The 378,598-nt window shown below is 71.2% G+C and carries 329 protein-coding genes, 7 tRNA genes and 16 pseudogenes; 174 read left to right on the top strand and 178 right to left on the bottom strand.

From position 1 onward, the window contains the following. The 6 genes and pseudogenes from IG90_RS0101720 to IG90_RS41295 all read left to right on the top strand — a co-directional run. A pseudogene (locus IG90_RS0101720) lies at nucleotides 1–712 on the top strand (MarR family transcriptional regulator); the annotation flags it as partial. Nucleotides 713–1,297: 585 nt separating this feature from the next. Further along, on the top strand, nucleotides 1,298–1,462 hold the full coding sequence (locus IG90_RS44655; RefSeq protein ID WP_164493851.1) for a hypothetical protein: 165 nt from the start codon (nucleotides 1,298–1,300) through the stop codon (nucleotides 1,460–1,462). A gap of 10 nt (nucleotides 1,463–1,472) precedes the next feature. Then, nucleotides 1,473–1,766, top strand: a complete 294-nt coding sequence (locus IG90_RS0101710; RefSeq protein ID WP_015610041.1) for a Dabb family protein — start codon at nucleotides 1,473–1,475, stop codon at nucleotides 1,764–1,766. A 199-nt stretch (nucleotides 1,767–1,965) separates the two neighbouring features. Further along, nucleotides 1,966–2,826: an RNA polymerase sigma factor SigF gene (locus IG90_RS0101705; RefSeq protein ID WP_030576270.1), complete on the top strand. Its 861-nt coding sequence runs from the start codon at nucleotides 1,966–1,968 to the stop codon at nucleotides 2,824–2,826. Nucleotides 2,827–3,060: 234 nt separating this feature from the next. After that, nucleotides 3,061–3,927, top strand: coding sequence for an RNA polymerase sigma factor SigF (locus IG90_RS0101700; RefSeq protein ID WP_030576267.1), 867 nt, complete (start codon nucleotides 3,061–3,063; stop codon nucleotides 3,925–3,927). Between the two features lie 106 nt (nucleotides 3,928–4,033). Continuing rightward, nucleotides 4,034–4,924, top strand: a complete 891-nt coding sequence (locus IG90_RS41295; protein WP_078585122.1) for a hypothetical protein — start codon at nucleotides 4,034–4,036, stop codon at nucleotides 4,922–4,924. A 180-nt stretch (nucleotides 4,925–5,104) separates the two neighbouring features. Here IG90_RS41295 and IG90_RS0101690 read toward each other — a convergent pair whose 3' ends face one another. Then, nucleotides 5,105–5,320 (bottom strand): hypothetical protein, encoded by a 216-nt coding sequence (locus IG90_RS0101690; RefSeq protein ID WP_030576260.1) that lies wholly within the window; start codon nucleotides 5,318–5,320, stop codon nucleotides 5,105–5,107. Between the two features lie 225 nt (nucleotides 5,321–5,545). On the opposite strand from IG90_RS0101690, the gene IG90_RS0101685 reads away from it, so the two are divergent. From IG90_RS0101685 to IG90_RS0101665, 5 genes are all read left to right on the top strand, one after another. Beyond that, nucleotides 5,546–6,058, top strand: coding sequence for a MarR family winged helix-turn-helix transcriptional regulator (locus IG90_RS0101685; RefSeq protein ID WP_030576258.1), 513 nt, complete (start codon nucleotides 5,546–5,548; stop codon nucleotides 6,056–6,058). Nucleotides 6,059–6,185: 127 nt separating this feature from the next. Continuing rightward, complete coding sequence (locus IG90_RS0101680; protein ID WP_459170899.1) at nucleotides 6,186–8,627, top strand: MFS transporter; 2,442 nt, start codon at nucleotides 6,186–6,188, stop codon at nucleotides 8,625–8,627. A gap of 242 nt (nucleotides 8,628–8,869) precedes the next feature. Continuing rightward, on the top strand, nucleotides 8,870–9,685 hold the full coding sequence (locus IG90_RS0101675; protein WP_030576254.1) for a YceI family protein: 816 nt from the start codon (nucleotides 8,870–8,872) through the stop codon (nucleotides 9,683–9,685). Nucleotides 9,686–9,887: 202 nt separating this feature from the next. Next, entirely contained in the window at nucleotides 9,888–10,358 is a 471-nt protein-coding gene (locus tag IG90_RS0101670; RefSeq protein ID WP_030576252.1) for a PPOX class F420-dependent oxidoreductase, read from the top strand. 7 nt (nucleotides 10,359–10,365) lie between these two features. Then, nucleotides 10,366–11,394 (top strand): NAD(P)-dependent oxidoreductase, encoded by a 1,029-nt coding sequence (locus IG90_RS0101665; protein WP_078585120.1) that lies wholly within the window; start codon nucleotides 10,366–10,368, stop codon nucleotides 11,392–11,394. Between the two features lie 29 nt (nucleotides 11,395–11,423). Here IG90_RS0101665 and IG90_RS0101660 read toward each other — a convergent pair whose 3' ends face one another. Continuing rightward, nucleotides 11,424–12,362: a TetR/AcrR family transcriptional regulator gene (locus tag IG90_RS0101660; protein WP_411572600.1), complete on the bottom strand. Its 939-nt coding sequence runs from the start codon at nucleotides 12,360–12,362 to the stop codon at nucleotides 11,424–11,426. Nucleotides 12,363–12,491: 129 nt separating this feature from the next. Next, complete coding sequence (locus IG90_RS0101655) at nucleotides 12,492–14,150, bottom strand: MFS transporter (protein WP_030576243.1); 1,659 nt, start codon at nucleotides 14,148–14,150, stop codon at nucleotides 12,492–12,494. A 221-nt stretch (nucleotides 14,151–14,371) separates the two neighbouring features. On the opposite strand from IG90_RS0101655, the gene IG90_RS0101650 reads away from it, so the two are divergent. Next, a complete protein-coding gene (locus IG90_RS0101650; RefSeq protein ID WP_030576239.1) occupies nucleotides 14,372–15,262 on the top strand; it encodes an endonuclease/exonuclease/phosphatase family protein in 891 nt (296 codons plus the stop codon). Between the two features lie 169 nt (nucleotides 15,263–15,431). Next, complete coding sequence (locus IG90_RS0101645; RefSeq protein ID WP_030576236.1) at nucleotides 15,432–16,595, top strand: serine hydrolase domain-containing protein; 1,164 nt, start codon at nucleotides 15,432–15,434, stop codon at nucleotides 16,593–16,595. Nucleotides 16,596–16,825: 230 nt separating this feature from the next. Here IG90_RS0101645 and IG90_RS0101640 read toward each other — a convergent pair whose 3' ends face one another. From IG90_RS0101640 to IG90_RS0101630, 3 genes are all read right to left on the bottom strand, one after another. After that, nucleotides 16,826–17,572, bottom strand: coding sequence for a response regulator transcription factor (locus IG90_RS0101640; RefSeq protein ID WP_030576233.1), 747 nt, complete (start codon nucleotides 17,570–17,572; stop codon nucleotides 16,826–16,828). Nucleotides 17,573–17,648: 76 nt separating this feature from the next. Beyond that, complete coding sequence (locus IG90_RS0101635) at nucleotides 17,649–18,533, bottom strand: amidohydrolase family protein (protein WP_030576230.1); 885 nt, start codon at nucleotides 18,531–18,533, stop codon at nucleotides 17,649–17,651. A 23-nt stretch (nucleotides 18,534–18,556) separates the two neighbouring features. Beyond that, nucleotides 18,557–19,444 carry a DUF2797 domain-containing protein gene (locus tag IG90_RS0101630; protein WP_030576227.1) on the bottom strand — a complete coding sequence of 296 codons (888 nt, stop codon included), beginning with the start codon at nucleotides 19,442–19,444 and terminating at the stop codon, nucleotides 18,557–18,559. A gap of 376 nt (nucleotides 19,445–19,820) precedes the next feature. Here IG90_RS0101630 and IG90_RS0101625 point away from each other — a divergent pair, with 376 nt between their 5' ends. Both IG90_RS0101625 and IG90_RS0101620 read left to right on the top strand, forming a co-directional pair. Beyond that, a complete protein-coding gene (locus tag IG90_RS0101625; RefSeq protein WP_030576224.1) occupies nucleotides 19,821–20,765 on the top strand; it encodes an RNA polymerase sigma-70 factor in 945 nt (314 codons plus the stop codon). A 92-nt stretch (nucleotides 20,766–20,857) separates the two neighbouring features. Next, the gene (locus IG90_RS0101620; RefSeq protein WP_030576221.1) at nucleotides 20,858–22,069 is read left to right on the top strand and encodes an NAD(P)/FAD-dependent oxidoreductase; all 1,212 of its coding nucleotides are present in this window, start codon (nucleotides 20,858–20,860) and stop codon (nucleotides 22,067–22,069) included. On the opposite strand, the gene IG90_RS0101615 is transcribed toward IG90_RS0101620, so the two are convergent. The 3 genes from IG90_RS0101615 to IG90_RS0101605 form a co-directional block, all read right to left on the bottom strand. Next, nucleotides 22,041–22,613, bottom strand: a complete 573-nt coding sequence (locus IG90_RS0101615; RefSeq protein WP_030576218.1) for a hypothetical protein — start codon at nucleotides 22,611–22,613, stop codon at nucleotides 22,041–22,043. The genes IG90_RS0101620 and IG90_RS0101615 overlap by 29 nt on opposite strands. Nucleotides 22,614–22,727: 114 nt before the next feature. Further along, a tRNA-Arg gene (locus IG90_RS0101610) sits at nucleotides 22,728–22,800 on the bottom strand. Between the two features lie 227 nt (nucleotides 22,801–23,027). Continuing rightward, nucleotides 23,028–23,118, bottom strand: a tRNA-Ser gene (locus IG90_RS0101605). Between the two features lie 288 nt (nucleotides 23,119–23,406). Here IG90_RS0101605 and IG90_RS0101600 point away from each other — a divergent pair. Further along, nucleotides 23,407–23,985 carry an SSI family serine proteinase inhibitor gene (locus IG90_RS0101600; protein ID WP_030576216.1) on the top strand — a complete coding sequence of 193 codons (579 nt, stop codon included), beginning with the start codon at nucleotides 23,407–23,409 and terminating at the stop codon, nucleotides 23,983–23,985. A gap of 293 nt (nucleotides 23,986–24,278) precedes the next feature. Continuing rightward, nucleotides 24,279–28,418, top strand: coding sequence for a hybrid sensor histidine kinase/response regulator (locus IG90_RS0101595; protein WP_030576213.1), 4,140 nt, complete (start codon nucleotides 24,279–24,281; stop codon nucleotides 28,416–28,418). Nucleotides 28,419–28,555: 137 nt separating this feature from the next. Here the strand turns inward: IG90_RS0101595 and IG90_RS0101590 are convergent, their stop codons facing one another. From IG90_RS0101590 to IG90_RS0101555, 8 genes are all read right to left on the bottom strand, one after another. Then, nucleotides 28,556–30,208: a long-chain fatty acid--CoA ligase gene (locus IG90_RS0101590; RefSeq protein WP_030576211.1), complete on the bottom strand. Its 1,653-nt coding sequence runs from the start codon at nucleotides 30,206–30,208 to the stop codon at nucleotides 28,556–28,558. Nucleotides 30,209–30,341: 133 nt separating this feature from the next. Then, the gene (locus IG90_RS0101585; RefSeq protein WP_030576209.1) at nucleotides 30,342–30,905 is read right to left on the bottom strand and encodes a SigE family RNA polymerase sigma factor; all 564 of its coding nucleotides are present in this window, start codon (nucleotides 30,903–30,905) and stop codon (nucleotides 30,342–30,344) included. Between the two features lie 179 nt (nucleotides 30,906–31,084). Then, complete coding sequence (locus IG90_RS0101580) at nucleotides 31,085–32,251, bottom strand: lipid-transfer protein (RefSeq protein ID WP_030576206.1); 1,167 nt, start codon at nucleotides 32,249–32,251, stop codon at nucleotides 31,085–31,087. After that, the gene (locus IG90_RS0101575) at nucleotides 32,248–32,670 is read right to left on the bottom strand and encodes a MaoC family dehydratase (protein ID WP_030576203.1); all 423 of its coding nucleotides are present in this window, start codon (nucleotides 32,668–32,670) and stop codon (nucleotides 32,248–32,250) included. The genes IG90_RS0101580 and IG90_RS0101575 overlap by 4 nt, the downstream gene beginning before the upstream one ends. Beyond that, nucleotides 32,667–33,710, bottom strand: coding sequence for an acyl-CoA dehydrogenase family protein (locus IG90_RS0101570; RefSeq protein WP_030576199.1), 1,044 nt, complete (start codon nucleotides 33,708–33,710; stop codon nucleotides 32,667–32,669). Before IG90_RS0101570 ends, IG90_RS0101575 begins: the two co-directional genes overlap by 4 nt. Before the next feature lies 1 nt (nucleotide 33,711). Then, entirely contained in the window at nucleotides 33,712–34,806 is a 1,095-nt protein-coding gene (locus tag IG90_RS0101565) for a bifunctional MaoC family dehydratase N-terminal/OB-fold nucleic acid binding domain-containing protein (protein ID WP_051859883.1), read from the bottom strand. After that, nucleotides 34,803–36,023, bottom strand: a complete 1,221-nt coding sequence (locus IG90_RS0101560; protein WP_030576193.1) for an acyl-CoA dehydrogenase family protein — start codon at nucleotides 36,021–36,023, stop codon at nucleotides 34,803–34,805. Before IG90_RS0101560 ends, IG90_RS0101565 begins: the two co-directional genes overlap by 4 nt. 258 nt (nucleotides 36,024–36,281) lie before the next feature. Continuing rightward, nucleotides 36,282–36,596 (bottom strand): hypothetical protein, encoded by a 315-nt coding sequence (locus IG90_RS0101555; protein ID WP_030576189.1) that lies wholly within the window; start codon nucleotides 36,594–36,596, stop codon nucleotides 36,282–36,284. A 334-nt stretch (nucleotides 36,597–36,930) separates the two neighbouring features. Between IG90_RS0101555 and IG90_RS0101550 the strand changes: the two genes are divergently transcribed. After that, on the top strand, nucleotides 36,931–37,836 hold the full coding sequence (locus IG90_RS0101550) for a bifunctional DNA primase/polymerase (protein WP_030576186.1): 906 nt from the start codon (nucleotides 36,931–36,933) through the stop codon (nucleotides 37,834–37,836). Nucleotides 37,837–38,099: 263 nt separating this feature from the next. Here the strand turns inward: IG90_RS0101550 and IG90_RS0101545 are convergent. Both IG90_RS0101545 and IG90_RS0101540 read right to left on the bottom strand, forming a co-directional pair. Then, nucleotides 38,100–38,186: transfer RNA gene (locus IG90_RS0101545), tRNA-Ser, on the bottom strand. Between the two features lie 86 nt (nucleotides 38,187–38,272). Next, nucleotides 38,273–39,997, bottom strand: coding sequence for a S1C family serine protease (locus tag IG90_RS0101540; RefSeq protein WP_030576183.1), 1,725 nt, complete (start codon nucleotides 39,995–39,997; stop codon nucleotides 38,273–38,275). 201 nt (nucleotides 39,998–40,198) lie between these two features. Here IG90_RS0101540 and IG90_RS0101535 point away from each other — a divergent pair, with 201 nt between their 5' ends. From IG90_RS0101535 to IG90_RS0101525, 3 genes are all read left to right on the top strand, one after another. After that, nucleotides 40,199–41,035, top strand: a complete 837-nt coding sequence (locus IG90_RS0101535) for a glycerophosphodiester phosphodiesterase (RefSeq protein ID WP_030576180.1) — start codon at nucleotides 40,199–40,201, stop codon at nucleotides 41,033–41,035. A gap of 84 nt (nucleotides 41,036–41,119) precedes the next feature. Continuing rightward, the gene (locus tag IG90_RS0101530) at nucleotides 41,120–41,818 is read left to right on the top strand and encodes an ATP-binding protein (RefSeq protein WP_078585119.1); all 699 of its coding nucleotides are present in this window, start codon (nucleotides 41,120–41,122) and stop codon (nucleotides 41,816–41,818) included. 149 nt (nucleotides 41,819–41,967) lie between these two features. Continuing rightward, nucleotides 41,968–42,933 carry a DUF5926 family protein gene (locus IG90_RS0101525; RefSeq protein ID WP_030576174.1) on the top strand — a complete coding sequence of 322 codons (966 nt, stop codon included), beginning with the start codon at nucleotides 41,968–41,970 and terminating at the stop codon, nucleotides 42,931–42,933. A gap of 228 nt (nucleotides 42,934–43,161) precedes the next feature. Here IG90_RS0101525 and IG90_RS45465 read toward each other — a convergent pair whose 3' ends face one another. Both IG90_RS45465 and IG90_RS0101515 read right to left on the bottom strand, forming a co-directional pair. Beyond that, nucleotides 43,162–43,512: a hypothetical protein gene (locus IG90_RS45465; RefSeq protein ID WP_078585118.1), complete on the bottom strand. Its 351-nt coding sequence runs from the start codon at nucleotides 43,510–43,512 to the stop codon at nucleotides 43,162–43,164. Nucleotides 43,513–43,944: 432 nt separating this feature from the next. Beyond that, the gene (locus IG90_RS0101515) at nucleotides 43,945–44,694 is read right to left on the bottom strand and encodes a bifunctional DNA primase/polymerase (protein WP_030576168.1); all 750 of its coding nucleotides are present in this window, start codon (nucleotides 44,692–44,694) and stop codon (nucleotides 43,945–43,947) included. 649 nt (nucleotides 44,695–45,343) lie between these two features. Between IG90_RS0101515 and IG90_RS0101510 the strand changes: the two genes are divergently transcribed. Then, a complete protein-coding gene (locus IG90_RS0101510) occupies nucleotides 45,344–46,831 on the top strand; it encodes a PP2C family protein-serine/threonine phosphatase (RefSeq protein ID WP_209443534.1) in 1,488 nt (495 codons plus the stop codon). Between the two features lie 103 nt (nucleotides 46,832–46,934). Next, nucleotides 46,935–48,416 (top strand): aminopeptidase P family protein, encoded by a 1,482-nt coding sequence (locus IG90_RS0101505; RefSeq protein WP_030576159.1) that lies wholly within the window; start codon nucleotides 46,935–46,937, stop codon nucleotides 48,414–48,416. A gap of 42 nt (nucleotides 48,417–48,458) precedes the next feature. On the opposite strand, the gene IG90_RS0101500 is transcribed toward IG90_RS0101505, so the two are convergent. Continuing rightward, nucleotides 48,459–48,986 (bottom strand): ATP-binding protein, encoded by a 528-nt coding sequence (locus IG90_RS0101500; protein WP_030576157.1) that lies wholly within the window; start codon nucleotides 48,984–48,986, stop codon nucleotides 48,459–48,461. A 292-nt stretch (nucleotides 48,987–49,278) separates the two neighbouring features. Between IG90_RS0101500 and IG90_RS0101495 the strand changes: the two genes are divergently transcribed. The 9 genes from IG90_RS0101495 (at nucleotide 49,279) to IG90_RS0101455 (ending at nucleotide 59,250) form a co-directional block, all read left to right on the top strand. After that, nucleotides 49,279–50,139 carry a hypothetical protein gene (locus tag IG90_RS0101495; protein ID WP_030576155.1) on the top strand — a complete coding sequence of 287 codons (861 nt, stop codon included), beginning with the start codon at nucleotides 49,279–49,281 and terminating at the stop codon, nucleotides 50,137–50,139. A 148-nt stretch (nucleotides 50,140–50,287) separates the two neighbouring features. Then, nucleotides 50,288–51,034: a YcnI family copper-binding membrane protein gene (locus IG90_RS0101490; RefSeq protein ID WP_030576152.1), complete on the top strand. Its 747-nt coding sequence runs from the start codon at nucleotides 50,288–50,290 to the stop codon at nucleotides 51,032–51,034. 44 nt (nucleotides 51,035–51,078) lie between these two features. Then, nucleotides 51,079–51,741, top strand: a complete 663-nt coding sequence (locus IG90_RS0101485) for an SCO family protein (RefSeq protein WP_030576149.1) — start codon at nucleotides 51,079–51,081, stop codon at nucleotides 51,739–51,741. Then, nucleotides 51,738–52,184 (top strand): copper chaperone PCu(A)C, encoded by a 447-nt coding sequence (locus IG90_RS0101480; RefSeq protein WP_030576146.1) that lies wholly within the window; start codon nucleotides 51,738–51,740, stop codon nucleotides 52,182–52,184. The genes IG90_RS0101485 and IG90_RS0101480 overlap by 4 nt, the downstream gene beginning before the upstream one ends. Nucleotides 52,185–52,196: 12 nt before the next feature. Continuing rightward, nucleotides 52,197–54,122 carry a copper resistance CopC/CopD family protein gene (locus IG90_RS0101475; RefSeq protein ID WP_030576144.1) on the top strand — a complete coding sequence of 642 codons (1,926 nt, stop codon included), beginning with the start codon at nucleotides 52,197–52,199 and terminating at the stop codon, nucleotides 54,120–54,122. A 23-nt stretch (nucleotides 54,123–54,145) separates the two neighbouring features. After that, a complete protein-coding gene (efeB, locus tag IG90_RS0101470) occupies nucleotides 54,146–55,453 on the top strand; it encodes an iron uptake transporter deferrochelatase/peroxidase subunit (RefSeq protein ID WP_033893514.1) in 1,308 nt (435 codons plus the stop codon). A gap of 109 nt (nucleotides 55,454–55,562) precedes the next feature. Beyond that, entirely contained in the window at nucleotides 55,563–56,498 is a 936-nt protein-coding gene (gene pheA / locus IG90_RS0101465) for a prephenate dehydratase (RefSeq protein WP_030576140.1), read from the top strand. Between the two features lie 662 nt (nucleotides 56,499–57,160). Next, nucleotides 57,161–58,438 carry a serine--tRNA ligase gene (gene serS / locus IG90_RS0101460; protein ID WP_030576137.1) on the top strand — a complete coding sequence of 426 codons (1,278 nt, stop codon included), beginning with the start codon at nucleotides 57,161–57,163 and terminating at the stop codon, nucleotides 58,436–58,438. Beyond that, entirely contained in the window at nucleotides 58,435–59,250 is an 816-nt protein-coding gene (locus IG90_RS0101455; protein WP_030576135.1) for an HAD family hydrolase, read from the top strand. Before serS ends, IG90_RS0101455 begins: the two co-directional genes overlap by 4 nt. 363 nt (nucleotides 59,251–59,613) lie before the next feature. On the opposite strand, the gene IG90_RS0101450 is transcribed toward IG90_RS0101455, so the two are convergent. From IG90_RS0101450 to IG90_RS0101435, 4 genes are read right to left on the bottom strand one after another with little or no spacing between them, the layout of a single operon-like run. Further along, nucleotides 59,614–60,333: an ABC transporter permease gene (locus IG90_RS0101450; protein ID WP_030576132.1), complete on the bottom strand. Its 720-nt coding sequence runs from the start codon at nucleotides 60,331–60,333 to the stop codon at nucleotides 59,614–59,616. 30 nt (nucleotides 60,334–60,363) lie between these two features. Continuing rightward, entirely contained in the window at nucleotides 60,364–61,275 is a 912-nt protein-coding gene (locus IG90_RS0101445; protein WP_030576129.1) for an ABC transporter ATP-binding protein, read from the bottom strand. Further along, nucleotides 61,272–62,180 carry an ABC transporter permease subunit gene (locus tag IG90_RS0101440; protein WP_030576127.1) on the bottom strand — a complete coding sequence of 303 codons (909 nt, stop codon included), beginning with the start codon at nucleotides 62,178–62,180 and terminating at the stop codon, nucleotides 61,272–61,274. The genes IG90_RS0101445 and IG90_RS0101440 overlap by 4 nt, the downstream gene beginning before the upstream one ends. Next, the gene (locus IG90_RS0101435; RefSeq protein ID WP_030576125.1) at nucleotides 62,170–63,195 is read right to left on the bottom strand and encodes an ABC transporter ATP-binding protein; all 1,026 of its coding nucleotides are present in this window, start codon (nucleotides 63,193–63,195) and stop codon (nucleotides 62,170–62,172) included. The genes IG90_RS0101440 and IG90_RS0101435 overlap by 11 nt, the downstream gene beginning before the upstream one ends. A gap of 438 nt (nucleotides 63,196–63,633) precedes the next feature. Here IG90_RS0101435 and IG90_RS0101430 point away from each other — a divergent pair, with 438 nt between their 5' ends. The 4 genes from IG90_RS0101430 (at nucleotide 63,634) to IG90_RS0101415 (ending at nucleotide 67,963) form a co-directional block, all read left to right on the top strand. Next, nucleotides 63,634–64,494 carry a M24 family metallopeptidase gene (locus IG90_RS0101430; protein WP_030576123.1) on the top strand — a complete coding sequence of 287 codons (861 nt, stop codon included), beginning with the start codon at nucleotides 63,634–63,636 and terminating at the stop codon, nucleotides 64,492–64,494. Beyond that, on the top strand, nucleotides 64,491–66,263 hold the full coding sequence (locus IG90_RS0101425; protein WP_030576121.1) for an SDR family oxidoreductase: 1,773 nt from the start codon (nucleotides 64,491–64,493) through the stop codon (nucleotides 66,261–66,263). Before IG90_RS0101430 ends, IG90_RS0101425 begins: the two co-directional genes overlap by 4 nt. Continuing rightward, a complete protein-coding gene (locus IG90_RS0101420; protein ID WP_030576120.1) occupies nucleotides 66,260–67,207 on the top strand; it encodes a MerR family transcriptional regulator in 948 nt (315 codons plus the stop codon). The genes IG90_RS0101425 and IG90_RS0101420 overlap by 4 nt, the downstream gene beginning before the upstream one ends. A 213-nt stretch (nucleotides 67,208–67,420) precedes the next feature. Further along, nucleotides 67,421–67,963 carry an RNA 2'-phosphotransferase gene (locus tag IG90_RS0101415; protein ID WP_030576117.1) on the top strand — a complete coding sequence of 181 codons (543 nt, stop codon included), beginning with the start codon at nucleotides 67,421–67,423 and terminating at the stop codon, nucleotides 67,961–67,963. 19 nt (nucleotides 67,964–67,982) lie between these two features. Here the strand turns inward: IG90_RS0101415 and IG90_RS0101410 are convergent, their stop codons facing one another. Continuing rightward, the gene (locus IG90_RS0101410) at nucleotides 67,983–68,876 is read right to left on the bottom strand and encodes an LLM class flavin-dependent oxidoreductase (RefSeq protein ID WP_030576115.1); all 894 of its coding nucleotides are present in this window, start codon (nucleotides 68,874–68,876) and stop codon (nucleotides 67,983–67,985) included. 185 nt (nucleotides 68,877–69,061) lie between these two features. Here IG90_RS0101410 and IG90_RS0101405 point away from each other — a divergent pair, with 185 nt between their 5' ends. Continuing rightward, nucleotides 69,062–69,886 carry an HAD family hydrolase gene (locus tag IG90_RS0101405; protein ID WP_030576110.1) on the top strand — a complete coding sequence of 275 codons (825 nt, stop codon included), beginning with the start codon at nucleotides 69,062–69,064 and terminating at the stop codon, nucleotides 69,884–69,886. Between the two features lie 60 nt (nucleotides 69,887–69,946). On the opposite strand, the gene IG90_RS0101400 is transcribed toward IG90_RS0101405, so the two are convergent. The 5 genes from IG90_RS0101400 to hisC all read right to left on the bottom strand — a co-directional run bounded on the left by IG90_RS0101400 (nucleotide 69,947) and on the right by hisC (nucleotide 79,271). Beyond that, nucleotides 69,947–71,653 carry a GAF domain-containing sensor histidine kinase gene (locus IG90_RS0101400; RefSeq protein ID WP_030576107.1) on the bottom strand — a complete coding sequence of 569 codons (1,707 nt, stop codon included), beginning with the start codon at nucleotides 71,651–71,653 and terminating at the stop codon, nucleotides 69,947–69,949. 99 nt (nucleotides 71,654–71,752) lie between these two features. Continuing rightward, complete coding sequence (gene cydD, locus IG90_RS0101395) at nucleotides 71,753–75,280, bottom strand: thiol reductant ABC exporter subunit CydD (protein ID WP_030576100.1); 3,528 nt, start codon at nucleotides 75,278–75,280, stop codon at nucleotides 71,753–71,755. 95 nt (nucleotides 75,281–75,375) lie between these two features. Further along, nucleotides 75,376–76,377: a cytochrome d ubiquinol oxidase subunit II gene (gene cydB, locus IG90_RS0101390; protein WP_030576097.1), complete on the bottom strand. Its 1,002-nt coding sequence runs from the start codon at nucleotides 76,375–76,377 to the stop codon at nucleotides 75,376–75,378. Nucleotides 76,378–76,393: 16 nt separating this feature from the next. Beyond that, nucleotides 76,394–77,905 (bottom strand): cytochrome ubiquinol oxidase subunit I, encoded by a 1,512-nt coding sequence (locus IG90_RS0101385; protein ID WP_030576095.1) that lies wholly within the window; start codon nucleotides 77,903–77,905, stop codon nucleotides 76,394–76,396. 286 nt (nucleotides 77,906–78,191) lie between these two features. Beyond that, nucleotides 78,192–79,271 carry a histidinol-phosphate transaminase gene (gene hisC, locus IG90_RS0101380; RefSeq protein WP_030576092.1) on the bottom strand — a complete coding sequence of 360 codons (1,080 nt, stop codon included), beginning with the start codon at nucleotides 79,269–79,271 and terminating at the stop codon, nucleotides 78,192–78,194. A gap of 405 nt (nucleotides 79,272–79,676) precedes the next feature. Between hisC and IG90_RS0101375 the strand changes: the two genes are divergently transcribed. The 3 genes from IG90_RS0101375 to IG90_RS0101365 all read left to right on the top strand — a co-directional run bounded on the left by IG90_RS0101375 (nucleotide 79,677) and on the right by IG90_RS0101365 (nucleotide 83,173). Then, a complete protein-coding gene (locus tag IG90_RS0101375) occupies nucleotides 79,677–80,789 on the top strand; it encodes a LacI family DNA-binding transcriptional regulator (protein ID WP_078585125.1) in 1,113 nt (370 codons plus the stop codon). 174 nt (nucleotides 80,790–80,963) lie between these two features. Further along, nucleotides 80,964–82,151, top strand: coding sequence for a metallophosphoesterase (locus IG90_RS0101370; RefSeq protein ID WP_206433837.1), 1,188 nt, complete (start codon nucleotides 80,964–80,966; stop codon nucleotides 82,149–82,151). 191 nt (nucleotides 82,152–82,342) lie between these two features. Further along, a complete protein-coding gene (locus IG90_RS0101365; protein ID WP_030576081.1) occupies nucleotides 82,343–83,173 on the top strand; it encodes a hypothetical protein in 831 nt (276 codons plus the stop codon). A gap of 120 nt (nucleotides 83,174–83,293) precedes the next feature. Here IG90_RS0101365 and IG90_RS0101360 read toward each other — a convergent pair whose 3' ends face one another. Next, nucleotides 83,294–83,650, bottom strand: a complete 357-nt coding sequence (locus IG90_RS0101360) for a DUF805 domain-containing protein (RefSeq protein ID WP_030576078.1) — start codon at nucleotides 83,648–83,650, stop codon at nucleotides 83,294–83,296. A gap of 241 nt (nucleotides 83,651–83,891) precedes the next feature. Beyond that, entirely contained in the window at nucleotides 83,892–84,356 is a 465-nt protein-coding gene (locus IG90_RS39000) for a winged helix-turn-helix transcriptional regulator (protein WP_233435855.1), read from the bottom strand. Between IG90_RS39000 and IG90_RS38995 the strand changes: the two genes are divergently transcribed. Then, nucleotides 84,348–84,851 (top strand): YybH family protein, encoded by a 504-nt coding sequence (locus tag IG90_RS38995; protein WP_051859881.1) that lies wholly within the window; start codon nucleotides 84,348–84,350, stop codon nucleotides 84,849–84,851. The genes IG90_RS39000 and IG90_RS38995 overlap by 9 nt on opposite strands. 37 nt (nucleotides 84,852–84,888) lie before the next feature. Here IG90_RS38995 and thiC read toward each other — a convergent pair whose 3' ends face one another. After that, nucleotides 84,889–86,724, bottom strand: coding sequence for a phosphomethylpyrimidine synthase ThiC (gene thiC, locus IG90_RS0101345; protein ID WP_030576072.1), 1,836 nt, complete (start codon nucleotides 86,722–86,724; stop codon nucleotides 84,889–84,891). A gap of 196 nt (nucleotides 86,725–86,920) precedes the next feature. On the opposite strand from thiC, the gene IG90_RS0101340 reads away from it, so the two are divergent. Further along, on the top strand, nucleotides 86,921–88,267 hold the full coding sequence (locus IG90_RS0101340; RefSeq protein WP_030576066.1) for a YibE/F family protein: 1,347 nt from the start codon (nucleotides 86,921–86,923) through the stop codon (nucleotides 88,265–88,267). Nucleotides 88,268–88,288: 21 nt separating this feature from the next. Here IG90_RS0101340 and IG90_RS0101335 read toward each other — a convergent pair whose 3' ends face one another. From IG90_RS0101335 to IG90_RS0101320, 4 genes are all read right to left on the bottom strand, one after another. Further along, complete coding sequence (locus IG90_RS0101335; protein WP_024263706.1) at nucleotides 88,289–88,726, bottom strand: SsgA family sporulation/cell division regulator; 438 nt, start codon at nucleotides 88,724–88,726, stop codon at nucleotides 88,289–88,291. Between the two features lie 101 nt (nucleotides 88,727–88,827). After that, complete coding sequence (locus IG90_RS0101330) at nucleotides 88,828–89,604, bottom strand: IclR family transcriptional regulator (RefSeq protein WP_277425599.1); 777 nt, start codon at nucleotides 89,602–89,604, stop codon at nucleotides 88,828–88,830. A 376-nt stretch (nucleotides 89,605–89,980) separates the two neighbouring features. Beyond that, nucleotides 89,981–90,193, bottom strand: a complete 213-nt coding sequence (locus IG90_RS0101325; protein WP_030576061.1) for a DUF5326 family protein — start codon at nucleotides 90,191–90,193, stop codon at nucleotides 89,981–89,983. A gap of 156 nt (nucleotides 90,194–90,349) precedes the next feature. Then, nucleotides 90,350–90,667 (bottom strand): cupin domain-containing protein, encoded by a 318-nt coding sequence (locus IG90_RS0101320; RefSeq protein WP_015609880.1) that lies wholly within the window; start codon nucleotides 90,665–90,667, stop codon nucleotides 90,350–90,352. Between the two features lie 87 nt (nucleotides 90,668–90,754). Between IG90_RS0101320 and IG90_RS0101315 the strand changes: the two genes are divergently transcribed. The 5 genes and pseudogenes from IG90_RS0101315 to IG90_RS0101295 all read left to right on the top strand — a co-directional run bounded on the left by IG90_RS0101315 (nucleotide 90,755) and on the right by IG90_RS0101295 (nucleotide 94,453). Beyond that, on the top strand, nucleotides 90,755–91,132 hold the full coding sequence (locus tag IG90_RS0101315; protein ID WP_030576059.1) for a phage holin family protein: 378 nt from the start codon (nucleotides 90,755–90,757) through the stop codon (nucleotides 91,130–91,132). 105 nt (nucleotides 91,133–91,237) lie between these two features. Beyond that, entirely contained in the window at nucleotides 91,238–92,362 is a 1,125-nt protein-coding gene (locus IG90_RS0101310) for a cystathionine gamma-lyase (protein ID WP_030576056.1), read from the top strand. A 44-nt stretch (nucleotides 92,363–92,406) separates the two neighbouring features. Beyond that, a complete protein-coding gene (locus IG90_RS0101305) occupies nucleotides 92,407–92,886 on the top strand; it encodes an NUDIX domain-containing protein (RefSeq protein ID WP_030576053.1) in 480 nt (159 codons plus the stop codon). A gap of 123 nt (nucleotides 92,887–93,009) precedes the next feature. Further along, nucleotides 93,010–93,549, top strand: a pseudogene (locus IG90_RS38990) (DUF2269 domain-containing protein). 4 nt (nucleotides 93,550–93,553) lie between these two features. Beyond that, entirely contained in the window at nucleotides 93,554–94,453 is a 900-nt protein-coding gene (locus IG90_RS0101295; protein ID WP_030576051.1) for a GNAT family N-acetyltransferase, read from the top strand. A gap of 55 nt (nucleotides 94,454–94,508) precedes the next feature. Here IG90_RS0101295 and IG90_RS0101290 read toward each other — a convergent pair whose 3' ends face one another. Next, entirely contained in the window at nucleotides 94,509–95,126 is a 618-nt protein-coding gene (locus tag IG90_RS0101290; protein ID WP_411572599.1) for an MFS transporter, read from the bottom strand. A 19-nt stretch (nucleotides 95,127–95,145) separates the two neighbouring features. On the opposite strand from IG90_RS0101290, the pseudogene IG90_RS46810 reads away from it, so the two are divergent. Further along, nucleotides 95,146–95,232, top strand: a pseudogene (locus IG90_RS46810) (MarR family transcriptional regulator); the annotation flags it as partial. A gap of 53 nt (nucleotides 95,233–95,285) precedes the next feature. Next, nucleotides 95,286–95,738: a GNAT family N-acetyltransferase gene (locus IG90_RS0101285; RefSeq protein WP_030576046.1), complete on the top strand. Its 453-nt coding sequence runs from the start codon at nucleotides 95,286–95,288 to the stop codon at nucleotides 95,736–95,738. Between the two features lie 95 nt (nucleotides 95,739–95,833). Here the strand turns inward: IG90_RS0101285 and IG90_RS0101280 are convergent, their stop codons facing one another. Beyond that, nucleotides 95,834–97,210 carry a serine hydrolase domain-containing protein gene (locus tag IG90_RS0101280; protein ID WP_030576044.1) on the bottom strand — a complete coding sequence of 459 codons (1,377 nt, stop codon included), beginning with the start codon at nucleotides 97,208–97,210 and terminating at the stop codon, nucleotides 95,834–95,836. 118 nt (nucleotides 97,211–97,328) lie between these two features. Further along, a complete protein-coding gene (locus IG90_RS0101275) occupies nucleotides 97,329–97,913 on the bottom strand; it encodes a dihydrofolate reductase family protein (RefSeq protein ID WP_030576041.1) in 585 nt (194 codons plus the stop codon). 158 nt (nucleotides 97,914–98,071) lie between these two features. Here IG90_RS0101275 and IG90_RS0101270 point away from each other — a divergent pair, with 158 nt between their 5' ends. Then, nucleotides 98,072–98,647, top strand: a complete 576-nt coding sequence (locus IG90_RS0101270; protein WP_030576037.1) for a TetR/AcrR family transcriptional regulator — start codon at nucleotides 98,072–98,074, stop codon at nucleotides 98,645–98,647. A gap of 386 nt (nucleotides 98,648–99,033) precedes the next feature. Here the strand turns inward: IG90_RS0101270 and IG90_RS0101260 are convergent, their stop codons facing one another. Continuing rightward, nucleotides 99,034–99,678 (bottom strand): dihydrofolate reductase family protein, encoded by a 645-nt coding sequence (locus IG90_RS0101260; protein ID WP_030576034.1) that lies wholly within the window; start codon nucleotides 99,676–99,678, stop codon nucleotides 99,034–99,036. A gap of 296 nt (nucleotides 99,679–99,974) precedes the next feature. Between IG90_RS0101260 and IG90_RS0101255 the strand changes: the two are divergent. Then, a pseudogene (locus tag IG90_RS0101255) lies at nucleotides 99,975–100,169 on the top strand (dienelactone hydrolase family protein); the annotation flags it as partial. Between the two features lie 127 nt (nucleotides 100,170–100,296). Here IG90_RS0101255 and IG90_RS0101250 read toward each other — a convergent pair. The 4 genes and pseudogenes from IG90_RS0101250 to dnaB all read right to left on the bottom strand — a co-directional run bounded on the left by IG90_RS0101250 (nucleotide 100,297) and on the right by dnaB (nucleotide 103,415). Beyond that, the gene (locus IG90_RS0101250) at nucleotides 100,297–101,178 is read right to left on the bottom strand and encodes an SMI1/KNR4 family protein (RefSeq protein WP_245170705.1); all 882 of its coding nucleotides are present in this window, start codon (nucleotides 101,176–101,178) and stop codon (nucleotides 100,297–100,299) included. Between the two features lie 80 nt (nucleotides 101,179–101,258). After that, nucleotides 101,259–101,585 (bottom strand): deoxyxylulose-5-phosphate synthase, encoded by a 327-nt coding sequence (locus IG90_RS45455; protein ID WP_078585114.1) that lies wholly within the window; start codon nucleotides 101,583–101,585, stop codon nucleotides 101,259–101,261. Nucleotides 101,586–101,651: 66 nt separating this feature from the next. Then, a pseudogene (locus IG90_RS0101245) lies at nucleotides 101,652–101,888 on the bottom strand (hypothetical protein); the annotation flags it as partial. A 51-nt stretch (nucleotides 101,889–101,939) separates the two neighbouring features. Continuing rightward, nucleotides 101,940–103,415 (bottom strand): replicative DNA helicase, encoded by a 1,476-nt coding sequence (gene dnaB, locus IG90_RS0101240; RefSeq protein WP_026290418.1) that lies wholly within the window; start codon nucleotides 103,413–103,415, stop codon nucleotides 101,940–101,942. A 458-nt stretch (nucleotides 103,416–103,873) separates the two neighbouring features. Between dnaB and IG90_RS0101235 the strand changes: the two genes are divergently transcribed. Continuing rightward, on the top strand, nucleotides 103,874–105,211 hold the full coding sequence (locus tag IG90_RS0101235; RefSeq protein WP_030576023.1) for an MATE family efflux transporter: 1,338 nt from the start codon (nucleotides 103,874–103,876) through the stop codon (nucleotides 105,209–105,211). 140 nt (nucleotides 105,212–105,351) lie between these two features. On the opposite strand, the gene rplI is transcribed toward IG90_RS0101235, so the two are convergent. From rplI to rpsF, 4 genes are all read right to left on the bottom strand, one after another. After that, nucleotides 105,352–105,798 carry a 50S ribosomal protein L9 gene (rplI, locus tag IG90_RS0101230; RefSeq protein WP_030576021.1) on the bottom strand — a complete coding sequence of 149 codons (447 nt, stop codon included), beginning with the start codon at nucleotides 105,796–105,798 and terminating at the stop codon, nucleotides 105,352–105,354. Nucleotides 105,799–105,816: 18 nt separating this feature from the next. Beyond that, nucleotides 105,817–106,053, bottom strand: coding sequence for a 30S ribosomal protein S18 (gene rpsR, locus IG90_RS0101225; protein ID WP_003967857.1), 237 nt, complete (start codon nucleotides 106,051–106,053; stop codon nucleotides 105,817–105,819). A 43-nt stretch (nucleotides 106,054–106,096) separates the two neighbouring features. Further along, nucleotides 106,097–106,723, bottom strand: a complete 627-nt coding sequence (locus tag IG90_RS0101220) for a single-stranded DNA-binding protein (protein WP_030576017.1) — start codon at nucleotides 106,721–106,723, stop codon at nucleotides 106,097–106,099. A gap of 74 nt (nucleotides 106,724–106,797) precedes the next feature. Beyond that, nucleotides 106,798–107,088, bottom strand: coding sequence for a 30S ribosomal protein S6 (gene rpsF / locus IG90_RS0101215; protein WP_018957345.1), 291 nt, complete (start codon nucleotides 107,086–107,088; stop codon nucleotides 106,798–106,800). Nucleotides 107,089–107,420: 332 nt separating this feature from the next. Here rpsF and IG90_RS0101210 point away from each other — a divergent pair, with 332 nt between their 5' ends. The 3 genes from IG90_RS0101210 (at nucleotide 107,421) to IG90_RS0101200 (ending at nucleotide 110,184) form a co-directional block, all read left to right on the top strand. Further along, a complete protein-coding gene (locus IG90_RS0101210; protein ID WP_030576014.1) occupies nucleotides 107,421–107,762 on the top strand; it encodes a hypothetical protein in 342 nt (113 codons plus the stop codon). 184 nt (nucleotides 107,763–107,946) lie between these two features. Further along, on the top strand, nucleotides 107,947–109,065 hold the full coding sequence (locus IG90_RS0101205) for a lipid II:glycine glycyltransferase FemX (protein WP_030576011.1): 1,119 nt from the start codon (nucleotides 107,947–107,949) through the stop codon (nucleotides 109,063–109,065). 87 nt (nucleotides 109,066–109,152) lie between these two features. Beyond that, nucleotides 109,153–110,184: an alanine racemase gene (locus IG90_RS0101200; RefSeq protein ID WP_030576009.1), complete on the top strand. Its 1,032-nt coding sequence runs from the start codon at nucleotides 109,153–109,155 to the stop codon at nucleotides 110,182–110,184. A 30-nt stretch (nucleotides 110,185–110,214) separates the two neighbouring features. On the opposite strand, the gene IG90_RS0101195 is transcribed toward IG90_RS0101200, so the two are convergent. Next, nucleotides 110,215–111,729, bottom strand: coding sequence for a glycosyltransferase family 87 protein (locus IG90_RS0101195; RefSeq protein WP_164493853.1), 1,515 nt, complete (start codon nucleotides 111,727–111,729; stop codon nucleotides 110,215–110,217). A 175-nt stretch (nucleotides 111,730–111,904) separates the two neighbouring features. Beyond that, nucleotides 111,905–114,676, bottom strand: coding sequence for a transglycosylase domain-containing protein (locus IG90_RS0101190; protein ID WP_078585113.1), 2,772 nt, complete (start codon nucleotides 114,674–114,676; stop codon nucleotides 111,905–111,907). 400 nt (nucleotides 114,677–115,076) lie between these two features. Between IG90_RS0101190 and IG90_RS0101185 the strand changes: the two genes are divergently transcribed. The 3 genes from IG90_RS0101185 (at nucleotide 115,077) to IG90_RS0101175 (ending at nucleotide 118,320) form a co-directional block, all read left to right on the top strand. Continuing rightward, nucleotides 115,077–115,784, top strand: coding sequence for a PadR family transcriptional regulator (locus IG90_RS0101185; RefSeq protein ID WP_030576001.1), 708 nt, complete (start codon nucleotides 115,077–115,079; stop codon nucleotides 115,782–115,784). A 59-nt stretch (nucleotides 115,785–115,843) separates the two neighbouring features. Further along, nucleotides 115,844–116,926 (top strand): inositol-3-phosphate synthase, encoded by a 1,083-nt coding sequence (locus IG90_RS0101180; protein WP_026290415.1) that lies wholly within the window; start codon nucleotides 115,844–115,846, stop codon nucleotides 116,924–116,926. Nucleotides 116,927–117,051: 125 nt separating this feature from the next. Beyond that, nucleotides 117,052–118,320: an MFS transporter gene (locus IG90_RS0101175; RefSeq protein WP_030575997.1), complete on the top strand. Its 1,269-nt coding sequence runs from the start codon at nucleotides 117,052–117,054 to the stop codon at nucleotides 118,318–118,320. A 99-nt stretch (nucleotides 118,321–118,419) separates the two neighbouring features. On the opposite strand, the gene IG90_RS0101170 is transcribed toward IG90_RS0101175, so the two are convergent. Then, nucleotides 118,420–119,862 carry a CCA tRNA nucleotidyltransferase gene (locus IG90_RS0101170; RefSeq protein WP_030575993.1) on the bottom strand — a complete coding sequence of 481 codons (1,443 nt, stop codon included), beginning with the start codon at nucleotides 119,860–119,862 and terminating at the stop codon, nucleotides 118,420–118,422. Nucleotides 119,863–120,042: 180 nt separating this feature from the next. Between IG90_RS0101170 and IG90_RS0101165 the strand changes: the two genes are divergently transcribed. The 7 genes from IG90_RS0101165 to trxA all read left to right on the top strand — a co-directional run bounded on the left by IG90_RS0101165 (nucleotide 120,043) and on the right by trxA (nucleotide 129,742). Further along, on the top strand, nucleotides 120,043–122,337 hold the full coding sequence (locus tag IG90_RS0101165; protein ID WP_030575990.1) for a DUF6049 family protein: 2,295 nt from the start codon (nucleotides 120,043–120,045) through the stop codon (nucleotides 122,335–122,337). Nucleotides 122,338–122,387: 50 nt separating this feature from the next. Beyond that, nucleotides 122,388–124,550, top strand: a complete 2,163-nt coding sequence (gene murJ / locus IG90_RS0101160; protein WP_030575987.1) for a murein biosynthesis integral membrane protein MurJ — start codon at nucleotides 122,388–122,390, stop codon at nucleotides 124,548–124,550. 129 nt (nucleotides 124,551–124,679) lie between these two features. Next, nucleotides 124,680–126,410, top strand: a complete 1,731-nt coding sequence (locus tag IG90_RS0101155) for a protein kinase family protein (protein ID WP_030575984.1) — start codon at nucleotides 124,680–124,682, stop codon at nucleotides 126,408–126,410. Between the two features lie 161 nt (nucleotides 126,411–126,571). Beyond that, complete coding sequence (gene sigM, locus IG90_RS0101150; RefSeq protein WP_030575981.1) at nucleotides 126,572–127,288, top strand: RNA polymerase sigma factor SigM; 717 nt, start codon at nucleotides 126,572–126,574, stop codon at nucleotides 127,286–127,288. Beyond that, nucleotides 127,285–128,265, top strand: a complete 981-nt coding sequence (locus IG90_RS0101145) for an anti-sigma factor (RefSeq protein WP_030575978.1) — start codon at nucleotides 127,285–127,287, stop codon at nucleotides 128,263–128,265. Before sigM ends, IG90_RS0101145 begins: the two co-directional genes overlap by 4 nt. A gap of 126 nt (nucleotides 128,266–128,391) precedes the next feature. Continuing rightward, a complete protein-coding gene (gene trxB, locus IG90_RS0101140) occupies nucleotides 128,392–129,363 on the top strand; it encodes a thioredoxin-disulfide reductase (protein ID WP_030575974.1) in 972 nt (323 codons plus the stop codon). A gap of 46 nt (nucleotides 129,364–129,409) precedes the next feature. Then, the gene (trxA, locus tag IG90_RS0101135) at nucleotides 129,410–129,742 is read left to right on the top strand and encodes a thioredoxin (RefSeq protein ID WP_018957328.1); all 333 of its coding nucleotides are present in this window, start codon (nucleotides 129,410–129,412) and stop codon (nucleotides 129,740–129,742) included. A 113-nt stretch (nucleotides 129,743–129,855) separates the two neighbouring features. Here the strand turns inward: trxA and IG90_RS0101130 are convergent, their stop codons facing one another. The 9 genes from IG90_RS0101130 to rpmH form a co-directional block, all read right to left on the bottom strand. Beyond that, complete coding sequence (locus IG90_RS0101130; protein ID WP_030575971.1) at nucleotides 129,856–130,473, bottom strand: GNAT family N-acetyltransferase; 618 nt, start codon at nucleotides 130,471–130,473, stop codon at nucleotides 129,856–129,858. 304 nt (nucleotides 130,474–130,777) lie between these two features. Then, on the bottom strand, nucleotides 130,778–131,869 hold the full coding sequence (locus IG90_RS0101125) for a ParB/RepB/Spo0J family partition protein (protein WP_030575968.1): 1,092 nt from the start codon (nucleotides 131,867–131,869) through the stop codon (nucleotides 130,778–130,780). Continuing rightward, complete coding sequence (locus IG90_RS0101120) at nucleotides 131,866–132,942, bottom strand: ParA family protein (RefSeq protein WP_078585112.1); 1,077 nt, start codon at nucleotides 132,940–132,942, stop codon at nucleotides 131,866–131,868. Before IG90_RS0101120 ends, IG90_RS0101125 begins: the two co-directional genes overlap by 4 nt. 327 nt (nucleotides 132,943–133,269) lie before the next feature. Next, nucleotides 133,270–133,986: a 16S rRNA (guanine(527)-N(7))-methyltransferase RsmG gene (rsmG, locus tag IG90_RS0101115; protein WP_030575965.1), complete on the bottom strand. Its 717-nt coding sequence runs from the start codon at nucleotides 133,984–133,986 to the stop codon at nucleotides 133,270–133,272. A 109-nt stretch (nucleotides 133,987–134,095) separates the two neighbouring features. After that, nucleotides 134,096–134,611 (bottom strand): Jag family protein, encoded by a 516-nt coding sequence (locus IG90_RS0101110; protein ID WP_030575962.1) that lies wholly within the window; start codon nucleotides 134,609–134,611, stop codon nucleotides 134,096–134,098. A gap of 14 nt (nucleotides 134,612–134,625) precedes the next feature. Further along, a complete protein-coding gene (gene yidC, locus IG90_RS0101105) occupies nucleotides 134,626–135,891 on the bottom strand; it encodes a membrane protein insertase YidC (RefSeq protein WP_030575959.1) in 1,266 nt (421 codons plus the stop codon). A 3-nt stretch (nucleotides 135,892–135,894) separates the two neighbouring features. After that, nucleotides 135,895–136,254: a membrane protein insertion efficiency factor YidD gene (gene yidD, locus IG90_RS41265; protein WP_078585111.1), complete on the bottom strand. Its 360-nt coding sequence runs from the start codon at nucleotides 136,252–136,254 to the stop codon at nucleotides 135,895–135,897. Continuing rightward, on the bottom strand, nucleotides 136,251–136,622 hold the full coding sequence (gene rnpA, locus IG90_RS41260) for a ribonuclease P protein component (protein ID WP_078585110.1): 372 nt from the start codon (nucleotides 136,620–136,622) through the stop codon (nucleotides 136,251–136,253). The genes yidD and rnpA overlap by 4 nt, the downstream gene beginning before the upstream one ends. A gap of 21 nt (nucleotides 136,623–136,643) precedes the next feature. Then, nucleotides 136,644–136,781: a 50S ribosomal protein L34 gene (rpmH, locus tag IG90_RS0101095; protein WP_003967884.1), complete on the bottom strand. Its 138-nt coding sequence runs from the start codon at nucleotides 136,779–136,781 to the stop codon at nucleotides 136,644–136,646. A 382-nt stretch (nucleotides 136,782–137,163) separates the two neighbouring features. Between rpmH and dnaA the strand changes: the two genes are divergently transcribed. The 9 genes from dnaA (at nucleotide 137,164) to IG90_RS0101050 (ending at nucleotide 150,130) form a co-directional block, all read left to right on the top strand. Continuing rightward, nucleotides 137,164–139,026 carry a chromosomal replication initiator protein DnaA gene (gene dnaA, locus IG90_RS0101090; RefSeq protein ID WP_078585109.1) on the top strand — a complete coding sequence of 621 codons (1,863 nt, stop codon included), beginning with the start codon at nucleotides 137,164–137,166 and terminating at the stop codon, nucleotides 139,024–139,026. 960 nt (nucleotides 139,027–139,986) lie between these two features. After that, nucleotides 139,987–141,117, top strand: a complete 1,131-nt coding sequence (gene dnaN, locus IG90_RS0101085; protein ID WP_003967886.1) for a DNA polymerase III subunit beta — start codon at nucleotides 139,987–139,989, stop codon at nucleotides 141,115–141,117. 160 nt (nucleotides 141,118–141,277) lie between these two features. Next, a complete protein-coding gene (gnd, locus tag IG90_RS0101080; RefSeq protein ID WP_030575953.1) occupies nucleotides 141,278–142,156 on the top strand; it encodes a phosphogluconate dehydrogenase (NAD(+)-dependent, decarboxylating) in 879 nt (292 codons plus the stop codon). A gap of 72 nt (nucleotides 142,157–142,228) precedes the next feature. Next, nucleotides 142,229–143,359, top strand: a complete 1,131-nt coding sequence (recF, locus tag IG90_RS0101075; protein ID WP_030575949.1) for a DNA replication/repair protein RecF — start codon at nucleotides 142,229–142,231, stop codon at nucleotides 143,357–143,359. Between the two features lie 197 nt (nucleotides 143,360–143,556). After that, a complete protein-coding gene (locus tag IG90_RS0101070) occupies nucleotides 143,557–144,060 on the top strand; it encodes a DciA family protein (RefSeq protein ID WP_124265425.1) in 504 nt (167 codons plus the stop codon). 448 nt (nucleotides 144,061–144,508) lie between these two features. Continuing rightward, nucleotides 144,509–146,578, top strand: coding sequence for a DNA topoisomerase (ATP-hydrolyzing) subunit B (gene gyrB, locus IG90_RS0101065; RefSeq protein ID WP_030575943.1), 2,070 nt, complete (start codon nucleotides 144,509–144,511; stop codon nucleotides 146,576–146,578). A 47-nt stretch (nucleotides 146,579–146,625) separates the two neighbouring features. Further along, nucleotides 146,626–149,265 carry a DNA gyrase subunit A gene (gene gyrA, locus IG90_RS0101060; protein WP_030575941.1) on the top strand — a complete coding sequence of 880 codons (2,640 nt, stop codon included), beginning with the start codon at nucleotides 146,626–146,628 and terminating at the stop codon, nucleotides 149,263–149,265. 93 nt (nucleotides 149,266–149,358) lie between these two features. After that, on the top strand, nucleotides 149,359–149,982 hold the full coding sequence (locus IG90_RS0101055; RefSeq protein WP_030575939.1) for a DUF3566 domain-containing protein: 624 nt from the start codon (nucleotides 149,359–149,361) through the stop codon (nucleotides 149,980–149,982). Between the two features lie 71 nt (nucleotides 149,983–150,053). Continuing rightward, nucleotides 150,054–150,130, top strand: a tRNA-Ile gene (locus IG90_RS0101050). Nucleotides 150,131–150,591: 461 nt separating this feature from the next. On the opposite strand, the gene IG90_RS0101040 is transcribed toward IG90_RS0101050, so the two are convergent. After that, nucleotides 150,592–150,966 (bottom strand): DUF6344 domain-containing protein, encoded by a 375-nt coding sequence (locus tag IG90_RS0101040; RefSeq protein WP_030575933.1) that lies wholly within the window; start codon nucleotides 150,964–150,966, stop codon nucleotides 150,592–150,594. A 291-nt stretch (nucleotides 150,967–151,257) separates the two neighbouring features. Here IG90_RS0101040 and IG90_RS45110 point away from each other — a divergent pair, with 291 nt between their 5' ends. The 3 genes from IG90_RS45110 to IG90_RS0101030 all read left to right on the top strand — a co-directional run bounded on the left by IG90_RS45110 (nucleotide 151,258) and on the right by IG90_RS0101030 (nucleotide 152,975). After that, nucleotides 151,258–151,392: a DLW-39 family protein gene (locus IG90_RS45110; RefSeq protein ID WP_003958712.1), complete on the top strand. Its 135-nt coding sequence runs from the start codon at nucleotides 151,258–151,260 to the stop codon at nucleotides 151,390–151,392. Between the two features lie 103 nt (nucleotides 151,393–151,495). Then, nucleotides 151,496–151,636, top strand: a complete 141-nt coding sequence (locus IG90_RS44170; protein ID WP_157846270.1) for a hypothetical protein — start codon at nucleotides 151,496–151,498, stop codon at nucleotides 151,634–151,636. A 19-nt stretch (nucleotides 151,637–151,655) separates the two neighbouring features. Then, nucleotides 151,656–152,975, top strand: a complete 1,320-nt coding sequence (locus IG90_RS0101030) for a hypothetical protein (RefSeq protein WP_030575929.1) — start codon at nucleotides 151,656–151,658, stop codon at nucleotides 152,973–152,975. 131 nt (nucleotides 152,976–153,106) lie between these two features. Here the strand turns inward: IG90_RS0101030 and IG90_RS0101025 are convergent, their stop codons facing one another. Both IG90_RS0101025 and IG90_RS0101020 read right to left on the bottom strand, forming a co-directional pair. Then, complete coding sequence (locus IG90_RS0101025) at nucleotides 153,107–154,432, bottom strand: serine/threonine protein kinase (protein ID WP_030575927.1); 1,326 nt, start codon at nucleotides 154,430–154,432, stop codon at nucleotides 153,107–153,109. Between the two features lie 137 nt (nucleotides 154,433–154,569). Next, nucleotides 154,570–155,118 (bottom strand): helix-turn-helix domain-containing protein, encoded by a 549-nt coding sequence (locus tag IG90_RS0101020; RefSeq protein WP_030575924.1) that lies wholly within the window; start codon nucleotides 155,116–155,118, stop codon nucleotides 154,570–154,572. Between the two features lie 178 nt (nucleotides 155,119–155,296). Between IG90_RS0101020 and IG90_RS0101015 the strand changes: the two genes are divergently transcribed. The 3 genes from IG90_RS0101015 (at nucleotide 155,297) to IG90_RS0101010 (ending at nucleotide 156,650) form a co-directional block, all read left to right on the top strand. Next, nucleotides 155,297–155,369, top strand: a tRNA-Ala gene (locus IG90_RS0101015). A 369-nt stretch (nucleotides 155,370–155,738) separates the two neighbouring features. Beyond that, a complete protein-coding gene (locus IG90_RS45450) occupies nucleotides 155,739–156,038 on the top strand; it encodes a helix-turn-helix domain-containing protein (RefSeq protein ID WP_233435858.1) in 300 nt (99 codons plus the stop codon). 27 nt (nucleotides 156,039–156,065) lie between these two features. Further along, nucleotides 156,066–156,650: a TerD family protein gene (locus tag IG90_RS0101010; RefSeq protein ID WP_030575921.1), complete on the top strand. Its 585-nt coding sequence runs from the start codon at nucleotides 156,066–156,068 to the stop codon at nucleotides 156,648–156,650. A 344-nt stretch (nucleotides 156,651–156,994) separates the two neighbouring features. Here the strand turns inward: IG90_RS0101010 and IG90_RS0101005 are convergent, their stop codons facing one another. Continuing rightward, nucleotides 156,995–157,714, bottom strand: a complete 720-nt coding sequence (locus tag IG90_RS0101005; RefSeq protein ID WP_030575917.1) for a DUF5324 family protein — start codon at nucleotides 157,712–157,714, stop codon at nucleotides 156,995–156,997. A 281-nt stretch (nucleotides 157,715–157,995) separates the two neighbouring features. Between IG90_RS0101005 and IG90_RS0101000 the strand changes: the two genes are divergently transcribed. After that, on the top strand, nucleotides 157,996–158,523 hold the full coding sequence (locus IG90_RS0101000; protein WP_030575913.1) for a peptidylprolyl isomerase: 528 nt from the start codon (nucleotides 157,996–157,998) through the stop codon (nucleotides 158,521–158,523). A 231-nt stretch (nucleotides 158,524–158,754) separates the two neighbouring features. Next, a complete protein-coding gene (locus tag IG90_RS0100995; RefSeq protein WP_030575911.1) occupies nucleotides 158,755–159,657 on the top strand; it encodes a rhomboid family intramembrane serine protease in 903 nt (300 codons plus the stop codon). Nucleotides 159,658–159,927: 270 nt separating this feature from the next. Here IG90_RS0100995 and crgA read toward each other — a convergent pair whose 3' ends face one another. Continuing rightward, entirely contained in the window at nucleotides 159,928–160,182 is a 255-nt protein-coding gene (gene crgA, locus IG90_RS0100990; protein ID WP_030575908.1) for a cell division protein CrgA, read from the bottom strand. 142 nt (nucleotides 160,183–160,324) lie between these two features. On the opposite strand from crgA, the gene IG90_RS0100985 reads away from it, so the two are divergent. The 6 genes from IG90_RS0100985 (at nucleotide 160,325) to IG90_RS0100960 (ending at nucleotide 164,864) form a co-directional block, all read left to right on the top strand. After that, the gene (locus IG90_RS0100985) at nucleotides 160,325–161,092 is read left to right on the top strand and encodes a DUF881 domain-containing protein (RefSeq protein WP_030575905.1); all 768 of its coding nucleotides are present in this window, start codon (nucleotides 160,325–160,327) and stop codon (nucleotides 161,090–161,092) included. 29 nt (nucleotides 161,093–161,121) lie between these two features. Continuing rightward, the gene (locus tag IG90_RS0100980) at nucleotides 161,122–161,811 is read left to right on the top strand and encodes a class E sortase (RefSeq protein ID WP_030575903.1); all 690 of its coding nucleotides are present in this window, start codon (nucleotides 161,122–161,124) and stop codon (nucleotides 161,809–161,811) included. A gap of 78 nt (nucleotides 161,812–161,889) precedes the next feature. After that, nucleotides 161,890–162,078: a hypothetical protein gene (locus IG90_RS0100975; RefSeq protein WP_030575901.1), complete on the top strand. Its 189-nt coding sequence runs from the start codon at nucleotides 161,890–161,892 to the stop codon at nucleotides 162,076–162,078. Beyond that, the gene (locus tag IG90_RS0100970; RefSeq protein WP_030575899.1) at nucleotides 162,075–162,713 is read left to right on the top strand and encodes an aminodeoxychorismate/anthranilate synthase component II; all 639 of its coding nucleotides are present in this window, start codon (nucleotides 162,075–162,077) and stop codon (nucleotides 162,711–162,713) included. Before IG90_RS0100975 ends, IG90_RS0100970 begins: the two co-directional genes overlap by 4 nt. Beyond that, entirely contained in the window at nucleotides 162,710–164,110 is a 1,401-nt protein-coding gene (locus IG90_RS0100965) for a class E sortase (RefSeq protein WP_030575897.1), read from the top strand. Before IG90_RS0100970 ends, IG90_RS0100965 begins: the two co-directional genes overlap by 4 nt. 25 nt (nucleotides 164,111–164,135) lie before the next feature. Then, on the top strand, nucleotides 164,136–164,864 hold the full coding sequence (locus IG90_RS0100960) for a class E sortase (RefSeq protein WP_030575895.1): 729 nt from the start codon (nucleotides 164,136–164,138) through the stop codon (nucleotides 164,862–164,864). Nucleotides 164,865–164,979: 115 nt separating this feature from the next. Here the strand turns inward: IG90_RS0100960 and pknB are convergent, their stop codons facing one another. From pknB to IG90_RS0100930, 6 genes are all read right to left on the bottom strand, one after another. Then, nucleotides 164,980–166,965 (bottom strand): Stk1 family PASTA domain-containing Ser/Thr kinase, encoded by a 1,986-nt coding sequence (gene pknB / locus IG90_RS0100955; RefSeq protein ID WP_030575893.1) that lies wholly within the window; start codon nucleotides 166,963–166,965, stop codon nucleotides 164,980–164,982. A 171-nt stretch (nucleotides 166,966–167,136) separates the two neighbouring features. Then, entirely contained in the window at nucleotides 167,137–168,594 is a 1,458-nt protein-coding gene (locus tag IG90_RS0100950; RefSeq protein WP_030575891.1) for a peptidoglycan D,D-transpeptidase FtsI family protein, read from the bottom strand. Further along, entirely contained in the window at nucleotides 168,591–169,991 is a 1,401-nt protein-coding gene (locus IG90_RS0100945; RefSeq protein ID WP_030575889.1) for an FtsW/RodA/SpoVE family cell cycle protein, read from the bottom strand. The genes IG90_RS0100950 and IG90_RS0100945 overlap by 4 nt, the downstream gene beginning before the upstream one ends. 22 nt (nucleotides 169,992–170,013) lie before the next feature. Then, nucleotides 170,014–171,513, bottom strand: a complete 1,500-nt coding sequence (locus IG90_RS0100940) for a PP2C family protein-serine/threonine phosphatase (protein WP_030575887.1) — start codon at nucleotides 171,511–171,513, stop codon at nucleotides 170,014–170,016. A 129-nt stretch (nucleotides 171,514–171,642) separates the two neighbouring features. After that, complete coding sequence (locus tag IG90_RS0100935) at nucleotides 171,643–172,161, bottom strand: FHA domain-containing protein FhaB/FipA (RefSeq protein WP_030575885.1); 519 nt, start codon at nucleotides 172,159–172,161, stop codon at nucleotides 171,643–171,645. 10 nt (nucleotides 172,162–172,171) lie between these two features. After that, nucleotides 172,172–173,029: an FHA domain-containing protein gene (locus tag IG90_RS0100930; protein WP_030575883.1), complete on the bottom strand. Its 858-nt coding sequence runs from the start codon at nucleotides 173,027–173,029 to the stop codon at nucleotides 172,172–172,174. 312 nt (nucleotides 173,030–173,341) lie between these two features. Here IG90_RS0100930 and IG90_RS0100925 point away from each other — a divergent pair. Together IG90_RS0100925 and IG90_RS0100920 are read left to right on the top strand one after the other, a co-directional pair. Further along, nucleotides 173,342–173,424: transfer RNA gene (locus tag IG90_RS0100925), tRNA-Leu, on the top strand. Nucleotides 173,425–173,726: 302 nt separating this feature from the next. Next, on the top strand, nucleotides 173,727–174,530 hold the full coding sequence (locus IG90_RS0100920) for a ScbR family autoregulator-binding transcription factor (RefSeq protein ID WP_030575881.1): 804 nt from the start codon (nucleotides 173,727–173,729) through the stop codon (nucleotides 174,528–174,530). Nucleotides 174,531–174,688: 158 nt separating this feature from the next. Here the strand turns inward: IG90_RS0100920 and IG90_RS0100915 are convergent, their stop codons facing one another. Beyond that, nucleotides 174,689–175,300, bottom strand: a complete 612-nt coding sequence (locus IG90_RS0100915) for an FMN-dependent NADH-azoreductase (RefSeq protein WP_030575879.1) — start codon at nucleotides 175,298–175,300, stop codon at nucleotides 174,689–174,691. Nucleotides 175,301–175,445: 145 nt separating this feature from the next. On the opposite strand from IG90_RS0100915, the gene IG90_RS0100910 reads away from it, so the two are divergent. The 4 genes from IG90_RS0100910 to IG90_RS0100895 all read left to right on the top strand — a co-directional run bounded on the left by IG90_RS0100910 (nucleotide 175,446) and on the right by IG90_RS0100895 (nucleotide 178,964). Then, on the top strand, nucleotides 175,446–175,796 hold the full coding sequence (locus tag IG90_RS0100910; RefSeq protein ID WP_030575877.1) for a winged helix-turn-helix transcriptional regulator: 351 nt from the start codon (nucleotides 175,446–175,448) through the stop codon (nucleotides 175,794–175,796). Between the two features lie 208 nt (nucleotides 175,797–176,004). Beyond that, entirely contained in the window at nucleotides 176,005–177,474 is a 1,470-nt protein-coding gene (locus IG90_RS0100905) for a DUF2252 domain-containing protein (protein ID WP_033893492.1), read from the top strand. Nucleotides 177,475–177,555: 81 nt separating this feature from the next. Next, nucleotides 177,556–178,542 carry a J domain-containing protein gene (locus tag IG90_RS44165; RefSeq protein ID WP_030575873.1) on the top strand — a complete coding sequence of 329 codons (987 nt, stop codon included), beginning with the start codon at nucleotides 177,556–177,558 and terminating at the stop codon, nucleotides 178,540–178,542. Between the two features lie 77 nt (nucleotides 178,543–178,619). Beyond that, nucleotides 178,620–178,964, top strand: a complete 345-nt coding sequence (locus tag IG90_RS0100895) for a rhodanese-like domain-containing protein (protein ID WP_030575871.1) — start codon at nucleotides 178,620–178,622, stop codon at nucleotides 178,962–178,964. Between the two features lie 32 nt (nucleotides 178,965–178,996). Here the strand turns inward: IG90_RS0100895 and IG90_RS0100890 are convergent, their stop codons facing one another. The 6 genes from IG90_RS0100890 to paaA all read right to left on the bottom strand — a co-directional run bounded on the left by IG90_RS0100890 (nucleotide 178,997) and on the right by paaA (nucleotide 183,882). Further along, complete coding sequence (locus IG90_RS0100890) at nucleotides 178,997–180,154, bottom strand: acyl-CoA dehydrogenase family protein (protein ID WP_030575869.1); 1,158 nt, start codon at nucleotides 180,152–180,154, stop codon at nucleotides 178,997–178,999. A gap of 98 nt (nucleotides 180,155–180,252) precedes the next feature. Then, nucleotides 180,253–181,311, bottom strand: coding sequence for a 2Fe-2S iron-sulfur cluster-binding protein (locus IG90_RS0100885; protein WP_030575867.1), 1,059 nt, complete (start codon nucleotides 181,309–181,311; stop codon nucleotides 180,253–180,255). Continuing rightward, nucleotides 181,312–181,809, bottom strand: coding sequence for a 1,2-phenylacetyl-CoA epoxidase subunit PaaD (gene paaD / locus IG90_RS0100880; RefSeq protein ID WP_030575865.1), 498 nt, complete (start codon nucleotides 181,807–181,809; stop codon nucleotides 181,312–181,314). After that, nucleotides 181,803–182,519 carry a 1,2-phenylacetyl-CoA epoxidase subunit PaaC gene (paaC, locus tag IG90_RS0100875; RefSeq protein WP_030575863.1) on the bottom strand — a complete coding sequence of 239 codons (717 nt, stop codon included), beginning with the start codon at nucleotides 182,517–182,519 and terminating at the stop codon, nucleotides 181,803–181,805. Before paaC ends, paaD begins: the two co-directional genes overlap by 7 nt. Further along, nucleotides 182,516–182,806, bottom strand: coding sequence for a 1,2-phenylacetyl-CoA epoxidase subunit PaaB (paaB, locus tag IG90_RS0100870; protein ID WP_010060350.1), 291 nt, complete (start codon nucleotides 182,804–182,806; stop codon nucleotides 182,516–182,518). The genes paaC and paaB overlap by 4 nt, the downstream gene beginning before the upstream one ends. Then, nucleotides 182,803–183,882: a 1,2-phenylacetyl-CoA epoxidase subunit PaaA gene (gene paaA / locus IG90_RS0100865; protein ID WP_030575859.1), complete on the bottom strand. Its 1,080-nt coding sequence runs from the start codon at nucleotides 183,880–183,882 to the stop codon at nucleotides 182,803–182,805. The genes paaB and paaA overlap by 4 nt, the downstream gene beginning before the upstream one ends. A gap of 115 nt (nucleotides 183,883–183,997) precedes the next feature. Between paaA and IG90_RS0100860 the strand changes: the two genes are divergently transcribed. From IG90_RS0100860 to IG90_RS0100850, 3 genes are read left to right on the top strand one after another with little or no spacing between them, the layout of a single operon-like run. Further along, the gene (locus IG90_RS0100860; protein ID WP_411572601.1) at nucleotides 183,998–184,816 is read left to right on the top strand and encodes a DUF5819 family protein; all 819 of its coding nucleotides are present in this window, start codon (nucleotides 183,998–184,000) and stop codon (nucleotides 184,814–184,816) included. Then, on the top strand, nucleotides 184,813–186,195 hold the full coding sequence (locus IG90_RS0100855) for an HTTM domain-containing protein (RefSeq protein ID WP_030575855.1): 1,383 nt from the start codon (nucleotides 184,813–184,815) through the stop codon (nucleotides 186,193–186,195). The genes IG90_RS0100860 and IG90_RS0100855 overlap by 4 nt, the downstream gene beginning before the upstream one ends. After that, nucleotides 186,192–186,881: a TrmH family RNA methyltransferase gene (locus tag IG90_RS0100850; protein WP_030575853.1), complete on the top strand. Its 690-nt coding sequence runs from the start codon at nucleotides 186,192–186,194 to the stop codon at nucleotides 186,879–186,881. Before IG90_RS0100855 ends, IG90_RS0100850 begins: the two co-directional genes overlap by 4 nt. 11 nt (nucleotides 186,882–186,892) lie before the next feature. Here the strand turns inward: IG90_RS0100850 and paaN are convergent, their stop codons facing one another. Further along, nucleotides 186,893–188,593 carry a phenylacetic acid degradation protein PaaN gene (gene paaN / locus IG90_RS0100845; protein WP_030575851.1) on the bottom strand — a complete coding sequence of 567 codons (1,701 nt, stop codon included), beginning with the start codon at nucleotides 188,591–188,593 and terminating at the stop codon, nucleotides 186,893–186,895. Nucleotides 188,594–188,716: 123 nt separating this feature from the next. Here paaN and IG90_RS0100840 point away from each other — a divergent pair, with 123 nt between their 5' ends. Continuing rightward, a complete protein-coding gene (locus tag IG90_RS0100840; protein WP_030575849.1) occupies nucleotides 188,717–189,313 on the top strand; it encodes a TetR/AcrR family transcriptional regulator in 597 nt (198 codons plus the stop codon). A gap of 230 nt (nucleotides 189,314–189,543) precedes the next feature. On the opposite strand, the gene IG90_RS38985 is transcribed toward IG90_RS0100840, so the two are convergent. Further along, nucleotides 189,544–190,155 carry an Lrp/AsnC family transcriptional regulator gene (locus IG90_RS38985; RefSeq protein ID WP_411572598.1) on the bottom strand — a complete coding sequence of 204 codons (612 nt, stop codon included), beginning with the start codon at nucleotides 190,153–190,155 and terminating at the stop codon, nucleotides 189,544–189,546. A 224-nt stretch (nucleotides 190,156–190,379) separates the two neighbouring features. On the opposite strand from IG90_RS38985, the gene pdhA (IG90_RS0100830) reads away from it, so the two are divergent. The 7 genes from pdhA (IG90_RS0100830) to IG90_RS0100800 all read left to right on the top strand — a co-directional run bounded on the left by pdhA (IG90_RS0100830) (nucleotide 190,380) and on the right by IG90_RS0100800 (nucleotide 198,871). Further along, nucleotides 190,380–191,540, top strand: coding sequence for a pyruvate dehydrogenase (acetyl-transferring) E1 component subunit alpha (gene pdhA / locus IG90_RS0100830; RefSeq protein ID WP_030575845.1), 1,161 nt, complete (start codon nucleotides 190,380–190,382; stop codon nucleotides 191,538–191,540). Next, nucleotides 191,537–192,568, top strand: a complete 1,032-nt coding sequence (locus IG90_RS0100825) for an alpha-ketoacid dehydrogenase subunit beta (protein ID WP_030575843.1) — start codon at nucleotides 191,537–191,539, stop codon at nucleotides 192,566–192,568. The genes pdhA (IG90_RS0100830) and IG90_RS0100825 overlap by 4 nt, the downstream gene beginning before the upstream one ends. Next, on the top strand, nucleotides 192,568–194,037 hold the full coding sequence (locus tag IG90_RS0100820; RefSeq protein ID WP_030575841.1) for a dihydrolipoamide acetyltransferase family protein: 1,470 nt from the start codon (nucleotides 192,568–192,570) through the stop codon (nucleotides 194,035–194,037). The genes IG90_RS0100825 and IG90_RS0100820 overlap by 1 nt, the downstream gene beginning before the upstream one ends. Nucleotides 194,038–194,136: 99 nt before the next feature. Beyond that, nucleotides 194,137–195,075 carry a DUF6457 domain-containing protein gene (locus IG90_RS0100815; RefSeq protein WP_030575839.1) on the top strand — a complete coding sequence of 313 codons (939 nt, stop codon included), beginning with the start codon at nucleotides 194,137–194,139 and terminating at the stop codon, nucleotides 195,073–195,075. Beyond that, nucleotides 195,072–196,697, top strand: coding sequence for a molybdopterin molybdotransferase MoeA (locus tag IG90_RS0100810; RefSeq protein ID WP_233435853.1), 1,626 nt, complete (start codon nucleotides 195,072–195,074; stop codon nucleotides 196,695–196,697). Before IG90_RS0100815 ends, IG90_RS0100810 begins: the two co-directional genes overlap by 4 nt. Then, nucleotides 196,655–197,791 (top strand): potassium channel family protein, encoded by a 1,137-nt coding sequence (locus IG90_RS0100805; RefSeq protein WP_030575835.1) that lies wholly within the window; start codon nucleotides 196,655–196,657, stop codon nucleotides 197,789–197,791. Before IG90_RS0100810 ends, IG90_RS0100805 begins: the two co-directional genes overlap by 43 nt. An 87-nt stretch (nucleotides 197,792–197,878) precedes the next feature. Beyond that, nucleotides 197,879–198,871 (top strand): NAD(P)H-quinone oxidoreductase, encoded by a 993-nt coding sequence (locus IG90_RS0100800; protein WP_030575833.1) that lies wholly within the window; start codon nucleotides 197,879–197,881, stop codon nucleotides 198,869–198,871. 117 nt (nucleotides 198,872–198,988) lie between these two features. On the opposite strand, the gene IG90_RS0100795 is transcribed toward IG90_RS0100800, so the two are convergent. The 6 genes from IG90_RS0100795 to IG90_RS0100770 all read right to left on the bottom strand — a co-directional run bounded on the left by IG90_RS0100795 (nucleotide 198,989) and on the right by IG90_RS0100770 (nucleotide 206,710). After that, entirely contained in the window at nucleotides 198,989–199,537 is a 549-nt protein-coding gene (locus IG90_RS0100795; RefSeq protein ID WP_078585107.1) for a bacterial proteasome activator family protein, read from the bottom strand. Nucleotides 199,538–199,647: 110 nt separating this feature from the next. After that, complete coding sequence (locus IG90_RS0100790) at nucleotides 199,648–202,506, bottom strand: FtsX-like permease family protein (protein ID WP_030575830.1); 2,859 nt, start codon at nucleotides 202,504–202,506, stop codon at nucleotides 199,648–199,650. Beyond that, nucleotides 202,503–203,285: an ABC transporter ATP-binding protein gene (locus IG90_RS0100785; RefSeq protein WP_030575828.1), complete on the bottom strand. Its 783-nt coding sequence runs from the start codon at nucleotides 203,283–203,285 to the stop codon at nucleotides 202,503–202,505. Before IG90_RS0100785 ends, IG90_RS0100790 begins: the two co-directional genes overlap by 4 nt. 128 nt (nucleotides 203,286–203,413) lie before the next feature. After that, nucleotides 203,414–204,037: a PadR family transcriptional regulator gene (locus IG90_RS0100780; protein WP_030575826.1), complete on the bottom strand. Its 624-nt coding sequence runs from the start codon at nucleotides 204,035–204,037 to the stop codon at nucleotides 203,414–203,416. Nucleotides 204,038–204,143: 106 nt separating this feature from the next. Further along, complete coding sequence (locus tag IG90_RS46805; RefSeq protein WP_324604247.1) at nucleotides 204,144–204,578, bottom strand: hypothetical protein; 435 nt, start codon at nucleotides 204,576–204,578, stop codon at nucleotides 204,144–204,146. Nucleotides 204,579–205,066: 488 nt separating this feature from the next. Beyond that, on the bottom strand, nucleotides 205,067–206,710 hold the full coding sequence (locus IG90_RS0100770; RefSeq protein WP_030575821.1) for a protein kinase domain-containing protein: 1,644 nt from the start codon (nucleotides 206,708–206,710) through the stop codon (nucleotides 205,067–205,069). 337 nt (nucleotides 206,711–207,047) lie between these two features. On the opposite strand from IG90_RS0100770, the gene IG90_RS0100765 reads away from it, so the two are divergent. Beyond that, a complete protein-coding gene (locus IG90_RS0100765; protein ID WP_030575819.1) occupies nucleotides 207,048–208,640 on the top strand; it encodes a protein kinase domain-containing protein in 1,593 nt (530 codons plus the stop codon). 77 nt (nucleotides 208,641–208,717) lie between these two features. On the opposite strand, the gene IG90_RS0100760 is transcribed toward IG90_RS0100765, so the two are convergent. The 3 genes from IG90_RS0100760 to IG90_RS0100750 all read right to left on the bottom strand — a co-directional run bounded on the left by IG90_RS0100760 (nucleotide 208,718) and on the right by IG90_RS0100750 (nucleotide 211,072). Then, entirely contained in the window at nucleotides 208,718–209,749 is a 1,032-nt protein-coding gene (locus IG90_RS0100760) for a phosphotransferase (RefSeq protein ID WP_030575817.1), read from the bottom strand. Between the two features lie 130 nt (nucleotides 209,750–209,879). Then, a complete protein-coding gene (locus tag IG90_RS0100755) occupies nucleotides 209,880–210,329 on the bottom strand; it encodes a pyridoxamine 5'-phosphate oxidase family protein (RefSeq protein WP_030575815.1) in 450 nt (149 codons plus the stop codon). Nucleotides 210,330–210,412: 83 nt separating this feature from the next. Next, nucleotides 210,413–211,072, bottom strand: coding sequence for a response regulator (locus tag IG90_RS0100750; protein WP_030575813.1), 660 nt, complete (start codon nucleotides 211,070–211,072; stop codon nucleotides 210,413–210,415). 348 nt (nucleotides 211,073–211,420) lie between these two features. On the opposite strand from IG90_RS0100750, the gene pdhA (IG90_RS0100745) reads away from it, so the two are divergent. Genes pdhA (IG90_RS0100745) through IG90_RS0100735 form a run of 3 tightly spaced genes read left to right on the top strand, consistent with a single transcriptional unit; the run spans nucleotide 211,421 to nucleotide 215,018 of the window. Beyond that, complete coding sequence (gene pdhA, locus IG90_RS0100745; protein ID WP_030575812.1) at nucleotides 211,421–212,581, top strand: pyruvate dehydrogenase (acetyl-transferring) E1 component subunit alpha; 1,161 nt, start codon at nucleotides 211,421–211,423, stop codon at nucleotides 212,579–212,581. Between the two features lie 2 nt (nucleotides 212,582–212,583). Continuing rightward, on the top strand, nucleotides 212,584–213,564 hold the full coding sequence (locus tag IG90_RS0100740) for an alpha-ketoacid dehydrogenase subunit beta (RefSeq protein WP_030575810.1): 981 nt from the start codon (nucleotides 212,584–212,586) through the stop codon (nucleotides 213,562–213,564). Nucleotides 213,565–213,575: 11 nt separating this feature from the next. Further along, a complete protein-coding gene (locus tag IG90_RS0100735; protein WP_030575808.1) occupies nucleotides 213,576–215,018 on the top strand; it encodes a dihydrolipoamide acetyltransferase family protein in 1,443 nt (480 codons plus the stop codon). Between the two features lie 59 nt (nucleotides 215,019–215,077). Here IG90_RS0100735 and IG90_RS0100730 read toward each other — a convergent pair whose 3' ends face one another. Continuing rightward, nucleotides 215,078–215,512 (bottom strand): ATP-binding protein, encoded by a 435-nt coding sequence (locus IG90_RS0100730; RefSeq protein ID WP_030575806.1) that lies wholly within the window; start codon nucleotides 215,510–215,512, stop codon nucleotides 215,078–215,080. Nucleotides 215,513–215,756: 244 nt separating this feature from the next. On the opposite strand from IG90_RS0100730, the gene IG90_RS0100725 reads away from it, so the two are divergent. Both IG90_RS0100725 and IG90_RS0100720 read left to right on the top strand, forming a co-directional pair. After that, on the top strand, nucleotides 215,757–216,635 hold the full coding sequence (locus IG90_RS0100725; protein ID WP_030575804.1) for a helix-turn-helix domain-containing protein: 879 nt from the start codon (nucleotides 215,757–215,759) through the stop codon (nucleotides 216,633–216,635). Nucleotides 216,636–216,637: 2 nt separating this feature from the next. Continuing rightward, entirely contained in the window at nucleotides 216,638–216,823 is a 186-nt protein-coding gene (locus IG90_RS0100720; protein WP_030575802.1) for a DUF397 domain-containing protein, read from the top strand. Between the two features lie 76 nt (nucleotides 216,824–216,899). On the opposite strand, the gene IG90_RS0100715 is transcribed toward IG90_RS0100720, so the two are convergent. Beyond that, nucleotides 216,900–217,799 (bottom strand): D-alanyl-D-alanine carboxypeptidase family protein, encoded by a 900-nt coding sequence (locus tag IG90_RS0100715; protein WP_030575799.1) that lies wholly within the window; start codon nucleotides 217,797–217,799, stop codon nucleotides 216,900–216,902. 84 nt (nucleotides 217,800–217,883) lie between these two features. Beyond that, nucleotides 217,884–218,124: pseudogene (locus tag IG90_RS45445) on the bottom strand (cation transporter); the annotation flags it as partial. A 96-nt stretch (nucleotides 218,125–218,220) separates the two neighbouring features. Between IG90_RS45445 and IG90_RS0100710 the strand changes: the two are divergent. Both IG90_RS0100710 and IG90_RS0100705 read left to right on the top strand, forming a co-directional pair. Next, complete coding sequence (locus IG90_RS0100710) at nucleotides 218,221–218,904, top strand: GntR family transcriptional regulator (protein WP_030575798.1); 684 nt, start codon at nucleotides 218,221–218,223, stop codon at nucleotides 218,902–218,904. After that, a complete protein-coding gene (locus IG90_RS0100705; protein ID WP_030575797.1) occupies nucleotides 218,901–220,211 on the top strand; it encodes an MFS transporter in 1,311 nt (436 codons plus the stop codon). The genes IG90_RS0100710 and IG90_RS0100705 overlap by 4 nt, the downstream gene beginning before the upstream one ends. Nucleotides 220,212–220,271: 60 nt before the next feature. Here the strand turns inward: IG90_RS0100705 and IG90_RS0100700 are convergent, their stop codons facing one another. Further along, nucleotides 220,272–221,096 (bottom strand): maleylpyruvate isomerase family mycothiol-dependent enzyme, encoded by an 825-nt coding sequence (locus tag IG90_RS0100700; protein WP_030575796.1) that lies wholly within the window; start codon nucleotides 221,094–221,096, stop codon nucleotides 220,272–220,274. A 361-nt stretch (nucleotides 221,097–221,457) separates the two neighbouring features. Between IG90_RS0100700 and IG90_RS0100695 the strand changes: the two genes are divergently transcribed. After that, a complete protein-coding gene (locus IG90_RS0100695) occupies nucleotides 221,458–222,249 on the top strand; it encodes a carbon-nitrogen family hydrolase (RefSeq protein ID WP_030575795.1) in 792 nt (263 codons plus the stop codon). 48 nt (nucleotides 222,250–222,297) lie between these two features. Further along, nucleotides 222,298–222,702 (top strand): hypothetical protein, encoded by a 405-nt coding sequence (locus IG90_RS0100690; protein WP_030575794.1) that lies wholly within the window; start codon nucleotides 222,298–222,300, stop codon nucleotides 222,700–222,702. Nucleotides 222,703–222,765: 63 nt separating this feature from the next. On the opposite strand, the gene IG90_RS0100685 is transcribed toward IG90_RS0100690, so the two are convergent. Then, nucleotides 222,766–223,257 carry an LURP-one-related/scramblase family protein gene (locus IG90_RS0100685; protein ID WP_030575793.1) on the bottom strand — a complete coding sequence of 164 codons (492 nt, stop codon included), beginning with the start codon at nucleotides 223,255–223,257 and terminating at the stop codon, nucleotides 222,766–222,768. Nucleotides 223,258–223,321: 64 nt separating this feature from the next. Between IG90_RS0100685 and IG90_RS0100680 the strand changes: the two genes are divergently transcribed. Next, complete coding sequence (locus tag IG90_RS0100680) at nucleotides 223,322–225,139, top strand: NHL domain-containing thioredoxin family protein (protein WP_030575792.1); 1,818 nt, start codon at nucleotides 223,322–223,324, stop codon at nucleotides 225,137–225,139. Between the two features lie 226 nt (nucleotides 225,140–225,365). Here the strand turns inward: IG90_RS0100680 and IG90_RS0100675 are convergent, their stop codons facing one another. The 6 genes from IG90_RS0100675 to IG90_RS0100650 all read right to left on the bottom strand — a co-directional run bounded on the left by IG90_RS0100675 (nucleotide 225,366) and on the right by IG90_RS0100650 (nucleotide 232,972). Then, nucleotides 225,366–226,091 (bottom strand): DUF4232 domain-containing protein, encoded by a 726-nt coding sequence (locus IG90_RS0100675; RefSeq protein ID WP_030575791.1) that lies wholly within the window; start codon nucleotides 226,089–226,091, stop codon nucleotides 225,366–225,368. Between the two features lie 137 nt (nucleotides 226,092–226,228). Further along, nucleotides 226,229–229,069 (bottom strand): AfsR/SARP family transcriptional regulator, encoded by a 2,841-nt coding sequence (locus tag IG90_RS0100670; protein ID WP_030575789.1) that lies wholly within the window; start codon nucleotides 229,067–229,069, stop codon nucleotides 226,229–226,231. A gap of 148 nt (nucleotides 229,070–229,217) precedes the next feature. Beyond that, entirely contained in the window at nucleotides 229,218–229,439 is a 222-nt protein-coding gene (locus tag IG90_RS0100665) for a DUF6458 family protein (RefSeq protein WP_030575788.1), read from the bottom strand. A gap of 109 nt (nucleotides 229,440–229,548) precedes the next feature. Further along, complete coding sequence (locus tag IG90_RS0100660) at nucleotides 229,549–230,847, bottom strand: M18 family aminopeptidase (RefSeq protein WP_030575786.1); 1,299 nt, start codon at nucleotides 230,845–230,847, stop codon at nucleotides 229,549–229,551. A gap of 59 nt (nucleotides 230,848–230,906) precedes the next feature. Next, nucleotides 230,907–231,035 (bottom strand): hypothetical protein, encoded by a 129-nt coding sequence (locus tag IG90_RS45440; RefSeq protein ID WP_324604246.1) that lies wholly within the window; start codon nucleotides 231,033–231,035, stop codon nucleotides 230,907–230,909. Nucleotides 231,036–231,145: 110 nt separating this feature from the next. Further along, entirely contained in the window at nucleotides 231,146–232,972 is a 1,827-nt protein-coding gene (locus IG90_RS0100650; RefSeq protein WP_030575784.1) for an acyl-CoA dehydrogenase, read from the bottom strand. 167 nt (nucleotides 232,973–233,139) lie between these two features. On the opposite strand from IG90_RS0100650, the gene IG90_RS0100645 reads away from it, so the two are divergent. From IG90_RS0100645 to IG90_RS0100635, 3 genes are all read left to right on the top strand, one after another. Then, a complete protein-coding gene (locus IG90_RS0100645) occupies nucleotides 233,140–233,607 on the top strand; it encodes an SseB family protein (protein WP_030575782.1) in 468 nt (155 codons plus the stop codon). A 199-nt stretch (nucleotides 233,608–233,806) separates the two neighbouring features. Beyond that, on the top strand, nucleotides 233,807–234,763 hold the full coding sequence (locus IG90_RS0100640) for a pirin family protein (RefSeq protein WP_030575780.1): 957 nt from the start codon (nucleotides 233,807–233,809) through the stop codon (nucleotides 234,761–234,763). A 91-nt stretch (nucleotides 234,764–234,854) separates the two neighbouring features. Next, nucleotides 234,855–235,961: an AI-2E family transporter gene (locus tag IG90_RS0100635; RefSeq protein ID WP_030575778.1), complete on the top strand. Its 1,107-nt coding sequence runs from the start codon at nucleotides 234,855–234,857 to the stop codon at nucleotides 235,959–235,961. Nucleotides 235,962–236,035: 74 nt separating this feature from the next. Here the strand turns inward: IG90_RS0100635 and IG90_RS0100630 are convergent, their stop codons facing one another. Further along, complete coding sequence (locus tag IG90_RS0100630) at nucleotides 236,036–238,162, bottom strand: ATP-binding SpoIIE family protein phosphatase (RefSeq protein ID WP_030575775.1); 2,127 nt, start codon at nucleotides 238,160–238,162, stop codon at nucleotides 236,036–236,038. A 331-nt stretch (nucleotides 238,163–238,493) separates the two neighbouring features. Here IG90_RS0100630 and aspS point away from each other — a divergent pair, with 331 nt between their 5' ends. Together aspS and IG90_RS0100620 are read left to right on the top strand one after the other, a co-directional pair. After that, entirely contained in the window at nucleotides 238,494–240,320 is a 1,827-nt protein-coding gene (aspS, locus tag IG90_RS0100625; RefSeq protein WP_030575773.1) for an aspartate--tRNA ligase, read from the top strand. Nucleotides 240,321–240,572: 252 nt separating this feature from the next. After that, a complete protein-coding gene (locus IG90_RS0100620; protein ID WP_030575771.1) occupies nucleotides 240,573–241,364 on the top strand; it encodes a L,D-transpeptidase family protein in 792 nt (263 codons plus the stop codon). Nucleotides 241,365–241,427: 63 nt separating this feature from the next. Here IG90_RS0100620 and metG read toward each other — a convergent pair whose 3' ends face one another. Beyond that, nucleotides 241,428–243,041: a methionine--tRNA ligase gene (gene metG, locus IG90_RS0100615; RefSeq protein WP_030575769.1), complete on the bottom strand. Its 1,614-nt coding sequence runs from the start codon at nucleotides 243,039–243,041 to the stop codon at nucleotides 241,428–241,430. A gap of 84 nt (nucleotides 243,042–243,125) precedes the next feature. On the opposite strand from metG, the pseudogene IG90_RS45435 reads away from it, so the two are divergent. Continuing rightward, nucleotides 243,126–243,272: pseudogene (locus tag IG90_RS45435) on the top strand (two-component sensor histidine kinase); the annotation flags it as partial. Here the strand turns inward: IG90_RS45435 and IG90_RS0100610 are convergent. Beyond that, entirely contained in the window at nucleotides 243,206–244,921 is a 1,716-nt protein-coding gene (locus IG90_RS0100610; RefSeq protein WP_030575767.1) for a VWA domain-containing protein, read from the bottom strand. The pseudogene IG90_RS45435 and the gene IG90_RS0100610 sit on opposite strands and share 67 nt — an antisense overlap. Nucleotides 244,922–245,214: 293 nt before the next feature. On the opposite strand from IG90_RS0100610, the gene IG90_RS0100605 reads away from it, so the two are divergent. Together IG90_RS0100605 and IG90_RS0100600 are read left to right on the top strand one after the other, a co-directional pair. Beyond that, nucleotides 245,215–247,284: a PhoX family protein gene (locus IG90_RS0100605; RefSeq protein ID WP_030575765.1), complete on the top strand. Its 2,070-nt coding sequence runs from the start codon at nucleotides 245,215–245,217 to the stop codon at nucleotides 247,282–247,284. Between the two features lie 65 nt (nucleotides 247,285–247,349). Then, complete coding sequence (locus IG90_RS0100600) at nucleotides 247,350–247,751, top strand: RNA-binding S4 domain-containing protein (protein ID WP_030575763.1); 402 nt, start codon at nucleotides 247,350–247,352, stop codon at nucleotides 247,749–247,751. Nucleotides 247,752–247,854: 103 nt separating this feature from the next. On the opposite strand, the gene IG90_RS0100595 is transcribed toward IG90_RS0100600, so the two are convergent. Together IG90_RS0100595 and IG90_RS0100590 are read right to left on the bottom strand one after the other, a co-directional pair. Continuing rightward, nucleotides 247,855–248,100, bottom strand: a complete 246-nt coding sequence (locus IG90_RS0100595) for a DUF2630 family protein (protein ID WP_030575761.1) — start codon at nucleotides 248,098–248,100, stop codon at nucleotides 247,855–247,857. An 85-nt stretch (nucleotides 248,101–248,185) separates the two neighbouring features. After that, the gene (locus IG90_RS0100590) at nucleotides 248,186–249,085 is read right to left on the bottom strand and encodes a hypothetical protein (protein ID WP_030575759.1); all 900 of its coding nucleotides are present in this window, start codon (nucleotides 249,083–249,085) and stop codon (nucleotides 248,186–248,188) included. A gap of 130 nt (nucleotides 249,086–249,215) precedes the next feature. On the opposite strand from IG90_RS0100590, the gene IG90_RS0100585 reads away from it, so the two are divergent. From IG90_RS0100585 to IG90_RS0100565, 5 genes and pseudogenes are all read left to right on the top strand, one after another. Further along, nucleotides 249,216–249,623: a hypothetical protein gene (locus IG90_RS0100585; RefSeq protein ID WP_030575757.1), complete on the top strand. Its 408-nt coding sequence runs from the start codon at nucleotides 249,216–249,218 to the stop codon at nucleotides 249,621–249,623. A gap of 234 nt (nucleotides 249,624–249,857) precedes the next feature. Continuing rightward, nucleotides 249,858–249,959 (top strand): annotated as a pseudogene (locus tag IG90_RS43230) (NADPH-dependent oxidoreductase); the annotation flags it as partial. 28 nt (nucleotides 249,960–249,987) lie between these two features. Beyond that, nucleotides 249,988–250,959 (top strand): daunorubicin resistance protein DrrA family ABC transporter ATP-binding protein, encoded by a 972-nt coding sequence (locus IG90_RS0100575; protein ID WP_030575755.1) that lies wholly within the window; start codon nucleotides 249,988–249,990, stop codon nucleotides 250,957–250,959. Beyond that, on the top strand, nucleotides 250,956–251,813 hold the full coding sequence (locus tag IG90_RS0100570) for an ABC transporter permease (protein WP_030575753.1): 858 nt from the start codon (nucleotides 250,956–250,958) through the stop codon (nucleotides 251,811–251,813). The genes IG90_RS0100575 and IG90_RS0100570 overlap by 4 nt, the downstream gene beginning before the upstream one ends. A gap of 140 nt (nucleotides 251,814–251,953) precedes the next feature. After that, the gene (locus tag IG90_RS0100565) at nucleotides 251,954–253,297 is read left to right on the top strand and encodes a MerR family transcriptional regulator (RefSeq protein WP_233435852.1); all 1,344 of its coding nucleotides are present in this window, start codon (nucleotides 251,954–251,956) and stop codon (nucleotides 253,295–253,297) included. On the opposite strand, the pseudogene IG90_RS45430 reads toward IG90_RS0100565, so the two are convergent. The 4 genes and pseudogenes from IG90_RS45430 to IG90_RS0100550 form a co-directional block, all read right to left on the bottom strand. Continuing rightward, nucleotides 253,199–253,829 (bottom strand): annotated as a pseudogene (locus tag IG90_RS45430) (AAA family ATPase); the annotation flags it as partial. The gene IG90_RS0100565 and the pseudogene IG90_RS45430 sit on opposite strands and share 99 nt — an antisense overlap. Before the next feature lie 82 nt (nucleotides 253,830–253,911). Next, nucleotides 253,912–254,334: a universal stress protein gene (locus IG90_RS0100560; protein ID WP_030575749.1), complete on the bottom strand. Its 423-nt coding sequence runs from the start codon at nucleotides 254,332–254,334 to the stop codon at nucleotides 253,912–253,914. 129 nt (nucleotides 254,335–254,463) lie between these two features. Beyond that, nucleotides 254,464–255,123, bottom strand: a complete 660-nt coding sequence (locus IG90_RS0100555; RefSeq protein ID WP_030575747.1) for a CE1759 family FMN reductase — start codon at nucleotides 255,121–255,123, stop codon at nucleotides 254,464–254,466. A gap of 5 nt (nucleotides 255,124–255,128) precedes the next feature. Next, the gene (locus IG90_RS0100550) at nucleotides 255,129–256,220 is read right to left on the bottom strand and encodes an LLM class flavin-dependent oxidoreductase (RefSeq protein ID WP_030575746.1); all 1,092 of its coding nucleotides are present in this window, start codon (nucleotides 256,218–256,220) and stop codon (nucleotides 255,129–255,131) included. Between the two features lie 176 nt (nucleotides 256,221–256,396). Between IG90_RS0100550 and IG90_RS40540 the strand changes: the two genes are divergently transcribed. Further along, on the top strand, nucleotides 256,397–256,537 hold the full coding sequence (locus IG90_RS40540; protein ID WP_233435851.1) for a DUF6126 family protein: 141 nt from the start codon (nucleotides 256,397–256,399) through the stop codon (nucleotides 256,535–256,537). Nucleotides 256,538–256,790: 253 nt separating this feature from the next. After that, nucleotides 256,791–257,870 (top strand): tryptophan--tRNA ligase, encoded by a 1,080-nt coding sequence (gene trpS, locus IG90_RS0100540; RefSeq protein ID WP_030575744.1) that lies wholly within the window; start codon nucleotides 256,791–256,793, stop codon nucleotides 257,868–257,870. A gap of 49 nt (nucleotides 257,871–257,919) precedes the next feature. On the opposite strand, the gene IG90_RS0100535 is transcribed toward trpS, so the two are convergent. The 4 genes from IG90_RS0100535 to IG90_RS0100520 form a co-directional block, all read right to left on the bottom strand. Then, a complete protein-coding gene (locus tag IG90_RS0100535; RefSeq protein ID WP_030575742.1) occupies nucleotides 257,920–259,938 on the bottom strand; it encodes an NAD-binding protein in 2,019 nt (672 codons plus the stop codon). 30 nt (nucleotides 259,939–259,968) lie between these two features. Further along, nucleotides 259,969–265,002 carry a DNA repair ATPase gene (locus IG90_RS0100530; RefSeq protein WP_030575739.1) on the bottom strand — a complete coding sequence of 1,678 codons (5,034 nt, stop codon included), beginning with the start codon at nucleotides 265,000–265,002 and terminating at the stop codon, nucleotides 259,969–259,971. Nucleotides 265,003–265,293: 291 nt separating this feature from the next. Next, the gene (locus tag IG90_RS0100525) at nucleotides 265,294–267,438 is read right to left on the bottom strand and encodes a flotillin family protein (protein ID WP_030575736.1); all 2,145 of its coding nucleotides are present in this window, start codon (nucleotides 267,436–267,438) and stop codon (nucleotides 265,294–265,296) included. 220 nt (nucleotides 267,439–267,658) lie between these two features. Continuing rightward, nucleotides 267,659–268,345, bottom strand: coding sequence for a hypothetical protein (locus tag IG90_RS0100520; protein WP_030575734.1), 687 nt, complete (start codon nucleotides 268,343–268,345; stop codon nucleotides 267,659–267,661). Between the two features lie 338 nt (nucleotides 268,346–268,683). On the opposite strand from IG90_RS0100520, the gene IG90_RS0100515 reads away from it, so the two are divergent. After that, nucleotides 268,684–269,757: a PucR family transcriptional regulator gene (locus tag IG90_RS0100515; protein WP_030575732.1), complete on the top strand. Its 1,074-nt coding sequence runs from the start codon at nucleotides 268,684–268,686 to the stop codon at nucleotides 269,755–269,757. Between the two features lie 159 nt (nucleotides 269,758–269,916). After that, nucleotides 269,917–270,849: a hydroxymethylbilane synthase gene (gene hemC, locus IG90_RS0100510; RefSeq protein WP_030575730.1), complete on the top strand. Its 933-nt coding sequence runs from the start codon at nucleotides 269,917–269,919 to the stop codon at nucleotides 270,847–270,849. Nucleotides 270,850–270,989: 140 nt separating this feature from the next. Here the strand turns inward: hemC and IG90_RS0100505 are convergent, their stop codons facing one another. The 3 genes and pseudogenes from IG90_RS0100505 to IG90_RS45425 all read right to left on the bottom strand — a co-directional run. Continuing rightward, nucleotides 270,990–272,264: a cation:proton antiporter gene (locus IG90_RS0100505; RefSeq protein ID WP_030575728.1), complete on the bottom strand. Its 1,275-nt coding sequence runs from the start codon at nucleotides 272,262–272,264 to the stop codon at nucleotides 270,990–270,992. A 2-nt stretch (nucleotides 272,265–272,266) separates the two neighbouring features. Continuing rightward, nucleotides 272,267–272,737: a cation:proton antiporter regulatory subunit gene (locus tag IG90_RS0100500; protein ID WP_030575726.1), complete on the bottom strand. Its 471-nt coding sequence runs from the start codon at nucleotides 272,735–272,737 to the stop codon at nucleotides 272,267–272,269. Nucleotides 272,738–272,927: 190 nt separating this feature from the next. Beyond that, nucleotides 272,928–273,101 (bottom strand): annotated as a pseudogene (locus tag IG90_RS45425) (flavoprotein); the annotation flags it as partial. 224 nt (nucleotides 273,102–273,325) lie between these two features. On the opposite strand from IG90_RS45425, the gene IG90_RS0100495 reads away from it, so the two are divergent. Beyond that, nucleotides 273,326–273,970 carry a dihydrofolate reductase family protein gene (locus tag IG90_RS0100495; protein WP_030575724.1) on the top strand — a complete coding sequence of 215 codons (645 nt, stop codon included), beginning with the start codon at nucleotides 273,326–273,328 and terminating at the stop codon, nucleotides 273,968–273,970. A 77-nt stretch (nucleotides 273,971–274,047) separates the two neighbouring features. Here the strand turns inward: IG90_RS0100495 and IG90_RS0100490 are convergent. From IG90_RS0100490 to IG90_RS0100475, 4 genes are all read right to left on the bottom strand, one after another. Continuing rightward, nucleotides 274,048–274,138, bottom strand: a tRNA-Ser gene (locus IG90_RS0100490). A gap of 90 nt (nucleotides 274,139–274,228) precedes the next feature. Next, complete coding sequence (gene tadA / locus IG90_RS0100485; protein WP_030575722.1) at nucleotides 274,229–274,657, bottom strand: tRNA adenosine(34) deaminase TadA; 429 nt, start codon at nucleotides 274,655–274,657, stop codon at nucleotides 274,229–274,231. A gap of 202 nt (nucleotides 274,658–274,859) precedes the next feature. Then, complete coding sequence (locus IG90_RS0100480) at nucleotides 274,860–275,414, bottom strand: tRNA adenosine deaminase-associated protein (protein ID WP_030575720.1); 555 nt, start codon at nucleotides 275,412–275,414, stop codon at nucleotides 274,860–274,862. A gap of 229 nt (nucleotides 275,415–275,643) precedes the next feature. Then, entirely contained in the window at nucleotides 275,644–275,886 is a 243-nt protein-coding gene (locus IG90_RS0100475; protein ID WP_030575718.1) for a hypothetical protein, read from the bottom strand. A 102-nt stretch (nucleotides 275,887–275,988) separates the two neighbouring features. On the opposite strand from IG90_RS0100475, the gene upp reads away from it, so the two are divergent. Beyond that, nucleotides 275,989–276,624 carry a uracil phosphoribosyltransferase gene (gene upp / locus IG90_RS0100470; protein ID WP_030575716.1) on the top strand — a complete coding sequence of 212 codons (636 nt, stop codon included), beginning with the start codon at nucleotides 275,989–275,991 and terminating at the stop codon, nucleotides 276,622–276,624. Between the two features lie 139 nt (nucleotides 276,625–276,763). Here the strand turns inward: upp and IG90_RS0100465 are convergent, their stop codons facing one another. The 4 genes from IG90_RS0100465 to IG90_RS0100450 form a co-directional block, all read right to left on the bottom strand. Then, nucleotides 276,764–277,366 (bottom strand): LytR C-terminal domain-containing protein, encoded by a 603-nt coding sequence (locus tag IG90_RS0100465; RefSeq protein WP_030575715.1) that lies wholly within the window; start codon nucleotides 277,364–277,366, stop codon nucleotides 276,764–276,766. 204 nt (nucleotides 277,367–277,570) lie between these two features. Beyond that, entirely contained in the window at nucleotides 277,571–277,867 is a 297-nt protein-coding gene (locus IG90_RS0100460; RefSeq protein WP_003967677.1) for a type II toxin-antitoxin system VapB family antitoxin, read from the bottom strand. A gap of 207 nt (nucleotides 277,868–278,074) precedes the next feature. Beyond that, nucleotides 278,075–279,604, bottom strand: a complete 1,530-nt coding sequence (locus IG90_RS0100455; RefSeq protein ID WP_030575713.1) for a M28 family metallopeptidase — start codon at nucleotides 279,602–279,604, stop codon at nucleotides 278,075–278,077. Between the two features lie 175 nt (nucleotides 279,605–279,779). Then, the gene (locus IG90_RS0100450; protein ID WP_030575711.1) at nucleotides 279,780–280,415 is read right to left on the bottom strand and encodes an HhH-GPD-type base excision DNA repair protein; all 636 of its coding nucleotides are present in this window, start codon (nucleotides 280,413–280,415) and stop codon (nucleotides 279,780–279,782) included. Nucleotides 280,416–280,667: 252 nt separating this feature from the next. Here IG90_RS0100450 and IG90_RS0100445 point away from each other — a divergent pair, with 252 nt between their 5' ends. Beyond that, nucleotides 280,668–281,555 (top strand): eCIS core domain-containing protein, encoded by an 888-nt coding sequence (locus IG90_RS0100445; protein ID WP_030575709.1) that lies wholly within the window; start codon nucleotides 280,668–280,670, stop codon nucleotides 281,553–281,555. Between the two features lie 88 nt (nucleotides 281,556–281,643). Here the strand turns inward: IG90_RS0100445 and IG90_RS0100440 are convergent, their stop codons facing one another. Beyond that, nucleotides 281,644–282,993 carry a COG1470 family protein gene (locus IG90_RS0100440; protein WP_030575707.1) on the bottom strand — a complete coding sequence of 450 codons (1,350 nt, stop codon included), beginning with the start codon at nucleotides 282,991–282,993 and terminating at the stop codon, nucleotides 281,644–281,646. Nucleotides 282,994–283,206: 213 nt separating this feature from the next. On the opposite strand from IG90_RS0100440, the gene IG90_RS0100435 reads away from it, so the two are divergent. From IG90_RS0100435 to IG90_RS0100420, 4 genes are all read left to right on the top strand, one after another. Then, nucleotides 283,207–283,833, top strand: a complete 627-nt coding sequence (locus tag IG90_RS0100435; RefSeq protein WP_030575705.1) for a helix-turn-helix transcriptional regulator — start codon at nucleotides 283,207–283,209, stop codon at nucleotides 283,831–283,833. 141 nt (nucleotides 283,834–283,974) lie between these two features. After that, on the top strand, nucleotides 283,975–286,119 hold the full coding sequence (locus tag IG90_RS0100430) for a VWA domain-containing protein (protein ID WP_411572597.1): 2,145 nt from the start codon (nucleotides 283,975–283,977) through the stop codon (nucleotides 286,117–286,119). Between the two features lie 43 nt (nucleotides 286,120–286,162). Continuing rightward, nucleotides 286,163–286,963 (top strand): Pvc16 family protein, encoded by an 801-nt coding sequence (locus IG90_RS0100425; RefSeq protein ID WP_030575701.1) that lies wholly within the window; start codon nucleotides 286,163–286,165, stop codon nucleotides 286,961–286,963. A gap of 59 nt (nucleotides 286,964–287,022) precedes the next feature. Further along, a complete protein-coding gene (locus IG90_RS0100420) occupies nucleotides 287,023–289,206 on the top strand; it encodes an AAA family ATPase (RefSeq protein WP_030575699.1) in 2,184 nt (727 codons plus the stop codon). A gap of 25 nt (nucleotides 289,207–289,231) precedes the next feature. On the opposite strand, the gene IG90_RS0100415 is transcribed toward IG90_RS0100420, so the two are convergent. The 4 genes from IG90_RS0100415 to IG90_RS45420 form a co-directional block, all read right to left on the bottom strand. Then, nucleotides 289,232–289,630: a hypothetical protein gene (locus IG90_RS0100415; RefSeq protein WP_030575697.1), complete on the bottom strand. Its 399-nt coding sequence runs from the start codon at nucleotides 289,628–289,630 to the stop codon at nucleotides 289,232–289,234. Continuing rightward, the gene (locus IG90_RS0100410; protein ID WP_030575695.1) at nucleotides 289,630–289,911 is read right to left on the bottom strand and encodes a hypothetical protein; all 282 of its coding nucleotides are present in this window, start codon (nucleotides 289,909–289,911) and stop codon (nucleotides 289,630–289,632) included. Before IG90_RS0100410 ends, IG90_RS0100415 begins: the two co-directional genes overlap by 1 nt. Nucleotides 289,912–290,046: 135 nt before the next feature. Next, a complete protein-coding gene (locus IG90_RS0100405; RefSeq protein ID WP_030575693.1) occupies nucleotides 290,047–290,721 on the bottom strand; it encodes a leucine-rich repeat domain-containing protein in 675 nt (224 codons plus the stop codon). A gap of 14 nt (nucleotides 290,722–290,735) precedes the next feature. Next, nucleotides 290,736–294,866 carry a phage tail protein gene (locus tag IG90_RS45420; protein WP_233435850.1) on the bottom strand — a complete coding sequence of 1,377 codons (4,131 nt, stop codon included), beginning with the start codon at nucleotides 294,864–294,866 and terminating at the stop codon, nucleotides 290,736–290,738. A gap of 306 nt (nucleotides 294,867–295,172) precedes the next feature. Between IG90_RS45420 and IG90_RS0100395 the strand changes: the two genes are divergently transcribed. The 11 genes and pseudogenes from IG90_RS0100395 (at nucleotide 295,173) to IG90_RS45415 (ending at nucleotide 307,506) form a co-directional block, all read left to right on the top strand. Further along, nucleotides 295,173–296,735, top strand: a complete 1,563-nt coding sequence (locus tag IG90_RS0100395) for a phage tail sheath family protein (RefSeq protein ID WP_030575689.1) — start codon at nucleotides 295,173–295,175, stop codon at nucleotides 296,733–296,735. A 72-nt stretch (nucleotides 296,736–296,807) separates the two neighbouring features. Continuing rightward, a complete protein-coding gene (locus IG90_RS0100390) occupies nucleotides 296,808–297,251 on the top strand; it encodes a phage tail protein (RefSeq protein ID WP_018488498.1) in 444 nt (147 codons plus the stop codon). Further along, nucleotides 297,251–297,619, top strand: a pseudogene (locus IG90_RS0100385) (hypothetical protein); the annotation flags it as partial. The gene IG90_RS0100390 and the pseudogene IG90_RS0100385, both read left to right, overlap by 1 nt. Before the next feature lie 2,038 nt (nucleotides 297,620–299,657). Next, entirely contained in the window at nucleotides 299,658–300,095 is a 438-nt protein-coding gene (locus IG90_RS0100380; protein WP_030575685.1) for a phage tail protein, read from the top strand. 5 nt (nucleotides 300,096–300,100) lie between these two features. Beyond that, nucleotides 300,101–300,925 carry a CIS tube protein gene (locus tag IG90_RS0100375; RefSeq protein WP_030575683.1) on the top strand — a complete coding sequence of 275 codons (825 nt, stop codon included), beginning with the start codon at nucleotides 300,101–300,103 and terminating at the stop codon, nucleotides 300,923–300,925. Next, nucleotides 300,925–302,868, top strand: coding sequence for a VgrG-related protein (locus tag IG90_RS0100370; protein WP_030575681.1), 1,944 nt, complete (start codon nucleotides 300,925–300,927; stop codon nucleotides 302,866–302,868). Before IG90_RS0100375 ends, IG90_RS0100370 begins: the two co-directional genes overlap by 1 nt. A gap of 38 nt (nucleotides 302,869–302,906) precedes the next feature. Then, complete coding sequence (locus IG90_RS0100365) at nucleotides 302,907–303,197, top strand: PAAR domain-containing protein (RefSeq protein ID WP_030575679.1); 291 nt, start codon at nucleotides 302,907–302,909, stop codon at nucleotides 303,195–303,197. 9 nt (nucleotides 303,198–303,206) lie between these two features. Further along, nucleotides 303,207–303,647, top strand: a complete 441-nt coding sequence (locus IG90_RS0100360; protein WP_030575678.1) for a GPW/gp25 family protein — start codon at nucleotides 303,207–303,209, stop codon at nucleotides 303,645–303,647. Between the two features lie 31 nt (nucleotides 303,648–303,678). Continuing rightward, nucleotides 303,679–305,658 carry a putative baseplate assembly protein gene (locus IG90_RS0100355; RefSeq protein ID WP_030575676.1) on the top strand — a complete coding sequence of 660 codons (1,980 nt, stop codon included), beginning with the start codon at nucleotides 303,679–303,681 and terminating at the stop codon, nucleotides 305,656–305,658. A gap of 4 nt (nucleotides 305,659–305,662) precedes the next feature. Beyond that, nucleotides 305,663–306,247, top strand: coding sequence for a phage tail protein (locus IG90_RS0100350; protein ID WP_030575673.1), 585 nt, complete (start codon nucleotides 305,663–305,665; stop codon nucleotides 306,245–306,247). 308 nt (nucleotides 306,248–306,555) lie between these two features. After that, nucleotides 306,556–307,506: a discoidin domain-containing protein gene (locus IG90_RS45415; protein WP_233435849.1), complete on the top strand. Its 951-nt coding sequence runs from the start codon at nucleotides 306,556–306,558 to the stop codon at nucleotides 307,504–307,506. A 70-nt stretch (nucleotides 307,507–307,576) separates the two neighbouring features. On the opposite strand, the pseudogene IG90_RS0100340 reads toward IG90_RS45415, so the two are convergent. Both IG90_RS0100340 and IG90_RS0100335 read right to left on the bottom strand, forming a co-directional pair. Beyond that, nucleotides 307,577–308,059, bottom strand: a pseudogene (locus IG90_RS0100340) (sigma factor); the annotation flags it as partial. A 24-nt stretch (nucleotides 308,060–308,083) separates the two neighbouring features. Further along, a complete protein-coding gene (locus IG90_RS0100335; protein ID WP_030575667.1) occupies nucleotides 308,084–308,494 on the bottom strand; it encodes a YciI family protein in 411 nt (136 codons plus the stop codon). 244 nt (nucleotides 308,495–308,738) lie between these two features. Between IG90_RS0100335 and IG90_RS0100330 the strand changes: the two genes are divergently transcribed. Together IG90_RS0100330 and cobM are read left to right on the top strand one after the other, a co-directional pair. Then, nucleotides 308,739–310,010 (top strand): bifunctional cobalt-precorrin-7 (C(5))-methyltransferase/cobalt-precorrin-6B (C(15))-methyltransferase, encoded by a 1,272-nt coding sequence (locus tag IG90_RS0100330; protein ID WP_030575665.1) that lies wholly within the window; start codon nucleotides 308,739–308,741, stop codon nucleotides 310,008–310,010. Further along, entirely contained in the window at nucleotides 310,007–310,756 is a 750-nt protein-coding gene (gene cobM, locus IG90_RS0100325; protein WP_030575663.1) for a precorrin-4 C(11)-methyltransferase, read from the top strand. Before IG90_RS0100330 ends, cobM begins: the two co-directional genes overlap by 4 nt. A gap of 113 nt (nucleotides 310,757–310,869) precedes the next feature. Here cobM and IG90_RS0100320 read toward each other — a convergent pair whose 3' ends face one another. From IG90_RS0100320 to IG90_RS0100300, 4 genes are all read right to left on the bottom strand, one after another. Continuing rightward, entirely contained in the window at nucleotides 310,870–311,169 is a 300-nt protein-coding gene (locus tag IG90_RS0100320; RefSeq protein WP_030575661.1) for a hypothetical protein, read from the bottom strand. A gap of 353 nt (nucleotides 311,170–311,522) precedes the next feature. After that, a complete protein-coding gene (locus IG90_RS0100310) occupies nucleotides 311,523–312,977 on the bottom strand; it encodes a flotillin family protein (protein ID WP_030575657.1) in 1,455 nt (484 codons plus the stop codon). A 142-nt stretch (nucleotides 312,978–313,119) separates the two neighbouring features. Continuing rightward, nucleotides 313,120–313,629, bottom strand: a complete 510-nt coding sequence (locus tag IG90_RS0100305; RefSeq protein ID WP_030575655.1) for a hypothetical protein — start codon at nucleotides 313,627–313,629, stop codon at nucleotides 313,120–313,122. A gap of 105 nt (nucleotides 313,630–313,734) precedes the next feature. Then, nucleotides 313,735–314,220, bottom strand: coding sequence for a peroxiredoxin (locus IG90_RS0100300; RefSeq protein WP_030575653.1), 486 nt, complete (start codon nucleotides 314,218–314,220; stop codon nucleotides 313,735–313,737). Nucleotides 314,221–314,424: 204 nt separating this feature from the next. On the opposite strand from IG90_RS0100300, the gene IG90_RS0100295 reads away from it, so the two are divergent. After that, entirely contained in the window at nucleotides 314,425–315,174 is a 750-nt protein-coding gene (locus tag IG90_RS0100295; RefSeq protein WP_030575651.1) for an alpha/beta fold hydrolase, read from the top strand. A gap of 161 nt (nucleotides 315,175–315,335) precedes the next feature. Here IG90_RS0100295 and IG90_RS0100290 read toward each other — a convergent pair whose 3' ends face one another. From IG90_RS0100290 to IG90_RS0100270, 5 genes are all read right to left on the bottom strand, one after another. Continuing rightward, entirely contained in the window at nucleotides 315,336–315,581 is a 246-nt protein-coding gene (locus IG90_RS0100290; protein ID WP_030575649.1) for a hypothetical protein, read from the bottom strand. Between the two features lie 228 nt (nucleotides 315,582–315,809). Next, on the bottom strand, nucleotides 315,810–316,433 hold the full coding sequence (locus tag IG90_RS0100285) for a phosphatase PAP2 family protein (protein WP_030575647.1): 624 nt from the start codon (nucleotides 316,431–316,433) through the stop codon (nucleotides 315,810–315,812). Then, nucleotides 316,430–317,701, bottom strand: a complete 1,272-nt coding sequence (locus IG90_RS0100280; RefSeq protein WP_030575645.1) for an MAB_1171c family putative transporter — start codon at nucleotides 317,699–317,701, stop codon at nucleotides 316,430–316,432. The genes IG90_RS0100285 and IG90_RS0100280 overlap by 4 nt, the downstream gene beginning before the upstream one ends. Nucleotides 317,702–317,766: 65 nt before the next feature. Continuing rightward, nucleotides 317,767–318,354 (bottom strand): hypothetical protein, encoded by a 588-nt coding sequence (locus IG90_RS0100275; protein WP_030575643.1) that lies wholly within the window; start codon nucleotides 318,352–318,354, stop codon nucleotides 317,767–317,769. A 10-nt stretch (nucleotides 318,355–318,364) separates the two neighbouring features. Continuing rightward, nucleotides 318,365–318,895: a hypothetical protein gene (locus IG90_RS0100270; protein ID WP_233435848.1), complete on the bottom strand. Its 531-nt coding sequence runs from the start codon at nucleotides 318,893–318,895 to the stop codon at nucleotides 318,365–318,367. Between the two features lie 438 nt (nucleotides 318,896–319,333). On the opposite strand from IG90_RS0100270, the gene IG90_RS0100265 reads away from it, so the two are divergent. The 5 genes and pseudogenes from IG90_RS0100265 to IG90_RS38980 all read left to right on the top strand — a co-directional run bounded on the left by IG90_RS0100265 (nucleotide 319,334) and on the right by IG90_RS38980 (nucleotide 322,828). Then, entirely contained in the window at nucleotides 319,334–319,681 is a 348-nt protein-coding gene (locus IG90_RS0100265) for a MerR family transcriptional regulator (RefSeq protein ID WP_030575639.1), read from the top strand. A 349-nt stretch (nucleotides 319,682–320,030) separates the two neighbouring features. Beyond that, nucleotides 320,031–320,234, top strand: a complete 204-nt coding sequence (locus tag IG90_RS0100260) for a cold-shock protein (protein ID WP_015609674.1) — start codon at nucleotides 320,031–320,033, stop codon at nucleotides 320,232–320,234. A gap of 245 nt (nucleotides 320,235–320,479) precedes the next feature. Beyond that, nucleotides 320,480–322,051: a DEAD/DEAH box helicase gene (locus IG90_RS0100255; protein ID WP_030575637.1), complete on the top strand. Its 1,572-nt coding sequence runs from the start codon at nucleotides 320,480–320,482 to the stop codon at nucleotides 322,049–322,051. Nucleotides 322,052–322,199: 148 nt separating this feature from the next. After that, nucleotides 322,200–322,562 (top strand): SCO5918 family protein, encoded by a 363-nt coding sequence (locus tag IG90_RS0100250; RefSeq protein ID WP_030575635.1) that lies wholly within the window; start codon nucleotides 322,200–322,202, stop codon nucleotides 322,560–322,562. Between the two features lie 63 nt (nucleotides 322,563–322,625). Beyond that, a pseudogene (locus IG90_RS38980) lies at nucleotides 322,626–322,828 on the top strand (hypothetical protein). Between the two features lie 30 nt (nucleotides 322,829–322,858). On the opposite strand, the gene IG90_RS0100240 reads toward IG90_RS38980, so the two are convergent. The 3 genes from IG90_RS0100240 to IG90_RS0100230 all read right to left on the bottom strand — a co-directional run bounded on the left by IG90_RS0100240 (nucleotide 322,859) and on the right by IG90_RS0100230 (nucleotide 325,975). Then, the gene (locus tag IG90_RS0100240) at nucleotides 322,859–323,947 is read right to left on the bottom strand and encodes an acyltransferase family protein (RefSeq protein WP_030575632.1); all 1,089 of its coding nucleotides are present in this window, start codon (nucleotides 323,945–323,947) and stop codon (nucleotides 322,859–322,861) included. 95 nt (nucleotides 323,948–324,042) lie between these two features. After that, nucleotides 324,043–324,471, bottom strand: coding sequence for a universal stress protein (locus IG90_RS0100235; protein WP_030575631.1), 429 nt, complete (start codon nucleotides 324,469–324,471; stop codon nucleotides 324,043–324,045). 1 nt (nucleotide 324,472) lies between these two features. Next, a complete protein-coding gene (locus IG90_RS0100230) occupies nucleotides 324,473–325,975 on the bottom strand; it encodes an APC family permease (RefSeq protein WP_030575629.1) in 1,503 nt (500 codons plus the stop codon). Nucleotides 325,976–326,164: 189 nt separating this feature from the next. Between IG90_RS0100230 and IG90_RS0100225 the strand changes: the two genes are divergently transcribed. After that, a complete protein-coding gene (locus IG90_RS0100225; RefSeq protein ID WP_030575627.1) occupies nucleotides 326,165–326,935 on the top strand; it encodes a peptidoglycan recognition protein family protein in 771 nt (256 codons plus the stop codon). 30 nt (nucleotides 326,936–326,965) lie between these two features. Here IG90_RS0100225 and IG90_RS0100220 read toward each other — a convergent pair whose 3' ends face one another. The 5 genes from IG90_RS0100220 to IG90_RS0100200 all read right to left on the bottom strand — a co-directional run bounded on the left by IG90_RS0100220 (nucleotide 326,966) and on the right by IG90_RS0100200 (nucleotide 331,810). Continuing rightward, entirely contained in the window at nucleotides 326,966–327,331 is a 366-nt protein-coding gene (locus IG90_RS0100220; protein WP_030575625.1) for a PH domain-containing protein, read from the bottom strand. 130 nt (nucleotides 327,332–327,461) lie between these two features. Then, on the bottom strand, nucleotides 327,462–329,423 hold the full coding sequence (locus IG90_RS0100215; protein ID WP_030575623.1) for an ABC transporter permease: 1,962 nt from the start codon (nucleotides 329,421–329,423) through the stop codon (nucleotides 327,462–327,464). 84 nt (nucleotides 329,424–329,507) lie between these two features. Further along, nucleotides 329,508–330,302 carry a molybdate ABC transporter substrate-binding protein gene (modA, locus tag IG90_RS0100210; RefSeq protein WP_030575621.1) on the bottom strand — a complete coding sequence of 265 codons (795 nt, stop codon included), beginning with the start codon at nucleotides 330,300–330,302 and terminating at the stop codon, nucleotides 329,508–329,510. Nucleotides 330,303–330,437: 135 nt separating this feature from the next. After that, nucleotides 330,438–330,833, bottom strand: coding sequence for a TOBE domain-containing protein (locus IG90_RS0100205; protein WP_030575619.1), 396 nt, complete (start codon nucleotides 330,831–330,833; stop codon nucleotides 330,438–330,440). A 173-nt stretch (nucleotides 330,834–331,006) separates the two neighbouring features. After that, nucleotides 331,007–331,810 carry a VOC family protein gene (locus IG90_RS0100200; protein ID WP_030575617.1) on the bottom strand — a complete coding sequence of 268 codons (804 nt, stop codon included), beginning with the start codon at nucleotides 331,808–331,810 and terminating at the stop codon, nucleotides 331,007–331,009. A 265-nt stretch (nucleotides 331,811–332,075) separates the two neighbouring features. Here IG90_RS0100200 and IG90_RS41215 point away from each other — a divergent pair. Further along, nucleotides 332,076–332,276 (top strand): annotated as a pseudogene (locus IG90_RS41215) (GNAT family N-acetyltransferase); the annotation flags it as partial. Between the two features lie 15 nt (nucleotides 332,277–332,291). On the opposite strand, the gene IG90_RS0100190 reads toward IG90_RS41215, so the two are convergent. The 10 genes and pseudogenes from IG90_RS0100190 to IG90_RS0100145 all read right to left on the bottom strand — a co-directional run. Further along, nucleotides 332,292–332,492, bottom strand: a complete 201-nt coding sequence (locus IG90_RS0100190) for a hypothetical protein (RefSeq protein WP_030575615.1) — start codon at nucleotides 332,490–332,492, stop codon at nucleotides 332,292–332,294. A gap of 71 nt (nucleotides 332,493–332,563) precedes the next feature. Continuing rightward, the gene (locus IG90_RS0100185; RefSeq protein ID WP_030575613.1) at nucleotides 332,564–333,538 is read right to left on the bottom strand and encodes a TerC family protein; all 975 of its coding nucleotides are present in this window, start codon (nucleotides 333,536–333,538) and stop codon (nucleotides 332,564–332,566) included. Between the two features lie 24 nt (nucleotides 333,539–333,562). Next, a complete protein-coding gene (locus tag IG90_RS0100180; protein ID WP_078585102.1) occupies nucleotides 333,563–334,438 on the bottom strand; it encodes an enoyl-CoA hydratase/isomerase family protein in 876 nt (291 codons plus the stop codon). Next, complete coding sequence (locus IG90_RS0100175) at nucleotides 334,435–335,562, bottom strand: cytochrome P450 (protein ID WP_030575610.1); 1,128 nt, start codon at nucleotides 335,560–335,562, stop codon at nucleotides 334,435–334,437. Before IG90_RS0100175 ends, IG90_RS0100180 begins: the two co-directional genes overlap by 4 nt. A gap of 269 nt (nucleotides 335,563–335,831) precedes the next feature. Further along, on the bottom strand, nucleotides 335,832–337,241 hold the full coding sequence (locus tag IG90_RS0100170) for a cytochrome P450 family protein (protein ID WP_030575608.1): 1,410 nt from the start codon (nucleotides 337,239–337,241) through the stop codon (nucleotides 335,832–335,834). 80 nt (nucleotides 337,242–337,321) lie between these two features. Next, on the bottom strand, nucleotides 337,322–337,912 hold the full coding sequence (locus IG90_RS0100165) for a GTP-binding protein (RefSeq protein ID WP_030575606.1): 591 nt from the start codon (nucleotides 337,910–337,912) through the stop codon (nucleotides 337,322–337,324). Further along, complete coding sequence (locus tag IG90_RS0100160) at nucleotides 337,887–338,261, bottom strand: DUF742 domain-containing protein (RefSeq protein ID WP_030075678.1); 375 nt, start codon at nucleotides 338,259–338,261, stop codon at nucleotides 337,887–337,889. Before IG90_RS0100160 ends, IG90_RS0100165 begins: the two co-directional genes overlap by 26 nt. Continuing rightward, nucleotides 338,258–338,662, bottom strand: coding sequence for a roadblock/LC7 domain-containing protein (locus tag IG90_RS0100155; protein ID WP_030575603.1), 405 nt, complete (start codon nucleotides 338,660–338,662; stop codon nucleotides 338,258–338,260). The genes IG90_RS0100160 and IG90_RS0100155 overlap by 4 nt, the downstream gene beginning before the upstream one ends. Next, a complete protein-coding gene (locus IG90_RS0100150) occupies nucleotides 338,659–339,900 on the bottom strand; it encodes an ATP-binding protein (RefSeq protein ID WP_030575601.1) in 1,242 nt (413 codons plus the stop codon). The genes IG90_RS0100155 and IG90_RS0100150 overlap by 4 nt, the downstream gene beginning before the upstream one ends. A gap of 443 nt (nucleotides 339,901–340,343) precedes the next feature. After that, nucleotides 340,344–341,258 (bottom strand): annotated as a pseudogene (locus IG90_RS0100145) (LacI family DNA-binding transcriptional regulator); the annotation flags it as partial. Between the two features lie 233 nt (nucleotides 341,259–341,491). Here IG90_RS0100145 and IG90_RS0100140 point away from each other — a divergent pair. Continuing rightward, on the top strand, nucleotides 341,492–342,436 hold the full coding sequence (locus tag IG90_RS0100140) for a carbon-nitrogen hydrolase (RefSeq protein WP_030575597.1): 945 nt from the start codon (nucleotides 341,492–341,494) through the stop codon (nucleotides 342,434–342,436). A 257-nt stretch (nucleotides 342,437–342,693) separates the two neighbouring features. After that, nucleotides 342,694–346,113, top strand: coding sequence for an AfsR/SARP family transcriptional regulator (locus IG90_RS0100135; RefSeq protein ID WP_051859872.1), 3,420 nt, complete (start codon nucleotides 342,694–342,696; stop codon nucleotides 346,111–346,113). Between the two features lie 316 nt (nucleotides 346,114–346,429). On the opposite strand, the gene IG90_RS0100130 is transcribed toward IG90_RS0100135, so the two are convergent. From IG90_RS0100130 to IG90_RS45410, 3 genes are all read right to left on the bottom strand, one after another. After that, complete coding sequence (locus IG90_RS0100130) at nucleotides 346,430–347,599, bottom strand: NADH:flavin oxidoreductase (protein WP_206433939.1); 1,170 nt, start codon at nucleotides 347,597–347,599, stop codon at nucleotides 346,430–346,432. A gap of 174 nt (nucleotides 347,600–347,773) precedes the next feature. After that, nucleotides 347,774–348,943, bottom strand: a complete 1,170-nt coding sequence (locus IG90_RS0100125) for a hypothetical protein (RefSeq protein WP_157846269.1) — start codon at nucleotides 348,941–348,943, stop codon at nucleotides 347,774–347,776. A 123-nt stretch (nucleotides 348,944–349,066) separates the two neighbouring features. Then, nucleotides 349,067–349,537, bottom strand: a complete 471-nt coding sequence (locus IG90_RS45410; protein WP_233435847.1) for a hypothetical protein — start codon at nucleotides 349,535–349,537, stop codon at nucleotides 349,067–349,069. A gap of 177 nt (nucleotides 349,538–349,714) precedes the next feature. Here IG90_RS45410 and IG90_RS0100115 point away from each other — a divergent pair, with 177 nt between their 5' ends. The 3 genes from IG90_RS0100115 (at nucleotide 349,715) to IG90_RS0100105 (ending at nucleotide 351,695) form a co-directional block, all read left to right on the top strand. Further along, nucleotides 349,715–350,386 (top strand): DUF998 domain-containing protein, encoded by a 672-nt coding sequence (locus IG90_RS0100115; RefSeq protein ID WP_030575587.1) that lies wholly within the window; start codon nucleotides 349,715–349,717, stop codon nucleotides 350,384–350,386. A gap of 146 nt (nucleotides 350,387–350,532) precedes the next feature. Further along, nucleotides 350,533–350,745 carry a DUF4287 domain-containing protein gene (locus tag IG90_RS0100110; protein WP_030575586.1) on the top strand — a complete coding sequence of 71 codons (213 nt, stop codon included), beginning with the start codon at nucleotides 350,533–350,535 and terminating at the stop codon, nucleotides 350,743–350,745. 173 nt (nucleotides 350,746–350,918) lie between these two features. Then, nucleotides 350,919–351,695 (top strand): polysaccharide deacetylase family protein, encoded by a 777-nt coding sequence (locus IG90_RS0100105; protein ID WP_030575583.1) that lies wholly within the window; start codon nucleotides 350,919–350,921, stop codon nucleotides 351,693–351,695. Here IG90_RS0100105 and IG90_RS44640 read toward each other — a convergent pair. Then, nucleotides 351,668–351,985: a winged helix-turn-helix domain-containing protein gene (locus tag IG90_RS44640; protein WP_030575581.1), complete on the bottom strand. Its 318-nt coding sequence runs from the start codon at nucleotides 351,983–351,985 to the stop codon at nucleotides 351,668–351,670. The two genes, IG90_RS0100105 and IG90_RS44640, sit on opposite strands and share 28 nt — an antisense overlap. Nucleotides 351,986–352,220: 235 nt before the next feature. On the opposite strand from IG90_RS44640, the gene IG90_RS0100095 reads away from it, so the two are divergent. Beyond that, complete coding sequence (locus IG90_RS0100095; RefSeq protein WP_030575579.1) at nucleotides 352,221–352,676, top strand: hypothetical protein; 456 nt, start codon at nucleotides 352,221–352,223, stop codon at nucleotides 352,674–352,676. A gap of 236 nt (nucleotides 352,677–352,912) precedes the next feature. Here IG90_RS0100095 and IG90_RS0100090 read toward each other — a convergent pair whose 3' ends face one another. From IG90_RS0100090 to IG90_RS46600, 3 genes are all read right to left on the bottom strand, one after another. Then, the gene (locus IG90_RS0100090; protein WP_030575577.1) at nucleotides 352,913–353,677 is read right to left on the bottom strand and encodes an SDR family NAD(P)-dependent oxidoreductase; all 765 of its coding nucleotides are present in this window, start codon (nucleotides 353,675–353,677) and stop codon (nucleotides 352,913–352,915) included. A gap of 441 nt (nucleotides 353,678–354,118) precedes the next feature. Next, nucleotides 354,119–354,703: a TetR/AcrR family transcriptional regulator gene (locus IG90_RS0100085; RefSeq protein ID WP_030575575.1), complete on the bottom strand. Its 585-nt coding sequence runs from the start codon at nucleotides 354,701–354,703 to the stop codon at nucleotides 354,119–354,121. Nucleotides 354,704–354,735: 32 nt separating this feature from the next. Beyond that, the gene (locus IG90_RS46600) at nucleotides 354,736–354,867 is read right to left on the bottom strand and encodes a hypothetical protein (protein WP_267958681.1); all 132 of its coding nucleotides are present in this window, start codon (nucleotides 354,865–354,867) and stop codon (nucleotides 354,736–354,738) included. Between the two features lie 389 nt (nucleotides 354,868–355,256). Between IG90_RS46600 and IG90_RS0100080 the strand changes: the two genes are divergently transcribed. The 5 genes from IG90_RS0100080 (at nucleotide 355,257) to IG90_RS0100060 (ending at nucleotide 364,019) form a co-directional block, all read left to right on the top strand. Beyond that, entirely contained in the window at nucleotides 355,257–357,755 is a 2,499-nt protein-coding gene (locus IG90_RS0100080; protein ID WP_167344980.1) for a protein kinase domain-containing protein, read from the top strand. A gap of 28 nt (nucleotides 357,756–357,783) precedes the next feature. After that, entirely contained in the window at nucleotides 357,784–360,120 is a 2,337-nt protein-coding gene (locus IG90_RS0100075; RefSeq protein ID WP_051859869.1) for a protein kinase domain-containing protein, read from the top strand. Between the two features lie 256 nt (nucleotides 360,121–360,376). Continuing rightward, a complete protein-coding gene (locus tag IG90_RS0100070; RefSeq protein ID WP_030575569.1) occupies nucleotides 360,377–362,815 on the top strand; it encodes a heavy metal translocating P-type ATPase in 2,439 nt (812 codons plus the stop codon). 106 nt (nucleotides 362,816–362,921) lie between these two features. Beyond that, nucleotides 362,922–363,296 (top strand): DUF6153 family protein, encoded by a 375-nt coding sequence (locus IG90_RS0100065; RefSeq protein WP_051859867.1) that lies wholly within the window; start codon nucleotides 362,922–362,924, stop codon nucleotides 363,294–363,296. A gap of 84 nt (nucleotides 363,297–363,380) precedes the next feature. Continuing rightward, the gene (locus IG90_RS0100060; protein ID WP_030575564.1) at nucleotides 363,381–364,019 is read left to right on the top strand and encodes a DUF305 domain-containing protein; all 639 of its coding nucleotides are present in this window, start codon (nucleotides 363,381–363,383) and stop codon (nucleotides 364,017–364,019) included. A 309-nt stretch (nucleotides 364,020–364,328) separates the two neighbouring features. Here IG90_RS0100060 and IG90_RS0100055 read toward each other — a convergent pair whose 3' ends face one another. After that, nucleotides 364,329–365,198 (bottom strand): alpha/beta fold hydrolase, encoded by an 870-nt coding sequence (locus IG90_RS0100055; protein ID WP_209443533.1) that lies wholly within the window; start codon nucleotides 365,196–365,198, stop codon nucleotides 364,329–364,331. 8 nt (nucleotides 365,199–365,206) lie between these two features. Further along, nucleotides 365,207–365,956, bottom strand: a complete 750-nt coding sequence (locus IG90_RS0100050) for an SAM-dependent methyltransferase (RefSeq protein WP_030575560.1) — start codon at nucleotides 365,954–365,956, stop codon at nucleotides 365,207–365,209. Between the two features lie 154 nt (nucleotides 365,957–366,110). Here IG90_RS0100050 and IG90_RS44150 point away from each other — a divergent pair, with 154 nt between their 5' ends. Further along, nucleotides 366,111–366,611, top strand: coding sequence for an RNase A-like domain-containing protein (locus tag IG90_RS44150; RefSeq protein WP_124264347.1), 501 nt, complete (start codon nucleotides 366,111–366,113; stop codon nucleotides 366,609–366,611). Between the two features lie 36 nt (nucleotides 366,612–366,647). On the opposite strand, the pseudogene IG90_RS45405 reads toward IG90_RS44150, so the two are convergent. The 5 genes and pseudogenes from IG90_RS45405 to IG90_RS0100025 all read right to left on the bottom strand — a co-directional run. Continuing rightward, nucleotides 366,648–366,811: pseudogene (locus IG90_RS45405) on the bottom strand (DNA-binding protein); the annotation flags it as partial. Between the two features lie 349 nt (nucleotides 366,812–367,160). Next, nucleotides 367,161–369,785, bottom strand: coding sequence for an RICIN domain-containing protein (locus IG90_RS0100040; protein WP_030575556.1), 2,625 nt, complete (start codon nucleotides 369,783–369,785; stop codon nucleotides 367,161–367,163). Between the two features lie 41 nt (nucleotides 369,786–369,826). After that, nucleotides 369,827–372,184 (bottom strand): non-reducing end alpha-L-arabinofuranosidase family hydrolase, encoded by a 2,358-nt coding sequence (locus IG90_RS0100035; protein ID WP_030575554.1) that lies wholly within the window; start codon nucleotides 372,182–372,184, stop codon nucleotides 369,827–369,829. 381 nt (nucleotides 372,185–372,565) lie between these two features. Beyond that, complete coding sequence (locus tag IG90_RS0100030; protein ID WP_030575551.1) at nucleotides 372,566–374,131, bottom strand: sigma-70 family RNA polymerase sigma factor; 1,566 nt, start codon at nucleotides 374,129–374,131, stop codon at nucleotides 372,566–372,568. 381 nt (nucleotides 374,132–374,512) lie between these two features. Further along, nucleotides 374,513–375,832, bottom strand: coding sequence for an aminotransferase class I/II-fold pyridoxal phosphate-dependent enzyme (locus tag IG90_RS0100025; RefSeq protein ID WP_030575550.1), 1,320 nt, complete (start codon nucleotides 375,830–375,832; stop codon nucleotides 374,513–374,515). Between the two features lie 304 nt (nucleotides 375,833–376,136). On the opposite strand from IG90_RS0100025, the gene IG90_RS0100020 reads away from it, so the two are divergent. Then, the gene (locus IG90_RS0100020; protein WP_030575548.1) at nucleotides 376,137–376,679 is read left to right on the top strand and encodes an MOSC domain-containing protein; all 543 of its coding nucleotides are present in this window, start codon (nucleotides 376,137–376,139) and stop codon (nucleotides 376,677–376,679) included. A 272-nt stretch (nucleotides 376,680–376,951) separates the two neighbouring features. Here the strand turns inward: IG90_RS0100020 and IG90_RS0100015 are convergent, their stop codons facing one another. From IG90_RS0100015 to IG90_RS0100005, 3 genes are all read right to left on the bottom strand, one after another. Further along, the gene (locus tag IG90_RS0100015) at nucleotides 376,952–377,353 is read right to left on the bottom strand and encodes a hypothetical protein (protein WP_030575546.1); all 402 of its coding nucleotides are present in this window, start codon (nucleotides 377,351–377,353) and stop codon (nucleotides 376,952–376,954) included. Then, the gene (locus IG90_RS0100010) at nucleotides 377,350–377,598 is read right to left on the bottom strand and encodes a type II toxin-antitoxin system CcdA family antitoxin (protein WP_030575544.1); all 249 of its coding nucleotides are present in this window, start codon (nucleotides 377,596–377,598) and stop codon (nucleotides 377,350–377,352) included. The genes IG90_RS0100015 and IG90_RS0100010 overlap by 4 nt, the downstream gene beginning before the upstream one ends. Before the next feature lie 142 nt (nucleotides 377,599–377,740). Next, nucleotides 377,741–378,490 carry a hypothetical protein gene (locus tag IG90_RS0100005; RefSeq protein ID WP_051859866.1) on the bottom strand — a complete coding sequence of 250 codons (750 nt, stop codon included), beginning with the start codon at nucleotides 378,488–378,490 and terminating at the stop codon, nucleotides 377,741–377,743. Between the last annotated feature and the right edge of the window lie 108 nt (nucleotides 378,491–378,598).

The following is a 378,598-nucleotide window of genomic DNA, read 5'->3' as shown; positions in this document are numbered from 1 at the left end:
GAAGGCTCTCCGGACCGTCAGCTCCGCACCGGACACCCCGGCCCCCGCGACAGCGCCCCCGCCTCCCTGGGCCCCGGCCGAGGACCCGCCGCCGCCCGCCCTGAAGGGCCCCGGTACCGACCGGGCGACCGAGCCCACAGGCGTACCGCACCAACGCACCCGGGACCGGGGACCGGTACCGGACGCCGAGCCCGCGCCGCCCGCTCCGCCCACCCCGGGCACGGCCCCCGCGACGCCCCGCACCTCCGAAGCCGGCCCTTCCCCCGCCTACCTCGCCCTGGCCCGCCTCGGCCGCGACGACCACCGGCTCACCCTCTCCGCCGACGACTGCGCCGCCCTCGAAGCACAGGCGACGGAATGGCTCGCCCGGGGCGTCACCACCGACTACCTGACCAGCGCCCTCACCGCAGGGCTCCCCGCCAGGGTCGACAGCCCTCTCGGCTTCGTGCGCCGCCGCCTCACCGACAAGATCCCACCCCGGCTTCCCACCGAGAACGCCCGACCCGTCACCGCCACCCCACCCCGCCGCATCCTCATCGAATGCACCGACTGCGGACGCCCCGGCCCCCCGGAAGCCCTCCCCGACGGCCTCTGCCACCCCTGTCGCACCGACCACCGCCCCGGGGCCGACGTGGACCCGGTCCACCCCGCCGAGGCCGCCGACATCAAGGCGCGCATGACCAACCTCCGCGACCTGCTCAGATCCGTCTGAGGCCGAGAGCCGCATGTGGCCTTGCGACGCCTCTCACACCGCCCTGGCGGAGACACTGGGCACCGAGCTCGTGACCGCGGACCGGAAGCCCGCGGGAGCCCCTGGCCTTCGCTGCACGGTCACTGATACTGCACGGTCACTGATCTGCGGGACATCTGAGGCCCTGCCGGCGGCCCTCCCCTTTCGGTGACGGCGGACAGGAGAACGCCCGTCCGCCGCACAGAGGAAGTACGGCGGACGGGCGCTCCGGGTCAGTCAGGTCGGGGGAAGCGGCATCGGGGGGACAGGCCGCTTCCCCCGGTGAGAACAGGGCCTGCCGCCCGTCCGTCGCGGTCAGGGGGTATCGCGCGGCGGTGGCCCCACAGAGAGGCCCTGCTCCGGCCCTCCGGGTCCTGCCAGGTTCCCTCGGGCTTTCGGTGTCCATCCTGCCGGGCGGCAGCAGCCGTGAGGCCGGCCGAAAGACCCCGATGGCGGAGACATAGGTCCTTAAAGGGCGCATCAGTGATCAGAAACGGCCACCGGATACGGCCATTCGTGCGGATACAATCGCCCGATCGCACACGGGGTCGACGGGGAGGCAGGATTGTGGCCAAGGCAAAGACGATCATCATCTACATGTTGGTGGTCTTCGTGCTGTACACGATCATCATGTCTCCGCAGCGGGCCGCCGAACTGGTCCAGGTAGGGTTCGAAGGCATTTCCACCGCCGCGCAGAGCGTCGGTGACTTCATGTCGGAACTGGTGGAGTAGGAGACGAACGATGATCCGCCATCTGGTCCTCTTCAAGCTGAACGAGGGCGTCGAGCGGGACGACCCGCGGGTCGTCGCCGGGGACCGGGCCTTCCGGGAGCTGGCGGGGCAGGTCCCCGAGCTGGAGTTCTGGGAGTGCGCCTGGAACATCACCGACCGGCCGATCGCGTACGACTACGCCATCAACTCCGCGGTCGCCGACGAGGACGCGCTCAAGCGGTACATCGAGCACCCGGCCCACCAGGCCGCCGCGGGACAGTGGCGCGAATTCGCCACTTGGGTGATCGCCGACTACCCCTTCTGACGCCTCCGCGCCGCCGGTTCGCCCCGGTTCTCTCGACCCCTCGCCGTTCAGGCGGGGGGTTTCTTCGTTCCGTTTAAAACCCATATGACCTCAACACGGCACTATGCGGTGCTTGCACACGGTGGACATGTCTTGTGATGCTATGACCGCTTTTGACGGATGAGTTGACCGTAGTTGACCGCAGAGGGGTGGCGTCACCGTGCCGGCCAGTACAGCGCCTCAAGTGCCTCCCCAGACCGTCCAGACGGAGGACGTCCAGACCGAGACCCCGGACCCCTCGGACAGGCCCGCCAGGGCTCGCGGCGCCGACACGAGGGCGCTCACCCAGGCCCTCTTCGGCCAGCTCAAGGACCTGGTGCCGGGCACTCCGGAGCACCGCCGGGTCCGGGCCGCCCTCATCGAGGCGAACCTCCCCCTCGTGCGGTACGCCGCGGCGCGGTTCCGCAGCCGCAACGAGCCGATGGAGGACGTCGTCCAGGTCGGCACGATCGGTCTGATCAACGCCATCGACCGGTTCGATCCGGAGCGCGGGGTCCAGTTCCCCACGTTCGCGATGCCCACCGTCGTCGGCGAGATCAAACGTTACTTTCGCGACAACGTGCGCACCGTCCACGTCCCCCGTCGGCTGCACGAGCTGTGGGTCCAGGTCACCGGCGCGACCGAGGACCTGACGACCGCTCACGGCCGGTCCCCGACCACCGGCGAGATCGCCGAGCGGCTGAAGATCTCCGAGGACGAGGTACTCGCCTGCATCGAGGCGGGGCGCTCGTACCACGCCACCTCCCTGGAGGCGGCCCAGGAGGGCGACGGGCTGCCCGGACTCCTCGACCGGCTCGGCTACGAGGACCCCGCGCTCGCGGGCGTCGAGCACCGCGATCTGGTCCGGCACCTCCTCGTCCAGCTCCCCGAGCGCGAGCAGCGCATCCTCCTCCTGCGCTACTACAGCAACTTGACCCAGTCTCAGATCAGCGCGGAACTGGGCGTCTCCCAGATGCACGTGTCAAGGCTTCTCGCCAGGAGTTTCGCCCGACTGAGATCCGCAAACAGGATCGAGGCGTAGCCGGAACGGGTAGACCGTCCAGAGAGCAGTTCTGGCGGCACAAAAGGCCTACACCCTCTGTTTCCAGGACGGATTCGGCGCTGACTTGTCGACATGTCACTACAGCGCGTTGCCGACATGTGACATTCTGCTCGAAGCGCGTTTGCCGCAGCCCCGCCTCCGGTATTCAGGTGGAGGCTGCGTTCCTCCGATGGTCGCGGTCACCGCGACCGTCCGCGACCTCAAGGGGGTGGCATGTCCGAAGAACAGGGCAGCTCGAAGGTGCTCACGCTCACGAAGAGCGTGCCGGCACCCGCCGTGCTCACCAGCTCGCCGGAAGCCATCGACACCCGCACGCTGTCCCGCTCCCTGTTCCTGCGGCTAGCCGCGCTCGGCCCCGCCTCGGGCCCCGAGGGAACGGACAGTCCGGAGCGGACCTACGTGCGGGACACACTGATCGAGCTGAACCTCCCGCTGGTGCGGTACGCCGCGGCGCGGTTCCGCAGCCGCAACGAACCGATGGAGGACATCGTCCAGGTCGGCACGATCGGCCTGATCAAGGCGATCGACCGGTTCGACTGCGAACGGGGCGTGGAGTTCCCCACGTTCGCGATGCCCACCGTCGTCGGCGAGATCAAGCGCTTCTTCCGCGACACCTCCTGGTCCGTGCGGGTCCCCCGCCGCCTCCAGGAGCTGCGGCTCGCGCTGACCAAGACCAGCGACGAGCTCGCGCAGAAGCTCGACCGCTCGCCGACCGTGCCGGAGCTGGCCCGCGCGCTCGGGGTCTCCGAGGAGGACGTGGTCGACGGCCTCGCCGTCGGCAACGCCTACACCGCCTCCTCCCTGGACTCCCCCTCCCCCGAGGACGACGGCGGCGAGGGCTCGCTCGCCGACCGCCTCGGGTACGAGGACATGGCACTGGAGGGCGTCGAGTACCGCGAGTCCCTCAAGCCGCTGCTGGCCAGGCTCGCCCCGCGCGAGCGCCAGATCATCATGCTGCGGTTCTTCGCGAACATGACGCAGTCGCAGATCGGCGAGGAGGTCGGCATCTCCCAGATGCACGTCTCCCGCCTGCTGACCCGCACGCTCGCACAGCTCAGGGAAGGGCTCATCGCCGACTGAGCCCGGGACGCACGGACCGGCAGGATCTCGATCTCTGCACACGGGCTCTGCACACGGGCTCTGCACACGGGTTCAGATTTGACGGAGTGTCAGACACACTGGCGCGATGCGACGTCGGATACGTCAGACCCCGCGGACCCGCCCGGCACACGGCCCGACCGGCCGCCGAGGCAGCGCCATCGCCGCCTCGGCGGCCGCGCTGTGTCTGGGCGCCGGCCTCCTGTCCGGCTGCGGGAGCGGGCCGGGAGACGGTTACGTGGCTGTGGGCGCGGCCGCCGAAGGCTCGGAGAGCCCCTCGGGCGGGGACGGACAGCCCTCGGGGAAGGTGACGCTCACCCCCCTCGACGGGAGTGGGAGCGGCGGGAACAGCGGCCGGGGCGATCGCGGGAGCGGTACGCCCTCGCCCTCCTCCCCGGGTGCGAGCGAGCCGGGGCGCGCCCTGGACGGGCCCGGTGGGGCCCGTCCGCGGACACCGGGCGGTCAGGGGGGCGGTTCACCCGACGGGGCGGGCGGGAGTCCCGCACGTTCCGCGAAGCCCTCGACACCCCCGAAGTCTCCGGAGCCGTCGAAGCCGGGCGGCGGGTCCGGGTCTCCGTCCGCCGACGGGCCCGGTGCCCCTGCCCCGGGCGGCGGCACCCCCGGCACCCCTGGGGCCCCTGGGACACCGAAGCCTCCCTCGCCGCCCGCGACCCCGGCCGCGCTGAAGCTGAGCGCCCCGCAGCGCGCGGCGGCGGACAAGCGGTGGTGCGAGAAGGTGACCGTGGAGTTCCGCAACACCGGCGGCACCCCGGCACGGTCGGGGACCGTCACCTTCGCCACGCACATCATCGGCGCCCTCGGCGTCGACTGGGCGACCATCACCTCGTCCCAGCCCCTGCCCGCCCCGATCGGCGCGGGCTCGGCACGCTCGGAGACGTACACCGTCTGCGTGGAGTCCTGGCGGGTGCCGCTGGGGATGCGCGTCGAGACACAGGACGTCTCCGCCGTGTGGGAGTGACCCGGGGCCGGGTGGAGGTGACCAGGGCCGAGCGGGAGTGACCCGGGCCGGGGCCGGAACGTACGAAGGCCGCCCGGGGGCGGAGCGGTGGCCGGTGGTCGCGGCTCCGCTGCCCGTCCCCCGTGCGGCCGGGTCGTACGGTCGTACTGCCGTGCTGCCGTACGGCAGTGCTGTCGTGGGTCAGCCCAGTGCGAGCCAGGCCACCGCACCGAGGACGACGACGACCGCGATCACCGCCGCGATCACCCCGGCTCTCGGCCCGGACGAGGTCGCCGCGGGCTGCTGCCGGCGCTGCGGCTCGCCCTCGTCGACGAAGGCGCGGAACATCTGCGTGCTGCCCGCCGGATCGGGGGTGCCCTCGGGGCCCGGCTGAGGGGCGTGGGGGTTGTGTGCCATGGGGCAGGACCCTAGCGAACTCGGGCCCCCGGCCCAACCCCCGGGGCCGCCCGGCACCCCGCCCGGCCTGCGGCGGCGGACGCGGAGAACGGGCTTGACCTCGACCCTACGGAGGCTTTTGGCTTCCTTTACTTCTGCAAGGCAGTTTTCGTTTGCCTGTAGCAACCAACGGCTTCTATCGTTGCCCTAAGCAACAACATAGTCGTGAGCGAGCTGGGGGTTCTCGTGGCCGCACGGAGTAGTTACGAGGAACTGGCCCGGCAGCTCAGCGCCGTCGGGGCCGTCAGGAGGGGGCTCGCCCGCGCGCTGCCCACCGAGTGCCCCGCGGGATCCGCCGCCGTGCTGACCCTGCTGGACCGGCACGGCGAGATGAGGATCAGCCGGCTCGCCGAGCTGCTGTCCGTGGACATGTCGGTGACCAGTCGCCACGTGGCCCATGTGGCCGATCGCGGCTGGATCGAACGGTCCCCGGACCCGGCGGACAAGCGGTCCCGCATCCTGCGGCTGACCCACGGCGGGCACGAGCAGCTCGACGAGCTGACCCGGCGGACCACCGAGGTGTTCGCCCACAACCTCCAGGACTGGTCCGACGACGACGTCGGCCGGCTCGTCGCGCTGCTGTCCCGGCTGCGCGACAGCTTCGCCTGTCGCGGATCCGGCGGCTGCGCCCCCGGAAGCCACACCGGCGAGTGCAGGACCCGCCTCGGCGAGGCGGCTCACACCCGTACACCTGTGTAACAGAAGCAAATACGCACGGATAAGGAACTCAATGGCTACGACCACACCCACCGGTGTGCGGGGCGGCCACGCCAAGCACGGAGGGCACGGGAGCACCACCGCTTCCGGTGCATCCGACGGCACGCCGATGACACACCGGCAGATCATGGAGGCGCTGACCGGGCTGCTGCTCGGCATGTTCGTCGCGATCCTGTCGTCGACGGTCGTCTCCAACGCCCTGCCCGAGATCATCTCCGACCTCGGCGGCGGCCAGAGCGCCTACACCTGGGTCGTGACCGCCTCGCTGCTGTCCATGACCGCCACCACCCCGCTCTGGGGCAAGCTCTCGGACCTCTTCAGCAAGAAGCTGCTGGTCCAGATAGCCCTGATCATCTACGTCCTGGGCTCGGTCGTCGCCGGTCTGTCGACCAGCAGCGGCATGCTCATCGCCTGCCGGGTCGTCCAGGGCATCGGCGTCGGCGGTCTCTCCGCCCTCGCGCAGATCGTGATGGCCGCGATGATCGCCCCGCGTGAGCGCGGTCGCTACAGCGGCTACCTGGGAGCGGTCTTCGCCGTCGCCACCGTCGGCGGTCCGCTGCTCGGCGGCGTCATCACCGACACCAGCTGGATGGGCTGGCGCTGGTGCTTCTACGTGGGCGTGCCGTTCGCGATCATCGCCCTGATCGTGCTCCAGAAGACCCTGAAGCTCCCGGTCGTCAAGCGCGAGGGCGTCAAGGTCGACTGGACCGGCGCGTTCCTCATCAGCGCCGCCGTCTCCCTGCTGCTGGTCTGGGTGACCTTCGCGGGCGACAAGTACGACTGGCTGTCGTGGCAGACCTACGTGATGGTCGCGGGCTCGGTCCTGCTCGGGCTGCTCTTCGTCCTCGTCGAGTCGCGCGCCGCCGAACCGATCATTCCGCTGCACCTCTTCCGCAACCGCACCATCACGCTGGCCTCGGTCGCCTCGCTGTTCGTCGGCGTCGCGATGTTCGCGGGCACCGTCTTCTTCAGCCAGTACTTCCAGCTGGCGCGCGGCAAGTCGCCGACGATGTCCGGCGTCATGACCATCCCGATGATCGCGGGGCTCTTCCTCTCCTCGACCGTCTCCGGCCAGGTCATCACCAGGACCGGGCGCTGGAAGGCGTGGCTGGTCAGCGGCGGCTTCCTGGTCACGGCCGGGCTCGGGATGCTCGGCACGATCCGGTACGACACGGAGTACTGGCACGTCGCGGTCTTCATGTTCGTCATGGGCCTCGGCATCGGCATGATGATGCAGAACCTGGTCCTCGCCACGCAGAACCAGGTCGCTCCCGAGGACCTCGGCTCCGCGAGCTCCGTCGTCACCTTCTTCCGGTCCCTCGGCGGTGCGATCGGCGTCTCGGCACTCGGGGCGGTCCTGGGCAACCGGGTCACCCACTACGTCAAGGACGGCATCGCCGACCTCGGCCCGGAGGGTGCGGCGTTCGGCCGCGGCGCCACCGGCGGCGGGGGCATCCCCGACCTGGACAAGCTGCCCGAGCCCCTGCGCCTGGTCATGGAGGCCGCGTACGGGCACGGCGTCGGCGACGTCTTCCTGTACGCCGCTCCGTGCGCGCTCGTCGCCTTCATCGTGACGGTCTTCATCAAGGAGGTCGCGCTGAAGAGCAGCGCCGCCAGCGACACCGCGGGCGGCACGCCCGACGTCGCTCCGGCGGCCGTCGAGGCGGTCGAAGTCCCCGTGCCCGCCGCCGTCGGCGCGGCGGGGCTGCTCTCCGAGGGCGCGGCCGGGGTCGCTTCGGCCGACATGGCCGAGGCCGGCGCCGGATCCCCGTACGAAACCGGCCGGGGCACCCCCGTCCACGGTGTGGTGCGCGGTGCGGAGGGTGCTCCGGTCGCCCGTGCGGCCGTCACCCTGATCTCGCTGGGCGGCCGGCAGCTCGGGCGCTCCGTGGCCCGGCCCGACGGCGGCTACACCCTGGACGCCCCCGGCTCCGGCAGTTACGTGCTGATCGCCTCCGCCGACGGCTTCCAGCCGCAGGCGTCCACGGTGGTCGTCGGCGAGGAGCCGCTGGCCTTCGACATCCTGCTGTCCGGTACGAGCGGCCTGGCCGGAACCGTCAAGGCCGACGGGTCCGGCGCTCCGGTCGAGGGCGCGATGGTCATCGTGACGGACGTCCGCGGTGACGTGCTGGCCACCGGCACGTCCGGCCCGGCCGGCGACTTCGCCTTCGGCGAGCTGATCCCGGGCTCCGTGACGGTCGCGGTCGACGCGGCGGGATTCCGCCCGCTGGCCCTGCCGGTGGAGATCGGCGGCCGGGGCGTCAGCCGCGTCGAGGCCTTGCTGCGGTCCGGTGCGCTGGTCCAGGGCACCGTGCGGGCCGGGTCCGCCGGGAGCCCGCTGGCCGACGCACGGGTCACGCTGATCGACGCGGCGGGCAACGTGGTCGCCACCGCGACGACCGGCGAGGACGGGGCGTACGCCTTCACCGACCTGGACGCGGGCGAGTACGCGGTCATCGCGACCGGCTACCCGCCGGTGGCCGGATCACTCACCGTCAGCGGTCCGGGAGTCGACGGGCACGACATCGAACTCACCCACCCGGGTGAGTGATCGATCCCTCCGGTAGGCGCGTGCACCTGAAGGGATGCGCGGGTGCACGTGAAGGGATCGCGAAGACCCCTGGTCGGACGGCACTTCCAGCGGAGAGGCTGTCGCGACCGGGTGGTAACGGGCCCCGGTGGCGGGTACGTCAGGCAGGGGACGGCCTGCCGTGTCCGCCCTGGGGCCCGACTCATGTGCCCCACGGGCCGGCCGGGCCGCCGCGGGTCATCGAGCTAGGAGAGAGATACGGGATGGGACTTCGCGCACAGGTACGGACGCGGGACGGCTGGGCGGTCCAGCACGCCGTCGTGACGGTCACCGACATGACCGGCGCCCAGGTGCTGCGGGCCGCGGCCGACGAGGACGGGGCCGTCCGCACGGACGGTTCCCTGACGGCCGGCGCGTACACGGTGATCGTCACCGCGGTCGGGTACGCCCCGGCCGCCTCCACCGCCCTCGTCACCGCGAGCGGCCGGATCGAGGGCGGCCAGATCGTGCTGGCCCGCCAGGGCGGGGTGGAGCTGCCGCCGCCGGGCGCCTGGTCGCTGGACCCCGCGCACTCCTCGGTCGCCGCGGTCGCCCAGCACCTGGGGATCTCCAGCGTGCACGGCCGCTTCACCGACTTCGGCGGCCGGATCCAGATCGCCAACGACGTCTCCCGCTCCCGCGTCGACGCGGTGATCAGGGCGGCCAGCATCGACACCGGGAACGGCATGCGGGACAAGCACCTGCGCTCGCCGGACTTCCTGGACGTCGACCGGTACCCGGAGATCACCTACGGCTCCACCTCGCTCGTCCCGGCAGGACCGGACCGCTGGACCGTGCACGGCGAGCTGTCCATGCACGGCGTCTCCCGCCCCGTCGACCTGGACCTCAGCTACCTCGGCACCGGCCCCGACCCGTGGGGCGGGGTGCGCGCGGCCTTCCACGCCACCGCCGAACTGCGCCGCGACGACTTCGCGATGAACTACAACCAGGTCCTCCAGGCGGGCATCTCCGCGATCGGCACGACCCTGCGCGTAGAGCTGGACATCCAGGCGGTGCAGGGCGAGGCGCTGCCCGGCTAGGGCGTGTCCGGCGATTCCCGTCGTCGCCCGCAGGGCGGCCGCGCGGCGTCAGGTGCCGTGCTCTCGGCGTGCCGGCCCCAGGCCCTCGTACGGGACGTACGTGGGTCCGGGGCCGGTGCTGCGAGAGTGCGCGCATGGCGCCGCGCGGCAGACGGGAACTGTCGGACAGTGCCTCGTCGCGCCCGGTCGTAGGGTGGTGGGCATGGCACCGAACATCGCGACCAACACCGCCGTGGAGCTCGACGAGTTGCTGGCGTTCGTACGCCCCCGGCACCGGGCGGTCCTGCTCACCACCCGGGCCGACGGCCGCCCCCAGGGCTCCCCGCTGACCTGCGGCGTTGACGACTCGGGACGGATCGTCATGTCGACGTACCCCGAGCGTGCCAAGACCCGCAACGCCCGCCGCGACGAGCGGGTCAGCGTGATCGTGCTGTCAGACGAGTGGGACGGGCCGTGGGTGCAGGTCGACGGTTCGGCGGAGGTCATCGACGCCCCGGACTCGGTCGAGCCGCTCGTCGAGTACTTCCGGAACATCTCGGGCGAGCACCCGGACTGGGACGAGTACCGGGCGGCGATGGTGAAGCAGGGGAAGTCGATCATCCGGGTCACCCCGGAGCGCTGGGGTCCCGTCGCCACCGGCGGCTTCCCCGCCCACCTGGCCCCGGGGAGCTGACCCCGCGATGACCGGGAACACCGGGTCGAACCACCCGGTCCTCGCGTGCGGGCCGCCCGTCCCCACCCCGCTGCCCGCGCCCGACATCCTCGCGCGGGCCCGGCTGCTGGTCGCGGCCTCGCTCGACCGCGGTCTCGTACGGGAGCTGGAGCGGATCACCGGGCGCCCGGCCGAACCCCTGACGGACGTGCCGCCGCCGTCCGGCCGGCCCCTCCTGTGCGTGGGCGAGACGCTGCCCGACGCCCTGCGGACGGACCGTCTGCTCTGGTTCCACAGCGTCAACGCCGGAACCGACCCGCTGCTCTCCGCCGGTCCCTGGCCCGCCCCTGCGCTCCTGACCCGGACCGTGGGCCGGATGGGTGAGCGGATCGCCCAGTACGTCCTGGCCTGGATGCTCGCCGAGTGCCAGTCCGTACCGGAGTTCACCGCCCAGCACGCCCGCGCGCACTGGGAGCGCCTCCCCACCGAGCTCGTCGCCGGGCAGACCGCCCTGATCTACGGGACCGGCCGCATCGGCGCCGCGGTCGGGCGGCTGCTGGGTGCCTGCGGGGTACGCACCGTGGGCGTCGCCCGCACGACACGGGGCGGGCCGGAGCCGGGATCCGCCCGGGTGGTGCCGGGCTTCGACCGTGTGATCGGGGCCGCCGAGGACACCGAAGCGCTGGCCGAGGCCCGCTGGGTGGTCTCCACCCTGCCGTTGACCGGGGCCACGGAGGGCTTCTTCGGGGCCGCCCGGCTCACGGCGGTGCGCGGGGCGACGTTCGTCAACGTGGGGCGTGGCGCGACCGTGGACATGGGGGCGCTGGAGACCGCGCTGCGGGACGGCCGGGTGCGGCGGGCCGTGCTGGACGTGCTGCCGGCGGAACCGGCCGCACCCGGGGACCCGGTGTGGAGGCTGCCCCGTACGGTCATCACCTCGCACTCCTCGGGGATCACCACCGACGAGGACGTGGTCACCGACTTCACCGCCTGCTGGGAGGCCGTGGCGGCGGGCCGGCGGCCCGAGCTGACGGTGGACGTGGGGCGCGGCTACTGAAGCGGCTGCTGAGCGGTCCCCGCGGGCGGCTACTTCGCCGGTGACCCGGTCCGGTCGCGCATCGTCTCGATGCCCGCGATCACCACGTCCAGCGCGAAGACGAAGTCCCGCTCGCGCATCTCCTCGACCGTGTCCCCGCCCCGGGCCGACATGATCTCGTCGGAGTACTCGGTGATCTCCCGCAGGTGCGGCTGCGCCCTGATCGTGCCCATCGCCTGCTGGTGGTACTCGTCCTGGGTGAGCCCGGTCGCGTCGCACCGCGCCTTGAAGTGGCCCTCCACTGTGCCGAATCCGTACACGAACTGGAAGACCGCCGAGAGCGCGCCCGTCTGCCGTTCCAGGGGAAGGCCGGTGGCCCGGATGATGTCCTGCACGGCGTACGAGAACAGCATGGAGTTCGGGCCGATGTTGAGGAAGGTCCCGGCCAGCGGGGAGATCCAGATGTGGCGTACGAGGAGTTCGCGGTAGCTGCGGGCCAGCTCCCGCAGCCGGTCCTGCCAGTCGGCGTCCTCGCGGGGCGGGGCAATCTCGGCGTAGACCGAGTCGAGCGCCAGTTCCAGGAGGTCGTCCTTGGTGTCGACGTACCAGTAGAGGGACATCGCGGTGACGTCCAGCTCGGCGGCGAGCCGGCGCATGGAGAACTTGGCGAGGCCGTCGGCGTCCAGCAGCCGCACCGACGCCTCGGTGATCCGGTTGCGGTCCAGGCCCGCCGGGGACTCCGACCTGCGGGAGCGCGAGGGGGGCCGCCGGTCCAGCCATACGCTGGTCCGCGCGGGGTTGCCCGCGCGGCCGGACACGGCCCCGGACGCGGAGTCGGAGTCGGAGTCGGACGCGGAGTCGGACGCGGACCCGGACCCGGACCCGGACTCGGACCCGGACTCGGACGCGGAGTCAGACCCGGACCCGGACGCGGAATCAGACGCGGAATCGGGCTCGGCCGCGGACTCGGAGTCGGTCTCGGACACCATGGCGCACTCTCCTCGTCTTGCTCGGACCGCCCCGCCGAGCTGTCCTGCCGGAAGGCGGGACCGGGCCGGTCCTGCCGGAAGGGCGGCGTACCGGACGCTGACGGTCCGGTACGCGCGTCCCGTCCGATGCTATGCCGCCGGTCCCGTCGAGTCCGACCGGTCCCCGGCCTTCACCGGCCGGCCGGCCCGCTCGGCCGGGACATCGCTCCCCGCCCCGGTGGTCTCCTCCGCGGTCGCGTCGGCAGCCGCAGGGGCAGTGGCCCCCGCAGTCGTCCCCGCAGCGGCCCCGGCGGCCGACGCCTCCGCCCGCTCGGCCCGGCGCAGCAGGAGCGCGGCGAGCAGACCGCCCGCCAGCACCGCGACCGCGCCCGCCAGTTGGCTCACCTCCAGGCCCGAGGCGAAGGCGTCCTTGATCTGCTCCCGGGCGGCGGGCCCGTCGGCGGCGGCCAGGGCCGCGGGCAGCGATGCGGCGCCGACGGCGGCCGGCACGAGCGCGGCGAACCGGGCGTTCATCACGGCGCCGAGCACCGCGACCCCGAGCCCGTTGCCGAACTCCGCGAGCGTCCCGTTGACCCCCGCGCCCACCCCGGCCTTCTCCGGTGGGATGGCGCTCATGATGGCGTTGGCCATCGCGGGCATCGCCAGGGCGATCCCCGCCCCCATGACGACCAGGCCGAGCAGCATGCCGCCGTAACCGTGCCGTCCGAGCAGCGCGATGGCCGCGAGTCCGGCCGCCAGGCAGCTCATCCCCGCCGCGATGACGACGGGCGTCCCGGCCTTCCGCACGAGCCGGGCGCCCAGGCCGGTCAGGTTGAGGGCGACCACGGTGAGCGCCATCGGAGCCGTCCGCAGGCCCGCCTCCAGCGGCCCGTATCCGAGCACGAACTGCAGGTGCTGGGTGAGCAGGAAGAGCGAACCGCCCATGCCGAAGGCGACCAGGATCGCGCCCGCCACCGCGCCGATGAACTTCTGGTTCCGGAAGAAGTGCATGTCGAGCATCGGGTGGGGGATGCGGAGCTCCCACAGGACGAAGCCGGTCATCACCGCGACCCCGATGAACACCGTCAGCAGCACCCGGCCGGACGCCCAGCCGTGCTCGGGTCCGGAGATGATCGCGAAGACGACGGCGCTCATGCCGATCGTGGAGAGCAGCGCGCCCAGCAGGTCGGGCCGCTCCCCCCGGCCGCTCTTCGACTCCGGTACGAGCCGGAAGACGGCGGCCAGGGCGATCAGGGCGACCGGGATGTTGATGAGGAAGATCGCGCCCCACCAGAAGTGGTCGAGGACGAACCCGCCGAACAGCGGCCCCGCCGCGAAACCGAGGGAGCTGACGGTCGACCAGATCCCGATCGCCTTGACCCGCTCGGCGTCGTCGAAGATCTGGACCACGACGGCGAGCGTGGTGGTGAGCAGCAGCGCGCCGCCGACGCCCATCCCGGCGCGGGCGGCGATGAGCTGGCCGGAGGACTGGGAGAGCCCGGCCACCAGCGAGCCGATGCCGAACAGGGCGAGGCCCACCATCAGCATCTTCTTGCGCCCGTAGCGGTCGGCGGCGCTGCCCGCGGTGAGCAGCAGACCGGCCTGGACGAGCGAGTAGGCGTTGATCATCCACTGCACGTCGGCGGTGGAGGCGTGCAGCTCCGTGGTGAGGGAGGGGATCGCGACGTTGAGGACGGTGTTGTCGAGCAGCACCGTGAGCTGGGCCAGGCAGATGACGCCGAGGATCAGCCAGCGCTGCGGATGCCCCTGGGGGGCGGGATCGGGTCGCTCTGCGGCGGGCGCCGTCATGCGGGCTCCTTGGGCTCCGGTGCGGCGACAGCTCGCTCCGGTTAGTTGTACGGCGTACGGGACTTGGCGATGTACACCGTACAGGCAGCTCCTGTACGACGTACAAGTCAATATCCGCGCTGACGGACCGGCCGCGCCGGTGGGGTCCGCGCGGCGACCTGGCGGTACGGTTCTCGACGCTGACCTGACAAAGGCCGTGATATCCGGCCGGTTGGAGAGCCATGCCGCTGCGTCGCCGTACCCCTCGTCTCCCTCAACTCCTCGTCGCCGCATCCCTCCTGGGGGCGCTCATCGCGCCGCCCGCCACCGCTGCCACGACGCCCCGCCCCCTGTCCGACGGGGGGTTGCCGCTGCGGGTCGCCACCTACAACATCCACGCCGGGTCCGGTATGGACGGCGTCTTCGATCTGGACCGTCAGGCCGCCGAACTCCGTTCACTGGACGCGGATGTGATCGGTCTTCAGGAGGTCGACCGGCACTGGGGCGACCGCAGCGGGTGGCGGGACCTCGCGGGTGAGCTGGCGCGGCGGCTGCGCATGCACGTCTCCTTCGCGCCGATCTACAGCCTGGATCCGGCCGAACCGGGCGGGCCCCGGGCGGAGTACGGGGTGGCCGTGCTGTCGCGGCACCGGATCCTGAGCGCCGAGAACCACGAGATCACCCGCCTCTCGACCCAGGACCCGAACCCGGTCCCGGCCCCGGCGCCGGCGCCGGGGTTCGGCGAGGTCGTCGTGCGGGTGCGGGGGCTGCCCGTCCACGTGTACGTGACCCACCTCGACTACCGCCCGGACCCCGCCGTCCGCGTCGCCCAGGTCGCCGACACCCGGCGGATCATGGCCGAGGACCGGGGCCCGCGGATCCTGCTCGGCGACTTCAACGCGGAGCCCGCCGCCCCCGAACTGGCCCCGCTGTGGCGGGAGCTGGCGGACGCCGACCCGGGTGCGCCCACCTTCCCGGCGCAGGACCCGGTCAAGCGGATCGACTACGTGGCGGTGTCGAAGGACGGGCCGCACGGCGGGATCAGGGTGCGGAAGGCGTGGGTGCAGGAGAGCGTCGCGTCCGACCACAGGCCCGTGGTGGCGGACCTGTCGGTACGGGGGCGGGGCCGATGAGTCAAGGCCCGTTGAGTCCGGGCCCGATGAGTCCGGGGCGGTTCGGGAGTCCCCTTCTTCGGCGACTTCGGCTGGGAAGCTTCCTTTTGCGGCCGGAGCGCGTCTTCCTGCCCGAGGGCGGGCGAAGGGCTCCGAGAGAACACGCGGTACCGGACGAAGGACGACGACCATGACCACCACCACCCTGCGGGAACTGCTGGACACCCACATCGCCAGGGGATCGATGCCGGGCGCGGTGGCCCTGGTCGCCCGGGGCGAACGGGCCGAGGTGGTGTCGGCCGGCACGGCCGGCCTCGCCGGGTCCGCGCCGATGCGGCGGGACTCGCTCTTCCGCCTCGCCTCGATCACCAAGCCGATCGTGGCGGCGGCCGCCATGACGCTCGTCGAGGACGGCCTGATCGCCCCCGCCGACCCGGTGGCGGCCTGGCTCCCCGAGCTGGCCTCACCGCTGGTCGTACGGACCCCTCGGAGCCCGGTCGACGACGTGGTGTCGGCGGTCCGCCCGATCACCCTGCTGGACCTGCTGACCTTCCGGGCCGGCTACGGCTTCCCGTCCGACTTCTCGCTCCCGGCCCTCGCCCCGCTGACCGCGGAGCTGAAACAGGGTCCGCCGCAGCCGCAGGCCGTCCTCGCGCCGGACGCCTGGATGGCCGCGCTGTCCCGTATCCCGTTGCTGCACCAGCCGGGCGAGGGCTGGCTCTACAACACGTGCTCCGACATCCTCGGCGTCCTCGTCGCCCGGGTCGCCGACCGCCCGCTGCCCACGTACCTGGCAGAGCGGCTGCTGGAGCCCCTGGGCATGACGGACACCGCTTTCGCCGTGGAGCCCGCCGTGCTGGACCGGTTCACCGGCTACTACCGGGCCGGGGCGGACAGCGGGAGCGAGCCCGAGCTGGTGGACGCCCCGGACGGGCAGTGGAGCGCCCCGCCGCCCTTCCCGTCCGGCGCCGCCGGCCTGGTCTCGACCGTCGACGACTGGTACGCCTTCGGCCGGATGCTGCTCGCCGGCGGCCTGAACGACGACGGTCACCGGGTGCTGGCCGCCGAATCGGTCCGCCAGATGATCACCGACCACCTGACCCCGGAGCAGCGCGCGGCGAGCGGACTGTTCACGGAGGGCCAGGGCTGGGGGTTCGGTGGCTCGGTGGACGTCGAGATCTCGGCCCCGTGGAACGTCCTCGGCCGCTACGGCTGGGTCGGCGGCACCGGCACCACGGCCCATGTCATCCCGTCCACGGGCACGGTCGCGGTCCTGCTCACCCAGATGGAGATGGACGGACCCACCACACCGCAGGTGATGCGGGACTTCTGGACGTACGCGGCCGGGTTCTGAGCCCCGCCGCCCGCGTCGCCTCCCATGCCCTCGCCGAAGCCGGGGTTCACACCGTCACCGGTGCCCGTACCCGTACCGCCGGGTGCGGTTCTCCGGGGGCGGTGGGCATGGAAGGCGATCGCGGTGACGGACCCGATGACGGCCGCGACGACGGCGATCAGGGACACGGCCGACACGACGAGCCGGGTCCGCGGTTCCACGGCCGGCCCAGCACCCCCACGGCCCCCCGCCTACTCACCGGGCTTGATCAGGTAGCCCGCGCCGCGCCGGGTGTGGATCATCGGCGTGCGTCCGGCGTCGATCTTCTTGCGGAGGTAGGAGATGTAGAGCTCGACGACGTTGGCCTGGCCGCCGAAGTCGTAGTTCCAGACCCGGTCGAGGATCTGCGCCTTGCTGAGGACCCGGCGCGGATTGCGCATCAGGAAGCGCAGCAGCTCGAACTCGGTGGCCGTGACGTGGATCGCGTCCCCGCCCCGGCTCACCTCGTGGCTGTCCTCGTCCAGGACCAGGTCCCCGACGACGAGCGTGGACTCGCTCCGCCCGGCCGCGACGGCCGAGCCCGAACGGCGGATGAGCCCGCGCAGCCGGGCCACGACCTCCTCCAGGCTGAACGGCTTGGTGACGTAGTCGTCGCCGCCCGCGGTGAGCCCGGCGATCCGGTCCTCGACGGCGTCCCGGGCGGTCAGGAAGAGGACCGGCACATCGGCGTACTCGCGACGCAGCCGGCCCAGCACGGACAGCCCGTCCATGTCCGGGAGCATCACGTCCAGGACCACCGCGTCCGGCCGGAAGTCCCGCGCGGCCCGGACCGCCCCGGCCCCGTCCCCGGCGCTGCGCACCTCCCACCCCTCGTACCGCAGCGCCATCGAGAGCAGCTCGGTGAGCGGAGCCTCGTCGTCCACGACCAGGACCCGCACGGGGGTACGGTCCGGCCTGAGCAGTTCGGTACGCCCCTGGGGCGAGGTCGTCGTCGTCATGGGGACCACTCTGTGAGGCACCCGTGAGAGAAGCCTGACCCGTTTCTGTGAATTGCCTGAGAAAGCGGCGCGGGCTTCAGGAGCCCCGGATCCCGAACAACGCGGCAGCGTTCCCGTGACAGACCGCCCGCAACCACTCCTCACCCAGCCCGAGCCGCTCCAGCGCCTCCAGCTGATGGACGTACGGGTAGGGGATGTTCGGGAAGTCGGTCCCCAGCAGGATCCGGTCCCCGAGATCGGCGAGCCGCCCCCGTTCGGCCACCGGGAAGGGACTGAACCCTTCACTGAAGTCGGTGAACGCCATCGTCGTATCGAGCCGCACCTCCGGATACGCCTCCGCCAGCGCCAGGAACTCCGCGTACTCCGGCATCCCCATGTGCGCCACGATCAGCCGCAGCCGGGGATGGCGCGCCAGCAGCCGCCCGACCGGCCCGGGCCCGGTGAACTCCCCCGGCGCGGGCCCCGACCCGCAGTGCATGACCACCGGAATCCCGGCCTCCGCGAGCAGCCCCCAGACCGGCTCCAGCAACGGATCGCCGGGGTCGTACGCACCCACCTGGAGGTGCGACTTGAACACCCGGGCCCCCGCCTCGACGGCCTCCTTCACGTACACCTCGACGCCCTCCTCCGGGAAGAGGGTCGCGGTGTGCAGGCAGTCGGGGGTCCGGGCGGCGAAGCCGGCGGCCCAGCCGTTCAGCCAGCGGGCCATGCCGGGCTTGTGCGGATAGAGCATGGAGGTGAAGCGCAGCACCCCGAACGACCGCAGGACGGACAGCCGCGCGTCCTCCTCGTACCGATAGGTGATCGGCCACTCAAGACCCGTGAGCGGCCCGACGGCGTCGAAGTAGGCCCACACCTTGCGCAGGACCTGCTCGGGCATGAAGTGGGTGTGCACGTCGATGATCCCGGGCAGCCCGAGCCGCTCCCGGAACCGCACCACGTCATCGCTCTCCGGCCCCACGGACGCACTCCCTCGGTCGACGGTCAGAACAACCCACCCTGCACACCGCCGCCGCCGATGTCGATGAGGGGGACACGCACATCGTTCGCTGCTGTCGGACCTACGGCGGCGAGCTCCCAGCCGGTGATCAGCCGCGTGTCCAGCACGACCACGCCGCCCCCGTCCACGGCAAGGTGGAGATCGGGTCCGGCGGCAGCCACCAACCGCCCCGCCACAACGCCCCCGTCGACCAGCTCACGCACCGACCGCGTGGCAGCGGCCGAACGGTCCAGCCCGAAGATCCCGCCATGATCGACGACGTCCAGAGGTACCCGCTCCAACGACTCGGGCCACCCGTGCCCCTCCAGCTCCGCGGCCCGCCCGTACAACTCCGCCACCTCGGCGAACCGCTCCTCCACACCGGGGAGTCGCCCGCGCACGGCCCGCTTCCTGGCGTACGGGATCCGGTCCGGCACCCCGAGGGCGGCCCGCAGCACCTCCTCGGTCCGCCGGGCGGCCATCAGAGGTCCGCGCCCCAGCCAGGTGAACGCCACGGCCCCCTGCTCCCGCAGCCGTGCGGCGTCCCGCTCCTCCCGGGTGATCCCGACCTTGACCATGCCGGGCCCGAACCAGGCGAGGTACACGCGGTACGTACGCGGGTCGTCCAGCAGCGTGTCGGCGGCCACCGAGTGGGCCCGGTCCAGCCGGGCGCACTCCGGGCACCGAGCCCCGGTGCTGCGTACGGGCACCACCGCCGCCACAGGACACACGTTCCCCCGGGCCCCCACGCAGTGCCGCTCCCCCACCGCGCGGAAGCCGAGCCCGGCCCCGTGGGCGAGGACACTCGCCCGTCGCTCCCGGCCCTTGCTCCACCCCAGTCGCGGTACATCGCCCGGCCATGCGACCCCGGTACACCGCCACCCGAAGGCCACCCGAACTCCGCTCTCTCCGTCGCACTCCGCACAGACCGACCCTCAGGTCTCCGTGAAGGCTACGGCCACCCCGGCAGCCCGCACTGATGCGGCCGGCGCCCACGCCCCGTAACCCTGCTACGCGCCACGCACCGGCTCAACGGGGGTCCGGCTCGCAGGCGACCCCGTCGCCGTCCGCGTCCGGCGCCACGACTGGCCGCCGACAACGGCGACCAGCGGCCCTCCCGTCCCAGGATCACCCCGTGCGCCACATCCGCCGCCGAGCCATCCATCGGCCCCCTCCCTCCTGACGGTATGGATCTGACGGTTCAGAACGGTGCCCCGGCCCCCGCAGGCACCGGGGCTTCGCGCACCCCGCGAGCGTAGGATCCGGGCCATGGCGCTGACCGGGAACCAGATGGACCTGTTCGAGGCTTCCATGCCCCGTCTGAAGGCGATCGCCTACCGTCTCCTCGGTTCCGCGAGCGATGCCGAGGACGCCGTGCAGGACACGTTCCTGCGCTGGCAGGCCGCCGACATCGAGCGCATCGAGGTCCCCGAGGCCTGGCTGACGAAGGTCCTCACGAACCTCTGCCTCAACCAGCTCACCTCGGCGCGCGCCCGGCGCGAGACCTATGTGGGCCAGTGGCTGCCCGAGCCGCTGCTGGCCGGGGACCCGATGCTCGGCCCCGCAGACACCGTCGAGCAGCGCGAGTCGGTCTCGTACGCCGTCCTCACCCTCATGGAGCGGCTGTCACCCAACGAGCGGGTGGTGTACGTGCTGCGGGAGGCCTTCGGCTACCCGCACCGCAGGATCGCGGAGATCCTCGACATCACCGAGGCCGCCGGCCAGCAGATCTTCCACCGCGCCAAGAAGCACATCGCGGAGGGCCGGGCCCGTACCGAGATCGACGAGGCCGCCACCCGGCGGATCGTCGAGGAGTTCCTCACGGCCGCCACCAGCGGCCGGACCGAACCGCTCGTCCGGCTGCTCACCGCTGACGCCGTCGCGATCGGCGACGGCGGCGGCAAGGTGCCGGCCCGCGCGAAGGCGTTCGAAGGCGCCCTCGCCGTCGCGAAGTTCATGCGGGGCCTGTTCACCCCCGGCAAAGCCAAGCAGGCCATCACCGGCGGCACCGCCGAGATCCACATCACGACCGCCAACGGCGGCCCCGCCGTCGTCGCGGTCGTCGACGGGCGCCTCATCGGCGTCACCTGCCTGGAGATCACCGCGGACGGCATCACCGCCATCCGCAGCCAGGTCAACCCCGACAAGCTCGAACGCGCGAATGAGCGCTGGGCGGCCACGGACCACGGGGAACCCCTGTTCCACGCCTTCTGACCCCCTGTGTCGCACGTCACATCGCCCGCCTGTCAGGAAACGACGGGCTGCCCGGTTCAAGGGGCGAAACCTCGTGAGACAGGAGCCAGGACATGCAGCAGCACCGCATCATCGTCATCGGAGCCGGTTACACCGGAGCGACTGCCGTCGGACGCCTCGCCAGGCGGCTGCGGAGCGAGGACGTCTCCCTCACCCTCGTCAACACCGAACCGGACTTCGTCGAGCGCGTCCGGATGCACCAGCTGGCGGCGGGCCAGGACCTCCGCCCCCGGCCCTTCCGCGAGATGTTCGCCGGCACGGGCGTCCGGCTGAAGCTCGCGAAGGTCACCGGGATCGACGTCGACCGCCGAACGGTGACCGTCACCGCCCCGGACGGAGCCGGGGAGCCGGAAGACCTGGAGTACGACACCCTCGTGTACGCCCTCGGCAGCGCCTGGAACACCCAGGGCGTCCCCGGCACCGCCGAGCACGCCCACGAGATCGCCGGCCGCCCCGGGGCCCAGCGCCTGCGCGACCGCCTGGCCGCGCTCGCCCCCGGCGGACCCGTGGTCGTCGTCGGCGGCGGCCTCACCGGCGTGGAGGCCGCCACGGAGATCGCCGAGACCCGCCCGGACCTCGACGTGGCCCTGGTCGCCCGGGGCGGACTGGGCGACTGGCTCTCCCCCAAGGGCGCCCGCCACCTGCGGAAGGTCTTCACCGGCCTGCGGATCACCGCACACGAACACACCGCCGTCACCGCCGTGGAGGCCGGCCGCGTCACCACCACCGAGGGCGACATCCCGGCCGCGATCACGGTCTGGACGACCGGCTTCGCCGTCCACCCCATCGCCCGCGCCACCGCGTTGGAGACCGCCGGCAACGGCCAGATCATGGTTGACGCCACCATGCGCTCGACCTCGCACCCGGACGTGTACGCCATCGGCGACGCGGCCCTGGCGGCAGGCCCCGGCGACAAGCCGCTGCGCATGTCGTGCGCCTCGGGCGTCCCCACCGCCTGGCAGGCCGCCGACGCCATCGCGGCCCGCCTCACCGGCGGCAAGCTCCCGACGATCTCGGCCCGCTACTTCAACCAGTGCGTCTCCCTCGGCCGCAAGGAGGGCCTGATCCAGTACGTCACCGCCGACGACCGGGCCGTCAGCGCAGCCCTCACCGGCCGCCTGGCCGCCTTCTACAAGGAACTGGTCTGCAAGGGCGCGGCCTGGGGCGTCGCCAACCCGACCCTGGGCCTGCCGACCCGCCGCCGCCGGACCACGACGACGCCGGCGCGGGCGGGCGCTACAGCCGCTGCCGCTGAAGCGGCGTGAGGTTCCGGTCCAGGATCCCCCTGAGGCGCTCCACGTCCTCAGGGCCCTGGGCGCCCCTCTTCGGCAGCACCGCGATACCGGCCGAGCGCTCACCGCCGAGCAGCACGAAGAGGCTGGCGGTCTCCAGATACCCCCGGTGCACCGCCCACTCGAACGTGAAGGACACCCGCTCGCCGGTACTGACCGCGCCGCGCTCATCGGCCACCATGCGGCACTGCCCGTACGGCTCCACCACGCTGAACAGCTGTCGGGCCTGGGTGCGCAGCGCCCGCAGGGTGCCCCAGGACACGATGGCCGCACAGAGCACGAGCGCGACGCTCAGCACGGGTGCCGACATACCGACGACCACCCCGAGAACAGCCAGAGCACCGACCGACGCCACCGGCACCGTCATCGCCTGCAGCCGCCCCGCCCATGTCCGCAACGCACGCGCACGAAGCGCCTCTTCGAAGTCCTCGACCGCCGGCCGGTAGACGAACACCACGTCCGCTCCCGTGCCGGTGTCCGTGTCCGACGCGAACGCGTCCCCGCCCCTGGTTTCCATGAGCGTGGAGCCTAACGAGGGGGCGCAGGGCGGCTCGCCACCGCCCACCGTGGAGGATCGAGGAGAGAACGCGAGAGGCCCCCGGGATTTCTCCTGGGGGCCTCTGGCCTGCTGTGCACTCGGCAGGATTCGAACCTGCAACCTTCTGATCCGTAGTCAGATGCTCTATCCGTTAAGCTACGAGTGCTTGGCGTTCCGGGCTTTTTCTTCCCGGTCGGCGTTGCGAGAACAACATTACATGACCTGCGCCGTGACGCGAAATCCATTAGCCGCACCGCTGCCGACCTGCGGAAACAGCCTCTTGAGGCCCTTCTCGGCCACCCTCCCCGACCGGCCCCGGCTCACCCTCCGCGCCCTCGCGCGCCCCGGAACGACCGAAGCCCCGCGCCAGGGGCACGGGGCTTCGGGATGGAGCGGAGGCGGAGGGATTTGAACCCTCGATGGGCTTTAAGACCCAAACCGCATTAGCAGTGCGGCGCCATAGACCGGACTAGGCGACGCCTCCTCCACACTGCTCGCGCGGACGCGAGTGGTGCGTGCAGATGATGACACAGTCGAGCGCCGTGCCACCAATCGCCGCTCACGTTACTAGGCCTCCGGGGGCCAGGGCAAAGCAGTTCGGCGTGGTGGCGCAACGTCCGGGCGTGGCGCGCGTTAGAGAGGGGTGGGGACCGCGGTCTTTCGTCAGTCGTCGTCGCCAGTCAGCCGTCCGTCAGCCGTCGTGCCGGGGCGGGCCCGAGTCCGTCCGTGGCCGCCGTGGCCGACCGTGCCGCAGAGATCCTGGAGCTTCCTCATGCCGCGCCGTCTCGCCCTCACCGCCGTCGTCTCGCTCGCCGCGCTCGCCACCGCCGTGCCGGCGTCCATCGCCACCGCCTCCGGGCCCGCGTCCTCCGGTCCGGTGCTCTCCGCCGTGCCCACCACCGGCCCGTTCGCCGCCGCCCGGCCCGCCCTCGGGCCGCTCCCCCTGCCCGTCCCGTCGCTGCCCGGGTTCCTGGACGGCGGGCAGGGCACGGGCTCCGGTGAGGCCGACGAGGTGCTGACGCGGCTCACCGTGAGCGTCGAGAACACCGGGGTCGCCGGGGCCGACGGCACCTTCGAGCTGGAGTGCGGACCCACCGGGGGCAGCCACCCGCGGGGGCAGGCCGCCTGTGACCGGCTGGCGGAGGCCGGCGCCACCCGGGCCGGGCGGCAGGAGCTGTTCCGGGCGACCCCCGAGGGCACGATGTGCACGATGATCCACGGCGGCGACGCCACCGCCCGCATCGTGGGCACCTGGGAGGGCCGGGCCGTGGACACCACCGCGAGCCGCCGCGACGGATGCGAGATCGCGCGCTGGAACAGCCTCGTGCCGGTGCTCCCGGATGTTCGATAGTCCGTCGGTCACGGCGTGAAGGCGTTCGCCCGGGCGAGGGCCGGGGGTGCTTCCCCGGTGCCCGGGATGGAGCGTCGCGCCGCGCGTCCGCGCACGTCACGGGGTGCGCGGACGCTCACGTCATGGGCCCGCGGCGTACACCCCGCGCACAGAACCTTGGTGAGAGCTCCCCCTCATCCGCCGCCCCCGGGGCCTCCCCTGCCCTTAGACTCCTCCCGTGACAGTCTGCCGCCCGAGGGGCAAGATGGGGCCCGCTGTCGGCAAGGTGCGGTAATCAGGGAGGAAGCGTCGTCGTGAGCAGCAGGCCATCCCGAGGCACTGCTCGCCTCGCAGCCATACTCGATGCCCTTCCTGACGGGCTTCTGCTCGTCAATTGCAACGGCACGGTCGTCAACGCCAACGCCATCGCACTCGAGATGTTCGAGACCCCGGGCACCGCGCTCGTCGGTCGCGGACTGCTCGATCTGCTGCCGGAGTTCGACTCCAAGCTGATCCCGGGTTCGATGCGCCGGCCCGAGGCTGCGGACGAGCAGGGCAGGACCAAGCCGACGCGGATGACCGCACGGCGCACCGACGGGCGCGAGTACCCCGTCGAGGTCACCAGCGCGACCCTCGACAGCGGGCAGGCCGCGTACAACGACATCCACTCCAGCTACACCGGCGACGAGCTGCTCATGCTCGTGGTGCGGGACCTCTCCGGCACCGTCGACACCGAGGCGGAGCTGGCCCGTTCGCAGCGCCAGACCGAGATGATCCTGCGGGCCGCCTCCGAGGGCGTCGTCGGCACGGACACCGACGGGCGCGTCGTCCTCGTCAACCCCGCCGCCGCACAGATCCTCGGCTTCCGGGCCAGCGACCTCGGCGGCCAGGAGCTGCACCCGCTGATCCTGCACTCGCGGGCGGAGGGCGAGCCGTTCCCGTACGAGGACTCCCCGCTCGCCGACACCCTCAAGTCGGGGCGCAAGCACCGGGTGCGCGGGCAGGTCCTGTGGTCCAAGAGCGGCGCACAGGTGCCGGTGGACCTCACGACCGCGCCGGTACGCGACGGGGACCAGCTCGTCGGCGCGGTGATGACGTTCACCGACCGCCGGCCGTACGAGGAGCTGTCCGCCCAGCACAAGAGCGTCGTCGCCGAGCTGACCACGAGCCACTCCGCCGAGGTCACCGCGCTCAAGGAAGCGCACGCCGCCGAACTGGAGGCGCTGGAGGAGGCCCACGCCACCGAGCTCGCCGACCGGACCGAGCGGTACGCCGCCGAGGTCGAGGGACAGGCCGAGCTGCTCGCCTCCCTGGGCGCCCGGCACTCCCAGCTCACCGCCGTCCTCGGCGGTTCACTGCGCGGGCCCCTGGAGGAGCTGCGCGGCGAGCTGTCCACGCTGGCCGCCGACCCGGCCGGTCAGCTGTGGCCGGAGGCGAACCAGATCCTGCACCACCTGGCCGCCGGGTACGCCCGGATGACCACCCTCGTCGACAACGTGCTGGGCTACCAGCGCCTCGACACGGGCGTGGAGGGGCTGCACAAGGTCCCCGCCATGATCGAAGGGATCGTGACCGGCGGGATCGACGGGGCGGTCGAGCTGATCGGGCCCGGGCGCGCCCAGTTCGCCGTGCACGCCCCGCCGATCGAGGCCGAGGTCGACGCGCGTCAGCTGGCGACCGCCATCGCCCATCTCGTCGCGGACGTCTGCGGTGTCGATTCGACCGGCAAGACCCGGGCCGCGCCCGGGGGCGGCTATGTCGACTCCACGGTGGTCGTGGCCGCCGCCCAGCGCGGTGACGTCGTGCGGATCGAGGTGCGCGGGCCGTTCGCCGGGGGCGACCCGGTGCACGAGCCGATCGTGCGCGGCATCGTCCGGGCGCACGGCGGGGTCCTCCAGACGCACGAGATGCCGGGGATGAGCGGCAGCGCGTACGTGCTCGACCTGCCCGTCGGCGCCGCTTCCGGCACGATCGCGCCCCCGGAGGCGGACGGGAACGCCCCGCTGCCGGAGCCCGCACCCGTCGCGTCCTCGTCGCCCGAAGGCCTTGGAGCGCCGGGCGTCACCAGTGGCGGTCGGCGCCGGGCGCGCAGGTCCTCCACCGACGCGTTCCTGGACAGCCCCGGTGGTACGCCTGGTACGCCGGAGAGCACGGGCGGTGGCGAGGCCGGTGCCGTGGCTGCCGCTGTCGAACCCGCTGCCGCTCCTGCTCCCGCTCCGGAGGACCGTCCGGCCGCCGAGCCGACCGGGCGGCGGCGGGCGCGCCGTGGACCGGCCGCGCCCGAGGGGCAGCAGGCCCCCGAACTGATCCCCGCCCAGCAGGGCGAGGGCTCCGGGCGGCGGCGCGGCCGTCCCAGCCCGGCCGAGGCTCAGGCCCCGGGCGCGGGCGCGGTTCCGGTGGACACCGGGGGCTCTGCACAGCAGCAGCCTCAGCCACCGCAGCGTCAGGCACTGGCCCTGACCTCCGCCCCGTCCGCGGCGTCCTCCTCGGCACCCTCCGAGGGTTCGGTCGTCACCGCGGCGGAGAACGCCCAGGGCGGCGGCCGTCCGCAGCTCGGGCAGACCGTGCCGCCCCAGGGCGTCCCGGTGGACCCGCAGCAGCCCGTTCCGCCCGCCGGACGGCGGGCCCGTCGGGAAGGTGAGAACCTCGCCCTCCCCGCCCTCGCGTCCGGAAGCGGCGGGAGCGGCGGCCACCCGGGCGCGGAGCCTGCCCAGCAGCCCGGAAGCCAGCAGCCCGGAGGCCGGCGGGCCCGGCGCGCGCTGGCCGCCGCCCAGGAGCGCACCGCCGCCGAAACCGGTCCGCGGACGGCCTTCGCCCTGCCGCCGGCCGACGCGGACCGGGCGCCGATCGCCCCCGACGCCCCGGCGGGCCCCGGTGACGAGGCGACCGGGCACCACACGCGAACCGCACCGGAGGCCGGTCACACGCCTCCGCAGGCGCACCCCGTCGCCCCGGCGCACCCCGGCGCGCAGGCGGACGGAACCTCCGGGCAGGGCTTCCCGGCCGCTCCCGGTCCGCACCACCTTCCCGGCCCGCCCGACGGCGGCCTCCCGCAGGCTCCGGGCCCGGCGCCGGAGAGCGCCTCCTGGGGCGACACCGGGCAGACCGCCCACACCACCGGCGTCGCCGCCGTCGCGCACCCGGCCGACGGTGACGCGGGCGGCACGGCCCCGGACGCGCGGCGGCAGCCGCTGCCCGCCGAGGAGCCGATGCCGGACGGCAGCAACCCCGACTCGACGCAGGGCAGGGCCTTCAGCGTGCGGACGCTGGGCCAGGGCGTGCCGTTCGCCCAGCACCTCGCGCACCCGCAGAACCAGCCGCATCAGAGCTTGGGCGGGGCCGGCCGGCGGCGCAAGCTCGCCGCCCCGCCGGAGGGCGACCGCGCCCCGGCCCCGACCGCCGGCGGCCAGCACGCCCCGCCCCAGCAGGAACGGCCGGGCACTCCCGCGCCCGTTTCCGTGCCCGGATCTCCCCCGAACCCGAACCCGAACCGGAACCCGGCCCCGCCCCAGGGCCCGGCGCAGGAGACCGGCCAACCGGGTCAGCCGGCACAGGGCGGGCCCGGCGCCTACGGCGAGGGGCAGCTACTCGCGCCGCCCATCGCGGAGGGGCGCGCGTACGCCATAGGAGCACCCGACGAGGGGGCCGAGGGGCCCGAGCCGCTCGACGGGCCCGGGGGCGCGGTCGAGGTGGCCAACCGTCCGCACCCGCACCCGGTCGACGACGAAATGCCGCCCGAGCCGCTGGACAACCCGCGCCGACTGCTGGTCTGGCCGGCACCCGACGTGCCGACCCAGCAGGCGCTCAGCGACCGGGGCTACCGTCCGGTGATCGTGAACTCCCGCGAGGAGGTCGACGCCCAGATCGCCGCGTTCCCCGCCGCGCTCTTCGTCGACCCGCTGACCGGCCCCATCACCCGTACCGCGTTGCAGTCGCTGCGCCAGGCGGCCGTCGCGGCCGAGGTTCCGGTGCTGGTCACCGCCGGTCTGGGACAGGCGACCCGGGAAGCGGCGTACGGAGCCGACCCGGCCGTCCTGCTCAAGGCGCTGGCCCCGCGCGACAGCGAGCAGCATCCCTCGCGGGTGCTCCTGATCGAGGAGCACGAGGAGATCGCGGTGGCGCTGACGCAGACCCTGGAGCGGCGCGGAATGCAGGTGGCGCGCGCCGCGACGGACAGCGAGGCCGTCGACCTGGCGGGCCGGATGCGGCCGAACCTCGTGGTGATGGACCTGATGCAGGTACGTCGCCGGCGCGCCGGGATCATCGACTGGCTGCGGGCCAACGGGCAGTTGAACCGCACCCCGCTGGTCGTCTACACCTCGGCCGGGATGGACCCTGCGGAGCTGCCTCGGCTCACATCGGGCGAAACCGTCCTCTTCCTGGCGGAACGATCGACCAGCGACGAGGTCCAGTCCCGGATCGTCGACCTGCTGGCGAAGATCGGCACCAACTGACCGCGCCAGCGACAGGGCGGGGGCGGCACGGGAATCCCGTACCGCCCCCGCCCTGTTTCACGTGAAACGTGCGGCTCGAAGAGCCCGAAGCGTCAGAGCCCGAAGCGTCAGACCTCGAAGCGTCAGAGCCCGAAGGGTCAGAGCTGGGTGACGTCCAGCTCGCCTTCCGCGTACTGCTTGCGGATCACCTTCTTGTCGAACTTGCCGACGCTCGTCTTCGGCACGGCGTCGATCACCGACCAGCGCTCCGGCAGCTGCCACTTGGCGATGCCCGACTCGGCGAGGAACGACTTCAGCGCCTCGTAGTCGGTTTCCGCGGCGCCCTCCTTGAGCACGACGGTCGCGAGCGGCCGCTCGCCCCACTTCTCGTCCGGCACGGCGACGACGGCCGCCTCCGCGACGTCCGGGTGGGCCATCAGCGCGTTCTCCAGCTCGACGCTGGAGATCCACTCGCCGCCCGACTTGATGACGTCCTTGGCCCGGTCGGTGAGGGTGAGGAAGCCGTCGGTGCTGATCACGCCGACGTCGCCGGTCTTCAGCCAGCCGTCCTCGCTGAACTTGTCCTCGGGGCGCAGGTGCTCGCCGTCGGCCCCGCCGTAGTAGGCGGCGGCGATCCAGGGGCCCCGGACCTCCAGCTCACCGGCCGACTCGCCGTCCCACGGAAGGCGTTCGCCGCCGGGGCCGACCAGCCGCGCCTCGACCCCGGCGGGGAAACGGCCCTGGGTTACCCGGTAGGGCCACTGCTCCTCGTCGCTCAGCCCGGCGGGCGGGTGGGCCATGGTGCCCAGCGGCGAGGTCTCCGTCATGCCCCAGGCGTGGCAGAGCCGGACGCCGAGCTTGTCGTACGCCTCCATCAGCGAGGGCGGACAGGCCGCGCCGCCGATGGTCACGTTGGCCATGGAGGTGAGGTCGCGCGGGTTGGCGGTGACCTCGGCGAGCAGGCCCTGCCAGATGGTGGGGACCGCGGCCGCGTGCGTCGGGCGCTCGCGCTCGATCATGTCGGCGAGCGGGGCGGGCTGCAGGAAGCGGTCCGGCATGAGCATGTTGACGCCGCTCATGAACGTGGCGTGCGGCAGGCCCCAGGCGTTCACATGGAACTGGGGCACGACGACGAGGGTGGTGTCCTTGTCGGTCAGTCCCATCGACTCGGTCATGTTGACCTGCATCGAGTGCAGGTAGATCGAGCGGTGCGAGTAGACGACGCCCTTGGGGTCGCCCGTGGTGCCGGAGGTGTAGCACATGGCCGCGGCCTGGCGTTCGTCCAGCTCCGGCCAGTCGTACGTGGTGGGGCGGTCCGCGATCAGTTCCTCGTACTCGTGTACGCGCGGCGCGACACCGGCGAGACCCGAGCGGTCCCCCGGCCCGCACACGACGATGTGCTCGATGCTCGGCAGGTGGGGCAGCAGCGGCACGAGGAGCGGCAGCAGCGAGCCGTTGACGATCACCACCTTGTCGTCCGCGTGGTTGACGATCCAGGCGAGCTGCTCGGGCGGCAGCCGGAGGTTGAGGGTGTGGAGCACGGCCCCCATGGAGGGAATGGCGAGGTAGGCCTCGACATGGGCCGAGTTGTTCCACATGAGCGTGGCCACCCGCTGGTCGCCGTCGACGCCCAGCTCGTCGCGGAGCGCATTGGCCAGCCGGGTGGCGCGCGCGCCGATCTCGGCGAAGGTGACACGGTGCGGCTCGGGTTCGCCGGTCCAGGTCGTGACCTGCGACTTCCCATGAATCGTCATCCCGTGGTGCAGGATGCGGGTGACAGTCAGCGGTACGTCCTGCATGGTGCTCAGCACGGCGTCCTCCCGGTAGGCGCTACGCGGCAGTAAGGTTCCGCTGATTCTGCGCACATACCACGCGGTATGTCACTACTCACGGGAGAAAATTCCTGTCCGGGGCCCTGCGGCGGAGCGTACCGGGCCGTCCGGATCAGCGGACCGGCATCAGCTCCGGGTCCTCGCGGAGCTTGCCGAGGGCGCGGGAGACGGCGCTCTTGACCGTACCGACCGAGACGCCGAGCACCTCCGCCGTCTGGGCCTCGCTCAGGTCCTCGTAGTAGCGCAGGACGACCATCGCGCGCTGGCGGTCCGGGAGCTTGAGCACCGCACGCCACATCGCGTCGTGCAGCGACTGCTGCTCGGCCGGGTCCGGCGCCGGGAGGGTCTCCCGCTCGGGCAGTTCCTCGCAGGCGAACTCGTCGACCTTGCGCTTGCGCCACTGCGAGGTGCGGGTGTTCAGCAGGGCCCGGCGCACATAGCCGTCCAGCGCCCGGTGGTCCTCGATCCGCTCCCACGCGACGTACGTCTTGGCGAGCGCGGTCTGCAGCAGGTCCTCCGCGTCGCACGGGTTCGCGGTGAGCGAGCGCGCGGTACGCAGCAGGACCGGCCCCCGGGCCCGTACGTACGAGGAGAACGACGCGTAGGGCGCGTGGGGGTGGCCGGCGGCGGTGGCGGAGGCCGCCCTGGAGGCGCCCGTGCAGACTGGCGTGGTCATGTACTCAACGCTAGGAGCGAGCACCGCCGAGGGGATCGCCCCCAGGTCCCGAAGCGCCGTCCGCCTCAGGTTGTAGGGGGCGTACACCCTGCACCTCCTGAAGGTGGACGGGCCTCGGCGCGACCGTCAGGGTCCAGCCCCGGGAGCCCCCGGACACCCCGGACGCCGGACACCGCCGTTCAGCCGTCCGCGCCGAGCACCAGACCCGACGTCGGGACACCCGTACCGGCCGTGACCAGCGACCTCGCCGCCCCCGCCACCTGGTTCACCGAGGTGCCCCGGATCTGCCGGACGGCCTCCGCGATGCCGTTCATCCCATGGAGGTACGCCTCCCCCAGCTGACCCCCATGGGTGTTCAGGGGCAGGACGTCCGCCGCGACGAACGCCCCTGCCTCCCCGGGCCCGCAGAAGCCGAACTCCTCCAGCTGCATCAGGACGAACGGGGTGAAGTGGTCGTAGAGGATGCCCACGTCGATGTCGGCCGGGGTCAGTCCGGAGCTGCTCCAGAGCTGCCGGGCGACCACGGCGGTCTCCGGCAGGCCCGTCAGCCCGTCCCGGTAGAAGCTCGTCATCTGCTCCTGCGAGCGGCCCGCGCCCTGCGCCGCCGCGACGACGACGGCGGGCGGGCGGGGCAGGTCGCGGGCGCGCTCCACGCTGGTGACGACGAGGGCCTGGCCGCCGTCCGTCTCCTGACAGCAGTCGAGCAGCCGCAGCGGTTCGACGATCCAGCGCGACTCGGCGTGGTCGGCGAGCGTGATCGGCTTCCCGTGGAAGTACGCCGCCGGGTTCCGCGCCGCGTGCCGCCGGTCGACCACCGCCACGTGCCCGAAGACCTCCGGGTCGAGGCCGTACGCGTGCAGGTAGCGCTGGGCCGCCATCGCCACCCAGGAGGCCGGGGTGAGCAGCCCGTACGGCAGGTTCCAGCCGAGCGCCGTGCCCTCGGCGGTCGGCTCGCGCCGCTGGACGCCGGAGCCGAAGCGGCGGCCGGAGCGCTCGTTGAAGGCCCGGTAGCAGACGACGACGTCCGCGATCCCGCTCGCCACCGCGAGGGCGGCCTGCTGCACGGTGGCGCAGGCCGCGCCGCCGCCGTAGTGGATCCGGGAGAAGAACGACAGCTCGCCGATCCCGGCCGCCTGCGCGACGGTGATCTCGGGACTGGTGTCCATGGTGAAGGTGACGAGCCCGTCGACGTCGGCGGGGGTGAGTCCCGCGTCGTCGAGGGCGGCGCGGACGGCCTCGACGGCCAGCTTCAGTTCGCTGCGGCCGGAGTCCTTGGAGAACTCGGTGGCCCCGATACCGACGATCGCCGCCTTCCCGCCGAGCGAGTCGGCCCTGCGGATGCTCATGCTCCACCACCGCCCTTCTGCGGGAGGGTCACCGTGACCATGCCGGTGACATGGCGTCCGATGCCGTTGTCCCCGGTGACCCGGACCGTCGCTTCGACGGGCTCTCCGGCGGCCAGCTCGGTGATGCGGCCGGTCAACCGCATGACGTCCCCAGGGTAGTTGGGGGCGCCGAGGCGGATCGCGACCTTGCGGAGGACGGCGCAGGGGCCGAAGTGGTCGGTGATGTAGCGGCCGACGAGCCCGTTGGTGGTGAGGATGTTCATGAAGATGTCGGGGGAGCCCTTCTCCCGGGCGAGGTCCGCGTCGTGGTGCACGTCCTGGTAGTCGCGGGAGGCGATGGCCCCGGCGACGATCAGGGTCCGGGTCAGCGGGATCTCCAGGGGCGGCAGCTCGTCGCCGACGCTGTGGGCCGGCGTCACGACGCGTCCTCCTGACGGCTGCCCGCGAGCAACAGGCCCAGCTCTTGGAGGACTTCACTGCCGCAGCCGAGGTAAGCGTCGAGCTGGCGGCCCCAGAGGAAGTGCCGGTGTACCGGGTGGTCCAGGTCGGCCCCGGTGCCGCCGTGCAGGTGCTGGCCCGCGTGGACGACCCGCTTGCCCGCCTCCGACGCCCACCATGCGGCGGTCAACGCCTGTGCTCCGTGGTCCAGTTTCCGGTCCCGCCGCCAGGCCGCCTCGTACGCGGTGACCCGGATCGCCTCGGTGTCCATGTGGGCGTCGGCGGCGCGGAGCAGGACGGCCTGGTTGGTGGAGAGCGGGCGCCCGAACTGCTCGCGGGTGGCGGTGTGGCGGACGGCCCGCGCGAGCGAGCCGGCGCACACCCCGGCCTGGAGTCCGGCGAAGGCGGTGCGGGCCGTGGCGAGGACCGCCGCGTACGCCTCCGGCCCCTCGCCGAGCCGCTCCCCGCGTACGCCGTCGAGAGCGAGGCGCCCCGCAGCCCAGGGCGCGGTCGTCTCCACCGGCAGCACGGCGACGCCCGGCGCGCCCGCCCCGACGATCCACAGGGCCCGGTCGGCGTCCGCCACCAGCACCTGGGTGGCGTCGCGCAGCCAGGGCACCCAGGGCACAGCCCCGTGCAGCACACCGTCCGACGCGTGTACGCCGCCCGGCGCCGGGAACGCGCCCGTCGCGACCTTGGTACCGTCGCGCAGACCGGGCAGCAGGCGCTCGCGCTGCTCCGCCGTGCCGTGCCCGGCGACGGCGAGCAGCCCGTACACACAGGTCGCCGCGAACGGGACCTGGGCGGTGGTCCGGCCCTGTTCCTCCAGGAGCAGGACGAGGCCGAGCAGCCCGACGTCCTCGACCGCGCCGGGCAGCCCCGCCGCACACAGCTCCTTCCACAGCTCCGCGTCCGTGCCCGTACCGGCCGCCACCAGCCGCTCGTGCGTGGACAGGTCGCCGAAGATCCGCGCGGCCAGACCCTGCGCGGCGGACTGCTCCTCGCTCGGGGTGAAGTCCATCTCAACCGCCTTCGCTCGACCGGAAGACCGGCAGTTCCAGGTCGGGGTGCGTGACGAGGAACTCCAGGCGCACGGGCATGCCGACGCGGACCTTGTCGTACGGCACACCGATCACGTTGCTGACGATGCGGACGCCCTCGGCCAGTTCGACCAGCGCGACGGCGTACGGCCCGCCCTCACCGGCGGGGCTGAATGCGGGGAACGGCGGGTGGTGCATCACGACATGGCTGAAGACCGTGCCCTCGCCCGACGCCTCGACGGTGTCCCATTCCGCGCCGCCGCAAGCGTTGCAGCCGGGCAGCCAGGGCAGACGCAGGGTCGCGCAGTCGGTGCAGCGCTGGATGAGGAGCCGGTGCTCGGCGACGCCTTCCCAGAACCCGGCGTTGTCGCGGTTGATCACGGGCCGGGGACGCAGGGGCGGTTCCTGCGCCGCTGCCTGGTTCCGTGCCACCTGATTCGGTGCCGCGTGATTCGGTGCCGTCCGTTCCCGCTCCGTCTGTTCCCGCTCCGTCTGTTCCCGTTGCGCGGGGCGGTACTTGAGGATGCGGAAGCGGTGCGTACCGGCCGGTTCGCCGTCGGCACGGACGTCCGTGCGGGTCGTGACGAAGTAGCCGGTGCCGAGCTTGGTCGTCTTGCGCGGGGAGACGGATTCGATGACCGTGTCGAAGGTGATCCGGTCACCGGGGCGCAGTGGCCGCAGGTACTCCTGCTCGCAGTCGGTCGCGACGACGGAGGTGTAGCCGGCCCCGTCGAGCAGGGCGAACATCTCGTCGTACGTCGCGGTGCGGCCCGTACCGCCCGCGCCGTCGGTACGGCCCGGGCTGTCCGCACCGTCGGTACGGTCCGCGCCGCCCGTGTGCCCGGAGAGCCCGCCCATCGTCCAGGCCTGGAGCATCGTCGGCGGGGCGATGGCGTCCGGCCCCCGGTAGGCCGCCGAGGTGTCGCCCATCGCCTCGCACCAGTGCCGGATCATCGGCGCGTTGACCGGATCCTTGCCCCGGCCCGCGGTGGCGGCGGCGCGGCCTTCGTAGGCGCTGAGCTGCGCGTACAACGCGTCGCTCTCCTGACCGGGCCCTTCGTGCTCCCGCCCGCTCATCGCTTGCCCCGGGTCATCCCGAGCCGGGCCGTCGCGACGATCTCGCGCTGCACCTCGCCGACGCCGCCCCCGAAGGTGTTGATCTGCGCGGCGCGGTTCATCCGCTCCAGCTCCCCGCCGGGCCCGAAACAGCCAGGAGAACCGGCGCGGAGCAGGGCGGTGTCCCCGACGGCCTCCTGGCACATCCGGTAGACCTCGACCGCGCTCTCGGTGCCCGCGAACTTCACCCCGCTGGCCTCTCCGGGGGCCGGTGCGCCGGCGCCGACGGCGTCGACCAGCCGCCAGTTCAGCAGGCGCGTCGCCGCGAGCCGGGCGTACGCCTCCGCGAGCCGGGCGCGCACCCACGGCTCGTCGATCCGGCGGCGCCCGGTCAGGGGGTCGGGGGTACGGGCATGGGCGAGGGCCTCCTCGTAGAAGTCCTCGGCCTGCATGCCGATGGCGGCCAGGGCGACGCGTTCGTGGTTGAGCTGGCTGGTGATGAGCTTCCAGCCCTCGTTCTCGGCGCCGACGAGGTTCGTGGCGGGGACGCGCACGCCGTCGTAATAGGTGGCCGTCGTGGTCAGCCCGCCCACGGTCTCGATCGGCGTCCAGGAGAAGCCGGGGTCGTCGGTGGGCACCAGGATGATCGAGATGCCCCGGTGTCTGGGAGCCTCGGGGTCCGTACGGCAGGCGAGCCAGATCCAGTCCGCCCGCTGGGCGTTGCTGGTGAATATCTTCTGGCCGTCGATGACCCAGTCGTCGCCGTCCCGCACGGCACGGGTGCGCAGCGCCGCCAGGTCCGTACCGGCCTCCGGCTCGCTGTAGCCGATCGTGAAGACGAGTTCACCGCCGAGGATGCGGGGCAGGAAGTACGCCTTCTGCTCCTCGGTCCCGTACGCCATCAGCGTCGGGCCGACGGTGTTGAGCGTGACCATGGAGACGGGGGCGCCGGCCCGGTACGCCTCGTCGAAGAAGACGAACTGCTCGTCGGGGCCCCGGCCCCGGCCGCCGTACTCCTCGGGCCAGCCGAGACCGAGCAGGCCGTCGGCGCCGATCCGGCGGAGCAGCCGCCGCTGCTCGCCCACGTCCAGCCCGACGCCCCTGCCCCCGCCGCTGTCCTCGCCCCCCTCCCCGTCCCCGTCCTTCCGGCTGTCCCCCACTTCGGACATCAGCGCACGGAAATACGAACGGAGTTCGGCCCGGAGCCGCTGCTGGCGTTCCGTCGGAGCGAGATGCACGGGAGGGGCCTCCAGAGCTGCGGAATCAGAATGCCGGAGCGCTACCGACCGGGTCCCGGCATTCCGGCGACCGGCGGTTGCCCGCTGTCCGCTGTCCGCGCCACGCTCCAACGTTTCTGACTGTCCGTCAGATATGGCCCACTGTCAAGACGGCGGCAGCCCGCACGAGGACACCGAAGTGCTTTCGTACAGGCTGCCGTTCAGTGCATCGGGACCCACCCCCCGGGAGGTCCCGACGATCGCGCCTCCTGGGGAGGATCACCAGAAGAAGGGCGTGAAGTTCACCGCGACACTGTGGTCTGACTGGTCGATCGGCACGAAGGCCGAGTCGCTCACCTGGGCGGACGTGTTCTGGTTCGACGCGCCGGCGCCGACGGCCTGCTGCTGGGTCGTGGACGAGTTGCCGGAGTTGTCGCCGCCGACACCGCTGCCGCCGACCGTCGCCACCGCCGCGTTCGATCCGTCGTTCGCGAAGGAACCGTTGTCCGCCATGGCGACCCCGCCGCAGAGCGCGACCGTCAGGGGCGCGGCGGCGACAGCGGCGAGGGCGCGAGCGGTACGGATGCTTGCCATGTCATTTCCTCCAGGAAACGGAATTGCGGCTTCATATTCGACTGGTCCCGGGGGAGTTGGCCGACCACCCCGGTGCTGTTCACAACGTCGCGAGACCAGAGCTGCCCAGCACATCCCCGACGAACCCCTCACCACCGCCCGATTCCCCCTCACGTATGAAGAAGAGCCGATAAACCTCCTATGCCGCACGAAAGCCCAGGTCAGCGAGGTGTACCCGACGCCCCTTGGGGCGCTCGGGGAGAAGCGTTCCGCCACCCGCCCCTTCCCGGGCACCTCCACCCCACCCCCCACCTCCCCCCTTCCTTTCTTCGAACTCATGTACGAAAATAAATCCATGGCCACCATCGACCGGCAGACCCCCACCCTGGCCCTCGCCCACGCCCTGGCCGCCGCCGAGCACGGCCTCCCCGTCTTCCCCCTCTCCGCCACCAAGCTCCCCGCGCTGCGCTCGCCGCACCGGGGCGAGCAGCCGTCTGCACACTGCCGGGGCGAGTGCGGACTGCCGGGACACGGGGTGCACGACGCCACCACCGACCCAGCGGCCCTCCGCGCCCTCTTCGCCGCCGCGCCCCGGGCCACCGGCTACGGCATCGCCTGCGGACGCGCCCCGCACCGCCTCATCGGCATCGACCTGGACGTCGACCCCGCGTACCGCAGCGACTCGGCGGGCGCGCTCCGGCAGCTGGCCCTCCAGCACCTGTTCACCATCCCGCCGACCGTCACGGTGCTCACCCCGAGCGGCGGCCGCCACCTCTGGCTGACCGGCCCCGCCGATGCGACGGTCCCCAACTCCGCCGGCCGCCTCGCCCCGGGCATCGACATCCGCGGCAGCGGCGGCTACCTGGTCGGCCCCGGCTCGGTCACCGCCCACGGCCGCTACCGCCTGGCCCCCGGCACCGCCCGCCTCACCCCGGCACCCTGCCCCCGCGCCCTGCTCCGCCTCCTCACCCTGCCGCGCCGCACACCCACGGCCGCCGCCGCGGGCACGACGCACACCCAAGCCCGCCGTGGGGAGGGCCTGATCCAGTTCGTGCTCGCCGCCCACGAGGGCCAGCGCAACACCCGCCTCTTCTGGGCGGCCTGCCGCGCCTACGAACACGGCTTCGGCGACGCCCTGGCGGACGCGCTCACCGCCGCCGCCGTCCGCACCGGACTGCCGGAACACGAGGCCCGCGCCACGATCGCATCGGCGGCACGGCTGACATCGGGGCGGGGCGGGGAGACGGACGGCGCGGCCTGAGGCGCAGGGCGGGGCGGGAGGCGGACGAGCTGAGGGGTTCGGCAGCCCGATGCGAACAGCCCACATCCGCTGCCGGCTCCGGGCAAGAATCAGCCCCAGGCCCTCGCGGGCCTCGGCACCCTGGCCAAGCCCCCCGACCCCACCGGCGTCTTCCACCGCAAGGCCGTCTCCCGTATCGCCACGACAGCGGTTCTCCACCCCGGCGTACGAGGCACACGCGTGCGGCCCCCGACCGAATCTCGTGGTCGGGGGCCTTGCACCTGCGGTGGGTGTGGGATTTGAACCCACGGTGACATCGCTGCCACGACGGTTTTCAAGACCGTTCCCTTAGGCCGCTCGGGCAACCCACCCCGCGTCGGCGGTCCGGTCGCTGTGCAAGCCGATGGGCCGTCAGGCCCGCGTGGGGCCGGTTCGACGCGTGGGACAGCCTAGCCGGTCAGCTGTCGCCCTCGCGCTGGCCCAGGGTGACTTCGACCGTGGCCGTCCTGCCGTCGCGCTCGTACGTCAGGGTCACCTTCTCGCCCGGCTTGCGGGTCCAGATCTCGCCGATCAGGGTCGGGCCGCTGTCGATCACGGTGTCGTTGAACTTCGTGATCACGTCGCCCGCCTTGAGGCCCGCCTTGGCCGCCGGGCCGTTCGGGGTGACGGCGGGGGTGCCGCCCGCGCCCTCGGCGGAGATCGCCGCGCCGCCCGTCTTCTCCTCCATCGTCACCGTCGCGCCGATCACGGGGTAGACCGGCTTGCCGGTCTTGATCAGCTGCTCGGCGACGTTCTTGGCCTGGTTGACCGGGATCGCGAAGCCGAGGCCGATGGAGCCGGCCTGGGACTGGCCGAGGCCGCCGCCGGTCGACTGGATCGCGGAGTTGATGCCGATGACCGCGCCCGTCGCGTCCAGCAGCGGACCGCCGGAGTTGCCCGGGTTGATCGATGCGTCGGTCTGCAGGGCGCTCATGTACGAGTTCTTGTTGCTGGAGCCGTCCCCGGACGCCACCGGGCGGTTCTTCGCGCTGATGATGCCCGTGGTGACCGTGTTGGAGAGGCCGAAGGGCGCGCCGATCGCGATCGTCGAGTCGCCGACGGCCACGCTCTCCGAGTTGCCCAGCGGCAGCGGGGCGAGGCCTGACGGCGGGTTCTTCAGCTTCAGTACGGCCACGTCGTAGCCCTGCGCCCGGCCGACCACCTGGGCGGCGTACTTCTTGCCGTTGGAGAAGGTTGCCGACAGTTCGCCGGACTCCGCGGCGGAGGCCACCACGTGGTTGTTGGTGAGGATGTGGCCTTCCTTGTCGTACACGAAGCCGGTGCCCGTGCCGCCCTCGCCGTCGCCGCCCTGCGCGTCGATGGTGACCACGCTGGGGAGCGCCTTCGCGGCGACCCCGGCCACCGTGCCCGCCGGGCGCTTCAGGTCCCTCGGGGTGTCCGACGCCGAGATGGTCGTCGAGCCGCCGGAGGTCCCGTCGTCGTTGCGGTCGGCCGCCCAGTAGCCGAGGGCGCCGCCGATGCCGCCCGCGACGAGCGCCGCGACGGCCACGGCCGCCACCAGACCGCTGCCGCGGCCCCTGCCGCTCTTTCCGCCCGGGGACTCGGAACCGGGCGGGACCGGAGCGCCCCAGACCGGGCCGTGGCCGCTGCCGTCGCCGCTACCGCCGGACGCGTGACCGGCATCCCCGCCGGCGTACGACGGGACGGCGGGCGGGGGCGGCGGCCAGGAGGCGGCGCCCGCGGGAACCTCGGGCGCCGCACCGTACGCGGGCGCCGCACCGTACGGGGAGTGCTGGGGAGGCTGCGGCGGCGTCGGGTGCGCGCCCTGGGCGTACGTGGGCGTGGCCGGGGAGGCCGGGGAGCCCTGGTGCGTGGGGTCGTGGCGCGGCGCCTCGGCGTGCGCCGGGGCTCCCGGTGCCGGTGCCCCCGCGCCGGGGGCACCCGTTGCGGTCCCCGCCGCGCCGGTGTCGTGCACAGGAAGGCGCGCGGTCTCCTGCGCCGGGTCGTGTGCCGCACCGTGCGCCGTCTCGCGCGCGGTGTCCTGGGCCGGGGCCGCCGGCGACGGAGGCGTGGCCCCCTCGGTCGCCGGTCCAGGAGCGTCGGCCGGCACGGGAGGTGCGGACGGAACGGACGGCACGGCCGGTACCGCGCGGTCCTCGTTGCCCTCGTTCTCGGTGCTCACAGCTCTTTACTCCTCGGTTCCACTCGGCATCCAGTCGGCGTTCGGCAAGAAATCCGCTGTGCACGTGTCTGCGGTCAGCTTTTCCCACAACACGTCGGGCCACTGTAAGCAGGACCTGTGCATCCGCACACCAATCTTTACATCCGACAAAACAGACCTCCAGGGTGACATGTGCTCAGCCACTCCCGCGGCGGTGACACCATGGCCCGGGTGACCCACGCACGGCAGCGCAGCGCGCACACCTCCATCCAGGTCATCGCCCACCGCGGGGCCTCCGACGACGCCCCCGAGCACACCCTGGCCGCCTATCGCAAGGCGATCGAGGACGGTGCCGACGCGCTGGAATGCGATGTCCGGCTCACCGCCGACGGCCATCTCGTCTGCGTCCACGACCGGCGGGTGAACCGAACGTCCAACGGGCGCGGTGCCGTGTCGGCGCTGGAGCTCGCCGACCTCGCCGCCCTCGACTTCGGCTCCTGGAAGGACCGCGAGGAGTCGCCCGACTGGGATCCGGTGCCGGGCGAGCTCACCTCCGTACTCACCCTGGAACGGCTCCTGGAGCTCTTCACCGAGGTACGGGCCACCGGGCGGCCGCTGCAGCTGGCCATCGAGACGAAGCACCCCACCCGCTGGGCCGGACAGGTCGAGGAGCGGCTCCTGCACCTGCTGAACCGCTTCGGCCTGTCCGCACCGCCGGCCGACGAGCCCTCCCCCATCCGCATCATGAGCTTCTCGGGCCGCTCCCTGCAACGCGTCCAGGCCGCCGCGCCCACGCTGCCCACGGTCTACCTGATGCAGTTCGTCTCGCCCCGGATGCGCGACGGGCGGCTGCCCGCCGGGTCCCGGATCGCGGGGCCGGGCATGCGGATCGTGCGCGGCCAGCCCGGATACATCGAACGACTGCACCGTGCGGGGCACCGGGTGCACGTGTGGACCGTGAACGAACCGGCCGACGTCGACCTGTGCGCCGAACTCGGCGTCGAGGCGATCATCACCAACCGCCCTAAGCAGGTTCTGTCCCAACTGGGCCGCATTTAGTACGGATGAGGACCCGCCAGGCCCCCGACCTCGGCCGTTACGGGGTGTGCACCGGCGCATTCGCTGCGCGTTCGATCGTTACGAGTGCGTCACCCGCAGCGCATCGGCCGGTTTCCGGCCCAGCTCAGTGGGGCATCCAACCCGTGGCGTGGGGCAAAGGAGGTCTCGGGGGTGGCGTTGGTGGTGGCACAAGAAGTGCCCGCGTCGTCGAGCATGGCCATTCCTCATGGCCCTGCCGGCGTGGGGCAGGCACGACACCGGATGCGTGAGCAGTTGCGCGGCAACGGGGTGTCGGACGCGGTCGTCGACGACGCCGTTCTGATCCTTTCCGAACTTCTCAGCAACGCCTGCCGGCACGGCAGGCCCCTGGGGCGGCACACCGACGTGGGCGACGGGGACATCCGCGCCGCCTGGCGGGTGGACACCGGCGGCGGGCTCACCGTGGAGGTCACGGACGGCGGCGGCCCGACCCGCCCGGTTCCGGCCACTCCTTCGGTGACGGCTCGCGGCGGCCGGGGCCTCAACATCATCAGCGCCCTGGCCCAGGAGTGGGGCGTAAGGGACGACTCGTCCGGCGAAGTCACCGTCTGGGCCCTGGTCTCCGCGAAGAAGCCGCCCGGCATCGGCGGCAACGGCGGCACCTGCTCCGACGCGAACGGCATCACCTCGAACGGCATCGACTCGAACGGCGTCGGCGGCAACGGCGTCGGCGCGCACGGTGTCGGCGGGCTCACCGGGTTCGAGGGCCTGGACTTCTCCGAGGCCTTCGACGACGTCGGCTGAGCGCCCGGACGACGCAACCTGAGCGCACGGACGGAACGGCCCGACCGCCCGGACGGAACGGTCCGAGCGCGTACGTGCGCCGAGCGAGGCTCCCCGGGCCGCTAGGCTCGCGCCGAGTCCGCACTGTCGCAATCGGGAGAATGCCCACCATGGCCAAGAAGCGCCCTCAGTCCAAGGCCGGGAAGCAGCAGCTCAAGGACGGTGAGATCCCGGTCGTCGGGGCCCGTGAGCCCTGCCCGTGCGGATCGGGCCGTCGTTACAAGGCGTGTCACGGACGCGCCGCCGCCCACGCCGTGACCGAGCTCGTGCACCGCCCCTTCGAGGGACTCGCGGGCGAGTGCGACTGGGTCGCGCTGCGCGAGCTGGTGCCCGCCGCCACCGTCGAGCTGACCCTCAAGGACGGGCTGCCCGAGGGAGTTCCGTCGGTGACGCTCGCGACGGTCCTGCCGATGGCCTGGCCGGCGCTGCGCCGCGACGACGGTTCCGTCCTGCTCGCCCTCCAGAACGACACCTCGTCCGGCGACCTCAGCCGCGACCTCGCGGACACCCTCCAGCGCGCCCTGGAGGCCGAGCCCGGCTCCCCGGTCACCGCCCGCCGCGTACCGGCCGACGGTCCGCGCCTCCAGGACCTCCTCGCCCCCGACGCCGCTTTCGAGCCGGACGTGCACTCCGGGTTCGAGTTCTGGGTGCCGGACGCGGAGAACGCCACGCCGGAGGTGTCCGCCTCCCTGGAGCGCGCGAACGCCGCCGCGATCCCGACGACGCTGCTGTCCGGCGTCGACGCCGCGTACTGGTGCGAGACCCCGGAGAAGAACCACCTGCGCTGGGTCATGCCGCACCCCGAGGAGCAGCTCCTCGACGCGCTCGCCCGGCTGCACGCCGCGGGCACCTCCTCGCTCGGCGACGACACCCGCCTGGTCGGCTCGTTCCGGGCACACGGGCTCGTGGTCCCCGTCTGGGACCTGCCGAGCTCGATGGGCGCCGAGGCGTGCGAGAAGCCGGCCGTGGAGTTCGCCGAGCGACTGGCGACGGCGCTCGCGTCCGACGCCCCGCTCACCGCCGAGGAACGCCGCGCCCGGGGCGGTCTCACCAACCGCCAGGTGACCCTCAGCTGACAGTGACGACAGGGCACCCCAGGCGGTGACCCGCGTCACAACTCGCCGTACTCGTAAGTAAATCGGCGTCCCTACAGGCGAGATCGAATTTGCGAACGGCAGATCTCTTGTTACGGTTCTAGAAGCCCGGTCGCTGGTGCATCCCCCGTCGCCAGCGACCGGGCGTCCTCGTTTCCGGCTGCGGCCCGCCCTGCGACACCTCCGGGTGCGGAGACCGTAGGCCCCGGATCAGTCCCCGGCCCCCGGCGCCCGTTCGGATCCGGCGCGGAGCAGCAGCGGTGCCTCGTCCACCGGTCCCGCGCCCACGAACTCCGCCACCGCCGTGGCGGACCGGGGCGCACCCGATGAAGGGACCCGCGGCGTCTCGCAGGTGCCCGGCTCGTCGTGCGCGGCCGGCGCGCAGTGCAGCTCCACGGTCCGCCCGCCCGGCCCCAGCAGCGTGAGCAGGGGCCGGAGTACCTCACCGGTCGCGTTCCGGTAGTAGGTGCGCGCCCAGGTCTCGCCGCCCTCGGTCATGACGCAGGTCTGCGCCTCGACGCCCTCCGGTGCGACCAGCTCGGGCCCGCACCGCGCCGCCACATCCGTACGATCGAACTCAGACGGGGGACCGGCTTCTTCGCGCCTTCTCGATGGCGATTTCGGCAGCGTCGAAGAATGGGCGACGGCATCACCTTCGGACAAGCCCTCAGAAACCCTTGGTCCAAGGCTTTCTGGCAACCTGCCGGGAAATTTCGCGTCGCCCGGATCACCCGATACGACATCCGGAGCAACGGCGGGATCCGCGGAAGCGACCAGGGGAACGAGACACCCGAACACGACGGCTGCCGCGAGACCGATCATGCGGAGATTCATGGTGGCCCCACCTGGCGACTGCGCGGAATTCCTGACGACGGGGCGACGATATCGGCGGAATGCGCGCCGCCGGGCCGCCCGGCACCCGTTCACCACGGATCGGGTCCGGCTCACACCCGTTCGAGTGAGCCGGACGTCCGGCTTGTCCGTCCTGAGGCGTCAGTAGGCGAGCCGGCTGCCGCCGCCCGGGGCTCCGGTGCTCGCCTCGACCAGGGCGTCCAGGACGCCTTCGACGTCCGGGAGCCAGGGCGCCGCGGCCACGGGGGCACCGCCCTTCGTCCGCCCGCGGGACACCGGGGCGGCGGGGGAGGCTGTGGAGGAGGCCCGGGGCGACGCGGGAGGCCTCTCCCAGCGGACCTGGCCCGCGCCCGTCCGGGACGGTGGCAGGACGAGGTAGCCGCCCTCGCCGTGGAACCGGAGCGAGCTGGGCACCCAGTCCTTCGCGTACAGCAGTTCGCCGAGCCGTTCCAGGGTGTACGGGGCCACCAGCAGCGACCACCGGGTGGGCGTCGCGACGACGGGGCCGAGCCGCATGCCGAGGACGTCCAGGGCGCTCAGCGCTCTGGCGCCGGCCACGGCGGGCAGGCTCACCGCGCAGGGCGCGCGGCCGCCGGTCGCCAGCATCACGGGGGCGGCGGGGCGGTTGGACCACCACCAGCGCACCATGCGCTCGTCCGTGGTGGCCGCCAGCAGGCCGGGTTCCAAGGGGTGTGCGCCCGGTACGGCGCAGTCGGGTTCGGGGCAGGCGCAGCCAAGGCCGCCGCTCTCACCGGGCAGGTTGGCCTGCGCCGTCCCCACTCCGGGGACCACGGGCCATTGCCATACGGTGGCGCAGGTCAGGGCCGCGTCGAGCCGGGCGGTCCCCTCCTTGCGCCGGAGCCTGCGTCGCCTTCCGAGGATCTCGCGCATGAGCGCTCGTTCCTTTCCGTTGAACGCCGAGTCCACATGACAGCACGCGTGCGTGACACCACGTGCGTATCTCTTCGCTGTGCGTACGTGCTCATCAGTTCTGCGGTACGGGCGTGCCGTCGGTACCGAGCGTGAGCCGAGCCGAGCCGAGTGGAACCGATCCGAATAGAACCGATCTGGGGTGGAACAGTGCCTGACCGAGCAGAATCGAGCGGAGTCGAACCGAACGGAGCCGAACTGACCGAACGGAGCCCAACGAGGTCGAACTGACCGAGCGGAGTCGTGCTGCCCTGGAGTCGTGCGGGTCGAGCCGAGCGGGTCGAGCCGGGCCGGCGATCGCTGGGTGAGGGTGGCATGCGCCTCGCCTGCCGCCCCTGATGCGAACCCCGCCGTCCGGGGCAGGGGCGTCGCCTTCACGGGTAAGGACGCCCGAACCCGCTGCCGGGTTCCTTGGCGATCACAACCGCACCCGCGCAACACCGTTTACGTACCCAGCATGCCCGGAATGACGCTCCTCCGGCGACCTGACCCCGGAGGTACCCCTGTTGAAGCAGCCCCAGTCGATCGCAAATAGCGTCCGTAGGGTGCATTTTTCAGCCAAGTTAGCCGACACTGGAAGGGTGCGAATCGCCCGGTACCTGTAGGGACAATGCTGGACATCGGGTTACTTGTGCGTGTACATGTGGACACATTGATAGTGGCGCAGAATCACATGGGGGTTTGCGATGCTATTCGACGAATCGTACCGGTCGGAAAGCTGGCTGCCATGAGCGCCCCACACTTGCCGAAAGTGGCCGGAATCGATCCAGAGGTTCCGGTTTCAACGCACACTTCCGCTCCCCTGACGGAGGTCCCGGGTCCGCCCGGAGCCTTCATCCAGGACCGGCTGGCGGGCTGGGTCTCGGACCTCACCACCCTGCACGAACTCACCGAGCGGCTGGCCGGGACGAGCACTCTCGACGACGCACTCGACGAGCTGCTGCGCGCCGGAGCCGCCCTCGTCGGCGCCCGCCGCGGACTTCTCGTTCTGGAACCGGCGAACGGCGCGGGCCCCTCCAGCGTCCTCGGCCTCGGGCTCTCCCACGCCGAGCTCGGACACCTGGAGACCGTGCCGCGCGCGGCCACCGCCCTCGGCCGCGTCCTCGACGGGCTCCCGGACACCGCCGCCGGGGTCACCAGCCCCGACCTGCTCGGCGAGCAGGACCTGGACCCCCGGCACCGGGAGGTCGCCACCCGGCTCGGCTACGCCGCGAGCTACGCCCTCCCGCTCGCCTCCGAGGCGGCCGGACGGCTCGGCGCGGCCGTCTGGCTCTACGACGAACCGGCCGAGCCCGCACAGAAACAGCGCCACCTCGCCGGCCTCTACGCGCGCTACGCCACCGAGCACCTGGCCCGCCTGGTCGAGCTGGAGCGCGCCCGCGCGGACGTCGCCGCCGTCGCCGAGGAACTGCTGCCCAGCCGGCTGCCCCGGATCCCCGGCGTCCAGCTCGCCGCCCGGCACCGCACCGGCCCCCGGGGCGGCGGCGACTGGTACGACGCGCTGCCGCTGCCCGACCGCACGCTCGGCCTCGCCGTCGGCTCCGTCGGCGGGTCCGGACCGAGCGCCATGGCCGCCATGGGCCGGCTGCGCGCCAGTCTGCGGGCGTACGCCGTGATGGAGGGCGAGGATCCCGTAGCCGTCCTCTCCGACCTGGAACTGCTGCTGCGGCTCACCGAGCCCGCGCGGACCGCGACCGCCCTGTTCGCCTACTGCGAACCCGCCGCCCGCAAGGTCGTGCTGGCCGGTGCCGGCCACACCCCACCGCTGGTACTCGGCGAGCGGCGCTGCGAGTTCGTCGAGACCACGCTCTCCGCCCCGCTGGGGATGCTCGCCTGCTGGGAGGCGCCGAGCGTGGAGTTCAGCCCCGCTCCCGGCGAGACCGTGCTGCTCTACACGGACGGGCTGCTGCGCCGCACCGGGGACCCGGTGGACCGCGCCTTCGCCCGGCTGCACTCCGCCGCCGCTTCCGTACCGAAGACCGAGCGGCACGATCCGGCGGCCGTCGCCGACCACGTCCTGTGCGTCATGCTCCCCGACGGCCTGGACCGGAGCGATTCCGCCGAGGACGTCGTGATCCTCGCCGCCCGCTTCGACTGACGTCGGGGAGTCTCTCCGGTAATAGGCCCTTCGGCCCTGGGCCCCCTTCCGCACGCCCGTACGATGGGTGATGGTCCAGTGTCGTATCAAGGAGAGACAAATCGTGTCTGAGGAGCTCATTCCGGAGAACCCGGAGCAGGAGACCGAAGAGAACGAAGCGGCGGAACCGGTCAAGCAGCGGAAGAACGGCCTGTACCCGGGCGTCTCCGACGAGCTCGCCGACAACATGAAGTCGGGCTGGGCCGACACGGAGCTGCACGACCTCCAGCCGATCGCCCAGGCCGAGTACACCGCCGCCCGGCGCGCCGCGCTCTCCGCCCGCTTCCCCGGCGAGCGCCTGGTCATCCCCGCGGGCAACCTGAAGACCCGCTCCAACGACACCGAGTACGCCTTCCGCGCCTCCACCGAGTACGCGTACCTCACCGGTGACCAGACCCAGGACGGCGTGCTCGTCCTGGAGCCGACAGGTGACAGCGGCCACGAGGCGACCGTCTACCTGCTGCCGCGCTCCAACCGGGAGAACGGCGAGTTCTGGCTCGACGGCCAGGGCGAGCTGTGGGTCGGCCGGCGGAACTCCCTCACCGAGGCCGAGCAGCTGCTGGGCATCCCCGCGAAGGACGTCCGCGAGCTGGCCGCCGCGCTGACCGAGGCCACCGGCCCGGTCCGCAATGTGCGCGGGCACGACGCCGGCATCGAGGCCGCCCTCACCGACAAGGTCACCGCGGAGCGCGACGAGGAACTGCGCGTCCACCTCTCCGAGGCCCGTCTGGTGAAGGACGCCTTCGAGATCGCCGAGCTGCAGAAGGCGTGCGACGCCACCGCGCGTGGCTTCGAGGACGTCGTGAAGAGCCTGGACAAGGCCGAGGCGACCAGCGAGCGCTTCATCGAGGGCACGTTCTTCCTGCGCGCCCGCATCGAGGGCAACGACATCGGCTACGGCTCGATCTGCGCCGCCGGCCCGCACGCCACCACCCTGCACTGGGTCCGCAACGACGGTGCCGTCCGCGCGGGCGAGCTGCTGCTCCTGGACGCCGGTGTCGAGACCAACGAGCTCTACACCGCCGACGTGACGCGCACCCTGCCGATCAACGGCACGTTCTCGCCGCTCCAGCGCAAGATCTACGACGCGGTGTACGAGGCCCAGGAGGCGGGCATCGCCGCCGTGAAGCCCGGTGCCGACTACCGCGACTTCCACGACGCCGCGCAGCGGGTGCTCGCCGAGAAGCTCGTCGAGTGGGGCCTGCTCGGCGACCTGTCCGTGGACAAGGTCCTGGAGCTGGGCCTCCAGCGCCGCTGGACCCTCCACGGCACCGGCCACATGCTCGGCATGGACGTCCACGACTGCGCCGCCGCGCGCACCGAGGCGTACGTCAACGGCACGCTGGAGCCAGGCGTCTGCCTGACGGTCGAGCCCGGTCTCTACTTCCAGGCCGACGACCTGACCGTGCCCGAGGAGTACCGGGGCATCGGCGTCCGGATCGAGGACGACATCCTCGTCACCGAGGACGGCAACCGGAACCTCTCCGACACGCTGCCCCGCCGGGCGGACGAGGTCGAGGCCTGGATGGCACGGCTCAAGGGCTGATCCGTCCCGTACGACGACACACCGCGCAGGGCGCGCCGCTCACTACACCGTGAGCAGCGCGCCCTCGCGCCATTTCAGGACCTTGTCGAAGCGCACCACGGCGCCGTGGCCCGGCCGGTTGCCGAACTGGACGTGGTCGGAGAGCTGCTGGATGAGGTCCAGACCCCGGCCGCTCTCGGCTTCGGTATCCCGCGGGGGCTGCGCGTGCCGCGGGTACTGCGCGTGCTGTTCGGAATGCGCGGCTGGGCGAAGCGCGCGCCGGGCGGGAAAGCCCGGCCCCGAGTCGCTGACCTCGATACGGCATTTCTCGCCGTCCAGATAGGCCGTGACCCGGTACTGCCCGGAGTCCGCGGGAGGGCGTCCGTACCCGGAATCCTCGAGCTCCCCGCGACCCGTCCGGCGGCCGCCGTGTTCGACGGCGTTCGCACAGGCCTCGCTGAGCGCGACCGACAGGTCGAAGGAGATGTCCGGATCCACCCCTGCGGTTTCCATGGTGCCGAGCAGAAAACGACGGGCGAGCGGAACGCTCGCAGCTTCGCGCCGCAAATGGAGAGACCACCAGATGCTCATCTTTCAGCCTCCTGGCTGCGGCTCGACGTATCGGTACGTATTGCCGCCCTCGACACTTCGTAAGCACGGATCAGGTGGGAGAGCCCTCATTCGGCGGATGCGGATATTCGGCCGCCCGGTGTAAGGACCCGCCCGGCCGCAGGTCAACAGGGGTCCGTCCGTGCCCCCGGGTGCGCGCCCCCGGTCCGTACATCCCCCGCGAGAAGGCGCAACAAGCGCGGTTGGGGACGGACCCTGATCTTCCGGACCTGCCGTACGGCGCAGGAGGGTGCAGTGCGATGATGTCCCGGCCATGTCCACGCCTCTCGCACGCGCCGGAGCCGGTCTGCGGCTCATGAGGGCCGCGGTGTTCACCGCGGTCTGCGTCGTGCTGTCCGCGGCCGGGCACGCGTTCGCCGCCGGAACGGCCGTCCCCGCGTGGACACTGCTCGCCGGGTTCCTCGGCGTCCTCGCCGTCGCCACCGTCCTCGCCGGACGGGAACGTTCCCTTCCGTCGATCGTGGGCGCGCTGGCCGGCGGACAGATCCTCCTGCACGTGCTCTTCGCGTACGGCAGCCACGCCGGTGCCCCGGCCGCCGCCGCGTCCACGGGCGGCGACGGTCCGCTCATCCGGTTCGCCGCCGGCCTCGTGTGCGGCGCCGGCCCGGCGCAGCTGAACGCGGCCGACGCCCACCGCATCGTCTCCACCGCGGGCATCGACCCGTCGGCGCTCGCGGGGGGCCACGGCCATCTCGCGGCGGGCGGCGGGGCGGCGCAGACCGCCGCGTCAGCGGCTCCGGACGGCGCCTCCGGCATCGCGCAGATGTGCGCCGCGGTGTCCGCACTGCTGCCGGACCTGCCGATGTTCCTGGCCCACGTCCTCGTCGCGCTCGCCACCGGCTGGCTGCTGCGGCGCGGCGAGATCGCCCTCTTCGGGCTGGCCCGACTCTCCGCCCACAGCGCCCAGGCGCTGGCGGCCGGGGCCCGGCTGCGGTCCCTGCGGGCCGCGCTCGCCCTCGTCCGCGCGCTGCGGTCGGGGGCGCGCGAGCAGCTCGTGGCCGGGCCGCGCGTTCCGCGCCCCTCCGACGACGTACCGGTACCCGCCGCCGGGGATCCTCTGCAGCACCTGGTGATCAGGCGCGGGCCTCCGGCCCCGTACGCCCTCGCAGCCTGACGCGACGCCTCCCACCGCCCCCGCGGAGCCCGTCCGTGCACATCCCTGTGCGCGCACGCCCACGGAACCGGACCACGAGGTGTCGTGATGCCGCCGCGCATCCGCGCGCCGGACCACCATGTTCCGTTTCCCTGTGGAGATTCCTGCCATGAAGCTTTCCCGTATCGCCCTCGCCGGCGGCGTCGCCGCGTCCACCGTCCTGCTGATCACCGGCCCGGCCGCCGCCCATGTCAGCGTCCAGCCGGTGGGCGAGGCCGCCAAGGGCGGATACGCCACGCTCAACTTCAAGGTCCCCAACGAGCGCGACCAGGCCTCGACGGTGAAGCTCGAAGTGAACTTCCCGGCCGGCCACCCGCTGTCGTCCGTCACCCCGCAGGCCGTCCCCGGCTGGAAGATCAAGGTCGACAAGAGCAAGCTCGACAAGCCTCTTGAAGTGCACGGCAAGAAGATCACCGAGGCCGTCTCCAAGGTGACCTGGACCGCGGACGACAGCGAGATCGCCCCCGGCTACTTCCAGCAGTTCCCGGTCTCCGTCGGCGCGCTTCCCGAGGACGCCGACCAGCTCGTCTTCAAGGCGATCCAGACGTACGACAACAAGGAAGTCGTCCGCTGGATCGAGGAGCCCACGGCGGACGGCGACGAGCCCGACAGCCCGGCCCCCGTCCTGAAGCTGACCGCCGCCGCCGAGGACCACCACGGCGGCGCGGCCGACGACGCCAAGGAGGCCGACGACCACAAGGCCGCCGACACCAAGGCGTCGTCCGAGGAGAGCAGCACCGCCGCGTCCTCCTCCTCCAGCGACACCACCGCCCGCACGCTGGGCATCATCGGCATCGTCATCGGCATCGGGGGCATCGCGTTCGGTGTGCTCGCCGGACGTCGCCGCTCGGCCTGACCGGCCGGTTCCCTCACCCGCACCACGTTCAGGACACCTCTTTCATGCGCAACAACAAAGCAGCAGTGACGGCCGTGGCGTTCGCCGCCGCGGCCGCACTGGCCCTCTCCGCCTGCGGCACCGGTGACGACGAGGCGGGCTCCTCGGCCGTCGCCGACATCAGCGCCGCGCCGAAGGCCAAGGCCGCGACCGTCCTCGACCAGCCGTTCACCAAGCCGAACCTCGTCCTCACCGACACGAACGGCAAGGAGTACGACCTCCGCGAGGCGACCAAGGGCAAGCCGACGCTCATCTACTTCGGCTACACCAACTGCCCCGACGTCTGCCCGCTGACCATGAGCAACATCTCCCTCGCCAAGCGGGAGCTGTCCAAGGCCGACCAGGAAAAGCTCCAGGTCGTCTTCGTCACCACCGACCCCGAGCGCGACACCCCCGCCTCGCTCGGCAAGTGGCTCTCCGCCCAGGATCCCTCCTTCACCGGTCTCACCGGCGACTTCCCGACCATCCAGGCCGGGGCCCGGCAGATCGGCATCGGCATCGACGCGCCGAAGAAGGAGAAGGACGGGACCGTCGTCTCGATGCACGGCGCCCAGGTCATCGCCTTCTCCCCGAAGACGGACAAGGGGTACGTGCTCTACGGCGAGGACACCAGCGCCGAGGAGTACACGAAGGACCTCCCCAAGCTCATCAAGGGGGAGGCCCCGTGAACCGCCGCCCGGCTCTCGCGGGCTTCCTCGCCCTGACCCTGGGGCTGACGTCGGCCGGGTGCTCGTCGGAGAGCGAGCCGGAGCTGAAGGTCGTCGACGCCTTCATGCCACAGCCCGTGAGCGACATGGCCGCCGGATTCCTCGTCGTACAGAACAGCGGCGGCGCCGCGGACCGGCTCACCTCGGTGACCAGTCCGCTCTCCGACGACGTCACGATCCACGAGACGAAGAACCAGAAGATGCGCGAGGTCTCCTCGTTCGAGGTGCCCGCCAACGGCGAGCTCGAGCTCGAACGCGGTGGCAACCACATCATGTTCATGAAGCTCAAGCAGAAGCCCAAGCAGGGCGAGAAGGTCTCCGTCGAGCTGCACTTCGAGAAGGCCGACCCCATCAAGGTCGACCTGTCGGTGAAGGAAACCGCCCACAACCCGAAGAAGCAGTGAGGGACTGAACCGATGTCTGCCACCGCCCCGTACGCCGGGCCCTCCCCGACACGACGGCCCGTCGCCGCCGCCGCGCTCCTCGCCGCGCTGGTCAGCCTGGTGTTCGGGCTGCTGCTGGCCGGCGCGGGTCCGGCGTCCGCGCACGCCGCCCTCACCGGGAGCGACCCGCGGGACGGGGCGGTGGTGGACACCGCGCCCAAGGAGGTGACCCTCAGCTTCTCCGAGGCCATCGCCGTGGGCGACGACTCCATCCGGGTCCTCGACCCCAGCGGCAAGCGCGCCGACACCGACGCCGAACCGCGCGATCTCTCCGAGGGCGGCACCGTCCGGTACGGCGTCGCGCTCCACTCCGGTCTGCCGGACGGCACCTACACGGTGGCCTGGAAGGCGATCTCCGCCGACAGCCATCCGATCTCCGGCGCCTTCACGTTCTCCGTCGGCGCCCCGTCCGAGACCACGGTGGCCCTGCCCTCCCAGGAAGCGGGCGGCGGCCCGGTCGGCGGCGTCTACGACATCGCGCGCTACGCCGCGTACGGCGGATTCGTCCTGCTCGTCGGCGGCAGCGCGTTCGTCCTGGTCTGCTGGCAGCGCGGCGCGACCGCCCTGCCGATGCAGCGGCTCGTGGTCCGCGGCTGGCTCACGCTGACCGCCGCGACCCTGGTCATGCTGCTGCTGCGCCATCCGTACACCGGCAGCGGGAAGTTCGCCGACGCCTTCGACCTCGCCGGACTCCAGTCCGCCCTGGACACCGAGCCCGGCGCCGCCCTCGTCTCCCGGCTGCTGCTGCTCGGGGCCGCCGCCCTCTTCATCGCCGTGCTGTTCGGCACGTACGCCCGGCGCGAGGACGAGCGGGAGAAGAAGGACCTCACCTTCGGCCTCGCCGTCGGAGGCGGTGTGATCGCGGCGGGCATCGCCGCCACCTGGGCGATGTCCGAGCACGCCTCGACCGGTATCCAGCCGTCCATCGCCATGCCGGTGGACGTCCTGCACCTGCTGGCCGTCGCCGCTTGGCTCGGCGGGCTCGCCTCGCTGCTGGTGGCGTTGTACCGGACCCCGGACATCGGGAGCGCCGCGGTCCGGCGCTTCTCCACGGTCGCGTTCGGCAGCGTCGTGGTACTGGCGGCGACCGGGATCTACCAGTCCTGGCGGCAGGTCGGCTCCTGGTCGGCGCTGACCGGGACGCGCTACGGGCAGCTGCTGATCCTCAAGGTGGCGCTGATCGCCGTCCTGCTCGCGGTCGCCTGGTTCTCCCGGCGCTGGACGGGACTGCTGACGGACCCCGCTGTCGCCTCCTCCGGGACCGAGGAGGCGGACCCGGTGACCGAGGTGACCGAGCAGGAGGACGCCCCGGCCGACGTCGACCCCGAGCGCGCCGCGCAACTGGCCCGTCAGCGGGCCGCCGTGACCGCGACGAAGAAGAAGCGGATACGGGACGCCGACCCGGAGCGCTCCGGGCTGCGCCGCTCGGTCCTGACCGAAGCCGTCGTCGCCGTCGTCCTGCTGGCCGTCACCACCACGCTGACGTCCACCGAACCGGGCCGTACGGAGGAGGAGGCCGCGGGCGCCGCCACCGCGGCGACCGCTCCCGCCGCCGGGGGCCCGGTCAGCCTGAGCATGCCGTTCGACACCGGCGGTCAGAACGGCAAGGGCACCGTCCGCATCGACATCAACCCCGGCTGCTCCGGCTCCCACAATCTGCATGTGTGGATCGACGGCAGCGACGGCAAGCCGATGGACGTCCCCGAACTGAAGCTGGCCCTGACTCTGGAGTCCAAGGACATCGGTCCGCTGCCGGTCGTCCCGGACCGGCTGGCCGAGGGGCACTGGTGGGCGAGCGGGATGCAGATCCCGATGGCCGGGGACTGGAAGATCGACGTGACGGTACGGACATCGGACATCGACCAGGTCACCATCGACAAGAACGTGAAGATCGGCTGAGCACGGTGAGCGAGACGAAGAAGATGACCCCGGACGGGACCGCCACGACCGACTTCCCGGGCAGCGTTGTGGGGAGCGGCGGCACCGGCGTATCTCGGCGTCGGCTGCTGGGCACCGCGGGCGCTGCGGGCGCCACGGGGCTGGTGCTGGGGGCCGGGGGCGGGGCCGCCGGGTACGCCGCCACGCGCCCCGAGGAGCCGGCCACGCTGGCGACCGTCGGGGCGACCGAGGCGATGTTTCACGGGAAACATCAACCGGGGATCATCACTCCGCTTCAGGCCCGGGGCCATCTCGTCGCCTTCGACCTGACGGCGGGCGCGGGGCGCAAGGAGGCGGCGGCGCTGCTGCGGCGCTGGTCCACGCTGGCGAAGGAGCTGATGGCGGGCCGCCCCGCGGCGGGCGGGCCGGACGGCCCCGGCCACGACACCGGGATCGCCCTGGACGCGGGGCCGTCGTCCCTGACCGTCACCTTCGGCTTCGGCCGTACGTTCTTCGCGCGCACGGGCCTGGCCGCCCGCCTGCCCGCGGCGCTCGACCCGCTGCCCGCGTTCTCCGCCGACGCCCTCGACGCCAAGCGCTCCAACGGCGACCTGTGGGTGCAGATCGGCGCGGACGACGCACTGGTCGCCTTCCACGCGCTGCGGGCCCTCCAGAAGGAGGCCGCGGGCACGGCACGGGTGCGGTGGCAGATGAACGGCTTCAACCGCACCCCCGGCGCCACCGCCCGGCCGATGACCGCCCGCAACCTGATGGGCCAGATCGACGGGACCGGCAACCCGAAGCCGGCCGACGAGGACTTCGAACGGCGCGTGTTCGTCCCCGCCTCGCCCGGGAAGCCGCAGGAGTGGATGGAGGGCGGTTCGTACGCCGTCGTCCGCCGGATCAGGATGCTCCTGGACGACTGGGAGAAGCTTCCGGTGGAGCGTCAGGAGCGGGTCATCGGCCGGCGCAAGGCGGACGGGGCGCCCCTGAGCGGGGGGACCGAGACCACGGAGATGGACCTCGGCAGGGCGGGCCCGGACGGCAGGCTCGTGATCCCCGACAACGCCCACGCCCGGATCTCCTCGCCCGAGAAGAACGGCGGGGCCGCCATGCTGCGCCGCCCGTTCTCGTACCACGACGGCATCGCGGAGGACGGTGCTCCGGACGCCGGGCTCCTCTTCGTCTGCTGGCAGGCGGACCCGTTCCGGGGCTTCGTGCCGGTCCAGCGCAAACTCGACCGGGGGGACGCGTTGTCGCCGTTCCTCCGGCACGAGGCGAGCGGCGTGTTCGCGGTCCCGGGCGGGGCGGCGGAGGGCGAGTACGTGGGACAGCGGCTTCTGGAGTCGTAGGGGCGGCCCGGAGCCCGGCCGGGGCGGCCGACAAGCGACCGGGACGCGGCTTGCCGACCGCATTCTGAGACAGCGCGGCGGGCCTCGCGGGGCGCATTAGGGTGACCGTATGTCAGCCACGCGCTACGCCTATCTCGGCCCCGAAGGCACCTTCACCGAGGTCGCCCTCCGTACGCTCCCGGAAGCCGCCACCCGGGAACTCGTCCCGATGGTCTCCGTGCCGGCCGCCCTCGACGCCGTACGCAGCGGCGAGGCGGCGGCGGCGCTCGTGCCGATCGAGAACTCCGTCGAGGGCGGCATCACCGCGACGCTGGACGAGCTGGCCGGCGGGGAACCGCTGATGATCTACCGCGAGGTGCTGCTCTCCATCACCTTCGCGCTGCTGGTACGGCCCGGTACCAAGCTGTCGGACGTCAAGACGGTCACCGCGCACCCGGCCGCCCAGCCGCAGGTGCGCAACTGGATGGCGGCCCATCTCCCCGGAGCCCTGTGGGAGTCGGCGGCGTCCAACGCGGACGGGGCCCGGCTGGTCCAGGAGGGGCGGTACGACGCCGCGTTCGCCGGGGAGTTCGCCGCCGCCACCTACGGCCTGGAGCCGCTGGTGACGGAGATCCACGACGCGGAGAACGCCCAGACCCGCTTCGTCCTGGTGGGCCGGCCGGCCCGGCCCTCCGCACCGACCGGTGCGGACAAGACCTCCGTGGTGATCTGGCTCGGCGACGACCATCCCGGCGCCCTGCTGGAGCTGCTCCAGGAGTTCGCGGTGCGCGGCGTCAACCTGATGCTGATCCAGTCCCGCCCGACCGGCGAGGGCATCGGCAACTACTGCTTCGCCGTGGACGCGGAGGGACACATCGCGGACCGGCGGGTCGGGGAGGCCCTGATGGGACTGAAGCGGATCAGCCCGAAGGTGCGGTTCCTCGGTTCGTACCCGCGGGCGGGTGTCTCCCCGGACGAGGTGCGGCCGCTGCGGGCGGGCACGTCGGACGCGGCGTTCACGGAAGCCTCCGACTGGCTGGCACGCAGCCAGGACGGCCGGATCTGACGGCAGGGCGGGAGAGAGCCCCGGCGCGATGGCGTCCGGGCGGCTTCCTTGCGCGCTCCGCAGCGGTGCGATCTACGGATAGTCACGCACTCCGGAGAGTTATCCACAGGAGACTCTCAAGCTGGGGACAAGTCGACAACTCAATGCGACATCATCGACAAATCAACCCAGGCACGCCGGAGCCGTCCACAGAGCCATGAGGCGGCACGAGTCACCCCGTGTCCGCCGAATTCCCTTGATCAACTCTTTGAGGTGGTGAATTCCCACCCGAAAGAGCGCACGGAACGGGTTTGGATGGAGATTCCATGGACCTTCGTCCGGCTTACGGAACAACACCCTCCGGCATCCACAGAACTTCCACACAGCCTGTGGACAACTATTCCGGCAGTGAGCCCCTGTGGACAACAGAGGATGACGTGCCCCCAACTCCCGCCCCGACCAAGGCCGGTACGTCAAGGCGGACCGCACCTTCTGCCCCGTTCAGGGGAGTTAACCACCACTATTGGCACCCTCCCCCACTCCGGCACCGATACCGACACCGCCCTTCTCCGCGACCGTCCGCGATTCCCCCACAGAAATATCAATCCCGGCAATTCGGTCATAGTGACACGCTCGGCAATATCGGTTCGAGTGCGAGAACCGCGCACCGGTAGCCTGGAGGGGTGATTGACCTTCGCCTGCTCCGTGAGGACCCCGACCGTGTTCGCGCCTCCCAGCGCGCCCGTGGAGAGGACGTCGACCTCGTCGACGCCCTGCTCTCCGCCGACGAGCTGCGCAGGTCGTCCGGCGTCCGCTTCGACGAACTCCGCGCCGAGCAGAAGTCGCTCGGCAAGCTGATTCCCAAGGCCACCCCTGAGGAGCGCACCGAGCTCCTCAAGAAGGCCGAACAGCTCAAGGCCGGCGTCAAGGCGGCCGACGCCGCCCAGGACGAGGCCGACGCGGACGCCAAGCGGCTGCTGCTCCAGCTCGGCAACATCGTCCACGAGGACGTGCCGGTCGGGGGCGAGGAGGACTTCGTCGTCCTGGAGACGCACGGCACCATCCGCGACTTCGGCGCCGAGGGCTTCGAGCCCAAGGACCACCTGGAGCTCGGCGAGGCGCTCGGCGCCATCGACATGGAGCGCGGGGCAAAGGTCTCCGGCTCGCGGTTCTACTACCTCACGGGCGTCGGCGCGCTCCTGGAGCTCGCTCTCGTCAACGCGGCGATCGCCCAGGCCACCGAGGCCGGCTTCGTACCGATGCTGACCCCCGCGCTGGTCCGCCCGCGCGCCATGGAGGGCACCGGCTTCCTCGGCCAGGCCTCGGAGAACGTGTACCACCTGGAGAAGGACGACTACTACCTGGTCGGCACCTCCGAGGTCCCCCTCGCCGCGTACCACATGGACGAGATCATCGACGCCGGCAAGCTGCCCCTGCGGTACGCCGGGTTCTCCCCGTGCTTCCGCCGCGAGGCCGGCACGTACGGCAAGGACACCCGCGGGATCTTCCGCGTCCATCAGTTCGACAAGGTCGAGATGTTCTCGTACGTCGACCCGGCGGACGCCGAGGCCGAGCACAGCAGGCTCCTGGAGTGGGAGAAGCAGTGGCTCACCGCCCTCGAACTGCCCTTCCAGGTGATCGACGTCGCCACCGGTGACCTCGGCGCCTCCGCCTCGCGGAAGTTCGACTGCGAGGCGTGGATCCCGACCCAGGGCAAGTACCGCGAGCTGACCTCCGCGTCGAACTGCGACGGCTTCCAGGCCCGCCGCCTGTCCGTCCGGATGCGCGACGGCAAGAAGGTCCAGCCGCTGGCCACGCTGAACGGCACCCTCTGCGCCGTGCCGCGCACGATCGTGGCGATCCTGGAGAACCACCAGCTCCCCGACGGTTCGGTCCGGGTTCCCGAGGTGCTCCGTCCCTACCTGGGCGGGCGCGAGGTCCTGGAACCGGTCGCCAAGTGACCTTCCCCTACAAGCTCGTCGCGACCGACCTCGACGGCACGCTGCTGCGCGATGACGGCACGGTCTCCGAGCGCACCCGCGAGGCACTGGCCGCCGCCACGGCGGCCGGCGCCGCGCACATCATCGTCACCGGACGCGCGGTCCCCTGGACCCGGCACATCCTGGACGACCTCGGTTACGAGGGGCTCGCGGTCTGCGGTCAGGGCGCGCAGGTCTACCACGCGGGCGAGCACAGGCTGCTGACCTCGTTGACCCTGGACCGGCAGCTCGCCGGTCTCGCGCTGTCCAAGATCGAGGCGGAGGTCGGTCCGCTGCACCTGGCGGCCAGCCGCGACGGACTGGACGGCGAGGTGCTGGTGGGGCCCGGCTACCTCGTGCAGGAGGGGCCGCTGCCGTACCACTTCGTGGACGACGCCGCCGAGATGTGGACAGCCCCGCTCAACAAGGTCTACATACAGCATCCTGAGCTGGACGACGACGCGCTGGCCTTCGCCGCGCGGGCGGCCGTCGGCAGCCTGGTCGACGTGGTCATGGCCGGAGCCGGTGTGGTCGAGATCCTGCCGCTGGGTCTGAGCAAGGCGACCGGCCTCTCGCTGGCCGCCCGCCGGCTCGGCGTGAAGGCTGCCGACACGATCGCCTTCGGCGACATGCCGAACGACATCCCGATGTTCGGCTGGGCCCACCACGGCGTGGCCATGGCCAACGCCCACGACGATCTGAAGGCCGTCGCCCACGAGATCACCGCGTCCAACGAGGCCGACGGCATCTCGGTGGTGCTGGAGGAACTGCTCCGCTCGGCACCTGTGCCGTAGCCGCTCCGTACGTACGAGGCATCGAGCCGACAGCGGCCCGGCACCGTTTCCCACGGTGCCGGGCCGCCGGTCCCAGCGCTGACCACTACGGCGGCGCAGATCCTTCAGCTGCCGGGCGAAGGACTCCATCCGCCCGTCCAGGCGCACGACGTCCTGCTGCACGGCCGTCAACCGCAGACAGACTCATCACCCCGACCACCTGGTGCGTCACCTCCGCGTTCCGGTCAAGGCTGTCGAGCCGCTCCGACGGTCACGCACACACCTGTCCACACGTGTTTCTGTCCGGTCGTACGGCACAGACGGCTCCCGCCCTGTCCCGGGCGGGAGCCGTCTGTCGTACGCGCGGGTCTCAGGCCGCGGCCCTCACTCCTCGCCCGCCAGCTTCAGCGTGCGCAGCTTCTGCCCCGCGTACCAGGTGGCTGCGACCGTCACCGCGACCAGCAGGACCGTGGCGAGCGGCAGGCCGACGTCCGAGGTCACCGCGCCGTCGCCCGCGACCTTCTGGGCGACCGCCAGGGACCATTGCTGGACGCTGAGCGTCCGCGCACCGGGCACCAGGCTGCCGAAGAGGGCCTCCCAGACCAGGGCGTAGACCAGGCCGAGGACGACCGCGTGCCGGCTGACCGTGCCGAGCAGCAGGAACAGGGCGCTGTACACGATCGAGGCGACCAGCGCCGCGATCGTGTACGCGACGGCGATCTGCTGGCCGTTGCCGTTCAGGATCAGGCCCGCGAGGAGCGTCGGCAGGGCGGAGAACACCATGGTCACCGCGATGGCCACGATCAGCTTGGTGAAGATGATCGTGGGCCGCTTCACCGGCTTCGCGAGCAGGTAGACGATCGAGCCGTCGTCGATCTCGGGGCCGATCGCGCCGGTGCCCGCGATCACGCCGATCAGCGGCACCATCGTGGCGATGGCGAAGCCGCCGAGGACGTTCGCGGCGACCTGGTCATCGGCTCCGGCGAACATGCGCACGGCAGCGGCGATCACCAGCAGCAGTGCGGGCAGGACGAACAGGATGGCGGCCCGGCGTCGGCCGAGCAGGGCCCGGTAGGTGAGCCGGGCGACTGTGGGGTCGTACATGACGGTGCACAGCTCCTTTCAGGCCACTACTCAGGCCGCTACGAGGTAGGAAAAGACCGATTCGAGGGACTCGTCGGACGGGGAGACGGTGAGCAGCCGGATGCCCTGCTCACGGGCCACCTTCGGCAGCAGTTCGGTGAACCGCCCGAAGTCGACGGCCTGGATGCGCAGCGCCTTCTCGGCCAGGTCGACCTCGATGCCCGCGGTGGAAGGGTCGGCGATGAGCGCGGCCGCGAGGGCCCGGTCGTCGCTGGAGCGCACCAGGTAGCGGTGCGGCCGGTCCGTCATCAGCCGGCGGATCTTCCGGAAGTCGCCGGACGCGGCGTGCCGGCCCGCCACGATCACCTCGATGTGCGAGGCCAACTGCTCGACCTCTTCGAGGATGTGGGAGGAGAACAGGACCGTGCGTCCCTCGTCCCCCATCCGCCGCAGCAGTTCCATCAGCTGCATCCGCTGGCGCGGGTCCATCCCGTTGAACGGCTCGTCCAGGAGCAGCACCGAGGGCTCGTGGACCAGCGCGGACGCCATCTTCACGCGCTGGCGCATGCCCTTGCTGTACGTGGAGATCTTGCGGTCCTGGGCGTACTCCATCTGGACCGTGGCGAGCGCCTTCTGCGCCTCGGCCCCGCCCAGCCCTTGGAGTTCGGCGTTGGCGACGACGAACTCCCTGCCGGTGAGGAAGTCGTACATCCCTTCCCGCTCCGGGACGATGCCGATCTCCTTGTAGACGGCCTCGTTGCGCCAGATCGGCCGGCCGTCCAGCGTGACCTTCCCCGTCGAGGGGGCGAGGAATCCGCCCATCATGTTGATGAGGGTGGACTTTCCGGCGCCGTTCGGGCCGAGGAGTCCGGTGACGCCGGGCTCCACGGTCATGGAGACGTCGTTGACGGCGACCACGTTGCCGAACCAGCGCGAGGTGTGGTCGATCTCGATGGTGGTCACAGCCCGACCCTCCGGTAGCGGCGCATCAGGACGGCGTACGAGCCGGCGACGAGCGCGAGAACAACGATCAGGTAGACCACGCCGGTCCCGGCCCCCGGGCCTTCCCCTCCGGGGAAGGCGGAGGTCGCACCGAGGAACGCGGTCTGGACGCCGTCGATCAGCGTGATCGGCGAGAACAGGCCGAGCCACTGCACGGCCCCTTCCGAACCGGTCTCCCAGGCGATGGCCTGGACCGTGGAGACGGCGCCGTAGGTGATGGTCAGGAGGGCGATCACCGCGGCGACGCCGAAGCCGCGCCGCGGGGTCAGGGCGGCCATCACGAGGCCGAGCCCGGCGAACAGCACGGACAGCAGCGCCACCGACACCAGTCCCTGGCCGAACCACTTGGTCTGATCGGCGAAGTCGAACTTCGCGAGCAGAGAGCCCGCATAGAGGATGAGCAGCGGTGCACCGGTGAGGATGAAGAGCGCGGTGGCGGTGGCCGCGAGCTTCGCCATCACGTAGTCGGCGCGTTCGATCGGCCGCGAGAAGTACAGGGGGACGCTCTTGAAGCGGAGGTCCCTGGACACCGCCTGCGGTGCCTGGGCGGCGATGAACAGGCCGATGACAGCCTGGAGGTAGATCGCGTACGAGGTGTACTTGACCACCAGCTTGCTGGCGTCCGGCGCGGCCATGGAGACCGCCACCAGAATCGCCGCGACCAGCGCCATCACGCCGAACAGCAGCATGGGAAGCACCTTGGACTTGGCGGAACGGCCCAGTCCGAAGGAGCCCCGCAGGGTCTGCGAGAACAGGGATCGGCGGGCGTAGGCCCGGCCGAGCCGCGGTCCGTCGTAGGAGCGGTAGCCGATGTTGTGGATCCGGGAGGCGTCGCGCCCGGCCGCGGTCCCGGTCTCAGTGCTCATCGCGACCGCTTCCCTTCTGCTGGACCTGGGCGACCTGCTGCGGGGCCTGTTGTACGGCGCCGTCGGCGGCCGGGACGGTGGCGGCGTGCGCCCCGCCCTGTTCGGTACGGAAGACCTCGGCGATGTGGTGGCGGCGCTGTTCCATGCGGACCAGGCCGAGCCCGAGCCCGGCGACGCTGTCGCGGACCAGGTCGTACGTCTCCTCGCCGACCGCCTCGATCAGCAGGATGCGGCCCGCGCCCGGCAGCCCCTCCGTGTCGATCCCGTCGAGGCCGATGAGGGTGACGCCGGCGTCGGTGAGGACCTTGCGCAGCGCACCGGTGCCGTCGGGGTGGGTGTCGCTGTCGGTCACCTCGACCGCCAGGGTCGCGGTGGTCTGGGTGAAGTCGCTGGTGGAGCTGGAGCGCAGGAGCGTTCCGCCGTCGATGACGACGACGTGGTCGCAGGTGCGTTCCAGCTCGCCCAGGAGGTGCGAGGTCACCAGCACGGAGATGCCGAAGTCGGTGTGGATCCGGCGGATCAGGCCGAGCATGTCGTCCCGGCCGACCGGGTCCAGGCCGTTGGTCGGCTCGTCGAGCAGGACCAGCTGGGGGTCGTGGACGAGGGCCTGGGCCAGCTTCACCCGCTGCTTCATGCCGGTCGAGTAGCCGCCGATCGGGCGGTAGCGCTCCTCGTAGAGGCCGACGTGGCGCAGGGTGTCGGCCGTGCGCTCACGGGCCGCCGTGGGCGGCAGCCCCGACATGCGGGCCATGTGCACGACAAACTCGGTCGCCGAGACGTCGGGCGGCAGGCAGTCGTGCTCGGGCATGTATCCCACCCGTTCCCGGATGGCGGCGCCGCTGGTCGCGACGTCGAGCCCGAGCACTGCGGCCCGGCCTTCGGTGGCGGGGGAAAGACCCAGCAGGATCTTGATCAGTGTGGACTTGCCGGCTCCGTTGGAACCCACCAGACCGGTCACACCCGGTCCGATGTCCAACGTGAGCCGGTCAAGCGCGGTCACCCGGGGGAACCGCATGCTCAGGGCTTCGGTAGCGATTACGGCTGTCACGGAAATGACGTTAGTGGCGGGGGCCACAGGGGTCGTCAGCCCTGACGGCTGGATCCGCGTCAGACTCCAGGCGTACGCGCCCGTAGGGGGACCCCGCGAAGAAGGAGACCGGGCCTCCGGGACCGGCAGGGCGCGCCGGGGTTCGATCCTGCGGCGGGACGGGCCGGGGTCCGACCCGCGGGCGGGACGGGCCGGGGTCCGACCAACGGGCGGGACGGGCCGGGGTCCGACCAACGGGCGGAACGGGCCGGGTCGCCCACAGACGGGTCCCGGGTTGTCCACAGCCGCGCGCCGGGAGTTGTCCACAGGCCGCGCAGACCTCTTGACGCAGCCGCCGGACATTGTCACATTCATCAGTGTCACTTTACGGGCACGGACCGCACACGGCAGGGAACGGACGGTGGCATGACCGGCATGACCTCGGCAGTGCAGCACGAGATCGCCCCGGAGCTGCGGGGGTTCAGAGAGGTTCAGCGCCTGGCCTACGCCTGCGCGGAGGCGGTAGCCGGTCAGTTGCGGTCGGGAGTGACCGAGCGCGAGGCGGCCCGGATGCAGCGCGTGTGGCTGCGCGAGCGCGGCGTGCGCGACTGGTTCCACCTCCCGTTCGCCTGGTTCGGGGACCGCACGGCGTTCGCCGGGTTCAAGGTGCCGCTGCAGTTCTTCCCGACCGACCGGAAGCTGGAGCCGGGGATGCCGTTCATCCTCGACATGGCCCCGGTGTACAAGGGGTTCACCGCCGATGTCGGGTATTCGGGGTGCCTCGGCCTCAATCCGCTGCACGACAAGCTGCTGGCCGACCTGGAGGCCCACCGCGGGCTGATCCTGCGGGAGGTGCGCGAGCGCCGTTCGCTGCGCGAGATCTACGAGGACGTCGAACGCCTCATGACCGCACAGGGATACGCGAACAGACACCGAGCCTACCCCTTCGGCGTGATCGCCCACAAGGTCGACCGCGTCGCCGAACGCCGCTGGTCGCCGCAGGTGTTCGGATTCGGCGCCCAGGCCCTCAAAGGGCTCCTGAGCGACGCGCTGCACGGTCACCGGGACGGCTGGTCACCGCTGTGGAGCCCCTACCGATTCTCCGACCACCCGCCGCAGCCGGGCCTGTGGGCGGTCGAACCCCACCTCGGATTCCGGGGTACGGGCGCGAAGTTCGAGGAGATCCTGGTCGTCACCGACTCCAAGGACCCCGAACAGAGCGCTTTCTGGCTGGACGACGATCTGCCGCACGTGCGGCGCTGGGCCGAGGAGAAGGTGGCGGCGTGAATCTGTCCCGAGCGCGCGAGCGACGCGTGGTGACCGGGGGCGTCGAGCTGTGCGTCGCCGAACTGGGCGACGCGGGCCGGCCGACCGTGGTGCTGGTCCACGGCTATCCGGACAGCAAGGAGGTCTGGTCGGACGTCGCCGTGCGGCTGGCCGAGCAGTGGCACGTGGTGCTGTACGACGTGCGGGGGCACGGCGGGTCCACCGCCCCGAAGCCCCTGCGCGGCGGCTTCACCCTGGAGAAGCTGACCGACGACTTCCTGGCCGTGATCGACACGGTCAGCCCGGACCGGCCGGTGCACGTGGTCGGTCACGACTGGGGGTCCGTGCAGTCCTGGGAGTTCGTCACGGTCGGCCGGACCGAGGGCAGGATCGCCTCCTTCACCTCGATGTCCGGGCCGTCCCTGGACCACTTCGGGCACTGGATCAAACGCCGGATGACCCGCCCGACCCCGCGCAAGGTCGGCGAACTGCTCGGCCAGGGAGCCAAGTCCTGGTATGTGTACATGCTCCACACGCCGGTCCTGCCGGAGCTCGCCTGGCGCGGGCCGCTCGGCAAGCGGTGGCCCCGGATCCTGGAGCGGCTGGAGAAGGTGCCCGCGGGCGACTACCCCACCGCCTCCCTGCCGAACGACGCGGCTCACGGGGCCTGGCTCTACCGCGACAACGTCCGCGCCCGGCTGAGCAGGCCCCGCGCGGACGCCTACGCCCACGCGCCGGTCCAGCTGATCACGCCGACCGGGGACTCCTTCCTCTCGGAGCGGCTCTACGACGGGCTGGAGGACTGGGTCCCCACGCTGGTACGCCGCTCGATCCCGGCCAAGCACTGGGTGCCCCGCACCCGGCCGGACCAACTGGCCTTCTGGATCGACGAGTTCGTCACGGCGAACGAGTCCGCCGGGCGGGACGGCGCGCCCGTGGCGCAGGCGGAGGCCAAGAGCCCCTACGCCCAGCGGTTCGGCGGTCAGCTGGTCCTGGTGACGGGCGCGGCCTCCGGGATCGGGCGGGCCACGGCGTTCGCCTTCGCCGAGGCGGGCGCCCGGATCGTGGCCGTGGACCGCGACGCGGAGGGGGCCGCCCGGACCGCGGAGATGGCACGGCTGATCGGGGCGCCGGCGGCCTGGGGCGAGGCGGTCGACGTCAGCGACGAGGCCGCGATGGAGAAGCTCGCCGCCCGGGTCGCCGCGGAGCACGGCATCGTCGACGTCCTGGTCAACAACGCCGGGATCGGGCTCTCCGGCTCCTTCCTGGAGACCACCAGCGAGGAATGGAAGAAGGTCCTCGACGTCAATCTGTGGGGAGTCATCCACGGCTGCCGGATCTTCGGCAAGCAGATGGCGGACCGGGGCCAGGGCGGCCACATCGTCAACACCGCGTCGGCCGCGGCCTTCCAGCCCTCCCGGGCGCTGCCCGCGTACAGCACGTCGAAGGCGGCCGTGCTGATGCTCAGCGAGTGCCTGCGGGCCGAGCTGGCGGAGAAGTCGATCGGGGTGAGCGCGATATGCCCCGGCATCGTCAACACCAACATCACCACCACCGCGCGCTTCGCGGGGACCGACGCGGCGGAGGAGGAGCGGCTGCGGAAGCGGACGAGCCGGCTCTACGAGCGGCGCAACTACCCGCCGGAGAAGGTCGCCGACGCGATTCTGCGGGCGGTCGTGCGCAACCAGGCGGTGGTGCCGGTGACCCCGGAGGCGCGCGGCGCCCGGCTGCTGTCCCGGCTGAGCCCCGGGGCCCTGCGCGCCGTCGCCCGGCTGAAGCCTCCGCTGTGACCGGGGCAGGGGCCAAGGCCGCCGAGTACCGGATCGAGGACCTGGCCCACGCCAGCGGGGCCACGGTGCGCACGATCCGCGCCTATCAGGACCGGGGGCTGCTCCCGACGCCCGAGCGGCGCGGACGGGCCAATGTGTACCGGGAGACCCACCTGGCCCGGCTGCGGCAGATCGCGGACCTGCTCGACCGGGGCTACACCCTGGCCAGCATCAAGGAGTTGCTGGAGGCGTGGGACGCGGGCCGGGGGCTCGGCGGGGTGCTCGGGCTCGTCGCGGAGGTGCACGGCCCGTGGACGGACGAGGAGGCCGGCCGGATCAGCCGCCGCGAGCTGGACGCGCGGTTCGGCGGCCGGCGGGACGACGAGGCCATCGCCGAGGCGGTGGAGCTCGGCGTGCTGGAGCGCGTGCCGGGGCGGGACGACGAGTTCCTCGTCCCCAGTCCACAAGAGCTGACGGTGGCGGTGGAGTTGTACGGGGCTGGGGTCCCCCTGTCCGCGATCTCCGGCCATCTGCGGGAGCTTCGCGGCCAGGTGGAGCACATAGCCTCCCGCTTCCTGGAGTTCACCACCGAGCACGTCTTCGCCCGCTATCTCGGTCATCGGCCGCCCACCGACTCCGATGCGGCAGAGGCGGCCTCCCTGGTACGCCGCCTGAGGCCCCTCGCTCAACAGACAGTGGACGCCGAACTGGCGCGCGCCATGAGGACGTTCGCCACCCGCCACCTGCATCACCACCTCGGCGAGGAGCGGAGCGCGATCGCCGAGAACTCGACCCGCCCCGTGCTGCTTCCGGCTCGGACAACCCAGGCGGTGCAGAACCTTGTTGGCGCGGAGGGGCTGGCGGACTTCGTCGCGGCGGCCACCGAACGGGAGCTGCAAGCGCGGACTTTGGACCATCTCACGGCAAGTCACGCCAAAGAGAACAAAATTGACGAACACCCCTAAATCCACAGCCTGTTGTCCACAGAATCAGCAAATAGCTTGTGGATAACTCAAGTTGACTGTGGATCAAACCCGGCGAAGGAGAAGAGCCGACGAATCACAGAAGAACGAAGAACCGAAAGGCCGACGAACCGATGAGGCGAAGAAGCAACGAGCGAACGAGCGGCGAGTCGAAATACGGATGCACCGACAGCTCGCCACGGGCACTCTGACGCCATGGACGAACGTCGGACCGTCAAGGTGTCCAAGTACCTCTCGAAGCATCTGCGGCACCAGCCGGAACGCATCGGCCTCACCCTCGACGAGAACGGCTGGGTGGCCGTCGAGGAGCTGCTGCACGCTGCGGCCCGGCACGGATTCCCCCTCTCCCGCGCCGAGCTCGACCAAGTCGTCGCCGCCAACGACAAGCGGCGCTTCACCGTCGAGGGCGACCGCATCCGCGCCGACCAGGGCCACACCGTCGCCGTCGACCTGGACCTGCCACCGGCCGAGCCGCCCGCGTACCTCTACCACGGCACGGTCGCCCGGGTGATGGACGCGATCCGGGCCGAGGGCCTGCGCCCCATGGCCCGCCACCACGTCCACCTCTCTCCCGACCGGGAGACGGCCACCCGGGTCGGCGCCCGCCGCGGCCGCCCCCTCGTCCTCACCGTGGACGCGGGCGCGATGCACCGCGCCGGCCATGTCTTCCGGGTCAGCGCCAACGGGGTCTGGCTGGCCGACGCCGTACCCCCGGGGTTCCTGCGGCTGCGCGACTGAGCGGGACGCGCCCGAAGACCTACGCCAGTTGCGCGGGCGCCTCGGTCGCGATGCGCTCGAAGACCTTCGGGTCGACGTCGAAGACCGAGTCCGGGACCGGTGCATGGACGACGATCTCGGTGAAGCCCAGCTCCGCGTGGCGCCCCGCGAAGTCGACGAAGGCGTCCACGGACTCCAGCGGAGCGGTGCGGTCCGGTGTGAAACCGGTGAGCAGGATCCGGTCCAGCTCCGCGGCGTCCCGGCCGATCTCCGCGCACGCGCCCGTGAGCTTCTCGCCCTGCGCCCGCAGCGCGGCCCGCGACTCCTCCGGGGTGCCGTTCTCGTACAGCTTGGGGTCGCCGGTGGTGACCCAGGCCTGCCCGTGTCGGGCGGCGAGCCGCAGACCGCGCGGCCCGGTCGCGGCGACCGCGAAGGGCAGCCGGGGACGCTGGACACAGCCGGGGATGTTGCGGGCCTCGTCCGCGGCGTAGTGCGTCCCGCGCCCGGTCACCGCGTCCTCGGTGAGCAGCCGGTCCAGCAGGGGCACGAACTCGGCGAACCGGTCGGCGCGTTCGCGCGGGGTCCAGGCTTCCTGGCCCAGCGCGGTGGCGTCGAACCCGTTGCCCCCGGCGCCGATGCCGAGGGTGATCCGACCGCCCGAGATGTCGTCCAGGGAGATCAGCTCCTTGGCGAGCGTCACCGGGTGACGGAAGTTCGGCGAGGTGACCAGCGTACCCAAGCGGATGCTCTGCGTTACAGCCGCTGCGGCCGTGAGTGTGGGGACGGCACCGAACCACGGTCCGTCCCGGAAGGTCCGCCAGGAGAGGTGGTCGTAGGTGTACGCGGCATGGAACCCGAGGTCTTCGGCCCGCCGCCAGATGTTCTGTCCTTCGGCCCACCGGTGGATGGGGAGGATCACCGTGCTCAGACGCATGCCCCCGACGATACGCGGAGCCGGAAGGTCTCTCCCACCCTCTCGATGACCGTTGACATATGCCAGAGGACTTTCCCGCAGTTCAGGAGTTTATCCACTCAAATGTGCGACCCTCCGCACGCCCGTGCACCTTCGTGGGCGAGAATGGGCCGGTGACCTCAGTGACCGCTGCGCCTCTCCCCGCCATGACCCGGCTGATCGCCACCGACCTCGACGGCACCCTGCTGCGCGACGACAAGACGCTGTCCGCGCGCACGGTCGCGGCCCTCGCGGCGGCCGAGGAGGCCGGGATCGAGGTCTTCTTCGTCACCGGCAGGCCGGCCCGCTGGATGGACGTCGTCCGGGACCACGTCCAGAGCCACGGAACGGCGATCTGCGCCAACGGCGCCGTGGTCACCGACCTGCGGACGGACGGCGCGCTGCTCTCCGTACGGCCGCTGGAGCGCGACGCCGCCCTGCACGTCGTGCACACCCTGCGCGACGCGGCCCCCGGCACCTCCTTCGCCGTCGAGATGACCACCGGCATCAACTACGAACCGGCCTACCCGCCCTTCCACCTGGACCCGGGCGCCACAGTGGCCGTCGCCGAGAAGCTGCTGCACGAGGACACCCCGGGCACCGGCGCGCCGGTGCTCAAGCTGCTGGCCCACCACACCGAGTTGGCGCCCGACGGCTTCCTCGACCTGGCCCGTACGGCGGTCGGCCACCGGGCCGCCTTCACCCGCTCCAGCCCTTCCGCGCTCCTGGAGGTCAGCGGGCTCGATGTCTCCAAGGCCACCACGCTCGCCGCCTGTTGCTCCGAGCGCGGCATCTCGCCCGCCGAGGTGGTCGCCTTCGGCGACATGCCCAACGACATCGAGATGCTCCGCTGGGCCGGGGCCTCCTTCGCCATGGGCAACGCCCACCCGGACGCACTGGCCGCCGCCTCCGGCCGGACCGCCACCAACCAGGAGGACGGGGTGGCCCTCGTCATCGAGCGGATCCTCGCCGCCCGCGCAGAGACCCGCTGAAACCTTTCGGCAGACCTGTCCGCGAAGGCCGCGCCTGTCCTCACCTTCGGGCGGCGGCCCTCACAGCGGTGCCTCCCACACCACCGTCGTACCGCCGCCGTCCTCCCCGATCCCCGGTTCGATCCGGCTGGACCCGCCCAGGGACTCCGCGCGGCGGGCCAGGTTGCGCAGCCCGCTGCGGCGGCCGTCCTCCGGGATGCCCACCCCGTCGTCGGCGACCGAGAGACGCACCGCCCCCCGCCCGTCCGGCAGGGTCACCGTCGCGTCGACGACCACATCGATCAGCGACGCCCCCGCGTGCCGGAACGCGTTGGAGAGGGCCTCGCGCAGCGCCGCGACCAGGTTCTTGCCGGTCAGCTCGCCGACGAGCGAGTCCACCGGGCCCAGGAAGCGGTGCGAGGGCTTGAAGCCGAGCGGGACGGCCGCCATGTTGATCTCCCGCAGTACCCGGGTGCGCAGCCCGGACGGGGCTTCGGCCGGTTCCTGCTGGAGCGCGAAGATGGCCGTACGGATCTCCTGGATCGTCACGTCCAGCTCGTCGACCGCCCGGCCGACACCGGTCCGCACCTCGGGCACCACCGACCTGCGCTGGGCGCTCTCCAGCATCATCCCGGTGGCGAACAGCCGCTGGATGACCAGGTCGTGGAGGTCGCGGGCGATCCGGTCGCGGTCCTCGTACACCGCGAGCCGCTCCCGGTCCCGCTGCGCCTCGGCCATCATCAGCGCGAGCGCCGCCTGGGAGGCGAACTGGGTGGCGAGCGTCCGCTCGCTCGCCGTGAACGGGCGCGCGCCCCGGGACCGGGGAGTGGCCAGCGCGCCGAGCACCCGGCCGCCGCTGTGGAGCGGCAGCATCATGCTGGGGCCGAACCGGCCGGCCAGTCTGGTGATCATCCGGCTGTCGGTGGCCGAGTCGTCGATGAACACCGCCTCGCCCGCGAGCAGTTTCGCCACCACCGCGCTCCGGGGCGGGATGATCACACCGAGCGAGGACGAGGGGTCGTCGGACGACACGGCGACGATCTCCAGACCGCCCTCCTCTGCGGGCAGCAGCACGATCCCGGCGGCGGAGTCGGCGAGCCGGCGGGCCTGTTCGGCGACCACCGACAGCGCCTCGTCGGCGTCCCCGCCCGACAGGAGCGCCGTGGTGACCGCGACCGAACCGTCGATCCAGTGCTCCCGCTGCCGTGCCGCCTCGTACAGCCGGGCGTTGCCGATGGCGATCCCGGCCTCCGTGGCGAGCACCCGGACCATGTGCAGGTCGTAGTCGCTGAACTCCGCGCCGTGTCGCTTCTCGGTCAGGTAGAGGTTGCCGAAGATCTCCCCCTGGACCCGGATGGGCACCCCCAGAAAGGTCCGCATCCGGGGATGCCCCGCCGGGAATCCCGCTGAGCGGGGATCCGTGGACAGGTCGGCCAGGCGGACCGGGGCGGGGTCGTGGATCAGTGCGCCGAGCAACCCCCGGTGGCCGTCGGGCCGGCGCCCGATCGCCTCGGCCACCTCCGGCGGAACGCCGTACGTGACGAAGTCCGAGAGTCCCTCGCCCAGCTCGTCGACGACGCCGATGGCGGCGTACCGGGCGTGGGCGAGCTCGGCGGCCGTCTCGCAGATCCGGTCCAGGGTGGAGTGCAGTTCCAGCCCCGCGCCGACGGAACGCATCGCCTCCAGGAGCTGCGGCACCCGCGCGGTCAGCTCGGTGGACAGCCCCTGGAGGCTGCGGGTGGCCCGGGTGGCGGCGTCGAGGGAGTCCTGCGGGTCGGGCTCTGCCATGGCCTGAGCCTAGTTAGTGCCGATAAGGGACGAAAGTCGAGAATGCGCTCGATGGCCGGAAGGGCGTCGGCCGGCGGGGACCTGGGGCCGCGGTGGCGCTCACACCGCCACCGTCTCCCGTTCGCGCTCCAGCATGCGGCGCAGCGGCCCGTCCTCGGCGGCGAGTTCGGCGTACGGTCCACGCTGCACGACCCGGCCGGCGTCCAGCACCAGCACCTCGTCGACCGCCTCCAGGCCGGTCAGCCGGTGGGTGATCAGGACCGTCGCGCAGCCCCGGGTCGCGTCCAGCAGATCGGCGGTGAGGGCGTCTGCGGTCGGCAGGTCGAGGTGTTCGGCCGGCTCGTCAAGGACGAGCACGGGGAAGCCCGCGAGCAGTGCGCGGGCCAGAGCGAGGCGCTGGCGCTGACCGCCGGAGAGCCGCGCGCCGTGCTCGCCCACCGGCGTGTCGAGCTCCTGCGGCAGAGCCAGCACCCAGTCCAGGAGGCGGGCACGGGAGAGCGCGTCGCGCAGTTCGGCGTCGGTCGCCCCGGGACGGGCCAGGCGCAGGTTCTCGCGGATCGTGCTGTCGAAGACGTGCGCGTCCTGGGCGCACAGCCCCACCGAGCGCCGGACCGTGTCCGACTCCAGCTCGGCCGCGTCGACACCGCCGAGCCGGTACGTCCCCGACGAGGCGTCCAGGAAGCGCAGGAGGACCTGGGCGAGCGTCGTCTTGCCCGAGCCGGAGGGCCCCACGACCGCGATGCGCCGTCCGGGCGTCAGCTTCAGGTCGAGCGAGGCCAGCGCGTCGTGCCGGGCCCCTGGGTAGCGGGCGCTCAGCCCCCGTACCTCCAGCGGGAAGGGGGAGGCGGGCTCCTCGGCGGGGGCCAGTGGCTCCTGTACGGGCACGGGGGCGTCCAGCACCTCGAACACCCGCTCCGCGCTCCGGGCGACGCGCTGGCGGTACTGCACGGCGAGCGGCAGGCCGGTGACGGCCTCGAAGGCGGCGAGCGGGGTCAGCACCACCACGGCGAGCGCGACCCCGGACAGCCGGCCGTCCTGCACGGCGGGGACGGCGACGGCCGCGGCGGCCACCACGGTGAGCCCGCAGACCAGGGCGGACAGACCGCCGCCCAGTGCCGTCGCGGCGGCCGCACGGGAGGCGATCCGGGTCAGCAGCATGTCGGCCGTACGCAGCCGCACCTGCCGGGCGGGCAGCGCTCCCGCGACGGTCAGTTCGGCGGTCCCGCCGAGGAGTTCGGTGACCCGGGTGGCCAGGGCGGCGCGGGCGGGCGCGAGCTGACGCTCCGTGCGGCGGGCACAGGCGCCGCTGACGAGCGGGACGCCGACCCCGGCAACGAGCAGCCCGACCGCCAGGATCACGCCCGCCTCCGGGAGCAGCCAGCCGGTGAACCCGGCGGCCACGGTCCCCACCACGGCGGCGGTCCCGGCGGGCAGCAGCCAGCGCAGCCAGTAGTCCTGGAGCGCGTCCACGTCGGCGACGAGCCGGGACAGCAGGTCCCCGCGCCGAGTGGTGCGCAGCCCGGCGGGGGCGATGCGTTCGAGGCCCCGGTAGACGGAGACGCGCAGGTCGGCGAGGAGCTTCAGGACGGCGTCGTGGGAGACGAGCCGCTCGGCGTAGCGGAAGACCGCCCGGCCGATGCCGAAGGCGCGGGTCGCGGTGACCGCCATCATCAAGTACATGACCGGCGGCTCTTCGGACGCGCGGGAGATCAGCCAGCCGGAGACCGCCATGAGCCCCACGGCCGACCCGACGGCCAGGCTGCCCAGCAGCAGGGCCAGGGCCAGCCGGCCGCGCTGCGCCCCGGCGGACTCGCGGACCCGGGCGAGCACACTTCCGGAGCGGGACGCGCTCTCCGCCGGCCCGCCGTCGGCCGCGCGCAGCTCCTCCGCCCGGCGGGCGTCCAGGAGTTCCCCCCCGGCGAGCGGCTGCGGAACGGCCGGACCTGCGGCGGCGGCACCACGGCTCGCGTCCTCGTTCCGCTCATGCACGCAGGTACCCGGCTCCAGCGTCACCACGCGGTCGGCGACCGCCAGCAGCGCCGGGCGGTGGACGACCAGCAGCACGGTCCGCCCGGCGGCCAGCCTCCGCACGGCGTCGACGATGCCCGCCTCGCTCTCGCCGTCCAGGCTCGCGGTCGGCTCGTCCAGCAGCAGGAGCGGCCGGTCGGCGAGGAACGCGCGGGCGAGGGCGAGGCGCTGGCGCTGGCCCGCGGAGAGCCCGGCGCCGTCCTCGCCGAGGGCGGTCAGCATCCCGTCGGGGAGCGCAGCGACGAAGTCGTACGCGCCCGCGTCCCGCAGCGCCCCGAGAACCGCCTCGTCGTCGGCGTCGGGCCGGGCGAGGCGGACGTTCTCGGCGATCGTGCCCGCGAAGAGGTGGGGGCGCTGGGGGACCCAGGCGATCCGGCTCCGCCAACGGTCCGGGTCCAGATCCGCGAGGTCCTGGCCCCCGGCCCGCACCCGCCCCTCGTCGGGCCGGGCGAAGCCGAGGACCACGTTCAGCAGGGTGGACTTGCCGACCCCGCTCGGGCCGACCAGGGCGACGGTCTCCCCCGGCTCCACGGTGAGCGACGCGGCGTCCAACGACGGTTCCGCACGGCCCTCGTGGCGTACGGTCACGGCCTCCAGTTCCAGCCGCAGCTCGTCCGGGACGTCCTCCGTGCCCGGAGTCCGGGGTTCGGTCTCCAGGACCGCGAAGATCTCCTCGGCGGCCGAGAGGCCCTCGGCCGCAGCGTGGTACTGCGCCCCGACCTGGCGGATCGGCAGATACGCCTCCGGGGCCAGGATCAGGACCACCAGACCGGTGTAGAGGTCGAGTTCGCCGTGGACGAGCCGCATGCCGATCGTGACGGCGACGAGGGCCACCGACAGGGTCGCCAGCAGCTCCAGGGCGAACGAGGACAGGAAGGCGATCCGCAGGGTGCGCAGGGTGGCCCGGCGGTAGTCGGAGGTGATCGTGCGGATCGATGCGGCCTGGGCCTTGGCCCGCCCGAAGACCTTCAGGGTCGGCAGCCCGGCGACGACGTCCAGGAAGTGTCCGGAGAGCCGGGACAGCAGCTGCCACTGGCGGTCCATCCGAGACTGGGTGGCCCAGCCGATCAGGATCATGAACAGGGGGATGAGCGGCAGCGTGACGACGATGATCGCGGCCGACACCCAGTCCTCGGTGACGATCCGGGCGAGCACCGCCACCGGCACGACGACCGCGAGGCCGAGCTGCGGGAGGTAGCGGGCGAAGTAGTCGTCGAGCGCGTCGATCCCCCGGGTCGCCAGGGCGACGAGCGAACCGGTGCGCTGCCCGCTCAGCCAGTCGGGGCCCAGCAGCGCGGCCCGCTCCAGGAGCCGACCGCGCAGTTCGGACTTGACGGCCGCGCTGGCTCGATGGGCCGCCAGCTCGGTGAGCCAGGCGATCAGGGCCCGTCCGACGGCGACGGCGGCGAGCAGCAGAAGGGGGGTGCGCAGCGCGGTGACCGTGAGTCCGCCCTCGAAGCCGCCCACCACGATCTCGGCGATGAGCATCGCCTGGGCGATCACCAGCAGGGCGCCGACCAGGCCGAGAGCCACCACGGCCGCCAGGAAGAGGCGGGTGGCCCGTGCGTGGTGGAGAAGACGCGGATCGATCGGTTTCACGTGAAACATCTCCCCCGGCGGGGTCGGTGGCTCTGCGGGATCGGCGGCCGCTCCGGGCCCTGCGGGAAACGCGGGGCCCGAGCGGTCCGCACGGCTCAGTGTGCGTCAGCGATGTGCTGGGTGCCGATGCGCTTGCGGAAGACCCAGTAGGTCCAGCTCTGGTAGAGCAGCACCATGGGCGTGGCGATGCCCGCGCACCAGGTCATGATCTTGAGCGTGTACGGGCTGGACGAGGCGTTGGTGACCGTGAGGTTCCAGGCGTCGTTCAGCGAGGACGGCATGACGTTCGGGAAGAGCGTCAGGAAGAGCATCGCGACCGCCGCCGCGATCGTCACGCCCGAGAACGCGAACGACCAGCCCTCGCGGCCCTTGGCGATGGCCCCGATCGCGGCCAGGAGCGCCACCACCGCCACGACCATGGCCCCCAGGCTCCAGCCGTCCCCGTTGTCGGCCTGGGTCCAGAGCAGGAAGCCCAGCGCGAGCACGGCGGTGACCGGCCCCAGCTTCAGCGCCAGTGCCCGTGCCCTGACCCGGATGTCGCCCGCCGTCTTGAGGCCGGCGAACACCGCCCCATGGAAGGTGAAGAGGGTGAGCGTGACGAGGCCGCCGAGGATCGCGTACGGATTGAGGAGATCCCAGAAGTTGCCGACGTACTCCATGTCGGCGTCGATCTTCACGCCCCGCACGATGTTCCCGAACGCCACGCCCCACAGCACCGCGGGGATCAGGGAGGTCCAGAAGATCGCGGTCTCCCAGTTCGTCTGCCACCGCTCCTCGGTCCGCTTGGCGCGGTACTCGAAGGCGACGCCACGCACGATCAGGCAGAACAGGATGATCAGCAGCGGCAGATAGAAGCCGGAGAAGAGGGTGGCGTACCACTCGGGGAAGGCGGCGAAGGTCGCGCCGCCCGCGGTGAGCAGCCAGACCTCGTTGCCGTCCCAGACGGGCCCGATCGTGTTGATCAGGACCCGGCGCTCCTTGCGGTCGCGAGCAAGCAGCTTGGTGAGGACCCCGATGCCGAAGTCGAATCCCTCCAGGAAGAAGTAGCCGGTCCAGAGGACGGCGATGAGCACGAACCAGACGTCGTGGAGTTCCATCTCTCAGCTCCTGTGCTCAGTACGAGAAGGCCATCGGCCGGTCGGCGTCGTCTTCGTCGTGGCCGCCGATCTTCGTGGGCGGGTTCAGGTCGTCCTCGGTGAGTTCCGGGGGACCGGCCTTGATGTACTTCACGAGCAGCTTCACCTCGATCACGGCGAGCACCGCGTAGAGCAGCGTGAAGACGATCATCGAGGTGAGGACCTCGCCCTGCGAGACGCCGGGGGAGACTCCGGCACGGGTCTGGAGCACCCCGTAGACGACCCAAGGCTGGCGGCCCATCTCGGTGAAGATCCAGCCCCAGGAGTTGGCGATCAGTGGGAAGAGCAGCGTCCAGAGCGCGACGACCCAGTAGAGCTTGGTGAGCCTCGGGCTCAGCGCCTTGTTCCGGAACAGGACCAGATGCGGCACCTCGTCCTCACCGGTCCGCAGCACCGGTGGCAGCAGGAACTTCTTCCGGGTCAGCCACAGTCCCAGGAGGCCGAGGCCGAAGGAGGCCATCCCGAAGCCGATCATCCACCGGAAGCTCCAGAACGCGACCGGGATGTTGGGGCGGTAGTCGCCAGGCCCGTACTTCTCCTGCGACTCCTTGTTGATGTCGTTGATGCCGGGGACATACGAGTTCGGGTCGTTGTTGGCGAGGAAGGACAGTATCCCGGGGAGCGAGATCTCCACGGAGTTGTGGCCCTCGCTGACGTCCCCGTAGGCGAAGACCGAGAACGGCGCCCGCTCCTGCCCGTCCCACAGGGCCTCGGCTGCGGCCATCTTCATCGGCTGCTGCCGGAACATGACCTTGGCGAGGCTGTCGCCGCTGACGGCGGTGAGCATTCCGGCGACCACGACGGTGATCAGCCCCAGGCGCAGCGAGGTCCGCATCACCGGGATGTGCTTCTTGCGCGCCAGGTGGAACGCGGCGATGCCGACCATGAAGGCCCCGCCGACCAGGAACGCCGCCGTGATGGTGTGGAAGAACTGCGTGACCGCGGTGTCCTGGGTGAGCACCCGCCAGAAGTCGGTGAGCTCGGCGCGGCCGCGCTCCTCGTTGATCCGGTAGCCGACCGGGTGCTGCATCCAGGAGTTGGCCGCCAGGATGAAGTACGCCGAGAGGACCGTGCCGATCGAGACCATCCACATACAGGCGAGGTGGATCTTCTTCGGCAGCTTGTCCCAGCCGAAGATCCACAGTCCGATGAAGGTGGACTCGAAGAAGAAGGCGATCAGCGCCTCGAAGGCGAGCGGAGCGCCGAAGATGTCGCCGACGAAGCGCGAGTAGTCGGACCAGTTCATGCCGAACTGGAACTCCTGGACGATGCCCGTGACGACGCCCATGGCGATGTTGATGAGGAACAGCTTGCCCCAGAACTTGGTCGCCCTGAGGTACTTCTCGTTCTCCGTCCGCACCCAGGCGGTCTGCAGGCCGGCGGTGAGCGCGGCGAGCGAGATCGTCAGGGGAACGAAGAGGAAGTGGTAGACGGTGGTGATGCCGAACTGCCATCGCGCCAGGGTCTCCGGCGCCAGAGCTAGGTCCACGTCGTCAGTCTCCTTACATCGCCGTGGTCACACCGGCACTATGCCCCTTTGATCCGACCGATCACGGGAGGAAGCAGGGCACGCTTGTGAACGCGTTCACATTCACAAGCAATTATGACGCACACACTTTCGGAGCCTTCGCCGGGGGTACCCCTTTTCGGCCCCGCCCCGCGTGACGAGCCCCCCGCCGCCCACGCAAAGGGCCCCGGACCTCGTCGTCCGAGGTCCGGGGCCCCCCGGTCGTACAGGTGCCGCGGCGCGGCGGCGCTGCAGGTGAGCGGAGGCTCTACAGCTCGGCGCGGAACGCCTCCGCCGCCTTCAGGAACAGGTCGTTGCCCTCGTCCTCGCCGATCGAGACCCGCACGCCCTCGCCCGCGAACGGCCGCACGACCACCCCGGCCCGCTCACAGGCCCGCGCGAAGTCGACGGTCCGCTCGCCGAGCCGCAGCCAGACGAAGTTCGCGTGCGACTCCGGCACCGTCCAGCCCTGGCGCACCAGCTCCGCGCTCACCCGGGTGCGCTCGGCGACCAGCGAGCCGACCCGGCCCAGCAGCTCGTCCTCCGCGCGGAGCGAGGCCACCGCCGCGTCCTGGGCGAGCTGGCTCACACCGAAGGGGACGGCGGTCTTGCGCAGCGCGGCGGCCACCGGTTCGTGGGCCACCGCGAAACCGACCCGCAGGCCGGCCAGGCCGTACGCCTTCGAGAAGGTCCGCAGCACCGCCACATTGGGCCGGTCCCGATAGATCTCGATGCCGTCCGGCACATCGGCGTCACGGATGAACTCCTTGTACGCCTCGTCGAGTACCACCAGCACATCGCTCGGCACCCGGTCGAGGAACCGTTCCAGCTCCGCCCGGCGGACCACCGTGCCGGTGGGGTTGTTGGGGTTGCAGACGAAGATCAGCCTGGTCCGGTCGGTGATCGCGTCCGCCATCGCGTCGAGGTCGTGCACGTCGCCGTCGGTCAGCGGGACCTTGACCGAGGTCGCGCCGCTGACCTGGGTGATGATCGGGTACGCCTCGAAGGACCGCCAGGCGTAGATGACCTCGTCGCCGGGTCCGGAGGTGGCCTGGAGCAGCTGCTGGGCCACGCCCACCGACCCGGTGCCGGTGGCGAGATGCGAGAGCGGCACACCGAAACGGTCGGCCAGCTCGTTCATCAGGCCGGTGCACGCCATGTCCGGGTAGCGGTTGAAGGTCCCCGCCGCGGCGAGGGCCGACTCCAGCACCCCCGGCAGCGGCGGATAGGGATTCTCGTTGGAGGACAGCTTGTACGCGACCGGTCCGCCGGCCGCCGCCGGCTTCCCCGGCACATAGGCGGGAACGCCGTCCAGCTCGGCGCGCAGCTTGGGGCTCGTCTCGCTCACCGCAGGTCCTCCTCGACCGTCCGTTCACAGCAATACTGCACACCTTATGAGGATTGGGCCCCGCTGCGAATGGCCCGAGCGGGAAATCGACCGCAGTGCCCGGGAATGGGACCTCGCACGGGGCCGGTCCGGGGGCTCCGCCCGGGGTAGTGCTTCCCGTTCCGGCGCGCGCCGGTGGCTCGCGCCGTGGCGCGCGTCCCTCGAAGTAGTGAGTTGAGACCTCTTCGAGACATCGCACATTCAGCAGGCTGCCCGCCTTCAGCACCTGAAACCCGCATGCAGGAATGCCCAACTCTCTTGCATTGAGAGGAATTTGATGGGCAGCGACCTTGCAGAAACGTGCCTGCCAACGTGCGCATATGCGACCGGACCGACCACCCCTCGGAGCCCTACTATCGGCTCGCCATGACAGCAGCAGGGAAGCACCAGGTGAGCCGGACGGAGACACCCCGGCGCAGCGGCCGGCCAGGTCGGGCGGGGATCCGTGATGTGGCCGCCGCGGCCGGAGTCTCGATCACGACCGTCTCCGACGCGCTCAACGGCAAGGGCAGGCTCCCGGACGCCACCCGCCGCCATGTCCGCGAGGTCGCCGAGCGCCTGGGCTACCGCCCGTCCGCCGCGGCCCGAACCCTCCGTACGGGCAAGTCCGGCCTGATCGGCCTGACCGTGACCACGTACGGGAATGAACCTTTCACCTTCACGGAATTCGCGTACTTCGCGGAGATGGCGAGAGCCGCGACCTCCGCGGCGCTCGCCCGCGGCTACGCCCTCGTCATCCTCCCCGCCACCTCCCGGCACGACGTCTGGTCGAACGTCGCGCTCGACGGGACCGTCGTCATCGACCCCTCCGACCAGGACCCGGTCGTCACCGAGCTCGTCCGCCAGGGGCTGCCCGTCGTCTCGGACGGCCGCCCGGCCGGGACCCTCCCCGTCACCGCCTGGGTCGACAACGACCACCGGGCCGCCGTGCTCGACCTCCTCGACCATCTCGCCGCCGCCGGAGCCCGCCGCATCGGCCTGCTGACCGGCAACACCACCGACACGTACACCCGGCTGTCCACCACCGCCTACCTCCACTGGTGCGAGCGGGTCGGCCAGGACCCCGTCTACGAGTCCTACCCGGCCCACGACCCCTGCGCGGGGGCGGTCGCCGCCGACCGGCTGCTCGCCCGCCCGGACCGCCCCGACGCGGTCTACGGGCTCTTCGACCCCAACGGGACCGATCTCCTCGCGGCGGCCCGCCGCTACGGGCTGCGGGTCCCCGATGACCTGCTGCTGGTCTGCTGCAGCGAGTCCACCGTGTACGCGGCCACCGAGCCGCCCATCACGACGCTCTCGCTGAAGCCCCGCCGCATCGGCACGGCCGTCGTCCAGCTCCTCATCGACGCCATCGAAGGGGTCGAACACGACGGGCCCGTGGAACAGGTCATACCGACGGAGCTCATCGTCCGAACCTCATCGCAACGCCGTCCACCACGCACCACGGTCAACGCGCCGCGCTCCCCCAGCAGGGATTGATCGGCTCTTTTCGGACCAATCGGCCGGTGAACCGTACGTGCGCCCGGATTCACCACCCCTGGTGCGTCACACATATCGATCCGCATTCCTATGATGGGCGCACGACACCGCGGACCACCTCTACCAGGCAGGGCCCGTCAGGTGTACGGCGGCGCGACGGTGGTGGAGGGGTCGATGACTCAGGGGGCCGGTCAGGAACCCGTGGTGCGGACGGCGACGTTGCGTGACTTCCGGGTTCCGCCGTATGCGCAGACACCCGTGCCACCGCCGGCACAGGTGGCACCTCCTTCGCCGGTGCCGCCCCGGGCGCCGGAACCGAACCCTCCGGCGCCGGGCGCTTCCGCACCACCGGCGCCGGGCGCTTCCGTGCCGCCGCGGGCTCCCGCGCCGCCCCCGCTGCCGCATCCCGGCAACGCCGCCGTGGGCGACGAGCAGCCGGAGGGCTACACACCGACCGAGCGGGACCTCCCGGTCATCCGTCGCGGCGACACGGTCCAGGTGCAGACCGTTCCCGAGCCCGCCGCCCCCGTCTCCGAGGACGGGCTCGGCCCGCTCTTCGTCGTCGGCGACGTCCACGGCTATCTGAGCGAGCTGCTGGCCGCCCTCGGCGAGCAGGGACTCATCGACGCCGACGGGAACTGGGCCGCGGGCAACGCCCGGCTGTGGTTCCTGGGCGACTTCACCGACCGCGGCCCCGACGGCATCGGGGTCATCGACCTCGTCATGCGGCTCTCCGCCGAGGCGGCGGCGGCCGGCGGCTACTGCAAGGCCCTGATGGGCAACCACGAGCTGCTGCTGCTCGGCGCCAAGCGGTTCGCCGACACCCCCGTCAACTCCGGGGCGGGAACCGCCACCTTCCAGGCCGCCTGGCTGCTCAACGGCGGCCAGAAGGCCGACATGGAGCGCCTCCAGGACGTCCACCTCCAGTGGATGTCCCGGCTCGACGCGGTCGTCGAGGAGGACGGGCATCTGCTGATGCACTCCGACACGACGGCCTACCTCGACTACGGGTCCACCATCGAGGACGTCAACGACACGATCACGGCCATTCTCACGCGTAACGATGCCGACGAGTGCTGGGACCTCTTCCGCAAGCTCACCAAGCGGTTCGCCTTCCGGGACGAGGGCGGCGCCGACGCGGTGCGCGATCTGATGGCGACGTACGGCGGACAGCGCGTCGTCCATGGTCACAGCCCCATTCCGTACCTCCTGGGCGAGGTCGGCACGGAAGAGGGCGAGGACGGCTCGGGGCCCGTGGTCAACGGACCGCACGTGTACGCGGACGGCCTCGCCATCGCCATGGACGGCGGAGTGACCATGGCCGGAAAGCTGCTGGTGGTCCAACTCCCGCTGCATGACTGACCGTCGGCGGGGAAGACGCTTCAGGTTCCGCCTGCGCCGACCTCGCCGATCACCGGGCCCAATTCTGGAAACACCCTGTCACCCCGTGCCGTGAGCGCTCTACCATCGGCGTATCAGTGGCAGGCTCTCCTCCGTTTCCGCCCGATCGTCCGGTCCACGCGGGCAGCCGGGCACCGACGGAGCATCGGGGGATGCAGATGACAAGCGCTCCGCACCTGCTGGCCGAGGACGGACCCGAGTACGAGCGGATCCTGGGCGACGCACTGCGCCACGCTCACGAACGCCCGGACCTGGAGGGCGTCGGGGACCGGCTCAACACAGAACAGCTGCGCACGATGGCGCTCAGCGCCACGGCGCTGATCACCGCTGCCGCGGCCACCGAGTACGAGCACTACGTCAAGGCCCGGGGCGAGCTGCGCCGGGCGGCGGCCGCCGAGGGAACCGAGGGCACCCCGGCCGTCGACGGGCCGTGGAGCACGGCGGCCGGAGCGGGGGCCGGCATAGGGGCGGTCATCGCGGTCCTGACCCCGCTGCTCGCCGGCACCGCGGCCGTCATCTTCCTGCTCGTCGGCTACCTGCTGAAGGCGGTCAGCCCGTCGGTGGCCTTCGGCAACTCGATGGTCGCGGCCGGGTGGTTCTTCGCCGCGGTCGCCGCCGCCGCGATCCTGGTCGCGGCCGTCGGACTGCTCGTCACCGCGCTCCGCAACGGCACGACGTCCCTGGCCGCCGAGAGCGAGGAGCAGGAGCTCCCTGAAGAGGTCGCGCGAGCCAGGGAGGCCTGGCGCCACGCCCTGCTGGAGCGCGGCATCCTCCCGTTCCTCCGGGACGCACTGGCCGACCCCACCGCGGGGCCCGCCGCGCGGACCCCGCACCGTTCGCCCAACCGCATCCCGAAGATGGGCTACAGCAGGCCGGACTTCTCCGGCCCGGACGACGGTCCGGCGGCCGGCCCCCGGCCGACCTTCACCAGCCCCGACTTCACCAGCCCGGACTTCGGCGGCCCGGAGCACCGGCCGGAGTGAAACCGGCGGACCTCGGCCTCCGGTTTCGGCCAAGGGGCCTGGTCCCGGACACACCGCGGGCCGGGGCGGCAAGTGCCGCGCCCGGCCCGGGGGATGCTCCGGAACAACCGGAGCGGTGGATCAGACGGCCTGCGGGGCCAGCTTCGGGTTGACGCCGTACTGGTTCGTCTCCGGCTTGCCCTCCGAGGCGAGGAAGACGAGCAGGATGATGCCGCCGACCAGCGGGACGAACGAGATGAAGAACCACCAGCCCGAGCGGCCGGTGTCGTGCAGCCGCCGCACCATGACCGCCAGCGACGGGACGATGACCGCGGCGAGGTAGAGGAAGTACGGGATCTGCGTGTCGATCGCCATGCCGAGGGCCGACAGCACCAGGGCGATGATGAAGTTGAAGAGCACGAACATCCAGTACTCCTTGCGGCGCGCGCGTCCGCTGAAGCCTGCGTAGTTCTTGAGTACGTCCAGGTACCAGTTCACTGTGATTCCCTCCCCGGGCCCCCGTTCCGAGGGCACACCAATTTCAGCCAGGCAAGCCGGAAAGTAAGCCACAGATAAGCAAAGGGTCAAGCGCAGGTGAGCTGGGGGCCAAACGTACATACAGCTGCCACACGACCGTGTCCATACTGTCGCTTAACAAGGCGGCCAACCATGGCAAACACCCACGAATTAGCTGGAGTTGCCTCGTAAGCCATGAAACACCCACGGGCTGCCTGCCGGATCAGGCCTCTGTGCTGCGTGTTCGCGCCTGCGGCCGGCCGGCCGCGGACGGCCCCGCGGTCAGGAGGGCCTCGCCCGTCGCGTAGAGCTCGATCAGCAGCGGCCGGAGTGCCCGGCCGCCTCCGGTCAGGGTGTAGCGGGTACGTACGGGAAATCCGCGCCGGCGCTCCACCGACAGCAGGCCGCGCTCACGCAGTTCACGGAGCCGCTGGCTGAGAACCTTCGCCGACAGCTCCGGCAGCCGTTCCCTCAGCTCGGAGAACCCGAGCGGACCGCCCATGAGTTCGCGCAGCACGAGCGTGGTCCAGCGGCCCGACACCGCGGCCAGGGCCACCTCGACCGGACAGTCCGGCTCGGGACGGGACGTGCGGCCACGGGCGGTCGGTGTCAGTTCCTGGCCGTGGTCCGCGTGGGTTTCCGTTGGGTGACTCTCGTCATCGGGCGGTTCACTGACGGCATGACGCATTCCACCAGTGTGCATCCGACCACCGTCGCCGCCGAGCATCCGTACGTCCTGGAGCGGGCGTTCAACACCTTCGACCCCGAGTGCGTCGACCGGCTGTACGAGGCCGACGCGCTGTTCGTCCCCCGGCCCGGCCATCCCACGGCCGGCCCCGGCCGACTGCCGGCCCACCGGGACTTCCTCGCGCTGCGCGTCCCCATCCGGGTGACTCCTCGCCACACCTACGTCTCCGGCGACCTGGCGCTCCTGATCGTGGACTGGGTGGTGGAAGGCAGGGCGGCACACGGCGGCCAGGTCCGGATCGCGGGCACGGCGACGGACGTGGCCCGCCGGGGATCCGACGGGCTCTGGCGCTATGTCATCGACAACCCGTTCGGCACGGCGGACGACCCGGACCCGGCGGGCCCGGCGGACGCGGTCACGGAGCAGGCGGACGGGCCGGCCGCCGCGTCCCCGGAGCAGGCGGGCCCGGCCGCCGGGCCCGCATCTGTCCGGTAGGAGCCGACCGCCGGGACGGACCGGCGGTCGGGGCAGGTCAGTCGGCGATGGGCAGGTAGACCCGGTTGCCGGCGGCAGCGAACTCCTTCGACTTCTCGGCCATGCCCTGCTCGATCTCCTCCTGCGAACCGCCGTGCTGACGACGGATGTCCTGGGAGATCTTCATCGAGCAGAACTTCGGTCCGCACATCGAGCAGAAGTGCGCCGTCTTCGCCGGTTCGGCGGGCAGCGTCTCGTCGTGGAACTCCCGCGCCGTGTCCGGGTCGAGGGCCAGATTGAACTGGTCCTCCCACCGGAACTCGAACCGAGCGTCCGACAACGCGTCGTCCCACTCCTGGGCGCCCGGGTGCCCCTTGGCGAGGTCGGCCGCGTGGGCGGCGATCTTGTAGGTGATCACGCCCGTCTTCACGTCGTCCCGGTTGGGCAGCCCCAGGTGCTCCTTGGGCGTGACGTAGCAGAGCATCGCCGTGCCCCACCAGGCGATCATCGCGGCGCCGATGCCGGAGGTGATGTGGTCGTAGGCGGGCGCGACATCCGTGGTCAGCGGGCCGAGCGTGTAGAACGGCGCCTCCTCACAGATCTCCTGCTGGAGGTCGATGTTCTCCTTGATCTTGTGCATCGGGACGTGCCCGGGGCCCTCGATCATGGTCTGGACGCCGAACCGCTTGGCGATCGTGTTCAGCTCGCCCAGCGTGCGCAGCTCGGCGAACTGTGCCTCGTCGTTGGCGTCCGCGATCGAACCGGGGCGCAGTCCGTCGCCGAGCGAGTAGGTGACGTCGTACGTCGCGAGGATCTCGCAGAGCTCCTCGAAGTGCTCGTAGAGGAACGACTCCTTGTGGTGCGCGAGACACCAGGCCGCCATGATCGAGCCGCCGCGCGAGACGATCCCGGTCTTGCGGCGGGCCGTCAGCGGGACGTACGGCAGGCGCACGCCGGCGTGCACCGTCATGTAGTCCACGCCCTGCTCGGCCTGCTCGATGACGGTGTCCTTGTAGATCTCCCAGGTCAGCTCCTCGGCCCGACCGTCGACCTTCTCCAGGGCCTGGTAGAGCGGGACGGTGCCGATCGGCACGGGGGAGTTGCGCAACACCCATTCACGGGTGGTGTGGATGTTGCGGCCGGTGGACAGGTCCATGACCGTGTCGGCGCCCCACTTGGTCGCCCAGGTCATCTTGTCCACCTCCTCCTCGATGGAGGAGGTAACGGCCGAGTTGCCGATGTTGGCGTTGACCTTCACCAGGAACCGCTTACCGATGATCATCGGCTCGATCTCGGGGTGGTTGACGTTGGCGGGCAGCACGGCCCGGCCCGCCGCGATCTCCTCGCGGACGACCTCGGCCTCCACGTTCTCCCGGATCGCCACGTACTCCATCTCCGGAGTGATCTCCCCCCGCCGGGCGTACGCGAGCTGGGTGACGGGACGCCCGTCGCGGCTGCGGCGCGGCTGGCGCGGACGGCCGGGGAACACGGCGTCGAGGTTGCGCAGCCCGCCGCGCGGCGAGGTGTGCTTGAGCCCGTCGTCCTCGGGGCGGACCGGCCGGCCGGCGTACTCGGCGGTGTCGCCGCGGGCGATGATCCAGTTGTCCCGCAGGGGCGCGAGGCCGCGACGGACGTCGGTGTCGACGGAGGGATCGGTGTACGGCCCCGACGTGTCGTACAGCGTCACGTCCTTGCCGTTGGTGAGGTGCACCTGTCGGACCGGCACCCGGAGGTCCGGGCGCGAGCCCTGGACGTACCCCTTGTGCCAGCCGATGGACTTCCCGGCCTCGTCGTTCGGCGTCCCGTCTCCCGGCGTCGTGCCGTTCGGCATTCCGTCGTTCTGCGTTCCGTCGTTCTGTTTCGAGGCAGGCGTGCGTGCGTCCGCTGTGGTCATGAGACCTACTCCCTACGCCGGCATTACCCGGTAACAGGTTCGGCGGTCGGCGCAGCGTGTCCCGTACGGATGTACGGCGATCAGCGCCCTCTCAGCCCGGTGCTCCGAGCTCCCGCGTGTGCAAAGGTGCCTCCACGCTAGCGTCCTTTCCGGCGAGCTGACCAGAGGGCCCTCCTGTTCTTGCGATGATCGCCCCGTGACCTCCCCCCAAAACGACCCCGTTCCCCCGCCGTCCCAGGGCCACCACCACGGCCACAGCCACAACCACGGACCGGCCGCCCCGGTCTCCCGGCACCTGCGCAAGGTCATCGCCGCGGTGCTGATCCCCTTCGCGACGGCGGTCGTCGTCGGCCTGATCGCGTTCTGGCCCGGCGGCGCACCCGACCACGAGCGCACCGGCGTCGGATTCGACCGGCAGACCCAGGACGGCAAGGTCGTCCAGGTCGACAAGGTCGACTGCGCGGACGTCAACGCCGCGCAGGTGCCGCCGACCGGCGACACCTCCACCCCCTCGGGCCGGGAGGCCGTCAACGAGCAGGAGGGGGAGTGCGCGAAGGCCACCATCGAGGTGACCAGCGGCGACGACAAGGGCCGCGAGTTCGTCGAGGTGGTCCAGCCGGACGCGCCCCGGCAGTTGAAGGAGGGGCAGGGCGTGGTCGTGGCGTACGCCCCCGACGCGCCGCGCGACCTCCAGTACTCCGTGACCGACGTGGACCGGAAGCTGCCGATGGCGCTGCTGGCCGCGATCTTCGCGCTGGCGGTGGTCGCGGTGGGCAGGCTCCGCGGGGTGATGGCGCTGGTGGCACTGGTCGTGTCGTTCGCCGTGCTGACCCTGTTCATCCTGCCGGCGATCCTGCAGGGCTCGAATCCGCTGGTCGTGGCGGTGATCGGGGCCAGCGCGATCATGCTCGCGGCCCTCTATCTGTGCCACGGGGTGACAGCCCGTACCTCTGTCGCGGTCGTCGGCACACTGATCTCGCTCCTGCTGATCGGGCTGCTGGGCTCCCTGTTCATCGGCTGGGCGAGCCTGAGCGGCAACACCGACGACAACACCGGCCTCATCCACGGCCTCTATCCGGACATCGACATGAGCGGTCTGCTGCTGGCCGGCGTCATCATCGGTTCGCTCGGGGTCCTCGACGATGTGACGGTCACCCAGACCTCCGCCGTCTGGGAACTGCACCAGGCGGACCCGCAGATGGGTTGGAAGGGGCTGTACCGGGCAGGTATCCGGATCGGAAGGGACCACATCGCCTCGGTGGTCAACACCCTGGTGCTGGCGTACGCGGGCGCGGCGCTGCCGTTGCTGCTGCTCTTCTCCATCGCCCAGAGCAGTGTGGGGACGGTGGCCAACAGCGAGCTGGTCGCCGAGGAGATCGTCCGCACGCTGGTCGGGTCGATCGGCCTGGTCGCCTCGGTGCCGGTGACCACGGTGCTCGCCGCGCTGGTCGTCTCCGCGGACCGTCCGGGGTCCGTCGGCGCACAGGCGGCTACGGCCGCGCCCGCTCGGGGCGGCCGGGGTCGTCGTCGCAGGAAGGGATGACGGGCTGCCGGGTACACCCGGTCAGCCGGCGTTCTGCTCCTCGGCGAGGATGCGGCCGAGCGCATCCTCCAGGTTCCCGTCGAAGTCTCCCAGCGTGTGCTCCTGACCGAGCGGCACGAGCTTGTCCGTCCGGTCGAGAAACGCCACCAGTGGCGCCGTACCCGCCCGGAACAGCGCACGGTCCGCGCCGACCTGGAGCCGGATGTGCACATCGCCGAGGCCCTCGGGCTCGGTCGGGCCGATGTGCACATCTCCGTCGCCGCTCGGGCTGTTGAGCCCGTCCAGCAGCAGTTCGCGGCCGAACGCCCAGGTCACAGGGGCGTCGCCGGGCAGGTGGAACGTCATCCGGATGGCGTACGGATCGCCGACCTCGTACCGGAGCTCCACCGGAATACGGAACGAGAGCTCCTCGGAGACGAGGAAGCTCATCATGACCTCTGCTTGAACCGACTCGCGCATCGTTCAACCCCGCAGTAGATGAAACTGGCCAGGAATGATCCCCCATGGCCCTATTGACGCCATCGTGGTGCACGCGATAGCAGATCACAAGGAGTGATTTTTCAGATACTGATAGAGAACACGAACGAACGCAAGAGGCTGGCGACTTCGCCACGTAGCTGTTCGACTGCGGGCAGCAACCGTTCTTCCCGGTCCAGGGGTATGGAAATGGCCATGGCCGCAATGGTGGCACCGGCCGTGACCGGAATCGCGGCGCACACGGTCCCCAGTGCGTACTCCTGGCGTTCGATGACCGGTTCACCTCGTCGGAGGGTGCGCAGCCGTTCCAGAAGTGTGGCGCGATCTCGCACTGAGTAACGGGTGAGGGGGCGCACGGGGTGCCGGTCCAGGTGGTCCTCGCGGGCACTCTCGTCGAGTTGGGCGAGCAGACACTGGCCGATGGCGTGCGCGTGGGCGGTCTCCCGGAACGAGGCCCACTCCTCCACCGCCGGGGTGTCGGGAGCGTCCGCGACCGCGATGAGCTCGATCTCGCCGTCGCAGTAGACGGCGCAGTACACCGGGGCTCCGATGACGTCGCGCCAGTGGCCGAGGGAGTCGGCGACGGAGGCGGGGCGCGGGCGGCTCCTGACACCAGGGGCGGCGGTCAGGTTCTCGGCGGCCGGGCCGAAGAGGAAGACACCGTTCTCACGGCGGAGATAGCCCTCATGGGTGAGGGTCCGCAGCAGATGGTAGGCGGTCGGCAGCGGAAGCCCCGCCTCACGTGCCAGTTGCTTGGCGGGAGCCCCGTCCCGATGGGCGCCCACAGCCTCCAGCAGCCTCAACGCCCGCTGAACCGAACCGATCAACGTCGGGACAGCGGTGCTCGATGCCGTGGTCAAAGGTCACCCCCAGGCATGGTGACGGGCCGTCGGCCCTCCCGTGGGGGCCGCCCCCACGGGCCTGCCGCGATCCCGGAGGGGACCGGAGATCCGGTGACCCGTGACCGGCGAGGACCGGTCCGGGCGCCGGCGATCGGAGGCCAACGACCGGGCTGTCGTACCCAGGTCCGATCAGGCGATCGATATGGTGACGGAAGGTCACATTCCGGATGGCGGCAGTGGTGTGTCACTGTATCGGCCGCCTACGGCAGACGGGTGGTTTCCTCCGGGACTTAGCTCTGCTGGGCTAATCCTCCCGGGGAGCTGACGGCGCCGGCTCGGGCCCGCCTGGCCGGACGGAACAGGCCGGCCCCCGCGCCGGCCTGCGTTCCGGGTACTACCAGTCACCGCGCGAGGACGACGACGACATGAACTTTCGGACGACGAAGATCAGCCCGCCGACCACGACGACGAAGACCAGCACCTTGAAGAGCAGGCTGATCACGAAGCCGATCACGCTGGCGATCAGTCCGCCGAACACGAAGATCGCGATGACGGGCACCGCGATCCACTTCACCCACCAGGGCATTCCCGCGTACATCTCCCGCACGGCCATCACCACTACCTCGTCTCTGTGAAGTCCTTGCCTCGATGCTAAAGGCGCGAAGGCCCCCGGCGGGTGGCCAGCAGCCCTTGAAGACCCCTGATCGAGCCCCTAGGGATTCCCGAGGACGCGCGGCACCCGGCGGATCCGGGAACAGGCGCCTCAGCCCTCCGGTGGCGAGAAGACGACCATCACCCTGAGATCCTCGGTGATGTGGTGGAACTTGTGGGCCACGCCTGCGGGCACGTAGACGACGCTTCCCCTGCCGACCTGCGTCGTCTCCATCCCCACCGTGATCGACGCACGCCCACTGACGACGAAGTAGACCTCGTCCTGCTGGTGCGGCTGCTGCGGGTCGAGCGCTCCCGCGTCCAGGGCGTACAGGCCGACGGACATATTGCGTTCCCGTACGAACTGCAGATAGGCGCCGTCGTTGGCGGCGCGCTCCGCCTCCAGCTCATCCAGTCTGAATGCCTTCATGGCCCGTCCCGCCCCTTGTACCCACGCTGTCGGCTGTTCCTGTGCTGCCGGTGTCCACCACCGATCATGTCTGCCACGATCAGACACATGAAGAATTTCGTAGTCAAGACGATCGCCAACGCGGGTGCGCTGGCCGTTGCCATCTGGCTCATCGGCGACATCACGCTGGAGGGCGGCAGCACGGGCCGCAAGGCCCTCACCCTGATTCTCGTCGCGCTGATCTTCGGCCTGGTGAACTGGCTGGTGAAGCCGGTGGTCCAGCTGCTCACGTTCCCGTTGTTCATCCTGACGCTGGGGTTGATCACTTTGGTGGTCAACGCCCTGATGCTGATGCTGACCTCCTGGCTGGCCGGGGTGTTCGATCTGAGCTTCCACGTCGAGGGGTTCTGGACGGCGGTGCTCGGCGGACTGATCATCTCGGTGGTGTCCTGGGCGCTCAATGTCGTCCTGCCCGACGAGAACTGATTCCGGGATTTCGGGATTCCAGGCCTCCGAGAAGACCGTTCCCGGGCTCTGAAAGAGTGCAGGCACACCGGTCCACCGCCGGGTGAGAACAGTGAAGGAGCAGGTATGAGCACCATGGGCGACGGAACGCGTGCGGTACGCGCCGGGCTTCCCGAACCGGAGCAGTTCGAACCCACCCTGCCCGGCCCGGTCTTCGCCGCCCACTTCCACCTCTCCGGCGAACCGGTGGGCCCTTATACCTACGGCCGGGATGGCAACCCGACCTGGACCCACCTGGAGCGGGCCATCGGCGAGCTGGAGGCTCCCGGTGAGGAGGTGGGGACGGCCGTGTTCGCCTCGGGCATGGCGGCGATCACCGCGGTGCTGCTCTCCCAGGTCCGCTCGGGCGACGCCGTGGTCCTGCCCGACGACGGATACCAGGCGCTGCCGCTCGTGCGGGAGCAATTGGAGGCGTACGGGGTCGAGGTCCGGACCGCGCCGACCGGCGGCGATGCCCAGCTGGCCCTGCTGACCGGGGCGAAACTGCTGTGGATCGAAAGCCCGTCCAACCCGGGTCTGGACGTCTGCGACATCCGGCGGCTGGTCGAGGCGGCGCACGCGGCGGGCGCGCTGGTCGCCGTCGACAACACCCTGGCCACCCCGATCGGCCAGCGCCCGCTCGAGCTGGGTGCCGATTTCTCGGTCGCCAGCGACACCAAGGGCATGACCGGGCACGGCGACATCCTGCTCGGCCATGTGACCTGCCGCGATCCCCGGCTGACGGCGGACGTACGGCGCTGGCGCAAGGTCGTCGGGGCGATTCCGGGGCCGATGGAGGCCTGGCTCGCGCACCGCTCGCTGGCCACGCTCCAGCTGCGCGTCGACCGTCAGTGCACCACCGCGCTCGCCCTCGCCGAGGCGCTGGCCAAACGCGCGGAGGTCACCGGGCTGCGGTATCCGGGTCTGCCCACCGACCCGTCGTACCCCGTCGCGGTACGCCAGATGCGGCGCTTCGGCTCCGTGGTGTCCTTCGAGCTGGCCGACCGGGAGACCGCGGAGCGCTTCCTTTCCGCGCTGCGCCTGGTCGACGACGCGACGAGCTTCGGTGGCGTCCGGTCCACCGCGGAGCGCCGGGGCCGCTGGGGCGGCGACGCCGTGGCGGAGGGCTTCATCCGTTTCTCGGTCGGCGCGGAGGACCCCGAGGACCTGCTCGCCGACGTCGAACAGGCGCTGGACACGGCGGTCCGGTAGGCCGGGGGAGTTTCAGACGGCCCTCCACGGGCCACTCTCTTGCCATGACCGAACGTCCTGTGGTCAAGCGCACCGCACGCGCCGTCCTGCTCGACGGCGACGATCTCATCCTGATCAAGCGCACGAAGCCGGGAGTCGATCCGTACTGGCTCACGCCCGGCGGCGGGGTCGAGCCGGAGGACGCCACCGTCGTCGAAGCGCTGCACCGCGAGGTCGACGAGGAGCTCGGCGCCAAGATCGTCGACGTGGTCCCTTGCTTCGTCGACACCGTGGAGCACATCGCGGACGGCGGCGTGACGGGAGTGAAGGTCCAGCACTTCTTCGTCTGCCGACTGGCGTCGATGGACGTCTCCCTCCGGCACGGCCCGGAGATCGACGAACCCTCCGGGGAGTACGAGATCGTCCGGGTGCCGTTCAGCCGGGTCGGGATCGCGGCCGTGCACCTCGTTCCGCTGTCCCTGCGGCACTACCTCGACGGCAACATCGAAGGCGTACGGGCGATGCACGCCCCCGACCTGGGCTGACACCCCCAGGTCGGGCAGGCAGGCGCCGCCGCCCCCGCCCGGAGCGCGTACTCCCCGGCCGGTACACGCGGGTACTCCCGCTGCCGGACGCCCCGGGGCATCCGGCTCGGCATCGTGTTTCACGTGAAACCACTCAGGCGCCCCGTACGCCGAGGGATCCTCGTCGCCCATGTCGCCGTCTCCGTCAGCTGGCTCGGTCTGACCGTCGATCTGCTGGCACTCGGCCTCACCGATCTGCTGGCACTCAGCCTCACCGCGTTCCTCACCGGAGATCCCGCCACCGCGAACGCCGCCACCCGGGCCATGAAGTCCTTCGGGGACTGGCCTGGTGGTCCCGGTGGCCCTGCTCGCCCTGGTGAGCGGCCTGGTGCTGTCACTGGGCATTCCGTGGGGTCTGGCCGGGTGTGGACCAAGTTCTGGCTGACTCTGGTCACTACGGGCCTGTCGATCTTCTCCCCGCGCCCCGGCATGAACGCGGCGGCCGCCAACGGAGCGCTGGACATGGACCTCGTGATCGCGCCGGCGGTGGCTACGGCCACCTATCTGTTCATCCCTGCGATCTCAGTGCTCAAGCCGGGCTTGCCCCGGCGCGGCAGGCGGCTGCAGATCTCGGCCAGTTCCGCGAAATCGGTGGACGCGCGATCACCCCGTCAGACAGCCTGACCCCATGCACAGCCCATCACCCCACTCCCTCGTGGACCTGCCGATCCGGCGCCTGAACCGGGGAGATCTGGTCCCCTGCGCCGATCTCTGCGAGGACCGCGGCTGGCCGCGCGACGAACACCGGTGGGGGCTGCTCCTCTCGGCAGGCACCGGGTACGGGATCGACGCCCCGGACGGCAAGGGCCTGGCGGCGACCTGCCTGACCATGCCGTACGGATCCGGCCTCACCGCGGTCGGCATGCTGCTCGTCGCCGAACGCTACGCACGTCAGGGGCTCGCCCGGCGGCTCATGCGGCACGTGATGGAGACGGTGGGGGACACCCCGCTCGCCCTGTACGCCACCGAGCAGGGACAGCCGCTCTACGAAGACCTCGGCTTCTCCCCCGTGGGCCGGGCCGAACGCGTCGGCGGCCTTTTCGGCGCTCCCGGCCCCGGCGGCTCCGGCCCGGCCGTGGCCTCTCCCTCCCGCGCGTCCGTGACCACACGCCCGGCAGCGGCGGACGACCTCCAGGCGATGGTCAGGCTCGACCTCCCCGTGTTCGGCATCGACCGGACGCACCTCCTCGCCCGGCTGCCCGCCTTCTCCGACCGGCTCCAGGTCGCCGAGGAGCACGGCGAGCTGGTCGGCTACGCGGCGCTCTGGCCGAGCGGGCACGCCGAGGTGGTCGGGCCGCTGATCGCACGGGACACGGCCACCGCGCAGGCTCTGGTGTCGGCCCTGGCCGCCACGACGGACCGGCCGTTGCGGGCCGATGTCCACGACCGGCACAAGGAACTGCTCGGCTGGCTGACGGAGCACGGGCTGGAGCCCCTCTCCAGTACCACGGTGATGACCTACGGCATCCCTGACCTGCCGGGCGACGCCGCCCGCAGGTTCGCCCCGCTCACCGTCGCGACGGGCTGACGCGGAACAGCCGCACCGCCACCAGGGCGGTGCGGCTGATTCACGGTGTGTCTGTTCAGCGTCCCGCGGGCTCGGTGCCGGGCCGCCGCCACAGTGACCGGTTCGAGGCTGGCTGCTCCCGGCGACGACCCGGCCTTTGCCGGTCTCCCGGCGCTCCAGCAGGCTGGAACGCGGCGAGGACGAGGGCCGACGCCGCGAGCACGGCACCGACCCAGTTGGGGTCGGTGTAGCCGAGACCGGCCGCGATCACGAGGCCGCCGAGCCAGGCGGAGAGGGCGTTGCCGAGGTTGAAGGCCCCGATGTTGACCGCGGAGGCCAGCGTCGGCGCACCCGCCGCCTGGTCGAGGACCCGCTTCTGCAGCGGAGGCACGGTCGCGAAGCCCAGGGCGTCGATCAGGACGAGGGTGACGGCCTCGGCGATCTTGTTGTGAGCGGTCACGGTGAACAGGCTGAGGACGAGGGCGAGCGCGCCGAGCGAGACGTACAGCATGGGCATCAGGTGGCGGTCGGCGAACTTGCCGCCGATCAGGCTGCCGCCCACCATGCCGAGGCCGAGGAGGACGAGCAGCCAGGTGACGGACGAGGGCGCGTATCCGGCGATCTCGGTCATCATCGGGGTGATGTAGGTGATCGCGGCGAAGACTCCGCCGATGCCCAGGACGGTCATGGCCATTGCCGGCAGTACTTGGACGTTGCGGACGGCCCTGGACGAAGCAGCCGAGAACCCCGAGCTCGCTCCCCTGGTCAGGGCCGTCGAAGAGCTCAAGGTACCGGTCTGACCCACCCTGATCGGCGAGACACCACCCAGGGCCGCCGCTCTAGGATGCCGATCATGAGTGATCTCGAAATACGCCCCGTCGCCCCGGACGACCTGGCCGCGGTGGTCGCGATGCTCGCCGACGACCCCCTGGGTGCGCAGCGTGAGTCCCCGGACGACCTCACCCCCTACCGGCAGGCGTTTCAGCGGCTGGCCGACGACCCGAACCAGCACGTGGTCGTCGCTGTTCGCGAGGACCGGGTCGTCGGCACCCTTCAGCTGACCATCGTCCCGGGACTGTCCCGTCGCGGCGCGACCCGCTCGATCATCGAGGGCGTCCGCATCCACGGCGACGAGCGCGGCAGCGGCCTCGGCACCCAGCTCATCCAGTGGGCGGTCGACGAATCCCGCCGCCAGGACTGCCAGTTGGTACAGCTGACCTCGGACGTCACCCGCGAAGACGCGCACCGCTTCTACGAGCGGCTCGGCTTCACGGCCAGCCATGTGGGCTTCAAGCTCGCGCTCTGACGAGAGAGGAGCGGTGGGTGTTTCACGTGAAACACCCACCGCTCCCACGGAGCGCACAGTCAGTCAGGGCCGCTCGGACGCCCGCTGGCCGGACTTCAGCCGCCTAGACCGCGCCAGCCCGCCGCGTCCACTCCGCCGGGTACGGCCGCCCCCGCCTCATAGGGCTCCCGGGTGAAGACGAACGAGCCGAGGTCGAGGTGGTCCACCGAGCCGTCGTCCTTGCGTACGACGCGCAGGGTCTCCCCCGCGTAGTAGTCGTTCTGGCCCGTCCAGGTGCCGTCGGAACGATACGTGAAGGACGCACCGCGCCCCTTGCCCTCCAACGGTGTGAGCTGCAGGCCCCGGTCCCCGGTGAGCCTCAGCGTGACCGGATGGGTGCCCCAGTGCCAGACCCCGGTAAGCGCGAGCAGTTCGCCGTCCACCTCGGACAGCGGACGCCAGGGGTCCGGGATCCGCGGCTCGGCGTCGACGACGATCCCCAGGAGTTCGGCGGCCACCATCGCGGCGGGCAGTCCGGAGGTGACATTGGCGAGGACGACCGCCGCCACGTCCTCCTCCTCGCTGAACCACAGGCCGGCGACGAACCCGGGCAGCGATCCCGAATGCCCGAAGAGCACGCGCCCTTCGCCCCCGACGACTTGGAGACCGAGGCCGTAACCACTGCCACCCGTCTCGGCCGGCGCGGCGGGCGTTCGCATCTCCCGCACGTCGGAGGCGGACAGGATCCGGTCATCGCCCTCGGCCAGGAAGGCGGCGAACCGCAACAGGTCCGTCGCGGTGGACCAGAGCTGCCCGGCGGGCGCCATGATCCCGAGGTCCTCGGCGGGTTCGCTCAGCATGACGTCGGCCCAGGGGTGGACGGCCCAGCCGCCGGCGTGAGGCGCCACAGGCCCGGCCGTCGTACGGTGCATGCCCAGCGGTTCCAGGATCTCGCGGCGCAGTGCTTCCTCCCAGGAGACGCCGCGTACCGCTTCGATCAGCGAACCGAGCAGGGTGTAACCCGGGTTGGAGTAGTGATGACGACGACCGGCCGGGTGCATCCGCGGCCGGTCGCCCAGCACGTCCGCGAGCCCGGGCCGCAGGCTGCCGGGCGTCCGCTCCCACCAGGGGGCGGGTGCTTCGGCGCCCAGCCCCGCGCTGTGGCCCAGCAGCTGAAAGACGGTCACCCCGCCCGCCCCCGTGCCCGGGAGGTGCTTCTCCAGGGGGTCGTCCAGGTCGATCAGTCCCTCGTCCCGCAGCCGCAGGACCAGAACGGCCGTGAACGTCTTGGTGATCGACCCGATCCGGTACTGCGTATCTGCGTCGGGAGCATGCCCCTCGACGCATGTACGCGCCCCGCTCCAGGCCATACGCCCCTGTCGCCCCACCGCGGCCACGAGGGACGGCGCACGGCCGTCCCGCTGCGCGACGGCGATGCGGTGCACCAGGGTCCGCCGGGTGCTGGGAAGCAGGTCTTCGTCGATAGAGGTCATGGTCCAACCTCTACCCGACGGGCTGCCATATGACGAACCCATCGACATGGCGAACCCTCTTCCGGGCGCCCAGGGCCCGCGGAGTCGACGCCTCGCAAGGCGGGGAGACGCGGAAGGCTCAGCGCTTGCGGCGGTACGTTCGCACCAGTGCACCGTTCTCGAAGGTCCGCACTCCCTCAAGGGTGAACTCGGTGACCCCGGAACCGGACCCGAACATCGGCATGCCGACCCCGTACACCACCGGATAGGTCTTGATCACGAGCTCGTCGATCTCGTCCAGCAGTTCACCCGCCAGTTGGGACCCACCGCAGAGCCAGATGTCCAACTCGCTGTCCTCGGCCTTGAGCTCCCTGATCCGGGCAACCGGGTCCTCCGCGATCAGCTCGACATTCGGGTGCGGGGACTCCGTGAGCGTCCGGGAGGCGACGATCTCCCGAAGGTGGCCGTACGGGCTGGCGATGTCGACGTCCAACGCCAGCTGGTAGCTCCGCCGCCCCTGGACCACGGTGTCGAAGTGCTGGTTCTCGGCGTCGTGGAACCCGAGAATGTCGCGGCCCTCGGCCGAGATGGTCTCCGGGTACTCCGACTTCAGGAAACCGAGGAACTCCTCGCTGACGAAGGCCATCATCGCCGAGGCGTCACCACCGGAATCCCCGATGAAGCCGTCGATCGAGCACGCGATGAAGTAGGTGAGCTTGCGCATGAGTTCCCCGTTCCGGTCGATGGGTACGGGCCGGGCGGCCCGGTGGCGCGACCGCCACGACCACTCGGCGCAGCGCCTCAACCACGTCACGTATAGTGCTTCACATGTAGTGGTTGCGCAAGCCGCTTTCCGAGGCCGGACAGGCAGGAAGAACGCTGATGGCGAAGAACCCCGAACGCAGGGTCATGCTCACGGACGCGGCGGTCGACGTCCTCGCGCACGAAGGCGCCCGAGGGCTCACCTTCCGCGCCGTGGACGCCCGGGCCGGCGTACCGGTGGGCACCGCGTCGAACTACTTCAGCAGCCGCGACGACCTCCTGATGCAGACCGGCGCCCGCATCAACAGCCGGATGACACCGGACCCGGCCCAGGTCGAACAGATTATGCTCCCCGCCCCCTCCCGGGAGCTCGTCACCGAGTTGATGCACTGGCTGATCCGGCGGATGACCGACGACCGGACCGGCTACCTGGCCATGCTGGAACTCCGCCTGGAGGCGACCCGCCGCCCCGAACTGCGCACCCAGCTGACCCGAACCGTGCGCGCCGGCTTCGAGGAGAGCCTCGCCTTCCACCGCGACCGGGGACTCCCGGGCGACCCCGACGCCTTCCTGGTCCTCTACCTGGCCATGACCGGGGTACTCCTGGAGCACTTCACGCTCCCGGACATGCTCGGTGACGACGGCCTCGACCACCTGGTCGACGCCGTCGTCACCCGGATCATCCCCACCGGCTAGCCCCGTATTTCGCGGGTCGCTGATTCGGCTGGAAATCGGATTCGGACATTGTCCGGCGTGGGCCTGTCAACGTTGGTCCGGGCGTGTCGATGACTTTCCGTTCCCCGCGGCCACGGACGGAACGCCCCCGTATGGCGTGCGTGATCGAGTCCGTGGTGACCAAGCGTTCGGGGGCTCTGCCCGTCGCTGCCGAGTTTCTGCGCCAACTGGATGTTGCGGGGTGAACGAGGCGCTGGTGGCCAACCGGCTGACCGTCACGCTGGCTGCAGACCTGAACAGCACCCGCAGCGACCCGCGAAATGCGGGGCTAGGACGCCGCTGAGCAACGGCCATGCCGCGGCCGCAGGCACCGGTGACGGCGCCCGCGCCGGCCGGCTGGTCCGGCCTCACTTCCGCCAGAACAGGTGGTGCGTCACGCCGCTCGGGCTGGGCACGACGTCCTGGTGGAACCGGTCGAGCAGCTCGTCGGGGGACTCCCACAGCCGGGCCCCGGAGCCGAGCTTCGTCGGCGCGACCGCCACATGCAAGGTGTCGAGGAGGTCGGCCTCGAGGAACTGCCGGATGACCGTGGCCCCACCGCCAAGCCGGACGTCCTGCCCCTGCGCTGCCTCCTTCGCCTGGGCGAGCACCGCGGCCGGGTCGCCGTCGACGAAGTGGAACGTGGTGTCGGAGAGCGTGAACGACGGGCGCTTGTGGTGCGTCATGACGAAGACCGGCGTGTGGAACGGGGGCTTGTCGCCCCACCATCCCTGCCACTCGTGGTCCTGCCAGGGCCCGCGCTGCGGCCCGAACTTGTTGCGGCCCATGATCTCGGCGCCGATGTTGCGGGCGTAGTCCCGCGTGAAGTAGTCGTCCAGACCTCGGCCACCGGGTTCGGAGCGGCTGATGGGTGGGTGGTCGGTGGCAAAGGCCCAGGCGAGCAAGCTCCCCGGATCGGCATGGCCGAACGGCTTCTCGAGGCTCTGGCCCTCGCCGGCGCCGAACCCGTCACTCGAGACGGTGAAGTTCTGGACCCGCAGCAACTGGCTCATATCGCTCCTCCTGCTTCGCGCTTTCTGATCACCTGACGAACCGTAGACCGGCCGGGCCGGGAAAACTTATCGGCGCAGCGTGCAGTTCTCATCGAGCTCCCGCAGCCGCGTGCAGGGCGACGTCTCTCTCCCTCCGTGCCGGACACTGCCCGACCCGATCTCCGGCCGAATCAGCGACCCGCGAAATACGGGGCAAGCGCTTCCGCCCGGCACGTTCACAACGATCGGAGGAATCCCCTGACGACCCCGGCGAAATCCATCGGAACGGTCTGGACGGTGTGCCTCGCCGGAAGCCCGACATCGCGCCCGAGGCACTCGGCGAACTCGACCGGTCCCTGGACGCCGCAGGGGTCGGCAACACCTCCAAGATCTACCCCGGTACGGTCCACGGCTTCACCATGTCCGACACCGACGCCTTCGCCCCGGCCGCGCTGCGGCGCCACTGGGACCGCCCGCTCCCTCTCCTCGCCCGCACCTTGGCGAACGGCTGACAGTCCGGGACGCGTCCGACGGGTGCCCGGCGGCCGGGCTGTAGGTTCTCGACTCCGCTGTCATAGCAGCGGCGACGTGAGCTGCGGCTTCGCGTCATCCTCAAGTGGATGACATGGCTCCGGATTCTCAGGGCTGTGACATGTCGTCGCGATCACGGTGCTGCGTCTGAGCCGACCAGTCAGCCAGTGTGGTCCTCACGGGGCCCGGCTCACGCGAACGGTCGAGGTCCTGACACTCCTCTTCCGTGGCCGCCTCCCAGCTCGGCAAAAATGCTCCGGATCCGGTCGTAATCCGAAGAACCTCACAGCCCATGAGCCGTACGGCATCGAAGAGACGCTGTCTGACCCGTGCGGTGTCCTCGGGCGGGAAGCTGATACGGATCTGGTGAGGACAGGACATGTCGTAGGTGAGCAACCAGTCGGTATCGACCGTAGCGAAATGATCCTGCCCGCTCTCGCCGTGATCCGACCACCACGAACCGCGGTCGGCCGTTGGACCCAGGGCCTCCCGGAGCACGCGTAGGCGGTCGGGATGCCTCAGTTGCCCTTCGCCCAAGCGCAGGCACCGGTGGACACGGGGCCGGAAGGCGTTGAACCATGGTGCAAGATCCGGTTCCATGTCCCCCAGCTGCCGGGAACTCATGTGTCCGCCGGCCCAGCCTTCAATGAACTCGGCCGCGCCCATGGCGAACGTCTCGTATTGACCGTCCCGGCTCCAGACCACAACGGGCCAGTCCTGCGGGTCCCCGACGGCGAGCCAGCACAGCCGGTCGGCGTCCATGGTGGTCGCCCAGATCAGCAGCCCACCCGGAGAAGGGTGCAGCGGGTACGGGTACCGTTCGCGGTCCCTGTCGGGCGCCTCCGGCAGTCGTCCGCTCTGCCACTCGACGCCGTTGTACTTGCTCGTGCCGAACGGTGTCCGCAGGTAGAGGAAGTCGCAGAACTCCCCCCACCCATAGGTCTCGACCAGCCACTTGTAGTCCTCGGGCAGCCGCACTCCGAGCGCCATCTCGGGGACGGTCCAGTCCCCGCTGGCATCAATGGGTTTGGCCGGCGGCGCAACAAGGCGCGTCAGGGCGTGGTGCCTCATCAGGGCACGCGCCGCACGGGGGCCTTGGCGACGGGCTCGCCGGTGCGCTGCGCGTACGCCATCCGCTCACGCACCTCGCGCGGCGTGCGGGGCCGATACCCAGGGCCGCCACAGCAACTCTTATGGAAACCCACATCTGCGTTCACCAGAAGCGAGACAGTTCGCCAGGCCGTTATGTCCCGCCGCCGGGGTGCAGCGATGGCCGAACCCCCGTGGATCAGCGGCTCCGAGCACCGCGGGCGGATCCGCTGCCGTTCCCTGTCGTAGGGCTGCTTGTACGAGGCCCGGCAGGGCAGGCAGACGTACGAGGTCTTCGCATGGGCCATGCCACCAGCGTAGACACCACCCCGCGGGGAGTTCGACAGGTACTTCAGACCGCACTCGATGTGGCGTCAGCTCTCGGGCGTGTCCACGTTCCACTCCCGTGGCAGCGGCTCGTCGCAGAAGACGCAGACGAAGTCCTCCTCGCGCACGACGTTGAGCTCCCTGCAAGAGTGGCAACGCCGGAACACCACCTCGTGGGTGAAGCCAGACGGACGAACGACCGCGGCCAGGTCCGGGGCCTGGGCAACGGCCGGCCACGAGCTGACGTCCGGACAGTAGCCGGTCGACTGGTTGCTGATCTCGTTCGAGGCGCGACTCATAGATGACGTGGCCCTGCGTCGTGGCGGACGCATCCGTCAGGTCTGCGCCATGTCCACGAAGCGGGAGTAGTGACCCTGGAAGGCCACGGTGATGGTGGCCGTCGGGCCGTTACGGTGCTTGCCGACGATGATGTCGGCCTCGCCCGCGCGCGGTGACTCCTTCTCGTACGCGTCCTCGCGGTGGAGCAGGATGACCATGTCGGCGTCCTGCTCGATGGAGCCGGATTCACGCAGGTCGGACACCATCGGCTTCTTGTCCGTGCGCTGCTCGGGGCCACGGTTCAGCTGCGAGAGCGCGATCACCGGGACCTCCAGCTCCTTGGCCAGCAGCTTGAGGTTTCGGGACATGTCCGAGACCTCCTGCTGACGGCTCTCGGACCGCTTCGACCCACCGGCCTGCATCAGCTGCAGATAGTCGATGATCACGAGCTTGATGTCGTTGCGCTGCTTGAGCCGACGGCACTTCGCGCGGATCTCCATCATCGACAGGTTGGGGGAGTCGTCGATGTAGAGCGGGGCGGCCGAGACCTCGGGCATCCGGCGCGCGAGCCTGGTCCAGTCCTCGTCCGTCATCGTGCCGGACCGCATGTGGTGCAGGGCCACCCGCGCCTCGGCCGACAGCAGACGCATCGCGATCTCGTTGCGCCCCATCTCGAGGGAGAAGATGACGCTGGGCAGGTTGTTCTTGATCGAGGCGGCGCGCGCGAAGTCCAGCGCCAGCGTGGACTTGCCCATGGCGGGACGGGCCGCGATAACGATCATCTGGCCGGGGTGCATGCCGTTGGTCAAGGCGTCGAGGTCCGTGAAGCCCGTCGGCACACCGGTCATCTCGCCGCTGCGGGAGCCGATGGCCTCGATCTCGTCGAGCGCACCCTCCATGATGTCGCCGAGGGGGAGGTAGTCCTCACTGGTGCGCTGCTCGGTGACCGCGTAGATCTCGGCCTGCGCGGAGTTGACGATCTCGTCGACGTCCCCGTCGGCCGCGTATCCCATCTGTGTGATCTTCGTGCCCGCCTCGACCAGCCGCCGGAGCACCGCCCGCTCGTGGACGATCTCCGCGTAGTACGACGCGTTGGCCGCGGTGGGGACGGACTGCACCAGGGTGTGCAGATAGGGCGCTCCGCCGACCTTGGTGATCTCTCCGCGTTTGACCAGCTCGGCGGCGACGGTGATCGGGTCGGCCGGCTCGCCCTTGGCGTAGAGGTCGAGGATCGCCGTGTAGACGGTCTCGTGGGCGGGGCGGTAGAAGTCGTGCCCCTTGATGATCTCCACGACGTCCGCGATGGCGTCCTTGGACAGCAGCATGCCGCCGAGGACCGACTGCTCGGCGTCGAGATCCTGGGGCGGCACCCGTTCGAACCCGGGGGAACCGCCTTCCCAGGCCTCGTCCGAGCCGCGGTCATGGCGGTCCTCACGCCCCTTGCGGTCCCCGCGACGCTGGCGGGAGACAGGCAGACGGTCCCCGGGACCGGTCTCGGTCCAGGGGTCGTCCAAAGGCTCGGGAATGCTCACCGGGCCGCCTCCTCCCGTCCGCATCGCGGACCTAGCCGTGCCACTCTTTCTTACGGCACGGCACCGACAAACAAGTCGCCCGACTCCACTTCCGGCGCATCTGGTTCGGTGGATTCCGGTGCCGGAACGGAGTGCGGGCGCCGCACTACGGTAGGCCCCTCCGCACCGTCAGCCAATCTGGTTATCCACAGGGCATGTGGACGACCGACCAGATGCTGTGGAGAACCCCGGCGAACCTGTGCACGGACCGGGGGACAGCACTGTGGACAAACTCATAGCGACACCAACGCAACCACCCTGACCTGCGCATTCTCCGTCCACCGACTGTGGGGGAGAAAAACTTTCGCCCTCATTTCAAGATCACCGCAAACAGCGCGGGAAGGAAGCCCCCGCAGGGACTCAAGTAAGGGCCAAAGGCGGATTGCATCTCTTACCTGTGGAAGATTAGATTGGCCCCCATGACCCAGGCCCCCGCGACTCCGGAGAACAGCCGCCGACGGCATGACCGCGAGATCATCGCCCTCGCCGTCCCGGCGTTCGGCGCGCTCGTCGCCGAGCCCTTGTTCGTGATGGTCGACAGCGCCGTCGTCGGCCACCTCGGCACCCCGCAACTGGCCGGACTCGGCATCGCCGCGGCCCTTCTGATGACCGCCGTGAGCATCTTCGTCTTCCTCGCCTACGCGACCACGGCGGCCGTCGCCCGCCGGGTGGGAGCGGGCGATCTGCCCGCCGCCATCCGGCAGGGCATGGACGGCATCTGGCTCGCCCTGCTGCTCGGAGCTGCCGTCGTCGCCCTGGCGGTCCCGACCGCCCCCTGGCTCGTCGACGTCTTCGGCGCGTCCGACACCGCTGCCCCGCACGCCATCACGTACCTGAGGATCTCCATCCTCGGCATCCCGGCCATGCTCGTCGTGCTCGCCGCCACCGGCGTACTCCGCGGACTCCAGGACACCCGCACCCCGCTGTACGTCGCCATCGGCGGCTTCACGGCGAACGCCGTCCTCAACGTGACCCTCGTCTACGGTGCCGGGCTCGGCATCGCCGGATCCGCGTGGGGAACCGTGATCGCCCAGGTCGGTATGGCCGCCGCCTATCTCGTCGTGGTGATCCGCGGGGCCCGGAAGCACGGCGCCTCCCTGCGCCCCGACGCGGCCGGCATCAGGGCCAGCGCACGGGCGGGCGTCCCCCTGCTGGTACGGACGCTGTCCCTGCGCGCCGTCCTGATGATCGCTACCGCCGTCGCCGCCCGCCTCGGCGACGTCGACATCGCCGCGCACCAGATCATCCTCTCCCTCTGGAGCCTGACTGCCTTCGCGCTCGACGCCATCGCCATCGCGGGGCAGGCGATCATCGGCCGCTACCTGGGGGCGAACGACGAGAAGGGCGCGCGCGAGGCCTGCCGCCGCATGGTCGAGTGGGGCATCGGTTGCGGCATCGTGCTCGGCGTCCTGATCGTGCTCGCCCGCCCTCTGTTCATCCCGCTCTTCACCAGCGATCCCTCGGTGCGGGAAACCTTGCTCCCCGCGCTCCTGGTCGTGGCGGTCTCCCAGCCGATCGCCGGCGTGGTCTTCGTCCTGGACGGCGTCCTGATGGGAGCCGGCGACGGACCCTATCTCGCCTGGGCGATGCTGGTGACGCTCGCCGTCTTCGCCCCCGTCGCACTCTTGGTGCCCTCCCTCGGTGGCGGGCTCACCGCGCTCTGGTGGGCGATGACCCTGATGATGGCCGTCCGCCTCGTCACGCTCTGGCTGCGCACCCGATCGGGCCGGTGGATCGTCACCGGGGCCACGCGCTGAGCGACACATCGCACGAGCTGTTTCACGTGAAACGTTCCGGGGTTGTTTCACGTGAAACACAGCGAAGGCTTCACGTGAAACACAGTGAAGGGCCGCACCCACTGGGTGCGGCCCTTCACTGACTCAGCTGAGCTCTGCCCTTAGGCAGCAACGACCTCGACACCGAGCTTCGCTGCGACCTCGGGGTGCAGACGGACGGACACCTGGTGTCCGCCGAGCGTCTTGATCGGCGAGCCGAGCTCGACGCGACGCTTGTCGACGTCGGGACCACCGGCAGCCTTGATCGCCGAGGCGATGTCGGCCGGGGTCACGGAGCCGAAGAGACGGCCGGCGTCGCCGGAGCGAACAGCCAGACGGACCTTCACGCCCTCGAGCTTGGCCTTGATCTCGTTGGCCTGCTCGATCGTCGCGATCTCGTGGATCTTGCGGGCGCGGCGGATCTGCGCCACGTCCTTCTCGCCGCCCTTGGTCCAGCGAATGGCAAAGCCACGCGGAACCAGGTAGTTGCGGGCGTACCCGTCCTTGACGTCGACGACGTCGCCGGCGGCACCGAGGCCGGAGACCTCGTGGGTGAGGATGATCTTCATGCTCTTGTCACCCTTCCCTTATCGCGCGGTGGACGTGTAGGGCAGCAGCGCCATCTCACGGCTGTTCTTGACTGCCGTGGCGACGTCACGCTGGTGCTGCGTGCAGTTGCCGGTGACGCGGCGGGCACGGATCTTGCCGCGGTCGGAAATGAACTTCCGCAGCATGTTCGTGTCCTTGTAGTCCACGTACTGGGTCTTGTCCTTGCAGAACGCGCAGACCTTCTTCTTAGGCTTGCGCACAGGCGGCTTCGCCATGGTGTTTCTCCTGTGTGATCAAGAAGTGGGGGTACGAGCAGCCCTAGAAGGGAGGCTCGTCCGAGTAGCCGCCGCCAGAGGCACCGCCGGAGCCGCCGGAACCGCCGGAGCTTCCGCCCCAGCCGCCTCCGCCGCCCTGCTGTCCCCCGCCGCCCTGGCCGCCTGCCGGCGCACCGGTCGCCCACGGGTCGTCGGCGGGTGCACCGCCGGCGCCCTGCTGGCCGCCGCCACCGGGACCGCCGCCCCAGTTACCGCCGCCCTGCTGGCCGCCGCCGTATCCACCCTGGCCGCCCTGACCGCCGCGACCGGTGGTCTTGGTGACCTTGGCCGTGGCGTTCTTGAGGCTGGGGCCGACTTCCTCGACGTCCAGCTCGTAGACCGTGCGCTTGACACCCTCACGGTCCTCGTAGGACCGCTGCTTCAGCCGGCCCTGCACGACGACGCGCATGCCTCGCTGGAGCGACTCCGCGACGTTCTCCGCCGCCTGACGCCAGACCGAGCAGGTGAGGAACAGGCCTTCGCCGTCCTTCCACTCATTGGTCTGCCGGTCGAAGATGCGGGGAGTGGACGCGACACGGAACTTCGCGACCGCCGCACCGGACGGGGTGAAGCGCAGCTCGGGGTCGTCGACGAGATTGCCGACGACCGTGATGACGGTCTCGCCTGCCATGGGTGAACCTCTCGGCGGGGATTGCTTCTGGCTGCTTGCTGCTACTCGGACCCGAAAACCGCTGAGCTAGATGCTCAGTGGATCTCGGGACGGAGGACCTTGGTCCGGAGGACCGACTCGTTCAGGTTCATCTGGCGGTCGAGCTCCTTGACGACCGCAGGCTCGGCCTGCAGGTCGATGACCGAGTAGATGCCCTCGGGCTTCTTCTTGATCTCGTAGGCGAGCCGACGACGGCCCCAGGTGTCGACCTTCTCCACCTTTCCGTCGCCCTCACGGACGACGGAGAGGAAGTTCTCGATCAGCGGGGAGACTGCTCGCTCCTCGAGATCGGGGTCGAGGATGACCATCACCTCGTAGTGACGCATGTGGAACCCACCTCCTTTGGACTCAGCGGCCACGGTCGTTCCGTGGCAGGAGGGTCGTGATGCGTGTTGCAACGGTGTTCCCGAGGAGAACACCCGGCACTGACAATCAGCTCCCGAACGATCCCGGAGTGGGGGTTCGGGTAGAGGCTCGCCGTGCTGGCCTGGGCAGACACCGGTGCAGACCGTACAGACTACCCGTAGACCGGCTTCCGGTTGAAATCAGGAGCTCAGAGGGCACAATCGAGACAGATGCGGTGTGAGAGGCGCTACACCCGCCGCGGTGCGGGAGGCGCTGGATTCACCCGCCCATCCGTCCGGCCAGGAGGTACTCCATGGCACAGACCATTCGCCCCGCCGGCTCCCGGTCCTCGACCGGCCGCAGCGCCACCGGTTCGCTCTTCGCGACGGACGGCAGACCGCATCCCGTCCAGGACGTCCTGATGGTGGTGACCGGGGTGCTCGGCATCCTCGCGTTCGTCACGGCGATGTTCCACCATCTGCACCTGATCAGCTCCTGGGCTGGGCTCATCGGAATTCTGACCGGCGCCTACGGTCAGTACATCTCGAAGACCACCTGGGAGAGGTTCGGCCTGATCATGGGTCTCGGGGCCTCCGCGGTCGGCTTCTACCTCGGCATGGCCCACGGCGGCCTCTTCGGCGGCGTGATCACCTGACCGGAGCACCGGTCGGAGCGACGGCCGGAGTACGGGCCGGTGCGGGCGCTCGGGTGCCCGCACCGGCCCGCCGTCCATTCCGGCCCCCCGGAGCAAGGCCGGGCGCCCCTCGGTCACAGTAGGCTTCGGCGCGAGAGCCGGAGCCCCTGACCGATGGGGACACACCTGCCGAGGAGCGCCCCGCATGAGCCTGACCCTGAGGACCATCAGCCGAGAGCAGCATCTGGCGTACATCCAGAGCCTGCCCTCGGCCAGTCACTGCCAGGTCCCGGCGTGGGCTGATGTGAAGACCGAATGGCGCTCGGAGAACCTGGGCTGGTTCGACAAGAACGGCGAGATCGTCGGCGCCGGCCTCGTCCTGTACCGCCAGCTGCCCAAGATCAAGCGCTACCTGGCCTACCTCCCTGAGGGCCCGGTCATCAACTGGTACGCGCCGAACCTGGACGACTGGCTCCAGCCGATGCTCGCCCACCTCAAGCAGCAGGGCGCCTTCTCCGTGAAGATGGGCCCGCCGGTGGTCATCCGCCGCTGGGACTCGGCGGCCATCAAGTCCGGCATCCAGGACCCGGACGTGAAGCGCCTGCGCGACGTCGAGGCCACGCACATCGAGCCGCGCGCCTTCGAGGTCGCGGACCGGCTGCGGAAGATGGGCTGGCAGCAGGGCGAGGACGGCGGCGCCGGATTCGGTGACGTACAGCCCCGCTACGTCTTCCAGGTGCCGCTGGCCAACCGCTCGCTGGAGGACGTCCTCAAGGGCTTCAACCAGCTGTGGCGCCGCAACATCAAGAAGGCCGACAAGGCCGGTGTCGAGGTCGTCCAGGGCGGTTACGAGGACCTGGCCGAGTGGCAGCGGCTCTACGAGATCACCGCCGTGCGCGACCACTTCCGGCCGCGCCCGCTCTCGTACTTCCAGCGCATGTGGACCGTCCTCAACACCGAGGACCCTAACCGGATGCGGCTCTACTTCGCCCGCCACAACGGCGTGAACCTCTCCGCGGCCACGATGCTCGTCGTCGGCGGACACGTCTGGTACTCCTACGGCGCCTCCGACAACATCGGGCGCGAGGTCCGGCCGTCGAACGCGATGCAGTGGCGCATGCTGCGCGACAGCTACGCGATGGGCGCGACCGTCTACGACCTGCGCGGGATCAGCGACTCGCTGGACGAGACCGACCACCTCTTCGGCCTGATCCAGTTCAAGGTCGGCACCGGCGGCGAGGCCGTCGAGTACGTCGGCGAGTGGGACTTCCCGCTCAACAAGCTGCTCCACAAGGCGCTCGACATCTATATGTCGCGCCGCTGATCCGCTTCACTGCATACCTGGGCCGGCACATCTCGGCACACCGTACGTTCCTGATTCACCGCAGCCACAGAAAGGTCCCGGGCCGCCATGGCGCTCTCCCTCTACGTCGACACCGCGCGCTGGCGGGCGCACCAGAAGTCCGTGATCGACCAGTTCCCCGGTCTCGTACCCGTCTGCAAGGGCAACGGCTACGGCTTCGGACACGAGCGCCTCGCCGACGAGACGATCCGCTTCGGATCCGACACCCTCGCCGTCGGGACGACCTACGAGGCGGCCCGGATCAAGGACTGGTTCAGCGGCGACCTGCTCGTCCTGACCCCGTTCCGGCGCGGTGAGGAGCCCGTACCGCTGCCGGATCGCGTCATCCGGTCCGTCTCCTCCGTCGACGGGGTGCACGCCCTGGTGGGCGCCCGGGTCGTCATCGAGTGCATGAGCTCGATGAAGCGCCACGGCGTCAGGGAGGAAGAGCTCGGGCAACTGCACGCGGCGATCGAGGACGTACGGCTCGAAGGCTTCGCCCTGCACCTGCCGCTGGACCGCACCGACGGCTCCGACGCCGTCGAGGAGGTCATCGGCTGGATGGACCGGCTGCGCGCGGCCCGGCTGCCGCTGCACACCATGTTCGTCAGCCATCTGCGCGCCGAGGAGTTGGCCCGGCTCCAGCAGCAGTTCCCGCAGACCCGCTTCCGCGCCCGTATCGGCACCCGGCTCTGGCTCGGCGACCACGAGGCCACCGAATACCGGGGGGCCGTCCTCGACGTCACCCCGGTCGTCAAGGGCGACCGGTTCGGCTACCGCCAGCAGAAGGCCGCGTCCGACGGCTGGCTGGTCGTCGTGGCCGGCGGTACGTCCCACGGAGTCGGCCTGGAGGCGCCCAAGGCGCTGCACGGCGTGATGCCGCGGGCCAAGGGCGTCGCCCGCGCGGGCCTGGCCACGGTCAACCGCAACCTGTCGCCGTTCGTCTGGGCGGGCAAGCAGCGCTGGTTCGCCGAGCCGCCGCACATGCAGGTGTCGATCCTGTTCGTGCCCTCGGACGCCCAGGAACCGCGGGTCGGTGACGAGCTGGTCGCCCACCTGCGCCACACGACCACCCAGTACGACCGGCTCGTCGACCGCTGAGCCGCCGGTCCCGAGAAGCCGCCCCCCGGGTCAGACGTCCCGGGTGGACGCGGCGCCCCACTCCACCCGGGGTCCCGTGACCGTCCGGGCCGTGTGCCCGGACGGACGGGTCTCGGGAGCCAGCACGAACGCGTCCGGAGCCCCGTCGAGGACACCGCCCGACGGGTCGTCCGACCCGTCCCTGCGCACCGGGTCCTTCTCCGGCAGGAGGATGTCCCGGACGATCAGCGCGCACAGGTACAGCGTGCCCAGCAGGTGCAGGGCGATCGCGACCTGGTAGCCCTCCTGCGGCAGTCCCTGGTGCTTGTCCCCGCCGCTCGTGTAGGCGAGGTAGAACCAGATCCCGAGGAAGTACATGACCTCGCAGGCCTGCCAGATGAGGAAGTCGCGCCAGCGCGGCCGGGCCAGGACGGCCAGCGGGATCAGCCAGAGCACGTACTGCGGTGAGTAGACCTTGTTCGTCAGGATGAACGCGGCCACCACCAGGAACGCCAGCTGGGCGAAGCGCGGCCGGCGGGCCGCGGACAGGGCCAGGCCCGCGATGCCCGCGCAGAACACGACCATCAGAACGACCGAGGCGGTGTTGACCGTCTCCACGTCGATGGGCTTGCCGGTGCGCTGGGTGATGATCAGCCAGAACGAGCCGAAGTCGATGGGCCGCTCCTGGCTGAAGGTGTAGAACTTCCGCCATCCCTCGGGGGCGAAGAGCATCACCGGCAGGTTCACCACCAGCCAGGCGGCCCCGGCACCCAGCAGGGCCGTACCGAACTCGCGCCACCTGCCCGCCCGCCAGCAGAGCACCAGGAGCGGGCCGAGCAGCAGGACGGGGTAGAGCTTGGCGGCCGTCGCCAGGCCAATGAGGATGCCGAACGCGAGCACCCGGCCCCGGGACCACATGAGCATCGCCGCGGCCGTCAGGGCGACGGCCAGCAGGTCCCAGTTGATGGTCGCGGTGAGGACGAAGGCGGGGGCCAGCGCGACCAGGAGACCGTCCCAGGGGCGGCGGCGGTGCGTGCGTACGGTGCACACGGCGACGACGACCGCGCAGATCATCAGCATGCCCGCGTTGACCATCCAGTACATCTGCTCGCGCTGCTGGATGGGGTCGCTGTCCGGGGTCAGCGTCAGCCAGGCCGCCACCTGCATGAACACCCCGGTCAGCACGGGGTATTCCAGGTACTGCATGTCGCCGCTCAGCCGGTCGAAGTACGGCACCAGGCCGTCGGCGAACCCGCGTCCCAGAAAGAGGTGCGGGATGTCGGAGTAGCAGGCGTGCGTGTACTGCGAGGTGGCCCCGCGGAACCAGGCCCATTCGTAGCAGGGGACCTTCTGCACCATGCCGAGGGCGAACATCCCGATCATGACCAGCGCGACGACGCGTACCGGCGTGAGCGGACCGTCGCCGAGGCGTGCCCAGCGTCCCACCCGGCCACCGAACAGCTCGCTGCCGGCCGCCGCGACCTCGTCCTGATCGGTGGGCCGCACGACGGGCCGCTCCTGGTGCACGCTCGTGTCTTCTGCGCTGGGGCTTGGCATGCCGCACATCCTGCCGTACAGGGCTGTGCCCGGGGCAGGGAACCGCCCGGGGGACACGGCAGGAGAGTCCGGGACGCCGTGTGCCGCCGGGAAAGCGGCGAGGGCCGCCGCACCCCTGCGGGTGCGGCGGCCCTCGCCGCTGTGTCGGGCCGGCCCCTGCGGGTCGTCCCGGCCTGCGGTGCGACTATCCGGAGTTGCCCCAGATCGAGCCGGTTCCGCCTGGGTTGCCGTTGCCTCCCTGGGCACCGCCGTTGTCAGTGCCGTCGGTCGTTCCGGTGTTGTCGCCCCCGTCGGTCGTTCCGGTGTTGTCGCCCCCGTCGGTCGTTCCGGTGTTGTCGCCCCCGCCGTCCGCGCCACCGTTCTGGCCTCCGCCGTTCGCCGACTGGCAGTTCGGGTCGAAGATGCCGCACGTCTTGCTCGGCGTCGGCGTCGGGCTCGGGGTGGTCTGCGAGGGCGTCGGGGTCGGCGTCGGCTCCTCGGAGGGCGTCGCCGAAGGCGTGGGACTGGGCGTCGGGCTGGGGCTGACGGCGCCACCGCCCCACACGGCCTCGCCCAGGTCCTTCGGCTCCGGGAAGGAGATGGCCTTCTTGCCCTTCATCGCCCCGGTCATGTAGTCGTGCCAGATGGAGGCCGGGAACGAGTTTCCGTGGATCTTCTCCTCGCCACCGGTACCGAACATCTTCAAGAACTCGCGCTCTTTGTTCGTCTCGTCGTCGTCGAGCCGGAACATGCTGATGGCGGTCGAGATCTGCGGCGTGTACCCGACGAACCAGGCGGAACGGTTGCCGTCCGTCGTACCGGTCTTGCCGGCGGCCTCACGGCCCTCCAGCCGGGCGGGCTTGCCCGTCCCGTTCTCGACGACGTTCTTCAGCACGTCCGTGACGTTGTCGGCGATGAGCGGGCTGAAGGCGCGCTTGGGCGTCTTCTTGTGCTTGTAGACGGTCACGCCCCCCTCCTTCACCTCGGTCACCGAGTAGGTGTCGTTCTGCTGGCCGCTCGTGGCGAAGGTGGCGTAGGAACCCGCCATACGGATGGCGCTGGGCGACGAGGTGCCGATGGAGAACGAGGGGACGGTCGCGTCCGCCATGAAGGTGTCGTCCTTCAGACCGGAGGCGACGGCGACGTCCTTGACCTTGTCCGTACCGACGTCCATGCCGAGCTGCACGAACGGGGAGTTGGCGGACTTCTCCATGGCCGTCCGCAGGTCGATGTCGCCGTAGTCCTGGTCGCCGTCGTTGGTCTGACGCCACTCCTCGTCGTCCTGGTTCAGCCAGATCTTGCCCGTGTAGTCCTTGATCCGCAGCTTGTTGTCGCCGTTGTAGATGCTCTCCGGCGAGACCTGGGTGCGCTCGGAGTTGCTCTGCTCCGGCCCCCTGGACGGGTCGCGCACGCCGTACTGCATGGCCGCGGCCAGTACGAAGGGCTTGAAGGTCGATCCGACCTGGGCACCTGTGGCGTCGGCGTTGTTCGTGAAGTGCGTGGTGGCGTCCTGGCCGCCGTACGTGGCGATGATGGCGCCGGTCTTCGCGTCCACGGACGCGCCGCCGAACTCGACGTGCGTGTCCGTTTCGGGGCGGTCCTTGGGCCGGATCTTGGCCTTGTAGACCTTGTTCACCGCAGCTTCGAGCTGCTGCACCCTCTTCTTCTGGAAGGTGGTGTGGATCTCGAAGCCGCCCAGTTCGAGCTGCTTGGCGTCGATGCCCTGGTCGTTGTTGGCGAGGAAGTACTTCTTGGCGAGGTCCACGAGGTAGCCGGTCTGACCGCCGAGCTTGGCGTCCTTCTTCGGCGGCAGAGGCATGGGGAACTTGGTGTACTTGGCGCGGTCCTCCGCCGTCATGCGCCCGTCCTTGACCTGCTCGTCGAGGATCCACTCCCAACGTAGCTTGGCCCGCTCGGTGTTCTTCGCCTCGGTCGCGTTGTCCTTGTCGATGTGGGGGGCGCCGGCGGGGTCGTAGTAGCTCGCACCCTTGAGCAGGGTGGCCAGGAAGGCGCACTCGCTCGCGTTCAGCTGGCCGGCGTCCTTGTTGTAGTACGTGCGGGCCGCTGCCTGCAGCCCGGAGGCCCCACGTCCGTAGTAGGAGACGTTGAGGTAGCCCGCCATCACCTTTTCCTTGGAGTCTTCCTCAGCGACCTTGAGCGTGATGAAGAGCTCCTGGAACTTCCGCTTGAGCGTCTGATCCTGGGTGAGCATGGAGTTCTTCACGTACTGCTGGGTGATGGTCGAGCCGCCTTGGGTCTCACCGCCCGTGGCCATGTTGAGCAGGGCCCGGCCGATGCCCATGGGGTCGATGCCGCGGTCCGAGTTGAAGCTCTTGTTCTCGGCCGAGATCACGGCGTTGCGCATCTCCACCGGGATCTGCTCGTACTTGAGGATCTGACGGTTCACCGCACCACCGGTCGCCACCATCTGCGTGCCGTCGGCCCAGTAGTAGACGTTGTTCTGAGCCTCGGCCGTTTCGTTGACGTTCGGCTTGGAAACCAAGGCGTACGAGATGCCCCCCACGCCCATCAGCAGGCCGAGGAACGCCAGGCAGAGCCCGGACACCAGCTTCCACGAGGGCACCCAGCGGCGGAACCCGTACCTGCCGTAGCGCGGATAGTCGATGAAGCGCTTCTTGCCGGGGCCGCCGTTGTCGCGTCCCCGGCCCGCCGGGCCGTCGGAACCGCCACCGCCACCGCGTCGTCGGCCCCCACCGCCGCCGGCGCCATGCCCCCCGGCGTCGGCGTCGGCGCCGCGCCGTCGGCCGCCGCGCTGGGCCGCGCGGCGGGCCTCGGCGCGACTGCCGTACTGGCGCTCCTCACCACCATGCGGCTCGGACGGCGATTCGGAAGGTGATGCAGAAGTGGCTCTGCGTGACGGGACTGCTCGGCGTCCGGTCGACTGCTGGGCGGCTCGTCTGGCCGCGGCACGCCCGCCACCCTGTGGCTGAGGCGTTTTGCGACGGTGCTCGCTCATGGAACGACTACTCCTCGGGCAGGCGAGAGCGCCTGGAAGCGGCAGTTGAGATCCGGTCCCCCCGAATTACGGACAAGCCACTGCGGAAGGCTCATCCGCAGTACATCCGGCTGTCCGCGAAGACTGACGCGCGAAAGCTCCTCGCGGTTCCCGGTGGTCTGCATGCCGCACAGACTACGCACGGTCAAAACCCGCCTAGGGCCGAACTTCACCCCAAACAACGCAAGTCGAACCTTGGGAAATGTCGATGTGACGCCGTTCACGAAGGTCACCCTTGTCGAACAGGTCGGAGCGATCTATCGTGCTGATGTATCGAGTCGATACATCAGCACGGCATAAGTACGCCGGTGGTTCCGGTGGACCATGCCGACGGAAGCAGCGGGAGAAGGAGGAGGCACCGGTGAGCAGACGCTCCGGCATCCTCGAGTTCGCCGTTCTCGGCCTGCTCCGCGAATCGCCGATGCACGGCTATGAGCTGCGCAAACGTCTCAACACCTCGCTGGGGATCTTCCGTGCGTTCAGCTACGGAACGCTCTACCCCTGCCTCAAGACGCTGGTGGCCAACGGCTGGTTGATCGAGGAGCCCGCCGGTGACCCGGCGGACACCGTGCCGGTCACCGGACGCCCGACCGCTGCGTCCTCCTCACTGACGGGACGCCGGGCGAAGATCGTCTACCGGCTGACGGCGGAAGGTAAGGAGCACTTCGAGGAGCTGCTGTCGCACACAGGTCCGGACGCCTGGGAGGACGAGCACTTCGCAGCGCGCTTCGCCTTCTTCGGCCAGACCGAACGCGATGTACGGATGCGGGTCCTCGAAGGCCGGCGCAGTCGGCTGGAAGAGCGCCTGGAGAAGATGCGCGCCTCTCTCGCCCGCACCCGTGAACGACTCGACGACTACACACTTGAGCTGCAGCGACACGGCATGGAGTCCGTGGAGCGCGAAGTGCGCTGGCTGAACGAGCTCATCGAGAGCGAGCGGTCGGGACGGGATCGGCGACGATCCTCGCCCGACGGCTCCGCTCAGCAGGACACACCTGGAGAGACGGGCGGCCTGCCCCGGCATCGGGACAACACCCCGCCGGATCCGTCCGACGACACCGCCAAGTGAAGTCATCGCACTCCGCGGCGACTTCATCGGAAACACCGATTACACAGGGAGCAACCGGAATGGGTTCGGTTCGCGTAGCCATCGTAGGCGTGGGCAACTGCGCCGCCTCGCTGGTGCAGGGCGTCGAGTACTACAAGGACGCCGATCCGGCCGGCAAGGTGCCCGGTCTGATGCACGTCCAGTTCGGCGAGTACCACGTCAGTGACGTCGAGTTCGTCGCCGCCTTCGACGTCGACGCGAAGAAGGTCGGCCTCGACCTCGCGGACGCCATCGGCGCCAGCGAGAACAACACCATCAAGATCGCGGATGTGCCGAACACGGGCGTGACCGTCCAGCGCGGCCACACCCACGACGGTCTCGGCAAGTACTACCGCGAGACGATCGAGGAGTCCGCGGACGCCCCGGTCGACGTCGTCCAGGTCCTCAAGGACAAGCAGGTCGACGTTCTCGTCTGCTACCTGCCCGTCGGTTCCGAGGTCGCTGCGAAGTTCTACGCGCAGTGCGCCATCGACGCCAAGGTCGCGTTCGTCAACGCTCTCCCGGTGTTCATCGCCGGCACCAAGGAGTGGGCGGACAAGTTCACCGAGGCCGGCGTCCCGATCGTCGGCGACGACATCAAGTCCCAGGTGGGCGCCACCATCACGCACCGCGTGATGGCGAAGCTCTTCGAGGACCGCGGCGTCATCCTGGACCGCACGATGCAGCTGAACGTCGGCGGCAACATGGACTTCAAGAACATGCTCGAGCGTGAGCGCCTGGAGTCCAAGAAGATCTCGAAGACGCAGGCCGTCACCTCGCAGATCCGTGACCGTGAGCTCGGTGCGGACAACGTCCACATCGGTCCCTCGGACTACGTGGCCTGGCTGGACGACCGCAAGTGGGCGTACGTGCGCCTCGAGGGCCGCGCGTTCGGCGACGTTCCGCTGAACCTGGAGTACAAGCTCGAGGTGTGGGACTCCCCGAACTCGGCCGGTGTCATCATCGACGCCGTCCGTGCGGCGAAGATCGCCAAGGACCGCGGCATCGGTGGCCCGATCCTGTCGGCTTCGAGCTACTTCATGAAGAGCCCGCCGGTCCAGTACTTCGACGACGAGGCCCGCGAGAACGTCGAGCGGTTCATCAACGGCGACACCGAGAGCTGAATCGGCCTTCTCGGCTGACAGCCTCACCGGAGCGCTGAGCGGAGACGCTCACCTCTTCCTGCCGCATGTCGGGGGTCCCCGGGCAATCCGCCCGCGGACCCCCGACGTGTGTGACGCTTACTCCCATGTCCGTCGCGCGTGATCTGCGCACCCTGCTGCGCCTGCGGAATTTCCGCCGCCTGCTCACCGTGCGGCTCCTGTCGCAGTCCGCCGACGGCGTCTACCAGGTCGCCCTCGCCGCGTACGTCGTCTTCTCCCCGGAGAAGCAGACGTCGGCCGCCGCCATCGCTTCCGCGATGGCGGTGCTCCTCCTGCCCTACTCCCTGATCGGGCCCTTCGCAGGGGTGCTGCTGGACCGCTGGCCCCGACGTCAGATCTTTCTCTACGGCAACCTTCTGCGGGCTGCTCTGGCCTGCTCCACGGCGCTGCTGATCCTCGCCTCGGTGCCCGACTGGCTCTTCTACGCTTCGGCCCTCTGCGTCACGGCCGTCAACCGTTTCGTGCTGGCCGGCCTCTCCGCCGCCCTGCCCCGGGTGGTCGACACCGATCGCCTCGTCGTCGCCAACTCCCTCTCCCCGACCGCCGGCACCCTGGCGGCGACCGCGGGGGGCGGCCTCGCCTTCGTCGTACGGCTGCTGGCCGACGAGTCCGACGCGGCGGTCGTGCTGCTGGGGTCGATGCTCTACCTGCTGTCCGCGCTGGCGTCCCTGCGCCTGCCTCGCACCCTGCTGGGGCCGGATACCAACGGTAGCCCTCTGCGGCTACGGGCCGCTCTGGCCGTCACCGCGCGCGGGCTCGTCGCCGGGCTGCGGCATCTGGCACAGCGGAACCACGCGGCCCGGGCCCTCGCCGCCATGACCGTGATCCGCTTCTGTTACGGCGCGCTCACCGTGATGGTGCTCATGCTGTGCCGCTACGCATGGTCGGACACCGAGTCCGACGGACTGGCCCTGCTCGGCCTGGCGGTCGGGGTGTCAGGTGCGGGATTCTTCGTCGCCGCCGTCTTCACCCCGTGGGCGGTGGGGCAGCTCGGCCGGTACGGATGGATCGTGGCCTGCGCCGGGGCGGCGGCGGTCCTGGTGCCCGCCCTGGGTCTCTCCTTCGCCCCCGTCCCGATGCTGATCGCGGCGCTCGTGCTCGGCGCCGTGACCCAGGGGTCGAAAATCGCGACCGACACCGTCGTGCAGACCTCGGTCGACGATTCCTTCCGCGGCCGGGTCTTCTCGCTCTACGACGTGCTCTTCAACGTCGCGTTCGTGAGCGCGGCGGGGGTGGCGGCCCTGATGCTCCCGCCGGACGGCAGATCAATCGCCGTCGTGGCGGTCGTGTCGGTGCTGTACGCGGTGGTCGCGGTGACGATGTTCCACTGGCGACGCACCGAAGCCCGGCGGTAGCCGCTCAGGGATATACCGAGGGGCGTTGTTTCACGTGAAACAACGCCCCTCCGTACATCCAGCGGGCGTTGTTTCACGTGAAACATCGCCTCGCCGGGCTCAGCCCTGTCGAGCCCACCACTCCTTGAGCGCCGCCACCGCGGCGTCCCGCTCCATGGGCCCGTGCTCCAGGCGCAGCTCCAGCAGGAACCCGTACGCCTTGCCGATCACCGGCCCGGGGCCGACTTCAAGGATCTGCATGATCTCGTTGCCGTCCAGATCGGGCCGGATCGAGTCCAGCTCCTCCTGCTCCTGCAGCAGGGCGATGCGCTCCTCCAGCCCGTCGTAGGTGCGGGAGAGCGCGTTCGCCTTGCGCTTGTTCCGGGTCGTGCAGTCCGACCGGGTCAGTTTGTGGAGACGCTCCAGCAGCGGCCCGGCGTCGCGCACGTAACGGCGGACGGCGGAGTCGGTCCACTCGCCGTCGCCGTATCCGTGGAAGCGCAGGTGGAGCTCCACCAGTTTCGACACGTCCTTGACCAGCTCGTTGGAGTACTTCAGGTCGGTCATGCGCTTCTTCGTCATCTTCGCGCCCACCACCTCGTGGTGGTGGAAGGAGACCCTGCCATCCTTCTCGAAGCGGCGGGTCCTCGGCTTGCCGATGTCGTGGAGCAGCGCGGCCAGACGTAGTACGAGGTCGGGGCCGTCCCCCTCCAGGGCGATGGCCTGCTCCAGGACGGTCAGCGAGTGCTCGTAGACGTCCTTGTGGCGGTGATGCTCGTCACTCTCCAGCCGCAGCGCGGGAAGCTCGGGCAGCACGTGCTCAGCCAGCCCCGTGTCGACCAGGATCCCCAGACCCTTGCGCGGGTGCTGGGAGAGCAGCAGCTTGTTGAGTTCGTCGCGGACCCGCTCGGCGGAGACGATACCGATGCGCCCGGCCATCTCCGTCATGGCGGTGATGACGTCGGGGGCGACCTCGAAGTCGAGCTGCGCGGCGAAGCGGGCCGCGCGCAGCATGCGCAGCGGGTCGTCGGAGAAGGACGCCTCGGCCGTGCCCGGAGTGCGCAGCACCCGCTCGGCGAGGTCCTTCAGACCTCCGTACGGATCGACGAACTCCTTCTGTGGCAGCGCCACGGCCATCGCGTTGACCGTGAAGTCTCGGCGCACGAGGTCGTCCTCGATGGAGTCGCCGTAGGAGACCTCCGGCTTGCGCGAGGTCCGGTCGTACGCCTCGGACCGGTAGGTCGTGACCTCGATCTGATAGCCGTCCTTCTGGGAGCCGACGGTGCCGAAGGCGATCCCGACCTCCCACACCGAGTCGGCCCAGGGCCGGACGATCTTGAGCACGTCCTCGGGGCGGGCATCGGTGGTGAAGTCCAAGTCGTTCCCGAGCCTGCCCAGCAGTGCGTCGCGGACCGAGCCGCCGACCAGCGCGAGGCCGAATCCGGCCTCCTGGAATCGACGGGCGAGGTCGTCGGCGACCGGGGACACCCGCAGCAGCTCACTCACCGCGCGGTGCTGCACCTTGCTCAGTGCACTGGCGTTCTCTTCGTTGGCGTTCGGCACAACAGAAAAGGGTACGTGCACGGACCGGCCGCGGCGTCATCGTTTACCGGGACCCTGCGGGATACCCGCGATCATGTGCGGCGGACCCCAGCACTTGGGTCCGCCGCACCTCGTTACCATGCGGGGACGCAGGACCGAACGAGCGACAGCATTTGATGACGACGAGGAACGGGTATACGCGTGGCCGAGGCGGCAGACTTCCAGGGGACGCGTCCCTCTCCTGCCCGCCGGTGGCTCCGGCGCACAGCCTCCGCGGTGCTCGGAGCACCGCTGGTGGCCGGTCTCCTGGCCGTTCCGGCCGCCGGTGCCGCCCCGGCCGCCGAACCCGCCAAGGCCCCCACGGGCTCCCGTACGGTCGATGTGTCCCTGGACACGCTCTCCCCGAGCGTTCCCACGGAGGACGACACCCTGACCGTCTCCGGAACGCTCACGAACAAGGGCAAGGAGACGATCAGCAGCGCCGAGGTCGATCTGAGGGTCGGCCCCCGGCTCTCCGGCCGGGGAGAGGTCGACGACGCCGCCAAGCGCTCCACGTACGTTCCCGGTGCCGACCCGGTCACCGTCGGGGAGAAGTACACGGTGAAGTTCCCCAAGCTCGCCAAGGGGATCAGCCAGGACTTCACACTCACCGTGCCCGTCGACAAGCTGGGCCTGGACGACCCGGGCGTCTACCAGCTCGGCGTCTCGGTCTCCGGCCGTACCACCACCGTCCCCTACGAGCAGGTGCTGGGCATCAAGCGCTCGTTCCTGCCCTGGCAGCCCGAGGCGAGCGACAGCAGGACGAAGCTCACCTTCCTCTGGCCGTTGATCGCGTCTCCCCACGTCACGGCGGAAACCCGCTCGGACGAACAGCAGACACCCGTCTTCACCAACGACGACCTGGCCAAGGAGCTGGCGCCCGGCGGCCGGCTGGAGCAGATGGTGGCCCTGGGCAGCCGGCTCCCCGTGACCTGGGTCGTCGACCCGGATCTCCTGGCGAGCGTCGCGGCGATGGCCGGGAAGTACGAGGTCGATTCGGGTGACACGACCGTTCCGGGCAGGAACCAGGCCGTCGCCAAGCAGTGGCTCACCGCTCTGGAGAAGGTGGTGGAGGACGGCAAGGTGATCGCGCTGCCGTTCGCCGACCCCGATCTGGCCTCCATCGCGCACCGCGGCAAGAACGTCTCCGGAACGCTCAGCCATCTGCAGAACGCCTCCGCGGTGGCCGCGACCGCAGTGGAGACCATCCTCCATGTGAAGCCGTCCACCGACTTCGCCTGGCCCGTGAACGGCGCCGTGGACTCCTCCATCGTCGATGTGGCGACCTCGGCGGGCGCCCACAACGTGATCGCCCGCAGCGACAGCTTCCGGGAGACCGCGGAGCTTCCGTACACGCCGACCGCGGCGCGTCCGATCGGCGGGGGGACCACCGCGGTCGTCGCGGACGCCCGGCTGTCGACCTTGTTCGACGGCGACATGTCGAGAGCGGGCGCCTCCACCCTCGCGGTCCAGAAGTTCCTCGCCCAGACCCTCGCACTGACCGAGCAGGCGCCCGACAACGAGCGCAGCATCGTCGTGGCCCCGCCGCGGATGCCCACCGCCGCACAGGCCCAGACGATGGCCCGCGCCCTGGAGGGCCTGGCGGGCAACCGCTGGACGCAGCCCCTCGACCTCGTCGCCGCCGCCGAGGTGAAGCCCGACCCGAGGGCCACCGCAAAGGTCCCCCGGGCCGCCGCGTACCCGAAGAAGCTCCGCGCCCAGGAACTGCCCACACAGGCCTTCCAGGACATCCGCGCCACCCAGGGCTCGCTCGACAGCTTCGAGACGATCCTGACGCAGCCAGAGCGCGTGGTGACGCCCTTCGGCAACGCCGTCAACCGCTCGATGTCGACGTCCTGGCGCGGACGGCCCCCGGAGGCGCAGCAGTACCGGGACGCCGTCCGCGACTACCTGCAGAGCCTCACCTCCGAGGTTCAGCTCATCGAGAAGTCCGACGTCACCCTCTCCGGGCGCAGCGCGACGATCCCGGTAACCGTGCAGAACCAGCTGGTGCAGGGCGTCGACCGGCTGGTCCTCCGGCTCACCTCGGACAACATCCGGCTCAAGTTCAACGACGACGGGACCACCGCTGCACTGCCGATCAACATCGCGGGCGGACACAGCCAGTCGGTGAAGTTCGACACGGCGACCAGCGCCAACGGCCGGGCTCAGGTGACCGCCCGGCTGTACACGGAGGACGGCAGGCAGTACGGCGAAGCGATGACCTTCACCGTGAAGGTCTCCGAGGTGACACCCACCGTGCTGCTCGTGATCGCCGGCGGACTGCTGCTCCTGGTGCTGGCGGGCATCAGGATGTACAGCCACCGTAAGCGCGCCGTGGCAAGCGACACGGCGGACGGCAACGGCGACGAACCCGAGCAGCCGAGTGACCCGACTCCGGACACCGGTCCGGAAAGCGGGGCCCCGCCGGGAACGGGTGAGAAAGTGGACCGTTGAGCGATGTCTGTCGTGGCCGGCCGGCCGGGGACGATGAGGTAGGGGTTTCGATGAACGCGCCGTACGACGGTGACCGCGGGCAGGGCGCGGGCGGAGCAGCGTCTCCGGGCGGGCCTCCGGTTCCTCCGGGCGCGGGCCAGGACGGCTCCGTGCCGCCGGACCCGTACCTCCAGCACGCCTATGAGGACGACCCCTACCGGGCGCGGGACCTGGCCGCCCAGGACCCGGTGAGCGAGGCGCTCTACGACCGCGCCGCGCACCCTCCCCCGCCTCCCGGCACCTACCAGGAGCCGGCGCCGCTCTACCAGCAGCCGCCCGCCGCTCCGTACGCCCCCGACCCGCGCATCTGGGCCCAGACCCCGCCCCCCGAGCCGGCGGGGCCCTCCCGGCACCTGCCGTACGGGGACCGCCCGGCGACGACCCAGTTCGTCGGCGTCGACGACCTCGTCACCCAGGCGTCGGACGACCGGCAGGAGCCGGACGCCTTCGCCCATCTCTTCCGGGACCAGGTGGGCTCGGGGAAGCCTCCGGTGCCGCCCCAGCCCGAACCGGCTCCCGCACCCGCGCCCGCCAAGGGCGGCGGCGGGAAGGTCTCCGGACTCCTCAAGTCCAGCGCGGTCATGGCCGCGGGCACCCTCGTCTCCCGGCTCACCGGATTCGTGCGGTCCCTGGTGATCACCGCCGCGCTCGGCGCCGCCATCCTCGGCGACAGCTTCACCATCGCGTACACGCTTCCGACGATGATCTACATCCTCACCGTCGGCGGCGGCCTGAACTCGGTCTTCGTCCCCCAGCTCGTCCGCGCCATGAAGGACGACGAGGACGGCGGCGAGGCGTTCGCCAACCGGCTCCTGACCCTGGTGATGATCGCGCTCGGCCTGATCGTCGCCGCCGCGGTCCTCGTCGCACCGGTGCTGATCAAGCTGATGTCCAGCACGATCGCCGACGACGTGGCCGCCAACAGCGTGGCCGTCACCTTCGCCCGGTACTGCCTGCCCACCATCTTCTTCATGGGTGTGCACGTGGTGATGGGTCAGATCCTCAACGCCCGTGGAAAGTTCGGCGCGATGATGTGGACCCCGGTCCTGAACAACATCGTCATGATCATCACGTTCGGGCTGTTCATCTGGGTCTACGGCACCTCCGCCGAATCGCAGATGGGTGTCGACACCATTCCGCCGGAAGGCGTCCGGCTGCTCGGCATCGGCACCCTGCTCGGCCTCGTCGTCCAGGCCCTGGCGATGATCCCCTACCTGCGCGAGACCGGCTTCCGCTTCCGCCCCCGGTTCGACTGGAAGGGCCACGGGCTCGGCAAGACCGTCAAACTGGCCAAGTGGACCGTGCTGTTCGTCCTGGCCAACCAGGCGGGCGTCCTGGTCGTCACCCAACTCGCCACCGCGGCCGGCTCGGCCTCGGGCCATGACGGCACCGGTTTCCTGGCCTACTCCAACGCCCAGCTGATCTGGGGCATGCCGCAGGCCATCATCACCGTCTCGGTCATGGCCGCGCTGCTGCCCCGCATCTCCCGGGCCGCCCATGACAACGACCCGGGTGCGGTCCGCGACGACATCTCGCAGGGGCTGCGCAACTCGGCCGTCGCCATCGTGCCGGTGGCCTTCGCGTTCCTCGCGCTCGGCCTGCCGATGGCCACCCTGCTGTACGCCTCCAGCGGCACCGAGGCCGCCCGCTCCATGGGCTTCATCCTCATGGCCTTCGCGCTCGGCCTGATCCCGTACTCCGTGCAGTACGTCGTCCTTCGCGGGTTCTACGCCTACGAGGACACCCGCACCCCCTTCTACAACACCGTCATCGTGGCCGCCGTCAACGCCGCCGCCTCCGCGCTCTGTTACGTCGTCCTGCCCGCCCGGTGGGCCGTCGTCGGCATGGCCTTCTCCTACGGTCTGGCCTACGCGGTCGGCGTCGGAGTCGCCTGGCGGCGGCTGAGCAACCGGCTGGGCGGCGACCTCGACGGCGCGCACGTCGTACGGACCTACGCCCGCCTCTGCATGGCCGCGGTGCCCGCCGCCCTGGTCGGCGGCGCCGTCGGATTCGGGATCCTGGAAGTTGTCGGCATTGGCGCTCTCGGCTCGCTGGCCGCGCTGATCTGCGGCGGCACCCTCCTCCTGGGCATCTTCTTCGTCGCGGCGAAGAAGATGCGCATCGAAGAGGTCAACGGCCTGGTGGGCATGGTCCGTGGACGGCTCGGACGCTGAATGAGCGCCCGCCCGCACAACCATCGCCGCACTCCGCGTGTCGTGCATAACGCTGGAGTGTGGGCACAATTGGCGTGACTGTGCAGAGCTGGCTGGCATCGCGCAACGGATGGGGAGGCAGGAACGACGGTGGCGGAACGTAGCACGGCCGCCGTCGACGTGGCCGACAACAGCGGCGACGAGCCGCTGACCGCCAAGGCGGACGGAGCCACGGCCGACGGGACGGCGCAAGCCGAGGACACCAGGGGCGCGAGCCCCGAGGACACCGAGAACGCGGACGGTGGGCGGGCGGGTTCCGAGGCCGTTCCGGCATCACCCGATCTGCACAGCGGTCACAAACTCGCCGGGCGCTACCGCCTGGAGGAGTGCGTCACCCGTCTGGACGGCTTCAGCAGCTGGCGCGCGGTCGACGAGAAGCTCCGCCGGGCGGTGGGCGTCCACCTGCTGCCCGCGGACCACCCACGGGCCCGTTCGGTGCTGGCCGCCGCCCGCTCCTCGGCCCTGCTCGGCGACCCCCGCTTCGTCCAGGTCCTGGACGCCGTCGAGGAGAACGACCTCGTCTACGTGGTCCACGAATGGCTGCCGGACGCCACCGAGCTCACCGCTCTGCTGGCCACCGGGCCGATGGAGGCCCACGACGCCTACCAGCTCGTCAGCCAGGTCTCCCAGGCGATGGCCGCCGCCCACCGCGAAGGGCTGGCCCATCTGCGCCTCACCCCCGGCGCGGTCCTGCGCAGTTCCACGGGGCAGTACCGCATCCGCGGCCTCGCCGTGAACGCCGCCCTGCGCGGCATCACCGCCGAACGCCCCCTCCGTACGGACACCGAGGCCATCGGCGCCCTCCTGTACGCCGCACTGACCCACCGATGGCCGTACGGGAGCGACGCCCACGGGCTCTCCGGACTGCCCAAGGGCATGGGGCTCATCGCCCCGGACCAGGTCCGGGCCGGCGTCCACCGGGGCCTCTCCGAGCTCGCCATGCGGGCGCTCGCCAACGACGGTGCCACCGCCTCCCGGCAGGAGCCACCCTGCACCACCCCGGACGAGCTGGCCAAGGCCGTCGCGGCCATGCCGCGCATCCTTCCTCCGGAGCCCACGTTCACCGCACCGCCGGCATACCAGCGGACGACCTATCAGCAGGGCACGTACGGGCGTCCGTCCTCCCACCCGTCCGCCGTCACCCAGCCCGTGATGCCGGCCCCTCCCGCCCCGCTGCAGAGCCGCACCGGCCGTGTCCTCAAGTGGACCGTCTCGGCGCTCCTCATCGCCGCGCTGGGGCTCGGCAGCTGGCAGCTCGCGGAGGCGCTGCTCGACCGGACCAAGGGCTCCGACGACACCGGTGTCACCGAGCCGAGCGAGGGCGACAAGAACAAGGGCGACAAGGCGGCGCCGTCCGCCGAACCGCTGGACATCTCGGGGGCCACGGAGTTCATGCCCGACGGCTCCGGCATCAAGGAGCGGGAGGTGCCGAACACCATCGACGGCAATCCCGGAACCCACTGGGTCACCCCGCGGTACGAGGGCTTCGCCAACTTCGGCAACCTCCCCCAGCGCAAGCAGGGCAGCGGAATCATCGTCGACCTCGGCAAGGTGCGGGACGTCTCCGGCATCGACGTCTCCATGTACCGGAAGGGGCAGACGACGACCGTGCTCGCCGCCTCCCCGGGCGCCACGTCCCCGTCCATGACGGCCGACTTCGACCAACCGATCGTCAAGCGGACCGTCTCGGGATCGAAGCTCGAGGAGAAGCTCGACAAGCCCATCCGCACCCGCTACGTCCTGATCCACATCACGGAGCTCCCGGCGGACGGAACGGGCGGCTACCGGGGCGGCATCACCGACATCTCCGTCCTCGGCTGATCCACCGCCCCGATACTGTGGGGCGGACCGTTCGCCCACCGAGCGCCCGCGATGCCAGGGTTGCGGTCGTCACACCCGTGACGGCAGGCTTCTCCCCGTCGCACCGCTCCGACGGGCGCGGCCCACATATGACATCGGATCCGGTTCGGAGGGGGAGCACGGTGGATTCCGTTCCACCCGAGGCACCGAGCGACTCGGAGCTGCTCGCCCAGCATGTCGCGGGCGACCCCGACGCCTTCGGTGAACTCGTACGGCGCCACCGCGACCGGCTCTGGGCCGTGGCGCTGCGCACCCTGGGAGACCGGGAGGAGGCGGCCGACGCCGTCCAGGACGCCCTGGTATCCGCCTTCCGCGCCGCCCACACCTTCCGCGGCCAGTCCGCCGTCACTACCTGGCTGCACCGGATCACCGTCAACGCCTGCCTCGACCGGGTCCGCAAGGCCGCCTCCCGCAAGACATCCCCGGTGGACGACGCCGAACGGCTCGACCAGCTCCTCGAACCCCACGAATCGGCCGAGGCCCCCGCCGTGCGGAAGGACCTCAGGCTCCAGCTCCAGGAAGCCCTGGCCACGCTGCCCGCCGAGCAGCGGGCGGCCCTCGTCCTCGTCGACATGCAGGGCTACCCCGTCGCGGAGGCGGCCAGCATCCTGGAGGTGCCGACCGGCACCGTGAAGAGCCGATGCGCCCGGGGCCGCGCGAGACTGGCCCCCCTGGTCCGCCATCTGCGCGCCGGAACCGGGGGGCAGGCCTCCGGCGGGGAGAACGGCGCCACCGGAAGGAACCGGACGCCCGGAGCATCCGTCCCACCTGCGTCAGGCCCCAGAGACGCAGGAGCAAGCGATCCTGCCGCAACGAAGGGAGGAGGTGGGCGCCCGTGACATCCACGGCCGACACGGCTCAGCACCCGGAGGTCTCCGAGATCTCCGATCTCACCGAGGGGCTGCTCTCCCCTTCCCGGGCGCCGGAGGTCCGGCAGCACATCGCGGGGTGCGACCTCTGCTCGGAGGTACGGGACTCACTGGAGGAGATCCGCGGGCTACTCGGAACGATGCCCGCCCCCGAGCCGATGCCCGAAGACATCGCCGCCCGCATCGACGCGGCTCTCGCGGCGGAGGCCCGGCCCACGCCCGCCGTGGACGAACCGGTCGTTGTTTCACGTGAAACAACGACCGCCGAGGACAGGAACACTGAAGCCACGACGCCCGCCGACGCGACGGCCGGGTCCGCTCCCGTGAGCGTCGGCGCCACTGCCCCGGACCGCCCGGTCGGCCGGTCCTCCGCCGCCACCGGACCGGGCCGCCGTCCCACCCGCCGTCGTCGGCGTGCTGTGGTCCTCGGCACCACGTTCGGCGCAGCGGTCATCGGGATGAGCGTCTTCTTCCTCCAGTCCATCGCCCCCTCCGGCGATGGAGCCAAGACGGCGGCCGACAGCGGAGTCAGCGCCTCGGAAAGCGGCGCGCACGCCTACGCCGACGGAGCGCTCGAAGCCCAGGTGCAGGACCTCCTCGACGGCGGGGCGAGCCAGGAGAGCCCCGGAGTCAAGGAGATGCCTCCGGGGGCGGACACCAAGTCGACGAGCGAGGCCCTCACCCCCGACGCCGAAGCGTCCAGGAGCCCCTTCAAGGCCCCTGCTGTCGCTGTTCCCCCCTGTGTGCAACGGGCCACCGGCCGCACCACGCCGGCGCTCGCCCTCGACGAGGGGACGTACCAGGGAACGGACACCTATCTCGTCGTCCTGCCGCACTCGAGCGACCCCGCGCGCGTACAGGCCTACCTCGTGGCCGCTGCCTGCGTGGACGCCGCCCCGGAGTCCACCGGGCAGCTGCTGCTCACCCGCGCCTACGACCGCCCCTGAAGACCGTCTGCGACCGCCGCGGCACGTTCGGGAATGCATCAGCCGTAGGATCCGTTGGGTGGGGTGAGAGTCGTTGAACCGACCCCGTAAGCAGTTAGGCAGTCTGCAGAAACGAGGAAGTAACCCGTGAGCGACGTCCGTAATGTGATCATCATCGGCTCCGGACCGGCCGGGTACACCGCCGCGCTGTACACCGCCCGCGCCTCGCTGAACCCGTTGGTCTTCGAGGGCGCCGTCACGGCTGGCGGTGCACTGATGAACACCACCGACGTGGAGAACTTCCCCGGCTTCCAGGACGGCATCATGGGCCCCGAGCTCATGGACAACATGCGGGCCCAGGCCGAGCGCTTCGGTGCCGAGCTGATCCCCGACGACGTGGTCGCGGTCGACCTCACCGGTGACATCAAGACCGTCACCGACACCGCGGGCACCGTCCACCGCGCCAAGGCCGTCATCGTCACGACCGGCTCCCAGCACCGCAAGCTCGGACTGCCCAACGAGGACGCCCTCTCCGGACGCGGCGTCTCCTGGTGCGCCACCTGCGACGGCTTCTTCTTCAAGGACCACGACATCGCCGTGATCGGCGGCGGCGACACCGCGATGGAGGAGGCGACCTTCCTCTCCCGCTTCGCCAAGTCCGTGACGATCGTCCACCGCCGCGACACCCTGCGTGCCTCCAAGGCCATGCAGGACCGGGCCTTCGCCGACCCGAAGATCAAGTTCGCCTGGGACAGCGAGGTCGCCGAGGTCAAGGGCGACCAGAAGCTCTCCGGTCTGACCCTGCGCAACACCAAGACCGGTGAGACGTCCGAGCTCCCCGTGACCGGACTGTTCATCGCCGTCGGCCACGACCCGCGCACCGAGCTCTTCAAGGGCCAGCTGGAGCTCGACGACGAGGGTTACCTGAAGGTCGAGGCGCCCTCCACGCGCACCAATCTGACCGGCGTGTTCGGCGCCGGAGACGTGGTCGACCACACCTACCGTCAGGCCATCACGGCAGCGGGCACCGGCTGTTCCGCCGCCCTGGACGCCGAGCGCTACCTCGCGGCCCTGGCCGACACGGAGCCCGCCGAGCCGGAGAAGACCCCGGCCGTCTGAACGTCCGCACCGCACCCCACCACCCCGAGAGACTAAGGAGGCCGCCGTGGCCGGCGACCTGAAGCACGTTACGGATGACACCTTCGACGAGGTCGTCCTCAAGAGCGACAAGCCCGTTCTGGTGGACTTCTGGGCCGCCTGGTGCGGTCCGTGCCGCCAGATCGCCCCCTCGCTGGAGGCGATCGCGGCAGAGCACGGCGACCAGATCGAGATCGTCAAGCTCAACATCGACGAGAACCCGGCCACCGCCGCCAAGTACGGCGTGATGTCCATCCCGACCCTGAACGTGTACCAGGGCGGCGAGGTCGCCAAGACCATCGTCGGCGCCAAGCCGAAGGCCGCGATCCTCCGCGACCTCGAGGGCTTCATCAGCGCTTAGCCCGCGCAGCAGCGCCTCGGCGCGATGTTTCACGTGAAACGGGCCCACCCTCTGAGAGGGTGGGCCCGTTTCGCATGGCAGCCCGTCTCGCAGGGCGGTCGGCAGCAGCGGCCTCACAACGGCCGCAACACCGGTTCCTTCTGGACCGCCCCCAGAAGCCGGTCGAGCGCCATCTCCACGTCTTCCTTCCAGGAGAGCGTCGTCCGCAGATCCAGCCTCAGCCGTGGGTACACGGGATGCGGCCGCACGGTCTTGAAGCCGACGGCCAGCAGATGCTCCGCGGGAAGTACGCACGCGGCTTGCTGGGACCGAGCGTCCCCGAACGCCTCGATCGCCTTGAAGCCCCGTCGCAGGACATCCTTGGCCACCGTCTGCACCATGACCCGGCCCAGCCCCTGGCCCTGGTACTCGGGAATGATCAGACCGGTGATGAGCTGAACGGCGTCGGGGGAGACCGGACTGGTCGGAAATGCCGTCGAGCGGGGCACGTACGCGGGCGGGGCGAAGAGCACGAACCCGGCCGGCACGTCGTCCACATAGACCACCCGGCCGCAGGATCCCCACTCCAGGAGGACTGCGGAGATCCAGGCTTCCTTCTCCAGCTCCGGCTTGCCCGCCTTTACCGCGGCTTCCCCACTGACCGGGTCAAGCTCCCAGAAGACGCACGAGCGGCAACGCTCGGGGAGATCCGGAAGGTTGTCCAGGGTGAGTGGTACGAGCCGACGCCCCATGACGGCGATTCCTCATTTCCTTCGCCCGCCGCATCACGTGCGGCTGCCAGCGCGCTCCGTTCATGGAACAGACTGCCGACGAATCCCCCGACGGCACCCAATCCCAGCCCGACCGTGACGAGCCGACTACGGCTCACTCTTCGCAAGGCCTCCGCCCTCCTCTGAGGTCGATCACCGTGGATGCGCCGTCCCAGAACGCATCGTATCCACCCAGAGGTGATGCGGATACCGAGAGAGAGCAAAGGGCGGGCCGTGTTCCGGTATGCACCGGCGCACGATCCGCCCTTCCGCGAGAATCTGCGGCTCAGCCCTCGTCGTCCTCGGACGTCTCGGCGAGCCGACGCTCCAGCACACGGCCCTCGCCCGGGGCGAGACTGCCGAGGATGCGGTCCAGATCCTCCATCGACGCGAACTCGACGACGATCTTGCCCTTCTTCTGCCCCAGGTCGACCTTCACCCGGGTCTCGAAGCGGTCGGACAGACGGGTCGCCAGGTCGGTCAGGGCGGGGGACAGCCGCCCGCCGGCCCTCGGCCCCTTGGGCTTCGGAGAGCTCGTGGAGTGCGAGCCCAGGAGCGTCACGATCTCCTCGACCGCACGCACCGAAAGCCCCTCGGCCACGATGCGGTGGGCCAGCCGGTCCTGCTCCTCGGAGTCGTCCACGGACAGCAGGGCACGGGCGTGACCGGCCGAGAGAACGCCCGCGGCGACCCGGCGCTGCACCGGCGGCGAGAGCCGCAGAAGCCTCAGCGTGTTCGTCACCTGCGGACGGGAGCGGCCGATCCGGTCGGCCAGCTGGTCATGAGTGCACTTGAAGTCCTTGAGCAGCTGGTCGTACGCAGCCGCCTCTTCCAGCGGGTTCAGCTGAGCCCGGTGGAGGTTCTCCAGCAACGCGTCCAGCAGAAGCTTCTCGTCGTCCGTCGCGCGGACGATGGTGGGAATCCGCTCCAGGCCCGCTTCGCGGCAGGCCCTCCACCGACGCTCACCCATGATGAGCTCGTAGCTGTCCGGGCCCACCTTCCGGACGACGACCGGCTGGAGAAGACCGACTTCCTTGATGGAGACGACCAGCTCGGCCAGCGCGTCCTCGTCGAAGACTTCACGGGGCTGGCGGGGGTTCGGGGTGATCTCCCCGATCGGCAGCTCGGCGAAGTACGCGCCGGACGTCCCGGCATCCCGCTCGGACCGGTCCTCAGGGGCGGACGCCGGCTCAGGCACCACCGGGACGGACGGCAGCGCGGTCACCTTCGCTGCGGCCACCCCGCGCTCCGCCGTCAGAACCGGACCCGCGCCGGACGGCGCGGCGCCGCCTCCGGGTGCCGACACCTGCTTCTCCTGGGGAGCGGCGGGGATCAGCGCACCGAGCCCACGCCCCAGCCCTCTACGACGCTCACTCACTGAATGCCCTCCGAAACGTTCTGCTGGCTGTTCTGACTGCTCGTGTGGGCGTGCTGAGCCTCGTAGTGCACCCCGACGCCTCGCAGGGCGATCTCCCGGGCGGCTTCGAGGTACGAGAGCGAACCACTGGAACCCGGGTCATAGGTCAGCACGGTCTGCCCGTAGCTCGGCGCCTCCGAGATGCGCACCGACCGCGGAATGCTCGTCCGCAGCACTTCCTTGCCGAAGTGGGTACGAACCTCCTCGGCGACCTGGGAGGCGAGCCTCGTCCGGCCGTCGTACATGGTCAACAGGATCGTCGAGACGTGCAGATCCGGATTCAGATGGCCCCGCACCAGGTCGACGTTCCGCAGGAGCTGGCCCAGGCCTTCCAGGGCGTAGTACTCGCACTGGATGGGAATCAGCACCTCGGCCCCAGCCACCAGCGCGTTCACCGTCAGCAGGCCCAGCGAAGGCGGGCAGTCGATGAGGATGTAGTCCAGCGGCTGTTCGTACGCCTGGATGGCCCGCTGAAGCCGGCTCTCCCGTGCCACCAGCGAGACCAGCTCGATCTCCGCACCGGCGAGATCGATGGTGGCGGGGGCACAGAAAAGACCCTCGACATCCGGCACGGGCTGGACCACCTCGGAGAGCGGGCGGCTCTCCACCAGGACGTCGTAGATCGAGGGGACATCGGCGTGGTGGTCGATGCCCAGAGCCGTGGAGGCGTTGCCCTGCGGGTCGAGGTCGACCACCAGAACGCGCGCACCGTGCAGGGCCAGGGAAGCGGCAAGGTTGACCGTCGTGGTCGTCTTGCCGACTCCGCCCTTCTGGTTGGCCACCACCATGACGCGGGTGCGGTCAGGACGGGGCAGCCCTTCGCCGGCGCGGCCGAGGGCCTCGACCGCCAGCTGAGCGGCACGGCCGATGGGTGTGTCGTCCATCGGCGGCGGTGTTTCACGTGAAACACCCTCACCCACGGACTCGGTTCGGGGACCGGGGACCGGGTCGGTCATCGGTCCCGCGATGTTGGCGTCGGACCGCAAGGATTCACTCTCCTCGACTTCAGGCTCGCAATGGACAGAGCCTGCCATGCTTTCGGGGTCGTGAACCAGCGAGGCCCGCTGTTCTGTGGATGAATCCGTGCGTGTGGACAACTCGGCAACCCGTCCGGGCTTGCGGTCGCGCGGCGTGGCAGCCGCACGACCGCGGCCGATGATTCCCTGCAGCAGAGAGCGACGTTTCACGTGAAACACGATGCCCCCGCGAAGCAACTACCAGGCCACGACACTCCGCACGAGGTACGTATGGCTACTTTCCGGTCGAACCACTGCTAAGCGCCCCAAGACGTCATGGACTCCGCATACCGGTCGACCGCTCGGAGCCCTCGGCCGGACGACAACAGTGTCCCGCGATGCCCCTCAGCGACGCCTGCGCGTGCGACCCGTCCGGGCGGCCTTGGCCCTCTTTGCGGCGAACCTCACACCGCCCGGGCTCTCGCCCACCACGACGCGGACCACCGTGGAGAGCGGATCGACCACACCTTCGCCGACATGCAGCACCTCGGTCTCCAGGACACCGAGCTTACTGAGAGCGGCCCTGGCACCGTTGAGCTCCTCCTCGGCGGTATCGCCCTTGAGCGCGAGCATCTCACCGTACGGCTTCAGCAGGGGCACCCCCCAGCCCGCCAGCCGGTCCAGCGGCGCCACCGCACGGGCGGTCACCACCTGCACGGGCTGAAGCGTCCCGAGGACCTCCTCCGCCCGGCCGCGCACGACCGTCACATGGTCCAGGCCGAGCAGGTCGACGACCTCCTGGAGGAAGTTCGTCCGCCGGAGCAGCGGCTCCAGCAGGGTGATCTTGAGATCGGCGCGCACCAGGGCCAGCGGGATCCCGGGCAGACCCGCGCCCGAGCCCACATCGCAGACGGTGACGCCTTCGGGCACGACCTCGGAGAGCACCGCGCAGTTCAGCAGGTGCCGCTCCCACAGCCGGGGGACTTCACGCGGCCCGATCAGGCCTCGCTTGACCCCCGCATCCGCAAGAAGCTCCGCGTACCGGACAGCCTCCGGGAAGAACTCTCCGAACACCGCCTGCGCCTCCGCAGGTGCCTGGGGGAGCTCTGCTGCCTCCGTCACGGGGACCGTCCTTCCGTACCGCACTAGCGCACTGTGGGTGGCTGAATATCAGGCTGACAAAGATCGGCCCCGCCTGCGAACAGACGGGGCCGACAGTACAAGGATCCGGTCAGGCCGGGAGAACGACGACGAAGCGCTGCGGCTCCTCGCCCTCCGACTCGCTCCGGAGACCGGCCGCGGCGATCGCGTCGTGCACGACCTTGCGCTCGAACGGCGTCATCGGGTCCAGCTTCACCGGCTCGCCCGAGCTCTTGACCTCGTTCGCGGCCTTGGCACCCAGCTCCGCGAGGATCTCGCGCTTCTTGGCCCGGAAACCGCCGATGTCCAGCATCAGCCGACTGCGGTCGCCGGTCTCCCGGTGGACGGCCAGTCGCGTCAGCTCCTGGAGCGCCTCCAGGACCTCACCGTCGCGGCCCACGAGCTTCTGGAGGTCGCGTGCCGATTCGCTGATGATCGACACCGCGGCCCGGTCCGCCTCGACGTCCATGTCGATGTCGCCGTCGAGGTCGGCGATGTCGAGCAGTCCCTCAAGGTAGTCGGCCGCGATCTCGCCCTCCTGCTCCAGGCGGGTCAGGGTGTCGCTCCCGGCCTCGGCGGCGGCCGTGGAAGTGGTGCCTTCCGTCACGGATGGACTCCTTCTTACTTCTTGGACGGGTGCTTGGGCCGCTGCGGGCCCTTGCGCTGTCCGGACTTGGCTTGGCGTGAGGAGCCGGAGGCGGGCTTGCCCGCCGACTTCGGCTGGTCGTCCTGCGGTGCGTCCTGCTTCTCGAGCGAGGTCTTGGAGCCGGCTTCCGCAGGCTCCGAGTCCTTGGCTCCACCGGCCGTGGCACCGGTCGTCTGGCGCTTCGCCTTGGTCTGGCGCTTGGGCTGCTGACGCTTGTGCGCCTGGCTGCCCTCGGCATCGGCGGCGGCGGTCTCGCTCTTCTGCACCGTGCCGTCCTCCTGGGCCGCGAGACCCAGCTTGCCGAGGCTGGTGATGAACTTGCGCTCGATGTCGTTGCGGTCGGGTCCCTTGGCGACGATCGCCTTGACGGTGTTGCGCCGGGTGCGGCCGCGGACCTGCTCGTGGGCGGTCACGCTCTTGAGGACCCGCTGGAGGTAGGCGTCCTGCGCCTTGCTGCCCGGCGTCGGGTTCTGGTTGATCACGTACATCTGCTGGCCCATGGTCCAGACGTTCGTGGTCAGCCAGTAGACCAGGACACCGACGGGGAAGTTGATGCCCATCACGGCGAAGATGACCGGGAAGATGTACATCAGCATCTTCTGCTGCTGCATGTACGGGGTCTTCACCGTCAGGTCGACGTTCTTCGTCATCAGCTGGCGCTGGGTGAAGAACTGCGACGCGGACATCAGCAAGATCATGATCGCGGTGATGATCCGGACGTCCAGCAGGTCGGCGTTGAGCGAAGTGACCTTCTCGACGCTGTCCGTGAACTTCGCGGCGAGCGGGGCACCGAAGATGTGGGCCTCACGGGCGCTGTCCAGCAGGTCCTGGTTGATCGCCCCGATCTTCTTGCCCGAGGCGATGGACGACAGCACGTGGTACAGGGCGAAGAAGAACGGGGACTGCGCCAGGATGGGAAGGCACGAGGAGAGCGGGTTGGTACCCGTCTCCTTGTACAGCTTCATCATCTCTTCGGACTGACGCTGCTTGTCGTTCTTGTAGCGCTCCTGGATCGCCTTCATCTTCGGCTGGAGCACCTGCATGTTGCGGGTCGACTTGATCTGCTTCACGAAGAGGGGGATCAGGCAGATCCGGATCAGCACCACCAGGGACACGATCGACAGGCCCCAGGCCCAGCCGGAGTCGTCACCGAAGAGCGCCCCGTAGACCTTGTGGAACTGAACGATGACCCATGAGACGGGTGTGGTGATAAAGCTGAACAGACTGGCAATCGTGTCCACTAATCAGGCTCCTTGAGCATTGGGCGAGGTCTCTGCGGCCGGGCTCGGAGGTTCGGAGACCGACCCCCCGGGCGGCACATCAGCGGCGGACTCCCCGCCCTTTTCGCCGCGCAGGGCATTACGCAGCAGCTCGTGCCACCGCGGACGCTTACGTGGCGGAACATGATCCACACCGCCGGGTGACCACGGATTGCACCGCAGGATGCGCCAGGCCGTCAGCGCTGTTCCCTTGATGGCACCGTGCCTGTCGATCGACGTATATCCATAGTGGGAACACGACGGGTAGTACCGGCAGACAGGCCCGAGGAGTGGACTGATCGTCCACTGGTACAGCTTGATGAGAGCAAGCAGCGGGTACTTCATCGCGCGCCCCCTCCCAGCAGCCGCTGAAGGGCGGCGTCCAGGTCTCGGGCCAGCTGTGCATAGTCGGCGTCGCCCGCACCGGGCAGCGCCCGTACGACAACAAGGCTACCGGGGGGCAGCTGAGCCAGCCGGTCGCGGACCAGGTGGCGAAGCTTCCGCTTGACCGCGGTACGGACGACGGCGCCACCCACGGCCTTGCTGACAACGAAACCCGCACGCGGCGGGGGAACACTCTCCCCCGTCACGTGCGGGTCCGTTTCACCGCTGCGTAGATGGACGACGAGCAGCGGACGTCCGGCTCGACGTCCTCGTCGTACCGCGGTCGCGAAGTCCTCGCGCCGCCTCAGCCGATTCTCGGTAGGCAGCACGTCATGGACCTGTAAGCGATATCAGGCGGACAGGCTGCTGCGGCCCTTGCCACGGCGGTTCGCGAGAATCGCACGGCCGGCACGGGTACGCATGCGCAGCCGGAAGCCATGGGTCTTGGCGCGACGACGGTTGTTCGGCTGGAAGGTGCGCTTGCTCACTCGGGGGCTCCAGAAATGATTCGTGTGTTGGCGGGACATCGCCTGGCTGTCACCGTGCGCCCACGAGGAACTCGCGTAAACGCCTTAGTGCACCGCTTCACAATCACAGATCGTGATCTTTGCCCATCGGAGGCAGGCGGCAGCAGCCATCGACAACTCGACCTGGTCACGGTACGCGCGGCTACGCCATCCGGTCAAACCGGCTTCGCGTGACCCCTCATTGTGCACAGCCTGTGGACAACAACTTGAACCGCGCGGGTCGGCCTGACTACCGTGACTGAACTCCCGGTTCTTTTCCTTCCCGACTGCCGGGCCTCACCCGACCCGACCCATCCCGTCCCGAGAACCACACATTCGTGGGACATGCGAGAGAGCGTGCCTTGTGGCTGACGTACCTGCCGATCTTGCCGCAGTGTGGCCGCGAGTGCTGGAACAACTCCTCGGGGAGGGCCAGCAGGGCATCGAGCCGAAGGACAAGCAGTGGATCGAGCGCTGCCAGCCGCTGGCACTCGTCGCCGACACCGCACTGCTGGCCGTCCCCAATGAATGGGGCAAGCGCGTCCTGGAGGGCCGGCTCGCGCCGCTGATCAGCGAGACGCTGACCCGCGAGTGCGGCCGCCCCATCCGGATCGCGATCACCGTCGACGACTCCGCGGGCGACCAGCCCGCCCCGCCGTCGCCCCCGATGCACCAGTCGCACCAGAGCCAGCAGGGCCACCGCTACCCGGCGCAGCAGCCGCGTGAGGACTCCCAGCGCAACGACGCGTACGACGGATACGGCCACCGGCCCTCCGACGACGGGATGCCGACGGCCCGGCCTGCCTACCCCGACTACCAGCAGCAGCGCCCGGAGCCCGGCGCCTGGCCGCGTACCCAGGAGGACCTCTCCTGGCAGCAGCCGCGGCACGGCGGGTACCAGGACCGCGAGCAGCCCTCCGGCGAGCAGTACCGCGAGGGCGACGGGTACCGGGAGAACGAGCAGTACCGGGAGCAGCCCTCCGAGCAGTGGCGCGAGCCGTACGGCACCGGGCGCCCCCAGCACGACTACCGGTCGCAGCCGCCCGAGCACCAGGGGTACGAGCAGCAGCGGCCCGACCGGCAGGACCAGCAGCCGCAGCACCGCCGGGGCGGTCACGGCCCCGGGCGGACCGGCGGCTCGGTCCCCGGTCCGATGGGCGCCCAGCCGGCCCCCGCGCCGGGACCCGGCGAACCGCATGCCCGGCTGAACCCGAAGTACCTCTTCGACACCTTCGTCATCGGGGCGTCCAACCGGTTCGCGCACGCCGCGGCCGTCGCCGTCGCCGAGGCGCCCGCGAAGGCGTACAACCCCCTCTTCATCTACGGGGAGTCGGGGCTCGGCAAGACCCACCTGCTGCACGCCATCGGGCACTACGCACGGAGCCTCTACCCGGGGACCCGGGTGCGGTACGTGAGCTCGGAGGAGTTCACCAACGAGTTCATCAACTCCATCCGCGACGGCAAGGGCGACACCTTCCGCAAGCGGTACCGCGATGTGGACATCCTGCTGGTCGACGACATCCAGTTCCTGGCGAGCAAGGAGTCGACGCAGGAGGAGTTCTTCCACACCTTCAATACGCTGCACAACGCGAACAAGCAGATCGTGCTCTCCTCGGACCGGCCGCCCAAGCAGCTGGTGACGCTGGAGGACCGGCTGCGCAACCGCTTCGAGTGGGGCCTGACCACCGATGTCCAGCCGCCCGAGCTGGAGACCCGGATCGCGATCCTCCGCAAGAAGGCGGTGCAGGAGCAGCTCAACGCCCCTCCCGAGGTCCTGGAGTTCATCGCCTCGCGGATCTCGCGCAACATCCGTGAGCTGGAGGGCGCCCTGATCCGGGTGACCGCCTTCGCCTCGCTCAACCGGCAGCCGGTGGACCTCGGGCTGACCGAGATCGTCCTGAAGGACCTGATCCCGGGCGGCGAGGAGTCCGCCCCGGAGATCACCGCGCCGGCCATCATGGCCGCGACCGCGGACTACTTCGGCCTCACCGTGGACGACCTCTGCGGATCCTCGCGCAGCCGGGTCCTGGTGACGGCGCGCCAGATCGCCATGTATCTGTGCCGCGAGCTGACCGACCTCTCGCTGCCGAAGATCGGTGCGCAGTTCGGCGGCCGCGACCATACGACGGTGATGCACGCGGACCGGAAGATCCGGGCACTGATGGCGGAGCGCCGCTCCATCTACAACCAGGTCACCGAGCTGACCAACCGCATCAAGAACGGCTGACGCCGGCTTCACACGGCCGGCTCCCGGCTCGTCGGGCTTCTCCGGAAGCGTTTGTCAGGGGCGCCTGTCACGGACCACCACGGCCCGCGGCAGGCGCTTCTCGCGTTCTCAGGGCCCCGCGGCGGGCCGCCCAGGGCGGCCATCGGGCTGTCGGCGGCCCGCGACGAGCGCTCCGCCGGGCCCGTGCTGTTCGAATACGGGCCGTTCAGAGGCCCTTCTCCACAGATGTGCGGGAAATCTTCCGTCCACAGCCTGGGGACTGGGAAGTTGTCCATATTGCGTCCACAGGGCGCGCTGCCGATACTCCATCAGGCCAGGTCACATGGTTGGGGATTTGTGGTCAACCGCTGTCCACAGGCTGTGGACAGTCTTTTCGTCCACAGGGGGTCGTCGATGTTGTCCACCGGCGGCCCACAGGCTGAGCCCTGTTGTCCCCAGCTTCCCCCCGCTTCTCCACACCCCTGTCCACTGTTCGGCAACGCAACACACGCTCTCACCGCCCGGAGTGAAAGGCGTCACACCAAGGAGGCCGGTTGGGTTGTGGGGAACGTGGGTAAAGCTGGGGACAGGCCTGGGGAGAAGTGGCCCCCTCCTGTGCATCGGGTGTGCAGAACTTTCGCCCGTCCACAGAAAGCCCTGGTTGTCCACGGGTGCCACCCACAGGACCGGTGGACAAAAAACCGTTGCTGACCTGCGCAAACGACGTTATCCACGGTATCCACAAGGCCTACTACTACTACCACCCAGAGTTAGCCAGGGATCAGCTTCGAAGTGGGGCCTGTGTACAACTCGACCGTCGACCGCCGCGAAGCTCTCGGCCCGACTTGACCCCGAGCAGCAACGACTGTCGGTGCCGTACGTCAGACTGGACCCCGGAGACTCCCCAGCCCTCGGCAGGGAGCTCCGGTCCAGACGACGAAGGCCAGCAGGGCGAGCGAGCAACAGCAGGAGGCGGTTCCGGTGAAGATCCGGGTGGAGCGCGATGTACTCGCGGAGGCGGTGGCCTGGGTGGCCCGCAGCCTCCCGGCCCGTCCGCCGGCGCCCGTTCTCGCGGGCCTTCTGCTGAAGGCCGAGGACGGGGCTCTCAGCTTCTCCAGCTTCGACTACGAGGTCTCCGCCAGGGTCTCCGTCGACGCGGAGATCGACGAGGACGGCACGGTGCTCGTCTCCGGCCGGCTGCTCGCCGACATCTGCCGCGCCCTGCCCAACCGCCCGGTGGAGATCTCCACCGACGGTGTGCGCGCCACGGTCGTCTGCGGCTCCTCCCGCTTCACCCTCCACACACTGCCTGTGGAGGAGTACCCCGCGCTGCCGCAGATGCCGACCGCCACGGGCACCGTTCCCGGTGAGGTCTTCGCCTCGGCCGCCGCCCAGGTCGCCATCGCCGCCGGCCGCGACGACACGCTGCCGGTGCTCACCGGTGTGCGCATCGAGATCGAGGGAGACACGGTCACCCTCGCCTCCACGGACCGCTACCGCTTCGCGGTCCGCGAGTTCCTGTGGAAGCCGGAGAACGCCGACGCCTCGGCGGTCGCCCTGGTGCCCGCCAAGACGCTCCTGGACACCGCCAAGGCGCTCACGAGCGGCGACACGGTCACCCTGGCGCTCTCCGGCTCCGGCGCGGGCGAGGGCCTGATCGGTTTCGAGGGCGCCGGACGCCGGACCACCACCCGGCTGCTCGAGGGCGACCTGCCGAAGTACCGCACGCTCTTCCCGACCGAGTTCAACTCCGTCGCGGTGATCGAGACGGCCCCCTTCGTCGAGGCCGTCAAGCGTGTGGCCCTGGTCGCCGAGCGCAACACGCCCGTGCGGCTCAGCTTCGAGCAGGGCGTCCTCATCCTGGAAGCCGGTTCCAGTGACGACGCACAGGCTGTGGAGCGGGTCGACGCGGTGCTGGAGGGCGACGACATCTCGATCGCCTTCAACCCGACGTTCCTGCTGGACGGTCTGAGCGCGATCGACTCCCCCGTCGCTCAGCTCTCGTTCACCACGTCCACCAAGCCCGCCCTGCTCAGCGGCCGCCCGGCCGTCGACGCCGAGGCGGACGACGCGTACAAGTACCTGATCATGCCGGTGCGCCTCTCCGGCTGATCCCGCTTCCCCCGGCCGGCCGGGGGACGTGTCCGCGGCAGTTTCCGGCGGGCCCGCTCGGCGCGGAGCGGGCCCGCCGTGCTGTCCCCGGCCGGGCGTAGGCTCGGTCCTGGGCGCACCTACCCCGACGCTTATCGCCACGACGCTTAAGGAATCTCTGATGGAGCTCGGTCTCGTCGGCCTCGGCAAGATGGGCGGCAACATGCGCGAGCGCATTCGCCGCGCAGGCCACACCGTCATCGGTTACGACCGCAACCCGGATGTCGCCGATGTCCACAGTCTCGAAGAGCTTGTGGGCAAGCTGAAGGGCCCGCGGGTCGTCTGGGTCATGGTCCCGGCCGGTGCCGCGACCCAGTCCACGATCGACGAGCTGGCGGAGCTGCTCTCGCCCGGCGACGTCGTCGTCGACGGCGGGAACTCGCGCTGGACCGACGACGAGAAGCACGCCGTCGAGCTGGGCATCAAGGACATCGGTTTCGTCGACTGCGGAGTCTCCGGCGGCGTCTGGGGCCTGGAGAACGGCTACGCCCTGATGTACGGCGGCACCGACGAGAACGTGGCGAAGGTCCAGCCGATCTTCGACGCGCTGAAGCCCGAGGGCGACTTCGGCTCCGTCCACGCGGGCAAGGTCGGCGCCGGCCACTTCGCGAAGATGGTCCACAACGGCATCGAGTACGCCATGATGCAGGCCTACGCCGAGGGCTGGGAGCTGCTGGAGAAGGTCGACTCCGTCACCGATGTGCGCGAGGTCTTCCGCTCCTGGCAGGAGGGCACGGTCATCCGTTCCTGGCTGCTCGACCTCGCGGTCAACGCGCTCGACGACGACGAGCACCTGGACAAGCTCCGGGGCTTCGCCGCCGACTCGGGCGAGGGCCGCTGGACGGTGGAGGCCGCGATCGACAACGCGGTGCCGCTGCCCGCGATCACGGCGTCGCTGTTCGCGCGGTTCGCCTCGCGCCAGGACGACTCGCCGCAGATGAAGATGATCGCCGCACTGCGCAACCAGTTCGGCGGGCACGCGGTCGAGAACAAGAAGTAGTCCCGCCGCACCACCAGGAAAAGCGGCACCAGCACCAACAGCGGAACAGAAAGGCCCGGGAGGTCGGCGCACATGCATGTCACCCATCTCTCGTTGGCCGACTTCCGCTCGTACGCCCGGGTCGAGGTCCCTCTCGACCCGGGCGTCACCGCGTTCGTGGGCCCCAACGGCCAGGGCAAGACCAACCTCGTCGAGGCCGTCGGCTACCTCGCCACCCTCGGCAGCCACCGGGTCTCCTCGGACGCCCCGCTGGTGCGGATGGGAGCGGAGCGGGCGGTGATCCGCGCGGCGGTCACCCAGGGCGAGCGTTCGCAGCTGATCGAGCTGGAGCTGAACCCCGGCCGCGCGAACCGGGCCCGGATCAACCGGTCCTCGCAGGTCAGACCGCGTGACGTGCTCGGCATCGTACGGACGGTGCTGTTCGCGCCGGAGGATCTGGCCCTGGTCAAGGGCGACCCCGGCGAGCGGCGGCGGTTCCTGGACGAGCTGATCACGGCGCGTTCGCCCCGGATGGCCGGGGTCCGCTCCGACTACGAGCGGGTGCTCAAGCAGCGCAACACCCTGCTGAAGTCCGCGGCGATGGCCCGGCGGCACGGCGGCCGCTCGATGGACATGTCCACCCTCGACGTCTGGGACCAGCACCTGGCCCGGGTGGGTGCCGAGCTGCTCGCGCAGCGTCTGGATCTGATCGCCACGCTCCAGCCGCTGGCCGACAAGGCGTACGGGGACGTCGCGCCGGGCGGCGGTCCGGTGGCGCTGGAGTACCGCAGCTCGGTCGGCGAGGACGTGGGTCCCGCGCGCACCCGCGACGAGCTGTACGAGCAGCTGCTCGCGGCGCTCGTGGGGGTCCGCAAGCAGGAGGTCGAGCGGGGCGTGACCCTGGTCGGTCCGCACCGCGACGATCTGGTGCTCGGTCTGCGGGGGATGCCGGCGAAGGGGTACGCCAGTCACGGCGAGTCCTGGAGTTACGCGCTGGCGCTGCGGCTGGCCTCGTACGAGCTGCTGCGCTCCGAGGGCAACGAGCCGGTGCTGGTCCTGGACGACGTCTTCGCCGAGCTGGACGCCCGCCGCCGGGAGCGGCTGGCGGAGCTGGTGGCCCAGGGCGAGCAGGTGCTCGTGACGGCCGCGGTGACGGAGGACGTGCCGGGCGTACTGGCGGGGACGCGGTACGCGGTGACCGCGGGCGAGGTGGAGCGCGTATGACCGGCCGGGACGGAAGCGGGACGGGCCGGCGGGGATCGGCCTCGCGCGCGAGCGGTACGAGTGCGGCCCGCGCGACGGGCAAGGATGTGGGCGCGGATCGGGTCGACGGGCCCGGCGGCGCGGGAGACGCCCTGCCGGACCCGGCCGCTTCCGGAGCGTCCGCCGGGGTGTCTTCCGGGGCGTCGAAGCCGCCCGAGGTGACCGGGGTCGATCTCGCACGGGTCGCGTTGCGGGCGGCGAAGGAGCAGGCCAGGGCGCGGGGCGCGGCGGCGCAGCAGAAGAAGCAGGCCCGGCGGGGCGGCGGGCTGCGCTCGGGGGCCCGGTCGGACGGCCGGGATCCGCTGGCGCTGGGCTCCGCGATCAACCGGCTGATCACCGAGCGGGGCTGGGAGTCGCCCGCGGCGGTCGGCGGGGTGATGGGGCGGTGGCCGCAGATCGTCGGCGAGGACCTGGCGAAGCACTGCGTACCGCTGCGGTACGACGACGCTCCGGATGCCCGGGTGCTGACCGTGAGCTGCGACTCGACGGCGTGGGCGACGCAGCTGCGGCTGCTGGCTCCGCAGCTGGTGGCCCGGCTGAACGCGGATCTGGGGCACGGCACCGTACGGCTGATCAAGGTGGTCGGGCCGGGCGGTCCGGAGCGCCGGTACGGGCCGTTGCGGGCGCCCGGCAGCAAGGGGCCGGGCGACACCTACGGGTGAGGGTTCGGGCCGGCCGCCGGAAGCGGCGGGCCGCCGTGGGCCCGCGGTCGGGTTCCGCGCCCCCTCGCCGCTTCCGTGCGGATCGCCGCGCGGCAACGCTGAGCTGCACTTTCGGCGTAAAAGTGTCGTGTACTGGGCGAGCATGGCGTCGGGTTCGTCATGGTTTGCCCGGGAGGAAACCGGACGGTACGGCCGGAGCGTCCCTCACCGTAGCGGGAGGTTGACAGGCCGAAGCGCTCAAAGCCCTTCAGGGCCTCTTGGAGCCCCTTCCTGAATATGGGGAGTCGTCAGCCGCTCATTCAGGGCGGCACAGCCGGACTCAGGTACCGGCAAACCCCCAATCATGTCGGCGCTACCGGTAGACTGGTGAGTAATCCCGCCGCTGAGGCGGGAGTCGTTGATACAAGCCGAACGACGCAGCCGCTCCCGCCTGTCCGGAGAACGGCCTGTGCTGTGCCAGAAAGGGCGCTTCGTGGCCGATTCCGGCAACCCCAACGAGAACATTCCGTCCACAGCCGGTGAGCACGGCGAGGTCACCGCCTCGTACGACGCCAGCGCGATCACCGTGCTGGAAGGGCTGGACGCGGTCCGCAAGCGACCTGGCATGTACATCGGCTCGACCGGTGAGCGCGGCCTGCACCACCTGGTGCAGGAGGTCGTCGACAACTCGGTCGACGAGGCGATGGCCGGCCACGCGGACACCATCGACGTCACGATCCTCGCCGACGGCGGGGTGCGCGTGATCGACAACGGCCGCGGCATCCCGGTCGGCATCGTGCCGTCCGAAGGGAAGCCGGCCGTCGAGGTCGTGCTGACCGTCCTGCACGCGGGCGGCAAGTTCGGCGGCGGCGGTTACGCCGTCTCCGGCGGTCTGCACGGCGTCGGCGTCTCCGTCGTCAACGCCCTGTCCACCCGGGTCGCCGTCGAGGTCAGGACGGACGGCTACCGCTGGACCCAGGACTACAAGCTCGGCGTCCCGACCGCGCCGCTGGCCCAGCACGAGGCCACCGAGGAGACCGGTACGTCGGTCACCTTCTGGGCCGACGGGGACATCTTCGAGACCACCGAGTACAGCTTCGAGACTCTCTCGCGCCGCTTCCAGGAGATGGCGTTCCTCAACAAGGGCCTCACCCTCAAGCTGACCGACGAGCGCGAGTCGGCGAAGGCCACGGCGGGCGCGGACAGCGTGGAGGCCGTCGAGGTTCCCGAGGAGGAGACGACGCGGTCGGTCACGTACCACTACGAGAACGGCATCGTCGACTTCGTCAAGTACCTCAACTCCCGCAAGGGCGACGTCATCCACCAGTCGGTGATCGACATCGAGGCCGAGGACAAGGACCGTCTTCTCTCGGCCGAGATCGCCATGCAGTGGAACACGCAGTACACCGAGGGCGTCTACTCCTTCGCCAACGCGATCCACACGCACGAGGGCGGTACGCACGAGGAGGGCTTCCGTGCGGCGCTGACCTCGCTGGTCAACCGGTACGCGCGCGACAAGAAGCTGCTCCGCGAGAAGGACGACAACCTCACCGGCGAGGACGTCCGCGAGGGCCTCACCGCGATCATCTCGGTGAAGCTCGGCGAGCCGCAGTTCGAGGGCCAGACGAAGACCAAGCTGGGCAACACGGAGGCCAAGACCTTCGTGCAGAAGGTCGTCCACGAGCAGCTGACGGACTGGTTCGACCGCAATCCCAACGAGGCCGCCGACATCATCCGTAAGGGCATCGCCGCCTCGACCGCCCGTGTGGCGGCCCGTAAGGCGCGTGACCTGACGCGGCGCAAGGGGCTCCTGGAGAGCGCCTCGCTGCCGGGCAAGCTCAGTGACTGCCAGTCGAACGACCCCACCAAGTGCGAGATCTTCATCGTCGAGGGTGACTCCGCCGGTGGTTCGGCGAAGTCCGGCCGTAACCCGATGTACCAGGCGATCCTGCCCATCCGCGGCAAGATCCTGAACGTCGAGAAGGCCCGGATCGACAAGATCCTCCAGAACACCGAGGTCCAGGCGCTGATCTCGGCGTTCGGCACCGGGGTCCACGAGGACTTCGACATCGAGAAGCTCCGCTATCACAAGATCATCCTGATGGCGGACGCCGACGTCGACGGTCAGCACATCAACACCCTGCTGCTGACCTTCCTCTTCCGCTTCATGCGGCCGCTGGTGGAGGCGGGGCACGTCTACCTCTCGCGCCCGCCGCTCTACAAGATCAAGTGGGGCCGGGACGACTTCGAGTACGCGTACTCGGACCGGGAGCGCGACGCGCTCGTGGCGCTCGGCAAGCAGAACGGCAAGCGGATCAAGGAAGACTCGATCCAGCGCTTCAAGGGTCTCGGCGAGATGAACGCCGAAGAGCTGCGCGTCACGACCATGGACGTCGACCACCGGGTCCTCGGCCAGGTCACGCTGGACGACGCGGCGCAGGCCGACGACCTGTTCTCGGTGCTCATGGGTGAGGACGTCGAGGCACGGCGTTCGTTCATCCAGCGCAATGCCAAGGACGTCCGCTTCCTCGACATCTGAGTCGGCCGTACCAGCGACGCCGCAGCTCGAAAGGACTTTGACCAGCAATGGCCGACGAGAACACCCCTGTGACACCTGAACCCGTGGTTCCCGAGGAAGCGATCGTCCCCGGTGTGGGCATGCGTGTCGAGCCCGTCGGGCTCGAGACGGAGATGCAGCGCTCCTACCTCGACTACGCGATGTCCGTCATCGTCTCGCGAGCGCTGCCCGACGTACGGGACGGCCTCAAGCCCGTCCACCGCCGGGTGCTGTACGCGATGTACGACGGCGGCTACCGCCCCGAGAAGGGGTTCTACAAGTGTGCCCGCGTCGTCGGTGACGTCATGGGCACGTACCACCCGCACGGCGACTCCTCCATCTACGACGCCCTGGTGCGCCTCGCGCAGCACTGGTCGATGCGCATGCCGCTGGTGGACTCCAACGGCAACTTCGGTTCCCCGGGCAACGACCCGGCCGCCGCCATGCGGTACACCGAGTGCAAGATGATGCCGCTGTCCATGGAGATGGTCCGGGACATCGACGAGGAGACCGTCGATTTCAAGGACAACTACGACGGCCGTAACCAGGAGCCGGTCGTCCTCCCGGCGCGGTTCCCGAACCTCCTGATCAACGGCTCCGCGGGCATCGCGGTGGGTATGGCCACCAACATCCCGCCGCACAACCTGCGCGAGGTCGCGGCCGGCGCGCAGTGGTACCTGGAGCACCCGGAGGCTTCGCACGAGGAGTTGCTGGACGCGCTCCTTGAGCGGATCAAGGGCCCCGACTTCCCGACGGGCGCGCTCGTCGTCGGCCGTAAGGGCATCGAGGAGGCGTACCGCACCGGCCGTGGCTCGATCACGATGCGCGCGGTCGTCGCGGTCGAGGAGATCCAGGGCCGTCAGTGCCTGGTCGTCACGGAGCTTCCGTACCAGACCAACCCCGACAACCTCGCGCAGAAGATCGCCGACCTGGTGAAGGACGGCAAGGTCGGTGGCATCGCCGACGTCCGCGACGAGACGTCATCGCGCACCGGTCAGCGCCTGGTCGTCGTCCTCAAGCGGGACGCGGTCGCCAAGGTCGTCCTGAACAACCTGTACAAGCACACCGACCTCCAGACGAACTTCGGCGCGAACATGCTGGCGCTCGTCGACGGGGTGCCGCGCACGCTGTCGATCGACGCGTTCATCCGCCACTGGGTGACGCACCAGATCGAGGTCATCGTCCGGCGGACGAAGTTCCGGCTGCGCAAGGCGGAGGAGCGGGCGCACATCCTGCGCGGCCTCCTCAAGGCCCTCAACGCCATCGATGAGGTCATCGCCCTCATCCGGCGCTCCGACACGGTGGAGATCGCGCGTGAGGGCCTGATGGGCCTGCTGGAGATCGACGAGCTCCAGGCGAACGCGATCCTGGAGATGCAGCTGCGCCGGCTGGCCGCGCTGGAGCACCAGAAGATCACCGCCGAGCACGACGAGCTCCAGGCGAAGATCAACGAGTACAACGAGATTTTGGCCTCGCCCGCGAAGCAGCGCACGATCGTCAGCGAGGAACTGGCGGCGATCGTCGACAAGTTCGGCGACGACCGGCGCTCGAAGCTGGTGCCCTTCGACGGTGACATGTCCATCGAGGACCTGATCGCCGAGGAGGACATCGTCGTCACGATCTCCCGCAGCGGTTATGTGAAGCGCACGAAGACGGACGACTACCGTTCACAGAAGCGCGGCGGCAAGGGCGTACGGGGGACGAAGCTGCGGGAAGACGACATCGTCGACCACTTCTTCGTCTCGACGACCCACCACTGGCTGCTGTTCTTCACGAACAAGGGCCGGGTCTACCGGGCCAAGGCGTACGAGCTCCCGGACGCCGGCCGGGACGCGCGCGGCCAGCACGTCGCCAACCTGCTGGCCTTCCAGCCGGACGAGAAGATCGCCCAGATCCTGGCGATCCGCGACTACGAGGCCGTGCCGTACCTGATCCTGGCGACGAAGGGCGGTCTCGTGAAGAAGACCGCGCTCAAGGACTACGACTCGCCGCGCTCGGGCGGTGTCATCGCGATCAACCTGCGCGAGATGCCGGAGGGCGGCGACGACGAGCTGATCGGCGCGGAGCTGGTGTCGGCCGAGGACGATCTGCTGCTCATCAGCAAGAAGGCCCAGTCGATCAGGTTCACCGCGACGGACGACGCGCTGCGCCCGATGGGCCGTGCCACCTCGGGCGTCAAGGGCATGAGTTTCCGTGAGGGAGACGAACTGCTCTCGATGAATGTCGTCCGGCCCGGTACGTTCGTGTTCACCGCTACCGACGGCGGGTACGCGAAGCGGACCCCCGTCGACGAGTACCGCGTCCAGGGCCGCGGCGGCCTCGGCATCAAGGCCGCCAAGATCGTGGAGGACCGCGGATCGCTCGTCGGTGCGCTGGTGGTCGAGGAGACCGACGAGATCCTCGCCATCACGCTCGGCGGCGGTGTGATTCGTACGCGAGTCAATGAAGTCAGGGAGACGGGCCGTGACACCATGGGCGTTCAACTGATCAATCTGGGCAAGCGCGACGCCGTCGTCGGCATCGCGCGCAATGCCGAGGCCGGTCGTGAGGCGGAAGAGGTCGATGGGGCCGATGACGCCGACGGCGAGCTGGCCGAGGTCCACGCCGAGGGCGTGACAGAGGGCACTGTCGAGGGCACGGAGCCTTCGACCGGGGAGCACGAGGAGTAGAGCGTGAGTGGAGCCACGGGCGCCGGTTCGGCCGCTTCCGGAGCTGGAGCGAACGGTGCCCGTGGCCCTGCCACGGACTCCCAAGGGGGCACTGTGACGGACACACGAGGGCCTCAGCCCCAGTACGAGGGTTACGCGACCGGGCCTCTGCCCGGCGAGCGTGAGCCCGCACCGGGGCCGTCGGGGCCGTACCACCCGCCCCAGGCGTACCAGGCGCCCGGCGGCGGCACCCAGGGCGGCCAGCAGCGCCCCGGACATCCGGCCGACGGCACGCTGGGCGGTGCGCAGGGCGTGGGCGGCGCCCAGGCGACGCGGAAGCCGCGCACGGGGGCGCGGACGACTCCGCGAACCCGCAAGGCCCGCCTGCGGGTGGCCAAGGCCGACCCGTGGTCGGTGATGAAGGTCAGCTTCCTGCTGTCGATCGCGCTGGGCATCTGCACGGTCGTGGCGTCGGCGGTGCTGTGGATGGTCATGGACGCGATGGGCGTCTTCGAGACGGTCGGCGGCACGATCAGCGAGGCCACCGGCTCGAACGAGAGCAACGGCTTCGATCTGCAGTCGTTCCTGTCGCTGCCGCGCGTGCTCATCTTCACCTCGGTCATCGCCGTGATCGACGTGGTCCTGGCCACCGCGCTGGCGACGCTGGGCGCCTTCATCTACAACCTGTCGGCGGGCTTCGTGGGCGGCGTCGAGCTCACGCTGGCCGAGGACGAGTAGCGCGCCGGGTATCGATTTTGGGACTGGCCCCGACGTGCGCTAATCTTCAGAAGTCAGCGCGACAGCGCGGCGGGGCTATAGCTCAGTTGGTTAGAGCGCATCCCTGATAAGGATGAGGCCACAGGTTCAAATCCTGTTAGCCCCACCAGCACGAAGGCCCCTCACCGGAGACGGTGGGGGGCCTTCGCCGTGTGCGGCCGGTATCGGGCGTTCAGCGGATCCGGAGGTGCGGCGGAGCACGGCCTGTGAGGATGTGCGGGCTCGGCCTCCGGCGTGGGAGGCCGGCCGTGGATGAGGCCTGTGAAGGCGCGACTTGCCCGGTACGGTGTCGTTTTCCTGGGCAGGGTGGCGTGGGCGGCTCTTCGCGACCCGACGTCAGTTGTCCCGTTGGTGATCGGCCGGCTGTCCGTGGCGGTGCTCGGCTGGTGTTACGTCCGCCGTGTCCGGAGAGAGATCCGGGGCGTCAAGGACGACAACAGGCAGGCCAGGGAGGCCCGGGAGGCGCGGCGGAGCGCCAAGTCCGAGGCGCCTGCCCCTGATCGCACGAAGAAGGGCCCCCGGCCGGTGTGAACCGGACCAGGGGCCCCGGAAGTGCGGTGGGCGCCGGGATCAGGGGGGTGGCGCAGGGGAGTCGCCTTCCGGGGCTGTGGGGTGGGAGCCGGTCTGGCCGGTGGTGCGGGCGGTCTCCGCGGGGTCGAGCGACAGGTGGCGGGTGGCCGGGGAGGAGCCGTGGGCCTCGGCGCGGATGCGCTGCTTCATCGTGGGCGGGAGGGCCCGGTCACGCGGAAGGGTCCATCGGACCGAGGGAGCGATCGGAGTTGCCGTGGTGGCACCCGTGTGCTCCTGGGTCGTGGCGCTCGGCTGCGGGGCGTTCGAGGCGTTCGCGGCGCTCGCCGTGGCGCTGGCGAGGCCCAGCGACGCCAGGAGGGCGAAGAAGGCGGTGATGAAGGCGGTCCAGATGTTCTTGGGCTGGAAGGTGCTCATGGCCCCTCGCTTTCGGACGGTCCGGTTGCTGACTTCTCCGATCATGTGGATCCCCGCCGCGATTTCGGGGAACGACGCCCGCTCTGCGCCGATCTTCGGATTAACACCACTCGTATGGTGCAACCGGAGTGGACAGGCCCTCGAAGGCGGTCGGAAGGGGGTGCCGGGAGGTCCTCCGGTGTGCCGCGGAGGGGCTGCTTTTGGGTTCCGGGCAGGTCACCGATCGGTATCGGCCGGTGTGTATAGTCGGCGGCAGAAGGCCCCTACGCCAAGGAAAGACGAGGTAGCGCGGTGAAGAAGCTTCTCCTGGTCGCACTGGCCGCCATCGGCGGGCTCCTCGTGTACCGCCAGATCCAGGCGGATCGCGCCGAGCAGGATCTGTGGACGGAGGCTACCGACTCCGTGCCCGCAGGTTCGGGTGTGTGAGACGGCACAGTCTGTTACGGGCCCCGGTCGCTGAGCGGCCGGGGCTTCGTGCTGTCCGGGGTCCGTCCGCCGGTGCCCGGGCCGTGTGTCGTGGATTGCTCAAGTGAACTCCCTTGACGGCGTCGGCGAGGCCGGGAATCCGGACAAGAAGGGCAATCCGGCTGGGGCCAGAGACAGCAGCGGTGCGGGCGGGGCAGGATGGACCGGCACCGACGCCGGGCGGTCGACGGGCATCGGCGCGTGAGGACGACGAGGGGAAGCGCGTGAAGAGGCAGCGCAGCAGGGGCCGGGTGGCGGCCGCGGCACTCGCGGCGATGTGCGCGGCGGCGGTCCTGCCGGGGCAGGCGCACGCGGCCGGCCCCGGGGCGTACGCGTTCGACCCCGACGCGAGGAACGTGCAGGGGGCGGCGGCGAACGTCGAGGCGTCCGAGCTCGACGAGGGCGTCCCGTACCGCAGCACGATCAGGCGGGGCGAGAAGCTCTACTACCGGGTCACGCTGGACGACGCCTCCGACGCCTACGTCTCGGCGGTCGCGGTGCCGGGTGCCGGCGGCACGGCCGCCTACGGCGACGGCATCACCGTCAGCCTCCGGGAGACCGACGACACCCAGTGCAGCTCGGGGCGGGCGAACTTCGGGCCGGGTGAGTACGCCCGTCCCGTCGCCGCGTACGCCTACCGGGCCGTCGAGGAGGGCGGCAGCACCTGCCAGGAGAGCGGCCACTACGACGTCCTCGTCGAGCGCGAGAGCAAGTCGGCGGCCGACACCGAGGCCTGGGACCTGGAGTTGCGCTTCCTCGAGGAACCGCGGTTGAAGAGCGGGTCCTCCATGCCGACGGACGGGCCCGACAGCTGGCCCTCGGCCTCGGCTCCGCCCCCGACCGGGAAGCAGCAGAAGCGGTCCGGCGGGGCCGGGTACTCCGAGGCCACCAGCCTGGAGAACGGCCGCTGGCAGGACACCGTCGCCCCGGGGCAGACCCGCTTCTTCCGGGTGCCGGTGGACTGGGGCCAGCAGATCCACGCCACCGCCGGGCTCTCCAACAGCACCGGCGCCGACAAGGACTTCGTGGGCAACGCGCTCACCCTGTCACTGGACAACCCGGCCCAGGGGCCGGTCTCCGACGCCACGCTCTCGTACTCCGGAGGGCCCGCCTCCGCGTCGCTGCGGCCGCTGCCGCCGGTGGCCTACCGCAACCGGTTCGACTCCTCGACCCAGGTCAGCGCCATGCGCTTCGCCGGCTGGTACTACCTGTCGGTGTCCCTCAGCCCGAAGCTGAAGGAGTCCTACGGCACCGATCCGATCCCGTTCGAGCTGTCGGTCCAGGTGAAGGGCGAGGCGGAGTCCTCCCCGTACGAGGGCGACGCAGGGGTCTTCGGCGTCACCGACCAGGACCGGGAAGTGGCCCGGAAGGGGAAGAACGCCCGGGAGGCCGCGCAGAGCGGCCCGATGACGGTGGTCGCAGCGGCCGGGATCGGCACGGGGTCCGTGCTGGTGCTCGGGCTGGGCGTCTGGACGCTGCTGGCCCGCCGCCGCGCGACGGCCGACGCCCCGGCCGCCGGTTACCCGGCCGGTGGGGGCCACTAGCCGCCGCAGGGCTGGTAGACGGGCCGCCGGCAGCTGTCGGCGGCCCCGCGCCACGCCCGCCGCGTCGGCGGCTGCCGTCCACCGGGGACGTCAGGCCGGGGCGGTCAGATCTGGCCGTCCGCCTTGGGTCGTCAGATCTGGGTCAGGGCCCAGATTCCTACCGCGAAGCAGATCAGCGCCACCACCAGTACCGGGACCGCCACCTTCGGGGGCGGTCCCGGACGCGTTCGCCGTACGGGCGCGTGGGGTGCGGCGTGCTGCACCGGCGGGGCCGGCACCGGCGGGTGCTGCTGGGCGGTGTAGGCGCGGGTGGAAGCGGGACCGTGCGGTACGCCGGAGGCCGGCGCCCGGGAGGAGTGCGGCGCGCCGACGGCGTACGGGGGCGGTGTGTCCGCCGTGAACGGGGCGGCCGGAGGCTGTTGGAACCCAGGCTGTGCGTAAGGCTGTTGCTGCGGGGGCGCGGCTCCCGGCGGCGGCGCGAGGTGGAAGCTGCCGGTCTCCGACATCGAGACGGGGGGCGGTGCGGAGGGCTGCTGCACCGGGGCGGGTGCGGGCTCCGCGGGCTGTTGGGGGACGGTGACGGGCCCGTCGGGGCCGAATCCCGCCGGCAGCGGCCCGATCTGGTCGAACACCTCCACCGGCTCGTCGTGCGGGCCGGGTTCGGGCAGCATCTCGACCGCCGCGGTCAGGGCCTTGCGCGCGCCCGTCGCGGTCCGGAACCGGGCGTGCGGGTCCGGCTGGAGCAGACCGGCGAGAACCTGCCACAGCGGCTCGGGAATGCCGTTGGGCGCGCTCGGGGTGCCGTGCGCGGCGAAGTGCTCGACCAGCGCCTGCGAGTCGGGCTTCTGGCCCTGGAGGAGGTAGAGCGCGACCAGGCCGACCGCGAAGAGGTCCGCGGGGAAGTCGGGCTCGGCGCCCATCATCTGCTCGGGGGCGAAGTAACCGGGCGTGCCGACCACGTAGTTGGTCTCGGTCAGCCGGGGCTCGCCCTTGCGCATCGAGATGCCGAAGTCGGAGAGGCGCAGATGAGGGCGGCCCGTTCCGGTCGCCTCCATCAGGATGTTGGCGGGCTTGATGTCGCGGTGCACCACCCCTTCGGCGTGCACCGTGGAGAGGCCGGAGAGCAGCTGGTCCAGCAGGAGGCAGACGAAGCGCGGGGGCAACGGGCCGTAGTCGCCGATGACATGGGCGAGCGAGCCGCCGCTCACCAGGTCCATGGTGAACAGGACCTTGTCGTCGTCGGCGGCCCAGCTGGCCGGGGCCAGTACGTGCGGGTGCTCGATGCGCAGGGCCTGCTCGCGGACGAAGCGCAGCAGCGTGTGCGCGTCGCTCTGCTGGAGCACCTTGGCCGCGACGTACCTGCGGCGTCGGTGGTCCCAGGCGCGCCAGACGGCGCCGACCCCACCCCGGCCGATCGGATCGATCAGCTCGTACCGACCAGCGAAGACCTCACCCATTGTGCTGCGCCCGCTCCCCGCTCCTGTGGTGCCGTGGCGTCCGCCGCGGCCCGCGTCCGGCCCCCGTGTCCTGCCGGCACCAGGGCCCTGCGCGGTGCGCGTGCCCTGGCTCCGTCGTCCGTCGTGTTCCGGACCTGCTAGCTCTGGTGCCCTTCGTAGTGCGCGACCGCGTCCGCGGTGCGCCCCGCTCCGTACACCTTGAGGAACTCTGCCAGCTCCGGGTGGGTCGGGGCGAGGGCGTCCGAGGCGTCGATGATGTCGCCGGCTGCCGCGACGGACCGCAGCAGGGACTGGATCTCGCGCACCACACGGCGGACGGTGGGAGCGCCGCCGGTCGAGCCGGTCTGGCCGGTGGCGGTCAGGACCGATCCGCCCTGCGACTTCTTGATCTCCTCCATGCGGTCGGTGGCCTCGCCCGCGCTGACGCTGCCGTCGGCCACCTGGCTCGACAGCTCCTGAAGGGCCTGGACGCGCTGGACCACCGCGGGGTTCCCGATCTTGGCCCGCTGGCCGCTCATCAGCTGGGAGAGCATCGGGGCGGAGAGCCCGAGAACGGCGGCCAGCCGGGCCTGGTTCAGACCGAGGTCATCGATCAGCCGACGGAAGAGCGCCCCCAACGGCTCCCCGTACCAACTGCGTTGAAGCTCTCTGGCTCTTGCCGTCGCCTCTTGTTGCGCTGCGTCCATGGCGTCTCCCCATCGCTGCGGCTTCGCTGCTGCGAACCTTGCGAGCATCTTACGGAGCGTGGTCGTCCACCGGGAGTCCCTATCCTTTTGCAGGATTACGGGGGTCACCCGGTACTCTGGTCTGCGACGGTGGCCCTGGCACGGACGTGCTGGGCGTTGCCTTCGTTCGTCGTGGCCCGGGGCCTTAGCTCAGTTGGTAGAGCGCTGCCTTTGCAAGGCAGATGTCAGGAGTTCGAATCTCCTAGGCTCCACATTCAAAGAGGGCCTCCGACCAGCAGAAATGCCGGTCGGAGGCCCTCTTTTCTCATGCGGTCCCGTCGGCGAGCAGTTCCCGCACCGTCTTCCACAGGGCGTCCCAGTCGTCGGCGCTCGGTCGTGCCGAAGCGCCCGTGGTGCAGCAGGTGGCTCGTCCGGTAGTCGGCGATCCGGGCTCAAGGTGGCTCGTCCGGTAGTCGGCGATCCGGGCTCAGGTGGGCGCCCCGCCAGTGGTGTTGCCAGGACGTCGCCCGCCGTGCGGTGGCGTCGGCTCCAGAGACCTGTGGTGGCTCAACGCGGCGTCCTTCCCCCTGGAGTGGAGCAACCAGGAGGTCGCGGACATCGCCGACCAGCTGAAGCAGCGCATGGCCCTGCTCCTCAGCGAAGGTCTGACCGACCGGACGATAGCCAAGCGCATGGGCATGTCCGTCCGTACCTGCCGCCGTCACATCGCCGAGATCATGGAACGTCTCGGCGTCAAGAGCCGTTTCCAGGCGGGCTTCCTGCTGAGCGCCCGTACGGAGTCTTCGCCGCCCCCGAGGACACCGAAACCCCTGCTGACCGCTGAGCGCTGCGGTCCCGGACCTCGATCTCGTACGATCCGGAACCAGCCATCCGCCTCCGGGGGCCGAGTGCCGGGGTCACCAGGCACACTTCATACGTAAACAGTCGAGCCACAAAAGGACTCAGGCATGATCACGTTGACGAAGGAAGACGGCCCGGCGGACCTCGGCGGGGTGACCCACCTGTCCATCGGGGCGTCCTGGGACCCGACCGTCGGGAGCAGCGGCGGTCTGATGGGGAAGATCAAGCAGAAGGCCGGTACGGACCTCGACCTGATCGCCATCGCGCTGCAGGGCGGGGACCCGGTGCGGCTGGCCGGTCTGGACTCGCTGGACCCGCTGGGCAACGGCTCGCTGGTGCACAGCGGCGACAACCAGACCGGTCACGGGGACGGTGACGACGAGACGGTGACCGTGGAGTTCGCCAAGATTCCTTCGAACATCACGTCGATCGTCTTCATCGCCGCCGCGTACAAGAAGCGCAGCGCGTTCAAGAACGCGCGCAACATCAGCTTCAAGGTGTACGACGCGACGGGCGGCAGCACGCAGCAGGTCGCCGACATCTGGCCGAGCATGCTCACCCAGGACAACGGCGTCGCGGTGGCCAAGGCGATTCGCGAGGGCGGGGGCTGGAAGCTCCAGGTGATCAACGAGACCGGGAAGATCAAGCAGGGCGACGAGCAGGCCCTGATGCGCTTCGCCGTGAGCCGCTAGGGCGTGTTTCGAAGGTCCCGCCTGCTCGGCGGCGTCTGGCACGCACGCTCGCCGCGTTGTCGGGATCACCCCGATACATCCGGTATCGGGGCGACCCTCCGCCTGGCGATCGCACGCACCAGACGCCGCCGAGCCCGCCCTCCGGGCGGACGGCGCTACTTTCGAAACACGCCCTGGTCGCCGGGGCGGCAGGGCGGACGAGCAACAGGGCGTACGCACGGACGGCGCACGAGCCACGCGCGAGCGGGCAACGAACGAACGCGGCTGCGGTGACCGCCTGGGCGGTTCCGCAGCCGCGTTCGTCCTGTCAGGGGGTGCGCCCGGGGCGCCCCGGGCGGCCCCCGTCAGGGCCGGTCGTCGAGGCCCGGGGTGTCCCCGTCGCCCTGCTCGGCCTCGGCCTGCTCGGCCTTGACCTCCGGGTCGAGGCCGGCCCGGCCGCTGCCGTCGACCGAGCTGAGCGGCGAACGCTCGTCGCCCACCTCGGTGGCGACGGGCGGCTCGACCAGCCAGTCGGGGTTGGCCTGCTTGTCCCACCAGCGCCAGGCGGCATAGGCGCCGCCCGCCAGGACACCCAGTACCAGGAACCTCTTCGCGGTCCGGCCGGCCCTGGCCCGCCGCTGGTGCTTCCTGGCCAGCTTCTGGATCTCCTTGGCGGTCACCTGGGTGCGCAGCGCCGCGAGGGCGGCCGCGCTGCGGGCGGACGCCTGCTCGGCGACGGGCAGGGCCACCGCCCGGACGTGCTCGACGCGTGGCGCCGTGTAGTCGGCGGCGCTCCGTGCGGCCTTCCGGGTGGAGACCGCGGCGCGGTGCGCGGCCTCGTCGACCCGGGGCGGTACGTGCGTACGGGCCTGTTCGAGGCGCGGTGCGAGATGGGACGCGTACTGGACACGGGCCTGCTGGGCCGCCTTCGTCACCTTCGGCGCGAGCAGTACGCGCGCCTCGTGCGCGTAGTGAGCCGCCTGCTCCTTGGCTGTGCCGGCGTAGGGCGCCACCACTTCCGCGGCGTGCTGCGCGCTGTCCTTCGCCGAGTCGGTTGCGGCGCGCACGCTGTCGATGCGGGTCACGAGATCCTCCTCCTTGGTGGCGGGTAGGTACTCCGCCTGTCCGCCCAGTTCGAAATCATGCCTGTTGCGGCCATGCCCGGCATGCGGGACGGGCATCCGGGTCATGATCTTCGTTTGCGGCCAAAACGGTTCATGTGAAGTGTGCCGACGACAATGCCATGGTTCGGGGGCGAACGCGCCGTTTTGCCCGGCATCCGGCCGTACATTTCCCGGTCCGTGGGAGGATCGGCGGACGTCAGCGAAGGATGTGACGTCAGGTGAAGGATGAAGGAAGGCAGATCGTGGCCGAGCAGCTTTACGCCACCTTGAAGACCAGCCAGGGCGACATCGAGATCCGGCTTCTGCCGAACCACGCCCCCAAGACGGTCCGGAACTTCGTCGAGCTGGCCACCGGTCAGCGCGAGTGGGTCAACCCGGAGACCGGCGAGAAGTCCACGGACCGGCTGTACGACGGCACCGTCTTCCACCGGGTCATCAGCGGGTTCATGATCCAGGGTGGCGATCCGCTGGGCAACGGCACCGGTGGCCCCGGCTACAAGTTCGCCGACGAGTTCCACCCGGAGCTGGGCTTCACCCAGCCGTATCTGCTGGCCATGGCGAACGCGGGCCCGGGGACGAACGGCTCGCAGTTCTTCCTGACCGTGTCCCCCACCGCCTGGCTGACCGGCAAGCACACCATTTTCGGCGAGGTGGCCGACGAGGCGGGCCGCAAGGTCGTCGACGCCATCGCGGCCACCCCGACCAATCCGCGCACCGACCGTCCGCTGCAGGACGTGGTGATCGAGTCCGTGGTCGTCGAGACCCGCTGACGGTCCGCCTCCCGGCGGGCCCGGCCGGGACCTCACCGGACGCACCTCGCGGGAGACCTGCGTGGGGACCTGGGCGGGGGACCTGGGCGGGGGACCTGCGTGGGGGACCTGGGCGGGGACCTTCGTGGGAACCAACCGCCCTGCCCGTCCGTACTTGTTACCGAGCGGACCAGCGGGGCGGCCCTGTCCGCGCCGCCCGAGCGACGAGGACCGAGAGGCAGGCCAGGACCGATGGACCAGCAGCCGCCGGGGGACCGTGAGGCCGCGGGAAGCGGTGCGCCGACGCCGACCTGCTACCGCCATCCCGACCGCGGGACCGGCATCAGCTGTACGCGCTGCGAGCGGCCGATCTGCCCCGAGTGCATGGTCAGCGCCTCGGTCGGCTTCCAGTGCCCCGACTGCGTACGCCAGGGCTCGGGCACCGGACACCACCCGGCGGCCAGCCGGCCGCGGACCCTGGCGGGCGGCTCCGTGGCCGCCGATCCGCGTCTGGTCACCAAGATCCTGCTCGGCATCAATCTCGCCGTCTTCCTCCTGGTCAGCATCCGTCCCGAGCTGGTGAACGATCTGACGCTGCTCGGGCGGGCCTGGGACCCGAGCCCGCCGCCGGGATCCATCGCAGGCGTCGCCGAGGGCCAGTGGTACCGCCTGGTGACCTCGATGTTCCTGCACCAGGAAGTGGTGCACATCGGGTTCAACATGCTGGGGCTGTGGTGGCTCGGCGGGCAGCTGGAGGCCGCGCTCGGCCGGTCCCGCTATCTCGCCCTCTATCTGCTGTCCGGCCTCGCGGGCAGCGCCCTGACATATCTGATCGCCGCGCCCAACCAGGGTTCGCTCGGCGCGTCCGGTGCGGTCTACGGCCTGTTCGGTGCCATCGCCGTCCTGATGCGGCGGATGAACTACGACATGCGTCCGGTGCTGGTGCTGCTGGCGCTCAACATGGTCTTCACCTTCACCTGGGGTGGGATCGCCTGGGAGGCGCACGTCGGCGGTCTGGTCGCGGGCGTCGTCATCGCCGTCGCCATGGTCCACGCCCCGCGCGATCGGCGTACCGCGGTGCAGGCTGGCACCTGCGCGCTCGTCCTGCTGGCGACCGTCGGGATCATCGTCGCCCGGACGATGGCGCTCACCTGAGCGGAATGAGGCCCTCCACCCCCAGGCGGCCCGAAGTTGTCCACAGTGCGCGCAGAATCTTGTGCATGGCAAGAGGAACATTCGTTCCCCTTGTCGCTGAGCTGGGTCTTTCCGCCCGGACGACGGGGTGCAGCCCCCCTCGGCGAGGGAGGCTGCAGTCACACCGGCGTCAACTTGAGTGGAGGTTATCCACAGATCGTCTGACCTTTTCCCCCAGCTGTGGATAACTCTGTGGGTAACTCAGGGCAGGGCTTGCGCGGCGGTGGTCCGTCACTTCCACTGCGTCGAGACGGCGAAGCCGCCGGCGATGAAGCCGAAGCCGACCACGATGTTCCAGTTGCCCAGGGCGTCGACCGGCAGATCGCCTTCGGTCACGTAGAACACCACGATCCAGGCCAGCCCGATGAGGAACAGGGCCAGCATCACCGGAGCGACCCAACTGCGGTTGGTCAGCTTGATGGACGTTGCCTGCTTCGCCGGGGGCGGCGTGAAGTCGGCCTTCTTGCGGATACGTGACTTCGGCACGAGGGACTCTCCTGTCGATGCGCTGCGTGACCGCGCAGGGATCTGTGGCGGGCGCCGGGGGCGGGGTGCCAGGGGGAATGCTGCCTCCCCCGAGCGTCCGTTAGCGTAGTGCTTCTCTGGCGCCTGATGAGATAAGGGTACGTTGAGCAATTCTGCCGACTCCCCAGAAGGCCCGGCCCGGCGCACTTCCGTGTGGGCGGTCCGGGGGCTCACCGCTGCCGTGTTCGCCCTGGCCGGACTCATCTTCGTCACCAGCGCCAACACCGCCAAGGGCACCAACCTGCGCAGTGACTCCTCCCTGCTCAAGCTCTCCGACCTGATCAGGGAGCGCAGCGAGAAGAACGGCCAGCTGAACGAGGCGGTCGCCGGCGCCCGCGCGGACATCGACGCGCTCGCCCAGCGTGACGACGGCTCCACCAAGGCCGAGGACGCCCGGCTGAAGGCCCTGGAGAAGGCGGCCGGCACCACGAAGATCACCGGCGACTCCGTCAGCGTGACCCTCGATGACGCGCCCCCCGACGCCACCGCCAACCCCGGCTACCCCGAGCCCCAGCCCAACGACCTGGTCATCCACCAGCAGGATCTGCAGGCCGTGGTGAACGCGCTGTGGCAGGGCGGGGCGCGCGGGATCCAGGTGATGGACCAGCGGCTGATCTCCACCAGCGCCGTCCGCTGCGTGGGCAACACACTGATCCTCCAGGGCCGCGTCTACTCCCCGCCGTACAAGGTCACCGCGGTCGGCGACCCGGGCAAGCTCAAGCGGGCGCTCAACGACTCCACCGCGATCCGGAACTACCTGCTGTACGTGAAGGCGTACGGGCTGGGCTGGAAAGTCGACGAGAACGAGGCGGTGACTCTTCCGGGGTACTCGGGCACAGTGGATCTCCACTACGCACAGCCTGTGGAGTGAGCCCGAGCTGAACCCGGGGAGGCCGTCCCGTGCCGGTGCGACTCGTCGTCAGGACCTTCAGCGAGCTCTGCATCACCGTGGGCGCGCTGATCATCCTGTTCGTCGTCTATTTCCTGTTCTGGACGGGCGTGAAAGCGGCCGACGCGGCCGAGGACGAGATCGACACGCTCCACAGCCGGTGGGCCCGGCAGCCCGTGGCGCCGGCCCCGCCACCCGACTCCGCGGAGCCCTCCGCCCCGGCCCCGTACCGCGACGGAAAACCCTTCGCGATGCTGCACATCCCCCGCTTCGGCGCCGGCTGGGAGTGGCCCGTCCTGGAGAACACCGAGGTCAGAACCTTGCAGAAGGGGCTCGGGCACTACAGCGGAACCGCCCGCCCCGGTGACACGGGCAACTTCGCGGTGGCCGGGCACCGGCGGACGTACGGCGACCCCTTCAAGGACTTCCCGAAGCTGCGTCCCGGGGACGCGGTGGTCGTCAACGACGGCACGACCTGGTTCACGTACCGCATCGCGAAGAAGCCGTACCGGACCGTGCCCACCGACACCGCCGTCGTCGACCCGGTGCCCCGCGGCTCCGGCTTCGAGGGCGCCGGGCGCTATCTGACGCTCACCACGTGCGAGCCGGAATGGGGCAGCAGCCACCGGCTGATCGCCTGGGCCCATCTGGACGCGACGCGGCCGGTGAGCGCCGGGAGACCGCAGGCTCTCTCCCGCTGACCCGAGCTTTTCCCCAGCTGACCCACTCCCCGGCCGCGGCCCTCTAGTCTGGGTCGGGTACCGAATGGAGGGGTCAGCATGTACGGCTGGATCTGGCGGCATCTGCCGGGCAACGCATGGGTGCGGAGTGTCATCTCGCTCGTGCTGGTTCTGACGGTCGTCTACGCGCTGTTCCAGTACGTCTTCCCGTGGGCGGAACCGCTGCTTCCGTTCGGTGACGTGACCGTCGACGGCGCGAGCGCCGGTGGAGCAGGAGCCGACCGGTGAGCGCACGCATCCTCGTCGTGGACAACTACGACAGCTTCGTCTTCAACCTCGTTCAGTACCTCTACCAACTCGGCGCCGAGTGCGAGGTGCTGCGCAACGACGAGGTGACCACCGCCCACGCCCAGGACGGCTTCGACGGCGTCCTGCTCTCGCCGGGCCCCGGCACGCCCGAGCAGGCCGGCGTCTGCGTCGAGATGGTCCGTCACTGCGCGGACACCGGCGTTCCGGTCTTCGGCGTCTGCCTGGGGATGCAGTCGATGGCGGTCGCGTACGGCGGGGTCGTCGACCGGGCCCCCGAACTGCTGCACGGCAAGACCTCCCCCGTGACCCACGAGGGCAAGGGCGTCTTCGCCGGGCTGCCGTCGCCCTTCACCGCGACGCGTTACCACTCGCTCGCCGCCGAACCGGGGGCGCTGCCCCCGGAGCTGGAGGTCACCGCCCGCACGGCGGACGGCATCATCATGGGGCTGCGCCACCGTGACCGGGCGGTGGAGGGCGTGCAGTTCCACCCCGAGTCGGTGCTCACCGAGCACGGCCACCTGATGCTCGCCAACTGGCTGGAGCAGTGCGGGGACCAGGGGGCCGTCGCGCGGTCGGCGGGGCTCGCGCCGGTGGTGGGCAAGGCCGCCGCGTGACCGCGGGCCGCCCCGGGCCCGACGCCGGACCGGAGGGCCCTGACGCGCACGGGGCGTACGGGGCCGACGGCGCGTTCGTGGCGGCGGTGGACGGCCTCGCGGATCCGCTCAACGATCCCCTGCCCGGCGGGCACGCCTCGCCGTGGTTCCGGACGGACAACATCCCGGCGGCGGAACCTGTGTACGACGACGGGCACGGGTCCGCGTACGAGCCCGGGTACGCACTCCACCAAGGGGCCCAGCAGCCCCAGGGAGCCCCGAACGAGTGGTACGACCCCGCCGGGTACCAACGCGACTGGTACGGCCCCCAGGAGCCGTCTGCGCGAATAGCTCCGGCGGCTCCTTCTTCCCCGGCGGCACCGGCGGCACCGGCGGCACCGGCGGCACCGGCGGCACCGGTGGCTCCGGCCGAGGAGCGCATCCCGGCCCCGGACCTCCCCGCGGAACCGCGCACCGAGGTCATCGCCGCTGTCGCCGGGGGGCTCGCGGAACAGCGCACCGAAGTCATGGCCCGCATCCCGGCCGAGCCGGTCTTCGAGCCCGCCCCCGAGCCGGTCCCTGAGCCCGCCCCCGCCTCCGCGTCTCCCTCCGGCGGGCGGGCCGAGCGGCGACGGGCGGCCAAGGGGCGCGGCCGTCGGCGCCAGGGACCGGTCGTGGAGCAGGCCGCCCCGGCCGCCGCCCCGATGTCCCGCATGGAGGCCCGGCGTGCGGCGAAGGCGGCGAAGGACAGCCCGGCGGTCGTCGCCAGCCGGGTGGTCGGCGAGGTGTTCATCTCGCTGGGCGTCCTGATGCTGCTGTTCGTCACCTACCAGCTCTGGTGGACCAACATCCGGGCCGAGCAGATCGCCGGCAACGAGACCAACCGCATCCAGGACGAATGGGCCAGCGGCGACCGGAAGCCCGGGGTGTTCGCACCCGGCCAGGGCTTCGCGATCATGCACATCCCCAAGCTGGACGTCGTCGCGCCGATCGCCGAGGGCATCGACAAGGAGAAGGTCCTCGACCGGGGGATGATCGGCCACTACGGGGAGGGCAAGCTCAAGACGGCGATGCCTTCCGACAAGCAGGGCAACTTCGCGGTGGCCGGTCACCGCAATACGCACGGCGAGCCGTTCCGCTACATCAACAAGCTCAGCCCCGGCGACCCGATCGTGGTCGAGACGCGGGACGCGTACTACACGTACGAGATGGCCAGCATCCTGCCGCAGACCTCGCCGTCCAACATCTCGGTGATCGAGCCGGTCCCGGTCGGTTCAGGGTTCAAGGGGCCGGGCAAATACCTCACGCTGACGACCTGCACCCCGGAATTCACGAGTACCTACCGGCTGATCGTCTGGGGCAAGATGGTCGACGAACGGCCGCGCAGCGAGGGAAAGCCCGACGCGCTCGTCGGCTGAACATCCTCACGACAGGGACGGTGCGGTGGCAGCGAGGACCGAGCACGACGAGCGGACCCACACGTCCCCGCCCCCGGCGCGCCGGCGCGGCCGCCACCCCGTCGCGACGGCCGTCAGCGTCTTCGGCGAACTGCTGATCACCGCGGGCCTGGTGCTCGCGCTGTTCGTCGCGTACTCCCTGTGGTGGACCAACGTGCTCGCCGACCGCGAGGCCGACAAGCAGGGCGACACGGTCCGCAGCCGGTGGGCGGACGGACCGGGCGCCCTGGACACCAAGGACGGCATCGGCTTCCTGCACGTGCCCGCCATGAAGAACGGCGAGGTGCTGGTCAAGAAGGGCACCGACCCCAAGACCCTGAACAACGGCATCGCGGGCTACTACACGGACCCCGTCGAGTCGGCCCTCCCCTGGGACGACGAGGGCAACTTCACGCTGGCCGCGCACCGCGACGGGCGCGGCGCGAAGTTCCACAACATCCACAAGCTGAAGAACGGTGATCCGGTCGTCTTCGAGACCAAGGACACCTGGTACGTCTACAAGGTCTACAAGACGCTCCCCGAGACGTCGAAGTTCAACGTCGACGTGATCCGGCCGGTCCCGGAGGAGTCGGGCGTCGAGGAGCCCGGCCGCTACATCACGCTGACGACCTGCACCCCGGTCTACACCTCGAAGTACCGGTACATCGTGTGGGGCGAGCTGGAGCGTACGGAGAAGGTCGACCAGGACCGCACGGTCCCGGCCGAGCTGCGCTGAGCCACCGCGCCGAGCACCCGCAGACGCGCTCACGCACCCGCTCACGGGAAGGGCCCCGGCACCATCGCGGTGACCGGGGCCCTACGCCGTACGTGCGGGGCGGGTGTGCGGGGGCTCAGTCGCCCCGGCCTCCGAAGAGGCCGCCTCCGCCGTTCCCTCCGCCCTCGATGGTCACGAGGGTGACGGTGCTGCCCTTGTCCGCCTGGGCGGTCGGCGCCGGGCTGCTGGTGATGACCGGGGCGCTCGGCTTGTCCACCGAACCCGGGGACAGCGCGACCACGAAGCCGAGCCCTTCGAGCTGGTCCTTCACGTCCTTGTACGGCTTGCCGCCGATGTCACCGGGGATCTGGACCTGCTCCGGCTGCGCCGGCCCCTTGGAGACCTTCAGGACGATCTGCACGTCCTTGGCCTGCTTGCTCGGCCCCGCGGGGGTCTGCTCGACCACCTCCCCGGCCGGCTTCTCCGAGTCCACGTCGGCCCGTGAGACGTTGGTGAAACCGAGCTGGTTGAGCTGGGCCACGGCGGCGTCGTACTGACGGGTGCGCACGTCGGGCATCGGGTCGGTCGTCTGCATGGCCACGGTGATGGTGATCTCGGCCCCGGCCTCGGCCTTGTCGCCGCCCTTGGGGTCCTGCTTGATCACGCTGCCCTCGGTCGCCTCGGACTCCTCCGTGGTGACGTTGACCGTGAAGCCCTTGTCCTCCAGGACCTGGCGTGCGCCGTCCTCGGACTTCTCCAGGACGTTGGGGACCTCGGTCTTCGGCGCTCCGGTGGAGACGACGACCGTGACGGTGCCGTCCTTGTCCATCATCACGTCGGCCGACGGATCCTGCGAGCAGATCTCGCCCTTCTCCTGGTCCTCGCACGGCTCCTCGGCGCCGACCTTCACGGTGACGCCGGCGTTGCCCGCGAGTCTTTCCGCGCCCTCGAGCGTGGAGCCCACCAGGTTCGGGGCCTTGATCTGGCCGTCGTCGCTGCTCGGGGCGAAGATCACCCGGCCGATCAGGACCGCGCCGATGAGCACCAGGATGCCCGCGACGATCAGCAGGATCGTCGAGGTGTTGCTCTTCTTCTGCTGGCGCCGGCGGCCCTGGCGGTCGTCGTAGCCGTAGCCGCCGTCGTCCGGGTTGACCGGGGGCAGCATCGACGTCTGGGCGTTGTTCGGATCGGCCGGGTGCAGGGCGGCGGTGGGCTGGTCGCTGTTGTAGCCGTCATAGCCCCCGTACCCCGCTGCGCCCATCGCCGCCGTGGCCGCGACCGGCCGGCCGTCGAGGCAGGCCTCGATGTCGGCCCGCATCTCGTCGGCGGACTGGTAGCGGTAGTCCGGGTCCTTGGTCAGCGCCTTGAGGACGATCGCGTCCATCTCGGGCGTGATCTCGGGGTCGAAGTTGCTCGGCGGCTGCGGCTCCTCCCGGACGTGCTGGTAGGCCACCGCGACGGGCGAGTCCCCGACGAACGGGGGCCGCACGGCGAGCAGCTCGTACAGCAGGCAGCCGGTGGAGTACAGGTCGGAGCGCGCGTCGACCTGCTCGCCCTTGGCCTGCTCCGGGGAGAGGTACTGGGCGGTGCCGATGACCGCGGCGGTCTGCGTCATCGTCATCCCGGAGTCGCCCATGGCGCGGGCGATGCCGAAGTCCATGACCTTGACCTGACCGGTGCGCGTCAGCATGACGTTCGCCGGTTTGATGTCGCGGTGGACGATCTGGGCGCGGTGCGAGTACTCCAGGGCCTGGAGGATGCCGACCGTCATCTCCAGTGTGCGCTCGGGGAGCAGCCTGCGACCGGAGTGCAGCAGTTCCCGCAGCGTCGACCCGTCGACGTACTCCATCACGATGTACGGGATGGAGACCCCGTCGACGTAGTCCTCGCCGGTGTCGTACACGGCGACGATCGCGGGGTGGTTGAGCGAGGCGGCCGACTGGGCCTCACGGCGGAACCGGGCCTGGAACGACGGGTCACGGGCCAGATCGGCCCGGAGCGTCTTCACAGCTACGGTGCGGCCGAGCCGGGTGTCGTGCGCGAGGTAGACCTCGGCCATGCCACCACGGCCGAGCACCGAGCCCAGCTCGTACCGGCCGCCGAGGCGACGCGGCTCTTCCATAACTGTTCCAGCCCTCTCCGTCAGTCCCGACCGCACCCGTGTGTGGTCCGCGGCGGTGCGCTGTTCGCGCATACGCTACCGGGCACGGGTGACGTGATCAGCCCGCACCCGGCAGCCGATATCCGACCGGTATCCGAAGTCCGGTATGACGGGCGGCCGCCGTGACAGGTCTCACTTCCTGCTGTCGATGACCGCCTTCATCACGTCGCGCGCGATGGGGGCGGCCAGGCCGCCACCGGAGATGTCGTCCCGGTTGGCGTTGCCGTCCTCGACCACGACGGCGACGGCGACCGGGGAGCCGTTGTCGGTCTTCGCGTACGAGATGAACCAGGCGTACGGCTTCTCGCTGTTGTTCAGACCGTGCTGTGCGGTACCGGTCTTGCCGCCCACTGTGACGCCGGGGATCTGCGCTCTGGTTCCCGTGCCGTCCTTGACGACGGTCTCCATCATCTGCTGGACCTTCTGGGCGTTCTCACCGGAGAGCGCGCGGCTGAGCTCCTTGGGGTCGTGCGTGTAGACCGGGTCCAGGTTGGGCGCCTGGCGCTCGGCGACCATGTACGGCTCCATCAGCTTGCCGTCGTTGGCGATCGCGGAGGCGACCATGGCCATCTGGAGCGGGGTGGTCCGGTTGGACGCCTGGCCGATGCCGGCCATGGCGTTCTGCGGCCTGTTGTCCTCGGGGTAGATGCTCGCGTCGGCTCGGACGGGCGTGAAGACTTCCTTGTTGAAGCCGAACCTGTCCGTCTGCTCGATCATCTTCTTGTTGCCGAGGTCGTCGCTCATCTTGCCGAAGACGGTGTTGCACGACACCCGCAGGGCCTCGCGCAGCGTGGCGTTCTCGCAGGGGATGTCGCCCTCGTTCCTGAGCTGCGTGGTCGACTGCGGCAGCGTCCAGGGCAGCGGCGAGTCCGTCTTGGCGTCGATGTCGTCGTAGAGCCCGTTCTCCAGGGCGGCGGCGGCGGTGACGACCTTGAAGGTGGAGCCCGGGGGGTAGGTCTCGCGCAATGCCCGGTTGAGCATCGGCTTGTCCTTGTCCTTCAGGAGCTTCTGCCGGTTGTCCGAGTCCTTGAGCGAGTTCCCGGCGAAGACCGAGGGATCGTAGGACGGGGTGCTGGCGAGGGCGAGGATGGCGCCGCTCTTCGGGTCGAGGGCGACCACCGCGCCCTTCTTCTCGCCGAGCCCCTTGAAGGCGGCCTTCTGGGCATCACCGTTCAGCGTGGTGACGATGTTGCCGCCCCGCTTCTTCTCGCCGGTGAACATCGACAGCGTCCGGTCGAAGAACAGCTGGTCGTCGTTGCCGGTGAGGATGCCGTCTTCCAGGTTCTCCAGCTGCGAGGAGTCGAAGGCCTGTGAGGAATAGCCGGTCACGGGGGCCCACAGGGGCCCGTTCTTCCAGACCCGCTTGTACGTGAAGTCGCTGTCCTCGGTCTCGACGGAGCCGGTGATCGCCTTGCCGTCGACGATGATGTCGCCGCGCTCGTGGGCGTACCGCTCGATCTCGACGCGGCGGTTGTACTGGTGGCTGTTCAGTTCGTCGGCACGGACGTACTGGAGCCAGTTGTCGCGGATGAGGAGCGCGAGGACGAGGATGCCGCAGAAGATCGCGATCCGACGGAGGGGCTTGTTCACGGTCGGACCACCTGGGTCATCTCGGCGTCCGTGGATGGGGAGGGGGCAGGAGCCGGGCGGCGGGCGGTGTCGCTGATTCTGATCAGAATGGCGATCAGGGCCCAGTTGGCGAGCACGGAGGAACCACCTGCCGCCAGGAACGGCATCGTCATACCGGTGAGCGGGATGAGGCCCATCACACCGCCGGCGACGACGAACACCTGGATGGCGAACGAGCCGGAGAGCCCGATCGCGAGCAGCTTGCCGAACGGGTCGCGGGCCGCGAGGGCGGTGCGCACTCCGCGCTCGACGATCAGACCGTAGACGAGGAGCACGGCCATCATCCCGGCGAGCCCGAGCTCCTCGCCGACCGTGGCGAGGATGAAGTCGGAGTTGGCGGCGAAGCCGATCAGGTCGGAGTTGCCCTGGCCGAGTCCGGTCCCGAGGGTGCCTCCGGAGCCGAAGGCCATCAGGGACTTCGCCATCTGCTCGCTCGCGGCCTCCTTGCCCCAGCCCGCGAACGGGTCGAGCCAGGCGGTGACGCGCTGCTGGACGTGCGGTTCGAACGAGGCGACACCGACCGCGCCGGCCGCGGACATCAGCAGACCGAAGACGATCCAGCTGGTGCGCTCGGTGGCGACGTACAGCATGACGACGAACATGCCGAAGAAGAGCAGTGAGGAGCCCAGGTCGGTCTCGAAGACCAGGATCAGGATCGAGAACGCCCAGACCATCAGGATCGGGCCCAGGTCACGGCCTCGGGGGAGGTACAGGCCCATGAACCGGCGGCTGGCCAGGGCCAGCGCGTCCCGCTTGACCATCAGGTAGCCCGCGAAGAACACGGTGATGATGATCTTGGCGAACTCGCCGGGCTGGAGTGTTCCGACCCCGGGGATCTTGATCCAGATCTTGGCGCCGTTCACGGCGGGGAAGAACATCGGCAGGATCAGCAGGAACAGCGCCACGACCATGGAGATGTACGTGTAGCGCTGCAGGATGCGGTGATCCTTCAGAATGGCCAGGACCGCGACCAGCATCCCCACGCCGATGGCGGAGAACAGCAGCTGCTTCGAGGCGGCGGGGGCGAACGTGTCCAGGGCCTGGAAGCGTTCGGACTGGTCCAGCCGCCAGATGAGCGCCAGGCCGAGCCCGTTGAGCAGGGTCGCCAGGGGCAGCAGCAGCGGGTCCGCGTACGGCGCGAACCTCCGGACCGCGAGGTGGGCGACCCCACCGAGCAGCGCGAGTCCCGCCCCGTAGCCGAGCATCCCCGAGGGCAGTTCGCCGTTGAGGGCGAGGCCCACGTTGGCGTAGGCGAACACCGAGATGGCGACGGCGAAGACGACGAGCGCCAGCTCGGTGTTGCGGCGGCTCGGTGCGTCGATCGCGCCGATGGTGGTCGTGTTGGTGACAACGCTCATGGTGCTGAAGGCCCCCTACGGCTTACTGCTTACCGCACTGCGGGACCAGCTTCTTCTCTTCCTCCGAGAGGCTGGGGCCGGGAGTGGGAGCTGTGGTCGGCTTGGTCCCCTTGGCGGAGGACGTGGCGGAAGTCCTGGTGGCGGGGGCTCCGGCGGTGCCGCCGGCCTCGCCCTCGCCTGTACGGGCCCGGTTCTCGGCGTCGGCCGCGCGGCGCTGGGCGTCCTTCTTGCAGGCGGAGGCCTGGGCGGCGAGCTCGGCGATCTTCTCGCGGGCATCGGTGATGCTGCCCTCGGCGATGGTCGACTCGACCTGCTTGCGCTGGTACGGCGGCAGGTACTTGAGCTCGATCTCGGGGTGGTTCTTCTCGACCTTCGAGAGCGAGATCCACGCGAGGTCCTGGCTGATGCCCTGGAACAACGCGACGTTCTCGTCCTTCGCGCCGACATAGTACTGGGTCTGCGTCCAGCGGTAGCCGCCGTACAGACCGCCGCCGATCACGGCCAGCGCGAGCACGATGTAGACGGAACGCTTCAGCCATTTACGGCCACCCCGCGGTTTGACGAAGTCGTCGTCCGTGTAGGCGTCGTAGGAGCCGTCCGGCATGCCGCCGTAGTCGACGTCGCCGCTGCCGGGCGGGCCGAAGCCGCCGGCGGGCGGGGGCACGGGGCGGCCGAGGCCGGCCGCGCGTCCGGCGGGCGTCTGCATGGCCCCGCCGTCGCCCAGCTGGGCCTGGTTCTCCGCGACCGCGCCGACGACGACCGGGGTGTCGTTGAGCTGACCGGCCAGGGTGTCGTTGCTGTCGACGTCCAGGACGTCGGCCACGATGCAGGTGATGTTGTCCGGGCCGCCGCCGCGCAGAGCGAGCTGGATCAGCTCCTGGATGGTCTCCTGCGGGCCCTGATAGCTGGCGAGGGTCTCTTCCATCGTCTGGTGCGAGACCACGCCGGAGAGGCCGTCCGAGCAGATCAGATAGCGGTCGCCGGCGCGGACCTCGCGGATGGAGAGGTCCGGCTCGACGTGGTCGCCGCTGCCCAGCGCCCGCATCAGCAGGGAGCGCTGCGGGTGGGTGGTGGCCTCTTCCTCGGTGATCCGGCCCTCGTCGACGAGGCGCTGCACCCAGGTGTGGTCCTGGGTGATCTGCGTCAGGACGCCGTCGCGCAGCAGATACGCGCGGGAGTCGCCGACGTGCACCAGGCCCAGGCGCTGACCGGTCCAGAGCAGGGCGGTGAGCGTGGTGCCCATGCCCTCCAGCTGGGGGTCCTCCTCGACCATGACCCGCAACTGGTCGTTCGCCTGCTGCACGGCCGTGCCGAGCGAGGTCAGGAGATCGGATCCCGGTACGTCGTCGTCGAGCGGGACGAGCGTGGAGATCACCTCGGAGCTGGCGACCTCACCGGCCGCCTGACCGCCCATGCCGTCGGCGATGGCGAGGAGCCGGGGACCGGCATAGCCGGAGTCCTCGTTGCCCTCCCGGATCATGCCCTTGTGCGACCCGGCGGCGAAGCGCAGCGACAGACTCATGCGCACCTCGCCCGTCGGCTCGGGGTACAGCCTGTCTCGAGCCACACTGCCCACCCTCCGGTCGGGAACCGGGCAGCGTCCGCCGTCGGGACCGCCGCGGCTCGCTCGCTCCGCTCGCTCATTGTCGTACTACTTCCGCAGCTCGATGACGGTCTTGCCGATACGGATCGGCGCGCCCAGCGGAACTGGTGTCGGGGTGGTGAGCCGGGTCCGTTCCAGATACGTGCCGTTGGTGGACCCGAGATCCTCGACGATCCACTGGCCGTCACGGTCCGGGTAGATCCTGGCATGCCTGCTGGACGCGTAGTCGTCGTCCAGCACGATCGTTGAATCGTGGGCCCGGCCCAGGGTGATGGTCTGGCCCTGGAGCGCGACCGTGGTGCCCGTGAGCGTGCCCTCGGACACGACCAGCTTCGTGGGCGCCCCGCGGCGCTGCCGGCCGGACGTCTGGCGCTGCTGGGGCGGCGCCGCTTGTTGTTGTTGGCGGCCCTGCTGCGGGCGCGGGTCGGCTGCAGTGCGGCGTGAGCCGCGCTGCGTGACGCGCGTTCCGAACAGGTCGCTACGGATGACCTGTACGGCCACGATGACGAACAGCCACAGAACAGCCAGGAAACCTAGCCGCATGACCGTCAGGGTCAGCTCTGACATTGCCCCCGCTTCACCCTTCGGCTTGCCGGTAAACGATGGTGGTGCTGCCCACGACGATCCGCGAGCCGTCGCGGAGCGTAGCGCGGGTGGTGTGCTGCCCGTCTACCACGATGCCGTTGGTAGACCCGAGATCCTGGATCGTCGAGGGCGTTCCGGTCCGGATCTCACAGTGCCGGCGCGATACGCCGGGGTCGTCGATCCGCACGTCGGCGTCGGTGGATCGTCCCATCACCAACGTCGGGCGGGAAATCTGATGGCGGGTGCCGTTGATCTCGATCCAGCGCCGGGTCCGGGCGTCCGGCAGGGGGCCGGGCGCGGGCGACGGGCGCCGGTCGCTCGTGGGGGCCGGGGGGCGCCCGGTGCCGGGCGGCGGAGCCGCGGGCATCGGCGGAGCGGCGCTCGGGGGGTAGCCGTAGCCCCCGGGAGCCTGCGGGGCGGCGGGCCGCCCCGCAGCGGGCAGGGGCGGGGCCGACGACTGGTCCTGCTGTGACGAACTCGACGCCAGCGTGCGGCTGCGGACCCGGTAGAGCCCGGTGTCGAGGTCGTCGGCCTTCTCCAGGTGGACCTTGATCGGTCCCATGAAGGTGTAGCGCTGCTGCTTGGCGTAGTCGCGGACCAGCCCCGAGAGCTCGTCGCCCAGCTGACCGGAGTACGGGCTGAGCCGCTCGTAGTCGGGTGTGCTGAGCTCGACGATGAAGTCGTTGGGGACGACGGTCCGCTCGCGGTTCCAGATCGTCGCGTTGTTGTCGCACTCCCGCTGGAGGGCGCCGGCGATCTCGACGGGCTGCACCTCGGACTTGAAGACCTTGGCGAAGGTGCCGTTGACCAGCCCCTCGAGGCGCTGCTCGAAACGCTTCATGACCCCCATGGGGCACCTCCTCCGTTGTCATCGTCCCTGTACTGCTTACTGATCGTATCCACGCGTCGGGAAATCGGCTGGTTCCCCTTGTCTGGCCTGTGGATGAGTGTCACCCCTCACACGGATCGTAGAGGGGGTCTCCGCACAGTGTCCCGCACCCGGGACGCACTCTGGAGGAGTGGGGGCGATGGTTCCGGGTTCCCGCTTCCCCTCCCCAAGCCGGCGAAACAACGGATGTGAATCCACCCTGTCCAGCGTGCTAATCTTCCGTTTGTCGCCAGGCGCTCGCCCCACACGGTGAGGGTCTGGAACACCACTAATGCGCGAGTGGCGGAACGGCAGACGCGCTGGCTTCAGGTGCCAGTGTCCTTAGGGACGTGGGGGTTCAAATCCCCCCTCGCGCACAACGGCGGTTGCTCGCAACTGTTGAAGTTGATTCGAGAGAACCCCCGCTTCGGAGAGATCCGGAGCGGGGGTTCTTCGTTGTTGTTCCGTGTTGGTGACGGGTGGGCGGGGTACGGACAGGCGGGTAAGGAGGCCGCGGCAGCGGTTGTCCGCAGGCGGTGATCCACCGGGTGCGGGCGCGGTTTCCGGACAGACCGATGGCCGGTGCGACCGTGCACATGCATACGCTGGCCGCAGAGGTTGGATCGACGGCGGCTCGGCGGTGAAGGGCTGAGCACACAGAACGTCCCGGAGGCAGGAAATGGCGAAGCAGGCTCGCGCGGTCCAGACGTGGCGGTCGATCGTGGATGCCGCGGCGAGTGTCTTCGACGACTACGGCTACGAGCGTGCCGCCATCTCGGAGATCCTCCGCCGCGCCAAGGTCACCAAGGGGGCCTTGTACTTCCACTTCGCCTCCAAGGAGGCCATCGCACAAGCGATCATGGACGAGCAGACCTCCACGATCGAGTTCGAGCAGGAGGGATCGCCGCTCCAGTCCCTGGTGGACGGTGGCCAGCAGTTCGCTTTCGCCTTGCGCCACAACGCGATGGCCCGGGCCGGTACGAGGCTCTCCATCGAGGGCGTCTTCCTCGGCGGACCGCACCCGTGGGGCGACTGGATCGACGCGACGGCCCGGATGCTGGAGCTGGGCCAGGAGCGCGGTGAGGTGTTCCCGCAGATCGACCCGATGGTGTCGGCCAAGATCATCGTCGCCTCGTTCACCGGTATTCAGCTGGTCTCGGAGGCCGACTCCGGCCGCGCCGACCTGCGCGAGCAGGTGGCGGAGATGTGGCGCCACATCCTGCCCTCGATCGCTCACCCCGGTGTCATCGCGCACATCAAGCCGGAGGGCCGGGTGGATCTGGCGGCCCAGGCGCGCGAGAAGGCGGAGCGGGAGGAGCAGGAGGCCAGGATCGCCGCAGAGGCCAAGGGCGCTGCCTCCCGGCCGGGCGAGGCGGGCCCGCGGGGCGGTGGAGCCGGTCGCGGTACGAGGGCCGGGCAGGGAGCCGACGAGGCCGACGAGGAGCCGGCGGGTGCGGGTGTGGCGGCCGGAGGGGCTGCCTGAACCGCGCCTGCGGCTTGCCTGCTTCACGGGGCGTGCTGTGTTTCACGTGAAACGCCCGATTCGTCGGCGTCATCATGATCATCATGCGGCAGGGCCGCGGGGCTCGTAGGAGCTCCGCGGCCCTGCCTGTGTTTCCGGGGTTCGCGGTCGTGGGTGTCTCAGACGGCGAGGCGGGTGGCGAGGGCCTTCGCCTTCTTCCGGGCGTCGTCGAAAGCCTGGGCGCGGGAGGCCTCGGCGAGCGGGATCAGTTCGGCCATCGACGGCTGCGAGTGAGCGAGGGTCAGCTCCGGAACGATGAAGTCCACCTCGGCGGAGAACATGCCCGTGAGCAGCTTCTCCAGGTAATTCTGGACAAACTCGAAGCTCTCGCGCGGGGTGCCCGGAGCGTACGAACCACCCCGGCTGGCGACGACGGTCATCGGGGTCCCGGCGATCGGGGAGTCCGGCCCCGCGTTGTACCCGACGATGATCACCTGATCCAGCCAGGCCTTGAGGGTGGACGGGATCGTGAAGTTGTACATCGGTGCGCCGATCAGGACAGCGTCCGCCGCGGCCAGTTCGGCGGCCAGTTCCCGGCGCAGCGGGTCGTCGGCGCCCGCGGCCGTGGCGCCGGCGTTCAGATGGGGCAGCGGGTCGGCGGCGAGGTCGCGATGGACGACGGTGCCGTCCGGGTGCTGCTCGCGCCAGGCCTCGACGAACGCCGCGGTGACGTCACGGGAGGCGGAGCCCTGCGGGAAGACGGCGGAGTCGACGTGCAGAAGCGTGGCCATGGGGATCTCCACAGAGAGGGGAAGAGGGGTGGGCGGGGCGGCGGGACCTCGCGGGCATCCAGCCGAGCAATTCCGTACGTAACTACTAATAGCATAGCTACTTATTTTTAGTAAGCCACCCACGGTGGCGCAGTACTCTAGGGGTATGGCGGATCACAGTGAGCAGGCCTGTCGGCGGGTCGACGTGGGGATCAGTCGGGTCTTCGAGTTGCTCGGCAAGCGCTGGACCGGTCCGATCGTGTCCGTGCTGCTGCAGCGGCCGGTGCACTTCGCCGAGCTGCGCCGGGCGATTCCCGGAATCAGCGAGCGCATGCTCTCGGACCGGCTGACCGAACTCGGCGCGGCCGGCCTGGTGATCCGCGAGGTGGACGAGGGGCCGCCGCTCCGCGTCGCGTACCGGCTCACCGAGGCCGGCGCCGCGATGGAGCCCGCGCTCAAGAAGCTCGGGCAGTGGGCGGACACCTATCTGGCACGGGGCGAGGGAACCGGCTGCTGACTCCCTCCGGCCGGGCTGACTCCGTCCGGCGGGGCCGAGGCCCTCCGCAGTTCTGTCCACACGGCCCGCCCGGCGTCTGTCCACAGGCCCCGGCCGCGACCGGGAATCGGCGGTACCGTCATGCTCGGTCGCTGGTGGACAGGGCCGCTGGCCGGTCGGACGGCCGGGCAGCCGGAGAGCGGTACGAGGGTGGGGGAGGCGACGCTCCATGAGTGGAACCGAGGCGACGATGCCTGAGCAGCGGGCTGCGGGAACGACCGGAGCCGCGGAGACTGCCGGAGCCGCGGGATCGGACCCGCGCATTCCGGTCGTGCCCGGGTTCGCCCGGCGTGGGGCCGCGAGTTCACCGAAGGCGGTGGGCAAGGCGCTCCGCGACCGGGTGCCGCGGTCCTCGCACGCCTCACTGGTCCTGCCGCCGGGACGGCCGGACGCGGTGCGGGCCGTCGAGGAGTCGAACCGGGGCCGGGTGCCGGGGCTGACGCCGATACGGGTGGGCCGGATGGCCGCCACACCGTTCGCCTTCCTGCGGGGTGCGGCCGGGCTGATGGCCCAGGACCTGACGGGCAGCCCGGTCACCGGCGTGGGCGCCCAGCTCTGCGGCGACGCGCACGCGGCCAACTTCGGCCTCTACGGCGATGCCCGGGGCAGCCTGGTCATCGATCTGAACGACTTCGACGAGACCGTCTTCGGGCCGTGGGAGTGGGACCTCAAGCGGCTCGCCACCTCGCTGGTGCTCGCGGGCCGGGCCGCCGGGGCCGACGAGGACACCTGCCGCCGGGGCGCGTACGACGCCGTCGGCGCCTACCGGCGCACGATGCGGCTGCTGGCCCGGCTGCCCGCCCTCGACGCCTGGAACGCCATCGCGGACGAGGAGCTCGTCTCCCACACGGACGCGCGCGACCTGGTCGGCACCCTGGAGCGGGTCTCGGAGAAGGCCCGCAACAACACCAGCGCCCGCTTCGCCGCCCGCTCCACGGAGGAGTGCCCCGACGGCGGCCGGCGCTTCGTCGACGCCCGGCCCGTGCTGCGCCGGGTGCCGGACGCCGAGGCCGCCGTCGTGGCCGCCGGGCTCGCCGGCTATCTCTCCACCGTCTCCGAGGACCGGGTGCCGCTGCTGGCCCGGTACGCGATCCACGACGTGGCGTTCCGGGTGGTCGGCACCGGCAGCGTGGGCACCCGGTCGTACGTGGTGCTGCTGCTCGACCACCGAAGTGAGCCGCTGGTCCTCCAGGTGAAGGAGGCGCGCCCTTCGGTGCTCGCCCCCTATCTGCCCGCGGTCGGCTTCGACGTGCCGGAGGTGGCGCACGAGGGCCGCCGGGTGGTGCTCGGACAGAAGCGGATGCAGGTCGTCAGCGACATCCTGCTCGGCTGGGCGGACGTCGACGGCAGGCAGTTCCAGGTCCGGCAGTTCCGGAACCGCAAGGGCAGTGTCGACCCCGCCGCGCTCGCCGCCGACCAGGTGGACGACTACGGACGGATGACCGGCGCGCTGCTCGCCCGGGCGCACGCGCACAGCGCCGACCCCCGTCTGCTGGCGGGCTACTGCGGCAAGAACGACGAGCTCGACGAGGCGGTGGCCGCGTTCGCGGTGACGTACGCCGACCGTACGGAAGCGGATCACGCCGAGCTGGTGCGGGCGATCAAGGCGGGCAGGCTGGCTGCCGAGTTCGGTATCTGACGGGTCCGCGAGGCGGTGGGCCCCGGGTCCGGGGTCCACCGTGTGTGCCGTGCCGCCGGGCCGTGGCCATACGCTGGACGGGTGACCCACGAAGCCGCCGGGGTGCCGACCACCCGGAACGATGAAGACCGGCAGGACAACGACCGGCCTGACGAGCCCCGGCCCGCCCCGGAAACGCAGGATGTCCTCGGAGGGCAGGACGCCCCGGGTGCGCAGGACGCCCCGGAGGCGGCGGACGCTTCCGGGGCCGCGGCCGCCGCTGCCGGGGAGTCCGCCGGCTCCGAGGATGCCGCGCCGCGCCCCGAGGCACGGCTGGCCAGGGCGGTGCAGGCCGCCGAGCAGGCGTTGATCGAGTTCGAGATCGCGGTGGAGACCTTCCGGGTGGAGGTCGAGAACTTCTCCCGGCTGCACCACCAGAAGCTCGGCCCGATGTACGCCCGCCTCGACGAACTGGACGCGCTGATCGCCGAGGCGCAGGCCGCCAGGACCGGGGATCCGGAGGACGAGCGCAAGGCGCGGGAGGCGCGGGCGGTCGTCATGCCGATGCCCGGGGTCGACGAGCTGTTCCACGACTGGATGGACAGCGACGGCCTGTCCCCCGAGGCCGCGGCCATGCTCACCGAGCAGCCGGTCAGGCCGCCGAAGCGGGTCAGGCCGAGCGAGGAGGCCCGCAAGCTCTACCGGGACCTGGCCCGCAAGGCGCACCCGGACCTCGCCCAGGACGAGCCGGAGCGCCAGCGCCGGGACGAGTTCATCACCCGGGTGAACGCCGCCTACGGGCGCGGCGACGTCGAGCTGCTCAAGGAGCTCGTGGCGGAGTGGGCGGCAGGCCCGGTGCAGCAGCCGCCCCCGCTGAGCGAGAGCGAGGAGCTCTACGCCCGGCTGGAGTGGCTCAGCCGGCGCAAGGAGCTGCTGACGGTGCTCGCCAAGGAGCTGGAGGAGGGTGCGATCGGCTCGATGCTGCGGATGGCGCCGGACGACCCGGACCAACTGCTGGAGGACATCGCGGAGCAACTGCTGGGCGAGGTGTCCCGGCGCGAGGCCGAGCTCGCGGAGATGGTGCAGTAGCGTTCCGGGTGACTCTGCCGCGTATGTACGAGGCCCGCGTACGAGGCCCCAGGATTGCACGAGAGAAGGCATGACCCATGAACTTCGCCCCGCTGCCCTCGGTGGACGCCGCGGCGGTTCCGTCGGACGGCTTCGTTCTGGACGTCCGTGAGACCGACGAGTGGGCGGCCGGTCACGTCGAGGGTGCGCTGCACATCCCGATGAGCGACTTCGTGGGCCGGTTCGGTGAGTTGACCGAGGCCGCCGAGGACGGCCGTCGCGTGCATGTGATGTGCCGGGTCGGCGGCCGGTCGGCCCAGGTCACCCAGTACCTGGTCCAGCAGGGCATCGACGCGGTGAACATCGACGGCGGCATGCAGGCCTGGGACGGTGCCGGGCGCCCGATGGTCACGGACAACGGGACGCCCGCCTTCGTCCTCTGAGCCTTCGGGGCCCCGGTCCCGCAGGCCGGTGGTCAGCCGAGGGGGTGGGCGGCCAGCAGGTCGCCCAGGGCCTCCTCATGGGCCGCGGCCGGGCCGAGGGAGAGCTCGATCTGCTTCGCCCAGGCGTGGAAGCGGTGCAGCGGGTAGTCGGTGCCCGCGCCGAACCCGCCGTGCAGGTGCTGGGCGGTCTGCACGACACGGCGGACGCCGTCGGAGGCCCAGATCTTCGCCACGGCGACATCGCCCGCGGGGGGCAGTGGCCCCCCGGTGTCGGTGGAGATCCGCCAGGCGGCCTGCCAGAGGGTGGCCTCCATCGCCCGTAGGTCGATGTACCGGTCGGCGGCCTGGACCGCCACCGCCTGGAACGTGGCGACCGGGAATCCGAACTGCTCGCGCTTGCCGGTGTATTCGGCGGTCATCGCGAGCACCCGCTCGCCCAGCCCGAGCGCGAGCGCACACGTCCCCGTGGTGAGCAGGGACCGCAGCCACTCCCAGCAGTCCGCCGCGTCGATCAGCTCGCGGGCCGCCACGCGCACGGCGTCGAGCCGGACCTCGGCGAGGCGTTCACCGCTGGTGGAGACCTGGTCCGCCAGGGTGACGCCGTCGCGGACACGGGGCACGAGAGCCAGGACCGGCCGGCCTCCTGCGGTGTGCGCCGGGACGGCGATCCGGTCGGCCACCTGGGCCCAGGGCACCGCGGTCTGGACCCCGTCGAGCACCCAGCCGGAGTCTCCCGCCGGCGCCGCGTTCTCGCCGTACGGCCTTGCGGCGACGGCGAGTTCGGCGGGGTCGTGGCCGCTGCGTCCGTTGGCGCCGACGGTCAGGATCAGTTCGCCCCGGCCGGCCCGGGGCAGCAGCTCCGCCGCGAGGGTGCTGTCGCCGTACCGCTGGACCGCCGTCGCGACCGCGCAGCTCTCCAGCAGCGGGACCCTGGCCAGCACCTTGGCCGACTCCCGCAGGACCAGGCAGAGTGCGATCGGGTCGAGGCCCGCGCCCCCGTACTCCGGCGACAGCGTGAGCCCGAGCAGGTCGGTGTGCGCCAGCTCGTTCCACAGCTGCCGGTCGATGTCCTCCGCCACGGCGCCCGGGGTCAGGGCCGGACTGGGCGCGCGGTCGGGTGCGACGTCCGAGAAGACGGCCCTGGCCGCCTCGACGGCCGCCTGCTGTTCCTCGGTGAAGGTGAAGTCCACTGTCCCGGCCTCCCGCTAACCGTTGATGACGACCTGACGGGCCGTCAAGATAGAACAGGTTCTATCGGAAGGGAACAGTGCGGAGGCGTACGCGCGCCTCAGCGGTCGAAGTCCAGCTCCACCTCCGGGGTGAGCGGATGCGACTGGCAGGCCAGCACGAAGCCCGCTCCGGTCTCCTCCGGTTCCAGCGCGAAGTTGCGGTCCATCCGGACCTCGCCCGAGACGAGGAACGCCCGGCAGGTCCCGCACACCCCGCCCTTGCAGGCGTACGGAGCGTCCGAACGGCTCCGCAGCACCGTCTCCAGCAGGGATTCGGCGTCCTGCACGGGCCAGCTGCCCGAGCGCCCGTGGAGGGTGGCCGTCAGCACGGCGTCGGACGGGGCGGCGACCTTGACCACCGCCACATCGGCGGGGCCCTCGTCGACGTGGAAGATCTCCTGGTGGATCCGGGAGCGGTCGACGCCGAGGGCTTTCAGCGCCTTCTCCGTGCCCCGTACGAGGCCGAGCGGCCCGCACAGGAACCAGCCGTCCACCTCCGGCACCGGAAGCACGGCGGGCAGCAGTCCGGTGAGCCGCTCGGCGTCCAGCCGTCCGGAGGGGAGCCCGGCCGACTGCTCCTCCCGGGAGAGCGCGGTGACCAGCTGGAAGCGGTCCGGATACCGGTCCTTGAGGTCGGCCACCTCGTCGAGGAACATCGTCGAGGCCACCGTGCGGTCACTGCGGATCAGGCAGAAACGGGCCGTCGGCTCCCGGTCGAGCAGGGTGGCCGCCATCGACAGCACCGGGGTGATGCCGCTGCCGCCGACCACCGCCGCGAACAGACCAGGGCGCGGCTTCAGCACGAAGCGGCCCATCGGAGGCATGGCCTCCACCTGGTCCCCGACGGCCAGCTCCTTCAGGGCGTAGGTGGAGAACGCCCCGCCCTCGACCATACGGATGCCCACCCGCAGCACCGGATCGCCGGGCTGCTCGGTGGCGGGCGCGCAGATCGAGTACGAGCGGCGGATCTCCTGGCCGTCCACGGTGTAGCGCACGTTCAGATGCTGGCCGGGGGTGTGGCGGAAGGTCTCGCGCAGTTCGGGCGGCACGGCGAGGGTCACGGCCACCGCGTCGTCCGTGATCCGTTCGATCGCGCTGACCCGGAGCGGATGGAACATCTACAACTCCTTGAAGTGGTCGAACGGTTCACGGCAGGCGACGCAGCGGCGCAGGGCCTTGCACGCCGTGGAGGAGAACCGGCTGAGCAGCTCCGTGTCCGTGGAGCCGCAGTGCGGGCAGCGCACCGAGAGCGTCAGCGGCACGGGGCCCCCGTCGGCGCCGTGGGCGCGCGGCGGGGCGATGCCGAACTCGGCGAGCTTGCGGCGTCCTTCGGCGCTGATGTCGTCCGTCGACCAGGCCGGTGCCAGGACCGTGACCACGGAGACGTCGGGGAAGCCGTGGTCGTGCAGCACTCGTTCGATGTCGGCGGACATCGCCTCGATCGCCGGGCAGCCGGTGTAGGTCGGGGTGAGCCGCACGGTCACGCGGCCCGGACCGTCCACGTGTACGTCCCGCAGGACGCCGAGCTCCGCCAGGGTCAGCACCGGCAGCTCGGGGTCGGGCACGGAACCGGCGAGGTCACGCAGCTCCGCCTCCAGCCGGGTGTCGGTCACCATGACGCCCCCGGATGGCTGCGGTGCAGGTGCTGCATCTCGGCGATCATGCGACCGAACGGCTCGGTGTGCAGGCCCTGCCGGCCCGCGCCCGCCGCCCAGCCCCCGGACTGCGCGCCCGCCGGGAGGGCCAGGCCGGCCCGCTCGACGACGTCGGTGACGGCGGCGAGCCAACTGCTCCGCAGCGCCTGCCAGTCGACACCGGAGTCCGGGGAGTCGAGCCCTTCGACCGGCTGGAACATCTCGCCGGTGAACCGCCACAGCGCGTCCAGGCCGCTCTGCATGCGGCCGTGGCTCTCCTCGGTGCCGTCGCCGAGCCTCAGGACCCACTGCTCGGCGTGGTCACGGTGGTAGGCCACCTCCTTGACGGCCTTGCCCGCGAGGCCGGTGAACTCGCCGTCCCCGGCCGCCAGTCGCTCGTACAGCAGATGCTGGTACACCGAGAAGTAGAGCTGCCGGGCGATGGTGTGGGCGAAGTCCCCGTTCGGCTGCTCGACCAGCTGGAGGTTGCGGAAGGCGCGTTCCTCGCGGAGGTAGGCGAGCTCGTCCTCGTCGCCGACGAGGGAGAGCAGCACCCGCGCCTGCCCCAGCAGGTCCAGGGCGATGTTGGCGAGAGCCACCTCCTCCTCCAGGACGGGGGCGTGACCGGCCCACTCCCCCAGCCGGTGCGAGAGCACCAGCGCGTCGTCGCCGAGGGCGAGTGCGGCGCTCACAGGTGCTTCACCCCGTCCGGGATCTCGTAGAACGTCGGGTGGCGGTAGGGCTTGTCACCGGCCGGCTCGAAGAAGGAGTCCTTCTCGTCGGGGGAGGAGGCCGTGATCGCGGTGGACGGGACCACCCAGATCGAGACGCCCTCCGAGCGGCGGGTGTAGAGGTCGCGGGCATTGCGCAGGGCCATCTCGGCGTCCGGCGCGTGCAGGCTGCCCGCATGGGTGTGGGACAGTCCGCGCCGCGAGCGCACGAACACCTCCCACAGAGGCCAGTCGGTCGAGCTGCTCATGCCGTCTCCTCCACATGCTGCGCGGGCGCGCTGTTCTGTGCCGATGTCCCGGGCCGGGCCGGTGAGGCGGGCGCTGCTGCCGGGGCGTGCTTGGCGGCGTACGCGGCCGCCGCGTCCCGGACCCAGGCGCCCTCCTCGTGGGCCCTGCGCCGCTGGGTGATCCGCTGTTCGTTGCAAGGGCCGTTGCCCTTGAGGACCGCCTGGAACTCGGCCCAGTCGATCGCGCCGAATTCGTGCCGGCCGAGCTCCTCGTTCCACCGGATGTCGGGGTCCGGGAGCTCCAGGCCCAGCGCCTCGGCCTGGGGCACGCAGATGTCCACGAAGCGCCGGCGCAGCTCGTCGTTGGAGTGCCGCTTGATCTTCCAGGCCATGGACTGCTCGGAGTGCGACGAGGCGTCGTCGGGCGGGCCGAACATCATCAGGGAGGGCCACCACCAGCGGTTCACCGCGTCCTGGGCCATGGCGTGCTGGGCCTCGGTGCCTCGGCTGAGGGCGAGCAGCAGCTCGTACCCCTGGCGCTGGTGGAACGACTCCTCCTTGCAGATGCGGACCATCGCGCGGGCGTAGGGGCCGTAGGAGCAGCGGCAGAGCGGCACCTGGTTGGTGATCGCCGCCCCGTCCACCAGCCAGCCGATCGCGCCGACGTCGGCCCAGGTCAGCGTGGGGTAGTTGAAGATCGACGAATAGCGCTGGCGGCCCGCGTGGAGCTTGTCGAGCAGCTCCTCGCGGCTGGTGCCCAGGGTCTCGGCGGCGCTGTAGAGATACAGGCCGTGGCCCGCCTCGTCCTGCACCTTGGCCATGAGGATCGCCTTGCGGCGCAGCGAGGGCGCCCGGGTGATCCAGTTCGCCTCGGGCTGCATGCCGATGATCTCCGAGTGGGCGTGCTGGGCCATCTGGCGGACCAGCGTCGCCCGGTAGGCGTCGGGCATCCAGTCGCGCGGCTCGATCCGCTCGTCCGCCGCTACGGCCGCGTCGAAGGCCGCGACGTGGTCCGCGCCCGCCGCGTCCACCGCATCCGCCGCGTTCGCCGTGCCGAGGGTCTTCTGCGTCGTCTGGTCCGCAGTCACTGCCGCCATCCCGGGCTCCCTACCGACCGATCGTTCGGTTCCTTGACTTCAATGGTGAGTCGGAGGCCCGTAGGGTGTCAACCCTGTGGATAACTGAGTGGTGATCGACGGTGAGCGGGGCGGGATGGATTCGGACCACGACAGGAGCTCTGCGGGCGGAGGGAAGGACGCCTGGCCGCAGGCGTCGAACCGGTCGGCGGAAGGGCGGGACACCCCCGAGGCCATACCCTTGACGCCCTTGGCACCGGCGGCGGAGCCCTTGGCCACCGGCCGGGGCATAGCCGGGCTCTCCTTTCCGTACCAGGTGGTCGCGGCCCTGGCGCTGTCCCTGATCGGGCTGCTCGCCTGCACGCAGGTGGCCATGGTGTTCCTGCACGTCGCCCCGTCCAACACGCTGACCGAACAGCACGGGAAGACGATCGACCGGTGGATCTACCCGGAGTTCGAGCAGAACTGGAAGCTCTTCGCGCCCAACCCGCTCCAGCAGAACGTCGCCGTCCATGTGCGGGCCGATGTGGTGGGGGCCGACGGCCGTCGCACCACGAGGTGGATGAACCTGACCCACGAGGACGGCGAAGCGATACGCGGCAGCTTCTTCCCCAGCCATGTGAACCAGAACGAGCTCCGCCGGGGCTGGGACTTCTACGTCAATTCCCACGACAGCGAGAACCGCCCCAACGGCCTGCGCGGAGACCTCTCCGAGCGCTACATCCGGCGCATCACGATGCTGCGGCTGAGCGAGCGCGACTACGGCGGCACGATCGAACGCATCCAGCTCCGCTCCGCCACCAGCTCCATCGCCCCGCCCCCGTGGAGCAACGAGAAGATCAGCACCCGGCCCGTCTACCGCGAACTCCCCTGGTGGACCGTGACCCCGGACGATCTTCCCGCGCGCGACGCGGAGCAGCGGGACGAGGCGCACGGCGTGCAGGAGAACCGGTGACCATCCCCTCGCCCGTGACCCCGCAGGACGCGGCCCGGCAGTCCACGGCCCCCCGCCCGGACGAGCGCCGCTCCGGAGGCCCCGGCAACCTCGGCGGCGGTCCGGCCCGCGCCCTTCAGCGCGTCACGGCCTCGGCCCTCGGCCCGTACCAGAGTGCCGTCGTCCGGATCGGCTTCGCCGCCACCTACCTCTTCTTCCTGCTGCGCGAGCTGCCGCACCGCCACGAGCTGTACGGTCCCGAGAGTCCGTGGCACTGGGACCTGGCGCGCCGGCTCACGAACGGCAACGAGGCCTTCTCCGTCCTGATGTGGACCGACAGCACGGTCTGGTTCGAGGTCGTGTACGTCCTCACGCTGCTGTCCGCCGTGGCGCTGCTGCTCGGGTGGCGGACCCGGACCATGTCCGTCCTCTTCATGGTCGGCGTGCTCTCCGTGCAGAACCGCAGCATCTTCATGGGCGACGGCGGCGACAACGTCGTCCACCTCATGGCGATCTACCTGGTGCTGACGCGCTGCGCCCAGGTCTGGTCGCTGGACGCCCGGCGTGCGGCGCGCAGCGCACAGCGTGCCGCGGCGGGCCTGACGCCGCCGCGGGACATCGTGGGCCCGGTGCTCTGGGTGCTCCTCGGCCCCGTCCTCGTGGTGGCCACGCTGCTGGGCGGGCTCGGCGGCACCTGGTGGTTCCCGACCCTGTTGTGGACGATCTGGCTCTCGGCCGCCGCCTGGTGGGCCGTGAACCGCTACATGCCGCACGGCGAGCCCCGCACCCTGCTCGATGTGCTGGCCAACCTCGCGCACAACGCCACCATCGCCGTGATCATGGCCGAGGTCTGCCTGATCTACGCGACCGCCGGCTGGTACAAGATCCAGGGGTCGCGCTGGCAGGACGGCACCGCGCTCTACTACCCGCTGAACCTCGACTACTTCACCCCGTGGCCCGCCCTGTCGGACATCCTGGGCGCCAGCGGGCTGATGGTGATGGTGCTGACGTACGGCACGGTCATGGTCCAGGTCGCCTTCCCGTTCACGCTGTTCAACCGGCGGGTCAAGAACGTCCTGCTGGTCGCGATGATCTGCGAGCACGCGGGGATCGCCCTGCTGCTCGGGCTGCCGTTCTTCTCCATGGCGATGATCGCGGCCGACGCGGTGTTCCTGCCGACGGCCTTCCTCGTGTGGCTGGGCGCCCGCGCCACGATCGGCAGGCGGCGACTGCTCTCCGGGCTGCCCGGCCGGTCCCGTACACCGGGGAAGCTTGGCCCGTCCGGCGTCCCGGACGGGCCCGCCGGCCCGCCGGAGTCCGGAGCGGCGAAGGACGGCCACGACGGTACGGAGGAGCCCCGGCTCCAGGGTGGCGGCGGGGGCCATACGCTCGTCGGGTGAGCAGTGAGACCGGCAGAACCCAAGAGCCCCCGGCGGAACCCCTCCAGTACGACGACGGCTACGGCCAGACGATCGGTGTCGGGCCGCACCCGCTGCCCTGGCCCGAGGGCGAGCGCTACGACCCCGAACTGCTGGCCGACGGCGACCGGCGCAACGTCGGCGACGCCTACCGCTACTGGACGCGGGAGGCGATCGTCGCCGATCTCGACCTGCGGCGGCACGACTTCCACGTGGCCGTGGAGAACTGGGGCCACGACTTCAACATCGGCTCGGTGGTGCGGACCGCCAACGCCTTCCTGGCGAAGGAGATCCACATCGTGGGCCGACGGCGCTGGAACCGGCGTGGCGCCATGGTCACCGACCGCTACCAGCATGTGCGCCACCACCCCGACACGGCCGGTCTGACCGCGTGGGCGGCGGCCGAGGGGCTGCCGATCATCGGGATCGACAACCTCCCCGGTGCCGTACCGCTGGAGCGCACCGAGCTGCCGCGCCGGTGCGTCCTGCTGTTCGGGCAGGAGGGCCCTGGCCTGACCGAGGAGGCGCGTGAGCACGCCACGATGGTGTGCTCGATCGCGCAGTTCGGCTCGACCCGGTCCATCAACGCCGGCGCCGCCGCGGCCATCGCGATGCACGCGTGGGTGCAGCGCTACGCCGACGTCCCGGACCCGCGAGAGACCCTCTAGTGCGGCACTAGTCACGCCTGGCGGCGCACCTCCACCACGCGGAAGCGGTTGGCGACGAAGGCTCCGTCGCACAGGGCCGCGTTCGCGGCGGGGTTGCCGCCGGAGCCGTGGAAGTCGGAGAAGGCCGCGGTCTGGTTGACGTAGACCCCTCCGGTCAGGTTCAGCGAGAGCTGGGCCGACTCGTCCAGGCAGACGTCCTCGATGGCGCGCTCCACCTCGGGGGACGTGGTGTAGGCGCCGACCGTCATCGCCCCCTTGTCGCGGATCGTGCGGCGGAGCAGGTCCAGGGCGGCGGTCGTCGACTCGACGGCGACGGCGAAGGACACCGGCCCGAAGCACTCCGAGAGGTAGGCCGCGTCGTCGTCGGTCTTGGTGCCGTCGAGCTTCACGACGACCGGCGTACGGACGACCGCGTCGGGGAATTCGGCGTTCGCGACCGTGCGCGAGTCCAGCGCCACCTCGCCGAGCTCTCCGGCGGCCTCCAGCCGAGCCCTGACGTCCGGGTTGACCAGCGCGCCGAGCAGGGCGGCCGCGCGGGCGTCGTCGCCGAGCAGCCCGTTGACGGCACCCGCGAGGTCGGCGACCACGTCGTCGTAGGACTTGGCGCCGTCGTCGGTGGCGATGCCGTCCCGGGGAATCAGCAGGTTCTGCGGGGTGGTGCACATCTGGCCGCTGTACAGCGAGAGCGAGAACGCCAGGTTGGCGAGCATGCCGCGGTAGTCGTCGGTGGAGTCGACGACGATCGTGTTGACCCCGGCCTTCTCCGTGTAGACCTGGGCCTGGCGGGCGTTCTCCTCCAGCCAGTCGCCGAAGGCGGTGGAGCCGGTGTAGTCGATGATCCGGATCTCGGGGCGGACCGCGAGGGTCTTGGCGATGCCCTCACCGGGCCGCTCGGCGGCCAGCGCGACCAGATTCGGGTCGAAGCCCGCCTCGTTCAGCACCTCGCGGGCGATGGACACCGTGAGGGCCAGCGGGAGCACGGCGCGCGGGTGCGGCTTGACCAGCACCGGGTTGCCCGTGGCGAGGGAGGCGAAGAGGCCGGGGTAGCCGTTCCAGGTGGGGAAGGTGTTGCAGCCGATGAGCAGCGCGACGCCGCGGCCGGACGTGATGAACGACTTGTGCAGCTTCAGCGGATCGCGCTTGCCCTGCGGCTTGGACCAGTCGGCGGTCTCCGGGGTGCGGACCTGCTCCCGGTAGGCGTACGCCACGGCCTCCAGGCCGCGGTCCTGGGCGTGCGGGCCGCCCGCCTGGAACGCCATCATGAAGGCCTGGCCGCTCGTGTGCATCACGGCGTGGGCCAGCTCGTGGGTGCGGGCGCTGATCCGCGACAGGATCTCCAGACAGACCAGGGCCCGGATCTCCGGCCCCGCCGCCCGCCAGGCGCCCGTGCCGGCCTTCATCGCCGGAAGCAGGACGTCCAGGTCGGCGTGCGGATACTCGACGCCGAGCTCCGGTCCGTACGGCGAGACCTCGCCGCCGGTCCAGCCGTCGGTGCCGGGCTGACCCAGGTCGAGACGGGTGTTCAGGACGGCGTCGAACGCGGCCTTGCCCTCGGCCGCTCCCAGACTGCCCGGGGCGCCGCCCTCCCCGTAGGCCTTCGGGTGCTCGGGGTGCGGCGACCAGTACGCGCGGGTACTGATCACGTCGAGGGCCTGGTCGAGCGTGGGCCGGTGGGTCTCGGAAAGCTGCTGGGGGGTGAGCGCGGCGGCCATGGCGGACCAACTCCTCATCGAGCCGGGCGGGGACGTACGGACGGAGTTAGAGTAACCGAACGATCGGTCGGGACAAGGGGCCCCAGGGAACCTGTGGACAACTCATGGGGGAGGATCGCGGACATGACCACGGCCAAGCGGGACACGTACACACCGGAGACCCTGCTCACCGTCGCCGTCCGTGTCTTCAACGAGCGCGGCTACGACGGTACGTCCATGGAGCATCTCTCCCGGGCGGCGGGCATCTCGAAGTCCTCCATCTACCACCATGTGGCGGGCAAGGAGGAGCTGCTGCGCCGGGCCGTGAGCCGGGCGCTCGACGGGCTCTTCGCCATCCTCGACGAGCCGGGGGCGCTGCGCGGGCGCGCGGTCGAGCGGGTCGAGTACGTCACGCGCCGGACCGTCGACGTGCTGATGGCCGAGGTCCCCTACGTCACCCTGCTGCTGCGCGTGCGAGGCAACACGAACACGGAGCGCTGGGCGCTGGAGCGGCGCCGCGAGTTCGACCAGCGGGTGTCGGAGCTGCTCAAGGCCGCGGTCGCCGAGGGCGACCTCCGGGCGGACGTGGACATACGGCTGGCGACCCGGCTGCTGTTCGGCATGGTGAACTCGCTGGTCGAGTGGTACCGGCCGCAGCCGGACGGTTTCCCGGGGGAGGAGCAGCTCGCGGACACCGTCGTCCAGCTGGCCTTCGAGGGGATGCGCGCGAACGGCCGCTGAGCCCGCCCGGCGCGGTCAGGCGGGTTCCGGACGGGCGAACGGTCGCTGAGAGCCTGTCGGGTGGCCTCTGATCGGGCGGCCACGCCCTGGCACGCACGCTTCCGGCGTTGCCGAAATGCCTTGGTAGCTCCGCTACGAGGACCTCTCGACGCCTTGGAATCGCACGCACCGGACCGCGTCCGCTTTCCGATCCCAGGCCACCCGACAGGCTCTGAGCCCGCCCGGCGCGGTCAGGCGAGTTCCGCCGGCCGGTCCGGGCGCGGGCCGAGGTCCGTCTCCTCGAACACCAGCAAGGTCCGCGTCGAGAGCACCTCGGGGATGGACTGGATCCGGGTGAGGACCAGCTCGCGCAGCGCCCGGTTGTCCGGCGTGTGCACCAGGAGCAGAACGTCGAAGTCGCCGCTGACCAGCGCGATGTGCGTGGCCCCGGGCAGCGCCTGGAGCTGCTCGCGCACGGTGCGCCAGGAGTTCTGCACGATCTTGAGCGTGATGTACGCGGACGCCCCCTGGCCTGCCCGCTCGTGGTCGACCCGGGCGCCGAAGCCGCGGATCACACCGTCCTCGACGAGCCGGTTGATCCGGGCGTAGGCGTTGGCGCGCGAGACGTGGACCCGTTCGGCCACGGACCGTATCGAGGCGCGCCCGTCCGTCCGGAGGATGCGCAGGATGTCGCGGTCGATGGCGTCCAGCGGCCGCGCGGGCGGAACCTGGGGCTCCGCCGCCGGTCCCGCCTGGCCCGTCGGGGCTGCCGGAGGTACGGCCGGGGGTGCCGCCGACGGCGTGGCCGCGGGCGTGGCCTGGCCCGGCTCCTTGCCCCTGTCGGCCATTTGTTCAGCTGCCATCGGCCCGCGCCTCCCTGTCGTGGACGACCTGCCCCTATCCCAGGCTGTGGAGAACCGTTTGTCCACAGGCTGGCGGTGCCTGTAGCCAAAATGCGCTCGCGACCGAACAATCGGTAGGTGAGGCGCGCCACATCCGTGCCTCGTCCACCTTTCGACATCTCGCTCCATATCGACACCCCCGATCGACACCCCTCGATCTCCCTCGATGCCAGGAGGTGCTTCTCATGACGGTCCAAGAGCTGCCCGGCGCGGCCGCCTACCGGCCCACGCCGCCCCCGGCCTGGAAGCCGATCACCGACCCCGCCCCGCTGCTCCCGGACCCGGAGCCCTACCGGGTGCTCGGTACGGACGCGGTCGCCGATGTCGATCCCGAGCTGTTGCTCCGGCTCCACGCCGAGCTGGTCCGCGGGCGCCGCTACAACGCCCAGGCCACCGCGCTGACGAAGCAGGGCCGGCTGGCGGTCTACCCGTCGAGCACCGGCCAGGAGGCGTCCGAGATCGCCGCCGCCCTGGTCCTGGAGGAGCGCGACTGGCTCTTCCCCAGCTACCGCGACACGCTGGCAGCCGTCGCGCGCGGTCTCGACCCGGTCGAGGCGCTGACCCTGCTGCGCGGCGACCGGCACACCGGCTACGACCCGCGCGAGCACCGCATCGCCCCGCTGTGCACCCCCCTGGCCACCCAGCTCCCGCACGCCGTGGGGCTGGCGCACGCCGCCCGGCTCAAGGGCGACGACGTGGTGGCGCTCGCCATGGTCGGCGACGGCGGCACCAGCGAGGGCGACTTCCACGAGGCGCTGAACTTCGCGGCCGTCTGGAAGGCCCCGGTCGTCTTCTTCGTCCAGAACAACGGCTTCGCGATCTCCGTGCCGCTGGCCAAGCAGACCGCCGCCCCCTCCCTCGCCCACAAGGCCGTCGGTTACGGCATGCCGGGCCGCCTCGTCGACGGCAACGACGCCGCCGCGGTGCACCAGGTGCTGAGCGAGGCCGTGGCCCGGGCCCGGCGCGGCGAGGGCCCGACCCTGGTCGAGGCCGTCACCTACCGCATGGAAGCCCACACCAACGCCGACGACGCCACCCGCTACCGGGTCGACAGCGAGGTCGAGGCATGGAAGGCGCACGACCCGGTGCGGCTGCTGGAGCGGGAGCTGACGGAGCGCGGGCTGCTGGACGACGAGGGCATCGAGCGGGCGAAGGAGGCCGCCGAACGGATGGCCGCCGCCCTGCGCGACCGGATGAACGCGGATCCGGAGCTGGCCCCGATGGACCTGTTCGCACACGTCTACGCCGAGCAGACCGGCCAGCTCCGGGAGCAGGCGGCCACCCTGCGCGCCGAGCTGGACGCCGAACAGGACCACGACGAGCAGGGTGCGGAGGCAGGACGATGACCACCGCGGCAGCGACGGCCGGCGGACGTACGGCGAAGGCGAAACCGGCCACGATGGCCCAGGCCCTCGGGCGGGCCCTGCGTGACTCGATGGCCGAGGACCCCACCGTCCACGTGCTCGGTGAGGACGTGGGCACGCTCGGCGGGGTCTTCCGGATCACCGACGGGCTGGCGAAGGAGTTCGGCGACGACCGCTGCACCGACACACCGCTGGCCGAGGCGGGCATCCTCGGCGCGGCCGTCGGCATGGCGATGTACGGGCTGCGGCCCGTGGTGGAGATGCAGTTCGACGCCTTCGCCTACCCGGCGTTCGAGCAGCTGATGAGCCATGTCGCCAAGATGCGCAACCGCACCGGCGGGGCCATGCCGCTGCCCATCACCGTGCGGGTGCCGTACGGCGGCGGGATCGGCGGGGTCGAGCACCACAGCGACTCCTCCGAGGCGTACTACATGGCCACCCCCGGCCTGCACGTCGTCACGCCGGCCACGGTCGACGACGCGTACGGGCTGCTGCGGGAGTCGATCGCCTCGGACGACCCGGTGATCTTCCTGGAGCCGAAGCGGCTCTACTGGTCCAAGGCCGACTGGTCGCCCGAGGCCCCCGCCGCGGTCGAGCCGATCGGCAAGGCCGTGGTGCGCCGTTCCGGGCACAGCGCCACGCTGATCACGTACGGGCCCTCCCTGCCGGTCTGCATGGAAGCCGCCGAAGCGGCGGTCGCCGAGGGCTGGGACCTCGAAGTGGTGGACCTGCGTTCGCTGGTGCCGTTCGACGACGAGACGGTGGCCGCGTCGGTGCGGCGCACCGGGCGTGCGGTCGTCGTCCATGAATCCCCCGGATTCGGCGGACCCGGCGGCGAGATCGCGGCCCGGATCACCGAGCGGTGCTTCCACCATCTGGAGGCCCCGGTGCTGCGGGTGGCCGGGTTCGACATCCCCTACCCGCCGCCCATGCTGGAGCGGCACCATCTGCCGGGAGTGGACCGGGTCCTCGACGCGGTGGCCCGGTTGCAGTGGGAGGCGGACAGCTGATGGCGCAGGTGCTCGAATTCAAGCTGCCGGACCTCGGTGAGGGACTGACCGAGGCGGAGATCGTCCGCTGGCTGGTGGAGGTCGGCGATGTCGTCGCCATCGACCAGCCCGTCGTCGAGGTCGAGACGGCCAAGGCGATGGTGGAGGTGCCCTGCCCCTACGGGGGTGTGGTGACCGCACGGTTCGGCGAGGAGGGCACGGAACTTCCGGTCGGCGCACCGCTGCTGACGGTCGCGGTCGGCGCACCGGAGGGGCTGGATCTCTCCGGTTCGTCCCCTTCGCCCTCCGGTTCCACCGATTCCGCAGCCTCCGCCGCCTCCGCCACGGAGTCCTCGGGCGGGTCGGGGAACGTCCTCGTGGGGTACGGGACGGGCGCACCGGCCGCACGGCGTCGGCGCATCCGGCCGGACCGGCTCGACCGGGCGGCGGCCGACGTCGTCGTGACCGCCCCGGCGACGGTGTCGGTCGTGGCTCCCGTGACCACCGCCGCCCCGGCGACCGCGGCGGCGGTGAACGGGCAGGGCCCCGTGCCGGTGGTCTCTCCGCTGGTACGCCGGCTGGCCCGGCAGCACGACATCGATCTGCGGCGGCTGGCGGGTTCGGGTCCCGACGGGCTGATCCTGCGCGCCGACGTCGACCGGGCGATCCGGACGGCGGAGGAAACCGCGGCGGCGACGGCGCGTCAGACCCAGGCCCAGGCCCAGGCACAGTCGCCGACGGCAGCCGCGGCAGCCGCGGCAGCCCCGGCCGGCGCTCCCGTGGCTCCGGCCGCCGAACGGATCCCGCTGCGCGGGGTGCGTGGAGCGGTCGCCGACAAGCTGTCGCGCAGCCGGACAGAGATCCCGGACGCCACGTGCTGGGTCGACGCCGACGCCACCGAACTGATGGCGGTCAGGGCCGCGATGAACGCCGCCACGGGCCCGTCCGCCGGGCCGAAGGTGTCGGTCCTGGCCCTGCTGGCGAGGATCTGCACGGCGGCGCTGGCCCGGTATCCCGAGCTCAACTCCACCGTGGACACGGAGGCCCGGGAGATCGTCCGGCTGCCCGGCGTGCACCTCGGGTTCGCGGCCCAGACCGAGCGGGGCCTCGTCGTTCCGGTCGTCCGGGACGCGCACACCCGTAACGCCGAGTCGATCGGGGCCGAGATCGCCCGGCTGACCGAGCTGGCCCGGACCGGGAAGCTCAGCCCGGCCCAGCTGACCGGGGGCACGTTCACGCTGAACAACTACGGGGTGTTCGGGGTCGACGGTTCGACGCCGATCATCAACCACCCGGAAGCGGCGATGCTCGGCGTCGGCCGGATCATGCCCAAGCCCTGGGTCCACCGGGGCGAACTGGCCGTACGTCGGGTCGTCCAGCTGTCCCTCACCTTCGACCACCGGGTGTGCGACGGCGGAACGGCGGGCGGCTTCCTCCGGTATGTGGCGGATTGCGTGGAGCAGCCGGCGGTGCTGCTGCGCACCCTGTAGCCGGGCATCCGGCGGCTTCCCGGACGCGCCCCTTCGGGCCGGGGCCTTCCACCCACCCCGGCCCGGGCGGCGCTCCGGGACGCCGCTCATACTCGACGCATGACCGCCTATGACGTGATCGTCCTTGCCGGCGGGGCCGCGAAGCGGCTCGGCGGCGCCGACAAGCCCGGAGTCCGGGTGGGCGGCCGGGCGCTGCTCGACCGGGTCCTCGCGGCGTGCGCCGACGCGGCCGTCACCGTCGTGGTGGGCGGTCGCCGTGCCACCGCCCGACCGGTCCTCTGGACCCGGGAAGTGCCACAGGGCGGCGGCCCGTTGGCGGCGCTCGGGGCTGGGCTGCGGCTGACGACGGCGGAGCACGTGCTCGTCCTCTCCGCCGACCTTCCGTTCCTCGGCCCGGGGACGGTCGGCGCACTGCTCTCCGCCGCCGGCCGGCCTGGCCGGGAGGGGGCCCTGTGCACCGACCCCGACGGGCGCGACCAGCCGCTCGTGGCCGCCTACCGTGCCGAGCCGCTCCGCCGGGAACTGGCACTGATCGCCACCGAGTACGGAGGCCTCGCCGGGCTGCCGCTACGGCTCCTGACGGCGGAGCTGGACCTCGCCCGGGTCGACGCGGGCCCTGACGCCGCGTTCGACTGCGACACTTGGGACGACATCGCCGCCGCCAGAGACCGGATCAGGGAGCATGGGACCGTGCTGGACGAATGGATCACCTCGGTGAAGAACGAACTGGGTATCGAACTCGACGTCGACACCGGTGTCCTGCTCGACCTCGCCCGTGACGCCGCGCACGGAGTCGCCCGGCCCGCCGCTCCGCTCACGACCTTCCTGGTCGGGTACGCGGCAGCCACGGCGAGCGCCGGCGCGGGACCCGACGAGGCCGCCGCAGCGGTCGCGGAGGCCGCTCGCAAGGCCACCGCCCTCGCTCTGCGCTGGGAGGCGGAGGCGAGCGCGGGCGGAGACGTGGCGAGTGGGCAGGCGGGCGGGTCGGCAGGCGGGGCGAAGCCCGACGCGGGCCGCGAGGGGACCGGGACACCATGACCGGCTCCGACCAGCCCCACCCTGACCGGCCCCGCCCCGGCCGCTCCCTACCCGACCTGACCTGCTCCGACGGGCCGCACAGCGGGTCCGGCGGCGACTTCCGCCCCACCGGGCCCGGGAGCGACCTCGCACGTGAGGAGGAGGAACGGGCCGTCGAGCAGGCGCTCGCCTTGGTCGGCGGGTCGAGCAGGCGTCCGAGCAGCAGGCGGGATGCCCCCGCCACCTCCCAGACGTCCGAAAGTGATCATCGGTCCCGGACGGACCGGGCCGCCCTGGAGGACCCCACGGTGACCCCGCCGCAAACCCCCACGCCGAAGGCCCCGCCCCTGTCCTGGGGCCGGGCGCGGGCGGTCGCGGCGAGGGCCGGGCGGGGCGGTCCGCTCGCGGCGATCCGGTTGCCGCTCGACCGTGCGCTCGGGCATGTGCTGGCCGAGGCGCTCGGCGCGCTCGCCGATCTGCCGTCCTTCGACACCTCGGCCATGGACGGCTGGGCGGTCGCCGGGCCCGGGCCCTGGGCGTTCGAGGCCGGTACGGGGCTCCTCGCGGGACGCGGCCCGGCCACCCCACTGCCCGACGGCACCGCCGTGCGGATCGCCACCGGCGCCCGCGTCCCGCCCGACACCACGGCGGTCATCCGCAGCGAGCACGCGCACGCCGACGGGGACAAGGGGCTGCTGCACGCCCGGCGGCCCGTGGTCACCGGACAGGACATCAGGCCCCGGGGCCAGGAGTGCCGTTCGGGCGAGCAGCTCGTCCCGGCCGGGACGGTCGTGACCCCGGCCGTGCTCGGTCTCGCCGCGGCCGCCGGGTACGACGCGCTGCCCGTCGTGCCCCGCCCGCGCGTCGACATCCTCGTCCTCGGCGACGAACTGCTCGCCGCCGGCCTGCCGCACGACGGGCTGATCCGTGACGCGCTGGGTCCCATGCTCGGCCCCTGGCTGCGGGCTCTGGGCGTCGAGGTCTCCGGGCCGGTACGCCTCGGGGACGACGCCGGGGCGTTGCGCGATGCCCTCGCCTCCTCCGACGCCGACCTGATCGTCACCACCGGAGGCACCGCCTCCGGCCCGGTCGATCATGTGCACCCGGTCCTCGACGCCCTCGGGGCCGAGCTGCTGGTGGACGGGGTGGCCGTCCGCCCCGGCCACCCCATGCTGCTGGCACGGCTGCCGGCTTCAGGACAGCAGCAGGGACAGCAGGAGCGGCAACCGGAGGGACGGGCGGAAGGGCGGCCGGGAGGACAGCCGGACGGGCCGTATCTGGTCGGGCTGCCCGGCAATCCGCTCGCGGCCGTGTCGGGTCTGCTGACGCTCGCGGAGCCGCTGCTCGCGGGCCTCGCGGGCCGACCCGCCCAGGACCCGTACCGGGCCCTCGTCCATGCCGAGGTGCACGGGCATCCGCACGACACCCGCCTCGTCCCCGTGGTCCACCGTGCGGGCCGGGCGGGCGGCCGTGACCATGTCGCTCCGCTTCGCTACAACGGACCCGCGATGCTGCGGGGCATCGCCGCGGCGGACGGGCTGGCCGTCGTACCGCCGGGCGGGGTACGGTCCGGCACCGAGGTGGAGATTCTGGATCTGCCATGGGCCCCGGCGACGCCGTGGACGGAAGGGTGTTTCACGTGAAACTTCCCGGCCACGATGCGATGGCCAGGCGGGCGGACGAAACGGTCGTGCCGACCCGGGTGATGCTTCCCCGCAGGGTCGTCGCCGGCCCGGCCCGCCAAGTGGGCAAGCGCCTGCTGATGGCGCTGCTCGTGCTGACCGCGACCGTGCTGATCGTCTGGCTCGACCGCGGCGGCTACAACGACACTGCCGACGGCAAGGTCGATCTGCTCGACGCGATCTACTACGCGACGGTCAGCCTCTCCACCACCGGGTACGGGGACATCGCGCCGTTCAGCGACGGGGCCAGGCTGATCAACGTGGTGCTCGTGACACCGCTGCGTGTCCTCTTCCTGATCATCCTGGTCGGTACCACCCTCGAAGTCCTCACGGAACGGACCCGGGAGGACTTCCGGCTGAAGCGTTGGAGATCCAACTTGCGTGACCACACCGTCGTCGTCGGCTTCGGAACGAAGGGCCGCTCGGCGATCCTGACCCTCTGTACCACCGGCCTGCGGAAGGACCAGATCGTCGTCGTCGATCCGGCCTCCAAGGTGATCGAGGCCGCCAACGCCGAGGGCTTCACCGGCGTGCTCGGCGACGCCACCCGCAGCGATGTCCTGCTGCGCGCCGAGCTCCAGAAAGCACGTCAGATCATCATCGCCACCCAGCGCGACGACACCGCCGTCCTGGTGGCCCTGACCGCACGTCAGCTGAACCGCGGGGCGAAGATCGTGGCGGCGGTGCGCGAGGAGGAGAACGCACCCCTCCTGCGGCAGTCCGGTGCCGACGCCGTCATCACCAGCGCCAGTGCCGCCGGGCGGCTGCTCGGCCTCTCCGTGCTCAGCCCCAGCGCGGGCACCGTGATGGAGGACCTGATCCAGCAGGGCAGCGGCCTCGACCTGGTGGAACGGCCGGTCATAAAGGCCGAGGTGGGCAAGAACGTACGGGAGACGGCCGACCTCGTCGTCAGCGTCCTGCGCGGGCACCGGCTGCTCGGTTACGACGACCCGGCGGCCAGCCCCCTTCAGCTGACGGACCGGGTCATCACCATCGTGCGGAAGAGCCCCAGCTCCACCACCGTGCCGAACAACTTGATGCCGCCGCGCCCTTGAACGTATACCGCGCCCTGAACGCACGCCCTGCCCCTGAACGCATGCCGCGCCCCTGAACGCGCGCCGCGCCGGAGTAGCCTCGCGGCCATGCATGCGATCACGATTCCCGAACCCGGCGGCCCCGAGGCGCTCGTGTGGGCCGAGGTGCCCGATCCCGTACCCGTCGACGGCGAGGTCCTCGTCGAGGTCGTCTCCAGCGCCGTGAACCGCGCCGACGTGCTCCAGCGGCAGGGCTTCTACAACCCGCCGTCCGGCGCATCCCCCTACCCCGGCCTGGAGTGTGCCGGCCGCATCCTCGCGCTCGGCCCGGGGGTGACCGGCTGGGCGGTCGGCGACGCCGTGTGCGCGCTGCTGGCGGGCGGCGGTTACGCGGAGAAGGTCGCCGTGCCGGCGGGCCAGCTCCTGCCCGTACCGGAGGGCGTCGATCTGGTGGAGGCCGCGGCGCTGCCCGAGGTCACCGCGACGGTGTGGTCCAACGTCTTCATGGTGTCCCACCTCCGCCCCGGCGAGACCTTCCTGGTCCACGGCGGCTCCAGCGGCATCGGCACGATGGCGATCCAGTTGGCGAAGGCGGTCGGGGCCCGGGTCGCGGTCACCGCGGGCAGTCCGGAGAAGCTCGCCCGGTGCGCCGAGCTGGGGGCTGACATCCTCATCAACTACCGCGAGCAGGACTTCGTCGAGGAGCTGCGCGAGAACACCGCCGGGGCGGGGGCCGACGTCATCCTGGACCTCATCGGCGCCAAGTACCTGGACCGGAACGTGCAGGCGCTCGCCGTCAACGGCCGCCTCGCGATCATCGGCCTCCAGGGCGGGGCGAAGGGCGAGCTGAATCTCGGCGCCCTGCTGACCAAGCGGGCCGCCGTCACCGCGACCTCCTTGCGGGGCCGCCCGCTCCACGAGAAGGCCGCCATCGTCGCCGCCGTACGCGAGCACGTGTGGCCGTTGATCGACGGCGGGGTGGTGCGGCCGGTGGTGGACCGGATGGTGCCGATGGCGGACGCCGCCGAGGCACACCGGGTGCTGGAGTCCAGCGCGCACATCGGCAAGGTCCTGCTGGTCGCCCCGTCGGCCGGTGCCTGACCTCCGTGAACAGCCACGCGGACGGCTGAACGGCCGCACCCACGACGAGGGGCCCGGCGCACATCACGGTGTGCGCCGGGCCCCACCCGGTCCTCGGTCTCCGAAAGCGGATACGGGTTACAGATACGGGCCCGAACGGATCGGGCCGTGCGGGTCCGCGCCGCCTTCCTCGTCCTCGTGGCCCATGCCGGGCGGCAGGGCGCGGCGCATCTGTTCCAGCTGGGCGCGGGCCGCCATCTGCTGGGCGAACAGCGCCGTCTGGATGCCGTGGAAGAGCCCCTCCAGCCAGCCCACGAGCTGGGCCTGGGCGATCCGGAGCTCGGCCTCGGAGGGCACCGACTCCTCGGTGAACGGCAGGGAGAGCCGCTCCAGCTCCTCGACCAGTTCGGGCGCCAGGCCGTCCTCCAGCTCCTTCACGGAGCTGTGGTGGATCTCCTTGAGCCGGACCCGGCTCGCCTCGTCGAGAGGAGCCGCCCTGACCTCCTCCAGGAGCTGCTTGATCATGCTGCCGATGCGCATGACCTTCGCGGGCTGTTCCACCATTTCCGTCACCGGGACCTCGCGCGACTCGTCGTCACTGGCACCGCCGCCGACAGCCATTCCGTCCTGCCCCACGACAAGGACCTGTGGGTGCTCCTGCGACCGGTCATTCCTCGGCATTTCCATGCCGCCATTGTCTCGCACACGTGCCGTACCCCATGTTGGTGCCCCCGGGAACGGATGATCCACCGTCCTCGGGGGCACCAGCACCCTTCCGGGAGCGCCGGAAGGGGAGTTCAGCCCGCGCGCCGGGCCAGTGTCAGCCGGGAGCTGGTGAGGGCGGCGGCGAGCAGTCCGGCGAGCAGCGGGACGACCAGGGCCAGCAGCCCGATCGTCTCCCACGGCATCACGATCGGCGTGTAGGCCGACTCCATCGGATCCTCCCGCATGTCCGCCAGCGCCGCGCGCAGGTCGGTCAGCCGCAGGGCGACCGCGGGTACGAGCCCCGCCGCCGTTCCCAGGAGGACGCCGGTCAGGGCGACGACCAGGCACTGGAAGCCGGACAGCGAACGCCGTACGCCCGGGGGCGCGCCCACCGCGCTGAGGGTGGTGAGGTCGGCCTCCGCGTCGGCCTTGGACAGCCCGGTCGTGATGGCCGCCGCGCCCAGGGTCACCACTCCGGCGAAGAGGGCGAGGATCAGCAGGATCGTGTCGTCGTCGGTCCGGTACCTCTCGTTCGAGGTCATCAGGTACCCGCGGTCCCCGGCCTGCTGGAGCGCCGCGTAGGCGGCCTGGGTCTCGGCGTCCGTGGGCTCGCGGTTGAGCGTGTAGAAGCTGCCGTGGTCCTCGACGTGCAGGCCGAGCCGCTCGGCGGTCTGCCTCGGCATGACCATCCGGATGCCCGGCGTCGCCGCGTAGCGGTCCGGCGCGACGTACACCTTCAGCCGGTCCGTGGTGGTGCGGGCCTTGCCGGGGTGCAGGACCCGGTTCTTCCGGTCGCGGTCGTTGTAGATGTGGGTGGCCTTGAGGGTGACCTCGCCGTTCTTCGCGTACGCCGAGTTCAGCAGGACGGGGGTGCCGTCGGCCAGGGCCTTCGCCGCTGCCGGGTCGTCGAGCTTCACGTACGAGTCGAGCACGTCCGCGCCCCCGATGACGATCTTGTCGTCGCTGGTGCCGAACGCGATCATGGTGTAGTTCTCGTCCATGCAGGCCGGGGAGTTCATCAGCCGCTTGTGCTCGTCGGCCGAGATCCGCAGGGCGAGCTCCTTGGCGCCCTTGCCCTTCAGCGGGCAGGAGTGGCCCTTGCCGGTGGGTTTGACGAGTCCGAGGGTGCCGCAGCCGTTCTCCTCCTCGTAATAGACCGAGCAGTCGCTGCCGGCCCAGACCCGTCCGATGTCGGCGCGTCCGCCGCTGATGGGGAAGCTCTGCTCGACGGCGGCCCGGGAGCGCGCCAGATCGGTGTTGTCGCCGACGCCGGAGTCCATCAGCGCGACGGTGCCGGGCGTCATGTTGGGCACGTGGTCGTACGCCTGCTCGGCGGCGTTGCTGCTGGTGTACGTGGCGATGGCGACGCTGCCCGCGACGGCCGCCATCACGGCGGCGACGGCGGGGGCGGTACGGCCCCGGTTGCGGGCCGCGTCGCGCAGGGCGATCCGGGGCGTCAGCGGGAGCCGTCGGCCGAGCCGGCCGAGGGAGCCGACGATCACCGGGATGCAGCCGAGGACCCCGAGTTCGGCGAGGACGGATCCGCCGGCGACGAGATTGGTGCTGCCGTTGATCCCGCCGTAGACGGCGACGCCGATGCCGAGGGCGAGGGCGACGACACCGATGACGGGCAGCACACGGGAGCTGCGGCGGGTGCCGCGCCTGCCGGAGAGCGACTCCAGGACGGACTGGCGGCCCGCGACGATCGCCGGGGCGAGCGCGGCGAGGACGCCGGTGACCAGGCCGAGCACGGCGATGCCGAGGATCTCCCAGGGCCGTACGGTCAGTTCGCCGAAGCGGCTGCCCGTGTAGTCCTCGATCATCGGGCGGAACAGGGCGGTCAGGCCGAACCCGGCGCCGACACCGGCCACCGCGCCGACCCCGCCGAGCACCGCGCCGCCCGCGAGCACCACGGCCCGGACCTGGCTCCGGCTGCCGCCGCACGAGCCGACCAGGCCCAGCTGCCGGCGCGAACGGCGGGCGCCCACGGCGAACGCCGGTCCGGCCAGCAGCACGATCTCCAGGACGGCCATGGCGGCCACCGTGAGAGCGGCCGCGGTCAGCGCCGCCTCCGTGTCGTACGAGCTGCCCATCATGGCCGCCATCGGGACCTCGGAGTCCGGCGGCGGATTCAGGACGACCTGGCGGGACTTGACCACCACGCCCTTCTCGTTGGCGGCGAGGATGTCCTGCCAGGTCACGCCCGCACCGGGCGGACCCTGGACCAGCCACCTCAGGTCGCTCGCCTGGGGCGGCAGTATGTTCTTGTCACCGTCGGCGGTCTTCTGCCAGGGGGCGATGACCGAGCCGGGGAGCGCGTACAGGGAATCGGCCCGCAGGTCGGCGGGCAGTTCGACCGCGCCGGTGAGCGTGTAGGTCTGGTCGGGGCCGCGCACGGTGACGCGGTCGCCGATGGACAGCCCGGACGACTCGATGAACTCCTCGGTCGCCGCGATCTCGTTCCCGGCCCGGGGGTAGGTGCCGTCGGTCAGCTCGATCCGGCCGCGCAGCATCGGGTCGGCGATGCGCAGTTCGGTGATCTCGGTGTCGGTGATGCCGTGGCGGGTGGTCACCGACGCGGGCACGCTGCGTTCGGTGAGGTGACGCGAGCCCTCGGGGAAGGTCGCGGGCACGTCGACCGGCTTCGCCTGCTCCTCGGGCGTCGGGTCCGTGGCGCCCTCGGGTGGGTTCCAGCTGATGCCGTCGGGCAACTGCTGCAGCTTGACCGGGCCCATGCTCGTGGCCGTGAAGCGGGCGTCGGCCGAGCCCAGCTCGGCGGTCAGCTTCTCGGCCTTCGTGGGCAGGGCGCTGCGGTAGGTGAGGTCGGCGGCGGTCACACCGAGGACCGGCAGGGCGATCATCGCGACGACCAGGGCGCTGCGGCCCTTGGCCCGGGCGGCGTCGCGCCGGGCTATGCGGAAGGCGGCGCGCCAACCGGGGAGGGGGTTCACGTGGCGGCCTCGGCGGTTCCGGCGGAGAGGAGGGATTCGGCTCCGGTGCTGAGCGTCTGGTCGACGATCGAACCGTCCCGGAGGAAGACGACCCGGTCGGCCCAGGCCGCGTACCGGGGCTCATGGGTGACCATGACGCCGGCCGCGCCCTGGTCGCAGCGGGTGCGCAGCAGGGCGAGGACGGCCTCGCCGGTCTCGGAGTCGAGCGCTCCGGTCGGCTCGTCGGCGAGCACGAGGCGCCGGTCGCCGACGAGGGCGCGGGCGATGGCGACGCGCTGCTGCTGGCCGCCGGACATCTCGTCGGGGAAGCGGTCGGCGATCTCCTCCAGCTTCATCTCGGCCAGCGCGGCGAGGGCCTCCTTGCGGGCCTTGCGCACGGAGACGCCGTCGAGTTCGCGGGGCAGCGCGATGTTCTCGGCGGCGGTGAGGGCGGGGATCAGGTTGTAGTCCTGGAAGACGTAGCCGACGCTGCGGCGGCGCAGGGCGGCCATCCCCTTGGGGCCGAGGGCGGCGATGTCCTGGCCCTCGATGACCACCTGGCCGCTCGTGGCGGTGTCGAGCCCGCCGGCCAGGGTCAGCAGGGTGGACTTGCCGGAGCCGGAGGGGCCCATCACGGCGACCAGTTCGCCCGGGTACACGGAGAGGTGGATTCCGCGCAGGGCGTGCACCTCGGCGATGCCGGAGCCATGGGTACGGGTCAGCGCCCGAAGTTCGAGTACGGGGCTGCCGCCGGGCGTCCCGGAGGACGACGGGGGCGGGGGTGTGGCGGACGCGGGCATGGCGGGTGGTTCCCCCTAGGAACGGACCGGGTCAGGTATGGGCGATGGCGACGTCGGCGGGACGGTCACCTTCTGAGCTGCGGGCCCCGGCGTCAGGGCCGGCACCGCTTGAGCCGTGCGCGCCGGTGTCAGCGCTTGGAGCGTGTCCGGCCGGCCAGTGCGCGGGCCGGACCTCGGGTGGCCGCGGGGCCGGGCTCGGCGGCGGGCTCGGTGGCGGCGGCCTCGGCGAGGCGCACGAGCCGGGACTCGCAGTGGTCGAGCCAGCGGGCCTCGGCCTCCGCCTGGAAGATCAGCTGCTCCACGACGAGCAGCCAGGCGACCTCGTCGCGGTTGGCCGGGACGTCGGCCAGGGCCTGGGCCTTGAGCCGGGTGTAGTCCTGCATCGCCTTGAGCGTGTGGTGGCGCTGGGACTGGATGACCTCCCGGATGTCGACGCCCGGCGCCCCCACGGCCATGGCGAGCTTGATGGCCAGTTCGTCGCGGGGCGGACTGGTGCGGTCCACGGGCGTCTCGAACCAGGTCCGCAGCTCGGTGCGGCCGTCCTCGGTGATCGCGTACAGATCGTGCCCGGCGTCGTCCGAGCCTTCCTGGACGATCATGCCGTCGCGCTCCAGGCGGCTGAGCGTCGTGTAGACCTGTCCGACGTTCAGGGGCCAGGTGGAGCCGGTGCGCGATTCGAACTCGGTGCGGAGCCGGGACCCGTAACGGGGGCCACGCTCCAGCAGGGCCAGCAGGCCGTGGCGGATGGACATACTGAGTATGTATACCGAGTATGTTCCTGTTGGCAAGTCTCGTCGGTACTTCTCGCCGTACGTCGTGTCGACGCTTACGCCGGGGCGGGACCGGTGGCCGCGACGCTCAGTTCGTGCGGCGCATACGGAACGCGAGGAAGCCGAGCCCGAGACCGACCAGGGCGATGCCGGTACCGAGCGAGACCTGCTGCACCCGTTGTACGGCCGCGGCGTCCAGGGGCTGTCCGGTCCGTCGCCCCGGATCGGTGAAGGCACCGGGCGGCGGGGTGGAGGCGGGCAGGTCGACGAGGTCCACGGGGGCCTCATCGGCCTCCTCGGGCTCGTCGTCCTCGACGGGGTCCTCGGCCTGCGCCAGCTCCAGCGGCGACAGCGAACGCCCGGGACGCGCCTTCCCGGCTCCGGCCTCGCGCCCGGCCAGGGGGGCGGTCGACCCGGAGACGTCGGGGGAAGCGGAAGGGGAGGAGGAGGGTTCCGGCGCGTCGGCCGCGGGCCCGGCGGGGGCCTGGGCCTCGGAGGGCCCGGACGCTGCCGGGGAGGACACGGCCGGAACGGCCCCCGAGGCTCCGGAGACCGGGACGCCGGATGGCAGGGGCAGGGCGGAAGGGAGCGCCGCAGGGGACGCGGAGCCCGACGGGACGGGCGGCGGAGAGGGCCGAGAAGCCTGAGGGGACGGGGCGGCGGATGCGGTGGCGGTGGGTCCCGACGCCCCGGGGGGCGACGCGGTGAGGGCCGGGCCGTCGGGGGCCGGAGACCCGTGGGCGGAGCCGTCCAGCGGCCCCAGCGCCGCTCCGGCCGCCGCCAGCAGACAGACCGCGCACCTCGACGACCACACGGCCGGAAGTCCTGGAGCCATGAGATCAGCGTCACACGGGCCCCTGTATCCGGCATCCCGGACGCGGTATCCGGAAATCCGGGGCTCGTTACCGGTCCACGACGAAGATCCGGCGAGATCCGTGGACCCGTGACGATCACCTTCGGACACCGCCCGGCCGGGCGGAGGCTCCGGAGCGGCGGCTCAGGACCGGCGGATCAAGAGGGCTTGCCGGTGGAGACCTTCAGCTCGAAGTGGGCGCCGCGCTCGTCGACCGCCGCACCGGAGGACGGGAACTGGCCGACGACCTGGCCGTCGGCGTACGTGTTGCCCGGCTCCGCGATCTCCTTGACCGTCCAGCCCGCGGCGGCCGCGCACGCCTTCGCCGACTGGATGTCCTTGTAGATGAAGCTCGGCGCGCGGACCTTCTTCGGGTCGTTGGAGTCCTCGGACGCGTTCGAGCAGTCCGTGTCCTTCATCGTCCGGTTGCGCTCCGGCGGGCGGTAGCCCTCCACCTGCTCGGTGCCCGTCTCGCCGCCCTTGCCCGCCTCGTCGTCCTTGCCGCCGCCCTGGAGGGCGATCGCGGTGATCAGGCCGCCGACGGCCAGCAGCGCGACGACGATCGAGCCGACGACGACCGGCATGTTCCGCTTCGAACCGCTGCCACCGGTGGTGCCCACGGCCGTCGCGTGCTGCGGGTTGATCGAGTACGGCGGCGGCGTCTGGTGGGCCAGCGGGCCCGGGGTCGGGTAGCCCTGGACCTGGCCGGACTGCGGGTAGCCGTAGCTCGGCGTGGGCGCCGGGGTCGGCCGGCTGTACGGGCCAGGCTGCTGGTGCTGCGGATGCGGCTGGTACGGCGTCTGGACGCTCTGCGGCGCCGAGGTGCTCTGGTCGACCGGCGGGAACACCGCCGAACCGACACCGGCACCGCTGTTGGCGGGCCCGCCGCCGGCCACGATCGCCGGGGCGCCGGTCTGGCCGCCGGAGGCGTTCAGCACGCGGGCGATCTCGTCGCGCATCGCGGCGGCGCTGGGGAAGCGCTCGTTCGGGTTCTTCTTGAGCGCGCGGGCGACGAGTGCGTCCATCGCCGGGGTGACCGACCGGTTGATGCTGGAGGGCGCGACCGGCTCCTCCTGCACATGCGCGTACGCGATGGCCAGCGGCGAGTCCGCGTCGAACGGGATCCGGCCGGTGAGCAGCTGGAAGAGCATGATGCCGACCGAGTACAGGTCGGACCGGGCGTCGACGCCGCGGCCGAGGGCCTGCTCGGGGGAGAGGTACTGCGGGGTGCCGACGACCATGCCGGTCTGCGTCATCGAGGTGACACCGGACTGCATGGCGCGGGCGATGCCGAAGTCCATGACCTTGACGATGCCGCGCTTGGTCATCATCACGTTGCCGGGCTTGATGTCCCGGTGGACCAGGCCCATCTCGTGGCTGGTCTCCAGTGCGGCGAGCACGTCCGCCGTCACCTTGAGGGCCTTGTCGGCCGGCATCGCGCCGTGACTGCGGATGTCGGCGGCCAGCACCGAGCCGAGCGGCTGACCCTCGACGTACTCCATGACGATGTACGGCATCAGCGCACCGCCGAGCTCGTCCTCGCCGGTGTCGAAGACGGAGACGATGTTGGTGTGCTGGAGCTTGGCGACGGCCTGCGCCTCACGCCGGAAGCGCTCGCGGAAGGACTGCTCGCGACCGAGCTCGGTGTGCAGGGTCTTGATCGCTACCTGACGGTCCAGGGCGGAGTCGTAGGCCAGGTACACGGACGCCATCCCGCCCTCGCCGAGCAGGTCGCGCAGCTGATAGCGGCCACCCGCGATCGCCCCGCCCGCATAGCGGCCCCGTGCGCCGTCCTGGCTCATGACTTGCATCCCCCTCGGCGGCGCGCGGTCGCACGCGGTGTTTCTGTCTGACGCGATTGCGTGCGACGCGGTTCCGTACAACGCGATTACGCGCCAAGTCTGCCGCAGGGGTCCGACACGTCAAGCCGGGTGCCCGTTCCGTGACCCTAAGTACAGGAAGCGTCTCGGAAGCGTTACAGGAAACGCATCAAATCCAGGTGTAGGACGCGCCGGGCGGTCCGATGATCCTGCCGCAGCGGAACCGTGGTGTCCGGCGGAGGCTGTAGCGTGACGTGGCAATGCAGCAAGGCACCGTGAGAACCCGCGGACGCGCGGACAGATACGACGGCGAGGACTGATGGCACCCGATTCCGAAGCAAACGGCGGCGGAGTTTCGGATGGCTCCGACGCCTGGGGCGTCGGCGGCGTCGTCGGTGACGGACGCTACCGGATGACCTACCGGCTCGGCCGGGGCGGCATGGCAGAGGTCTACGCGGCGGAGGACGTCCGGCTCGGACGGACGGTCGCGGTGAAGCTCCTCCGATCCGACCTGGCCGAGGACCCGGTGTCCAAGGCCCGCTTCACCCGCGAGGCACAGTCCGTCGCGGGCCTCAACCACCATGCGATCGTCGCCGTGTACGACTCCGGCGAGGACGTCGTGGGCGACCGGACCGTCCCGTACATCGTGATGGAGCTGGTCGAGGGCCGCACCATCCGCGATCTGCTCCTGACCGCGGAGGCCCCGCCGCCCGAGCAGGCGCTGATCATCGTCTCGGGCGTGCTGGAAGCCCTCGCGTACTCGCACCAGCACGGTATCGTGCACCGCGACATCAAGCCCGCCAACGTGATCATCACGGACTCCGGCGCGGTCAAGGTGATGGACTTCGGCATCGCCCGCGCGCTGCACGGCGCGCAGTCGACGATGACCCAGACCGGCATGGTCATGGGCACCCCGCAGTACCTCTCCCCCGAGCAGGCGCTCGGCAAGGCCGTCGACCACCGGTCCGACCTGTACGCCACCGGATGCCTGCTCTACGAGCTGCTCGCGCTGCGGCCCCCGTTCACCGGTGAGACCCCGCTCTCGGTGGTCTACCAGCACGTCCAGGACATCCCGGTGCCGCCGTCCGAGGTCTCGGACGTGGTGCCGCCGGAGCTGGACGGGATGGCCATGCGGGCGCTGGCGAAGGACCCGGACGACCGGTTCCAGAGCGCCGAGGAGATGCGCGGGCTCGTCCAGTACAGCCTGCAGATGCTCCAGGTGCAGGGCGGCCACACGGGCACGTGGAACACCGGTCCGGTCTCGCTGCACGAGGGGGGCCGGACGCCGCCGCACGGGATGTCCGGCTCCACCCGCGCGATGGGCCACCCGGTGCACGGGGACACCTCGCAGGGCCCGATCCTGCCGCCGTTCAACCCGGATGACGGGGGCTACGACGGCGGGCAGCGGCGGTCCGGCTCCGGGCGCGGCAAGATGTGGCTCTTCGTCCTGCTCGCGCTGGTCGCGATCGGTGCGGGGGTCGCCTTCGCCGTCAACGCCGCGAAGGACGACGGCGGGAAGAAGAACCCGGTCACGCCGAGCACCTCGGTCAGTCAGTCCGAGGAGGAGCCCTCGGAGGAGCCGTCCGAGGAGGAGAGCGACGAGCCGGAGGACTCGGACACGTCCACCGGCGGTCAGACGCAGCCGAACCCGCCGCCGTACAACCCTCCCCCGACCCGGAGCGAGCCCTCGTTCACCCCGTCCCCGACCCCGTCCGAGCCGGACCCGGGGACGACGGACGGCAACACCATCGAGGGCGGCAGCGGGGAGCCCACGGGCGACCCCACCGACCCGACCACCGACCCCGGGACTCCGGGCGGGGCCGGCGGCGGAGGCGATGACGGCGGGGCCGGCGACGACGGCGGTACGGGCACCACGCCCGGCGACACGTCCCTGGGTGCCACGACGGGCTAACGCACCACCGCACCACCCCGTGAGCCCGGCGTGCGCCCTGTTGGCGCGCGCCGGGCTCCTGCGTGTCGCACCACCCTTCACTCCGTGAAGGCCGCGCACACCGCCTCGTACTCCCGCGTCCACCACACCGCCAGGGCCGCCACCGCGGGGAACTGCGGGTCGGCCCTGCGGTCGTCGAGGCGGTAGCGCCAGCGGAGTATCCAGAAGTCGTTGAGCCGCTCCCACCACACCCGGTGCACCGCGGCCGCCAGCTCCGCGGCCCCCGCCCCGGCGGCCCGCCGGTACGCGCGGGCGTACGCCCGTACCTTCGCGAGGTCCAGTTCTCCGTCCGGCCGGACGAAGAAGATCGCCGCCGCCCGTACCGCCTCCTCGGCGCGCGGCAGTACGTCCAGCCGGTCCCAGTCCACGATCGCGACCGGGTCGGCGCCCCGGTAGAGCAGATTCAGCGGGTGGAAGTCCCCGTGCACCCAGCCGGTGGCGGGCCCCTCCGGGGTGGGTGGGCGGCGGTGGGCGTGCTGTTCGAGCAGGGCGCGGCGCTCCACGAGCCGGTGCACGGCGAGTTCGTCGAAGGCGTCGCGGGGGGCGTCCCGGCCGCCCTGCCCGCGCGCGGCGGCCAGCAGGTCGTCGATCAGCGCGAAGGTGTCGGCGGCGTCCGGGCTGCGGTGCCCCGGCCGGGCGGGCGGGCTCGCCGGATGCGGGCCGTCGCGCGGCGCCATGACCTGCTCCAGGCCGGTGTGCACGGTGCCCAGGAGGGTTCCGAGCCGGCGGGACTGGGCGGGGGTCAGCTGGGCGCCGACGCGGTGGAGGCCCTCGACCCAGGGATGCAGGGCGTAACACCGTTCGCCGATCACGGCGACGGTGTCGCCCCGGGTGTCCGCCAGGGGTGGGACGACGGGTACGCCGAGCGACTGCAGGCGCTGGGTGGCGCGGTGCTGGCGGACGATCGAGGCCCGTTCGCCGCTGGTGTCGTCCAGGTGCTTCTTGTCGAGATGGTGCTTGAGGAAGTAGGAGCCGCTCGTGGTGGAGACGCGGTATCCGTGGTTCAGCAGGCCCTTGGTGATCGGCTCGCAGGCGAGCGGCTCGCCCACGCCCGGGTAACGGCGCAGCACCTCGCCGACCGGGGGAACAGGTGGACGAGTGACATATGAGCGCGGCACTTACCAAATGTTAGATCACTCTGCGTGGTCGCTCTGCGGACTTGCGGTCACGCCCACGGATGCGCTAGAGCGTCCCGACGCCTCAGAAGGCCAGCGTGTGTTCCGTGACGAAGTGCGGGTCGACCCGGAGGTACGCCGGCGCGTAGGGCTCCCCGTCGACAGAGACGGGGGCGGCGCCGAACAGTTCCTCCTGCTCGGGGCAGAGGTGCACGATCTCGGCGGGGCCGGTGAACTGCACCGACCACAGGCTGCCGCCGTCGCCGGACGCCGCGTCGTCGTAGTTGTCCGCCCCGTACGCGACGACGCTGCCGTCGCACGCCTCGTGGTGGCCGAAGCCGCTGTGCATCCGCAGCAGGATGCGGCCGTCGCTCACGATGTGCCGGGCCACCGCCAGGAACGGCAGGGCCCGCATGCTGGTCGCGAGGCGGCCGTACGGGACCCGGCCGAGCAGCTCGATCGGCTCGGTCCGCTCGCCCGTCGCGGTCGCGGCGCGCCGAACCGTCTCGGTCGCGGGGAGTGCGTCGAAGGACATGGACTCCACTGTCCCCCGGCCGTAGGGGACGCGTAAGGGTCGCCGGCCCCGGTTGGTACGGGACCAAAGTCCCGGCGGCAGCCTCAGCGGCGCTCGGCCTGGAGCCGTGCGACGTACGCGGCCGCCTGCGAGCGGCGCTCCATGCCCAGCTTGGACAGCAGGCTGGAGACGTAGTTCTTGATGGTCTTCTCGGCGAGGTGCAGGCGCTCCCCGATGACCCGGTTGGTCAGGCCCTCGCCGATCAGGTCCAGGATCCTGCGTTCCTGTTCGGTGAGGCCGGCGAGCTTGTCGTCGCCCTTGCCCTTGCCGCCGTCGCGCAGCCGCTCCAGCACCCGGGCGGTCGCCACGGGGTCCAGCAGCGATTTTCCGGCGGCCACGTCCCGGACCGCATTCAGCAGTTCGGAGCCGCGGATCGCCTTCAGCACGTATCCCGACGCGCCCGCCATGATCGCGTCGAAAAGTGCCTCGTCATCGGCGTACGAGGTGAGCATCAGGCATTTGATGTTCTCGTCCTGGGAACGGACTTCCCGGCACACCTCGACACCGCTGCCGTCCGGCAGCCGCACGTCGAGCACCGCCACATCGGGGCGCGTCGCCGGGATCCGCACCAGGGCGTCCGCGGCCGTACCGGCCTCGCCGACCACCTCGATGTCCGCCTCGGCGGAGAGGAGCTCATGGACGCCACGCCGGACGACCTCGTGATCGTCGAGCAGAAATACCGTGATTTTTCCTTCTTCGCGCACGATCGCAGTCTCACACACTCGCTTCCCCTCCGCTCTTCCCTGGCGCTGATTCGCGGGATAACGTGCCGTTGTTCCGGCGGCCCGCAAGGCTGTTTCCAGTGCCCTGACCAGCAGAGCTTCGCGATTTTTTCGATTTACTTGGAAATCCAAGCAAAATCGCAGGTCAGATAGGGTTTCGCAGTTTAGCGACGCACTGGGTAACGTGCCTATGACAGGGCGCTCGCCGGGGCACCTGTCACGCCTGATCCCGGCCGGCCGGCACCCACCCCGTGCGCGGTCACCGGATTCAGGCGAGCCGCACTGGTTCCCGGCAGACCCCGGGGGCCGGACCGACGGAGGAGCACGCACGTGACCGTGGAGAGCAGTGCCGCCGCGCGTAAACCGCGACGCGCCAGTAAGCGGACCAGCGCCGCGAAGAAGCCGCAGAGTTCCGAGCCCCAGCTCGTACAGCTGCTGACGCCCGAGGGTGAGCGCGTCGAGCACCCGGACTACAGCATCGACCTGAGCGCCGAGGAGCTGCGCGGCCTGTTCCGCGACATGGTGCTCACCCGCCGCTTCGACGCCGAGGCGACCGCCCTCCAGCGTCAGGGCGAGCTGGGCCTGTGGGCCTCGCTGCTCGGCCAGGAGGCCGCCCAGATCGGCAGCGGGCGGGCCCTGCGCGACGACGACTACGTCTTCCCGACCTACCGGGAGCACGGGGTCGCCTGGTGCCGTGGCGTCGACCCGACCAACCTGCTCGGCATGTTCCGCGGTGTGAACCACGGCGGCTGGGACCCGAACAGCAACAACTTCCACCTGTACACGATCGTCATCGGCTCGCAGACGCTGCACGCCACCGGCTATGCCATGGGCGTCGCCAAGGACGGCGCGGACTCCGCCGTGATCGCGTACTTCGGTGACGGCGCCTCCAGCCAGGGCGATGTCGCGGAGTCGTTCACCTTCTCCGCGGTCTACAACGCCCCGGTCGTGTTCTTCTGCCAGAACAACCAGTGGGCCATCTCCGAGCCCACCGAGCGCCAGACCCGCGTGCCGCTCTACCAGCGCGCCCAGGGCTACGGCTTCCCCGGCGTCCGGGTCGACGGCAACGACGTCCTGGCGTGCCTGGCCGTCACCCGCTCCGCGCTGGAGCGGGCCCGCCGCGGCGAGGGCCCGACCCTGGTCGAGGCGTTCACCTACCGCATGGGTGCGCACACCACCTCCGACGACCCGACGAAGTACCGGGCCGACGAGGAGCGGGCCGCCTGGGAGGCCAAGGACCCGATCCTGCGGCTGCGCGCGTACCTGGAGAAGGAGAAGCTCGCGGACGAGGCCTTCTTCACCGCGCTGGACGAGGAGAGCGAGACCCTCGGCAAGCGGGTACGGGAAGCGGTACGCGCGATGCCCGACCCGGACCCGATGGCCCTGTTCGAGCACGGCTACGCCGACGGCAGCTCCCTCGTGGACGAGGAGCGGGCCCAGTTCGCCGCCTACCAGGCATCGTTCGCCGACTCTGCCGAGGAGGGCAAGTAGCCATGGCCGTGGAAAAGATGTCCATCGCGAAAGCGCTCAACGAGTCGCTCCGCCTCGCCCTCGACAACGACCCCAAGGTCCTCATCATGGGTGAGGACGTCGGCAAGCTCGGCGGCGTCTTCCGGATCACCGACGGACTCCAGAAGGACTTCGGCGAGGACCGGGTCATCGACACCCCGCTCGCCGAGTCCGGCATCGTCGGCACGGCGATCGGCCTGGCCCTGCGCGGCTACCGACCGATCGTCGAGATCCAGTTCGACGGCTTCGTCTTCCCCGCGTACGACCAGATCGTCACGCAGCTCGCCAAGATGCACGCCCGCGCGCTCGGCAAGATCAAGCTGCCGGTCGTCGTGCGCATTCCGTACGGCGGCGGCATCGGCGCGGTCGAGCACCACAGCGAGTCCCCCGAGGCGCTCTTCGCGCACGTCGCGGGCCTGAAGGTGGTCTCGCCCTCCAACGCGAGCGACGCCTACTGGATGATGCAGCAGGCCGTCCAGAGCGACGATCCGATCATCTTCTTCGAGCCCAAGCGGCGCTACTGGGACAAGGGCGAGGTCGACACCGAGTCCATCCCCGGCCCGCTGCACCAGGCCGTGACCGTCCGCGAGGGCAGCGACCTCACGCTCGTCGCGTACGGACCGATGGTGAAGGTCTGCCTGGAAGCGGCCGCGGCCGCCCAGGAGGAGGGCAAGTCGATCGAGGTCCTGGACCTGCGCTCGATGTCCCCCATCGACTTCGACGCCATCCAGGCGTCGGCCGAGAAGACCGGCCGGGTCGTGGTCGTCCACGAGGCGCCCGTCTTCTACGGCTCCGGCGCGGAGATCGCCGCCCGGATCACCGAGCGCTGCTTCTACCACCTCGAAGCGCCCGTACTGCGGGTCGGCGGCTACCACGTCCCCTACCCGCCGGCGCGGCTGGAGGACGAGTATCTGCCCGGCCTGGACCGGGTGCTCGACGCCGTCGACCGCTCGCTGGCGTTCTGAGGAGAGGGTTCGTGACGACGATGACCGAAACGTCTGCTCGCTTCCGTGAGTTCAAGATGCCCGACGTGGGCGAAGGACTGACCGAGGCCGAGATCCTCAAGTGGTTCGTCCAGCCCGGCGACACCGTCACCGACGGACAGGTCGTGTGCGAGGTCGAGACCGCGAAGGCGGCCGTCGAGCTGCCGATCCCGTTCGACGGGGTGGTGCACGAGCTGCGCTTCCCCGAAGGCACGACCGTCGACGTCGGCCAGGTGATCATCGCGATCGACGTGGCCCCGGGCAGCGGCGACGCCCCGGCCCCGGCCGCCGCTCCGGTGCAGGAGCCGGTGGGGGAGCCCGAGGCGGAAGCCGAGCCGAAGGGCCGTACGCCGGTCCTGGTGGGCTACGGCGTCGCCGAGTCCTCCACCAAGCGCCGCCCGCGCAAGGGGGCGTCGGCCGCTCCGGAGGCCGCCGCCGTCGCGGCGGCGGTGCAGGCCGAGCTGAACGGGCACACGGCGCCCGCCGCTGCTCCCGCGCCGGCCGGTGCTCCGGCCGGCGGCCGCCCGCTGGCCAAGCCACCTGTCCGCAAGCTCGCCAAGGACCTGGGCGTCGACCTGGCGACGGTGGTGCCGACCGGCAAGGACGGCATCATCACCCGCGAGGACGTCCACGCGGCGGCTCCGGCTGCTGCGGCCTCTCCGGCCGCTGCGCCTCCGGTCGCCGAGCCGGTGGCAGCGGCTGCCTCCGCGACCCCGGTCGCCGCGGCCGTCTCCGCCCGCGAGACCCGTATCCCGATCAAGGGCGTCCGCAAGGCCATGGCGCAGGCGATGGTCGGCAGCGCGTTCACCGCGCCGCACGTCACCGAGTTCGTCACGGTCGACGTGACACGCACGATGAAGCTCGTGGCCGAGCTGAAGGAGGACAAGGACATGGCGGGGGTGCGGATCAACCCGCTCCTCATCATCGCCAAGGCCCTCCTTGTCGCGATCAAGCGGAACCCCGAGGTCAACGCCACCTGGGACGAGGCCAACCAGGAGATCGTGCAGAAGCACTACGTGAACCTGGGCATCGCGGCGGCCACCCCGCGCGGTCTGATCGTGCCGAACATCAAGGACGCGCACGACAAGACGCTGCCGCAGCTCGCGGCGTCCCTGGGCGAGCTGGTCACCACGGCCCGGGACGGCAAGACCTCCCCGGCCGCGATGTCCGGCGGCACGGTGACCATCACCAACGTCGGCGTCTTCGGCGTCGACACCGGTACGCCGATCCTCAACTCGGGCGAGTCCGCGATCCTGGCGGTCGGTGCGATCAAGCTCCAGCCCTGGGTCCACAAGGGCAAGGTGAAGCCGCGTCAGGTCACCACGCTGGCCCTGTCGTTCGACCATCGCCTGGTCGACGGCGAGCTGGGCTCCAAGGTGCTGGCCGATGTGGCGGCGATCCTGGAGCAGCCGAAGCGCCTGATCACCTGGGCGTAACGCGTTGTGCCGGTGGGCCCGTACGTTTCTCCGTACGGGCCCACCGGCATGTCCGGCCCTCACCGTACGGAGAGTTCGGCGTACACCGTCTTGCCGACCGTGCGTGGCTCGACGCCCCAGTCGTCGGCGAGCTGGGCGACGATCAGGAGGCCGCGCCCGTAGCAGTCGTCGGCGTCGGGCTCGCGTGGTTCGGGAAGCCGCTCACCGCGCGGATCGCTCACCGCGATACGGAGCGCGCTCGCGGTGAGGGTGAGGTGGACCCGGAAGAGCCGGCCCCGGATCGCCCCGTGCAGCAAGGCGTTGGTGGCCAACTCGCTGACCAGGAGAGCCGCGTCTCCGGCCAGGGAGGGGTGCCCCCACTGGAGGACGAGCCGGGCGGCGCGGTGCCGGCTGAGGACGACGCTGTGCGCGGTGGGCGTGTAGTCGACGTGATCCTCGCGGAGGACGGGGTCGGGGTCGGGGGTGGGTACGGGGGCCGTCTGGGCTGCGGTCATGGGCACGTGCCTCCGGGGTGGGGTGGGCGGTGGCGATGTCGCGGCTGCGGTGCGCCGGGCCGTGATTCTTCGGTTCCGGCGCAGGGCGGGGCGGTGCACTTCCGCCGAGTTGGCTCCGCTGTGCGAGCGGTGGAGTACCGAAAGTAGTCATCTCCAGAGGGCGAGGGCAAGTGAAACGGAGACATTTGTCCCCAACGGGGGACGGCGGTCGACGCGTCGCCCCGGAAAGCGGGACACTGGAGCCGTGAATCCAGCGACACCGCAAGGGAACCGGTCGTCAACTGTCCTGGGACGCAGGCTCGGTAGTGAGCTGCTGCGCCTGCGGGACGCGTCCGGGAAGACGCAGCAGCAGGCCGCGCAGGTCATCAGCGCGACCAACTCGAAGATCGTTAAGATGGAGCGGGGCTGGGTTCCGATGAGGGACCCGGACATCCGAACCCTCTGTGAGTTCTACGGCCTGGAGGACGAGAAGTCCGTCGGACGGCTGTTGGAAGTCGCCCGTGTGGACCGGGAACGCCGTAAGGCGAAGGGCTGGTGGAACCAGTACCCGGAGCTGCGCTCGCTGGTCGAGTACGTTGCGCTCGAGGACATCGCGACAGGCGTCCGGACTTGGCAGGGGGCCTTCGTTCCCGGGCTGCTCCAGACGCCGGACTACGCCAGGGCGCTCGCGGTCGGCAACGCGGACTGGGACGACCCGGACGAGATCGAGCGTTTCGTCGAAGCGAAGATCGCACGGCAGGCACGTCTTACGGACAGCGTTCCGCTGGCGTTGTGGGCGATTGTCGCCGAGGCGGCCCTGCGCCAACTGGTCGGTGGCCGCGAAGTGATGCGGGCTCAGCTGGCCCACCTGGCGGACGCGGCTGCTGAGCCAAATGTCACGGTGCAGGTTGTCCCGTTCCTCGCGGGATCTCACCCGGGCATGACCAGCGCTTTCAGCATTGTCTCGTTTGCTGAACCCGGTGCGATGGACGTGGTCTACATGGACACGACGTCGTCTACGCTGTGGCTGGAGAGTGAGACGGATGCAGCCCGCCACAACGTCACATTCGGTCGCATTGCCAGAAGCGGACTCGCTCCCCGCGATTCCATCGCTCTCATAGGGCGTATTCGCAAGGAGTTGTAGCTGTGCCCCACTTCGAGTTCGTCAAGTCCAGCTACAGCAGTGGCAACGGCGAGTGCGTCGAAGTGGCCCGCAACATCCCCCCTACCGTCGCCGTCCGCGACTCCAAGCGTCCCGGCGGCCCCGTCCTCACCCTCGCGCCGGCCGCCTGGGACGCCTTCACGGCCGACCTGCGCCGCCGGCAGCCGTAGGGCATGGGTACGGCGAAGGGGCCCGGCTCGCACACACCGTGCGGGCCGGGCCCCTCCGCCGTACAGCGCGTGCGGGCTACTTCTTGAAGCCGTAGTCCATCAGCTTCTTCGCGTCGGCGGTGCGGTTCGCCTCGGAGGACGACGTCAGCACCGTGCCGATGACGGTCTTGCCCTTACGGGTCGCCGCGAAGACCAGGCAGTACTTGGCGGTCGGGCCCGAGCCGGTCTTGACGCCGATGGCGCCGCTGTAGCTGCTGAGCATCTTGTTGGTGTTGCTCCACGACATGTAGCGGTAGCCACCGCTCTTCGTGGTCACCTTCTGCTTCGTCGACTTGGTCTTGACGATCGAGCGGAACGTGGAGTTCTTCATCGCCTTGCCGGCGATCTTCGTCAGGTCACGGGGGGTCGAGTAGTTGTTGCCACTCCCTATGCCGTCGAACGAGTCGAAACGGGTGTTCTTCAGCTTGAGGCTCTTCGCCGTGGAGTTCATCTTGCCGATGAACGACTTCACGCGGGCCGCACGGGTCGTGCCCGAGCCGAACTTGTCGGCCAGGGCGTACGCGGCGTCGCAGCCGGAGGGGAGCATCAGGCCGTAGAGGAGCTGGCCCACGGTGACCTTGTCGCCGACGATGAGGCGGGCGGACGAGGCGTTCTTCGAGACGATGTAGTCGCTGTAGGCCTTCTGGATGGTGACCTTGGATTTCAGGTTCACGTTCTTCTGCGACAGCACCACCAGGGCCGTCATGATCTTGGTGGTGGAGCCGGTGGAGCGGCGGGTGTCAGCGGACTTGGTGAAGAGGGTCTTGCCGGTGCCGTCGTTCATCACGAAGCCGCCCTTGGCGACGATCTTCGGAGTCGGCGGCGCGGCGGCGTGCGCCGTGGAAGCGAAGGCGCTGCCCGCGAGCACCGCGCCGGCGGTGAGCGTCACGGTGGCCGTGACGGTGACGCGATTGATGCGCTTGATGCTGATTTTCAACTGAACGCTCCAAATGCCCCTGATATGCGGCCACATAAGGGTGCCGCTCGGAGGTGAGACTCCTGGGCCGGGGCAATGGATGTGTTACCGAACGGGTGAATTTGCGCAGGCTTGACCATGGGCCGTCGGCGCACAGCAGCCCTTGCCCCGCCAGGCGTCGCGGCCCTCCTTGACCGCGAGGGCGGCGATGGCGAGGGCGGCGGCCGGGTCCGGCCCAGGACCAGCCGAGCGTGGCGATGAGGGGCGGCCCGAACGGCAGGACGGCGGACGGGTAGGTGCACGGCAGGGTCCGCTTCGAGTCCGCGACGGCGGGGGCGGACCCGATTCGGGTAACCCTGAACCGTTGGCTCCTTCGGTCGCCCCGGGGTCCAGGATCCGGACGGGGGCCGACATGCGTGCATGTTGTATCTATGCTGTGCGCATGCCTGCCGCACCCTCCGCCCCCGTACGGTCGCCGAACCCCTCCCTCAAGCGTCCGCCCGCCGCCGAACGTGTCTACACGCACATCAAGGAAGCGGTCCTGGAACGCCGTTACGAGGGCGGCACGCTGCTCACCGAAGGGGACCTGGCGGACGCGGTCGGCGTCTCCCGGACGCCCGTGCGCGAGGCGCTGCTACGGCTGGAGGTCGAGGGGCTGATCAAGCTCTACCCGAAGAAGGGCGCCCTCGTCCTCGCCGTCTCCGCACAGGAGATCAAGGACGTGGTGGAGACCCGGCTGCTGGTCGAGGAGTTCGCCGCGCGCAAGGCGGTGCCCGCGTCGCCGCAGCTGATCGAGCGGCTGGAGCAGCTCCTGGAGGAGCAGCGGCAGTTGGCGGAGGACGGCGATCTGGCGGAGGTGGCCGTCAAGGACCGCTGCTTCCACGCCGAGATCGTGAAGAACGCGGGCAACGAGATCCTCTCGCGCCTCTACGACCAGCTGCGCGACCGTCAGCTGCGGATGGGCGTCGCGGTGATGGAGGCCCACCCGGGCAGGATCGCGGCCAACATCACCGAGCACGGTGAGCTGCTGGAGGCGATCCGGGCCGGCGACGCCGAGGGGGCCGCGCAGGTCGTGCGCCGCCATGTGGGCCGGGTGCGGGTGCTGGTGCGGGGTGAGGACCGGTGAGTTCGGCGGCCGCGCCCACCCTGTCGCTTCCCGGTGACCCGCCCGGCGGCCGGCGGGCCGGCTGGATCTGGGGCATCGGGGTCGCCGTCTACTTCGTCGCGATCATCTTCCGTACGAGCCTGGGCGTCGCCGGACTCGACGCCGCCGACCGGTTCGACGTCAACGCCTCGGCGCTGTCCACGTTCTCGATCCTCCAGCTCCTCGTCTACGCGGGCATGCAGATACCCGTCGGGCTGATGGTCGACCGGCTCGGCACCAGGAAGGTCCTCACCATCGGGGCCGTTCTCTTCACCGTCGGACAGCTCGGCTTCGCGCTCTCCCCCTCGTACGGCATGGCGTTGGCGGCCCGCGCGCTGCTCGGCTGCGGCGACGCGATGACGTTCATCAGCGTGCTACGGCTCGGCAGCCGCTGGTTCCCGGCCCGGCGCGGGCCGCTGATCGGCCAGGTCGCGGCACTGTTCGGGATGGCGGGCAACCTCGTCTCGACGCTGTTCATCGCGCGGGCGCTGCACAGCTACGGCTGGACCGCGACGTTCGTCGGCAGCTCGCTGGCCGGTGTCGTGGTGCTGGTGCCGCTGCTGTTGTTCCTCAAGGACCACCCCGAGGGCCACGAGCCGCCGCCCGTCCAGCACGCCGGGGCCGCGTACGTCCGCCGGCAGATCGCCGCCGCCTGGCGGGAGCCCGGCACCCGGCTGGGTATGTGGGTGCACTTCACCACCCAGTTCCCGGCGATGGTGTTCCTGCTGCTGTGGGGGATGCCGTTCCTGGTCGAGGCGCAGGGGCTGAACCGGGGCACGGCGGGCACCCTGCTCACCCTGGTGGTGCTGTCCAACATGGTGGTGGGGCTCGTCTACGGGCAGATCATCGCCCGCCACCACGAGGCACGTGTTCCGATCGCCCTGGGGACGGTGGCGACGACGGCCCTGCTCTGGGCGTCCGCGATCTTCTACCCGGCCGACCACACGCCGATGTGGCTGCTGGTCGTTCTGTGCGTGGTGCTCGGCGCCTGCGGACCGGCCTCGATGGTCGGCTTCGACTTCGCCCGGCCGGCCAATCCGCCCGAGCGGCAGGGCACCGCCTCGGGAATCGTCAACATGGGCGGTTTCATCGCCTCGATGACCACCCTGTTCGCCGTCGGGGTCCTGCTGGACGCCACGGGCGACAACTACCGCCTCGCGTTCGCCTCGGTCTTCGTCCTGGAGGCGCTCGGCGTCACCCAGATCCTGCGACTGCGCCGCCGGGCGGCGCTCAGGGAGCGTGAGCACCACGTGCTGAGCCGCGTCGAGGCCGTCCACGTGCCCGCGTAACCCTCCCGGGCACGTGCCCGCGTAACCTCCCGAGGCGCGGGCACGTACCCGGCGATGCGGCTACGGGGTGACGGCGAAGTTGTCCAGGATCGCGGTGGCCAGCTCCTGGTCGCCCTCGACCTTGATCCGGTCGGCGACGGCCGTGTGACGGACCCGGCCGCAGGCGAGCCGGACGTACGTCTCCCAGTCCAGCGACAGCGTCGCGGCGGGGCCCAGCGAGGGCGCTCCGTCCACCGAACCGCGGCCCTCCGCGTCGACCCGTACCGTCCGCAGGAACTCCACCGGCCCGTGCACGTCGAAGACGACCGCCGAATTCGCGGGCGCGCCGGCCTTCTTGGCGACCACCTTCGGCAGCCCGGCGAGCAGCATGTCGCGGGTGATCAGGGCGCCGGGGGAGTCCAGGTTGCCGGGCTGCCCGAGCGTGGCGCGCAGGTCCTGCTCGTGCACCCAGACGTCGAAGGCCCTCAGGTTCAGCGCCGTTTCGAGGGTCTGCTCGGTGCCCAGCGGGGCGCGGACCTTGGTCTCGGGGCTGCGCGACTCGTTGCGGATCTGGCGGGCCCGGCGGATGAGGACGTACTCCAGCTCGGCGGTGATCTCCGGGGAGGTGTGGTGCCGACGGACGTCGACCTGCATCTCCATGTAGCGGGCGAAGTCGCTCTGTACGTGGTAGAGGTCGCGCGGCAGGGTGTGGATCGGCCGGGGATCGCCGAGCATCTCGCACTCCATGCCGATGACGTGCGACACGATGTCGCGCACCGACCATCCCGGGCAGGGCGTACGGCGGTTCCACTCGCCCTCGGCGAGGGGCTTCACCAGCTCGGCTATCGCCTCGATGGAGTGGGTCGCGGCGTCGGTGTAGGGCTGGAGGCTGGGATGGACGGTCACGGGACCCCTCGTGCGGTTCTGCGGTGCATGGGCTGGAGAGCAGGGAGTGCTGGCGGGTGGGCTGGCACTGACGGCGCTGTCGGCGAGCTGCGTGGGAGGTTCGGTGGCTTGGACCGACCGGAACATGGGGGGGGCGGCGTCGCGGGCTGGACACGCACATCTGCGGCGTTGTCGTCAATCACCATGGCTCCGCCATGCCTCAATCCTCCGCCTTGCAGCCGCACGCGTCCAGACCCGCTCCTTCTCCCACCCCCCATGTTCCGGTCGGTCCAAGTTACGCTGCGAGCAGGCACCCCGGCAGTGCTTTCGTGTGACGATCGTAGGCCCGTGTTGACGGCTCGAATGCCAGGACGGTGGTAGTGTGCGCGCCTCCCTCATCCAGATCGCAGTAGACCCGGACGAATCCGTCGATGCCCGCAGGGCGCGAGCGGCCTCTCTGGTGGTCGCCCAGCGGGGCGCCGACCTGGTGATTCTTCCCGAACTCTGGCCGGTCGGGGCGTTCGCCTACACGGCGTTCGCGGAGGAGGCCGAGCCTCTGGAGGGCCCCACGCACGAGGTGATGGCGAAAGCGGCGGCCGAAGCCGGAGTCTGGCTGCACGCCGGCTCCTTCGTCGAACGCGCGGACGACGGCACCCTCTACAACACCAGCCTGGTCTTCTCGCCCGAGGGTGAACGCACGGCCGCCTACCGCAAGATCCACCGCTTCGGCTTCGACCAGGGCGAGGCCGTGATGATGGGCGCGGGCGAAGAGCTGGTGACCGTCGCCCTGCCGGACACCACACTGGGCCTCGCCACCTGTTACGACCTGCGCTTCCCCGAGCAGTTCCGGGGGCTCGTCGACGCGGGCGCCGAGATGCTGGTCGTCGCGGCGGGCTGGCCCGAGCGCCGGCGCTCCCACTGGACGCTCCTGGCGCAGGCCCGTGCCGTGGAGAACCAGGCGTACGTCCTGGCCGTCGGGACGGCGGGCACCCACGCCGGTGTCCAACAGGCCGGACACAGCATCGTCGTCGACCCCTGGGGCGAGGTGCTGGCCCGGGCGGGCGCGGACGAGGAGATCCTGACCGTCGAGCTGGACCCGGCGAAGGTGCGCGCGACCCGGGAGCAGTTCCCGGCCCTGAAGGACCGTCGCCTGGGACTCGCGCCGCCGCTCTGAGGACTGCCCGTCGCGGGCGGCCGGGACGCCCTGTCTACAGTGAGCGCCATGGTTGAACCGAGCAGTTCCGAATCGACGTTCCTCCGTGGCATGTCGATCTTCGCCGCCTCGGTCACGGTCGTCCTCTACCTCTTCGGCCTCCTCCTGGTCGGGTTCGCGGTCAGCGAGGTCGGATCGGGAGCGGACTCGACGCCCATGCACCAGTGCCGGTACGCGCCCGGCCTGTCGGAAGGCGCTCATGTGGAGACGCACGAGGTGCGCTACCTCCCGGTGCACGTCCTGTGCCGCACCTCCGACGGCCAGGAGTTCACCAGTGGGGTCGTCCCGTCCTGGCTCAACCCGACGCTCGCGGTTTCCTTCGCGGCCACCGTCGCCCTTACGGCGGCGGCCTTCGTCCAGGCGGACCGGCGGGCGGCCGGGCGACAGGGGATGAGTCGAAGCCCGAGCGCCTGACAGCCCAAGCTCCACGTCTCACGTTTCACGTGAAACAACGAAAGCCCGCGCACGGGTGAGCGCTCAGTCCTTGTTCTCCTTGTCCGCCAGCACGATCACGCACATCGCCACCGCGATGAGCAGCGCGGCGTCGGCGTCGTCCCGGACGACGTCGATGCCGTACGTGTCCCGGAGGGTCAGCCAGCGGCGTGAGATCTGGGCCAGCAGTTCGCCGTCGTACTCGATGGCGAACTCGCGGTCGAGGATCTTGCCGCTGACGTCCAGCTCCGTGCCGTCCACCAGCGTCACCCGGTAGTGGTTGCGGAGCAGCGACAGCCGCTTGCGCTTGACCTTGGCCAGCTCCTCACCGCCCCGCTCGATGAGCATCGTGTCGCGCAGGCTGATCAGCTTCTGCCGCAGCTCCACCAGGACCCGTCCGTCGGCGTCCTTCAGCTCGAAGGTGTCGCGCAGCCGCATCGCCTTGCCGTCGACCAGGAAGACCTTGCGGCCCCCGTCGTCCTCGATCCAGTAGTCGTCGCCGATGGCGAACAGCCGCTCACGTACGAGAAGTCTCATGGGGCACAGGTTCCCCCGGGGCCCGGCGGAATGCGGACAGGCGGTCACGGTGTTGACTGGTGTCATGGCAACACGTGCACGCGTCCGCGCCCCCGAGCTCATCGGCAAGGGCGGCTGGCTCAATACAGGCGACCAGCAGTACACCCTCGCTGACCTGCGAGGACGCGTCGTCATCCTCGATTTTTGGACGTTCTGCTGTGTGAACTGTCTGCATGTCCTGGACGAGCTGCGCGAGCTGGAGGAGAAGCACCGCGACACCGTGGTGATCATCGGTGTCCACTCGCCGAAGTTCGTCCACGAGGCCGAGCACCAGGCCGTCGTCGACGCCGTCGAACGCTACGAGGTCCACCACCCCGTCCTCGACGACCCCGAGCTGGCCACCTGGAAGCAGTACGCGGTACGCGCCTGGCCGACGCTCGTCGTGATCGACCCCGAGGGCTATGTCGTCGCCCAGCACGCGGGCGAGGGCCACGCGCACGCCATCGAGAAGCTCGTCGAGGAGCTGGAGGCCGAGCACGCCGCCAAGGGCACGCTCCGCCGCGGCGACGGCCCCTACGTCGCGCCCGAGCCCGTCGCCACGCATCTGCGTTTCCCCGGCAAGGCGCTGCTCCTGCCGGACGGGGGTTTCCTGGTCTCCGACACCACCCGGCACCGCCTGGTCGAGCTGGACGCCGACGGCGAGACCGTACGACGCCACTTCGGCACCGGAGAACGCGGCCTGAACGACGGCGGTCCGGAGACGGCCCGGTTCAGCGAACCGCAAGGGCTCGCCGTGCTTCCCGACGGCCGCATCGCCGTCGCGGACACCGTCAACCACGCCATCCGCGCACTCGACCTCACGACCGGGGTGACCAGCACCCTCGCCGGAACCGGCCGCCAGTGGTGGCAGGGGACGCCGACCAGCGGCCCGGCGCGCGAGGTGGACCTCTCCTCGCCGTGGGACATCGCCTGGTTCGGCGACCGGCTGTGGATCGCCATGGCGGGCGTGCACCAGCTGTGGGCCTACTACCCGGAGAGCGGGACCGTACGCGTGGCCGCCGGGACCACCAACGAGGGCCTGGTCGACGGGCCGGCCGTCAAGGCCTGGTTCGCCCAGCCGTCCGGGCTCGCCGTCTCCGCCGACGGGGAGCGGCTCTGGGTCGCCGACTCCGAGACCTCCGCGCTGCGCTGGGTCGACCGCGACGAGCACGTGCACACCGCCGTCGGCACCGGCCTCTTCGACTTCGGCCACCGCGACGGGGCCGCCGGCCAGGCGCTCCTCCAGCACCCGCTCGGCGTGACCGCGCTGCCCGACGGGTCCGTCGCGATCAGCGACACCTACAACCACGCGCTGCGCCGGTACGACCCGGCCTCGGGCGAGGTCACCACGCTCGCCACCGATGTCCGCGAGCCCAGCGACGCGGTTCTGGTCGACGGCGATCTGGTCGTCGTCGAGTCCGCCCGTCACCGGCTGACCCGCCTCCGGCTGCCCGACGAGGCGGTCCGGGTCGCCGGTCAGGCGCACCGCACCCAGCGGGCCGCCACGGAGATCGCCCCGGGCACCCTCCGCCTCGACGTCGTCTTCCAGGCGCCCGCCGGGCAGAAGCTGGACACCCGCTACGGCCCCTCGACCCGGCTGCTGGTCTCCGCCACCCCGCCCGAGCTGCTGGCGGAGGGCTCCGGCGCGGGGACGGACCTCGGGCGGGACCTGGTCCTCGCGGACGGGGTCACTGAGGGCGTCCTGCACGTCTCCGCGATGGCGGCGTCCTGCGACGACGACCCGGCCAACGAGTACCCGGCCTGCCATGTGCACCAACAGGACTGGGGCGTCCCCGTCCGCGTGACCGCGGAGGGAAAGCCCCGGCTGCCGCTGGTGCTGGCGGGCATGGACGAGCAGGGCTGAGAGCCTGTCGGGTGACCTCTGATCGGGCGGCCACGCCCTGGCGCGCACGCTTCCGGCTTTGCCGAAACGCCCTGGCAGCTCCGCTACGAGGACCTCTCGGCACCTTGGAACCGTACGCACCGGACCGCGTCCGCTCCGATCGAAGGCCTCCCGACAGGCTCTGAGGCGCGTCCGACAGGCGGCCCGCCTGTCGGGCCGCCTGTGAGTCGCCTGCCCGCCGGGCCGCCTAGAAGTCGTCGGCGCCGTTGCGGAGCTCGGTGGTCCAGTAGCCCGTGGCCCACTTCTGCGGGTTGACGGAGAGGCCCTCGGGGGCGGGGGACTTCACGACCGCCATGCCGCCGCCGTTGGCCTTCAGCGTGACCGTGAACTCCTTCACCGTCTCGGTGCTCTCCTTCCGACCGCCCTCGGACATGCGCACCGCGACGTAGGCGGACTGACCGGGCTCCAGGATCACCGGGACCTCCGGCTTGCTCTTGGCGACGGGCGGGACGATGCCCCGCGCGTTGTCCAGGAAGTGGATGTGCGGGTACTCCTTCATCTCGCAGCCGGCGCCGGAGGTGTTCTTCGCGCTCAGCGTGAGGTGGGTGTAGGGCGGGCCGTCCTGACGCTCGGCGGTGATCTGCAGACCCTTCGCCGTGCAGAGCGGGGCGGAGGCCTTGGCGGACGTGCCGCCGGAGTTTCCTGAGCCGCCGGAGCTCTTGGTCGCGCCTGCGGCCTGCGCGGTGCCGGATCCGGTGCCGCTGCCGGTGGATCCCGTGGTGCCGGTCTCCGCCGCGTCGTCGGCGGCCTTCGGGGACTCGGCGGCCGACGCGGCGACGGTCGCGGAGTCGCTCGACGCCGAGCCCGCCGACTTGGTGCCGGTGCCGTTGTCACCGCAGGCGGTGAGAGCGAGAGCGAGGGCTGCCGTGGTCGCGGCGGCCAGGACGGTGGTGCGGTTGCGGAAGGCACGCATGGAATTCCCCCGAAGTGACGGTGAGGCGGACGTCCGGTCGAGACGTTCGCCGTGAGTGGCTGACGGGAACGACTCTGCCCGCCGCCGCTCACGTATCGCTGCTGTCCCGCTGACGTCCTGCTGACGTCGGGCTCCGCTCAGCTCTCGTCGGAGAGCCGTCGCAGCGCCTCGTCGTGTCGCCGCCGGAAATCCGTCCGTGCGGACACCCGCAGCAGCGCCTCCAACGCCCGTACGGCCCCCTCGTCGTAGCCGGCCCGCTCCGCCTCCCGCGCGGCCCGGTCCAGCAGTCGTACGCCGTCCTCCTCGTCGCCCAGGGCCAGTTGCGCCTCGCCGCAGACGGCCAGCAGCAGGGAGCGGCGCCCCGCCTCCTCGTGCTCGGGCCCCAGATCGAGCGCGGCCCGGGCACAGGCGAGGGCTTCCTCGGGGCGGTGCGCGGTGAGGTGCATCCGGGCGAGGTGCTGGAGCGTGAGCATCTCCGTGTGCGGGTCTCCCTCCGCCAGTTCGACGGCGCGTGCGCAGTTCTCCAGTGCGGTGGGCAGCGCGCCCAGTTCGGCCTGGACGAGCGCCAGGTTGACCAGCGCGGTCGCCTCTCCCAGCGGGTCGCCGGCCTCCCGGGCGAGCACGGGCGAGCGCTCCAGCAGGGCTGCGGCCTCGGCGGTGCGGCCCTCCTCCGTCATCACCCAGCCCAGCAGCGTGAGCACCCTCGACTCCGCGTACGCGTCCTTCTCGGCGCGGGCCGACTCCAGGGCCAGTTCCAGCAGCGGGGACCAGCTGTCCCGCGCCCGCCACACCATCTGCGGCCACTGGAGCAGAATGATCCGCCAGGCCCGGTCGTCGAGCCCCGCCTCCCGGGCCGCCAGCGCGGTCAGCGCCAGGTCCTCGCGCTCGGTGGCCAGCCAGCGCATCGCCTCCGCACGGTCGGCGAAGTCCTGTACGGCACTGGGCCGGCGGTAGTCCGCCGGGAGCACGAAACAGGGTTCGCCGCCGGGCTCCGCCGTGTCGGCGGCGGCCAGGGCGGTGGCGATGCAGTGGTCGAGCACGCCGACCAGGGCCTCGCGCGCGGACGCCGGGTCCAGGCTCCGGGCGTAGAGGCGCACCAGGTCGTGCAGGACCCAGCGCCCGGGGGCGGTCTCGGTGACGAGGTGGGCGGCGGCCAGTTGCTCCAGCGCCGCCCTGGCGGTGACCGGGTCCGTCCCCGCGAGCGCGGCCGCCGCGTACGGGTCGTAGTGGCCGCCCGGATGGTGGCCGAGCCGCGCGAACTGGTGGACGGTCCCGGGCGGCAGATGCTGGACGGTGAGCCGCAGCGCGGCGGCGACCCCGGTGTCGTCCACGTCGAGATACGCCAGCCGGCCGCGCTCGTCGGCCAGTTCACCGGCCAGAGCGGCGAGCGTCCAGCCGGGCCGCCCCGCCAGGCGGGCCGCGGTGACGCGCAGGGCGAGGGGCAGTCCGCCGCACAGCTCGGAGAGCCGGCGCGCCGCCACAGGTTCGGCGAGGACTCGCTCCTCCCCCAGCACCCCGGCGAGCAGCGCCGTGCCGTCGTCGGTCTCCAGGGTGTCGAGCGGGACCGGGCGGGCGGCGTCCGAGGCGATGAGCCCCTCCAGCCGGTGGCGGCTGGTGACCAGCGTGACGCAGTCGGCGCCGCCCGGCAGCAGTGTCCTGACGGTGGCGGAGTCGCGGGCGTTGTCCAGGACCACCAGCAGCCTGCGCCGGGCGGTCAGCGAGCGGAACAGCGCGGCGGCGGCCGGTACGGACTCCGGAACGCGGCGCGGGGAGACGCCGAGCGCGAGCAGGAACTCCCGCAGGACGTCGATGAGCGCGGGTTCCCCGGCCGCGCTGAACCCGCGCAGATCGGCGAAGAGCCGCCCGTCCGGGAAGAGCGCGGGGTTGCGGTGCGCCCACTGGAGGGCCAGCGCGGTCTTACCTACGCCGGCCGGCCCGGTGACCAGACAGACGGGGGCCTCGCCCGCCGCCGACCGGCTGAGCGCGGCCAGTTCGGCGGCGCGCCCGTGGAAGCCGCGGGGCGCGCGGGGCAGCAGGTCGACGGGGTGCGGCTCGCCGGCCGGCGACGGGGGCACGGCCGGGAAGGGCGGACGTGGCGGGGCGGGGGAGTCCGTTTCCCTACCCTCCCCGGCACCACGGGACGAACCCCCGGCACCATGGGACTGACCCCCGGCACCGGGCGGCCCGGCGGCAGGGGAGGGCGTGGGGCCATCCGGCGGGTCGGCGCTCGGGGGCCCGGGCGCGCCGCGCAGGATGAGTGCGTAGGCGTCGGCCAGCTCGTGGCCCGGGTCGATGCCCAGCTCGTCGGCGAGGAGCCGCCTCGTACGGTGGAAACGGTCCAGGGCCTCCGACTGACGCCCCGCCCGGAACAGCGCCAGCATCAGTTCCGCGGCCAGCGACTCGCGCAGCGGATGGGCCGCAGTCTCCGCCGTCAGCAGGGCGGCGGCCCGGTGGTGCTCACCGAGCGCCCCGTACGCGCGGGACAGGTGCTCGACCGTCGCCAGCCGCGATTCCTCCAGGGAGTGCGCGGCCACCCGGAGCGGCTGACCTGCGAACGCACCGCTGAGCGCGGGGCCCTGCCACAGGGACAGGGCCTCCTTGAGCATCAGCACGGCGTCGTCGGGGCCGCGCTGCTGCCGCGCCAGCATCAGCAGTTCCTCGAACCGCTGCGTGTCCAGCAGCGTCTCCGGGGCCCGCAGCACATACGCGTCGCCGAGGGTGGCCAGCTCCACTCCGTACGCCTCCGCGTCCGCGCCCGCCAGCAGGGCACGCAGCCGGGAGACGTGTCCCTGGATGACGCCACGGGCCTGTGAGGGCGGCTCGTCGTCCCACAGGCAGTCCGTCAACCGCCCCACGGAGACCGGCGTGTTGGCGGACAGCAGCAGAGCGGCGAGCAGACTGCGCCGTTTGGCGGGCCCCAGTGGCAGGGGCCCGGTGAGCGTTTCGACGGAGACCGTGCCGAGCAGCCGGAACTCCACGAGCGGCTCCCCTTCCGGGCGGGACGCACCCACGGTGGGGGCGCGGGATCCGACCCAGAATATCGGGGATTCCGCAGGTCCGAAGCAGCGCCGATCGACCCGGTGACGGCTTTCGGCCGTCCACGCGGACCGGTCGTCGCGCCGGTCGTCAGTGGTAGCGCTGCTCGTCGTCCTGGACGACCGTGGTGGTGGGCGGCACGACCATACGGCGGCGCCGCGCGATGCTCATGTAGACGAAGACCCCGACGAGGCCGACAAGCATCATGATCCAGCCGACCAGGTCGACATTGACGGTGTCCATCTTCCAGTCCGTGGCGAACGCCAGGATCGCGCCCCCACCGATCAGGAGAATGCATCCTCCGAGTCCCATGAATTCCGCCTCCTCGACCGCCCGGTGAATCCGGGCCGGTGTACGGGTCGCGTACCCGGCCCGGCAACAACCATGTGCGCGGAGGCGCTTGGGTGGCGGCTGAGAGCCCTCAGCCCGCGAGGAACGAGGCGAGCGCGTTCGCCAGCAGATACGGGTCGTCGGCGCCGCACAGCTCACGCGCGCTGTGCATCGAGAGGATCGCCACGCCGATGTCCACGGTCTGGATGCCGTGCCGGGCCGCCGTGATCGGCCCGATCGTGGTGCCGCAGGGCATCGCGTTGTTGGACACGAAGCTCTGCCACGGCACGCCCGCCTTCTCGCAGGCCGCGGCGAACACGGCACGGCCGCTGCCGTCGGTGGCGTACCGCATGTTGACGTTGACCTTGAGGATCGGCCCGCCGTTGGCGACCGGGTGGTGCGTCGGGTCGTGCCGCTCCGCGTAGTTGGGGTGTACGGCGTGGCCGGTGTCGGACGAGAGGCAGACCGTGCCGGCGAAGGCGCGGGCGCGGTCCTCGTACGTGCCGCCGCGCGCGAACACCGAGCGCTCCAGCACCGATCCGAGCAGCGGCCCGTCGGCGCCGGTGTCGGACTGCGAGCCGTTCTCCTCGTGGTCGAAGGCCGCGAGCACCGGGATGAACGGGATGTCCGCGTCGGGCTGCCCGGCGACGGCGGCCAGGGCGGCGGTCGCGGCGTGCACCGACAGGAGGTTGTCCATCCGGGGCCCGGCCACCAGCTCCCGGTCCCGGCCCAGGTAGGAGGGCGGCTCGATGGCGTGCGGCATCAGGTCCCAGCCGGTGACGTCCTCCGCGTCGACGCCCGCCTCCTCGGCGACGAAGCGGATCAGGTCGCCCTCCTCGACGTCGCCGAGCCCCCAGATCGGCTGCATGTGCTTCTGCCGGTCGAGCTTGAGCCCCTCGGTGTTGGCAGACCGGTCCAGGTGCACGGCCAGCTGCGGCACCCGCAGGAGCGCCCGGTCGATGTTGACCAGCCGGTGCGTGCCGTCCCGCAGCGAGATCCGCCCGGCCAGGCCGAGGTCCCGGTCGAGCCAGGTGTTCAGCAGGGTGCCGCCGTAGACCTCGACGGCGATCTGGCGCCAGCCGTGCGCGCCGGTGTCGGGCAGCGGCTTCACCCGGAGGTTCGGGGAGTCGGTGTGCGCACCGGCGATCCGGAACGGAGTGTGCGCCTGCGCGCCCTCCGGCACGTACCAGGCGACGATCGCCCCGCCGCGCAGCACGTACTTCCCACCGGCCGACGCGTCCCAGGCGGCGGTCTCCTCGACCTGCCGGAAGCCGGCCTCCTCCAGCAGCGCGGCGGCGTTCGCCACGGCGTGGTACGGGGACGGGCTGGCCGCCAGGAAGGACATCAGGTCATCGGTGTGCGCGCGGTCGAACCGGAGAGGGGAACTCATGTTCTTCACTGTAACGAGAACCCGGGATCCGGTATCCGGTGACCGGGGGATCGGTGGCCCTACAGCTCGTCGATCGAGGTCAGGTCGTCCACGGTGTAGCCGTCCGGTGGCGGGACCGGCCACCCGGGGTTGGTGCGCCGCTGCTGCGACGCTTCGGACTGTGCCTCGGCGGTCATGGTTCCTCCCATGGAAGGGATCCTGGCCCGTGCACTCAGCGTACCCAGCTGATACGACAGCGCCGCCACCCGAACGAATTCCGGATGGCGGCGCGTGTTCGACGAAACAGGCGGGCGATTCCCTAGAACGCGGCCTCGTCCAGCTCCATCAGGGAGTTGTCGATCGACTCGGCGAGCGCGCGCTCGGTCGAGACGCCCGGCAGGACGTTCGCGGCGAAGAACTTCGCGGCGGCGATCTTGCCCTGGTAGAAGGCGACGTCCTTGGCGGAGGCGGTCGGCAGCTTCTCGGCCGCCACGGCCGCGCCCTTGAGCAGCAGGTAGCCGACGACGACATCGCCGGAGGCCATCAGCAGGCGGGTGGTGTTGAGCCCGACCTTGTAGATGTTCTTGACGTCCTCGCCGGTCGCGGTGAGGTCGGTGATCATCGTGCCGACGATCGCCTCCAGGTCCACGACAGCCTTGGCGAGCGAGTCCAGCGCGGGGGCCAGCTCCTCGTTGCCCTGGGCGCCCGCGAGGAACTTCTTGATCTCCTCGGAGAGCGTGTTGAGGGAGGCGCCCTGGTCGCGGACGATCTTCCGGAAGAAGAAGTCCTGGCCCTGGATCGCCGTGGTGCCCTCGTAGAGGGTGTCGATCTTGGCGTCCCGGATGTACTGCTCGACCGGGTACTCCTGGAGGTAGCCGGAGCCGCCGAAGGTCTGGAGCGACTGGGCGAGCTGCTCGTAGGACTTCTCGGAGCCGTAGCCCTTGACGATCGGCAGCAGCAGGTCGTTGAGGCCGTTCAGCGCCTTGGCGTCCTCACCCGCGGCCTCCTGCTCCTGGATCGCGTCCTGCACGGAGGCGGTGTACAGCACGAGGGAGCGCATGCCCTCGGCGTACGCCTTCTGCGTCATGAGCGAGCGGCGCACGTCGGGGTGGTGCGTGATGGTGACCTTGGGCGCCGTCTTGTCCATGAAGTTCGCCAGGTCCGGACCCTGGACGCGCTCCTTGGCGTACTCCAGGGCGTTCAGGTAGCCGGCGGAGAGGGCGGCGATGGCCTTCGTGCCGACCATCATGCGGGCGAACTCGATGATGCGGAACATCTGGCGGATGCCGTCGTGCTTGTCGCCGATCAGCCAGCCCTTGGCGGGGTGCTGGTCGCCGAACGTCATCTCGCAGGTGTTGGAGGCCTTGAGGCCCATCTTGTGCTCGACGTTCGTCGCGTACACGCCGTTGCGCTCGCCCAGCTCGCCGGTGGTCCAGTCGAAGTGGAACTTCGGGACCAGGAAGAGCGAGAGGCCCTTGGTGCCGGGGCCGGCGCCCTCGGGGCGGGCCAGCACGTAGTGGAGGATGTTCTCGGACATGTCGTGCTCGCCCGAGGTGATGAAGCGCTTCACACCCTCGATGTGCCAGGAGCCGTCGTCCTGCTGGACGGCCTTCGTCCGGCCGGCGCCGACGTCGGAGCCGGCGTCCGGCTCGGTCAGCACCATCGTCGAGCCCCACTGCTTCTCGACGGCGATCTCCGCGATCTTCTTCTGCTCGTCGTTGCCCTCGTCGAAGAGGATGCCGGCGAACGCCGGGCCGGAGGAGTACATCCACACGGCCGGGTTCGAGCCGAGCAGCAGCTCCGCGTAGCCCCAGATCAGGGAGCGGGGGGAGGTGGTGCCGCCGACCTCCTCGGGGAGGCCCAGGCGCCAGTACTCGGAGTCCATGAAGGCCTGGTACGACTTCTTGAAGCTCGCCGGGACCGGGGCGGTCTTCGTCTCCGGGTCGAAGACCGGCGGGTTGCGGTCGGCGTCGGCGTAGGAGTCGGCGAGCTCGTTCTCCGCGAGGCGGGCGATCTCGTCCAGGATGCTCTTCGCGGTGTCGACGTCCATCTCGGCGAACGGACCGGTGCCGTACACCTCGTCGCGCCCGAGGACCTCGAAGAGGTTGAACTCGATGTCGCGGAGATTCGACTTGTAGTGCCCCATGGGAAGGCTCCGTAATCAATAGCAGTGGCGCACAGCGCCCCGGGGAGTGATGCGGGTCGGGCGACAGGCAGGCGTTGGTCCATCAGCTGACCTCTACGATGATGCTACCCGTCAGTAATAAGGTGCAACCCCTCAAGCCGTAGATGTGTCCGATTACTCTTTGCAGCATGTACGGCTACGACCAGAACCCTGGTGCTCAGCAGCAGATGGGTCAGATGGGCCAGATGGGTCAGATGGGCGGCGGTTACGGGGAGCATCCGCTGTATCCGGAACCGTCGCCGCCCTCCCTGGCCGACGCGGTACGGGCCTTCACCACCGGCTCCCTCTCCGCCGAGGACTTCCAGCAGATCTTCGCCACGTCGAAGGTCTACTGCCCGCGCGGTGAAAACCCCGGGTTCCTGGCGCTGCACAACACGCAGCAGCCTGTGATCCCGATGTTCACCACGCTCAAGGAGTTGCGACGGTACGCGGGCAAGGAGTCCAAGTACTTCGTGATCACGGGGGCCGAGGTGATCGACCTGCTGCCGACGGGCTACGGCTTCGTCCTGGACATGGAGGGTGATCACCGGATGGTCTTCGACGCCAAGGCCGTCGAGCAGATGGTCGACTTCGCGATGCGCCGTATGTATGGGTAGGCGGGACGTCTTGGCAGGTCGGTGACCTGCGATTTCGCTGTTCGGAGGAGGGTCCGTGCCGGGAGTGGCGCGGACCCTTTTCGCGGTCGGGTCACGGGTGGGCCCACCGGCGTGGCCGCCCCGGGAATCCGCGACGCCTTGCGGGATGTTCATCATTCAACTAAATTGATCGCAGAACACTCGCCCGGAGGTGGCTCCCATGCCCGCAGTGACCGTCGACAACCCGCTGACCCTGCCCAAGGTCGCCGCTTCGGGTGACGCCGCGGCCCGTCCCGTGCTCGCCGTCACGACCGCGCCGAGCGGATTCGAGGGCGAGGGCTTCCCCGTCCGCCGTGCGTTCGCGGGGATCGACTACCGGCACCTCGACCCGTTCATCATGATGGACCAGATGGGTGAGGTGGAGTACGCCGCCGGCGAGCCGAAGGGCACCCCCTGGCACCCGCACCGCGGCTTCGAGACCGTCACGTACCTGATCGACGGGACCTTCGTCCACCAGGACTCCAACGGTGGTGGCGGCACCATCGAGAACGGCGACACCCAGTGGATGACCGCCGGCTCGGGACTGCTGCACATCGAGGCCCCGCCGGAGTCGCTCGTCATGTCCGGCGGCCTCTTCCACGGCCTCCAGCTCTGGGTGAACCTGCCCAAGGCCGACAAGATGATGGCCCCGCGCTACCAGGACATCCGCGGCGGCGAGGTCCAGCTCCTCGCCTCCCCCGACGGCGGCGCGCTGCTCCGGGTCATCGCCGGTGAGCTCGACGGCCACCAGGGCCCGGGCATCACCCACACCCCGATCACGATGATCCACGCCACCGTCCGGCCCGGGGCCGAGGTGACCCTCCCGTGGCGCGAGGACTTCAACGGCCTCGCGTACGTCCTGGCCGGCCGCGGCACGGTCGGCGCGGAGCGCCGCCCCGTCACGATGGGCCGGACCGCGGTGTTCGGGGCCGGCGGATCGCTGACCGTCCGCGCGGACGAGCGGCAGGACGGCAACACCCCGGACCTGGAGGTCGTCCTGCTCGGCGGCCGTCCGATCCGGGAGCCGATGGCGCACTACGGACCGTTCGTGATGAACAGTCAGGCCGAACTGAAGCAGGCCTTCGAGGACTTCCAGGCCGGCCGCCTGGGCACTGTCCCGGCGGTCCACGGCATGTGACGGCCCCCGCCGTACGGGCCGGGTGACGGACCGTCACCCGTACGGGGGCGGCGGGCGGGACAGCCGTCGCGCACCGTGATCGGGTGGGAGGGTGCCCGCACCCAAGCCCCTCCTTCCCCAGAGCGCCCGCCGCGTGGCAGCCTGGTGCGGTGTCGTCCTGCTCGTCGTGGGCGTCGCCGCCGTCGCGATCTGGCTGGTCGTCACCCTGAAGACCGCGGTCACCCCGGTGCTGCTCGCCCTGCTCGGCACAGCGCTGCTCGGACCCGTTCACCGGTGGCTGATCGCCCGCAGGATCAACCGGTCGCTGGCCGCGGGCCTGACCTGCGCGGCCCTGGTCGCGGTGGTCGGCGGCGCCGGGTACATCGTGGTCACCGCCCTCGTCGACTCCGGCCCCCAGATCGTCTCCTCGCTGAAGGACACCGGCCAGTGGGTCGTCGACCATCTGGACATCGCCGGGGCCACGGACGTCGACGACCTGGCCGACAACGCGAAGAACCTGGTCGAGAAGTTCGGGGCGAGCGCGGCGGGCGGTCTGCTCAGCGGCATCAGCCTGGTCGGTTCGCTGGTGGCGACCAGTGTGCTGGCCCTGCTGCTGACCTTCTTCTTCCTGCGCGACTCGGACCGCGCGGTGAACCTGGCCCACGCGGTGGCCCCGCGCGGCACCGGGGACCTGGTGGAGGCCATGGGGCGCCGGGCGTTCGAGGCCGTCGAGGGCTTCATGCGCGGCACCACGTTCATCGCCCTGATCGACGCCGTGTGCATCACCGTGGGCCTGCTGATCCTGGACGTTCCGGGGGCGGTGGGGCTCGGCGCGCTGGTGTTCGTCGGCGCGTACATCCCGTACCTCGGGGCGTTCCTCTCCGGCGCGGTGGCGGTGCTGGTCGCGCTTGCCGACCGGGGGTTCGTGATCGCGCTGTGGGCCCTGGGTGTGGTGCTCGCGGTCCAGGCGCTGGAGGGGCATGTGCTCCAGCCGATGATCCAGAGCCGTACGGTCCAGATGCACCCCGCCATGATCATGATCGCGCTGACGGCGGGAGCGAGCGTGGCGGGCCTGCTCGGCATGCTGCTGGCCGTACCCCTGTGCGCGGCGGCCTTCGGCGTCCTGGGCGAGCTGCGCAACGGGTTCGGGACGCCTGCGGGCCCGCCCGGCGGTGCCTCCGGTCCGCCCGGCGGTGAGACCAGCCCCTCCGGCGCTTGAGGACGAACCGTTACGGAGGCGGGCCCGGGCGCTGCGGAGGCCGGGCCGCGAGGGCCAGGGGAGCACGAGGGACGTCAGGACGCGGCCTTCGCCAACCGCTCCGAGGCGGCCGACTCGGACAGCTCGAACCAGATCGACTTGCCCTCCCCGCGAGGGTCCACCCCCCACGCGTCCGCCAGCATCTCCATCAGCACCAGACCCCGCCCGCTGGACGCCATCTCGCCCGGCCGCCGTTTGTGCGGCAGTTCGTCACTGGCGTCGGCGACCTCGACGCGCAGCCGCCGCTCCCCCCGCTCGCCGGAGACCTCCGCCACCATCAGCGCGTCCCCGTCCGTGTGGACGAGCACGTTGGTGGCCATCTCGGAGACCATCAGGACCGCCGAGTCGACCTGCTCGGGATCGATCCAGTCGTGCAGCAGCTCGCGCACGAGCTGCCGGCCGACCGAGACCCGCTCGGGTTCGGCCTGCGCGATGGTCAGGACGCTGCGGCGCGGCGGCGCCTCCCGGGCGGGGGTGCTCTCGCGCCGCAGGATCAGGACCGCGATGTCGTCCTCCCGCCGGTCCGCGAGCGGCCCCGTCGTGTAGTGCGAGGTCGGCCCGTGCACGGCTTGGACCAGGGCGTCCGCCAGCTGCTCCAGGTCCTCGGCCGGCTCCTCCAGGACGGGGCGCAGCCGGGTCCAGCCGGTGGCCAGGTCGTGCCCGCCGGTCTCGATGAGGCCGTCCGTGCACAGCATGATCGTCTCGCCGGGTTCCAGGACCACGCGGGTGGTGGGGTAGTCGGAGTCCGTCTCGATCCCGAGCGGCAGCCCGCCGGCCGTCTGCCGGATCACCGCGGTCCCGTCGGCGCTGATCACCACCGGGTCGGGGTGGCCGGCGCGGGCGATGTCCAGGGTCCCGGCCTCCGGGTCCACCTCCGCGTACAGGCAGGTCGCGAAGCGCGGCGCCGCGGGTTCCTCGTCGCCCTCGACGCTCTCGTACGCGTCGGTGAGCCCGGACAGGAAGCGCGAGGCCCGGGCGAGCACCGCGTCCGGCCGGTGCCCCTCGGAGGCGTAGGCGCGCAGGGCGATGCGGAGCTGGCCCATCAGCCCGGCGGCCCGCACGTCGTGGCCCTGGACGTCGCCGATGACCAGGGCGATGCGGCCGTTGGGCAGCGGGATCATGTCGTACCAGTCGCCGCCCACCTGGAGTCCGCCGCCGGTCGGCACGTACCGCGCGGCCACCGTCATGCCGGGGATGTCCGGGCCGAGCGTCGGCATCATCGAGCGCTGGAGGCCGAGCGACAGCTCGCGTTCCGTCTCGGCCACCCCGGCGCGGGCCAGGGCCTGGGCGAGCATCCGGGCGACCGTCGAGAGCACCGCGCGCTCGTCCGGGGAGAACCCCACCGGATGCCGGAACCCGGCCATCCAGGCGCCCATCGTGCGGCCGGAGGACACCAGGGGCAGGAAGGCCCAGGACTGACGCCCGAAGCGCCGGGCGAGCGGCCAGGTGGCCGGGTAGCGGCGGCGGTACTCCTCGGGGGAGGGGAGGTAGATCGCGCGGCCGGTGCGGACGACCTCGGCGGCCGGGTAGTCGGTCTCCAGGGGCATGTCGGTGAAGGGTTCCTCGTCCTCGGTGGTGTGCCCGTGGTGCCCGATGATCGTCAGCCGCTCCCCGGCGGAGCCGAAGACCGCGAGGCCGTCCGGGGAGAAGCCGGGCATGGACAGCGACGCGGCGACCCGCAGCACCTCCGCGGTGGACCGGGCCTCGGCCAGCGCGCGCCCGGCGTCCAGCAGGAACGCCTCCCGGGAACGGCGCCAGTCCCCGGTGATCGGCGTGTGGACGGCGTCGGTGGAGCCGGGCTGCGGCTCGGCGACCTCCTGGAGCGTGCCGATGAGGACGTAGCTCCCGACGTCCTGGCCCGGCGGGACGACCGGCTTGGAGCGGCTGCGGACGATACGGAGGACCTGCCCGCGCTCGTCCACGATCCGCAGCCGCGCCTCGGCGAGGGTTCCCTCGGTGACCGCGAGGTTCACCACCCCGTAGATCTCGTTCCAGTCGACCGGGTGGAAACGCGAGCGCACGGCGGCTTCCCGGTAGCTGCCGGGCTCGGGCGGGAGGCCGAGCAGCCGGGCCGCCTCCGCGTCGAGCGTGACCGTTCCGGCCGCGTTGTCCCAGCGCCACAGGCCCGTCGCGATCGCGGCCAGGACTTCCTCGGTGCGCATTGCCCCACTTTAGGAAGGTCTGCTCGACGGACGCCACCGAGGAGCCGCCACCTGCCCCGGCGGCCGGGTGGTACGGCGACGTAAAGGGAAATGAAGCGTCCCGGCCCCGGGCGGTAGCCTGGGGAAGCTCAATCCACCCCTCGGGGGTGCCCGGCGGGTCATGACCGGGGTCACGACGCCTGGCACGGCACCTCGCGGCGTTGCCGAAACGTCCGAATCGCTCCGCGGTGAGGACGCTCCGGCGCCTTGCGACGCACCGCACCGGACGCCGCGCCCTGCCCGGCCCTGACCCGCCGGGCACCCCCACCCCGCGAAGACTGGATGAACGACGATGCATCGGTACAGGTCCCACACCTGCGGCGAGCTCCGCGCCTCTGACGTCGGCACCGACGTCCGGCTGAGCGGCTGGCTGCACAATCGCCGAGACCTGGGTGGCATCCTCTTCATCGATCTGCGCGACCACTACGGTCTGGTGCAGCTCGTCGCCCGCCCCGGCACCCCCGGCAACGACGCCCTGGCGAAGCTCACCAAGGAGACCGTCGTCCGGATCGACGGCAAGGTCTCCGCGCGCGGAGCCGACAACGTGAACCCGGAGCTGCCGACCGGCGAGATCGAGATCGAGGTCACCGAGGTCGAGGTGCTGGGTGAGGCCGGCCCGCTGCCCTTCACGATCAACACCGAGGACGGCGTCAACGAGGAGCGGCGCCTGGAGTACCGCTTCCTCGACCTGCGCCGCGAGCGCATGCACCGCAACATCATGCTGCGCTCGGCCGTGATCGCCTCCATCCGCTCCAAGATGGTGGCCCTCGGCTTCAACGAGATGGCGACCCCGATCCTCACCGCGACCTCGCCCGAGGGCGCCCGTGACTTCGTCGTCCCGTCACGGCTGAACCCCGGCAAGTTCTACGCGCTGCCGCAGGCCCCGCAGCAGTTCAAGCAGCTGCTGATGATCTCGGGCTTCGACCGCTACTTCCAGATCGCGCCCTGCTTCCGCGACGAGGACGCCCGCGCCGACCGCTCGCCGGGCGAGTTCTACCAGCTCGACGTCGAGATGTCCTTCGTCGAGCAGGAGGACGTCTTCCGGCCGATCGAGAAGCTGATGACGGAGCTCTTCGAGGAGTTCGGCAACGGCCGCCACGTCACCTCGCCGTTCCCGCGCATCCCGTTCCGCGAGTCGATGCTGAAGTACGGCAACGACAAGCCGGATCTGCGCGCCAAGCTGGAGCTCGTCGACATCTCGGACGTCTTCGCCGACTCCGGGTTCAAGGCGTTCGCCGGCAAGCACGTCCGCGCGCTGCCGGTCCCGGACACCGCGGGTCAGTCCCGGAAGTTCTTCGACGGCCTCGGTGAGTACGCCGTCGAGCACGGCGCCAAGGGCCTGGCCTGGGTGCGCGTGGGCGAGGACGGCACGCTCGCCGGTCCGATCGCCAAGTTCCTCACCGAGACCGACGTCAAGACGCTCACCGAGCGCCTGTCGCTGGTCCCGGGCCACGCCGTCTTCTTCGGCGCGGGCGAGTTCGACGAGGTCTCCAAGATCATGTCGGCGGTCCGGGTCGAGGCCGCCAAGCGCGCCGGCCACTTCGAGGAGGGCGTCTTCCGGTTCTGCTGGATCGTCGACTTCCCGATGTACGAGAAGGACGAGGAGACCGGCAAGATCGACTTCTCGCACAACCCCTTCTCGATGCCCCAGGGCGGCCTGGCCGACCTGGAGGAGAAGGACCCGCTGGACATCCTCGCCTGGCAGTACGACATCGTCTGCAACGGCATCGAGCTGTCCTCGGGCGCCATCCGTAACCACGAGCCCGAGCTGATGCTCAAGGCCTTCGAGATCGCCGGTTACGACCGCGAGACCGTCGAGCACGAGTTCGCGGGCATGCTGCGCGCGTTCCGCCTCGGCGCCCCGCCGCACGGTGGCATCGCCCCGGGCGTCGACCGCATCGTGATGCTGCTCGCCGACGAGCCGAACATCCGCGAGACGATCGCCTTCCCGCTCAACGGCAACGCCCAGGACCTGATGATGGGCGCCCCGACCGAGCTGGACGAGACCCGTCTGCGCGAGCTGAACATCCAGCTGCGCAAGCCGGTCGCCGCGAAGGGCGCGTCGGAGAAGCCCGCGTCGGAGAAGCCCGTCTCGGAGAAGCCCGTCTCGGAGAAGTAGTCCGCAGGACCGGCGGCCCGTACGGTCCCGCTCCGCGGATGTTTCACGTGAAACAGCCCCCGATCACCCGATCGGGGGCTGTTTCGTTGCACACGGCTGGAGGGCCGGCGAGGGCAGGGCGACTCGGTACAGCCGGATGGCCCCGGTTCGGGTTCGGCCGGGCCGGGCCCGGCAAAGACTGGCACCGAGACACCCCTCTCGCACCCCGCTGCCGCGTCGCGCCGCCCGCCGCCACCCGAGGAGCCCGCCACCGTGTCCGTCCCACGCCGCCCGCCCGCCCTGCTCGCCGCACCACTCCTCGTCCTGGCCCTGCTGCTCACCGGCTGCGCTTCCGGCGCCGCTCCCGCGAAGACCCCCGTGGGCGCCCCGGGGCAGGGCGCCGCGGGCCCGCAGTCCGACGCCGCGTCCGCGCTGCGGGCCTCACCCACCGCGGCGCCCGTCCCGAGCCCCGCCGAGATCCCGGACCTGGGACCGGAGACGCGCGCGGCCATCCCCGCCGACGCCCGCCAGGCGTTCGTCGTGACCGGCGAGGAGGCCGACTCCAACCAGTCCAGCGCGGTCCTGTACAGCCGCGAGGACCCGGTGAAGGGCTGGCAGCCGCTCGCGGGGCCCTGGCCGGCGCACAACGGCATGGAGGGCTGGACCGACCACCATGTGGCGGGCGACCTGAGGTCCCCCACGGGCGTCTACCCGCTCACCGACGCGGGCGGCCGGCTCCCCGACCCGGGAGCGCTGCTGCCGTACGACGAGCATCCCCGGTTCGCGGTGGACGGCGAGGGCTTCTTCGGAGAGCCGCTGGAGGGCTCCTTCGACTACGTCGTCGCGATCAACTACAACCGCACGGAGGGCGTCAGCCCCCTGGACCGCACCCGCCCGCTCGGCCTCGAACGCGGCGGCGGCATCTGGATCCACGTCGACCACGGCGGCCCGACCCAGGGCTGCGTCTCCATCCCGGAGGAGCACATGGAGGAACTCCTGCGCACCCTGGACCCGGTGATGAACCCGGTGATCGTGATGGGCGATGCGCAGACGTTGGGGCGGTGAACGGAACGCGAGGAGCCCGGGACCGCTGTTCACGGTCCCGGGCTCCTCGCGCGTACGGAGGCGTTACGCCGGCTTCTCCTCCAGACGCGGGAACAGCACCGCGCCCTTCGTCACCGTCGTGCCCGCGGGCAGGATGCCCCACGCGCCCGCGTCCTGGACCTTCTGGTCGGCCAGCGCGCCCAGGGACTCCTCGGCGCCCAGGGACTCCCACAGGCTCTGCGAGGTCTCCGGCATCACGGCGTTGAGCAGGACCGCGACCCCGCGCAGCGCCTCGGCGGCCGTGTACAGGATGGTCGCGAGGCGGGCCTGGCCCTCGGGGGTGGTGTCCTTGGCCACCTTCCACGGCTCCTGCTCCGTGATGTAGCCGTTGACCTGCTTCACGAAGTCGAAGACCGCCAGGATGCCGGACTGGAAGTCCAGCTCCTCGCCGATCTTCTGGTCGGCGGTCGCCACGGCCTTGGCGAGGCCCTCCTGCACGGCCCGCTCGGCGTCACCGACGGCCGTCGCCTCCGGCAGTGCCCCGCCGAAGTACTTGCCGACCATCGCCGCCACGCGCGAGGCGAGGTTGCCGTAGTCGTTGGCCAGCTCGGAGGTGTAGCGGGCGGTGAAGTCCTCCCAGGAGAACGACCCGTCGCTGCCGTACGCGATGGCCCGCAGGAAGTACCAGCGGTACGCGTCCACGCCGAAGTGCGAGGTCAGGTCCTGCGGCTTGATGCCGGTCAGGTTGGACTTCGACATCTTCTCGCCGCCGACCATCAGCCAGCCGTTGGCGACGACCTTGCCGGGGAGCGGCAGGCCCTGCGCCATCAGCATCGCGGGCCAGATCACCGAGTGGAAGCGGAGGATGTCCTTGCCGATCAGGTGCACGTCCGCCGGGAACGTACCGTCGAACTTCTCCTGGTTGGCGCCGTAGCCGACCGCCGTCGCGTAGTTGAGCAGCGCGTCGATCCAGACGTAGATGACGTGCTTGTCGTCCCAGGGGACCGGGACGCCCCAGTCGAAGGTCGAGCGCGAGATCGACAGGTCCTGAAGGCCCTGCTCGACGAAGTTCACGACCTCGTTGCGCGCCGACTCGGGCTGGATGAAGCCGGGGTTCGCCGCGTAGAACTCCAGCAGCTTCGGGCCGTACTCGCTCAGCTTGAAGAAGTAGTTCTCCTCCTTGAGGAGCTCCACCGGCTTCTTGTGGACCGGGCAGAGCTTCTGGCCGGCGAACTCGCCCTCGCCGTCGATCAGATCGCCGGGGAGCTTGTACTCCTCGCAGCCCACGCAGTACGGGCCTTCGTACCCGCCCTTGTAGATCTCGCCCTTGTCGTACAGGTCCTGCACGAACTCCTGCACACGGTCGGTGTGCCGCTTCTCCGTCGTCCGGATGAAGTCGTCGTTCGCGATGTTGAGGTGCTCCCAGAGGGGCTTCCACGCCTCTTCGACGAGCTTGTCGCACCAAGCCTGCGGAGTGACGTCGTTCGCCTCGGCCGTGCGCATGATCTTCTGACCGTGCTCGTCCGTGCCGGTGAGGTACCACACCTTCTCGCCGCGCTGGCGGTGCCAGCGCGTGAGCACGTCCCCTGCAACGGTCGTGTAGGCGTGGCCCAGGTGAGGAGCGTCGTTGACGTAGTAAATGGGGGTCGAGACGTAGTACGCCGTCGCCCCCTGCTTCTCGGATCCAGTGGCCGCCATGGTCGAAATCCTAACGGCCACGGCAAGATCCACTCACCTCGATGAGCGGAACCCCGCGCGCGGGCGGAGGAGTGCGCTCCGGTGGTGGCCCACGGCGGAACGGTCACGGCGGTACCGGGCCCGGAGGGCGGCGGTCTCGCCGTGACCGTACGGCTGCCGGTCGATCAGGCCTCGGAGCCGCCCGCGCGCGCGGCGGTCCAGGCCGGCAGCCCGGCGAGGATCTCCCGGTAGAGCTCGGCGTCCGCGATCTCGCGGGGTGCCGGGCCCGCGTGGAAGAACCCGGCGTTCGGTGCGTCGAGCTTCCGCAGGAAGTCGAAGCCCTTCGCGTCCTGCTCGCCGAAGGCGACGAACTGGAAGAACAGCGGCAGCCGCGCCGCGTCCGTGAGGGCCTGCCGGGCGGCCTGCTTGGCGTCCGGCGGGCCGTCCGTCTGGAAGATCACGAGAGCCGGACCCGTGGCCTCCGTCTTCTTGTGGTGCGCCACGATCTCCTCGACCGCGCGGTGGTAGTGCGTCCGGCCCAGCCGGCCGAGGCCCGCGTGCAGCTCGTCGACGCGGCCCTCGTGGCCGGAGAGCCCGATGGACCCGGTGCCGTCGATGTCGGTCGAGAAGAAGACGACCTGCACGGTGGCGTCCTCGTCCAGATGCGCGGCGAGCGCGAGCGTCCGGTCGCCCAGGTGCTGGGCGCTGCCGTCCTTGTAGAACGGCCGCATCGAGCCGGAGCGGTCGAGCACCAGGTAGACGCGGGCGCGGAGCCCGGACAGCCCGTGTGCCTTGAGCGCCGTCTGCGCCGCCTTGTACGGGGCGACGAGCTGCGGAGCGCTCGACTTGACCCGCGCGAGCGTGGTGGCGGGCTTGCCGGGGGCGGGCTCCGATGCGGTCGCGGCCGGCTCCGAGCCGGCGGGGGCCGCCGGGGCCTCTTCTGCGACGGTCGGCGTCTTGGCGGCCTCCGGTGCCTCTGTGGCTGCCGGTGCGGCTTCGGGGGCCTTCGGGGCCTTGGAGGCGTTGGGAGCCTTCGGGGTCTCAGGGGTGGTCTGAGGCGCCTCGGGGGCGGTCTCCGGGACCTCCGCCACTGCCGGTGCGGGTGTGGCCTCCGCTGCCGGCTCCGGCTTGGACTCCGGCTCCGGCTTTGCTGCCGGTTCCGGCTTGGACTCCGGCTCCGGCTTTGCTGCCGGTTCCGGCTTGGACTCCGGCTCCGGCTTCGCTGCGGTCTCCGGCTCAGGCGCCGACTCCGGGGTCTCGTCGAGGTCGAGGTCGATCGTGATCGGCTCCGGGGCCGATGCGGGCTCGGCCTTGACGGGCTCTTCGGCCTTGACCGGCTCCTTGGTGGCCACCGGCTCTTCTGCGACCACCGGCTTTTCTGCGACCGCCGGCTCCTTGGTGGCCTCCGGCTCTTCTGCGACCACCGGCTCCTTGGTGGCCACCGGCTCCGGCTGCGGCTCCGTGGGCTTCTCCGCCTTCGGGGCGTCCTTCGGGGCCTCCTCCAGAGTCTCCTTCGGTGCCGACGCCTGCGCGGGGACGGTCGGCGACGGCTTGGCGGTGGCGGCCGCCTTGTCGAAGGCCTCCGCCACCAGGTCGGTGGCCTTCGAACCGTCACTCTCCGTGGAGTCGGCGGATTCGGTGGCGTCGGCGGCGGTGGAAGCCTTCGACGTGGCCGCGGACGCCGTGGACGGTGCGTCGGCGGAGGACGGGACAGAGGACGAGGGCGAGGCCGGGGCCGGAATCGACGCCTTCGGCTCGGCGGCGGGCTCGGCCGCCGAAGTGGTCTCCGGCTCCGTCTCCTTGGGCTGAGTGCGCTCGGCCTGGGGCGGGACGGTGGCCGTGGCCGGCTCGTCCTGCTCCGTGCGGCCGAACACCTTACGCAGCAAGCTCCGAATGCCCATGGGCGAGGCCTTTCGCATGAGTTGGGTGCGGGAAATGTCCGACCTGGGTGAATTCGTCCCTGGCCAGGACGGATACGTAAGGTTAGCGGCCGGATCCGGCCGTTCGCCGGTGCGGCCCGCCCCTGCGTCAACCGAGCCGAAACCGTTCCCGGACCGAGTCCACGAGCGTGTCCGGCGCCGACCCTCAAGGGAACAGCGGTGGCCCGGACTTCACCCGCCGTTCACCGGGAGTCCCTCGGACCGCGTGGAGGCGCACCTACCGTCACGCACGACACCAGACGGAGGGAATCCACGTGCGCAACCTGCTGCCGTTCATCAGCTCGCATCCCGGTGGGCGTTCCGCGCTGACCTGCCGCTTCCGCTGCGGCGACGCCTGCTTCAAGGAGACGCCCAACAACAGCGACAACGAGTACGCCGGCGACATCATCGCCGGTGCCGTGTCGCGCCGCTCGATGATGCGCGCCGCCGCCGTGGTCACCGTCGCCACCGCGGCCGGGACCGCCGCGCTGACCGGCCCGAGTGCCCCGCAGGCCGAGGCCGCCGCGCTCGCCGGGCATGGACACCGACCGGGCCACCCCCACGAACCGGCCCGGTCCGGGGCGCGTGGCCTGCGGTTCTCGCCGGTCGCGCCCAACAAGGACGACAAGGTCACGATCCCCGACGGGTACGCCCAGAACGTGGTGATCCGCTGGGGCGACCCGATTCTGCGCGGCGCGCCCGCCTTCGACCCGGACAAGCAGACCGCGAAGGCGCAGGCGGGCCAGTTCGGTTACAACAACGACTTCCTCTCCCTGCTCCCGCTGCGCGGCGAGCGCGGGCGGCAGGTGATGGTCGCGAACCACGAGTACACGGACGAGCTCCTCATGTTCCGCGGCTACGATCCGGCCAACCCGACCCGCGAACAGGTGGAGATCGCCTGGGCGGCGCACGGACTCTCCGTGGTCGTCGTCCAGGAGGAGAACCGGACCGGCAAGCTGGGACCGGTCAACCGGCACCCGCTGAACCGCCGCCTGACCGCGACGAGCGAGTTCCGCGTGACGGGCCCGGCCGCGGGCAGCCCCCTGCTGCGTACGTCCGCCGACCGCACGGGCCGCAAGGTGCTCGGCACCCTCAACAACTGTGGGGGCGGCACCACTCCGTGGGGCACCACGTTGCACGGCGAGGAGAACTTCAACCAGTACTTCGCCAACGGCAACACCGACATGCACAAGCGGTACGGGATCGGCACCGGCGCATCCGAGCGCAAGTGGGAGCGGTTCGACCGGCGGTTCGACCTGGCGAAGGAGCCCAACGAGGCCAACCGCTTCGGCTGGGTCGTCGAACTCGACCCGTACGACCCGGACTCCACCCCGCGCAAGCGGACCGCGCTGGGCCGGTTCAAGCACGAGGCCGCAGAGCCCCGGCTCACCTCCGACGGCCGCCCGGTCGTCTACATGGGCGACGACGAGAAGTTCGACTACCTCTACAAGTTCGTCTCCAGCAAGCGGATGAAGAAGGGCAACTCGCGTGCCGCACGCGAGCACAACCTGACGCTGCTGGACGAGGGCACGCTGTACGTCGCCAAGCTGACCGGCGACTCTCCGGTCACCGAGATCGACGGCACCGGAAAGCTGCCCGTGGACGGGGAGTTCGACGGCAGCGGCGTCTGGATCCCGCTGGCCACCGGCACCACCTCGCACGTACCCGGCATGACCGCCGACGAGGTGTACGTCTACACGCGGCTGGCCGGTGACAAGGTCGGCGCGACCAAGATGGACCGCCCCGAGGACGTCGAGCCCTCGCCGCGCACCGGCCGGGTCTATGTGGCGCTCACCAACAACTCGGACCGCGGCAAGGAGGGCAAGCCCGGCGCGGACGAGGCGAACCCGCGCAACGGCAACAAGCACGGGCAGATCCTGGAGCTCGCGGAGAACTGGGACGACCCGGCCGGCGACGGCTTCGCCTGGCGGCTGTTCCTCGTGGCGGGCGACCCGGAGGACCCGTCGACGTACTACGCGGGCTTCCCCAAGGAGAACGTCAGCCCCATCTCCTGCCCGGACAACGTGGCGTTCGACGCGCACGGCAACCTGTGGATCTCCACGGACGGCAACAAGCTCGGCTCGCACGACGGGCTGTTCGGCGTGGCGACCCACGGTGACCGGCGCGGCGAGCTGAAGCAGTTCCTGACCGTCCCGACCGGGGCCGAGACCTGCGGCCCGGTCATCCAGGACCGCCGTGTCCTGGTCGCGGTCCAGCACCCGGGCGAGGTCGACGGGGCCTCCGTGGAGAACCCGGCGAGCGTCTGGCCCGATGGGCCGGGCAGGATCGTCCGTCCCTCCGTCGTCGCCGTCTGGCGCAAGGACGGGCGCGACATCGGCGTGTGAGGTCCGGTGGGCGGGAGGCGTTATTGCTTCCCGCCTGCCACCCGGTCCGCATTACAGTCGGACCCATGGTTTCCGGTGACGCACCGCAGGCGGAAGGAAGCGTCCGGATCGACGTGTGGATCTGGTCGGTCCGGCTGACGAAGACCCGCGCCCAGGCGGCCGCCGCCTGCCGGGCAGGACATGTGAAGGTCGGCGGCGAGCGGGCCAAACCCGCACAGGCCGTGCGCGTCGGCGACGAGGTGCGGCTCCGGCACGCGGGGCGGGACCGGGTGGTCGTCGTCTCGAAGATCGTGAAGAAGCGGGTCGGCCCGCCGGTGGCGGCGGAGTGCTTCGTCGACAACAGCCCGCCCCCGCCGCCCCGCGAGCTCGCGATCCAGGTCCCCGTGCGGGACCGGGGCACGGGTCGTCCGACCAAGCGCGACCGCCGGGAGATGGAACGTCTTCAGGGGCGCCCGCCGGAGAGCTGAGTCAGCGGCGGCCCGGTGTTTCACGTGAAACACCGGGCCGGCCTGCCGCGCAGACAGTCCGCAGGCCTTGATGAGCCCTGGTTCAGCCCCTGATCAGCCCTGATCAACTCTGGTAGCCCTCCACCTCGTCGGCGGGACGGACCTTCGCCGTCGAGGGGTCCTCGCCGTACTCGCTGAGCGCCCGCCGTCGGCGCAGCAGGTCCCAGTACTGGTCGAGCTGGACCTCCACCTCCCGCAGCCGGGCCTCCTCGTCCGTGGACAGGCCCATCTTCGCCACGGAGCGGTCGCGCAGGTCGCGCTCCTCGGAGACCAGGTCGTCGATGTTCTCGAAGATGTCGTGGTCGGCCATGACACCTCTTTCGGGTCGTTCGGTCGTTCGGTGGCGGTCGTCGCTCGTTGGCGGCCACGGATCCCACTCTCGTCCGCGCACCGCCTCATCGCACGTCGGCCGGGGACCTCTTGTTCCGCAGGAGCACCCGGGCCGCCACCGCTCCCACGAGCAGGACCGCACCGACCGCCAGCACCACCCACACCGTGGTCCGCAGCGAGGCGGTCAGGGCGTCGAACACCGCCGTGGCCGCGTCCCGGTCGCTGCCCGGCACCTCGTCCAGCACCCGACTGCGGCCGGTCGCGACCAGCACCCGGAGCACGACCGCTCCGAGCACGAAGCCGGCACCCACGATCGCGGTGGCCCACAGCCCGGCCCGTAGCCCGCGCCGTACCGTCGCGATGCCCACCACCAGGACGAGCAGGACCAGCGTGGCGACCGCCGGCCAGATGCTGCAGTAGCGAAGCCACCGGAACGAGCTCCGGAGGTCATCGGCCTGACCGGGGCCGAGCACGGTGATCTCCGTCCGCTCGACCGGGATCAGGTCCGCGAAGGGCACCCCGTCGCGGACCAGGTCCTGCTTGACCTGGTCGATCACCGGGGCCAGATCGATGGTCACGGGCTCTCCGCTGTCGCCGTCGAGGGCGGCCGCCACGGCCTTGTGGGCGGCCCTGTTCGCGGTGTCCCAGGCGTTCCGGAAGGCCTCGGTCGTGGTGAAGGACTGCGCGGACCCGTGCAGGAACTCCCGGACCGTGTCCTGGAGCGGGCCGAGATCGATCTGCCGCATCGCCTCCTCGGTGACCAGGTCCGCGACGGTGTTCCGCACCGCGGGGTCGGAGGAGAGCGGGGACACGGCGGCGACGTACCGGTCGGTGTCGTCGATCTCCAGGTCGACCCAGGCGGAGAGCGCACTGAACGGCACGAGGACGGCGAGCAGGACGAGCAGGAGCGCCGAGAAGGCCGCCGAGGTCGCCGAGATCGCCGAGGGAGAGGGAGAGGTCCGCACTCCTCCAGGGAATCCCTTACGGAGCCGGGCCGCTCCGGGCCGTACGCCATTCGAGTTGCCGGGCGGCGCGGTCGGGTGTGCCCTGGAGGGACGGGGCCGTGCTACGGGGCGACGGAAGGAGCTGTCCGCGATGGCCACACACGCAGCCATGCCCGGCCGAAGGGGCACCCGCGCGCATGCGCGAACCCGCCACCACACTCCGCTCGCCTGGGCTCTGCCTCTGGTGCTCGGTGTGATCTACGGCTTCTACGCGGCGTTCATCCGTCGCGACGGCGGCCCCAGCACCGGCGGGCAGGTCCTGCTCGGGCTCGTCGCCGGTGCCGCTCTGGCGGCCCTCTGCTTCGCGCTGGGCCGGATCCAGCGCTCGCTTCCGCGCGAGCTGCGGGCAGCCGCGTACGGTGCGCTGACGGCGTGCGCGATCGGCTTCCTGGTGAGCCTCACCGACACCAGCGTGCTGCGGTCGACCGCTCTGGGGCTGGCGGTCGGGGCGGGCGTCCTCTGCGTCTCGTTCTACTTCTTCTACACGCGGGAGACGTGAAGCCCGTGCGCGTCCGGGCCCGGCTCCGGGACCGGCGTCCGTGCTCCTCCGGCCGTGTGCGCGGCCGCCAGATTCAGTCTGGCGGCCGCGCCCCCGCGTCTGGCGCCCAAGAGGTGAGCAAGCGGAACGGCCCGGCCCCGGACGGGAGAGCCGGGAAGCGGCGGAGGAGGCGGGAGGAGGAGCGAGCGATGACGACGATGGCGGTGCCGGGCGCGGGAAGCAGCCTTCCGCTGCGTCGCGGTGATCATCGGCAGCACCCGTGAAGGCCGTGTCGGCGATGCGGTCGGCCGCTGGTTCATGGAGCGGGCCCAGGACCGGAGCGAGCTGGAGCTCGCCCCACCGACGACCCACAAGGAAATGGATCATGAGCACTGAACTGGCCATCGAGACCACGGGGCTGGTGAAGGTCTTCGGCGACAACCGTGCGGTGGACGGCATCGACCTCGCCGTCCCCACCGGCACCGTCTACGGCGTCCTCGGACCCAACGGCGCCGGCAAGACCACCGCCGTCCGCATGCTCGCGACCTTGCTGCGGCCTGACGGCGGCACGGCCCGGGTGTTCGGCAAGGACGTCGTGAAGGACGCCGACGCGGTCCGCAGCCGGGTCAGCCTGACCGGGCAGTACGCCTCGGTGGACGAGGACCTGACCGGCTCGGAGAACCTCGTCCTGCTCGGCCGGCTGCTCGGGCACACCAAGCCGGCGGCCCGCGACCGGGCGGCCCAGCTGCTCGAAGGGTTCGGGCTGACCGAGGCGGCGGACAAGCAGGTGAAGAACTTCTCGGGAGGCATGCGGCGGCGCATCGACATCGCCGCGTCCATCCTGAACACGCCGGACGTGCTGTTCCTGGACGAGCCGACCACCGGACTCGACCCCCGCAGCCGCAACCAGGTGTGGGACGTCGTGCGGGCGGTCGTCGCCCACGGCACCACGGTCCTGCTGACCACGCAGTATCTGGACGAGGCGGACCAGCTGGCCTCCCGCATCGCGGTGATCGACCACGGCAAGGTCATCGCCGAGGGAACCAAGGGCGAGCTCAAGGCCTCCGTCGGCTCCGGCACCGTCCATCTGCGGCTGCGGGACGGCGATCAGCGGGCCGAGGCACAGCGGGTGCTGGCGCTCGCGCTGAACGCGGAGGTCCAGCTGGACGCGGACCCGGTGGCGCTGACCGCCCGGATCGACGCACGGAGCACCGAGCAGGGCGCGGCGGAACAGGCCGGGCGCGCTCTGGCCGAGCTGGCCCGGTGCGGCATCACGGTCGACAACTTCTCGCTGGGACAGCCCAGCCTCGACGAGGTCTTCCTCGCACTCACGGACAAGAAGGGAGTGGCGGCATGAGCACCGTGACCGCCAAGACGGAGCTGGCGGACGTCGCGTTCGCCGCGCCGGACAAGGAACGCCTCTCGCAGCTCCTGGTGGGCCAGGACCGCCCGCCGAGGCCCAGCGCCCTGTCGGCATCGGTGACCTTCGGCTGGCGCGCCATGCTGAAGATCAAGCACGTGCCGGAACAGCTCTTCGATGTGACGGCTTTCCCGATCATGCTGGTCCTGATGTACACGTACCTCTTCGGAGGGGCGCTGGCCGGCTCCACGCAGGAGTACATCCAGTTCCTGCTGCCCGGCATCATGGTGATGAGCGTCGTGATGATCACGATGTACACGGGTATCGCGGTGAACACGGACATCGCCAAGGGTGTCTTCGACCGGTTCCGCACGCTGCCGATCTGGCGGCCCGCTCCGATGGTCGGCTATCTCCTCGGCGACGTCCTGCGCTATCTGCTGGCGTCGGCGGTGATGCTCGCCGTCGGCATGATCATCGGGTTCCGCCCGGCCGGCGGTGTGCTCGGCGTGCTGGCCGGCGTCGCTCTGCTGGTCGTGTTCTCGTTCGCGTTCTCCTGGATCTGGACGATGTTCGGGCTGCTGCTGCGCTCCGAGAAGTCGGTGATGGGCGTCAGCATGATGGTGATCTTCCCGCTGACGTTCCTCAGCAATGTCTTCGTCGACCCGAAGACGATGCCGGGCTGGCTCCAGGCCTTCGTGAACAACAGCCCGGTCACCCACCTCGCCACGGCGGTGCGTGAGCTGATGGAGGGCAACTGGCCGGCCACCGCCATCGCCTGGACGCTGGGCTGGTCCGGGGTGCTCCTGGTGGTCTTCGGCGTGGTGACGATGCGGCTCTACAACCGGAAGTGACGGACCGGTGTCCGACGGCGGAGGTACTTGCCGCGGGCGTCGGGGACGTATCCGCCCCGTGCATCCTTGACCTTCCCCGCGGGGGAAGCCCCAGCATCGGTGGGGCCTGGCGGGAAGCGCCCGGTACGAGGAGGTACGGGGTGGAACGCGAAGGCCGCGGGGTGGGCGCCGCGAGCGGGGGGCTGGTGACGATCGGGGAGTTCGCCCGGTTGTCCCGGCTCTCCGCCAAGGCGCTCCGGCGCTACGACGAGCTGGGTCTGCTCCGGCCCGCCCTGGTCGATCCGGTGAACGGCTACCGGTACTACGACCCGGCGCAGGTGGAAGGGGCCCGGCTCGTGGCGTGGCTGCGCAGGATCGGCATGCCGCTGAGCCGGATCGGCCGGGTCGTGGCGCTCGACGCGGGTGCCGCGGCCGTGGAGATCCGGGCCTACTGGGCGCGGGTGGAGGCCGAGACGGCGGCCCGGCGCGATCTGGCGATGTACCTCGTCGACCATCTGTCAGCGGAAGGCGGGGCCATGTCGCGGATACCGGGAAACACGGGAAGCACGGGGGACACGAGGGACACGGGGGGCACGGGGAACACGGGGGGCACGGATAACGGACGGGTGCCAGGCGGGCCCGGGCTGTCGGAGGGGCCGGGGGCAGTGCGGCTCGCGATCCGGTGTGCGGCGCTGACCGATACCGGTGCCGTGCGTACGGCGAATCAGGACGCGGCGTTCGCGGGGCCCTGGATGCTGGCGGTCGCCGACGGTTTCGGGGAGGGCGGGGCCGAGGCGAGTGCTGCGGCGATCGAGGCTCTCAGGCCCCGCGCGTGGGGTGCCCAGCACGGTGGGCTGTCCGCCGCGGATCTGCTGAACGCCCTGGAGGACACGGCGGATTCCGCGTCGCGGGCGGTCCGGGCCGCGGTCGCGCCCTGTGCGGCCCCGGACGGTTCGGGGACCACGCTCACCGCGATGCTGTGGACCGGATCGCGGCTCGGGCTCGTGCACATCGGGGACTCGCGGGCCTATCTGCTGCGGGGCGGGGAACTGTTCCGGATCACGCACGACCACAGCCTGGTCCAGTCGATGGTCGACGACGGTTCGCTGGGCCCGGAGGAGGCCGCCTCTCACCCGGGGCCCGCACTGCTGCTGAAGGCCCTGGTCGGCGAGGCGCGGTCCGCCCCGGTGGCCGTGGCGTGCCGCCCCGACGTCCGCTTGCAGGAGGTGATGGCCGGGGACCGCTATCTGCTCTGCTCGGACGGTCTGTCGGCGGTGGTGGACGAGGCGGTCCTCAGGGCGGCGGTCATCGCTGCGGACGACCCGGATGAGGCCGTACGCCGGTTGGCCGGCCTGGCCCGAGAGGCGGGCGGACCCGACAACGTGGCATGTGCCGTCGCTGACGTCGTCGTCGAGGACGACCACCAGCGGCCGGCTCCGGGAGACCGTGACGAGGGCCGTGGTCACCGCGTCGAAGAGCCCGAAGGCCTCGGCGCCCTCCGGTGAGCTGCTGCCCTGCGGACCGCCGGCCTGCGAGCCGCTGCGCTGCGAGATGCCGGGCGGGGCGCTGCCCTGCCAGCCGCCGCCCGGCGGACTCGTGCCCGTTTCCGTGCCGGGCCCTACGTCGTGCGTCCCGTCGGGACCCGGGCTCCCGGTGGCTTCCGGGACCGCGCCGGAGCCGGAAACCTGCCGGGCCCCGGACCGTCCGCTCCGCCCACGGCGACTTCGACCGGGTCACCGAGGAGCACGGCGAGCCGACCGTCCGACGCCTGCGCCGCCGCCGGCGGACCGGCGCAGGCCGCGCGGGACCTGCACCCAGGGCCAGTAGCCGGGGGTGTTGTCGGGTTCCCAGCAGGAACCGCCGACCACCGATCGCCCCGCGCCTCGTGCGCGGCGTCGGTGACGAGGGTGCTCCTGCCTGTCCCGGCCCGGCCTCGCCGGTGACCAGCACGAGAACGCCGTGGCTGCCCGTGGCCCGGGCGATCTCCGCGCGGAGGACACCGGCGGGATGGTCGCGCCCGAAGAGAGCGGGGGGCATGACCACACGATAGGAGCACCCACTGACAACGGCCCCTCGTTCCTCCGCGGGGCCGTTGTGGGTGGGGCTGCAGGTGGGGTTGTCAGTTGCGGACGACCGTCACCGGGCACGGCGCGTGCTGGGTGACGTGGAGGCTGACCGAACCGAGCAGGGTGGCCTTGAAGCCGGTGTGGCCGCGGGCCCCCACGACGAGCAGGTCGGCGCCCTGGGCGCGGTCCAGCAGGGCCTGGGCCGGATTGCCGATGACCACGATCTTGCTGACGGCGGCGGCTCCCGCGGCGCCGAGGGCCTCCTCCAGCGCCTCGGTGAGGGCGACGGTGGCCATGGCCTGCGGGTCGAAGTCCTCCGGCATGCCCGGCATCATCGACGCCCAGCTGGTGGGAGGGTACTCCCAGCTGTTCACGGCCTCCACCGTGGCGCCGGTCAGCTCGGCCTGCCGCACGGCCCAGTGCAGTGCCTTGATCGAGGAGTCGGATCCGTCGACGCCCACAACGATCCTGCCCATGTATGTGCCTCCAGCTCGGTGAAGCTCGGTACGACCGGGCACAGCCCGGTAAAGCGTCCGATCTCACTGTAATCACAACCGGCAATGTGGGCGGGCCGGGTGACCCGCTCATGGGCCGCCCGCACGGCCTCAGTCCAGCCGCAGGTCCGCGAGCTGCTGCTCGAAGGGGACGACCGCGTCCTCCCCGTCGTCAAGGCCCGGCGTCCGCGAGGCCCCGGAGACCGTACGGCCCAGGACCGCGGAGGCCAGCTCGCCGCCGGCGCGCCGGATCCGGGACGGCAGGCCCTCGGTGTACTCGTCGCCCGGGGAGCCCCAGTCCTCCGACGCCGCGTAGACGGAGGTGGGCACGGTGACGGCCCGCAGGTAGGCGAAGAGCGGGCGTAGCGCGTGCTCCAGGACCAGCGAGTGCCGGGCCGTACCGCCCGTCGCGGCGATCACGACGGGCTTGCCGGTCAGCGCGGTGTTGTCGATCAGGTCGAAGAACGACTTGAACAGACCGCTGTACGAGGCGGTGAACACCGGCGTCACGGCGATCAGCCCGTCGGCCTCCGTCACCGCGTCGATCGCTTCCCGCAGCGTGGCGGAGGGGAAGCCGCTGAGCAGGTGGTGGGCGATGTCCACGGCGAGATCACGGAGCTCGACGACCTGGACCTCGATGTTCCGGTCCTGCTCGGCCGCGAGCCGTTCGCGCGCGGCGGCGGCCAGCCGGTCGGCCAGCAGCCGGGTGGAGGACGGCTGGCCGAGCCCGGCCGAGACGGCGACGACGCGCAGGGGCGTGGTGGCGAACATCGGGGTCAGGCATCCTTTCCGGAGGCCCGGGCGGCGGCGACCGCCGGGTGGACGGGTGCGGATTCCGGCACTCCGGCCGGCCGCAGGTTGGCGAACTCCTTGCGCAGCACCGGTACGACCTCCTCGCCGAGGATGTCGAGCTGCTCCAGGACCGTCTTCAGCGGGAGCCCCGCGTGGTCCATCAGGAACAGCTGGCGCTGGTAGTCGCCGACCCCGTCCCGGAACGTCAGCGTCCGCTCGATGACCTCCTGCGGGGAGCCCACCGTCAGCGGGGTCTCACGGGTGAAGTCCTCCAGGGACGGGCCGTGGCCGTAGACCGGCGCGCTGTCGAAGTACGGGCGGAACTCCCGTACCGCGTCCTGCGAGTTCTTGCGCATGAACACCTGGCCGCCGAGTCCGACGATGGCCTGTTCGGCGGTGCCGTGCCCGTAGTGGGCGTAGCGGCGCCGGTAGAGGGCGACCATCTTCTCCGTGTGCTCCATGGGCCAGAAGATGTTGTTGTGGAAGAAGCCGTCGCCGTAGTACGCGGCCTGCTCGGCGATCTCGGGGGAGCGGATGGAGCCGTGCCAGACGAACGGCGGGACACCGTCCAGCGGGCGCGGGGTGGCGGTGAAGGACTGGAGCGGCGTACGGAACTTGCCCTCCCAGTCCACGACGTCCTCGCGCCACAGCTTGTGCAGCAGGGCGTAGTTCTCGATGGCCATCGGGATGCCCTGGCGGATGTCCTTGCCGAACCACGGGTAGACCGGCCCGGTGTTGCCCCGGCCCATCATCAGGTCGACGCGGCCGTCCGCGAGGTGCTGGAGCGTGGCGTAGTCCTCGGCGATCTTCACCGGGTCGTTGGTGGTGATCAGCGTGGTGGAGGTGGACAGGATCAGGTTCTCGGTGCGGGCGGCGATGTAGCCGAGGGTCGTCGTCGGGGAGGACGGGACGAACGGCGGGTTGTGGTGCTCGCCGGTCGCGAAGACGTCCAGGCCGACCTCCTCGGCCTTCTGGGCGATGGCCAGGGTCGCCTTGATCCGCTCGTTCTCGGTGGGGGTCCGGCCGGTGACCGGGTCGGTCGTGACGTCCCCGACGGTGAAGATCCCGAACTGCATGACGTTCGCCTTCCTGAGTCCCGGCAGGGGATCCGGAGACCCTGACCGATTTGGTTGAACGTTGAACTACACCCTACAACGGGACCCCCCTCCGTCCTATTCCGCGCGGCCGGGACGGCTCCTGCGGGGCGCGTTCCATGCGACCGGGCCCCTCACGGCGCGCGTACTCTGGAAAGGTGAGCGAGCTGAAGAGCAACAGCGAGGAGTGGAAAGCGCGCGGAGTGTTCCTGCGCGTTTTCGTCTATGTCTTCGCGACGCACCTGTTCGCCGGCTTCATCTGGCTTCTCTTCTCCGTGGGCGGACACGCGCCGAAGTAGCGCGGACCGCCTCCGCGCCGGGCCCGTGGCCGGTACACTTACGCCATGACCTCCGTCCCGTGCCGAAACTGGTGGCGCTCCTCATAGGAGCGGCCACAGCATCTGCACGGAACCAGGGCCGTTCGACATGGACGGCCCTTTTCGCTGCCCTTGTACGACACCCTCGTACGGCGCGGACACGGAGACGAAGCGCAGCGGCGCACCGGCGGGGCCGTCCTCCACGCATCCACCACGCGAGGAGACACCAGACCCCATGACCAGCACCGCACCCGCCGCCCCCGGCACAGCACCCGCCTCGGTCACCCCCGCCGAGCTCCGCAGCGCTGAGCTGGAGCGCCGCATCGCCCAGGACCCCGGCAGCTTCCGGGTCCTCACCGGGGACCGCCCCACCGGCGCCCTTCACCTCGGCCACTACTTCGGCTCCCTGCGCAACCGGGTCCGCCTCCAGAACCTCGGCGTGGACGTCATCGTCCTCATCCCCGACTACCAGGTCATCACCGACCGCGACACCGCGGAGCGCCTGGGGGAGTACACCGACGGGCTGCTCCTGGACTACCTGGCCCTCGGCATCGACCCCGCCCGGTCCACCGTCTTCTGCCACAGCGCCGTCCCCGCGCTCAACCAGCTCATGCTGCCCTTCCTCAGCCTCGTCTCCGTCGCGGAGCTGAACCGCAACCCCACGGTCAAGGACGAGATCGCGCACTCCCGGCAGTCGACGGTCAGCGGGCTGATGCTCACCTATCCGGTGCACCAGGCCGCCGACATCCTGTCCTGCAAGGGCAACCTGGTCCCGGTCGGCCGGGACCAGGTGCCTCACCTGGAAGTGACCCGGACGATCGCCCGCCGCTTCAACGAGCGGTACGGCGACGTCTTCCCGGAACCGGACATCCTGCTCTCCGCCGCGCCCCTGCTGCTCGGCACGGACGGCACGAAGATGAGCAAGAGCCGGGCCAACTCCGTCCCGCTCGGCGCCACCGCCGACGAGACGGCCCGCCTCATCAAGGGCGCGACCACGGACGCCGACCGGCACATCACCTATGACCCCGACGCCCGCCCCAACGTCTCCTCCCTGGTGCTGCTGGCCGCCCTCTGCCTGGAGCGGGACCCGCACGAGGTCGCGGCGGAGATCGGCGACGGCGGAGCCGCCGCTCTCAAGCGGACGGTGACCGACGCGGTCAACAGCCACCTGGCCCCCTTCCGGGCCCGGCGGGCCGAGTACGCGAGGGACCTGCCGTACGTGCGGTCGGTGCTCCGCGCGGGCAACGAGCGGGCGAACGCCCTGGCGGCGGCCACGCTCGACGAGGTGCGGGAGGCGATGGGCGCGTTCCGGTAGCCGGCCGCGCACGCCGGAACCGGAACGGCGGCCACGCAGCCGCCGCCCTCTACCGCCTCGGCACCACCGACCGCTGCCGCCGCAGCAGCTCCGCGAGCCCCCGCCGGGTGGCGGCGATCACCACCCGGTCCTGGGCGCGCAGGACGTAGCCGGGGTGCAGGTCCCAGACCAGGCCCGAGGGCGGCGGCGTCGCGCCGCCCTGCGGGTCGTACGGCGGGATCGCGGCGAGGTCCGGGGTGCGGTCGGCCGGCGGGGTGGCGTCGATGGCCAGGACCCGCCAGGCGCCCGCCCGGAACGCGTGCTCGACCGTGCGGCCCTCCAACTGCGGGTGCCCCGCGACCTCCAGGGCCGCGAAGAGCATGACCTTGCGCTCGACCGGGATCGCGCCGAGGATCTGGCGGCCCATCATGGCGCCCGCGAAGGCCGGCGCGGCCAGGTGGGAGACCGAGCGGGAGCGGGTCAGGGCCCCGGGGTGCGCGGTGCGCAGAGTGCGGTAGACGGCGGTGGCGAACTCGTCGTCGAACAGCCGCAGTGCCACCCTCAGGTCCGGCTTCACCGAGCGGGCGTACAGCGTGGCTTCAAGGTTCGTGGTGTCGATGCTGGTGAGCGCCAGGAGGGCGCGGGCGCGGCGGATCTTGGCCGCTTCGAGGACGCCTTCCTGGGTGACGTCGCCGATGACGGTCGGCACGTGCATCGAGCGGGCCAGCGGGATGCCGCGCGCCTCGGGGTCCTCCTCGACGACGACCACCGGGATGTCGAGCTCGCGGAGCCGTACGAGGACGCGCGTACCGATCTTGCCGAGCCCCAGCAGCACCACGTGCCCCGACAGGCCGCGCGGCGGGCGGCGCAGCGAGGACGCGGTGCGCAGGGTGCCGAACGCCTCCAGGACGGCGGCGAGCAGCAGCGGGAGCAGGAGCAGCCCGGCGATGCCGGAGAGGAGCTGGATGATCTGCCGGGCCGGCGGTGCGCCCTCCGCCGGGTCGTTCATGCCCAGCAGGTCGAGCAGGGTCAGGTAGGTGGAGTGGACCGCGGTGTCCTCGGTGGTCAGGAGCGAGGCGATCACCAGGGCGAGCGCGGCGACCGCGAAGCCGAGGGCCGACCAGCGAAGCCTGCGGGAGAAGACCTGGGAGAGCGGGGCGCCCCTGCCGCCCATGCGGGTGGCCGGACGGTCCGGGTCGGCCCGGCTGACCGCTTCGAGGACCACCGTGCCCCGGCCGGCCGCGGCGGCGACGGCGCTCTCGTCGGGCAGCAGTTGCGGGGCCTCGTCGCCGCTGCTGTCCGAACCCTCCGCGCCCGCCGGGTCGTTGGTGGTGGAGGAGAGCAGGGCGAGGGTGCACAGGCCGGGGTCGGCCGTCTCGCCGGGGCGGGGCGGGGGGCGTTCGGCCGCGCGCAGGAGCAGGCCCTCGGCCTGGATGATCTTGCTGCTGCCGGTCAGGGCGGTGGCGGCGAGGGCCGGGGCGGCGGTGTCGGCGTCGGACAGGACGGTGGTGGAGGCGTCCAGCAGCGCCGGGTCGATGCCGGGCATGGCGACGGCCGCCGCCTGGTCGAGCAGCTCCTCCAGGTGGAGCCCGAGCTTGCGGTTGTAGAGCCGGATCACCAGCCGCAGACGGGGGTTGAGGCGTCGGGCGGTCAGAGCGGCGCGGATGTTGCGCTCGTCGTCGTCGTAGACGAGCGCGAGGGCGGCGGCCCGGTCGACGCCCGCCTCCTCCAGTACGTCGTCGGAGGGCTCGGGCGCCTCCATGATGCGGACGGCCTCGACCCCGGCGTTGGTGTCGCCGCTGCCGCCGGCCGGCCCGCCGCCGGTGGTCCCACCGCCGTTGCCCGCGCGGTTCATCGCCGCCGACATCCGGCCGAACAGGGCTGCTGCCCGCCCCCGTTGGGTCAGCGGCGTCTCGGGACCGTTCGCGTCCCGGCCCGGGGGCAGGAGCAGGGTGACCCGCTCCCCGTAGACGTAGCGCAGCTCCACGGCGAGACGGCGCGCCAGGGCGTCGTCGCCGCAGACGATCATGTGGCCGGTGGACGGTGGGCGTCCCGGTTGCTGAGGAAGTGGGGGCACGAAACCCAGCATGCCGTGATCCTTCCGGCTCGGTCTTCCCGATCAGTGCGGAGAGTTTGTGATCTTCGCATGGCGGCCGGGAACGGCCCGGTCGTCGACCGGCCCCTGAGGGCCTTGGGGCCCCGCCGGCAGGTGCCCGGGGTCCGCCGCCCGCTGGATCGCCGTCTCCACCGCCGCGATCCGGTCCGCGAGCAGTCCGAGCGCGGCCACCGCCCGGGAGATGGGGTCTCCCCTGTTCGAACGCAGCTGAGAGCTTGGGGAAGTGTCGCCGTCCGGCCCCCCGAGCGCCTGCGTGCGGACGTAGGAGGCGGTGATCGCCGCCCACCGCTCGGCCTGCTCAGCGGTGAGCGTGCCGCGCAGGGCGGCCAGCTTCAGCAGGTTGGCCTCGGCCCCGGTGGTGAGCGTCTGGGCCTCGCCCGCGTAGTGGTCCTCGACGACGGCGGACAGCTCGTCGTCGTTCATGACGGGCACGATCCGCTCGGCGATCTTGTTCATGTTGCGGTAGGAGCCCTGGAGCCGGAACGGCGGTTCGGTGCGGGTGGCGTCCGTCTGCGCGGCCGAGGCGATGTACGCCGCGTTCACCGCGAGCACGGTGTCCCGGGCCGTGAGCAGATGGCGCAGCACGGCCAGGATACGGTCCAACTCGGCTGCGCTGTAGGGGTGTTCCAGGTGCTCGGCCCGTGCGGCCGGATCGCTCCCGCCCGCCAGCCGCACCAGCAGCGCCAGGTCGTCCCGTGAGCGGGCGGCCAGCGGGGCGAGGACCGGGTTGGCGGTCAGCGCGTTCTCCACGAAGCTCAGCGCGAAGACGTCGTCCCGGCCGCTGAGGACCTCGCCGAGGTTCCACACGTCGGCCCGGTTGGCGAGCATGTCGGGGATCCGGAACCGCTTGCCGGACTCGGTGTACGGGTTGCCCGCCATGCACACCGCGAACCGCTTGCCCCGCAGGTCGTAGCTGCGCGGCTCGCCGTCCCGCACGCCCTCGATGCGGCGCGTGGCGTCGCACAGCGGGATGAACTTCTGGAGCAGCTCGGGCGAGGTGTGCTGGATGTCGTCGAGGTAGAGGAGCGTGTTGTTGCCCGCCTCAAGGGCGAAGTTGATCTTCTCGATCTCCTGCCGGGCGGTGGCGCTCGGGGCCCGGTCCGGGTCGAGGGAGGTCACGTCGTGGCCCAGGTTCGGCCCGCTGATCTTGACGAGGACCATCCCGAGCCGGTCCGCGACGTACTCCATGAGAGTCGTCTTGCCGTAGCCGGGCGGTGAGACGAGCAGCAGCATGCCCTGCGAGTCGGTGCGCCGGTCGGCGTCGGCGGTGCCGAGCTGCTTGGCCAGGCTGTCGCCGATCAGCGGCAGGTACACCTCGTCCAGCAGCCGGTTGCGGACGAACGCGGACATCACGCGCGGCCGGTGGTCGTCCAGCCGCAGCCGTCCGCGCTCGGCGGTCACCAGGGAGGTGCGCAGCCGCTGGTAGGCGCGGAAGCCGGGCACGGTGTCCGCGCGGAACCGGGCGGTGCGGGCGAGGAGTTCGTCGATCCGTACGGTGAGGGCCCCGCCGCCCGCGAGGCGCGGGTGGTCGCCGAGGAGGCCCTCCAGCCGCTCGGTGAGCGGCGCGTCGCACGCGTACCGCTCCAGCTCCGGGCAGAGCTCGACCGCCACGGCCTCCGCCAGGTCGCCGTCGCCGAGCTCCGCCCCCGTGGCATCGGCGTACGGGGCGAGCCAGCCCTCCACGAGCTGCCGGCGGGCGGCCAGGTCGTCGCCGAGGGCGGCGAGGTCGTCCCCGTACGCGTCGGGGCCCGCCGCCCGGTGGAAGGCTTCCAGGAACGCGCGGATCGAGGAGCCCACGACGAACCCGGCGGGCCCGGTGGTCAGTTCCTCGAAGAGGTACGCGGCGACGGCGTGACCCGGCGCGGACGGGGACGGGGAGCCGATCGCCGCCGCCCACTCCTCCTGGAGCACCGCGATGGCCGGGGCCAGCCCGAAGGTGTCGCGGGCGCGGGCCAGGGAGGCCGCGCGCCTGGTCCAGGAGGTGCGCTGGGCCTCATCGGTGCCGTACGTCCAGAACAGCTGGGCGGCCGCCCGCGCGGCGGGCTCGTGGCGCAGCAGCCCGGCGCCCGCGTGCAGGCGCAGCAGGGCGGCCAGGATCGCGGTGGCGTCCTCGTCGTGGACGCCCCGGGTGTACCCCTCGTCGTACGCCTCGGCGGCCGACTCCCGTACCAGTGCGGTCAGTTCGGTGTCCGCGAGCGAGGCCAGGCGGCTCGCCCCGTGCTCGTCGAGGAGCCGGGCCGCCAGGTGCTCGGCGCGGTAGACGGAGGCGTTCTCCGAGGGGAGCAGCTGCTCCCAGTACGGCCGGGCGGCCGTGAACGCCGGGTCGGTGACCGGGGCCCGGTAGTCCGTCCCGGTCAGCGCGAAGGCGAGGCTCTCCCCGGCGGGCACGAGGGTCAGGTCGAACGGCTGGGTGTTCACCGCGAACCGGTGGCGGCCCAGCTTGATCACGGAGCCGCCGTCCGCGTACAGCTCGGTGCGGTCGCGCAGGGCGCGGCCCGCCTCCTGGCGGGCCGCCTTCAGCCGCCCGTCCAGCTCCTCCGCCCGTACGGGGTCGCCCAGTTCGCGCAGCTCGTCGGCGGTCCGGCGGACCTTGGCGACCATCGGGTCGGAGGCGAAGTAGGTGTGGACGGCGTCGAGGTCCTCCAGCGAGGTCAGTCGCCGGGCGATGGTGTCGAGCACCCGGTCGGCCGACCCGGCCAGCCGCTCCGCGCGCCGCGCCCGCTCGTCCTGGAGGGTCTGCTTGCGCGCCGAGAACGCTTCGTACACCTCGGTGCGGCGCTCGGCCAGCTCGGCGAGGAAGTCGTCGAACTCCGCGAATCGTGACTCCAGGTTCTCCAACTGGAGCAGCAGACGGGCCAGTTGGTCGTCGCATGCCTCCGGCGACGCGGCCGCTGCCAGCGCGCCCGTGACGGCCTGCCCGAGCAGCGCGAACTCGGCGGCGAACTCGGCCCGCCCCTCCTTCGACAGCAGCTCCCGGCGGCGCGCCTCCAGGGTGGCGCGGGCCCGGTTCGCGCCGCCCAGCACCTCGGCGATCCGCTCCAGGATCGACGTGCGCACGGTGGCGTCGCCGATCTCCAGGCCGGCGACCACGTCCGTGACGGTGGCCAGCCCCTCCGTCATCGCGGCCAGCCGGTCGGTCACCGCGGAGGCGTCCCGGACGGTCTCCAGCGCCCCCGCGTCGGCCACGAGCCCGGCGATGTCCTCGTGATACCCGTCGAACGCGTCCTGGCGGGCCAGGAACGACACGGCCCGCTGGGCGGCGGAGGCGATGTCGTCCTCGGTCCGGGCGGACAGCTCGGCGATCCGCTCGGCGTCGGCGTACCGCATCTCGCCGACCGTCGCCAGGTGGCCGTGCGCCTGGCGGAGTTCGGTCAGCCGCTCCACCCACACGGACGCCGAGCCCGGCACCTCGCCGCGCACCCGCCGCACCAGCGCGGTGATACGGCCGGCGGTCTCCTCCAGCGCGTCGGCGGCCCGCCGGGTCAGGTCCTGTACGGCGGTGAACTCGGCCAGCACCTGCTGCGCGGTTGCCCGCAGCTCCCGCAACGGCTCGTCGAGCGCGCCCAGTTCGGGATCGGACAGCCAGTGGTACCGGTCCTGGGCGCGGGCGCAGTCGGCGGCGAGCCGCCCGTACACGGCGGTCGTCGGCGTCATGTCCCGTACGCCATGGGCGAGCGCGAGGCAGTCGGAGATCCCGCGCACCAGGTCGGCGTTGCCGGTCCGGGCGAGCGGCCCGGTCCCGGCGGGGCGGGCGGCGGCATAGGTGTCGGAGACGTACGGCGTCTGCCAGCGCTGCAACGGGTGCACGCGCGCCGGCCCGTCCGGGTTGTCCCGGAGCAGGATCAGCGTCCCGTCGTCGAGCAGCGCGTGCCCGCGTCCGGTGAGCGGGGTGGCGACCTCCTGGCGGATCAGGTTGTAGGGCAGGAGGAGGCTGCGGAGGCCGTCGCGGGAGCGGAAGGCGTAGAGCACGTCCTCCCCGTTGGGCGAGCGGACGGCGCCCTCGAAGACCGGCTCGGTCAGCTCCTCGGCGGTGTCGAAGGTCTTCGCGGTGCCGGTGGTGAGGTAGTAGCCGCCGGGGAAGATGATCCCCTGGTCCTCGGGGAGCCGGTGGCACGCGGGCCCGATGCCGTCGAGCCGCTGGACGGTCGCGAGCAGCGAGTTGAAGACCAGGTGCCGCCAGGCGTCCTCCTTGTAGGGCCGCACGCGCAGCAGCACCAGCGGCCCGGCCTCGGCGTACTCGACGTCGGCGTCGGCCAGCGACTGCAGCGGCTCGTCGACGGGCTCCTCGTAGATCCCGTCCGGCGACTCGGTGTCGTCGGTGACCTTGACGGTGAGCGTCCCGCCGAGCGTGTCGACGAAGAGCCCGCCGCCCTTGCCGACGGCGATGTGCGGATGGCGCCCCGGGACGTGGGCCTCACGCCCGGCCACGGTCCACTCGAAGTCGTGGGAGGGCGGGAAGACGTGGTCACGCTCACCCTGCGCGTCGAGGAACGCCCCCGGCGACCCGTCCGCCCCGAGGGCCCACCGCAGGACCCGGATGTCCTCGGCGTCCGCGCCCGTACGGAAGACGGCGAGGAGCTTGCCGTTGACGCGGCGGAGGCGCAGGAGGCGGGCGTCGCGGAAGTAGCGGTGGAGGGAGGAGAACTCGCGCCGGAAGCCTTCGTCGTCGAGGAGGGTGCCGTCCGACCCCGGCGCATCGCCGTCCGCCTCGGAGTCCCGTACGAGGAGGACGTCGTCGACCCCGGCCTCACCACGGGCCCCCGGCCCCCGCTCGAACCCGAAGAGCAGCTTCCCGCCCACGGCGACGAGGTCCCGCGGCACGGAGGCCCGCTCGGTGCGCACCTGCTCGGTGGCAAGCAGCCGCAGCGCGGTCGACCCGAACTCCCCGGTCCGCCGTACGTTGAGCGCCTCGGCCCGCCGCACGAGCTCCCCGGCCTGCGCCGAGAGCCGCCGCCGCAGCACCTCGTAGGCACCGGCATCCACATCGCCCTCCCCGCCCTGAGGCGCGGTGACGGTGGCGGTGATGTCGCTGTCCATGCGTACGGCTCCCTACGTGTTTCTTCGGACTCGGCCCGTGCGGCGCACGCTCGGCCCGTCCGGCGTTCGAGGACGGATCCTTCGGGCCGGTGGGTCCGCCTCCCGGCGTGCGGGGGCGGGCCCGGGAATCCAGCCCGTCCGGCGCTTGAGGACGGAACCCCGGGCTCGGCGGGCCCGCCCCTGACGGGCAGGCCGGTCCTGGTGCGCCCACCCCCGTGGGACGCAACCCGGACCACCGGGCCCCCTGGCCAGGGGTTCCGTTCTCAAACGCCGGACGAGGCCGGGAAGGGGCTACCCGAGCGCCCCGGCCCCGTTCCGGGACGCGACATCAGCGACCGGAGCCACCTTCGTACCGCCCCCCGCCGCACCCGTCAGCGAGGACACCGGCAGATCCGCGAGCCCCAGCTCCTTCGCAGCCGCCAGCAACTGCTGCACCTGCCCCGAAGCCGCCCCCGACGACCCCGGCCCCATCAGCCGCATCAGCAGCGCCGACACCGTCAGGTTCTGCACATCACCCGTGGAGAACGAGCCCAGCACCCGGCTGAGGTCGTCCGTGAAGGACGACGAACCGTCCAGCCACGGCCCCGCCAGGGCCTGCGCGGTCTGCGAGTTGTCGACGAACCCGTCGACGGCCTTGCCGAGCGAGATCGACGAGACGAGCCGGTCGAAGAAGACCGAGTCGCCGCCGACGATGTCGATGTCGGCGTTCTCCAGACCCGTCGCCAGGACCGTGGCCTGCGCCTCGGCGACCTGCCGCTGCACTTCCAGGCCGGCCAGCCGGATCTCCTTCTCCGCGTCGAGCCGCAGCCGGTACTCCTCGTGCCCGCGCGACGCCTCGTCCAGCGCCGCCATCGCGGCCGCCTTCTCCGTGAGCCCCGCGGCCTCCGCCTTCAGCTTCTCGCCGATGACCGCCGCGTCGGCGGTCGCCTGCGCCCGGGTGCCCTCCGCCGTGGCGAGCGCCTTGAGCCGCGAGCCCTCCGCCTCGGCCTTGAGCCGGGCCGCCGTCGCCTCGGCCTCCGCGAGACCGGCCTTCTCGGTGACGTCCGCCTCCGCGTCGCGCACCTGCACGGCGGCGAGCCCGGGCGCGGCCGTCTCGGCCTGGATGCCCTCGGCGAGCCGCAGCTTGGCCTGCGCGTCGAGGTCCGCGGTCTTGAGCCGCGCCTCGGCGAGCGTGAGCTGCTCGGCGGCCAGGTGCGTGGAGGCCGCCTCCGCCGCCTCGGCCGCCTTGATGTCCTTGACCAGCTTCTCCTGGGCCTCCGCCTCGGCCGCGATGATGACCGACTTGCGGGACCGCTCGGCGTCCTCGACGGCACGCAGGGTGAGGATCGACTCCTCCTGCTCGGCGACCGTACGGTCCACCGCGATCCGCTCCCGGATGACGTCGGCGACCTCGCGCCGCTCGGCCTCGACCTCCTTCGTGGCGGCGATCCGGTTCAGCTCGGTCTCGCGCTCCCGCCCGATGACCTCCAGCATCCGGTCCTTCTCGATGCGCTCGCTCTCGACGGCGATGACGCGCTCGCGGTTCTTCTGCGCGACGGCGATCTCCCGCGCCTGGTTCTCCCGCTGGATGCCGAGCTGCTCCTCGGTCTTGATGAACGCGCTCTGCGAACCGAGCCGCTCCTCCTCCTGCACCCGTGCGGTGGCGGCCTCCTCGCGGGCCCGCAGCACCTCGACCTCGCGGCGCTGCTTGATCTCCGCCTCGGCCTGCCGGCGCTCCAGCTCCAGGATCGTCTCGCGGGCGTCGACGTCCTGCCGGGTGATCTCCTTCTGCTCGGTGCGCTGGAACTCGTTGGTGCGCACGTGCTCGATCGCGGTCAGCTCGGTGATCTTCCGGATGCCCTGGGCGTCCAGGATGTTGGCCCCGTCGAGCTGGGCCATCGGGGTCTGCTCGAGGAAGTCGATCGCGGCGTCGTCGAGGTGGTAGCCGTTCAGGTCGGTGCCGATGACCTGGATGATCCGGTCCCGGAACTCCTCGCGCTTGGTGTACAGGTCGACGAAGTCGAGCTGCTTGCCGACGGTCTTGAGCGCCTCGGAGAACTTCGCGGCGAAGAACTCCTGGATGGCGACCTTGTCGCTCGCCCGGGCCGTCCCGATGGACTGCGCGACCTTGATGACGTCCTCGACGGTCTTGTTGACCCGGACGAAGAAGGTGATCTGGATGTCGGCGCGGATGTTGTCCTGGCAGATGAGGCCCTCGCGCCCGGCGCGGCGGATCTCGATCGTCTTCACCGAGATGTCCATCGTCTCGGCCTTGTGGAGCACGGGCAGGACGACGGCGCCGGTGAAGGTGACGTCGACCTTCTTGGTCTTGGAGATGATCAGGGCCTTGCCCTGCTCGACCTTGCGGAACAGCCGGGTGATGACGAAGACGATGGCGATGACGATGAGCAGGACAGCGGCGATGAGCACGCCGATGCCCAAGGAGATGGCATCCATAGAAGAGTCCTTGGCGGCTTGTCGGTACGGAAGTGGCACAAGCGAAGTAGGGGTGGCCGGCCGTCACGGAGACGGGCGGCCCGGCAGTGGCGGGCGGCGGGCGAGCCCCACGGGTGTGTCCGTCAGGGAGATCAGGCGCCTCGGAGGCTCGGAGCCCCGGTGCCCCGCCGGGTCATCCGGACAGGTCACCAGGCGGCCCGGGGCACCGAGGTCACCCGGGTCAGCCGTTCGTCCCGCCCGGCAGTTCGTGTGGTCGGGTGTTCGGGCCCGGATCGAGCGCCGCGTCGTAGGGCGAGACCCAGAAGAACTCGCCGTCCTCGTCGTACGCGTAGAGGAGTCCGGAGCCGCCCAGGACGAGCGGCGCTTCCTCGGCGCCCGGTGCGGAGAGCCGGGAGGGTGACGGGAACGGGTCGGCCCGGCGGACCTGCACGATGGCCGTCGAACCGTCCTGGGACACGACCTCGGCCTGGCCGAACGTCGCGGTGACGGAGCCGGTGCGGATCGTGCAGACGCTCCCGACGAAGTCCAGCCTCGATGGCGGAGGTTCCGCCGGGAAGTACCGGTGGAAGCGGTGGACGAGGAGGCGGACGGCCGCCCAGGCGATGAGCAGTGACCCGGCGAGTACGGCGACGGCGAGCACGGTGCGGGTGGCGGTGCCCATCTCGCTCCGGCGCAGCAGGACCGTACCGGTCAGGCTGCCGAACCAGGAGAAGACGACCAGCAGCGAGACGGAGACGGAGACCGGGACACCGCCGAGACCGGCCGGGCCGGTGTCGAGGTCCCCGTCGAAGGAGTCGTGGCCGGCGGCCCCGGCCAGCACCAGCAGCCAGAAGCAGACGACGACCACCAGAGCGGCGCCGAAGATGACGGCGGGGAATCCGAGTGCCGCGTCCAGGAACTCGTCCATCGGTCCCACCCCCCCTGTGGTTCGGCGCACGGGCCCTGAGGCGGTGCGCGTCCTTGATGCCGGTACGGGGGCGGTGAGCGGCCGGTCGGCGGGCAAGGGGGACCCCGGCGCCGCGGCGTTGTCGTAACCTGCCGCAGCCGCCGGGTTGTTCTCCCCGTTCCCCCGTGTTCCCCCGTGTGCTTCCCCCGTGTTGTTGCTGACCTGATCCTGTCATCCGGGACCCGTCCGGTGCATTGCCGGATCCCGGCAATCTTTACGCTGCGCTGATGCCGGGCACCGGCACCGCCCCGTATGCGTTGGGGAAATGACAGGACTGTTGCAAGGCTGAAGGAGAGTGCGTGGCCGAGCCGAGGGTTCCCGAGGAAATGCTGGGTGATTATGCCCATATTCTGGGCGAAGTCGCCCTGACCGGACGTCGCCTGACGCGTGACGAACTGGAGGCGCGCCGTGCGTTGGGCCGTGCGGCGGCGGACGCGGGCTATCAGCTGCGCGCCCTGGTGACGATGCATCTGGCACAGACGCGAGAGGCCTGGCCGCGCGCCGCTGCCGGAAACTCCCCTGCCGTGACCGACGCCGTCCTGGCCGCGATGGAGCAGGCGGTCGACGCGTTCGCCGAGGGCTTCGAGCGCGCCCAGCGGCTCACCGTACGCCGGGAGGAGGCGGCGCGCCGGGAGTTCATCGACGATCTGCTCTACGGGCGCAGCGATCTGGTCCGGCTCGCGGAGCGGGCGACCCGCTTCGGTCTGCGGCTTTCCCGGGCGCACGCGGTCGCGGTGGCATCGGGCCCGGAGGCGTACACGGAGACGGACGCGGTGCCGCGCAGTGTGGAGACGGCGCTGCTGACGCGGTTCAGCGGCCGCAAGATCCTGCTCACGACGAAGGACGGCCGGATCGTCTGCATCGCCCCGGGCAGCCAGCCCGACGTCCTGCGCTACTTCGCCAAGCAGGCGCACGCGGCGACGGACGGCGGCCGGGTCGCGGTCGGCCGCCCGCACAAGGGCCCGGGCGGGGTGGTCCACTCGTACGACGAGGCGCTCGAAGCCCTCGATCTGGCGGGCCGGATGGGGATGGACGACCCCGTGCTGTACGCCTCGGACCTGATGGTCTACCCGGTGCTGACCCGGGACCGGCAGGCGATGGCCGATCTGGTGCGCAGCGAGCTGGGCCCGCTGCAGAAGGCGAGGGGCGGCGCGGAACCGCTGCTGAACACGCTGGCGGTCTACTTCGACGCGGGCTGTGTCGCCGCCGAGACGGCCCGCCGGCTGACGCTGAGCGTACGGGCGCTGACCTACCGCCTGGAGCGCATCCACCAGTTGACCGGGTCCGACCCTTCGGACCCGGTGCACCGCTACAGCCTGCAGACGGCGGTCATCGGCGCCCGGCTGCTGGACTGGCCGGCCAAGGAGCTGTGACCCGACCCGGCCGGCCCGTCGGCTCCGCAACCCCCGGGGAACCGCCGGACCGATGCCGTCTCGCACGGGCGATCGATACCCAACACTTTTTGCGCGCACCGGAGATGAGTGCCGAGTCCGGTCGCCGGAGTCCGTGCCCGACCCCCTATCGTGGGCGCCATGTCCGTCGATCTGATCCGCATCGTGTCCCGTGACTCCCCCATGGCGCTCGCTCAGGTGGAGAGGGTGCGCGCCGAGTTGGCCGGACTCCACCCCGGCATCCGTACCGAAGTCGTTCCGGTCAGGACGACCGGCGACAAGTGGATGGGCGACCTCAGCGCCGTCGAGGGCAAGGGCGCGTTCACCAAGGAGGTCGACCAGGCGCTGCTCGCCGGGGAGGCGGACCTGGCGGTGCACTGCGTCAAGGACATCCCGGCGGACCGCCCCCTGCCCGCGGGCACGGTCTTCGCCGCCTTCCTCCGGCGCGACGACATCCGCGACGCCCTGATCCACCCCGGCGGCCTGACCCTCGACGAACTGCCGGCCGGGACCCGGATCGGCACCTCGTCCGTACGCCGCTCCGCGCAGCTCGCCGCGTCGCACCCGCACCTCGACTGCGTACCGATGCGCGGCAACGCCAACCGCCGGCTGGAGAAGCTGGCGGCCGGCGAGGCCGACGCGCTGCTCCTGGCGGTGGCCGGTCTGGAGCGGATCGACCGTAGGCACGTGATCACCGAGATCCTTTCGCCCGAGGTGATGTGCCCGCCGATCGGCGCGGGGGTCCTCGCCCTCCAGTGCCGCGAGGGCGACGGCGCCGTCATCGACCTCGTGAGCGGTCTCGGTGACCCGGCGGCGTACCGCGAGACGACCGCCGAGCGGATGTTCCTCCATGTGCTGCAGGGCCACTGCAACAGCCCGATCGCCGGGTACGCGCAGGCCGAGCGGAACGGCGACCTCTCGCTGCGGGCGAAGGTGTTCACGCCCGACGGCAAGACCGTGCTGAACGCGCACGAGTGGGCGGGACCCCTGGACCCGGCCACCCTGGGCACGTCCGTGGCGGTCGCGCTGCTGCGACAGGGAGCGCGGGACCTGATCGACGGCATCGCGCACTGAGGCGTACGGAGACGTACTGAATACCGGCGACGACGAAGCCCCCCGGACACGGGGTGAGTGTCCGAGGGGCTTCGTCGTGAGCGGTGAGCCGCAGGCGCGAGCGGCAGGGGCGAGCGGCAGGAGCCGGGGCTGGGACGCGGCTACTCGCGCGTCTCGCCGGCCGGCTCCGGGGTGAGGTCGTCGTGCGCCGGCAGCCGGCGCTCGGGCGCGGACTTCGCGACGGGCTCCTTCATCGCCGCACCGCTCGTGTCCTTGCCGCCGCCGCGCCGCGCCTCGATCTTCGCCGCGATGGGCTGTGTCCACCGTGCGGTGAGCGGGCCGACGATGACGAGGATCAGCACGTACGCGGTGGCGATGGGGCCGATGCGCGGCTCGGTGGCCACGGCCAGACCGGCGATGACGATGGAGAACTCACCGCGCGCCACGAGGGTGCCGCCCGCCCGCCAGCGACCGCGCGAGCCGACTCCGGCGCGGCGGGCCGCGTAGTAGCCGGTGGCGATCTTGGTGAAGGTGGTGATGATGGCGAGCAGGGCCGCGGGCAGCAGCACCGGCGGGATGTCGGCCGGGTTCGTGGAGAGTCCGAAGAAGACGAAGAACACGGCGGCGAACAGGTCCCGCAGCGGCGTGAGCAGCTTGCGGGCGCCCTCGGCGACCTCGCCGGAGAGCGCGATGCCGACGAGGAACGCGCCGACGGCCGCGGACACCTGGAGCTGCTGGGCGACACCGGCGACCAGGAGGGTGAGGCCGAGGACGACCAGGAGCAGCATCTCCGGGTTGTCGGAGGAGACCGCGCGGCTGATCAGGCGGCCGTGACGGAGCGCCAGGTAGAGGACGAGCCCGACGGCACCGAGGGCGATCACGAGCGCGAGGCTGCCGCCCGCCAGGCTGACGCCGGCGAGCATGGCGGTGAGCAGCGGCAGGTACACCGCCATCGCCAGGTCCTCCATGACGAGGACGCCGAGGATGACCGGGGTTTCGCGGTTACCGAGCCGGCCGAGGTCGGTCATGACCTTCGCGATCACGCCGGACGAGGAGATCCAGGTGACACCGGCGAGCGCGACGGCGCCCACGGGGCCCCAGCCGAGGATCAGGGCGGCGACGGCGCCGGGCGTCGCGTTGAGCACGAAGTCCACGGCACCGGACGGATACTGCGTCTTGAGGCTGGTGACCAGCTCGGACGCGCTGTACTCGAGCCCGAGCAGCAGAAGCAGCAGGATGACGCCTATCTCGGCGCCCACCATGGTGAACTCCTCGCTGGCCTTGAGCGGGATCAGGCCCCCGTGCCCGAACGCCAGCCCGGCGAGGAGGTAGAGCGGGATGGGGGAGAGCCCGATCCGGCCGGCGAACCGCCCGAGGAGCCCCAGCCCGAGGATGACGGCCCCCAGCTCCACCAGCAACGCAGTCGTGTCGTGCACGGTCAGCCCTCCGCAATGATCTCGGAGAGCGCGTCGACGCCCTCACGCGTACCGACGACGACGAGTGTGTCCCCGATGGCCAGTCGAAAATCCGGTTCCGGCGACGGGTGCGCGCTGTGGGTGCGCAGCACCGCCACGATGGACGCCCCGGTCCGGGTCCGCGCCCGCGTCTCCCCCAGCAGCCGCCCGCCGTACGGGGAGCGGGACCCGAGCGGGATGTGCTCGGTGACGAGGTCGATGCCCTCGGTCCGTACGGCGTCGATGGGCGCCGGATCGATGAGGTGCGCGAGCGCGGTGGCCTCGGACGTCGTCAGGGGGACGGAGAGTTGGCACGCATCAGGGTCGTCCTGTTCGTAGAACCCGATGAACCGGCGACCGTCGTGGTGGACGACGACCGAGATGTGCTGCCCCGTCTCGGTCGTGAAGTCGTACTGAGCACCCACTCCGGGCAATGACGTGCGGCGGGTTCCCATGGCTTCCTCCCGAGACGTGCGGCCGTGCGCGCGCACGTGGTGGTCTCTTTATTCGGCCATTACCTTATCGGGCGGCGAGGATTCGCCGAGGGGCCGCAGCCCGACGCCGTACGGGAACGGGGCCATGTGCCCTTGCTCTGCCCTGGCCGCCATGTCCGGAATTCGCCCCTGGTCGGCGGGGCGGGCTCACCGCCTCGACGGCCGCCGTGTCGAGGAGCCCGAGCCCCTGCGGGGTGGCGATGACGCCCACGTCCCAGCCGGCGTCCTGCGCGGCGGCGAACAGCCGGTCGGCATCACGGGCCACCCCGGCCGCGCACACGACGACGTACAGGAACGGCTTAGAGCCTGTCGGGTGGCCTTCGATCGGAAAGCGGACGCGCTCTGGTGCGTGCGATTCCGAGGCGCCGAGAGGGTCCTCGTAGCGGAGCTACCAGGGCGTTTCGGCAACGCCGGAAGCGTGCGTGCCTGCAGCGTACGGTGGGCGCGGGGCGCCAGTCGGAGGGAACCGGGTGCACCGGCACCGATGAGTTCCGGCGGCGCATCCGGTCCTACGACCGACATCGGGAACACGGAACACAGGAGGACGGCGTGGCTCAGCTACTGAGGGTCCAGAACTTCAACGTCTCGAGTGACGGGATCGCCGCCGGTGAGGACCAGACCCTGGAGCGGCCGTTCGGTCACGTCGCCCCCGAGCGGCTCTTCTCCTGGGCCGGCGCTACGGCGAGCTGGCCCATGCGCACGGACCCCGGCGGCAGCCGGGGCCTGGACGACTACTTCACGCGGGACTACGCGCGCAACATCGGCGCCGAGATCATGGGCCGCAACAAGTTCGGCCCGCAGCGCGGCCCTTGGGAGAACCACGAGTGGCGCGGCTGGTGGGGCGAGGAGCCCCCGTTCCGCACGCCGGTGTTCGTGCTGACCCACCACGAGCGGCCGTCGATCACCCTGTCGGACACCACGTTCCACTTCGTGGACGACGACCCGGCGACGGTCCTCGACCGGGCACGGGAAGCGGCGGGCGGCAAGGACGTCCGGCTCGGCGGCGGAGTCACCACGATCCGCGAGTTCCTCGACGCCGGCCTGGTCGACACCCTGCACGTGGTGGTCTCCCCGGTGAAGCTGGGAACCGGCCTGCGCCTGTGGGAGTCGCCGGACGAACTGCTCGACCGCTACCACCTGGAGGCGGTGCCCAGCCCGAGCGGCGTGACGCACCACCTGTTCTGGCGGAGGTGACGGCGGGGCCGGGGCCGCACCTGACGGTACGCGAACGCCCTCCTGGAATGCGTTTCCGCGTTCCAGGAGGGCGTCGATGGCGGTAGCGGTGGGATTTGAACCCACGGTGACGGGTTACGCCACACTCGCTTTCGAGGCGAGCTCCTTCGGCCGCTCGGACACGCTACCGAGAGAGAGCTTAGACCATCCCGGGGCGTGGACAGAAATCGGTTCTCGGAGGCGTGGAGCTCCGCGGCCGAAGCGCCCGGAGGCACGGGGTCAGAGCGCGCGGAAGAAGGCCGTCAGCTGCTCGGCGCACTCGTCCTCCAGGACGCCGCCGATCACCTCCGGGCGGTGGTTGAGGCGGCGGTCGCGGACGACGTCCCAGAGGGAGCCGGCCGCGCCGGCCTTCTCGTCGCGGGCCCCGTGGACGACCCGGTCGACCCGGGACTGGACCAGGGCGCCCGCGCACATCGTGCAGGGCTCCAGGGTGACCACCAGCGTGCAGCCGGTCAGGCGCCACTCGCCGTGGGCCTCGGCCGCCCGGCGCAGGGCCAGGATCTCGGCGTGCGCGGTCGGGTCGCCGGTGGCCTCGCGCTCGTTGTGGGCGGCGGCGAGCTCGGTGCCGTCGGGGCCGAGGACGACGGCGCCGACCGGCACATCGCCGGCCGACGCCGCCCGCGCGGCTTCGGCCAGGGCGCGGCGCATCGGTGCCTGCCAGGGGTCGCGTACGGGATCGGGTACGGGATCCGGGGCGGGCTCGGGTGAGGGGATCGGCGGTCGTGCGGTCACCCGCGGACCCTAGCGGACGGGAAGGGACGGGACTGGGACTGGACAGGCGGTGGAGGGCCGGGGTGTGCGGACGGGAGCGTGGAAAGTGCCCTGCGGGGAGGCGGTCCGGATCCGGGCCCTAGCGGACCGACTCCAGGACCTCCGCCGCTCCCACGGCCTCCGCGATCTCCGCGAGCGCGTCGGTCTGCAGGGTGAGCAGCTCCTTCTCGGACATCCCGAGGTCGGCGAGGACCCCGAGCTCACCGATCGGCCCCGCCGGCACGGCGTCCGGGTCGGGGGCGTCGTCGTCCGGGTCGGCGGCCGCGTGGGCGGGCCGTTCCGGTTCGCCGTCCTCGGTGCCGTCGAGGTCGACGAGCTCCTCCAGTGCGGCGATCTCGTCCTCGGCCCCTGGTTCGCGGCCGAGCACTTCGTCGGTGAGCAGGATCTCCCCGTAGGAGGAGCGGGCGGCGGCGGACGCGTCCGAGACGTAGATTCGGGGGTCCTCCTCACCGTCCACCCGGACGACGCCGAACCAGGCGTCCTCCTGCTCGATGTAGACCAGGACCGTGTCCTCGTCCACCGAGACCTCCCGGGCCAGATCCGTCAGATCGGACAGGGTCTCCACATCGTCGAGCTCTGTATCGCTCGCTTCCCACCCGTCTTCGGTGCGCGCGAGCAGTGCGGCGAAGTACACCGTGACTCTCCCACTGGTCATAGGCGAATCGGTCCGACGGGAGGGCGAACGGTGATCCGTCCGTCCTGAGCCCCGCCCAATCGGCATCGTGGCAGAAACAAGCGCCGTGCGAGACCTCTTCGACCGTTGCGTCGGCCATCAGTTCCAGGAGTGCCTGGTCGGCCCTCTCCCTGACGCGCCGACCGGCGAGGGAGTGCGCCGGTGGTACGGGAGGGCTCCCGGACCGGTCTCACCAGCGGAAAGTGCGCATCCGCATCTGTTGCCGCATCCGGGCGGCACGGGCCCGGCGCGGCTGCACCCGGTCGCGCAGCTGCTTGGCCTCATGGAGTTCACGGAGGAACTGGGCGCGTCGGCGGCGGCGGGCCGCGTCACTCTCCTGCGCGTCCTCGACGTCACCCGCCGCGCCCTCGGCGCCGCGCCCGTCGCGCGGTCCGCGCGCGGCCGGGTTGCGCCGCAGTTCCCCGTCAGCCATCGACACACCACCCCAGTGCTGGGTCCGTATGCCCCCACCTTCCCCCCGAACAGGTGGTTGATGCCAGCGCAGAGTGCCGGGCGGCGCGGTTACTGTTGACGCATGCGGATCCACGTCGTCGACCACCCGCTGGTGGCGCACAAACTCACCACGCTGCGCGACAAGCGCACCGACTCCCCGACCTTCCGGCGGCTCGCCGACGAGCTGGTCACCCTCCTCGCCTACGAGGCCACCAGGGATGTGCGCACCGAGCAGGTCGACATCGAGACCCCGGTGACGCCCACGACCGGGGTGAAGCTCTCGCACCCCCGGCCCCTCGTCGTCCCGATCCTGCGCGCCGGCCTCGGCATGCTGGACGGCATGGTGCGGCTGCTGCCGACCGCCGAGGTGGGCTTCCTCGGCATGATCCGCAACGAGGAGACGCTCCAGGCGGAGACGTACGCGACCCGGATGCCCGAGGACCTCTCCGGCCGCCAGGTCTACGTCCTGGACCCGATGCTGGCCACCGGCGGCACCCTCGTCGCGGCCATCCGCGAGCTGATCAAGCGCGGCGCCGACGACGTCACCGCCGTCGTCCTCCTCGCGGCGCCCGAGGGCGTCGAGGTGATGGAGCGCGAGCTGGCCGGCACCCCGGTCACCGTCGTCACCGCCTCCGTCGACGAGCGGCTCAACGAGAGCGGCTACATCGTGCCGGGCCTCGGGGACGCGGGCGACCGGATGTACGGCACCGCCGAATAGCCGGACAGAGGCCGGACAGGGTCCGGACCTTCCCGATTTCGCGCCCCGCTCCGGCGCCGTACGGTCTCGTACGGTGCCGGAGCGGGGCGCGCTCCCGTGTGCGGGGCTCAGCGGTTCATCTGGTCAGCGGTTCAGCGGTTCAGCAGGAGGGGGACGGGGCCGGGGCCGGCTTCGTCACGGCCGCCATCGCCGCGGTGGCCTCCTGCGGGGTGCTGAACGCCTTGAACTTCGCCCCGAGGATCAGGTCGACCTCGCCCGTCTTGCGGGTGTCGGTCTTCTGCACCGTGCCGGCCAGCTGGGTGCCGAGCACCGTGAAGCTGCCGTTCGTCGCGGTCGGTGCGCCGAGCAGCAGGCCCGCGCCCGGCACCTTCTTGTCGTACTCCTTCGACGCGTTGCCCACCTCGCCGATGGTGAACCCGCGCTTCTTGAGTTCCTCGGCGGCGGATTTGGCCAGCCCGCTGCGCGTCGTCGCGTTGTAGACGTTGACCTTGATGGCGGCCGGTTTCGGCAGCGCCTTGGCGGGGGCGGCCGACGGCTTCGGGGTGGGGCAGTCCCGCTTGTGGCCGGCCGCGCCGGCGCTCTTGTCGCCGCCGGTGAAGACGTCGATGAGCTGCAGGGTGCCCCAGCCGGCCAGGCCGAGGGCCACGACGGCTCCGAGGCCCGCGAGGACGAGCCTGCGGCGGTGCCGGGGGCGGCGCATGCGGGGGTAGGTGTCGCCCGTGATGCGGTACTTTCCGCCCATGCCGGGGGGAGTGAGCATGCTCATGGACGCAGCGTAGTGCGACGTGGTGATGATGCGTACTAAATGATCAGCGTATGGCACCCGGATGAGCGTGAAAGCACCCGAAAGGCCCGAATCAGGACCTCGGTGGAGTGCGGAACCCCGGTGGGCTGTGCAGGCGCCTCGCGGTGGCCCAGGGCCGGGTGCGCGGGTGCCGGGGCGGTGTCAGCCCAGGTCGAGGACGCGGGCGTGCAGCACCTGGCGCTGCTGGAGCGCGGCGCGGACCGCCCGGTGCAGCCCGTCCTCCAGGTAGAGGTCGCCCTGCCACTTCACGACGTGCGCGAACAGGTCGCCGTAGAACGTGGAGTCCTCGGCGAGGAGGGTCTCCAGGTCCAGCTGGCCCTTGGTGGTCACGAGCTGGTCCAGGCGAACCGGACGCGGCGCGACGTCCGCCCACTGGCGGGTGCTTTCCCGGCCGTGGTCGGGGTATGGCTTCCCATTTCCGATGCGCTTGAAGATCACACGGAAAGCCTACCGGGCAAGGGCCACCGGGCGCAGCCAGGAAGCTCGCCGTGATGCTCCACGACGCCGGCGCAAAGGCCGTATAGCGCCGAATAGGGTGGGATACCTGTACAGGGTCCGTCAAGTGGATGCGAGAAAGCCCGGTACGGAATCCGTACCGGGCTCCCTCCTGCGTGGTTCGCCGCTTACGGGCTCCGGGGCCGGCCGCTACTCCGTGTCCCGGCCGTGGCCCTCGCGCAGGCCGCCGCCGCTGCCGGGCGTTCCGGTGCCGGTGCCGGTCTCGGGGGTGACCGGGCGGGTCAGGGAGCGCAGATCGTGGGCGTACGTCCCGACGGCGTTGGCGATCACGTCGATGTTGGTGTCGAAGTGGCCCATGTCGATGTTGTCGAGGTCGTCGCAGGCCGCGTGGTAGCAGGGGTCGTACGCGATCCCCGCCTCGCCGCCGAACACCTCGGCCTGGGCCGCCGTCTTGATGCCTTCGGCCCCGGTGTCCGTACCGCCGGAGGGGATGCCGGCCTCGATGAACGGCCCGTAGTCCGAGCGGCCGGTGAAGTCCGTGCCCTCGTGCGGCTTGCCCTTGCCGTCGAGGAACTCGTTGATGTCGCGCTCCAGCTGGGCCGAGCCCTCCGGGCCGGGGCCCTCGCCGACCTCGTCGGAGTTGTCGCCGTCGAAGACGAACTGGACGCCGTTCGGCGAGGCGATCATGTCGAAGTTCAGGTAGAGCGCGATCTGTTCGCGCTGCTTCTCGGAGAGTGCCTCGACGTACTTCTCCGAGCCGATCAGACCGTTCTCCTCGGCCGACCACCAGGCGAACCGCACCTTGTTGGCGGGGTCGCTCTTCGACTTCGCCAGTTGCAGGGCGACTTCGAGCAGGCCGGCGGAGCCGGAGCCGTTGTCGTTGATGCCGGGGCCCTCGGTCACCGAGTCGAGGTGGGCGCCGAGCATCACGGTCCGCGCCGCGTTGCCGCCGGGCGTCTCGGCGATCACGTTGCGGGTGGGGCGGTCCTCCTGGAGCTCGCGGATCTCGAAGGAGACCGTGACCTCGCCGCCCGCGAGGTCGGCGACGAGCTTCTCGCCCTCCTCCCGGGTGAGGCCGCCGGTCGGGATCCTGCCGGCGGCGACCTCGCCGAGCGTGCCGGACAGGGCGCCCTCGACGTTGTTGTAGATGACCGCTCCGGCCGCGCCCGCGTCGGCGGCGGCCGCCTGCTTCCCGGCGAAGGAGCAGCCGCCGCGCTTGATCAGCGCGATCTTGCCGGTGAAGTTCGCGGAGGCGTAGTCGGCCGCCTCGCAGCCCGGCGTCCCGTCGTCGGGCACGGCGAGGAGCTCTGCCGTCAGGCCGCCCACCTTCGTCGACGGCGTGTACGTCATGGCCTTGATCGTGACGTCGCGGGGCGTCGGCGTCACCACGGCGAGCTTTTCGGCCAGCGTCTCCGTGTAGACGAAGCGGAAGTTCTCGTACGAGACCTCGTACCCGGCCCGCTGGAGCAGGCGGTAGACGTACGCCGCCGAGGCGTCGTGGCCCAGCGAGCCGGCGGCGCGGTGGCCTTCGGCGGAGTCGGCTGTCGCCTGGAACCGCTGGAGGTGCCGGTGGGCGTCGCGTGCGGACGCGTTCCTCACCAACTCCCGTGACAGCTTGGCTGCTTCCTTCCCGGGGTCGTGCGGTGCGGGGCGTCCGGGGTGGGGGGACGCGGCCAGGAGGAGCGGCGTGGCCAGGGCGGTGGCGGCCACGACAGCCATGGCTCTGCGACGTGTTGCGTGCACAGGAGTCCTTCCGGTCTGAACGACTGGATCTCTGAACGGCTGAACGAATGTGCTGCGCAAGTTAGCGAGTGGGGTGACGCCTGTGAACCGGTGTGGCAGATTCCGATCGGCGGGGCGGGGGGGTATCGGCCTGTTCCGGCGCAGGGGCGCGTCACTTCTTCCGCGAGCTGCCGGGCTTCCTGGCCGCTTCGGCCGCCTTCGCCGCCGCCTTTGCCTCCTGTTTGTACGCGCGCACTTCGGCGAGCGACTCCGGGCCCGTGATGTCGGCGACCGACCGGTGCGATCCGGCCTCTCCGTACGGGCCCGCCGCCTCCCGCCACCCCGTCGGCCGTACGCCGAACTGCTTGCCGAGCAGCGCCAGGAAGATCCGGGCCTTCTGGGCGCCGAAGCCGGGCAGCGCGTTGAGGCGTTCCAGCAGCTCATCGCCGGTCGCGGCGGTCCGCCACACCGCGCTCGCGTCGCCGTCGTACTCCGCCACCAGGAACTGGCACAGCTGCTGCACCCGCTGGGCCATGGAACCGGGGTAGCGGTGCAGGGCGGGTTTGGCGGTGAACAGTTCGGTGAAGGCGTCCGGGTCGTAGGCGGCGATCCGCCCCGCGTCCAGGTCGTCGGATCCCATCCGTTCGGCGAGGGTGTACGGGCCCGTGAACGCCCACTCCATCGGCACCTGCTGGTCGAGCAGCATGCCGACCAGGGCGGCCAGCGGGCTGCGGCCGAGGAGCTCGTCGGCCTCCGGATTCTGGGCGATCCGCAGGGTGATGTCCTCGCCGCCGTCGCTCGTGGTCATGCTGCCGATCATCGCGAGCCCGGTGGACGACGGCGACCGGGACTGCGCCGATGGCCTCTTCCTGTCGGCCGAAGGGAGTAAGGGGAGGACAGACCGGAGGGATGGCCGTGGTGTGCGCGTCCGTCCGTGCCGCCGCGCTGCCCGATGAGGCAGTTCCGGATGCCCCGGCCGGGCCGCGGCGCGGGCTGGACGCTCCGGGGGCCGCGCCGTAATCGTGGAATGCCGAGGACGGTGCGGTCAGGGGAGCTGAGCATGGACGCGCACGACAGTGAGCAGGAACACCACGAGCACCACGGACACGGCGTGGGCGCCGGGCGGGAACAGGCCCGCGGGCGCGATGAGCAGCGTGGTGAGACCGCCGCGGAGGCGCCTGGCGAGCAGGCCCACCACGTCTTCCGGGCAGCCGCCGCGGGTCGGACCGATGTGGTGGGGGCGGCCGGGATGGGACTGCTCCAGCGGACGGCGGGCAACGGCGCGCTCGGGGCGATGGTCCAGCGGGCCCGGTCCGGGACCGCGGAACCCACCGCCGAGCACGCCGAGCAGACCGAGCGGGCAGAAAGGGCGGGGGAGCAGCGGTCGCCGGTGCATGACGTGGTCTCCTCCGGCGGCTCGCCCCTGGACGCCGAGACCCGTACGGACATGGAGAGCCGGATGGGCGCGGACTTCTCCGACGTGCGCGTCCACCACGACTCCGCCGCGCACGAGTCGGCGAAGGGCGTCGGCGCGCACGCGTACACCGTCGGCAACAACGTGGTGTTCCAGCGCGACGCCTACGACCCCGCGTCGCCGCAGGGCCGCACCACGCTGGCCCATGAGCTGACTCATGTGATCCAGCAGCGCAACGGCCCGGTGGAGGGCACCGAGGCTCCGGGCGGCATCCGGGTCAGCGACCCTTCGGACCGGTTCGAGCGCGAAGCCGTCGCGAACGCGGACCGGGTCCTGGCCGACCCCGCGCCGGAGGCGGCCCCGGCGGCCCCCGCCCCCGTATCGGCCCCCGCGCCCGCCGCCGCTTCCGCTGTCCAGCGGTCCGCCACCGAGGACGAGGACGAGCAACCCGCCGACGTGCAGGGGTCGTTCGTGCAGCGTGCGACGGAGGAGAAGCCGGGGGAGGAAGAGGAGGAGGAGACGCCCCCGGCCTGACGGGAGTGCGGGGCGCCCCCGGTCCGACGGAGTCCGCGTCGTCGGCCGGCCGGCCGGCTCGCGGTGCGGGCGCGTGTGTGTGCGTGCGTCAGCCTGCCGTGTCCGGGCGCATCGTCCCGCCCAGGAACATCGAGGACGAGCACCGTGAGGGGGCCGGAGCGCCCACCGGCTTGCCGACCCGCCTGCAGTCGATCGTCATCGTGACCTTGCCGCCCGCGGGCACCAGGATCGGGGTCACGAAGTGGTAGTCGGAGTCGCGGAAGTTCTCCAGCCCGAGGGTTAGGACCCGGGTGTCCTCGCCCGCCGTGACGGTGACCGTCCCTGCGTCGCCCTGCGGGTTCTGCACCACGATGTCGGTGAGCTGGAAGGTGTGGCCGGCCGGTACCTCCAGGGCCGTCCCGGTGTTCGGGCCGCCGCCCACCGCGTCCCGCACCCGGGCCTGCGCGCTGGTCGGGGCGCCCGCCGCCGCGTCGCCGCCACCGGTGCCGCCCGGGGCGGAAGGTCCCGGTGACGCCGTGGGCCCGGCCGAGCCGCCGCCCGTTCCCGTTCCCGCTCCGGCGGAGTCGCCGCCCCCGGAGCCCGCGCCGCCCTGCCCGCCCTCCTCCGGGGCCTTGCTCTTCCCGGCCGCGGCGGCCGACCGCACCGCCTCGGGAGTGACCGCCTCCCGGGCCGCGGACTTCACCGCCGGGCGCAGCAGCGCGTACCAGAGGCCCACCAGGACCAGGAGCAGCAGAGCGGCGGTGATCAGGGCCCGGGGCAGCCAGCGCGGCAGGATGGGCTCCTGCTGGTAGGAGCCGTCCACCAGCACCGGGGCCGGCGGTTCCTCGCCCTCGGGCGGCTGCGGGGCGGCGAACACCTGGAAGGCGTGCGTCACCGGCGTACCGCGCCACATCCGCTTCGCCGGGCGGACCCGCAGCTTCGCGAACTCCGCGTGCCCCGGCTCGATCCGGAGTTCGGAGGCGGCGAACACCACCCGCGCCTGCTCCGTACCGGGCTGGGCTCCGAGCCGTACGGTCACGGGGGTGTTGCCCCGGTTGTCGACGGCGAACTGGTGCCGTCCGCTCCGCGAGCCGTTCGAGCTGCGCGGGACCAGTTCGGCGGTCGTCTCGGTGAACGGCAGGACGGTCACCCGGCCCTCGGGCACCACCGTGTCTCCCTGGTCGCCGGTCGGCATCACACGGATCCCGAACGTCGTCCCGCCCGCCAGGACCGTCGCGTCGCGCGGCGGGCGCAGGACCAGCGAGACGGTTCCGGAGTCGCCGGGGTACAGGGACAGGACCGCGGGCTCCACCGCCGACCAGGCGGCACACGCGCCGACCACCTCGAAGCGGTATTCCTCGACGGTCCGGCCGGAGTTGAGGATCTGCAGGGGAAGGGCCGTCTCCTCGCCCGGTGCGACGGTGACGGACGACGCGTCGAGGCTTGCCGTAAGACTCATACGGCGGACCGTAGAACCGGGCCGGGGGGCGGGCACCGGTCACGGAGGAACACTTTCGGGCAGATTCGGTGCCCGTAGCAACCTTTCAGTTTCCTCGCGTGGAGATACGGGAATCCTCAGACCGCCTCACATCGGATGGGGCGGACGACTACAGCTGTGGAGCTTGTGCCTGCTGTGTGACGCTTCCGGCTGGTGCCCAGGGGGAGCATTCGCATGGAGCGCATCACTGTCGTTTTACGTGCGCAGGACCCGATTTCCCAGGCCGGAGTGGCCAGTCAGCTACGAGCCCGTCCCGAGGTCAGTGTCGTCGACCGGGACGACGGCGAGGTGGCGCCGCAGGTCGTGGTCATGGTGGTGGACGCGGTGGACGACGAAGTCCTGCGAGTCCTGCGCAACATCCAGCGCACCAGCAGCTGCCGCACGGTGCTGGTGACCACGGACATCGACGAGCAGAAGCTGGTGAGCGCGGCGGAGTGCGGGGTCGCGGGGGTCGTCAGACGGTCCGAATCGACCCCGGAGCATCTGGTGCAGGTCATCGGCACGGTGGCGCGGGGCGAGGGGCATCTCCCCTCCGACCTGCTCGGACGTCTCCTCGAAGAGGTCGGCAGACTCCAGGGGCAGGTGCTCGGTCCGCGCGGTCTGCACTTCACCGGCCTGGCCGCGCGTGAGGTGGACGTGCTGCGCCTGGTCGCCGAGGGGTACGACACCGCGGACATCGCGACGAAGCTGGCGTACTCCGAGCGCACGATCAAGAACGTGCTGCACTCGGTGATGACCCGTCTGCAACTGCGTAACCGCTCCCACGCGGTGGCCTACGCGATGCGCCAGGGCCTGATCTGACGGTCCCGGCCTCACGAACCCCGTTGCACCATCGGGCAGTCCGGCCTTCCCGTGGAAGTGGCTCGCCTCTCTCTGTACGGGGACGGCCGGCGCGCGACGGTGGTCCCCGGGTACCGGGCAGGACGCTGGGAGGGGAACGCTGTGCGGTGGTTTCAGCCAGGCACCGGGCCGGGAGTGCGGGCGGGCCGCCGCAGCAGGGCGGGGACAGTGCGGGCGGTCGGCCGCAGCAGGGCGCGCCGCCGGTCGGCCGCGTGTGTCCTGCTCCTGCTGGCCGCCGGGCTCGCCCCTGCCTCGGGCGTGAGCGGAGTGGCGTCGGCCGTGCCCGTGCCGCCGGAGCCGTGGGTCACCCCGGCGACGCTGGAGGAGGCGCTCGACCCGGGCGGTTCGACGGGGGTGGACAAGCAGGTGCGGACCCCGGCGATCCCGCCCCGGCCGGATGTGGTCCTGCTGGTGGACGGTACGGCGAGCATGGCCGACCCGATCGCCAGCGTCCGGGAGAACCTGCCCGACATCACCGGCAAGATCCTGGCCGAGCAGCCCGACTCACGTTTCGCGGTGGCCACGTTCGGCGACCAGGAGGGCGATGTCGACGCGGGATTCCAGGTCTTCACGGAGTTGACGGACGACCTGGTGAAGGTGCAGGAGGGCGTCGACCAACTGAAGACCGATCTCGGTGGTGCCAGCCGGGGTCCTTCGGAGGACTGGATCAACGGGCTGTGGCAGATCGCCGACGGCGCGGGCGGCACGACGGTGTTCCGCGAAGGCGCGAGTCCGGTCGTGGTGCTCGTCGGGGACGCCTCCAGCCATTCGCCCAGCAACGGCCACACCATCGACGACACGATCTTCGCGCTCCAGGACAAGGGCGTCCGGGTGATCGGGGTCGATGTGGAGAGCACGATCGGCGACGGCCTCAACGGCAACGGCGACGCCGGGAACCCCGACTACGTCGAGGACCCGCCCACCACGCCGGGCCAGGCCACCCGCATCATCGAGGCCACCGGCGGCCGGCTGCTCGAAGGCATCGACGGGGACCGGGTCGCCGAGGCGATCGTCGACGGCTTCGACAACCTCCCCACCTCCGTGGGCCACCGCCTCGACGCCTGCGACCCTCATCTGACCGTCGCCCTCGACCCGCCCACCCGGCAGCTCACCAGCGGCGGGACCGCGCACTTCGCGGAGACCGTCGATGTGTCGGAGGACGCCCCGCAGGGCACGACGCTGACCTGCACCGTGCAGTTCCTGCTCGGGACGCAGGTGCCGGGGACGGACACGATCGGGCCCGCCGCCGTGCCCGACCCCGACTTCCAGCAGCAGATCAGCATCGCCGTCAACGACGTCGACGTGCCCGTCGTCACCGTGGACGACCGTACGGCCAGGGCCCCCGACGACGACGGTGCCCGTATCGAGTACACGGCCACGGCGACGGACCCGCAGGACGGGGCGCTGCCGGTGACCTGTACCCCGCCGTCCGGATCGCTCTTCCCGGTGGGAACGACGACGGTCACCTGTTCCGCCACGGACTCGGCGGGCAACACGGGGGCGGACACGGCCCGGTTCGAGGTCCTGGAACCCGTCGTCCCGCCCGACCCGCCTGCACCGTCGGACCCGCCTGCCCCGCCGCCGCCCCCGCCGCCCGCCTCGGACCTCGCGGTACGGGCCGATGTCAGCCCGGACCGTACGTACGTGGGGCGGCCCGCCGCAGCCCGGTTCACGATCACCAACGCCGGCCCGGACACGGCGACCGGCGTCGTCCTCGGGACGGCCTGGCCGAGGACGGCCGAACCGAAGGACCGGAACCTGCCCACCCTGAGCCGGTGCACGGCGGCGCGGCCCTGCACGATCCGCGCCGGGGACCGGGTCGAGGTGACGCAGATGGCGACCTACCGGGCGGCGGTCACCGGAGACGTACGGGCCACCGTGCGCGGCACCCTGCCCGACGGGCGCACGGCGAACAACCGGGACGTGGACCGGCTGAGGGTCCTCAAGCCCTCGCTGACGGTCACCCCGCAGGTGGCAAAACCGGGGCAGCCGGTACTGGCCCGGGGCAAGGACTATCCGCCGGGCGAGACCGTACGTTTCACGTGGAACATCGGCATCACCGCGGACCGGTCCGGCGTGCGGGTCGGGCGGGACGGCACGTTCGAGGTGCAGGTGCTGGTCCTGCGCAAGGACACGCTGGGCCCGCGCGTCCTGCGGGCGGAGGCCCAGGATCTCCCCCGCCTGCGGAAACCCGTCCTGGTCGTGCAGCGCAACCTCCAGCCCCCGGACTTCGCGGGCCGGTCGTGAGTGCGGTCATGAGTGTCCTCCGCGCGTCGAAGGCGGTCATCGGATGATCCATGAGGTGGACGACGTCCTACGGGCCCTGATCCGGGCCGAGGTGCTGGAGGGCCGCCAGATCGCGGTGGTCTTCGACGCCCCGACCCGGGAGTGGGCGGCCAAGGTCAACGCCCCGATGGTCAACCTCTACCTCTACGACATCCGCGAGGACATGCGGCGGCGGGAGCGCGGCCTGCACAACGAGTACGACGAGCGCGGCGCGATCGTCGCGCGCCGCCGCCCGCCCCGCTTCTTCAAGCTGTCGTACCTGATCACGGCGTGGACGAAGCGCCCGGAGGACGAACACCGCCTGCTCTCCTCGCTGCTGGCCTGTCTGCTGCGGTACGAGGCGCTGCCGCCGGAGCGGCTGGCGGGCTCGCTGGCCGAGGTCGGGGCCGCCGTCCCGATGTCGATCGCGCTGCCGCCGCCGGAGGACCGGTCGTTCGCCGATGTGTGGAGCGCGCTCGGGGGCGAGCTGAAGCCCTCGCTGGACCTGGTGATCAGCGTTCCGGTCACGGCCTCGCCGGTCTACGAGGCGGGCCCGCCGGTGGGCGACGAGGGGCTGCGGGCGGAGTTCGGGGACGTGCCCGAGCCGGTTCCCGGGGAGGGCGCGGGCGTGGGCGCGACGGAGGCGCAGCCGGGCCGGCCGGGTCTGCCGGTGTACGGGTCGCGTCCTGGCCGACCGGCCCGGGAGCCGGCGCGGGCCCCGGGCGGTGAACGGGGACGGGCGGTGTCCCTGCGGATTACGGAGCGGCGGGGAAGGCCGGTGGAGGAGACCGGCGCGCCCACGCCGCCTTCGGGACGGGACGCATGAGCGGGGCCTTGGGGACGGGACGCATGAGCGGGCTGGATGCCGACGGGGGCGCGGAGCACATGACGTCGCGGGATGCCGTCGACCCGGACCTTCGCCACCTGCTCGCCCGGGCGGCGGCCGTGGAGCGGCGCATCCGGCACGCGGTGGAGCTGAGGCGGAGCACCGATCCGGACCCGGACGACGACTTCCGGGGGCTGTATCTGACGGACGAGAACATCGTGCGGCTGCTGGACGAGGAGGGGGCCAGGGGGTTTCCGACACTGGAGGAGCCTCTGGCCGGGGGCGAGTCGAGTGCTGCTCCGGACGAGGAGGAGGCAGGCTCCCGACTGGCCCGCCTCGCCCGGGAGTTCGACCTCACCGCGCTCGACACGGAGATCCTGCTCATCGCGCTCGTGCCGGATCTGGACGACCGCTTCGAGGCGTTCTACGGCTATCTCAACGACGACGTGTCCCGTCGCCGGCCGTCCATCGGGCTGGCCCTGGGCCTGTGCGGCGCGGCCCTCTCCGACCCGGCGGCCCGTGCCCGGCTGGCGGCGGGGGCGCCGTTGCGGGCCGGCGGCCTGCTCCTGGCGGAGGACCTGAACCGCCCGTTCCTGAGCCGTGCGCTACGGGTGCCGGACCGGGTGGCCGCGCACCTGCTGGGCGACGACACCGCGGACCCTCGACTGGCGGACCTGCTGGCCCCGTGGCAGGCCGTGCCCGGGGTGGGCGACCCGGCACCGCTCGCCGGGGTCCTGGCCGAGGGCGTCGCGCTGGCCTACCTGAGCGAGGACCAGGGCGGTGCGGGTACGGCGCTGGCAGCGTCGGCGCTGACGCGGGCCGGCCGGGGGGTCCTGGGCCTGGACCTGGCCCGGCTGGCGGAGGACCCGTCGCCCGCCGAGGCGGTGAGCGCCCTGGTCCGGGAGGCGCGCCTGACCGGGGCGGGCCTGGTGTGCGCGCCGCTGGACGCGGTGTCCCGGGAGCGCCCGGGGCTGCTCAGGCTCCTCACGGCCACCCCGGTCCCGACGATCCTGGTGGGCCGGGCGCCCTGGGACGCGTCCTGGTCGGCCGCCCCGCCCCTGCTGCTGCACGCGCCCCGGGTGGAGCCGTCGGCGCGGGGGGCGCTGTGGCGGGAGGCGTACGAGCTCGTGTCGGCGCCTGGAGACGGGCATGGCCACGCGCCTGGAGACGGGCATGGCCGCAGGCCTGGAGACGGGCATGGCCGCAGGCCTGGAGACGGGCATGGCCACGCGCCCGGGACCTCCACGCCGCTCCCGCCCGCCATCGCCCCGGACCGCCTGCTGGCCCCTTTCCTTCTCACCCCGGAACAGATCACCGGAGCCGCCCGCTCCGCCGCCCAAGCGGCCCGTCTGGCGGGCGGCGAGCTCACCGCGGACCACGTACGCCGTGGGGCCCGCGCCCAGAACGCGGCGGGCCTGGACCGCCTGGCCCGCCGCATCGAACCCACGGTGACCTGGGACGACCTGGTCCTCCCGCCGGACACCCACACCCAGCTCCGCGAACTCACGGCCCGCGCGCGGCACCGGGACCGGGTGCTGGGGGAGTGGGGCATGCGGCCGGGCGGGGGGAGGGGCCGGGGGGTGTCGGCCCTGTTCGCAGGCGACTCGGGCACGGGCAAGACGATGTCGGCGGAGGTGATCGCGGCGGACCTCGGCCTGGACCTGTACACGGTCGACCTGGCGACGGTGATCGACAAGTACGTGGGCGAGACGGAGAAGAACCTGGAGCGGATCTTCACGGAGGCGGCGGGGGTGAACGGCGTGCTGCTCTTCGACGAGGCGGACGCGATCTTCGGTAAACGCTCGGATGTGAAGGACGCCCACGACCGCTACGCCAACGTGGAGAGCGCGTACCTTCTGCAGCGCATGGAGTCCTTCGACGGCCTGGCCATCCTCGCCACCAACCTCCGCGCCAACCTGGACGACGCCTTCACCCGCCGCCTGGACCTGGTCATCGACTTCCCGGTCCCGGACCCCGGACAACGCCTCCTCCTCTGGGACCGCTGCCTTGGCCCGACGCTCCCGCGCGGCACGGACCTGGACCTGCCCTTCTGCGCCGAGAACTTCGAGCTGGCGGGCGGCAACATCCGCTCGATCGCGGTGACGGCGGCGTACCTGGCGGCGGACACGGGGGGCGCGGTGACGATGGAGACGGTGATCCACGCGATCCAGCGGGAGTACCAGAAGCTGGGGCGGCTGACGCTGGCTTCGGAGTTCGGGCCTTACCTGGGGCTGGTGACCTGAGGCCGCCTGAGGGCGAGGGCTGGGATCAGACCTTGACGATGCGCACGCGGTCGCCGCAGAGCATGGTCAGGTCCTCGGGATCGGAGGTCAGGACCACGGCCGGCTTCGGAGCGTGGAGCGCGGTGGCGGCGACCACGGAGTCGATGGCGTACTTGTGCCCGTGAAGGCCGGCGTTGACGAGCAGTGCCATCGCCGTACGCCCTATCTCCTCGGTGACCGGTTCCACGTTCAGCCGGGACACGGCCCAGTTGAATCGGGCTGAGTTCACTCGCGCGTGGTGTGCCTCGATGAGGGTGAGGATGCTGGTCACGACCCGCATGTCCTCCTGCTCGGCCCCGCGCACCAGCGCCATGACCCGGCGGTCGTCGGCGATCACCTTCGACAGCCCTTCGCTGTCCAGGACGAGGGTGCCCGGCCGGTTCATCAAGCCGCGCTCCCCACGCCGCCGTCGGCGTCCCCGCGCAGCAGGGCACGGGCGGCGTCGACCTCCGCCTGGCTGAACTCACCGTGCTCTGCCTCGTGGGCGGCGGTCAGCTCCGCGAGGTTGTCCCGCTCGATCTGGCGCTGCACGGCGGCGTCCACGTAGGCGGAGAACCCTCGCTTCCCGACGCGCGCGCGGACTGCGGCGATGTTGCCGGAGTGCAGGCTGACGGAGACGTTGGCGGTGGGGCCTTCACCGGGTCTGTAGGTGACCTCTTCGCTCATGGGTCCATTCTAATACATCTTCTATCAGAAAGGGGCCTGCGCACACGCATGGCGTGGCTGAGCGGCAGGGGCGAGGGGCCTGCGCACAGCCGCTGGGAGCGCTCTGTGGCTTGCCGAAACGCGAGGGGCGGGCGCTCATGCGAAGGGCACCAGTTTTTCGTCCTCGAAGTATCGGAATACTCTCTCGGGGTTTCCGGACAGCAGTGAGGTCACGTCGCTCTCCTGGACAAGAGGGTGTGCGTACTCAGGTGAATCGGTCAGCCCCAGCCCAGGACGACACAGGCGATATTCATGGTTCTTCTTGTAACAAGAAACAGGAATCCCTTGGGCGTGCAAGTGATGAGTGAGCTTCCATTCCAACTCGTCCGACCTCAGTACGCGGCAGCCGCGTTCTACCAGGCTGGGGACCAGTTTCCTGTAGGAGTGCTCGGACAAGGGGTTGCCTGTGACGTCAAGGTTCTTGAGCCGCGGAGTGCTCATCAGCGGCGAGATGTCAGTAATGAAATTCCGTGGGATGTAGCAGCTGAGAAGAGGGAGGGTGGAAATGTCCGTGACCGATCTCAGCCCGCTGTCCCGAATGGTCAGGGTGTCCAGGGCTCGGAGGCCGTCAGCCTCGTTGAGTTCCACCGGATCACACCCGACCAGGATCAGCACTTCGATGTTGCGGCACTCCTCCCATCCGGATAGATTCCTTGCGCCACGAACGTGCAAGTCTGTGATGCTGTCGTACTCCTCCTTGGTGAAAGGTTCGTCATGTCCGATGGTGCGTACCAGTGACTTGCGCAGAGCGGGGTCCTGAATGGCGCTCATGCTATTTCCTCAGATCACGCGGTGTGGGCTTCTATGAGTTGGTTCAGCTTGCGGCGGAGGCGCTCGAACGACTTCTCCTGCGCCGCCCCCAATTCATCGATGTCGAAAGGCTGGCGCTGCTGGTTGGCTTCGCCCACTCGATCGGGTTCGATGTTCAAGGACTTGTAAGTCGCCATGATCTTGAGCTTCCTCTGGGCTGGAGTGAAGTCTGATGTGTCTCCGTTCCACATGAGCTTTCCCTCTTCAAGCAGCGCACGCAGCTTCTCAAGGAAGGCGACAGGCTCTCCCTGGGGGTTGTTGCCCATGAAGTCGGTGAAGTAACCCCGTAGGCTGTCATGCCACTTCTTGTCGCGCCCATTGAATATAGGGTTTCCGTCTTGTGTCATGAATGCACCCACGTGTGCGTCCATGTCGTGACTTTCTACCGTGTCTGTGCTGTCGGTGAGACGTACCTCCCAGATGACGTCGGTCGTGAGTGACCGTAAAGCGTCCTGCAGGTCAATCCAGCCGGACGAGGTCTGTGTGCTGCCCCGCGCCATGTCGGCTTCGAGAATCTTGATCATGAGGTTGGTCGGTATCCATTCATGGTGGCCGTCCTCAAGGGCGCGGAACTCTCCCTTGAGCCACTTCCGATGAGGGTTCTCCCCTGGGCCGGGCTCATCCCAGAGGCGCTTGAGGTCGCCCAGGCTGACCTCTCCTGACCGACCAGATTTTGCCATATCCTTGAGGAACGGGATGAGCTTTCTTCCTCCTGCCGCCTCTTTGAGCTTTGGGTCCACTTCACGCTTCGGGGTGGGTAGAGAGGAGAACCTGCCGTACTGGCTGTCCTCGTTGAATGTCAGGCCGTCCAGCTTGGCCTTGAGATCAGGGTTTCCCTTGATTTCGTCCTTGGCCTCGGCCTTGAGCTTTTCTTCCGCCCCCTTGCCTGCTTTTTCATAAAAGGCAGAACGTGTTGAATGTGTCGGATCCGGATTCAGGGCGTGGAGAGCGTATTGCTTGAAGGCGTCTGAGTCTGCCCCCTTCTTCCTGGTGATGCCGCCATTCGTTGAAGGGGTGAAGTACCCCATGAGATTCCGGTGTGTCGATTCCTCCTTCAGGTGGTTGACAGCCTCGGTTTCAAAGCCGTTGAGTTTGGATTCCGATTCCCAGGCGGAAGTCTCGCTGAGCTGCGATTTCCACCAGTATTTCTTCAGCTCCTCGGCGAAGGTCATCCCGTATGCGGGAAGGTGCACGTCGATATTCGGTATGAGCGCCTTGCCCGCCACGCTCTGTGGGCTGGCCTTCGCGATGATGGTCGTCTCACCCGCGCCGTCGGCGACGTGTTCGGCGTGCAGAGATTTCAGCCCCTTCGGGCGAAGCCGCGTGGCGATTTCGGCGACGACATCGTCCAGCTCACTTTTTCTGGAGAAGGGGGATGAGGTCGGCTCCGCCAGCAGCCTGCGGGCCTCTCGTTTAACATCGAGGCTCTTCTTCGTCTCACCGGTGGGGCCGGAATCCTTGGAGGGCTTATTCTTGTCGCCCTTCTTTCCTCCGAGCTTTTTCCAGAGTGCTTTTCCTTTCCTGGCGATGAAGTCGACGATCTTGTCGATCGCCCGTGTCACCGGCCGTGACACCGACTGGAAGACCGACTTGACCTTGTTGGCCAGGCCGCCGATGCCCAGCAGGGCGGCGAGGAAGCCGATGAGGAGGGGGACGCTCGTGGCGAGGGCGGTTTCGATGAGTTTGGGGACGCCGGCCTGGCCGCCGTTGGCGATGGCGATGACCGCGTCCAGGACGGCGTTGACGAAGTCGATGATCTGGGCGCCCTGGGTCACGATGAACGTGACGATGTCGATGATTCCCTTGACCGCGCGGACGAACGCCGAGGCGGGGTTCAGCAGCGAGATGATCCAGGTGATGCCCGCGATGAGGACGGTGGGGATGAGGTAGGTCGTGAGTTTGCTGAGGATGGTGGCCTTGAGGTCGCCCGCCTCGGCCTGGATTTCCTTGACGGCGCCGGCGGGGCCCTCGGCGGCGATGTTCTTCGCGACCGGGACTGAGGTTTCGACCGCGCTCATCGCCTCGTCGGGGACGCCCTTGCGGGTGACGCGGGTGCGGATGTTGTCCCAGGTCAGGCCGAGCATGGAGCCGATGAGCTGGATGATGCCCTTGAGGTCGAACTTCTGCGGGAGGTCGAGGCCCGCTTTGACGGCTGTGCCCAGGAGCCAGGAGACGACGCCGGTCTTCAGGTGGTCCGCGATGTTCGTGATGAAGAGGTTCAGGCCCGCGCCGACCGCTTTCACCAGGTTGCCCAGGAAGCCGATCGGGTCCTTGATGATCTTCATGATCGCGGAGGCGGCCTTGGCGAGGATGCCGAGGAGCAGGTTCTTCAGCTCGTTGATCGTCTTGATGGCGCCGGCGATGGCGTCCTTCGCCTTGTCGATCAGGCCCCTGTTGGCCTCCTGGAGCTTCTTGATCTCCTCGTCGATCTTGTTGAGCGCGGCGGTGTACTTCTGGGCCAGGTCCTGGACCAGCTGTTCCGACTTCTCGTCGACAGTGGCTTCCAGGTCGTCGAACTTGCCCGCGAAGTCCTTCGCCGCGTCCTCGCCGAACTGCTTCAGATCGGCGGGGAGTCTGTCGACCTCGGCCTTCAACTCCGCCCGGCCCTTGCCGATACGGGCCTTCGCCTTGCCCAGTTCGGCACCGATGATGTCGGCCACCGAGGAGATGACCGTCCGCATACGGGACACGTAGAGCTTGCGGGACTCCTGGTAGAGGTCGTTCGCCTCCTTCGGCAGGCCGGCGAACTTGTCCTTGACCCAGCGGCCCTTCCCCACGAGGCCCGAGTACCGCTTGTCCTTGTACTTCCTCATCCGGCTCTTGTGGTCCGCCGTAAACGCGTCCCGCGCTGATTTCTCGCCCGACGTGAACGCCGTGTCGACCTTCTTGTCCAGGCCGGACAGGGTGTCCTCGACGTCCTTCTTCGTGCCGTCGTACACCTTCTGGAGCTTCGCCGTGACCTCGGCGCGTTTCTTCTCGTCCTTCGACTTCGTGTCGTTCTTGCCGCCGTCGACCTGTTTGCCGGCGGCGGCACGGGTGGAGGTGAGGCCCGCCATCGCCTGGGCCCCGGAGGCCGCGGCGTTCTCCTTGGCGGTGGAGAGCTGCTGGTCCTCCGCCGCCCTTCCCTTCGCGGGGGCCTTCGCCGCGTCCGCCTCGGAGGTCTTCTTCGCCGACAGGGCCTCGTCGAACTCCGGTTCGTTGCCCTTGGCGAGCTGTTCCTCGGTGACCTCGGCGTCCGCCATCGCCTTGTCGTTCCCGGCCGGTCCTTCGGAGAAGTCCGTGACGGCCGCGGGCTGCTTCTCGGGCACCGCGTCCGTCGCGGAGGGGGCGCCCGGGCTGCCCGGAGCCTGGTCGGGGGAGAGCGGGGTGACGTCCTTCTCCTTGGCGGCCGACGTGTCCGGCGGGGCCTTCGTCGCCGTGTCGATGTCCTTGGCGGAGGACTCCTTGCCGTCGGTGACCTTGCCGTCGACCTCGGCCTTGACCTGGTCGGCCTTACCGGACTTGGCGAACTTGTCGGCCTCGTCGAGGTTCTTCGGCGCCTGCGCGTCGATCGCCTTGTTCACCGCGTCGACGAACGCCTTCTTGTCGAACTCCCCGGGCTTCGCCGCGTTCATCTTCTCGGCGTTCGCCGCCTTGCCCTGGGCCTCCTTGTCGTCCGGCGGGGCCACCGCAGCGTCCTGCGACGCCTTCGACTCCGCCGCCGCCGGGGCGTGCGCCGCGATCCGGGTCTTCTTCGCCGCCACGTCGGCCTTCACGTTGCGGAAGCGGGGCGACTGCGCCGGGGACGGCTTGACCGGCGCGGTGTAACGCTGGGCGACCAGCCGGGACACCGCCCCGTTCCCGGCCATGCGCTGGAGCCGCTGGAGGGAGCGGCGGTCGGGGGGCCGGGCCGTGGCCGCCCGCTCCGTGCGCGGCCCTTCCGAGCGGGAGAGTTCGAGGTCCGGGGCGAGTACGGGTGAGTCGAGCTCCGGAGCGACTGAGGGTGAGCCGAGGGCCGGAGCGTGTGCCGTCCCGAGGTCCGGGGTGTGTACGGCGTCGAGTTCCGGGGCGCGTACGGCGCCGTGATGCGGTGGCGTCGCGGAAGGCTTCTCCGGAACCGCCTTCATCCGCCCCTCCCGCCCCTCCGCCCCCGCCGGCCGGAGGCCGCCCGGATGTGGGGCCCGCCCGGATCTGGTGCGTGCGTGGTGGCCGCCAGCGTGCCGGGGAACCCGGCGACGTGCGCAGCGCGGGCGGACCGCGTACGGGGCAGGGCCGGGCGGCACCCGCGGCGCGGTCGCGTTGCCTCATCGGGCAGCCCTCGATGCGCGGCAGGGCGGCCGACCGTCCGTTCCCGGTGATCGCTCCCGTGACGAGAATGGCCCGCGTCACCCGGTCGAGCAGTGCGTTCAGGAGTGTGTCGAGGAGAGGCCCTTATGCCGTCGTACCTGTCCCCCGGCGTCTACGTCGAAGAGGTCGAGTCCGGATCCCGGCCGATCGAAGGGGTGGGCACCTCGGTCGCCGCCTTCGTCGGCTTCGCCCAGAGGGGCCCGTTCGACGAGCCGACGCTGATCACCAACTGGAGCCAGTTCGGCGCCACGTTCGGCGACTTCGTCGACGGTGCCTACCTCGCGTCCTCCGTCTACGGCTTCTTCGCCAACGGTGGCGGTGTCTGCTACGTCGTGCGCATCGACGACGGCACCGCGGCGGTGGAAGGCGGTGGCGCGGGCGAGGACGCCACCGGAGAGGGCGGGGAACCGCCCGTCGGCGCCGAGGTCCAGGTCGGCCCCTACGCCGTACGCCCCCGGCCGGGTGTGAGCGGCGAGATCAGCGTGGAGGTCGCCCCGGTCGAGGGCGACGATCCGCCCGCCGACGTGTTCCGCTTCCTCGTGAAGCGCGACGGCCAGGTCGTGGAGACGTACCCCTCCGTCACCACCAAACGCAGCAAGGACAACGTCGCCACCCGCGTCAACGCCAAGTCCGAGCTGATCGAGGTACGGGAGTCGGGGCGCGGCGCCGCCCCCGCCCCGCCCGCGCCGCAGACGGTGACCCTCGCCCCGGCCGCACCCGCCGCCGGCAGCTCCGGTGCGATGGCCCCCGAGGTGTACGTCGGCGACGCGGACCGCCGTACGGGGCTCGGCGGCCTCGAAGCGGTCGACGAGGTCACCATGATCGCCGTGCCCGACCTGATGAGCGCGTACGAACGCGGGCTGCTGGACCTGGAGTCGGTCATCGCCGTCCAGCAGGGGCTCATCTCCCACTGCGAGCTGATGGGCGACCGGGTGGCCATCCTCGACCCGCCGCCCGGCCTCACCCCGCAGCAGATCCGCGGCTGGCGCACCGGGCAGGCCAACTTCGACTCCAAGTACTCCACGCTCTACTACCCGTGGATCAGCGTCGCCGACCCCGCGTCCGGCCGCGCCACCCTCGTACCGCCCAGCGGGCACGTAGCCGGGGTCTGGGCGCGCAACGACGACACGCGCGGGGTGCACAAGGCTCCGGCGAACGAGGTCGTCCGGGGAGCGGTGGCGCTGGCGACCCAGCTCACCAAGGGCGAGCACGACCTGCTCAACCCGATCGGGCTGAACTGCATCCGAGCCTTCCCCGGGCGGGGCATCCGGGTGTGGGGCGCACGGACGCTGGCGTCCGACCCGGCCTGGCGGTACCTGAACGTCCGGCGGCTCTTCAACTACCTGGAGGAGTCGATCCTCGCCGGAACGCAGTGGGTCGTCTTCGAGCCGAACGACGACGCCCTGTGGGCCCGTGTCCGGCGCACCGTCTCGGCGTTCCTCGTCAACGAGTGGCGCAAGGGTTCGCTGTTCGGGCTGACCCCCGAGGAGGCGTTCTACGTGAAGTGCGACCGCGAGACGAACCCGCCGGAGAGCATCGACGCGGGCCAGGTCATCTGCGAGATCGGGGTCGCCCCCGTCAAACCGGCCGAGTTCGTGGTGTTCCGGCTCTCCCAGCTGACCGGCGGCAGCGGCGGTGTCGACGAATGACGACCTGCCGCGGACGCGTCGACCGTCGACCGTTGACAGCCCGTTCCTGAGCCCGGCGTTAAGGAGTCTGCTGTGCCACTTCCCGATCTCGACAGTTCCGTCGGGCATTCCTTCGGTCTCGAATTCGACAGCGTGATCATCAAGCAGATCACCGAAGTCAGCGGCCTGAAGATGGAACAGGACGTCATCGAGCTGAAGCAGAACACCGCCGACGGCAAGTACGCCATCAAGAAGCTGCCCGGCCGCCCCAAGGCGGGAGAGGTCACCGTGACGCGCGGGCTCACCGAGGACAACAGCTTCGAGCGGTGGATCAAGGACTCGCGGTTCGGCCGCATGACGAACGCCCGACGCAACGGCGCCGTCATCGTCTACGACTACGAGGGCTTGCCGATCAAGCGCTACAAGCTCATCAACGCCTGGCCGAAGTCCCTGGAGATCGGCACCCTGAAGGCCGGCGACACCTCGGTGCTGACCGAGAAGCTGGCGATCACCTACGAGAGCATGGAACTCGACTGATGCGCCGCTCGGTCCAGTTCCAGAGCCCCGAGCAGGTCGCGCCCCGGGCGGACGGGGGCCAGGGCGGTTCGACGCGTCAACAGGAGGCGCTGCGCACGGATTTCGCCTTCGAGCTGCCGCGCGGTTACGTCGACGAGTCGGGGACCGTCCACCGTACGGGCGTGATGCGCCTCGCCACCGCGCGCGACGAACTGGTCCCCCTGCGGGACGACCGGGTCAGGGAGAACTCCGCCTATCTGTCGGTGGTCCTCATCTCCCGGGTCGTCACGCGCATCGGCACCGTCGAGGACGTCCACCCCGGCGTCATCGAGGACCTCTTCGCCTCCGACCTGGCCTTTCTCCAGGACTTCTACCGCCGGATCAAGTCGCCCCGATACTGGATGTATCGGGGTGATCCCGACAACGCGGCGAGCGTGCGTGCCAGGCGTCGCCGAGCAGGCGGGACTTTCGAAACACGCCCTAGCCGGCGGCCGGCCGGAACACACCGTGCAGGGGAGGACGAGGAGCTCATGGGGTTGATGTCCTGGCTGCGGGGTGGCCGCGGCGGTGCTGCCCGCTCCGGCGATGCGCCCGCCCCCACGCCCATGTCCGCGTCCCTGTCCGTGGCCGATCGTGGCGAACGGGTTGACGTGAACCGGCTGGAGCCGATCCAGCGGGTGGTGTCCGGGCAGCAACTGACGGTGGGGCCGGCGGAGTTCGAGGCGTCGCTCACCACCCGTCAGGACACCGCGCTCGGGACCCCGCTCGGGCACCTGGTGAGCCCTGATGCTCCGGCCGGGCTTGTGCGCGGTGTCGGTGTCGCGGAATCCGCCGTGTCACCGTCGCCATCACCGGTCGCGGCTCAGCGGTCCGTGGACATGCCGGTGCGGGGGTCGGTGACCCGCTTCGGCCGGGCGCGTGGGCCCGAGGCCGTACCGGGGACGGTGTCCGCGCCCGTACCCGTACAGCGTCTGTACGGTGGTGAGACCTCGGCCATGACGTCTTCCGCCGGGGCGGAGAGCGGTCCCGGGGGCGGGGAGGAGCTGCCCGTACGACGTCTGGTGGGGGAGCGGCCCGTCGGTGCGGAGCCGGCACTTCCGGTTCCGTCGCCCGACCCGTCGCCCGCCCCGGCCTCCGGCAGCGTCGGCGTTCAGCGGGCTGCGATGCCTCCGGCGGGGGAGCGGCCCCGGCGAGCTCCCGGGCTCGGTGCGCCCCTGCCCGGTCTGCCGCCGACCGCCCAGCGTCGGGCCGCCTCCGGCCCGGAAGCCTCCGCGGGCCAGGTTCCGCCCGCGGCCCCGGCTGTGCCCGGCCTGTCCGATGACGTTCGGTCGGGGGGAGGGGACCAGCCCACTGCCCCCTTGCTCGGTGACGATCCGCTGTTGGGGGAGGTGTACCGGAGCCATCCCGACGACCTGGCAGGGGGAGCGCCTGCTTCTGCGGGTGGGGCGAGCGATACGGGTAGGGCAGACGGTGCGGGTGATACCGGGGATATCGGTAGTACCGGGGATACCGGGGATACCGGGGATACCGGGGATACCGGGGATACCGGGGGTGCCGGGAGTGCCGGGCGTGCCGGGAGCTTCGTGCAGCGGTCGGACGGTCCGCCTGCCCTCTCCGGCCCGTCCCCCGCCCTGCCTGCCCCGTCTGCCCCGGCTGACTCCGGGCCCGTCGCCCCCCTCCTGGGCGACCGGCCCCTCGTCCCGCGGAACGTCGACGTCCAGCGCGCCGCGGAGCCGCGCTCCGGGCCCGCCGGGGGGTCCGTGCCGGACCCGGGCGGGTCCGCCTCGCCGCCCGAGGGCGTACCGGTCCGGTGGACCGGGGCGGAGGGCGGGAGGCCGATGACCGGTCCCGGTGTCTCCGTGGGGCCCGCGCCCCCGTTGTCGACCCCCGCCGGACAGCCCTCCGCGACCCTTCAGCGACAGGCGGCAGGAGGACCTCCGGTGCCGGCCTCGGTGGCACGTTCCCTGCCGGGTTCCGGCAGTGCGCGTGGACGGCCCTCGGCCGGTGCCGTGGCGGTGGCCGCCGGGGTGGCGCAGCGGATGGCCGACGGCAGTGTCGTCTTCGGGGGCGCGCCGGCTTCCGGTACCTCGCGGCCGGTCGTCCAGCGGGCCGCCGAGATCGCCGAAGTCGCCGAGGAACCGCCACCACCCGAACCCGACCCCGTGACGGAACCGGAGGACGCCACGGGGCCAGGGCCGGAGCCGGAGCCGGGCTCCGTGACGGAAGCGGCTGCCCCGAAGGACGGCAAGGGGACTCCCGCCGTCACGGACGAGCTGGTCCGGGCCCTGTACGCCCCGCTGAGCCGGCTCCTGAAGAACGATCTCCGGCTGGAACGTGAACGCGCCGGCCATCTCATCAACACCCGCCACTGAAGCCCCGATGAAGCCCGAACGATCGGCTGCTCGACCGAACTGAGAGGCACGTGTCATGGCCACCGCCCAGGACAGCGACCCCGCCGTCAGCGTCTGCTTCGTCGTGACGATCGACGACATCGAGCTCGGGTCGTTCAACACGTGCGAGGGCCTCGGCTGCGAAGTGGTCCTCGAAACGCGCGAGGAGGGCGGCAACAACGGGCATCTGTGGCAGCTGCCGACCCGGCTGAAGTACTCCAACGTGAAGCTGTCGCGCCCGCTGACCCGGGAGACGGAGAAGGTGGCGCGCTGGTTCGCCACGATGACCACCGGGTTCAGCCGGAAGACCGCGCACATCGAGGCGCGTACGGGGGACGGCCACAAGGTCGCCCAGTGGGGGCTGCTGGAGGTCGTTCCGGTGCGCTGGACCGGGCCTTCGTTCACGCCCGAGTCGCCCAAGGTCGCGATGGAGACCATCGAGATCGCCCACCACGGTTACGTGATGGAGGGCTGAGGACGATGAGCGGTGCGGGTCCCATCGCGTTCAGCGCGGCCGGTACGTCGGGGGTGGCCTCGGCGGCGAAGGGCGGCTCGGCGCGGCCCAAGCTGGAGCACGCCTACCTGGAGCTGCGCACCCCGCCGACCGGGGGCGGGCTGACGCCCGGCGGGCCGTGCGGGCGGATCGACTTCCAGTTCAACCCCAAGGAGCTGAGCCTCACCAAGGCGGCTTCCTGGAAGCGGAGTCCGGCGAAGGGGGCGAAGAGTTCGGGCCCGCCGGAGTACCAGGGATCCCAGCCCAGCAAGCTCACCGTCGAGATGTTCTTCGACGCCAGCGACACCCAGGACACCCGGGTCGTCACCTCGGTGGAGCAGCTCTTCGCCTGCTGTGTGCCGACGGACGAGACCCGGCAGCAGCAGCGGTCGTCCCCGCCGTGGGTCGTCTTCCACTGGGGCGGACTGACGGGCTTTCCCGGCTACGTAAGCCAAGTCGCCGCCAAGTACACGCTGTTCACGACCTCGGGTGTGCCGATCCGGGCGGTCTGCCAGGTCACCATGGAGGAGATCAGCGGCGAGACGCCCGGCCAGAACCCGACCTCGGGCGCGCTGGCCGCCCGGCGAGTCCACCGCGTCGGCTCGGGCGACTCGCTGCCCTCGCTCGCCCACCGGGAGTACGGGGACCCCGGGGCCTGGCGGGTGATCGCCGAGGCGAACGGGATCGACGACCCGATGCGGCTCGCCCCCGGCACCCAGCTCCTGCTGCCCGCCCTGGACGAGCTGGCCCGGCTCAGGGACTCCTCGGACCGGGACGCCGCCGGGACCGGCCGGGGCAGGGGGCGGGGCTGATGGCGCAGCAGGGGGTTTCCACGGCGCTGACGGTGGAGTTCGGCGGTACGCCGCTGCCCGCGAAGTTCGTGAACACGCTGGTCGAGGGCTATGTCGACGACAGTCGTACGCTCCCGGACCTGTTCCTGCTGCGGTTCCGGGACCCCGACCGGGTGCTGCTGGAGCAGGCCGGGCTGAAGATCGGCACCGAGGCCCGGCTGCTGGCCCGCGCGGGCGGCGACACCGCCCCGAAGCCGCTGCTGGAGGGGGTCGTCACCGCACTGGAGGTGGAGCTCGACGAGTCCGGCACGTTCACCGTCGTCCGGGGGCTCGACGAGTCGCACCGGCTGTTCCGGGGCCGCCGGGTGGCCAGCTACCAGAACATGACCCTCGCCGACATCTGCGGCCAGGTCGCCCAGCGCGCCGGGCTGAGGCCGGGCCCGGTCGACATCGCCGGGCCCGTACTGGAACACATCGCCCAACCCAACGTCACCGACTGGGAGTTCGTGCGCGGGCTGGCCGAGGAGGCGGGCGCGCAGGCGTACGTACGGGACGGGCAGCTCCACATCACGAAGCCGGCGGAGGCGGGCGGCGCGCCCGATGCCTCGGCGCGCGCCGAACGCGACCCGCTCGTCCTGGAGCTGGGCAGCAACCTGCTGCGCTGCCGGGCCGGGGTGTCGGCCGCCGAGCAGGTCTCCGAGGTGGAGGTGCGCGGCTGGGACGTCCGGGCGAAGCAGCCGCTGGTGGGCCGGGCCCCGGCGGGCTCGTCCCCGACGCTGGAGCTGGGGGTGACGGCGGCGGAGGTGTCGGCCCCGTTCGGCGAGGCCCGGTTCGTGGTGACCGACGCGGCGTACGGGGCGCAGGCCCAGGTCGACCTGGCGGCGAAGGCGCTGGCGGAGCGGATCGCCGGGTCGTTCGCGGAGCTGGAGGCGGTGATCCGGGGGAATCCGGCGGTCCGGGCGGGCAGCGCGGTGGCGCTGAACGCGGTGGGCGCGCCCTTCGAGGGCCGGTACACGGTGACGACCTCGCGCCACGTCTTCGACTCCGTACGCGGGTACGAGACCTGGATCACCGTGTCCGGGCAGCAGGAGCGGTCACTGTACGGGCTGGCCGGCTCCGCTGCCGGCACCGCCGGGTCGCGGTGTGCGGGGCTGGTCAGCGGGACGGTGACCGACACGCAGGACCCGGAGGGCTCGGGGCGGGTCAAGGTCCGCTTCCCGTGGCTGTCCGACGAGTACGCGAGCGACTGGGCGCGCACGGCGCAGTCCGGCGGTACGGGGGGCGGGGAGGCGTTCATCCCGGAGGTCGGCGACGAGGTGCTGGTGGGCTTCGAGCACGGGCATCTGGACCGGCCGTACGTCCTGGCGGGTCTGTACAACGGGCAGGACCGGCCGGGGGGTGGGGGCCCGGCCGGCAGCGCTCCCGGTGCTCCCGGTGCTCCCGGTGCTGCAGGCGCTGCCGGAGGTGCGGGCGGAGGCGCGGGTGGTGGTGGCGACGGAGGCGAACTCGTCGATCCCACCACCGGTGCGGTGAACCGCCGCGCCTTCGCGTCGAAGAGCGGAAACCAGCTGGAGCTGCTGGACGCGGCGAACGGCCCGCAGGGCGTCCGGCTCCGCACCGGTGACGGCAAGCTCACGATCGACCTCGACCGCAAGGGCACCGCCATCGTCATCGACAGCGACGGCAGCGTGACCATCGAGGCCAAGGAGCAGGTCTCCATCCGGGCGGCCGGCGGCGTCGCCCTGGACGCGGGGCGCGGGGCGCTCGAACTGGCCGGAGAGAGCATCACGGTGACCGCCAGGAAAGGCGTGTCCGTGGACGGCGGCACCGGGAAGGTCGGCATCGCGGCGCAGGGTCCGGTGGAGGTGCGGGGCGGTGAGGTCACGGTCGACGGAAGCCGCCGCACGGAGATCAGGAGCGGAGGTTCGGTGAACGTCAACGCGCCGATGGTCAAGCTCAACTGACGTCACGTCATTCAGCAAGTACGGGAGGAGTGCACAGCATGTCCGACGCAACAGCCGCTCCGGCAGCCCGGGTCGGCGATCCCACGGGCCATCCCGGCACGGTCGGGCCGCCCGGAGTCCTGTCCGTGCTCATCGGCGGGAAGCAGGCCGCCACCGTCGGGACCGCCCACCTGTGCTCCTCGCCCGCCGCCCATCCGCCGACCGTCCTCGCGCCGCCCGGCAGCTCGACGGTGTTCATCGGCGGGCAGCCGGCCGCCCGCGTCGGGGACCTGGCGGGCTGCGGCTCCCCCGTGGTGTCCGGCTGCCCGACCGTCCTGATCGGCGGGTGAACCGGGCCCATGGGACAGCAGTTCATCGGCGCGGGCTGGGCGTTCCCGCCGCGCACGGACGCCACCGGGTCCATCGCCCTGGTGCGCGGCGAGCACGAGCTGGAGGAGTCGATCCGGCTGATCCTGGCGACCTCGCCGGGGGAGCGGCCCATGCGGCCGGAGTTCGGCTGCGCGGTCAACGACTACGTGTTCGCCCCGGCGGACGCGGGGACCGCCGGGCAGCTCGCGTACGAGGTACGGCTCGCGCTGGAGCGGTGGGAGCCCCGGATCGAGGTGACCGAGGTCGTCGTCCGGTTCGACGAGGCGGACAACGGCGTCCTCTACATCGACATCGGTTACACCGTGCGCGGCGCGAACGACCCCCGCAACCTCGTCTTCCCGTTCTACGTGATCCCGCAGCACGCCGAGGCGGCCGAGACATCGGCCGACGACGAGGGGGCGGGCGCATGACCCTGCCCGGCCCGCATGAGGAGGCGAGGGCGTGACCCTGCCCAGCCCGCATCTGGACGACCGCACCTTCCAGGGCCTGGTCGACGAGGCGAAACGCCTGGTCCAGCAGCGCTGCCCGGAGTGGACCGACCACAACGTCTCCGACCCCGGGGTGACGCTGATCGAGGCGTTCGCGACCATGGTCGACCAGCTCGTCTACCGGGTGAACCGGGTCCCGGAGAAGAGCTATCTGACCTTCCTCGACCTGATCGGGGTGCAGCTCCACCCGCCGACCGCCGCCCACACCGAGGTGACGTTCCGGCTTTCGGCGCCCCGGCCCGAACCGGTGCTGGTGCGCGCCGGCACGGAGGTCGCGACCGTCCGTACGGAGACGGAGGAGGCGATCGTGTTCACCACCTCCGAGCCGCTCTCCATCGTGCCGTGCGCCTTCGCCCACCTGGCCACCTGGCCCTCGCCAGGAGAGGCCGTCGACCGGACCGAGGAGCTGACGCTCGGCCGGGACGTGCCCGTCTTCGGGGCGACTCCCGCCCCCGGCGACTGCCTGTACGTCGGCCTGTCGGCCGCCGTACCCGCCGGCGTGCTGGCGCTGCGCCTGGACTGCACGGTGGACGGCGTCGGTGTCGATCCCGCCCGGCCGCCGATCCTCTGGGAGGCCTGGGACGGGACGAGCTGGACGGTCTGCGAGGTGGAGAAGGACGACACCGGAGGCTTCAACCGGTCCGGCGAACTGATCCTCCACCTGCCGAGGACCCATGTCCCGGCGGCCGTCGTACGCCGCACCGGGGGCTGGCTGCGCTGCCGCCTGATCGAGGCGGAGGAGGGGCAGCCGACGTACATGGCCCCGCCGGTCGTCCGGGGGATCACCGCGTTCACCATCGGCGCGACGGTCGCCGCCGAGCACGCCGAGACCGTCACCGACGAGGTGCTGGGCCAGGCGGAGGGCGTTCCGGGGCAGGTGTTCCGGCTGGCCCGGCCGCCGGTGGTGCCGGGGGAGTTCGTGGTCGAGGTGACGGACCCGGCCGACGCCGACACCGCGAGCGGGGGTTCGGACGTCACCCGCTGGATTCGGGTCGACGACTTCGCGCACTCCGGCCCCGAGGACCGGCACGTCACGCTCGACCCGAACGCGGGCCGCGTGGAGTTCGGCCCCGCCGTACGCGAACGGGACGGCTCCGTACGCCATTACGGCCGGGTCCCGGTCAAGGGCGCCACCGTCCGGGTCCGCTCGTACCGCACGGGCGGCGGGCTGCGCGGCAACGTCGCCCCCTCCACGCTCCGCGTCCTGCGCAGCTCCCTCCCGTACGTCGCCCGGGTCGAGAACCGCCGGCCCGCGCTCGGGGGCGTGGACGGCGAGAGCGTCGACAGCGCCCGGGTGCGCGGGCCCATGACCCTGCGCACCCTGCACCGGGCCGTGGTCCCGCACGACTACGAACTCCTCGCCCGCGAGATCGCCCCGGACGCGGCCCGGGTCCACTGCATCCGGGCCGGCACCGAGGACGGCTCGGACGGTACGGGCGGGGTGCGGCTGCTCGTCGTACCCGCCGGGCGCAGCGACGAGCAGGGCCGGATCGAGTTCGACGAGCTGGTCCCGCCCGCGAACACGCTCGCCCTGATCGCCGGACACCTGGACGCCCGGCGGCCGATCGGGGCCCGGCTGGTCGTCGAGCCGCCGTTCTACCAGGGGGTCACCGTCGTCGCCCTGGTCCAGGCGGAGCGCGGGGCGGTCGCCGGGAAGGTCCGCGAGAGCGCGCTGGCCGCGCTGTACGGGTACTTCAACCCGCTCACCGGCGGGCCGGCCGGGGACGGCTGGCCGTTCGGCCGGCCCGTCCAGTCCGGGGAGGCGTTCGCGGTGCTCCAACGGGTGCCGGGGGTCGACCTGGTGGAGGACGTACGGCTCTACCGCGCCGACCCGGTCACCGGCGAACGCACCGACGCGACCGCGAAGATCCCGCTGGACCCGCACGCGCTGGTCTTCAGCTACGAGCACCAGCTCCGGGTGAGAGGGGCCTGAGCCGATGCGCAGCGGAATCCCGGGGCTGCCGACCCCGCACCCCCTGATCGACCAACTCCCCGCCGTCTACCTGGAACAGGACTTCCTCCAGCGTTTCCTGGCCGCCCTGGACGACGTCCTCGCCCCCGTCCTCCTCTCCATCGACAACCTGCCCGCGCACCTGGACCCGCGCAGCGCCCCCGACGACTTCCTGGACTGGCTGGCCCAGTGGGTGGCCGTCGACCCCCACGAGGACAGTCCGCCGGAGCTGCGCCGGGCGGCGGTGCGGGGCGCGGTCACCCGGCACGCCCGGCGCGGCACGGTGAGCGGTCTCGCGGAGGCGCTCCGGCTGGAGACCGGTACGGAACCGGAGATCGTCGAGAGCGGCGGCACGGCCTGGTCGACCGGCCCGGGCACTCCGCTGCCGGGACAGGACCGCCCCTGGGTGACCATCCGGATCCGGACGGCGGCCGAAGGCGGCGAGGACGGCGGGGACGCGGGGGACACTGGGGGCCGGGGCCGCGTGCGGCAGCCGGACCGGGTGCGGCTGGAGGAGCTGATCGGCGCGGAGGTCCCGGCGCACGTCGGATTCACCCTGGAGCTGCTGTGATCTGCGACGAGTGCGGACACCGGAACCCGCCGGGGCGGGAGTTCTGTGTGGCGTGCGAGGCGTTTCTGGGCTGGGAGGAGGAGAGGGGGGCACCGCCCGCACCACCTGTTCCCGCACCGCCCGCTCCCGTAACTCCGCCCGCTCCCGTTACGCAGACCGCCCCCGAAACGCCACCCGCTCCCGAAACGCCAGCCTCTCCCTCCCCCTCGTCCCCTCCCGTGACACCGCCCTCGCCCCCCTGCGCGGGGCCGCCCGCAGCGCCCTTCGTGACGCCGCCCGCGCCCGCCCCCGTGGCATCGCCCGCGCCCATGCCCGTAACGGCTCCTCTCCCACCACCGCACCCGACACCCCCCGTACCGGCGCCGACGTCACCACCCCCGCGGCAGCCCCACGCGGCACCGGAGGCGGCGGCTCCCCGGCGTCCGGGCGAGGGCCCGCCCGGTCCGGCCCCCGGCCCCGACGCCTGGCCGGACGACGGGCGGCGGCCGTCCGCCGCCGGGTCACCCCGCCCGGAACCCGTCGGCGCGCCGGTCATCTGCCCCAACTGCCGTACGGAGAACGCCCCGGGCCGCACGCTGTGCATCCGCTGCGCCCTGCTCCTGGACCCCGGGCCCGCCCCCGAGGGCCGGCCGCCGTGGTGGCGGCGGATCCTGCGCCGACGCCCCCGGCAGCCGCGCGTGGCGGGGGCGCGTCCGCGAGGCGGGTGGCGGCGGCCGAGGGTCGGGCTGCCCCTCGTGCTGGTCCTGCTGGCGGTGGGGGTGTGGTTCGCGCTGCCGCATCTCCCGGGCCTGTTCGGCTTCGCCAGGGAGGAGACCGGAACCCCGGAGTCCGTGCCGCCGGCCGCCTGCCGGGGCTCCAGCGAGGCGGGCGGGCACCCGGCGTCGGCCGCGTTCGACGGCTTCAACAACCGTTACTGGGCACCGGAGAAGACCGGCGAAGGCGTCGGGGAGCACCTGGAGTGCGACTTCGCGCAGCCGGTACGGATGATGAAGATCGTGGTGTTCTCCGGGACGTCGGCGCGCCAGGACGAGTTCCTGACGCAGGGCCGCCCGGCGCGGCTCACGGTGGAGCTGACGTCGAAGGACGGGAAGAAGACCGACCGTACGATCCGGCTGCGCGACCAGGCGGGCCAGCAGACGTTCGACGTACGGGGTTCGGACACGGTTCGGGCCAAGCTCACGGTCGATTCGGCGTACGGCTCCGGGGAGGACCGGCGTACGGCGGTGGCGGAGGTCGAGTTCTTCGGGCGGCGGGAGTGAGCGGTCGACGGGGCGGACACTCCGGAGATCGACGAGCGGGCGCCCCGACGGCCCGGAGGCCCGGCGGCCCGGCCGCTCCGGCCTCCGGCACCAGATGGGCGCGGGCGATCTCCGCCGTGGTGAGGCCGCCGACCGCGCGGAGGGTCAGCGCGATCTGGGCGGCGGGGGAGAGCGCGGGGTGGCAGCAGAGGAAGAGCAGGGTGAGCGTGTCGTCCTGGGAGGGGCCCCTGCCCTGCCCGGAGGGGCCCTCCGTGGGTGGCGGTGCGACGAACGCGTCGGCCGGGGTGAGGGCCGCCGCCGTCTCCTCCCGCCTCCGCCGGGCCGCGTCGCTGCGCAACCGGTCGGTGAGGCGGCGGGAGGCGACCCGGATCAGCCGGCCACTCGGATTTTCGGGGATCCCGTCCCGCGGCCACTGCCCGGCGGCCGCGATCAGGGCTTCCCGGACGGAGTCCTCGGCCGGGTCGAAATGCCCGTACCGGCGCACGAGCGCGCCGAGGACCTGCGGCGCGTGGCGGCGCAGCAGGTCCTCGATGACGCCGGTCGTACGATCCATCCGTGTCCTTGCGGGTGGTTCCTGTCAGTCGTCGAGCCCGCCGTCGACGGGCCGGATGAGCACCGGGTAGTCGGGCGCCCCGGCCGGCTGCGGACAGCGTGCGACGCGGGCGGCGATCTCGGTCACCCTTTCCAGGCTCTCGCAGTCGAGCACCCAGAACCCGGCGAGCAGCTCCTTCGTCTCGCTGTACGGCCCGTCCGAGATCACCGGACGCCCCTCGGTGTCGAGGCTGACGGCCCGGCCCGACGCGGGCTCGCGGAGCCCGTACCCGGTCACCAGCTCGCCCGACTCGGCGAGGTCGTCGTTGATGCTGCCCATGTGGGCGAACATCTCCTGCATGGCCTTCTCGTCCCAGGCCGGGCTGTCGGCGCCGCCCTTGCCGGTCTGCGCGTCGTAGTCCGCCTGGGTGCCCTGGACCATCACCAGATACTTCATGACCGTCGCCTCCTGGTCGCTCGTTCGCTCGGTGCCGTTTCTTCCTTGCACAGGGGACGTCGGGGCCGGGGCGGGCTTCTCGGCACCACGCGCGGTTCTTTCTCGGATTCACTCCGGATGCGCCCCCGGATTCACCCGCTGGAGGGGGCGGAACAGGGCGTTCAGTAAAGTTCGGCTGCGCCTCGTTTCCGCTCGTCGCGCCTTCCTTCCCCCTCTCCCTCCCCGAACGACGAGGTGCCGGCCCGTGTCCCCGTCTCCAGCCCCGCTTCCGCACCCCGTCTCCGTCGTGGGGGTCGGCGCGGACGGCTGGCCCGGCCTGTCCGCTCCGGCGCGGGAGGCGCTGCGGGACGCGCAGGTGCTGATCGGCGGGGTGCGCCAGCTGGACCTGCTCCCGCCGGAGTGCGCCGGCGTGCGGGTGAGCTGGCCGTCTCCGCTGAGGCCGGCCGTCCCCCGTCTCCTCGCCGAGCACCGGGAGCGCCGGATCGCGGTGCTGGCGAGTGGGGACCCGATGTTCTACGGGATCGGGCGGGCGCTGGCGGAGGAGCTGGGGCCGGAGGGGCTGCACGTGCTGCCGCACCCGTCGTCCGTCTCGTACGCCTGCGCGCGCCTCGGCTGGTCACTGGAGGACACGGAGGTCGTGACGCTGGTGGGCCGCCCGGCGTCCCGGCTGGCGGCGTCCCTGTACGAGGGCCGCCGGCTGCTGGTCCTGAGTGCGGACGCGAGCACGCCCGCGACGGTGGCGGCGCTCCTCACGGCGCACGGCTTCGGCCCGAGCCGGCTGAGGGTGCTGGAACAGCTGGGCGCCGAGGACGAGGAGCACGTCGACGGCATCGCGCAGAGCTGGGCACATCCCCCGGGGGACCGGCTGAACGTCATCGCGATCGAATGCCGTGCGTCGCCGGAAGCGCTGCGGCTGGGCACGGTCCCGGGTCTGCCGGACGAGGCGTACGAGCACGACGGCCAGCTCACCAAGCGCCACATCCGGGCCGCCACGCTCGGGACCCTGGCGCCCGCGCCGGGAGAGCTGCTCTGGGACGTGGGCGGCGGCTCCGGCTCGATCGCGATCGAGTGGCTGCGGGCCCATCCGTCCTGCCGGGCGGTGAGCGTGGAGCGGGACCCGGTACGGGCCGAGCGGATCACCCGTAACGCTCAACTCCTGGGAGTCCCCGCCCTGAAGGTCGTGACCGGCCCCGCTCCCGCGTCCCTGGCCGAACTGGAAGCGCCGGACGCGGTGTTCATCGGCGGCGGCCTGACCGCGCCGGGCCTGCTGGACGCGTGCTGGGAGGCGCTGCGGCCGGGGGGCCGGCTGGTCGCGAACACGGTGACGCTGGAGTCGGAGGCTCTGCTGGCCGAGCGGCACAAAGCGCACGGCGGCGAGCTGGTACGCCTGTCGGTCGCCCACGCCGTCCCGGTCGGCGGCTTCACCGGCTGGCGCCAGGCCATGCCCGTGACGCAGTGGTCGGTAAGCAAGTCCTCGGTTTCCGAGGCACGTTCGGACAAGGGAGATCGATCATGACGGTGTACTTCATCGGCGCGGGCCCCGGCGCGGCCGACCTGATCACGGTGCGCGGCGCCCGGATCCTCGCCGCCAGCCCGGTCTGCCTGTACGCGGGCAGCCTGGTCCCGGTCGAGCTGCTGGCCGAGTGCCCGAAGGACGCCCGCCTGATCGACACGGCGAACCTGGACATCGGCCGGATCACCGCGGAACTGGTCCGGGCCCACAAGGAGGGTCACGACGTGGCGCGCCTGCACTCGGGCGACCCGTCGGTGTTCAGCGCGGTGAACGAGCAGATGAAGCGCCTGGACGAGGCGGGCGTGCCGTACGAAGTGGTCCCCGGCGTCCCCGCGTTCGCGGCGGCGGCCGCGGCACTGAAGCGCGAGCTGACGGTCCCGACGGTCGGCCAGACGGTCATCCTGACCCGTATCGCCCAGCGCGCCACGGCGATGCCGGAGGGCGAGGACCTGGCGACGCTGGGCCGCAGCGGCGCGCTGATCGTCCTGCACCTGGCGGCGCGGTACGTGGACCGGGTGGTCGACGAACTGCTCCCGCACTACGGGGCGGACTGCCCGACGGCGGTGGTGGCGATGGCGTCCCGCCCGGACGAGATCATCCTGCGCGGCCCACTGGACTCGATCGCCGAGCAGGTGAAGGCGGCGGGGGTGATCCGGACGGCGGTCATCATGGTGGGCCGGACGCTGGGGTCGGAGCAGTTCCGGGACAGCTACCTGTACTCGGCGGGGCGGGACCGGGGGGAGTGCTGACGGTTCGGAACGCGGCCCCCTGACCGATGCGCATGGTCAGGGGCCGTTCCTCCGCGGTGGGCGTGGGAGAGGCGAACCAACCCACGGTCACACCGCCGCCACCACGACGGCTTTCAAGGTCGTGATCGGGAGTCGGCTGCATCGTGCGGTTCACTGATGAGCGTCTGCACGTTCATCACCACATCGCGGAGGCGTCCCGGCCGCACGCCCTCGCCCGCCATCCACGCATCGAGGCGGGGCCGCAGGTACGTGACCATCCAGTGCCCGTGCCGCCGCAGCGTCGAGCGGTGGATCGAGATCTCTTCCTGGATCTCTCGCCGCAGGTCATCGGTCCAGCCCTGCGCACGGTCCGTTGGCTCCAGCGGGGCCTTGAGGGCGGCCACCGCCTTGTCCAGTGCCTCTGTCAGATCCACAGTTCTCTCACCACGAATACGTCAGGTGTCGACCCTGACCATCGTCCGCGTGCGACGCTCTCACGAAGCACCCCTTGAGGAATAGACTCCTATGGACTGTACTCCTCGTGATTGCGCTCGCCCGGAGAAGCTTGACAGCGATGCCGAGGACTGGCAGGCACAGGAGGAGCTCGGCGGGTGGCGGGGGCGGTTGGCCGCTGCCGCTGCCGCTTCCGCTGCCGCCGCCGCCGACCGGCAGGCGGAGGGGGCGCACGCGGATGCGGACGCAGACGTGCCCGTGCCCGGCGGCGAACAGGTCGCTGCCGGGCACGGGTGACGGGGACGGGCTCAGCTCCGGGTGGAGGCCTTGCGTGTCAGCCCTTGATCTCGATCTCGCCGTTCTTCGGGGTCGAGGAGTCCGTCTCCGCAGCGTCCGAGGCCGCGGGAGCGGGCACCGTGCCCACGCGGTTCTTCAGGTTCTGGAGCAGGGACGTCATGTCCACGCCCGTCGTTGAGGTGAGCAGTTCCATGCCCTGCGCGACGTTGTCGGTGACCGTACGGGCCAGCTGGCTCGCGCCGTCCGTGGAGATGACCGTCATCTTGTCGATGGCGCTCAGCGGCTCGGAGGCCTTCGCCACGACGCTCGGGAGCACCTCGACCAGCATCTGGAGGACGGCCGCGTCGCCGTACTGCGCGAACGCGTCGGCCTTCTTCCGCATGGCCTCGGCCTCGGCCGCACCCCTGGCGGCGATCGCCGCGGCGTCCGCCTCACCCTCGATGCGGACCGCGTCGGCCAGCGCCGAACGGTGCAGCTTCTCACCCTGACCGGTCAGGCGCGAGCGCTCCGCGTCGGCCTCGGCCTCCTTGACCTGGGCGATGCGGCGGGCCTCCGCCTCCTGCTCGGCCTGGTAACGGGCGGCGTCGGCGGGCTTACGGACCTTCGTGTCCAGCTCGCGGTCGGTCAGCGCGGCCTGGCGCTCGGCGACCTTCTCCTGCTCCTGGAGGACTTCCTGCTGGCGTGCGGCCTCGGCGAGCGGACCGGCGGCGTTGGCCTTGGCGGCCGCGGCTTCGGTCTCGGCCTTGATCTCGGCCTGCTTGAGGTAGTACGTCCGCTCGGCGATGGCGATTTCCTCGGCCGCCTTCAGCCGGGCCTGCTCCGAGGCCCGCTTCGCGATGGCCTCGGCGATGTCCGCCTCCTGCTTGGCGCGGGCGGCCTCCGGGCGGCCGAGGTCCTCCAGGTAGGAGCCCTCGGTGGTGATGTCCTGGATCTGGAAGGCGTCCAGGATCAGGCCCTGGCCGGAGAGGCTGGCCTCGGCCTCCTCCGCGACCTGCCCGGCGAACGCGGCCCGGTCCCGGATGATGTCCTCGACCGACATGCGGCCGACGATCGCGCGGAGCGCGCCGGAGAGCACTTCCTGGGTGAAGCCGACGATGCCGTCCTGCTGCTGGAGGAAGCGCTGCGCGGCGGCGCGGATCGCGTCCTCGCTGCCGCCGACCTTGACGATCGCGACGCCTTCGAGGTTCGACTTGACGCCGCGCAGCGTCACCGCGCCGCGCACGGCGATCGGGATGTGCCGGCTGGAGAGGTCCAGGGTGAACTTCTGCTGGACGAACGGCACGACGAAGACACCGCCACCGACGACGACCTTCTGGCCGCTGTTGTCGATGCTGGTCTGTCCGGTGACCGGGTCCGTCGACTTCTTGCCGCGGCGGCCGGTGATGATGAACGCCTCGCTGGGCCCGGCCACCTTGTAACGCGTGATGACGACGAGGCCGAGCAGAACGAGGAGTACGACGATGCCGATGACGGCGATGACTACTGGACTCATGCGATTGGTCCCCCCTGCCTCCCGTGGGGGACGGCAGATCGTTGTGGAGCGGGGCGGTGCCAGGGAATGGAGTTGGTCGGTGCGGTGTGTGCTGCGTTCCGGTGGGCCGTAAGAAGGGTGGACGTGTACGGCGGGTGCGTGGTCAGCGCTCCACCGGGCGGACCGCGACCGATGTGGTCGACAGTGCCTCCTCCACCCAGATCTCGGTTCCGCGCGCGACGGGCGTCGCGGACTTGGCCGCGTACTTCACGGGCTGGTCGCCGAGCCGCAGCAGCACCTCGCCGTAACCCTCGGCCGGGATGGCCGTCACGACGGATCCCGAGGTGCCGATCAGGTCGGAGTCGCGCGGAGTGGCGTGCGTCTGGTCGCGCATCAGGGCCTTGCTGAGTTTCCAGGTCAGCCAGCCCGCCACCAGACCGGCGGCGACGCCGATGGCGGTGGCCGCGAACGTTCCGGCGCTTGTCGTGCCGAGCACGATCGCTCCGCCGAAGCCGAGCATCGAGACGAAGCCGGCGATCACCGGGAGCGAGAGCAGCCCGTCGAAGAGGCCGTCGAGAACTCCGTCGAAGAGCCCTTCGAGGATCCCGCCGAAGATCAGGGAGAGCGTGAGCAGCACGATCCCCGCAATGCCGAGACCGAGAAAGAAGGTCACGCGATCACTCCCCCTGTTGTCGACTTCCCCCGAGCGTTTTCCGTCGATCTGGCTGGATGATCCCATACAGCACCTGCTTCGGTCACTGCCGGGTTCCGGCAATCTTTATGCATCTTTGATGCCGGACAGGCGGTCCGTGAGGGTGGAGAGTGACTGGAACGTCGCTCCGAGCAGCGCCACGTGCTTCCAGCGCAGGACCCCGTCCGGGCCGATGAGGAAGACCGCCCGCCGCACCCCGATGCCGGGCGCGGAGACTCCGTACGCCTTGGCGGTCTCCCGGCCCTCGTCGGCCAGCAGCGGCATGCGCAGGTCGAAGGCGCGGGCGAACGACTCGTGGCTGTCCACACCCTGTGGACTTATTCCCCAGACGTCGGCGTCGAGACCCTCGAAGCTCTCCATGCCCGATGAGTACGAGCACAGCTGCTTCGTGCAGACGCTGGTGTTGTCCCCCGGGTAGAACGCCAGCACCACGGACCGGCCCCGGGCGGATGACAGCCGGTAGTCGGATCGCTCGAAGGCGTCGCCCGACAGTACTCCGCCGGGGAGAGTGAACTCCGGTGCCACACTGCCGAGTTGAGGTCCTGATGCCATGGATGGCTCCTTCGGTGTCAGATACGGGGATGCCGCGGACGGCATGGATGGTTCCGTGTTCGCGACCGTACAGTGGACGGCATTGCGCCCCCGTCGAGTTGTCGAGCCGTCGATCCGTCGTGCCGTACGCCCATCCGTCAGGGCCTCGGCGCCGAATACGGGGAGAGGGGGCCCCGCGCCCCGCACCCGGACCTGGAGGTACGCGTGGCCCAACGACCGCCGTCGGCAGCGGTTCTCGTCCTGCACGGGGGCCGCGAGAACGGTACGGAGCCCCCGCCGCCCGGTCCGCTGAACCTGCCCGGGGCCCGCATGCTCCCCTTCGTCCGGGCCGTCGTCCGGGCCACCCGCGCCGCCGGTGAGGACATCCGCGTGACGCAGGTGCGGTACGCCCACCGGGGCTGGAACGGCACCCGCGCGGACCCCTTCCACGACGCCGTGGCCGCCCTCGACGCGCTGCGGGAGGAAGCGGGCGACGAGCTGCCGGTGGTGCTCCTGGGCCACTCCATGGGAGCGCGCGCCGCTCTCCGCGCCGCCGGGCACCCCCTGGTGCGGGGCGTCGTCGGGCTCGCGCCCTGGTGTCCGCCGGGGGACCCGGTCACCCAGCTCGCGGGCCGTGACGTCGTCCTCGTCCACAGCGACCGGGACCGGATGACCAGCCCGCGGGCCACCTGGTCCCACACCGCCCGGGCCCGCCGCGCCGGGGCCCGTACCTGCATGGTCACCGTCCGGGGCGGCGACCACGCCATGCTCCGCAGGGCCGCCGCCTGGCACCGCCTCACCACCGGGCTGGTCACCGGACTGCTCGGTTCCGGCAGCCTGCCGGGGCCGGTCGGCGCGGCCCTCACCCTGCCGCCCACCGCCGAGGCCACCGAGGGCACCCTCGACCTGGACCTCGATCTGGGCATCGACCTCGGCCTCGGGCCGTTCCGGGACCGGACGGGCGCCCCGCGCTGACCGGCCACCCGGTCCCGTGCGCCGACCGGCCACCCGCTCCCGTGCTGAGGACGCGGTACGGGAACGGGCGGCCGACGACGGGGAGCCGGGGGAAGCGGTTCGGTGATCGGCGATGGGGCGATGTCCTGCCTTTCGGGCGGGCCCGCCTCACGGCCGACGCGTCAGGCGGCTTCCGGGTTCTCCTGCCGTCGGCTCCGCAGCTGTCGCAGTACGAGGGCGGCCGAGGTGATCAGCGGCAGCAGCCCCGCCACCGCGTCGGCGGTGTTCAGCTTGTCGTGCTTGCCCTTGGCCCGGCGGACCTGCTTGGACGCCCTGATGACCGCGAGCGCGCTGCTGCCCAGGCTCAGCACGAGCCCGGCCTTGCTTCCGCGCGGCCCCTCGGCGGGCGCGGACCGGTTCTTCGCCATCGGAGGTACCTCCAGCCTGCGGGCCGCGCCGTCGGCGGGCGCGCCCTCCCCGTACACGTAACCGGGTGTCCGCCGCCCCCGCAAACGGGACGGCCGCGAGGACGGCCCGGTGGTTCGCAGGCCACCGTGCCCCTCGTGGTGGGCGGACCGCGGACGGGGCAGCGCGCCGCCCTTCGACCCTGACCGGGTACCGCTGACCCGGTCCTGCTGACCTGACGCTGTCCGCCCTCAGGCGAACACGTACGCCACCGTCGTCGCCGCCCCCAGGCCCGCGCCCGCCACGGTCTGGGCGACGGTGTGGTAGCCGAGGGTGACCCGGGACCAGCAGACCGCCGTGGTCAGCGCGTACGCGGCGATCCACCAGGGGGAGTGCACGACGGCGAGGAGCGAGACGGGCGCCGAGGCCACCGCCGAGTCGACCGAGATCTTCCACACCGTGTTGACGGCCAGCAGGCCGACCGTCATCACCCACAGCGCGAGCATCGCGACGAGGATCCCGGTGGGCGCGTTCCCCAGCACCATCACCACCGAGCCGGCGCCGATCGAGCCCAGGATCACGAAGAAGATCGGCGCCCGCTTGGTGCGGTCCACCACATGACGGTCGCCCCAGGTGCCGCGCCCGCGCTCCCACTCGATGTACCCCGCCGGGATCAGCCCGGCGCAGAGCGCCCCGAGGAAGCCCCAGGGCAGTCCCGTCCAGTCGCGCGCCGCCGCGAGGCCGATGCCGAGCATGCCCGCCAGCAGGACGTTGCGCGGCTGGAGGACGTCGGTGACGGTGCGCGCCACGGAGGCCGTCCGGGCGGAGGCGGTGGGGATCCCCTCGCCGGCCGTGGTTGCCGTGCTGCTGCTCATGCGCTCGTCTCCGTCGTGCGGGTGGTGTCGGCCGTCGCCGCCGCGAGGACCGCGCGGGCACGCTCCTCGCCGACCGTCCGGTACGCGGCGGCGACCCGGACCAGCCGGGCCACCTCGCCGTCCTGGTCCGCCGCGTGCTGGGCGGCGACCGTCGCGGCTCCCCCGGCGGGTGCGCCGGAGTCCTTCGCGAGCAGGGCGGCCCGGATCCAGTAGGCGTCCGTGAGGGACTCTGCCCGGCGCGGGTCGTCCGTGTCGCGGGCGGCGGCCCGCCCGGCGGCGGCGAGCAGCCCGTCGGGCACGTAGTGGCGCAGCTTCTCTGCCGCGTCCGCGATGTCGGCGGCCCAGCGGTCCACCCGCAGGTCGGCCGGGACGTTGAACCGGGTCAGCTCGCGGCCCAGTGAGGCGGGTGGGTCGAACGGCTGGTCCGGGAACGCGGTCATCAACTCGTACCAGAGGGCGTGCAGTCGGACCTGGGCCCGCCACAGCCGGGCCCGTCGCAGGCCGGCCGCGAACGCGGGGACGGACGCGCCGAGGGCGAAGAAGGCGAACAGCACGAGCTGCGCGGCCTCGGTGATCTGGTCGAACCGCAGGGCGAACGCCTCGCTGGGCTCGTCCACCACACTGATCCACAGGAAGAGGGTGCGGCTGGCGGTGTAGCCGACGCCGATGAACATGGCGAACGTCATCATCCCGAGCCCGATGCGCAGATGGCGCCGCCGGGCGTCGAGGGTGGCCAGCCCCCACTGGAAGGCGCACACGGCGGACGCGGCCCCGAGGTAGAGGTAGAAGACGCTCATGTAGAGCGTGGCGCCCCCCTCCCCGGCGTGGTCGGAGACGAAGCGGTCCGAGGGCTCGGAGCGGTCGACGACGGTGAAGAACAAAACGGTCAGCAGGATCAGCGTGGCGACGGAGGCCTTGGCCGCCAGCTTCTGGACGAACCGCGCGAACCGCACGTGGCGGGGGACCGCGCCCGCTTCGGGGTAGCTGCCGTAGATGGCCACGATGTAGCTGAGGATGGCCAGAATTGCCACGGTGGCGGTGTAGTGCTTGATGAGGACGGCGAGGTCGGTGACGGCGCTGTTGTTGAGGCCGATGCGCACCGCCTCGGTCTTCGTCCACAGCGCGACGGCGAATCCGGCGTAGCAGCCCCACAGGGCCCGGCGTCTGCGGTCCTCCTCGTCGCCACACAGGGCAGCGGGCATGCGCCACAGGGCAACGGCCGTCATCAGGCCGGCTATGAGGTAGCCGGCGAGATCGAGGGGGGTCACGGCGGTGTTCGTCCTCGGGGTCGGGATGCGGGGGCGGGGACCCGCGGGTGGGGCGGTGGCACGTGTCAGGCGTTGTCGGACCGTCGTACGGGGAAGAGGCCGCGCCGCCGGTTGGCCATCGGGCGGGACAGGGAGTTGTCCAGCCGCCCCACCATGTCATCGGTGGTGAGGTCCCGCGCCATTCGGGGGATCAGGGAAGCACCGAATTCGGCCATGCGTTCGTCGTGGGTGTCGTACTGCGCACGGGCCTGGACGGTGCCGCCGCCGGAGGCGAAGGACTCGGCGGCGGCCGGGGAGATCATCCGGGCGATCAGCGAGGTGTCGAACACCGGGAGGAGCGTCCGCAGTTGCTCCGCGTCCAGGGTCGTCCCGTGGTCGAACCACTCGTGGCACAGCTCGTGCAGGATCACGTGCTGGGTCTGGTACGCGGTCGGCCTGCGGCGGTAGAGGACGAGGCTGGTGCCGCCCGCCTTCAGGCGCAGCCCGCAGGCGGTGTTGACACGGGCGAGGCGGTCCGGCATCTCGTACAGCCGGATCGTGCGCCCGCCGGCCTCCTCCATGTTCGCGACGAGTCCGTCCAGCGAGAAGGGAACCGGGAGGGGCAGGCCGGCGAGCCCGGCCTCGCACTCTTTCCGCAGTTTCCGCAGGGACATGACCAAGACGCTACGCTGCCGGACCCGCGGGGCGGTGGTGCACGGCGGAATCCCTCCCACCGCCCTCCCCGTCGGGGCCCTCCTTCTCCCGGGCCGCGTCCTCCAGCAGGGACAGGGCGAACCGCAGCAGTTCCGGCGGGAGCCCGTCGTCGTCCAGGCCCCGGCCGGCCAGACCGCTGATCTCGCCGGTGCGCCGCTTGGCCAGGAACTGGAGTCCGGCGACGACGTCGTCGACGACCTCGGACTCCTCCTTGAAGAAGCGCCAGTCCACGCCGAACCCCAGGCCGAGGGCCTTGAGGATGTCCTCGGACGGCTGGGTGACCTTGCCGGCCAGGATGTTGGAGAAGTAGCTGTGTGACAGCGAGCCGCCGCGGTCACGGACCAGCTCGGCGAAGACCCTGCCCGAGATCTTCTGGCCGGGGAAGGTCTTGTCGACCATGTACTCGACTTTCTCCCGCAGCGAGCCGAGGCGGGGAAGCTCGTCCGGAGCAGGAGGGCCGACGGGTTGCGGACCGCGTTCGTCGCCGTCGTCCATGGCCATCCGGGCCTCCATGGTCACCTCGGAGTCGGAACTGAGCTTGCGTAAACACTCTACGTCACTGTTAACTCGAAAAAACACGGGCAGGGGACCACGAGGGGAGTCCCTTGCCCGTGAATGATCCTGCGCCGCGCGACGCCCGGGGCAGGCTCCGGACAGGGGTGTAGCCCTTCACGACGGGGGATGCGTGAAGGGCTACGCGTGCATTATGGCCCCGCGGCCCTCCCGACGACAACTGACCGGTCGGTCAGTGATCCGTGGCGGCTGATCCGCCGCGCCCTTCCCGGTGGCCCGAATCTGTTCCGGCCGCGATAGACATGGCCCTGGGTGGCGATTAGGGTTTCTTGTGCAGTCACGTGAAACAGCGGTACGCGGCGGAGGTGTACCCCGCAGGCGCAGGACGCCCGGCTCCTCCGGTCACGCGTGACGGAAGAAGTGCAGATGCCCCCGGAGATCCCCTCGCGCGCCACCGACCGGCTCGACGACGACGATTACCCCGCCTACACGATGGGGCGAGCCGCGGAGATGATCGGTGCGACGCCGGGGTTCCTCCGGGCGATCGGCGAGGCCCGCCTGATCACCCCGCTGCGGTCCGAGGGCGGCCACCGTCGTTACTCCCGCTACCAGTTGCGCGTCGCCGCCCGCGCCCGGGAGCTGGTAGACGCCGGCACGCCCGTCGAGGCCGCCTGCCGGATCGTCATCCTGGAGGACCAGCTGGAGGAGGCGCTGCGCCTCAACGAGGAGCTGCGCGGCCGGTCCGCGCACTCCGGCGGCCCCGCCGGGCGCTGACGGCCGCCGCGCCCCGGGTGCGGGAGGTCCCCTGCGGCCCAGGAAATTATCTGCATTCGTCAGCACAGAATTTCACGCAATCCGCGATGAGGCTTTTTCGTTCCGGATCTGTTCCCGGTCTGTTCCGACACGGCCGGTGATATTGGGCACCAGCCTCTCCCGGCTCCATCGTGCTAGTGTTGATCTCAGTTGCAGTTGTGGTTCCCAAAAACTTCAAGTGTTCTTGCCGGTCAGATGTCGGCGGGCACACTTTTGTATTTCCGGTGTTATTCCGGACGGGGTAATCATCGCGGCGACGTTGGGTCCGCACAGTGTGGGCCCGCGGGCTCTGCCCCTAAGGAGATATGACATGGCTACTGGCACCGTGAAGTGGTTCAACGCCGAAAAGGGCTTCGGCTTCATCGAGCAGGACGGCGGCGGCGCCGACGTCTTCGCTCACTACAGCAACATCGCCGCCAGCGGCTTCCGTGAGCTGCAGGAGGGCCAGAAGGTGAACTTCGACGTCACGCAGGGCCAGAAGGGCCCGCAGGCCGAGAACATCACCCCCGCCTGATCACTCAGGTAGTACTGCGCAGCTGGGGCCCGCACCTTGGGGTGCGGGCCCCGGCTCGTTGTCGTGTCCGGGCCCGCTCTGCGCGCCCCCAGACGAAGCCGCGTCCGGTGCACTGATTCCCGGCGGCCGGGCTTTGTTTTTCTTTTGTCATTTCATCGGCTCGTTCTTGCGATTCTGGGTGCCGTTCACGGTCGCTTCCCGAAAAAGAATCCCTCGATACGTGCCCCATCGAGGAAAGGTTCTGCATGAACCGCGAACGCACGCCCCGCTCGAACGACCGGTTTTCCCGCACCCGCTCCTCCGGCGGCGCCCCCCGCTACTCCGGCGGTGGCGGCGAGCGCCGGGCCGCGGGCTTCGGCGGCGGACCCAAGCGCTCCGGCGGCTCGGGCCGGTCCGGTGGCTACGGCCGCCGTTCCGCCTCCGGCGTCAAGGGCGAGTTCGCCCTGCCGGTGACCGTCACCCCCGCCCTCCCCGCCGTCGAGACCTTCGGCGAGCTGGAGATGCCCGCACCGCTGAAGGCGGCGCTGGTCGCCGAGGGCATGACCGTGCCCTTCCCGATCCAGGCGGCCACCCTGCCCAACTCGCTGGCCGGCCGGGACGTCCTGGGCCGGGGCCGCACCGGCTCCGGCAAGACCCTCGCCTTCGGCCTCGCGCTGCTGGCCCGCACCGCCGGCCGCCGCGCCGACGCCAAGCGGCCGCTCGCCCTGGTCCTCGTCCCCACCCGGGAGCTGGCCCAGCAGGTCACCGACGCGCTCACCCCGTACGCCCGGTCGCTGAAGCTGCGCATCGCCACCGTGGTCGGCGGCATGTCCATCGGCCGCCAGGCCAGCGCGCTGCGCGGAGGCTCCGAGGTCGTCGTCGCGACGCCGGGCCGCCTCAAGGACCTGATCGAGCGCGGCGACTGCCGGCTGGACCGGGTCACCATCACCGTCCTCGACGAGGCCGACCAGATGGCCGACATGGGCTTCATGCCGCAGGTCACCGAGCTGCTCGACCAGGTGAACCCGGACGGGCAGCGGATGCTCTTCTCGGCCACCCTGGACCGCAACGTCGACCTGCTGGTGCGGACCTACCTGAAGGACCCGGTCGTGCACTCCGTCGACCCGGCCGCCGGTGCGGTCACGACGATGGAGCACCACGTCCTGTACGTCCAGGGCTCGGACAAGTACGCCACCACGACGGAGATCGCGGCCCGCGAGGGCAGCGTGATCATGTTCCTGGACACCAAGCACGCGGTCGACAAGCTCACCGACCACCTGCTGCACAGCGGGGTCAGGGCGGCGGCGCTGCACGGGGGCAAGTCCCAGCCGCAGCGCACCCGCACCCTGGAGCGCTTCAAGACCGGGCACGTCACCGTGCTGGTCGCCACCAACGTCGCGGCGCGCGGCATCCACGTCGACAACCTCGACCTGGTCGTCAACGTGGACCCGCCGAGCGACCACAAGGACTACCTGCACCGCGGCGGCCGTACCGCCCGTGCCGGGGAGTCCGGCAGCGTCGTCACGCTGGTGCTGCCCAACCAGCGGCGCGAGATGACCCGGCTGATGGCGGATGCCGGGATCACTCCGCAGATCGCCCAGGTCCGCTCCGGCGAGGCCGAGCTGAGCCGGATCACCGGCGCGCAGGCCCCCTCCGGTGTCCCGGTCGTCATCTCCGCCCCGGCCAAGGAGCGCGGCAGCAGCCGCGGCGGCGCGTTCATGGGCCGCGGCACCAAGCGCGGCGGCAGCGGGGCTCCGTCCCGGGGCCGTCGTCCCGGAGTGCCGACGCCCGAGGCCCGGGCGGCCGCCTCGCAGCGCCGGAACAACCGCGCCGCGTGATCCCGTGCGGCCGGCGGTGCACCGCCGGCCGCCCCGTACGCCCGGCGACCCTCTCCGGTGCGTGCACCGAGCCCCCCGCTCGGGGCTCCCGTACGTCCCCCCGTGCACCCGACACGTCCCCCGTGCACTCGATCCCTGTTGAGGAACCATGCGCTGTGTCATCGCCCGCTTCCCCTTCGATCTGTTCAAGAACGAGGTGGAGGACTCGATGAAGGGCATCAAGCCCGAACCCGTCACGGGCGACGCGGTGGTCATCAGCCGCCGGGTCTACCCCGTCAAGCAGGTGGGTGAAGTGATCACCCGGCAGGACCGCCGGGACTTCAGCTCCGCCGAGGTCGTCCGGGCGCTGTCCAAGCTCGGATTCACCTGCCGTACCGCCGAGTCGGCCGTGCCCGCGCCGGCCCCCGTCCGCACCCCGCTGGAGACGGCCTCCGCGCTGCTGGGCACCCCGGCCGAGGCGCGGACCGAGGCTCCCGGAGCCGTGTCCGTACCCCGGGCCGACGGGGTCTGAGACCCGCTTCCACGCCCCGCGACGCCGACTTCGGGCGTCGCGGGGCGTGTCATGTTCGGCTCCATGAAGAGAAAGCCGACCGCGTCAGGCCTGACGGTGGTGGGGTCCGTGCCGCCCGTCGCCGCGGCCCGCGCCGACGAGACGCACACCGACGCCCACAACGGACCGCAGGTGGCCTGATCGTGACGGGCCAGATCGACGATCCGCTGGAGGACGTCCTGGAAGACGTCGCGGTCCTCGGCCGTACGGTCGTCGTGGATCACTGAGCCCTCCCCGCCGCCCGGCTGCCAGGCGTCTCAGGACGCCTTCGCGGCCGGCGCCGGCTTCTGCCGGGCCCACTCCATGCGCGGCTCCAGCAGGGGCTTCAGCAGGCGCCGGACCGGGGGCGTGCAGGACAGGGTCACCATGACGGCGGCGCCCACGGTGACGGCGACCGTGCCCATCGTGGTGTTGAAGAACGGCCGGTCGTAGAAGCCCTCGTAGCGCAGGGCCCGGACGACGAAGCCGTGCAGCAGATACCCGTACAGCGTGCAGGTGCCCAGTGCGGTCATCCAGCTGCGGCCCCTCGGCACCCAGGCGAGGAAGCACGCGCCGAGCACGACGGCGGCCAGGAACAGCAGGAGCGTGGCCGCCGGGCCGGTCCACTCGGCGGTGTCCAGCTCCTGGGCGCTGTTCTTGCGGTAGAACCACGAGGTCGAGATCCGGGGCACCAGCCAGTACGCCAGGAGCATCCCGGCGGCGAAGACGGGCACGGAGACGACGCGCACCCAGGTGCGGCGGACCAGCTCGAAGTGGTGCGGGCCCATCCGCAGTCCCAGGACGTAGAACGGCAGGAACTGCAGGATGCGCTGGATCTGGAGCGTTCCGTCGGCGGCGGGCGAGACCGTCGCCACGGCGGCGATGGCGAGGGACACCAGCACCGGGAAGCGCACGGCCTGCCACAGCGGGGTGGACAGCCGCCAGAGGAACAGGGCGGGCAGGAACCACAGCAGCCAGTAGGGCTCCAGCAGCGACAGCGAATAGTCAGGGTCGCGCAGGGCGCGGTGGAAGAGCGTGTAGAGGATCTCGAACAGGATGTAGGGCACCAGCAGGCTGGTGACCAGCTTCCACACCCGGTCCGGCCGCAGTTCGAAGTTCCGCGAGAAGTAGCCGGCGATCAGGATGAACACCGGCATGTGGAACGTGTAGATGAAGGTGTACGCCGCTTCCACGAGGCGGCCGGGGGGCAGGGGTTCCCAGGCGTGTCCGATCGCCACCAGCACGATGGCCAGGTACTTCGCGTTGTCGAAGAAGTGGTCCCGGCCGCCGGACGGTGGCTTTCCGGTCTCCGGGGCGCCGACAGCGGCGGTGGGGCGCGGCTGCTCGGCCGTGAGTGGGGAAGGCATCTTGACACCCTAGAACGCGGAGGCGTTCCCTCCGCCCACTGTGTCCTGCATCACTTCCGGCCGGTTCGCGCGGGCGGCTGCGAGCTCCCGCGCCGTCAGAACGCGCCCTCCTCCGTGGGGACGCACAGCACGGGGATCTTGGACATGTGCAGCAGCTTGTGCGGGGTCGAGCCCAGCAGGGCCCCGCGCATCGGGCTCTCGCCCCAGGTGCCGACCACGATGACCCGGGCACCGTGCCATTCGGCCGCCTTTAGGAGCGCCTGTGCGGGGCCCTCGTCCAGCACCTCGACGGTCGCCGGTACGCCTGCCTCCTCGGCGGCGGTGAGGGCGTGCTCCAGGCCGGTGCGGCCGGCCTGCCGGATCGCGTCGTAGTGGCTGCGGTACTCCGCGCCTTCGCGCGGTCCGGGGGCGGCGGCCCCGTAGACGAGGACCAGTTCCTCCCCGTACGCCGCCGCCACCTCGATGGCGATGCGCAGGGCGCGGGCGGCGCCGGGGGACTCGTCGTAACCGAGGACGACCGACATCTCAGCGTTCCTTCCGGGCGCGGGCGGGCACCAGGTCCGGGTCGGCGACCCCTGGCCGCTCCTGCCAGAACACCGCGTCCCGGAGCCGCCACACCACCATCAGGACCACGCCGGCCAGGGAGATCGCGATGCCGATGACCAGCGGCGGGCCGAGCCCGAACCAGGAGGTGCCGCTGTAGGAGTTGGCCGGGTCGGACATGTCGACGACCGAGCGCACCAGCAGCCAGGTCAGCAGCCCGGCGCCGACCACCGGGCCGAGGCCGATGAGGAGGAAGTTGCGCACGCTCTCGGTGAGATGACGCCGGTAGTAGACCGCGCAGGCCACTCCGGTGAGCGCGTAGTAGAAGGCGATCAGCAGGGACAGCGCGGTGAGGGAGTCGAAGAGCGCTTCGGTGCTGATCCGGTTCACCACCAGGTACCAGGCGATCGCGATCCCGGCGACCCACCACGTACTGACGTCCGGGGTACGGAACCGGGGGCTGATGTGCCCGAAGTGCTGCGGCAGCGCCTGACGGCGGGCCATGGACAGCGCGGTCCGGGACGCCGGGATGATGGTGGTCTGGGTCGAGGCGATCGCGGAGGTGGCCACCGCCAGCAGCAGGACCCAGTCCCAGCCGCCCAGGACGTCCCCGGCGAGCTGGGCGAAGATGAACTCCTCCTCGCCCGCGTTCTCCGCCAGGAACGCCGTACCCGCGAAGGCGACGATCGCGGTGGCGACCGACAGATAGGTCACCAGGAGCACCACGGTGGACCACAGGCCCGCCTTGCCCGGGGCGCTCGCGGAGTTCTCGGTCTCCTCGGTGAGGTTGACCGCGGACTCCCAGCCCCAGTAGATGAACACCCCGAGCAGCAGCCCGCCGGTCAGCGCCGCCCCGCCCGCGCCGAACGGGTCCAGCCAGCCGACGGACGGCTCGACCGAGTCGAAGCCGGTCGTGCCCGCGTACACCCGGTAGAGCGCCACCACGACGAAGACCAGCAGGAACGCGACCTGGAGGAGGATCAGCGCGTTCTGCACCTTGGCGGAGAGCTCGGTGCCGATCACGCAGAGCCCGGTCATCACGATGATCAGCAGCACGGTGAGCAGCTGGCGCACGAAGTCGTTTCCGACCCAGCCGTCCAGACCCACCGCCAGCAGGGTGAAGCTCACCGCCACATCGGCCAGCGAGCCCACCACCAGGACGCCGGTCATGGTGATCGCCCAGCCGCCCAGCCAGCCCGCCCAGGGGCCCATCGCCCGGGTCACCCAGGAGAACGTGGTGCCGCAGTCCTGGTCGACCTTGTTCAGGTAGTAGAACGCCGAGGCGATCAGCAGCATCGGCACGAACGAGGCGAACATGACGCCCGGGGCGTAGATACCCACCAGGGCGACGATCGGGCCGATGACGGCGGCCAGCGAGTACGCCGGGGAGGTCGCGTTCAGTCCGATGACAAGGGCGTCGACGAACCCGATCGCGTTCGGCCTGAGGCCGACATCCGGTTCGTCCCGCACACGGGCGTGGGCCATGGTTCCTCGCTCCGCCGGGCACCGCGCCGGGAGCGGGCGATGATCCGGATCACATCGTAAGGAGACCGGGCGATACCCGCATCACGGACGAACCGCCCCCGCGGTGGGGCTCGGCGGAGGGCCGGTGGGTGGTCACCCGATCGGCTCGCTCCTCTGCGAAGCCGGGTGCCGGGGCGCAGGGTGGAGTCCATGTGGTCCCGCCGACTCGTCCTGGGCGTTCTGGTCCTGCCCCTGGCCCTCCTGGTGCTCGGGGACGGTCCGGCTTCCCACGGGCCCCGGACGGAGCTGGCAACCGGCCCCCGCCCGCCGCGCGGACTGCCGCAGCCGGCCGTCGTCAGCCGCCGGGAATGGCACGCGGACGAGGACCTGGTCCGTGAGGGGCCGCACTACACGGGTGCGGCGCGGGCGGTGTTCGTCCATCACACCGGCAACCCCGGTGACTACGACTGCGCGGACGCACCGGATCTGATCCGGGCCGTCCAGAGCGACCACATCCGGCAGGACGGCTGGGACGACATCGGCTACAACTTCCTCGTCGACCGCTGCGGCACCATCTACGAGGGCCGCGCGGGCGGCGTCGGCCGTTCGGTGCTCGGCGCGCACACCAAGGGGTTCAACACCGACACGGTCGGCATCGCGGCGATCGGGAACTTCGGCGCGGGGGCCGAGGTGCCGGAGCCGATGATGGACGCCCTGGTGAAGCTCACCGCCTGGAAGCTGCGGCCCGGGGCGGATCCGCTGGGCATGGTCGACCTGGTCTCGACGAACGACGAGAGCCGCTTCGACCGGGGCCAGGTGGCCCGGCTGCACGTCGTCTCGGGACACCGCGACAGCTTCGAGACCCGCTGTCCCGGCGACGCGCTCCACGACCTGCTGCCCGAACTGCGGGAGCGCGCCGCGAAGATGCGCGCAGCCGCGCCCGGGCACTCGGCCGCGGCCCGGCTGCGCCCGTCTTTCTGACCGGCTCTCCGACCGGCCGTGGGACAGCCCTCAGCGGGCGACGAACTGCGTGAGTATCGCCTGCACCTCGTAGATGTCGACGCCCTTGGTGAACGTCTTCTGGAGCGGGGTCGGGTTGCCCGAGATCCAGATCTTCAGCTCGGCGTCGAGGTCGAACGTTCCAGCCGTCTCCACCGCGAAGTGGGTGATGCTGCGGTACGGCACGGAGTGGTACTCCACCTTCTTGCCGGTGATGCCCTGCTTGTCGACGAGGATCAGCCGCCGGTCCGTGAACAGGATGGTGTCGCGGATCAGCAGGAACGCGGCGTGCACCTGCTCGTCCTGCCCGAGGAGCCGGGCGTAGTCCTGCTGGGCGGTGGCGGGCTTGATCGTGTGGGCGTTGCCGAACAGTGCCATGGGTCCCCGTTTCTCGGTCGTCGTACGTACAGAAGTACGAGCCGGCGGGGGTGATGGTTCCCCGCCGGCTCCCGGACGCGGCTTCCCGACGCCGCTCCCGGACGCCGCTCCCGGACGCGGCTGATGGGACTCAGAGCGGGACGACCGTCGCCTCCGTGGCCTTCACGCTGGTCCAGACGGCGCTCCCGTCGGCGATGCCCAGCTCGGCGGCCGCCTGCGGGGTGATCTCCGCGACCAGGTCAGGGGCCTCGGCCGAGGTGATCAGCAGCCGTAGCCGGCTGCCGCCCGAGGTGATCTCGCGGACCGTGCCGGGCCAGACGTTGCGCGGGGAGCCGGTGGGCCGCTCCCGGTGTACGGAGACGGCTTCCGGGGCGATGACCGCGAGGGCGTCCGTGCCCGCCGGGAGAGGCTCGGCCACCACGAGGTGTCCGCCGCCCTCCGGCGCCAGGCCGTCGGCGGTGGCGGTGCCGGGCCAGGCGTTGCGGCCCAGCATCCGGGCCACCCACGGCGAGCGCGGGTGCCGGGTGACCTCGGCGGGTGGCTCGTCCTGGAGAACCCGGCCGTCCTCCAGCACCAGGACCCGGTCGGCCAGCGAGACCGCCTCCACCGGGTCGTGGGTGACGATCAGGCAGACCCCGCCGAAGTCCGCGAGGTGCCCGCGCAGGGTGTGCCGCACCCGGGCCCGGGTGGTCTGGTCGAGGGCGGCGAGCGGTTCGTCCAGCAGCAGCAGGCGCGGGCGGGCGGCCAGCGCGCGGGCGAGGGCGACGCGTTGGGCCTGGCCGCCGGAGAGCTGGGCGGGCTTGCGCTGGGCGAGGTGGCCCACCCCGAGCCGGTCCAGCCAGCCCTGGGCCTCGCGCCGGGCCCCGGCGCGGGGCACGCCGTGGGCGCGGAGCCCGTACGCCGTGTTGGCCAGCGCGCTCAGGTGCGGGAAGAGCGCCCCGTCCTGGGGCACCCAGGCGACGCCACGGCGGTGCGGAGGGAGGGCGGTGACGTCGCTGTCGCCCAGGCGCAGTCGGGCGTGCGCACGGGGTGTGAGGCCGAGGAGGGCCCGCAGGAGCGTCGTCTTGCCCGCGCCGTTGGGGCCGACCACCGCGATGGTGGTGCCGGGCCCGGCATCCAGGGTGAGGTGGGTGAAGCCGGTGACGTCGGCGTGCAGCGGCCAGGGTTCCCGGGGGGCCTTCCTCAGCGGTTCGGGGGGCGGCTCGGGGAGGACGTCCGGTGCGGTGCCCGCCGGCTCCTCCGGCCGGGCCGCCGCCGCACGGCTCGCGAGGTCGCGATGGTCGCCCGGGGTGCCGGTCCAGCGGCCGCGCAGCGCGATGAGCACGATCATCGCGATGGCCAGGAGCAGCAGCGACACGGAGGTGGCGGCCTCCGGCGAGTCCTGGAGCAGCAGATAGACCTGGAGCGGCAGGGTCTGTGTGGTGCCGGGGAGGTTCCCGGCGAAGGTGATGGTCGCGCCGAACTCGCCGAGCGCCCGCGCCCAGGTCAGGGCCGCTCCGGCGATCAGCCCGGGGGCGACCATCGGCAGGGTCACGGTGAGGAACACCCGTACCGGCGAGGCCCCCAGGGACGCGGCGGTCTCCTCGTACCGGGGGCGCAGCCCGCCGAGCGCGCCCTCCAGCGAGATGACCAGGAACGGCATCGCGACGAACGTCGCCGCGAGCACGGCCCCCGAGGTGTGGAAGGGGAGCGTGACGCCGAAGGTGTCCTCCAGCCAGGGGCCGAGCAGTCCGCGCCGCCCGAACGCCAGCAGCAGGGCGACGCCGCCGACCGTGGGCGGCAGGACCATCGGCAGCAGGACCAGCGAGCGGACGAACGCCTTGCCGGGGAACGGCACCCGGGCCAGCAGCCAGGCCAGCGGCACCCCGAGCAGGAGCGAGAGGCCGAGGGACCAGAGCGAGACCAGCAGGGAGAGCCGGAGCGCCTGGGTGGTGGCCTCGGCCGTGAGGTGCGCGCCGAGTTCGCCCCAGGAGGTGCGGACCAGGATGCCGGCGAGCGGCAGCAGCAGGAACGCCACGGCCAGCAGGGCGGGCACCGTCAGCAGGAGCGGGGCGCGGACCACTGGTGTACGGCGGAGTGCTGGACGTTTCATGGGCGACCTCGTCGGGCGGCTCGAAGTGCGGTGCCCGGCAGGCCTGTCGGAGCGTTCCGTACGGCCTGCCGGGGCGTGCGGCGGTCACGGCTGCTGGAAGCCTGCGCCCTGGAGGATCTTCTGCGCGGCGGGTGTGGAGAGCCAGGCGACGAACGCGGCGGCGGCCTCGCCGTGCTTCGACGTCTTCAGTGCGGCGGCCGGATAGGAGACGATGGCGTTCTCCGCGTCCGGGATCTCGATCGCGTCGACCTTGCCGGTGGCGGTCGCGGCGTCGGTCCTGTAGACGAGCCCGGCGTCCGCCTCGCCGAGCGAGATCTTGCTGAGGACCGCGCGGGCGCTGGGCTCCTGGGAGACCGGCTTCACCCCGGTCTTCCGCGCGTCGAGGATCTGCGCGCCGTAGCGGCCCACCGGCACCTCGGGGGCGGCCAGGACGACCTTCAGCTCCGGGCCGGCGAGGTCCGTGAGGTTCTCGACGTTCTCCGGGTTGCCCTCGCCGACGGCGATGACCAGGCGGTTCTCGGCGATGACGGTGGGCTTCCCGGTGTCGCCGGAGAGGCCGTCCATCGTCCTGGTGTCCGCGGTGACCAGGACGTCGGCTGGGGCACCCTGCTTGACCTGGGCGGCCAGTTCCTGGGAGCCGGCGAAGGAGAACGTCACGTTCGTGCCGGGGTTCTCCTTCTCGTACGCGGCCCCCGCCTCCTTGAAGACGTCCGTCAGGGAGGACGCGGCGAGCACGGTCAGGCCGGCCTTCGGGACGCCCGATCCGCTGTCCCCGGCCTTGTCGGAGCCGGAGTCGTCGCCGCACGCGCCGAGCGGGATCAGGAGGGCGGCGGTCAGGACGGCGGCGGCCGTACGGCGGCGGTGGACCGGGAGAGACATGAGGGTCGGGGCTCCTTGGATGCGTGCGCGGCCTGCGGGCGGGGCTGCGGTAGGTGGGCAGCGGCGGGCCGGCGTCGGCCCGGGGCCGGCCGGGCCCGTCGTCGGCCGGTTCCCGGAGCGGCCCGGGGTGCGGACTCAGGTGCGGTCGATGTGCACGCTGGTCGACTTCACCCGGGCGGTCGCCCGCACGCCGACCTCGAGACCCAGTTCCTCCACCGCCTCCCGGGTCAGGAGCGAGACGAGCCGGTGCGGGCCGGCCTGGATCTCGACCTGGGCCGCGACGTCGCCGAGTCTCACCGCGGTGACGATGCCCGGGAACGCGTTGCGGGCCGAGGTGTACGGGGTCTCGTCCTCGTCGCCCGCGCCCTGGCCGACCTCGATCGAGAAGGCGGCCAGCGCGCGGCCGTCGATCAGACGCCGGCCGGCCTCGTCGCGATGGGTCGCGACCCGGCCGGCATCCGCCCAGCGGCGGGCGGTGTCGGGGCTGACCCCGAGAAGTCGTGCTGCCTGGCCGATTGTGTAGGACTGCATGTGCACCAAGTTAGGGCAATCAGCCTTGCATTCGCCAACCTCTGGACGATGATCCACCGCAGATGCGAGAGCTCTCGGAGGAACGTACGGGATGCGGGACGCTACGGGTGGGGGCATGCGAACGGGCCGCGTCCGTCCTCCGGTCGCGGCCCGTGCCGGGGCGTCGGACCCGGTTACGCCGCCGGGCTCGTCGCCGGCATCTCGCCCTCGGTGGTGGACACGTCGACCACGGTGAACCAGGCGCCCTGCGGGTCGCTGAGCGTGGCGAACCGGCCGAACGGGCTGTTCGCCGGCCCGTAGCGCAGCACCCCGCCGCGCTCGGTCGCCTTCGCCACCGCCGCGTCGCAGTCCGGCACGGCGAAGTAGACGTTCAGGTACGAGGGGACCTCCGGCGGGAAGTCGTCGCCCATCGCCATCCGGCCGAGGACCGTCTCCCCCTGGACGTCGAACATGGAGAAGTCCATCGACTCGTCGTCGAACTTCCGCACGGTGTACGGGAAGACCGCGGGGTAGAACGCGTCCACCGTCTTCGCGTCCCTGGTGAAGACCTCACTCCAGCAGTAGCCGCCGGGTGCGCCGATCTTCGTTTCGAACCCCTCGTGGGTGTCCGCCTGCCAGATGCCGAAGACGGCCCCGCCGGGGTCGCGGGCCAGCGCCATCGTGCCGAACTCGCCGACCTGTACGGGCTCCACCAGCACCTCGCCGCCGTGCCCGCGGACCTTCCCGGCGGTCGCGGCGGTGTCCGCCGACGCGAGGTACAGACACCACGCCGAGGGGCTCTCCGCCTCGCCCGGCATGGGCGGCGAGAGGGCGGCGGCCACCTTGCCGTCCGCGTACGCCTGCGTGTAGTGGCCGAACTCCGCCAGGCTCTCGCCGAACGTCCAGCCGAGCACATCTCCGTAGAAGCTCTTGGCCCCCTCGAGGTCGGCGAACGTGGCGTCCGCCCAGCACGGGGTGCCCTCGGGTTGTACAGCCATGGTGCCGGTCCTTCCCTGGGGTCGCTGTCCCTGGAGTCACTGCCTTCGGCCCCGCCCGTACGGGTCCCCGGCCCGCACGGGCAACGCTAGTCAGCCGTAGGCCGGTCCGCACGCCGGACGATCTCCTGCCGATTACGTACTAGTTCATAAATGACATGCGCTAGTACGAAGACGGGGATGGGCTAGGATCGCCCCATGTCCGCCTTTCCCCTCGGCCCGTGACCCTGACCGGGCGGCATGTCGAACTCGTCCCGCTGACCTTCGGCGCGTCCAGCTGAAGACCGACCACCTCAACGAGCGGTCCCAGGCGGCCATCGCCCGGCTCGGGGCGCGGCGCGAGGGCGTGCTCCGGCGGCACCGGCGACGGCCGGACGGGACCTGGCGGGACAGCGTCTTCTTCGCGCTGCTGGCCGACGAGTGGCCCGCGGCGAAGGCGCGTCTCACCGCACGCCTGGCAGCGGGCTGAGGGGGCTGCCCCGGGTCATCCCCGGGGCCGGTGCCGGACGGGCCGTTCGTCGGCGGCGTACTCCGCGCAGTCGGGGTTCTCGCAGGGGCCCGCACGCCATACCGGGACGAAGATCCCGAGGGACTTGTGGCGGTGTATCTCGGAGCGGACGGGCTGCTTGCAGGTCGGGCACATGAAAGCGGCCCGCTGATGGAGGTCACGCTTTTCGCTGTCCATTTACTCACGATATGCGGGGCGGAAGACTTTGGAAAGTCTTGCCCTTTGCTTTCCCTCTGCTTTGCCCGGCCCTACTTGCTCGAATCTGCGTCGGCCGCGTCCGACCCGTCCTGGCTTCTCGGCGGGCGGCGCATGCTCAGCGTCACCGACACCGCCAGGATGACGACGATCACCGCGAGGCTGATCGGCGAGGGAATCTCCGGGATCGAGGTGCTGATCATCTTGTGGGAGGCCTGCAGGATGAGCTTGACCGCGATGAAGGCGAGGATGACCGCCAGCCCGTGGCTCAGGTAGTGGAACCGGTCCAGCAGCCCCGACAGCAGGAAGTACAGGGCCCGCAGTCCCAGGATCGCGAAGGCGTTGCTGGTGTAGACGATGAACAGGTCGTCGCTGACCGCGAGCACCGCCGGCACGCTGTCGACCGCGAAGATGAGGTCGGCCGCCTCGATCGCGGCGACCACCGCGAGCAGCGGGGTGGCGACCCGCCGGCCCTCCTTGCGGACGACGAAATGGGTGCCGGAATAGTCGTCCTGGACCGGCATGATCTTTCGCAGCAGACGGACCGCGAAGCTCTTTCCCGGGTCGAAGTTCTCCTCCTGGCCGCTGAGGATTTTGTAGCTGCTGTAGAAAAGGATCGCGGCGAAGAGGAACAGGACGAAGGTGAAGCGGTTCACCACCGCGACGCCGGCGGTCAGGAATACCGCGCGGAACACCAGCGCGCCCATGACGCCGTAGAAGAGCACCCGGTGCTGGTATTTCCGTGGCACCTTGAAATACGCGAAGATCAGCGCGAAGACGAAGAGGTTGTCGACCGACAGGCTCTTCTCCAGCAGCCAGGCGGTGGTGTATTCCGTCCCGGCGGTCGTGCCGAGCGTCAGGAAGACGACCCCGCCGAAGATCAGCGCGAGGCCGACCCACAGCGCGCTCCACAGCCCGGCCTCCTTGAAGCCGATGACATGCGCCTTGCGGTGCGCCAGGAGGTCGACCGTCAGCGAGACGACGACGGTCACGGCGAACACGATCCAGAGCCACACCGGTACGTCCACGCCGGAGACCTCCCACTCGGGTTTCTACGAGTGTGACCCGCCCGCCCTGCCGCCGCCCGCCGGAGTGCGCCGGGTGGCGGCCGCGACCGAGGCCATCAGCTCCGCGTCGAGGAACGAGGGGTCGGCCAGCCGGGTGGCGGCGGCATAGGAGTTCAGCAGCGCCTTGGTCACCCGCAGCGCGGCCTCCGGGCGGCGGACCACAGGCTTCGCCCAGGCGGCTACCGCCTCGTCCAGCTCGGCCTCGGGCACCACCCGCTGGAGCACGGACAACTCGTGCGCCTCGGCGGCGCCGAAGGCCCGGCCCGTCAGGATCAGCTCGCGGACCCGGGCCGCGCCCACCTCGTGGATCAGCCGGGGCAGCAGCCCGCCCCAGGCGGTCGGCAGCCCGAGCGCCAGCTCCGGCAGCCGGAAGGCGGCGGTGTCCGCGCCGACCCGCAGATCACAGGCCAGGGCCAGGGCGAACCCCGCGCCGACCGCCTTGCCCTGCACTCGGGCGATGGTCACCGCCCGGCCGCCGGAGATCGCTTCGCAGACCCGGCGGGCCTTCTCCCCGGCGACCCGGATGCCGTGGCCGTTCGGGTCCTCCTCCAGCCGGTCGGCGAACTCGGTGCGGTCGCCGCCCAGACAGAAGTCGTCCCCGGCGCCGCTGAGCACCAGCACCCGGACCTCGGGGTCCGGGACGGCGACGACGTCCAGCAGCTCGTCGAGCATCGCCTCGGTCACCGCGTTGCCGCTCGTGGGCGCGTGCAGCTCCACGTGCAGGACCGCGCCCTCGCGCCGGGTGCGTACCGTCGCGGTGCGGTCCTCGGGGAGATCGTCGGGCCGGCCGTCGATTCTGTCGTCGGGACGGGCCTCGGAGCGGTCGCCCGTGGTCAGGAAGCCGGGCAGCGAGAGCTTCACAGAGCCACACCCAGCGAGTTGATCCGTCTGAAGACCATCCGGGGCGCGTACACCGGCGGAGAGACGGTGTGCAGGGTGGGGAAACGGTCCAGCATCCGTGCCAGCAGTGTCCGCGCCTCCAGCTTGGCCAGCGCCGCGCCCAGGCAGTAGTGCACCCCGCCGCCGAAGGTGAGGTGGCTCCCGCCGCGCAGGATGTCGAAGGCGCCCGGGTCCGGGTTCCGCCGCGGATCGTGGTTGGCGGCCCCGTACAGGACGTGGACCATGCTGTCCTTCTTGATCGGGACCCCGGCCAGGACGGTGTCCTCGGCGGCGATCCGGGTGTTGATGTGGATGGGCGGGTCGTAGCGCAGCACCTCGTCGACGCCCGCGTCGATGTGCTCCGGGTGCTCCCGCAGCCACGACCACCGGGCGGGATCGGTCAGCAGCGCGGTCATCGAGGAGAGCAGCGTCGCGGTGGTCTCCAGCGAGGCGATGGTGACGAACATGGTGAGCCGGTAGAGGATCTCGTCCGCCCGCTCCCGGTCCGGCTCCATCGCGTCCCAGGTGTGGATCCAGCCGGTCAGCACATCGTGGCGGGGCTCCGCCCGGCGGCGGGCGACCAGCTCGGTGAAGTAGGCGCGCAGCCGCACGGTCGCCTCGGCGGAGACGGCGAGCTGCGACCTGGTGGGCAGCAGCTCCTGGGCGAACACCTGGTCGTGGGTGATCTCCAGGATGTTCGGATAGTCCTCGGGCGGTATCCCCAGCCAGGCGCCGACGGTGCTGATCGGCAACTGCTCGCTGACGGTGGAGGCGAAGTCCGCCTCGCCCCAGCGGAGCTTCTCCGCCAGCTCGTCCAGCAGCCGGTCGGCGTCACGCTCGACGTCGGGGGTGAGGCGTTCGATGGTGGAGCGGTCGAAGAGATTGCCCAGCGAGCGGCGCTGGCAGGTGTGCTCGGGGGCGTTGAGCCGGGCGAGCGTGGTGGTCATCTCCCGGGTCGCGATCGCGTCCCACTGCTTGGAGTCGTCCTGCCGCTCCTGCCAGGCGAGGTCCGGGGCGAGCCAGCCGCGGCCCCGGAGCACCTGGCTGCAGACGTCGAAACCGGTGACGAAATACCCGTTCCACGGAGCGCGGACGACGTCACCCATCGTCCGCAGCTCCGCGAGTATTCCGTACGGATCGGCCTGTCCTTCCGGTGTACTGAGCCGGCGGAGCAGGCCGATGACCGCGCGCCGACCGTCCGGGGTTCTGCTGGTACCGCCTGTGATGCTCACGCAGAGTTCCTTGACCTAGGCCCATGGTTACCGCCCTGAACCTACCCCTCCGAATATCCGCGCCAAGCATCGATCTTTGTTGCCCCCGTCACATGCAATCGTCACAAATGCCCGTTGTCATATGTGAATTGTCGAGATGTGAGTCATACGCGGAACACGTCGAGGAACGAACTCCACCAGCCCTTCGACTTCTTGGCGGACTCACCGTCGTGACGGTCTGTCACGGGTGCGGCGGGGGCGGTGTTCCGGTGCGGGTCGGGCAGCTGGGCCGAGGTCTGGGCCGGGGCCTGCACCCCGCTCGCCGCGCGCCGTGCGGCCGTCGGGGTGAACCGGACGGGCAGCGCGACCAGAGCACGGTGGAACGGGCCCGGACGCCAGGCCACACCCGAGGCGGGCACGGCCAGCGAGAGGTCCGGGACGGTGTTGAGGATCTTCTCGATCGCGGTCAGCGCGATCAGCGTGGCGGGCGACTTGGCCGGGCACACGTGCGGTCCGGCGCCCCAGGCCAGATGGGCGCCCTTGCTCAGGGTCTGGCGGGCGTCGGTGAGGCCCGGGTCGGTGTTCGCGGCGGCGAAGCTGATGAGGACCGGGGTCTGGGCCTTCAGCACCACCCCGTCCAGCTCGATGTCCCGTACGGGGTAGTGCGTCGCGTAGTTGGCGATCGGCGGGTTGTTCCACAGGACGTCGTCCAGCGCGTCCTCGACGAGCAGCCCCGAACCGCGCCGCTCGGGCGCGCCCGGCTGGTCGCCGGCGAGCATCAGCAGCAGCGCGTTGCCGATCAGGTTGCGCTCCGGCTCCACCCCCGCGCCCATCAGCATGACGAGCTGGTCCTTCAGCTCCTCGTCCCGCAGCCCCGCCGGGTGCTGGATCAGCCAGGAGGTGATGTCCTCGCCGGGCTGACGGCGCTTGATCGCGACCAGCTCCATCAGGCACTCGGTGAGCTCGGCGTTGGCGCGGAGCACGTCCTCGCCGTCGAAGATGGCCGACATCGAGCGGGTCAGCCGGTCGCCGATCTCGCCGGGGCAGCCGAAGAGCTGGTTGAACAGCAGCAGCGGCAGGAGCTTGGCGTACTCGTTGAGCAGGTCGGCGGTGCCCCGCTCGATGAACTGGTCGATCAGGTAGTCGGCGATCCGCTCGACGTCCCGGCTCAGCCGGCTGCTGTTGAGCCGGGCCAGCGACTCGGTGACGGCCTTGCGCAGCCGCAGGTGCTCCGCGCCGTCGGTGAACAGGCAGTTGGGCCGGTACAGCATCATCGGCAGCACCGGGCTGTCCATGGGGACGGCGCCTTCGCGCAGCGCGGCCCAACGCCGCGAGTCCCGGGCGAACAGCGCCGGGTTCTGCAGCACCCGCAGCGCCGCCTCGTGCTGCACGATCAGCGTGGCGTCCACCCCGGGGGCGAGCTCGATGGGCGCGGCGGGCCCGTGCGCCCGGAACGCGTCGTAGGCGCGGTGCGGATCGGCGGCGAACTCCGGTCCGTACAGCGACGTCTGCTGCTGGTGCATGGGGCACCCGGCGGGGGCGCTGTACGGGGTGGCTCCCGGCGACGGGTCCATGTCGGCTTCCTCGGTGTGATCGCGGGGCCCGGTGGGGCTCCCGGCTTCGGGATACGTCTGGGGGTGCGGCCGTGGGCAGGTCAGGCCGTGTGCGTCAGCAGGTGGCGGACCAGGGTGATCAGCGCCTGCGCGGAGGACTTCTGGTCCCGGGCGTCGCAGAAGACGACCGGGGTGTCCGGCAGCAGGTCGAGCGCCTCGCGCAGTTCGTTCTCGGCGTGCTGCGAGTACGGGTCGAAGCTGTTGACGGCGACCGCGTACTCCAGCCCGTACGTCTCGACCAGGTCGATGACGGGGAACGTGTCGGCGAGCCGCGCCGGGTCGACCAGGAGGAGCGCGCCCAGTGAACCGCGCGCCATGTCCTCCCACAGCTCCACGAACCGCTGCTGCCCCGGCGTACCGAACAGGTAGAGCACCAGTTCGTCGCTGAGGGTCAGCCGCCCGAAGTCCAGGGCGACCGTCGTCGTCGTCTTGTCGGGCGCCCCGCGCAGGTCGTCGACCTGCGCGGCGGCCTGGGTCATCCGCTCCTCGGTGCGCAGCGGGGTGATCTCGGACAGGGTGCCGATCAGGGTCGTCTTGCCCACGGCGAAGTGCCCGACGACGAGGATCTTCGCCGCGCGCTGCACCGCGTCCGGCACATAGATGCTCTCAGCCGAACCGGACTTGGAGTCCATGCAACACCTCTTCGAGGATCTTTCTGTCAACGAGCTGGGCCGGCGGCGGCGCCTTCCGGCGCAGCAGGTGTCCCTGCTGATTTAAGTCCTGGAGCAGGAGACGGGCCACCCCGACCGGCAGGCCGAGGTGACCGGCGACCTCGGCCACCGACAGATAGCCGCCGGAGCACAGCTCCCAGATCGCCTTGACCTCGGGGCTGGGGTTCGGCGGCGGCTGGCTCTCCGGGGCGAGAGTGACCAGCGTGACGAGGGAGAGGTCCTCCGCGTCGGGCAGCCCCCGTCCGCCGGTGATGACATAGGACCGGACGAACCCGCTGCTGACCTGCTGCTCCTCGCCCGGCGCCGTCATATCTCGCTGCCGGCGTTCTGGCGGGGCGGCGTGGTCATCGCCTTCCCCAGCGCGGTGACCTGCTGCTGCATCCGGAAGGACATCGCCTCCATGTCCACGTCGGCGGCGGCGGTGGCGGCGAGGTAGGCGCCGGTGCCGGCGGCGATCAGGAAGATCCAGCCGTCCTCGTACTCCAGGAGCGTCTGCCGCCAGCGGCCCGGCTCACGGGTTCCGATGAAGGGGGAGACGGCGCGGCTGAGGGACTGCATGGAGCTCATGGCCGCGGCGACGGTCTCCGCGTCGTCCCGGCCGATCTCGCTGGAGTTGGCGAGCAGCAGGCCGTCGGCGGACACCAGGATCGCGTGCCGGGCGCCGGGTACCTGGAGCAGGTCGTTGAGCACCCAGGACAGATCGGGATTCACTGGAACTCGGGTCCTTCCGTCGTCGTCGTGTCGCGTCCGGACCGGGTGCCGCGCTGGAACGCGCCGAGTCGGGAGGCGGTCTCCTCGTTGCTGCGCACGGGGACCGGGTCGGCCGAGGGCACCGCGGAGACCGGGCTCTTGCGACGACGCTTCGGCAGTCCCCCGGCGGTGGTGGTGATCTGGGCGAGCGGCTGGGTGGCGGTGTCCGGCCGCGGGGTGGGCGGGAAGAGCGGGGTGGGCGCCGGGGTCGGGGCCTGCCACTGGTCCGCCTGGACCTGCTGGTGGGTGGCGGCCGTGTCGGATGCTTCGGCGGGCGCCGCGGCGGCCGGCGGCCCCTCGGTGGTGAGCAGCTCGTCGGGGATGAGGACCACCGCGCGTACGCCTCCATAGGGGGAAACGGAGTCCACCGAGACCCGGAAGCCGTACCGGGCGGCGAGCATCCCGGAGACGGCGAATCCGAACTGCGGGGGGATGCCCAGGCTGGAGACGCTGATCGCGGCCTGGGGGGAGAGGAGAGCCGCCGCGCGGTCCTTCTCCTCCTGGCCCATGCCGAGACCGGCGTCGTCGACGATGAGGCAGACGCCCGTCGGCACGGCCTGGATGTTGATCTCCACCGGGGTGCCGGGGGCGGAGTAGTTCGTGGCGTTGGCGAGCAGCTCGGCGAGGACCACGGCGACGGGTTCCACCGCCCGGCTGACGACGGAGAAGTTCACCTGGCCGTTGACCCGGACCCGGTCGAAGTGCCGGATACGTCCCTGGGCGCTGCGCGCCACGTCGAAGACGGAGGCCACGGTCTCGCGCCGGCCGAGCCAGCCGCCGCAGAGCACGGCGATGCCCTGGGCGCGCCGGCCGAACTGGCTGTTGGCGTGGTCCATGGCCATCAGGTCGGCGAGGATGCCGGGGTCGTCGCCGTACTTGCGCTGGGCCTTCTCGATCACGACCTGCTGCTCGTCGGCGAGGCCCTGGAGCGTACGGACGGCGGCCTTGAGGACGGCCTTGGTCTCCTCCTCGGCGTCCTTGCGGACCTCCGAGAGTTCGGCTGCCTGGCGCTGGAGCAGACCGTTGTGGACGGCGTGGAGCTCGTCCCGTTGGTGCAGGAGCGCGTCGCGTTCGCCGCGCAGGTCGGTGTTGTGTCTGCGCAGCTTGACGTTGGTCGCGCGAGCCCGCAGAACGGCACCCACGGCGACCAGTGCTACGACAACCAGCGCCCAGATGACGGGGCCCTGTGGAAATGTCATGAGACTCACTTCAAGTGCCATGGCGGAAACGGCTTGACACCCCGTCAGGCGGCACGCAGCCAAGGCTCGTTCGCCAGGACCGTGCGCCGCTTCGGGAGGTGCCCCTCCGAAGGTGGGGCCGAGGAATTCATCCCTCCCGGAATGCCCCCATACGCCATCAGCCCACTGGAAGTAAGATGATCTTATCATCGGCCGCACGCTGAAATGTCAAGGCCGTCATGCCAGTTGCCACTCGACGCAGAATGTTCACATCGCGGAGATGCGGAGGAGGGGGTTCCAGCCCGATTCCCTTCATGTGGCCGGAAGTTCGGGATATCCGGGTCAATTGCCTTTCCTGGTCATCCTTCTGACGGCACGTCCGCACCCACGTAAACGGTTCCTGGGGTCTTTCTCCAGGGGATCCGGACCGGTCGCGCCGACCGGGGCGTTGTGCGGCCAGGCTCTCAGGCGGGGCCGGTGGAGGCGCGGGTCTCCAGGGACCAGGCGTGGCGGCGGACGGTGTCGGGGGCGGCGCGGTCCGCGAGGATGTCGCAGAGCAGCTCGGCGCAGGCGCGCCCGTAGGCGGCGGGGCGCAGGTCGACGGCGGTGACCGGGGGTTCGGCGCTGCGGGTGGCGGTGCCGTCGACGCAGGACGCGACGAGCAGGCCGCTCCTGCCTTCTCCGGCGCTGCCGGCCTCCCGGCCCAGGGCCGCCGCCGCGCGCAGGACGCCCGGGGCGGAACCGTCGGGGGCGCAGATCACGGCGTCGACGGCGGGGTCGGCGGCGAGCAGGGCCCGGGTGGCTTCCTCGGCCTCGCCGGGTGTCGCCGCGAACGGCACGGTGCGTACGGCCACCTCCGCCCCGTGGGCCAGGCCCCAGGACCGGGCCGTCGCGCGCAGTGCGGTCGCCCAGGCGGAGGAGCCGGACGGTGCCAGGAGCGCGGGGCGGCGGGCGCCGCGCTCGGTGACGTGATCGAGGAGGGCGGTCAGCGAGGCGGCGTTGTCGCAGACCACGGCGCCGCTGGGGCCGGTGGCCGGGCCCAGGTAGCGCTCGCCGGTCACCACCGGGACGCCCGCGTCGAGCAGCCACGGCACCGCGCTGTCGCCGATCTCTGGGTCGATCACCAGGAGCCCGTCGACGCGCGAGGCGATCCGCCCGCCCGACGCTCCCGAGGGCGCGAGCAGCACCATGTCGAGCCCGTCCTCCTGGGCGCGCTCCACCGCCCCGAAGGCGAGGTTCATGTAGTAGTCCAGCCGGGTCGCGGTCGCCGGCAGGTGCAGCCCGACGGCTCCGGCGCTGGCGCGGCGCAGCCGCCGGGCGGCGCTGTTGGGGCGGTAGCCGAGCTCCTGCGCCACCGCGCGGACCCGGCCCCGGGTCGCGTTGTCGGAACATCCACATACATCCAGTATGCGGATGCCCCTCCGCCTTGCGATGCACCGCATCTGACGCCGCGCGCTGATCCGCCGGGAATTGCGGGACAGCCCTTAGACGCCGGCGACCGTACGGGCCGGAGGGTTGCCGGAACGTTCCGGCAGGGCTAGATTCGGGCCCGGTGCCGGAACGTTCCGGCGATCCTCCGTCCCCGTCCCGCCCCACGCCCCTGGAACTGGTCATGCGTCTGATCACCGCGTACAACCCGCCCGCCTCCCCGACCCGGACCCGCCCGGCCGAGCGCACCCCCCTGCGCGTAGCGGCCGTCCAGCAGTGCTGGCACCGCGACCCCGCCGAGCACCGCGCCGCACTGCTGGAGGGCATCCGGCTCGCCGCGGCGGAGGGCGCCCGGGTGGTCTGCCTCCAGGAGCTGACGCTCTCGCCGTACTTCGCGGTCGTCCGCCGGGCCGACCACCCCGAGCCCGCCGGACCGGAGGAGCTGCTGACCGGCCCCACCTTCACGTTCGCGGCCGAGGCCGCCCGCGAGCACGGCGTGTACGTGCACGCCTCGCTGTACGAGAGGGCCCCGGCGCCCGGCGGCGAGGACGACGGCCTCGGCTACAACACCGCGATCCTCGTCGCCCCCGACGGCACCCTCGCCCAGCGCACCCGCAAGACCCACATCCCGGTGACCGAGGGCTATTACGAGGACGACTGGTTCCGACCCGGCCCGGCCGGCGACGACGCCTTCCCGCTGGTCACGGTCGACGAGGCCGCCTTCGGCCTGCCCACCTGCTGGGACCAGTGGTTCCCGGAGCTCGCCCGCGCCTACTCCCTCGCCGGGGCCGACGTCCTCGTCTACCCGACCGCCATCGGCTCCGAGCCCGGCTTTCCCGGCTTCGACTCCCAGCCGCTCTGGCAGAAGGTGATCACCGGCAACGCCATCGCCAACGCCACCTTCATGATCGTGCCGAACCGCATCGGCGCCGAGAACGGCCTCACCTTCTACGGCAGCTCCTTCATCGTTGACCCGTACGGCCGCGTCCTGGCGCAGGCCCCCCGCGACGAGCCCGCCGTCCTGGTCGCCGACCTCGACCTCGACGCCCGCCGCGACTGGCTGGAGCTGTTCCCGTTCCTGACCACCCGCCGCCCCGACGCGTACGGCCCGCTCACCGGGACCCGGTGAGCCCGCGGCACCGGCCCGACGCCGGCGCCCCGCTGCGGCCCGTCCTCGTGCCGGGGTTCCGGGGCCGCCGGGGAGGCGGCTGCGGTGTCGGGTGCGGTGCTCATGGGGTCTGCTCCTGGTCTCCCGGTACGTGGGTGGCCTCGACGGGCGAGCACGACTGTGCGCCGGAGGGCTTCGGGAAACCTTCGGAAAGCCTTCGGGAGGGCTTGGGGAGGAGCTGCGCCCGGCTCCTTTCCCCCGCATGTACGGTGGCGCGTATGCGGTTTGGGGTGCTCGGGCCACTCGTGGTGGGGGACGGCGAGGGGAATGACATCACCGTCCCCGAGCGCAAGGTCCGGGCCCTGCTGGCGGACCTCCTCGCCCACGGCGGCGGCCCGGTCTCCGCCGACCGGCTCATCCACGACCTGTGGGGCGACGCCCCGCCCGGGAAGCCTGCCGGCGCGCTCCAGGCCAAGGTCTCCCAACTGCGCCGGGTGCTCGGCCGCGAGCGCGTGGTGCGACAGCCCCCGGGCTACCGGCTGCTGCTGGAGCGCGGTACGGACGAGGTGGACGCCGACCGCTTCCGGGACCTGGTGACCGAGGCCCGTCCCGTACGGGATCCCCGCGCGCGGGCCGCGCTGCTCACCGAGGCCCTCGGGCTGTGGCGGGGCCCGGCCTACGCGGAATTCGCCGACGCCCCGTTCGCCCGGGAGGCCGCGCAGCGCCTCGCGGAGCAGCGGCTGTCCGTGCTGGAGGAGCAGGCGGAGGCCCGTTGGGAGGCGGGCGACCACCTGCTGCTCGCCGGGGAGCTGGCCGATCTCGTCGCCCGCCACCCGCTGCGGGAGCGGCTGCGCGCGGTCCAGATGCGGGCGCTCTACTCGGCGGGCCGCCAGAGCGAGGCCCTCGCGTCGTACGAGGACCTTCGGGGCCGCCTCGTCGAGGAACTGGGGGTCGACCCCGGGCCTGAACTCGGCGCCCTGCACCGAGCGGTGCTGCGGCAGGATCCGTTGCTGATGCCGGTGTCTGCGCCCGTGGCCGTGGCCGTGTCGGTGTCGGAGCCGGTGCCGGTGCCGGTGGCGGCGTCGGAGCGCGAGGCGGGTCTCGGGGCCCTGCACTCGGCGCCCCAAGCGCCCCAGGGGAACCTTCCGCTGCCCCTCACCCCTCTCGTGGGCCGCCGCCGGGCGCTCGCCCGGATCTCCGAACTCCTCTGCAGCGAGCGGCTGGTGACGCTCACCGGGCCGGGCGGGGTCGGCAAGACCCGGTTGGCGGTCGCTGCAGCCACCGTCGAGAGGGACCGCGCCGTGACCGGCGAGCCGGCGGGTGGCGGGCCGGGTGACGGAATCTGGTTCGTCGAGTTCGCGGGCGTCCGCACCGGCACTCCCGCCGACCTCGCCCAGATCGTCGCCGCCACCCTCGGCATCCGGGACGACGCCCCGAGCGCCGCGCCGGGCGCGGGCGCCCGTTCCCTGCCGCACCGGCTGGCCGCCGCCCTGCGCGACCGCCGGACCCTGCTGGTCCTGGACAACTGCGAGCACGTCGTGGACGCCGCCGCCGGTCTCGCCGAGCTGCTCCTGCGCGCCGCCCCCGGGCTGCGCGTACTCGCCACCGGTCAGGAGCCCCTCGGCCTGGCGGGCGAGGCGGTGTTCCTGGTCGAGCCGCTCCCGCCCGCCGAGGCCGCCCGGCTGTTCGTGGAGCGGGCCGGCGCCTCGGCCCCCGGTTTCCCCCGCGATCCGGACGGGCCCGAGCGCGATGCCGTCGCCGAGATCTGCCGCCGTCTCGACGGCATCCCGCTGGCGCTGGAGCTCGCCGCGACCCGCGTAAGAGCCCTGGGTGTACGGGAGTTGGCGGCGCGGCTGGGTGACCGCTTCCGGGTCCTGGCCACCGGACTGCGGGGTGCGCCGGCCCGCCAGCAGACCCTGCGGGCGATGATCGACTGGAGCTGGGAGCTGCTCGGCGAACCCGAACGCGTCGTCCTGCGCCGCCTCGCCGTCCACCGCGACGGCTGCGATCTCGCCGCGGCCGAGGCGGTGTGCGCGGGGGGCGGCGTCGCCGGGGAGGATGTGCTCGACCTCGTCGGGCGGCTCGTCGACCGGTCCCTCGTGGTTGTGGCGAACGGCCCCGGCGGGCCCCGCTACCGGCTTCTGGAGTCCGTCGCCGCGTACGCGACGGAGCAACTGCACGCGACGGAGGGCCTCGCGGGCGTACGCGACCGCCATCGGCGCCACTACCTCGCGCTCGCCGCGCGCGCCGAACCCCACCTGCGCGGTGCGGAGCAACGCCCCTGGCTGGACCGGCTGGACGCCGAGGCCGGGAACCTGCGGGCGGCCCTCGACGAGGCGGTGCGCCGCGCGCCGACCGCCCCGACCGCCCCGGGTACGGCGGGTGCGGCGGACGAGGCGGTGCGGTCGGCCGTGTCCCTGGCCTGGTGGTGGCTGCTTCGCGGCCGCCTCACCGAGGCCCGCCGCAGCCTGCACGCGGTCCTGACGGCTGCACCCGGGGAGGCCGCCGGCACGGCCGAACTCGTGCTTCTGCACCGTGCGTTCGCCCTGCTCACCGGCGACACCGGCGACACCGGCGACACCGGCGACACCGGCGACACCGACGCCAACGGGGCCGCCACGGCCGGCGCCGGGATCGAGGCCGTCGCCGAGGCCGTTCCCGACCCCGTGCGGCGGGCCCGTGCGCTGTGGCTGTGCGCGTACGGCCTGTTCAGCGCGGGTGACACGGCCGGGGGCGAGGCGCTGAACGCCCGCGCGCTCGCCCTCTTCACCGCCGCGGACGACCCATGGGGCACAGGGGCCGCGCTCGGCCTGCGGTCGATGCTCGCACTGGTCGGCGGGGACCTCGCCGGACTCGGCCGCGACGGCCTGCGCAGCGCCGCCCTCTTCCGCGAACTGGGCGACCGCTGGGGCGAGTTGCAGACGGTGTCCCCGCTCGCCGCCCTCGCCGAGATCAAGGGCGCGTACGCGGAGGCCGGGCAACGGCAGCACGAGGGCCTGCGCATGGCGCGGGAGCTGGGTCTCGACGCGGAGGTGTCGGCCCGGCTCTCCGGGCTCGGTCGACTGGCGCTGCTCGCCCGCGACTGGGACCGGGCCCGCGACCTGCACGAGCAGGCGCGGCGCATCGCCGCCGAGCAGGGCTACACCTACGGCGAGATCCACTCCGGGATGGGCCTCGCCCTCGGCGCCCGCCGCTCCGGTGACCTCGACGCGGCCGAGGCGCACCTCCTGCGGATCCGCGACGGGTTCGCCGCCGTGTCGTCCCGGGCGGGCGACCATCTCCTCTGCGCGGAGCTCGGCTTCATCGCCGAACTGCGGGAAGAGGCGGGCCCGGCCGCCGCACACCACCTGCGCGGCCTGGACATCGCCCGCGTCCTCGCCGAACCGCGCGCCCTGGCCCTGTCCCTGGAGGGCCTGGCCGGGGCGGCGGCCCTGGCGGGGCGGCAGGCGGGACGCACGCCGGAAGCCGACTGCGCCGCCCGGCTCCTCGGCGCCGCCGCAGCGGCCCGCCGCCGTGCGGGAGCCCCGCTGCCGCCCGCCGAGAGCGCCGACGTCGACCGCGTCACGGCGGCGGCGCGGGCCGTCCTGGGCGCGGCGGCGTTCACGGAGGCGTTCGACCGGGGCGGCCGGGAGAGCGCCGATGACGCGGTGCGCGAGGCGCGGGCGCTGCTGGAGCGGCCCGCACCGCTGCGCGCCTGACACCCCGGCCCGCGTAACCCGGGCGGGGGAGCCCTCGCGACCCTCGACCTGGCCCCGCGGCCCGCCTGATACGGAACCGAAACGCACTCTCGCGGCGGCGGAAACGGCGCTGTACGGGTCCGGAGGAACGACTCCTCGAAGGTGACACCGGTACGGGAAACCGCGCCGGTCACCTGGAGGAGCGCATGCCCGCACCCCCCAACGTTCCTACGCCCTGATCACCGCGATCCGCAGGAACCTCCCGGCGCGGCGGACCATGCCGGGAGGGCCGGAGGTGCCGGGGGCGCGGGGAGGGCCGGATGCGGCGGGGACTCCGTCAGCGCAGGGTCGTCAGCATCTCCGCGGAGAACGGGGTGATGTCCGCGGTGCGCCCGTGCAGGGTCTTCGCCGCCCACTCGGGGTCGGAGATCAGCGCCCGTCCGACGGCGACCATGTCGAACTCGTCGCGCTCCATCCGGTCCAGCAGCTGCTCGATGCCGGTGACCCGGGAGTCGTTGCCCTGGAAGGCGCCGAAGAAGTCGCCGTCCAGGCCGACCGAGCCCACGGTGAGGGTCGGCCTGCCGCTGATCTTCTTCACCCACCCGGCCAGGTTCAGGTCGGAGCCCTCGAACTCCGGCAGCCAGTAGCGGCGGGTGGACGCGTGGAAGACGTCGACACCGGCCTCGGCCAGCGGCGTGAGCAGGGCGTCCAGCTCCTCCGGCGTCTCGGCGAGCTTCGCCTCGTAGGCGTCCGCCTTCCACTGCGACATCCGGAAGAAGAGCGGGAAGGCGTCGGAGACGGCGGCACGGCAGGCCGCCACGATCTCGGCCGCGAAGCGGGTCCGGGCGACCAGGTCGCCGCCGTAGGCGTCGGTACGCCGGTTGCTGCCGGACCACAGGAACTGGTCGATCAAGTAGCCGTGGGCGCCGTGCAGTTCGGCACCGTCGAAACCGAGGCGCTCGGCTGCGGCCGCCGCGTCGGCGAACGCGGCGATGACGTCGTCGAGGTCCTTCTGCGTCATGGCGCGCCCCTTGGGCTCGCCGCTCAGGGAAACGCCCGAAGGGCCGACCGGCTCGGCGTCCGGGACGGGCCCGGCGCCTTCGGTGCGGGTGACGCCCACGTGCCACAGCTGCGGGATGATCGCACCGCCCGCCCGGTGCACGGAGTCCGCGACGTTCGCCCAGCCCGCGAGCGCCGCCTCGCCGTGGAAGCGTGGGACCCGGTCGCTGGTCCCGGCGGAATCGTGGTCGACGTAGGTGCCCTCGGTGATGATCAGCCCGACGTCACCGGCGGCCCGCCGGGTGTAGTAGTCCGCCACGTCCTGCCCCGGAACGCCGTCCGGTGAGAACTGCCGGGTCATGGGCGCCATGGCGATCCGGTTCCGGGAGGTGAGGCCGCGGACCGTGAACGGGCGGGAAAGGGTGTCCGCCGTGCGGGCGGCGGCCGCCCCCGCCGGGCCGGTCGCGACGGCCGCCGGGGCTGCCGTGTCCGTCACGCCTGCCGTCATGTCTGTCGTCACGTCTGTCACGTCGGGTCCTGTCCGTAGCCGAGGGTGTCCACCCGGCCCCAACACGCTTCCGCCGCGTGGGCATCCCGGCACCGGCCCCGATCCGGGCAAAGAGTCGGCAAAGAACGGAGACCGCCTCCGGTGCTGCTGCGGGCCCTGCCCGCCCCCTGCCCCCTACTCAGGCCGCTCCGGCTTCTCCGGCAGCTTCAGGTCCGTGCAGGACCCGCGCCGCACCTGATCCGTCGCGAACGCGGAAACGTACTCGCGCAGCAGCACGCTCTGCTCGTACTTCTCGGCCTTGGCCGGGGGTACGTACTTCGTGCCCGGCTCCCGGTCGGGTGAGGGATAGTCCTCGCCCCACTGGGCGGCGAAGCCGACGTCGTCCCCGTCGCAGGTGGCGACGGCCCACGCCCGGTGCTCGGTCAGGGCAGGCCTCCGGCCGATGCCCTCGCCCATCGGCAGCGGGTCGGGGCCCGAGCCCCCCTCGCGGACCCGCGGGCCCCAGTCGCCGCGCCAGGCGGTCAGCTCGATGATCGCCGCACCCTCTCGCGCATCCTCGGACGCCTCCGTGGCACGCAGGGTGCACCGGCCGACGATCCCGCCGTCGGCGATGGCGATGCGGACCTCGCCGTCGCGCCCGGCCGCCGGGACGCGGGCGGTGGCGAGGGCGTCGCAGGCGGTGCCCTTCGCCCGGGTGCGGGGTACGTACGTCCTCTCGTCCGGCACCGCGCCGTCCGCCGGGGCGGGCAGCGACGCGCCGACGCAGCCGAGCTTCTCGGTCACCACGTTCGTCATGTGGACCGCGAGGCGCAGCATGGCCGCCTTCTCCGCAGGGCTACGGGCGAAGTACGTCCAGGTGCCCACGAGCAACCGGCGACGCTCCGCCGCCTCGTCCGTCCCCTTCTCCTTCTCCGCTTCGGCCGGTGCCCCACGCGGGCATTCCGGCATCAGGTAGACGAGGCTGTTGTCGTCCTCGAAGCCGGGCAGTCCGCCCGGCAGCACGGCGTGCGGCGGGCGGGAGCTTCCGGCGAACCCGAGTTCCTGGTCCCGCTCGTGGCCCTCCGGGTAGGCGTCGACGGCGACCACGACCTTGCCGTTCACGTCCCTCAGCACACAGTTGTACCTGCCGCGGTCCTCGTCGAAGGACTCCTGCACCTCTCCGAGCCGCAGTTCCGTCCGTACGATCTCCAGATCACCGGCGGGGAGTCGGCCCCCGCACGCCTCACGCGCCAGCCACCAGTCCTTGACCGGCTCCCGGACCGTATAGCCGGCGATCAGCAGGACGATCACCGCCCACACCGCGGCCACCAGCCACCCGCGGTGCCGGGAGGACCAGTCCTTCACCTGGTCCTCCAACCGGGTCCCCGTCCGATTCCCCGCCCTCGGCTCCACTCTCGACTCCCCCGCTCGCCCGTACGCCACGTCCGTACCAGTGTGATCAACGGGCCCGGCGCCCCACCAACCGGGTCACTCCGGCGTCGGAGGTTTCGGAGGTTCGGCGGTGCCGGCGAACGTCGGAGCCAGCGCCGTCCGCAGCCGGCCGGTGAACTCCGCCCCGCGGTCGGCGAACTGCGGGTACTCGCCGGCGAAGTGATGCCACTCGACGTAGCCCAGCGCCACGTCCAGGTCCGGATGGTCCGAGTCCGGTACGGCGGAGTCGTCCCGCGGCACTTCCGCCGCCCATGGCACGCACTCGACCTTCACGCGCGCCACGGCGAACCCGTCCCGGACCAGCTCCGCCCCGACCTCGCGGACGGCGGCGAGCTCGTCCCGGTAGGACGGCCGTCTCCCGCGCAACGTCAGCATGGGCTGGGAGGCGGTCCGTCCCCGCGCCAGCGCGATGTGCGTGAACTTCACACCCTGCCGCCGGGCGGCCCAGCGCTCCAGCCTGCGCAGTTCGTCGCCCTCGCACAGCAGCGTCATATGACTCTCGTACACCGGGACAGCATGTCTGCTGCGGCCCGAGGCCGTCAGATACGCCGACTCTGACGCCCCCTGCTCCCTTGCCCCCGTCCCGATTTCGCCGACGTGACCTGAACCACACCCGCGCACCGATGACTTCACCGTCCACCGCCGGTCATACCTGCGACACCATCCGGACGAGAAAGGCACACCATGACCCAGACGCTCAGCGCCCGCCCTCTTGTCGTCCGCACCGCCGCCGCCCGCCGTCCGGCGGCGCGGGGGCTCCTGGCCGGAGCGCTCGTCGCGGGCCCGCTGTTCCTCGGGGCGGGCGTCGCCCAGGGGCTCACGCGGGACGGCTTCGACTTCACGCGCAACGCGATCAGCCAGCTCGCCCTCGGCGACAGCGGCTGGGTCCAGACGGCGAACTTCCTCGTCACCGGCGTCCTGGTCCTGGCCGGCGCGGCCGGGCTGCGCCGCACACTCCGGGAGGGGCCGGGCGGTACGTGCGGGCCGGCGCTGATCGCCGTGTTCGGAGCTTCGTTCCTGGCGGCCGGGGCGTTCCCGGCCGACGCCGGTGCCGGCTTCCCGGCCGGCGCCCCCGAGACGGCCGCGATGAGCACGAACGGTGCCCTCCACATGGCGGCCGGGGTGGCCGGCTACCTCGCGCTGTGCGCGGCCTTCCTCGTCCTGGCCCGCCCGCTGGCGGCCCGGGGCCACCGCGCCTGGGCCCTCGCCTCCCGCATCGCCCCGGCGGCCGTCCTCACCGGCTTCATGGCCTCGGCCGCCTCGGTCCTGGCGTTCACGGTGGGAGCGGGCCTGGGCCTCTGCTGGCTGGCGGCCGTCGCGGCCCGGTTGCTCACCGACGTACGGCATGAGGCCTGACCGGCTCTCGGAGGCCACTGTCAGACCCTCGGGGGACACTTCTCAACAAGCCGCACCTGGCAACAACGTTCGCACTCCGCACGCTGCTCTCCGCGCCCCACACCCCGCACTCCGCTCTCCGCACTCCACAGACGGGACGACACCCCATGACCGACGCCGTGAAGGGCCCCGCCAGCTACTTCCCCTCGATCGAGAAGAAGTACGGCCGCCCGGTCTCCGAGTGGAAGGACCTCATCCGCTCCTCCCCGTCGGCCAAGCACATGGAGCTGGTCGCCTGGCTCAAGTCGGAGCACGGCCTGGGCCACGGCCACGCCAACGCCCTGGTCGCGCACACCCTCGCCGAGGACAACGGCCGCTGACCGGTTCTCCGGACCCCGGCCCCGACCTCACGCCGCTGCCGCGTGAAGCCCCGCATATGTCGCGGGCTCCCTGCAGATATGTCCGTGATCGGTAACCGAGGCATCCCGCCGGGGCGTTCGCCTGTCTGGATGGGTGCACGGTATCGGTGGGGACGGCAAAGGGGCGGGCGGACATGGCAAAGCACAAGGGAAGGGCCTGGCACAGCCGGCTTCTCGCGGCGGCGCTCGGTGTGACGGCAGTGGCCGCCGCCGCCTCGGTGTGGACCGCGCAGGCCGACACCACCGGAGGGCAGCAGCCGCAGGGCCGTGTCTTGTCGCCGGACGCCCGGGACCGGCCCGTGGCCAAGGTTGCGGCGGACATCGCGCACGCCTCGGACCGTGGCGCCCGGGGGGTCAACATCACCATCGACGACGGGCCGGACCCGGTCTGGACGCCGCAGGTGCTGCGTCTGTTGAAGGACCGCGGTGTGAAGGCCACGTTCTGCATGGTGGGCACACAGGCCCAGGCGTACCCGGACCTGGTCAAGGCGGTCGTGGCGGACGGCCACCGGCTGTGCAACCACACCGTCTCGCACGACACCACCATGGACACCAGGTCCGAGGCCTACCAGTCCCAGCAGATCCTGGACGCCGAACGCATGATCACCAAGGCCTCCGGCGGGGTCCGTTCGCAGTACTACCGGGCCCCGGGCGGCGCCTTCACCCCGTACAGCCGGCAGCTCGCCGCGTCCCACGGGATGCGCCCGCTGGGCTGGAACGTCGACACCAAGGACTTCGAACACCCCGGTGCGGACGTCATGGTCGCCACCGTCAAGCGCGAGATCTCCAACGGGCCGACCGTCCTCTTCCACGACGCGGGAGGGGAACGCTCGGAGACCGTGGCCGCCCTGCGCGAGGTCCTGCCCTGGCTGAAGGAGCAGGGCTACTCCTTCGGCTTCCCCGTGCGGTGAGCGAAGGCCGGCCGTGCCGGTGACGTGGGACGCCGGCTGGTCCGGACGACCGGTCTGTGGCTGTACGCGTCGCCCTCGTCGAACTCGGCGCCCGTGACGGGCGCGCTCTTCCTGGCACTCAGCGCCCAGGTCTCGTACGACGCGCCCTTGGTGGCGAACTCGCGGGGCGCGGCGCCCTTCGGCTGCTCCTCGCCCCAGACCGCCTCCACCAGCGCGTCTTCGGTGACCGGCCGGCCTGGCCGGCTCAGCAGGACCGCCAGGAGCAGCCGCCCTTTCGGCGTGCCCGGCACACCGGCACACCGGCCCGCCACACGGCCGGCGGACCCAGTACCCCGAAGTCCACAACTGCCCCGTCTTCGACGGCAACTCCGACGACCGTCCCGCTGAGACGCGTCCCACGTGATGGGGGTGCGGGACCAAGAGTTGCGGCCACCAGTAGAGTGCGATGCTTGTTCGATTCGCTGCGAGGTGGGGGGATGGCTGGTGGGGGCACAACTGAGAAGCACCGCACAGGAGTTGGCGGGCATGTTGTGGCGGGAACACACGGTGTACCGGGAGCGGTCCGGCGGGATGGTCATCCGGGGAGAGCACGTGGAGCGGTGGATCAGCCTCGCTCCGGCGGGCGGCCGGGGCGAGGTTCTCGTACGCGCGGGGCGCATCCTCGACGGGGGCACCACCGCTCCGGCGCGCTCGGAGGCCGTGGTGCCCCTCTCCGCCGGTACGGGTGAGCTCGCCGCGACCTGCCGCCGTCTGCTGGCCGAGGCGGCGGCCGATGCGGTGGGGGTGGCTCCGGGCCGGGGGGCGTCCGGGCGGCCCGAGCGGCCCCGCCGGTCCGAGCGGCCTCGTCGGCCCCGGAGGTCCGTGCGGCGAGACGGCCGGGGGAGGCACACCGGGTTCAGCTCATGGGTGATCATGGCCTGCGTCGCGGGTGTGATCGCCCTGTACGTCTACAGCGCCTACGGCACCGCGTTGCACGGCTGACCGGGGTCGTCCGGTTCAGGGACGCACTGCCTACCCGGGTGTCGGCTCAGGGCTGCACGGCTGACCGGGTCCGGCGGCTGACATGGGCCCGGCCCGAGTGGTGGGCCGACGCGCGGGCGCCTGCTCTCGGCATGGAGCGACGACAGAGCGCGCTCCACTCGGCCGGCGCCGAGGCGCGGGGCGGGGGCCGCGACCGGGCCGCGACCGAGGCGCGGGGCCAGGGCCGCGACCGGAGGTCAGGCGGATGCGCCGCCGTCGATGACCAGGTCGCTGCCGACCACGGAAGCGGCATCCGGCGAGGCCAGGTACAGCACGGCCGCCGCGACCTCGGCGGTGGTGGAGACCCGCCCCAGCGGCGACGCGCCCTTCATCCGGTCGGCGCGGTCGGCGTCGGTCTCGCCCGGCAGCAGCGACATGGTGGTGGCGGACGGGCCGGGGCTGACGGCGTTGATGCGGATCCCGTCGGCGATGTGGTCCAGGGCGGCGGCCCGGGTCAGGGCGGAGACGGCCGCCTTGGTGGCGATGTAGCCGGCCAGCCCCGGGATGCGGCTGTGCGCGCCGAGGTTGGAGGCGATGTTGACGACCGCACCGCCCGTGGGCTGCTCGCGCATCCGGGCGACTTCGGCCCGGAGGCAGAGGAACACACCGGTGACGTTGACGTCGAGCAGCGTGTGCCAGTCCTCCTCGGGGAGGTCACCTACGGGCGCGCCACCCCTGAACACGCCCGCGTTGTTGACGGCGACATCGAGGCTGCCGAACTGTTCGACGGTGCGGCGGACCAGCATCCTGACGTCCTCGGACCGGGTCACGTCCGCGGTGACCGCGGCTGCCGATCCGCCCTCCTTCTCGATCAGCGCGACCGTCTCGTCGAGCGGCACGGCGGTACGCCCGGCCGCGACCACCGACGCGCCCTCGGCGGCGAAGGCGAGAGCGACGGCCCGGCCGATACCGGAGCCCGCGCCGGTGACGAGGACGGTCTTGCCGGTGAAGCGTGCGGTCATGGTGATGACTCCCTGGTCGGTACGCGGTTACTCGGTTGCTTGGTACGGGTGGTGAGGAACGCGGCCACGGCGAGAGCGACCGCCGTCGCGGCGTGTGAGGTGATGCCGGAGCCGCGAGGGTGAGGGTCTGTCGGGTGGCCTTCGATCGGGCGGCGAGGACGGCGGTCGGACCCAGCTGGTGCTCATGACGCCGCCCGCGAGTCCGGTGCGCTGCGGTTCCACCCGGTCGGTCGCGAGGGCGGCGGCCCCCCAGGCGGCGCCGGCGCCGAGCAGCACGAAGGCAGGGCCGGGCGCGGGACCAGGTGTGGCCCCGGTCGAGGTGTTCCAGTTCTGCGTGTCGGTCCTTGGTCCCTCGATATTTGACTGAACGTTCTGTTATGCGGTCATGAAGTCACTCCCTCTTAGGGCCCCATGGGAGGTGCCACCCATTCGCCCATTCGTTCAGTCGAGCAGGGTCAGCGCCTGCTCGGCGGCGTCCCGCACCCGGCCCGGGTCGTCCGACGCCTTGCCCACGACCCGCAGGCCCTGCATCAGCACCAGGAGCATCCGTGCGAGCGCGCGCGGATCACGGTCCGCGCCCAGCTCGCCCTGCGCCTGGGCCCGTACCAGTGCCGAACGCAGCAGAGTCTCGATGTGGTCCCAGCTCGCTTCGACCCGGCGGGCCGCCGCCGGGTCGTGCGGGCCCAGCTCTGCGGCCGTGTTGGTGACGAAGCACCCTTTCGCGCGACGGTCGTCGGCGTTCGCCTCGGCCGCGAACCGCCGCACGATCCCGCGAACGGCGGGCAGCGCGGGACCCGGCTGGGACAGTTCGCGCAGCAGGCCCGAGTCGCCGTTCTCGCTGTACCGGTCCAGCGCCTTCAGGTACAGCTCGTGCTTGTTGCCGAAGGTGGCGTAGATGCTGGCGCGCCCGATGCCGAGGTGCTCGACGAGGTCCGCCATCGAGGTCGCCTCGTAGCCGCGCTGCCAGAACAGCTCAAGGGCTGACTGCAGTGCGGCTTCCGGGTCGAATTCCTTGGTCCTGGCCACGTTCGAACTCTAGGCGATACTGAAACGATCAGTCAAATACTGCCCCTGGTACTGAGCCAGCGCTGGCCCGGCGGGACCAGGCCGGCCTCGTACGAGGAGATGGCCGCCTCCACCCGGTTGCGTACGCCCGACTTCGCGAGCACCGGGCCGGCATGCGCCTGCACGGTCCCTCGGCCAACCGACCACGAGCGCCCTGCCGCCGTCCCGGTCCGACGAGCTGACCCCGGGCCGGTCGCGCGCCGGACCCGCCCTGCTGCTGCCGGCCCGTCCGCACTCGTACCAGCCCGTCCACGCTCGTTCCGCACCACGGCCGCTCGGCACCGCACGCGAGTTCTACCCGTGCCGGGTCACCGGTTCACCGGCGATCGAAGGCAGTGGGCGGCCGGGAGCCGGGATGCGCCGCGCACCGTGGTCACCGACGTCCACCACCCGGAACCGCCATGCTCAGGAGCGTGCCAGACTGGGGAACGCGCTTGGTGGTCGGGGGATTTGGAGGGGGCGCCGCATGCTCGGGCAACTACGGGGGACGTCGCCGCGCGCTGTCGGACCGTACGTGACGCTGGCCCGTCTGGGCGCGGGAGGCATGGGAGAGGTCTTCCTGGCGCGACCGGAGCGCCTCGGCGCCGGATACGGGCCGACGGACCTCGTGGCCATGAAGGTGATCCGCAACGAGGTGGCCCGGGACGCGGAATATCTGCGGCGCTTCGCACGGGAGGCGGCGATCGCGGCATCGGTGACCAGCCGCTACGTGGCGCGTCTCACCGACTGTGACGTGTCCGATGAACCGCCCTGGCTGGCAACCGAGTTCGTGACCGGACCGACCCTGGCCCAAGCAGTCGGGCGGCACGGCCCGCTGCCGCGCGAGGCACTTGTCCGGCTGGGCGAGGGCATGGCCCGCGCACTGGTGGCGGTGCACGCCGCGGGCGCGACGCACCGTGACCTGAAACCGGCGAACGTGCTGCTCGCCGCGGACGGGCCGCGGCTGATCGACTTCGGCGTGGCCCGCACCAGCACCGCCACGGCCCTGACGTCGACAGGACACATGATCGGCACGCCCGGCTACATGTCGCCGGAGCACATAGCCGGTGGGCGGCACGTGGTGGCGGCCTCCGACGTGTTCTGCCTGGCCTCGGTCCTGGCGTACGCCGCCACGGGCCGGGATCTGTTCGGAAGCGGGCCGGTCGCGGCCGTGCTCTACCGCGTGGCGGAGGCCGACGCCCCACTCGACGGGCTTCCCGACGAGTTGGTGCCGCTGGTCACAGCAGCCCTGACGAAGGACCCGGCGTCGAGACCGACCGCGGACGAGCTCGTGGAGGGGTTCGCGGCACTGCGCGCGGCGCACGGCGAGGAAGGGAACGCCCCGGGGGTGGTCTGGCCGGCCCCGGTGGCCAAGGACATCGAGGACGAGCACCGGGACGTGGCAGCGCTGTGCGCGACGGGGGCTCCTCTGCTGCCGCTGCCGAATCCCCCCACCGCCCAGGAGCCGTGCGCCGCAGGGCCGCCCGGCAGGGGCACCCTGGCTCCGCACCAGTTCCCGACGATGGGCCGCACACCGCCGGCGCCCGCCGCGCACCCGGTACGCCGACGCCCGGGGCGGCTCCGGGCGCTCGCCGTGGTCGCGGCGGTGGCTGTCGCCGGGGCGGGTGTGGGTGGGTATCTGGTGGCGCGTGGCACGGACGACGGGAACCGGTCCGGGGCCGGCGGTGCGGCGCCGGCCCCGACGACGACGCTGACGCCCGCCCAACTCGTTGCCCAGGCAGGAGTCGACGCGTCCGGCACCGTCGATCGCAGCGGCTACGTACCGCAGTTCGACGCGCAGCGGGCCCCCGGCTGGAAGCCCTGGCAGGGGCGGCTGAGCAAAGCGCGCATGAACTGCTCCGCGGACACCCAGGCCCTTGTCTGCCTGCTGACCGACGGCACGTACGAGGCGGTGTCGACGGCCGACGGGCATCGGCTGTGGGCGAGCAGCCCGTCCGCCACCGAGGACGGCCTCGACGAGGCCTATCTGGGGCCCGGCAGCGGCACTCTGTTCATGCCGGGTGACTCGCTTCCTCCACAAGTGAGAGGAGGACACGCCCTGATCGCGTCGGACGGCGAAATGCAGCTGCGTGACTCGCGCACCGGTGACGTGCGATGGCGGGCACAGCCGCCGTCGGGCCGAGGAAAGTTCAGTGCACAGCCCCTGTTGGCGGATGACACGGTCATCGCCACCGTGGAGGGCAAGGCGTTCAGCGAGGATCCGCACGGCGCCTCCCTCCGCGCATACGACGTCGCCGACGGAAGCACCCGCTGGGACCTGAGTCTCGACGATAACGACAGTCCGAGCGAAGCCGAGGGGGGCAGGTACGCGGCCCGGGCTCTGATCGACGGCGTGGTCTACGCGCACACGCCCGACGGGCTCGTCGCGGTCGATGCCCGGAAGGGAGTCGTCCTCGGCCGCGCTTCGCCCAGTACGGCCACCGGCTGCCGCACCGTGTCCTCCGGCGGCGGCATGATCCAGTGCGACAGCAGGGTGACCGAGGAGCAGTCGGGCCCGGACGGGGGGAAGGCCGAGATCCGGATCGACCGCTACGCGCCGCGCACCCTCAAGCCCGCGGGCCACTACGCGTACCTGCTCGACCAGAAGACCACGCGTGCCGATGTCACCGTGACGGCGACCGACCGTACGCACTCCCTCGCCCGACGCAGCGACGACGGCAGCGACACCGGCCTCATCGTTCTGACGGATCTGCGTACCGGCGAGCAGACGCAGACACTGCAGTCCCCCGTGACCGGGCCGAGTGTGTCCGCCCCGCTGCTGTCCCACGGGCAGGCGGTGTACGCCGACAACCACTCCCTCTACGTGGCGTCGCTGGACAGGAAGAGCGGGCGCCTCGGGAAGCAGCGGGTCATCCCGCTGCCCGGTGCACCCGGTGACCGCAGCGAGTCCCCGGACGACGGGAACGGAATCGTCATCCGGGACCAGATCCGGCCGCCGCAGGTCCTGATGCTGGGAGGTGTGGTCCACGTGGTCTTCGACCGCGGCACGATCTCCTCGGTGAAGCTGCCGTGAGCGACCGGCGCACTCCGAAGGCCCTGCCATGCTGACCCCCTGGCAGGGACCGATCCGTCGCATCGGTCCGTACCGGCTCATCGGCCGGATCGGCGCGGGCGGGATGGGCGAGGTGTTCCTGGCGCGCCGGGAAGTCGCGGGCGGAGTGGTGGCCGGCCCGCTCGTAGCCGTGAAGACCGTGAAGGCGCCGGCTGACGAGACCGACACCGACGTCGACTTCCGGATCCGCTTCCGCCGCGAGATCCAGGCCGCGCGTGCGGTCACGGGGCCGTACACCGCCGCCCTCCTCGACGGCGACGCCGACGCCCAGGTCCCCTGGTTGGCGACGGAGTACGTCGCCGGGCCCGCGCTGGGCGAAGCGGTGGCCCGCTGCGGCCCGCTGCCGGTCCCCGCCGTACGGAACCTGGGGATGGGGCTCGCCCGGGCGCTCGACGCGGTGCACGCCGCGCGAGTCCTGCACCGCGACCTCAAACCTGGCAACGTGCTGCTCACCGCGGACGGACCGCGCCTGATCGACTTCGGCATCGCGCAGGCCTTCGACGCGACGGCCCTCACTGCGACGGGCCTGCTGGTCGGCACGCCGGGCTACATGTCACCTGAGCTTCTGACCAGCGGCGACGGACAGGTGCCCGCCTCGGACGTGTTCTGCCTGGGCGCGGTCCTGTGCTTCGCCGCGACGGGCCGTGGTCCCTTCGACGACGAGGAACCGGCATCGGTGCTGTACCGCATCGCGTCCGGCGCGGCGGACCTGTCGGCGCTGCCACCGCCGCTGCGCGACGTGGTCACCCAATGCCTCCGACCCGACCCGGCAGCGCGCCCCACGGCCGCGGAACTGGCGGCGGAGCTGTCCATCACCGCCCCCGGCGAGCCGCGCTGGCCCGCACCCCTTCTCTCCCTCCTCGCCGCCCACCGAGAAGCCGCGGAGCGGTGCGAACAGGTGGCGGGCACCGTCCCGTTGGAGCAGGCGGCGACCTCCGCCGCCGTCCCTGCCCCGCCCCTTCTGCCGCCGCCCTCGCCGACGGCGGTCTCCGGGCATGCCGTGCCGCGGCCTTCGGCACCTCCCGCCACGCGAAGCCGTTGGCCATGGATCGCGGGGGTCGCGGCCGTGGTCACCGCGCTCGCCGTCGCGCTGGCCGTGGTGCTGCCCGACGACAGCACACGCGCCCGGGCTCGTGGGGCGGAAGACAGGCCGAGGCAGAACCAGCCCGGCCCGCTCGCCGTTCCGGACGCCGACGCCGCGCACAGCGGCGAGTTCACCGCCGCCGCACTCGACACGGCACAGCGCCCCGACGGATGGCGCCCCTGGGCCCACAGTGTCAAGGGCACGGGAAGGACCGGCGGTTGCGCCGCCGGTGCCGGACTGCTCGTCTGCGGCGACGGTCACGGCGCGGCCCGAGCCCTCGATCTTGCCACCGGAGAGGAGAAGTGGCGTACGGAGGGTTTCGACGAGACCAGGACGAACGACGACAACTTCCCGGAGACACCGCCGGGCGATCCGGCCATCGCCCCCGTCACGGACGGAACCCTGTTCTTCGTGCCCGCACAGGCCGGCGTCAGCGCGGTGGACGCGGCGACCGGCCTGGTCAAGTGGCGTTACCAGCGCATGGGTTTCACGGGGCTGCGCGCGCTCACCTACGCCGCCGGCAGACTGTATGTGGCGAACATCGACGACCAGGCGACCTCCGATGCCGAACTCGTCGAGGTGAAGGCGCTGCGCACGAGGGACGGCGTCCAGGAGTGGTCGGGCTACCTTCCGGACGCGAACGGTCCCTTGATCGTCCACGGCGAGCGGGTCTATCTGCCCCTGGCCGACGGATCGTTGGCCGCTCTGGACACCACCGAAGCGGTGCCCGAGCCCCGAATCCTGGAGGATGTCGACTGCTCCGGTCTGCTCGCGCACGACGACACACTGCTGTGCTGGTCGACCCGGCGCCGCGGTGTCCTCCTTCTCGCCCCGGCGACACTCGCGACCCGGCGGACCCTGGCCCCCTCGGTCGCCCCCGCCGCAGCGCCGGTGGCGGGCGAGCGCGACGTCCTCGTCCTACGGGATACGAGCGGTCGCCTGAAGGGTTTCGACTGGCGCACGGGCAAGCCCCTCTGGGACCGACCCGCACCGGCCGCGACCGGCGGCCTCGCGCTCGCCGGCGACCGCGTGTTCGCCGTGGGACGCGGTGAGGTACGGACGCTCGATATCACCGACGGTTCTGCCTCCGGGTCCGTACGCCTGCCCACACCCGCGGGTCTGCACCCGGACCTCGGCCCGCTCGCCGAGCCGCTCTGCCTGGGCGGCGTCCTCTACTTCACGACACAAGGAGGATTCACGGGCTCGGTCGCCGCCCCCGGCGGCCCGGTGTCCGAAGGCTAAGGGCTGTCCCGTGGCATGCACGGCAACAGCGTCGGGCGCGACATGCAGGACAGGACGGGGAGCACGACCACGAGTCCCGGCCGCCCGGGACGGAAGCGACCGGGCGCTGTGCGTCCGGGCGCCGGATCCTCGGTTGCGGCGCGCCCGTGCCGGGTGCAGGCTGCTGCCAGACGAAGGGAGGCGCCCGATGAGCCGGACCCCAACGCCTCCTGAGGCCGGGTCGCCGCCTTCGCGTGCACCGGGCAGGTGAGCGGCCATGCGGCACTTGCCGGACCCTGAGCCGGGCGACGCGGGCACGGAACGGAGCACGGCGGTTCTGGACGTACGGGGCATGGTCCGCGCGACTCAGCAGAACACCGTCGCCGCGGTCCTGGGGCGCCGGCCCGGTGTCCTGGACGCCGAGGTCAACCCCGTGGCCCAGTCGGCCACCGTCGTCTTCGATCCGCGGCGCACTTCCCTGGCCGAGCTTCGCGGCTGGGTGACCGAGTGCGGCTACCACTGCGCGGGCCAGTCGGTGCCGGCCCACATCTGCGACCCGATGGACGAACCCGGCCCGCCCGCCACGGCAGCGGCGGGACCCGTCGGGCCGGCGGAGCGCGAGCCACACCCGGCCGCCGCCGTGGAGGGCCCGCGTTCACCCGACGAGGCGATGGGGCATGGCGGTCATGCGGGGATGTCGATGGCGGCCATGGTGGCCGACATGCGCAACCGCTTCCTCGTCGCGGTGCTCTTCTCCGTCCCGGTGGTGATCTGGTCCCCGATCGGGGAGGACGTCTTCGGCTGGCACGCGCCCGTACCCTTCGGGCTGCGCCAGGACGTGTGGGCGCTCCTGCTGAGCCTGCCGGTGATCTTCTACTCGTGCACGATCTTCTTCGACGGCGCAGTCCGGGCCCTGCGCGCCCGGACGCTGGACATGATGGTGCTGGTGGCGGTCGCCGTGGGCGCCGGCTGGCTGTACTCGCTGATCGTCACGCTCACCGGCGGCGGGGACGTCTTCTACGAGGCCGCCACCGTGCTGGCCTCTTTCGTGCTGCTCGGCCACTGGTTCGAGATGCGCGCCCGTGGCGGCGCCAACGACGCGATCCGCGCCTTGCTGGACCTCGCCCCGCCCAAGGCCGTCGTACTGCGGGACGGTGAGCCGGTCGAGGTGGCCACCGCCGAGGTGGTCGTCGGGGATCTGCTGCTCGTTCGCCCGGGCACGAAGATCGCGGCGGACGGGGTCGTGGAGGAGGGGGAGAGCGAGGTCGACGAGTCGACCGTGACCGGGGAGAGTCTGCCCGTGCACAAGGCGCCGGGCTCCCCGGTGGTCGGCGCCACTCTCAACACTGACGGCACCCTGCGGGTACGGGCGTCCAAGGTGGGAGCGGACACGGCGCTGGCGCAGATCGTCAAGCTGGTCCAGGAGGCGCAGAACTCCAAGGCGCCGGGCCAGCGGCTGGCCGACCGCGCCGCGTTCTGGCTGGTCCTCGTCGCTCTCGTCGGTGGCGCGCTCACCCTCGCCGTCTGGCTGCTGGCCACCGACCGGCCCTTCAGCGCGGCCATGCTGTTCGCCATCACCGTCGTCGTGATCACCTGTCCCGACGCGCTGGGCCTGGCCACCCCGACCGCGATCATGGTCGGCACCGGTCTGGGAGCGCGGCGTGGTGTTCTCTTCAAGAACGCCATGGCCCTGGAGGCGTCCGCGGGCATCCAGACGGTGGTCATGGACAAGACCGGCACCCTCACCAGGGGTGAACCCGAGGTCACCGAGGTGATGACAGCCCCCGGCCGGGACGAGGACGAGGTCCTGCGCCTGGTCGCGGCGGTCGAGCGGGAGTCCGAGCACCCGCTGGCCGAGGCGGTCGTCCGGTACGCCGAGACGCGCGGCGTGGCCGGGGCCCGGGCCCGGCACTTCGAGAACGTGCCCGGCCACGGCGCGACAGCGGTCGTCGACGGCCACCGGGTGGCCGTCGGCAACCGCCGGCTGATCGAGCGCGAAGGTGTCGACCTCGGGGCCCTGACGCCCCGGCGCGAGGAACTGGCCGCGACCGGCCGTACCGTCGTCATCGTGGCGGTCGACGGCCGGGCGGCAGCCCTGATCGGCATCGCCGACGCACCCCGGGACACCTCCGCGGCCGCTGTGACCGAGTTGCACACGCTGGGCGTCGAGGTCGTCATGCTCACCGGCGACAACCAGGCCACCGCCGAACGGATCGCGCAGCAACTGGGCATCGACACCGTCATCGCCGAGGTCCTCCCGGGTGCCAAGGCCGCCAAGATCGCCGAGCTGCAGCGGGGTGGCCGCAAGGTGGCCATGGTCGGCGACGGTGTCAACGACGCGCCCGCCCTTGCCCAGGCGGACCTCGGCATCGCCATCGGCGCCGGCACCGACGTGGCCATCGAGACCGCCGACCTCGTCCTGATGCGCTCCGACCCGCTCGACGTCCCCACGGCTCTGCGTATCGGCCGGGGCACTCTGCGCAAGATGCGCCAGAACCTTGGCTGGGCCATCGGCTACAACGCCATCGCGCTGCCCATCGCCGCCGGTGTCTTCGAACCCGCCACCGGCTTGATCCTCCGCCCCGAGATCGCCGCCCTGTCCATGTCCGGGTCCAGCATCATCGTCGCCGTCAACGCCCTCGCCCTCAAACGACTCCACCTGCCTGCTCCCGCCCCGGACGGTCAGCGGGAAGGAGGCGATGCCAGTGCCCGGTGACCGGGCTCGCGCCGCGCCGTGCCGGGGACGAGTGCGTCCTGGGGCGGGACATGTGACCGGCCGCGATCCCCGCCCGCAGCCGCGGTGCCGGCCGGCGTCGAGGCGCATGCTGCTGCTCGTCCTCGGCGTCATCCTCGGGCTGCTCGGCATGCACGCCCTGGGCCTCGCCGCCCCGACGCCGGCAACCACGTCCGAGCACACGCCCCACCAGGTCGCGGCAGGTCAGGCGGGTCCGGAGCACCTGTGCCCCGACGACGATCGCGGCCCGGGCCGCCCCGCAGCCCATGCGGACCAGATGTGCGCATCCGCCGCCCTGCCCGCTTCCCCCGGCATCGCCGCACCGGACACGGTGCCCGTCACCGCCCTGCCGCACGGCGTCGCCGACCTCCCGGTACCCCAGTTGCCGGCCATGGCGGTCTACGAGCCTGTCGGCGGACGGGCACCGCCATCACTCGCCGATCTCCAGCTCCTGCGGATATAGGGGTCCCGCCTGCGTCACGCCCCCGCGTGCGCAGCCGACAGCCCTCCCCCTCCCTTCCGCACCCGATGACTGGAGCTCGGCGAAATGAACACGAACCGATCCCTGCCCCGTCGCGTGGCGATGACGGCCACCGCGGTCGCCACCGGCCTGGTCCTGGCCGCCTGCGGCGGCGACGAAGGCACGAGCACCGCTGACACCACCCGCTCGGCCTCGAGCGCCCCCGCCACGCCGGAGGCCGGCCGGCACAATCAGGCGGACGTCACCTTCGCGCAGGAGATGATTCCCCACCACCGTCAAGCCGTCGTCATGTCCGACATGGTCGACTCCCACGGGGCCTCAGGCGAGGTCAAGGCTCTCGCGGAGAAGATCAAGAAGGCGCAGACCCCGGAGATCGAGACCATGACCGGCTGGCTCAAGGCGTGGGGCGAGGAGGTCCCCACCGGCATCGGCATGGAAGACATGCCGGGCATGGGGCACGACGACTCCGACAGGCCCGGAATGATGGGCGACGAGGACATCAGCCGCCTCGGAAAGGCGAGCGGCAACGCCTTCGACGACATGTACCTGACCATGATGATCGAGCACCACGAGGGCGCGATCGAGATGGCCGAGACGGAGAAGACGCAAGGCGCCTACGACCCCGCCAGGACTCTGGCCGATGACATCATCACCTCCCAGACCGCCGAGATCGCCCAGATGCGTACCATGCTCAGCGCGACCTGACGGGAGCCTGCGCGATGGCGCGCGCTGCCGGGGGACCGGCGTCCTGGGCCCGGACCTCCGTCCGGCCTGCCGCCCTCGTGCGACCGGGGCGGCACGCAGCCCCGGCCGCACCCGTGCCCGCGCGTGACGTGCTGCCCGGACCGGCACCGATCACCTGGGTGGACCGGTACGGGGGCCAGGTGACGGCCTCGGCGAAGGCCGCCACCCGTCAGCAGCGTCCGATCTCAGCGCCGGGGCGATCCTGGGTGCGCCTCGCGCGGGCGCGGCGTTCCTCGTCCCTCCACCACCGATCGGCTCATGCCGGTCCGCTCACGCCGGAGCGGACGGGTCCGGGAGCGTGGCGAGTTCGCCCAGGATGCGGGCTGCCGGGGCGGGGTCGACCAGCCACTTGAGGTGGCTGCCCTCCAGTGTGCGGACGTCGTACGGGTTGTCCGGCGTCAGCTCGTCGCCCTCGCGGATCAGGCGGTCCTGCAGGGCGAGAGGCAGGCTCGTGTCGTCGGCCAGGCGGATGTAGGTCTTGGGGATGCGGCCCCAGGTCGCGGCCTGCGCACGGTCGGCGGAGCCGCCGGCATCCAGGTTCTCGTCGGGCTGGAAGGTGTTCAGGAAGGTGAGGAACTGCTCGTCGGTGCCGTCGGCGAGGAAGGCCGCCTTGAGCGCCGTGAGCGAGTCCGGGTTCGCGGTGCGGAAGTTGACGCGGAGCAGTCCGAGGTCGGCGGGGTTCCCGGCCAGCGCCGAAGCGAAGGCGCCCGGGTCGACCGTGGCCATCTCCGGCTCTGCGTAGTAGTCGTTGACGTCGAGGTCGACCGGGCACCAGGCCGAGACGTAGACGATGTGGTCGATCAGGTCCGGGCGCGCGTTGGCCGCGGCCGTGACCGTGACACCGCCGCGGCTGTGGGCTACGAGGATCACGGGGCCGTTGCGCTTGGCCCGTTCGAGGATGCCGATCAGGTGCGCGGCGTTGTCGGCGAGCGTGACGCCCTTGATCGAGCCGGGCGCGGTGGCCAGCCCCTCGGGGTCCTGAGGAGCCTGGTAGGCGCGGGTGAAGGTCGCCTGGAACCCATGGCCGGGCAGGTCGACGGCGACCGAGCGGTGCCCGAGGAGACCGAGTTCCGCCTGGAGGGGCGCGAAGGAGAAGGAGTTCGCGAAGGCTCCGTGGACCAGTACGAAGGTCGGTTGCATCTGTGTACTCACTTTCCAGTCGTGTGGGGGGTCTGACGCAGGACCAGGCAGAGGAAGCCGAAGCTGTCCCGGTATCCGTGCAGCCACTCCGAGCGGGCGGCGGTGGCCGTCCGCAGTGCCTGGGCGCCGGCCGGATCGGCAGGGTGGTCGAGGGCCCACGAGGCCAGTGATCCCCAGCAGGCCCACTCGTAGGCGTCCAGCTCGCCGCGTGTGCTGACATGGCCGTGGACAGGGGTCCATCCGTCGGCTACGACGCGGTCCACCGTGGTCGCCAGGTCGTCGAGGTCACCGAACGCCTCGATGGCTGCTGGCGAAGGGGCGCGGTCCCAGAACGACTCACCGATCAGGACGCGGCCGCCGGGGGCCAGGTGCTTGCGGGCCGCCGCGAGCGTGGGGAGAAGACCGCCGAAGGCGTGCGTGGCGCCGACGCTGATCACCAGGTCGAACGACTGCGGCGAGCCGAAGGCGGCGGCTTCCTGGTGGTGGAGGACCAGACGCTCGGCGACCCCGCGTTCGCTCGCCGCCTCGCGGGCCTGCCGCAGGGCGATCTCGGAGACGTCGACGCCCTCCGCGTGCAGGTGGGGGCGCGTCGCGAGGGCCCGCAGAAGCCATTCCGCCGTGCCGCACCCGAGGTCGAGGACCCGCTCGTCGCCCCGCGGGAGGCCGTGTCCGAGCAGCAGGCCGACCGACCCGTCGTCGAGTGGAGCCTTGATCGCGTGCTCGGCATGCGCGATGGCGGAGACCTCCTCACGGCTCAGCGGCGCGGTGTGCGCCGTGTCGAGGAGCAGCTTCGCGGCCACCGCCGTCCCGTCGGCGCGGATCGTGCCGGAGTTCGAGCTCGACGAGGCGCTCCTGAGCGTGCCCACGTTCCAGGCGGAACGGGCTCGGGCGCAAGGGCTCGGTGCGCGCTCCTTGAACGAGTTCAAGAAGGAGCACAGCTGGCAGCTGCCGGAGAGCCAGTTCCCCCACAAATACTCGGTTGACCTTGCGGCGATGGAAGGCGTGGGCGGAGCACACGCTCTCGACAAGCACGTGGGGAAGACCGATGAGCAGTTGTTGCAGCGGCTTCGAGATGAGCAGAAGCAGAGCGGTAAGTACGGCATTCCCGGTGCATCTACCTATGCCGACATCGAGTCCGCTCAGCGATACACGCAGTACTGCCTCCGTGACAATACTGCTGAGATCGATGAGTGGCTGAACGAGGACCCACCGAACCCGACGAAGGAGATCGAGACGAAGTCCATTCCCGTCCAGGGGCCTCTCGTCGGCGATGCGGTCACCGGGAGGGGCTCGGCAGTGGGTGACGACGGCAGGCCCTCGGAGGTCAGCGACACCAAGGGAGTCGCGATACGTCTCCTGCATAAACCGGACTTGAACCCGCCCTACATCGTCTTCAGCTCGATGCCCAAGTGAGAGGCCCCGGACGCTCCAGGCTGCGATGGTCCGGGGCGTCAGTGAAGCGACCGGTCTTCGCTGGCGGAGCGCGACCTCGGTGACCGTGGCATCGATGGCGTACTTGTGGCCGTGCAATCCGGTGCCTTGAGTAGTTCTGCCGCCGCCTTGGCCACCTGCTCGGTGACCGGTTCCATCTTGGCGTGGAGCAGAGCCCAGGAGCTGGTGCCGGATCTGGCGGGCTACCGCTTCCGCTACATAGCCGGAGACGTTGTCAGATCAATCGACGACGGGTGGACAAGCACGCGAAGCTCCTGGTGGGCACGGTAGATCTTGGTCGGGACACCTCCTACCAGGAGCTTCACCGCGTTGCAGAGCCGCCCAGCTGACTTACGCCTCGGACAGGTTGAAATCAGCTCAGGGTACGGCTGTCGGAGATGACAGCCGTAGATCGCTGACGTGGGGCTCCGTTCAAGAGCGGATGGCGGGGCAGGACGAAGGCGAGGTCCCTCCCTGCCATGGCGGGGGGCCGCAGGCCGTTGTGCCTGCGGCCCCGCTCGGGCGTCGGGGTCAGGACGGGTCGCCGTACTGGAGGCCGCGTCCGTTGGTGCCGACGTAGACGCGGCCGTAGGTGTCGGGGTCGCCGGTGATGACGCCGACGCCGCCGATGCTGCCCCACTGGTGGGTGTCGTCGTTGACGCGGAGCCAGGTGGCGCCCTTGTCGGTGGAGCGGAAGACTCCGGTGACGTCCTTGACGGTACCGATCAGGTACAGGGCCTGGTAGGAGGCGCCCGGCGCGGCCTTGCCGAAGCCGAGGGCGGAGGCGGACCGCACCGTGGTGAGCGTGGTGAAGGTGCGGCCTCCGTCGGTGGAGTGCAGCAGCCCCTTGGCGCCGCCGGCGATCCACAGGTCCCCGGCGATGCCGGGGACGGCCGTGAGCTTGCCGCCGGGCAGGTTGGAGGCGCGGGCGGTGAAGGTCGCGCCGCCGTCGGTGCTGGCGTAGAGCGTGCCGTCGGACAGTGAGTAGAAGGTCTTGGCCGAGGAGCGGTCGGCGACGACCACGGCGCCGGTGCTCAGGCCGCCGACCTTCGACCAGCTCGCCCCCTTGTCGGTCGAGCGGTACGGGGCCTGACCGGCCTGGGTCCAGACGATGGCGGAGCCGTCCGCCGAGAGCGCGACCTGTCCGCTGTCGGCGCTGCCAGACGGCTCCGCCTTGAAGCCGCTCCAGGTGCTGCCGCCGTCGGTGGAGTAGGCGCCGTCCTGCTCGCCGCCACGGCCGACGCGCACCATCACCGAGGGGTTGGACTGGGCGAAATCGATGTCGGTGCTGGTGACCATCATCGGGTTGTCCAGCCGCCCGGCGGGCACCTTCGTCAGGGAGTCATGGCGGAAACCGCCCAGGTCGCCCATGGCGGAGATGACGGTGGCGCCGCCGGGCGGGGCGATCGCGTCCATCAGCGCGGTCTCCTCAAGACCTCGGGCCCCCACGGTCCAGTGACTGGTGCCGCCGCTGTCGGTGGCGTCCGCGTCCTTGCTGCGCCAGATGCCACTGCCGGTGCCGTACAGCGCGTGCCCGGAGTCGAAGGGGTCGATGGCCAGGGCGGTCATCCAGTGGCCGGTGCCGGTACCGACGTACGGAGCGGCGGAGGCGTCCCGCTTCGACTTCGCGGCCTGCGCCTTCCAGGTGGTGCCGCCGTCGGTGGTCCGGTAGATCTCGTCCTCGGGCCACCAGCGGTCGAGGGTGGTGACCATCACCGTGGACGGCTTCTGCGGGTCGACGGCCAGACCGGAGAACCCGTAGTTGCCCTGGGACGGGGAGACGTTCTTCCACGCCCCGCCGGCCGGCGTGTGCTTCCACACCGAACCCGCCGTCGCGTCGCTGGGGCCGATGGAGTTGGCGTACGTCAGGTACAGCGAGCCGTCGCCGGAGACCACGCCGTGCTGCGGCATCTCGCCGGTGGGCTGCCCGGAGACGGCCTGCCAGGTGCTGCCGCCGTCGGTGGAGCGGTACAGCGAGGTGGACTTGTCGGCGACGCCGGCATAGACCGTCTTGCTGCCGGCCGGGCCGTACGTCACGAAGGCGATGCCTGCGCCGCTGCTCGCCCCGTCCTTGACGGGGAACGAGGAGACCTGACTCCAGGTCACGCCATGGTCGGTGCTGCGCCACAGGCCGTTCTTGCGGGTGCCAAGGAGCAGGGTGCCGGGGTCTGCGGGGTCGATAGCCAGCCGTTCGCCCGCCCCGCGGCCGTGTTCGTTGGCGCCCAGCTTGAAAGGCAGAGCGGTGCGCTTGAAGGTGCGGCCCCGGTCCGTGGAGCGCAGGAGTTCGGCGTTGCCCGCCCAGCTGTTGGTGTAGGTACCCGCCGCGAGGTAGAGCCGGTCGGGGTCGACGGGGTCGGTGGCCAGCGAATCGATGCCCAGCAGGTTCCAGTCCTTCTCGCCGACCCAGTCGGTCAGCGGGATCCACTGCTCGGCCGCGACGTCCCAGCGGTAGGCGCCGCCCATGTCGGTGCGCGCGTACAGCAGGCCCTTCGCGCGCGGGTTGAACACCAGCCCGGTGACGTAACCGCCGCCCACCACCTGGGCGTTGTTCCACACATACGGTCCGGTTTCGGCCGCCTGGGACTCGGCTGTCTTCACCAGCTTCCACTGCTGGTTGGTGCTGCCCTTGCCGGGATACTGGATGACTGCCGCGCCGTCGGCCGTGGAGGCTCCGGAGACGTCCAGGACCTGGCCGCTCCTGCGGGAGGTGAACGTGACCGCTTCGGAACCGCTCACCTCGTCGATCCGCCACTCCTGGGAGGTGGAGGAGCTGTCGGTCTGCTGCTCGGCGGCAGCCGCCCGGGCGGACGAACCGCCCGCTATGCCCAGCACTTTGCCGCTGTTGCGGTTCACCAGCTCGTAGTAGCCGTTTCCGGCGGGTCGCAGCTTCCACTGCTGGTTGGCGGTGTTCTGGTTGGTCCACTGCTGGATGCGGGTGCCGTCGGCCGTGGAGAAGGCGTTGACGTCCAGCACTTTGCCGCTTCGTACGGAGACCAGCCGGTAGTAGGCATTGCCGTCGACCGTCGCGGCCTGCGAGTCCTCCTGCACGAACAGGAGATACGGCATGACGAGAACAGGCGCTCCGAGCAGCAGTCCTGTCGCGGTCCAGCGACGGCGGTGACGCCCGCGGCGTCCACCGTTCGTGGGGTTCTTCATGGGGGGTTGTTTCTCCTTGCGTATCACCGTGGATCGGGCAGTCAGCGCTGAAGGGTGAGGACACCCGGCCGGTACGGCAGTTGGTCGTAGGGGCCACCCGCGGTGGGGGACTTGCCCTGGTAGAGGAACTGCAGGTTGCACGGGTCGATCGTCATGGTCTGGTCGGGATTGTTACGGACCAGGTCACCGTGGCTGACGTCGTTGGTCCAGGTGGAACCGCTGTTGGCCTTGCCCGCGAAGGGGTTGCTCTCGGTGGCGGCCTGTGGGGTCCACGAACCGCTCAGGCTGGACGCCGTGAACGAGCGGAAGTAGCGCCCGTTCGTACCCTTCGCCTCGACGATCATGAGGTACTGCTGCCGGCCCTTGACCTTGTAGACCTGGGGGGCCTCGAACAGGTTGGCCTCCGTATCGCTCATGACCGTCGTGTACGACGAGCCGAAGCTGCCCGGGAAGTTCCCGATCGGCATGCTCGCCCGGTAGATCTTGCCGTTGTCACCGGCGAAGAACAGGTACATGTTCTGGTCGTCGGCGATCAGCGTCTGGTCGATCGGGCCGGTGGGGGATCCGGTGATGCTGCCGGTGAACAGCGGCTGCGGCGCGGACCAGCCGTTGGGGTCGGTGGGGTCGCTCGACGTGCGGTAGATGAAGGGCCACTGACCCCACTGGTACGCGAGGACCCAGATCTTCTTGGGCGCGAAGTAGAACAGCGTGGGCGCGACCGTGGGCTGGCTCATCGCCTTCTGTCCGGCGGACGCCATGTCCGACCAGTTGCTGAAGGGGCTGAACGTCATCGAGCCGTACTTCGATCCGTTGAAGTTCGACCCGTAGACCAGGTGCTTGCCGTTGTGCACCACGGTGGTGAAGTCCTTCAGCGAGGCCCACCCGTTCGCCGGCTGTGCCAGGGCACCCGTCGAACTCCACTTGTACGTCGACGGAAGAGCACACGTGCCGCCGCCGCCCGAGCCGGACGGTGCGGTCCACTTCTGGTTGCCGACACCCCCACAGGCGTGCAGCTGGATCTTGGTGCCGTTGGCGGTGGCCGCGCCGATGGCGTCGAGGCACAGCCCGGACTGGACGCCGGTGATCGTGCCGTTGGTGTTGATCTTCCACTGCTGGTTGGTGCCGCCGTTGCAGTCCCAGATGATCACCGCGGTGCCGTTGGTGGTGCCCTTGCTCTTGGCGTCCAGGCACTTGTCGCCGTGGATCTTCAGCTGCTTGCTGTCGGTGTACGTCCAGCGCTGGTTGGTCTGTCCGCTGCAGTCCCACAGCTGCGCCTGGGTGCCGTTGGCGGTGGTGGAGGAGGGGATGTCGAGACAGCGCCCTGAGGCCGCGCCCTTGATCTCCCCCGTACCGGTGCCCTCGGTCGGCGGGGTGGTACCCGAGCCGGAGTTGAGAGCCTTCATGACGGCGTCGTACGCGGGCTTGGGCTTGCCGTTGTTGTCGAACAGCAGCGGGCTTTCGTCGCTGCGCCAGGAGTCCTTGTCACGGACGCCCCACACGGTGATGCCGGTGCACCGGGCCACGGACAGACAGGCCTTGACCGCGTTGGCGTAGTGGGTGAGCGATGCTTGGGCGATGTCCAGCTCGGTGATCTGGACGTCGACGCCCAGGGCGGCGAAGTTGGCGAGGGTGGTCTGGAAGCTCGCCGGCGGGCCGTCCGCTCCGAAGTGGCTCTGCAGCCCGACGCAGTCGATGGGCACGCCGCGGGACTTGAAGTCCTTGACCATGTTGTAGACGCCCTGGGTTTTGGCGTCCGACCAGTTCTCGATGTTGTAGTCGTTGTAACAGAGCTTGGCCGAGGAGTCGGCCGCACGGGCGGTGCGGAACGCCTCCTCGATGAAGCCGTCGCCCAGGACCTTCTGGAACACCGAGCTGCGGAGCCGGCCGCCGGGGCCGTCGACGAACGCCTCGTTGACCACGTCCCAGGCGTAGACCTTGCCCTTGTAGTGGGTCATCGTGGTGGTGATGTGACGGTTCATCACGCTGCGCAGGTCGTTCGCGTCACCGATCGAGCTGACCCAGGCCGGGAGCTGCGAGTGCCAGACCGTGGTGTGGCCGCGCACGCGCTGGCCGTTCGCCCTCGCACGGTCGACGATCCGGTCGGCGGGACCGAAGTTGAAGGTGCCGCGGGACGGCTGGACGGCGTCCCACTTCATCTCGTTCTCCGGGGTGATCATGTTGAACTCCCGGTCGGCGATCGCGGTGTACGCCGAGTCGCCGAGCCTTCCGGCGGCCACGGCGGTGCCGAAGTACCTGCCCGAGGGGGCCGCCTCCGCACCCAGGCTCGCGGCTCCGGCGGAGTTGGGGAGGAGCGTCACGACACCGGCCACCAGCGCCGCGGCCGACACTCCTACCGTCACCGTTCGGCGACGCCGGCTGAGCCGGTGCAGGCCCTTCATGATTCTCCTCGGGGGGCGCGGGTGACCCTGGGGGCCGTGATCGTGCGGGCATGTCGCGTCATGGGAGGGGCTTTCTTCCGGGGATACGTCAAAGGGGAAACCGGGGAACCTGCCACGCCTGCACGTCATGGTGAGCGGCGGGAAGAGCACCCCACGCAATGGAGGCCTCCGCACTCGCGGTCTCGTAACAGAAAAGTCGCGCTGTCCGGACGATCGCTCAGTGATGCATCTCGCGGGCAGAAAGCGTTATGCCGAGCCCCGCGGTTCGGCCGTCGCTGGGGAAGGGGCGCGCCGCTCTGATGACCAGTGAGGGCTTTCGGGGTGGAGGCAGCCGTCGATGCAAACGGATCGCAGCGGGATCACCTGCTCAAGGAGCGGTTCTCAGGCCCATGCCCTGCGCATGATGAAGGAGGCCTGGCCGGCGAAGGCCCGAGTGCCGTCGGACCCATCGAGCCACACGCCACCGTCGCGGTGGCGGATGACCGATCCCGGATAGTTGTGCGCGTGCAGGGTCACCGACCCGGCGACCGCCCCGGGGCGCGGACAAAAGGTGGCGTCTTCACGGAACAGTTCGCTGCCGTCGTCGCTGCTCAGCTGCAGCCGTAGGTCACGATGGCGCAGATAGCGGCCGTCGGCGGCGCGGAAGGTGACGCACCGTGTGTCAACCAGCCCTCCGATGACCGTGAAGGTGACCCGCTGCCGTGTCCTCGCGCTGCTGGACGCGGAGACCGGGCCGAGCGTCACGAAGTCGCCGGCATACGTGAGGTACAGGGCGGGCTGGTCCACGGACTCCAGCGACTGTGCGCCCAGCGGAACAGTGCCTGCGGCGGCGGACGGACTCACCGGGGATGGTCCGGCCGACGTGGTGGTGCGCGACGGGACCGGCGTGGGAGTGCCGACCGTGGGGTTGCCGGCCGTAGGCGTGGCGATGACCCCGGGCTCCCGATGTGCCGGTTCGGGCCAGGTCGCGTAGGTGGCGGTGCCGGCGATGAGCACCGCGCCGGTGGCGAGACTCACCAGCTGGTGAGCGGTCACCGCGTGGAGTTTGCCGATCAGCGCGCTGTGCAGGCTCCCGCCCGCCGTCGCCGTGCCGGCGGCGACGTGTGCCGTGGCCAACCCGGCGGCGCTCGCGGTCGTACCCGACAGCAGGCCCTTGGCGGCCAGCGCGGCGATGAGTCCGGCCGGGACGGTCAGCGTCGCGAGGCTGAGGAGCAGTAGTTCGGCCGGAACCCGTTCTGTCGTCGTCGCCATGCAGACCGGGCAGCCGCGCGTGTGCCGCGCGATCCGCTTGCGCCACACCGATGCGGGGAGACCGTCCCAGCCGACGACGGTCTCGTCCAACTGCGGACAGCGCGGGTCGGCCTCCAGCGCGGCGACGATCGCCCGGCTCAGTTCCAACTGCTCGCGCATGCGTTGCAGGCGTACTCCGACATGGGCGACGGTGAGTCCTGTCGCGGCGGCGATGTCGTCACGGCTCAGCGAGCCGGCGCGTTCCTGCCACCACAGCGACAGCAGCGCCCGTTGGTCCTCGTCGAGCCACCTGCCGGCTTCGACGGCCTGCCGCCGCTCGTCCGACAGATGCAGACGCAGGATCGTGACGTCCTCGGGTTCGGCACCGGCGTCCGGTATCTGGTGTGCCTCGTCGATGACCGTGGTTCGGCCGGCGAAGGTGCGTTGCCGGTGCCAGTGGGTATTGATCTGGCGGAGCGTGATCGACACCAGCCAGGACCGGAAGCTCTCCGGGGCACGCAGGGCAGGAAGGTCGCGCACCACGCGCAGCAGGGTTTCCTGGACGACGTCGTCGACGTCGGCGTGCCCGCTCAGCGCTCGCCCGACGATGTTGTAGACCAACGGCAGGTACGCGGCGATCAGCTCCTCGCGCGCCTGTCCGTCACCGGCCTGCGCCGCGACGACCAGTCCCGCGTGGTCCGCATTCATGAGCCCCATTCCCACCTCCCTCAGGGGAGCGGTCTTCCCTCAGGGAAGCGATCCGTCGTGTACGGCGCCTCACCTTAGCGTCGGCGGGTTGGCTGCCAAAGCCTGTGCCTCGGGCCAACGAGCCGGCCCGCGCCGACTTCGGAGGGCCCGGTACCGCGCGTGAGGACGTGAGTGAGGCGGTCGCTCGCCCGGGACACCGATGACCGCTCCCGCACCGAACACCACGGGCGCTGAGTGTGTCGGGAGAAGCGGAACGAGGTTCTGGTCCGTGGGAATGACCGGGCATTCTCGGTGGCCGTCTCGGCCTGCTGCGGAGCGCCCCCAACTTCGGGGAGAGGCGCCGGGCGTCCGCTCCGGATTCGTCCTCTTGGTGGGTGGGAAGGGTGTTGGTCAATCGGCCGTCGCGCGCAGTTCCGCGACGACCGCGGCGAGTTCGGCGGCGAACGCCCCGGCCTGCGACTCGGTGATGGCGGCGGTGGTGACTCGGATCGCGCCCCAGTGGGCGGCCGGGACCGGTGCGAAGAGGTGGCCCGGGCGAACCGCCCAACCCCGCTGGGCCAGAGCCTTGACCGCGGCCCTGCCGTCGACGTCGAGTTCGACCCAGACGTTCAGCCCGTCGGGCCGGTGCGGGGCCTCGATGCCGTGGGCGTGCAGCCGCTCGACGAGCAGGCCGCTGCGCCGGGCGTAGACCTCACGGGCCCGTTCATGGAGTTCGTGGACGCTCGGATCGAGCAGCAGCTGGCGTGCGGCGTGTTGCAGCAGGCGGCTGACCCAGGTGGTGCCGGCACTCAACCGCGCCTCCAGGTGCGCGGTACTCTCGGCGTCGGCGGCAACGAGCGCGAGACGCAGATCCGGTCCGAGGAACTTGGACACGGACCGCACCAGCGCCCAGCGCGCGCTGCCCGGTGGCGTGATCCGGTGGTACGGCCGGGCGGAGACCGCCGAGAAGTGGTCGTCCTCGATCACAAGGACCTGGGGATGCTCCGCCAGGATCGTCCGCAGGTAGGCCGCCCGTTCCTCGGTGAGACTCGCGCCGGTCGGATTGTGGGCCCGGGGCGTGCAGACGACCGCGCGAGCACCTGCCTCCAGGGCGGCCCGCAAAGCGTCGGGGCGCATGCCGGCGCCGTCGACCCCGACAGGTGCCGAGCGGTAGCCGTTCAGGCGCAGGGTGCCGATGCTCGCCAGGAAGCAGGGATCCTCGATCGCCACCAGATCCCCACGGGTGAGGTGGGCATTCAACAGCCGCTCGGTGGCATCCACGGCTCCAGAGGTCACCAGCGTGCGAAACGAACGATCTATGTCCTCGGCGAAGTCGGCATGCGCCCAGGCGTCCAGCCCGGCGTCGATGGCCGGCGCGCCATACAGCGGCTGGCCGTAGTCTCCGCGCCGGGCGGCAGCCAGGATGTCGGGCAACAGGCTCGGGTCGGGGTTGCCGCTGGCCAGGTTGATGCAGTCGCCACAGGTGCCGACGCCTTCGCGCGCGAGCTGCGGTACCGCAGCGACCACCGTGCCACCTCGGCCCCGCGTCTCGGCCACCCTCGCCTCGACGAGCCGCCGGTATGCGAGGGCAACCGTGTTCCGGTTGACCCCCAGCTCAGCTGCGAGCACGCGCACCGGGGGCAGACTCGTCTGCGGTGCCAGAACACCCGAAGCGACCTGGTCGCGCACGCTACCCGCGATCTCAGCCGCGGTGGTGCCTTTGATGCCCACGTGATCACTTCTGCCCAAACTCAAGATACGTCCTATGCCAAAGATTGTCCTATGCCAATATGGAGTGCAAGTGGCGGAGGCGCCTGCATCGCCCACAAGGGCTCTGCCGCCGGTCGCCCGACCGCGGGCCGGGCGAGCTCCTGCAGGGCGGCAGGCAGGGCGTCAGCGGCCAGGGCGTCAGCGGCCAGGCCAAGGAAGCACCGACGGCCGCGGCCTCACTCGAGATTGACCTTGGCCGCCACGCCCTGAGGACCGAGGATCATGGTCGCGGCCGATCACCGACATCGAGGAAGGAACCCTGAGGATGAACGGAATAGTCACGGCCGTCAGCAGCAACGGCGAGTACACGTTCACCAAGCCGAACCGGGACAGCATCACACTGCTCGCCGGGCTTGGCGTGGAGGGCGACGTACATGCCGGCGTGACGGTCAAGCACCGCTCTCGAGTCGCACAGGACCCCACCCGGCCGAACCTGCGCCAAGTGCACCTCATCCATGAAGAGCTCTTCACCGAGGTCGGCTCGGCGGGGTTCAAGGTGGTGCCCGGTGACCTCGGCGAGAACATCACCACCAGCGGTATCGAACTGCTCGGCCTGCCGGTCGGCACGCTGCTGCGCATCGGTGACGACGCCGTGCTGGAGGTGACCGGCCTGCGCAATCCCTGCCTGCAGATCGACAACTTCCAGGACGGGCTTCTGAAGCGTGTCGTCGGCCGTGACGAGCTCGGGAACACCGTACGCAAGGCAGGAATCATGAGCATCGTGAAACAGGGCGGCGTGATCCGCCCGGGCGACACGATCAAAGCGGAGCTCCCCAGCGGGCCGCACCGGCCTCTGGAACGAGTCTGACGTTTCGGCCAGGCAGGGGGGGCTGTCAACCGATTCACAGTCCCCGCCTCGGACCGGCGTGCGCTCCACCGCCGCCCCGTCTCCGGGCGACGCATCCGGTACGTCGAGCTCGGCAAGCACGTCCGTATCGCCGAGAGCGTCCTGACCGCGTACGTCGAGGAGCGGACAGGGGAACCCGTCGGTGGCCGACGTGCCGGCTTTGGGCTGGTGGCGTGATGGCGTGGGCCCGCAAGAAGGCGCCGCGCAGGGGGTGCTCGGGGTGGGCCGGCGCGTCAGAGAGGGATGATGCGGACCTGGTTTCCGCAGAGTTTGGTCATGTCGTCGCTGTCGGAGGTCAGGAGGGCGACGGGTTTCGGCTGGCGCAGGGCGACTTGGGCGACCGTGGCGCCGATGGCGTACTTGTGCCCGTGCAGCCCCGCGCCCTTGAGGAGTTCCGCTGCCGCTTTCGCCGCTTGTTCGGTGACCGGCTCCACCTTGACGCGGGGCAGAGCCCAGTTCAGGCGAGGCATGTTGGTGCGGGAGTGACTGACTTCCACGATGGTGTTCGCACCGATCACCAGGTCTGCGCCCATGTCGTGGAAGACCTGCAGCATCGCGAGAAGCTTGCGGTCCTGCGCGATCCAGGCGGAGAGCCCCTCGGAGTCCAGGACGACGGTTTCGACGCGCTCGCTCACGCGGCGTCCGCGCCCTTGGAGGAGCCGGCGGAGCCGAAGATCTTCCCGCGTGCCTCGGCGAGCTCCTCGTCGCTGAAGGGGCCGTGCTCCTCCTCGTGGCGGCGGAGGTCGTCGCCCAGGAGTTGGTGCCGGATCTGGCGGGCCACGGCTTCCGCCACGTAGCCGGAGACGTTGTCCGTGAGCTTGCGGAGCTCCGCCACCTGGTCGCTGGGGAGCGTGACGGTGATGCGAGTCGTTGAGGACATACGCCAAGCATACTGGAGTATGCGCGAATGGGTGTGCGAGGGCTTGGGTTTGCGGCACTGATCGTTCCGGTCAAGGTTCGCGACTGGAGAGTGCGGCTTCCGGGCGCTGGCAGTACCCGCCCGCGGGCCATCCGCGTATCGGTCAGAAGGGCGGCTCGAGATCGCCGCGGCCATCGCTATGTGGCCCCCAGTCCCAGGGCTCCTCCAGGAAAGGCTCAGGGGCGGGGACCTCGTGGCCCCATGCTTCGAGCGCTTTCCGGGCAACACGCCGCCGGTGGGGGTCGTCGCCGCTGGTGTCCAGGATGGCGCGCGCGTGCACGGCGAGGTGATCACGATGATCGGCGAGTGTGGGGTGCTCGGCAAGGATGAGCGCGGCGATAACGGCGGCTTCGCGCACGTCCTCGTGGCTGTCTCGGAGGAAGGGCGAGACGGCCCGATAAAGCATCGGACGCAGGTCTCGGAAGGACGCCACGATGGTGCCGGGGGCGAGGAAGCCAGGGAAGTACTGTTCCGTGCGGCCCACAATCTCGTCGGAGGCGTCGTAGGCCGTGGAACCCAACCAGTTCAACAGCGCCGCGCGGATGGGGACGTTGCGATAGGGCCGGGGGGTCGTAGCCGCCGGGTGGGCGAGGATGCCGGCAACATACGTGGCGACGGGGGCAGTGGCTTCGTAGATGCTGTTCTGGTGGCTGACCATCTCACCTAGCTCCGACAAAGCGGAGACCTGAACCTTGGGATCGGGTTCCAACAGCTTTGTCAGGACCTTGGGAAGGTCCTGACCGTCCCCGAAAGCTGTATGGAGCGAACCCCAACCAGTCTCTGAGAGGACTACCTGGTAGGGCGGCAAGTCAGGCTCTCGGGGCGCGCCGACGTCGGAATAGCTGTGGTTCACAGGCAAAACCTAGTGTCCTGAGTCGTTAGTTCGCGCGCGGTTGTAGGGTGGGCTGATGCCTGGTCCGAAGCCGTTGCCGCTGGAGCTGTCCGATCACGAACGCCGTGT

The sequence above is a fragment of the Streptomyces anulatus genome, from assembly GCF_000721175.1.
Lineage (GTDB): Bacteria > Actinomycetota > Actinomycetes > Streptomycetales > Streptomycetaceae > Streptomyces > Streptomyces anulatus_C.
This window is presented reverse-complemented; position numbering and strand designations above follow the sequence as displayed.

Excerpts from the sequence above, each read along its gene's own strand:
- IG90_RS0101555 (WP_030576189.1), bottom strand. The coding sequence starts at position 36,596 with ATGGCAAGCATCCGTACCGCTCGCGCCCTCGCCGCTGTCGCCGCCGCG.
- thiC (WP_030576072.1), bottom strand. The coding sequence starts at position 86,724 with ATGACCACAGCGGACGCACGCACGCCTGCCTCGAAACAGAACGACGGA.
- hemC (WP_030575730.1), top strand. The coding sequence starts at position 269,917 with ATGTCCGTCGATCTGATCCGCATCGTGTCCCGTGACTCCCCCATGGCG.
- IG90_RS0100930 (WP_030575883.1), bottom strand. The coding sequence starts at position 173,029 with ATGGGGGTCATGAAGCGTTTCGAGCAGCGCCTCGAGGGGCTGGTCAAC.
- IG90_RS0100230 (WP_030575629.1), bottom strand. The coding sequence starts at position 325,975 with ATGGCCCACGCCCGTGTGCGGGACGAACCGGATGTCGGCCTCAGGCCG.
- IG90_RS0100375 (WP_030575683.1), top strand. The coding sequence starts at position 300,101 with ATGAGCGGTGCGGGTCCCATCGCGTTCAGCGCGGCCGGTACGTCGGGG.
- IG90_RS0101315 (WP_030576059.1), top strand. The coding sequence starts at position 90,755 with ATGAAGAATTTCGTAGTCAAGACGATCGCCAACGCGGGTGCGCTGGCC.
- IG90_RS0100450 (WP_030575711.1), bottom strand. The coding sequence starts at position 280,415 with ATGACCACGAGCGACGGCGGCGAGGACATCACCCTGCGGATCGCCCAG.
- metG (WP_030575769.1), bottom strand. The coding sequence starts at position 243,041 with ATGGCGGCCACTGGATCCGAGAAGCAGGGGGCGACGGCGTACTACGTC.
- IG90_RS0100770 (WP_030575821.1), bottom strand. The coding sequence starts at position 206,710 with ATGAGCCAGGACGGCGCACGGGGCCGCTATGCGGGCGGGGCGATCGCG.
- IG90_RS0100275 (WP_030575643.1), bottom strand. The coding sequence starts at position 318,354 with ATGTCCCTGCGGAAACTGCGGAAAGAGTGCGAGGCCGGGCTCGCCGGC.
- IG90_RS0101415 (WP_030576117.1), top strand. The coding sequence starts at position 67,421 with ATGGACGAACGTCGGACCGTCAAGGTGTCCAAGTACCTCTCGAAGCAT.
- murJ (WP_030575987.1), top strand. The coding sequence starts at position 122,388 with ATGAACGCGCCGTACGACGGTGACCGCGGGCAGGGCGCGGGCGGAGCA.
- IG90_RS0101025 (WP_030575927.1), bottom strand. The coding sequence starts at position 154,432 with ATGGGTGAGGTCTTCGCTGGTCGGTACGAGCTGATCGATCCGATCGGC.
- IG90_RS0101700 (WP_030576267.1), top strand. The coding sequence starts at position 3,061 with ATGTCCGAAGAACAGGGCAGCTCGAAGGTGCTCACGCTCACGAAGAGC.
- pdhA (WP_030575845.1), top strand. The coding sequence starts at position 190,380 with ATGACGGTCCAAGAGCTGCCCGGCGCGGCCGCCTACCGGCCCACGCCG.
- IG90_RS0100765 (WP_030575819.1), top strand. The coding sequence starts at position 207,048 with ATGGCACCCGATTCCGAAGCAAACGGCGGCGGAGTTTCGGATGGCTCC.
- IG90_RS0100475 (WP_030575718.1), bottom strand. The coding sequence starts at position 275,886 with ATGGCTGACGGGGAACTGCGGCGCAACCCGGCCGCGCGCGGACCGCGC.
- IG90_RS0101655 (WP_030576243.1), bottom strand. The coding sequence starts at position 14,150 with ATGACGGCGCCCGCCGCAGAGCGACCCGATCCCGCCCCCCAGGGGCAT.
- IG90_RS38985 (WP_411572598.1), bottom strand. The coding sequence starts at position 190,155 with ATGGCAGCTGAACAAATGGCCGACAGGGGCAAGGAGCCGGGCCAGGCC.
- IG90_RS0101305 (WP_030576053.1), top strand. The coding sequence starts at position 92,407 with ATGACCGAACGTCCTGTGGTCAAGCGCACCGCACGCGCCGTCCTGCTC.
- IG90_RS0100995 (WP_030575911.1), top strand. The coding sequence starts at position 158,755 with ATGGACCAGCAGCCGCCGGGGGACCGTGAGGCCGCGGGAAGCGGTGCG.
- IG90_RS0100520 (WP_030575734.1), bottom strand. The coding sequence starts at position 268,345 with ATGGACGAGTTCCTGGACGCGGCACTCGGATTCCCCGCCGTCATCTTC.
- IG90_RS0100265 (WP_030575639.1), top strand. The coding sequence starts at position 319,334 with ATGCCCCCGGAGATCCCCTCGCGCGCCACCGACCGGCTCGACGACGAC.
- IG90_RS0100755 (WP_030575815.1), bottom strand. The coding sequence starts at position 210,329 with ATGTCCTTCGACGCACTCCCCGCGACCGAGACGGTTCGGCGCGCCGCG.
- pknB (WP_030575893.1), bottom strand. The coding sequence starts at position 166,965 with ATGGAAGAGCCGCGTCGCCTCGGCGGCCGGTACGAGCTGGGCTCGGTG.
- IG90_RS0100940 (WP_030575887.1), bottom strand. The coding sequence starts at position 171,513 with ATGAGTCTGTCGCTGCGCTTCGCCGCCGGGTCGCACAAGGGCATGATC.
- IG90_RS0101640 (WP_030576233.1), bottom strand. The coding sequence starts at position 17,572 with ATGACGACGACGACCTCGCCCCAGGGGCGTACCGAACTGCTCAGGCCG.
- IG90_RS0100645 (WP_030575782.1), top strand. The coding sequence starts at position 233,140 with ATGTACGGCTACGACCAGAACCCTGGTGCTCAGCAGCAGATGGGTCAG.
- IG90_RS0101600 (WP_030576216.1), top strand. The coding sequence starts at position 23,407 with ATGCCGCGCCGTCTCGCCCTCACCGCCGTCGTCTCGCTCGCCGCGCTC.
- IG90_RS38995 (WP_051859881.1), top strand. The coding sequence starts at position 84,348 with ATGACGCATTCCACCAGTGTGCATCCGACCACCGTCGCCGCCGAGCAT.
- IG90_RS0101205 (WP_030576011.1), top strand. The coding sequence starts at position 107,947 with ATGAGCCTGACCCTGAGGACCATCAGCCGAGAGCAGCATCTGGCGTAC.
- IG90_RS0101535 (WP_030576180.1), top strand. The coding sequence starts at position 40,199 with ATGGCCCGGGTGACCCACGCACGGCAGCGCAGCGCGCACACCTCCATC.
- IG90_RS0101365 (WP_030576081.1), top strand. The coding sequence starts at position 82,343 with ATGCAGATGACAAGCGCTCCGCACCTGCTGGCCGAGGACGGACCCGAG.
- IG90_RS0101710 (WP_015610041.1), top strand. The coding sequence starts at position 1,473 with ATGATCCGCCATCTGGTCCTCTTCAAGCTGAACGAGGGCGTCGAGCGG.
- IG90_RS0101285 (WP_030576046.1), top strand. The coding sequence starts at position 95,286 with ATGAGTGATCTCGAAATACGCCCCGTCGCCCCGGACGACCTGGCCGCG.
- modA (WP_030575621.1), bottom strand. The coding sequence starts at position 330,302 with ATGTCTCTCCCGGTCCACCGCCGCCGTACGGCCGCCGCCGTCCTGACC.
- IG90_RS0101580 (WP_030576206.1), bottom strand. The coding sequence starts at position 32,251 with ATGAGCATCCGCAGGGCCGACTCGCTCGGCGGGAAGGCGGCGATCGTC.
- IG90_RS0100525 (WP_030575736.1), bottom strand. The coding sequence starts at position 267,438 with ATGGATGCCATCTCCTTGGGCATCGGCGTGCTCATCGCCGCTGTCCTG.
- IG90_RS0101040 (WP_030575933.1), bottom strand. The coding sequence starts at position 150,966 with ATGAGCACCTTCCAGCCCAAGAACATCTGGACCGCCTTCATCACCGCC.
- IG90_RS0100500 (WP_030575726.1), bottom strand. The coding sequence starts at position 272,737 with ATGGGAACCCGCCGCACGTCATTGCCCGGAGTGGGTGCTCAGTACGAC.
- IG90_RS0101295 (WP_030576051.1), top strand. The coding sequence starts at position 93,554 with ATGCACAGCCCATCACCCCACTCCCTCGTGGACCTGCCGATCCGGCGC.
- IG90_RS0101515 (WP_030576168.1), bottom strand. The coding sequence starts at position 44,694 with ATGCGCGAGATCCTCGGAAGGCGACGCAGGCTCCGGCGCAAGGAGGGG.
- IG90_RS41295 (WP_078585122.1), top strand. The coding sequence starts at position 4,034 with ATGCGACGTCGGATACGTCAGACCCCGCGGACCCGCCCGGCACACGGC.
- IG90_RS0101475 (WP_030576144.1), top strand. The coding sequence starts at position 52,197 with ATGTCTGCCACCGCCCCGTACGCCGGGCCCTCCCCGACACGACGGCCC.
- IG90_RS0100595 (WP_030575761.1), bottom strand. The coding sequence starts at position 248,100 with ATGGCCGACCACGACATCTTCGAGAACATCGACGACCTGGTCTCCGAG.
- IG90_RS0101220 (WP_030576017.1), bottom strand. The coding sequence starts at position 106,723 with ATGGCAGGCGAGACCGTCATCACGGTCGTCGGCAATCTCGTCGACGAC.
- IG90_RS0101260 (WP_030576034.1), bottom strand. The coding sequence starts at position 99,678 with ATGAGCCAGTTGCTGCGGGTCCAGAACTTCACCGTCTCGAGTGACGGG.
- IG90_RS45455 (WP_078585114.1), bottom strand. The coding sequence starts at position 101,585 with ATGGCCCATGCGAAGACCTCGTACGTCTGCCTGCCCTGCCGGGCCTCG.
- IG90_RS0100255 (WP_030575637.1), top strand. The coding sequence starts at position 320,480 with ATGAACCGCGAACGCACGCCCCGCTCGAACGACCGGTTTTCCCGCACC.
- IG90_RS0101400 (WP_030576107.1), bottom strand. The coding sequence starts at position 71,653 with ATGGCAGAGCCCGACCCGCAGGACTCCCTCGACGCCGCCACCCGGGCC.
- IG90_RS0100415 (WP_030575697.1), bottom strand. The coding sequence starts at position 289,630 with ATGAACCGGCCGGGCACCCTCGTCCTGGACAGCGAAGGGCTGTCGAAG.
- IG90_RS0100860 (WP_411572601.1), top strand. The coding sequence starts at position 183,998 with ATGGATTCGGACCACGACAGGAGCTCTGCGGGCGGAGGGAAGGACGCC.
- IG90_RS45450 (WP_233435858.1), top strand. The coding sequence starts at position 155,739 with ATGGCCCTGCTCCTCAGCGAAGGTCTGACCGACCGGACGATAGCCAAG.
- IG90_RS0100445 (WP_030575709.1), top strand. The coding sequence starts at position 280,668 with ATGGACGCGCACGACAGTGAGCAGGAACACCACGAGCACCACGGACAC.
- IG90_RS0101690 (WP_030576260.1), bottom strand. The coding sequence starts at position 5,320 with ATGGCACACAACCCCCACGCCCCTCAGCCGGGCCCCGAGGGCACCCCC.
- IG90_RS0101620 (WP_030576221.1), top strand. The coding sequence starts at position 20,858 with ATGCAGCAGCACCGCATCATCGTCATCGGAGCCGGTTACACCGGAGCG.
- IG90_RS0100360 (WP_030575678.1), top strand. The coding sequence starts at position 303,207 with ATGGGACAGCAGTTCATCGGCGCGGGCTGGGCGTTCCCGCCGCGCACG.
- cydB (WP_030576097.1), bottom strand. The coding sequence starts at position 76,377 with ATGGAACTCCACGACGTCTGGTTCGTGCTCATCGCCGTCCTCTGGACC.
- efeB (WP_033893514.1), top strand. The coding sequence starts at position 54,146 with ATGACCCCGGACGGGACCGCCACGACCGACTTCCCGGGCAGCGTTGTG.
- IG90_RS0100075 (WP_051859869.1), top strand. The coding sequence starts at position 357,784 with ATGCTGACCCCCTGGCAGGGACCGATCCGTCGCATCGGTCCGTACCGG.
- IG90_RS0100465 (WP_030575715.1), bottom strand. The coding sequence starts at position 277,366 with ATGGGCGGAAAGTACCGCATCACGGGCGACACCTACCCCCGCATGCGC.
- IG90_RS0100095 (WP_030575579.1), top strand. The coding sequence starts at position 352,221 with ATGTTGTGGCGGGAACACACGGTGTACCGGGAGCGGTCCGGCGGGATG.
- IG90_RS0101490 (WP_030576152.1), top strand. The coding sequence starts at position 50,288 with ATGAAGCTTTCCCGTATCGCCCTCGCCGGCGGCGTCGCCGCGTCCACC.
- aspS (WP_030575773.1), top strand. The coding sequence starts at position 238,494 with ATGCATCGGTACAGGTCCCACACCTGCGGCGAGCTCCGCGCCTCTGAC.
- IG90_RS0100105 (WP_030575583.1), top strand. The coding sequence starts at position 350,919 with ATGGCAAAGCACAAGGGAAGGGCCTGGCACAGCCGGCTTCTCGCGGCG.
- upp (WP_030575716.1), top strand. The coding sequence starts at position 275,989 with ATGCGGATCCACGTCGTCGACCACCCGCTGGTGGCGCACAAACTCACC.
- IG90_RS0100710 (WP_030575798.1), top strand. The coding sequence starts at position 218,221 with ATGCCTGCCGCACCCTCCGCCCCCGTACGGTCGCCGAACCCCTCCCTC.
- IG90_RS0100055 (WP_209443533.1), bottom strand. The coding sequence starts at position 365,198 with ATGCAACCGACCTTCGTACTGGTCCACGGAGCCTTCGCGAACTCCTTC.
- IG90_RS0100090 (WP_030575577.1), bottom strand. The coding sequence starts at position 353,677 with ATGACCGCACGCTTCACCGGCAAGACCGTCCTCGTCACCGGCGCGGGC.
- IG90_RS0101370 (WP_206433837.1), top strand. The coding sequence starts at position 80,964 with ATGACTCAGGGGGCCGGTCAGGAACCCGTGGTGCGGACGGCGACGTTG.
- IG90_RS0101615 (WP_030576218.1), bottom strand. The coding sequence starts at position 22,613 with ATGGAAACCAGGGGCGGGGACGCGTTCGCGTCGGACACGGACACCGGC.
- IG90_RS0100780 (WP_030575826.1), bottom strand. The coding sequence starts at position 204,037 with ATGTCCATCCGCCACGGCCTGCTGGCCCTGCTGGAGCGTGGCCCCCGT.
- IG90_RS0101020 (WP_030575924.1), bottom strand. The coding sequence starts at position 155,118 with ATGGACGCAGCGCAACAAGAGGCGACGGCAAGAGCCAGAGAGCTTCAA.
- IG90_RS0101680 (WP_459170899.1), top strand. The coding sequence starts at position 6,186 with ATGACACACCGGCAGATCATGGAGGCGCTGACCGGGCTGCTGCTCGGC.
- IG90_RS0101495 (WP_030576155.1), top strand. The coding sequence starts at position 49,279 with ATGTCCACGCCTCTCGCACGCGCCGGAGCCGGTCTGCGGCTCATGAGG.
- IG90_RS0100220 (WP_030575625.1), bottom strand. The coding sequence starts at position 327,331 with ATGGCACTGTTCGGCAACGCCCACACGATCAAGCCCGCCACCGCCCAG.
- IG90_RS0100440 (WP_030575707.1), bottom strand. The coding sequence starts at position 282,993 with ATGAGTCTTACGGCAAGCCTCGACGCGTCGTCCGTCACCGTCGCACCG.
- IG90_RS0100640 (WP_030575780.1), top strand. The coding sequence starts at position 233,807 with ATGCCCGCAGTGACCGTCGACAACCCGCTGACCCTGCCCAAGGTCGCC.
- IG90_RS0100395 (WP_030575689.1), top strand. The coding sequence starts at position 295,173 with ATGCCGTCGTACCTGTCCCCCGGCGTCTACGTCGAAGAGGTCGAGTCC.
- IG90_RS0100975 (WP_030575901.1), top strand. The coding sequence starts at position 161,890 with ATGTACGGCTGGATCTGGCGGCATCTGCCGGGCAACGCATGGGTGCGG.
- IG90_RS0100685 (WP_030575793.1), bottom strand. The coding sequence starts at position 223,257 with ATGAGACTTCTCGTACGTGAGCGGCTGTTCGCCATCGGCGACGACTAC.
- tadA (WP_030575722.1), bottom strand. The coding sequence starts at position 274,657 with ATGCGCCGCGCCCTGGCCGAAGCCGCGCGGGCGGCGTCGGCCGGCGAT.
- IG90_RS0101275 (WP_030576041.1), bottom strand. The coding sequence starts at position 97,913 with ATGCGCAAGCTCACCTACTTCATCGCGTGCTCGATCGACGGCTTCATC.
- IG90_RS0100205 (WP_030575619.1), bottom strand. The coding sequence starts at position 330,833 with ATGCAGTCCTACACAATCGGCCAGGCAGCACGACTTCTCGGGGTCAGC.
- IG90_RS0101510 (WP_209443534.1), top strand. The coding sequence starts at position 45,344 with ATGCTGGACATCGGGTTACTTGTGCGTGTACATGTGGACACATTGATA.
- IG90_RS0100135 (WP_051859872.1), top strand. The coding sequence starts at position 342,694 with ATGCGGTTTGGGGTGCTCGGGCCACTCGTGGTGGGGGACGGCGAGGGG.
- gnd (WP_030575953.1), top strand. The coding sequence starts at position 141,278 with ATGGAGCTCGGTCTCGTCGGCCTCGGCAAGATGGGCGGCAACATGCGC.
- IG90_RS0100805 (WP_030575835.1), top strand. The coding sequence starts at position 196,655 with ATGGGCCCCGGCGACGCCGTGGACGGAAGGGTGTTTCACGTGAAACTT.
- IG90_RS0100730 (WP_030575806.1), bottom strand. The coding sequence starts at position 215,512 with ATGACCGCAGCCCAGACGGCCCCCGTACCCACCCCCGACCCCGACCCC.
- IG90_RS0100130 (WP_206433939.1), bottom strand. The coding sequence starts at position 347,599 with ATGACGGCAGGCGTGACGGACACGGCAGCCCCGGCGGCCGTCGCGACC.
- IG90_RS0100825 (WP_030575843.1), top strand. The coding sequence starts at position 191,537 with ATGACCACCGCGGCAGCGACGGCCGGCGGACGTACGGCGAAGGCGAAA.
- IG90_RS0100650 (WP_030575784.1), bottom strand. The coding sequence starts at position 232,972 with ATGGGGCACTACAAGTCGAATCTCCGCGACATCGAGTTCAACCTCTTC.
- IG90_RS0101405 (WP_030576110.1), top strand. The coding sequence starts at position 69,062 with ATGACCCGGCTGATCGCCACCGACCTCGACGGCACCCTGCTGCGCGAC.
- IG90_RS0100110 (WP_030575586.1), top strand. The coding sequence starts at position 350,533 with ATGACCGACGCCGTGAAGGGCCCCGCCAGCTACTTCCCCTCGATCGAG.
- IG90_RS0100300 (WP_030575653.1), bottom strand. The coding sequence starts at position 314,220 with ATGGCATCAGGACCTCAACTCGGCAGTGTGGCACCGGAGTTCACTCTC.
- IG90_RS0100225 (WP_030575627.1), top strand. The coding sequence starts at position 326,165 with ATGTGGTCCCGCCGACTCGTCCTGGGCGTTCTGGTCCTGCCCCTGGCC.
- IG90_RS45420 (WP_233435850.1), bottom strand. The coding sequence starts at position 294,866 with ATGAAGGCGGTTCCGGAGAAGCCTTCCGCGACGCCACCGCATCACGGC.
- IG90_RS0100115 (WP_030575587.1), top strand. The coding sequence starts at position 349,715 with ATGACCCAGACGCTCAGCGCCCGCCCTCTTGTCGTCCGCACCGCCGCC.
- IG90_RS0100235 (WP_030575631.1), bottom strand. The coding sequence starts at position 324,471 with ATGTCGGTCGTCCTCGGTTACGACGAGTCCCCCGGCGCCGCCCGCGCC.
- IG90_RS0101190 (WP_078585113.1), bottom strand. The coding sequence starts at position 114,676 with ATGAGCGAGCACCGTCGCAAAACGCCTCAGCCACAGGGTGGCGGGCGT.
- IG90_RS0100200 (WP_030575617.1), bottom strand. The coding sequence starts at position 331,810 with ATGGCTGTACAACCCGAGGGCACCCCGTGCTGGGCGGACGCCACGTTC.
- IG90_RS0101250 (WP_245170705.1), bottom strand. The coding sequence starts at position 101,178 with ATGGCGCTCGGAGTGCGGCTGCCCGAGGACTACAAGTGGCTGGTCGAG.
- IG90_RS0101625 (WP_030576224.1), top strand. The coding sequence starts at position 19,821 with ATGGCGCTGACCGGGAACCAGATGGACCTGTTCGAGGCTTCCATGCCC.
- IG90_RS0100215 (WP_030575623.1), bottom strand. The coding sequence starts at position 329,423 with ATGAAACGTCCAGCACTCCGCCGTACACCAGTGGTCCGCGCCCCGCTC.
- IG90_RS0100665 (WP_030575788.1), bottom strand. The coding sequence starts at position 229,439 with ATGGGACTCGGAGGATGCATTCTCCTGATCGGTGGGGGCGCGATCCTG.
- IG90_RS0100380 (WP_030575685.1), top strand. The coding sequence starts at position 299,658 with ATGGCCACCGCCCAGGACAGCGACCCCGCCGTCAGCGTCTGCTTCGTC.
- IG90_RS0101195 (WP_164493853.1), bottom strand. The coding sequence starts at position 111,729 with ATGTGCGGCATGCCAAGCCCCAGCGCAGAAGACACGAGCGTGCACCAG.
- IG90_RS0100740 (WP_030575810.1), top strand. The coding sequence starts at position 212,584 with ATGGCCGTGGAAAAGATGTCCATCGCGAAAGCGCTCAACGAGTCGCTC.
- IG90_RS0100190 (WP_030575615.1), bottom strand. The coding sequence starts at position 332,492 with ATGGACAGCGAAAAGCGTGACCTCCATCAGCGGGCCGCTTTCATGTGC.
- IG90_RS0100570 (WP_030575753.1), top strand. The coding sequence starts at position 250,956 with ATGAGCACCGTGACCGCCAAGACGGAGCTGGCGGACGTCGCGTTCGCC.
- IG90_RS0100550 (WP_030575746.1), bottom strand. The coding sequence starts at position 256,220 with ATGCAGTTCGGGATCTTCACCGTCGGGGACGTCACGACCGACCCGGTC.
- IG90_RS0100240 (WP_030575632.1), bottom strand. The coding sequence starts at position 323,947 with ATGCCTTCCCCACTCACGGCCGAGCAGCCGCGCCCCACCGCCGCTGTC.
- paaB (WP_010060350.1), bottom strand. The coding sequence starts at position 182,806 with ATGAGCAGCTCGACCGACTGGCCTCTGTGGGAGGTGTTCGTGCGCTCG.
- rplI (WP_030576021.1), bottom strand. The coding sequence starts at position 105,798 with ATGAAGATCATCCTCACCCACGAGGTCTCCGGCCTCGGTGCCGCCGGC.
- IG90_RS0100560 (WP_030575749.1), bottom strand. The coding sequence starts at position 254,334 with ATGGGCAGGATCGTTGTGGGCGTCGACGGATCCGACTCCTCGATCAAG.
- IG90_RS0100675 (WP_030575791.1), bottom strand. The coding sequence starts at position 226,091 with ATGCGTGCCTTCCGCAACCGCACCACCGTCCTGGCCGCCGCGACCACG.
- IG90_RS0100840 (WP_030575849.1), top strand. The coding sequence starts at position 188,717 with ATGACCACGGCCAAGCGGGACACGTACACACCGGAGACCCTGCTCACC.
- IG90_RS0100660 (WP_030575786.1), bottom strand. The coding sequence starts at position 230,847 with ATGAGTTCCCCTCTCCGGTTCGACCGCGCGCACACCGATGACCTGATG.
- IG90_RS0100310 (WP_030575657.1), bottom strand. The coding sequence starts at position 312,977 with ATGAGTCCAGTAGTCATCGCCGTCATCGGCATCGTCGTACTCCTCGTT.
- IG90_RS0101440 (WP_030576127.1), bottom strand. The coding sequence starts at position 62,180 with ATGAGCACTGAGACCGGGACCGCGGCCGGGCGCGACGCCTCCCGGATC.
- IG90_RS0100160 (WP_030075678.1), bottom strand. The coding sequence starts at position 338,261 with ATGACGGCGCCGGGCGAGGAGCAGCAGGTCAGCAGCGGGTTCGTCCGG.
- IG90_RS0100030 (WP_030575551.1), bottom strand. The coding sequence starts at position 374,131 with ATGGGGCTCATGAATGCGGACCACGCGGGACTGGTCGTCGCGGCGCAG.
- IG90_RS0101670 (WP_030576252.1), top strand. The coding sequence starts at position 9,888 with ATGGCACCGAACATCGCGACCAACACCGCCGTGGAGCTCGACGAGTTG.
- IG90_RS0101435 (WP_030576125.1), bottom strand. The coding sequence starts at position 63,195 with ATGCGGTTCCCCCGGGTGACCGCGCTTGACCGGCTCACGTTGGACATC.
- IG90_RS0100020 (WP_030575548.1), top strand. The coding sequence starts at position 376,137 with ATGAACGGAATAGTCACGGCCGTCAGCAGCAACGGCGAGTACACGTTC.
- IG90_RS0101430 (WP_030576123.1), top strand. The coding sequence starts at position 63,634 with ATGACCGGCATGACCTCGGCAGTGCAGCACGAGATCGCCCCGGAGCTG.
- IG90_RS0100895 (WP_030575871.1), top strand. The coding sequence starts at position 178,620 with ATGAACTTCGCCCCGCTGCCCTCGGTGGACGCCGCGGCGGTTCCGTCG.
- IG90_RS0100530 (WP_030575739.1), bottom strand. The coding sequence starts at position 265,002 with ATGGACAGCGACATCACCGCCACCGTCACCGCGCCTCAGGGCGGGGAG.
- IG90_RS0100915 (WP_030575879.1), bottom strand. The coding sequence starts at position 175,300 with ATGGCCACGCTTCTGCACGTCGACTCCGCCGTCTTCCCGCAGGGCTCC.
- recF (WP_030575949.1), top strand. The coding sequence starts at position 142,229 with ATGCATGTCACCCATCTCTCGTTGGCCGACTTCCGCTCGTACGCCCGG.
- IG90_RS0101200 (WP_030576009.1), top strand. The coding sequence starts at position 109,153 with ATGGCGCTCTCCCTCTACGTCGACACCGCGCGCTGGCGGGCGCACCAG.
- IG90_RS0100065 (WP_051859867.1), top strand. The coding sequence starts at position 362,922 with ATGCTGCTGCTCGTCCTCGGCGTCATCCTCGGGCTGCTCGGCATGCAC.
- IG90_RS0100585 (WP_030575757.1), top strand. The coding sequence starts at position 249,216 with ATGGCCACACACGCAGCCATGCCCGGCCGAAGGGGCACCCGCGCGCAT.
- trpS (WP_030575744.1), top strand. The coding sequence starts at position 256,791 with ATGACCAGCACCGCACCCGCCGCCCCCGGCACAGCACCCGCCTCGGTC.
- IG90_RS0100270 (WP_233435848.1), bottom strand. The coding sequence starts at position 318,895 with ATGGCCATGGACGACGGCGACGAACGCGGTCCGCAACCCGTCGGCCCT.
- IG90_RS45440 (WP_324604246.1), bottom strand. The coding sequence starts at position 231,035 with ATGGGAGGAACCATGACCGCCGAGGCACAGTCCGAAGCGTCGCAGCAG.
- IG90_RS0101335 (WP_024263706.1), bottom strand. The coding sequence starts at position 88,726 with ATGCGCGAGTCGGTTCAAGCAGAGGTCATGATGAGCTTCCTCGTCTCC.
- IG90_RS0101450 (WP_030576132.1), bottom strand. The coding sequence starts at position 60,333 with ATGTACGACCCCACAGTCGCCCGGCTCACCTACCGGGCCCTGCTCGGC.
- IG90_RS0101235 (WP_030576023.1), top strand. The coding sequence starts at position 103,874 with ATGACCCAGGCCCCCGCGACTCCGGAGAACAGCCGCCGACGGCATGAC.
- IG90_RS0100815 (WP_030575839.1), top strand. The coding sequence starts at position 194,137 with ATGACCGCCTATGACGTGATCGTCCTTGCCGGCGGGGCCGCGAAGCGG.
- IG90_RS0100435 (WP_030575705.1), top strand. The coding sequence starts at position 283,207 with ATGGAGCGCATCACTGTCGTTTTACGTGCGCAGGACCCGATTTCCCAG.
- IG90_RS0100070 (WP_030575569.1), top strand. The coding sequence starts at position 360,377 with ATGCGGCACTTGCCGGACCCTGAGCCGGGCGACGCGGGCACGGAACGG.
- rpsF (WP_018957345.1), bottom strand. The coding sequence starts at position 107,088 with ATGCGTCACTACGAGGTGATGGTCATCCTCGACCCCGATCTCGAGGAG.
- IG90_RS0101120 (WP_078585112.1), bottom strand. The coding sequence starts at position 132,942 with ATGGCAGGCTCTGTCCATTGCGAGCCTGAAGTCGAGGAGAGTGAATCC.
- IG90_RS0100945 (WP_030575889.1), bottom strand. The coding sequence starts at position 169,991 with ATGAGCGTTGTCACCAACACGACCACCATCGGCGCGATCGACGCACCG.
- IG90_RS0100410 (WP_030575695.1), bottom strand. The coding sequence starts at position 289,911 with ATGAGCGAAGAGGTCACCTACAGACCCGGTGAAGGCCCCACCGCCAAC.
- IG90_RS0101550 (WP_030576186.1), top strand. The coding sequence starts at position 36,931 with ATGGCCACCATCGACCGGCAGACCCCCACCCTGGCCCTCGCCCACGCC.
- IG90_RS0101010 (WP_030575921.1), top strand. The coding sequence starts at position 156,066 with ATGATCACGTTGACGAAGGAAGACGGCCCGGCGGACCTCGGCGGGGTG.
- gyrA (WP_030575941.1), top strand. The coding sequence starts at position 146,626 with ATGGCCGACGAGAACACCCCTGTGACACCTGAACCCGTGGTTCCCGAG.
- IG90_RS0101500 (WP_030576157.1), bottom strand. The coding sequence starts at position 48,986 with ATGAGCATCTGGTGGTCTCTCCATTTGCGGCGCGAAGCTGCGAGCGTT.
- IG90_RS0100250 (WP_030575635.1), top strand. The coding sequence starts at position 322,200 with ATGCGCTGTGTCATCGCCCGCTTCCCCTTCGATCTGTTCAAGAACGAG.
- IG90_RS0100035 (WP_030575554.1), bottom strand. The coding sequence starts at position 372,184 with ATGAAGGGCCTGCACCGGCTCAGCCGGCGTCGCCGAACGGTGACGGTA.
- IG90_RS0100690 (WP_030575794.1), top strand. The coding sequence starts at position 222,298 with ATGGTTGAACCGAGCAGTTCCGAATCGACGTTCCTCCGTGGCATGTCG.
- IG90_RS0100260 (WP_015609674.1), top strand. The coding sequence starts at position 320,031 with ATGGCTACTGGCACCGTGAAGTGGTTCAACGCCGAAAAGGGCTTCGGC.
- IG90_RS0100405 (WP_030575693.1), bottom strand. The coding sequence starts at position 290,721 with ATGAGCGCCATTCAGGACCCCGCTCTGCGCAAGTCACTGGTACGCACC.
- IG90_RS0100810 (WP_233435853.1), top strand. The coding sequence starts at position 195,072 with ATGACCGGCTCCGACCAGCCCCACCCTGACCGGCCCCGCCCCGGCCGC.
- IG90_RS0100785 (WP_030575828.1), bottom strand. The coding sequence starts at position 203,285 with ATGCCCGCGTCCGCCACACCCCCGCCCCCGTCGTCCTCCGGGACGCCC.
- IG90_RS0100370 (WP_030575681.1), top strand. The coding sequence starts at position 300,925 with ATGGCGCAGCAGGGGGTTTCCACGGCGCTGACGGTGGAGTTCGGCGGT.
- IG90_RS0100350 (WP_030575673.1), top strand. The coding sequence starts at position 305,663 with ATGCGCAGCGGAATCCCGGGGCTGCCGACCCCGCACCCCCTGATCGAC.
- IG90_RS0100290 (WP_030575649.1), bottom strand. The coding sequence starts at position 315,581 with ATGGCGAAGAACCGGTCCGCGCCCGCCGAGGGGCCGCGCGGAAGCAAG.
- IG90_RS0101280 (WP_030576044.1), bottom strand. The coding sequence starts at position 97,210 with ATGACCTCTATCGACGAAGACCTGCTTCCCAGCACCCGGCGGACCCTG.
- yidD (WP_078585111.1), bottom strand. The coding sequence starts at position 136,254 with ATGAAGTACCCGCTGCTTGCTCTCATCAAGCTGTACCAGTGGACGATC.
- IG90_RS0100170 (WP_030575608.1), bottom strand. The coding sequence starts at position 337,241 with ATGGACCCGTCGCCGGGAGCCACCCCGTACAGCGCCCCCGCCGGGTGC.
- IG90_RS0101675 (WP_030576254.1), top strand. The coding sequence starts at position 8,870 with ATGGGACTTCGCGCACAGGTACGGACGCGGGACGGCTGGGCGGTCCAG.
- IG90_RS0101665 (WP_078585120.1), top strand. The coding sequence starts at position 10,366 with ATGACCGGGAACACCGGGTCGAACCACCCGGTCCTCGCGTGCGGGCCG.
- IG90_RS0100335 (WP_030575667.1), bottom strand. The coding sequence starts at position 308,494 with ATGAAGTATCTGGTGATGGTCCAGGGCACCCAGGCGGACTACGACGCG.
- paaA (WP_030575859.1), bottom strand. The coding sequence starts at position 183,882 with ATGGCGGCAGTGACTGCGGACCAGACGACGCAGAAGACCCTCGGCACG.
- IG90_RS0100165 (WP_030575606.1), bottom strand. The coding sequence starts at position 337,912 with ATGGACTCCAAGTCCGGTTCGGCTGAGAGCATCTATGTGCCGGACGCG.
- IG90_RS0100140 (WP_030575597.1), top strand. The coding sequence starts at position 341,492 with ATGCGTCTGATCACCGCGTACAACCCGCCCGCCTCCCCGACCCGGACC.
- IG90_RS0100600 (WP_030575763.1), top strand. The coding sequence starts at position 247,350 with ATGGTTTCCGGTGACGCACCGCAGGCGGAAGGAAGCGTCCGGATCGAC.
- IG90_RS0101410 (WP_030576115.1), bottom strand. The coding sequence starts at position 68,876 with ATGCGTCTGAGCACGGTGATCCTCCCCATCCACCGGTGGGCCGAAGGA.
- IG90_RS0100885 (WP_030575867.1), bottom strand. The coding sequence starts at position 181,311 with ATGTTCCATCCGCTCCGGGTCAGCGCGATCGAACGGATCACGGACGAC.
- IG90_RS0101320 (WP_015609880.1), bottom strand. The coding sequence starts at position 90,667 with ATGAAGGCATTCAGACTGGATGAGCTGGAGGCGGAGCGCGCCGCCAAC.
- IG90_RS45415 (WP_233435849.1), top strand. The coding sequence starts at position 306,556 with ATGCCCGTAACGGCTCCTCTCCCACCACCGCACCCGACACCCCCCGTA.
- IG90_RS0100175 (WP_030575610.1), bottom strand. The coding sequence starts at position 335,562 with ATGGGTGACGTCGTCCGCGCTCCGTGGAACGGGTATTTCGTCACCGGT.
- IG90_RS0100455 (WP_030575713.1), bottom strand. The coding sequence starts at position 279,604 with ATGGCTGTCGTGGCCGCCACCGCCCTGGCCACGCCGCTCCTCCTGGCC.
- IG90_RS0101570 (WP_030576199.1), bottom strand. The coding sequence starts at position 33,710 with ATGGACTTCACCCCGAGCGAGGAGCAGTCCGCCGCGCAGGGTCTGGCC.
- IG90_RS0100820 (WP_030575841.1), top strand. The coding sequence starts at position 192,568 with ATGGCGCAGGTGCTCGAATTCAAGCTGCCGGACCTCGGTGAGGGACTG.
- IG90_RS0100365 (WP_030575679.1), top strand. The coding sequence starts at position 302,907 with ATGTCCGACGCAACAGCCGCTCCGGCAGCCCGGGTCGGCGATCCCACG.
- IG90_RS0101290 (WP_411572599.1), bottom strand. The coding sequence starts at position 95,126 with ATGGCCATGACCGTCCTGGGCATCGGCGGAGTCTTCGCCGCGATCACC.
- IG90_RS0101650 (WP_030576239.1), top strand. The coding sequence starts at position 14,372 with ATGCCGCTGCGTCGCCGTACCCCTCGTCTCCCTCAACTCCTCGTCGCC.
- IG90_RS0101645 (WP_030576236.1), top strand. The coding sequence starts at position 15,432 with ATGACCACCACCACCCTGCGGGAACTGCTGGACACCCACATCGCCAGG.
- IG90_RS0101565 (WP_051859883.1), bottom strand. The coding sequence starts at position 34,806 with ATGAGCGGGCGGGAGCACGAAGGGCCCGGTCAGGAGAGCGACGCGTTG.
- IG90_RS0100935 (WP_030575885.1), bottom strand. The coding sequence starts at position 172,161 with ATGTCAGAGCTGACCCTGACGGTCATGCGGCTAGGTTTCCTGGCTGTT.
- IG90_RS0100610 (WP_030575767.1), bottom strand. The coding sequence starts at position 244,921 with ATGGGCATTCGGAGCTTGCTGCGTAAGGTGTTCGGCCGCACGGAGCAG.
- IG90_RS0100535 (WP_030575742.1), bottom strand. The coding sequence starts at position 259,938 with ATGCTGGGTTTCGTGCCCCCACTTCCTCAGCAACCGGGACGCCCACCG.
- IG90_RS0100910 (WP_030575877.1), top strand. The coding sequence starts at position 175,446 with ATGGCGGATCACAGTGAGCAGGCCTGTCGGCGGGTCGACGTGGGGATC.
- IG90_RS39000 (WP_233435855.1), bottom strand. The coding sequence starts at position 84,356 with ATGCGTCATGCCGTCAGTGAACCGCCCGATGACGAGAGTCACCCAACG.
- IG90_RS0101375 (WP_078585125.1), top strand. The coding sequence starts at position 79,677 with ATGACAGCAGCAGGGAAGCACCAGGTGAGCCGGACGGAGACACCCCGG.
- IG90_RS0100905 (WP_033893492.1), top strand. The coding sequence starts at position 176,005 with ATGAGTGGAACCGAGGCGACGATGCCTGAGCAGCGGGCTGCGGGAACG.
- IG90_RS0100425 (WP_030575701.1), top strand. The coding sequence starts at position 286,163 with ATGATCCATGAGGTGGACGACGTCCTACGGGCCCTGATCCGGGCCGAG.
- IG90_RS0101270 (WP_030576037.1), top strand. The coding sequence starts at position 98,072 with ATGGCGAAGAACCCCGAACGCAGGGTCATGCTCACGGACGCGGCGGTC.
- paaD (WP_030575865.1), bottom strand. The coding sequence starts at position 181,809 with ATGGTGACCGACACCCGGCTGGAGGCGGAGCTGCGTGACCTCGCCGGT.
- IG90_RS0100575 (WP_030575755.1), top strand. The coding sequence starts at position 249,988 with ATGAGCACTGAACTGGCCATCGAGACCACGGGGCTGGTGAAGGTCTTC.
- IG90_RS0100150 (WP_030575601.1), bottom strand. The coding sequence starts at position 339,900 with ATGACATTTCCACAGGGCCCCGTCATCTGGGCGCTGGTTGTCGTAGCA.
- IG90_RS0101210 (WP_030576014.1), top strand. The coding sequence starts at position 107,421 with ATGGCACAGACCATTCGCCCCGCCGGCTCCCGGTCCTCGACCGGCCGC.
- IG90_RS0100420 (WP_030575699.1), top strand. The coding sequence starts at position 287,023 with ATGACGTCGCGGGATGCCGTCGACCCGGACCTTCGCCACCTGCTCGCC.
- IG90_RS0100795 (WP_078585107.1), bottom strand. The coding sequence starts at position 199,537 with ATGGAAATGCCGAGGAATGACCGGTCGCAGGAGCACCCACAGGTCCTT.
- rpsR (WP_003967857.1), bottom strand. The coding sequence starts at position 106,053 with ATGGCGAAGCCGCCTGTGCGCAAGCCTAAGAAGAAGGTCTGCGCGTTC.
- IG90_RS0100920 (WP_030575881.1), top strand. The coding sequence starts at position 173,727 with ATGGCGAAGCAGGCTCGCGCGGTCCAGACGTGGCGGTCGATCGTGGAT.
- IG90_RS0100555 (WP_030575747.1), bottom strand. The coding sequence starts at position 255,123 with ATGTTCGCCACCACGCCCCTGCGCGTCGTCGCCGTCTCGGCCGGGCTC.
- IG90_RS0100680 (WP_030575792.1), top strand. The coding sequence starts at position 223,322 with ATGGCAACACGTGCACGCGTCCGCGCCCCCGAGCTCATCGGCAAGGGC.
- IG90_RS0101180 (WP_026290415.1), top strand. The coding sequence starts at position 115,844 with ATGGGTTCGGTTCGCGTAGCCATCGTAGGCGTGGGCAACTGCGCCGCC.
- IG90_RS0101660 (WP_411572600.1), bottom strand. The coding sequence starts at position 12,362 with ATGGTGTCCGAGACCGACTCCGAGTCCGCGGCCGAGCCCGATTCCGCG.
- cobM (WP_030575663.1), top strand. The coding sequence starts at position 310,007 with ATGACGGTGTACTTCATCGGCGCGGGCCCCGGCGCGGCCGACCTGATC.
- IG90_RS0101585 (WP_030576209.1), bottom strand. The coding sequence starts at position 30,905 with ATGACCACGCCAGTCTGCACGGGCGCCTCCAGGGCGGCCTCCGCCACC.
- IG90_RS0100800 (WP_030575833.1), top strand. The coding sequence starts at position 197,879 with ATGCATGCGATCACGATTCCCGAACCCGGCGGCCCCGAGGCGCTCGTG.
- pheA (WP_030576140.1), top strand. The coding sequence starts at position 55,563 with ATGTCAGCCACGCGCTACGCCTATCTCGGCCCCGAAGGCACCTTCACC.
- IG90_RS0101485 (WP_030576149.1), top strand. The coding sequence starts at position 51,079 with ATGCGCAACAACAAAGCAGCAGTGACGGCCGTGGCGTTCGCCGCCGCG.
- IG90_RS0101175 (WP_030575997.1), top strand. The coding sequence starts at position 117,052 with ATGTCCGTCGCGCGTGATCTGCGCACCCTGCTGCGCCTGCGGAATTTC.
- IG90_RS0101310 (WP_030576056.1), top strand. The coding sequence starts at position 91,238 with ATGAGCACCATGGGCGACGGAACGCGTGCGGTACGCGCCGGGCTTCCC.
- IG90_RS0100010 (WP_030575544.1), bottom strand. The coding sequence starts at position 377,598 with ATGTCCTCAACGACTCGCATCACCGTCACGCTCCCCAGCGACCAGGTG.
- IG90_RS0101525 (WP_030576174.1), top strand. The coding sequence starts at position 41,968 with ATGGCCAAGAAGCGCCCTCAGTCCAAGGCCGGGAAGCAGCAGCTCAAG.
- IG90_RS0100630 (WP_030575775.1), bottom strand. The coding sequence starts at position 238,162 with ATGCGCACCGAGGAAGTCCTGGCCGCGATCGCGACGGGCCTGTGGCGC.
- IG90_RS0100060 (WP_030575564.1), top strand. The coding sequence starts at position 363,381 with ATGAACACGAACCGATCCCTGCCCCGTCGCGTGGCGATGACGGCCACC.
- IG90_RS0100285 (WP_030575647.1), bottom strand. The coding sequence starts at position 316,433 with ATGAGCAGCAGCACGGCAACCACGGCCGGCGAGGGGATCCCCACCGCC.
- IG90_RS0100040 (WP_030575556.1), bottom strand. The coding sequence starts at position 369,785 with ATGAAGAACCCCACGAACGGTGGACGCCGCGGGCGTCACCGCCGTCGC.
- paaN (WP_030575851.1), bottom strand. The coding sequence starts at position 188,593 with ATGGCCGCCGCGCTCACCCCCCAGCAGCTTTCCGAGACCCACCGGCCC.
- IG90_RS0101130 (WP_030575971.1), bottom strand. The coding sequence starts at position 130,473 with ATGGGGCGTCGGCTCGTACCACTCACCCTGGACAACCTTCCGGATCTC.